General features: G+C 73.0%; 420 protein-coding genes, 1 tRNA gene, 7 pseudogenes and 1 riboswitch (2 of these 429 cut by a window edge). Of the genes and pseudogenes, 222 read left to right on the top strand and 206 right to left on the bottom strand.

The features are described from left to right. Positions 1-1,633, top strand: the 3' portion of a protein-coding gene (locus ACPPVO_RS40615; RefSeq protein WP_426503898.1) for a sensor histidine kinase. The gene continues 5 nt to the left of window position 1, outside the view; 1,633 of the gene's 1,638 nt are visible here — the last part of the coding sequence; its start codon lies off the left edge, out of view; the stop codon is at positions 1,631-1,633. Here ACPPVO_RS40615 and ACPPVO_RS40610 read toward each other — a convergent pair. From ACPPVO_RS40610 to ACPPVO_RS40595, 4 genes are all read right to left on the bottom strand, one after another. Continuing rightward, positions 1,608-3,512, bottom strand: coding sequence for a potassium transporter Kup (locus ACPPVO_RS40610; protein WP_426503897.1), 1,905 nt, complete (start codon positions 3,510-3,512; stop codon positions 1,608-1,610). The two genes, ACPPVO_RS40615 and ACPPVO_RS40610, sit on opposite strands and share 26 nt — an antisense overlap. Positions 3,513-3,569: 57 nt before the next feature. Further along, positions 3,570-4,238, bottom strand: coding sequence for an esterase/lipase family protein (locus ACPPVO_RS40605; RefSeq protein ID WP_426503896.1), 669 nt, complete (start codon positions 4,236-4,238; stop codon positions 3,570-3,572). Between the two features lie 82 nt (positions 4,239-4,320). After that, complete coding sequence (locus ACPPVO_RS40600) at positions 4,321-7,839, bottom strand: LuxR C-terminal-related transcriptional regulator (protein ID WP_426503895.1); 3,519 nt, start codon at positions 7,837-7,839, stop codon at positions 4,321-4,323. Between the two features lie 48 nt (positions 7,840-7,887). Further along, on the bottom strand, positions 7,888-8,169 hold the full coding sequence (locus ACPPVO_RS40595) for an STAS domain-containing protein (RefSeq protein WP_426503894.1): 282 nt from the start codon (positions 8,167-8,169) through the stop codon (positions 7,888-7,890). Between the two features lie 132 nt (positions 8,170-8,301). Between ACPPVO_RS40595 and ACPPVO_RS40590 the strand changes: the two genes are divergently transcribed. Genes ACPPVO_RS40590 through ACPPVO_RS40580 form a run of 3 tightly spaced genes read left to right on the top strand, consistent with a single transcriptional unit; the run spans position 8,302 to position 10,882 of the window. Next, positions 8,302-8,973, top strand: a complete 672-nt coding sequence (locus ACPPVO_RS40590) for a response regulator transcription factor (protein ID WP_360372357.1) — start codon at positions 8,302-8,304, stop codon at positions 8,971-8,973. Beyond that, positions 8,970-10,334, top strand: a complete 1,365-nt coding sequence (locus tag ACPPVO_RS40585; RefSeq protein ID WP_426503893.1) for an ATP-binding protein — start codon at positions 8,970-8,972, stop codon at positions 10,332-10,334. Before ACPPVO_RS40590 ends, ACPPVO_RS40585 begins: the two co-directional genes overlap by 4 nt. Continuing rightward, positions 10,331-10,882, top strand: coding sequence for a GerMN domain-containing protein (locus tag ACPPVO_RS40580; protein ID WP_426503892.1), 552 nt, complete (start codon positions 10,331-10,333; stop codon positions 10,880-10,882). The genes ACPPVO_RS40585 and ACPPVO_RS40580 overlap by 4 nt, the downstream gene beginning before the upstream one ends. Here the strand turns inward: ACPPVO_RS40580 and ACPPVO_RS40575 are convergent. After that, complete coding sequence (locus ACPPVO_RS40575) at positions 10,879-11,301, bottom strand: response regulator (RefSeq protein WP_426503891.1); 423 nt, start codon at positions 11,299-11,301, stop codon at positions 10,879-10,881. The two genes, ACPPVO_RS40580 and ACPPVO_RS40575, sit on opposite strands and share 4 nt — an antisense overlap. 122 nt (positions 11,302-11,423) lie before the next feature. Here ACPPVO_RS40575 and ACPPVO_RS40570 point away from each other — a divergent pair, with 122 nt between their 5' ends. Further along, positions 11,424-11,954, top strand: a complete 531-nt coding sequence (locus ACPPVO_RS40570; protein ID WP_426503890.1) for a MarR family transcriptional regulator — start codon at positions 11,424-11,426, stop codon at positions 11,952-11,954. Here ACPPVO_RS40570 and ACPPVO_RS40565 read toward each other — a convergent pair. Further along, entirely contained in the window at positions 11,947-13,332 is a 1,386-nt protein-coding gene (locus ACPPVO_RS40565; protein WP_426503889.1) for a benzoate/H(+) symporter BenE family transporter, read from the bottom strand. The genes ACPPVO_RS40570 and ACPPVO_RS40565 overlap by 8 nt on opposite strands. Positions 13,333-13,384: 52 nt before the next feature. Here ACPPVO_RS40565 and ACPPVO_RS40560 point away from each other — a divergent pair, with 52 nt between their 5' ends. Then, positions 13,385-13,942 carry a helix-turn-helix domain-containing protein gene (locus tag ACPPVO_RS40560; protein ID WP_426503888.1) on the top strand — a complete coding sequence of 186 codons (558 nt, stop codon included), beginning with the start codon at positions 13,385-13,387 and terminating at the stop codon, positions 13,940-13,942. A gap of 164 nt (positions 13,943-14,106) precedes the next feature. On the opposite strand, the gene ACPPVO_RS40555 is transcribed toward ACPPVO_RS40560, so the two are convergent. Next, positions 14,107-14,604 (bottom strand): NUDIX hydrolase, encoded by a 498-nt coding sequence (locus ACPPVO_RS40555; RefSeq protein WP_426503887.1) that lies wholly within the window; start codon positions 14,602-14,604, stop codon positions 14,107-14,109. 188 nt (positions 14,605-14,792) lie between these two features. Here ACPPVO_RS40555 and ACPPVO_RS40550 point away from each other — a divergent pair, with 188 nt between their 5' ends. From ACPPVO_RS40550 to ACPPVO_RS40525, 6 genes are all read left to right on the top strand, one after another. Next, positions 14,793-14,930: a hypothetical protein gene (locus ACPPVO_RS40550; protein ID WP_426503886.1), complete on the top strand. Its 138-nt coding sequence runs from the start codon at positions 14,793-14,795 to the stop codon at positions 14,928-14,930. A gap of 66 nt (positions 14,931-14,996) precedes the next feature. Continuing rightward, entirely contained in the window at positions 14,997-15,419 is a 423-nt protein-coding gene (locus tag ACPPVO_RS40545; protein ID WP_426503885.1) for a chemotaxis protein CheW, read from the top strand. After that, positions 15,406-16,332 (top strand): hypothetical protein, encoded by a 927-nt coding sequence (locus ACPPVO_RS40540; RefSeq protein ID WP_426503884.1) that lies wholly within the window; start codon positions 15,406-15,408, stop codon positions 16,330-16,332. Before ACPPVO_RS40545 ends, ACPPVO_RS40540 begins: the two co-directional genes overlap by 14 nt. Further along, positions 16,329-17,141, top strand: coding sequence for a chemotaxis protein CheW (locus ACPPVO_RS40535; protein ID WP_426503883.1), 813 nt, complete (start codon positions 16,329-16,331; stop codon positions 17,139-17,141). Before ACPPVO_RS40540 ends, ACPPVO_RS40535 begins: the two co-directional genes overlap by 4 nt. Before the next feature lie 1,011 nt (positions 17,142-18,152). Continuing rightward, entirely contained in the window at positions 18,153-18,647 is a 495-nt protein-coding gene (locus ACPPVO_RS40530) for a sensor histidine kinase (RefSeq protein WP_426503881.1), read from the top strand. A 40-nt stretch (positions 18,648-18,687) separates the two neighbouring features. After that, positions 18,688-19,434 carry a hypothetical protein gene (locus tag ACPPVO_RS40525; RefSeq protein ID WP_426503880.1) on the top strand — a complete coding sequence of 249 codons (747 nt, stop codon included), beginning with the start codon at positions 18,688-18,690 and terminating at the stop codon, positions 19,432-19,434. Position 19,435: 1 nt separating this feature from the next. Here ACPPVO_RS40525 and ACPPVO_RS40520 read toward each other — a convergent pair whose 3' ends face one another. After that, complete coding sequence (locus ACPPVO_RS40520; protein ID WP_426503879.1) at positions 19,436-19,747, bottom strand: putative quinol monooxygenase; 312 nt, start codon at positions 19,745-19,747, stop codon at positions 19,436-19,438. A 76-nt stretch (positions 19,748-19,823) separates the two neighbouring features. Here ACPPVO_RS40520 and ACPPVO_RS40515 point away from each other — a divergent pair, with 76 nt between their 5' ends. Continuing rightward, the gene (locus tag ACPPVO_RS40515; RefSeq protein ID WP_426503878.1) at positions 19,824-20,366 is read left to right on the top strand and encodes a TetR/AcrR family transcriptional regulator; all 543 of its coding nucleotides are present in this window, start codon (positions 19,824-19,826) and stop codon (positions 20,364-20,366) included. A gap of 18 nt (positions 20,367-20,384) precedes the next feature. On the opposite strand, the gene ACPPVO_RS40510 is transcribed toward ACPPVO_RS40515, so the two are convergent. Continuing rightward, positions 20,385-21,011 (bottom strand): TetR/AcrR family transcriptional regulator, encoded by a 627-nt coding sequence (locus ACPPVO_RS40510; RefSeq protein ID WP_426503877.1) that lies wholly within the window; start codon positions 21,009-21,011, stop codon positions 20,385-20,387. 98 nt (positions 21,012-21,109) lie between these two features. On the opposite strand from ACPPVO_RS40510, the gene ACPPVO_RS40505 reads away from it, so the two are divergent. Both ACPPVO_RS40505 and ACPPVO_RS40500 read left to right on the top strand, forming a co-directional pair. Further along, the gene (locus tag ACPPVO_RS40505; RefSeq protein ID WP_426503876.1) at positions 21,110-22,567 is read left to right on the top strand and encodes an MFS transporter; all 1,458 of its coding nucleotides are present in this window, start codon (positions 21,110-21,112) and stop codon (positions 22,565-22,567) included. A 177-nt stretch (positions 22,568-22,744) separates the two neighbouring features. After that, positions 22,745-23,362 (top strand): hypothetical protein, encoded by a 618-nt coding sequence (locus ACPPVO_RS40500; RefSeq protein ID WP_426503875.1) that lies wholly within the window; start codon positions 22,745-22,747, stop codon positions 23,360-23,362. On the opposite strand, the gene ACPPVO_RS40495 is transcribed toward ACPPVO_RS40500, so the two are convergent. The 4 genes from ACPPVO_RS40495 to ACPPVO_RS40480 form a co-directional block, all read right to left on the bottom strand. Then, positions 23,329-24,195, bottom strand: coding sequence for a helix-turn-helix domain-containing protein (locus tag ACPPVO_RS40495; RefSeq protein ID WP_426503874.1), 867 nt, complete (start codon positions 24,193-24,195; stop codon positions 23,329-23,331). The two genes, ACPPVO_RS40500 and ACPPVO_RS40495, sit on opposite strands and share 34 nt — an antisense overlap. A 10-nt stretch (positions 24,196-24,205) precedes the next feature. Continuing rightward, positions 24,206-24,976 carry an alpha/beta fold hydrolase gene (locus ACPPVO_RS40490; RefSeq protein ID WP_426503873.1) on the bottom strand — a complete coding sequence of 257 codons (771 nt, stop codon included), beginning with the start codon at positions 24,974-24,976 and terminating at the stop codon, positions 24,206-24,208. A gap of 46 nt (positions 24,977-25,022) precedes the next feature. Further along, on the bottom strand, positions 25,023-25,892 hold the full coding sequence (locus tag ACPPVO_RS40485) for an AraC family transcriptional regulator (RefSeq protein ID WP_426503872.1): 870 nt from the start codon (positions 25,890-25,892) through the stop codon (positions 25,023-25,025). A 100-nt stretch (positions 25,893-25,992) separates the two neighbouring features. Further along, positions 25,993-27,090: an FAD-dependent oxidoreductase gene (locus ACPPVO_RS40480; protein ID WP_426503870.1), complete on the bottom strand. Its 1,098-nt coding sequence runs from the start codon at positions 27,088-27,090 to the stop codon at positions 25,993-25,995. Between the two features lie 76 nt (positions 27,091-27,166). Between ACPPVO_RS40480 and ACPPVO_RS40475 the strand changes: the two genes are divergently transcribed. Genes ACPPVO_RS40475 through ACPPVO_RS40465 form a run of 3 tightly spaced genes read left to right on the top strand, consistent with a single transcriptional unit; the run spans position 27,167 to position 28,615 of the window. Continuing rightward, positions 27,167-27,790, top strand: coding sequence for a TetR/AcrR family transcriptional regulator (locus ACPPVO_RS40475; RefSeq protein WP_426503869.1), 624 nt, complete (start codon positions 27,167-27,169; stop codon positions 27,788-27,790). A gap of 10 nt (positions 27,791-27,800) precedes the next feature. Continuing rightward, positions 27,801-28,430, top strand: a complete 630-nt coding sequence (locus tag ACPPVO_RS40470) for a pyridoxamine 5'-phosphate oxidase family protein (RefSeq protein WP_426503868.1) — start codon at positions 27,801-27,803, stop codon at positions 28,428-28,430. Continuing rightward, positions 28,427-28,615, top strand: a complete 189-nt coding sequence (locus tag ACPPVO_RS40465; RefSeq protein ID WP_426503867.1) for an antitoxin — start codon at positions 28,427-28,429, stop codon at positions 28,613-28,615. Before ACPPVO_RS40470 ends, ACPPVO_RS40465 begins: the two co-directional genes overlap by 4 nt. 21 nt (positions 28,616-28,636) lie before the next feature. On the opposite strand, the gene ACPPVO_RS40460 is transcribed toward ACPPVO_RS40465, so the two are convergent. Next, entirely contained in the window at positions 28,637-30,010 is a 1,374-nt protein-coding gene (locus ACPPVO_RS40460; RefSeq protein WP_426503866.1) for an MFS transporter, read from the bottom strand. 79 nt (positions 30,011-30,089) lie between these two features. Here ACPPVO_RS40460 and ACPPVO_RS40455 point away from each other — a divergent pair, with 79 nt between their 5' ends. Together ACPPVO_RS40455 and ACPPVO_RS40450 are read left to right on the top strand one after the other, a co-directional pair. Then, positions 30,090-32,651 (top strand): AAA family ATPase, encoded by a 2,562-nt coding sequence (locus tag ACPPVO_RS40455; RefSeq protein WP_426503865.1) that lies wholly within the window; start codon positions 30,090-30,092, stop codon positions 32,649-32,651. Between the two features lie 11 nt (positions 32,652-32,662). Continuing rightward, positions 32,663-33,148: a hypothetical protein gene (locus tag ACPPVO_RS40450; protein WP_426503864.1), complete on the top strand. Its 486-nt coding sequence runs from the start codon at positions 32,663-32,665 to the stop codon at positions 33,146-33,148. Positions 33,149-33,494: 346 nt separating this feature from the next. Here ACPPVO_RS40450 and ACPPVO_RS40445 read toward each other — a convergent pair whose 3' ends face one another. Then, positions 33,495-33,644, bottom strand: a complete 150-nt coding sequence (locus tag ACPPVO_RS40445; RefSeq protein WP_426503863.1) for a hypothetical protein — start codon at positions 33,642-33,644, stop codon at positions 33,495-33,497. A 66-nt stretch (positions 33,645-33,710) separates the two neighbouring features. On the opposite strand from ACPPVO_RS40445, the gene ACPPVO_RS40440 reads away from it, so the two are divergent. Next, the gene (locus ACPPVO_RS40440) at positions 33,711-34,628 is read left to right on the top strand and encodes an aminoglycoside phosphotransferase family protein (protein WP_426503862.1); all 918 of its coding nucleotides are present in this window, start codon (positions 33,711-33,713) and stop codon (positions 34,626-34,628) included. 37 nt (positions 34,629-34,665) lie between these two features. Here ACPPVO_RS40440 and ACPPVO_RS40435 read toward each other — a convergent pair whose 3' ends face one another. From ACPPVO_RS40435 to ACPPVO_RS40425, 3 genes are all read right to left on the bottom strand, one after another. Continuing rightward, positions 34,666-36,495 (bottom strand): hypothetical protein, encoded by a 1,830-nt coding sequence (locus ACPPVO_RS40435; RefSeq protein ID WP_426503861.1) that lies wholly within the window; start codon positions 36,493-36,495, stop codon positions 34,666-34,668. A 206-nt stretch (positions 36,496-36,701) separates the two neighbouring features. Beyond that, positions 36,702-37,601 carry an aminoglycoside phosphotransferase family protein gene (locus ACPPVO_RS40430; RefSeq protein ID WP_426503860.1) on the bottom strand — a complete coding sequence of 300 codons (900 nt, stop codon included), beginning with the start codon at positions 37,599-37,601 and terminating at the stop codon, positions 36,702-36,704. After that, positions 37,598-38,026, bottom strand: a complete 429-nt coding sequence (locus ACPPVO_RS40425; protein ID WP_360372490.1) for a MarR family winged helix-turn-helix transcriptional regulator — start codon at positions 38,024-38,026, stop codon at positions 37,598-37,600. The genes ACPPVO_RS40430 and ACPPVO_RS40425 overlap by 4 nt, the downstream gene beginning before the upstream one ends. Positions 38,027-38,190: 164 nt before the next feature. On the opposite strand from ACPPVO_RS40425, the gene ACPPVO_RS40420 reads away from it, so the two are divergent. The 5 genes from ACPPVO_RS40420 (at position 38,191) to ACPPVO_RS40400 (ending at position 42,540) form a co-directional block, all read left to right on the top strand. Next, positions 38,191-38,955, top strand: coding sequence for an SDR family NAD(P)-dependent oxidoreductase (locus ACPPVO_RS40420; RefSeq protein ID WP_426503859.1), 765 nt, complete (start codon positions 38,191-38,193; stop codon positions 38,953-38,955). Positions 38,956-39,050: 95 nt separating this feature from the next. Next, a complete protein-coding gene (locus ACPPVO_RS40415; RefSeq protein WP_426503858.1) occupies positions 39,051-39,704 on the top strand; it encodes a DUF1775 domain-containing protein in 654 nt (217 codons plus the stop codon). 69 nt (positions 39,705-39,773) lie between these two features. Beyond that, positions 39,774-40,667, top strand: coding sequence for an ABC transporter ATP-binding protein (locus ACPPVO_RS40410; RefSeq protein ID WP_426503857.1), 894 nt, complete (start codon positions 39,774-39,776; stop codon positions 40,665-40,667). Further along, a complete protein-coding gene (locus tag ACPPVO_RS40405) occupies positions 40,664-41,386 on the top strand; it encodes an ABC transporter permease (RefSeq protein WP_426503856.1) in 723 nt (240 codons plus the stop codon). Before ACPPVO_RS40410 ends, ACPPVO_RS40405 begins: the two co-directional genes overlap by 4 nt. Before the next feature lie 20 nt (positions 41,387-41,406). Further along, positions 41,407-42,540, top strand: a complete 1,134-nt coding sequence (locus ACPPVO_RS40400; protein WP_426503855.1) for a sensor histidine kinase — start codon at positions 41,407-41,409, stop codon at positions 42,538-42,540. Between the two features lie 77 nt (positions 42,541-42,617). Here the strand turns inward: ACPPVO_RS40400 and ACPPVO_RS40395 are convergent, their stop codons facing one another. Next, complete coding sequence (locus tag ACPPVO_RS40395; RefSeq protein ID WP_426503854.1) at positions 42,618-43,967, bottom strand: MFS transporter; 1,350 nt, start codon at positions 43,965-43,967, stop codon at positions 42,618-42,620. Positions 43,968-43,991: 24 nt separating this feature from the next. On the opposite strand from ACPPVO_RS40395, the gene ACPPVO_RS40390 reads away from it, so the two are divergent. Next, entirely contained in the window at positions 43,992-44,516 is a 525-nt protein-coding gene (locus ACPPVO_RS40390; protein WP_426503853.1) for an ArsR/SmtB family transcription factor, read from the top strand. On the opposite strand, the gene ACPPVO_RS40385 is transcribed toward ACPPVO_RS40390, so the two are convergent. The 4 genes from ACPPVO_RS40385 to ACPPVO_RS40370 all read right to left on the bottom strand — a co-directional run bounded on the left by ACPPVO_RS40385 (position 44,470) and on the right by ACPPVO_RS40370 (position 46,585). Next, a complete protein-coding gene (locus tag ACPPVO_RS40385) occupies positions 44,470-45,066 on the bottom strand; it encodes a DUF998 domain-containing protein (RefSeq protein ID WP_426503852.1) in 597 nt (198 codons plus the stop codon). The genes ACPPVO_RS40390 and ACPPVO_RS40385 overlap by 47 nt on opposite strands. Positions 45,067-45,106: 40 nt before the next feature. Then, complete coding sequence (locus ACPPVO_RS40380) at positions 45,107-45,628, bottom strand: GNAT family N-acetyltransferase (RefSeq protein ID WP_426503851.1); 522 nt, start codon at positions 45,626-45,628, stop codon at positions 45,107-45,109. Positions 45,629-45,735: 107 nt separating this feature from the next. Beyond that, positions 45,736-46,146: a VOC family protein gene (locus ACPPVO_RS40375; protein WP_360372541.1), complete on the bottom strand. Its 411-nt coding sequence runs from the start codon at positions 46,144-46,146 to the stop codon at positions 45,736-45,738. A 10-nt stretch (positions 46,147-46,156) separates the two neighbouring features. Next, positions 46,157-46,585: a helix-turn-helix transcriptional regulator gene (locus tag ACPPVO_RS40370; RefSeq protein WP_426503849.1), complete on the bottom strand. Its 429-nt coding sequence runs from the start codon at positions 46,583-46,585 to the stop codon at positions 46,157-46,159. Positions 46,586-46,641: 56 nt separating this feature from the next. On the opposite strand from ACPPVO_RS40370, the gene ACPPVO_RS40365 reads away from it, so the two are divergent. Further along, a complete protein-coding gene (locus ACPPVO_RS40365) occupies positions 46,642-47,553 on the top strand; it encodes a polysaccharide deacetylase family protein (protein ID WP_426503848.1) in 912 nt (303 codons plus the stop codon). Here the strand turns inward: ACPPVO_RS40365 and ACPPVO_RS40360 are convergent. Genes ACPPVO_RS40360 through ACPPVO_RS40350 form a run of 3 tightly spaced genes read right to left on the bottom strand, consistent with a single transcriptional unit; the run spans position 47,528 to position 49,040 of the window. Further along, positions 47,528-48,040 (bottom strand): metallophosphoesterase family protein, encoded by a 513-nt coding sequence (locus ACPPVO_RS40360; RefSeq protein WP_426503847.1) that lies wholly within the window; start codon positions 48,038-48,040, stop codon positions 47,528-47,530. The two genes, ACPPVO_RS40365 and ACPPVO_RS40360, sit on opposite strands and share 26 nt — an antisense overlap. A 2-nt stretch (positions 48,041-48,042) precedes the next feature. Next, positions 48,043-48,603, bottom strand: coding sequence for a TetR/AcrR family transcriptional regulator (locus ACPPVO_RS40355; RefSeq protein ID WP_426503846.1), 561 nt, complete (start codon positions 48,601-48,603; stop codon positions 48,043-48,045). A gap of 5 nt (positions 48,604-48,608) precedes the next feature. Further along, positions 48,609-49,040, bottom strand: coding sequence for a hypothetical protein (locus ACPPVO_RS40350; protein WP_426503845.1), 432 nt, complete (start codon positions 49,038-49,040; stop codon positions 48,609-48,611). A 97-nt stretch (positions 49,041-49,137) separates the two neighbouring features. On the opposite strand from ACPPVO_RS40350, the gene fdh reads away from it, so the two are divergent. Genes fdh through nrfD form a run of 3 tightly spaced genes read left to right on the top strand, consistent with a single transcriptional unit; the run spans position 49,138 to position 54,253 of the window. Next, complete coding sequence (gene fdh / locus ACPPVO_RS40345; RefSeq protein WP_426503844.1) at positions 49,138-52,323, top strand: formate dehydrogenase; 3,186 nt, start codon at positions 49,138-49,140, stop codon at positions 52,321-52,323. A gap of 23 nt (positions 52,324-52,346) precedes the next feature. Continuing rightward, the gene (locus ACPPVO_RS40340) at positions 52,347-53,111 is read left to right on the top strand and encodes a 4Fe-4S dicluster domain-containing protein (protein ID WP_426514785.1); all 765 of its coding nucleotides are present in this window, start codon (positions 52,347-52,349) and stop codon (positions 53,109-53,111) included. Beyond that, positions 53,108-54,253, top strand: coding sequence for an NrfD/PsrC family molybdoenzyme membrane anchor subunit (nrfD, locus tag ACPPVO_RS40335; protein WP_426503843.1), 1,146 nt, complete (start codon positions 53,108-53,110; stop codon positions 54,251-54,253). The genes ACPPVO_RS40340 and nrfD overlap by 4 nt, the downstream gene beginning before the upstream one ends. A 33-nt stretch (positions 54,254-54,286) precedes the next feature. On the opposite strand, the gene ACPPVO_RS40330 is transcribed toward nrfD, so the two are convergent. Together ACPPVO_RS40330 and selD are read right to left on the bottom strand one after the other, a co-directional pair. Continuing rightward, a complete protein-coding gene (locus tag ACPPVO_RS40330; RefSeq protein WP_426503842.1) occupies positions 54,287-54,658 on the bottom strand; it encodes a DUF2752 domain-containing protein in 372 nt (123 codons plus the stop codon). A gap of 195 nt (positions 54,659-54,853) precedes the next feature. After that, a complete protein-coding gene (selD, locus tag ACPPVO_RS40325; protein WP_426514784.1) occupies positions 54,854-55,843 on the bottom strand; it encodes a selenide, water dikinase SelD in 990 nt (329 codons plus the stop codon). 216 nt (positions 55,844-56,059) lie between these two features. On the opposite strand from selD, the gene ACPPVO_RS40320 reads away from it, so the two are divergent. The 4 genes from ACPPVO_RS40320 to ACPPVO_RS40305 are packed head-to-tail and all read left to right on the top strand — an operon-like array spanning position 56,060 to position 59,289. Beyond that, the gene (locus tag ACPPVO_RS40320; RefSeq protein WP_426503841.1) at positions 56,060-57,004 is read left to right on the top strand and encodes an ABC transporter substrate-binding protein; all 945 of its coding nucleotides are present in this window, start codon (positions 56,060-56,062) and stop codon (positions 57,002-57,004) included. Further along, a complete protein-coding gene (locus tag ACPPVO_RS40315; RefSeq protein WP_426503840.1) occupies positions 57,001-57,768 on the top strand; it encodes an ABC transporter permease in 768 nt (255 codons plus the stop codon). The genes ACPPVO_RS40320 and ACPPVO_RS40315 overlap by 4 nt, the downstream gene beginning before the upstream one ends. After that, positions 57,765-58,523 (top strand): ABC transporter permease, encoded by a 759-nt coding sequence (locus ACPPVO_RS40310; protein ID WP_426503838.1) that lies wholly within the window; start codon positions 57,765-57,767, stop codon positions 58,521-58,523. The genes ACPPVO_RS40315 and ACPPVO_RS40310 overlap by 4 nt, the downstream gene beginning before the upstream one ends. After that, on the top strand, positions 58,510-59,289 hold the full coding sequence (locus tag ACPPVO_RS40305) for an ABC transporter ATP-binding protein (protein ID WP_426503836.1): 780 nt from the start codon (positions 58,510-58,512) through the stop codon (positions 59,287-59,289). The genes ACPPVO_RS40310 and ACPPVO_RS40305 overlap by 14 nt, the downstream gene beginning before the upstream one ends. Positions 59,290-59,326: 37 nt before the next feature. Here the strand turns inward: ACPPVO_RS40305 and ACPPVO_RS40300 are convergent, their stop codons facing one another. The 3 genes from ACPPVO_RS40300 to ACPPVO_RS40290 form a co-directional block, all read right to left on the bottom strand. Further along, positions 59,327-60,196, bottom strand: a complete 870-nt coding sequence (locus ACPPVO_RS40300; protein WP_426503835.1) for a LysR family transcriptional regulator — start codon at positions 60,194-60,196, stop codon at positions 59,327-59,329. A gap of 10 nt (positions 60,197-60,206) precedes the next feature. Next, a complete protein-coding gene (dmpI, locus tag ACPPVO_RS40295; protein ID WP_426503834.1) occupies positions 60,207-60,389 on the bottom strand; it encodes a 4-oxalocrotonate tautomerase DmpI in 183 nt (60 codons plus the stop codon). A 90-nt stretch (positions 60,390-60,479) separates the two neighbouring features. Next, entirely contained in the window at positions 60,480-61,025 is a 546-nt protein-coding gene (locus tag ACPPVO_RS40290; RefSeq protein WP_426503833.1) for a helix-turn-helix domain-containing protein, read from the bottom strand. Between the two features lie 36 nt (positions 61,026-61,061). Between ACPPVO_RS40290 and ACPPVO_RS40285 the strand changes: the two genes are divergently transcribed. Continuing rightward, positions 61,062-61,934, top strand: a complete 873-nt coding sequence (locus ACPPVO_RS40285; RefSeq protein WP_426503832.1) for an alpha/beta fold hydrolase — start codon at positions 61,062-61,064, stop codon at positions 61,932-61,934. Between the two features lie 56 nt (positions 61,935-61,990). Here ACPPVO_RS40285 and ACPPVO_RS40280 read toward each other — a convergent pair whose 3' ends face one another. The 3 genes from ACPPVO_RS40280 to ACPPVO_RS40270 are packed head-to-tail and all read right to left on the bottom strand — an operon-like array spanning position 61,991 to position 65,112. Then, complete coding sequence (locus tag ACPPVO_RS40280; RefSeq protein ID WP_426503830.1) at positions 61,991-63,199, bottom strand: sugar efflux transporter; 1,209 nt, start codon at positions 63,197-63,199, stop codon at positions 61,991-61,993. A 51-nt stretch (positions 63,200-63,250) separates the two neighbouring features. Continuing rightward, positions 63,251-64,207, bottom strand: a complete 957-nt coding sequence (locus tag ACPPVO_RS40275) for a DNA polymerase domain-containing protein (RefSeq protein ID WP_426503829.1) — start codon at positions 64,205-64,207, stop codon at positions 63,251-63,253. Positions 64,208-64,230: 23 nt separating this feature from the next. Further along, complete coding sequence (locus tag ACPPVO_RS40270) at positions 64,231-65,112, bottom strand: NAD(P)/FAD-dependent oxidoreductase (RefSeq protein ID WP_426503828.1); 882 nt, start codon at positions 65,110-65,112, stop codon at positions 64,231-64,233. Between the two features lie 66 nt (positions 65,113-65,178). On the opposite strand from ACPPVO_RS40270, the gene ACPPVO_RS40265 reads away from it, so the two are divergent. Next, the gene (locus tag ACPPVO_RS40265; protein ID WP_426503827.1) at positions 65,179-65,739 is read left to right on the top strand and encodes a helix-turn-helix domain-containing protein; all 561 of its coding nucleotides are present in this window, start codon (positions 65,179-65,181) and stop codon (positions 65,737-65,739) included. A 66-nt stretch (positions 65,740-65,805) separates the two neighbouring features. Beyond that, on the top strand, positions 65,806-67,740 hold the full coding sequence (locus tag ACPPVO_RS40260; RefSeq protein WP_426503826.1) for a glycosyltransferase family 39 protein: 1,935 nt from the start codon (positions 65,806-65,808) through the stop codon (positions 67,738-67,740). 23 nt (positions 67,741-67,763) lie between these two features. Here the strand turns inward: ACPPVO_RS40260 and ACPPVO_RS40255 are convergent, their stop codons facing one another. Next, positions 67,764-68,618, bottom strand: a complete 855-nt coding sequence (locus tag ACPPVO_RS40255) for an NAD(P)H-binding protein (RefSeq protein WP_426503825.1) — start codon at positions 68,616-68,618, stop codon at positions 67,764-67,766. Between the two features lie 84 nt (positions 68,619-68,702). Here ACPPVO_RS40255 and ACPPVO_RS40250 point away from each other — a divergent pair, with 84 nt between their 5' ends. After that, complete coding sequence (locus ACPPVO_RS40250; protein ID WP_426503824.1) at positions 68,703-69,440, top strand: TetR/AcrR family transcriptional regulator; 738 nt, start codon at positions 68,703-68,705, stop codon at positions 69,438-69,440. On the opposite strand, the gene ACPPVO_RS40245 is transcribed toward ACPPVO_RS40250, so the two are convergent. The 3 genes from ACPPVO_RS40245 to ACPPVO_RS40235 are packed head-to-tail and all read right to left on the bottom strand — an operon-like array spanning position 69,426 to position 74,214. After that, entirely contained in the window at positions 69,426-71,981 is a 2,556-nt protein-coding gene (locus tag ACPPVO_RS40245; RefSeq protein ID WP_426503823.1) for a DUF4132 domain-containing protein, read from the bottom strand. The genes ACPPVO_RS40250 and ACPPVO_RS40245 overlap by 15 nt on opposite strands. Positions 71,982-71,997: 16 nt before the next feature. Then, on the bottom strand, positions 71,998-73,512 hold the full coding sequence (locus tag ACPPVO_RS40240; protein WP_426503822.1) for an MDR family MFS transporter: 1,515 nt from the start codon (positions 73,510-73,512) through the stop codon (positions 71,998-72,000). Positions 73,513-73,521: 9 nt separating this feature from the next. Beyond that, a complete protein-coding gene (locus ACPPVO_RS40235; RefSeq protein WP_426503821.1) occupies positions 73,522-74,214 on the bottom strand; it encodes an aldo/keto reductase in 693 nt (230 codons plus the stop codon). Positions 74,215-74,314: 100 nt separating this feature from the next. On the opposite strand from ACPPVO_RS40235, the gene ACPPVO_RS40230 reads away from it, so the two are divergent. After that, the gene (locus ACPPVO_RS40230) at positions 74,315-75,268 is read left to right on the top strand and encodes a LysR family transcriptional regulator (protein WP_426503820.1); all 954 of its coding nucleotides are present in this window, start codon (positions 74,315-74,317) and stop codon (positions 75,266-75,268) included. A 272-nt stretch (positions 75,269-75,540) separates the two neighbouring features. On the opposite strand, the gene ACPPVO_RS40225 is transcribed toward ACPPVO_RS40230, so the two are convergent. Further along, positions 75,541-76,269, bottom strand: coding sequence for an SDR family oxidoreductase (locus ACPPVO_RS40225; protein ID WP_426503819.1), 729 nt, complete (start codon positions 76,267-76,269; stop codon positions 75,541-75,543). Positions 76,270-76,347: 78 nt separating this feature from the next. Between ACPPVO_RS40225 and ACPPVO_RS40220 the strand changes: the two genes are divergently transcribed. After that, positions 76,348-77,400 (top strand): LysR family transcriptional regulator, encoded by a 1,053-nt coding sequence (locus tag ACPPVO_RS40220; RefSeq protein ID WP_426503818.1) that lies wholly within the window; start codon positions 76,348-76,350, stop codon positions 77,398-77,400. Between the two features lie 221 nt (positions 77,401-77,621). Then, positions 77,622-78,401, top strand: a complete 780-nt coding sequence (gene erm / locus ACPPVO_RS40215; RefSeq protein WP_426503817.1) for an ErmE/ErmH/ErmO/ErmR family 23S rRNA (adenine(2058)-N(6))-methyltransferase — start codon at positions 77,622-77,624, stop codon at positions 78,399-78,401. Between the two features lie 135 nt (positions 78,402-78,536). Here erm and ACPPVO_RS40210 read toward each other — a convergent pair whose 3' ends face one another. Further along, positions 78,537-78,653 carry an ATP-binding protein gene (locus ACPPVO_RS40210; RefSeq protein ID WP_426503816.1) on the bottom strand — a complete coding sequence of 39 codons (117 nt, stop codon included), beginning with the start codon at positions 78,651-78,653 and terminating at the stop codon, positions 78,537-78,539. A gap of 350 nt (positions 78,654-79,003) precedes the next feature. On the opposite strand from ACPPVO_RS40210, the gene ACPPVO_RS40205 reads away from it, so the two are divergent. The 6 genes from ACPPVO_RS40205 (at position 79,004) to ACPPVO_RS40180 (ending at position 87,887) form a co-directional block, all read left to right on the top strand. Beyond that, positions 79,004-79,609: a TetR/AcrR family transcriptional regulator gene (locus ACPPVO_RS40205; RefSeq protein ID WP_426503815.1), complete on the top strand. Its 606-nt coding sequence runs from the start codon at positions 79,004-79,006 to the stop codon at positions 79,607-79,609. A 3-nt stretch (positions 79,610-79,612) separates the two neighbouring features. Beyond that, positions 79,613-81,349 (top strand): ABC transporter ATP-binding protein, encoded by a 1,737-nt coding sequence (locus ACPPVO_RS40200; protein WP_426503814.1) that lies wholly within the window; start codon positions 79,613-79,615, stop codon positions 81,347-81,349. A gap of 200 nt (positions 81,350-81,549) precedes the next feature. Next, on the top strand, positions 81,550-83,532 hold the full coding sequence (locus tag ACPPVO_RS40195) for an ABC transporter ATP-binding protein (protein WP_426503813.1): 1,983 nt from the start codon (positions 81,550-81,552) through the stop codon (positions 83,530-83,532). 615 nt (positions 83,533-84,147) lie between these two features. Continuing rightward, positions 84,148-85,716 carry a hypothetical protein gene (locus ACPPVO_RS40190; protein WP_426503812.1) on the top strand — a complete coding sequence of 523 codons (1,569 nt, stop codon included), beginning with the start codon at positions 84,148-84,150 and terminating at the stop codon, positions 85,714-85,716. A 148-nt stretch (positions 85,717-85,864) separates the two neighbouring features. After that, on the top strand, positions 85,865-87,013 hold the full coding sequence (locus ACPPVO_RS40185) for a lytic polysaccharide monooxygenase (protein WP_426503811.1): 1,149 nt from the start codon (positions 85,865-85,867) through the stop codon (positions 87,011-87,013). A gap of 64 nt (positions 87,014-87,077) precedes the next feature. Next, positions 87,078-87,887: a hypothetical protein gene (locus tag ACPPVO_RS40180; RefSeq protein WP_426503810.1), complete on the top strand. Its 810-nt coding sequence runs from the start codon at positions 87,078-87,080 to the stop codon at positions 87,885-87,887. A gap of 160 nt (positions 87,888-88,047) precedes the next feature. On the opposite strand, the gene ACPPVO_RS40175 is transcribed toward ACPPVO_RS40180, so the two are convergent. After that, positions 88,048-88,641, bottom strand: a complete 594-nt coding sequence (locus ACPPVO_RS40175) for a hypothetical protein (RefSeq protein WP_426503809.1) — start codon at positions 88,639-88,641, stop codon at positions 88,048-88,050. A 248-nt stretch (positions 88,642-88,889) separates the two neighbouring features. On the opposite strand from ACPPVO_RS40175, the gene ACPPVO_RS40170 reads away from it, so the two are divergent. After that, on the top strand, positions 88,890-89,822 hold the full coding sequence (locus ACPPVO_RS40170) for a sulfite exporter TauE/SafE family protein (RefSeq protein ID WP_426503808.1): 933 nt from the start codon (positions 88,890-88,892) through the stop codon (positions 89,820-89,822). 18 nt (positions 89,823-89,840) lie between these two features. Continuing rightward, positions 89,841-91,475, top strand: coding sequence for a glucose-6-phosphate isomerase (gene pgi, locus ACPPVO_RS40165; protein ID WP_426503807.1), 1,635 nt, complete (start codon positions 89,841-89,843; stop codon positions 91,473-91,475). 714 nt (positions 91,476-92,189) lie between these two features. Here the strand turns inward: pgi and ACPPVO_RS40160 are convergent. The 7 genes from ACPPVO_RS40160 to ACPPVO_RS40130 all read right to left on the bottom strand — a co-directional run bounded on the left by ACPPVO_RS40160 (position 92,190) and on the right by ACPPVO_RS40130 (position 102,686). After that, complete coding sequence (locus tag ACPPVO_RS40160; RefSeq protein WP_426503806.1) at positions 92,190-94,676, bottom strand: DNA gyrase/topoisomerase IV subunit A; 2,487 nt, start codon at positions 94,674-94,676, stop codon at positions 92,190-92,192. 24 nt (positions 94,677-94,700) lie between these two features. Beyond that, positions 94,701-96,758 carry a DNA gyrase/topoisomerase IV subunit B gene (locus tag ACPPVO_RS40155; protein ID WP_426503805.1) on the bottom strand — a complete coding sequence of 686 codons (2,058 nt, stop codon included), beginning with the start codon at positions 96,756-96,758 and terminating at the stop codon, positions 94,701-94,703. Positions 96,759-96,967: 209 nt separating this feature from the next. Next, positions 96,968-97,813 (bottom strand): hypothetical protein, encoded by an 846-nt coding sequence (locus tag ACPPVO_RS40150; RefSeq protein ID WP_426503804.1) that lies wholly within the window; start codon positions 97,811-97,813, stop codon positions 96,968-96,970. 31 nt (positions 97,814-97,844) lie between these two features. Continuing rightward, complete coding sequence (locus ACPPVO_RS40145; RefSeq protein WP_426503803.1) at positions 97,845-98,402, bottom strand: hypothetical protein; 558 nt, start codon at positions 98,400-98,402, stop codon at positions 97,845-97,847. Positions 98,403-98,437: 35 nt separating this feature from the next. After that, the gene (locus ACPPVO_RS40140) at positions 98,438-99,571 is read right to left on the bottom strand and encodes a barstar family protein (protein ID WP_426503802.1); all 1,134 of its coding nucleotides are present in this window, start codon (positions 99,569-99,571) and stop codon (positions 98,438-98,440) included. A 3-nt stretch (positions 99,572-99,574) separates the two neighbouring features. Then, entirely contained in the window at positions 99,575-101,557 is a 1,983-nt protein-coding gene (locus ACPPVO_RS40135; protein ID WP_426503801.1) for an amino acid transporter, read from the bottom strand. Between the two features lie 7 nt (positions 101,558-101,564). Continuing rightward, positions 101,565-102,686 carry a magnesium and cobalt transport protein CorA gene (locus ACPPVO_RS40130; RefSeq protein ID WP_426503800.1) on the bottom strand — a complete coding sequence of 374 codons (1,122 nt, stop codon included), beginning with the start codon at positions 102,684-102,686 and terminating at the stop codon, positions 101,565-101,567. An 88-nt stretch (positions 102,687-102,774) separates the two neighbouring features. Between ACPPVO_RS40130 and ACPPVO_RS40125 the strand changes: the two genes are divergently transcribed. Further along, entirely contained in the window at positions 102,775-103,731 is a 957-nt protein-coding gene (locus ACPPVO_RS40125) for an ATP-binding cassette domain-containing protein (RefSeq protein WP_360372669.1), read from the top strand. Continuing rightward, the gene (locus tag ACPPVO_RS40120; RefSeq protein ID WP_360372672.1) at positions 103,728-104,525 is read left to right on the top strand and encodes an ABC transporter permease; all 798 of its coding nucleotides are present in this window, start codon (positions 103,728-103,730) and stop codon (positions 104,523-104,525) included. Before ACPPVO_RS40125 ends, ACPPVO_RS40120 begins: the two co-directional genes overlap by 4 nt. Here ACPPVO_RS40120 and ACPPVO_RS40115 read toward each other — a convergent pair. From ACPPVO_RS40115 to ACPPVO_RS40100, 4 genes are read right to left on the bottom strand one after another with little or no spacing between them, the layout of a single operon-like run. After that, positions 104,507-107,620, bottom strand: a complete 3,114-nt coding sequence (locus tag ACPPVO_RS40115) for an AfsR/SARP family transcriptional regulator (RefSeq protein WP_426503799.1) — start codon at positions 107,618-107,620, stop codon at positions 104,507-104,509. The genes ACPPVO_RS40120 and ACPPVO_RS40115 overlap by 19 nt on opposite strands. Before the next feature lie 27 nt (positions 107,621-107,647). Beyond that, positions 107,648-108,037 (bottom strand): hypothetical protein, encoded by a 390-nt coding sequence (locus tag ACPPVO_RS40110; RefSeq protein ID WP_360372678.1) that lies wholly within the window; start codon positions 108,035-108,037, stop codon positions 107,648-107,650. Between the two features lie 35 nt (positions 108,038-108,072). Next, on the bottom strand, positions 108,073-109,029 hold the full coding sequence (locus ACPPVO_RS40105) for a hypothetical protein (RefSeq protein ID WP_426503798.1): 957 nt from the start codon (positions 109,027-109,029) through the stop codon (positions 108,073-108,075). A gap of 4 nt (positions 109,030-109,033) precedes the next feature. Beyond that, positions 109,034-109,627, bottom strand: coding sequence for an MFS transporter (locus ACPPVO_RS40100; protein WP_426503797.1), 594 nt, complete (start codon positions 109,625-109,627; stop codon positions 109,034-109,036). Positions 109,628-109,848: 221 nt separating this feature from the next. Here ACPPVO_RS40100 and ACPPVO_RS40095 point away from each other — a divergent pair, with 221 nt between their 5' ends. Beyond that, entirely contained in the window at positions 109,849-110,088 is a 240-nt protein-coding gene (locus tag ACPPVO_RS40095) for a hypothetical protein (protein ID WP_426503796.1), read from the top strand. Here the strand turns inward: ACPPVO_RS40095 and ACPPVO_RS40090 are convergent. The 4 genes and pseudogenes from ACPPVO_RS40090 to ACPPVO_RS40075 all read right to left on the bottom strand — a co-directional run. Next, positions 110,034-110,477: pseudogene (locus ACPPVO_RS40090) on the bottom strand (MFS transporter); the annotation flags it as partial. The gene ACPPVO_RS40095 and the pseudogene ACPPVO_RS40090 sit on opposite strands and share 55 nt — an antisense overlap. Before the next feature lie 216 nt (positions 110,478-110,693). Next, positions 110,694-111,545, bottom strand: coding sequence for an alkaline phosphatase family protein (locus tag ACPPVO_RS40085; protein WP_426503795.1), 852 nt, complete (start codon positions 111,543-111,545; stop codon positions 110,694-110,696). A gap of 317 nt (positions 111,546-111,862) precedes the next feature. Next, positions 111,863-113,719 (bottom strand): Hsp70 family protein, encoded by a 1,857-nt coding sequence (locus tag ACPPVO_RS40080; protein WP_426503794.1) that lies wholly within the window; start codon positions 113,717-113,719, stop codon positions 111,863-111,865. A gap of 61 nt (positions 113,720-113,780) precedes the next feature. Continuing rightward, entirely contained in the window at positions 113,781-114,800 is a 1,020-nt protein-coding gene (locus ACPPVO_RS40075; protein ID WP_426503793.1) for a threonine aldolase family protein, read from the bottom strand. Between the two features lie 65 nt (positions 114,801-114,865). On the opposite strand from ACPPVO_RS40075, the gene ACPPVO_RS40070 reads away from it, so the two are divergent. The 4 genes from ACPPVO_RS40070 to ACPPVO_RS40055 all read left to right on the top strand — a co-directional run bounded on the left by ACPPVO_RS40070 (position 114,866) and on the right by ACPPVO_RS40055 (position 119,890). Next, positions 114,866-116,125, top strand: coding sequence for a DUF2314 domain-containing protein (locus ACPPVO_RS40070; RefSeq protein WP_426503792.1), 1,260 nt, complete (start codon positions 114,866-114,868; stop codon positions 116,123-116,125). Between the two features lie 37 nt (positions 116,126-116,162). After that, positions 116,163-118,223 carry a methyl-accepting chemotaxis protein gene (locus tag ACPPVO_RS40065; protein WP_426503791.1) on the top strand — a complete coding sequence of 687 codons (2,061 nt, stop codon included), beginning with the start codon at positions 116,163-116,165 and terminating at the stop codon, positions 118,221-118,223. Positions 118,224-118,321: 98 nt separating this feature from the next. Beyond that, the gene (locus ACPPVO_RS40060) at positions 118,322-119,371 is read left to right on the top strand and encodes a pectinesterase family protein (RefSeq protein WP_426503789.1); all 1,050 of its coding nucleotides are present in this window, start codon (positions 118,322-118,324) and stop codon (positions 119,369-119,371) included. Between the two features lie 51 nt (positions 119,372-119,422). Next, the gene (locus tag ACPPVO_RS40055) at positions 119,423-119,890 is read left to right on the top strand and encodes a GNAT family N-acetyltransferase (RefSeq protein WP_360372703.1); all 468 of its coding nucleotides are present in this window, start codon (positions 119,423-119,425) and stop codon (positions 119,888-119,890) included. Between the two features lie 20 nt (positions 119,891-119,910). On the opposite strand, the gene ACPPVO_RS40050 is transcribed toward ACPPVO_RS40055, so the two are convergent. Then, positions 119,911-120,516 (bottom strand): RICIN domain-containing protein, encoded by a 606-nt coding sequence (locus ACPPVO_RS40050; protein ID WP_426503788.1) that lies wholly within the window; start codon positions 120,514-120,516, stop codon positions 119,911-119,913. Between the two features lie 90 nt (positions 120,517-120,606). Between ACPPVO_RS40050 and ACPPVO_RS40045 the strand changes: the two genes are divergently transcribed. Next, positions 120,607-121,482 carry an NAD(P)H-binding protein gene (locus tag ACPPVO_RS40045; RefSeq protein WP_426503787.1) on the top strand — a complete coding sequence of 292 codons (876 nt, stop codon included), beginning with the start codon at positions 120,607-120,609 and terminating at the stop codon, positions 121,480-121,482. Positions 121,483-122,371: 889 nt separating this feature from the next. Here the strand turns inward: ACPPVO_RS40045 and ACPPVO_RS40040 are convergent. Next, entirely contained in the window at positions 122,372-122,965 is a 594-nt protein-coding gene (locus ACPPVO_RS40040) for an aspartyl/asparaginyl beta-hydroxylase domain-containing protein (protein WP_426503786.1), read from the bottom strand. Positions 122,966-122,997: 32 nt separating this feature from the next. Between ACPPVO_RS40040 and ACPPVO_RS40035 the strand changes: the two genes are divergently transcribed. Continuing rightward, positions 122,998-123,312: an antibiotic biosynthesis monooxygenase family protein gene (locus ACPPVO_RS40035; protein ID WP_426503785.1), complete on the top strand. Its 315-nt coding sequence runs from the start codon at positions 122,998-123,000 to the stop codon at positions 123,310-123,312. Positions 123,313-123,340: 28 nt separating this feature from the next. On the opposite strand, the gene ACPPVO_RS40030 is transcribed toward ACPPVO_RS40035, so the two are convergent. Together ACPPVO_RS40030 and ACPPVO_RS40025 are read right to left on the bottom strand one after the other, a co-directional pair. After that, complete coding sequence (locus ACPPVO_RS40030; protein WP_426503784.1) at positions 123,341-124,573, bottom strand: GNAT family N-acetyltransferase; 1,233 nt, start codon at positions 124,571-124,573, stop codon at positions 123,341-123,343. Positions 124,574-124,794: 221 nt separating this feature from the next. Then, entirely contained in the window at positions 124,795-128,442 is a 3,648-nt protein-coding gene (locus ACPPVO_RS40025) for a SpoIIE family protein phosphatase (RefSeq protein ID WP_426503783.1), read from the bottom strand. 222 nt (positions 128,443-128,664) lie between these two features. Here ACPPVO_RS40025 and ACPPVO_RS40020 point away from each other — a divergent pair, with 222 nt between their 5' ends. Both ACPPVO_RS40020 and ACPPVO_RS40015 read left to right on the top strand, forming a co-directional pair. Beyond that, a complete protein-coding gene (locus ACPPVO_RS40020; protein ID WP_426503782.1) occupies positions 128,665-130,284 on the top strand; it encodes an AMP-binding protein in 1,620 nt (539 codons plus the stop codon). A gap of 119 nt (positions 130,285-130,403) precedes the next feature. Continuing rightward, positions 130,404-131,063 carry a GntR family transcriptional regulator gene (locus ACPPVO_RS40015; RefSeq protein ID WP_426503781.1) on the top strand — a complete coding sequence of 220 codons (660 nt, stop codon included), beginning with the start codon at positions 130,404-130,406 and terminating at the stop codon, positions 131,061-131,063. Positions 131,064-131,157: 94 nt separating this feature from the next. Here ACPPVO_RS40015 and ACPPVO_RS40010 read toward each other — a convergent pair whose 3' ends face one another. Then, positions 131,158-131,961, bottom strand: a complete 804-nt coding sequence (locus tag ACPPVO_RS40010) for a DUF2127 domain-containing protein (RefSeq protein WP_426503780.1) — start codon at positions 131,959-131,961, stop codon at positions 131,158-131,160. Positions 131,962-131,992: 31 nt separating this feature from the next. Then, on the bottom strand, positions 131,993-132,706 hold the full coding sequence (locus ACPPVO_RS40005; RefSeq protein ID WP_426503779.1) for a phosphatase PAP2 family protein: 714 nt from the start codon (positions 132,704-132,706) through the stop codon (positions 131,993-131,995). A 202-nt stretch (positions 132,707-132,908) separates the two neighbouring features. On the opposite strand from ACPPVO_RS40005, the gene ACPPVO_RS40000 reads away from it, so the two are divergent. After that, positions 132,909-133,703 (top strand): maleylpyruvate isomerase family mycothiol-dependent enzyme, encoded by a 795-nt coding sequence (locus ACPPVO_RS40000; RefSeq protein WP_426503778.1) that lies wholly within the window; start codon positions 132,909-132,911, stop codon positions 133,701-133,703. A gap of 42 nt (positions 133,704-133,745) precedes the next feature. On the opposite strand, the gene ACPPVO_RS39995 is transcribed toward ACPPVO_RS40000, so the two are convergent. Together ACPPVO_RS39995 and ACPPVO_RS39990 are read right to left on the bottom strand one after the other, a co-directional pair. Continuing rightward, positions 133,746-134,186, bottom strand: a complete 441-nt coding sequence (locus tag ACPPVO_RS39995) for an LppU/SCO3897 family protein (protein WP_426503777.1) — start codon at positions 134,184-134,186, stop codon at positions 133,746-133,748. A 200-nt stretch (positions 134,187-134,386) separates the two neighbouring features. Next, the gene (locus tag ACPPVO_RS39990) at positions 134,387-134,650 is read right to left on the bottom strand and encodes a hypothetical protein (protein WP_360373596.1); all 264 of its coding nucleotides are present in this window, start codon (positions 134,648-134,650) and stop codon (positions 134,387-134,389) included. Between the two features lie 67 nt (positions 134,651-134,717). On the opposite strand from ACPPVO_RS39990, the gene ACPPVO_RS39985 reads away from it, so the two are divergent. After that, the gene (locus tag ACPPVO_RS39985; RefSeq protein ID WP_426503776.1) at positions 134,718-135,152 is read left to right on the top strand and encodes a DUF309 domain-containing protein; all 435 of its coding nucleotides are present in this window, start codon (positions 134,718-134,720) and stop codon (positions 135,150-135,152) included. Here ACPPVO_RS39985 and ACPPVO_RS39980 read toward each other — a convergent pair. The 4 genes from ACPPVO_RS39980 to ACPPVO_RS39965 all read right to left on the bottom strand — a co-directional run bounded on the left by ACPPVO_RS39980 (position 135,142) and on the right by ACPPVO_RS39965 (position 137,750). Further along, a complete protein-coding gene (locus ACPPVO_RS39980) occupies positions 135,142-136,098 on the bottom strand; it encodes an NAD(P)-dependent alcohol dehydrogenase (protein ID WP_426503775.1) in 957 nt (318 codons plus the stop codon). The two genes, ACPPVO_RS39985 and ACPPVO_RS39980, sit on opposite strands and share 11 nt — an antisense overlap. Next, positions 136,095-136,319 carry a helix-turn-helix transcriptional regulator gene (locus ACPPVO_RS39975; RefSeq protein WP_426503774.1) on the bottom strand — a complete coding sequence of 75 codons (225 nt, stop codon included), beginning with the start codon at positions 136,317-136,319 and terminating at the stop codon, positions 136,095-136,097. Before ACPPVO_RS39975 ends, ACPPVO_RS39980 begins: the two co-directional genes overlap by 4 nt. Before the next feature lie 2 nt (positions 136,320-136,321). After that, positions 136,322-136,741, bottom strand: coding sequence for a hypothetical protein (locus ACPPVO_RS39970; protein ID WP_360373584.1), 420 nt, complete (start codon positions 136,739-136,741; stop codon positions 136,322-136,324). 568 nt (positions 136,742-137,309) lie between these two features. Further along, complete coding sequence (locus tag ACPPVO_RS39965) at positions 137,310-137,750, bottom strand: response regulator (protein ID WP_426503773.1); 441 nt, start codon at positions 137,748-137,750, stop codon at positions 137,310-137,312. Between the two features lie 74 nt (positions 137,751-137,824). Between ACPPVO_RS39965 and ACPPVO_RS39960 the strand changes: the two genes are divergently transcribed. Continuing rightward, positions 137,825-138,154: an STAS domain-containing protein gene (locus ACPPVO_RS39960; protein WP_426503772.1), complete on the top strand. Its 330-nt coding sequence runs from the start codon at positions 137,825-137,827 to the stop codon at positions 138,152-138,154. On the opposite strand, the gene ACPPVO_RS39955 is transcribed toward ACPPVO_RS39960, so the two are convergent. Both ACPPVO_RS39955 and ACPPVO_RS39950 read right to left on the bottom strand, forming a co-directional pair. Continuing rightward, positions 138,140-138,682, bottom strand: a complete 543-nt coding sequence (locus ACPPVO_RS39955; RefSeq protein WP_426503771.1) for a DUF4865 family protein — start codon at positions 138,680-138,682, stop codon at positions 138,140-138,142. The genes ACPPVO_RS39960 and ACPPVO_RS39955 overlap by 15 nt on opposite strands. 26 nt (positions 138,683-138,708) lie before the next feature. Beyond that, complete coding sequence (locus ACPPVO_RS39950; RefSeq protein WP_426503770.1) at positions 138,709-138,900, bottom strand: hypothetical protein; 192 nt, start codon at positions 138,898-138,900, stop codon at positions 138,709-138,711. 94 nt (positions 138,901-138,994) lie between these two features. On the opposite strand from ACPPVO_RS39950, the gene paaK reads away from it, so the two are divergent. Beyond that, positions 138,995-140,293, top strand: coding sequence for a phenylacetate--CoA ligase PaaK (gene paaK / locus ACPPVO_RS39945; protein ID WP_426503769.1), 1,299 nt, complete (start codon positions 138,995-138,997; stop codon positions 140,291-140,293). A gap of 15 nt (positions 140,294-140,308) precedes the next feature. On the opposite strand, the gene ACPPVO_RS39940 is transcribed toward paaK, so the two are convergent. Continuing rightward, positions 140,309-141,682 carry a GH1 family beta-glucosidase gene (locus ACPPVO_RS39940; protein ID WP_426503768.1) on the bottom strand — a complete coding sequence of 458 codons (1,374 nt, stop codon included), beginning with the start codon at positions 141,680-141,682 and terminating at the stop codon, positions 140,309-140,311. 204 nt (positions 141,683-141,886) lie between these two features. Here ACPPVO_RS39940 and ACPPVO_RS39935 point away from each other — a divergent pair, with 204 nt between their 5' ends. Beyond that, the gene (locus ACPPVO_RS39935) at positions 141,887-145,354 is read left to right on the top strand and encodes a discoidin domain-containing protein (RefSeq protein WP_426503767.1); all 3,468 of its coding nucleotides are present in this window, start codon (positions 141,887-141,889) and stop codon (positions 145,352-145,354) included. Between the two features lie 157 nt (positions 145,355-145,511). Continuing rightward, positions 145,512-146,546 (top strand): LacI family DNA-binding transcriptional regulator, encoded by a 1,035-nt coding sequence (locus tag ACPPVO_RS39930; RefSeq protein WP_426503766.1) that lies wholly within the window; start codon positions 145,512-145,514, stop codon positions 146,544-146,546. Here the strand turns inward: ACPPVO_RS39930 and ACPPVO_RS39925 are convergent. Then, positions 146,506-147,318: a phosphotransferase family protein gene (locus ACPPVO_RS39925; RefSeq protein ID WP_426503765.1), complete on the bottom strand. Its 813-nt coding sequence runs from the start codon at positions 147,316-147,318 to the stop codon at positions 146,506-146,508. The two genes, ACPPVO_RS39930 and ACPPVO_RS39925, sit on opposite strands and share 41 nt — an antisense overlap. A gap of 19 nt (positions 147,319-147,337) precedes the next feature. Between ACPPVO_RS39925 and ACPPVO_RS39920 the strand changes: the two genes are divergently transcribed. Both ACPPVO_RS39920 and ACPPVO_RS39915 read left to right on the top strand, forming a co-directional pair. Beyond that, entirely contained in the window at positions 147,338-148,168 is an 831-nt protein-coding gene (locus ACPPVO_RS39920; RefSeq protein ID WP_426503764.1) for an aminoglycoside phosphotransferase family protein, read from the top strand. Between the two features lie 544 nt (positions 148,169-148,712). Next, positions 148,713-149,312 carry a DUF305 domain-containing protein gene (locus tag ACPPVO_RS39915; protein WP_426503763.1) on the top strand — a complete coding sequence of 200 codons (600 nt, stop codon included), beginning with the start codon at positions 148,713-148,715 and terminating at the stop codon, positions 149,310-149,312. 61 nt (positions 149,313-149,373) lie between these two features. Here ACPPVO_RS39915 and ACPPVO_RS39910 read toward each other — a convergent pair whose 3' ends face one another. Continuing rightward, complete coding sequence (locus tag ACPPVO_RS39910) at positions 149,374-150,591, bottom strand: MFS transporter (protein ID WP_426503761.1); 1,218 nt, start codon at positions 150,589-150,591, stop codon at positions 149,374-149,376. A gap of 83 nt (positions 150,592-150,674) precedes the next feature. On the opposite strand from ACPPVO_RS39910, the gene ACPPVO_RS39905 reads away from it, so the two are divergent. Next, positions 150,675-151,559 (top strand): LysR family transcriptional regulator, encoded by an 885-nt coding sequence (locus ACPPVO_RS39905; protein ID WP_426503760.1) that lies wholly within the window; start codon positions 150,675-150,677, stop codon positions 151,557-151,559. Between the two features lie 228 nt (positions 151,560-151,787). After that, the gene (locus ACPPVO_RS39900) at positions 151,788-152,063 is read left to right on the top strand and encodes a hypothetical protein (RefSeq protein ID WP_426503759.1); all 276 of its coding nucleotides are present in this window, start codon (positions 151,788-151,790) and stop codon (positions 152,061-152,063) included. Positions 152,064-152,284: 221 nt separating this feature from the next. Here the strand turns inward: ACPPVO_RS39900 and ACPPVO_RS39895 are convergent, their stop codons facing one another. Further along, a complete protein-coding gene (locus ACPPVO_RS39895) occupies positions 152,285-152,827 on the bottom strand; it encodes a Clp protease N-terminal domain-containing protein (protein ID WP_426503758.1) in 543 nt (180 codons plus the stop codon). Between the two features lie 101 nt (positions 152,828-152,928). On the opposite strand from ACPPVO_RS39895, the gene ACPPVO_RS39890 reads away from it, so the two are divergent. From ACPPVO_RS39890 to ACPPVO_RS39880, 3 genes are read left to right on the top strand one after another with little or no spacing between them, the layout of a single operon-like run. Beyond that, positions 152,929-153,480, top strand: coding sequence for an ATP-binding cassette domain-containing protein (locus ACPPVO_RS39890; protein ID WP_426503757.1), 552 nt, complete (start codon positions 152,929-152,931; stop codon positions 153,478-153,480). After that, positions 153,477-155,618, top strand: coding sequence for a YhgE/Pip family protein (locus ACPPVO_RS39885; protein ID WP_426503756.1), 2,142 nt, complete (start codon positions 153,477-153,479; stop codon positions 155,616-155,618). Before ACPPVO_RS39890 ends, ACPPVO_RS39885 begins: the two co-directional genes overlap by 4 nt. Positions 155,619-155,631: 13 nt before the next feature. Then, positions 155,632-156,228: a TetR/AcrR family transcriptional regulator gene (locus ACPPVO_RS39880; protein WP_426503755.1), complete on the top strand. Its 597-nt coding sequence runs from the start codon at positions 155,632-155,634 to the stop codon at positions 156,226-156,228. On the opposite strand, the gene ACPPVO_RS39875 is transcribed toward ACPPVO_RS39880, so the two are convergent. The 4 genes from ACPPVO_RS39875 to ACPPVO_RS39860 are packed head-to-tail and all read right to left on the bottom strand — an operon-like array spanning position 156,225 to position 159,660. Next, positions 156,225-156,797: a DinB family protein gene (locus ACPPVO_RS39875; RefSeq protein WP_426503754.1), complete on the bottom strand. Its 573-nt coding sequence runs from the start codon at positions 156,795-156,797 to the stop codon at positions 156,225-156,227. The two genes, ACPPVO_RS39880 and ACPPVO_RS39875, sit on opposite strands and share 4 nt — an antisense overlap. After that, positions 156,794-157,774, bottom strand: coding sequence for an SDR family oxidoreductase (locus ACPPVO_RS39870; protein WP_426503753.1), 981 nt, complete (start codon positions 157,772-157,774; stop codon positions 156,794-156,796). Before ACPPVO_RS39870 ends, ACPPVO_RS39875 begins: the two co-directional genes overlap by 4 nt. A gap of 10 nt (positions 157,775-157,784) precedes the next feature. Then, positions 157,785-158,234 (bottom strand): cold-shock protein, encoded by a 450-nt coding sequence (locus ACPPVO_RS39865; RefSeq protein WP_426503752.1) that lies wholly within the window; start codon positions 158,232-158,234, stop codon positions 157,785-157,787. 31 nt (positions 158,235-158,265) lie between these two features. Next, positions 158,266-159,660, bottom strand: coding sequence for an acyl-CoA synthetase (locus tag ACPPVO_RS39860; RefSeq protein WP_426503751.1), 1,395 nt, complete (start codon positions 159,658-159,660; stop codon positions 158,266-158,268). 197 nt (positions 159,661-159,857) lie between these two features. Between ACPPVO_RS39860 and chvE the strand changes: the two genes are divergently transcribed. From chvE to mmsB, 3 genes are all read left to right on the top strand, one after another. Continuing rightward, on the top strand, positions 159,858-160,988 hold the full coding sequence (chvE, locus tag ACPPVO_RS39855; protein WP_426503750.1) for a multiple monosaccharide ABC transporter substrate-binding protein: 1,131 nt from the start codon (positions 159,858-159,860) through the stop codon (positions 160,986-160,988). 69 nt (positions 160,989-161,057) lie between these two features. Next, positions 161,058-162,590 carry a multiple monosaccharide ABC transporter ATP-binding protein gene (mmsA, locus tag ACPPVO_RS39850; protein WP_426503749.1) on the top strand — a complete coding sequence of 511 codons (1,533 nt, stop codon included), beginning with the start codon at positions 161,058-161,060 and terminating at the stop codon, positions 162,588-162,590. 7 nt (positions 162,591-162,597) lie between these two features. Continuing rightward, positions 162,598-163,821: a multiple monosaccharide ABC transporter permease gene (mmsB, locus tag ACPPVO_RS39845; RefSeq protein WP_360373514.1), complete on the top strand. Its 1,224-nt coding sequence runs from the start codon at positions 162,598-162,600 to the stop codon at positions 163,819-163,821. 88 nt (positions 163,822-163,909) lie between these two features. Here the strand turns inward: mmsB and ACPPVO_RS39840 are convergent, their stop codons facing one another. Together ACPPVO_RS39840 and ACPPVO_RS39835 are read right to left on the bottom strand one after the other, a co-directional pair. Continuing rightward, positions 163,910-164,647: an alpha/beta fold hydrolase gene (locus ACPPVO_RS39840; RefSeq protein WP_426503748.1), complete on the bottom strand. Its 738-nt coding sequence runs from the start codon at positions 164,645-164,647 to the stop codon at positions 163,910-163,912. Positions 164,648-164,678: 31 nt separating this feature from the next. Next, positions 164,679-166,397 (bottom strand): MFS transporter, encoded by a 1,719-nt coding sequence (locus ACPPVO_RS39835; protein ID WP_426503747.1) that lies wholly within the window; start codon positions 166,395-166,397, stop codon positions 164,679-164,681. Positions 166,398-166,452: 55 nt separating this feature from the next. Between ACPPVO_RS39835 and ACPPVO_RS39830 the strand changes: the two genes are divergently transcribed. Continuing rightward, positions 166,453-166,860 carry a MarR family winged helix-turn-helix transcriptional regulator gene (locus tag ACPPVO_RS39830; RefSeq protein ID WP_360373505.1) on the top strand — a complete coding sequence of 136 codons (408 nt, stop codon included), beginning with the start codon at positions 166,453-166,455 and terminating at the stop codon, positions 166,858-166,860. 109 nt (positions 166,861-166,969) lie between these two features. Beyond that, positions 166,970-167,209 carry a hypothetical protein gene (locus ACPPVO_RS39825; RefSeq protein WP_426503746.1) on the top strand — a complete coding sequence of 80 codons (240 nt, stop codon included), beginning with the start codon at positions 166,970-166,972 and terminating at the stop codon, positions 167,207-167,209. A 23-nt stretch (positions 167,210-167,232) separates the two neighbouring features. Here the strand turns inward: ACPPVO_RS39825 and ACPPVO_RS39820 are convergent, their stop codons facing one another. Genes ACPPVO_RS39820 through ACPPVO_RS39810 form a run of 3 tightly spaced genes read right to left on the bottom strand, consistent with a single transcriptional unit; the run spans position 167,233 to position 170,161 of the window. Next, on the bottom strand, positions 167,233-168,138 hold the full coding sequence (locus ACPPVO_RS39820) for an aminoglycoside adenylyltransferase domain-containing protein (protein ID WP_426503745.1): 906 nt from the start codon (positions 168,136-168,138) through the stop codon (positions 167,233-167,235). Further along, positions 168,138-169,457 (bottom strand): HAMP domain-containing protein, encoded by a 1,320-nt coding sequence (locus ACPPVO_RS39815; protein WP_426503744.1) that lies wholly within the window; start codon positions 169,455-169,457, stop codon positions 168,138-168,140. Before ACPPVO_RS39815 ends, ACPPVO_RS39820 begins: the two co-directional genes overlap by 1 nt. After that, on the bottom strand, positions 169,454-170,161 hold the full coding sequence (locus ACPPVO_RS39810; protein ID WP_426503743.1) for a response regulator transcription factor: 708 nt from the start codon (positions 170,159-170,161) through the stop codon (positions 169,454-169,456). Before ACPPVO_RS39810 ends, ACPPVO_RS39815 begins: the two co-directional genes overlap by 4 nt. 62 nt (positions 170,162-170,223) lie before the next feature. Between ACPPVO_RS39810 and ACPPVO_RS39805 the strand changes: the two genes are divergently transcribed. Continuing rightward, positions 170,224-170,823, top strand: coding sequence for a hypothetical protein (locus ACPPVO_RS39805; protein ID WP_426503742.1), 600 nt, complete (start codon positions 170,224-170,226; stop codon positions 170,821-170,823). A gap of 19 nt (positions 170,824-170,842) precedes the next feature. On the opposite strand, the gene ACPPVO_RS39800 is transcribed toward ACPPVO_RS39805, so the two are convergent. Beyond that, positions 170,843-171,115 carry a hypothetical protein gene (locus ACPPVO_RS39800; protein ID WP_426503741.1) on the bottom strand — a complete coding sequence of 91 codons (273 nt, stop codon included), beginning with the start codon at positions 171,113-171,115 and terminating at the stop codon, positions 170,843-170,845. 111 nt (positions 171,116-171,226) lie between these two features. Here ACPPVO_RS39800 and ACPPVO_RS39795 point away from each other — a divergent pair, with 111 nt between their 5' ends. Next, the gene (locus ACPPVO_RS39795) at positions 171,227-171,925 is read left to right on the top strand and encodes a hypothetical protein (RefSeq protein ID WP_426503740.1); all 699 of its coding nucleotides are present in this window, start codon (positions 171,227-171,229) and stop codon (positions 171,923-171,925) included. A 95-nt stretch (positions 171,926-172,020) separates the two neighbouring features. Beyond that, complete coding sequence (locus ACPPVO_RS39790; protein ID WP_426503739.1) at positions 172,021-173,634, top strand: cellulase family glycosylhydrolase; 1,614 nt, start codon at positions 172,021-172,023, stop codon at positions 173,632-173,634. 165 nt (positions 173,635-173,799) lie between these two features. Here the strand turns inward: ACPPVO_RS39790 and ACPPVO_RS39785 are convergent, their stop codons facing one another. From ACPPVO_RS39785 to ACPPVO_RS39765, 5 genes are all read right to left on the bottom strand, one after another. Continuing rightward, positions 173,800-175,764, bottom strand: a complete 1,965-nt coding sequence (locus ACPPVO_RS39785; RefSeq protein ID WP_426503738.1) for a discoidin domain-containing protein — start codon at positions 175,762-175,764, stop codon at positions 173,800-173,802. Positions 175,765-175,829: 65 nt separating this feature from the next. Then, positions 175,830-178,034: a cellulose binding domain-containing protein gene (locus tag ACPPVO_RS39780; RefSeq protein WP_426503737.1), complete on the bottom strand. Its 2,205-nt coding sequence runs from the start codon at positions 178,032-178,034 to the stop codon at positions 175,830-175,832. 125 nt (positions 178,035-178,159) lie between these two features. After that, complete coding sequence (locus ACPPVO_RS39775; RefSeq protein WP_426503736.1) at positions 178,160-179,464, bottom strand: RICIN domain-containing protein; 1,305 nt, start codon at positions 179,462-179,464, stop codon at positions 178,160-178,162. 105 nt (positions 179,465-179,569) lie between these two features. Beyond that, a complete protein-coding gene (locus ACPPVO_RS39770; RefSeq protein ID WP_426503735.1) occupies positions 179,570-179,821 on the bottom strand; it encodes a hypothetical protein in 252 nt (83 codons plus the stop codon). Between the two features lie 30 nt (positions 179,822-179,851). Then, a complete protein-coding gene (locus tag ACPPVO_RS39765) occupies positions 179,852-180,874 on the bottom strand; it encodes a LacI family DNA-binding transcriptional regulator (RefSeq protein WP_426503734.1) in 1,023 nt (340 codons plus the stop codon). 153 nt (positions 180,875-181,027) lie between these two features. On the opposite strand from ACPPVO_RS39765, the gene ACPPVO_RS39760 reads away from it, so the two are divergent. The 3 genes from ACPPVO_RS39760 to ACPPVO_RS39750 are packed head-to-tail and all read left to right on the top strand — an operon-like array spanning position 181,028 to position 183,884. Then, entirely contained in the window at positions 181,028-182,095 is a 1,068-nt protein-coding gene (locus tag ACPPVO_RS39760; RefSeq protein ID WP_426503733.1) for a substrate-binding domain-containing protein, read from the top strand. Beyond that, positions 182,092-183,108, top strand: a complete 1,017-nt coding sequence (locus ACPPVO_RS39755; RefSeq protein WP_426503732.1) for an ABC transporter permease — start codon at positions 182,092-182,094, stop codon at positions 183,106-183,108. The genes ACPPVO_RS39760 and ACPPVO_RS39755 overlap by 4 nt, the downstream gene beginning before the upstream one ends. After that, positions 183,105-183,884, top strand: coding sequence for an ATP-binding cassette domain-containing protein (locus ACPPVO_RS39750; protein ID WP_426503730.1), 780 nt, complete (start codon positions 183,105-183,107; stop codon positions 183,882-183,884). The genes ACPPVO_RS39755 and ACPPVO_RS39750 overlap by 4 nt, the downstream gene beginning before the upstream one ends. Before the next feature lie 43 nt (positions 183,885-183,927). Here the strand turns inward: ACPPVO_RS39750 and ACPPVO_RS39745 are convergent, their stop codons facing one another. Further along, positions 183,928-184,410, bottom strand: a complete 483-nt coding sequence (locus ACPPVO_RS39745) for a hypothetical protein (protein WP_426503729.1) — start codon at positions 184,408-184,410, stop codon at positions 183,928-183,930. A 181-nt stretch (positions 184,411-184,591) separates the two neighbouring features. Here ACPPVO_RS39745 and ACPPVO_RS39740 point away from each other — a divergent pair, with 181 nt between their 5' ends. Continuing rightward, a complete protein-coding gene (locus ACPPVO_RS39740; protein WP_426503728.1) occupies positions 184,592-185,698 on the top strand; it encodes a serine hydrolase domain-containing protein in 1,107 nt (368 codons plus the stop codon). Positions 185,699-186,064: 366 nt separating this feature from the next. Here the strand turns inward: ACPPVO_RS39740 and ACPPVO_RS39735 are convergent, their stop codons facing one another. Continuing rightward, positions 186,065-186,631: a DinB family protein gene (locus tag ACPPVO_RS39735; protein WP_426503727.1), complete on the bottom strand. Its 567-nt coding sequence runs from the start codon at positions 186,629-186,631 to the stop codon at positions 186,065-186,067. Between the two features lie 177 nt (positions 186,632-186,808). Between ACPPVO_RS39735 and ACPPVO_RS39730 the strand changes: the two genes are divergently transcribed. Then, positions 186,809-187,162 (top strand): histone-like nucleoid-structuring protein Lsr2, encoded by a 354-nt coding sequence (locus ACPPVO_RS39730; protein WP_426503726.1) that lies wholly within the window; start codon positions 186,809-186,811, stop codon positions 187,160-187,162. Between the two features lie 598 nt (positions 187,163-187,760). Continuing rightward, positions 187,761-188,744 carry a glycosyltransferase gene (locus tag ACPPVO_RS39725; protein WP_426503725.1) on the top strand — a complete coding sequence of 328 codons (984 nt, stop codon included), beginning with the start codon at positions 187,761-187,763 and terminating at the stop codon, positions 188,742-188,744. On the opposite strand, the gene ACPPVO_RS39720 is transcribed toward ACPPVO_RS39725, so the two are convergent. Genes ACPPVO_RS39720 through ACPPVO_RS39705 form a run of 4 tightly spaced genes read right to left on the bottom strand, consistent with a single transcriptional unit; the run spans position 188,741 to position 190,729 of the window. Continuing rightward, positions 188,741-189,004, bottom strand: coding sequence for a hypothetical protein (locus ACPPVO_RS39720; RefSeq protein WP_426503724.1), 264 nt, complete (start codon positions 189,002-189,004; stop codon positions 188,741-188,743). The genes ACPPVO_RS39725 and ACPPVO_RS39720 overlap by 4 nt on opposite strands. Before the next feature lie 30 nt (positions 189,005-189,034). Beyond that, complete coding sequence (locus ACPPVO_RS39715) at positions 189,035-189,445, bottom strand: VOC family protein (RefSeq protein ID WP_426503723.1); 411 nt, start codon at positions 189,443-189,445, stop codon at positions 189,035-189,037. Then, complete coding sequence (locus tag ACPPVO_RS39710) at positions 189,442-190,287, bottom strand: AraC family transcriptional regulator (protein ID WP_360373444.1); 846 nt, start codon at positions 190,285-190,287, stop codon at positions 189,442-189,444. Before ACPPVO_RS39710 ends, ACPPVO_RS39715 begins: the two co-directional genes overlap by 4 nt. Positions 190,288-190,306: 19 nt before the next feature. Continuing rightward, the gene (locus ACPPVO_RS39705; RefSeq protein ID WP_426503722.1) at positions 190,307-190,729 is read right to left on the bottom strand and encodes an STAS domain-containing protein; all 423 of its coding nucleotides are present in this window, start codon (positions 190,727-190,729) and stop codon (positions 190,307-190,309) included. A 469-nt stretch (positions 190,730-191,198) separates the two neighbouring features. Between ACPPVO_RS39705 and ACPPVO_RS39700 the strand changes: the two genes are divergently transcribed. The 4 genes from ACPPVO_RS39700 (at position 191,199) to ACPPVO_RS39685 (ending at position 196,451) form a co-directional block, all read left to right on the top strand. Then, complete coding sequence (locus ACPPVO_RS39700) at positions 191,199-193,418, top strand: choice-of-anchor J domain-containing protein (protein ID WP_426503721.1); 2,220 nt, start codon at positions 191,199-191,201, stop codon at positions 193,416-193,418. Between the two features lie 66 nt (positions 193,419-193,484). Further along, complete coding sequence (locus ACPPVO_RS39695; protein WP_426503720.1) at positions 193,485-194,972, top strand: hypothetical protein; 1,488 nt, start codon at positions 193,485-193,487, stop codon at positions 194,970-194,972. A 73-nt stretch (positions 194,973-195,045) separates the two neighbouring features. Beyond that, complete coding sequence (locus ACPPVO_RS39690; protein ID WP_426503719.1) at positions 195,046-196,263, top strand: cytochrome P450; 1,218 nt, start codon at positions 195,046-195,048, stop codon at positions 196,261-196,263. After that, positions 196,260-196,451 carry a ferredoxin gene (locus ACPPVO_RS39685; protein WP_426503718.1) on the top strand — a complete coding sequence of 64 codons (192 nt, stop codon included), beginning with the start codon at positions 196,260-196,262 and terminating at the stop codon, positions 196,449-196,451. The genes ACPPVO_RS39690 and ACPPVO_RS39685 overlap by 4 nt, the downstream gene beginning before the upstream one ends. Here ACPPVO_RS39685 and ACPPVO_RS39680 read toward each other — a convergent pair. The 3 genes from ACPPVO_RS39680 to ACPPVO_RS39670 form a co-directional block, all read right to left on the bottom strand. Further along, positions 196,448-198,124, bottom strand: a complete 1,677-nt coding sequence (locus ACPPVO_RS39680; protein ID WP_426503717.1) for an MFS transporter — start codon at positions 198,122-198,124, stop codon at positions 196,448-196,450. The genes ACPPVO_RS39685 and ACPPVO_RS39680 overlap by 4 nt on opposite strands. After that, a complete protein-coding gene (locus ACPPVO_RS39675) occupies positions 198,121-198,543 on the bottom strand; it encodes a MarR family winged helix-turn-helix transcriptional regulator (RefSeq protein ID WP_426503716.1) in 423 nt (140 codons plus the stop codon). The genes ACPPVO_RS39680 and ACPPVO_RS39675 overlap by 4 nt, the downstream gene beginning before the upstream one ends. Before the next feature lie 76 nt (positions 198,544-198,619). Next, entirely contained in the window at positions 198,620-200,431 is a 1,812-nt protein-coding gene (locus tag ACPPVO_RS39670) for a discoidin domain-containing protein (protein ID WP_426503714.1), read from the bottom strand. Between the two features lie 355 nt (positions 200,432-200,786). On the opposite strand from ACPPVO_RS39670, the gene ACPPVO_RS39665 reads away from it, so the two are divergent. Continuing rightward, on the top strand, positions 200,787-202,178 hold the full coding sequence (locus ACPPVO_RS39665) for an MFS transporter (protein WP_426503713.1): 1,392 nt from the start codon (positions 200,787-200,789) through the stop codon (positions 202,176-202,178). A 45-nt stretch (positions 202,179-202,223) separates the two neighbouring features. Here the strand turns inward: ACPPVO_RS39665 and ACPPVO_RS39660 are convergent, their stop codons facing one another. Then, positions 202,224-202,829, bottom strand: a complete 606-nt coding sequence (locus tag ACPPVO_RS39660) for a DUF6518 family protein (protein ID WP_426503712.1) — start codon at positions 202,827-202,829, stop codon at positions 202,224-202,226. A gap of 82 nt (positions 202,830-202,911) precedes the next feature. Here ACPPVO_RS39660 and ACPPVO_RS39655 point away from each other — a divergent pair, with 82 nt between their 5' ends. The 11 genes from ACPPVO_RS39655 (at position 202,912) to ACPPVO_RS39605 (ending at position 217,350) form a co-directional block, all read left to right on the top strand. Further along, on the top strand, positions 202,912-204,105 hold the full coding sequence (locus ACPPVO_RS39655; protein ID WP_426503710.1) for a metallophosphoesterase: 1,194 nt from the start codon (positions 202,912-202,914) through the stop codon (positions 204,103-204,105). 74 nt (positions 204,106-204,179) lie between these two features. After that, the gene (locus ACPPVO_RS39650; RefSeq protein ID WP_426503709.1) at positions 204,180-205,301 is read left to right on the top strand and encodes an epoxide hydrolase family protein; all 1,122 of its coding nucleotides are present in this window, start codon (positions 204,180-204,182) and stop codon (positions 205,299-205,301) included. Between the two features lie 110 nt (positions 205,302-205,411). Further along, positions 205,412-206,005 carry a hypothetical protein gene (locus ACPPVO_RS39645; protein ID WP_426503708.1) on the top strand — a complete coding sequence of 198 codons (594 nt, stop codon included), beginning with the start codon at positions 205,412-205,414 and terminating at the stop codon, positions 206,003-206,005. Beyond that, positions 206,002-207,444 (top strand): flotillin family protein, encoded by a 1,443-nt coding sequence (locus ACPPVO_RS39640; RefSeq protein ID WP_426503707.1) that lies wholly within the window; start codon positions 206,002-206,004, stop codon positions 207,442-207,444. The genes ACPPVO_RS39645 and ACPPVO_RS39640 overlap by 4 nt, the downstream gene beginning before the upstream one ends. A gap of 46 nt (positions 207,445-207,490) precedes the next feature. Then, positions 207,491-208,753, top strand: coding sequence for a cytochrome P450 (locus ACPPVO_RS39635; RefSeq protein WP_426503706.1), 1,263 nt, complete (start codon positions 207,491-207,493; stop codon positions 208,751-208,753). A gap of 143 nt (positions 208,754-208,896) precedes the next feature. Further along, a complete protein-coding gene (locus ACPPVO_RS39630) occupies positions 208,897-212,343 on the top strand; it encodes a PA14 domain-containing protein (RefSeq protein WP_426503705.1) in 3,447 nt (1,148 codons plus the stop codon). A 17-nt stretch (positions 212,344-212,360) separates the two neighbouring features. After that, positions 212,361-214,448, top strand: coding sequence for a glycosyltransferase family 2 protein (locus tag ACPPVO_RS39625; RefSeq protein WP_426503704.1), 2,088 nt, complete (start codon positions 212,361-212,363; stop codon positions 214,446-214,448). Further along, a complete protein-coding gene (locus ACPPVO_RS39620) occupies positions 214,445-215,950 on the top strand; it encodes an ArnT family glycosyltransferase (protein ID WP_426503703.1) in 1,506 nt (501 codons plus the stop codon). The genes ACPPVO_RS39625 and ACPPVO_RS39620 overlap by 4 nt, the downstream gene beginning before the upstream one ends. Then, entirely contained in the window at positions 215,947-216,345 is a 399-nt protein-coding gene (locus ACPPVO_RS39615) for a GtrA family protein (RefSeq protein ID WP_426503702.1), read from the top strand. Before ACPPVO_RS39620 ends, ACPPVO_RS39615 begins: the two co-directional genes overlap by 4 nt. Before the next feature lie 16 nt (positions 216,346-216,361). Continuing rightward, a complete protein-coding gene (locus ACPPVO_RS39610) occupies positions 216,362-216,892 on the top strand; it encodes an MgtC/SapB family protein (RefSeq protein WP_426503701.1) in 531 nt (176 codons plus the stop codon). A gap of 17 nt (positions 216,893-216,909) precedes the next feature. Then, a complete protein-coding gene (locus ACPPVO_RS39605) occupies positions 216,910-217,350 on the top strand; it encodes a universal stress protein (RefSeq protein ID WP_426503700.1) in 441 nt (146 codons plus the stop codon). Here the strand turns inward: ACPPVO_RS39605 and ACPPVO_RS39600 are convergent. Genes ACPPVO_RS39600 through ACPPVO_RS39585 form a run of 4 tightly spaced genes read right to left on the bottom strand, consistent with a single transcriptional unit; the run spans position 217,334 to position 221,291 of the window. Beyond that, entirely contained in the window at positions 217,334-217,903 is a 570-nt protein-coding gene (locus ACPPVO_RS39600) for a class I SAM-dependent methyltransferase (protein WP_426503698.1), read from the bottom strand. The two genes, ACPPVO_RS39605 and ACPPVO_RS39600, sit on opposite strands and share 17 nt — an antisense overlap. A 52-nt stretch (positions 217,904-217,955) precedes the next feature. Further along, complete coding sequence (locus tag ACPPVO_RS39595) at positions 217,956-218,528, bottom strand: GNAT family N-acetyltransferase (RefSeq protein WP_426503697.1); 573 nt, start codon at positions 218,526-218,528, stop codon at positions 217,956-217,958. After that, complete coding sequence (locus ACPPVO_RS39590; RefSeq protein WP_426503696.1) at positions 218,506-220,275, bottom strand: PAS domain-containing protein; 1,770 nt, start codon at positions 220,273-220,275, stop codon at positions 218,506-218,508. The genes ACPPVO_RS39595 and ACPPVO_RS39590 overlap by 23 nt, the downstream gene beginning before the upstream one ends. A gap of 47 nt (positions 220,276-220,322) precedes the next feature. Continuing rightward, positions 220,323-221,291: a phosphotransferase family protein gene (locus ACPPVO_RS39585; protein ID WP_426503695.1), complete on the bottom strand. Its 969-nt coding sequence runs from the start codon at positions 221,289-221,291 to the stop codon at positions 220,323-220,325. 179 nt (positions 221,292-221,470) lie between these two features. Between ACPPVO_RS39585 and ACPPVO_RS39580 the strand changes: the two genes are divergently transcribed. The 3 genes from ACPPVO_RS39580 (at position 221,471) to ACPPVO_RS39570 (ending at position 225,077) form a co-directional block, all read left to right on the top strand. Then, a complete protein-coding gene (locus ACPPVO_RS39580) occupies positions 221,471-223,408 on the top strand; it encodes a hypothetical protein (RefSeq protein ID WP_426503694.1) in 1,938 nt (645 codons plus the stop codon). Between the two features lie 51 nt (positions 223,409-223,459). Next, positions 223,460-224,482 carry an FAD-dependent oxidoreductase gene (locus tag ACPPVO_RS39575; RefSeq protein ID WP_426503693.1) on the top strand — a complete coding sequence of 341 codons (1,023 nt, stop codon included), beginning with the start codon at positions 223,460-223,462 and terminating at the stop codon, positions 224,480-224,482. Between the two features lie 118 nt (positions 224,483-224,600). Next, positions 224,601-225,077: a hypothetical protein gene (locus ACPPVO_RS39570; protein ID WP_426503692.1), complete on the top strand. Its 477-nt coding sequence runs from the start codon at positions 224,601-224,603 to the stop codon at positions 225,075-225,077. Here ACPPVO_RS39570 and ACPPVO_RS39565 read toward each other — a convergent pair. From ACPPVO_RS39565 to ACPPVO_RS39535, 7 genes are all read right to left on the bottom strand, one after another. Then, a complete protein-coding gene (locus tag ACPPVO_RS39565; protein WP_426503691.1) occupies positions 225,074-225,259 on the bottom strand; it encodes an SWIM zinc finger family protein in 186 nt (61 codons plus the stop codon). The genes ACPPVO_RS39570 and ACPPVO_RS39565 overlap by 4 nt on opposite strands. Beyond that, positions 225,226-225,600, bottom strand: coding sequence for a hypothetical protein (locus ACPPVO_RS39560; RefSeq protein ID WP_426503690.1), 375 nt, complete (start codon positions 225,598-225,600; stop codon positions 225,226-225,228). The genes ACPPVO_RS39565 and ACPPVO_RS39560 overlap by 34 nt, the downstream gene beginning before the upstream one ends. Beyond that, the gene (locus tag ACPPVO_RS39555) at positions 225,597-227,552 is read right to left on the bottom strand and encodes a DUF6493 family protein (protein ID WP_426503689.1); all 1,956 of its coding nucleotides are present in this window, start codon (positions 227,550-227,552) and stop codon (positions 225,597-225,599) included. Before ACPPVO_RS39555 ends, ACPPVO_RS39560 begins: the two co-directional genes overlap by 4 nt. 11 nt (positions 227,553-227,563) lie before the next feature. Next, complete coding sequence (locus ACPPVO_RS39550; RefSeq protein ID WP_426503688.1) at positions 227,564-227,941, bottom strand: hypothetical protein; 378 nt, start codon at positions 227,939-227,941, stop codon at positions 227,564-227,566. Positions 227,942-227,947: 6 nt separating this feature from the next. Then, positions 227,948-229,516, bottom strand: coding sequence for an ABC-F family ATP-binding cassette domain-containing protein (locus ACPPVO_RS39545; RefSeq protein ID WP_426503687.1), 1,569 nt, complete (start codon positions 229,514-229,516; stop codon positions 227,948-227,950). Positions 229,517-229,635: 119 nt separating this feature from the next. Beyond that, positions 229,636-230,520: a septum formation family protein gene (locus tag ACPPVO_RS39540; RefSeq protein ID WP_426503686.1), complete on the bottom strand. Its 885-nt coding sequence runs from the start codon at positions 230,518-230,520 to the stop codon at positions 229,636-229,638. An 86-nt stretch (positions 230,521-230,606) separates the two neighbouring features. Beyond that, positions 230,607-231,329, bottom strand: a complete 723-nt coding sequence (locus ACPPVO_RS39535) for a tyrosine-protein phosphatase (protein ID WP_426503685.1) — start codon at positions 231,327-231,329, stop codon at positions 230,607-230,609. 100 nt (positions 231,330-231,429) lie between these two features. On the opposite strand from ACPPVO_RS39535, the gene ACPPVO_RS39530 reads away from it, so the two are divergent. The 3 genes from ACPPVO_RS39530 (at position 231,430) to ACPPVO_RS39520 (ending at position 234,573) form a co-directional block, all read left to right on the top strand. Then, a complete protein-coding gene (locus ACPPVO_RS39530) occupies positions 231,430-232,539 on the top strand; it encodes an aromatic acid exporter family protein (protein WP_426503684.1) in 1,110 nt (369 codons plus the stop codon). A 106-nt stretch (positions 232,540-232,645) separates the two neighbouring features. Further along, positions 232,646-233,845 (top strand): polysaccharide lyase family 7 protein, encoded by a 1,200-nt coding sequence (locus ACPPVO_RS39525; RefSeq protein ID WP_426503683.1) that lies wholly within the window; start codon positions 232,646-232,648, stop codon positions 233,843-233,845. An 80-nt stretch (positions 233,846-233,925) separates the two neighbouring features. Continuing rightward, complete coding sequence (locus ACPPVO_RS39520; protein ID WP_426503682.1) at positions 233,926-234,573, top strand: DUF3159 domain-containing protein; 648 nt, start codon at positions 233,926-233,928, stop codon at positions 234,571-234,573. Between the two features lie 3 nt (positions 234,574-234,576). On the opposite strand, the gene ACPPVO_RS39515 is transcribed toward ACPPVO_RS39520, so the two are convergent. Beyond that, a complete protein-coding gene (locus tag ACPPVO_RS39515; protein ID WP_426503681.1) occupies positions 234,577-234,927 on the bottom strand; it encodes an STAS domain-containing protein in 351 nt (116 codons plus the stop codon). A 230-nt stretch (positions 234,928-235,157) separates the two neighbouring features. Between ACPPVO_RS39515 and ACPPVO_RS39510 the strand changes: the two genes are divergently transcribed. Further along, positions 235,158-235,814 (top strand): hypothetical protein, encoded by a 657-nt coding sequence (locus tag ACPPVO_RS39510; protein WP_426503680.1) that lies wholly within the window; start codon positions 235,158-235,160, stop codon positions 235,812-235,814. A gap of 146 nt (positions 235,815-235,960) precedes the next feature. On the opposite strand, the gene ACPPVO_RS39505 is transcribed toward ACPPVO_RS39510, so the two are convergent. Beyond that, the gene (locus ACPPVO_RS39505) at positions 235,961-237,358 is read right to left on the bottom strand and encodes an IS1380 family transposase (RefSeq protein WP_426503679.1); all 1,398 of its coding nucleotides are present in this window, start codon (positions 237,356-237,358) and stop codon (positions 235,961-235,963) included. A 739-nt stretch (positions 237,359-238,097) separates the two neighbouring features. Beyond that, positions 238,098-238,595, bottom strand: coding sequence for a type II toxin-antitoxin system PemK/MazF family toxin (locus ACPPVO_RS39500; RefSeq protein WP_426503677.1), 498 nt, complete (start codon positions 238,593-238,595; stop codon positions 238,098-238,100). 61 nt (positions 238,596-238,656) lie between these two features. Between ACPPVO_RS39500 and sthA the strand changes: the two genes are divergently transcribed. The 6 genes from sthA to yidD all read left to right on the top strand — a co-directional run bounded on the left by sthA (position 238,657) and on the right by yidD (position 247,883). Then, positions 238,657-240,060, top strand: a complete 1,404-nt coding sequence (gene sthA, locus ACPPVO_RS39495; RefSeq protein ID WP_426503676.1) for a Si-specific NAD(P)(+) transhydrogenase — start codon at positions 238,657-238,659, stop codon at positions 240,058-240,060. Positions 240,061-240,079: 19 nt separating this feature from the next. Further along, positions 240,080-241,585, top strand: coding sequence for an NTF2-like N-terminal transpeptidase domain-containing protein (locus tag ACPPVO_RS39490; protein WP_426503675.1), 1,506 nt, complete (start codon positions 240,080-240,082; stop codon positions 241,583-241,585). 42 nt (positions 241,586-241,627) lie between these two features. Then, entirely contained in the window at positions 241,628-242,803 is a 1,176-nt protein-coding gene (locus ACPPVO_RS39485; protein WP_426514783.1) for an MFS transporter, read from the top strand. 232 nt (positions 242,804-243,035) lie between these two features. After that, complete coding sequence (locus ACPPVO_RS39480; protein WP_426503674.1) at positions 243,036-246,140, top strand: EAL domain-containing protein; 3,105 nt, start codon at positions 243,036-243,038, stop codon at positions 246,138-246,140. 17 nt (positions 246,141-246,157) lie between these two features. After that, the gene (locus ACPPVO_RS39475; RefSeq protein WP_426503673.1) at positions 246,158-247,417 is read left to right on the top strand and encodes an aminotransferase class I/II-fold pyridoxal phosphate-dependent enzyme; all 1,260 of its coding nucleotides are present in this window, start codon (positions 246,158-246,160) and stop codon (positions 247,415-247,417) included. 178 nt (positions 247,418-247,595) lie between these two features. Further along, a complete protein-coding gene (gene yidD / locus ACPPVO_RS39470; protein WP_426503671.1) occupies positions 247,596-247,883 on the top strand; it encodes a membrane protein insertion efficiency factor YidD in 288 nt (95 codons plus the stop codon). Here the strand turns inward: yidD and ACPPVO_RS39465 are convergent. Further along, entirely contained in the window at positions 247,880-248,662 is a 783-nt protein-coding gene (locus ACPPVO_RS39465; RefSeq protein WP_426503670.1) for a universal stress protein, read from the bottom strand. The two genes, yidD and ACPPVO_RS39465, sit on opposite strands and share 4 nt — an antisense overlap. 155 nt (positions 248,663-248,817) lie before the next feature. Between ACPPVO_RS39465 and ACPPVO_RS39460 the strand changes: the two genes are divergently transcribed. Continuing rightward, positions 248,818-249,174: a GlsB/YeaQ/YmgE family stress response membrane protein gene (locus tag ACPPVO_RS39460; protein WP_360373318.1), complete on the top strand. Its 357-nt coding sequence runs from the start codon at positions 248,818-248,820 to the stop codon at positions 249,172-249,174. 3 nt (positions 249,175-249,177) lie between these two features. On the opposite strand, the gene ACPPVO_RS39455 is transcribed toward ACPPVO_RS39460, so the two are convergent. Beyond that, positions 249,178-250,353, bottom strand: a complete 1,176-nt coding sequence (locus tag ACPPVO_RS39455; protein ID WP_360373315.1) for an ROK family transcriptional regulator — start codon at positions 250,351-250,353, stop codon at positions 249,178-249,180. Positions 250,354-250,461: 108 nt separating this feature from the next. On the opposite strand from ACPPVO_RS39455, the gene ACPPVO_RS39450 reads away from it, so the two are divergent. From ACPPVO_RS39450 to ACPPVO_RS39435, 4 genes are read left to right on the top strand one after another with little or no spacing between them, the layout of a single operon-like run. Then, positions 250,462-251,259 (top strand): class I SAM-dependent methyltransferase, encoded by a 798-nt coding sequence (locus ACPPVO_RS39450; RefSeq protein WP_426503669.1) that lies wholly within the window; start codon positions 250,462-250,464, stop codon positions 251,257-251,259. 58 nt (positions 251,260-251,317) lie between these two features. After that, entirely contained in the window at positions 251,318-253,996 is a 2,679-nt protein-coding gene (locus tag ACPPVO_RS39445; protein WP_426503668.1) for an AAA domain-containing protein, read from the top strand. 49 nt (positions 253,997-254,045) lie between these two features. Further along, a complete protein-coding gene (locus ACPPVO_RS39440; protein ID WP_360373307.1) occupies positions 254,046-254,336 on the top strand; it encodes a peptidoglycan-binding domain-containing protein in 291 nt (96 codons plus the stop codon). A 53-nt stretch (positions 254,337-254,389) separates the two neighbouring features. Continuing rightward, the gene (locus ACPPVO_RS39435; protein WP_426503667.1) at positions 254,390-256,285 is read left to right on the top strand and encodes an Hsp70 family protein; all 1,896 of its coding nucleotides are present in this window, start codon (positions 254,390-254,392) and stop codon (positions 256,283-256,285) included. On the opposite strand, the gene ACPPVO_RS39430 is transcribed toward ACPPVO_RS39435, so the two are convergent. Then, on the bottom strand, positions 256,274-256,945 hold the full coding sequence (locus ACPPVO_RS39430) for a hypothetical protein (RefSeq protein WP_426503666.1): 672 nt from the start codon (positions 256,943-256,945) through the stop codon (positions 256,274-256,276). The genes ACPPVO_RS39435 and ACPPVO_RS39430 overlap by 12 nt on opposite strands. 260 nt (positions 256,946-257,205) lie before the next feature. On the opposite strand from ACPPVO_RS39430, the gene ACPPVO_RS39425 reads away from it, so the two are divergent. The 3 genes from ACPPVO_RS39425 (at position 257,206) to ACPPVO_RS39415 (ending at position 258,935) form a co-directional block, all read left to right on the top strand. Next, entirely contained in the window at positions 257,206-257,682 is a 477-nt protein-coding gene (locus ACPPVO_RS39425) for a hypothetical protein (RefSeq protein ID WP_426503665.1), read from the top strand. A gap of 124 nt (positions 257,683-257,806) precedes the next feature. Further along, positions 257,807-258,568 (top strand): SDR family oxidoreductase, encoded by a 762-nt coding sequence (locus ACPPVO_RS39420; protein WP_426503664.1) that lies wholly within the window; start codon positions 257,807-257,809, stop codon positions 258,566-258,568. A gap of 82 nt (positions 258,569-258,650) precedes the next feature. Beyond that, a complete protein-coding gene (locus ACPPVO_RS39415; RefSeq protein ID WP_426503663.1) occupies positions 258,651-258,935 on the top strand; it encodes a hypothetical protein in 285 nt (94 codons plus the stop codon). Here the strand turns inward: ACPPVO_RS39415 and ACPPVO_RS39410 are convergent. Continuing rightward, on the bottom strand, positions 258,898-259,842 hold the full coding sequence (locus ACPPVO_RS39410) for a helix-turn-helix transcriptional regulator (protein WP_360373286.1): 945 nt from the start codon (positions 259,840-259,842) through the stop codon (positions 258,898-258,900). The two genes, ACPPVO_RS39415 and ACPPVO_RS39410, sit on opposite strands and share 38 nt — an antisense overlap. 31 nt (positions 259,843-259,873) lie before the next feature. Here ACPPVO_RS39410 and ACPPVO_RS39405 point away from each other — a divergent pair, with 31 nt between their 5' ends. After that, the gene (locus ACPPVO_RS39405) at positions 259,874-260,212 is read left to right on the top strand and encodes a hypothetical protein (protein ID WP_426503662.1); all 339 of its coding nucleotides are present in this window, start codon (positions 259,874-259,876) and stop codon (positions 260,210-260,212) included. Positions 260,213-260,553: 341 nt separating this feature from the next. Here the strand turns inward: ACPPVO_RS39405 and ACPPVO_RS39400 are convergent. Then, positions 260,554-261,762: pseudogene (locus ACPPVO_RS39400) on the bottom strand (MFS transporter); the annotation flags it as partial. A gap of 2 nt (positions 261,763-261,764) precedes the next feature. On the opposite strand from ACPPVO_RS39400, the gene ACPPVO_RS39395 reads away from it, so the two are divergent. Together ACPPVO_RS39395 and ACPPVO_RS39390 are read left to right on the top strand one after the other, a co-directional pair. Beyond that, complete coding sequence (locus ACPPVO_RS39395; protein WP_426503660.1) at positions 261,765-262,631, top strand: winged helix-turn-helix transcriptional regulator; 867 nt, start codon at positions 261,765-261,767, stop codon at positions 262,629-262,631. Between the two features lie 63 nt (positions 262,632-262,694). Further along, positions 262,695-263,621, top strand: a complete 927-nt coding sequence (locus tag ACPPVO_RS39390; protein ID WP_426503659.1) for a GNAT family N-acetyltransferase — start codon at positions 262,695-262,697, stop codon at positions 263,619-263,621. Here ACPPVO_RS39390 and ACPPVO_RS39385 read toward each other — a convergent pair. Further along, positions 263,618-264,073 carry a group II truncated hemoglobin gene (locus ACPPVO_RS39385; RefSeq protein WP_426503658.1) on the bottom strand — a complete coding sequence of 152 codons (456 nt, stop codon included), beginning with the start codon at positions 264,071-264,073 and terminating at the stop codon, positions 263,618-263,620. The two genes, ACPPVO_RS39390 and ACPPVO_RS39385, sit on opposite strands and share 4 nt — an antisense overlap. Positions 264,074-264,141: 68 nt before the next feature. On the opposite strand from ACPPVO_RS39385, the gene ACPPVO_RS39380 reads away from it, so the two are divergent. Continuing rightward, positions 264,142-264,474, top strand: a complete 333-nt coding sequence (locus ACPPVO_RS39380) for a winged helix-turn-helix transcriptional regulator (RefSeq protein WP_426503656.1) — start codon at positions 264,142-264,144, stop codon at positions 264,472-264,474. Positions 264,475-264,502: 28 nt separating this feature from the next. Beyond that, complete coding sequence (locus ACPPVO_RS39375; RefSeq protein WP_426503655.1) at positions 264,503-265,333, top strand: SDR family oxidoreductase; 831 nt, start codon at positions 264,503-264,505, stop codon at positions 265,331-265,333. Between the two features lie 216 nt (positions 265,334-265,549). Here the strand turns inward: ACPPVO_RS39375 and ACPPVO_RS39370 are convergent, their stop codons facing one another. Together ACPPVO_RS39370 and ACPPVO_RS39365 are read right to left on the bottom strand one after the other, a co-directional pair. Next, the gene (locus ACPPVO_RS39370) at positions 265,550-267,838 is read right to left on the bottom strand and encodes a hypothetical protein (protein ID WP_426503654.1); all 2,289 of its coding nucleotides are present in this window, start codon (positions 267,836-267,838) and stop codon (positions 265,550-265,552) included. 1 nt (position 267,839) lies between these two features. After that, positions 267,840-268,364, bottom strand: coding sequence for an SUKH-4 family immunity protein (locus ACPPVO_RS39365; RefSeq protein ID WP_426503653.1), 525 nt, complete (start codon positions 268,362-268,364; stop codon positions 267,840-267,842). A 31-nt stretch (positions 268,365-268,395) separates the two neighbouring features. Between ACPPVO_RS39365 and ACPPVO_RS39360 the strand changes: the two genes are divergently transcribed. Further along, complete coding sequence (locus tag ACPPVO_RS39360; protein WP_426503652.1) at positions 268,396-268,707, top strand: hypothetical protein; 312 nt, start codon at positions 268,396-268,398, stop codon at positions 268,705-268,707. A gap of 17 nt (positions 268,708-268,724) precedes the next feature. Then, the gene (locus tag ACPPVO_RS39355; protein WP_426503651.1) at positions 268,725-269,591 is read left to right on the top strand and encodes a methyltransferase domain-containing protein; all 867 of its coding nucleotides are present in this window, start codon (positions 268,725-268,727) and stop codon (positions 269,589-269,591) included. A gap of 5 nt (positions 269,592-269,596) precedes the next feature. Here ACPPVO_RS39355 and ACPPVO_RS39350 read toward each other — a convergent pair whose 3' ends face one another. Together ACPPVO_RS39350 and ACPPVO_RS39345 are read right to left on the bottom strand one after the other, a co-directional pair. Next, positions 269,597-270,259, bottom strand: a complete 663-nt coding sequence (locus ACPPVO_RS39350) for an SHOCT domain-containing protein (protein WP_426503650.1) — start codon at positions 270,257-270,259, stop codon at positions 269,597-269,599. Between the two features lie 122 nt (positions 270,260-270,381). Beyond that, positions 270,382-270,753 (bottom strand): hypothetical protein, encoded by a 372-nt coding sequence (locus ACPPVO_RS39345; RefSeq protein ID WP_426503649.1) that lies wholly within the window; start codon positions 270,751-270,753, stop codon positions 270,382-270,384. A gap of 12 nt (positions 270,754-270,765) precedes the next feature. Here ACPPVO_RS39345 and ACPPVO_RS39340 point away from each other — a divergent pair, with 12 nt between their 5' ends. Both ACPPVO_RS39340 and ACPPVO_RS39335 read left to right on the top strand, forming a co-directional pair. Next, complete coding sequence (locus tag ACPPVO_RS39340) at positions 270,766-271,149, top strand: GyrI-like domain-containing protein (RefSeq protein ID WP_426503648.1); 384 nt, start codon at positions 270,766-270,768, stop codon at positions 271,147-271,149. A gap of 190 nt (positions 271,150-271,339) precedes the next feature. Then, positions 271,340-272,215 carry a hypothetical protein gene (locus tag ACPPVO_RS39335; protein ID WP_426503647.1) on the top strand — a complete coding sequence of 292 codons (876 nt, stop codon included), beginning with the start codon at positions 271,340-271,342 and terminating at the stop codon, positions 272,213-272,215. A 65-nt stretch (positions 272,216-272,280) separates the two neighbouring features. Here the strand turns inward: ACPPVO_RS39335 and ACPPVO_RS39330 are convergent, their stop codons facing one another. Beyond that, the gene (locus tag ACPPVO_RS39330) at positions 272,281-273,024 is read right to left on the bottom strand and encodes an SDR family oxidoreductase (RefSeq protein WP_426503646.1); all 744 of its coding nucleotides are present in this window, start codon (positions 273,022-273,024) and stop codon (positions 272,281-272,283) included. Here ACPPVO_RS39330 and ACPPVO_RS39325 point away from each other — a divergent pair. Further along, positions 273,023-273,238, top strand: a pseudogene (locus ACPPVO_RS39325) (LysR family transcriptional regulator); the annotation flags it as partial. The gene ACPPVO_RS39330 and the pseudogene ACPPVO_RS39325 overlap by 2 nt on opposite strands. Here ACPPVO_RS39325 and ACPPVO_RS39320 read toward each other — a convergent pair. Further along, complete coding sequence (locus ACPPVO_RS39320) at positions 273,206-273,490, bottom strand: hypothetical protein (RefSeq protein WP_426503645.1); 285 nt, start codon at positions 273,488-273,490, stop codon at positions 273,206-273,208. The pseudogene ACPPVO_RS39325 and the gene ACPPVO_RS39320 overlap by 33 nt on opposite strands. A 73-nt stretch (positions 273,491-273,563) precedes the next feature. Here ACPPVO_RS39320 and ACPPVO_RS39315 point away from each other — a divergent pair, with 73 nt between their 5' ends. From ACPPVO_RS39315 to ACPPVO_RS39300, 4 genes are all read left to right on the top strand, one after another. Further along, positions 273,564-273,962: a hypothetical protein gene (locus ACPPVO_RS39315; RefSeq protein ID WP_426503644.1), complete on the top strand. Its 399-nt coding sequence runs from the start codon at positions 273,564-273,566 to the stop codon at positions 273,960-273,962. Positions 273,963-274,055: 93 nt separating this feature from the next. Beyond that, a complete protein-coding gene (locus tag ACPPVO_RS39310; protein WP_426503643.1) occupies positions 274,056-275,108 on the top strand; it encodes an endonuclease/exonuclease/phosphatase family protein in 1,053 nt (350 codons plus the stop codon). Between the two features lie 377 nt (positions 275,109-275,485). Beyond that, positions 275,486-276,172, top strand: a complete 687-nt coding sequence (locus ACPPVO_RS39305) for an SHOCT domain-containing protein (protein ID WP_426514782.1) — start codon at positions 275,486-275,488, stop codon at positions 276,170-276,172. 39 nt (positions 276,173-276,211) lie between these two features. Beyond that, the gene (locus tag ACPPVO_RS39300; RefSeq protein WP_426503642.1) at positions 276,212-277,093 is read left to right on the top strand and encodes an alpha/beta fold hydrolase; all 882 of its coding nucleotides are present in this window, start codon (positions 276,212-276,214) and stop codon (positions 277,091-277,093) included. Here ACPPVO_RS39300 and ACPPVO_RS39295 read toward each other — a convergent pair. The 5 genes from ACPPVO_RS39295 to fxsT form a co-directional block, all read right to left on the bottom strand. Next, entirely contained in the window at positions 277,074-277,523 is a 450-nt protein-coding gene (locus ACPPVO_RS39295; RefSeq protein WP_426503641.1) for an SRPBCC family protein, read from the bottom strand. The two genes, ACPPVO_RS39300 and ACPPVO_RS39295, sit on opposite strands and share 20 nt — an antisense overlap. A gap of 14 nt (positions 277,524-277,537) precedes the next feature. Beyond that, positions 277,538-278,038: an RNA polymerase sigma factor gene (locus ACPPVO_RS39290; RefSeq protein ID WP_426503640.1), complete on the bottom strand. Its 501-nt coding sequence runs from the start codon at positions 278,036-278,038 to the stop codon at positions 277,538-277,540. Between the two features lie 387 nt (positions 278,039-278,425). Next, a complete protein-coding gene (locus tag ACPPVO_RS39285) occupies positions 278,426-278,554 on the bottom strand; it encodes a hypothetical protein (RefSeq protein ID WP_426503639.1) in 129 nt (42 codons plus the stop codon). After that, positions 278,544-279,242: a GtrA family protein gene (locus tag ACPPVO_RS39280; RefSeq protein WP_426503638.1), complete on the bottom strand. Its 699-nt coding sequence runs from the start codon at positions 279,240-279,242 to the stop codon at positions 278,544-278,546. The genes ACPPVO_RS39285 and ACPPVO_RS39280 overlap by 11 nt, the downstream gene beginning before the upstream one ends. Before the next feature lie 457 nt (positions 279,243-279,699). After that, on the bottom strand, positions 279,700-282,579 hold the full coding sequence (gene fxsT / locus ACPPVO_RS39275; RefSeq protein ID WP_426503637.1) for an FxSxx-COOH system tetratricopeptide repeat protein: 2,880 nt from the start codon (positions 282,577-282,579) through the stop codon (positions 279,700-279,702). Positions 282,580-282,970: 391 nt separating this feature from the next. On the opposite strand from fxsT, the gene ACPPVO_RS39270 reads away from it, so the two are divergent. From ACPPVO_RS39270 to ACPPVO_RS39245, 6 genes are all read left to right on the top strand, one after another. Beyond that, a complete protein-coding gene (locus ACPPVO_RS39270) occupies positions 282,971-283,261 on the top strand; it encodes a hypothetical protein (RefSeq protein WP_426503636.1) in 291 nt (96 codons plus the stop codon). Between the two features lie 374 nt (positions 283,262-283,635). Beyond that, the gene (locus ACPPVO_RS39265) at positions 283,636-286,044 is read left to right on the top strand and encodes a family 20 glycosylhydrolase (RefSeq protein WP_426503635.1); all 2,409 of its coding nucleotides are present in this window, start codon (positions 283,636-283,638) and stop codon (positions 286,042-286,044) included. A 338-nt stretch (positions 286,045-286,382) separates the two neighbouring features. Beyond that, positions 286,383-287,075 (top strand): hypothetical protein, encoded by a 693-nt coding sequence (locus tag ACPPVO_RS39260; RefSeq protein ID WP_426503634.1) that lies wholly within the window; start codon positions 286,383-286,385, stop codon positions 287,073-287,075. A 225-nt stretch (positions 287,076-287,300) separates the two neighbouring features. After that, positions 287,301-287,684 (top strand): hypothetical protein, encoded by a 384-nt coding sequence (locus ACPPVO_RS39255; protein ID WP_426503633.1) that lies wholly within the window; start codon positions 287,301-287,303, stop codon positions 287,682-287,684. Between the two features lie 371 nt (positions 287,685-288,055). Next, entirely contained in the window at positions 288,056-288,850 is a 795-nt protein-coding gene (locus tag ACPPVO_RS39250; RefSeq protein ID WP_426503632.1) for an SCO6745 family protein, read from the top strand. Positions 288,851-289,100: 250 nt separating this feature from the next. Continuing rightward, positions 289,101-289,748: a tetratricopeptide repeat protein gene (locus ACPPVO_RS39245; RefSeq protein ID WP_426503631.1), complete on the top strand. Its 648-nt coding sequence runs from the start codon at positions 289,101-289,103 to the stop codon at positions 289,746-289,748. Between the two features lie 303 nt (positions 289,749-290,051). Here ACPPVO_RS39245 and ACPPVO_RS39240 read toward each other — a convergent pair whose 3' ends face one another. The 5 genes from ACPPVO_RS39240 to ACPPVO_RS39220 form a co-directional block, all read right to left on the bottom strand. Continuing rightward, positions 290,052-291,329 carry an FAD-dependent monooxygenase gene (locus ACPPVO_RS39240; RefSeq protein ID WP_426503630.1) on the bottom strand — a complete coding sequence of 426 codons (1,278 nt, stop codon included), beginning with the start codon at positions 291,327-291,329 and terminating at the stop codon, positions 290,052-290,054. Between the two features lie 155 nt (positions 291,330-291,484). Next, positions 291,485-292,066 carry a dihydrofolate reductase family protein gene (locus ACPPVO_RS39235; protein WP_426503629.1) on the bottom strand — a complete coding sequence of 194 codons (582 nt, stop codon included), beginning with the start codon at positions 292,064-292,066 and terminating at the stop codon, positions 291,485-291,487. Between the two features lie 66 nt (positions 292,067-292,132). After that, positions 292,133-292,972 carry a helix-turn-helix domain-containing protein gene (locus ACPPVO_RS39230; protein WP_426503628.1) on the bottom strand — a complete coding sequence of 280 codons (840 nt, stop codon included), beginning with the start codon at positions 292,970-292,972 and terminating at the stop codon, positions 292,133-292,135. Between the two features lie 112 nt (positions 292,973-293,084). Further along, positions 293,085-293,348, bottom strand: coding sequence for a cellulose binding domain-containing protein (locus tag ACPPVO_RS39225; protein ID WP_426503627.1), 264 nt, complete (start codon positions 293,346-293,348; stop codon positions 293,085-293,087). A 168-nt stretch (positions 293,349-293,516) separates the two neighbouring features. Then, a complete protein-coding gene (locus tag ACPPVO_RS39220; RefSeq protein WP_426503626.1) occupies positions 293,517-294,665 on the bottom strand; it encodes a trans-sulfuration enzyme family protein in 1,149 nt (382 codons plus the stop codon). A gap of 72 nt (positions 294,666-294,737) precedes the next feature. Between ACPPVO_RS39220 and ACPPVO_RS39215 the strand changes: the two genes are divergently transcribed. After that, a complete protein-coding gene (locus tag ACPPVO_RS39215) occupies positions 294,738-295,337 on the top strand; it encodes a C40 family peptidase (RefSeq protein ID WP_426503625.1) in 600 nt (199 codons plus the stop codon). On the opposite strand, the gene ACPPVO_RS39210 is transcribed toward ACPPVO_RS39215, so the two are convergent. Next, complete coding sequence (locus ACPPVO_RS39210; RefSeq protein WP_426503624.1) at positions 295,324-296,421, bottom strand: ROK family transcriptional regulator; 1,098 nt, start codon at positions 296,419-296,421, stop codon at positions 295,324-295,326. The genes ACPPVO_RS39215 and ACPPVO_RS39210 overlap by 14 nt on opposite strands. Before the next feature lie 51 nt (positions 296,422-296,472). Here ACPPVO_RS39210 and ACPPVO_RS39205 point away from each other — a divergent pair, with 51 nt between their 5' ends. Continuing rightward, entirely contained in the window at positions 296,473-297,087 is a 615-nt protein-coding gene (locus ACPPVO_RS39205) for an HAD family hydrolase (protein WP_426503623.1), read from the top strand. Positions 297,088-297,306: 219 nt separating this feature from the next. On the opposite strand, the gene ACPPVO_RS39200 is transcribed toward ACPPVO_RS39205, so the two are convergent. Next, a complete protein-coding gene (locus ACPPVO_RS39200) occupies positions 297,307-297,909 on the bottom strand; it encodes a class I SAM-dependent DNA methyltransferase (RefSeq protein ID WP_426503622.1) in 603 nt (200 codons plus the stop codon). A gap of 66 nt (positions 297,910-297,975) precedes the next feature. Between ACPPVO_RS39200 and ACPPVO_RS39195 the strand changes: the two genes are divergently transcribed. Next, positions 297,976-298,794 (top strand): hypothetical protein, encoded by an 819-nt coding sequence (locus tag ACPPVO_RS39195; protein ID WP_426503621.1) that lies wholly within the window; start codon positions 297,976-297,978, stop codon positions 298,792-298,794. Positions 298,795-298,810: 16 nt separating this feature from the next. Here the strand turns inward: ACPPVO_RS39195 and ACPPVO_RS39190 are convergent, their stop codons facing one another. The 5 genes from ACPPVO_RS39190 to ACPPVO_RS39170 form a co-directional block, all read right to left on the bottom strand. After that, on the bottom strand, positions 298,811-299,377 hold the full coding sequence (locus ACPPVO_RS39190) for a GNAT family N-acetyltransferase (RefSeq protein ID WP_426503620.1): 567 nt from the start codon (positions 299,375-299,377) through the stop codon (positions 298,811-298,813). Positions 299,378-299,902: 525 nt separating this feature from the next. Further along, on the bottom strand, positions 299,903-300,523 hold the full coding sequence (locus tag ACPPVO_RS39185) for an FKBP-type peptidyl-prolyl cis-trans isomerase (RefSeq protein ID WP_426514781.1): 621 nt from the start codon (positions 300,521-300,523) through the stop codon (positions 299,903-299,905). Between the two features lie 29 nt (positions 300,524-300,552). Continuing rightward, the gene (locus ACPPVO_RS39180) at positions 300,553-301,131 is read right to left on the bottom strand and encodes a MerR family transcriptional regulator (RefSeq protein ID WP_426503619.1); all 579 of its coding nucleotides are present in this window, start codon (positions 301,129-301,131) and stop codon (positions 300,553-300,555) included. A gap of 61 nt (positions 301,132-301,192) precedes the next feature. Further along, on the bottom strand, positions 301,193-301,531 hold the full coding sequence (locus tag ACPPVO_RS39175) for an SUKH-4 family immunity protein (RefSeq protein WP_426503618.1): 339 nt from the start codon (positions 301,529-301,531) through the stop codon (positions 301,193-301,195). A 1-nt stretch (position 301,532) separates the two neighbouring features. Continuing rightward, a complete protein-coding gene (locus ACPPVO_RS39170) occupies positions 301,533-302,435 on the bottom strand; it encodes a UbiA prenyltransferase family protein (RefSeq protein ID WP_426503617.1) in 903 nt (300 codons plus the stop codon). A gap of 69 nt (positions 302,436-302,504) precedes the next feature. On the opposite strand from ACPPVO_RS39170, the gene ACPPVO_RS39165 reads away from it, so the two are divergent. After that, on the top strand, positions 302,505-303,350 hold the full coding sequence (locus tag ACPPVO_RS39165) for an ornithine cyclodeaminase family protein (protein ID WP_426503616.1): 846 nt from the start codon (positions 302,505-302,507) through the stop codon (positions 303,348-303,350). Here the strand turns inward: ACPPVO_RS39165 and lysS are convergent. After that, on the bottom strand, positions 303,309-304,964 hold the full coding sequence (gene lysS, locus ACPPVO_RS39160) for a lysine--tRNA ligase (protein ID WP_426503615.1): 1,656 nt from the start codon (positions 304,962-304,964) through the stop codon (positions 303,309-303,311). The genes ACPPVO_RS39165 and lysS overlap by 42 nt on opposite strands. Positions 304,965-304,996: 32 nt before the next feature. After that, on the bottom strand, positions 304,997-305,374 hold the full coding sequence (locus ACPPVO_RS39155; RefSeq protein ID WP_426503614.1) for a response regulator transcription factor: 378 nt from the start codon (positions 305,372-305,374) through the stop codon (positions 304,997-304,999). A gap of 63 nt (positions 305,375-305,437) precedes the next feature. Here ACPPVO_RS39155 and ACPPVO_RS39150 point away from each other — a divergent pair, with 63 nt between their 5' ends. Further along, positions 305,438-305,659, top strand: a complete 222-nt coding sequence (locus ACPPVO_RS39150; RefSeq protein WP_426503613.1) for a hypothetical protein — start codon at positions 305,438-305,440, stop codon at positions 305,657-305,659. Between the two features lie 94 nt (positions 305,660-305,753). Further along, positions 305,754-307,100: a chitosanase gene (locus ACPPVO_RS39145; RefSeq protein ID WP_426503612.1), complete on the top strand. Its 1,347-nt coding sequence runs from the start codon at positions 305,754-305,756 to the stop codon at positions 307,098-307,100. Here the strand turns inward: ACPPVO_RS39145 and ACPPVO_RS39140 are convergent. Both ACPPVO_RS39140 and ACPPVO_RS39135 read right to left on the bottom strand, forming a co-directional pair. After that, positions 307,097-308,218 (bottom strand): putative bifunctional diguanylate cyclase/phosphodiesterase, encoded by a 1,122-nt coding sequence (locus ACPPVO_RS39140; protein ID WP_426514780.1) that lies wholly within the window; start codon positions 308,216-308,218, stop codon positions 307,097-307,099. The genes ACPPVO_RS39145 and ACPPVO_RS39140 overlap by 4 nt on opposite strands. A 112-nt stretch (positions 308,219-308,330) precedes the next feature. Continuing rightward, a pseudogene (locus tag ACPPVO_RS39135) lies at positions 308,331-308,390 on the bottom strand (hypothetical protein); the annotation flags it as partial. A gap of 381 nt (positions 308,391-308,771) precedes the next feature. Between ACPPVO_RS39135 and ACPPVO_RS39130 the strand changes: the two are divergent. Further along, complete coding sequence (locus ACPPVO_RS39130; RefSeq protein WP_426503611.1) at positions 308,772-309,983, top strand: D-alanyl-D-alanine carboxypeptidase family protein; 1,212 nt, start codon at positions 308,772-308,774, stop codon at positions 309,981-309,983. Here the strand turns inward: ACPPVO_RS39130 and ACPPVO_RS39125 are convergent. Continuing rightward, on the bottom strand, positions 309,980-310,579 hold the full coding sequence (locus ACPPVO_RS39125; RefSeq protein WP_426503610.1) for a hypothetical protein: 600 nt from the start codon (positions 310,577-310,579) through the stop codon (positions 309,980-309,982). The genes ACPPVO_RS39130 and ACPPVO_RS39125 overlap by 4 nt on opposite strands. Before the next feature lie 82 nt (positions 310,580-310,661). On the opposite strand from ACPPVO_RS39125, the gene ACPPVO_RS39120 reads away from it, so the two are divergent. Beyond that, on the top strand, positions 310,662-311,273 hold the full coding sequence (locus ACPPVO_RS39120) for an acetoacetate decarboxylase family protein (protein WP_426503609.1): 612 nt from the start codon (positions 310,662-310,664) through the stop codon (positions 311,271-311,273). On the opposite strand, the gene ACPPVO_RS39115 is transcribed toward ACPPVO_RS39120, so the two are convergent. The 3 genes from ACPPVO_RS39115 to ACPPVO_RS39105 all read right to left on the bottom strand — a co-directional run bounded on the left by ACPPVO_RS39115 (position 311,264) and on the right by ACPPVO_RS39105 (position 314,996). After that, on the bottom strand, positions 311,264-312,685 hold the full coding sequence (locus ACPPVO_RS39115) for a flavin-containing monooxygenase (protein WP_426503608.1): 1,422 nt from the start codon (positions 312,683-312,685) through the stop codon (positions 311,264-311,266). The two genes, ACPPVO_RS39120 and ACPPVO_RS39115, sit on opposite strands and share 10 nt — an antisense overlap. Before the next feature lie 119 nt (positions 312,686-312,804). Next, complete coding sequence (locus tag ACPPVO_RS39110) at positions 312,805-313,383, bottom strand: TetR/AcrR family transcriptional regulator (protein WP_426503607.1); 579 nt, start codon at positions 313,381-313,383, stop codon at positions 312,805-312,807. Further along, positions 313,380-314,996, bottom strand: a complete 1,617-nt coding sequence (locus tag ACPPVO_RS39105; protein ID WP_426503606.1) for an FAD-dependent oxidoreductase — start codon at positions 314,994-314,996, stop codon at positions 313,380-313,382. The genes ACPPVO_RS39110 and ACPPVO_RS39105 overlap by 4 nt, the downstream gene beginning before the upstream one ends. 53 nt (positions 314,997-315,049) lie before the next feature. On the opposite strand from ACPPVO_RS39105, the gene ACPPVO_RS39100 reads away from it, so the two are divergent. Beyond that, entirely contained in the window at positions 315,050-315,787 is a 738-nt protein-coding gene (locus tag ACPPVO_RS39100; protein ID WP_426503605.1) for an alpha/beta fold hydrolase, read from the top strand. Between the two features lie 354 nt (positions 315,788-316,141). Then, positions 316,142-316,627: an SRPBCC family protein gene (locus ACPPVO_RS39095; RefSeq protein ID WP_426503604.1), complete on the top strand. Its 486-nt coding sequence runs from the start codon at positions 316,142-316,144 to the stop codon at positions 316,625-316,627. On the opposite strand, the gene ACPPVO_RS39090 is transcribed toward ACPPVO_RS39095, so the two are convergent. Then, the gene (locus ACPPVO_RS39090; protein ID WP_360373105.1) at positions 316,624-317,328 is read right to left on the bottom strand and encodes a CPBP family intramembrane glutamic endopeptidase; all 705 of its coding nucleotides are present in this window, start codon (positions 317,326-317,328) and stop codon (positions 316,624-316,626) included. The two genes, ACPPVO_RS39095 and ACPPVO_RS39090, sit on opposite strands and share 4 nt — an antisense overlap. Further along, positions 317,325-318,353 carry an NAD(P)H-binding protein gene (locus tag ACPPVO_RS39085; protein WP_426503603.1) on the bottom strand — a complete coding sequence of 343 codons (1,029 nt, stop codon included), beginning with the start codon at positions 318,351-318,353 and terminating at the stop codon, positions 317,325-317,327. The genes ACPPVO_RS39090 and ACPPVO_RS39085 overlap by 4 nt, the downstream gene beginning before the upstream one ends. Before the next feature lie 109 nt (positions 318,354-318,462). Here ACPPVO_RS39085 and ACPPVO_RS39080 point away from each other — a divergent pair, with 109 nt between their 5' ends. The 5 genes from ACPPVO_RS39080 (at position 318,463) to ACPPVO_RS39060 (ending at position 326,076) form a co-directional block, all read left to right on the top strand. Continuing rightward, a complete protein-coding gene (locus ACPPVO_RS39080) occupies positions 318,463-319,992 on the top strand; it encodes an alpha-L-arabinofuranosidase B (protein WP_426503602.1) in 1,530 nt (509 codons plus the stop codon). A gap of 41 nt (positions 319,993-320,033) precedes the next feature. Continuing rightward, positions 320,034-321,068 (top strand): WD40/YVTN/BNR-like repeat-containing protein, encoded by a 1,035-nt coding sequence (locus ACPPVO_RS39075; RefSeq protein WP_426503601.1) that lies wholly within the window; start codon positions 320,034-320,036, stop codon positions 321,066-321,068. 26 nt (positions 321,069-321,094) lie between these two features. Further along, a complete protein-coding gene (locus tag ACPPVO_RS39070; protein WP_426503600.1) occupies positions 321,095-321,439 on the top strand; it encodes a DoxX family protein in 345 nt (114 codons plus the stop codon). 57 nt (positions 321,440-321,496) lie between these two features. Further along, positions 321,497-321,769, top strand: a complete 273-nt coding sequence (locus tag ACPPVO_RS39065; protein WP_426503599.1) for a hypothetical protein — start codon at positions 321,497-321,499, stop codon at positions 321,767-321,769. A gap of 260 nt (positions 321,770-322,029) precedes the next feature. Further along, complete coding sequence (locus ACPPVO_RS39060) at positions 322,030-326,076, top strand: hypothetical protein (RefSeq protein WP_426503598.1); 4,047 nt, start codon at positions 322,030-322,032, stop codon at positions 326,074-326,076. Positions 326,077-326,084: 8 nt separating this feature from the next. Here ACPPVO_RS39060 and ACPPVO_RS39055 read toward each other — a convergent pair whose 3' ends face one another. Then, positions 326,085-326,981 carry a sporulation protein gene (locus tag ACPPVO_RS39055; protein WP_426503597.1) on the bottom strand — a complete coding sequence of 299 codons (897 nt, stop codon included), beginning with the start codon at positions 326,979-326,981 and terminating at the stop codon, positions 326,085-326,087. A 14-nt stretch (positions 326,982-326,995) separates the two neighbouring features. After that, positions 326,996-327,850: a hypothetical protein gene (locus ACPPVO_RS39050; protein WP_426503596.1), complete on the bottom strand. Its 855-nt coding sequence runs from the start codon at positions 327,848-327,850 to the stop codon at positions 326,996-326,998. Between the two features lie 48 nt (positions 327,851-327,898). Between ACPPVO_RS39050 and ACPPVO_RS39045 the strand changes: the two genes are divergently transcribed. The 5 genes from ACPPVO_RS39045 (at position 327,899) to ACPPVO_RS39025 (ending at position 332,365) form a co-directional block, all read left to right on the top strand. Next, positions 327,899-328,618 carry a histidine phosphatase family protein gene (locus ACPPVO_RS39045; RefSeq protein WP_426503595.1) on the top strand — a complete coding sequence of 240 codons (720 nt, stop codon included), beginning with the start codon at positions 327,899-327,901 and terminating at the stop codon, positions 328,616-328,618. Continuing rightward, on the top strand, positions 328,605-329,465 hold the full coding sequence (locus ACPPVO_RS39040) for an NAD(P)H-hydrate dehydratase (protein WP_426503594.1): 861 nt from the start codon (positions 328,605-328,607) through the stop codon (positions 329,463-329,465). Before ACPPVO_RS39045 ends, ACPPVO_RS39040 begins: the two co-directional genes overlap by 14 nt. 64 nt (positions 329,466-329,529) lie before the next feature. Then, positions 329,530-330,063: an EAL domain-containing protein gene (locus ACPPVO_RS39035; RefSeq protein ID WP_426514779.1), complete on the top strand. Its 534-nt coding sequence runs from the start codon at positions 329,530-329,532 to the stop codon at positions 330,061-330,063. Positions 330,064-330,199: 136 nt separating this feature from the next. Then, a complete protein-coding gene (locus ACPPVO_RS39030; protein WP_426503592.1) occupies positions 330,200-331,585 on the top strand; it encodes a lectin in 1,386 nt (461 codons plus the stop codon). 9 nt (positions 331,586-331,594) lie between these two features. Next, entirely contained in the window at positions 331,595-332,365 is a 771-nt protein-coding gene (locus ACPPVO_RS39025; RefSeq protein ID WP_426503591.1) for an SDR family NAD(P)-dependent oxidoreductase, read from the top strand. A gap of 58 nt (positions 332,366-332,423) precedes the next feature. On the opposite strand, the gene ACPPVO_RS39020 is transcribed toward ACPPVO_RS39025, so the two are convergent. From ACPPVO_RS39020 to ACPPVO_RS38990, 7 genes are all read right to left on the bottom strand, one after another. Further along, on the bottom strand, positions 332,424-333,095 hold the full coding sequence (locus tag ACPPVO_RS39020) for a TVP38/TMEM64 family protein (protein ID WP_426503590.1): 672 nt from the start codon (positions 333,093-333,095) through the stop codon (positions 332,424-332,426). Between the two features lie 54 nt (positions 333,096-333,149). Beyond that, on the bottom strand, positions 333,150-334,163 hold the full coding sequence (locus tag ACPPVO_RS39015; protein ID WP_426503588.1) for a LacI family DNA-binding transcriptional regulator: 1,014 nt from the start codon (positions 334,161-334,163) through the stop codon (positions 333,150-333,152). Positions 334,164-334,512: 349 nt separating this feature from the next. After that, a complete protein-coding gene (locus ACPPVO_RS39010) occupies positions 334,513-335,526 on the bottom strand; it encodes a LacI family DNA-binding transcriptional regulator (protein ID WP_426503587.1) in 1,014 nt (337 codons plus the stop codon). Positions 335,527-335,542: 16 nt separating this feature from the next. Next, the gene (locus tag ACPPVO_RS39005; protein WP_426503586.1) at positions 335,543-336,373 is read right to left on the bottom strand and encodes a carbohydrate ABC transporter permease; all 831 of its coding nucleotides are present in this window, start codon (positions 336,371-336,373) and stop codon (positions 335,543-335,545) included. Beyond that, the gene (locus tag ACPPVO_RS39000) at positions 336,370-337,281 is read right to left on the bottom strand and encodes a carbohydrate ABC transporter permease (RefSeq protein WP_426503585.1); all 912 of its coding nucleotides are present in this window, start codon (positions 337,279-337,281) and stop codon (positions 336,370-336,372) included. Before ACPPVO_RS39000 ends, ACPPVO_RS39005 begins: the two co-directional genes overlap by 4 nt. A gap of 57 nt (positions 337,282-337,338) precedes the next feature. Next, on the bottom strand, positions 337,339-338,649 hold the full coding sequence (locus ACPPVO_RS38995; protein ID WP_426503584.1) for an ABC transporter substrate-binding protein: 1,311 nt from the start codon (positions 338,647-338,649) through the stop codon (positions 337,339-337,341). Between the two features lie 203 nt (positions 338,650-338,852). Further along, entirely contained in the window at positions 338,853-339,932 is a 1,080-nt protein-coding gene (locus ACPPVO_RS38990; RefSeq protein WP_426503583.1) for a LacI family DNA-binding transcriptional regulator, read from the bottom strand. Positions 339,933-340,004: 72 nt separating this feature from the next. Here ACPPVO_RS38990 and ACPPVO_RS38985 point away from each other — a divergent pair, with 72 nt between their 5' ends. The 3 genes from ACPPVO_RS38985 (at position 340,005) to ACPPVO_RS38975 (ending at position 344,814) form a co-directional block, all read left to right on the top strand. After that, positions 340,005-342,356 (top strand): beta-mannosidase, encoded by a 2,352-nt coding sequence (locus ACPPVO_RS38985; RefSeq protein ID WP_426503582.1) that lies wholly within the window; start codon positions 340,005-340,007, stop codon positions 342,354-342,356. A gap of 120 nt (positions 342,357-342,476) precedes the next feature. Further along, positions 342,477-343,400, top strand: coding sequence for an ROK family protein (locus ACPPVO_RS38980; RefSeq protein ID WP_426503581.1), 924 nt, complete (start codon positions 342,477-342,479; stop codon positions 343,398-343,400). Positions 343,401-343,419: 19 nt separating this feature from the next. After that, positions 343,420-344,814, top strand: coding sequence for a glycosyl hydrolase (locus ACPPVO_RS38975; RefSeq protein WP_426503580.1), 1,395 nt, complete (start codon positions 343,420-343,422; stop codon positions 344,812-344,814). 180 nt (positions 344,815-344,994) lie between these two features. On the opposite strand, the gene ACPPVO_RS38970 is transcribed toward ACPPVO_RS38975, so the two are convergent. Together ACPPVO_RS38970 and ACPPVO_RS38965 are read right to left on the bottom strand one after the other, a co-directional pair. Then, the gene (locus tag ACPPVO_RS38970) at positions 344,995-346,149 is read right to left on the bottom strand and encodes an RICIN domain-containing protein (protein WP_426503579.1); all 1,155 of its coding nucleotides are present in this window, start codon (positions 346,147-346,149) and stop codon (positions 344,995-344,997) included. 119 nt (positions 346,150-346,268) lie between these two features. Next, a complete protein-coding gene (locus tag ACPPVO_RS38965; protein ID WP_426503577.1) occupies positions 346,269-346,724 on the bottom strand; it encodes a hypothetical protein in 456 nt (151 codons plus the stop codon). A 646-nt stretch (positions 346,725-347,370) separates the two neighbouring features. Here ACPPVO_RS38965 and ACPPVO_RS38960 point away from each other — a divergent pair. After that, the gene (locus ACPPVO_RS38960) at positions 347,371-348,285 is read left to right on the top strand and encodes a hypothetical protein (RefSeq protein WP_426503576.1); all 915 of its coding nucleotides are present in this window, start codon (positions 347,371-347,373) and stop codon (positions 348,283-348,285) included. Positions 348,286-348,735: 450 nt separating this feature from the next. Here ACPPVO_RS38960 and ACPPVO_RS38955 read toward each other — a convergent pair whose 3' ends face one another. After that, entirely contained in the window at positions 348,736-350,043 is a 1,308-nt protein-coding gene (locus ACPPVO_RS38955; RefSeq protein ID WP_426503575.1) for a hypothetical protein, read from the bottom strand. Between the two features lie 79 nt (positions 350,044-350,122). On the opposite strand from ACPPVO_RS38955, the gene ACPPVO_RS38950 reads away from it, so the two are divergent. The 4 genes from ACPPVO_RS38950 to ACPPVO_RS38935 are packed head-to-tail and all read left to right on the top strand — an operon-like array spanning position 350,123 to position 353,096. After that, a complete protein-coding gene (locus ACPPVO_RS38950; RefSeq protein WP_426503574.1) occupies positions 350,123-350,956 on the top strand; it encodes an LLM class F420-dependent oxidoreductase in 834 nt (277 codons plus the stop codon). Next, a complete protein-coding gene (locus ACPPVO_RS38945; RefSeq protein WP_426503573.1) occupies positions 350,953-351,390 on the top strand; it encodes a TIGR03668 family PPOX class F420-dependent oxidoreductase in 438 nt (145 codons plus the stop codon). Before ACPPVO_RS38950 ends, ACPPVO_RS38945 begins: the two co-directional genes overlap by 4 nt. A gap of 10 nt (positions 351,391-351,400) precedes the next feature. Then, on the top strand, positions 351,401-352,165 hold the full coding sequence (locus tag ACPPVO_RS38940) for a dienelactone hydrolase family protein (RefSeq protein WP_426503571.1): 765 nt from the start codon (positions 351,401-351,403) through the stop codon (positions 352,163-352,165). Then, the gene (locus ACPPVO_RS38935; RefSeq protein WP_426503569.1) at positions 352,155-353,096 is read left to right on the top strand and encodes a cation diffusion facilitator family transporter; all 942 of its coding nucleotides are present in this window, start codon (positions 352,155-352,157) and stop codon (positions 353,094-353,096) included. The genes ACPPVO_RS38940 and ACPPVO_RS38935 overlap by 11 nt, the downstream gene beginning before the upstream one ends. Here ACPPVO_RS38935 and ACPPVO_RS38930 read toward each other — a convergent pair. After that, a complete protein-coding gene (locus ACPPVO_RS38930) occupies positions 353,060-353,374 on the bottom strand; it encodes a hypothetical protein (RefSeq protein WP_426503568.1) in 315 nt (104 codons plus the stop codon). The genes ACPPVO_RS38935 and ACPPVO_RS38930 overlap by 37 nt on opposite strands. A gap of 218 nt (positions 353,375-353,592) precedes the next feature. On the opposite strand from ACPPVO_RS38930, the gene ACPPVO_RS38925 reads away from it, so the two are divergent. After that, positions 353,593-354,108, top strand: a complete 516-nt coding sequence (locus ACPPVO_RS38925) for a hypothetical protein (protein WP_426503567.1) — start codon at positions 353,593-353,595, stop codon at positions 354,106-354,108. 36 nt (positions 354,109-354,144) lie between these two features. On the opposite strand, the gene ACPPVO_RS38920 is transcribed toward ACPPVO_RS38925, so the two are convergent. Further along, positions 354,145-354,753 (bottom strand): TetR/AcrR family transcriptional regulator, encoded by a 609-nt coding sequence (locus ACPPVO_RS38920; protein ID WP_426503566.1) that lies wholly within the window; start codon positions 354,751-354,753, stop codon positions 354,145-354,147. Between the two features lie 84 nt (positions 354,754-354,837). Between ACPPVO_RS38920 and ACPPVO_RS38915 the strand changes: the two genes are divergently transcribed. Continuing rightward, a complete protein-coding gene (locus ACPPVO_RS38915; RefSeq protein WP_426503565.1) occupies positions 354,838-356,277 on the top strand; it encodes an MFS transporter in 1,440 nt (479 codons plus the stop codon). 7 nt (positions 356,278-356,284) lie between these two features. Here the strand turns inward: ACPPVO_RS38915 and ACPPVO_RS38910 are convergent, their stop codons facing one another. Genes ACPPVO_RS38910 through ACPPVO_RS38900 form a run of 3 tightly spaced genes read right to left on the bottom strand, consistent with a single transcriptional unit; the run spans position 356,285 to position 359,245 of the window. Then, on the bottom strand, positions 356,285-356,986 hold the full coding sequence (locus ACPPVO_RS38910; RefSeq protein ID WP_426503564.1) for an SDR family NAD(P)-dependent oxidoreductase: 702 nt from the start codon (positions 356,984-356,986) through the stop codon (positions 356,285-356,287). Then, positions 356,959-357,924: an RNA polymerase subunit sigma-70 gene (locus ACPPVO_RS38905; protein WP_426503563.1), complete on the bottom strand. Its 966-nt coding sequence runs from the start codon at positions 357,922-357,924 to the stop codon at positions 356,959-356,961. Before ACPPVO_RS38905 ends, ACPPVO_RS38910 begins: the two co-directional genes overlap by 28 nt. 40 nt (positions 357,925-357,964) lie before the next feature. Next, complete coding sequence (locus ACPPVO_RS38900) at positions 357,965-359,245, bottom strand: condensation domain-containing protein (RefSeq protein WP_426503562.1); 1,281 nt, start codon at positions 359,243-359,245, stop codon at positions 357,965-357,967. A 227-nt stretch (positions 359,246-359,472) separates the two neighbouring features. On the opposite strand from ACPPVO_RS38900, the gene ACPPVO_RS38895 reads away from it, so the two are divergent. Both ACPPVO_RS38895 and ACPPVO_RS38890 read left to right on the top strand, forming a co-directional pair. After that, positions 359,473-360,930, top strand: a complete 1,458-nt coding sequence (locus tag ACPPVO_RS38895; protein WP_426503561.1) for an RNA-guided endonuclease InsQ/TnpB family protein — start codon at positions 359,473-359,475, stop codon at positions 360,928-360,930. A gap of 10 nt (positions 360,931-360,940) precedes the next feature. Next, positions 360,941-361,330: a VOC family protein gene (locus tag ACPPVO_RS38890; protein WP_426503560.1), complete on the top strand. Its 390-nt coding sequence runs from the start codon at positions 360,941-360,943 to the stop codon at positions 361,328-361,330. 58 nt (positions 361,331-361,388) lie between these two features. Here the strand turns inward: ACPPVO_RS38890 and ACPPVO_RS38885 are convergent, their stop codons facing one another. Then, complete coding sequence (locus ACPPVO_RS38885) at positions 361,389-362,408, bottom strand: polysaccharide deacetylase family protein (RefSeq protein WP_426503559.1); 1,020 nt, start codon at positions 362,406-362,408, stop codon at positions 361,389-361,391. 242 nt (positions 362,409-362,650) lie between these two features. Here ACPPVO_RS38885 and ACPPVO_RS38880 point away from each other — a divergent pair, with 242 nt between their 5' ends. Further along, entirely contained in the window at positions 362,651-363,670 is a 1,020-nt protein-coding gene (locus ACPPVO_RS38880) for a LacI family DNA-binding transcriptional regulator (RefSeq protein WP_426503558.1), read from the top strand. A 33-nt stretch (positions 363,671-363,703) separates the two neighbouring features. Here ACPPVO_RS38880 and ACPPVO_RS38875 read toward each other — a convergent pair whose 3' ends face one another. Both ACPPVO_RS38875 and ACPPVO_RS38870 read right to left on the bottom strand, forming a co-directional pair. Next, positions 363,704-366,190: an FtsX-like permease family protein gene (locus ACPPVO_RS38875; RefSeq protein WP_426503557.1), complete on the bottom strand. Its 2,487-nt coding sequence runs from the start codon at positions 366,188-366,190 to the stop codon at positions 363,704-363,706. A 3-nt stretch (positions 366,191-366,193) separates the two neighbouring features. Next, positions 366,194-366,994 (bottom strand): ABC transporter ATP-binding protein, encoded by an 801-nt coding sequence (locus ACPPVO_RS38870; protein WP_426503556.1) that lies wholly within the window; start codon positions 366,992-366,994, stop codon positions 366,194-366,196. 132 nt (positions 366,995-367,126) lie between these two features. Between ACPPVO_RS38870 and ACPPVO_RS38865 the strand changes: the two genes are divergently transcribed. Beyond that, complete coding sequence (locus ACPPVO_RS38865; RefSeq protein ID WP_426503555.1) at positions 367,127-367,915, top strand: SAM-dependent methyltransferase; 789 nt, start codon at positions 367,127-367,129, stop codon at positions 367,913-367,915. 7 nt (positions 367,916-367,922) lie between these two features. On the opposite strand, the gene ACPPVO_RS38860 is transcribed toward ACPPVO_RS38865, so the two are convergent. Beyond that, complete coding sequence (locus tag ACPPVO_RS38860; RefSeq protein WP_426503554.1) at positions 367,923-368,798, bottom strand: GH25 family lysozyme; 876 nt, start codon at positions 368,796-368,798, stop codon at positions 367,923-367,925. A gap of 381 nt (positions 368,799-369,179) precedes the next feature. Between ACPPVO_RS38860 and ACPPVO_RS38855 the strand changes: the two genes are divergently transcribed. From ACPPVO_RS38855 to ACPPVO_RS38845, 3 genes are all read left to right on the top strand, one after another. Next, positions 369,180-371,366, top strand: coding sequence for a sigma-70 family RNA polymerase sigma factor (locus tag ACPPVO_RS38855; RefSeq protein ID WP_426503553.1), 2,187 nt, complete (start codon positions 369,180-369,182; stop codon positions 371,364-371,366). 143 nt (positions 371,367-371,509) lie between these two features. Continuing rightward, positions 371,510-373,018, top strand: coding sequence for an RICIN domain-containing protein (locus ACPPVO_RS38850; protein WP_426503552.1), 1,509 nt, complete (start codon positions 371,510-371,512; stop codon positions 373,016-373,018). A gap of 2 nt (positions 373,019-373,020) precedes the next feature. Then, positions 373,021-375,360 (top strand): RICIN domain-containing protein, encoded by a 2,340-nt coding sequence (locus ACPPVO_RS38845; RefSeq protein WP_426503551.1) that lies wholly within the window; start codon positions 373,021-373,023, stop codon positions 375,358-375,360. Here the strand turns inward: ACPPVO_RS38845 and ACPPVO_RS38840 are convergent, their stop codons facing one another. After that, the gene (locus ACPPVO_RS38840; protein WP_426503550.1) at positions 375,361-376,041 is read right to left on the bottom strand and encodes a LysR family transcriptional regulator substrate-binding protein; all 681 of its coding nucleotides are present in this window, start codon (positions 376,039-376,041) and stop codon (positions 375,361-375,363) included. Between the two features lie 24 nt (positions 376,042-376,065). Between ACPPVO_RS38840 and ACPPVO_RS38835 the strand changes: the two genes are divergently transcribed. Then, positions 376,066-376,440, top strand: coding sequence for a DUF5997 family protein (locus tag ACPPVO_RS38835; RefSeq protein ID WP_360372956.1), 375 nt, complete (start codon positions 376,066-376,068; stop codon positions 376,438-376,440). Between the two features lie 50 nt (positions 376,441-376,490). Here ACPPVO_RS38835 and ACPPVO_RS38830 read toward each other — a convergent pair whose 3' ends face one another. Continuing rightward, on the bottom strand, positions 376,491-376,859 hold the full coding sequence (locus ACPPVO_RS38830) for a hypothetical protein (protein ID WP_426503549.1): 369 nt from the start codon (positions 376,857-376,859) through the stop codon (positions 376,491-376,493). Positions 376,860-376,963: 104 nt separating this feature from the next. Beyond that, positions 376,964-377,047, top strand: a riboswitch (ZMP/ZTP riboswitch). A 30-nt stretch (positions 377,048-377,077) separates the two neighbouring features. On the opposite strand from ACPPVO_RS38830, the gene ACPPVO_RS38825 reads away from it, so the two are divergent. Next, on the top strand, positions 377,078-378,091 hold the full coding sequence (locus tag ACPPVO_RS38825) for a hypothetical protein (protein ID WP_426503548.1): 1,014 nt from the start codon (positions 377,078-377,080) through the stop codon (positions 378,089-378,091). A 3-nt stretch (positions 378,092-378,094) separates the two neighbouring features. Here ACPPVO_RS38825 and ACPPVO_RS38820 read toward each other — a convergent pair whose 3' ends face one another. Beyond that, the gene (locus tag ACPPVO_RS38820) at positions 378,095-378,418 is read right to left on the bottom strand and encodes a hypothetical protein (RefSeq protein ID WP_360372909.1); all 324 of its coding nucleotides are present in this window, start codon (positions 378,416-378,418) and stop codon (positions 378,095-378,097) included. A 407-nt stretch (positions 378,419-378,825) separates the two neighbouring features. Between ACPPVO_RS38820 and ACPPVO_RS38815 the strand changes: the two genes are divergently transcribed. After that, a complete protein-coding gene (locus ACPPVO_RS38815) occupies positions 378,826-380,466 on the top strand; it encodes a GH25 family lysozyme (RefSeq protein WP_426503547.1) in 1,641 nt (546 codons plus the stop codon). A 54-nt stretch (positions 380,467-380,520) separates the two neighbouring features. Here ACPPVO_RS38815 and ACPPVO_RS38810 read toward each other — a convergent pair whose 3' ends face one another. Beyond that, on the bottom strand, positions 380,521-381,156 hold the full coding sequence (locus ACPPVO_RS38810; RefSeq protein WP_426503546.1) for a helix-turn-helix domain-containing protein: 636 nt from the start codon (positions 381,154-381,156) through the stop codon (positions 380,521-380,523). Between the two features lie 329 nt (positions 381,157-381,485). On the opposite strand from ACPPVO_RS38810, the gene ACPPVO_RS38805 reads away from it, so the two are divergent. From ACPPVO_RS38805 to ACPPVO_RS38760, 10 genes are all read left to right on the top strand, one after another. Further along, on the top strand, positions 381,486-382,598 hold the full coding sequence (locus ACPPVO_RS38805) for a zinc-binding dehydrogenase (protein WP_426503545.1): 1,113 nt from the start codon (positions 381,486-381,488) through the stop codon (positions 382,596-382,598). Positions 382,599-382,766: 168 nt separating this feature from the next. Next, a complete protein-coding gene (locus ACPPVO_RS38800; protein WP_426503544.1) occupies positions 382,767-383,192 on the top strand; it encodes a PPOX class F420-dependent oxidoreductase in 426 nt (141 codons plus the stop codon). A gap of 74 nt (positions 383,193-383,266) precedes the next feature. Continuing rightward, positions 383,267-383,740, top strand: a complete 474-nt coding sequence (locus tag ACPPVO_RS38795; RefSeq protein WP_426503542.1) for an SDR family oxidoreductase — start codon at positions 383,267-383,269, stop codon at positions 383,738-383,740. 207 nt (positions 383,741-383,947) lie between these two features. After that, positions 383,948-384,454: a hypothetical protein gene (locus tag ACPPVO_RS38790; RefSeq protein WP_426503541.1), complete on the top strand. Its 507-nt coding sequence runs from the start codon at positions 383,948-383,950 to the stop codon at positions 384,452-384,454. 65 nt (positions 384,455-384,519) lie between these two features. Continuing rightward, positions 384,520-384,822 carry a hypothetical protein gene (locus ACPPVO_RS38785; protein ID WP_426503540.1) on the top strand — a complete coding sequence of 101 codons (303 nt, stop codon included), beginning with the start codon at positions 384,520-384,522 and terminating at the stop codon, positions 384,820-384,822. Positions 384,823-385,096: 274 nt separating this feature from the next. Then, positions 385,097-385,756, top strand: a complete 660-nt coding sequence (locus ACPPVO_RS38780; protein WP_426503539.1) for a DUF1345 domain-containing protein — start codon at positions 385,097-385,099, stop codon at positions 385,754-385,756. Between the two features lie 408 nt (positions 385,757-386,164). Further along, the gene (locus tag ACPPVO_RS38775) at positions 386,165-387,355 is read left to right on the top strand and encodes a sensor histidine kinase (protein ID WP_426503538.1); all 1,191 of its coding nucleotides are present in this window, start codon (positions 386,165-386,167) and stop codon (positions 387,353-387,355) included. Positions 387,356-387,358: 3 nt separating this feature from the next. Beyond that, entirely contained in the window at positions 387,359-388,009 is a 651-nt protein-coding gene (locus ACPPVO_RS38770; RefSeq protein WP_426503537.1) for a response regulator, read from the top strand. Positions 388,010-388,119: 110 nt separating this feature from the next. Beyond that, positions 388,120-389,172 carry a DUF418 domain-containing protein gene (locus tag ACPPVO_RS38765; RefSeq protein WP_426503536.1) on the top strand — a complete coding sequence of 351 codons (1,053 nt, stop codon included), beginning with the start codon at positions 388,120-388,122 and terminating at the stop codon, positions 389,170-389,172. After that, entirely contained in the window at positions 389,169-390,023 is an 855-nt protein-coding gene (locus ACPPVO_RS38760; RefSeq protein WP_426503535.1) for a CPBP family intramembrane glutamic endopeptidase, read from the top strand. Before ACPPVO_RS38765 ends, ACPPVO_RS38760 begins: the two co-directional genes overlap by 4 nt. 206 nt (positions 390,024-390,229) lie before the next feature. Here ACPPVO_RS38760 and ACPPVO_RS38755 read toward each other — a convergent pair whose 3' ends face one another. Continuing rightward, complete coding sequence (locus ACPPVO_RS38755; protein WP_426503534.1) at positions 390,230-390,757, bottom strand: TetR family transcriptional regulator; 528 nt, start codon at positions 390,755-390,757, stop codon at positions 390,230-390,232. Positions 390,758-390,927: 170 nt separating this feature from the next. On the opposite strand from ACPPVO_RS38755, the gene ACPPVO_RS38750 reads away from it, so the two are divergent. The 4 genes from ACPPVO_RS38750 to ACPPVO_RS38735 all read left to right on the top strand — a co-directional run bounded on the left by ACPPVO_RS38750 (position 390,928) and on the right by ACPPVO_RS38735 (position 393,804). Further along, positions 390,928-391,842, top strand: coding sequence for an SDR family oxidoreductase (locus tag ACPPVO_RS38750; protein WP_426503532.1), 915 nt, complete (start codon positions 390,928-390,930; stop codon positions 391,840-391,842). A 372-nt stretch (positions 391,843-392,214) separates the two neighbouring features. Next, the gene (locus ACPPVO_RS38745; RefSeq protein ID WP_426503531.1) at positions 392,215-393,168 is read left to right on the top strand and encodes a helix-turn-helix domain-containing protein; all 954 of its coding nucleotides are present in this window, start codon (positions 392,215-392,217) and stop codon (positions 393,166-393,168) included. A gap of 14 nt (positions 393,169-393,182) precedes the next feature. After that, positions 393,183-393,644 carry a cupin domain-containing protein gene (locus tag ACPPVO_RS38740; protein ID WP_426503530.1) on the top strand — a complete coding sequence of 154 codons (462 nt, stop codon included), beginning with the start codon at positions 393,183-393,185 and terminating at the stop codon, positions 393,642-393,644. 7 nt (positions 393,645-393,651) lie between these two features. Beyond that, positions 393,652-393,804, top strand: coding sequence for a hypothetical protein (locus tag ACPPVO_RS38735; protein ID WP_426503529.1), 153 nt, complete (start codon positions 393,652-393,654; stop codon positions 393,802-393,804). A 349-nt stretch (positions 393,805-394,153) separates the two neighbouring features. On the opposite strand, the gene ACPPVO_RS38730 is transcribed toward ACPPVO_RS38735, so the two are convergent. Both ACPPVO_RS38730 and ACPPVO_RS38725 read right to left on the bottom strand, forming a co-directional pair. After that, positions 394,154-394,966, bottom strand: coding sequence for a hypothetical protein (locus tag ACPPVO_RS38730; protein ID WP_426503528.1), 813 nt, complete (start codon positions 394,964-394,966; stop codon positions 394,154-394,156). Positions 394,967-395,346: 380 nt separating this feature from the next. After that, positions 395,347-395,952, bottom strand: a complete 606-nt coding sequence (locus tag ACPPVO_RS38725) for a TetR/AcrR family transcriptional regulator (RefSeq protein WP_426503527.1) — start codon at positions 395,950-395,952, stop codon at positions 395,347-395,349. 26 nt (positions 395,953-395,978) lie between these two features. Here ACPPVO_RS38725 and ACPPVO_RS38720 point away from each other — a divergent pair, with 26 nt between their 5' ends. Next, a complete protein-coding gene (locus ACPPVO_RS38720) occupies positions 395,979-396,719 on the top strand; it encodes an SDR family oxidoreductase (protein WP_426503526.1) in 741 nt (246 codons plus the stop codon). Positions 396,720-397,007: 288 nt separating this feature from the next. Here ACPPVO_RS38720 and ACPPVO_RS38715 read toward each other — a convergent pair. The 6 genes and pseudogenes from ACPPVO_RS38715 to ACPPVO_RS38690 form a co-directional block, all read right to left on the bottom strand. Next, positions 397,008-397,883 (bottom strand): annotated as a pseudogene (locus tag ACPPVO_RS38715) (transposase); the annotation flags it as partial. Between the two features lie 134 nt (positions 397,884-398,017). Further along, entirely contained in the window at positions 398,018-398,614 is a 597-nt protein-coding gene (locus tag ACPPVO_RS38710; RefSeq protein ID WP_426503525.1) for a DUF4240 domain-containing protein, read from the bottom strand. Positions 398,615-398,817: 203 nt separating this feature from the next. Further along, positions 398,818-398,988 carry a hypothetical protein gene (locus ACPPVO_RS38705; RefSeq protein WP_426503524.1) on the bottom strand — a complete coding sequence of 57 codons (171 nt, stop codon included), beginning with the start codon at positions 398,986-398,988 and terminating at the stop codon, positions 398,818-398,820. A gap of 255 nt (positions 398,989-399,243) precedes the next feature. Continuing rightward, positions 399,244-400,043 (bottom strand): IS5 family transposase gene (locus tag ACPPVO_RS38700; protein ID WP_426514778.1). Its coding sequence is split into 2 segments (ribosomal slippage): positions 399,244-399,710 and positions 399,710-400,043, totalling 801 coding nucleotides; the frame shifts between segments, so codons are not numbered across the junction. A gap of 612 nt (positions 400,044-400,655) precedes the next feature. Next, entirely contained in the window at positions 400,656-400,841 is a 186-nt protein-coding gene (locus ACPPVO_RS38695) for a hypothetical protein (protein ID WP_426503523.1), read from the bottom strand. Positions 400,842-400,961: 120 nt separating this feature from the next. After that, positions 400,962-401,246, bottom strand: coding sequence for a hypothetical protein (locus ACPPVO_RS38690; protein WP_426503522.1), 285 nt, complete (start codon positions 401,244-401,246; stop codon positions 400,962-400,964). Positions 401,247-401,361: 115 nt separating this feature from the next. Between ACPPVO_RS38690 and ACPPVO_RS38685 the strand changes: the two genes are divergently transcribed. Next, complete coding sequence (locus ACPPVO_RS38685; protein WP_426503521.1) at positions 401,362-402,042, top strand: hypothetical protein; 681 nt, start codon at positions 401,362-401,364, stop codon at positions 402,040-402,042. A 360-nt stretch (positions 402,043-402,402) separates the two neighbouring features. On the opposite strand, the gene ACPPVO_RS38680 is transcribed toward ACPPVO_RS38685, so the two are convergent. Continuing rightward, complete coding sequence (locus tag ACPPVO_RS38680; RefSeq protein WP_426503520.1) at positions 402,403-403,206, bottom strand: hypothetical protein; 804 nt, start codon at positions 403,204-403,206, stop codon at positions 402,403-402,405. Positions 403,207-403,685: 479 nt separating this feature from the next. Here ACPPVO_RS38680 and ACPPVO_RS38675 point away from each other — a divergent pair, with 479 nt between their 5' ends. Continuing rightward, complete coding sequence (locus tag ACPPVO_RS38675; RefSeq protein WP_426503519.1) at positions 403,686-404,852, top strand: epoxide hydrolase family protein; 1,167 nt, start codon at positions 403,686-403,688, stop codon at positions 404,850-404,852. Positions 404,853-405,099: 247 nt separating this feature from the next. Here the strand turns inward: ACPPVO_RS38675 and ACPPVO_RS38670 are convergent, their stop codons facing one another. Together ACPPVO_RS38670 and ACPPVO_RS38665 are read right to left on the bottom strand one after the other, a co-directional pair. Next, entirely contained in the window at positions 405,100-405,858 is a 759-nt protein-coding gene (locus tag ACPPVO_RS38670; protein ID WP_426503518.1) for an SDR family NAD(P)-dependent oxidoreductase, read from the bottom strand. A gap of 801 nt (positions 405,859-406,659) precedes the next feature. Then, entirely contained in the window at positions 406,660-407,097 is a 438-nt protein-coding gene (locus ACPPVO_RS38665) for a hypothetical protein (protein ID WP_426503517.1), read from the bottom strand. 534 nt (positions 407,098-407,631) lie between these two features. On the opposite strand from ACPPVO_RS38665, the gene ACPPVO_RS38660 reads away from it, so the two are divergent. From ACPPVO_RS38660 to ACPPVO_RS38650, 3 genes are all read left to right on the top strand, one after another. Then, entirely contained in the window at positions 407,632-407,754 is a 123-nt protein-coding gene (locus ACPPVO_RS38660; protein ID WP_426503516.1) for a hypothetical protein, read from the top strand. A gap of 300 nt (positions 407,755-408,054) precedes the next feature. After that, positions 408,055-408,498: a DUF2199 domain-containing protein gene (locus ACPPVO_RS38655; RefSeq protein WP_426502832.1), complete on the top strand. Its 444-nt coding sequence runs from the start codon at positions 408,055-408,057 to the stop codon at positions 408,496-408,498. A 62-nt stretch (positions 408,499-408,560) separates the two neighbouring features. Then, complete coding sequence (locus tag ACPPVO_RS38650; RefSeq protein WP_426503515.1) at positions 408,561-408,875, top strand: hypothetical protein; 315 nt, start codon at positions 408,561-408,563, stop codon at positions 408,873-408,875. 152 nt (positions 408,876-409,027) lie between these two features. Here ACPPVO_RS38650 and ACPPVO_RS38645 read toward each other — a convergent pair. From ACPPVO_RS38645 to ACPPVO_RS38635, 3 genes and pseudogenes are all read right to left on the bottom strand, one after another. Next, positions 409,028-409,717: pseudogene (locus ACPPVO_RS38645) on the bottom strand (LLM class flavin-dependent oxidoreductase); the annotation flags it as partial. Positions 409,718-409,875: 158 nt separating this feature from the next. Further along, on the bottom strand, positions 409,876-411,285 hold the full coding sequence (locus ACPPVO_RS38640) for an IS1380 family transposase (protein ID WP_426502814.1): 1,410 nt from the start codon (positions 411,283-411,285) through the stop codon (positions 409,876-409,878). Positions 411,286-411,328: 43 nt separating this feature from the next. Next, positions 411,329-411,574, bottom strand: coding sequence for a hypothetical protein (locus tag ACPPVO_RS38635; protein WP_426503514.1), 246 nt, complete (start codon positions 411,572-411,574; stop codon positions 411,329-411,331). A gap of 65 nt (positions 411,575-411,639) precedes the next feature. Between ACPPVO_RS38635 and ACPPVO_RS38630 the strand changes: the two genes are divergently transcribed. Continuing rightward, positions 411,640-412,062 carry a MarR family winged helix-turn-helix transcriptional regulator gene (locus ACPPVO_RS38630; protein ID WP_426503513.1) on the top strand — a complete coding sequence of 141 codons (423 nt, stop codon included), beginning with the start codon at positions 411,640-411,642 and terminating at the stop codon, positions 412,060-412,062. Between the two features lie 918 nt (positions 412,063-412,980). On the opposite strand, the gene ACPPVO_RS38625 is transcribed toward ACPPVO_RS38630, so the two are convergent. Genes ACPPVO_RS38625 through ACPPVO_RS38605 form a run of 5 tightly spaced genes read right to left on the bottom strand, consistent with a single transcriptional unit; the run spans position 412,981 to position 418,415 of the window. After that, positions 412,981-413,304 (bottom strand): DeoR family transcriptional regulator, encoded by a 324-nt coding sequence (locus ACPPVO_RS38625; RefSeq protein ID WP_360372906.1) that lies wholly within the window; start codon positions 413,302-413,304, stop codon positions 412,981-412,983. After that, a complete protein-coding gene (locus ACPPVO_RS38620) occupies positions 413,301-415,313 on the bottom strand; it encodes a beta-galactosidase (protein WP_426503512.1) in 2,013 nt (670 codons plus the stop codon). The genes ACPPVO_RS38625 and ACPPVO_RS38620 overlap by 4 nt, the downstream gene beginning before the upstream one ends. Before the next feature lie 14 nt (positions 415,314-415,327). Further along, the gene (locus ACPPVO_RS38615; RefSeq protein WP_426503511.1) at positions 415,328-416,671 is read right to left on the bottom strand and encodes an ABC transporter substrate-binding protein; all 1,344 of its coding nucleotides are present in this window, start codon (positions 416,669-416,671) and stop codon (positions 415,328-415,330) included. Between the two features lie 31 nt (positions 416,672-416,702). Then, a complete protein-coding gene (locus ACPPVO_RS38610; RefSeq protein WP_360372897.1) occupies positions 416,703-417,548 on the bottom strand; it encodes a carbohydrate ABC transporter permease in 846 nt (281 codons plus the stop codon). Further along, complete coding sequence (locus ACPPVO_RS38605) at positions 417,549-418,415, bottom strand: carbohydrate ABC transporter permease (RefSeq protein WP_426503510.1); 867 nt, start codon at positions 418,413-418,415, stop codon at positions 417,549-417,551. It lies immediately after the preceding gene. Between the two features lie 145 nt (positions 418,416-418,560). Between ACPPVO_RS38605 and ACPPVO_RS38600 the strand changes: the two genes are divergently transcribed. Further along, a complete protein-coding gene (locus tag ACPPVO_RS38600) occupies positions 418,561-419,637 on the top strand; it encodes a LacI family DNA-binding transcriptional regulator (protein WP_426503508.1) in 1,077 nt (358 codons plus the stop codon). Here ACPPVO_RS38600 and ACPPVO_RS38595 read toward each other — a convergent pair. The 6 genes from ACPPVO_RS38595 to ACPPVO_RS38570 form a co-directional block, all read right to left on the bottom strand. Continuing rightward, positions 419,610-420,041, bottom strand: a complete 432-nt coding sequence (locus ACPPVO_RS38595; protein WP_426503507.1) for a GNAT family N-acetyltransferase — start codon at positions 420,039-420,041, stop codon at positions 419,610-419,612. The genes ACPPVO_RS38600 and ACPPVO_RS38595 overlap by 28 nt on opposite strands. A 2-nt stretch (positions 420,042-420,043) precedes the next feature. Next, positions 420,044-420,289, bottom strand: a complete 246-nt coding sequence (locus ACPPVO_RS38590) for a hypothetical protein (protein ID WP_426503506.1) — start codon at positions 420,287-420,289, stop codon at positions 420,044-420,046. Positions 420,290-420,390: 101 nt separating this feature from the next. Beyond that, positions 420,391-420,984 carry a hypothetical protein gene (locus ACPPVO_RS38585; protein WP_426503505.1) on the bottom strand — a complete coding sequence of 198 codons (594 nt, stop codon included), beginning with the start codon at positions 420,982-420,984 and terminating at the stop codon, positions 420,391-420,393. A 59-nt stretch (positions 420,985-421,043) separates the two neighbouring features. Next, positions 421,044-421,295: a hypothetical protein gene (locus tag ACPPVO_RS38580; RefSeq protein WP_426503504.1), complete on the bottom strand. Its 252-nt coding sequence runs from the start codon at positions 421,293-421,295 to the stop codon at positions 421,044-421,046. Between the two features lie 265 nt (positions 421,296-421,560). After that, on the bottom strand, positions 421,561-422,637 hold the full coding sequence (locus tag ACPPVO_RS38575; protein WP_426503503.1) for a glycosyltransferase: 1,077 nt from the start codon (positions 422,635-422,637) through the stop codon (positions 421,561-421,563). A 104-nt stretch (positions 422,638-422,741) separates the two neighbouring features. Next, the gene (locus ACPPVO_RS38570) at positions 422,742-423,200 is read right to left on the bottom strand and encodes an AAA family ATPase (RefSeq protein ID WP_426503502.1); all 459 of its coding nucleotides are present in this window, start codon (positions 423,198-423,200) and stop codon (positions 422,742-422,744) included. Positions 423,201-423,215: 15 nt separating this feature from the next. Between ACPPVO_RS38570 and ACPPVO_RS38565 the strand changes: the two genes are divergently transcribed. From ACPPVO_RS38565 to ACPPVO_RS38535, 7 genes and pseudogenes are all read left to right on the top strand, one after another. Beyond that, entirely contained in the window at positions 423,216-423,854 is a 639-nt protein-coding gene (locus ACPPVO_RS38565) for a TetR/AcrR family transcriptional regulator (protein WP_426503501.1), read from the top strand. Continuing rightward, entirely contained in the window at positions 423,851-424,492 is a 642-nt protein-coding gene (locus ACPPVO_RS38560) for a VC0807 family protein (RefSeq protein WP_426503500.1), read from the top strand. The genes ACPPVO_RS38565 and ACPPVO_RS38560 overlap by 4 nt, the downstream gene beginning before the upstream one ends. A gap of 290 nt (positions 424,493-424,782) precedes the next feature. Next, positions 424,783-425,463, top strand: coding sequence for a 2-phosphosulfolactate phosphatase (locus ACPPVO_RS38555; protein ID WP_426503498.1), 681 nt, complete (start codon positions 424,783-424,785; stop codon positions 425,461-425,463). Between the two features lie 64 nt (positions 425,464-425,527). Continuing rightward, positions 425,528-425,851 carry a CATRA system-associated protein gene (locus ACPPVO_RS38550; RefSeq protein WP_426503497.1) on the top strand — a complete coding sequence of 108 codons (324 nt, stop codon included), beginning with the start codon at positions 425,528-425,530 and terminating at the stop codon, positions 425,849-425,851. Continuing rightward, positions 425,848-427,338, top strand: a complete 1,491-nt coding sequence (locus ACPPVO_RS38545; RefSeq protein ID WP_426503496.1) for a CATRA conflict system CASPASE/TPR repeat-associated protein — start codon at positions 425,848-425,850, stop codon at positions 427,336-427,338. Before ACPPVO_RS38550 ends, ACPPVO_RS38545 begins: the two co-directional genes overlap by 4 nt. After that, entirely contained in the window at positions 427,325-433,234 is a 5,910-nt protein-coding gene (locus tag ACPPVO_RS38540; RefSeq protein ID WP_426503495.1) for a CHAT domain-containing protein, read from the top strand. The genes ACPPVO_RS38545 and ACPPVO_RS38540 overlap by 14 nt, the downstream gene beginning before the upstream one ends. 504 nt (positions 433,235-433,738) lie before the next feature. After that, positions 433,739-434,467, top strand: a pseudogene (locus ACPPVO_RS38535) (dioxygenase); the annotation flags it as partial. On the opposite strand, the gene ACPPVO_RS38530 reads toward ACPPVO_RS38535, so the two are convergent. Next, entirely contained in the window at positions 434,396-435,499 is a 1,104-nt protein-coding gene (locus ACPPVO_RS38530) for an EamA family transporter (protein WP_426503494.1), read from the bottom strand. The pseudogene ACPPVO_RS38535 and the gene ACPPVO_RS38530 overlap by 72 nt on opposite strands. Before the next feature lie 39 nt (positions 435,500-435,538). Between ACPPVO_RS38530 and ACPPVO_RS38525 the strand changes: the two genes are divergently transcribed. Genes ACPPVO_RS38525 through ACPPVO_RS38515 form a run of 3 tightly spaced genes read left to right on the top strand, consistent with a single transcriptional unit; the run spans position 435,539 to position 440,718 of the window. Continuing rightward, positions 435,539-436,081 (top strand): CGNR zinc finger domain-containing protein, encoded by a 543-nt coding sequence (locus ACPPVO_RS38525; protein WP_426514777.1) that lies wholly within the window; start codon positions 435,539-435,541, stop codon positions 436,079-436,081. A 52-nt stretch (positions 436,082-436,133) separates the two neighbouring features. Next, entirely contained in the window at positions 436,134-439,331 is a 3,198-nt protein-coding gene (locus tag ACPPVO_RS38520) for an NACHT domain-containing protein (RefSeq protein WP_426503493.1), read from the top strand. 46 nt (positions 439,332-439,377) lie between these two features. Then, a complete protein-coding gene (locus tag ACPPVO_RS38515) occupies positions 439,378-440,718 on the top strand; it encodes an MFS transporter (protein ID WP_360372849.1) in 1,341 nt (446 codons plus the stop codon). 1 nt (position 440,719) lies between these two features. On the opposite strand, the gene ACPPVO_RS38510 is transcribed toward ACPPVO_RS38515, so the two are convergent. Further along, entirely contained in the window at positions 440,720-444,373 is a 3,654-nt protein-coding gene (locus tag ACPPVO_RS38510) for a sugar-binding domain-containing protein (RefSeq protein WP_426503492.1), read from the bottom strand. Positions 444,374-444,467: 94 nt separating this feature from the next. On the opposite strand from ACPPVO_RS38510, the gene ACPPVO_RS38505 reads away from it, so the two are divergent. From ACPPVO_RS38505 to ACPPVO_RS38495, 3 genes are all read left to right on the top strand, one after another. Further along, positions 444,468-445,418, top strand: a complete 951-nt coding sequence (locus tag ACPPVO_RS38505) for a LacI family DNA-binding transcriptional regulator (protein ID WP_426503491.1) — start codon at positions 444,468-444,470, stop codon at positions 445,416-445,418. A gap of 37 nt (positions 445,419-445,455) precedes the next feature. Continuing rightward, positions 445,456-445,589 (top strand) — tRNA-OTHER (locus ACPPVO_RS38500). Between the two features lie 138 nt (positions 445,590-445,727). Continuing rightward, a complete protein-coding gene (locus ACPPVO_RS38495; protein ID WP_426514776.1) occupies positions 445,728-447,887 on the top strand; it encodes a hypothetical protein in 2,160 nt (719 codons plus the stop codon). Between the two features lie 82 nt (positions 447,888-447,969). Here the strand turns inward: ACPPVO_RS38495 and ACPPVO_RS38490 are convergent, their stop codons facing one another. Beyond that, positions 447,970-448,317, bottom strand: a complete 348-nt coding sequence (locus ACPPVO_RS38490; RefSeq protein ID WP_426503490.1) for a hypothetical protein — start codon at positions 448,315-448,317, stop codon at positions 447,970-447,972. 131 nt (positions 448,318-448,448) lie between these two features. Here ACPPVO_RS38490 and ACPPVO_RS38485 point away from each other — a divergent pair, with 131 nt between their 5' ends. Continuing rightward, the gene (locus tag ACPPVO_RS38485; RefSeq protein WP_426503488.1) at positions 448,449-448,595 is read left to right on the top strand and encodes a hypothetical protein; all 147 of its coding nucleotides are present in this window, start codon (positions 448,449-448,451) and stop codon (positions 448,593-448,595) included. Positions 448,596-448,614: 19 nt separating this feature from the next. Then, on the top strand, positions 448,615-449,393 hold the 5' portion of the coding sequence (locus ACPPVO_RS38480; protein ID WP_426503487.1) for a carbon-nitrogen hydrolase family protein. It continues 139 nt past the right edge of the window; the window shows 779 of its 918 coding nt (coding positions 1-779); it begins with the start codon at positions 448,615-448,617; its stop codon lies off the right edge, out of view.

Below are 449,393 nucleotides of genomic sequence, written 5' to 3'. Positions count from 1 at the left end.
CTTCCGGCTGCGGGTCTTCCTGCTGACGCTGGTCGTGGCCGTGGTCGCGACCGGGGCGACGGCCTGGATCAGCCTGCGGCTCACGGCCCAGCAGATCGATCGGTCGCAGCAGCAGGCGACCCGCCACGTCGCCGACATCGCCGAGACCGTGCGCAGCTACGGCCGCCGGCACGGCACCTGGGCCGGGGTGGCCGCGCGGGTCGGGCAGCTCTCCGCCGACAACAAGCAGCGCATCCGCCTGGTCAACCTCTACGGGCAGGTCACCGTCGACAGCGACACCCTCGCCAAGCGGACCGCCCGCCCGGTGGTCAGCCCGCCGACGCTGATCAATCCCCGCCCGTCGCTGACGCTGGCCGCGGGGGCCAACCTCAAGACCGATTACGGTGTACTCGACGAGCTCGCGCAGTACCGCCGGGCCGTCGTCTACGCCCGCTGCCTCACCGAGGACGGGGGCGAGCCGCCGACGGTGACCCCGGACGCGTACGGCATCCCGCTGCCGTCCGCGGGGACGCCCAAGGACGGCAGCCCCTGCTCGACCCAGGCCGCCGACGCCCAGGAGGTGGCGGCCGCCGACGACCAGACCGCGGTCACCGGCTGCCGGGCCGCCGCCGACCACAGCGCCTGCCTGGTGCAGGCCTTCGGCAACCAGGCCGAGACGTTCGCCCCCGAACCGCTGCAGCTGTACCTCGGAGCCGTCGACGACGACCCGCTGAGCGTGCTGGCCCGGCCCACCATGGCCGCCATCGGCGCCGTGCTGGTGCTCTCGGTGATCGGCACGGCGTTCGTGGCCCGGCACATGAGCCGCCCCCTGCGCTCGCTGACCGCCGCGTCGCGCCGCCTCGCCGACGGCCACCTCGACACCCGCGTGAAGACCACCGGCCGTGACGAGGTCGGCGAGCTCTCGCGCTCGTTCAACCGGATGGCCGAGGCGCTCGAGGGCGCGGAGCTCGCCCAGCGGCGCCTGCTGGCCGGCGTCGCCCACGAGCTGCGCACGCCGATGTCGAACGTGCTCGGGTACCTGGAGGCGCTGCAGGACGGCGTGGTGCCCGCATCGCGCGAGCTGTTCGGGTCGCTGCACGAGGAGGTGCTGCTGCAGCGGCGCATCCTCGACGACCTGCAGGACCTCACGCTGGCCGAGGCGGGCCACCTCGCGTACCGCCGCACCGACTTCGACCTGGCCGAGCTGGTCGAGGTCAGCCGCGTCGCGCACCTGGCCGTCGCCGAGAACGGCCGCGTCCGGCTCACCGCCGAGGCGGCCGGCCCGCTGCCCGTCCACGGCGACCAGGACCGGCTGCGCCAGGTGCTGGGCAACCTGGTGACGAACGCGCTGCGGTACACCGACCCGGGCGGCGCGGTCGTCCTGCGCGCCTTCCCGCTGCCGGGCCACGCCGTCGTCGAGGTGCGCGACACGGGCTGCGGCATCGCCCCCGAGGACCTGCCGTTCGTGTTCCAGCGGTTCTGGCGCGCCGACCCGGCCCGCGACCGCGAGACCGGCGGCAGCGGCCTGGGCCTGACCATCGCGCGCCAGATCGTGCTCGACCACGACGGCACCATCGACGTGACAAGCACCCAGGGCGAGGGCAGCGTCTTCCGGGTGAAGTTCCCCATCACACCTCGATATGCGAACCCATGATGACGGTGCGGTCGCGGGGCAGGCCGAAGTGCTCGGCCGCGTCGGAGGTGATGTACGAGGTGGCGATGAACAGCCGCTTGCGCCAGGCCGCCATGGTCGGGGCGTCGCCGCGGCGCAGCTCGATCTTCGACAGGAAGTACGACGCCCGCCCCAGCTCCAGCTCGCCCTCGGTGCGGGCCGGGTCGAGCAGGCGCAGCGCGGCAGGCAGGTTCTGGGTGTCCATGTAGCCGAAGCGGACGGTCACGTGGATGATGCCGTCGTCGGCGTACCCGAGCTCGTCGACCGAGATGCGCTCCTCGTCCGGCACCCGCGGCACGGGCTGCGTCTCGATCGACAGGATCAGCACGTGCATGTGGCGGACGTGGTTGTGCTCGACGTTGGCCCGCATCGCCAGCGGCGCCGTCTCCTTGCCGCGGTTGAGGAACACCGACGTGCCGGGCACCAGCCGGGTCAGCGACGGGTCGGTGCGCAGCCGGTCGACGAACTCCCGCAGCGGGCCCTCCTCGCGCCGGCGGGCCGCGGTGACGATGGCCCGGCCCTTCTGCCAGGTCGTCATCACGGTCCACGAGGTCAGCGCGATGAGCAGCGGGAGCCAGGCACCGTGGACGATCTTCGTCAGGTTCGCCGCCACGAACAGCAGGTCGACGCTGAGCAGGAGGGCGGCGCCGGTGTACAGCAGCCAGCGGGGGGTTCGGAAGATCTTGCTCGCGACGTAGAAGAACATCAGCGTGGTGATCGTGATGGTGCCCGTCACCGCCATGCCGTAGGCGTAGGCCAGGGCGGCCGAGCTGCGGAACGCGAAGACGAGGGTGATCACGGACGCCATGAGCAGCCAGTTGATCCACGGCACGTAGATCTGCCCGATCTGCTCGGCCGAGGTGTGCGCGATGCGCAGCCGCGGCAGGTAGCCGAGCCGGGCGGCCTGGGACGCGACCGAGTACGCGCCGGTGATGACGGCCTGCGCGGCGATGACCGTGGCCGCGGTGGCCAGCAGCACCAGCGGCAGCCGCAGCCAGGACGGCACCAGCAGGAAGAACGGGCCGGCGACGTTGGCCGGGTCGTCCAGGATCAGCGCGCCCTGGCCGAGGTAGCTCAGCGTGCAGGCGGGCAGGACCAGCCACAGCCAGCCGAACGCGATCGCGCGGCGGCCGAAGTGGCCCATGTCGGCGTACAGGGCCTCGGCCCCGGTCACCGACAGCACGATCGCGGCGAGGGAGAAGAACGCGACGCCGAAGTGCCCGGCCAGGTACTCGACCGCGTACGTGGGCGAGAGCGCCTTGAGGATCGCCGGGTGCCGCGTGATGCCGGCGATGCCGAACCCGCCGATGGTCAGGAACCAGGCGATCATGATCGGGCCGAAGATCTTGCCGACGGCCTCGGTGCCGCGCCGCTGCACCAGGAACAGCACCACGATGATGACCGCGGTGATGGGTACCACCAGCTCACCCAGCGACGGCTGGACCACCTTGAGGCCCTCGACCGCGCTCAGCACCGAGATGGCCGGGGTGATCATGCTGTCGCCGAAGAACAGGGAGGCGCCGAAGATGCCCAGGCCGGCGAGCATCAGCGCGGTCCGGCGGCCCTGGCCGGCGGCCCGGCGGCGCAGCAGCGTGATGAGGGCCATGATGCCGCCCTCGCCGTCGTTGTCGGCGCGCATCGCGAGCAGGATGTACGTCACCGTCACGATGATCATCACGGACCAGAAGGTCGTGGACACGACGCCGTAGACGAGCTCGTCGCGCACCGGCACCGGGTGCGGGTCATCGGGGTTGAACACCGTCTGCAGGGTGTAGATGGGGCTCGTGCCGATGTCGCCGAAGACGACGCCGAGCGCGCCGACGACGACGCCGACGTTCAACCCCTGCTGCCGTGCGCTCACGACGAAACCCCCTCGAGACCCGTCCAGTATCGGGCCCGAGGGGGGTTTCGGGGGGTTTTAGCTGGATACGAACGAGCGCACCTGGGACAGGACCACGGTGTCGGTGAGGTACGTGAGGTGGTTCTCGCAGGGCACGTACGTGTTCGTCGCCCCGCTCAGCGCCGTGCTCGTGTACGGGATGATGACGCCGTCGCAGGGGGAGTACCAGGTGCGGTAGACCGTGCCGCCGGGCGTCTCGTCGCCGGCGCTCAGCGTCAGGATGAACGCCGAGCCCGGGTACATCTGCTGGCAGGTCACGAAGACCAGGCACGCGCCCGCGGACGTGGTGCCGTGGTTCGCGCCGGCCAGCGAGGCGAGGTGGGCCACGGTGGAGGCGCCGCCGAGCTGCTTGAGGTACCAGAGGCTGACCAGGCCGCCCATCGAGTGGTTGACGATGTCGACCTGCGACCAGCCGGTGCGCGCCTTGACCTGGCTGACGAAGGCGGCCAGGCCCTGGGCGTTGGTGATGTTGCTGCCGTACGAGTTGTACTCGTAGGCGAAGAGCTCGCTGCTGCTGTACCCGGCGGAGCGGAACAGCGACTCGGCGGTCACCCAGTTCGAGGCGCTGCCGGTGTAGCCGTGCACGAAGACGACCGGGCGGTGCGCGGTGGCGGCGTGCGCGCCGGTCGCGGGCACGGCGAACACGGCGGCCGCGCACGCCAGCAGGAGCACGAGGATCCGACGCATGGGACCTCCAGGGGCGGGGGTGTGGTGTGCATCGAAGCCTGCCGATCGCGGGCACGGCCCCGCATCGGCGAAATCGCCGGTGTCAGGACATGACGCGGGCCAGCTCCGTGCGCGAGCGCACCCCGAGGCGCACGAAGATGTTGCGCAGGTGGTGGTCGACGGTCCGCGGGCTCACGAACAGCGCGGCGGCGATCTCGCGGTTGGTCGCCCCGCCGGCCACGAGCCGGGCGATGCGGGCCTGCTGCGCGGTGAGCGCGGGCCCCTCGGCGGCCCCGGCCGGCTCGACGTGGTCACCGGCGGCGCGCAGCTCGGCCGCGGCCCGGCGCACCCAGGGCCCGGCGTCGTACCGCTCGAACGTCGCCAGGGCGCTGCGCAGATGCTCCCGGGCCGCGGCGGGGCGTCGGCGGCGGCGGAGTTCCTCGCCGTACAGCAGCTCGGTGCGCGCCCCCGGGAACGCCGAGTCGCCGGCCAGGTGCAGCCGCAGCGCCTCCCGGAAGTGCGCGTCGGCCTCGTCGTCGCCGCCCGCGAGCAGCCCGTGGCAGCGCGCCGACAGCGCCAGCCAGGTCGGGTTCGCGGTGGCCGCGGCCCACAGGTCGTAGGCGGCGAGGACCTGGTGGGCGGGCCCGTGGTCGCCGCCGCGCACGACGGCCTCCACCAGGGTCGGAATGGCCGGCACCTGTACCCCCAGATGTCCCCGCCCCACCGCGGTGCGCATGACCCCCCACAGCCGCCCGGCCGCGTCGGCATGCCGCCCGTCGGCCACGTCGACCAGGCTCGCCGCCCACACGCACATGGCCCGCGCCTGGCTGTCGACGTCACCCCCGGCCCGGGCCCGGCACCGGCGTACCCAGTGCCGGCAGCCCTCGCCGTCGCCGAGCATCCCCGCCATCACGGCGAGCAGCCCGCAGCAGTTGTCGGCGACCGCGTCCTGCCCGGTCGCCGCGGCGAGCCGCAGCCCCTCACCGGCGGTCGCGGCGGCGAGATCGAGGTCGCCCAGCGCCAGCGCGGCGGTCGCGGCCACCTCGTGGGCGAGCGGCTCGGTCGCCCGGTCCCCGACCCCGCGGGCGAGCCGCCCCGCCCGTACCGCCAGCCGGTGCGCGTCCTCGTCCCGCCCCGCCACGATCCCGGCCCAGGCCGCCCGCACGAGCGCGGCCGGGTCGGCGGACCCTTCGGCGAGCGCGACGGCCCGGCGCAACGGCCCGGCGGCCGCGGCCGGATCGCCGGCGTACCCGGCGGCCACCCCCGCGAGCTGCTCGAACAGCAGCTCCTCGTCCGGCGTCGGCGGTGGCCCGGCGCGCAGGAGAACGGCGCGCCGGGCCACCTCGGCGTAGCGGTCGTGGCGCCCGGCCGCCCCGAGCGCCTCCCCGGCGAGCACGAGCGCGCGCAGGGCCCGCCGCCCGGGCAGCCGCGTGGCCGCGGCGAGCAGCGTGTGCAGCGCGTCCCCGTGCGCGCCGGTGCGCAGCTCGACCTCGCCGAGCAGCAGTTCCCGTTCCGCGTGCAGCGCCGGCGGTACCGCGGGCGCGAACGCGGCGCGCAGCAGCAGCCGCGCCCGGTGCGGCTCACCCCCGCGCCACGCGAGCCGGGCCGCCCCGAGCGTCCACGCGGCGGCGCGGACGGGGTCGGTGGTGAGCTCGGCCGCCCGCTCGAGCGCTGCCACCCCGATGGGGTCGCCCCCGGCGGCCTCGCCGCCCCGCGGGGCCTCGGCGGCGGCCGGCGGCGCGGTGGCCGGATCGTCGCCGGTGGCGGCGGGTGTGCGGGCTTCAGCGTTGGCGGCCGGCGTGTCGGCTTCGGTGGCGGCGGGTGTGTGGGCTTCAGCGTTGGCGGCCGGCGTGTCGGCTTCGGTGGCGGCGGGTGTGTGGGCTTCAGCGTTGGCGGCCGGCGTGTCGGCTTCGTTGGCGGCCGGCGTGTCGGCCTCGGCGGCGGGTGTGTGGGCTTCAGCGCCGGCGGGTGTCGGTGCGGCGATGGGTGCCCTGGCGGTGCTGGCGGTGCTGGCGGTGCTGGCGGTGCTGGTGGTGGCGGTGCTGGTGGCGGTGGTTGCCGGCGTGTTGGCGCTGGTGGCGGTGGTTGTCGGCGTGTGGGCGCCGGCGGCGGCGGCGAGTTCGGTGGCCAGGGCGTCGTCGGGGCCGGTGGCGGTCGCGGCGCGGTGCAGGGCGGCCTCGCGGCGGTCCGGGGCCAGGGCGGCCAGGCGGCGGTGGGCGGCGTGGCGCTCGGCGAGGTCGGCCTCGGCGTAGACGACCTCGGCGAACAGGGGCGGCACGAAGCGGGCGCGGCCGTCCTCCACCTGGATGAGCTCCGCGTGCTCGGCCGGGGCCAGGTCGGCCGGCGGGTGGCCGGCGGCGGCCAGCAGCGCGGCCGGGCAGGAGGTTCCGTCCGCGGTCACCCGGGCGGCCGCGGCGGCCAGGATCAGGGCCTGCCGGGTCGGCGGGGGCAGGGTGCGCAGGACCGCCCGGTACTCGCGGCGCAGCCCGCCCTCCCTCAGCGGCGTCGACGGCGGGGCGGCCTCGCCGCGGCGCTGTTCCCCGGAGAGCGCCGCGGCCAGCTCGGCCAGGGCGCGCGGGTTGCCCCCGGCGCGCGCGGCGAGCACCCCGGCCACGTCGCCGGCGAGGCCGGGGACCGCGTCGGTCAGCAGGTACCGGCTCTCGCGCCGGTCCAGCGGCCCGAGCCGGCGGCGGGGGAGCCCGGCGAGCGCGGCCTCGGCGGCGGCCGCGCCCGGGGTGTCGCGCAGCGCGAACACCAGCGCGATGCGTTCGCGCCCGGCCCGCCGCGCGGCCACGGCGAGGGCGTCGAGCGAGGGCCGGTCGAGCGCGTGCGCGTCATCGACGAGCACCAGGACCGGGGCCGCCCGGCGCAGCGCGGCGAGCACCGCCAGGCCCGCGGCGAGCCGGTCGGGCCCGGAGTCGCGGTGCGGGTCAGGCCCGGGTCCGCGGTGCGGGTCGGAGCCGCGGTGCGGGTCGGGCCTAAGGCTGCGGTGCGGGTCGGGCCCAGAGCTGCGGTGCGGGTCGTCGGGCCCAAGGCTGCGGTGCGGGTCGGGCCAAGGGCCGCGGTGCGGGTCGTCGGGCCCAGGGCTGCGGTGCGGGTCGTCGGGCCCAGGGCTGCGGTGCGGGTCGTCGGGCCCAGGGCTGCGGTGCGGGTCGTCGGGCCCAGGGCCGCGGTGCGGGTCGTCGGGCCCAGGGCCGCGGTGCGGGTCGTCGGGCCCAGGGCCGCGGTGCGGGTCGTCGGGCCCAAGGCTGCGGTGCGGGTCGGGCCCAGGGCCGCGGTGCGGATCGGTTCCGGCTCCGCGGTGCGGTTCGGCGGGGTAGCGCAGCCCGGCGAGCAGCCGGTGGAGCGCGGCGAACGGCAGCGCGGACTCGGCGTGGCACCCGGTCACGGCCAGCACGGTCACCGCGGATGCGTCGGTGGCGTCCGTGGCGGGCCCCGACCTCGCGGCGGTGGTCTCGGACAGGGCCGTCAGCAGGGCGGTGCGCCCGATGCCCGGCGGGCCGGCCAGCACCAGGGCGCCGCCGTGGCCCTCCACGGCGCCCGCGAGCAGGGCCGTGGCGGCGGCCAAATCGTCGTCCCGGGCCCGGAGACGGACTTTCTGCACGGTCGATGCAACAACCATGCCGCTCAGTGTTACGCGCGAGTTACGCGCGGGGGAAGGGTGTTCGCGCTATTGCACGTGCAGGACGTTGTTCACGCGGGCCAGGCGCAGCGTGCGGGTCACCCGCGGGCCCGGGGAGCGCAGGGTCAGCCGCCCGCCCGCGGCGAACATGCGCCGGTGCACGTCGAGCAGCAGGCCGATCGCGGCCGCGTCGACGAACGGGCACTCCATGAGGTCGACGACCAGGTTGTCCGGGCCCAGGTCGACGGCCTCGTGCAAGAGGGCGCCGAAGCGCGGTACCGATGCCGCGTCCAGCTCCTCGTTGATCACGATCTCGATCACGCCGGTCATAGGGCCAGCGTCCGGCGTCGATGTGGCGGACCCTTGCCGGATCCGTGACGGTTGTATGACTTCGGCCGTGAGCGGCCCCGCCGGGGGCGGGCCAGGTGGTCGCACACGGCCCGCGGGCGGCATGATGCCCGTATGGCAGGCGTGCTGGTGATCGAGGACGACGACCGGATCCGGCTCTCGCTGGCGCTGGCGCTGGAGGACGAGGGGTACGCGGTCCGCGGCGCCGCGAGCGCGGAGGAGGGGCTCGTCGCGCAGCGGGAGGAGCCCGCCGACACGGTGCTTGTCGACCTGATGCTGCCCGGCGTCGACGGGTTCGAGTGCATCCGGCAGCTGCGCCGCGGCGACGACGTGCCGATCGTGGTCATCAGCGCGCGCGACGACACCCACGACATCGTCGCCGCGCTCGAGGCCGGCGCCGACGACTACCTGGTCAAGCCGGTCGCGGTGAAGGAGCTCTCGGCCCGGCTGCGGGCGCTGCGCCGGCGCGGGCGCACCGTGCAGGCGATGGCGAGCCTGGTCTTCGGCGACATGGAGATCCTGCCCGGGGCCGGCGAGGTGCGCATCGCGGGCGAGCCCGTCGCGGTGACGCGCACCGAGTTCCGGCTGCTGTGCGAGCTGGCCGAGCACGCCGGGCAGGTGCTGAGCCGCCAGCAGCTGCTGCAGCGGGTGTGGGAGTACGAGATCGGCGACGAGCGGCTCGTGGACGTACACGTCGGGCGGCTGCGGCAGAAGATCGAACAGGACTCCAAGTCGCCGCGGTACCTCGTGACCGTGCGCGGCATGGGGTACAAGCTGCAGCGATGACCCGGCTGCGGCTGGGGCTGCGCACCCGGGTCGTCGCCGGGTTCGCGGCCGGCGCGCTGACCCTGTCGGCGTCGATGGCCCTGGTGTCGTACGAGGTCACGCGCAGCGAGCTCATCAGCGGGCGGGAGCGCGCGGCGGTGCGGTCGGCGACCTTCGACGCGCGGGTCGTCGCGGCCGGGCTGAACACCGACCGGCCCGACATCGGCGGCATGCTGCGCACCCTCGACACCGGCGGCAACCGGCGGGTCCTCGTGTTCCACCTGGGTCACTGGTACTCGCGCAGCGCCGACACCGGCGCCGCGACCGCCGTGCCGCAGAGCCTCCAGCGCCTGGTCGGCCAGCGCGGCCAGGGCATCCAGCGGACCCGCGTCGACGGCGAGCCGGCCGTGATCGTGGGCATCCTGCTGACGCCGGCGACCGCGCTGTACGAGATCGACTACCTGCGCGAGCTGGACCAGACCCTGCGCACCATCGGCTGGGTGCTGGTCCTGGTCGCCTCCGTCGTCGCCGCGGCCGGGGCGGGCCTGGGCTGGTACGCCACCCGCTACGTCCTGCGCCCCCTGCGCTCGGTCGCCGCCGCCGCCCAGGGCATCACCGCCGGCGACCTCACCGCCCGCCTCGACCCCGCCACCGACCCGGACCTGCAGCCGCTGTCGGCCTCGTTCAACGAGATGGTCGACCAGTTGTCCCGGCGCATCGAGCGGGACCGCCGCTTCGCCGCCGACGTCTCCCACGAGCTGCGCTCGCCGCTGCAGACCCTGGCCGCGTCGGCGAGCGTGCTGGAGCGCCGCCGGGACCGCCTGGACGAGCGCACCGCGATGGCGGCCGGCCTGGTCGTGGCCGAGCTGGCCCGGTTCCAGTCGCTCGTCGACGACCTGCTGGAGCTGGCCCGCGGCGACCTCCCGGCCCAGCTCGAGCCGGTCGACGCCGGGGAGCTGGCCCGCCGCGCGGTGCAGCGCCGCGGGCTCGACCCGGCGATCGTGGACGCGCCCGGGCCCGAGGCCGAGAGCCCGCGCTGGACCGTCGACCCGCGCCGCATCGAGCAGGTGCTGGTGAACCTGCTCGACAACGCGGTCACCCACGGCGGCGGGCCGGTCGCGGTGCGGGTCGAGACGGCGGGCGCCGACGGCGTGATCGAGGTCGACGACGACGGGCCCGGCGTCAGCGCGGCCGACCGCGAGGTGATCTTCGACCGGTTCGTGCGGGGCCGCTCGGCCGGGGCCCGCGGCAACGACACCGGGACCGGCCTGGGCCTGTCGCTGGTCGCCCAGCACGTGGCCGCCCACGGGGGGCGCGTGCGCGTGCTGGACCGGCCCGGGGGCGGCGCGCGGTTCCGGATCGAGCTGCCGGGGGTACGGTGAGATCCCGTTTCCTGCTCGTCACCCTCGGCGTCCTGGCGCTGGGCGGCTGCGGCGTGCCCAACGACCGGGACCCGCGACCGATCGAGCCCTCGGTGACGATCGGCTCCTACGAGGGGCCGATGGCGGCGGCGTCGCCCGGCGCGTTCGTGGAGCGGCTGTTCCTGGTGCGCGACAACCAGCTGGTGCCCGTGGACCGGCGGGTGGAGGCGGTACCGCCGCCCCGGCGCCACCTCGAGGACCTCGTCACCGGGCCGACCCCGCAGGAGCGCGGCGCCGGGCTCGACAGCGCGCTCGCCGGCACGTCGTACATCACCGGCGTGCGGCTGGTCAACGGCACCGCGGTCGTGGGGCTGGCCGTCGACAACCCGATCCGCAACGACGAGACGCTCGCCTACGGCCAGATCGTGTGCACCCTCGCGGCCCGTGCCGACATCGTGGCCGTGCAGTTCGCGCAGGCCGGGCGGACGATGGAGGTACCGCGCGGCGACGGCGCCCTGACCAGCGAGCCGCTGACCGAGGCCGACTACGAGAGCCTGATAGCGGGTTAGCCCGCGCGGCCGACGACGATGCTGAACTGGTCGACGCCCCGGATCAGGCGGGCCAGCTGCGCGAAGTCGACCGGCTTGCGGAAGTAGAACTCGGCCGGCACCCCGAAGTCGCGCAGCATCTGCTCCTCCAGCGGCGAGCCGGTGAGCACGACGACGGTCAGCTCGGCCAGGTCCGGGTTGCCCAGCACCCGGTCGAGCACCACGCGCCCGTCGACGCCGGGCAGGTTGAGGTCGAGCAGCAGGATGTCGGGGCGGGGCGCGCCGGCGTGGGCGCCGCGGCGCTCCAGGAAGTCGATCGCCTCGAGACCGTCGCCGAGCACGGTGAGCGGGTTGCGCACGCGGTGCGCGCGGAACTCGTCGACCGTGTAGGCCACGTCGCCCGCGTCGTCCTCGACCAGCAGGATGTGCGCGAGGTCCATGAGCTCCTCAGACTTGCCAGGGTGCAACAATTCGCGATCACCCTAATGCACGTGCCGGGCCGGAATCCACCGGCCCGGGGCAAGGGTCCGCGTGCGGCCGCTGCTCGTGCAACGATTGCGCCGTGACAACGACCGACCCGCTCGTCGAGGCGCTGCTGGCGGTGAGCCGCGGCATGGTCGCGCTCGCCGCGCGCAACCTCGCGGCGCTGGGGGCCGATGTGACGCTGCCGCAGTACCGTGCGCTGGTCGTACTGGCCGGCTCCGGGCCCCAGCGCAGCGCGGAGCTGGCCCGCGAGCTCGGCGTGGCCCCGTCGACCCTGACGCGCATGTGCGACCGGCTGGTACGCAAGGCGCTGGTGCACCGCTTCCACCGGCACAACGACCGCCGCTCGATCTGGCTGGGCCTGACCCCGCAGGGGCGCGACGTCGTGGGCATGGTGATGCGGGCCCGCCGCCGCGAGCTGGAGGCGATCGTGCGCTCCGCGGGCCTCGCGCCGACGCCGCGCGACCTGGCCCTGCTGCAGGCCATCGTGCGCGCCTCGGGCGAGCTGCCCGACGAGGAGTGGTGGCGCCGGTGGGAGGTCTCGGCCGACCCGGTGGACGGCGCGCAGCTCATGCACACGAACCGCCTCGCGCCGGGCGTGCTCAACTGACCTTCGCACCCGTGCCGACCGCCGGCTCCGGGCCGCCGGCAGGCTCCGGCTCCGGCTCGTCAGTGGGCTCCGGCTCCGGGCCGCCGGCCGGCTCCGGCTCCGGCTGGGCGGCGGGCTCCGGCTCCGGGCCGCCGGCCGGCTCCGGCTCCGGCTGGGCGGCGGGCTCCGGCTCCGGGCCGCCGGCCGGCTCCGGCCCCGGCTCGGCAGTGGGCTCCGGCTCCGGCTTGTTCCGCCGGTGCAGCAGCAGGGCCGTCAGGCCGCCGGCGAGCAGGCCCCAGAAGGCCGGGCCGATGCCGAGGATCGTGGTGCCCGACGCGGTCACCACGAACGTGACGACCGCGGCCTCGCGCCCCTCCGCCTCGGTCACCGCCGAGGCCAGCGACGAGCCCAGCGCCGGCAGCAGCGCCAGCCCCGCCACCGCCACGACCAGGATCGGCGGCGACAGCAGCACGAACGCCGTGGCCAGCGACGCGCCCAGGCCGAGGGCGAGCTGGCCGCTGCCCAGCGCGACGGTCGCGATCCAGCGGCGGCGCGGGTCCGGGTGGGTGTCGGGGCCGGCGGTGAGGGCGGCGGTGATCGCGGCCAGGTTGATTGCGTGGCCGCCGAAGGGGGCCGCGAGCGCGCTGGCCGCACCGGTGGCGACGAGCAGCGGGCGCAGGGGCGGGGCGTAGCCGTACGTGGCCAGGACCGCCATGCCGGGGACGTTCTGGGCGGCCATGGTCACCAGGAACAGCGGGATCGCCAGGCTCACGACCACGGAGAGGTTGAGCGTGGGAGCGGTCAGGATCGGGGCGGGGCGCAGCTCGGCGCCGGCCAGGGAGCCGCCGGGGCCGTGCACGGCGATCGCCACGACGGCCGCGAGCAGGGCGCCCGGCACCGCCCACGGCCGGGCGAAGCGGAAGAGGACCGCCCAGGTCAGCACGATCGGGGTGGCCAGCAGCGGCAGGTCGGCCATCGCCCGCACCGGGGCCAGGCACAGGCTCAGGATCACCCCGGCGAGCATGGCGCCGGCGATCGGGCGCGGGATGGCGGCGATCGCTCGGGCCAGCCCGGGCACCAGGCCGGCGAGGACCATGAGCGCGGCGCTGACCAGGAACGCGCCGACGGCCGCCGGGAAGCCGCCCGGCACCGGGCCGGTCGCCGCGAGCAGGGCCGCGCCCGGGGTCGACCAGGCGATGGCGATCGGCATCCGGTACCGGACCCCGAGCACGATCGCCGTGACCCCGATCGCCACGCACACGGCGAGCAGCCCCGAGGCGGCCTGGGCCGGGCTCGCCCCCACGGCCCGCAGCCCGGCGAGCACGACGGTGAACGAGCTCGCGTACCCGACGAGCGCGCTCACCAGCCCGGCGAGCACGGTAGGAAGCCACTGGCGCATCAGTTCGGGCCCTTCGCCGATCGTTCCGTAAACGGAACGCAACAATAGCCACATGAGCGCGCGGGGATCAAGCCGCCCGACGGCCGACGCGGCCGTGGGCGAGCGGCTGCGGCGGATGCGGGAGGCGCGCGGCTACTCGCTGTCGGCGCTGGCGCGGGCGGCCGGCATCGGCAAGGCCACGCTTTCCGGGCTGGAGCACGGCACGCGCAACCCGACCCTGGAGACGCTCTACGCCGTGGCGGGGGCTCTGGAGGTACCGCTGACGGCTCTTGTCCTGAAGCCCGGTGATCCGCCGGCCGCGGCGGTGGACGTCCGCGGTGCGGCCGTCACCGCGACGCTGCTCGAGGTCTTCGACGAGCCCGGGGCGACCTTCGAGCTGTTCTGGATGCGGGTGCGACCGGGCGTGGCGCAGCACTCGCCGGCGCACGCGCGCGGGGTGACCGAGCACATCACGGTGTACGGCGGGGTGCTGCGCGCCGGGCCCGAGGACGCGCCGCTGGCCGCCGGGCCGGGCGAGCACGTGACCTTCCCGGCCGACGTGCCGCACATCTACCAGGCCGGCGGCCCGGACGAGGTCGTGGCCAACCTGCTGATCAGGTCGCCCCGCTGACTCCGGCCGCCGTGCCGGCCGGGGGCAGGTCGCCGGGCCGGGGTCGGCTCGCCGTGCCGGCCGGGATCAGGCCGCCGTGCCGGGGCCGGGGTCAGGCCGCCGTGCCGGCCGGGATCAGGCCGCCGTGCCGGGGCCGGGGTCAGGTCGCCGTGCCGGGGCCGGGGTCAGGTCGCGGTGCCGGGCCGGGACCACGGGCCGGGGCCGTCGGGCTCGGTCAGCGCCGCGATCACCGCGGCCAGCGCCGGCGGCTCGAGCCGGTCGGGCAGCGCGGCCAGGCCGGCCGGGTCGGCCCACACGTGGTCGTGCAGGGTCGCCTCCTCCTCCGGCAGCAGCCCCGTGCGCACCAGCTCCGGCCGCTCGGCGGCGAAGCGCGCGAGGAAGAACTGCTCGGGGCCGACCATGTGGCGCCCGTTCCACCAGAGGTCCCGCTCGACGTCGACGCAGCGGTCCAGCACCGCACCGCTGTCGAGCCCGGTCTCCTCGCCGAGCTCCCGCCGGGCCGCGTCGAGCGGCGACTCGCCGGGGTCGATCCCCCCGCCGGGCGGCTCCCACAGCCACGAGCCGTCGCCGGGGTCCTTCCAATGCAGCAGCAGTACCCGCTGAGCCGCATCCAGGCACACCACCCGCGCGGCCGGCCGGTGCCGGGGCTCCTCGATCTCCACGCCGAGACCCTACCGGTCCCGTCACCGGCGCCGCCGCGGCCATCGCGCCCGCCGCGACCGGGGGTGCTCGCGCCGTTCCCGATCGCGACCAGCGTCGGGGCCGCGTTCGCGCTCGCCCACGACGGCCCCGCGGGCGCCGTGCGCATGCTGCGCGGCGTGCCCGGCGCTTCACCGTCTTCTGCCTGCTGGTGGCGCCGCTGGTCGAGCCCATGGGCACGTACGCGGCGTTCGCCCTCGCGCTCGCCGTGACCCTCGCGGTGCAGGTGGCGACCCTCGTGGCGCCGGGCCGGCGGCGGCCGGCGCCTGCGGCCGCCCCATTGCCGTAAAACGAACATTTGCCGCGTTCCCCGTCATATCCGGTGCCCAGCGCGGGTGATCAAGGGGTGAACCGGATGCAGGATCAGCTCATCTTCGGCGTCGGCCGGCTGCTGTGTGCGCTGCCGCTCGCCGCGGTCGTCGAGACCGTGCGGCCGCTGCCGGTGCAGCCCGTCGCCGGCGGGGGCGGGGCCCTGCTGGGCGTGGCCGTCGTGCGCGGGGCCGCGGTGCCGGTGGTGGACACCGCGACGCTGCTCGGCGACCCGGGCGCCGTACCGAGCCGGTTCGTCACCGTGGAGACGCCCGCCGGCACCGTCGCGTTCGCCACCGGGCCGGTGCTCGGCGTGCGCGCCGTCCTCCGCTCGGCCGCGCAGGCCGCCCCGGTCGCCGGGGCGCTGGTCGAGGCGGTCGGGGTGCTGGACGGCCGGCCGCTGCTGTACCTCAGCCCCGAGACGGTCATGGTGCACGCGCGCGGGCAGGTCCACCGTGCCGCCGCGTGAGCCGGGCAGCCCCGTGGGCCGGCTGCGCGCCCTGCTCGCCGAGCGCCTCGGGATGGCCTTCGACGACAAGAAGGAGCCGCTGCTCGGCGAGATCCTGCAGCAGCGGGCCACGCAGCACGGGCTCACCGACCGCGGGTACCTCGACCGCCTCACCACAGCCTGGAGCGCCGAGCTCGCCGCGCTCGCCGAGGCCCTCACCGTCAACGAGACGTACTTCTTCCGCAACATCGACGCGGCCCGCACGGTCGTGGAGCGCATCACGCGGAGCCTGGCGCCGGGCGGGTACCTCTTCCTGGGCCACACCGACACGCTCGGCCCGCGCCCCGAGGGCCTGACCGTGCACCACACCCACGGCACGTTCTACTACGAGCGCCTGGCCACGCCGCGCCGGGCGCCGGAGCCGGTCCCGCCCGCCCGCCCGCGCCTGCGCGAGCAGGCCCTGCACCTGCTGGGCCGGGAGCGCTTCGGCGAGGCGCTCGCACTGCTGGACGCCGTCACCGGGGCCGAGGCCGACCGGCCCGAGACGTGGCTGCTGCGCGGCTGCCTGCTGGCCGCGCGCGGCGACACCGGGCGGGCCGCGCAGCTGTGCGGGCGGCTGCTGGAGCGCGACGCCCTCTACGCCGACGCGCACCAGCTGCTCGCCGACTGCCACGAGGGCGACGAGCGCCACGACGAGGCCCAGCGCCATCACCGCATCGCCGCCCAGCTCGACCCGCCCTTCGCGATGCCCCGGCTGCGGCTCGGGCTGCTCGCCCGGCGCCTCGGCGACCGGCGCACCGCGGAGGAGGAGCTCGATCTGGCGGTACACCTGCTGCGGGCCGAGACCGACGAGCGGGTCGCGCTGTTCGGCGGCGGCTTCGGCCGCAGCGCCCTGATCGCCCTGGGCCGCGCCGAGCTGGCGGCCGTCTCGTGATCGCGGCGGAGGCGGCGGTGCGGCCGGCCGGGCTCGCGGAGACGGTGACGGAGACGGAGGCGGCGGTGCGGCCGGCCGGGCTCGCGGAGACGGAGGCGGCGGTGCGGCCGGCCGGGCTCGCGGAGACGGAGGCGGCGGTGCGGCCGGCCGGGCTCGCGGAGACGGAGGCGGCGGTGCGGCCGGCCGGGCTCGCGGAGACGGAGACGGAGACGCCGGCGCGGCCGGCCCGGGCCGGGCCGGAGCCGGGGCGACTGGAGCGCCGGCTCACCGAGCTGCGCGCGGAGTTCGACCGCTCGTTCGCCGACCCGCCCCGCAACGCCGTCGCCGGCCACGACGACCTCCTGGCGATCCGGGCGGGCGGGGTGCGGTACGCGCTGCGGCTGACCCAGGCCGCCGGGCTGTTCCCGGACCGCCCGGTGACCCGCCTGCCCGGCCCGCTCGGCGCGCTGCTGGGCGTCGCGGGCTTCCGCGGGGCGATCGTTCCCGTGTACGACCTGGCGGCCGTGCTGGGCACCGGCGGTACACCATCGGCACGCCCGGACGGCGAGGACGGCCCGCGCTGGCTCGTGCTCGCGGCCGGGCTGCCCGCCGTCGCACTGGCGTTCGCCGGGCTCGACGGCCACCTGCGCGTCCCCAGCGACGAGCTCGTCGAGGAGGCCGACGGGCACGGCCCGCACGGCTGCCTGCGCGGGATCGTGCCGCTGCCCGACGGCGCCCGCCCCATCGTCGACGTGCCAGCGGTACGTGCCGCGGTCCGGGCCGCCGTCGACGCCGTGACCGGGCCGCGGGACCGGGCCGAGGAGCGATAGTGCGGGACATGGCACGGCAGTGGACCTTCGGGCAGCGCCTCGCGGTGGGCTTCGCGGTCACGGCGGCGCTGACCCTGATCACCGGCGCGGTGACGGTGTGGGCGCTGAACACGGTGGTGGCGGGCAAGGACCAGGTCATCGACGTCGGGGTCAGGGGCCTCGCCGCCGCGCAGGAGCTGCGGGTCGCGGTCGAGGCCAAGAGCAGCGCGGGGCGGGCGTTCCTGCTGACCGGCGACCAGCGGTACACCCAGCAGATCACCGCCGCGCGGAGCCAGTTCTCCGCCGCGGCCGCGCAGGTCCGCGAGGTGCTGGGCACCGGCGAGGAGCGCGACCTGCTCGACCAGGCCGTGGCCGGCGAGCAGCGCCACCAGGACGCGCTGCAGACCGTCATGAGCCGCCGGACCGAGCCGGGCGCGGACCCGGCCGAGATCAGCGCCACGTTCGAGGACAGCGTGGTACCGCTGCGCGACAGCCTCGACCGCCAGCTCAGCTCCCTCACCGACCGGCTGAACCAGGACCTGCGCAGCCACCAGGACATCGCCTCGTCCCGCGCCGGGACCGCCATCGGCGTCGTCATCGGCCTCGCCCTGCTCTCCGTCGTCTTCGGCGTGATCAGCGGCCTGCTGCTCGCCCGCGCGCTGCGGCGCCAGGTGGCCGGTACCGCCGGGCACATCCGCAGCTCCTCGGCGGAGCTGGAGGCCTCGGCCGGGCAGCAGGCCACCGGCGCCCGCGAGCAGGCCACCGCGATGAGCGAGATCACCACGACGATCGAGGAGCTGCTCATCACCTCCCGGCAGATCGCCGACGGCGCCCAGCGGGTGGCGAAGATCGCCGACGAGACCGCGACCGCGGCCGGCTCCGGCGACTCCACGATCGAGGAGGCCCGGGCCTCCATCGCCGCGATCCGCCGGCAGGTCGACCTGATCGTGCAGCTACAGCGAGCTGCTGGCCGAGGACGCCACCGACGAGGCGGCCAGGCACCTGACCCGCATCCACGGCGCGGCGACCCGCATGAACGCGCTGATCGAGTCGCTGCTGCAGCTGGCGCGCGCGAACCGGGGCCAGATCCAGCACCACCCGGTCGACCTGTCGGCCCTCGCCCTGGACGTGGTGGACGAGCTCCGCCAGCGCGACCCGGCCCGCACCGTCCGCGTCTCGATCGCCGAGCAGATGACGGCCGCCTGCGACGCGGACCTCGTGCGCGCGGTCTACGCCAACCTGGTGGGCAACGCCTGGAAGTTCACGTCGCGCATCCTGGAGCCGGCGATCGACATCGGCTGCGACGGAACGGTGTACTTCGTCCGCGACAACGGCGCGGGCTTCCCGTCGGACCGGGCGGAGGAGCTGTTCCGCCCGTTCGCCCGGCTGCACGACGTCTCGGAGTTCCCGGGGACGGGGATCGGGCTGACGACGGTACAGCGCATCATCGACCGCCACGGCGGCCGCGTGTGGGCCGAGAGCGAACCCGGCCGCGGCGCGACGTTCTCCTTCACCCTGACCACCTGACGGGCCGCGCGCGCCGCCGCCGGTGCGTTACGCTCCGCCGGTGCCCGGCCCCAATGACGCCCTTGCCGCCGTCCTCGGGCGCGGCCGGCCCGCCGACGAGGCCGACGCCCTCCTCGCCGCCCTGGTCGACGGCGGCGTCTACGTGCCGATCGACGACCAGGGCTCGGTGGTCTTCATCGGCGTCGACGACACCGGCCCGGTGCTGCCCGGCTACACCAGCGAGGCCGTCTGCGAGCGGTGGCTGCCCGCTACGGCCGGCTCCGTGTTCTGCGACGCGCTGCGGCTGCTCGACATCTCCGGGCACACGGGCGTCGAGACCCTCGCCGTGTTCGCCGCCGAGCAGTGGGCGAAGGTCCCGCTGCCCCTCGTCGCCGCGACCCTGCGCGGGCGGGGACTGCGCACTCAGGGCGAGCAGACGCTGCGCCTGACGTGGTCGACGCACCCGGTCGCCGTGGCCCTGCGCGGCGCGTTCGCGGCGCGGATCCTGGCGTACCCGGCGGTGCGGACCGTGTGGATCGCGTACGCGCGGTGGACCGAGTCCGGCAACGAACACCTCATGGTCCAGATGGCGGTCGACGAGGGCGCGCGGCCGGCGGCGCAGCAACTGCTGGAGGCGGTACTCGCGCAGGACGTTCCGCTGGGCCCGGAGTCCCCGGGCCTCGCGCTGCGCGTGCTCGAGCCGGACGAGGCGGATCAGGCGGCCGAGCTGGACCGGCTGGGCCTGGACACCGTGCGCCCCGACCACGCCACGGGCCGCGTGCACATCGTGTCCCGCGAGTTCGACTGAGCTATGCGGTACTGACCCCATGCAGGTACGCGACCTGGCCGTATGAGCCTTCCGGCGGCCCGGCCAGCAGCGACATCACGCGGCCGGTGGCGGCCACGACGGGGTCGGAGCGGGTCCCCGTGTCATGGGTGGCCTTGTCCGTCCAGATCTGCATGACCCAGATCGTGTCGGGGTCGTCGAGGGCCGCGTTGACGCTGCACCACTCGAGACCGGGAATGCCGAGGCGCAGCACGTCGCGGAAACGCTCGATGAGCACCTCCCGCTCGCCCGGCCGGGCGGTCATCCGCCCGTAGACGCTGAATCGGTCCGGCATGACATCTCCGTCTCGTAATGAGACATCAGTGTCTTAAGAAGAGAGTGTACTGTCAACCGCCCGGTAGGATTCGACCATGAGCCTGCGGGACCACACCGCCGCCGCGATCATCGACAGCGCCGCCGCGATCATGGCCGGACCGGGCGGCGCCGCCAGCATGAACGAGATCGCGAGCGCCGCCGGGGTCAGCCGCGCCACGCTCTACCGCTACTTTCCCAACCGCGAGGCGTTGCTGCAGGCCATGGCCGCGACAAGCATCGAGGAGCTGGCGGCGCGCATAGCCGACGCGGATCTCCAGGGCATCCCCGTCGAGCAGGCCGTCGCCCGCCTGGCGCGCGGGTTCATCGCCGTCGGCAGCAAGTACACCGCGCTGGTCGGTCATCGACGTACCGATGACCACCCCGACGCCGAGACCCGGCTGACGGAGCCGGTGCGCGCCCTCTTCCGGCGGGGCATCGCCGACGGCTCGCTGCGGGCCGACCTCGGCCCGGAGCTGCTGACCGGGCTGTTCAGCGGCCTCGTCAAGGCAGCCCTCGAGATGACCGCCGGCGGGCGGATGGGCCCCGAGGAGGCCTCCGCGGCCGTCATCGCGGTGTTCCTGGACGGAACGCGCACGTAACGCGGGTCCTGGCCGCCGTCAGTGCTTGGTGGTGCCGGGCGTGGGGCCGTACACCAGGCGCAGTATCGCGTCGGTGAGCGTGTCGAGCAGCTCGTCCTCGTCGTAGGCGCCCGGATTGGCGTAGACGTCGGCGAACGTGATGCTGCGCAGGTTGACGGCCATCTTGGCGATCAGGTCGGGCGGCCCGCCCACCGTCCGGCCGGCCCGCGCGTCGCGCTCGATGCGCGTGCTGAACAGCGTGCAGCCCTCGTCGACCAGGCGGTCGCGCACGTGCATCACCTCGGGCCCCGGGTCGGGCGTGATGAACGCCTCGCGCAGCCAGCGCCCGTCGACCTTCCACCGGGCCAGCCCCGCGGCCAGCCCGCGGCGCAGCGCGCCCCGGTCGAGCCCGTCGGAGGCGAGCCACTCGGCCATCTCCAGGTCGGCCTCGGCGAGCCGCTGGTCGACGAGCGCGGCGAGCAGCGCCTGCTTGGACTCGAAGTAGAAGTAGAAGCCGGAGCGCGCGATGCCGGCCGCCCCGGCCAGATCGTCGATCGTGACCTGACTGATCGACTTGCTCCGGAAGACGTCCCGCGCGGCGTCGATCAGGGCCTGCTCCCGCTGGTCGCCCTTCGTGGGGGCGCGGCGGCTCTTGATGGCTGGCACGGCGTCGACTTTACAGTCCATCGGGTGTAACCGACATCGCGACGGTTATTTTCGACATGGTGTTGAGAATCCTCGGCTACGCGTCTACGTTCGGGTACGTGACCTTCAAAACGCGCCTGGCACTGCCCGTCGCCTGCTACGTGGTGCTGCTCGTGTCGGCGCTGCAGACCCTGGTCGTCCCGGTCGTCGCCGACATCCGCGCCGACCTGGGCGTCTCGACCAGCGCGGCCAGCTGGGTGGTGACCGCCAACCTGCTCGCCGCCGCGGTGTTCACGCCGATGCTCGGCCGGCTCGGCGACCTGTACGGCCGCCGCCCCGTGATGCTCGGGGTGCTGGTCGTGGTACTGCTGGGCTCGGTCCTTGCCGCCACCACCTCCAGCCTCCCGCTGCTGCTGGTCGGCCGGGTCGCCCAGGCCGCCAGCTTCGGCCTCTTCCCGCTGGCCATCGGCGTGCTCCGGGAGGAACTGCCCCCGCACCGCCTGACCGGCGCGATGGCCCTGGTCAGCGGCATGCTCTCGGTCGGCGCCGGCTTCGGCCTCGTGGTCACCGGCCTGCTGATGCGCAACGGCGGCAACTACCACGAGCTGTTCTGGCTGGCCACCGCCCTGACCGCGATCGGCCTGGCCGGCGTCTGGCGCCTGCCCCACCGCACGGGCGCGGCGAGCGGCCGCCTCGACTGGACCGGCGCCGCCCTGCTCGGCCTCGGGCTGGTGCTGCTGATCCTGCCGCTGGAGGAGGGCAACGGCTGGGGCTGGGGCTCGGCCCGGGTACTGGGCTCGCTGGCCGGCGCGGTCGTCGTGCTGGTCGTGTTCGTCCTGTTCGAGCGCCGGGCCACGCACCCGCTGGTGAGCCCGCGGATGCTCAGGTACCGCCCGATCGTCGTGGCCAACGCGGCCGGCCTGTTCCTGGGCTTCTCGATGTTCGCCGTCTTCCTGGCCGTCTCCGCGCTGGTCCAGACCCCGCACGAGCTCGCCGGCTACGGCTTCGGCGCCTCGGTACTGGCCGCCAGCCTGGTCTACCTGCTACCGGGCACGGCCGGCGGCGTGATCACCGCCCCGCTCGGCGGCCGGCTGGTCGCCCGGTTCGGGGCGAAGGCGACGCTGGTGACCGCCGCGGTCCTGGCCGGGGCCGGGTTCGCGATGCTCGCGGTGCTGCACTCGGCGACCTGGGAGGTCATCGTGGGGGCCATGGTCGTCAACACGGCGGTCACCTTCGGGTACGCGGCCCTGCCGGCACTGCTCATCGCCCACGTCGAGCCCGCCGAGACCGGGATCGCGAACAGCGTGAACTCGATCGCGCGCTCGGTCGGCATGTCGCTGGGCACCGCCTTCGTGGTCACGATGATGACGCGCAACCCGATCCCGGGGCCGGTGCCGCTGCCGCGGGAGGGGCAGTTCGTGACGGTCTTCGTGGTCGGCGCGGTGCTGGCAGCGCTCGCGGCCGCGGTGGTGGGCCTGGCCCTGCCCCGGGCGCGGCCGGTCGAGCTGACGGTGCCGGAGGTGGAGGCCGACGACGTACTGGGCGCGGCCGGCCTGGACGTGCCCGTCCGCCGATAGGACCTACAGGGCGTGGGCGCCGGACCAGGCATTCCGTCCCCCAGGTGCGGGCAGCGCCGTGGGATGGGCCGGCATGGCCCTGGCCGGGGCCGCCGTCCTCACCGTCACGATCGCGCGCCTGGCGCGAACGGTACGCGCCGGGCGGCAGTGAACAGGGGCTCTGAAATCATGGCCGGCATGGCCGGGTTCAGTTACAAGACGTCATGGCTGGCCGTCCGGGGCCGGACCCCCGACGAGGTGGCCGACGCGCTCGCACTGCGCGAGCGCGACGTCCTCGACTGGGCCGCCGGCACCGACCGGGCCTACCGGCACGGTGTGTACGTGGCCGCGCCGGTGCCGGGCTGGACCCTCGCCCACGGCCGGATGCATCTGCCGCCCGGGTTCGACGCGACTGAGCCGCCCTTTTCCGGCTGGCTCCGGGACCTCAGCCGCGACCTGGGCGAGGTGCAGTTCTTCGCCAACGAGCGGGTCCCGGACTACCACGCCTGGGCGCGGGCCCTCGACGGTGAGCTGCTGCGCGCGTACTGCTTCATCGGCGAGCGCGGCGAGGTGCCGCTGTTCCACGGTGACCCGACCGCGGACGAGGTCGAGCTGGGTATCGGCACGCGCGGTCCGGAACCCGGGCGGGAACACTGGTCGGAGGAGGAGTGGGGCGCCTGGTTCGCCACGACGCCGTCCGAGTCCGGGGTGATGGCGATGGCCGGCCGCTGGAGCATCGACCCCAACACGATCGACGATGCCGCCGTGACCACGACCGGCATCTACGGGCTGCCGCCGTCGGTCGCCGGCGTGTGAGGACGTCGTTCACCTCGGATGACCGACGCCGGCCAGGCGGTGTCGTCGATGGCCAGCCACGGGGCCGCGGCGACCGCCGACGGGGTCAGGCCCGCGAAGGCGCGTACCTCGCGGTGCAGGTGGGACTGGTCGACGTAGCCGCTCTCGGCCGCCACCTCGGCCGCCGGGCGCCCCGCGGCCAGCAGGTGGGCCGCGTGGTCGAAGCGCACCAGGCGCGCCGCGCGCTTCGGGGAGATGCCCAGCTGGCCGCGGAAGCGCGACCACAGGCGCTTGCGGCTCCAGCCCACCTCCTCGGCCAGGCCCTCGACGCTCACCCGGCCCCGGCCCGCGTGCGTGCGGCGCCAGGTGTGGGCGACCTCCGGGTCGACCGGGGGCGCGTCCAGGCGGCGGGCCAGGAAACCGGTGGCGATCGCGAAGCGCTCGTCCCAGCCGGAGGCCGCGCGCAGGCGGTCCTCGAGCCGGGTCGCGTCGCGGCCCCAGAGCTCGTCCAGCGACACGAGTACCCCGGTCAGGTCCGGCCCGCCGAAGGCCGCGGCGGACGCGACCGGGTCGAGGCGGATCTGCAGGCAGTCCACGACCCGGCCGGTCGCGCGCAGGTCGCCGGGGAGCAGGCCGGCCACGACGCTGCCGCAGCGGCGGCTGGTGCCCGCGCCGCACACCAGACCGTCGTCGTCGGCGGCCAGGTTGAGCAGGACGGTGACCGACGGGTGGGCGACCATCGCGATGTCCCACGTCGCCGGGCGGCGCTGCCGGAAGCCGGCCATCGCCACGCCGGGCCGCCGGAGGGCGGGGTGCGGAACCGCGATGGCCACCGTGGACCAGTCGGGTGGCACGGACACGAGTCTAGGCCGTGCCGGCCAGCAGGTGCTCGCTCGTGAGCTCCGGCGCCTCCAGCATCGGGACGTGGCCGACGCCCGGCAGCAGCTCGATCCGGGCGCCGGGCACGGCCTCGTAGCGCCGGGCCGACGCCGGGTCCCAGCGCGGGTCCGCGGCGCCGAAGAGGACCCGCACCGGCTTGCCCAGCCCGGCCAGGCGCGCGGGGACGTCCCGCTCCTGAAGGTACGCCCGGTTGTTCGACAGCACCGCCCGGAACGCGCGGTACCGGGTGGCCCGCACGTCGGCGACGGCCTCGTCGGGGATGGCGGCCGGAAGGGCCATCGTGGCGGCGATGCCGCGGCGCAGCATGGCGTCGGTGCGCACCGGCCAGAGCAGCGGGCCGAACGGCGGGGCGAGCAGCAGCCGCAGGATGAGCGGCTCGGGTCGCAGCGCGTCGAGGGCCGGGCCGGTGCTGACGAGGGTCAGCGACCGCACGAGGTCGGGGCGGCGCTCGGCGAGGGCGGTGGCGGCGTACCCGCCGCTGGAGTGCCCGGCCACGGCCACGTCGCGCAGGCCGAGGTCGTCGAGGACCGCGGCGACCCGGTCGGCCTGCGCGGGTACGTCGAAGGACGGCGCGGGCCCGGACCGGCCGCAGCCGGGCAGGTCGACGCGCACCACGTGGTGGCGCGCGGCCAGGGCCGGGACCACCGGGGCCCAGGTGGACCCCGACGCCCCCGACCCGTGGATCAGCAGCAGCGGCGGCGCCGAGCGCGGACCGTCCTGCACCACATGCATCATGCCGCCGAGGATGACCGCCCGGCGCCGTGGCGGTCTTGGACAAATGTCACGCCGGCTCGACGGGCAGCCACAGCTCACAGGTCGCGGTGCTGAAGTCGTCCGCGCGGTCCAGGATCGCGACGATCGAGGGGCCCGGCCGCAGGCGCCACGGGTTGGAGGGGAACCACTCGGTCGCGGTCGCGGCCCAGGTCTCCTGCAGGGCCTGCGGGTGGGGCCCGGCGGTGCGGAAGACCGCCCACCGGCCGGCCGGTACGTCGATGGCGTGCAGGTCGTGGGGGGCCGGGGTGGCCCCCGAGACGGCGACCCCGTGCAGGTAGGTGAGTGGGCTGCCCTCGGTGCCGTCGGGGTCGACGCCGTCGCTCACCTGCAGCAGGCCCGCCGGCTCGGTGTCGCTCAGGGCCTTCAGCCGGACGTGCTCCTCCGGCGGCAGCGCGGTGATGAGGCTCTGGATGTGCGGGTTGACGCCCCGGTGGATCAGCGGAACCCGGGCCGCGTGTCCGACGAGCCGGAATGTGGGGCGGTCGACGATGCGGGTGTCCATGGGGATGCTCCCTTCGACGGTCAGGCGGAACCTGATCTGCGGCTGTGTGCGAAGGGGGCCTCCGTCGCGGCGTACGTCGCCGGGTCCGGCGCCGTGGACCGCCCGGAACGCGCGTCCGAACGCCTCGGTCGAGCCGTACCCGTGCCGGACCGCGATGCTCAGCAGGTCGTCGTCACCCCGTACGACGGCGGCCGCCGCGACGGTCATGCGGCGCCGGCGCACGTACTCCGACAGCGGCATGCCGGCCAGCGACGAGAACATCCGGCGCAGGTGGTACTCGGTCGTGCCGAGCGCCCGGGCCAGCCCGTCGACGTCGAACTCCGCGGTGAGGTGCTCCTCGACGAGGTCGACGAGCCGGTTGAGTCCCGAGATCACGAGGCCCCCTTTCGACGTCAACCTTGGCCGGAGGCACCCCGCCCGCGCCCGACCGCCGTGGCCCGATCCGATCATGTGCCCGGATCGCCGCGCAGCGCGCTCAGCACAGGGCCATCGCCCGCGCGCCGATGTTGCGCGCGGCCAGGCCGAGGCGCGTCTTCGGGACCACCAGGGCCGCGGCCCGTCCGGCCCCGCGGACCTTGGCGTCGGTGCGCACGCGGTGCTCGGCCTCGTAGCGGCGCAGGCCCAGGGCGAGGTCGCCGCCGGACGCGGCGAGGGCGGAGGCCAGGATGTGGGCGCCGGCCAGGGCGAGGCTCGAGCCGTCGCCGAAGAGCGAGACGCAGGACGCGGCGTCCCCGACCAGCGTGACGCGCCCCTGCGTCCATGTTGGCAGGTGTACCTGACTGACGCTGTCGAAGTACAGGTCGGCGCCCGGCAGCTTCGCGAGCAGCTCCGGCACCCGCCAGCCGGCACCCGCGTAGGCCTCGGTGACGATCCGGCGGTGCTCGTCGGCGTCGCGGTGGTCGAGGCCGGGGCGGGCCGGGCCGCGGAAGATGAACGCGGCCAGGGCGTCGCCGCGGGACGGGTGGATCGAGGCCAGGCGGCCCGGCTCGTTGTACAGCAGCGTGTGCCGCTGGTCGTCGACCGGCTCGCCCAGGGGCAGGGTCGCCACCCACACGCCGAGGTGGCGCACGAGCTCGGTCTCGTCCCCGAACGCGATGCGGCGCACCGCGGAGTGCAGGCCGTCGGCCCCGATGACCAGGTCGAAGCGCTCGGGCGCGCCACGGTCGAAGGTGACGTCCACGCCGGCGGCGTCGGTGCGCAGGGCGGTGACCGAGTCGTCGAAGCGGAACTCGGCGCGGTCGCGGGCGGCCTCGAAGAGGGTCGTGGCGAGGTCGGCGCGCGGAATCTCCAGGGCCCCCTCCTCGGTCTGCATCGGCAGGCGGGCGATGGTCCGGCCGCGGGCGTCGAGGACGCGCATGCCGTCGGGGTGGGTGGCGCGCTCGCGCAGGGCGGGCAGCACGCCCATGTCGCGGACGACGGGCAGGGCCGGGCCGCGCACGTCGACCGGGTTGCCGCTGGAGCGCTGACCCCGCGAGCGCTCCACGACGGTGACCCGGAAGCCGTTCCGGGCGAGCCAGTAGGCGGCGGTGGAGCCGGCCACGCCGGCGCCGGAGATGAGAACCGAAGGCGTCATGCCTCCGACGATATCCGCACTCAGTGCAAATTTGCAATGAGTGCCAACTAACATTCGATGCGATATGCTGGACGGCATGTCGTTGCGGGAGCTGAAGCGAGCACGGACCCGGCAGGCCCTGGTGGACGCGGCCACCGACCTGTTCGAGCGCAACGGCTACGAGCAGACGACGATCGCCGACATCGCGGCCGCGGCCGAGGTGGGCACGCGGACCTTCTTCGGCTACTTCGCGAGCAAGGAGGACCTGCTCTTCCCCGAGACCGACGCCCGGGTGCGGGCCGCGGTCGACGCGATCGACGGGCGTGGGCCGCACGACACGCCCCCGCAGGTGCTGCTGCGCGCCCTGTCGCTGGTCGGCGAGGACGGCGACGATTTGTCCGGCCGGCTCGCGGCGCTGCGGCTGCGGTTCATCGCCGAGATCCCGTCGGTGCGCGGCAAGGCCATGCAGACCCAGTTCGACGTGCAGCGGGAGATCGCGCAGCGGCTGGCCGCCGCGTTCCCGGCGGAGCTGGACGGCGTCACCGCCGCCGCCCTCGTCGGCGCCTTCGTCGGGGCCGTGGCCGGCGCGCTGCAGGCGCTGCTCGGCGAGGGGCCGCGCGATCCGGAGACGGTACAGAAGGCCGTCGAAACGGCCACCGAGGTAGCACTGCGTCCATGGATCGCACACAATGTGCGACACATGGAGCCCCCAAACGTGTGACCCTCCCAGGATGGGAGGCGATCACGGACTCAGTGTCGGATCGGCCGGAGAACGGCTGATACAGGAGCGGGCGGGGACGGTGGAGCGGGCCGAGCGCTTCTACCGCCAGCAGGTGCTGCCCGCGCTCAACGAGCAGATGGAGGAGTTCGTCGGGCGCCAGGAGATGATGTTCGTCTCGACCGCGGACGCCCTCGGGCACTGCGACTGCACGTTCCGGGCCGGTCCGGCCGGCTTCGTGTCGGTGCTCGCGCCGGGGCGGCTGGCCTGGCCGGAGTACCGCGGCAACGGCGTCATGGCCAGTGTCGGCAACCTCGTCGAGAACCCGAACGTCGGCCTGCTCTTCGTCGACTTCTTCAAGGATGTGATCGGCCTGCACGTGAACGGCCACGCCACCGTCGCCTCCGACGTCGAGATGCGCCGCGACCACCCGCAGCTGCCCGCCGACCAGGTGCCGGGGCGGCGGCCGGAGCGCTGGGTGAACGTGTTCGTCGAGGAGGCGTACATCCACTGCGCCAAGCACATCCCGCGGCTGCGCAAGGTCACCGCCGAGGAGCGCGCCTGGGGCACCGACGACGTGCGGCGCAAGGGCGGCGACTACTTCGGGGCCGCGGCCGCGATGTTGGGTACCTTGGGGCGATGAGCAGCTTCTTCGACAAGGTCAAGGACCTCGCCGACCAGCACGACGAGAAGGTCGACCAGGCCCTCGACAAGATCGGTGACGTCGTCGACGACAAGACCGGCAACAAGTACAGCGACCACATCGACAAGGGCGTCGACTTCGCCCAGGAGCACACGGGCGAAGGCGACACCAACCGGCAGCCCTGACCCCGCGCCGGGCCTCGGCCGCTACGACGACGCCGAGGCCCGCGGCAGCAGGTTGGCCAGCAGCGCCAGCGCCAGCTCCAGGACCACCAGCGCCACCATGCTCGCCCGGAAGCCCTCGGTGATCGTGGCGCCGCGGTAGAAGACGATCCCGATGAGCGCCACGCCGAGCGCGTTGCCGGTCTGGTTGACGGTGCTGAGCACGCCGGACGCCGCGCCGGTGTGTTCCGCCGGTACCGCCGACAGCGCGAACGTCGTCAGCGGCGCGAGGGCGAGCCCCATCCCGAGCCCCTCCAGCGCCAGCCCCGGCAGCAGCCAGCCGAGCCCGGCCCCGGCCGCGAGCGCCATCGCGCCCAGCCCGGCCGCCATCACCACCGCACCCAGCGCCACCGACGCGCGCCCCAGCCGCGCCGCGATCCGGTGCGCCCGCATCGACGTGAGCAGGTACCCGGCGCCGACCGCCATGAACACCGCGCCGGACTCGAGGGCCGACAGGCCGCGGCCGGTCTGCAGGTACAGCGCCAGCACCAGGAAGAACGAGGCCTGCCCCATCCAGAACGCCTGCACCGCGACGAGCCCGGCCCCGAACGAGCGGCCGCGGAAGATGCGCAGGTCGACGAGCGGCTGCTGACGGTACCGCTGCAACCGGACGAAGGCCGCGAACAGCACGGCCGCGAGCCCCAGACTCACCCACGTCCACACCGGCCAGCCCTGCTCCCGCCCCTGGATGAGCGGCAGGACCAGCGCCACCAGCGCCGCCGTCACCAGCGCCGCCCCGGCCAGGTCGAGCCGGGTGCCGCTCCCGCGCGACTCCGGCACCGAGCGCAGCATCACCAGCGCCGCGATCCCGACCGGCAGGTTGATCAGGAAGCAGGCCCGCCAGTCCAGGCCGAACAGGTCCGCCTTGATGAGCAGGCCGCCGACCACCTGGCCGAACACGGCGCCGAGGCCGAGGGTCAGGGCGTAGCGCGCGAACGCCCGCGGCTGCTCCGGCGCCGGGACCGCGGTGCGCAGGATCGCCAGGGTCTGCGGCATGAGCAGCGCCGCCCCCGCGCCCTGCAGCACCCGCCCGGCGACCAGGGCCCCGGCCACCGGCGCGACCCCGCACAGCACCGACGCCGCGGTGAACACGATGAGCCCGGCGGTCAGGACGCGGCGGCGGCCGTACAGATCCCCGAGTCGGCCGCCGGTGATGAGCCCGGCCGCGAGGGCCAGGCCGAACCCGGCCACCATCCACTGCAGGGCGGCGGGCCCGGCCCGCAGGTCGAGCTGGATCGCCGGCATCGCCACGTTGACGATGAAGAAGTCCAGCGCGGTCAGGAACGTCACGGTGAGCAGGGCGGGCAGCACATTGGCGCCGGTGCGCCCGGCCGCCGGTGCGATAACGGTCGTGGTCATGGCCCCGACGCTAGGGATTGGCACGCGTGGCGGAATCGGGATCGCTTAGGTACCCCGTACCAGCGGTAGGGTCGGATGCGTGCTGATCGGGCGGTCCCAGGAGCAGGCGCGGCTGCGCGCCCTCGCCGAGGCGGCCCGCGACGGGGCCGGCGGCGCCCTGGTGCTGCGCGGTGGCCCCGGCATCGGCAAGACGGCGCTGCTGGACTGGGCCGCGGAGCTTCCCGCGGCGACGGTACTGCGGGCCGCCGGCGCCGAGTTCGAGGCCGACCTGCCCTTCGCCGGCCTGAGCCAGCTCCTGCGCCCCGTCCTGGACCGCCTGGACGGGCTGCCCGCCCCGCAGCGCGACGCGCTCGCCGGCGCCTTCGGCCTCGGCCCGGCCCACGCCGCCGACCGGCTGCTCGTCGGCTTCGGGGTGCTGTCGCTGCTGTCCTCGGTCGACGGCCCGCTGCTGTGCCTGGTCGACGACGCCCAGTGGCTGGACTCCGTCTCGGCCGACGCGCTGCTCTTCGCGGCCCGCCGCCTCGGCGCCGAGGGCGTGGCGCTGGTCCTCGCCGCACGCCCTGGGGCCATGGAGCCGTCCGGCCTGCCGGAGCTGCCCCTGGAGGGCCTCGGGCCGGCCGACGCCGAGCGGCTCCTCGAACCGGGGCTGGATCCGGCGGTACGACACCGGCTTCTGACGGAGGCCGAAGGCAACCCGCTGGCGCTGCTCGAGCTGCCCCGCACCGCCGCCCCGCACGCCGGCGCCCTGCCCGAGCGGCTGCGGGAGGCGTTCCACGGCCAGATCGCCGCCCTGCCCCCGGCCACCCGCGCCGCCCTGCTCGCGGCCGCGGCCGAGGACTCCGGCGACCTCGCGGCCGTGCTGCGGACCACCACGGCGGCGGACCTGCGCCCGGCCGAGGAGGCGCGGCTGATCGAGGTCGCCGGCGGCCGCGTCCGCTTCCGCCACCCCCTGATCCGCGCCGCGGCCTACCACGGCGCCTCCCTCGCCGAGCGGGTCGCGGCCCACACGGCCCTCGCCGGCGCGCTCACCGGCCCCGAGTCGGCCGACCGCCGTGCCTGGCACCGCGCCGCCGCCGCGACCGGCCCCGACGACGAGGTCGCGGCCGCGCTGGAGGACAGCGCGGACACGGCCCGGGCCCGCGGCGGCTACGGCGCGGCCGCCGCCGCCTACGAGCGCGCCGCCGAGCTCAGCACGACCCCCGCCGCGCAGGCCCGGCGGCTGCTGCTGGCCGCCGAGAACGGCCTGCACGCGGGCGCCCTCGGCACCGCGGTCGCGCTCGCCGAGCGGGCCGGCGGCCTCGACACCGACCCCGCGTTCCTGGCCCGGGTCGGCTTCGTCGAGGGCCAGGCGTGGTTCTGGCAGGGCAACTTCCAGGCGGCGTACGACCTGATCTCCTACGGCGGCGCGTACCGCCACGCGGTGCACCCGGCCTGGTACCTCGGCGAGCCCGCGCTGGGCGAGTGCCTCGACCGGCTCGCCCGGCTCGACGCCGACCCGGTCGCGCGGTACGTCGTCGCCGCCGTGCGCGGCCGCCCGCGTCCCCTGGCCGAGGTCGCCGACCGCCGCACCGCGCTCGACCCGGCCGTCTCGCCGCGCGACCTCGTCGAGCTGTGCGGGTTCGCCTTCGTGGCCGGCCAGGACGCCGAGGCCCACGAGCTCGCCGCCGCTCTCGCCGGCCGCTGCCGCGCCGAGGGCCTGGCCGGCCTGCTGCCGACCCTGCTGTTCTTCCAGGCCGAGGCCGAGCTGTTCGCGGGCCGCCACCGCGACGCGGCCGTCTCCGCCGCCGAGGGCCTGGCCCTGGCCCGCGACGGCGGCCAGCCGCTGTGGATCAGCCAGCTGTCGGCGGTCCGCGCCCTGCTCGCGGCCCTGGCCGGCGACGAGGACCCGTGCCGCGCCGCGGTCGCCGACGCCCTGGCCGCCGCCTCCCCGGGCTGCCCACCGGCCGGCCACACGTGGGCCCAGTGGGCGCTCGCGCTCGCCGACCTCGCCCAGGGCCGTCCGGAGGCGGCGGTACCGCGCCTGCTGCCGCTGCAGTCCGACCCCTACGCCCACCACGTGGTGGCGTACCGCTCGATCCCCGACCTCATCGAGGCCGCCGTCCGCGCCGGCACACCGTCCACTGTGGAGCCGTACCTGCCCCGCCTGGCCGCGCTCGCCGACCGCACCGCCCAGCCGTGGGCCCAGGCCGTGCTGCTGCGGTGCCGCGCCCTGCTGTCCGGGGACGAGCACGAGTACCTGCTGTCGCTGAAGCTGCCGGTCTCCGCCTTCGAACGCGCCCGCACCGAGCTGCTGTACGGTGAGTGGCTGCGCCGCGCGCGCCGCAAGGCCGACGCCCGCCGCGTGCTGCAGCAGGCCCTCGAGACCTTCGACCGCCTGGCCGCCCGCCCCTGGTCGGCGCGCGCCCGGTCGGAGCTGGCGGCCACGGGCCTGCCGTCGTCCCCGGCGAGCCCGGAGCCGGCGGCGGCGCGGCTGACCCCGCAGGAGCTGCAGATCGCCCGGCTGGCCGCGCAGGGCCTGTCGAACCGCGACATCGCGGGGCAGCTCTTCCTGAGCCCGAAGACCGTGGCGTACCACCTGTACAAGGCGTACCCGAAGCTCGGCGTGACCGCCCGCACCGATCTGGCCGCCCTGCCCCTGTAGCGTCTCTCGCCATGGACGTGGGATCGGCGATCGTCGCACTGTCGGGCACCGTGATCGGAGCCGGCCTCACTCTGGCGATGGAGCTGGTACGCGCCCGGATCGGCGACCGCGCCTCACGCCGCAACGCCCTGCTGGCATCGTGCTCGAGCTTCACCGCGGCGGTAGCACGGATGCGCTCCCTGTGCGCCGAGCTCGACGTCGACCCCGCCAACCGCGAACGCGCCCGCCTGCAGCTGGAGGAGATCCGCGTCGAGTGCGAGCGCCTGCGCCTGCTGCTGGACGACCGCACAACCCAGCGCGCGGCGCGCCTGGCCCTGCGGCATGTGTACGCGGTGTGGCAGCTGGCAGCGGAGGGCGTGGATCTGCGGGCGGAGCAGTACCCGGGCCAGGCCCCGAACGAACGCTTGCGGGCGGCCCTGACCGACCTGTACGTGGGCGTGCGCCGCGAGACGGGCTCCCGCGCGCCGGAGGCCGTGTTCGCCGAGCTCGAGGACTGACCCCCGCAATGCGGTGGCCGTTCGGTACGTGGCGATGGGCTGCGCGGGCGGTTGTTCGCTACTGACGCGGTGTGTCAGCGTGCATAAATACGGGTGATGCCGCGGCATTCGCGGTCCACCGAGCCGTCTTGGGCAAGGAGGGGCGCTGGCCTGCGCCGGCGAAGCCGTCACCCGGTTCAACATCGCGGCGATTCACGGGGCGGAGGGCAACCTCGACCAAGCGATCAGCGAACTAGAACGCGTCGTCGACCTCGACCAGCAAGTCAGCCACCCCGACCTCGCATCCGACACCGCGTTCCTCGAACAAGTACGCCACGAACGAGCTGCAAGCCCCAAAGCAACCTGATCATTCGTACTTCACGCGGCGCGCGATCGTGAGGGTGAGGACGGCGGCCACGGCCATGCCCGGCACGAACGCGAGCAGCCACAACACGCCGAAGGCCAGCAGGGCGAGGCCGACGATGAAGCCCGCCAGGATCGGGGCGTGTCGGCGCACGGCGGCCACTGCGAGCGGTACCGATATCGGGTTGCCGTCGGGGCTCTTCCTTGTGACGTTGTCAGCGTGACCCCGGAACCAGACGCCGTCCCGGTGCCCGATCGCCGCCCGGTCGGCCCGGGCGTGGTGCGCCGGCTCATCGCCGAGCAGTTCCCGCGCTGGGCCCACCTGCCCGTCCGCCCGGTCGCGGTCAACGGCTGGGACAACCAGACCTTTCACCTCGGTGACCGCATGTCGGTACGGCTGCCCACCGCCCGCGAGTACGCGCTCGCCGTCGACAAGGAGCACCGGTGGCTGCCGATGCTCGCGCAGCACGTGCCGGTGCCGATACCCAGGCCCCTGGCGAAGGGCGCGCCCGGTGCCGGGTTCGCCTTCCCCTGGTCGGTGTACGAGTGGATCGACGGCGAGCCCGCCGGTGCCGGTGCCATCGGCGACCTCACCGAGTTCGCGCGCCGCCTGGCCGGTTTCCTGGGCGCGCTGCAACGCATTGATCCGGCCGGTGGGCCCGGGCCCGGGCTGCACAACTGGTTCCGGGGCGGGCCCCTGCAGGTGTACGACGCTCAGGCGCGACAGGCGATCGACCGGCTCGGCGGCCAGGTGCCCCGCGACGCCGTCCTGGCGGTGTGGCGGTCGGCGCTGGAGGCGCCCTGGGACGGGCGGCCGGTGTGGTTCCACGGCGACGTGGCGGTGGGCAACCTCCTGGTCCGTGACGGCGCTCTGGCCGCCGTCATCGACTTCGGTACCTGCGGCGTCGGCGACCCCGCGTGCGAACTGGCGATCGCCTGGACGCTCCTGTCCGGGGCGAGCCGCGAGGCGTTCCGCGCCGGGCTCGGCGTCGACGCGTCGACCTGGCGCCGCGGGCGCGGGTGGGCGCTGTGGAAGGCGTTGATCGACTACGGCGATCCGGGGGCGAAACGCGTCGTCGACGAGGTGCTGAAGGATTCGCTCAACCGGGAAGGGGGTCGTGGCGTCGTAGGTTCGTGACGGGGGTGCGGCCGGGCGTGCTCGGCGGCGGGAACCGCTAGTTCTGCCGCTCCCGCTGCTCGTCGCGCTGGCCCGCCTGCTCCGGTACCGCCGGGGTCGTGCCGTCGGCCAGCAGGGTGTGGCGGGCCGCCAGGGCGCGCAGCAGGTGCGAGATCTCCGCCTCCGGTACGCCCGCCCGGATGCAGGCCCGGCGCAGCGGTTCGTCCAGTGTGGACGTTCCCGGCGGCAGCGGGGTCAGGCGGCGGCCCGCGAGGTTCAGCACGCCCGCCAGGACGTGTTCGCGGCGGACCGGGGCCGGGGTCTCGCCCGCGCCGGGCAGGGTCGTGTGCCAGCGGCGCAGGCGGTGGGCCAGGAGCAGGGCCGCCGCGGCCAGGCCGGTCAGCACCGCGGCCGTCGCCAGCGCGGGGGTCACGTGGTCGCCGTGCAGGCGGCCGGCGGTGAGCACCAGCAGCGCGGCGGCGATCGCGGCGGCCCCGGCGCCGGGCAGGGCCGAGAGCGCGATCGGGGCGGGCGTGGCCGGCGGGTGTACCTGGGCCAGCGTGGTCAGCAGCGGGGCGGCGTGCGGCGGCCAGGTCCAGGGGCGGGTCAGCACGTCGTCGAGGAGCCGGCCGTACGCCGTGCCCCGCGTCGTGCGGAACACCTGCCAGCGGCCCGCGGCGAAGGTCGTCGCGTCGTGGTCGCGGCCCGCGAGGAGGGCCGTGGCCACGCCGCGGTCGAGCTGGGCGCGGTGGACCAGGGCCGTCGGCCAGCCCGGGTACGTCTCCCCGCGGTCGAGCAGCATGCGCAGGACGGGCGGCTCGTCGGCCGCGCGGGCGACGGCCTCGAAGTCGTGGGCGTCGCCGGAGGCCTCGGCGGCGGCGACGGCCGCGGCCGGGTCGCGCCGGGCCAGCAGGGTCAGCGCGGCGGACCCGGGGCCGCCGGTGGCCGCCATCCGGTGCAGCACCTCCGCCGCGGACGGCGCCGCCTCGCCGGAGGTGTCGCCGGGGTCGCCGGCGTCCAGCAGCGGCAGGAGGCACAGCAGCCGGGAGAGCCAGCGGGCGTCGCGGGCCGCGGGTGCGGTACCGGCCAGCGCCTCCACCTCGATGCGCGCGGCGCGGCGCACGCCGTCGTCGTCGGCCGCGCCGGCGGCCACGGCGGCGCGGAACAGCAGCCGGCGGTCGCTCAGCGCGGCAAGGTCGTCGATGATCCGCCACCGCTGCTCCTCGCCGGCCGACGTCGCGGCGCCGACGGCCTCGCTCATCAGGCCGGCGGGCCAGGGCCGCTGGCTGCGCAGGCGATCGGCGAGGGTGTCCCAGCTACCCTTCCCGCCGGCTGCGGATTCACCGGCCACGGGAAGTACCACCGCCGGAATGTGGAAGCCGGGGACGGGCTCGGCGTGCGAGAGGGTGACCACGGTCGAGTTGGGGGCCTCGCGCGTCAGGGGGCCGATCAGCCCGGCGATCGCGGCGCGGACCGCGCCGCCGGCGTCGTCGAGGCCGTCGAGCAGCACCAGGTACCCGTGCTCGGTCGCCTCGGCCGCGGTGATCGCGGCGAGGACGACGTCGGCGGTGACCGGCCCGTCGGCGGCGCTCCTGGCGAGGTCGACGTACACGGGGCGCTGGGCGGCGGCCGGGTCGGCGGCGGCCCGGCGCCAGGCCGCGCGCAGCAGCCAGGGCAGCGGGCGGGGCCCGGCCGGGCCGGGGGCGGTGAGCAGCCAGAGGCGCTCGCCGCGGCGGTCGAGCAGGGCGGCCGGGTCGGCGCGCTCCCCGCCGGGGCCGAGCAGCGCCGGCGCGTCGGCGCGGTCGCCGGGTCCGGCATCGAGGTGGTGGGCGGCTTGCCGGCGCAGCGCGCGCTGCGCTGCGTGCCGCTGCATCCGGTTCGCGGGCATCGACGTCGAGGCTCCGAACGATAAGGGACGATGGCCCCGTAATCGTGCGGCCGTCGATAACCGGGCGGAGCCGGAATGGCGCGGCATCCATCGAAAGGGGTAATCCGACCGCCCGGCCCCGCACAGGGTGTGCGACGCACGATACGCAGCGGGTTCGCCGGACGGGGACCCGTCGCACCCCAGGTCGGACAGGGTGTGCGACGGGGTCAGGCGAAGTCGGCGGCGATGCGGTTCGCGGCCGCCAGCATCTGCGACCCGACCGGCTCCACGCCGAGCTCGGCCAGCAGCAGCCCCGTCGAGACGCGCTCGGCGTTGCCCCACTCCCAGATCGCCCGCTCGTCGCGGCCGGTGCGCGCGGCGAGCCACCGGGAGCGGGCGCGGGGGTCGGCGGCGGCCAGGAGCTCCTCGGGGTCCTCGCGCATGAGGATCCCGAGGTCGTACTCCGCGTCCGCGCTCAGCCCGTCCGGGTCGACGAGCTTGAAGCGGCCGCCGGGCGCGCGCAGGGCGTTCCACTGCTGTACGTCGCCGTGTACGAGTACGGCCCGCTCGTCGTCGTGGGCCGCGGCGCGCCGTTCGCAGCAGGCGAGGGCGTGCTCGACGGTCCGCTCCGGGCACGGCCGGCCGGTGCGCTCCCAGGTGGCGGCGATGAAGTCGGCGAGCCAGCCGGCCTTCCACCGCCCGGTGGGCAGCCCCGAGCCGGGGGCCGGGCGCCACACCCGCACGGCCGCGTCGGTCAGGATTTCCAGACGCTGCGCCAGCGGTACCGCCAGATCCGACAACGCCGGCCCCAGCCGCTCCAGCAGCAGGGCCCCGCGCCCCTCGTCGGCGCGCAGCAGCCGGGCGCACCCGTCCCCGCCGGCCAGCCGCAGCACCGCGGCCTCGTGCCGCGCGTGCTCGCCGGCCCGCGGGACCAGCAGTTTGAGCACGGCATCGGTACCGTCGCCGAGACGCGCCGCCACCACGAGGGCCTCGGTCGCGCCGTCGTACACCTTCCCGGCGCACAGCCCCCAGTCGCGCTCGAGCTCGGCGACGAGCCGCGGCAGGCCGGCGAGCCAGTCGTGCGCCCCGGCCAGCACGGCCTTGCGCCGCACGATCTCGGGGATCACGCGCGCAGGTTCTCGCTGACGCGGTCCAGCAGCCCGATCAGCTGCCGGGACTCCTCGTCGCTGAACCCGCGCAGCGCCCGGGCCCCGATCGCGTCGAGGGCCTCGGGCACCCGCCCGCGCAGCGACTCCCCGAGCGGCGTGAGCACGATGCGCACGACCCGCCGGTCGGTCTCGTCCCGGGCGCGCGCGACGAGCCCGGCCGCCTCCATGCGCTGGGTCATCCGCGTGATCGTGGGCACCTCGACGTCGAGGCGGCGGGCCAGGTCGCCGGTGGTGAGGCCGTCCTCGCGCCAGAGCTGGTCGAGCAGGAAGTTCTGCCCGATGTGCACCCCGAGCTCGCGCAGCGCCTCGGCCGAGGCCGTCTTCATGCCCTTGGACGCGCGCTGGAGCGCGTCGCAGTACTCCCGGTCGACGGCCCTGCCCATGCCGGAACGATAGAGCACTTGACTTAACTTAGCCGACTAAGTAATTCTTTAGCCGACTAAGTTCTTTGCCCCGCGGGCTGATCGAAAAGTCGGGCGCTCCGCGCCGCGACTTTTCGGACTTTTCGCCCGACGGGGGATATGCCGCGATGCCGGGGAGGAAACTCATGGATCTGGGACTGCAGGGCCGCCGGGTGTTCGTGACCGGGGCCTCCGGGCGGATCGGCCGCGCGACCGCGATCGCGTTCGGCCGGGAGGGGGCGCGCGTCGCCGTCGGGTACCACCGCGACGAGGCCGGCGCCAAGGCCGTCGCCGCCGAGGCCGAGCGGGCCGGTGGGCACGCCGTCCCCGTGCGGGTCGACCAGGCCGACGAGGATGCCGTGGCCGAGGCGGTCGCGACCGTCGAGCGCGAGTTCGGCGGCGTCGACGTGCTGGTGAACAACGCGGTCGCGTGGCCGCCGTACCCGGAGCCCGGCGAGCGGTTCGAGACCGTTCCCGCCCGGCGCATGCGCGAGTCGGTCGATGCCAACCTGCTCGGCCCGTACCTGCTGGCGCGCGCCGTCGCCGGCGGCATGCGGCAGCGCGGCTGGGGCCGGATCGTGCACGTCTCCACCGGGCTCGCGGTCGACGGCCGGCCCGGCAGCGCCCCGTACACGACCCCGAAGGCGGGCCTGCACGGCCTGGCCCGCACCATGTCCCGCGAGCTCGCCCCCGACGGCGTGCTCACCAACGTGGTCATGGCCGGCTTCGTACCCGGCGAACGGCAGCTGCCGCCCGAGGTGCTGCACAGCGCCGCGGAGGCGGCCGCCACCCGGCGGGTCAGCACCGCGGAGGAGATCGCCGCCGTGATCGTCTTCCTGTGCTCGGCCGCGAACGGCAACGTGACCGGCGAGCTGATCCGGGCCGACGGGCATTTTCTGACCCCGGCGTAGGAACTTTCCGGGGCCGCGCGCCGACTACCCGCGTCAGTGCCGTCGTGGAGGATGGGAGGATCGGTCGCGTGCAGATTCGCCGAGTTCTGGGGTCCGTGTCCGTAGTGCTGGTGGCGAGCGCGGCCGTCCTCGCGCTCACCGCCGCGCCGGCGTCCGCCCACGTGGAAGTCAAGGCCGACAAGGCGCAGGCCGGCGCGACCGACGTGACCATCACGTTCAGCGCCGAGGCCGAGAACTCCAAGGCCGGCATCGCCTCGGTCAAGGTCGCGCTCCCGGCCGGCATCGCGCCTGCCGACGTCAGCTGGGTCTCGGGCCCGACGGGCTGGGCGCTGACCGCCGACGCGGACGGGTACACCGTCACCGGCCCGGCGCTGGCGACCAAGAAGGACGCCGAGTACGCGGTGAAGGTCGCGAAACTCCCGGCCGACGCCACCGAGCTGGCGTTCAAGACCCTCGTCAACTACACCGACGGCAAGGTCGACCGCTGGATCGACGCCGCCGGCACCGACAACCCAGCGCCTGTACTGAAACTCGCGCCCGCCGCGACCCCGGCCGCGCCGTCGGTCGCGCCCACCTCCGCGCAGCCGGTCGCCACGACCAACGCCGCGCCGGCCACCACCGGGGCCGACGCCGCCAACGACGAGGCCGACAGCTCCGCGACGCCCTGGGTCGTGCTCGCCGTGGTGGTCGTGGTCGGCCTGGCCGCCGTGCTGTTCTTCCGGTACCGCCGGCGCAACCGGGAGTCATGACATCCGTCATGGGGTTGCGGGTGACGCGATGCAGCCGCACCGGGATCGATCCCCGGCCATGCTGAGGGCATGACGAACGAAGCAGTCCAGCTGGCCGGCCTGAGCAAGCGGTTCGGGCCGGTCACCGCCGTCGACGGGCTGGACCTCACGATCCGCCGCGGCGAGGTGGTCGCGCTGCTCGGCCCGAACGGTGCGGGCAAGTCCACCACGATCGACATGCTGCTCGGGCTGCTGCGGCCGGACGCCGGCGCGGTCCGCCTCTACGGCGAGCCCCCGGTGAAGGCCATCGCCCGCGGCGCGGTCGGCGCGCTCATGCAGTCCGGCGGCCTGCTGCCGGATCTGACGGCCGGGGAGACGGTACGCCTGGCCGCCGCCCTGCAGCGCAACCCGCGCGACGTCGGCGAGGTCCTCGAGCGGGCCGGCGTCGCCGAGTTCGCCAAGCAGCGCGTCGGCGGCCTCTCCGGCGGCCAGCAGCAGCGCATCCGCTTCGCGATGGCCTTGGTGAGCAACCCCGACCTGCTGGTGCTCGACGAGCCGACGACGGGCATGGACGTGGAGACCCGCCGCGCCTTCTGGGCTTCGATGCGCGAGGAGACCGCGCAGGGCCGCACGGTGCTGTTCGCCACCCACTACCTCGAGGAGGCCGACGACTACGCCGACCGGATCGTGCTGCTGCGCTCCGGCCGGATCGTCGCCGACGGTACCTCCGCCCAGATCAAGGCGGCCGTGTCCGGGCGCACCATCCGCGCCACGGTCCCCGGCGCCGACCTCGCGGGCCTGGCCGGCCTGCCCGGCGTCGAGCGGGTCGAGACCCGCGGCGAGTCGGTGCTGCTGCACTGCGACGACTCCGACGCCGCCCTGCGGGCCCTGCTCAACGCCACCGCCGCGCACGACATCGAGGTCACCAGCCGCAACCTCGAAGACGCCTTCATCGCCCTTACCGTCGCCGGGAGCGCCAAGTGAACGCCACGTACCTCCGCCTCGAGGCGGTCCGCCTGATCCGCAACAAGCGCGCCGTGATCTTCTCCACCCTGATGCCGGCCCTGCTGGTGCTCATCATCGGCGGCGTGTCGGTCGGCGGGGACCCCGACGCCAAGAAGTACGTGATGGTGAGCATGGCCCTGTTCGGCGCCATGACCGCGGCCATGTTCAGCGGCGGCACCATCGCCGTGGAGCGCGGCCTCGGCTGGAACCGCACGCTGCGGCTCACCCCGCTCTCGCCGGCCGCCTACGTGCTCAACAAGGTGCTCCTGTCCCTGCTCGTCGCCATCCCGCCGGTGATCGTGACGTTCGCGATCGGCGCGAGCGCCCTGCACGTGCGGCTCACCGCGGCGGAGTGGGTGCTGTGCTTCGTCGGCGCGTGGATCTCGTCGCTGCCGTTCGCGGCGCTGGGGGTCGTCGTGGGGTACCTCGCGAAGCCCGACAGCGTGCAGCAGATCTCGGCGCTGCTGAACCTGACCCTCGCCGCCTTCGGTGGCCTGTGGGTGCCGGTGACCTTGATGCCGCACTTCCTGCAGGTCATCGCCAAGCTGACCCCGTCGTACTGGACCGGGCAGGTCGCCCGCAGCCCGCTCGACGGCGGCCACGTCGACGGCCAGGCGGTCGTGGTGCTGGTGGGCTGGACGGTGGGGCTGGGGATCATCGCCCTGCGCCGGTTCCGCGTGGACACCGCCCGCGCGTAGGTTTCGCTACCGTGTTCGACATGCCGAACGCCTGGCCCGCCCGCCGCTCCGCACCCAGGTTCTTCTGGCTGTGGGCGGCGGTCTGGCTGTTCTACATGATCGGCCCGATCGAGGAGGGCTGGCGGCGGCCCGAGCCCTGGGAGCGGATCGTCAGCCTGGCGGCCGCCGTCGGATTCTGCGCCGTGTACCTCACCGGGTTCATGGCCGTGCGCCGGCACTACCGGCTCACCGGCAAGCCACCGTCCCGCGGCCCGTACCTGGCGCGCCTTGGGGCGATGGTCGTCCTCGCCGCGACGCTGACCGCGATCGTCGGTGAGTCCGGGCTCACGACGCTGGTGTACATCGGCGTCATGGGCATCTTCGCGTTCCCCGGCCGCGCCGGGTGGAGCGTGGTCTTCGCCAGCGCCATGGTCGCCGGCGTCCTGCCGCGGGTCGTGCCCGGCTGGGACGGCACCTACGACCTGCTCTTCTCGGTCATGGTCGCGGCCTTGGCCGTGTGGGGCGTGACCCGCGTGGTGCAGCGCAACGCCCAGCTCGCCGAGGCCCGCGAGGAGATCACCCGGCTCGCGATCGCGGCCGAGCGCAACCGCTTCGCGCGCGACATGCACGACCTGCTCGGCCACTCGCTGACCGTCGTGTCGGTCAAGAGCGAGCTCGCGGGGCGCCTGGTGCAGCTCGCGCCCGAGCGCGCCGAGGCCGAGCTCGCCGACATCCAGCGGCTCGTGCGCCAGGCGCTCGCCGACGTGCGGGCGGCCGTCGCCGGGTACCGCGAGATGTCCCTGGCCACCGAGCTCGCCTCGGCCCGCAGCGCACTGGACGCGGCCGGCATCGAGGCCGACGTGCCGATCACCGGGGAGGCGGTCGACCCGGAGCGGCAGGAGCTGTTCGCGTGGGTGGTCCGCGAGGGCGTCACAAACGTCGTGCGGCACAGCGAGGCCAAGCACTGCTGGATCCGCCTCGACCGCAACGCGGTGGAGATCGGCGACGACGGCCGCGGCCCCCAGGGCGTCCCGGAGCAGCTTGCCGCGGACGACGCCGGCTCCGGCGGCCACGGCCTGGGCGGCCTGCGGGAGCGCCTCGACGCCGCCGGCTGCTCGCTGAGCATCGGCCGGCGCGACGGCGGCGGGTTCCTGCTGCGCGCCGCGGCCGCGTGACGGGTCACGTTATCGTCGGTGGATATCCCGACGGAGGTGATGGCGTTGCCCGCCGACACCCTCGGCAGTCCCGCGACCTAACGGCGCCGGGCCACGAGGGCGGCCGCGCCGGCCAGGGCGGCCGCGGCCACGGTCTGCACGCGGTAGTCGAGCGCCGAGACGGCCAGGCCGCCGAGCAGCAGCGCGGGCCCGGTCGGCACGAACATGACCGAGTTCGCGGTCGCCGCGGCCCGGCCCAGCGCCTGCTGCGGGATCAGCCGCTGCACCGCCGTGATCGCGGCGATGAGCGGCGCCGGCAGCCCGAGGCCGATCAGCACGCATCCTACGAGCACTGACCAGGTCCACGGGGTCGAGCGCAGCAGGGCCCCCGCGGCGAACAGGACCAGGCCCAGCGTCGCGTACCCGCGCTCGCCCCACCGCCGCATCAGCGTCCCCGCGAGCAGGCCGCCCGCGACCGAGCCGAGCCCCTGCGCCGGGGTCAGCACGCCCGCGTACGCCGGGGGCCGGTGCAGCGCTTCGAGCAGGGCGAACGTGGCGCTGCTGGACAGGCTGGAGGCCACCATCGCGGCCGCGCCGGCCAGGATCAGGGCCCGCAGGTCACGGTTGCGCAGCACCGCCACGTGAGCGGGCGACGGCGCGGTAACCGCAGCGACCGGTGCGGGGCCGGGCGGCGAAACACCGCCCGCAGCGACCGGTGCGGGGCCGGGCGGCGAAACAGCGCCCGCAGCGACCGGTGCGGGGCCGGGCGGCGAAACAGCGCCCGCAGCGACCGGTGCGGGGCCGGGCGGCGAAACAGCGCCCGCAGCGACCGGTGCGGGGCCGGGCGGCGAAACAGCGCCCGCAGCGACCGGTGCGGGCTCGGGCGCCCGCACGCGCAGCAGGCCGAAGGCGAGCGCCGCGGCGACGAAGGTGGCGGCGTTGAGCAGGGCCACCGGCGGCCCGCCGAGCCAGGCGAACAGGCCCGCCCCGGCCGCCGGCGCGAACAGCTTCATGCCCTCCGTGACCGTGCGGGTCAGGCCGTTGAAGTCGCCGCGCAGCCCGGCCGGCACCGCCGACGGCAGCAGCGCCGCCTCCGCCGCCTCGATCAGCACCGCGCCCACCCCGACCAGGGTCAGGCCGGCGAAGACGAGCCAGACGTGCCCGGCCGCGACCACCACCATGACCGCCCCCAGCGCCAGGTTCACCGCGACGAGCAGGCGGCGGCGGTCCACCCGGTCCGCGACCCCGCCCAGCACCGGGCCCAGCAGCAGGGCCAGCCACAGGCCCACGTTCACGACCCCGGCCAGGGCGTCCGAGCCGGTCGTGGTCTTCACCCAGACGCCCGCGGCCAGGGCCATCGCCGAGTCGCCGAAGCCGGAGACGAAGACGCCGCCGAGGTACAGCCGCGCGTTGCGGTCGCCGAGGACCCGAGCCGTCGCCCATGCCATACCCCCAAGCATATACTTGGGGGTATGGCCGACGATGTCCTGCGCGCGCTCGCCCACCCGCTGCGGCTGCGCATGCTCAACCTCATGTGGCCGGGGCCGATGTCGGCCGCCGAGCTGGCCCGGGAGCTGGCCGTCTCGCACGCCCTGGCCAGCCAGCACCTGCGGAAGCTCGCGAGCGCGGGGCTCGTCGAGCTGGCCGAGGAGCGCACCCGGCGGGGCGGGCACGAGCGGCGGTACCGCACCGTCGCCGGCTCCCCGCTGTCCGACCAGCGCGAGGGCACCGCGTTCCTGGCCGGGACCCTGGCCCACGGGCTGCGCGAACGGGCCGCCCGCCGCGACCCGGAGCACCCGGGCGTGACGACGGACGGCGAGCTCTGGGTGGCGCCGGAGGACTGGGAACGGTACCGCCGCGGAATCCAGGCCCTCGGAGACGCGCTGCACGCCCGGGCCCGCCCCGCGCACAGCCCCGGCACCGTCCCGGTCGCGGTGACCGTGCACGCGTTCAGGACACTGGATCAGGGCGGAGCGACACCACCGCCAGCCAGGTGAAGATGATCACGATCCCGGCGATGAAGCCGATCGTGAAGCCCGGCGCGCTGTTGCCCGAGGCGATGCCGGCGAACGCCAGCAGGAACGCCGTGCCGGACACCCGCGAGTAGAGCGCCGGGCCCGGGGGCTGGTGGCGGGCCAGCACCCAGGCGGCCGCGACGACGCACAGGAAGCCGATCGCGCCGGCCACGAGGTGCCCGATGCCGTGCCAGCTGACGGTGCCGGGGCCGTCGGGGGTGCCGGCCGGGAAGCCCAGCGCCGGGTCCGCGCGCAGGCACCCGGCGGCGATCATGCTCAGGCCGAAGACGCCGACGAGCCGGCCCGCCCAGCGGCTCTGCGGCACGGCCCGGGCGATGCCGGCGCCCGCGGCGAGCACGAGCAGGCCGGTGAGGACGAAGTTGGCGATCTGCAGCCAGCCGAGGGAGCCGTTGCTGAGCAGGCTCCAGGCGTGCCGGGTGATGTCGAAGCCCTCGCGGGTCAGGGCCTGGGCGAGGCTGACGCCGATGAACAGCGGCCCGGCGAGTACGCCGGCGATGCGGATGTCTCTCATACCCCCTCCTCGAACGGGAGGGGGCCGGTCCGACATCGCCCTACCAGAAATCTCCGGACCGGTAGTCGCAGGCCAGGACGCCGCCCGCCGGGGGACCGGCGACCGGCAGGACGTAGGTGCTGCCGTCCTCGTCCGGGGTCGCCACCAGCCCGCCGGGGGTTAGCACGGCGGTGGTACCCGGCCACAGCATCCAGCCGCGGCGCACGTAGAGCCCGGCGGCGCCCTCCGAGGCCGAGAGGGCGCCGATGTCGTACCCCGCGCGCACGATCCGCTCCGCCTCGTCGAGCACGGCGGCGGCGTACCCGAGCCGCTGGTGGCCGGGGTGCACGGCGACCGCCTCGAGGTACCCGGCCCGCAGCGGCACCCCGTCGGCCAGCAGCGAGCGCTGCACGACCGCGGCGTGGGCGACGATCCGCCCGCCGGACTCGAACAGCACGTGCAGGCCGCCGAGCGCGTGCGCCCAGTCGGTGTCGGCGAACCGCTCGCCGAACGCGGCGTCGAGCATCATGCGCAGCTGGGCGCGCTCGCCGGCGGTCAGGTCGGCGGTGTGGACGGTTCTCATCGCATCCTCGCCCTGCCCCGGAGTCTTCGGTAGCCGCGGCTCGCCGACGTCGGCGACACCCGCCCGCGGCACGAGCGGGTGCGCGTCGCCGGCCCCATGCGCGAACCTTAGCCGTACATCTTCGGCTCGACCATCACCAGCCAGTTGCCGCTGTCGTCGCGGAAGACGGCCTCGACGCCGTACGGGCGGTCCTCCGGCTCCTGCACGAACTCGACGCCCTTGGCCTGCAGCTCGGCGGCGGTCTTGCGGCAGTCGTCGACGCGCAGCCCGAGCCCGCCCATGCCGCCCTTCTCCAGCTGGCGGCGCACGAACGCGGCCGCGTCGTCGTCCAGCGGCGGGCCGGGCGTCATCAGGGTGACCTCGGGCTCGGGGTGGTTCGGGTGCTTCACGGTGACCCAGCGGAACTCACCCATGGTGACGTCCATGCTCGCCTCGAAGCCGAGCACGTTCACGTAGAAGTCGCGGGCCCTGTCCTGGTCGAGGCAGTACACGGTGACCAGGGAGATGTTGGTAATCATGGCCCGGACGTTACCGGGGGTGATCCTGCGGGCCTTCTCGAAAATTGCGAATCACTCCGGTCATGAACAGCCAGCAGCCGGGCACGTGGGGCGCGCCCGCCTTCGCCCAGCGGTTCCGGTACGCCGCCGGGCTCTCCCCGACCAGCCGCGTGAACTTCGCCGAGAACGAGCCGAGGCTGGTGAACCCGACCGCCATGCAGATCTCGGTGACGGTCAGGTTGGCGTTGCGCAGCAGGTCCTGGGCGCGCTCGATGCGGCGGCGGGTGAGGTACCGCATCGGCGTCTCGCCGTAGGTCCGCTCGAAGCAGCGCACGAAGTGGTACTTCGAGACGCCGGCGACGGCCGCGACCCCGTCGAGGTCCAGCGGCTCCTGGTAGTGCCGGTCGACGTGGTCGCGCGCGCGGCGCAGATGGGGCAGCAGTCCGACCGGCACCGTCACCTCCGTCACGGTACGCGGGGGTGCGCAACCTGTCCGTCGTCCGCTAGCGTGGCCGGGTGCTCGGCAACCAGAAGTCTCGATACGTCCTCCCGGCCGCGGCCGCGGTGGTGCTGCTCGGAGTGCTGGTCGGCGCCGTTGCGTGCGGGCGGCACCAGCCCGCGAGCGGCGCCCAGCCGGGCCTCCCCGCGGGCAGCCACAGCAGCGTCGGCCCGGTGCTGTCGGCGGAGCCCCCGGTCGTACCGACGTCGGCGGCCCCGCCGCCCCCGTCGCCCACGACCGCGAAGCCGACCCCGAGCCGGACGCCGTCGAAGACCGCCGAGGGCGCCTTCACCGTGCGTGCGCCCGGCACCGGCCACGGCCCGGCCGGCTCGCTGTCGCGCACCGGGGGCACCGCGGTCGCCCTGACCTTCGACGACGGCCCCGACCCGACCAACACGCCGGCGATCCTGCAGGTCCTGCGCGAGAACGGCGTCAAGGCGACGTTCTGCATGGTCGGCTTCCGCGTCCGCGACCATCCCGAGCTGGTCCGGCAGATCTACGCCGACGGCCACACGCTGTGCAACCACTCCTGGCAGCACCTCATCGACCTGGCCAAGCGCGACCCGTCGTACATCGACTGGGACCTGACCAAGACCAACGAGGCGATCCACGCCGCGGTGGGTGCGGACGCACCGATCAAGTACTTCCGCGCGCCGGGCGGCAACTTCACCCCGGACCTGGTCGCGAAGGCGAAGTCGATGGGCATGTCCTCGATCTACTGGGACGTCGACCCGCAGGACTGGAACCACAAGCCGGACAAGAACGACCAGGCCCACATCGACCGCGTGATCTCGCAGATCAAGGGCCACGTACGCCAGGGCTCGATCATCCTGTCCCACGACAACGCGCAACCGGACACCATCGTGGCGTACCGCCAGCTGATCCCCTGGATGAAGCGCTACTTCACCCTGGAGCGCCTGCCGGTGTGATCCGGTGCAGCACCACCCGCCGCACCTCGCCGGCCTCCAGGGTCGCGGTCATGTAGGTGCGGTGCGGCTGCCGGCGGCGGTCGGTCGGCGAGCCGGGGTTGAGCAGCCGCAGGCCGCCGGGGGCGACGGTGTCCCACGGGATGTGGGAGTGGCCGAAGACGAGCAGGTCCCGGCCGGGGTACCGCTCGGCGCAGCGCCGCTCGCGGCCCGTCGCGGGGCCGGTCTCGTGCACGACCGCGACGCGCACGCCGGCCAGCTCGGCGTCGGCGACCTCGGGCAGCCGGGCCCGCAGGGTCGGGCCGTCGTTGTTGCCGTGAACGCCGATGAGCCGCGCGGCCCGGGCCTCCAGGGCGTCCAGCAGCGCGATGTCGACCCAGTCGCCGGCGTGGATCACGACGTCGGCGGCGTCGACGGCGGCCCAGAGCACGGCGGGCAGGTCGCGGGCGCGCTGCGGCACGTGGGTGTCGGCCAGCAGGAGGATCTCCATGGTCACTCGGCGAACCCGCGCAGGAGCGCGGCCAGGCCGGCCTCGAACCAGGCGTCGTAGTACGGCGCCGTCTCCGGGGCCGGGGGGTCGCCGCCCACCTGGGCCAGCGCGTGGCCGAGGGTGAAGACCGCCACCGACTGCACGATCGTCACCGCCCGGTCGTCGTCGATGCCGGCCTGCGCGAACCCGGCCAGGAGCGGCTCGATGAGCGTGCGGCCGCGCTCCGGGTCGACCGGGTGCGTGGCCAGGAGGGCGACCGCCCGGGGGTGGCGCAGGAGCATCGCGCGGTACCCCTCGGCGAAGCTGCGCAGCGTCTCCGGCCAGGCGCGGTGGGGCACGAAGTCGACCGTGGCGACGAGTTCGTCGACGACCGCGGCGAGCACGGTGTCGCGGGCGTCGAAGTGGCGGTACAGCGACATCGCCGTCACGCCCAGGGCCGCCCCCAGCCGGCGCATGGTCAGCGCCTCGAGCCCCTCCGCGTCGATCACCCCGACCGCGGCCACCAGGATGTCCTCTCGGTGCAGCTGGCGGGGGCGGCCGGGGCGGCGCGCGGCTTCGGTCACCGCCCTCACATTACGGTCGCCAGGACGGTTGTCGCGAGCATCGCCGCGGTCAGCGCGCCGACCACCATGTGCTGCACGTCGATGACGACCCCGTGGCCCTCGGTCGGCAGGATCTTCAGCGTCCGGCCGTACTCCCGCTGGTACCGCTCCCGCTGCTCCGGCGTCGTGCGGCCGAAGTACGGCACCCACCAGCTGCGCACATGGCCCAGCACGGTCAGTGCGCACAGCGCCAGCGCGACGGCGAGCGACCAGGGCCGGTGCACGGCCACCCCGGCGGCGATGAACAGCGGGAACGGGTAGTTGATGAACGCGGCCAGGACACGGTCGCGGAAGTTGTCGCGGCGCAGGTCGTTCAGCGGGTACATCGGCACCCACTCCGTCACCACGAGCCAGAGCAGCCAGACGACGGGCACGGCAACACCCAGCAGGATCGGCATCACAGTTTCCTTACGTTGTAAACATACGGTGTACACAAACTATGGGCCATCTCCTCCCGGCGCGCAAGAGGGACCGCTTTGGCCTAGAGTCGGTGCCATGGAATGGCTGCGGAGATGGCCGGTGTACCGGCAGCTCACCGGGCCCGATCCCACGGGCCGCGGCGAGGCCGTGCGCTCGCCCCGGACCGACGCCATCACCGCCCGCACCACCCAGGCCGACTCGGTCGTCCAGTCCGTCTGCCCCTACTGCGCCGTCGGCTGCGGCCAGAAGGTGTTCGTCAAGGACGGCAAGGTCACCCAGATCGAGGGCGACCCCGACAGCCCGATCTCCCGCGGCCGGCTCTGCCCCAAGGGCTCGGCCAGCAAGAGCCTCGTCACCAGCCCGCTGCGGGCGACGAAGGTGAAGTACCGGCGGCCCTACGGCACCGGGTGGGAGGAGCTCGACCTCGACACGGCGCTGGAGATGATCGCCGACCGGGTCGTCGCCGCCCGCGCGGAGACCTGGCAGGACGAGGACGAGGAGGGCCGGCCGCTCAACCGCACGCTGGGCATCGCCAGCCTGGGCGGCGCGACGCTCGACAACGAAGAGAACTACCTGATCAAGAAGCTGTTCACCGCGATCGGCGCACTGCAGATCGAGAACCAGGCGCGCATTTGACACTCCGCCACCGTCCCCGGTCTGGGGACCAGCTTCGGTCGCGGCGGCGCCACGGGATTCCAGCAGGACCTGGCGAACGCTGACTGCATCGTGATCCAGGGCTCGAACATGGCCGAGGCCCACCCGGTCGGCTTCCAGTGGGTGATGGAGGCCAAGACCCGCGGGGCGAAGGTCATCCACATCGATCCCCGGTTCACGCGCACCAGCGCCGTCGCCGATCAGTTCGTGCCGATCCGGGCCGGGTCGGACATCGCGTTCCTCGGGGGTGTCGTCAACTACATCCTGAGCAACGAGCTGGAATTCCGGGAGTACGTCGTCGCGTACACCAACGCGGCCACGATCGTGCGCGAGGAGTTCCGCGACACCGAGGACCTCGAGGGGCTGTTCTCCGGCTTCGACGACAAGACGCAGGCCTACGACCCGTCGTCGTGGCAGTACGAGGGGCACCAGGACGAGGAGCAGGAGCACGGCCACGAGACGCGGGAGACCGCGGGCGGGATCCAGCACGAGTCCCACGGATCGCCGGTGCCGGCCGAGACGCAACGGGACGAGACGCTGCAGCATCCGCGGTGCGTCTACCAGATCCTGAAGCGGCACTTCGCGCGCTACACGCCCGAGGTCGTCGAGCAGGTGTGCGGCGTCGCGCCCGCGGACTTCGCGGCCGTCTGCGAGGCGTGGACGCGCAACTCCGGGCGGGAGCGCACGACCGCGCTGGTGTACTCGGTCGGCTGGACGCAGCACTCGGTGGGGGTGCAGTACATCCGCACCGGCGCGATCATCCAGCTGCTGCTGGGCAACATGGGCCGGCCCGGCGGCGGCATCATGGCGCTGCGCGGACACGCCAGCATCCAGGGCTCGACCGACATCCCGACGCTGTTCAACCTGCTGCCGGGCTACCTGCCGATGCCGACGGCGGGCAAGCACGACACGTTCGACGAGTGGGTCGACGCGATCCGCCACCCGGGGCAGAAGGGCTACTGGGGCAACGCCCGCGCGTTCGCGGTCAGCCTGCTCAAGGCGTATTACGGCGACGCCGCGACCGCGGAGAACGACTTCTGCTACGGGCACCTGCCGCGCATGACCGGCGACCACGGCACCTACCAGCAGGTGCTCTCCATGCTCGACGGGAAGATCAAGGGGTACTTCCTGCTCGGCCAGAACCCGGCGGTCGGCTCCGCGCACGGGCGGGCCCAGCGGCTGGGCCTGGCCCAGCTCGACTGGCTGGTGGTCCGCGACCTGTACGAGATCGAGAGCGCCACGTTCTGGCGCGACGCCCCCGAGATCGAGTCCGGCGAGATCGTCACCGAGGAGTGCAAGACCGAGGTGTTCCTGCTGCCCGCCGCCTCCCACGTGGAGAAGGAGGGCACGTTCACCCAGACCCAGCGGCTGCTGCAGTGGCGCCACAAGGCCGTCGACCCGCCGGGCGACTGCCGCTCCGAGCTGTGGTTCTTCTACCACCTCGGCCGGCTGGTCCGGGCCCGCCTGGCCGGCTCGACGCTGGACCGCGACCGGGCCGTGCGCGACCTGACCTGGGACTACCCCACGCACGGGGTGCACGGCGAGCCCTCGGCGGAGGCGGTCCTGCGGGAGATCAACGGGTACCGCGTCGCCGACCGCGAGGTGGTGTCGGGCTTCCTCGAGCTCAAGGACGACGGCTCGACGGCCTGCGGCTGCTGGATCTACTCCGGGGTCTTCGCGGGCGGGGTCAACGGCGCCGCGCGGCGCACGCCCGCGTCCGGGGACGACCCGATCGGCCTCGAGTGGGGCTGGGCGTGGCCGATGAACCGCCGGATGCTGTACAACCGCGCCTCCGCCGACCCCGACGGCCGGCCCTGGAGCGCCCGGAAGTCCTATGTGTACTGGGACGCGGCGAAGGGCGAGTGGACCGGGCCGGACGTGCCCGACTTCGAGAAGACCAAGCCGCCGTCGTACCGTCCGGAGCCGGGCACGGCCGGGCCCGCCGGGATCGCCGGCGACGACCCGTTCGTCATGCAGGGCGACGGGAAGGGCTGGCTCTTCGTGCCCTCCGGCCTCGTCGACGGGCCGATGCCCACACACTACGAGCCGGCCGAGTCGCCGGTGCAGAACCCGCTGTACAAGCAGCAGGCCAACCCGACGCGCAAGCGGTACCAGCGCTCCGAGAACCCGATGAACCCGGCCCGCAGCGACGTCTTCCCGTTCGTGTTCACCATCAGCCGGCTGACCGAGCACCACACCGCCGGCGGGATGAGCCGCACCCTCGACTACCTCTCCGAGCTGCAGCCGGCGATGTTCGTCGAGGTCTCGCCCGCGCTCGCCGCCGAGCGGGGGCTGACCCACCTGGGCTGGGCGCACGTCGTCACCAGCCGCTCGGCGATCGAGGCCCGGGTCATGGTGACCGCGCGCATGCGTCCGCTGCGCATCGACGGGCGGCCGGTGCACCAGATCTGGCTGCCGTACCACTGGGGCGGCTCCGGCCTCACGACCGGCGACTCCGCGAACGACCTCGTGGGCATCGTGCTCGACCCGAACGTGCTCATCCAGGAGAGCAAGGTCGGCACCTGCGACGTGCGGCCCGGGCGCCGCCCGCGCGGGACCGCCCTGCGCACCCTCGTCGACGACTACAACCGGAGGGCCGGGCTGTGACAATCGGGCAGACACCGCAGCGGATGGGCTTCTTCACCGACACCAGCGTCTGCATCGGCTGCAAGGCCTGCGAGGTCGCGTGCAAGGAGTGGAACGCGATCCCCGCCGACGGCCTCGACCTGCTCGGCATGTCGTTCGACAACACCGGGCAGCTCGACGCGAACTCCTGGCGGCACGTCGCCTTCATCGAGCAGCCTGTGCCTTCCCGATCGGCCGGCGACGACCCGGGGGACATGCGCTGGCTGATGATGTCCGACGTGTGCAAGCACTGCACGCACGCGGCCTGCCTCGACGTGTGCCCGACCGGGGCGCTCATGCAGACCGAGTTCGAGACCGTCATCGTGCAGGCCGACATCTGCAACGGGTGCGGGTACTGCGTGACCGCCTGCCCCTACGGCGTGATCGACCGCCGCGAGAGCGACGGGCGGGCCTGGAAGTGCACCCTGTGCTACGACCGCATCGGCGACGGGCTCATGCCGGCCTGCGCGACCGCGTGCCCGACGCAGTCGATCCAGTACGGGCCGCTCGACGAGCTGCGCGAGCGCGCCGCGGCCCGCCTCGAGGAGCTGGACCGGCCGGAGGCGCGGCTCTACGGGCACGACCCGGACGACGGCGTGGGCGGGCAGGGCGCGTTCTTCCTGCTGCTGGACGAGCCGGAGGTGTACGGGCTGCCGCCGGCCCCGGTCGTCACGACGCGTAACCTGCCTCGCATGTGGAAGCGGGCGGGGCTGGCCGCACTCGCGATGGCGGCGGCGACGGCCGTGTCGTTCCTGGGACGGCGCCCGTGACCCAGCGCTTCGACGCCGACCCCGGCGCCGACCCCGGCGCCAACGACGGCGCCTGGCGGTCGTCCGGCGAGCGGCGGCCTTCGAACGATCCGGTACCGAGGGGCGGCGCCGGACGTTCCCGCGCGCGCGACGCCGACGGCTCGGGTGTCCAGGGGCGCGACGCCGACGGCTCGGACGTTCAGGGGCGTGACGGCGGGGAGCTCGGGACACGTTCCGGGGAGCGGCGGCCGCGGCGGGAGCACGGCGGCGAGGACGTGCAGGTGCCGCGGGCGGACTTCCGCTCGTACTACGGCCGGCCCATCGTCAAGACCCCTGTGTGGCGGCACGACGTTCCCGCCTACCTGTTCACCGGCGGGCTGGCGGCCGGCAGCGCCCTGCTCGCCGCCGGCGCCGACCTGACCGGGCGGCCGCGGACCCGCCGCGCGGCCCGGCTCGCGGCGCTCGGGGCCCTCGGGGCGAGCACGTACTTCCTCATCAACGACCTCGGCCGGCCCGAGCGCTTCCACCACATGCTGCGCGTGGCCAAGCCGACCTCGCCGATGTCGATGGGCACGTGGATCCTCAGCGCGTTCGGCGGCGCCGCGGGTCTCGCGGCCACCACCGAGGCGCGGCCGCGCGGGTTCGTCGGCGGCGCCGGCCGGGTCGCGGGTCTCGGCGCGGCCGCCCTGGCCCCGGCGCTGGCCACCTACACGGGCGTGCTCCTCGCCGACACCGCCGCCCCGTCGTGGCACGCCGCGCGCGACGACCTGCCGTTCGCGTTCGCGGGCAGCGCCCTGGCCAGCGGCGCGGCCGTCGGGCTCATCGCCGCCCCGACCGGCGAGGGCGGACCGGCCCGCACGCTCGCGGTCGCCGGGGTCGCCCTGGAGCTGGCCGCGACGCACCGCATCGAGCACGGGCTGGGGCTGCTCAGCGAGCCGTACCGCACGGGCCGGGCCGGCCGCCTCCTGCGCGCCGCGCGGCAGCTCAACCTCGCCGGCGCCGCGGGCGCGCTGCTGGGCCGCCGCAGCCGGCTGCTGTCGGCGCTGTCGGGGGCGGCGCTGCTGGCCGGCTCCCTCGCCACCCGCTTCGGCGTCTTCGAGGCGGGCATGGCCTCGACCAAGGACCCCAAGTACGTGGTGGAGCCGCAGCGCGCGACCCCCTGAAGGGCTGTTCAGGGGGTCGCGGCGAACGGCGGACTACGCCTTGGCGACCAGGCTGCCGACGATGGTCACTCCGGCCCACCGGCGGACCCGCGGCGACCACGGGCGCGGCGGCCGCGCCAGGCCGAGGCGCCGCAGCGCGAGCAGCGGCACCGTCACGGCCGTGAGCAGCGCCAGGCCCGCGAGCGCCGGGTTGGCGCCGAGGGAGGCGAGGACCCGGCCGTGCACGAGCTCCACGGCCGCGGTGGTCAGGCCGCAGAAGGGGCAGGGCACGCCGGTCAACCGGCGCAGCGGGCAGGGCAGGCCCAGGCCCGCGCCGGCGCTGAACGCCGGCCAGACCGCGGCCGCCGCGCCGACCGCGAGGCCGAACGCGCCGAGGCGCTCCGGAACCGAGTACTGCCTGCTCACCTGGGACCCGTCCTCGAAGTGACGAGTCGTGAGCTTAGGTGGTGATCGACATCGCTCGCTGTCGTCCGATCGTCCGATGCGAAACGTCGTGACCAGGCAGGATTCGGCCGCGCAGGCCTAAAACCACCTAACAACGCGAGACGAAAAATAGCGATCAAATCGCGCGGCGAAGACGGCGAAATGCCGGGAAACCGGTCAGCGGACGCGGATCGTGGGGCCGTCCGACGGTACGAGCTCACCGATCACCGGGAAGCCCGGGATCTCGCCGGCCACGAGCAGGCCGCCCGACGTCTGGGCGTCGGCGAGCAGGAGCAGCTCGTCCTCGCTCGCCGCGCCCGCGTCGAGGTGCGGGCGCACCCAGTCGAGGTTGCGCCGCGTGCCGCCGCTGACGAACCCGTCGGCCAGGGCACGGCGGGCGCCGTCGAGGTACGGTACCGCCGCCGCATCCACGACCGCCGTCACGCCGCTGGCCCGGGCGAGCTTGTGCAGGTGGCCGAGCAGGCCGAACCCGGTCACGTCGGTGGCGCACTCGGCGCCCGCGGCCAGCGCGGCCTCGGACGCGTCGCGGTTGAGGGCGGTCATTGCCGCGACCGCGTGCGGGAACGGCTCGCCGGTGGCCTTGTGCCGGCTGTTGAGCACCCCGATGCCGAGCGGCTTGGTGAGCGTCAGGGGCAGGCCCGGGCGGCCGCGGTCGTTGCGCAGCAGGCGCCCGGGGTCGGCGAGGCCGGTGACCGCCATGCCGTACTTGGGCTCCGGGTCGTCGACGGAGTGCCCGCCCGCGACGTGGCACGCGGCCTCGCGGGCGACGTCGAGCCCGCCGCGCAGCACCTCGGCCGCCAGCTCCAGCGGCAGCACCTCGCGGGGCCAGGCGAGCAGGTTCACCGCCACGACCGGCCGGCCGCCCATCGCGTAGACGTCGGAGAGGGCGTTCGCGGCGGCGATGCGCCCCCAGTCGTACGCGTCGTCGACCACCGGCGTGAAGAAGTCCGCGGTCGCCACGACGGCCAGGCCGTTCGCGATCGACACGACCGCGGCGTCGTCGCCGTTGTCGAGGCCGACGAGCAGCTCGCCCGGGCCGGCGGGGGCGCGGCCGCCGACGAGCCCGGCGACCACGGCCTCGAGCTCGCCGGGCGGGATCTTGCAGGCACAGCCGCCGCCGTGGGCGTAGCCGGTGAGCCGGATCATCTGCTGCGTCACGCCGACCACTTTATGCGCATCGCCGCCGACGCCGATTGCCAACGATCCGGCTCCGAGCTAAGCAGCACCTCCGGTCCGCGACTGGCTCGACGACCTGGCCGCCGGCTGAACTACCGCTGGCCGGAAGGATTCCCGCGAAATCGTCGACGATCCTGCTGACGAGCCTAGCGTTCGGCCAGGATTGCCTTCGAAAGGCGGATGTCGATGCATCGCGGTCGCCTCCTTCCGGCCCTCGCCGCGCTGACCCTCCTGGCCGCCTGCGGCTCGAACGCCACGCCGGCCAAGCCCGGCGAGCCCGACAAGGTCAAGGTCGGCGTCATCCCGATCGTCGACGTCGCCCCGATCTACCTCGGCAAGGCGCAGGGCTTCTTCTCGAAGCGCAACATCGACCTGACCATGGAGCAGGCCCAGGGCGGCGCCGCGATCGTCCCCGGCGTGGTCTCCGGGCAGTACCAGTTCGGCTTCAGCAACATCGTGAGCCTGCTCGTCGCCGGCCAGCAGAAGGTGCCGATCAAGGTCGTCGCCAACGGCGTCAACTCCACCGGCGACGCGGCCAAGGACTTCGGCCAGCTCGTCGTCAAGGACCCGGCCATCAAGACGGCCAAGGACCTGGAGGGCAGGACGGTCGCCACCAACACCGTCAAGAACATCGTCGACACCACGGTCAAGGAGATCGTGCGCAAGGCCGGCGGCGACCCGGCCAAGGTGAGCTTCGTCGAGCTCGCGTTCCCCGACATGGGCGCCGCGCTGGACGCCGGGCGTGTGCAGGGCATGTTCGTCGTCGAGCCGTTCCTCGCCCCGGCCCTGGCCAAGGGCGGGCGGGCGCTGGGCTCCTACGCCGATGTCGACCCGAAGCTGTGCGTGGCCGCGTACTTCACCTCCAGCCAGCTCATCGCCCAGAACCCGGACCTCGTCAAGCGGTTCACCGAGGCCATGCAGGAGTCGCTCGCCTACGCCGACGGCCACCCCGACGCGGTGCGGCAGGCGGTCACGACGTACACCCAGATCAAGGCCGACGCCGCGGGCGCCATGACGCTGCCGAAGTGGGCGAGCACCGTGGACACCGCGTCCGTGGGCAAGATGAACCAGCTGCTGGCGACCAACGGCGTGCTGAGCGCCCCCGTCGACACGTCGAAGCTCCTGCCGTGATCAAGGGCGCGCTGGGCCTGGCCGGGTTCGCGCTGCTGCTCGAGGCGCTGCCCCGGCTGGGCGTCCTGCCCCGCGCGCACTTCCCGCCGTTCAGCGCCGTCTGCGTGAGCCTCGCCGAGCAGGCCGGCCGCCGCGCCTTCTGGGCGGCGGTCGGCGGCACCCTCGCCACCTGGCTCATCGGGCTGGCCATCGCGGTGGCGGCCGGGATCGTGCTGGGCGTGGTCATCGGCACGGTCCCGCTGCTGCGCGCCGGGACCGCCTCCACCATCGAGTTCCTGCGCCCGATCCCGTCGGTCGCGCTGCTGCCCCTGGCCGTGGTCCTGTTCAGCACGCCGATGCGCTCGATCCTGCTGCTGGTCGTGTACGCGTCCTTCTGGCAGGTCCTGATCCAGGTGCTGCACGGCGTCGCCGACGTCGACCCGGTCGCCCGCGACACCACGGACTCGTACCGGCTCGGCCGCTGGCACCGCGCCCGGTACCTGGTGTGGCCGACGACCCTGCCCTACGCGATGACCGGCATCCGCCTCGCCGCCTCCGTCGCGCTCGTGCTCACCGTCACCGGCGAGCTGTTCATCGGCGGCACCGACGGCCTCGGCGAGCAGCTGTCCCTGGCCCGCAACAGCGGCGACGACGGGGTGCCGGCGATGTACGCCCTCGTCGTCGTGGCCGGCGTGCTCGGCCTGGCCGCGAACCTCGTGACCCGCCGGGCCGAGCGGGTCGTGCTGGCGTGGCACCCGTCGGTCCGGCGGGAGCTGCCGCTGTGAGCCGGGTGCTCAAGGCGGTCGCGCTGCCGGTCGCCCTGCTCGTCGTGTGGTGGTTCGCGAGCCGGAACAGCCTCGACTTCTACCGGCCGCCGCTGGAGACGGTCCTCCGCGCGTTCCCGGGCACGTGGACCCCGCACCGGCTGCGCGCCGACGTGCTGCCGAGCCTGTTGCGCCTCTTCGCCGGCTACGGCATCGCGCTCGCGGCCGGCGTCGGGCTCGGGGTGGCGATCGGCGCGAACCGTACCCTGCGGGCGGTGTGCGAGCCGGTGCTGGAGTTCCTGCGTGCGGTACCGCCGCCGATGCTCGTGCCCGTGCTCATCCTGCTGTCCGGGTTCACCGACCGCACCAAGATCCTCGTGATCGTCCTCGGCGCCGTCTGGCCCGTGCTGCTCAACACCGTCGAGGGCGTGCGCGGGGCCGACGAGGTGCTCGTCGACACCTGCCGGACGTACCGGATCCGGGGCGGGCTGCGCCTGCGGACCTTCGTGCTGCGCGCCGCCAGCCCGCACATCGTGGTCGGCGCGCGCCAGGCGCTGTCGATCAGCATCATCATGATGGTCATCGGCGAGCTGCTCGGCACCACGAACGGGCTGGGGTACGTCATCATCGACTTCCAGCGCACGTACCAGATCCCGCAGATGTGGAGCGGCGTGTTCGTCCTGGGCCTGCTCGGCGTCGCGCTGTCGGCGCTGTTCCGGCTGGCCGAGCGCCGGGTCCTGCACTGGTACCACGGAGCGTCCGATGCTCGACGTTGAGGCGCTCACCAAGACCTACGACGGGCACGGCCGGCGGATCGAGGCCCTGGCCGGCATCACGCTGCACGTCGAGGCCGGCGAGTTCGTGTGCGTCGTCGGCCCGTCCGGCTGCGGCAAGACGACGCTGCTGCGCTGCCTGGGCGGCCTGCTGCCGCCCACCACCGGCACCGTGCGCGTGGCCGGCACCGAGGTCACCGGCCCGCCGGACGGGCTCGCGATCGTCTTCCAGGAGTACGGCCGCAGCCTCATGCCGTGGCTGCGCGTCGCCGACAACGTCGAGCTGCCGCTGCGCGCCAAGCGCCTCCCTCGCCCGCAGCGACGGCAGCTCGTGGCGGACGCCCTCGCCGCCGTGGGCCTGGCCGACGCGGGCCGCGCGTACCCGTGGCAGCTCTCCGGCGGCATGCAGCAGCGGGTGGCGATCGCGCGCGCGATCGCCTTCGAGCCGCGGGTGCTGCTGATGGACGAGCCGTTCGCGGCGGTCGACGCCCAGACCCGGGCCGACCTGGAGGACCTGGTCCGCGAGGTCTGGCGCACGACGGGCGTGACCCTGCTGTTCGTCACCCACGACATCGACGAGGCCGTGTACCTGTCCGAGCGCGTCGTCATCCTGTCGTCCTCGCCGACGCACGTGCTGGAGGAGCTGCCGATCCCGCTGCCGTCGGCCCGCGACCAGCTCACAACCCGCGCGGACCCGCTGTTCGTGGAGCTGCGCTCGCACGTGTACGCACGAATCCAGCGGGCGGCTTCGCCAACGGCGCCTTCCTGACGGCCGTCGGGCGGACGGCACCTCCGCGGCCCGCTCCTCAGGGCGCGCAGGCCTTCGTGAGTGCGGCGGCCGTCGCCGGGGCCGCGGACGTGCTGATCGCCAGGCGCGTCGGCAGGCTCAGGGCCGGGTCGCGGAAGGGTACGAAGGCCACGCGCGGGTTGTGGACGGTGCGGGCGTGGGCGGCGTACGCGACAGTCCACAGGTCGGTGCCCGCACCGATCGCGGCCATGGTGTCCTGCAGGGTGCCCGTCGCCGGGCCCGGGGTGGGCTCGAAGCCCGCGGCCGCGCACGCCGCGGTGACGAGGTCGACGAGGGCCGGGTGGTTGCGCCGCGCGGTGAGCATCAGGCGCAGGCCCGCGAGGTCGGCCAGGTCGATCGCGGGGGCGCCGGCGCTCGGGTGGGCCGTGGGGAGGACGGCGACGAGCGCGTCGCGCCACGCGTCGTGCGCGCGGATGCCCGGTTTGGTGACGGTACCGCGGACGAACGCCGCATCCAGGCGGCCCTCCGCGACCTGGGTGAGGCGCTCGCCGACCGGGGCCGACACGAGCTCCACGGCGAAGCCGGCGCGGGCCAGGCGCTCCAGCACGCGGTCGAGGTGGTCGCCGAGGCCGGTGCTCGTGCCCAGCCGCAGCGTCGGGTGGCCCGGGTCGGCGGCGCGCGCGGCTACGGCCCGGGCGGCGTCGGCGGCGGCGAGCACCGCCCGCGCGGCCGGGAGGAACTCGCGCCCGAAGGCGGTGAGCACCACCCGGCGCGGCGAGCGGTCGAACAGGTCGGCCCCGAGGTCCCGCTCCAGGCGCCGGATCTGCTGGCTGACCGCCGGCTGCACGATGTGCAGCAGCTCGGCGGCCCGCCCGAAGTGCAGCGTCTCGGCGACGGTCACGAAGTACCGCAGCTGGCGCAGTTCCATGGGCTCTTTTCTACTGGTCGGCCACCAGCTTGCCCGCGGCCGCCCAGCTCTGCGGCGGCGTCTCCTGGATCCAGACCTGGACGGTCTCGGCGGGAATCTTGTACGCGTCCACGAACGCGTCGGTGATGCGGCGGACGAGGTCACGCTTGAGCTCGACGTCGCGGGGGCCCTGCAGCACGGTCACGATTGGCATGCATCCATTGCAGGGCAACGGCTGCGCGCGACCAAGACGCAGTCCGCTCGCGCAGCCATCACGATTCGCTCTTGGTCCGGGCACTCGCGTTCAGGCGTCGCCGGACGCGTCGTCCTTGGTCGGGAACAGGATCGGGCTCAGCAGGTGCTGCGCGCGGCCGGGGCCCGGCTCGTTCGCGATGTGCGGCACGATCGCCGCGCGCATGCCCGCGATGAGCTGTTCGCGCTCGGCGGCGGTCAGCCAGATCGCGTGCTGGCGGTAGCCGACCTGGTCCGCGGCCGGGTCGGCGGCGGGGTCGTCGAGGTAGGCCTGGTACTCGGCCAGCAGCACCGCCATCGACGCGGCGAACGCGCGCCGGTGGTCCTCCACGCTCGCCGCGGCCGCGCGCTCGGCGCTCACCGCGGCGCGGGCCGGCTGGAGACGGTAGTGGCGCTCCACGAACCCGCGTACCCGCTGCTGCCCCGCCTCCTCGAGGATGCCGGCCTCGGCGAGGAGGGCGACGTGGCGGTACACCGTCGCCTTCGACGCATCGGCGATCCGCTCGCACAGCTGCTGCGTGGTCAGGCTGCGCCCGCCGGACAGGGCGTGCACGATCCGCAGCCGCACCGGGTGCAGCAGGAGCTCGACGGGGTCCATTGGCATATGTTCGCACACCTGATAATGTTCGCATACATGAGAACAATGCGAGTCGAGGCGGGCGGACGGCAGATCGCCCTCTACCGGGCCGGCGCGGGCGGACCGCCGGTCGTGTTCATCCCCGGGGCCGGGCTCGTGGGGCTGGAGTACGACAACCTCGTGCGCGCCGCGGCCGAGCTGACCACGGCGGTGACCTACGATCGGGCCGGCACCGGCTGGAGCGACGACGCCGACCTGCCCCGCAGCGCCGCCGCCGTCGCCGCCGAGCTGCGCGAGGTCCTGCAGGCGGCCGGGATTCCGGGCCCGTACGTGCTCGCCGGGCACTCCGTGGGCGCCGTGTACGCCCGCCGCTTCGCCCAGCTCCACCCCTCCGACGTCGCCGGCCTGCTCTTCCTGGACCCCGGCCACGAGGACATCCTGCGCTTCCTGCCGGCCGAGGTGGTCGAGCTCAACGAGCGGATGAAGCCCGCCTTCGAGGACCTGCCGGACCTGACCCCCGAGCAGCTGACCGCCTCCCGGGCCGCACTGCAGCAGTTGTACGCGCAGTGGCCCGACGACATCCGCGACCCCCTCGTGGAGCACCGCCTGGAGCACTGGCGCACCGGCCTGCGGGAGAGTCGCAACCTCGAGTCGGAGGTGTACGCGGAGCTGTCCGCCGGCGGCCCCCTGCCCGACGTGCCGCTCATCGTCCTGACGGCCGCCGACAAGAACCCGTTCTGGGTGCAGCACATGCCCCCGGAACTGCTCGAGGCCGCCCACGACGGGGTGCGCGCCCTGCACGCGGCGATCGCGGCGTCGGTGCCCCGGGGCGAGCAGCGCTTCGTGAGCGGGGCGTCGCACCAGTACCTGCACGTCCAGCGGCCCGAGCCGGTCCTCGCCGCCCTCCGCGACCTGCTGGCGGCGTTGTGATCGATTGGGAACCATGGCGTTGCTGAAACCCGGTCAAACCGGGCACCGAGGCGGTGCTATCCGCTAGTGGCCGGCACCGCCCGGTGGCGGGACGCCGTGGCCACGAGCAGCAGGAAGCCGAGCAGGCACAGGACGGCCACGGCGACGTACGCGTAGCGGTACCCGAGGTCCGCCGACAGCCCCATCACCGGCCCGGCCAGCAGCGACGCCACCGGGAACGCGTTGCCCGCCAGGGTCGCGGCCCGGCCGGGCTCGCCGGGCAGGAGCTCCTGCACGTACGAGATGCCCAGGCCCTGCACGGCCGCGATGAATGACGCGTTGAGCACCTGCAGCGCCGCGATCTGCCAGCTGTGCGAGACCAGGGCCACGAGCGTGTAGTACACGACGCCGACCCCGGCCCCGAGGACGATGAGGCGCCGCAGCGGGTAGCGGGTCGACAACGCGCCGAAGCCCAGCATGAGCGGGATCTCCAGCGCGGCGCACAGGCCCAGGATCAGGCCCGCGTCGCGCACCTGGGCGTGCAGCACGTGGCCGAGGTACAGCGACATCGCCTGCACGTTGAGCACGCCCGCGGCCTGCATGACGGCGAACGCGCCAACGGTGCACCAGACGACCGCGCCGGCCCGGCGCGCGGGCGGCCGCTCGTGGTGGGCGGGCGGCGACACCTCGTCGAGGCGCAGGAAGATCACGGCGGCCGCGAGCGCGTACATGGCGGCGGCGGTGAGGTACAACACCCGGAAGCCGCCGGCCTGCAGCAGGAGCGCGGCCACGGGAGGGCCGGCCACCCAGGCGACCGAGAACACCATCCGCAGGGTGCTTATCGACATCGCCGCGCGGGTCGAGCCGCGCTGGGAGAGCACCTCGCGGGCGTAGGCGAACGACTGGGGGAACAGCGCGCCGCTGAGCGCCGTGAGGGTCATGGTCAGGGCCAGGAGGATCCAATACTCCCGGACGAACGCGGTCGCGACCGCCCCCGTGAACCCGGCCAGGGCCGCGGTGAGCAGCAGCCGGCGGCGGATCGGCCGCCGGTCCGAGAGCCGGCCCAGCAGCGACGAGGACACCATCGAGGCCAGCGGCCCGGCGACCAGGAACGCGGCGACCATGGCCGGGGCGGCCTTCACTTCGGTGCTCAGGAACAGCGACAGGAACGGGCCGACGACGGCGACCGACATCCCGACGAAGAAGAAGATGATGCCGAGCGGTACGAGGGTGCGCTGGGCGCTGGTACTGCTGGACGGTGCCTCGACGCTAACCCCTGAAACCACCTCCGCACCTTACGCCGAGGTCGGGGGAGCGCTCTCCCACTATCGGCTACGTCACGCTTCGGCCTGACGCTTGGCCCGGGCGCGGCGCTTGCCCTCGTGCATCGCCTGGACCCGCGGCACGGGGATGGTGTGGCCCTCGGCGACCAGGTCGGCCGGGATCGTCTGCGGCGCCGGCATGTGCGCGGCCCACGGGTCGGCGTCGCCGAGCAGCGCGGGCGCGGTGTGCACGGTGAAGTCGCGGGGCGTGACGCCGCCGAGGTCGGACCAGTCCAGCGGGTACGACACCGGGCACCCGGGCCGCAGCCGCGGGCTGTAGGCGGACACGACTGTCGCGCCGCCGACCCGCGTCGGGTCCAGGAACACCTTGCCGTGCCGGTCGTCACGGATGAACGCGGTGGTGGCCAGGGCTGGGTCGAGCCGCTCGGCGCGGGCCGCGATCGCCCGGGTCGCCGCGGCCACGTCCTCCATCGGCGTCGGCTCGATCGGCACGAAGATGTGCAGGCCCTTCGCGCCGCTGGTCTTCACCGCGCCGGCGAGCCCGGCCGCGGCCAGGGTCTCGCGCACGAGCCCGGCGGCCCGCACCACGAGCCCGAAGTCGTCGCCCTCCGGCGGGTCGAGGTCGAGCACCAGGTGCGTGGTGTGCGCCCAGTCGTCGGCGCGGACCAGCGTCGGGTGGTACTCCACCGCCCGCTGGTTGGCGAACCACAGCAGCGTGCGGCGGTCGTCGCACAGCGCGTAGGCCACGTCCCGCTTGGAGGTCTCGGCCCACATGTGCACGGTCTTGACCCACTCCGGCGTGTACTTGGGCACGTTCTTCTGCATGAACGAGTCCTGCCCGCGCATGATCCGCACGACCGACAGCGGCCGGTCGCGCAGGACCGGGATGATCCGGTCGCGCACGGCGTCGAGGTACTCGACGAGGTCGCGCTTGGTCGCGCCGGCCCCCTCGAAGATGGGCTGGTCGAGGTTGGTCAGCGCGACCCCGGCGCGTTCCTCGGCGGTGCTCACCGTCACACCGTATCGGCTCGCCGCTATGACAGCAGCAGGTCCATGTTCAGCGCGGCGCCCGCCTTCATCCCGCCCGCGGCCGCGCCGATGACCTGGCCCATCGGGTCGGCGAGGTTCCCGGCGACCCAGACCCCGGGCACGTCGGTCCTGCCCATGGCGTCGGCGGCGACGTAGGTCGCGACCGGCAGCCCCTGCATCTCCAGGACGGTGGTCCCGAGCCCGAGCTCGTCGAGGAACCCGGCCCGCGCGGCCAGGGTGGTCTGCACCACGAGGGCCTCCCGCGCCACGAATTGCCCATCCGGCAGGTGTACCCCCTGAGCCTCGACCTTCGCGACGGGGCCCTCCACGATCTTGACCGCCGCCGGGACGTCCGGGACCTCGTGGCCGTTGGTGAACAGGACCAGGTCGCCGGTCCACTGGGTCCACAGCAGCGCGGCGTGCGCGGCGAGGGGGCTCGTGGCGATGATGCCGACGGGCCGGTCGCGGACCTCCCAGCCGTGGCAGTACGGGCAGTGGATCACCCAGTGCCCCCAGCCCTCGGCCAGCCCCGGGATGTCCGGCAGCGCGTCGACGACCCCGGTGGTGACCAGCAGCCGGCGCGCGCCGAAGCCCGTCCCGTCCGCGAGGCCGACGCGAAGGTCGTCGCCGTCGCGGTACGCGCGCACGACCTCGCCCTCGACGATCTCCGCGCCGTACCCCCGCGCCTCCTCGCGCCCGATCCGCAGCAGCTCGCCGGGTGGGGTGTTCTCCCGGCCGAGGTAGTTGTGCACACCGTCGGCGGGGGCGTTGCGCGGCTGCCCGCCGTCGACGACCAGGACCCGGCGGCGTGCCCGGGCCAGGGTCAGGGCCCCGCTCAGGCCGGCCGCACCGCCGCCGATGACGATTACGTCGTACCGATCGCTCATGTCCCCGACCATGCCCGGTCCGCGCGATTGTGGCAAAGAACGTTGCCGGAATGGCAAACTGCTGGCATGACTGAAGACGTCGGGCCCCGGCTGCGGCGGCTGCGCGAACAGCGGGGCGTGACCCTGACCGCACTGTCGGCCGACACCGGCATCTCGGTGAGCACCCTGTCCCGGCTGGAGTCGGGCGGGCGGCGGCCGACCCTCGAACTGCTGGTGCCGCTGGCCCGCGCGCACGGCGTGACCCTCGACTATCTCGCGGGGGCCGCGCCGACCGCCGACCCGCGGGTGCACACGCAGCCGGTGGTACGCCACGGCGTGACGCACATCCCGCTGACCCGGCGCCCGGGCGCCCCGCTGGCGTTCAAGCTCATCTTCCCGCCGCACACGCCGGCCGACGACACGCCGACGCCGCAGACGCACGAGGGGTACGAGTGGCTGTACGTGCTCTCGGGGCGCCTCCGCTTCGTCCTCGGGGAGCACGACATGGTGCTGCAGACCGGGGAGGCGGTCGAGTTCGACACCCGGGTGCCGCACTGGTTCGGCAACCCCAGCCCGTACGCGGCCGAGGTGCTGAGCCTCTTCGGCCCCCAGGGCGAGCGGGTCCACCTGCGCGCGCGGTCCCGCTGACCTTTCACAGGGTGCGTACAGCTTCCTGGCAAGCTCGCGACAGCCGCGGACCCGAGAGTCGGGACCATGACCACGACGACGCTGCCCAGCCCGGCCCGGCCCGCCGCCGCGCACCGGACCAGATCCGAGGCCGCCGCCCGCCCGGTGTGGCAACGGCCGGCGCTTGCCGCCCTGCTGCTGCTCACCGGCGTGCTGTACCTGTGGCGCCTGGGCGACTCGGGCTACGCCAACAGCTTCTACGCCGCCGCTGTCCAGGCCGGCACCCAGAGCTGGAAGGCGCTGCTGTTCGGCTCCCTGGACGCGGGCAACGTCATCACGGTCGACAAGCCGCCGGCCGCCCTGTGGGTCATGGGTCTGTCCGGGCGCATCTTCGGCTTCAACAGCTGGAGCCTCCTGGCGCCGCAGGCCCTCGAGGGCGTGGCCGCGGTCGCCCTGCTCTACGCCACCGTGAAGCGCCACCTCGGCGCCGCGGCCGGCCTGCTCGCCGGCGCCGCGCTGGCCCTCACCCCGGTCGCCGTGCTCATGTTCCGCTTCGACAACCCCGACGCGCTGCTCACCCTGCTGCTCGTGGCCGGCGCGTACTGCACGACCCGCGCCGTGGAGAAGGCCGCCCCCGGCTGGCTGGCCCTGGCCGCCACCGCGCTGGGCTTCGCGTTCCTCACCAAGATGCTGCAGGGCCTGCTGGTGCTGCCTGGCTTCGCCCTGGCCTACCTCATCGCCGCCCCGACGACCCTCGGCCGGCGCCTGCTGCACCTGCTCACCGCGGGCGCCACGCTGGTGGTCGCGGCCGGCTGGTTCGTGGCGCTGGTCGCGCTGTGGCCCGCCTCGTCGCGCCCGTACATCGGCGGCTCGACGAACGACAGCCTCCTCGAGCTCGCCCTCGGGTACAACGGCCTGGGCCGCATCCTCGGCGGCGACGGCAACCGCGGCGGCGGGGGCGGTGGCGGCGGCATGCAGAACGTCGGCTTCGGCGGCGCGACGGGCCTCACGCGCCTCTTCGGCGACAGCATGGGCACCGAGATCAGCTGGCTGCTGCCGGCCGCCCTCATCGGGCTCGCCGCCGGCCTGTGGTTCACGCGCCGCGCCCCGCGCACCGACACGACCCGTGCGGCGCTCATCGTCTGGGGCGGCTGGATGCTCGTCACCGGCGTGGTCTTCAGCTACATGTCGGGCACGATCCACCCGTACTACACGGTCGCCCTGGCCCCGTCGATCGCCGCGCTGGTCGCCATCGCGGGCCGCGAGCTGTGGCGGGCGCGCGCCGCCCTGGCCGCGCGCCTGGTGCTGGCGGCCATGGTCTTCGCGACGGCCGCCTGGTCCTTCACGCTCCTGTCGCGGGACACGTCCTGGACCCCGTGGCTGCGCTGGGCCCTCCTCCTGGCCGGCGGCGCGGCGGCGGTGGCCATCGCCGCGCTGGGCGGTGCCGCTTCCGCTCTTGGTAGCGCCCGCGGTGCCGCTTCCGCTGTCGGTGGCGCCCGCGGTGCCGGCCTCGGCAAGCGGCTCGCCGTGGTGCTGGCGCTGGCGGCCGTCCTGACCGGCTTCGGGGGTACGACGGCGTGGGCGCTGGCGACCGCGAACCAGCCGCACTCCGGCTCCATCCCCACCTCCGGCCCGGCCTCGTCGGGCATGGGCGGCTTCGGCGGCGCCCGGACCGGCGGCGGGATGTTCGGCGAGGGCGACAGCAGCGGCGAGCTCGACACGCTGCTGAAGTCCACGACGACGACGTGGGCGGCCGCCACCACGGGCGACCAGACGGCGGCGGAGCTGGAGCTGGCGACGGGGAAGCCGGTCATCGCGATCGGCGGCTGGGACGGCAGCGACCCGGCCCCGACCCTGGCCGAGTTCCGGGCCATGGTCGCGAAAGGCCAGGTCGCGTACTACGTCGCCGGGGGCCGGGGCGGCGGCCTGGGCGGCGGCAACAGCGACATCGCGACCTGGGTGGCCGCGAACTACACCGCCCAGACGGTCGGCGGCAGCACGGTCTACAAGCTCACGTCCTGACCGTGCACCGCCCGGTCGCCGTTCTAGTGGGCCGTGGCCTGAAGGGCGGCCCGGGCGTCCTGCGGCTGACGGCCGAGGAGCTCGCCGAGCAGCGGGTCGACGCCGGCGAAGAAGCCGCCCCGCGCGGCCTGGTAGAAGCCCAGCAGGAAGCGCGTCATGGGCTCCGGCCGCCCGGCCGCGGCCTGGGCGGCGACCCAGTCCGCCTCGTCCATCGCCTGGAACCGGATGGACCGCCCCGACAGCTCGGACGCCACCTCGGCGAGCTCGGCGAAGGTCGGGGCCGCGGGCGCGGTGAGGGTGACCGGCCCGTCGTACGCGCCGCCGGAAACCAGGATCACCGCGGCCGCCTCGGCGGCGTCCTCGCGGGCCGTCCACGACACCGGTCCGTCGCCGGGCACGGCGATCACGCCCGTCTCGCGCCACGGGCCGGCGAGCCACTGGAGGCTGTGGGCGTAGAAGCCGTTGCGCAGCGAGGTCCACGCGACCCCGGACCCGGCCAGGAGTTGCTCGGTGGCGAAGTGGTCCCGCCCGGGGCCGAACGGGTTGCCGGGCGCGGCGGCCTGGTGGCTGGTGTAGAGGATCCGCTTCACACCGGCCGCGACCGCGGCGTCGACGGCCGTGCGGTGCAGGCCGACCGCGTCCGCGGCCGGGTCGTTGGAGGAGACGAGCAGCAGCTGGTCGGCGCCGGCGAACGCGGCCGGCAGGGCGGCCGGGTCGGCGTAGTCGCCGCGCCGGACCTCGACGCCTCGCCGCGCGAAGCGCTCGGCCTTCGCGGGGTCGCGCACGGCGACCGCGATCTCGCCCGCGGGCAGATTCTCGAGCAGGTGATCGACGGTCGCGCCGTTGAGGGCCCCGGTCGCTCCGGTCACGATGATCATGGTTTGCCCTTCGTGTTATCGGTGGAAACAATTTGAGCGTAACGCTGGAAATCACTGATAGCAAGGCGGTGTTATCGTTGGTTCGTGAGCGACGGGGTCAAGAGCCGGGCGGACACGCGGGCGGCGATCGTCGACGCCGCGGCGTCGCTGTTGCGCGAGAGCGGGCCCGGCGCGGTGACGACCCGCGGCGTAGCCGACCGGGCCGGCGTCCAGGCGCCGACCATCTACCGCCTGTTCGGCGACAAGGACGGCCTGCTGGAGGCGGTGGCCGAGCACGTCATGGCCGAGTTCGTCTCGGACAAGGCCGCGGGCGTGGCCGCGGCCGCGGCGGCCGACGTCGACCCGCTCGACGACCTGCGCGCGAGCTGGCGCAAGCAGATCGAGTTCGGCCTCGCCAACCCGGCCGTGTTCCGCCTGCTGAGCGACCCGGAGCGCGTGTCCGGCTCGCCGGCCGCCCGCATGGGCCGCCAGATCCTGCAGACGCGCGTCCATCGCCTGGCCGCCGCGGGCCGGCTCCGGGTCCCCGAGGCGCACGCGGTCGACCTGATCCAGGCCGCGGGCGTCGGCACGATTCAGACGCTCCTGGCCACGCCGCGCGAGCGCCGCGACCCGTCCCTGGGCGACGCGATGATGGACGCCGTCCTGGCGCGCATCCTGACCGACGCGACGGCCGAGGCCCCGGACGGCCCCGTGGCGACGGCCGTCGCCCTGCGGGCCCTGTCCCCGCAGCTGGGCGCCCTGAGCGAGGGCGAGCGCCGCCTGCTGGTCGAGTGGCTGGACCGCATCACGCAGACGCCGCCGGGGACGTCAGCCGGCGGGTAGGACCTCGATCGCGTAGCTCAGGTCGGCGAGCAGTTCCGAGGCCGCGGCCGCGTCCAGTGCCGAGAACGGGATCGTGTGCGCGGCGGACCCCGGGTCCTCGCCGGCGGGGCAGATCCACACGTCGCGGAGGCGCTGGTCCGGATGGTGGTCGGGGCGCCGGCCGAGCGTGAGGCCCGGGTCGAGCTCGACGACGAGCCGGCGGCCGTCCGGCCGGTCGCGCTCCAGGCGGGACTGGTGCGAGCCCGTGCCCGCGCGCCGCCAGCCGCGGTCCTCGAGGGCGAGCAGCTTCACGGCCGGGGCGCGGCGGTCGTCGAAGCGGGCCAGGCGGGCGGCGGCGGACTCGTCGGGGCTCAGGCGGTACACCGGACGGTGCAGCTGCGGGAAGGGCTGCAGGATGCCGTAGTCGGCGAACACCGCCAGCCACGCGGGGACATCCAGGTCGGCCGGGTGCGCGACACCCAGGACGGTGCCGGGCGGCAGGTCGGCCGGGTCGTCGGCGAGGTCGGCGAAGGTGCGGTCCTCGGCCAGTCGCAGAGAAGTGCCGGGTGATCCGGGCCGGCCCGTGAGCCAGACCAGGCGGCGGGCGAGCGGCCACAGCAGTGGGTGGTCCAGGATCGCGGTCCGGAACTCGGCGGCCTCCCACCGCCGGCCGCCCGACATCGCGGCCTCCAGGCGGCGCGCCTGCTCGGTCGCCACCTTGCGCACGCCGCGCCGGGTGGCCGTGAAGCCCGCGCGGGCGGCGGCGGGCAGGTCCTTGCGGCGGGTGCCGTGCTCGTCGGTGACGTACGGCCGGAGCTGCTCGTCGAACCCGGCGACGAACCGCTGCGAGCCGTGGTCGACGACCATCGTCGCGTCGGGGGAGAGGCCGAACCGCGGCACGAGGCGGTCGGCGAGCGCGTCGGCGGTCAGGCCGAGGCCCCGGGCGACCTCCCCGAGGTTGCCGGCGGCGCGGGCCCGGACCGCCTTGGACCTCGCCGTTGTGGCGAGCTCGTGCAGGTGGCGCAGCGCCGCCTCGGTGCCGAGGTGCCGCAGCGCGTCGAGGGCGGCCGCGGCGCGGCGGTGGGCGCCCTCGGACGCCCAGCGCCCGGCCGCCTCCGCCAGCCCGGCCGCGGTCAGGTCGTCGCCGAGGAGCGCCTGCGCGCGCAGGGCCCAGGCGCCCGCGGGCGGGGCGCCGGCCGACTCCCAGCGGCAGAACAGTTCCCAGCCCAGGCGGGCCAGGTCGTACGGTTCGCAGGCCGCCCGCACGGATCCGATCTCCCCGTCGGCCATGAGCACCCGCACCAGGTGCCGGACCGTGTCGGCGGGCAGCGCGCCGGCGCCGCCGCGGAGGGCGACCGGCGGCAGCGTGCCCGGCTCGGCCCAGCCCGGCACCCTCGGACCCCCGGCCGGCAGCTGGGGCAGCGCCGGAAGGGCGGGGGCCGGGCCCGGCTCGGTCCAGCCCGGCGGCTGGGGCGGCGCCGCAAGGGCGGCGGCTGGGCCCGGCTCGGTCCAGCCCGGCGGCTGGGGCGGCGCCGGAAGGGCGGCGGCTGGGCCCGGCTCGGTCCAGCCCGGCGGCTGGGGCGGCGCCGCAAGGGCGGCGGCCGGGCCCGGCTCGGTCCAGCCCGGTGGCTGGGGCGGCGCCGCAAGGGCGGCGGCCGGGCCCGGCTCGGTCCAGCCCGGCGGCTGGGGCGGCGCCGCAAGGGCGGCGGCCGGGCCCGGAGGCTGAAGGCGGGGCGGGTGTTTCGCGGTGTGACGGCGCAGGAGATCGGCGACCTTCGGGCGGGCCGCGTTCGCCTGCAGCAGCCGCAGGGCCAGGGCCGGGAACCGGTCCGCGGCCTGCATCACCGCCGCCGCCCCGCCCCGCTCGCCCGCCCGGTCGAGCAGGGCCAGGAAGGCCCGCTCGGTCGGGATCGAGGGCAGCGCCTCGAGCATGGCCGCCAGGTACTCCGGGACGCCCGCCATCGTGTACTCGATCGAGCGCCCGGTCCACAGCCGGGCGTACACGTCGAGGATGCCGTCGCCGATGCCCTCGGCCAGGGTGTGCAGCAGCTCCGGCTCCCGCAGCTGCTCGGCCTGCGTCGGGGCCAGCCGGTCGAGCAGCAGCCGGGCCTGGTCCACTGTGGACACCGAGGCGGCCAGCAGCGGGGCGGGCGGGTGGCGGTCGGGCAGGTCGGCCAGGTCGCGCTCGACCCACCCGCCCTCGGTCGGGGCCAGGAACGCGGCGGCCAGGCGGTGCTCCAGCGACTCGGTGCGGGCCTGGCGGAGCTCGTCGAGCGCCTCGGAGTACACCTGCGGGGGAGCGGCGGCGAGGGCGGTCCGCACCCGGGAAAGCAGTGGGCGCCTGATGTGCCCGGTCGCGGTCCGCGCGGCGCGGGCCGGGCCGTCGGTGGCGATCCAGTGCTCGGCGACCGCGCGCTCGTCGATCCCGCGGCCCTCGGGGGTGCCGAACACGTCCCGCCAGCCGGCCGGCAGCGGAGTGCCGATCGGCTTGTACGGCAGCGGCGCGCCCCCGCGGCGCGGATAGAACGTCCGGTGCCAGGACGGCGGAAGCACGAACTCCACGCCGGAGACGGTAGCCCTACGGCAGCTGCGAGATCTTGCGCGGGATCAGCAGGATCACCGCGACGCTGCACACCCCCACGACGGCGAGGGCCACGAACACGTTGTGCGAGGCGGTGTAGAGGGCGGCGCGCACGTACTCGACCACGTCCGCCGGCGCGCCGCCGCCCTTGAGCACGATGCTCGTGGCGTCGGCGCCCGCGCCCAGGGACGGCTTCACGTCCGGCGGCGCGTCGGCGAAGCGGTGGTCCAGGGTCGTGTTCGCGATGGCGCCGAAGACGGCGGCGCCGACCGCGCTGCCGATGGAGCGCGAGAACATGTTGGTGCCGGTGACCACGCCGCGGCGGTCCCAGCCGACGACCGACTGCACGGCGACGAGCGTCGGCGCGGACGCCAGGCCCAGGCCCACGCCGATCACGAAGCAGGCGATCGACGTCATCGCGACCGTGGTGTCCTCGGTGAGGAGGGCGCACATGACGGTACCGCCGATGACGACCAGCCCCCCGATCAGCGCCGTGTTGCGGAAGCCGATGCGCAGGTACACCCGCCCCGACAGCGTCGCCGCGATCGGCCAGCCCAGCGTCATCGCCGCGACCACGAACCCGGCGACGAGCGCGCTGGTGCCCAGTACCCCCTGCGAGAAGTTGGGCACGTAGGAGCTCAGGCCGATCACGAGCGCGCCGATCGCCAGCGCGACGAGGTTGCCGCCGACGAGCGTGCGGTACCGGAACACCCACAGTGGCAGCACCGGCTCGGCCGCGCGCCGCTCGACGAACACGAACGCCGTCACCATGACCGCGCCGAGCGCGAAGATGACGATGCTCGGCGGGCTGACCCAGGCCCACATGATGCCGCCCTCGAGGGTGGCCAGGATGAGCAGCGTGCAGCCGCCGATGAGCAGGCCGGCGCCGAGGTAGTCGATGCGGTGCGGGCGCCGCTCGACGTTCTCCTTGAGGTGCCGGGCGAACATCCACGCGGCGAACAGGCCGAGCGGCAGGTTGACGAAGAAGATCCAGCGCCACGACAGGTAGTCGGCGAAGACGCCGCCGAGGGTCGGGCCGACGACCGAGGACACGCCCCAGACGCCGGCCACGTACCCCTGCACGCGGGCGCGCTCCTCCACGGAGTACAGGTCGCCGATGATCGTCATGCTGATCGGCTGGATCGCGCCGGCGCCGATGCCCTGCACCGCCCGGAACACGATGAGCGAGAGCATGCTCCACGCCGCCCCGCACAGCACCGAGCCGGCCAGGAAGACCGCGATGCCGAAGAACATGACGGGCTTGCGGCCGAGCACGTCGGCGAGCTTGCCGTAGAGCGGCGTGGTGACGGCCGCGGTGAGCAGGTAGATCGAGAACAGCCACGGGAAGTGCGCGAACCCGCCCAGGTCACGCACCACCGACGGTACCGCGGTGGCGATGATCGTGCTGTCCAGCGCGACCAGTCCGGTGGTCAGCATGACCGAGCCGAGCACCGGCCCGCGCTCCGAGCGCAGCCCCACGCCGGCGCGCTTGGTGAAAGTGGCCTCTTGCACTGACACACCTTACGTCAGGGCCGACATGTTCTCCTCCAGGTGGCGCATCGACGACGTGCCGGGGATCGGCAGCATCACCGGCGAGCGGCCCAGCAGCCAGGCCAGGGCCGCGGCCTTGTCGGCCAGCGGGGCGACCGGGCGCCACGGGATGAAGGCGATGCCGCGGCGCTCGCAGTAGTCGAGCACGTCCTCGGAGGCGCGGTCGTCGCGGTTGTACCGGTTCTGCACGCTCGCGATCGGCGTGATCTCCTCCGCCTGGCGCAGCTGCTCGACGGTCACCTCGGACAGCCCGACCAGGCGCACCTTGCCCTCGTCGCGCAGCCGCCGCAGCGCCCCGACCTGGTCGGCGAGCGGCACGGTGGCGTCGATGCGGTGCAGCTGGTACAGCTCGATGCATTCGACCCGCAGCCGCCGCAGCGAGAGCTCGGCCTGCTGGCGCAGGTACTCCGGACGCCCGCAGTCGAACCACTCGCCGCCGACGCAGATCCGCCCGCCCTTCGTCGCCACGATGACGCCCTCCGGGTAGGGGTGCAGCGCGTCCGCGAGCAGCTCCTCGTTGGCGCCGAAGTCGTACGAGTCGGCGGTGTCGAAGAACTGCACCCCGAGCTCGAGCGCCCGCCGGGCGATGGCGACCCCGTCGGCGTGCGGCAGCCCGCCGGTGAGCCGCATGGCGCCCAGCCCGATCCGGTTCACGTTCAGCATTTTTCAAAATCCTTCCGCTTCGGTACCCGCAATGCTTCCGCCGGCAACCATCAAGCACAATCGACACTTTCTGACCCTGATCGCGTAGCATCACTACGCAATGAGCCTGAATCTGGAGCGGCTGAGGGTCCTGGACGCGGTCGCAGCGACCGGCTCGGTCGCCGGCGCGGCCGCGGCGCTGCACGTCACCACGTCGGCGGTGTCGCAGCAGCTGGCGCGCCTGGAGCGGGAGACGGGCCAGGAGCTCACCGAGCGGCACGGCCGCGGGCTGCGGCTCACGCCCGCCGGCGCGCTCCTGGCCGGGCACGCCGCCGAGCTGCTCGCCCACGCCGAACGCGTCGAGGCGTCCCTCGCCGAGCACCGCGGCGCGGTGGCCGGCCCGCTGCGGGTGGCCGCGTTCGCGACGGCCGCGCGGGGCCTGCTGCCGCCGGTCCTGCGGGACCTGCGCGGGCGGCACCCGGCCCTGGAGCCGGCCCTGGCCGAGATGGAGCCGCACGAGGCGCTGCCGCTGCTGCGCCGGGGCGAGCTCGACGTCGCCGTGGTGCAGGACTGGGCGGCCGACCCGCTCGCGGTCGGCGAGGGCCTGGCGCGGCGCGACCTGCTCGACGACCGCTTCGACGTGGCCGTGCCGGCGGAGCACCGGGCGGCCGCCCGCGCCGAGATCGCCGTGGCCGAGCTGGCCGACGAGGTGTGGATAGGCTGGAGCCGCGGCCAGATCTGCCACGACTGGCTGCTCGGCACGCTGCGCGGCATCGGCGCCGAGCCGCGGGTCGCGCACACCGCTTCGGAGCACTCGACCCAGCTCGCGCTCGTCGCCGCGGGCCTGGGCATCGCGGTCCTGCCGCGCCTCGGCCGCGACGTGGTACCGCCGGGCGTCCGCCTGGTGCCGATCGCCCCGGCCGCGGTCCGGCGCGTGTTCGCGGTCTGGCGCGCGACGACGTCGTCGCGCCCGGCGATCGGGGCGGCTTTGACCGCGCTGGAACAGGCGGCCGCCCAACTCCAGGCGGCCGAGGGTCGGGCTGAGGCCGCACAAGGGCGGGCGACCGCGGCCTGAGGGCCATTTTGAGGCCGCGCGGCCGTTCTCTGGCCGTGCGGGCCGTTCTCTGGCCGTGCGGGCCGTTCTCTGGCCGTGCGGGCCGTTCTCTGGCCGTGCGGGCGGGCGGCGGCCGCCCGAGGGTCGTTCGCCGACCGCGTGGGCGGGCGGTGGCCGCCCGAGGGTCGTTCGCCGGTCGCGTGGGCGGCCGGTGGCCGCTTGAGGGCCGTTCTCGGCCCGGTCGTGGGCGGCCGAGGCTGCGCACCGGCCGTCCGGCGCCCGGCCGCGGCTCGCTACAACAGCGCCCCGCCGTCCACCGGGATGATGGCACCGGTCGCGAAGGGCTGCGTCATGCAGTACACGAAGGCCCGGGCGACGTCCTCGACCTCGCCGACGCGGCCCAGCGGTACCGACGCCGCATTCTCGCGGTAGAGGGCCTCCCGCGCCGCGTCCGGCAGCGCCGACCACAGCGGGCTGCGCACCACCCCGGGCTTCACGGCGTTCACGCGGATGCGCGGCGCGAGCTCCACGGCCAGGGCGCGGGTCAGGGCGTCCATGGCGCCGCAGAGGCTCGCGGCGGCGGCCCAGCCCGGCGCCGGGCGGTCCGCGGCGGTACCCGTGACCAGGGTGACGGAGCCGCCGTCACGCAGCCGGGGCACGGCGGCGCGGACGGCGGCCAGGGCGCCGAGGTACCGCAGGCGGAAGAGCCCGGCCGCGGTCGCGGTGTCCAGATCGGCGAGGGGGGTGAGCACGAGCGGCTCGCCCGCGGTGTACGCGAGGTGGTCGATCGGGCCGGCCGCCGCGACGGCCGCGGCGACCGCGGACTCGTCGGTGAGGTCGGCGGCGCGGCCGGTCGCGGTGTCCGGCAGCTCCGCGAGGGCCTTCGCGACCGACTCCGGGCGGCGGCCGACGACGGTGACCTCCGCGCCGAGCGCGGCCGCGGCGCGGGCGACGGCCAGTCCGATGCCGGAGGTGCCGCCGAGGATGGCGACCCGCCGGCCGCCGAGTGCAGTTGGTTCCATGGGTCCAACGGTGCGCCCGCGCGGGGCCCGGCGGCCAAGACTCATCTGGTCGGCGGTGATACCCGTACGATATCGGGGGTGGACCTCGACCTGCGCAAGCTGCGGTACTTCGTGGCGGTCGCCGAGCACCTGCACTTCGGCCGGGCGGCGCGGGCGCTGCACGTGGCGCAGCCGATGCTCTCGCGGCAGATCCGGGTCTTCGAGCAGGAGCTGCACGCGGAGCTGTTCGTGCGCGACCGGCACGGGGTGGCGCTGACCCCGGCCGGGGCGGAGCTGCTGGAGGCCGGTCGGCCGCTGCTGGCCGGGGCGGCCGCGGCGCGGCGGCGGGTCGCGACGGCGGCCCGGGGTGCGGGCGCGTTCACGGTCGCGTTCATGCCGGGGCTGGTCGTCACCGGGGCGGTGCGGGCGCTGGAGGAGGCGCATCCGGGGCTCGTCGTCGGGGTGGTCCGCACGTACTGGGACGAGCAGTCCGAGGTCCTGCGCGACGGCCGCGCCGACGTGAGCTACGTGCGGCTGCCGGTCGCGACGGACGGGCTGCGGCTGGAGCCGCTCGCGGCCGAGCCGCGGGTGGTGGTGCTGCCGGCCGGACACCCGCTCGCCGGCCGGGTCGAGCCGGCGGCGGCCCACGCCGAGCAGGTGGCGGCCCACGCCGAGCAGGTGGCGGCCCACGCCGAGCAGGTGGCGGCCCACGACGAGCCGGCGGCGGCCCACGGCGCGCAGGCGGCGGCCCACGGCGCGCAGGCGGCGGCCCACGGCGAGCAGGCCCGCGGTGAGCAGGCGGCGGCCCGCGGTGAGCGGGCCCGGGGCGAGCAGGTCGCGGCGGTACGGCTCGCCGAGCTGGCGGGGGAGACGCTGCTCCAGCCGGTCGACGCGGTGCCCGAATGGCGCTGGGCCACGGCGAAGGGGGCACCGGCGCGCAGCGTGGAGGAGAAGCTCGAGCTCGTGGCGCGGGAGCGCGGGGTCGTGGTGCTGCCCCGCTCGGTGTCCGCGTTCTACCGCCGGCCCGACGTCGCCGTGGTGCCCGTGGCCGACCTTCCGCCGGGCGAGGTGGCCCTGGCCTGGGTGGCGGGGCGGCGCAGCCCGCTGATCCGCGAGTTCGTAAATGCCGCGCGCGAGCATCCGCCCTGCTGATACGTTGCGCCGATGACCACGACGCATGCCCTGATCGTGGCGGCCGTGATGCCGGCCGCGCGTCCGCGTTCCCGGCGTCGTGCCCTGGTCTGCCCGGCCTGACGCCCGTCATCCTCTGACGGCCTAGTCACTTTCGAAAGTACCCAGGCCGAACTCTGCAAAGAGCAGCACCGGGGCCCTTCCGCGTCCGCATTCGCCGCGAACGACAGGGAACCTGGTCGATGTCCCGTTTCTCCGCTGCCCATCCGCGCGCCCGCCGCGTCTACGGGCAGAACTTTCTCGCCGATCCGGCCGCCGTGCGCCGGGTCGCCGACGCCGCCGCGCTCGCCCGGGGTGACCTCGTCGTCGAGGTCGGGGCCGGGCGGGGCCGGCTCACCGCCGAGCTGCTGCGCCGGACCGGGCGCGTGGCCGCCTACGAGGTCGACCCGGACATGGCGGCCGCGCTGCCGCGCCGCGCCGGGCTGACCGTGCACACCGGCGACTTCCTCGCCGCCGATCCGCCCGCCGAGCCGTTCGCGGTGGTGGGCAACATCCCGTACGCGCTGACGTCCGCCGTCGTCGCCTGGTGCCTGGCCGCCGGGCGGCTGCGCTCGGCGACGCTGCTGACCCAGCTGGAGTACGCCCGCAAGCGCACCGGGGACTACGGGCGCTGGACGCGGCTGACGATCGAGACGTGGCCGCAGGTCGACTGGCGCCTCGCCGGGCACGTGCCCCGGGCCGCGTTCCGGCCGGTGCCGAGCGTCGACGGAGGGATCCTGCGCCTGACCCGGCGACCGGAGCCGCTGGTGGGGCCGGACGGGCTCATCGGGTACCGCCGGATCGTGCATCTGGGTTTCAGCGGCGTCGGGGGCTCGCTGCACGCGTCGCTCGCGCGCCGGCACCCGGCGGCCCGGGTCGCCTCCGCGTTCCGGGCGCTGCGGCTCGATCCCCGCACGCCGGTCGGGCTGGTGTGGCCGGAGCAGTGGCTGGCGCTGCACCGGTTACTGGGCGCCAAGCGGTGACAGGACGGGCGCGGGGCGGCCGAGGCGCGCGTGCAGGTCCGCGATCGGGACGGTGCCGTCGCGCATCGTGCGGTGCATCCGGCCTTGTGAGGCGGTCGCGGAGAAGCTGCGGGCGGGCTGGCAACCGGTCTTGGGCTACGGCAGGGTCAGGCGCGCCGTGGTGCCCGCGCCGGCCGAGCTCAGCGTGATCCGGCCGCCGTGGGCCGCCGCCGCCTCCTGGGCGATGTGCAGGCCGAGGCCGACGCCCGGCACCGCCTACTTGCGGGCGTGGCGGCCGCGGAAGAAGCGCTGGAAGACGTACGGCGAACCACTGCCGGTCGCGGTCGACGAGCGTGACGGTCGACATGGTGGTGTCGAAGACCGACACCCCGAGCCCGGTGAGCTCGTCGAGGGCCTTCGGGCGCGGCGCGTCGAGCACGCCGTGCCGACAGCCGGCCTTCCTCGTCGACGTCGCGCATCGCGGCCTTCCTTCCCGTCCGGTTGCGATAATCGTGGGGATACCCGGTAGCCGGGTCCGATCACGCACCGTTGCCGCGTGGTTGCAACTGCGCCGTTGGCGAAATCGGTTGTACGAGTGAGTGCTCGCTCATTACAGTGACCGCGTGAATGCAGAGACCCGGCGGCGCCGCCAGCCCGCACTGGCGCCCGACGAGCGGCGCGCGGCCCTCATCGCCGCCACGCTGCCGCTGCTGCGCACCCATGGCGCGGCGGTCACCACCCGGCAGATCGCCGAGGCCGCGGGCGTCGCCGAGGGCACCATCTTCGGCGTCTTCCCGGACAAGGCGTCGCTGGTGTCCGCGGCGCTGTGCACGGCGTTCGAGCCGACACCGGTGCTGCGCGCCCTGTCGGCGATCGACCCCGCGGCCCCGCTGCGCGAGCGGCTCACCGACGCCGTGGCGATCCTGCTACGGCGGGTCGAGGGCTCGGTGCCGCTGATGATGCTCGCCCGCACCATGCCGCTCGATTCCTCGCCGTTCGCCGCGCTCATGAACGGCCGCCGCCTGCTCAGCGAGGGCGTCGCCGAGCTCATCGAGCCCGACCGGCACCTGCTGCGCCGCAGCCCGGACGCCACCGCCCGGCTGCTGTTCGCCCTCGTCGTGAGCACCGTGCGGGGCGACCTGCCCAACGAGGAGTTCACGCCCGACGACATCGTGGCCGTCCTGCTGGACGGACTCCTGCAGACCGAACCCCGACCTGGAGAAGCCTGACCGATGCTGATCCGTCTGCTGCGAACGTACCTCGACCCCTATCGCGGGCCGATCACCCTGGTGGTGGCGCTACAGCTGGTACAGACGCTCGCCACCCTCTACCTGCCGACGCTCAACGCCGACATCATCGACCACGGCGTCATCACCGGCGACACCGGCTACATCATGCGCGTCGGCGGCTTCATGCTCGGCGTGTCCCTGCTGCAGATCGTGTGCTCGGCCGCCGCGGTGTACTTCGGCGCCCGCACCGCGATGGCACTGGGCCGCGACGTGCGGTCCGGGCTGTTCGCGAAGGTGCAGCACCTCTCCGCCCGCGAGGTCGGCGAGCTCGGCGCCCCGTCGCTGATCACGCGCACCACCAACGACATCCAGCAGGTCCAGATGCTGGTCCTGATGACCTTCACGCTCATGGTGTCGGCGCCGATCATGTGCATCGGCGGCATCATCCTGGCGCTGAAGCAGGACGTGCCGCTGTCCGGGCTGCTGCTGGTCGTCGTACCCGTCCTCATCGGCCTGATCTCGCTGATCGTCGTGCGGATGCGGCCGCTGTTCCGGCTCATGCAGGTGCGCATCGACCTCGTGAACCGGGTCATCCGCGAGCAGATCACCGGCATCCGCGTGATCCGCGCCTTCGTGCGCGACGAGCACGAGCGGGTCCGGTTCGAGAAGACCAACGGCGAGCTGCGCGACGTCTCGCTGGCCACCGGCCGGCTGATGTCGCTGATGTTCCCGACGGTCATGCTCGTCGTGAACGCCTCCAGCATCCTCGTGCTGTGGTTCGGCGCGAAGCGCATCGACACCGGCGGCATGGAGGTCGGGGCGCTCACGGCGTTCCTGAGCTACCTCATGCAGATCCTCATGTCGGTGATGATGGCGACGTTCATGTTCGTCATGATCCCGCGGGCCGAGGTGTGCGCCGAGCGCATCGAGGAGGTGCTGGGCACCGAGTCCAGCGTGCACGCCCCGGTCGAGGCGGTCACCGAGCTGACGACCCACGGCGAGCTGGAGCTGCGCGGGGTCTCCTTCCACTACCCGGGCGCGGACCTGGCGGTGCTGTCCGGCGTCGACCTCGTCGCGCACCCCGGGCAGACGACGGCGATCATCGGCAGTACCGGCGCGGGCAAGACGACCCTGCTCAACCTCGTGCCGCGGCTGATGGACGCGACCGGCGGCACGGTGCTCGTCGACGGCGTGGACGTGCAGCGCATCGACCCGGCGCTGCTGGCCCGCACGGTGAGCATGGTGCCGCAGAAGCCGTACCTGTTCTCCGGCACCGTGGCCAGCAACCTGCGCTACGGCCGGCCGGACGCCACCGACGAGGAGCTGTGGCGGGCCCTGGAGGTGGCGCAGGCGACCGACTTCGTGCGGGCCATGCCCGAGCAGCTGCAGGCGCCGATCGCCCAGGGCGGCACGAACGTCTCCGGCGGGCAGCGCCAGCGGCTGGCGATCGCCCGGACGCTGGTGGCCCGCCCGGAGGTGTACCTCTTCGACGACTCCTTCTCCGCGCTGGACTACGCCACCGACGCCGCCCTGCGCGAGGCGCTGCGCCACGAGATCGCCGACGCCACGGTGGTCATCGTCGCTCAGCGGGTGAGCACCATCCGCGACGCCGACCGCATCGTCGTGCTCGACGAGGGGCGTGTCGTGGGTACCGGCACCCACCAGGAACTCATGGACGACAACGAGACGTACCGCGAGATCGTCCTTTCCCAGCTGACCGAGGCGGAGGCCGCGGCATGACCGCTGGAGCGAAGCGGAGGCGGGCTTGCTGCGTCGCTTCTGCGGTTATTGAAATGAGGGCAGCATGACCGCTGGAGCGAAGCGGAGGCGGGCTTGCTGCGTCGCTTCTGCGGTTATTGAAATGAGGGCAGCATGACCGCTGGAGCGAAGCGGAGGCGGGCTTGCTGCGTCGCTTCTGCGGTTATTGAAATGAGGGCAGCATGACCGCACCACGTCCTGGCGGCCCCGGCGGAGGCGCCCGGCCCGGTCCTCCGATGGGCGGCCCCGGCCGCATGATGATGGGCGCCGGCGGCCCGCCGGCGAAGATCGACGACTTCAAGGGCTCGGCCAAGCGGCTGCTCAAGATGCTCGCCCCCGACCGGCTCATCGTCGTCGCGGTGCTGGTCTTCGGCATCGCCAGCGTCGTGCTGTCCACGCTCGGCCCGCGGCTGCTCGGCCACGCCACCGACGTGATCTTCGAGGGCATCATCAGCAAGAAGATCCCGGCCGGCACCACCAAGGAGCAGGCGATCGAGGCGCTGCGGGCCCGCGGCGACAACGCGTTCGCCGACCTGCTCAGCGGCATGAGCAACCTGGTACCCGGCCGCGGCATCGACTTCGACCGGCTCGAGCAGGTGCTGCTCGGCGTCGCCGTGGTGTACCTCTTCGCCTGGATCCTCGGCCTGCTGCAGGCCCGGCTGACCACGGTCATCGTGCAGCGCACCGTGTTCCGGCTGCGCGAGCAGGTGCAGGCCAAGCTCGCCCGGCTGCCGCTGAGCTACTTCGACCAGCAGGCCCGCGGCGAGGTCCTCTCCCGCGCCACCAACGACACCGACAACATCGCGATGACGCTGCAGCAGTCGATGAGCATGCTGCTCACGTCGCTGCTGACGATCGTCGCGGTGCTCGGCATGATGTTCTGGATCTCCCCGCTGCTGGCCGTCATCGCGCTCGTCACGGTGCCGGTGTCGGTACTGATCACCGCGCGCATCGGCAAGAAGGCCCAGCCGGAGTTCGTGAAGCAGTGGGCGAGCACCGGCCGGCTCAACGGCCACATCGAGGAGATGTTCACCGGCCACTCGGTCGTGAAGATCTTCGGCCGGCAGGAGGAGGCGGCCAGCACCTTCGCCGTGCACAACGACGCGCTGTTCGCCTCGGCGTTCCGGGCCCAGTTCATCTCCGGCCTCATCCAGCCGGCGATGATGTTCATCGGCAACATCAACTACGTGCTCGTCGCCGTGGTCGGCGGCCTGCGGGTCGCCTCGGGCACGATGACGCTGGGCGATGTGCAGGCCTTCATCCAGTACTCCCGCCAGTTCTCCCAGCCCCTGACCCAGGTCGCCGCGATGTCGAACCTGGTGCAGTCGGGCATCGCCTCGGCCGAGCGCGTCTTCCAGCTGCTCGACGCCGACGAGCAGAGCCCGGAGCCGGCCACCCCGGCGCGCCCGGCGCAGGTCCGCGGCAAGGTCACCTTCGAGCGCGTCTCCTTCCGGTACAAGCCGGACGAGCCGCTCATCGAGGACCTCTCGCTGACCGTCGAGCCCGGCCAGACCGTGGCGATCGTGGGCCCGACCGGCGCCGGCAAGACGACGCTGGTGAACCTCATCATGCGCTTCTACGACCTGACCGGCGGGCGCATCCTGCTCGACGACGTGGACATCGCCGCGATGTCCCGCGACGAGCTCCGCGAGCAGATCGGGATGGTCCTGCAGGACACCTGGTTGTTCCAGGGCACGATCGCGGAGAACCTCGCGTACGGCGCGGACCACCCGACGATCGAGAACATCACGGCCGCGGCGGAGGCGGCCCACGCGGACCGCTTCGTGCGCACCCTGCCCGACGGCTACGACACCGTGATCGACGAGGAGGGCGCGGGCGTCTCGGCGGGCGAGAAACAGCTCATCACGATCGCGCGCGCCTTCCTGGCCGAGCCGACGATCCTCATCCTGGACGAGGCGACGAGCTCGGTCGACACCCGCACGGAGGTACTCATCCAGCGCGCGATGAGCACGCTGCGCGCGGGGCGGACGAGCTTCGTGATCGCCCACCGCCTGTCGACGATCCGCGACGCGGACCTGATCCTGGTGATGGAGCACGGGACGATCGTGGAGCAGGGCACGCACGATTCGCTGCTGGCCTCGGACGGCGCGTACGCCCGCCTGTACTCGGCCCAGTTCGCGGCGGCCGCGGTCGAGGTGGACTGACCCGGTTCTCCTGGTTCACGGCCCGGGCTCCGCTCCTGCGGGGCCCGGGCCGCAGTCGCTGTTCACGGGTCTCGCCGTCGACGTCGTGCGGCCGCACGACCACGCTGTCCTGGCCGGCGGGCAGCGGCCGTTGTTCACCCTCGCCCACCGCACCGGGCTCGGCCAAGAACTACGTCGAACAGGCCGCGGCGCCGGCGTTCGGCTTCGCGGTCGACGAGGAGTGCGCCGGGCCCGCTGCGGCGCGGGCCTTTCGGCTGCGCAGGACGCCGGGCCGCGGTCGTTCGGGCACGAAAAGTCGGGCGCTCCGCGCCACGACTTTTCGGACTTATGCCCCGTCGGGCGATAAATCCGTTAAGTCGCGGCGCGGAGCGCCCGACTTAACGTTTCCGCAGTTCACGCGCGCATGAGCGGCGCCTGCGCCGGGGGCTCGCGCGCCAAGGCGGGCGAGCAGACCCGGCCCTTGTTCGCGCCGGGGGAGTTGCGGCTCACCGTTCCCGCAGTCCACGGGCGCACGAGCGACGGCCGGGACCCAGGCCTTGTTCGCGTCGGGGAGCGGCGGCTCGTATCGCCCCGGGGTGGGCGTTTGCGCGTCCGGCCGTGGGTAGAGGCCCGCCCGTGCTGACGAACCTGGCTCACCTGGACTCGCTCCGAGTCCGCATCGCGCCGCCGGCTGTTGCCGGGCACACCACCTACCGGCTCGCCGACGAGCCCTCCGTCGAGGTCGTCTGGACCTACGCCGAGGCGGGGCCCGACGGGTACCGGCCCGCCGGCGGTGGCGAGCCGACCGGCGGCGGTTTCGGCCAGGGCGCCTTCAACGCCGACGATGTCGCTCGCGCCGCGGTCGTGTACACGCGGCACTGGCGGGCCACCGGTGACGCGGCGAGCCGGGACGCGGCGCGGCAGTTGCTCCGCGGGCTGTGCTACCTGCAGACCGCGCCCGATGACGATACCGATCCGCGGGCCGGCAACGTGGTGCTGTGGCAGCAGCCCGACGGGCGGCTCAATCCCAGCGCCGAGCCGGTCGAGCACCCCGATCCGTCCGACGGCGGGGAGTCGGCGTGGCTGGCGCGCACGGTCTGGGCGCTCGGCGAGGGGTTCGCGGCCTTCGACGGCGACGAGCCGGATTTTGCCAGGTTCCTGCGCGTCCGGCTCCGGCTCGCGGTCGGCGCGGTTCGGCGGCAGGTGCTGCGGCGGTACGGCCAGTGGCGCCTCGTCGACGACACGGCGACGCCCGCGTGGCTCATCGCCGACGGGGCCGATCTCACCGGTGAGGCCTTGCTGGGGCTGTGCGCGTACACCGAACGCAGCGGCGACGAGGATGCCCGCAAGGTGCTGGAGCAGCTCGGTGAGGCGGTGACCGCGATGCGCACCGGCACGCCGTGGACGTGGCCGTTCGGGGCGGTGCTGCCCTACGGGCTCTCGCGCACCGAGTGGCACGGCTGGGCCGGGCTGGCCCCGGGCGCGCTCGCGCGCGTGTACGAGGTGTGCGGCGACCTCGCGGCCCGCGACGCCGCCGTCGCCGATGCGGCCTCGTTCACGCCGCACCTGCTCGTCGGCGGCGGGCCCGACAACCTGCGCGTGGCGCTGCCGGGCGCGCGGGAGGCGCTGACCCTCGACGGGGTGCAGCTGGCGTACGGCGCCCACTCCCGCGTGGAGTCGCTGCTGGCCACCGCGCGCGCCACTGGCCGGCCGGCGCTGCGCACGCTCGCCGGGGTCGCGGCCTCGTGGTTCTTCGGCAACAACCCGGCCGGGGTGCCGATGTACGACCCGGCTACGGGCGTCACGTACGACGGTATCGACCGGCCCGACGGCCTCGGCGTCGTGCACCGCGACGCCGGCGCCGAGTCCACGATCCACGGCCTGCTCGCGATGCTGGCCCTGGACGCCGACCCGCACGCGGCCGCGATCGCCCGCATCGCCGAGCCCGCCGTGCGCATCGAGGGCGCGGAGATGCACTCGATGGCCCTCGCCGACCCGCGGACCGGCGCCCACCTGACGCTCCTGCGCAGCCTCGCCACGAGCACCCGCGCCGCCGACGTCGTCGTGCCGGGCGACGCCGCGGCGACGGTGAGTGTCAACGACCCGGCCGGGGAGGAGCTGGAGCACTACACGACGACCGCGGGCCGGATCCGGGTGCTGGTTCCGGCCGGCGGCTTCACGACCGTCGTCCAGCCGGGAGCCTGACCGCCCGGGTAAGTTTCACGCCCCGCACGTGCCTGGCCACGATTGACAACGTCCGATGTTTGCCAGCCGGCGGTGACGCCGACCACACTGCGCCTACCTCGTGGGAGCCGAGCAATTCTGCCGCGCCCCGAACTCGAGGAGGTACCCCTTGGCAACAATCGCCCGAGGCGCGCTGTGGTCGACCGTGGTCGCCGCCGCCTCACTTGTCGCGGCCGCGCTGGTCGCGCCCGGCACCGCGCACGCACACGGCGTCGCGCTCGTGCCGGGCAGCCGCACCTACCTGTGTTACGTCGACGGCCTGCAGTCCACCGGACAGATCATCCCGACCAACCCTGCGTGCGCCGACGCCGTGGCCCAGGGCGGCCAGCAGCCGCTGTACGACTGGTTCGGCGTCCTGCGCTCCGACGCGGGCGGGCGCACCACCGGCTACATCCCCGACGGCGAGATCTGCGGGGCGGGCACCACGAAGTACGCCGCGTACAACGCCGCGCGCACCGACTGGCCCACCACGCACCTGACGTCCGGCTCGACGATCCAGCTGCACTACAGCAACTGGGCCGCGCACCCGGGCACCTTCCACATGTACATGACCAAGAACGGCTGGGACCCGACGAGCCCGCTGAAATGGTCGGACCTCGAGTCGTTCTGGAGCGCCACCGACCCGCCGCAGTCCGGCGGCCCCGGGGGGCTCAACTACTACTACTGGGACACCACGCTGCCGGCCGGCAAGACCGGGCGGCACATCATGTTCATCCAGTGGGTCCGCTCCGACAGCCAGGAGAACTTCTTCAGCTGCTCGGACATCGTCTTCGACGGCGGGCACGGCGAGGTCACCGGGGTCAAGGGCAGTGGCGGCAGCCCCAGCGGCTCCGCGTCGCCCTCGCGTTCGGCTTCCGCGTCGCCGTCGGTGTCGGCATCGGTGTCCCGGTCGCCGTCGCGTTCCGCGTCTCCCTCGCGCTCCGTGTCGTCGTCCCCGGCCCCGGGTGGCTCCGGGTGTACCGCAACCTGGACGCTCCAGCCCAGTAGCTGGGCCGGGCACTTCCAGGCCGAGGTCGCCGTGAAGAACAACGGCTCGTCGACGCTCAACGGCTGGACGGTCCGCTGGACGTACACCGGCGGGCAGGGTTTCGAGGGCGCGCCCTGGAACGGCACGCTCACGGGCCAGCCACCCAACGTGGAGGTGAAGAACGTCGACTGGAACAAGGTCCTCGGACCCGGCGCCAGCACGTCGTTCGGCTTCAACGCCACGGGCACCGCGCCCGCCACGGCGCCCGCGCTGACCTGTACGAGCCCCTGACCCGTTCATAGCCCGCGGCGCCCGTACCCCGTGTGCGGGCGCCGCCCGACCAGTTGAGGCCCTCGTGACCCACTCCGCACCCGGCGACACCCGTATCCGCCGCTCGGCCGACCCCGACGAACCCGCCCGCCGTCCCCGCCGCGGCCTCGCGCCCGTGTGGCGGTACCTCATCGGCTTCGCCGCCATCGTCGCCGTCCTCGGCGCCATCGTGTTCGTCACCCAGAAGCCGTCGGGCCCGCCGCCGGCGAAGGAGACCGTGCACAGCGTCGAGGGGGCGCTGGGCAACCGGCAGGCGGCGACCCTGGACGTCGTCAGCGGCGCCGAGTCCGTGATCATCCACGCGGAGCCGCTCGACGGGCTGCTGTACCGCGCCTCGACGCTGCCCGGCAGCAAGGTCGAGCCGGTCGCGGCCGAGTCCGGCGACGACGTGAAGCTCAGCCTCAACGGCACCGAGATCGCCGGGCAGGCGACGATCCACGTGTACCTCAACGACAAAGTCCGCTGGACGCTCAACCTGGCCGGCGGTGGCCTGCGCCAGGTGATCGACTTCGGCAGCGGCCGCCTCGCCGGGATCGAGGTCGCGGCGGGGGTACAGGAGCTCGACGTGACGGTACCGAAGCCGGAGGGCACCATGTCGATCCACGTCGGCGGGGTCGGCAAGCTCTCGGTGCACGCCCCGGCCGGGGTGCCCGCCCAGGTCAAGCTGGCCGACAAGGGCACCATCGGCGAGGTGCGCCTCGACGACAAGGTGACCAAGAACGTCGCCGGCGGCGCGACCCTGGCCACCGGGTCGGACTACGCGAGCGCGCAGGACAAGTACGACCTGCAGGTCGGCACGGCCGCCGCGGCCGTCTCCGTCGACCGCCGCCCCTAGGGGCTGTATCGAAGTGGATGGCCGGGCTGCGGCGGACTCAGACGCCGCCGGGAACCGTAGCGGTCACACCCCGATACAACCCTGGTATCGGGGCGCGCCCGGCGCGGCCCCAGCCGACGCCTGAGCCTCGCCTCGCTCCGACCCCCACTTCGATACAGCCCTAGACCGTCTGCCGTTCGGGGTGCCGCCGGCGATGCGGCGGTACCCCGAGCGCGGGCAGTTTGAGCAGGGAGACGTCCGGCGACTGGCCGGAGAGCACCAGGAGCCGGCGCATGCTCAGCCGCACCAGGTGGTGGGAGACGAAGAACAGCCACAGGGCCAGCGGCAGCTCCACGGCCACCGCGGTGGCGAGGCTGACCCACCGGTCGGGCCCGTACGCGGTCATGATGTCGAACCAGGCGTCGCACGCCAGCAGCGTCCCGCTCACCAGCGCCGCGAGCACGACCACCTGCCGCCGGCGCAGGGCCGCCCACGCCGTGAAGGCGAGGGTGACCATGAGCGCCACGTCGAACCCGACCCAGGTGACGTCCCAGTTTCCGGCGAGGTACCGCGGCGGCAGTCGCAGGGCGAGCGCGATCACCCACGGGATCATCAGCACGCTCGCGACCCCGACGACGATCACGAACCGCCGCCGCGCGCGCTCGGTCGCCGCGACGGACCGGCGCCCGAGGCGGGGCTGCAGCTCCGCAAGCCGCCGCGCGAGGTCGGCCCGCTCTGGGGCCGTCATCGAACGCAGCTCGGCGTCCTCGATCACGTATCCGACCTTACGTCGCCGCGGCGCGCATCGCCGACGGGCGGAGCCGGCTCCCAGCAAACCCTGATCTGCCCGAACATCGGCCACTTTCGCCTTTCGAAAAACTACGCTCGGTTCATCGATGCTCACCTCTGTGGTGAGCCGACCTGGGGCGGCGTCACGCTAGGTGTTCATCCGGCCGGTGGACTTCTCACCTTTGTCGACCTAGTTAGTGGACAAAATCGGGTTTCGAGGCCAGACTTCTCCGCATGGATCCGCTGCTTGCCTTCGCCGGTCTCGGGGTCGGCATCGTCGTCGGGCTCACCGGGATGGGCGGCGGTGCGCTCATGACGCCGATCCTGGTGCTGTTCTTCGGGGTGCCGCCGCTGGCCGCCGTGTCCAGCGACCTGGCCGCGTCCGCGGTGATGAAGCCGTTCGGCGGGTGGGTGCACGCCCGGCGCGGGTCGGTCAACTGGGAGCTCGTGCGCTGGCTGTGCCTGGGCAGCGTGCCCAGCGCATTCCTCGGCGTGCTGCTCATGCGGGCCGTCGGCGACGGCGACCGGGTCCAGGACGTGGTGCGCGTGGCCCTCGGGGTGGCGCTGCTGCTGGCCGTGGCCGGGCTGGTCATCAAGGCGTACCGCAAGGACTCGGCCGGCGACGGCGGCACCCCGGCCCCCATCCGCGTGCGGCCGGTGCCGACGGTGCTGCTGGGCGCGCTCGGCGGCCTGGTGGTCGGCATGACCTCGGTCGGGTCGGGCTCGCTGATCATCGTGATCCTGCTGGCGTTGTACCCCGCGCTGAGGCCCCGGGACCTCGTGGGGACCGACCTGGTCCAGGCGATCCCGCTGGTGTTCTCGGCCGCGCTCGGCCATGCGTTCTTCGGCGACCTCAAGCTCGACCTCGCCGCCGCGGTGCTCATCGGGTCGGTGCCGGGCGTGCTCATCGGGGCCCGGCTGTCGTCGCGCGCGCCGGCCGGAGTCGTGCGCGCGGCCCTGATCATCGTGCTCATCGCGAGCTCGCTGAAGCTTTTCGAGGTACCGACGGCGCTCGTGCTTCTGCTTGTCGGGGTGGCGACCGCGGCGGCGGTGGCCGAGGGCCTTCGGCGGCGCTCCCGGGTCCCTTCCGCCCCACAAGATCGGGACACCCGCGACGAGACGAACGCGAAAGGGGCAGAATCAGCGAGTGGAGTGTCACCACGCTGACTCGCTAGGAGTTTCCTGATGCCTCGGCTCAACCATCTGCCCGAGTGGGCCGCGCTGGCCAAGCACCGCGCGGAGCTCGGAGAGGTTCACCTGCGCGACCTGTTCGCCGACGATTCCGACCGGGGCCGCCGGTTCGCGCTGCAGGCCGGGGACCTCTACCTCGACTACGGCAAGCACCTCGTCACCGACGAGACCCTGCGGCTGCTGCAGGACCTCGCGGCCGCCCGCGGCGTGTTCGAGCTGCGCGACCGCATGTTCCGCGGCGAAAAGATCAACTTCACCGAGCACCGGGCGGTGCTGCACACCGCGCTGCGGGCCCCGCGCGACGCCGAGATCATCGTCGACGGCGAGAACGTGGTCCCGAAGGTGCACGCGGTGCTCGACCGGATGGCGGCGTTCGCGGACCGCATCCGGACGGGCGAGTGGACCGGGTACACCGGCGAGCGCATCACGACCGTGGTCAACATCGGCATCGGCGGCTCCGACCTGGGCCCGGCCATGGCGTACGAGGCGCTGCGGGCCTACACCGACCGCTCCCTGAGCTTCAAGTTCGTCTCCAACGTCGACGGCGCCGACCTGCACGAGGCCGTCCGCGACGCGAACCCGGCCACGACGCTGTTCATCGTGTCGTCGAAGACGTTCACCACGATCGAGACCATCACCAACGCCACCGCCGCCCGCCAGTGGCTCCTCGACGCGCTCGGCGACGACTCGGCCGTGGCCAAGCACTTCGTGGCCGTGTCGACGAACGCGAGCGAGGTCGCGAAGTTCGGCATCGACACGACGAACATGTTCGAGTTCTGGGACTGGGTCGGCGGCCGCTACTCCTACGACTCCGCGATCGGCCTCTCGCTCATGATCGCGCTGGGCCCGGACGGCTTCCGGCAGATGCTGGCCGGCTTCCACCAGATGGACCAGCACTTCCTGACCGCGCCCCCCGAGTCGAACGCGCCGCTCCTGCTGGGCCTGCTGGGCATCTGGTACCGCAACTTCCACGACGCCCAGACGCACGCGGTGCTGCCGTACAGCCACTACCTTTCGCGGTTCACCGCGTACCTGCAGCAGCTCGACATGGAGTCCAACGGCAAGTCCGTGGACCGCGAGGGCAAGCCGGTGGAGTGGGCGACGGGCCCGATCGTGTGGGGCACGCCCGGCACCAACGGCCAGCACGCGTACTACCAGCTCATCCACCAGGGCACCACCCTCATCCCGGCCGACCTCATCGGCTTCGCCCAGCCGGTGGCGGAGCTCGGCCCCCTGGCCGGCCAGCACGACCTGCTCATGGCGAACCTCTTCGCACAGGGCCAGGCGCTGGCGTTCGGCAAGACCTCCGAGCAGGTGGCGGCCGAGGGCGTGGCCGAGGCGGAGGTGCCGCACCGCACCTTCCAGGGCAACCGCCCGACCACCACGATCCTGGCCAACGAGCTGACCCCGCACGTGCTGGGGCAGCTGATCGCCCTGTACGAGCACAAGGTCTTCGTCCAGGGCGCGATCTGGGACATCGACTCGTTCGACCAGTGGGGCGTGGAGCTGGGCAAGGTACTGGCGAAGCGCATCGAGCCGGCGCTGGCCTCGGAGAGCCCGGACCTTTCGGCCCTGGACTCTTCGACGGCCGGCCTGGTGGGTCGCTACCGCGCACTGCGGGGCCGCTGACCGTTTCTTCAACAGCCGGCGCGGATCGGGAACTGCTCCCCAAATCCGCGCCGGCGGTGTTTTCGGGCTGATTTTGGAGAGCCTCGGCGGAATGTACGGCGCGCGGGTCGCTGAGAGCTGCAGTCGATTGTTCCGAGTCGTGCACACTGGGCGGCGGAGCATCGACAACCGGCGGTTCCGACGACTTCGGCGCAAGGGCCTCCCGCGCCCGCTGCTCGAAGTACGCGTGAGCCGCCTCGACACTGCCGAACTGGTCGCAGAGCTTCTTGTCGTGCCGCTGCGCAAGCCCCCAGTCGCGATGCCGCTGGTGTTCCTTCCGAAAATTCTCACCACCAGGCGAATAATTACGCCGCCGAGTAGCGTCATACATAGCGGTAATTTCGGCCCGACTGAACAACCCCCGCTGCCCCAACACATATCGATTATCCCAAATCACGGCCAAAAACAGGATCCCGTTTCAAATAGCGCGAGACAAAACAGGGACCACCGAATGACGACCCGCACGAACCCGGCAGCAAACAACGGCCAAGAGGCATAACCGCAGGCAACAACGAAAAGGAACCACGCTTACACATTGCGGCAGCCGAAGGCTCCCGCGCACCATCGGCCGAGCGTCGTTTGTCAGCCCCCCGTCCAAGTAAGAGGGCGCTCGTGGCGCGACAACGGCGGCGCCCCCAAGCGAGAAGGGGAGCCGCCGCCGCCAAAAGAGAAAGCTCAGCCCCGCTCGACCAGGTGCCCGATCAGCTCCGGAGCCCGCAACTGAGCCCCCGACCCATCACGCCGAGAGTCGGCAGTAGGCAGATCGCGCGGATCGCCCTTGGTGTTGGACGCCACCGGCCGCGGCCCGATCCAAGCCAGAACCAGATGCGTCTCGCCCTTGAGGAAGCGCTGAGCGCGCACACCCCCGGTAGCGCGGCCCTTCGCCGGGTACAGCCGCAACGGCGTCATCTTCGCGTTGCCCATGGTTGCGGTCACCACCATCGGCTCGCCGTGCTCCGGGTCCTTGGTGACCACGGCGCCGAAGAAGAGGGCCTCGACGCCCTCCGTGAGGTTGATGCCGGCCATGCCGCCGCCCTTGAGGCCCTGCGGGCGCACCAGCGAGGCCGGGAAGCGCAGCAGGGACGCGTCGGAGCTGACGAACGCCAGGGTCTCGGTGCCGTCGGCGAGCCAGGTCGCGCCGATCACCTCGTCGCCCTCGCGCAGGCCTATGACCTCGAACTCGTCGGAGCGCACGGGCCACTCCGGGGAGCAGATCTTCACCTGGCCGTTGCGGGTGCCGAGCGCGAGGCCGGGGGAGCCCGAATCGCGTTCGGCGAGCGGGGCCAGGCCGACGACGGTCTCGCCCTTCTCCAGCGGTACCAGCTCGGCGGTCGACATGCCGCCGCGCAGGGAGACGGTGCCGGTCTGCTCGGGCAGGACCGGCAGCGGCAGGACGTCGACCTTGAAGGCGCGGCCGCGGCTGGTGACGAGCAGGACCTGGCCGCGGGCGGTGGTGTGCACGACCGCGCGGACCGCGTCGTGCTTGTCGCGGCCGGCCTTGCGGCTGCCCTCGGGGGCCTCCTCCGACTCGGCGGCGGTGCGGGCGACCAGGCCGGTCGCCGAGAGCAGCACTTGGCACGGGTCGTCGGTGACCTCGAGCGGGCCGGCCGGCACGGAGGCGGCCAGCACCTCCTTGAGGTCGCCGTCGATGAGGGTGGTGCGCCGGGGCTGGCCGTGGTCCTTCACGACGGCGGCCAGCTCGTCGGAGACGACCTTCTTGAGCACCTTCTCGTCGTCGAGGATCAGGCTCAGCGCCGCGATCTCCTCGTTGAGGCGCTGCTGCTCGGCCTCGAGCTCCAGCCGGTCGTAGCGGGTCAGCCGGCGCAGCGGGGTGTCGAGGATGTAGGTGGCCTGGATGTCGGTGAGCCCGAACTCGCTCATCAGGCCGGCCTTGGCCGCGGCCGCGTTGTCGCTGTCGCGGATCAGGGCGATCACCCGGTCGATGTCCAGCAGCGCGATCAGCAGGCCGTCGACGAGGTGCAGGCGGTCCTGGCGCTTCTTGCGGCGGAACTCGGTGCGCCGGGTCACCACCTCGTAGCGGTGCCGCAGGAACACCTCCAGCAGCGCCTTGAGCCCCAGCGTCCGCGGCTGGCCGTCGACGAGCACGAGGTTGTTGACGCCGAAGGACTGCTCCAGCGGGGTGAGCCGGTAGAGGTCGGACAGCAGGGCCTGCGGGTTGACGCCGACCTTGCACTCGATGACCAGGCGGGTGCCGTTCTCGCGGTCGGTGAGGTCCTTGACGTCGGCGATGCCCTGCAGCCGCTTGGTCTTGTTGACCTCGTCGGTGATCTTCTCGATCACCTTCTCGGCGCCGATGCCGTACGGCAGCTCGGTGACCGTGATCGCCTGCCGCCCGCGGCTGCCCTCCAGCAGCCCGATCTCCACGCGCCCGCGCATGCGCACCACGCCGCGGCCGGTCTCGTAGGCCCGGCGGACCTCGTCGAGGCCGAGCAGGAGCCCGCCGGTGGGCAGGTCGGGGCCCGGGACGAACTCCATGAGCTTGTCCAGGGTCGCGGTCGGGTGGTTGATCAGCCAGCGGGTAGCGGCCACGATCTCGGCGAGGTTGTGCGGGATCATGTTGGTCGCCATGCCGACCGCGATCCCCGACGAGCCGTTGACCAGCAGGTTGGGGAAGGCCGCGGGCAGCACCGAGGGCTCGTCCAGGGAGCCGTCGTAGTTGGGCCGGAAGTCGACGGTGCCCTCGTCGAGCTCGCCGACGAGCAGCATCGCCTCGCGGGACATGCGGGCCTCGGTGTACCGCGAGGCCGCCGGCCCGTCGTCGGGCGAGCCGAAGTTGCCGTGCCCGTCGATGAGCGGGACGTTGAGCGAGAAGTCCTGGGCCATGCGCACCATGGCGTCGTAGATCGCGCTGTCGCCGTGCGGGTGGTACTTACCCATGACGTCACCGACGACCCGGGAGGACTTCACGTGCCCGCGGTCGGGGCGGTGCCCCTGCTCGTTCATCGAGAAGAGAATCCGCCGGTGTACCGGCTTGAGCCCGTCCCGCGCGTCGGGCAGCGCCCGCGAGTGGATGACCGAGTAGGCGTACTCCAGGTAGGAGTCCTCCACCTCGGTGGTGAGCGGGTTGTTCAGCACCCGCGCACCGGCCTGGTCGAACGCGGACAGGTCGGCCTTGACCGCCTTGGTGGTCTTACGTGCCATCGTGAACTGTCGGCCTTCCGGTCGTTACGCGTCGATCGTCTCTTGGTCGACCCGCGCCGCGGAGTCGATGAGCCAGTTGCGGCGGGGCTCGACCCGCTCGCCCATGAGCAGCTCGAGGACCTCCTCGGCCCGCTCGACGTCGTCGAGGGTGATGCGCCGCACCGACCGGGTCGCCGGGTTCATCGTGGTGTCCCACAGCTCGTCGGCGTCCATCTCGCCCAGGCCCTTGAACCGGGGGATCGGCGTGACGACCTGCTTGCCGGCCTTCTCCAGCCGGGCCACGGTGCTCTCCATCTCCTGCTGCGTGTACGTGTAGATCGTCTCCGGGTTCCGCCCCTTCGTGACGATCTTGTGCAGCGGCGGGACGGCCGCGTAGAGCCGCCCGTCGGCGATGGCCGGTCGCATGTACTTCGCGAACAGCGTGATGAGCAGGGTGCGGATGTGCGAGCCGTCGACGTCGGCGTCGGCCATGATCAGGATGCGGCCGTAGCGCATCGCCTCGAGGTCGAAGGTCCGGCCGGAGCCGGACCCGAGCACCTGCACGATCGCCGAGCACTCGGCGTTGTCCAGCACCTGCTGGATGTTCGCCTTCTGCACGTTGAGGATCTTGCCGCGGATCGGCAGCAGCGCCTGGTACTCCGACGAGCGGGCCATGCGGGCCGTGCCCAGCGCGCTGTCGCCCTCGACGATGAACAGCTCGCTGCGCTGCACGCCGGTGGAGCGGCAGTCGACGAGCTTGGCCGGCATCGACGCGCCCTCCAGCGCTGTCTTGCGCCGGGCCGCGTCCTTCTGCTGCTTCTGCGTGAGCCGGACCCGGGCCGCGTCGACGATCTTCTGCAGCACCGTGCGCGCCTCGACCTTGGTCTTGCGCGCCTCGATCCAGGCCTTCACCTGCTGCTCGACGACCTGCTGCACGACCCGGGTGACCGGCGCCGTGGACAGCTCGTCCTTGGTCTGGGAGGTGAACTGCGGCTCGGGGATGCGCACGTGGACGACCGCGGTCATGCCCTCGAGCACGTCGTCGAGGGTCGGCAGGTCCTCCTTGGGCCGCAGCAGGCCGCGGGTGTTGCGGATGGCGTCGGTCAGCGCCCGCAGCGCGCCGCGCTCGAAGCCGCGCCGGTGCGTGCCGCCGTGCACGTTGCGGATGGTGTTGGTGAACGTCTCGACGACCCGCTCGTAACCGGTGCCCCAGCGCAGCGCGATCTCGACCTCGGCGCGCCGCTCGACGTTGGCCTTCATCACGCCGTTCTCGTCGGCGGCGTTCTCCTTGTAGGTGCCCTCACCGTTGATGAGCAGCGTGCCGCAGACCGGCTTGTCGCCGCTCGGGGCCAGGAACTCCACCATGTCCGACAGGCCGTTGGGGTAGTGGAACGTCTCGGTCTCGATCGAGCCCTGGGTGGCGTCCTTGAGCACGTAGGTCACGCCCGGCACCAGGAACGCCGTGTTGCGCAGCTTCGCCCGCACCGCGTCGGCGTCGAGGCCGGCGCCGGTCTCGAAGTAGCGCGGGTCGTGCCAGTAGCGGGTCGAGGTGCCGGTGGCGGAGCCGCGCTTCATGCGGCCCTGCACGGTCAGCCCGCCGCGGCGGGTGAACTTCGCGCCCGCGCCGGTGCCCTCGAACTCGCCCGGCACGCCGTGCTGGAACGCCATGTGGTGGACCTTGCCCTCGCGGCGCACGGTCACCTCGAAGCGAGTGGACAGCGCGTTCACCGCGGAGGCGCCGACGCCGTGCAGGCCGCCGGAGGTCTTGTACCCGGACCCGCCGAACTTCCCGCCCGCGTGCAGCCGGGTCAGGACCAGTTCGACGCCGGACATCCCCGACTTGGCGTGCACGTCCACGGGGATGCCACGGCCGTCGTCGTCGACCTGCACCGAGCCGTCGGCGTGCAGCGTCACCTCGACCCGGGTGGCGTGCCCGGCGATGCCCTCGTCGGTGGAGTTGTCCACGATCTCGTTGAACAGGTGGGCGACGCCGCGGCTGTCGGTCGAGCCGATGTACATGCCCGGTCGCTTGCGGACGGCGTCGAGCCCTTCGAGGAGCGTGAGGTCGTCTGCCCCGTACAAGGTCTCGGGTTGTGCGGTCAACTCGGCTCTCTCCAATGGTCCTCGTCCCTGTGCTGCCGCGAGCGTAGACCTAGGGTCTGACACTTTTTCGGCACCCTGGTGACCTGTGGCCCCTGACGCGCCGGTTTTCCGGATCGGCGCCGACCGAAACGCGGCGCCCTCTACCGGGCCGCGACCTCGGATGATACTGCGCGCCGGGGGAGAGCGGCGGGCGGCGCGCAACGAGCGGGTCAGATGTTGACGGGTGTGCGGCCGTTGCTGAACTGCCGTACCGCCGCCAGGATCTCGTCCTCGGAGCGGTCGGCGAAGTTGAGCGTCGCGGTGAAGCCGGACCCGTAGAAGAGCTTCACCAGCGCCGAGTCGATCTGGGTGAAGGCGCCGAGGCTGCCCTCCAGCCGCGGGTCGCGCGGCTTGACCACGAGCATCTTCTCCAGCCCCCAGCGCCGGCGGCGGATCTGCTCGACGCCCTCCCAGGGCAGCCAGACCGCCTGGCCGCGGGTCGGCCGGGTCTTGATCCACAGGCCGTTCGGCGCCAGCGCGAGCACCGGCCCGCCCGAGGTCATGAGGAAGATCTGCAGCCCGAGGGCGGCGGCGATCACGACGGCCACGCAGACGACGATGCCGGCCAGCGCCACCACGTCGCCGCTGGTGTGGTTGGGGTCGCCGTCGGCGGTCAGGGCCAGCCCGAGCGGGCAGGCGAACACCGCGAGGGCGACCACGGCGATCGGCGCGAGCACGAAGACGCGCTTGAGCACGCTGGGCCGGGCGACGAACGGCAGGTTGTCGGGGATGCGTTTGGTGATCGGGAGCTGGGGGCCGCGGGGCACGCCGTAGCCGGCGCCCGGAACCCCGCCGGGCGGAACCGCTCCGGGCGGCGGGACCGGGCCGGGCCGGGCGATGCGCGGGCCGGGGCCGTAGCCGCCGGGCGGCAGCAGCTCGCCGGAGATCGGCACGTTGGCCGGCGGCGCGGGCGGGGGAGGGGGCGGCGGCGGTGGCTGCGGCCGGTTCCAGGCGGGCGGCCGGGGCCCCGAGGTGGGGCCGGAGGGCGAGGTCGGCTCCGACGGCGGCTCGGTCACGGCGACACCTTAACCCCGCCGCGCGGAGCAGTCACGCGCCCCCGGTGCGGTCGATCCAGGAGGTGTACCCGGCCGTGCCCCCGGACCCGCTGCCGTCCATGTAGTGCTCGCGCAGGTCGGCGCGGGTCAGGTACACCGCGGCGAAGATGAGCAGGGCGGCCGCGAGCAGCCCGGCCACGCCGTGCGGCCACACGTACCAGTCGGGGACGACCTGCGCGTACTCGGCCCGCAGCTCGGCCGGCTCCTCGCCGGTCGGGGCCACCGCCCACTCCGGCCCGCCGACCAGGAAGCACAGCGTGGTCAGCGCGATGATCGGCGCGGCGATCCAGACCGCGGTCCGGGCCTTGCTCGACGGGCGGCCCAGCAGCAGGCCGACGGGTATGAGCACCAGGGCGGAGACCGCCGCGGTGTAGAGGCTGTTGAGCATGTCGGCGCGGGCCTGGCGGAGCTGGCCGTCGGAGACCATCCTGACGTGCAGCCCGGCCAGATGGGCCAAAGCCGCCCACGAGAGCACCGCGGCGAGGCCGAGCAGCAGCCCCGCGCCGAGCACCGACCAGCGGACCAGCCGCACCTGAGTGGACACAGGCATGCGCAACCCCTCCCCCGAAAGTCGCGTACACGGTATCAGCGAAGCTCGACGGCCACGTCATGCTCGGCGAGAAGCTGCACGAGGCCGTCGAGGGTGACGCCGTCGGCCCAGCGGCGCCGGTCGTAGCCCGGCGTCAGGTGGGCGCGCGCCACGTCCGCGTCACGCCACACCAGGCGGAACGGCGGCGCGACCCCGAACCCGCCGGAGAGGCAGTCGTCGAGGGCGTCGAGGTTGGCCCCGAAGTACCCGCCGGGCCCGTTGACCGCCTCGCCGACGGCGCAGTAGAAGCCCTCGACGTCGGTGACGTGCCGCCCGTCCAGGTGGACGGTCGTCCCGGGACCGCGGTCCGGCCCGCGGTGGGCGTGGTGGCCCATCGCGGCCAGGCACCAGGCGTCGCGCAGGTCCCGGTCGAACCCGGCCCACTCGTTCGGCCCGGCCGGCCCGCCGGACTGCCACCGCCGCCAGATCGCCTCGGCCCCGGCGTGCAGTGGCTCGGCGAGCGCGTCGACGAGCGTGATGTCGAACCGGCCCGCGCCGGCGGGCTCGGCGCGGGCGACGCGGCCGTCGAGCCGGGCCCGGGTGTCGGCGAGGCCGCGCGGCCCGTCGGAGTACACCCCGGCCCGGAACCCGGCGTCCCGGAAGCGCCCCTCGGCGTGGGCGCGCACCGCGGTGGCCAGGGCCGGGCCGGGCCGGCAGCCGCGCAGCACCACGTCGGCGGGCGGGGCGGCCCGGCGCTCCCGGAACACGCCGCCGACGTCGATGCAGCGGCCCAGCCGCGCCTCGGCCGCCGCGCCGCCGGTGAGGCGGAACCCGCCCGGGCCGGGGCGCCGGTCGGCGACGGCGCGGTCGTCGGGGTGGAGCCGGCCCTGGAGGTCGACGTCGAGCAGGCCGGGCGCGAGGGTGGAGGGCAGCACCGCGAGCACGGTCAGGTCGACCAGCAGCGGGGCGTTCGTCGGGTCCTCGGTAGCGTCCTCGACGTACACGTTGCCCAGCCACGCCCCGGGCGCCGCGCTGGCGAGCGGGCCGGCCGGGACGACGCCGAGCAGCGTGTACCGCTCCAGCGGCGGGGCCGGCGGCGGGCCCGCGAACAGCCCGTCCACCGCGGCGCAGCCGGCCGGCTCGGACTCCTCCTCGTCCCGGCTCAGCAGCCGCCAGCGCGCCTCCGCCACGGCTCAGCCCCCGACGTGGATGCCCGGGCGCTGCGCCGGGTCCGGCTCGGCCGAGCGGATGATCTCGCGTACCACGGGGGCCGTGTCGCCGCGGCCGAGGATGAGGTACCGGAACAGGTGCCCCAGCGGGTTGCCCTCGGCCCACTCGAAGTAGGCGTGCGGACGGACCCCGGTCGCGTCGCGCAGCGCGAGCAGGATCGCCGCGATCGCGTTGGGCGCCGCCGGGCTCTCGGTGCGCAGCACCCGGTAGCCCTCCACGTCGACGCCGCGCACGCGCAGCGTGCCGGAGAACGTGGACGGGTCGACCACCTCGACCTCCAGGAACATCACGTCGGCGCGGCCCGGCACCGGGTTGATGCCGCGCTGCTCGGACTCCTTGCCCTCGTACTCGGCCCGGTCCCCGGCCTCGCGGCGGTTGGCCACGAGGTTGAGCTCGCCGTCGTGCTCGATCGACTCGGTGACGAAGCGCCGGGCGGTGTCGTCGAACTCGATCGCGTCGGCGCGCAGCTCGGTGGTGCGGCTGATCCGCGACACGAGCGACACCACGACGATCCCGGCGATGAAGACGGCGGAGATGAGGATGCCGTCGGGCTTCTCGACGACGTTGGCGCCCAGCGCGTACAGCAGGATGAGGGTCAGCACCGTGAACGCCGACCCGGCGGCGCGCTGACCGGCCCGGAACGCCGAGATCGTGACCGCCACGGCCCCGGAGACCATCATGGCCAGGATGCCGGTGGCGTAGGCCCCGGCCTGGGCGTTGACGTCGGCGCCGAAGGCGACCGTGATGGCGATGCTGATCACGGTGTAGACCAGCACGATCGGGCGGACCGCGCGGCCCCACTCCGGCGCCATGCCGTAGGAGGGCAGGTAACGCGGGATGATGTTGATGAGCCCGGCCATCGCCGACGCGCCCGCGAACCACAGGATGAGCACGCTGCTGATGTCGTAGACGGTGCCGAACGCCGCGCCGATCTTCTCGTGCGCGAGGTACGCCAGCGCCCGCCCGGCCGCCGCCCCGCCCTCCTCGAACTCCTGCTGCGGGATGAGCACGGTGGTGATGAAGCTCGTCGCGATCAGGTACACCGACATGATCGCGGCCGCGACCGTCAGCAGCTTCTTGGTGTTGGCCAGGCGCGACGCCCGCCGCTCGGCGGCGTCCCGGCCGTCGGCGGCGACCAGCGGCATCATGCTGACCCCGGTCTCGAAGCCGGACAGGCCCAGCACCAGCGACGGGAACGCGACCAGGGCCGGCAGCAGCAGCCCGAACCCGCCGCCGTGCTCGGTGCTCAGCGCGTGCGTCCAGCCCGACAGCGCCCCGGCGGTGGTGAACACGTCGACCAGGCCGACCACCACGATTACCGCGTTGAGCAGCAGGAACACCCCGACCAGCGGGATCGCCACGGCGACCGCCTCGCTGAAGCCGAGCAGGAACACCCCGCCCAGGATGAGCAGCAGGATCACGGTGATCAGCACTTCGTGGCCGTGCATGAAGCTCGGGAAGACCGGGTTCTCCACCATGTGCACGGAGGCGTCGGCCGCGCTCAGCGTGATGGTGATGATCCACGAGGTGGCGACGAAGCCGAGCAGCACCAGCACGAAGAGCTTGCCCCGCCAGAAGGGCAGGAGCGTCTCCAGCATCGCCACGGAGCCCTGGCCGTTCGGGCTCTCCTTGGCGACCCGGCGGTACATCGGCAGCATCCCCAGCAGCGTGAGCGCCACGATGAGCAGGGTCGCCAGCGGCGACAGGGCCCCGGCGGCCAGTGCGGCGATGGCCGGCAGGTAGGACAGCGTGGAGAAGTAGTCGACGCCGGTCAGCGTCATCACCTTCCACCAGGCCTGCGGCTTGGCGTGCGCCTCGTCGCTCTCCGGGCCGACCGGGGCGACGCGGTGCTCCAGCAGCCAGCGCCCGATCGGGCCGCCAGGCCGCGTCCGGGGGGCCGGGCTGTCGACCCGGGCGGGCAGTACGTACTCGGGCGTGGTCGTCATGGCCTCTCTACAACCATCTGGACTTGCGGAACAGGCGGTACAGCACCAGCATCCCGGCGGTCATCACCAGCACCACCACGGCGAAGCCCCACGGCGACGAGGTGCCCGGCATGTTGTCGAAGTTCATGCCGTACACGCCGGCGATGGCGGTCGGGACCGCGGCCATCGCCGCCCACGCGGCAATCTTGCGCATGTCATTGTTCTGGTCGAGCCCCACCTGCGCCAGCCGCGCCTGCAGGATCGAGTCCAGCAGCTCGTTGTACGTCGCGACGCGCTCCACCACCTGGTTGAGTCTGCCCAGCGCGCCGGCGAAGTGCTGTCGCAGACCCGGCGGAAGCTCGGACGTGATCTCCGTCATGAGCCGCAGCGGCGCCTGCAGCGGCAGCACCGCCCGCTTGAACTCCACCAGCTCCCGCTTGAGCTGGTAGATCTGCTGCACGTCGCAGCCGCCCTGGCGCAGGAACGCGGTCTCCTCGAGCTTCTCCACGTCGCGCTCCACGCGGGTGGCCACGTCGTGGTACACCTCGACCATCCGCTCGATGACCGCGAAGCCGACCGCCCACGGGCCCTGCCCGAGCAGGCTCGGCCGCCGCTGGAGCCCCTCGCGCACGTCGGCGAGCGCGCCCGCCCCGCCGTGGCGCACCGACACCACGAAGTGCGCGCCGATGAGCAGCGTGACCGCGCCGGTGTCGACGACCTCGGAGGTCTCGGTCAGCTGGGCGTGCTCGACGTACCGGGCGGTGCGCAGCGTGAGCACCGTCACGTCCCCGCGCCGCTCGACGGCCGGGCGCCGCTCGACGTCGAGGGTCTGGTCGACGGTCGCCTCGTCGGCGCCGACCGTCTCGGCGATCGCGGTGAACTGCGTCCAGGTGGGCTCGTACAGGCCCAGCCACACGAAGCCGTTGCGCCGGCGCCGGGCCGCGGCGTAGGCGTCGGCGAACGCGGGGCGGCCCGGCTGGCGGGTGCCGCGCACGTACAGCGCGCAGTCCATGATCGCCGCGTCCTCCCCGGGGCGCGGTAGCAGCTGCGGCGAGCGCTCGTCCGGCTGGATGCCTGACAGCATGCGGCCGAGCAGCCGGCCGACCCGCCGGCCGACCTTCCGGCCCGCGCTGAGCTGGGTGTCGTTCATGAGCGGTCACGGTACCGCCGCCGCGCATGTCGGGCGCGTGTCGGGTCGTGTCGGTCGCGTGTCGGTGGCGGCGCGCAGAGTTCCGGGCATGACGAACGACGTGATGGTCGAGGCGAGCGGCCTCGTCAAGCACTTCGGCCAGACGAAGGCCCTGCAGGGCGTCGACCTGGTCATCCCGCGCGGGACCGTGCACGGTGTGCTCGGCCCCAACGGCGCCGGCAAGACCACCGCCGTGCGCATCCTGTCCACCCTCATCCGGCCGGACGCCGGCACCGCCCGCATCGGCGGGTACGACGTGGTCCGCGAGGCCGAGAAGGTCCGCGCCTCGATCGGGCTGACCGGGCAGTACGCCTCCGTCGACGAGGACCTCACCGGCCGGCAGAACCTGGTGCTGTTCGGCACCCTGCTCGACCTCGGCCGCCGCGGCGCCCGCGCCCGGGCCGCCGAGCTGTTGGCCTGGTTCGACCTGACCGACGCCGCGGACCGGCCGGCCAAGACGTACTCCGGGGGCATGCGCCGCCGCCTCGACCTGGCCGCGAGCCTCGTCGGGCGCCCCGACGTGATCTTCCTGGACGAGCCGACGACCGGCCTCGACCCGGCCAAGCGCGAGGACATGTGGGAGGTCGTGCGCAAGCTGGTCCGCGACGGCTCCACGGTCCTGCTGACCACGCAGTACCTGGAGGAGGCCGAGGCGCTCGCCGACGAGATCACCGTCATCGACCACGGCCGGGTCATCGCCAACGACACGCCCGAGCGGCTCAAGCGGATCGTCGGCGGCCAGACCCTCGAGATCCGCCCGTCCGACGAGCGCGACCTGCCCCGCGCCGCCGAGATCCTCACCATGGTCTCCTCCGGCGCGGCCGCCGACCAGATCCGCGCCGGCGTCCTGGCCGTGCCCGTCTCCGGCGACGCCGCCATGGCCGAGGCCGTGGCCAAGCTCACCGCCGAGGGCATCGCCGTCACCGAGCTCTCGCTGCACCTGCCTTCGCTCGACGAGGTCTTCTTCACCCTCACGTCCACCAAGCCCGCGGAGGTCCCGGCATGAGCACCATCGTCCTCGAGCGCCCCGCGCCCAAGCCGTTCAAGCTGGTGCGGCACTCCCTCGAGCTCACCCGGCGCAGTCTCATCAAGACCATGCGCACCCCCGAGCAGCTCATCGACGTCACCGTGCAGCCCGCGCTGTTCATGATCATTTTCGTGTACGTGTTCGGCGGCGCGATCTCCGGCTCGACCCACGACTACCTGCAGTTCGTGATGCCGGGCATCCTGGCCCAGACCATCGCCATGGGCGCGGTCTCGATCGGCGTGAACCTCAACACCGACATCGAGAAGGGCATCTTCGACCGGTTCCGGTCCCTGCCGATCCCGCGGGCGGCCCCGCTGATCGGCGCGGTGCTCGGCGACGTCGTGCGGTACGTCCTCGTGACGGTCTCCACGTTCGTCTTCGCGTACATCATGGGCTTCCGCATCGGCTCCGACCCGCTGCACGCGGCCGCCGGCGGCCTGCTCGCCGTCGTGTTCGGCCTGTCGCTGTCCTGGGCCCCGGTGCTCATCGGCATGCTCGCCCGCACCTCCGGCGCGGTGCAAGGCATCTGCTTCCTCATCGTGCTGCCGCTGACCTTCGCCTCCAACGTGTTCGTCGGCACGGCGACGCTGCCGGGCTGGATGCAGGGGTTCGTGCGCAACAACCCGCTCACCCACCTCGTCGAGGCGATGCGCGGGCTGTTCCTGGGCACGCCCGGCTACGGGGTCCACGTGTGGTGGACGCTGGGCTGGTCGGCGGCGCTCGTCGCGGTGTTCATGCCGCTGGCGCTGCGGGCCTACCGCCGCAAGGTCTGAAGGTGTACGTCCACCAGCGCGCCGATGCGGTCGGTGACTTCGGTCATCGGCCGCTCGCGCCAGGCTTCCGGCCCCGGGCCGCCCGGTTCGTCGCCGGTGCGGCCCAGCGCGGCGTCGAGCACCGGGTCGGCGCCGGGCTCGAACAGCTGGGCCGGGTTGGCCGAGCAGCGCACGCCGAGCGCCCACAGCTCCCGCGCCCCGGCCTCGTCGCCCAGGTGCGCGGCCAGCGCCGCCCCGCTCAGCGCCCAGGCACCCAGCGCGGGCACGTCCAGGGCGCCGAGCGCCTCCGCGCGGACGCCGGCCAGCAGCCGCCCGGCCCGCGGCGCGCCGGCCCGGCCCCCGGCCCGCAGGTTGAACGCGGCCGCGGCGACGTTGAACACGATGCGGAACTGCGGCACCGGCGTCCCGACCTCCTCGGCGATCGCGGCGGCCCGCTCGGCGTGCGCGACCGCGTCGTCCGGGCGCCGGCGCAGCCAGGCGTGGTGGGCCAGCCCGAGATGCGCCTGGGCGGTGTCCATGATCTGCATGCCGACCGGGGGCGGCAGCGACGGCGCCGCGCGGACCATCTCCAGCAGCCGCTCGGCCGCCTCGTCGTCGCCGCGCTCGGCCAGCTGCGCGTCGAGCAGGACCCGGATCGAGCCCGCGTCGTCGGCCGCGCCGAGCAGCTCCATGTGCCGGGCGCCGCGCCGCAGCCACTCGGAGCTGCGCTCATCCCCCGTTACCTGGGCGCCGATCATCTGGGCGGCCATGCCCATGCCCCAGTGGTCCCCGGCGGCCTCGAAGCGCCGGTAGGCCCGCTCCGCGTCCGCGGTCCGCTCGGCCACCGACACGACCTCGCCGCGGTTCTCCCGGATCACCCCGCGCAGGAACAGGCCGAAGCCCTGCGCGTACGGGTCCGGGTCGGCGACGAGCGCCTCGGCCGCCGCCAGCCCCACGTTCCACTTGAGGTCGCCCAGGGCCGGCACCATCGCCGCGAGCGCCGCCGCCCGCGGTGACGGCCGCCGCCCGGACCGCTCCAGCTCCCGCAGCATCCGCTTCGCCGCCATGAACACCCGGTGCCCGTCCACCGCGAACGCGTTGATCCCGCCCAGCAGGCACAGCCAGGTGAGCCGGTCGGGGTCCGCCTCGCCCAGCAGCCGGTACTCCCGCCGCGCCACCGGGTCGTCGACCTTCAGCAGCGCCGAGGCCCACGGGCTCACCTCGGAGTGCAGGCCCCGCACGGTCCAGACGTGGAACAGCGGCACCGCGACGTCCACGGCCGCCGCGTCGTCGCGGCCGACCGTCCACCGCAGCGCGGCGATGAGGTTGTCCTGCTCGGTGGAGCAGCGCGCGAACGCGGCCAGCTGCCCCGGCCCGATGAACTCCGCGTGCAGCCGGACGGCCTCGGCCCGGGCCCAGGCCGCGAGCCCGGCCATCGCCTCGTCCCGCCCGCCGGCCGCGGACAGCCGCGCCTCGCCGTACTCGCGGACGGTCTCCAGCATCCGGTACCGCGGCCCGTCCTCGAGCACGAGCAGCGACTGCTCCACGAGCGTGGCCAGCCGCACGGCGAGGCCGCGGTCGCTCTGCCCGGCGACGTGCCCGGCCAGCTCCCTCGTGAACGGCGCCGGGATGACGGCGAGCCGCTCCAGCAGCACCCGCTCGGCCGGGCCGAGCAGCTCGCGGCTCCAGTCGACCATCGCCCACAGGCTGGCGTGCCGCTCGGGCAGCCCGCGCAGGGCGTCGTCGAGCAGCCCGAACCGGTCGCTCAGGCCGGCCAGGACGTCCTCGATCGGCATGTGCCGCAGCCGGGCGGCGGCCAGCTCCAGGGCGAGCGGCAGGTTGTCGAGCCGCCGGCACAGCCGTACCGCCGCCTGCCGTTCCTGCCCGGTGGGGGCGCCCCCGGCGGCCGCCCGCTCGGTGAGCAGCTTCAGGGCGGCCTCGTCGTCCAGCGCGGGGAGGCGGTGCACGACCTCGCCGGCCAGGCCCAGCGGGGCGCGGCTGGTGGCCAGCACGGCGGCGTCGGGCGCGGCGGCCAGCAGGTCGGCGACGACCTCGGCGGCGTCGGCGAGCACGTGCTCGCAGTTGTCCAGCACGACCAGGCCGGCGATCTCCTGGAGCCGCTCGGCCGCGGTCCACGCCTCGGCCCGCCCCGGGGGCGGGTCGGCCGCCGCCAGCACCGCGGGCCGCACCTCGGCCCCGGAGCGCAGGCCGGCCAGCTCGATCACGTGCACCGCCGTGCCCTCGCCGGCCGCGCGCCGCGCGAGCTCGGCCGCGAGCCGGGTCTTGCCCGCGCCGCCGACGGCCACGACGGTGACCAGCGGCGCCCGGCCCAGCGCGGCCCGCACGGCGGTGACGTCCCGCTCGCGGCCGAGCATCGCGGTCGTCGCCCGCCGCCAGGCCGGGGGCAGGCCGCGCCCGGGCCGCCGCGCGGTCGCGGCCCCGGCCGGCCGGACCTCGCCGCGCAGGACGGCCAGGTGCGCCTCGGTGACCACCGGGGACGGGTCGGTGCCGTACTCGTCGGCCAGGGTCGCGCGCAGCTGCTCGATCGCGGCGAGGGCCTCGGCCGGGCGGCCGGCGGCGGCGAGGAGCCGCGCGAGCAGCGCGACGGACGGCTCGTGGGGCGGGGTGCGGGTGGCGAGCGCGCGCAGGTCGGCCTCGAGGTCCGGCCGTCCCGCCTCGGCGCCGGCCGTGGTCACCTCCGCGAACAGGGCGGCGACGGCCGGGTCGGTGAGGTCGGGGACCCTGGGGAACATGTGCCGGGCCGCCTCGGCGTGCTCGCGGGCGGCGGTGGGGTCCTGCGCGGCCAGCGCGGCGCGGGCGGCGTCGGTGCGGGCTTTGACGAGTACCGTATCCGGCTCCACGTCTTCGGCGGGCACCTTGTAGCCGCCCGGCACCGCGGTCACCGGCAGGCCCAGCCGGCGGGCCCGGGCGATCAGCGCGTGGACGGCGCCGGCGGCGTCCTCCGGGGGCGCGCCGCCCCACACGGCCTCGGCGAGCCCGGCGGGGGTGACGGTGCGGCCGCGGGCGTCGACGAGCGCGCGGACCACGGCGGCGAGGCGTTCACCGCGCACCGGGCGGCCGTCGACGGCCAGCTCGCCCAGGGTGGTGATCCGCACCGGGCAAGCATGCCACTGCGTCCGCGCTCAGCGGGTGGCGGTCTGCTGGGAGTCGTCGAGCAGCGCGTACAGCAGCGTGCCGAGCACCAGCAGGCTGCCCCCGAACACGGCCCAGCCCAGCGCCAGCCCCGCGATCACGACGACCACGCACTGGAACACCATCGCCACGAAGGCCATCCGGCGCGCGTGGCGGTCGCGGGCGGCCGCGGCGGCCAGCCCGGCCGCGAGGACCACGAGGAGCACGGCGAGCGCGATGCCCAGGATCTTGAGCGCCACCTGGGCCATCGACGGGTCGGCCCCGTTGAGCGACATCGAGTACGCGTCGATCACCCCGCCCAGCGCGAACAGGGTGACCCCGATGACCAGGCCTTCCAGGAGGATCCCCACGGCCGCGATGAGCAGCGCCAGCGTTCGCATCCGGTCAAGTTACTCCTCGGTACAAGTGGTGTCCATCAACGTAGATAGGCCGGGGACTCGGCGTCCGGCACGAGCAGCGCCGCCGCTCCGGTGCCGTCGGCGGGCACCGACCAGACGTCGGCGTGGTCGCGGTCGCGGGGCAGCGCGTACATGACGGTGCGCCCGTCGAGCCAGGCGATCTGGTCGTCGACGCTGCGGGTCTCGGCCAGCACCGTGGCGTGCAGCGTGGCCAGGTCCAGCACCGCGGGGCGCCAGCCCTTGACCGGGTCGCCGCCGACCGCCTGCTTGAACGCGATGCGGGTGCCGTCGGGCGACAGCGAGGGGCACTCGACGTTCTCGGCCAGCGTGCGCACGGTGCGGGCGGCGAAGTCGCCCTGCACGAGGTACCGGTGCGCGGCGGTCGACATCGTGGCGTAGAAGGTCTTGCCGTCCCCGGCGAACGTGACGCCCCAGTAGTTGACGTCGGCGGCCTGGTAGGGGCGGCCGTCGCGGGTGAGCGCGTAGCTCTCCAGCGTGTCGGCGACGACGTCGCCGGTGGTGGTGTCGAGCACCCCGACGCGGGTCGAGAACTGCCCGCCGTTGTACGAGTCCCCGGTCACGAACGCCGTCCAGGTCACCAGCCGGCCGTCGGCGGAGACCCGGGCCCGGTTCGGCACGCCGACCATCGGGTACGTGTCGCGCTCCCGCAGGTTCCGGTCGAGCAGAGCGACCTGGTACGTGGCCAGCGGCCCGTCGGGGCGCAGGCAGATCGCGGTGCCGGCGGCGGCGTACACGCGGTTGCAGGTGACCGCGGCGACCTTGCGGGTGTTGTCCCGGATCACCGCGAGGTGCCCCATCGACCCGTCGGCGGTGCTGCGCACCAGCAGCCCCGCCCCGGCGCCGATGTCGACCGTCTCGGCCGCGGCGGCCGCGGCGTCGTTGCGGTGCGCGGCCGCGTGGATGTAGACCCCGGCCCCGACGGCGAGCACGACCGCGGCGATCGACGTTGACAAGATCTTACGCAATTTTTGTCGTACCTCTCGGGAGAATGGAGGTGACGAGGAGGAGCGCGGCGACGGCGGTCGCGGCGGCGGCGAACAACGCCGGGCCGGGCCCCCACAGCTGCCACGCCAGGCCGAACAGGATCGAGGAGGCCAGATATGCCAGGGACTGCCCGCTCTGCACCAGCGCGATGCCGGTGGTGCGCAGCGCCTCGGGCAGCAGCGGCCCGGCGACGGCCATCAGCACGCCGTCGGTGGCCGCGTAGAAGCAGCCGTAGAGCGCCACCGTGAGCACGAGCACCGGGGTGCCGGGGAGGTTCGCGGCGAGCAGCAGGTACACGACGGCCAGGGCGGCGAACCCGGCCAGGTAGACGCGGGCGCGCCCGACGCGGTCGGCGAGGTGTCCCAGCGGGACGGCGAGGAGGAGATAGGCGAGATTGGTGCCGACCGCGAGGAGCGGAAACCAGCCGGCGGCGAGATCGTGGCGGCGCTGCAGGATCAGGTACACGAAGCCGTCGCCGATGGTGGCCAGGCCCATGACCGTGGCGGCGAGGACGACGAGCCGGAAGTCGCGGCGCGCGAGCAGGGCGGCCGCGGCGCGCGGCGACACGCCCTTGCTGTTGTTCTTGCCTTGGCGTTCGGCTTTCGAGTGCTCGTTGCCTTGCGGGGGCTGTCGCGTGTTCGTGCGCGGCGGGTTCGGCCTGCTGGTCGGCGGTGGCCGCGGTGGGCTGGTGTGCGGTGGTTGCTGCGGACCGGTGTGCGGTGGTTGCTGCGGACCGGTGTGCGGTGGTTGCTGCGGACCGGTCTGCGGCGGTCGCCGGGGACCGGTCTGTGGTCGTCGCCGCAGGCCGGGCGGTGCCGGCTGCCGCGTGTCCAGCGGCGGGTGAAGGCTTCTGCGACGTGATCGTGGTGGTGGAGGCGGCGGGTGGGCTTGGGGGAGAGAGCAAAGAACCCGACGAGCCGGCGACCGGCGCGGGCCAGGCCGGGCCGCGGTGGTCCGGCACGAACGTGGCCAGCACGAACACGCCCAGCGCGGCGACGCAGAAGCTCGTCACGAACACCGCGTCGTAGGACTGGGCCGACGCGCCCAGCACCGCGACCGCGACCAGCGGACCGGCGAACGCGCCCACGCTGTCCATCGCGCGGTGGACGCCGAAGGCGCGGCCCAGGCGGTCCGGGGGCGTCGACAGCGTGATGAGCGCGTCGCGCGGGGCGGTGCGCAGGCCCTTGCCCGCGCGGTCGGCGACGATCACCGCGCTGAGCAGCGGCACCGAGGAGCCCGCGGCGAGCAGGCCCAGCTTGGCCACGGCGGAGATGCCGTACCCGGCGGCGGCCACGGCCTTGCGGCGGCGGACACGGTCGGCCACGTAGCCGTCGACCAGGCGCAGCAGCGCGGTCGCGCCGGTGTAGAGGCCGTCGACCACGCCGTAGCCGAGGGGGCCGAGGTGCAGGCCCAGCATGAGGTACAGCGGAAGGATCGCGGCCACCATCTCCGAGGAGACGTCCGTGATCAGGCTCACCGCGCCCAGCGCGAGCACCGTGGCGGCGATGCGGGAGCCGCGGCGCGCGGGGGTGGGGCCGGGCGTCGCCGGCTTGTCCACTGTGGACAGGTACACCGAAGGCCTCTCAGGTGACCGGGAGGCGCCCCGCCGGGGACGGGGCGCCCGTGGGGTGGGTCAGTTCCAGACATCCGTGATCGGGGCGAGCGAGGCCGCGCCGCCGATGCCGGGCAGGCCGTACGCGCCCTCGATGGTGCGCAGGACGTTGTAGTGGTTGATCTTCTCCGGGTAGGTGCCGGTCTTCACGCCGGCGCCGACGAAGACGGTGAAGATCTGGTTGAGGGCCAGGCGGTTGTCCTCGTCGAACGTGACGATCAGCAGGCTGTTGTGCGTCTTGGCCCACTGGGCGTAGGCGTCGAGGTTGTTCTTCAGCCAGGTGTCGCCGGTGCCGACCGAGCAGTCGTGCATGTCGTTGCACATGTTCGGCGTGACGAACGCGACCGTCGGCAGCGAGGCGTAGTTCGACGACGACGGGAAGCTCGCGTACGTCAGGTTCGACGCCGCGGGCACGCTGGAGAAGTCCACCCAGCTGTTGTGCTTGCGCTGGTAGTTACCGCTCGAGCAGCCGGTGTACCCGTTCGACGGCATCGACTCCGAGTAGCCCTTGAACGACAGGCCGGCCCCCGACAGCTGTGACTGCAGGTTGGTGCCGGTGAAGTTCTTCGGGCAGTCGTCGTTCGTCACGCCCTGGGTGGAGCCCGAGAACAGCGCGATGTAGTTCGGCTGGCTCGGGTGCGTGATCGCGTACGACTTGGTGAACTTCGCACCCTGGCTCGCCAGGGAGTTGAAGTACGGGGCGGAGCCGGAGCCGCTGATCTGCGAGTACGCCTTGTTCTCGAACATGACCAGGACGATGTGGTCGAAGCGCGGCACGCTCGTGGCGGCCTGCGCCGAGGACGCCGCGGCGGTGAGGCCGGTGGCGACGAGGGCGGTGGTCGCGAGCGCGAGCACCACCCGACGGATCGACATGTACGTATTCCCCCTTCGTGGGCAGGGATGACGCCACATCGTGGACATCGATGAATACAAGATCTTGATTGTTCTCGGTCCGGCAGACGTGCGCGCGGTGAACAAACGGGTCCTCCTCTCCCGAGGAACTACGGATTACAGGGGCGCGGGGCTCAAGCGTGGTGGTGCGCCAGCAGCGGGAACCGCCGCACCGCGGGGGCGCGGGGCTCAACCGTGGTGGTGCGCCGGCGGCGGGAACAGCCGCACCGCGGGGGTGGCGGGCTCAACCGTGGTGGTGCGCCGGCGGCGGGAACAGCCGCACCGCGGGGGCGGCGGGCTCAACCGTGGTGGTGCGCCAGCAGCGAGAACAGCCGCACCGCGCCGTCCGCGCCCGCCGAGACGAGGGTCGAGCCGTCCGGGGTGAAGGCGAGGGCGCGCACCGCCCCGTCGTGCCCGTCGAGGGTGTGCAGGTGGGCCCCTGTCGCCGGGTCCCACAGCCGGATCGTGGAGTCCAGGCCCGCGCTGGCCAGCAGCGTCGCGTCGGGGCTGAACGCGACCGCCGTCACCGGGTCGAGGTGGCCGGTGAGCACCCGGCCGGTGCCGCCGTCCCACAGCCGTACCGTCGCGTCCGCGCCCGCGCTGGCGACCACCGATCCACCGAAGGCGACCCCGAGCACCGCGCCCCGGTGCCCGTGCAGGTGGGTCACGCTCTGATGGTGCAGCGTGACCCGGCCCGCGTCGTCGCCGGTGGCCAGGGCCGAGCCGTCGCGGCTGAACGCGGCCGCGTGCAGCGGCGGGCCCTCGCCGGCGACCGTGACGCCGGCGGCGACGAGGTCGAACAGGCGCAGTACCCCGTCCGTGCCGGCGGCGGCCAGCACCCGCCCGGCGGGGTGGAACGCGACGGCCGACGGGCCGCCCGCGTCGGCGTCGAGCGCGTTGCGGCGGCGGCCCTCCACGGTGTGCCAGACGCGCACGGCCCGGGCGCCGCGGCGGGCGTGGCCGGCGCCCGCGGCCAGCAGGGTGCCGTCGGGGCTGAAGGCGACCGCGCGGACCGGGCCGTCGTGGTCGGCGAGGGTGTGGCGCACCTGGCCGGTGCCGAGGTCCCAGACGCGCACCTTGCGGTCGTCGCCGCCCGCGGCCAGCAGCCGGCCGTCGGGGCTCACCGCCACCGCGTTGACCGGCGGGGCGCCGCGCACGATGCCGCCGGGGGAGAAGGTGCGCAGCAGCGCCGGCTTGAGCCGCGGGCGGGCCGCCGACGGCGGGGCGAGGGCGGCGGGCCGCGCCGGGGACCGGACGCTGCCGCAGGCCACGGCGAGGTCGGGGTGGGCGTCGGCGAGCGGCTCGATGCCCAGGGCCCGGTGCAGCCGGGCGGCGACGAGCGGGGTACGGCTGACCCCGCCGGCCAGGAACACGGCGGCCACGTCCCGCGGGGTGACGAGGGCCTCGCGCAGCACCGCGACGGTGCGCTCCACGGTCCGCTCCAGCAGCGGGGCGGCGGCGCGCTCGAAGTCGTCGCGGTGCAGCGGCACCGGGCCGGCGAACGGGACGTACAGCTCGGCGACCGGCGCCTCCGACAGCGCCTCGCGGGCGACCCGGGCCTCGTGCCACAGCCGCAGCCGGGCCGCCGCCTCCTCCGGGCCGCGCGGCCGGTCGAGGCGGTCCCAGGCCGGGACCGGGCCGGTGCGGGTCCGGGCCAGGCGCACCACGGCGGCGTCGAGGTCGAGGCCGCCGGCGTCGAGCAGCCCGCCCGCGGCGGCGATGGTGGGCCCGTCGGCGGCCTGGCGCACCACGGTGACGTCGAACGTGGCCGCCCCGAGGTCGTACACGACCAGGCAGCCGCCGTCGGGCACGCGGTGGCCGAGGACGGCGGCGCAGTACCGTGCCGCCGCGATCGGCTCCGCGACCAGCTCCGGCTCGCCGAGGCCGGCCAGGCGGGCCCCGTCGGCGAGGACCCGCCGGCGGTCGGGCCGCCACGCCGCGGGATGGGTGAGCACCAGCGGTCCGTCCCAGCCGGGCGCCGCCGCCGCCACGGCCCGGGTCAGCAGCGCGGCGACCGGCTCGGCCTCGGCCGCCCCGGCCGCGGGCAGGTCGGAGTCGAGGCGGCACGGCCGGATCGAGCCGTCCGGCCCGGCCAGCGCGGCGACCGTCGTGGCCGTGCCGATGTCGATGCCGAGGCGGTGCCCCGCAGAGGTCACCGGCCCAATGTATGGAAGGCTGACCGCCCGCTGGCATCGGCCGCACGGGCCGTTCGGTGGATCAACGGGTGAACGCCGCGTGAAGGACCTGGGCGAACGCGTCGACGTCGGCCTCGGTGGTGTCGAAGGCGGCCATGTACCGTCGCGGCCACCCGTCGGCGCCCGCGCCGAACCGGGCCAGCTCGGGGTCGTCGTGCGGCGGCAGCGTGGCGAACACCGCGTTGGTCTGCACCGGCAGGGCGATTCCGGCCCCGGGCACGGCCGCGACCGCGGCGGCGATGCGCGACGCCATCGCGTTGGCGTTCGCGGCATTGGTACGCCACAGAGCCCCCTCCAGCAGCGCCACGAACTGCGCCGCCACGAACCGGCTCTTGGACAGCAGCTGCATGGCCTGCTTCTGGATCAGCTGCCGCGGCCCGGCGAGCCCCGGGTCGAGGAAGATCACCGCGTCGGCGGCGAGGGCCCCGTTCTTGGTGCCGCCGAACGACACGACGTCGGCCCCGGTCGCGGCCTCGGCCAGGCCGGTGCCCAGCGCGGCGGCGGCGTTGGCCAGCCGGGCCCCGTCCACGTGCAGCAGCAGCCCGTGCCCGTGGGCGGCGCCGGCGAGCGCGCCCAGGTCGGCGACCGAGTACAGGGTGCCGAGCTCGGTGGGCTGGGCGATCGACACCGCCCGGGGCCGCGGCGCGTGCGGCGGGTCGCCGGCGTGGGCGAACGCCTCGACCTGGGCCGGGGTGAGCCGGCCGTCCGGGGTGGGCACGGTGGTGATCCGGCCGCCGGTGAACCGCTCCGGGGCGGCGCACTCGTCGGTCACGATGTGGGCGGACTCGGCGCAGAGCACGGTCTCGTACGGCCGCAGCAGCGCGGCGAGCGCGATGACGTTCGCGGCGGTCCCGGTGACGGCGAGCACCGCCTCGGCCCGCTCGCCGAAGTGGGTGCGGAACAGCGCCTCGGCGCGGTCCGTCACCGGGTCGCGGCCGTAGGAGGGTGCGTGCCCGGCGTTGGCCGCCACGACGGCCGCGAGGACCTCGGGGTGCACGCCGGCCGTATTGTCGCTGACCAGAAAGCTCTGTCCGGGGATCACGGACCGGAGGCTAGTCCAACCCCGCCGGGTCGACTACGCGAGCGGAATGCGAAAGGATTGGCCGCGTGGAGATCGTGCTCAGCGTGCCCGAGACCGTCGTGGCCACCTACGTCGTGGCGACCGATCACCCGCCCGCCGACCCGGCCGCCGCCGCCGCGGCCGCGGCGGCGCGCATCGAGGGGCCGCTGGGCGAGGCCGTGCGCCGGATGCTCGACGGCCCGCTGATGTCGGTGAGCGTCGCGCCGGTCGCCGAGGCCCCGCCGCTGCCGATCGAGCACCTGCGCATCTTCGGCGCCCCGCCCGACGCGCTGCGGGCCGTCGTCACCGCCTCCCATCTCGTCGTGGTCCAGGCGGTCTTCGGGGCCGGCTGGCCGCCCGCGCACGAGTGGCACGCCCGCGCGGTCGCGGCCGGCATCGCCACGGACCTCGGCGGCGCGCTCGTCGACCTGTTCACGCCGCAGGTGCTCGACCCGGCGGCGGCCCTGGCCTCGCTGCCCGGCCCCGACGGGCGGTCCGCGCTGAGCGCCTGGATCGTGGTACCGCAGTCGGCCGGCGACCGCGGCCTGTGGATGACCACCCGCGGACTGGGCCGCTTCGGCCTGCCCGAGCTGCAGGTGCTCGACGTGCCGCCGACCCTCGCGCGGGCGTGGACGAGCGCACTGACCGGCATCGCCCGCGCCCTGGTGGTGCGCTGGGCGCAGGCGGTCGAGCGGGCCGCGGGGGAGGCGTTCGTGCGCCTCCCCGACGAGCTCAACGTCAGCGCCGCCGACGCCGTGCGCGCCTACGGCGACATCCCCGGCGCGGAGGCCGAGCAGCACGCCACGCTGATCCAGCTGCGCCTGGAGGAGGCCACCCCCGACCAGGACGGCCTGCTCACGATCGTGCCGCCCGACGAGTTCCCGTACTCGGCGGGGGAGTTCCTCGCCCGGGTGGCCGCCGACCTGTTCGGGGCGCAGTCCACGACGGTGCAGTACGCGCCGGACGACGAGCGGATGCGGGCCGCCGTCGCCGCCGCCCGGGAGGCCCTGCCCGAGGCCCGCACCCGCTTCCTGGCCGGCGAGTTCGGCCCGGAGCTGCACCTCATCGTCAAGCACCGGATCACCCGCGGCGACGCGACCGAGCTGATCTGGTCCACGGTCACGACCTGGCCCGACCCGCGCCGGCTGCACGGCGTGAGCATGTCCGACGCCGAGATCGACCCGAGCGTGCGCACCGGCCGCCCGACCATGGTCCGCGACCCGGAGATCGTCGACTGGGCCGTGTGGGTCGACGGCGACGGGATCGTCGAGGGCGGCTGGACGAACCGGGTTCTGACCGGCGAGTGACGCTCAGGTCGGGCGGTGCGGTGCCGAACAGCACTGCGTGGGTCTCGACGGAGGGCGGCTGACGCGTCGCCTGCTGCCGGTCGCCGGTGCGCTCGCCGGGCTGATCGCGGCGTTCCTGGTGATGCAGGCGATCACCACGAACGCCTTCGAGCGGCTCGAGGCGCGGCAGGTGGCCCAGGACGCCGAGCGCATCCGCATCGGCCTGGACGCCCAGGCCCAGCTGCTGAGCGCCTTCGGCGCCACGAACGCCAGCTGGGACAACTCGTACCACGACATCGGGGCCTCCGACGTGGAGGGCTTCACCGCCGACCTGCCGCCCGCGGCCCAGCTGGAGGTCACCGACATGGACGGTCTGCTCGGCATCGGTACCGACGGCACGCTGCGCACCGGCGGCATGACGAGCTCGGGCGACACCTACCTGCCGCCGCCCGCCCAGCTGCGCGACCCGGCGATCCTGCGCACGCTCTTCGACCCGGCGAAGAAGGCCGGCGACACGCTGTGGGGGATCGTCTCGGCCGACGCGCCGTACCTCTTCTGCGGCGTCGGCGCGTTCCCCAACAGCGGCGAGGGCACCCCGTCCGGCGGTATGATCATGCTCAAGCGCCTCGACGCGGGCCGGGTCGCCCGCCTGGCCAAGGCGATCGACCTGCCGATGACCCTGGCCGCGAAGGTCCGTCCGGGCGCCGAGGCCCAGCCGCTGCGGCAGAGCCAGCTCGGCCCGGTCGCCATCGCCATCGCCATCGCAATCGCCGTCACCGGCGCGCGGCACATCGCCATGAACGCCACCATCGCCACCGTCAACGGCGGCCAGGTGGTGCTCGAGGTCGTGGCCGGCCGCCCGATCCACGCCGCGGCGAGCAGCACCGCCGTGAAGCTGTTCCTGTTCGTCGCGGCCGCCACCGTCGTGCTCGTCGCGGTGATGCTGTGGTCGGTGCGGGCGGCGCTGCGCCGGCGGGTCGGGCCGCTGCGGCGCACCACCGAGGAGATCATCCGCTCCGGCGACGTCCAGCTGCGGGTGCGCCCCGGGGGCAGCGACGACATCGCCGAGCTCGGCCGGGCCATCGACGCGATGCTCGACGCGATGCACGAGCAGGAGATCCGGCTGCAGCAGGAGCGGGCGGCCAAGGAGGCCCAGCTGATGACCACGAACGTGCGCCAGCAGCCGGCCGAGCAGACGGTACGGCGGCGGGCCGGCGAGGTCATCGACGACACCAGCGGCGCCGTGCTCAGCGAGCTGCGCAACGTCATGCAGCAGGCCGACGAGGTGATGGCCGCCGCCGGCGCGATCGAGCAGCAGGCCGCCTCGGCCGACCGGGTCACCCGCGGCGTCGTCGGGCGCGCGGCCGACGCCGGCGGGGTCATCGAGGCCGTCACCGCCAGCCTCGGCCGGGTCGGCGGCATCGCCAACCTGATCGCCGGCGTCGCCGGGCAGACCAATTTGCTGGCCCTCAACGCCACAGTCGAGGCGGCCCGGGCCGGGGAGGCCGGCCGCGGGTTCAGCGTCGTGGCCGGCGAGGTGAAGAACCTGGCGTCGAAGACGAAGGACTCCACCACCGAGATCACCGAGACCGTCTCCGCGCTCGGCGCCGACACCGCCGCGATGTCCGGCGTCATCACCGACATGAGCCAGGGCGTCAACGCCGTCGGCGGCGTCACCGCCCAGCTCAGCGACGTCGCCGTGCAGCAGCGCGCCTCCGTGCAGCGGCTGGTCGGCAGCGTCCGCGAGGCGGTCACCCGCATCGAGGCCCTGGCCCAGGTCACCGACCGGCTCGAGCACCGCCGGCACAGCCGCGCCGCCGTCGAGGGCAAGGTGACGGTCCAGCACAGCGGCCGCCGCCTCGAGGGCGACCTGCTCGACCTGTCCGTCAGCGGCCTGCGCTGCGCGTTCGCGGACGGCCTGCGCCCGCCGCTCGCCTCCGAGCTCGACCTGACGCTGATCCTCGGCGCCGAGGAGCTGCACCTGCGCGGGCGGGCCGTGCGGCACATCGACGCCGACGAGGCCGACGAGCTCGGCGTGCAGTTCGTCGACCCGGACCCGAGCACCATCGCGAGCATCAGCGACTGCATCCGCGCGCTCATCGGCCCCGGCGGCGGCTGAGGACTGCAACTCGCTGCAACAACTTTTTCATTGACCGAGGTCTCCGCGTGCGCCTAGGGTGAGCGCTAGGAAAGCGCATTCCCAAGGAGGTCCGGCTCATGCGTCGCAGATCCGTCCTGCTCGCGGGCGCGCTGGCGGGCATCGCGGGCGCCACCGCGACGGCCCGCTCGGCGTCGGCGTGGCCCGGCCCGTACATCACCGTCGCCGCCGACGGCAGCGGTGACGTCAGCACCATCCAGGCCGCCGTGGACGCCGTACCGCCGGGCAACCCGGGGCCCTTCACGGTGAAGATCAGGCCCGGGGAGTACAAGGGCCAGGTCGTCATCCCGGCCGACAAGCCCTTCATCGTCTTCCGGGGACAGGGCCCCGACCCGTCCGCCGTCGTCATCAGCGACGACCGCGCCAACGGCACCCTGAAGCCGGACGGCACGCCCTGGGGCACCTCCGGCAGCGCCTCGGTCACCATCTCCGGCAGCGACTTCAGCGCGCGCAACCTGACGTTCGCGAACACCTTCGACGAGGCCGCCCACCCCGAGATCGCCAACCGCCAGGCGGTCGCGGTGCTGACCCGCGCCGACCGGATCGTCTTCGACAACGTCCGCTTCCTGGCCAACCAGGACACGCTGTACCTCAACAGCCCCGACGCCGCCACCGTCAGCCGGGTGTATCTGCGCAAGTGCTACATCGAGGGCGACGTCGACTTCATCTTCGGCCGCGCCACCGCCGTGCTCGACCGCTGCGCGATCCACTCCCTGGACCGCGGCTCGGCCACGAACAACGGCTACGTCACCGCCGCGAGCACGTCGCTGTCCAACCCGCACGGCTTCCTGCTCACCCAGTGCAAGCTCACGTCGGACGCGCCGGCCGGCAGCGTGTACCTGGGCCGGCCGTGGCACCCGAGCAACGACCCCAACGCGGTGGCCGAGGTGACGATCCGCGACTCGGTCCTCGGCGCGCACATCGGCGCCACGCCGTGGTCCGACTTCGGCACCTGGCCGTGGCGCGACGCCCGCTACGGCGAGTTCGGCAACCGCGGCCCGGGCGCCGCCGTGACCCCGGACCGCCCGCAGCTGACCGCCGAGCAGGCCGCGACCCGGACGATCGCCGCCTACCTGTCGGGGGCCGATGCCTGGGATCCGGTCCGCTGATCCCGGTTTGGCCCGCGACGAGGGGTCGGCGGCGGCGGTACCGTGCGCAGCGTGAGTGAACGCGAACGCGACGGATACCACCTGACCACCGACCCCGCCGCCGTGGACAAGGCGGTCGTGCACCGCTGGCTGTCCGAGGACTCGTACTGGGCCGCGGGCCGCGCCTACGAGCTGGTGTCCGCCTCCATCGACGGGTCCGTGCCCTACACGGTCCGCCGCGACGGCCGCCAGGTGGCCTTCGCCCGCGCGGTCACCGACCGTGCGACGTTCGCCTGGATCTGCGACGTGTACGTCGAGCCGGCGCACCGCGGCCGCGGGCTGGGCGTCTGGCTCGTCGACGCCATGGTGGACGACTTCACGTCCGCCGGCGTCCTGCGGCTGCTGCTGGCCACGCGCGACGCCCACGAGGTGTACCGCCGCAGCGGCTTCGAGCCGGTCGCGGGCCCGCAGCGGTTCATGGAGATCGACCGCCGCCCGACCCGCGCCGCCATCCTCGCGCACCTGGGCGAGCGCGCCTGAGCGGGCGCACCTGAGCGGGCCTACTCCCAGCTGGTGAAGACCCAGTACTGGTCGCCGAGGCCCGTCCTGCAGTCCCACTGGATCGCCTGCACGCCGGCGTCCTTGCTGCTGCCGGGGATGCCGAGGCATTTGCTGCTGTTCAGGTTCTTCAGCGGGTAGACGAGCAGCCCGGGCAGCGGGAGGCCCTGGCGCCACTGCTGGTCGGCCAGGCCGGGCGTGTAGGTCCAGTTGATGGCCTTGCCACCGTTGGCGGCGCTGGAGCCGCTGATGCCCAGCGCCTTCCAGCTGCTGGTGGCGGCGCTGCGCAGGTAGGAGTAGTGCTCCACGGTGCCCGCGGTGAGCGTCCACGCCTGGGACTGGCTGCCGCCGAGATATCCCCGCTGCACGATCGGTGACCCGTTGACGTCGGCCGGCGCGGCCACGGTCAGGTACAGCTTGCTGTTCCAGTTCATGATCCGGTACCAGTGCGTCTCGGCCGGGGCCGCGGCCACCTCGGCCTGAACCTCGGCCAGGCTCATCACCCGGCCGTGCGGCAGCGTGGCGGCGGCCGGCTCCGCGTGCACGGGCGAGGCGGTACCGAGCACACCGGCGGTGACGAGGACGAGTACAGCGGACAGTCGGCGCATGAGCCTCTCCTCTCGAAGCATGTGCGCCCACCCTGCCAGCCCGGCGTTGGATCGGCGTTAAACCGCCGGTCGGGCGGGTAGCCCGGCTCCGTGAATCTGGTTCTGGTGGCCGGCCTGGGCGACGTGGGCCGGGCGGTCGCGGCCGACCTGCGCGCCGCCGGGGTGCCCGTGCGCGGTCTGCTGCACCGCCCGGCCCCGGCCGATTTCGACACCGTCGTCGGCGACCTGACCCGCCCGGAGAGCGTGGCGACCGCCCTGACCGGCGTGGACGCGATGTTCTTCGCGATGCCGGTCTCGAAGGACCACCTGCTGGCGGCCACTGTCGTGGCGAGCGTGGCCCGCGACCGCGGCGGCCTGGGCGCGCTCGTGGAGCTGTCGCAGATGACGGTGTCGCAGGTGACGGCCACGAGCACCGACCAGTCGGACCAGCAGCGCCTGCACTGGCTCGCCGAGCGGGTCTTCGACTGGTCGGGCCTGCCGGTGGTACACCTGAGGCCGACGGCATTCCTGGACAACCCGCTGTTCACGACGCTGGCGGCGGCCTCGATCCGGGCCCGGGGCACCCTGGAGCTGCCGTTCGGCGCGGGCCGCACCTCCCCGATCGCCGTTCGTGACGTAGCCCGGGTCGCCGCCACGATCCTCGCCGACCCGGCCCCGCACATCGGCCGCGTCTACGAGCTGACCGGCCCGAGCAGCGAGGACCTGCACACCGTGGCCGCGGACTTCTCCCGCGCCCTGGGCCGCGAGATCACGTACGTGGACGTGCCGCCGGACCAGTGGGAGGCCGAGGTCCTGACGCCGTCGGGCCTGCCGCCGCACACTCGCCAGCACATCGCCACCATGGCCCGGCTGCACCGCGAGAACCGCTACGACCGCCTGACGACGGACGTCCAGCACGTGACGGGCCGCCCCCCGATGACGATCGAGTCCTTCGTAGCGGCCCGCCGCGACACCTACCTGAGCTGATCAGCCCGCTGCGCTCGCGGTGGGGGAGCTTCGCTCCCTCAAAACCTGCACCGGCGTGCTCTCGGGCCCAATGGGCCCGCACGGCCTGGGCGGCTTGCCTGGACGGGGGGCTGACAGACGACGCTCGGCCGATGGCGCGCGGGAGCCTTCGGCTCCCGCAACGGGTAAGCGTGGTCCCTTTTCGTTGTTACCCACGGTTATGCCTCTTGGCCGTCGTTTCCTGCCGGGTTCGCGCGGGTCGTCATTCGGTGGTCCCTGTTCTGTCTTGCGCTATTTGAAACGGGATCCTGTTGTCGGCCGTGATTTGGGATAATCGATATGTGGTTGGGCAGCGGGGGTTGTTCAGCCGGGCCGAAATTACTGCTATGTATGACGCTACTCGGCGGCGTAACTATTCGCCGGCTGGTGAGAAGTTTCGGAAGGAACACAAGCGGCATCGCGACTGGGGGCTTGAAGAGCGGCATCGGAAGAAGCTCTGCGACCAGTACGGCAGTATCGAGGCGGCGGACGCTTACTTCGAACAGCGGGCCCGCGAAGCCCTCGCGCCTAAGCCGTCCGAATCGCCCACTGAGCAGGACGAATGCCCCGTGCCGCCGGTCGAGCGGGCCGAACCTTCCGCCTCGCCGGTCCCGCCCGCTGAGCTGGCCGAACTTCCCGCCCCGCCGGAGGAACTCCCCGCCGAGCAGGCCACCTCCGGCCACGACGGCGATCCCGCGCCACAGCATGAAACGGACGGCGTCCAGCGGCCCGCGCCCACGCATCCAAGCTGTCGCGCACCGGCGCCACGATCGCGTCGACCAGCCGGTGGTCCGAGGCGCGGAACAATCGAACGGGGGCCGGCGAATTGCGCATTCCGCCGACGCCTCCGAGAACGCGCGGCCGCCGACCATCACCCCAACGGGCCGCCGGTGGCGAAATCCTGATTGTCCTTTGCGGCGCGGCGGTGCAATGCGGCCGCCACTTCGGGTGGCAGCTCGTCCATCTCGTCGAGGGTGCGGCCGGGGCGCAGGAAGTCGAACAGCAGCACGATCCGCACGCCGTCGGTGTAGTTCCAGGCCTCGTGCTCGGCGGTGTCGTCGAAGACCAGGGTCTCGCCCTCGGTCCAGGTTCGGGTCTGGCCGCCGACGCGCAGGGCGCACTCGCCGGGCGGTACCACCAGGCCCAGGTGTGCGCGGTAGACGGTGGTGACCCAGCCCTCGTGCGGGCGGATGTGGGTGCCGGGCACCAGGCGCGAGAACGCCGCGGTGGTGAGGCCGGGCACGCGGGCCAGTGCGGCGGCGGTGTGCGGGCAGGCGGCCAGCGCCCCCTCGATGCGCGTGCCGAACGCGACCAGGCCGTAGGTGCTCCAGCCCTGGCCGTACATCTCGCGCTGTACCCACGGCTCGAACGCGTCCCCGGGCAGCGTGGCGCACTCGTCGCGGATGGCCTGCCACGCGCCGCGCAGGTCCTTCAGGAACGGGAACGGGGTCTGGTCGACGAACATAGGTTGTTAGTGTCGCATCGACAGGGGGACGCATGATTGCTCGGGTTTGGCGGGGGTGGGCGCCGGTCGCCACGGCGGACGACTATCAGCGGCACTACGAGGGCGAGGTCGCCGCGCACCTGCTGGAGGTGGCCGGGTTCCTCGGGGCGCGGCTGCTGCGCTCGGCCGATGGGGACGAGGTGCTCTTCACCTCCATTGTGTACTTCGGCGGGCTCGACGACGTGCGCGGGTTTGCCGGGGACGACTTCGAGGTTGCCGTCGTCGAGGAGACGGCTCGGCGGGCGCTGAGCCGATGGGACGAGCGGGTCAGCCACCACGAGGTGGCCGTCGAGGTGCACGGCGGGTAGGGCAACGGCGGGTAGGGCAGGCGTGGGGTCAGAACCAGTGCAGGCAGTGCGGGTGCCGGTCGGCGTGGAAGAGGATGTCGGCGAGGGTGGCCGCGTCCGAGCGGTGGGCGCGGATCTGTCCGGCACGGACGAGCGTGCTGGGCGCGGTGCCGCCGAGATAGATCGAGCCGAGGTCGCTCACGTCCAGGGAGAGGTCGGGGTCCCGATCCGTGGGAACGCAGTCGGCCTTGCCGCGCCGGACGGTCAGCAGGTAGCGGTGGTGCTCGCCGAGGAACGGGTCGTCGACGTCGAGGACGAGCTCGCCGTCCGTGAACCAGCCGCGTGCGGTCAACGCCCGCGGTACGTCCAGTAGCCGCACCCAGAGCCAGTCGGAATCGCTGCTCACCTTGGCGGCACGGAAATCCGCCAGCTGCCAGCGCAGCGGGTGCCAGGGCGGGAAGTGCTTGAACGCGACCTGAGTGACGAGGTCGTGGCCGAGCAGGAATCCGATCAGGGCGGTGGAGACGGCGTCGTCGGTGGCGATGGTCTCGTCGACCGTCAAAGTGCCGTCGCTGAGCGAGTAGCTGGCGTACCCGTCCGGGACCCCGTCGGCGTCGCGGTGGACGGCGACGTAGCGCGGCGCCTGAGCGACCGGGGGTTGCCCCGCGCCGAGGGCCCACCAGCGGTGCGGCCGGGACAGTGCGCCCGGCTGTGCACGGCGGTACCGGTCATAGACCTCTTCAAGGATCTCGCCGCACTCGGCACGCCGCATCACCTCGACCGAGCTGCTGTTCGAGCTGGTACCCGGGGCGTCTGCCCGTCCGTGCGCCCGCAGTGCAGCGGGGGCGCCCGGGTGGCGTTCCACCGTGATCCGTCCCGTGTAGGTCGCCGGTCCGTAGCCGAACCTGCCGTAGATCGGGGCCTCGGAGGCCAGCAGGACGCCGAGGAACTCCCCGCGTGCCCGCAGCTCGGTGACCTGGTGCCGCATCATCGCGGTGAGCACGCCCTGGCGTCGGTGCGAGGGCAGGACGCCGACGGCGCTGATTCCAGCGGCCGGGGCGAGGATCCCGCCGGGCAGGGTGAGTTCGAACGAGTACGCGGCGGCGGTCCCGACGGGCCGCCCGTCCGCGGTCACGGCCAACAGCCCGCGGTCCATCTCGATCGCCGACCACCAGACGCCGCCGCCATCCCCGTTCGGGGTATCCGGGTAGAGCCCGAACGCGGCATGGAGTGTGTTGACGAAGACGTCGAGGTCCTGGTCGGTCGTGGGACGGATTTCCATTGTTGCTGCTGCCTCCCCCGGGATTCGGGCACCACGACCGGTGGTGTCCGGCCCACAGTGCAAGGTCGACCCCTTGGCCGGGTCAAGTGAATTTCGCCGGGCTCGGGAGCCGGCCAGGTGCAGCGCGGTTTGCGTGATCATCCGTGCGGTCGTGTTGCCGGCGCCCTTCTTGCGGTGGTCGACGCCCCAACAGGGTGTCGTCCCCGACCGAGGTCGGAGCACTAGAAAACCGACCGCATGCACCAGACGGCCTTGCCGTCCGCGGTGGGGCGAGTTCCCCAGCGGTCGCACAGCGAGGCCACCAGCTGCAGTCCCCGCCCGTGTTCGTCGTCCGGGGTCGGGCGTTGTTTGCGCGGCAGGTACGGGGCGGTGTCGTGCAGCTCCAGCACCACATGGGTCTGGGTGCGGCGCAGGCGGAGCTGGATCGGCGGGCGGCCGTGCAGGACCGCGTTCGCGGCCAGTTCGCTCACGATCAGGACCAGGTCGTCGACCACGCGCTGCGGGGCGTCCCAGCGGCGCAGCGTCGTGTCGACCAGGCGGCGCGCGTCGCGTACGGCGCGCTCGTGGGCCGGGATGTCCCGGATCACCGACTGCTCCTCGCCCGGCTCGCCGACGATTCGGGTCATGAGCAGCGTGATGTCGTCGTCGGGGCCGTCCGGGAGCAGGCGGCTCACGAGGCGGTCCGGGGCGTCCGCGAGCGGGCCCTGCAGGTCGCCGACGAGGGCGGCCAGGGCGAAGATGCCCGCGTCCAGGTCGCGGTCGCGATGCTCGACCAGGCCGTCGGTGTACAACGTGAGCAGTGCGCCGACCGGGAGCTCGACGCGCTCCTCGGCCAGGGTCAGCGGGCCGGTGCCCAGCGGCGGGCCCGACGAGGTCAGCGGGCGCGGGGCGGCGCCGGGCAGGAGCAGCAGCGGTGGGAGGTGCCCGGCGTTGGCGTAGGTCAGGCTGCGCTCGCCCGGGTCGTACACGGCGTAGACGCAGGTGACGATCTGGTCCTCGCTCAGGTCCCGCACGAGGCCGTCGAGGTACTCCAGCACGTCGGCCGGCGGCAGGTCGAGCCGGGCGTAGGCGCGGACCGCGGCGCGCAGCTGGCCCATGACCGCGGCGGCGGGTACACCCCGGCCCATCACGTCGCCCATGACGAGGGCGGTGCGGTCGGCGCCGAGCTCGATGACGTCGTACCAGTCCCCGCCGACCTGGGTGCCCGCGACGCCCGGGCGGTAGTAGGCGGCGAGCTCGAGGTGTTCGGGGGCCAGCGTCACCGGCGGCAGGAGGCTGCGCTGGAGCTGGTCGGCGATGCTGTGCTCGCGGGCCGCGGCCTCCTGCGCGGCGGCCGCGGCGGCCAGGGCCTGCTCGGCCCGGCGCTGCTCGGTGATGTCCTGGTTGGAGCCGCGCAGCCGCACGGGGCGGCCGGTGGCGTCGCGCTCGAGCTCGCCGCGGGTGCGGAAGATGCGCACGGTACCGTCGGCCATCTCCACCCGTGACTCGTAGTCCAGCGGCGCGCCGTCGACCGCGGCGTCGATGGCCTCGTCGACGCGGACGCGGTCGTCGGGGTGGACGCGGCGGTTGATGAGCTGCCGGCCGTGCTCGTCGAGCAGCTGCTCCGGGGTGACGGCGAACTGGCGCAGGAACTCGTCGGAGCCGTGGATGTCGCCGCTGTCCAGGTCGAGCTCCCACGAGCCGACGGCGGCCAGGCGCTGGGCCTGGTCGAGCAGGACGCGGCTGCGCTGCAGCTCGTCGCGGGTACGCCGGACCCGCTCGAACTCGAGGTTGGCCCGCACCCGCGCGCGCAGCTCCCGCGGGCTGAACGGCTTGACCAGGTAGTCGTCGGCGCCGGCGTCGAGGCCCTCGACGGTGGCCTCGTCCCCGGCCCGGGCCGAGAGCACGATGACCGGCAGGTGCCCGGGACCGTCGGCGCGCACGGCCGCGATGAGGCCGAAGCCGTCGAGGTTGGGCATCATCAGATCGGTCAGCACGAGGTCGGGCGGCTCGGCCCGCAGCAACCGCAGCGCCTGTACCCCGTCGGCCGCCTCGAGCACCTGGTAGTCGGCGCCGAGGACGCGGCGGATGTAGTCGCGCATGTCCGCGTTGTCGTCGACGACGAGGATGCGGGGCGCGTCCGGGTCGGGGCGCGCGGGCGGGGCGGTCGCGGGGGCGCCGACCCACCGTTCGACCTCGGCGACGTAGCCGTGCACCTGCGGTACCGGCGAGTCGTGCGCGGGCGTCGCCGGGCCGGACCCGACGGGGATGCGGACGGTGAAGGTCGAGCCCGCGCCGGCCGCGCTGTGCACGCTCGCCACGCCGCCGTGCAGGGCGGTCAGCTCGGCGACCAGCGCGAGGCCGATCCCGGAGCCCTCGTGCGTGCGGGCGCGGGCGCCCTGCACCCGGTGGAAGCGCTCGAAGAGCCGTGCCTGGTCGCCCGGGTCGACGCCCACGCCGGTGTCGGTGACGGTCAGCTCCACGTGCTCGTCGCCGGCGGTGGCGAGCCGGACGGTGATCGTGCCGGTGAACGTGAACTTCAGCGCGTTCGACAGCAGGTTGAGCACGATCTTGGTCCACATGTCACGGTCGGCGTGGACCGGCCGGGGCAGCGGGGGGCAGTCGACGTCGAGGCGCAGCCCGGCGCGCCCGGCGGCCGGGGCGAAGAGGGCGGCCAGCTCGGCGGTGAGCCGGGCCAGGTCCAGCGCCTCGCGGTGCGGCTCGAGCCGGCCGGACTCCAGCTGCGAGAAGTCCAGCAGCGTGTTGACGAGCTTGAGCAGCCGCTCGGCGTTGCGGCGCACCACCTCGATCCGGCCCCGCTGGCCCGGCGGCAGCGGCTCGGCCTGGTCGGCGAGGGCGTCCTCGGCCGGCCCGATCAGCAGGGTCAGCGGGGTGCGGAACTCGTGGCTGACGTTGGTGAAGAAGGCGGTCTTGGCCCGGTCGAGCTCGGCGAGGCTCTCGGCCCGGCGGCGCTGCGACGCGAACGCCCGGGCGGTGCTCAGCCGGGCCGCGATCTGCCCGGCGACGAGGTCGACGAAGCCCGCGTAGGCGGCGTCGAAGGGCCGGTACCGGTTCAGGCCCGCGACCAGGAACCCGTACGGGCGCCCGCCGCCGGGCCGGGGCAGGGCGACGATCCGGGCCTCGGTCGGCGGCTCGTCCCACGCGCCGGACGGCAGCCCGTCCAGCCCGCCGGCGGTGAGCGGGGCACCGTCGGCCCCCGGCCACACGCCCGGGTCGGTGCACGGGTGGCCGGCGGGGACCCCGGTCGCGGCGGCGAGCCCGGGAACGCCGTCCTTGTACAGGTACACCAGCGTGAAGGGCAGATCGTCGGACCGGGTGGCCAGGGCCCGCTCGACCGCCGCCAGCAGCTGCGGCTCGCCCGTCGCCGCGTCGAGCCCGGCCCCGAGGTCGCGCAGCGTGGCCAGGCGCCGCTCGGCGACGACCCGCTCGGTGGTCTCCGTGACCACGCACAACATCCCGGCGACGGTACCGTCGTCGTCGGCGAGCGGGCTGTAGGAGAAGGTGTGGTACGTCTCCTCGGTGAACCCGCTGCGCCCGAGGAACAGCCGCAGCCCCTCGTCCCAGGTCGCCTTCCCGGTCTCGAGCACGGTGCGGATGCGCGGCCCGGCCTCGTGCCACGCCTCGGCCCAGACCTCGTGCGCGGGGCGGCCCAGCGCCCACGGGTACTTCTTGCCGAGCGTGTCGCGCCGGTAGGCGTCGTTGCACAGGAAGGTCAGGTCCGGCCCCCACGCCATCCACATCGCGAAGCGGGAGTCGAGCATGATGCGCACGGCCGAGCGCAGGCTGTGCGGCCACGACTCGGGCGGCCCGAGCGGGGTCGCCGCCCAGTCGACCGCCGCCAGGTCGCGGCTGACCTCCGTGTCGCCCATCCTGGTCAGCTTAGGCCCTGTCCTGCCGATCATGCCGGCCGAGACGAGGTCCAGGTTTCGCCTGCGTGTGCCCCGCGGAGGCCTGGCTACCGGGGTTGTAACCCGGCCTTCGCGGGGTGCGCGCAGGTGGAATCTGGGCCCGGCGCAGGCCGGCATGATCGGCAGGACAGGGCCTGAGTTCCCCGGTGCTTTTTGCGCAGTGCGGTGGCATCGTTGCAGGGCATGACACTGTTGTCTTACTCCGTCGGCCCCGCCGACGGGCCGATGCTGGGTGAGACCATCGGCGCCAGCCTCGACCGCACCGCCGCCCGCGTGCCCGGCGCCGACGCCCTCGTCGACGTCCCGACCGGCCGGCGGTGGACCTACCGCGAGTTCCTGGCCGAGGTCGAGGGGGTGGCGCGGGGCCTGCTCGCCCGCGGCATCGCCAAGGGCGACCGGGTCGGCATCTGGGCCCCGAACTGTCCGGAGTGGACGATCCTGCAGTACGCCACCGCCAAGATCGGGGCGATCCTGGTGAACATCAACCCGGCGTACCGGACCCACGAGCTGGCGTACGTGCTCGAGCAGTCCGGCGTGGGCCTGCTCGTCTCGGCCGAGCGCCTCAAGACCTCCGACTACCGGGCCATGGTGGCCGAGGTGCGCCCGGGCCTCGCCGACGTGGTGTTCATCGACTCGGCCGACTGGGCCGCGCTGCGCTCCGAACAGGCCCCCGAGGAGGCGCTGCGGGAGCGCGAGGCGGCGCTGGCCTTCGACGACCCGATCAACATCCAGTACACCTCGGGCACGACGGGCTTCCCGAAGGGCGCGACCCTGTCGCACCACAACATCCTCAACAACGGGTTCTTCGTGGCCGAGGCGCAGGGCTGGACGGAGGCCGACCGGGTCTGCCTGCCGGTGCCGTTCTACCACTGCTTCGGCATGGTGATGGGGAACCTGGGTGCGACCACCCACGGCGCGTGCATGGTCATCCCGGCGCGGGCCTTCGATCCGGCGGAGACCCTGGCGGCGGTACAGCGGGAGCGTTGCACGGTCCTCTACGGAGTGCCGACGATGTTCATCGCCGAGCTGGCGCTGCCCGACTTCGCCTCCTACGACCTGTCGACGCTGCGCACCGGCGTGATGGCCGGCTCGCCGTGCCCGGTGCACGTGATGAAGCGGGTCATCGCCGACATGGGCATGACCGAGGTGACGATCTGCTACGGCATGACCGAGACCTCGCCGGTGTCGACCCAGACCGCCCGCGACGACGACCTGGAGCGGCGGGTGTCGACCGTCGGGAGGGTCGGGCCGCACCTCGAGGTGAAGATCGTCGACCCGCAGACCGGTCTGCTGATGCCGCGGGGCGAGGCGGGGGAGCTGTGCACGCGGGGGTACAGCGTGATGCTCGGCTACTGGCGCCAGCCCGACGCCACCGCGGCGGCCGTGGACGCGGCCCGGTGGATGCACACGGGGGACCTGGCGACGATGGACGCGGACGGGTACGTCAACATCGTCGGGCGGATCAAGGACCTCGTGATCCGCGGGGGCGAGAACGTGTACCCGCGGGAGGTCGAGGAGTTCCTCTACGGTCACCCCGACATCGTCGACGTGCAGGTGATCGGCGTGCCGGACGAGCGCTACGGCGAGGAGCTCATGGCCTGGGTGCGCCTGCGCGACGGGGCCGTGCCGCTGACCGCCGAGGCCGTGCGGGACTACTGCGCCGGGCGGCTCGCGCACTACAAGGTCCCGCGGTACGTCAAGATCGTCGATGCGTTCCCGATGACCGTGACGGGCAAGGTCCGCAAGGTCGAGATGCGGGAGGTGTCGGCCCGCGAGCTGGGCCTTACGATGACGGACTCGTGACCGACGCGCCGGCGGTCCGGCCGCCCCCGTCTTAACCGGCCGGACCGCCGTCTCATCGTATATGATTATCGTATATGATTGTGCCCTTCCCGGGCCCTGTCAAGAGTGGGATGTGCCGCGTGCAGCCAGTGCCGTCCAAGCACGAGCTCGCGTACCGCGAGATCCGTGAACGCATCATCGACGGCCGGTTCGGCCCGGGAAAGCGCCTGGTGCTCAGCAGCCTGGCGCGCGAGCTGGACGTGTCCCCGGTGCCGGTGCGCGAGGCGATCCGCCGGCTGGAGGCCGAGGGCCTGGTGCACTTCGAGCGCAACGTCGGCGCGCGGGTGGCCATGCTGCAGGACGACGAGTGGGAGCAGCTCGTCCGGATGCTGGCGCTGCTGGACGGGTACGCGTTCGCGGCCGCGGTGACCCGGGTGTCGCCGGAGGACCTGCAGGAGGCGCGCGGCTACAACGCGCAGCTGCGGGAGGCGGCCGCGGCCGGCCCGGTCGACCACGCGCTCGTGATGGCGCTGCACCGGCGGTTTCACCGGGCGCTGTACCGCCGCTGCGGCAACCGCTACGTGATCGAGTCGCTGGACGGGATCTGGGACCGGATCGACGCATCGCGGGTGCTGGTCACGCTGTACCCGGCGCTGCGGCTGGCGACGGCGGTGAACGAGCACGACGGGCTGCTGGAACGGCTGGCGCGGGGCGAGGACGACGCGGCGACGCTGGAGGCCTGCGCGCGCGAGCACAACCTCAACGCGATCCGCGCGATCCGCTCCGCGGCCGGGAATTAAGAAGACCGGCATCCACGGGGGAAGATGCCGGTCTCGCGCTCAACTATACGACGCGGGTACGGGTCCCGCCAGTGGCAGTTTGCCGTCTGTTCCGCTACCGGACGCCTGCGGGGGCCTTGGGGATGCGCAGGCCCCGGGGCAGCGTGGGCTCGTTCGCGGCCAGCTCGACCTCGAGGAAGCTGGTCTCGTGCCGCTCGGCCTCGTGCGCCGCGTGGCCGCCGCGCAGCCCGAAGAGGCGCTTGGACAGCAGGATGTACAACACCGCCACGATATTGATGACGAGCGCCCCGACCCGGGTGAACGTGAGCTTCTCGGTGAGCTCGTAGATCTCGATCGGCAGGCCGAGCGAGGTGGCGACGACGGCGAAGTACTCGCCCCAGCGCTTCAGCATCCACAGGCCGACGCCCTCGACGAGCTGCAGCGAGCCGTAGAGCGCGAGGCCGGCGGCGACCCACAGCAGCGTCTGGGACTCGGCCTCGATGACGGTCCGGATGGTGTGGATCATCGCGGAGTCCTCGAACTTCCAGCCGACCTTGTCCATGAACGGCTTGAGCAGCGGCAGGTCCTCGTTGAAGGCCCGCTCGACGCCGTCGCGGTGGTTGCGGAAGTGGAACACGCCGTAGGCGGCGGCGAGGCAGAACAGGCCCTTGAAGAACCGCTCCAGGGACAGCAGCCGCAGGATCAGCGCGTCGCGCAGGGCACGGCCGCGCAGCACGATCGGGGCGCGCTCGGCGGGGCCGGTCTGATGCGGCTCGCCGATGACGAAGTCCCCGCAGCGCAGGCACCGCCAAGCCGCCCCGACCGGGGTGGTGGCGTGCAGCTTCTCGCGGAACGTGTCCTCGGTCGGGGCATAGGTCACGTGCCCCCGGCGCGCACAGGTGCGCAGGTTCCAATCCACGCGATCTTTGATACCGCATGGATGTTCCTTTTTATGTCAGCTTTGTGCCTCGTACCGGTTCGACCGCTTCGCGCCGTAGCTGAATCGGGACCTTCGGGGAGGGGTGCTCCTGCCGGCTGGTGGCCATGAGCAGCACCCCGACGAGGATCGCCGCGATGATCCCGTCGAGCCAGTAGTGGTTGGCGGTACCGGCGACGACGAGCATGGTCAGGACCGGATGGGCGAGCCACAGCCAGCGCCACCGGGAGCTCGTGGCGTGGATGAGCCCGGCCGCCACGATCAGGGCCCAGCCGACGTGCAGCGAGGGCATGGCCGCGTACTGGTTGCTCAGCGTGTCGGTCTGCGGCGGCCCGTACACGCTCGGGCCGTACACGGCGGCGGTGTCGACGAGCCCGAGGCCGTCGAGCATCCGCGGCGGGGCGAGCGGGAACACGAAGTGGATGACGAGCCCCATGGCGGTGAGCCAGGCCAGGATGCGCCGGAAGCGCAGGTAGTGTTCCGGGCGGAAGCAGTACATGAAGATCAGGAATGCGATCGTGGCGGGAAAGTGCACGACGGCATAGAACACGTTGGCGGTCCGGACCAGGGTCTCGGCGCTGAGCAGCAGGTGCTGGACGGCGGCCTCGTCCGGCAGGCGCAGCGCGCGTTCGAGCCGCCAGACGAGGTTGGCGTCGGCGTACGCGGCCCCGACTCGCCCGTCGACGGCGAGCCGACCGGCCTTGTACGCCAGGAATAGACCGAGCACGAGGAGCAGTTCAGTCCAGGCGCGGGGTCTTAACCGCGTTGTGTGTTCTTGTTCACCAACCTCAGCCCCCGTGTTCACCATGTGAAGCTACCTGATGTTGCGGTCGGCGCAATATTGCTGATCGGGCACCCAGGCGTGTCGTGCATCACGACTTTGTTTATGCTTCAAGTATCTCGGGGTTTCCGGAGTTTTTGGGGGTTTGATGAGTACTCGGGCAGATCAGGCGATCGCCGCCCTCCGCAAGGGCCACGACGACCTGTCGGCGCTGGTCGCCGGCCTGACGCCGGAGCAGCTGACCGGCCCGTCGGCGGCCGACGAGTGGGATGTGTCGCAGGTCGTGAGCCACCTGGGCAGCGGCGCCGAGATCAACCTGGAGGCCGTGCAGGCCTCGCTCGAGGGCCGGCCCGCCCCCGAGTTCGAGTTCAACAAGGGCGTGTGGGCGCGCTGGGACGGCATGACCCCGCAGGAGCGCCAGGCCGAGTTCCCGGTCGCCAACCAGCGCCTGGTCGAGGCGTACGAGGCCCTGACGCCCGAGCAGCGCGAGTCCCACAAGATCGACGTCGGCTGGATGCCGGAGCCGGTCGACGTGGCCACCTCGGCGCTGCTGCGGCTGACGGAGTACGGCTACCACGACTGGGACGTGCGCGCGGCCCTCGACCCGTCGGCGGCGCTCGCCCCCGAGGCGGCCGCGCTCATCAGCGACCGCGTCGAGGGCCTGTTCGGCTGGATCGCCAAGCCGGCCAACCTCGACGGGCGCACCGCGGACCTGCTCGTGCAGCTGACGGACACCGGCGAGACCCTGACCCTGCACCTCACCGACCCGGTGACGCTGGGCGCGGCGCCGGCCGGCCCGCTCGACGGGACGCTGTCGCTCACGCTGGAGGAGTGGCTGCGGCTGGCGGCGGGGCGGCTCAAGCCGGCGTACACGTCGTCGTCGGTAAGCATCACCGGCCCGATTTCGCTCGACGACCTGCGCGCGGTGTTCCCGGGGTACTGACCCCGTTGGGCCGCGGGGCGGTTGTCCCGCGGCCCTTTCGGTCTACTTCGTCTTCTTCAGGCAGAGCACGTCGCCCTTCTTGCCCGACTCGCCCTGCCAGAACGTGTTGGTGCTGTCGGGCCACTGGTCGCACACGGACGTGAACGGGCTGGTCGCCTCGCTCTGGTCCTTGCCGGAGATCTTGCCGAGCACCGTGTAGTCGGCGTCGGTGCTGTCGCACTTGACGATCTTCAGCTTGTCGTCGCCCGGGTTGTGCAGGCAGTCGCCGACGTTCGCGTTCGTGGCCGCGTCGCGGTTGAAGAACCAGGCGAGGCCGAGGAGCACGCCGAGCAGGACGACGAGCGAGAGCAGGATCGTGATCTGCCGGCGCTTGCCGCTCCTGACCGGCGGCGCGGACTGCCCGGGCGCCGGCTGCCCTTCGAAGGGGGCCGCCGCGGGGGCCTCGGGTTGCGGCTGCGGCTCGGGCTGCGCGGGTGTGGTCATGGTGGAGCCTCCATGGATCCGGATGGGTACCGGCTAGGCGTACCGGCTCCCAGGTGCGCAGGCGCGTAACTGTCCGTCTTCCGACTGCAAGTGCGATGGGCCGGCGGTCATCAGAGGCCTGCCGCTACCGCGTGCCGCGTTGCCGCGTTGCCGCGTTGCCGCGTTGTCGCGGCGGGCCGTGACGGGGAGGGAGGCCGTCCCTAGCGCTCGACCGGCCGGCGCAGGGAGTACGTGACCGCGTGCAGGCGGTGCGGCTGGCCGATGATCATTGCGGCGCGGTCGTACGCCTGCCAGCCCTCCGCGCCCGCGCGGTTGAGGTGGCGCAGGTCGTTGAAGCGCTCGTCCGTGCCCCAGCGCTGTACGCCGCCCGGGTGGTGGAAAACGGCGTCCCAGTCCTCGAACCGGTCTGTGCCCAGCGTGCCCGCCGCACGGTACTCGAGTCGCGCATATTCCCATAGCGTCACGCGGTACATCATGCCCGACATCGAGCGGTTCCACCGTCACGGAAAATCGTGAAATAGGCTCGATGGCATGGAGCGTGACCGCGATACCGAGGGCCGGGCGCGCAACTCCCGGCCGCGGGACGAGCTCGGACGGCCGCTGCCGCGCGGGGCCGAGGGCGTGCCCACGATGCCCGGCGATCTCGTCGTCGGGCCCGAGGAGGCGCTCGAACAGGCCCAGCGGCTGCTCGACGAGGGGCGGCCCTTCCACGCGCACGAGGTGCTCGAGGCCGCCTGGAAGGCCGCGCCCGACGGCGAGCGCGAGCTCTGGCGGGGGCTGGCGCAACTGGCGGTGGGGCTCACGCACGCGCGGCGCGGCAACGCCGACGGCGCCACCCGGCTGCTGGACCGGGCGGCGCTGCGGATCGCGGAGTACGCGAGCGATCCGCCGTACCGGATCGATGTGCCGGGGCTCGTAAATTTCGTCCGGAGCCGGAGCGGCGGCACGCCCCAGCTCAGATCGTGAGCGCGACCTTGCCGAGCGGACGGCCGGCGCGCAGGTAGGCGATCGCCTCCGCGGCCTCGGCGAGCGGGAAGGTGCGCTCTACAGCGGGTACCAACGAGCCGTTCTCCATCCAGGAAGCCAGCGTCTCCAGGGGTTCGGCGGCGGTGCGGGACATCAGGCCGGTCAGGTGCTGGCGGGTGAAGCCGTTGAGCAGGCCCGCGCGCAGCTGGCGGTCCGCGCCCTGCAGCCACCGGCCGCCGCCCTCGGCGCCCACGATCACCAGCGAACCGGTCGGGGTGAGCAGGCGGCGCAGTGTCCGCAGCGGCCGGGCGCCGCCCGTGTCGAGGATGAGGTCCCAGCGGCCCGAGGGCTCGCCCGCCGCGTAGTCCACGACGTGCGCCGCGCCGAGCGAGCGCACGAGGCCGGCCTTGGCGGCCGAGCACACCCCGGTGACCTCCGCATCGAGTATTCGCGCGATTTGTACCGCGAACGAGCCCACCCCGCCGCCCGCGCCCAGGATCAGCACCCGCTGCCCCGCACGCAGCCGGCCCGCGTCGCGGAGGCCCTGCAGCGCGGCGACGCCGGACCCGGCGACCGTCGCGGCCTGCGCGAACGAGATCGTCTCCGGCTTGCGGGCGAGACGGTCCGGGGAGGAGAGGGCCAGCTCCGCGTACGTGCCGTCGCCGGTGCCGAACACCTCGTCACCCGGCCGGAACCGCGTGACCTCCGGCCCGGCGGCGCGCACGACGCCCGCCAGGTCCAGGCCCAGCACCGGCTGCTTCGGGCGGCGCAGGCCGAAGCCGGCGGCCCGGACCGCGTACGGCAGTCCGGTCGCCAGGTGCCACACGCCCTGGTCGACGCCGGCCGCGCGCACTTCGACGAGCACGCCGCCGGGCCCGACCGGTGGCGTGGGCGCGTCGCGAAGTTCGAGCGGGTCGCCGTACCGTTGCCGGATCACGGCTTTCATGACTCCTCCTCGGGATAGTGGAAGACCGCTTCGAGCGGTACCCCGAACGCCCGCGCGATCTGGAAGGCCGCCTCGAGCGTGGGGGAGTACTTGCCCTGCTCGATGGCGTTGACGGTCTGGCGCGTGACGCCGATGCGCGCCGCGAGCTCGGCCTGGGTCATCTCGCCGTGTGCGAAACGCAGCGCCCGGATCGAGTTGGTGACGCGGGTCGGCTTGCCCACGCCTACATCCCCCGCCGGTACGCGGCGATCTTGACGACCGACGACACCAGCGCCGCGAGCGCGAACGCCAGGTACAGCGAGTTGGCGATCCAGAAGTACGGCGCCTCGCGCATGGCCAGCACCAGCGGCACGATCGCGGCGATGCTCATGACGTAGAAGGCGACGTACTCGCCGAGCCGCCCGATCGCCCGGTCGCGCTCGTCGACGGCCTTGGCGTCCTTGGGCGCGGCGCCGGCCGCGACCGCTTCGGCGAGGACGTTGAGCACCACCGATGCGCCGATCGCGACCAGCAGGGGCACGACGTAGTGACTGGCGGCGAGGCCTTCCGCCGGCACCCGGGCCAGCAGCGCGATCGCGTAGCCGACGGGCACGACGACCGCGACGACGGCATAGATCCAGGCGCGCTGCTCCTGATGCGACATGGCCCCTCGCTCCGTGTGTAAAAAATCTTTGACACCACAAAGGTAAAGCGAAGCCGACACCGTGTCAAGAATCCTTTACTTCAGCCGTGCGTGGGCGCGATTGTTCCGGATATGTCGGGCGCTTCGCGCCGCGACATATCCGACATTTCGGTTATGTGCCGCCTGTGGGGTCTTGCGGGGGTTTCCCGGCGCCGCGAGCGGCGCGGAAGGGCGGAAACGGCGTGGAGGGTGGAGAAGACAGCGTGGAGAACAGGGAAACCGGCGCGGAGCGGAGCAACAGCGAGGAGGGCGGCGCAGAGGGGCAGGCTGAGGGCGGGCGGCGCGGAGGGCGGAGAAACGGCGCCGACGCGGCGGAGAAACGGCGCGTAGGGCGGAGAAACGGCGCGTAGGGCGGAGAAACGGCGCGTAGGGCGGAGAAACGGCGCGGACGCGGCGGAGAAACGGCGCGGACGCGGCGGAGAAACGGCGCGGAGGCGGCCGAAAACCACACGGTGACGAAATAAGCGGCGACAGGCGATAAATCCGACATGTCGCGGCGCGGAGCGCCCGACATGTCGTGATCTCGAACTCAGCGAGCCGCCCGCTCCACGCTGATGTGGAAGGTCTCGATGCGCTGCACGACGTTCATCAGCCCCGCGAAGTCCACCGGCTTGGCGATGTAGTCGTCCACCCGCAGCTCGTGGCTGCGCAGGAAGTCCTCCTCCGCCGTCGAGGAGGTGAGCACGACGACCGGGATGCGGTTCAGGTCCGGGTCGGCGTGCACGGTCCGGAGCACGACCCGCCCGTCGACGCCCGGCAGGTTCAGGTCCAGCAGGATGATGTCCGGCCGCGGCGCGCCCGCGTGCTCGCCCACCCGTCGCAGGAAGCGCAGGGCCTCGGCGCCGTCGGTGCACACGGTGAGGCGGTTGCGCAGCTTGTTCTCGGCGAACGCCTCGCGCGTGATGAGCACGTCGCCCGGGTCGTCCTCGACCAGCAGGATCTCGATCGGGACGGCGTGCGCGTCGCTCATCGTGCTCCTCCCACCACAGTCGCCTTACAGTAGCGCGTCCCCACCAGGGTCCCGCGAGCCGCTACCGTTACCGGGTGGCGTTCACGATCGGCACGGTGGGCGGGCACGGCGTCGTGCGCGCCGAGGGTGAGCTCGACGTCGGCAATGCGCAGGAGCTGCGGGCGGCGGTCAACGCGGCGCTCGACGTGCAGCCGGGCCTGGTCGTCGACCTGGCCGGCGTCACCTTCATGGACTCGGTGACGCTGGGCGTGCTGATCGGCGCGTACAACCGGGCGCGGGCGGGCGGGGGCGCGTTCGCCGTGGTGTGCACCGATGAGCGGGTCGGCCGGATCTTCCGCATCACGGGGCTCGACCAGGTGTTCACGATCGTGGGGTCGCTCGAGGCGGCGTCAGAAGCCCTCTGACGGCGGCGCGGAGAGGTGCAGCACCTCGTAGCGCTCCGTCGCCTCCGGGTCCTCCGGCGATTCCGTGGCCCACAGCGAGAACCGCACGACCTCCCAGCGGTACGCGTCGAAGGCCACCGCCGCCGTGTGCAGCTGCGGGTGCGGGGCCGGCGCGGCCGGCTCGGTGCCCCAGGGCAGCGTCGCGACGTGCCGGGTCGCCGAGCGTACCGGCGCGTGCCGGGCCGGACCCGCCAGCGCCGCGAGGACCGTCCAGTGCCGCACCGGCGGCCGGCCGAAGTCGCGCACGATGTTGTGGAAGCCGCCGCCGCCGACGAGGAACCGGCTCATGGCGTCGGCGGCGTTCCACAGGTAGAACGGCGCGTACTGGTTGACGGAGGAGCCGCCCACGCCCGCGGTGCGGATCAGGTAGGCCTTGAGGCCCAGGCCCTTGCGGTGGTCGAGCATGTGGCCGAGCCGGCGTACGCGCTCGCGGATGATCTCCATGTCGTAGTCGGCCGGCAGCGTGAGTTCGTACTGCATAGCGTCCATACCGTACATACTAGTAGGTACAGAGGCTAGGGCCGGCGCAGGATGGCGTCGATCTCGGCGATCTCCTCCTCCGTATGCCGGCCCAGGATGAGGTCGAGCTCGAGGCGCTCGGCCGGCGTCCGGTACGCGGCGATCTCGCGCTCCAGCGTGCGGCGGGCGCGACGAGCCTGCATGCGGCCGGCGATCGCGGTGCGAACCCGGCGGGTCGTGGTCTCCATGAGCATTACTGTATCGATTCAGAAAGATCAACGAGCGCGATTGGCGCGTGACGGGCGGCACGCACGAGCTGAGCTGCGGGTGCAGGATGGTTCTGTGCGCGACGTCACTCCCGCCCCGGGCACCCTGGACCCGATCGAGACCGCATCCCGCGACGAGCTGGCCGCCCTCCAGCTCACCCGGCTGCGCCAGAGCCTGCGCCACGCCTACGAGCACGTGGCGCACTACAAGAACAGGTTCGAGGCGGCCGGGGTACACCCGGACGATCTGCGGGACCTGTCCGACCTCGCGCGGTTCCCGATGACGACGAAGGCCGACCTGCGGGCCAACTACCCGTTCGGGATGTTCGCGGTGCCGCGGGAACAGGTGGCCCGCATCCACGCCTCGTCCGGTACCACCGGCCAGGCGACAGTCGTCGGGTACACGAAGGCCGACGTCGACACGTGGGCCGACCTCATGGCGCGCTCCATCCGGGCCTCGGGCGGGCGCCCCGGCGACCTGGTCCACGTCGCGTACGGCTACGGCCTCTTCACCGGCGGCCTGGGCGCCCACTACGGCGCCGAGCGCCTCGGCTGCACCGTCGTGCCCGTCTCCGGCGGCATGACCGAGCGGCAGGTGACCCTGATCCGCGACTTCCGGCCGGACGTCATCATGGTGACGCCGTCGTACCTGCTGGCGATCGTCGACGAGATGGAGCGCCAGGGCCTCGACCCGCGCGCGAGCTCGCTGCAGATCGGGGTGCTCGGCGCCGAGCCGTGGACCGAGGACATGCGTGCCGAGATCGAGCGGCGCCTGCAGATGCACGCCGTCGACGTGTACGGGCTGTCGGAGGTGATGGGCCCCGGCGTGGCCAACGAGTGCGCGGAGACCAAGGACGGCCTGACGATCTGGGAGGACCACTTCTACCCGGAGATCGTCGACCCCGACACCGGCGCCGTGCTCCCGGACGGCTCCTACGGCGAGCTCGTGTTCACGTCGCTCACCAAGGAGGCGATGCCGGTCGTCCGGTACCGGACCCGGGACCTGACCCGCCTGCTGCCCGGCACCGCGCGCACGATGCGCCGGATGGAGAAGATCACCGGCCGCAGCGACGACATGATGATCGTCCGAGGGGTCAACGTGTTCCCGACCCAGATCGAGGAGCTCCTGCTGCGCCAGCCGGCCCTGTCGCCGCATTTCCAGTGTGTACTGTCGCGGGCCGACCGCCTCGACACGCTCACCGTGCGCGCCGAACGCCGCCCGGGCGCGAGCCCGGAGACGGCGGCGGACGCGGCCCGCCGGCTCGAGAGCGCGGTCAAGGGCTCGATCGGCGTGACGGTCCGCGTCGACGTCGACGAGCCGGGCGGCGTCGAACGCTCGGCGGGCAAGATGCGCCGCGTCGTCGACCTGCGCTGAGCCCCGGCGGCGGGGTCAGATGGCGTTGCGGGCGATCGCCTCGCCGTACCAGCGGCCGCTCGCCTTGATCGTGCGCTCCAGGGTGTCGTAGTTCACGCGGATCAGGCCGAAGCGGCGGCTGAACCCGAATGCCCATTCGAAGTTGTCCAGCAGCGACCACACGAAGTAGCCGCGCAGGTCCACGCCCGCCGCGATCGCCTCGTGCACGGCCGCCAGGTGGGCGCGCAGGTACTCGATGCGCTCCGGGTCATCCACCCCGCCGTCCGGGCCCGGGCGGTCGTCGTACGCGGCGCCGTTCTCGGTCACGTAGAGCGGGCGGTCGCCGTAGTCGCGGCGGATGCGCAGCAGCAGGTCCCGCAGGCCGGTCGGGTCGACGGACCAGCCCATGTGCGTGACCGGGCCCGGGGTGGGGTGGAAGCGCACGGCCTGCGCGGTCGGGTACGGGGTCCCGTGGTCGAGCTCGCCGTCGGGGGCCGCGCTCACCAGGTCGGGCTGGTAGTAGTTCACGCATATCGCGTCGACCGGGGCCGAGATCGCCGCGAGGTCGCCGGGGCGGACGAAGTGCCAGTCGGTCAGGTCGCGGGTGTCCTCGACGGTGTCGGACGGGTACGCACCGCGCAGGATCGGGTCGAAGAAGATGCGGTTCAGCAGCCCGTCGATGCGCCGGGCGGCGTCGGCGTCGGCCGGGCTCGCGGTCAGCGGGCGCACCGCGCCGGCGTTGAGCGCCACCGAGACCTGGCCCGTCACGCCGGCCGCGCGCAGGGCCGCGACGCCCAGGCCGTGCGCCAGCAGCAGGTGGTGGGTCGCGGTCAGGGCGCCGACGTGGCCGCGGCGGCCGGGGGCGTGCCCGCCGGTGCCGTACCCGAGGAACGCCGAGCACCACGGCTCGTTGAGCGTGTTCCACATCGCGACCCGGTCGCCCAGGCGCGCGGCGACCGCGGCCGCGTAGTCGCTGAAGCGCAGGGCGGTGTCGCGGGCCGTCCAGCCGCCGGTGTCCTCGAGCTCCTGGGGCAGGTCCCAGTGGTAGAGGGTCGCGACCGGGCGCACGCCCGCGGTGAGCAGCTCGTCGACGAGGCGGTCGTAGAAGTCCAGGCCGGCCTCGTTCACGCCGGCGCCGCCGGCCGGGCGGACACGGGGCCACGCGACCGAGAACCGGTACGCGGACAGGCCCAGCTCGGCCATGAGCTTCACGTCTTCTTGGTAGCGCAGGTAGTGGTCCGTCGAGGTTCCGCCCGTGTCGCCGTTGTCGATGCGGCCCGGCTGGGCGGCGAAGGTGTCCCAGATCGAGGGGGTGCGGCCGTCGGCGGTCACGGAGCCCTCGATCTGGTAGGCGGCCGTCGCGGCGCCCCACCAGAACGTCGTAGGGAACGTCAGCGCCGTCGTGCTCACAGCTATCACCCCGTGCCTTGGGAAGGGGTCTTGGAGAGCGCTCTCCAAGATGCGTGATCAGACTGCGACCGGGTGTGCCCGCGTGTCAAGGTCCGGCGGCGCGAGCCCTTGACACGACGGAAACGGCGGGACAACACTTCGAGCAATCGGAGAGCGCTCTCCAAACCGCCACGGCGCCTCCACACACCCCGCAAGGAGCCCCTCGTGCATCCGGCGCACACGTCCGCCCGCCCCTGGCGGAGCCTGCTCACCTCGCGATGGCGCATAGCCCTGGTGCTCGCCGTCGTCGCCGCCGTCGCCGTCGTGGTCGCGCCGTTCGCGCGCGCCGCCGACGGCCTGATCTCGCAAGGCAAGCCCGTCACGGCCTCGTCGACCCAGTCCGACGACGTGGCGCCCAGCTTCGTCAACGACGGCAACGCGGGGACGCGCTGGGGCAGCCAGTGGAGCGACCCGCAGTGGGTCCGCATCGACCTGGGTGGCACCGCGTCGATCAGCCAGATCAAGCTGAGCTGGGAGGGCGCCTACGGCAAGGCCTTCCAGATCCAGACCTCGGCCGACGACCAGAACTGGACGAACATCTACAGCACCACCACCGGCGCCGGCGGCCAGCAGACCCTCGACGTCACCGGCACCGGCCGCTACGTGCGCATGTACGGCACGGTCCGCGGCTCCGGCTACGGCTACTCGCTGTACGAGTTCCAGGTCTACGGCACCATCGGCGGCACGAACCCGACCGGCGGCGCCTGCGACACCGCGACGAACGTGGCCCAGGGCAAGACGGCCACGGCCTCGTCCTCGGAGGGCGCCGGCAACGGGCCGCAGTACGCCGTCGACGGCGACGCCGGCACCCGCTGGAGCAGCACGTTCAGCGACCCGCAGTGGATCCAGGTGGACCTGGGCGCGACCCAGTCGATCTGCCAGGTCGTCCTGCAGTGGGAGGCCGCCTACGGCAAGGCCTTCCAGATCCAGACCTCGGCCAACGGCACCGCCTGGACCGACGTCTACAGCACCAGCACCGGCACCGGCGGCACGCAGACCATCCCGGTCAGCGGCTCCGGGCGCTACGTGCGCATGTACGGCACCGCCCGCCCCGGCGGCTACGGGTACTCGCTGTGGGAGTTCAAGGTCTACGCCGGCGGCGGTACCACCACGACCTCGCCGACCCCGTCGGTCACCCCGTCGACGTCGCCGACGCCGGATCCCGGCTGGACCACGGTCTGGCAGGACACCTTCGACGGCGCGGCGAACACCTCCCCGTCGGCGGCCAACTGGCTGCTGCGCTCCGGCACGCAGTTCCCGGGCGGCGCCGCCAACTGGGGCACCGGTGAGGTCGAGACGGCCAGCACCAGCACGGCCAACGTGTACCTCGACGGCGCCGGCAAGCTCAACGTCAAGGCGATCCGCGACGGGGCGGGCAACTGGACCTCCGGCCGCCTGGAGACCCAGCGCACCGACTTCCAGGCCGCCCCGGGCGAGCAGGTGAAGTTCACCGCGCTCGTCAAGCAGCCCGACGTGGCCAACGCGGCCGGCTACTGGCCCGGGTTCCGGGCGACCGGCGCGGCGTACCGCGGCAACTACAACAACTGGCCGGGCGTCGGCGAGACCGACATCATGACCGACGTCAACGGCCGCAGCCAGCTGTCGCAGACCCTGCACTGCGGCACCGCGCCCGACGGCGTGTGCGGCGAGTACAACGGCCGCACCTCGGGCCTGGCCAGCTGCACCGGCTGCCAGACCGGCTACCACGAGTACACCCAGGTCATCGACCGGACGAAGACCGACGAGGAGATCCGCTTCTACCTCGACGGCAAGCAGTCCTGGGTCGTGCGGGAGAGCCAGGTCGGCGTGACGGCCTGGAACAACGCCGTGCACCACGGCTTCTACCTGCGCTTCGACCTGTCCGTCGGCGGCTCGCTGCCCAACGCCGTCGCGGGCTTCACCACCCCGACGCCGAACACCACCTCCGGCGGCGTCCTGTCCGTCGACTCGGTGACGGTGGCCAAGGCGACCGGCACCGCGCCGGCCGCGATGACCGACCCGGCCACGCCGGCCGGCCCCAGCGTGGTGAAGGTGACCGGCAGCCAGGGCAACTGGCAGCTGCAGGTCAACGGCCAGCCGTGGGAGGTCAAGGGCCTCACGTACGGCCCGCCGCAGGGCGCCGCCGACGGGTACATGCGCGACCTGCACAACATGGGCGTCAACACGGTCCGCACCTGGGGCGTGGACGACGCGAACACCCCGGAGCTGCTCAACCGGGCCGCCCAGCAGGGCATCAAGGTCGTCGTCGGGCACTGGCTCAACCAGGGCGCCGACTACGTCAACGACACCGCGTACAAGAACGCCACGAAGACCGAGGTCGTCAACCGGGTCAACGCACTGAAGAACAACCCGGGCGTGCTCATGTGGGACGTCGGCAACGAGGTCATCCTGACCATGCAGGACCACGGGCTGTCCGCGGCCGACGTCGAGGCGCGGCGGGTGGCGTACGCCAAGTTCGTCGACGAGCTCGCCGTGGCCATCCACGCGGCCGACCCGAACCACCCGGTCACCTCGACCGACGCGTACACCGGGGCCTGGCCGTACTACAAGGCGAACGCGCCGCACCTGGACCTGCTGGCGGTGAACTCCTACGGGGCGATCGGCAACGTGAAGCAGGACTGGATCAACGGCGGGTACACCAAGCCGTACATCGTCACCGAGGGCGGACCGTCCGGCGAGTGGGAGGTGCCCAACGACGTCAACGGGGTGCCGAACGAGCCGACCGACCTGCAGAAGCGCGACGGGTACACGGCCAGCTGGAACGCCATCAAGTCGCACCCCGGCGTGGCCCTCGGCGTGACCGAGTTCCACTACGGCCTGGAGAACGACTTCGGCGGCGTGTGGCTCAACACGTACCCCGGCGGCTGGCGCCGGCTCGGGTACGGGGCGCTGAAGCAGGCGTACTCGGGCTCCCCGCTGGCCAACACCGCGCCGCAGATCACCGCGATGACGGTGTCGAACCAGACGGCGGTGCCGGCGGGCGGGCAGTTCACGGTCAACGTGGCCGCGAGCGACCCCAACGGCGACACCATCCGCTACAACCTGATGGCCAGCGACAAGTACATCACCGGCGGCACCGGCTTCCGGAACGTGAACTTCACGCAGAACGGTTCCACGTTCACGGTCACCGCGCCGGAGAAGCTGGGCGTCTGGAAGATCTACGTGTACGCCTTCGACGGCCAGGGCAACGTCGGCATCGAGACCCGCTCGTTCAAGGTGGTCGCGCCCAGCATCCCGGGCACGAACATCGCGCTGAACAAGACGGCCACGGCCTCGAGCTACCAGCCGACCGGCACCAACGGCCCGCAGCTGCCCTCCTACGCGGTGGACGGCAACTACGGCACCCGCTGGGCCAGCGAGTGGGTCGACACCGCGTCGATCACCGTCGACCTCGGCTCCAAGCAGACCTTCAACAAGGTCTTCCTGGCCTGGGAGGACGCGTACGCGAAGACGTACCAGATCCAGACGTCCGACGACAACGCCAACTGGACGACGATCTACTCGACCGCGGCCGGCGACGGCGGGTTCGACGACGTCAACGTCAACGGCAATGCGCGGTACGTGCGGATCAACGGCCAGGTCAGGGCGACCGCCTACGGGTACTCGCTCTGGGAGTTCGGTGTCTACCGGTAAGTGAATTGCGCTGAAAGCGCTCTCTGGGCTTATTGCCTGGAGAGCGCTTTCCGGCTTCGTGCTATAAAAGCGCGTGAGCGGTTCGGAGCGGAGCGGAGAGGCCGCTCACCAGAGGCACAGGTCTTGGCTCGCGCCGCCGGAGCGAAGCGGAGGTGGCGTGAGCGAGAAACGGCGACCGACTCTTGAGGATGTGGCGGAGGCGGCGGGTGTATCGCGGGCCACCGTCTCGCGGGTCATCAACGGCGTGCGCAACGTCGACCCGAAGCTGCACGAGATCGTGTGGCAGGCCGTCGACGCCACCGGCTACGTGCCGAACCGGGCCGCCCGCTCGCTCGTGACCCGCCGCAGCGGCACGGTCGCCCTGGTCGTCTCCGACGCCGTCGCCCACGACGACGACCCGTTCATGCGCCGGTTCTTCGCCGACCCGTTCTTCGGCCGCATCGTCGGCGGCGTGATGAGCGTGCTGCGGCCCAAGGGCATCCAGCTGGCCCTGCAGATCGTCGGCAACGAGGAGGCCCGCACCCGCCTCGTCGGCGACCTCGGCCAGGGCCAGGCCGACGGCGCCGTGGTCCTGAGCCTGCACCCGGACGACACCCTGCCCCAGCAGCTGTGCGACGCCGGCATCGCGGCCGCGCTCGTCGGGCGTCCCGCCCAGCCGGTGCCGATCTCGTACGTCGACCTCGCCAACGACGCCGGCGGCGCCCTCGCCGCCGAGCACCTCCTCGGCCGCGGGTGCACAAGGCTCGGCATGATCACCGGCCCGGCCCACGTGCCCGCCTCGCAGGACCGCCTGACCGGCTTCCGCCAGGCCCTCGCCCGCCACGGCCACGCCTGGTTCCCGACGGTCGAGGGCGGCTTCACCTACGAGTCCGGCGAGTCGGCGCTGCTCTCGCTGATGAAGGAGCACCCGGCCCTCGACGGCGTCTTCGTCGCCAACGACCTCATGGCGCAGGGCGCGCTCATGGCCCTGCGCAGCCTCGACCGGCGGGTGCCGGAGGACGTGGCGGTCATCGGCTTCGACGACAGCAGCGCCGCCCTGGACGCGCGGCCGCAGCTGACCACGGTCCGCCACCCGCTCGAGGACATGGCGGCCGAGACGACCCGCCTGGTGCTGGCCCGCATCGACGACCCCGACCTGCGCGTCGAGTCGGTCATCTTCGACCCGAAGCTGGTCGTGCGCCACTCGGCGTGAACAGCCACGCGGCCTGGCGGCGGCTCTTCGCCACGTACGCCGGCTCGCCGTACGCGAGGTCCTCGATCAGCCCGCAGCGCGCGTAGAACAGGGCGCGCTCGCCCAGCCCGGCCGGCGCGGGCGGGGCGGCCGGCCCGAGGTCGCGCAGCAGCAGCCCGTAGTCGTAGGCGGGGTCACAGATGGCCGCGTCGCTCCAGTCGATCAGCCCGGTGACGGTACGCGTCCGCGGGTCGACGAGCACGTGCTCGGCGCCGAGGTCGTTGTGGGAGAACACGGTCTCCCGCCCGGGCGGCGGCGGCTCCTGCTCCAGGAACCACGCGGCCTCGGGAAGCTCCAGACCCGCCGCGAGCTCACGCGCCTCCTCCAGCCATCGCGCCGGTGGGTCGGCGTCGCGGCCCACCTCGAACCGCTCCACCGGCTGCGCGTGCAAGGCTCGGAGCGCCGCCCCGAGGGTCGCCGGGATGTCCCCGAGATCCTGGGGCGGGAGCAGCATCAGCGGTACCCCCGGAAGCAACCGGTAACCGAGAGCGCCCTCGGCCGCGAAGGCCGGCTCGGGCACGGCCACGATGCCGTCCAGGACCGCGGCGACCTCGCGCAGCAGCCGGGCCTCCCGGGCGACGTCGAGCGCGTCCGGGTCGGCGGGGAACCGGACCACCCAGACCCCGTCGACCAGGTACGCGGTGTTGTCCAGCCCCCGGCCCAGCGCCTCGACCCGGGCCGCCTCGGCCTGCGGCAGGTTGCGGCGCACCACGCCGCGCACGTCGTGCTCCACGCTCGGGCATGCTACCGGGGTGGACGCCGACATCGCCGTGGACGACGCGCTGGTGCACAGGCTCGTGCGGGACCAGCACCCGGACCTCGAGGGCCCGCTGGAGCCGGCCGCGATGGGCTGGGACAACGCCATCTACCGGCTCGGAGCCCGGTACGCCGTGCGCGTACCCCGCCGCCGGGTCGCCGCCGCGCTGGTCCTGAACGAGCAGCGCTGGCTGGCCCACCTCGCCCCGGCCCTGCCCCTGCCGATCCCGGCCCCGGTGCGCGCGGGCCGCCCGACGCCGTACTACCCGTGGCCGTGGAGCATCACCCCCTGGCTGCCCGGCACCGTGGTCGCCGAGACCCCGGTAGCGCCGCGCGCTTCCTTCGCCGAACAGTTGGCCGGGTTCCTGACGGCCCTGCACGTGCCCGCCCCGCCGGACGCCCCGGCGAACCCGGTCCGCGGAGTTCCCTTGTCCACCCGCCCTGCGACCCGAATCCCACCGCACCTACGTCCACTGTGGAACGATTTGGCCGCGGTACCGCACTGGCCCGGCCCACCTCTGTGGCTCCACGGCGACCTGCACCCCGCGAACCTGCTCAGCACCGGCGGCACCCTGTCCGCGGTCCTGGACTTCGGCGACATCACCGCCGGCGACCCGGCAACTGACCTGACCGCGGCGTGGATGGTCTTCGACGCCCCCGGCCGGACCCGCTTCCGCGCGGCCCTGCCGAACATGGACGAGGACACCTGGCAGCGGGGCCGGGGGTGGGCCTTGACCATCGCATCGGCGGTGGCGGCCGATGCATCGGGAACGCCGCAAATGCACGAGATGGCGGCCCACACCTTACGCGAGGTGCGCCTCGGATAAGGTCGCGGGAGAGCGCTCTCCCATGATTGCGACCCAGGAGCCTTTGCCCTGTTGACACCGCCTGCGCGAGCGGCAAGACTTGGTGCAACGGAGAGCGCTCTCCAAGGATCGGGTGCCGGCGGAGCGTGCTTCCGGGGCGGTCAGTGCAGCGGGTCAGCGGGCTCGACGGGGGCTGACTGGGTCGCCCGGCGCAAGTGCGTACGAGCTCGGTCGTTCGGGTCGGTCATCCAGGCGGGGGCTGCCCGAGCGTCCGCGGCGCTCCCGAACGGGAACGCCCACGCGCACCGGCCGGGAGACGTTGCCCGGTCGGGTGCCGGGCGATCCGTACAACCGTCGTGGCGGTGACCGGGTTGGGGTCCCCGCCACCGGGAGCGGCACCACGCCGCGCCCGCGCCGACCTTGCGGTTGCGGCGTTCCGGCTCGGGCTCTGGGCGCCCGGGAACGCCGCAGCCGCGGGATCGGACCACGCCTCAGGGTTCCGGCCGCAACCGCCATCCGGGCCGGAGCACCGCCGCCGCGCCTCGACAAGGAGGTCGCCCGAACCATGCGCCGCCGACCGCCGCCACGGCCGCCCGCAAACACCCGGACCCGCACCGGGGTCCCGCTGCTCGCCGGGCTCCTCACGGTGCTCGCCCTGGCCGCCGGATGCGGGGCCGAGCCCAAACCGCCGCCGACGCCGCCACAGGTCGCGGCCGCGGCGCCGTCCGAGTTCGGCGGCACCGACCTGGCCTGGGTCGAGATCATGATCCCCCTGGACGAGCAGCTGCTGCCGGTCCTGGACCTGGTGCGCACCAAGGCCGCCGACCAGCAGCTGGTCGCCTTGGCGGGGGAGCTGCACGGGGTGTACGACCAGGAGCTCCCACGCCTACGCACGCTCTCCGACCAGGCGGGCCTGCCCAAGGACAACCCGCACAAGGGTCACAAGATGCCGGGCCTCGTCGACGCCGACCGTCTCGCCACGCTGCGGGCCGGGACCGGGCCCGAGTTCGAGCGGCAGGCCGTCGCCACCCTCCGCGAGCACCTCGACCAGCTCAAGAACCTCGCCACCTCGGAGCTCGCCAACGGCATCAGCCCGACGGTCAAGACGATCGCCCAGTCGGTGGCCCAGACCCGGGGCGACGCCAGCGCCCGCCTACCGAAATAGCCGCATAACCGAAAAGGCGGATATGCCGGGCCGACGCCCGGCACATCCGGCCCCCGAAGCGTCACGGCCGCAGCAGAGGGCGGCTCACCACGGCCACCAGCGCGGCGATCGCCGCGGCGAACCCGAGCAGAGCAACGGGCGCGCTCACGAGCTGCGTCAGCACGCCCAGGCCCAGCACCGGCACGGCCAGGCCCAGGTACCCGCCGAGGAACAGGCCCGCGAGCGCCTCCCCGCGGATCGCCGGCGGCGCCAGGTCGACCACCGTCGAGATCGTCCCCTTGAGCAGCGCGCCCGCGCCCGCGCCGGACAGGACGCCGCCGATCAGGAAGGCCGGCAGGGACTCGGCCCAGACCGCGGCCGTCACCGTGGCCAGGCCCAGGACGATCAGGGTCAGCCCGGTCGCGAGCTGGCCGCGGATCGAGCGCCGGCGCAGCAGGAGCTGGGCCACGGCGCCGGAGCCGAAGACCAGGGACGCGACGGCCCCGGCCAGGGCACGGGACGGGTGGTGCAGGGTGCCGGCCACGAACGCGGGGGCCAGCGACGTGAACAGGCCCAGGACCGACAGCGAGGCGAACGCCCCGGTCGCGGCGGCGAAGTAGCGGGGCCGGGCGGCGGCGGGAACGCCGGCGCGCTGCGGACGGTACCGCCGCGACGACACCGTGACCGTCTCCGGCACCAGGAAGACGGCCAGCGCGGCGACGAGCAGCAGACCGAGGAAGACCAGGTAGGGAGTGCGCAGCGGGGCCGCGACGTACTGCGCGAGCAGCCCGGACACGATCGGGCCGAACGCGAAGCCGCCGAGGTTGGCCACCGTGGCCACGAGGTCGCCGCGGGCGCGGCCGGCGTCGGGGCGGGCCTTGGCGTGCAGCTCCGAAAGGTGCGCGGTCGCGGTCGCGGTGATCATGCCGATGCCGAGACCGGACAGTACCCGGGCGACGATCACCACACCGAACGACGTCGAGGCGAGGAACAGCACCGCGGCGGCCACCTCGAGGAGCACGGCCGGCAGCAGTACCCGCCGGCGGCCCAGCCAGTCCGAGACGTGCCCGGCGAGGAAGAGGCTGACGATGACCCCGAACGCGTAGGCGGCGAACGCGACCGTCACGGCGATCGTCGAGTACCCGTCGTGCCGCTGGTACAGCGCCCACAGCGGCGTCGGGACGACGGTGAACGCCAGCGAGACGGCGAACGCGAACGCGATCGCCCAGAAGCCGTGCTCGTGGCTGAGGCGGCGGCGATCGGCCGGCGCGGGCGCCGGGCGGGTCAGGACGGTGCTCATGGATGGCAGCATCGCTCGCCGGGAGCAGCACCGCCAACGAATCTTCGTGCTCACGACCATCACGAAATGCGATGATGCTCTCCGTGGAGCTGCGGCATCTGGTGTACTTCGTGACAGTCGCCGAGGAGCGCAACTTCACGCGCGCGGCCCAGCGCCTGCGCGTCGTGCAGTCCGGGGTCTCCGCCGCCGTGCGCTCGCTGGAGCGGGAGCTCGGCGCCCGGCTGTTCGAGCGCAGCTCGCAGCGGGTGGTCCTCACCGACGCGGGCGCCGCGCTGCTGCCCGAGGCCCGGGCCGTCATCGACGCCGCCCAGGCCGCCCGCGACGCCGTCGCCGAGGTCCGCGGCGGCCTGCGCGGCACCCTGCGCATCGGCACCCTGATCTCCGTCGGCTTCGTCGACCTGCCGGGCCTGCTGGGCCGGTACCGCACCGAGCACCCCGCCGTCGACCTGCGCCTGCGCGCCGCCCCGACCGGCTCCGCGGGCCTCGCGGCCAGCCTCCTCGACGGCGAGCTCGACGTCGCGTTCCTGTCGCTGCCGGGCCGCGCCCCGGCCGGCCTGTCCGTGCGTACCCTGGCCGCCGAGCCGATCGTGGCGGTACTGCCGGCGGCTCATCCGCTCGCCGCCCGCGCCCGCCTGACCCTCGCCGATCTCGCGGACGAGCCGTTCGTCGACTCGCCGCCCGGGTACGGCAACCGCACCGAGGTCGACCGCGGGTTCGCCGCCGCCGGGCTGCGCCGCCGCGTGGCGCTGGAGGTCGCGGACATCGCCACCGTGCGGCAGTACGTCCGCGAGGGCCTCGGCGTCGCCCTCGTCCCGCGCTTCTCCGCGCCGGAGGAGCCGGGCCTGCGCGTGTGCCCGATCGACACCGACCTGCGCTGGACGTTCGCGGTCGCCACGGCCTCGGTCCGCCACCCGAGCGCCGCGGTCCGCGCCCTGCTCGACCTGGTGGACGCGTACCGCACCGCGTGACCGTCCACAGTGGATCTGATACCGGCGAGTCGGAAAAGCGACCTCCGTGATCGTTCGGCTACTTTGGGTGATCTACTGGTAAGTGGCCCCGGGTGCGAGCTCCCAGCGGATCTCCAGGGTCGGCTCAGGGCCGGTCGTCGGGGACGGGCCGGGGTGCGTCCCCGATGTGGGCCGGTGCACCGTCTTCGTACGGTGTTGAGCAGGATGAACGTTCCAGGGAGGTGCGAAATGCCCGACGTGTTGGTGGCCGCGCGAGCCGAGGCGCTGTTCGTCTCCTGCGTGCAGTCCTCGGAGTCGCCGGCGCCCGTCGAGGTGCGCAAGGCGATCGCCGAGTCCTTCGCGCGGTTCGGCAGCCGGGGCTGCGCCACGTGCGTAGCCGGAGAGTTCGGCGACCACCCGGAGATGGCCGTGGCGCGCATGCGCTGGGCGATCGCGACGGTGACCGCCGTGTACGAGCGCCGCCGCCCCCGCAGCCTGCGCTCGCTCACCACCTGCATCTCTTGAGATGCATCGCTGGGCGCCCAGCGCCTGCCCCCGGCCATCGCTCTCGTCCTCGGTGACGTGCTCACCCGGCCGGAGAGCTCGATCGGTCGAGATCACGAAATAACCGGCGTCAGGGTATAAATCCGAGCATGTCGTGGCGCGGAGCGCCCGACATGTCGGGATCTCAGTCCGCGAGCTCGAGCAGCATCGGCAGGACCAGCGCCAGATAGAGCAGCGCCGCGCTAACCGCGGGCACGGGTGAAGCCCGCCAGCGCCGCCACCACCGCCGTCCGCGCCGTGTCCAAGGTCAAGCCGCGAGCGCGCAGTGTCGCGCCCGCGATGCCCGAGGGCTCCGCCAGCAGGCCCAGCAGGATGTGCTCGGCGCCGATGTAGTTGTGGCCCAGGGCCGTCGCCTCCGAGTGGGCCAGTTCCAGCGCGGCCGCGGCCGGGCCCGTGTTCTCCGTCGTTGTCGGGGACGCGGTCAGGGTGGCCGGGTCGACGCCCAGGACCGGCAGCAGGCGCACCGCCAGGTTCGTGCCCTCCTCCAGCAGGCCGTGCAGGAGGTCCGCGGTGGTCACGGTCGTCGTCGCGTGCTCGTACGCCAGGCGCAGCGCGGTCTTCGCCCGCTCGGTGTAGTGCGGCAGGTCCGCCCCCGGGAGGGCGCGCAGGGTCTCGGCGCGGCGGAGGGCCTGTTCCAGGGCGCGTTCGCACAGGGCGGAGACCGGCAGGCCGATGCGGTCCAGCGCCGTCGCCAGATGGTCGGGAAGCGTCACCTCAATTTCCATGCCCCCTATATAACCCCTCTGGGGTTAGTGATGCAAGGAATAGCGCCACGGCACCCAAATGTTTTTAGACTGACTAGTCAGTGCAAACAGGGGAGGTTGCTGTGGCCGAGGTACTCGTGGCCGAGGGGCTCGGGGCGCGCACGCGGCGCGGGTGGGTGTTCCGCGATGTCGACGTGACCGTGGACGCGGGGGAGTTCGTCACCCTGGCCGGGGCCGGCGGCAGTGGGCGCACCTCGCTGCTGCTCGCGCTCGCCGGGTACTTCCGCACGACCGAGGGCACCGTGCGCCGGCTCGCCAAGCCCGCGCTCGGGTTCGTCGCCGGCGTCAACGAGCCCGAGCCCGGGCTCACCGTCGCCGAGCACGTCGAGGAGCGGCTCGTGCTGCTCGGGCGGGCGTCGTGGAACCTGCGGAAACGGCGGCGGCAGGCGCTGGAAATCCTGCAGGGGGTACCGCTGCAGCCGCAGACGCTCGGGCGCGACCTCGACCGCCAGGGGGCGCACCTGCTGTGCCTGGCGCTCGCCCGGGTCGGCGAGCCCGGGATCATCCTCGTCGACGACGTCGACAGTGGACTGTCCGAAGTGGAGCGAGAAGTGGTGGAGCTGGCGTTGCGGGAGTCCGGACCGGCCGTCGTGGTCACGGAGCGTGCGGCATGAACCTGTTCGAGCTGCGCCGGTTCCTGCGCGCCCCGATCACCATCGCGGCGCTGGTCGTGCTGGCCCTCATCCCGCTGCTGTACGGCGCGCTGTACCTCTGGGCGTTCTGGGACCCGTACGGCAACATGCGCCACATCCCGGTCGCCATCGTCGACGCCGACCGGCCCGCTCGGGCCGCCGACGGCAGCACGCTCAACGCCGGCCGGGACCTCGCCGCCGAGCTGCAGCACCGCGACGTGTTCGGCTGGCAGCCCGCGACCGCCGAGCAGGCCCGCAAGGGGCTCGAGGACGGCCGGTACCAGCTCGTCTTCACCATCCCCGCGGACTTCTCGGCCTCGCTCGTCACGCCGCCCGACCCGCAGCGCAATCCCACCCGGGGACAGCTCACCGTGGTCAACGACGACGCCACCAACTACCTGTCCGGGCAGCTGTCCCGCAGCGTGTTCACCGAGGTACGGGCGAGCGCGTCGAGCACGGCGGCGCGCGGGTACTTCGACAGGATGCTCATCGGCTTCACCGACCTCAAGAGCCAGACCCAGCAGGCCGCGGCCGGCGCCTCCCAGCTCGCCAGCGGGGCGGCCGACGCGAAGGGCGGGGCCGGGCAGCTCAGCACCGGCATCGACCGGGCCCACGGCGGCGCCGGGCAGCTCGACGACGGGCTGGCCCAGGCGACGGCCGGGTCGAAGCAGCTCTACGACGGCCTCGTCGCCCTCGACGCCGGGGCGGCCCAGCTCGCCGACGGCACCGCCCAGGCCGCGGCCGGCGGGCGCCTGCTCGCCGGGAAGGTCGACGCCGCGGCGGACCGGGCCGGGCCGGTGCTGCGCGACAACGCCGAGCTCATCGCGAACGCGGCCACCGCGATCGCCGACGGGGCCGACCTGATTCTGCAGCACCTCGACGCGCTGCCCGGCCTCGCGAAGACCGCCGCGCAGCAGACGGCGGCCACGAAGGCCGACCTGGAGCGGCTGGGGCAGCGGTACCCGCAGGTGCGCGACAGCAGCGAGTACCAGACCGCGCTGCAGGCCGCCGACGCCGCCGCGAAGGCCGCCCAGCAGCTGCAGACCCGGCTCGACACCGGCGACCTCGACCAGCTGCGCACGCAGATGAACGCGGTCGCCCAGACGGCCCGCGAGGTCGCCCGGGCCGCCCCGCACCTCGCCGACGACGTCGCCGCCGCCCGCGCCCAGGTCGACCGGCTCGCCGACGGCCTCGACGCGCTCGCGACCGGCGCCGGCCGGCTGCACGACGGCACCGGCCAGGCGGTCATCGGGGCGAAGGACCTCAGCGGCGGCCTGTACCGGCTCGCCACCGGCGCCCGCCAGCTCGACGACGGCCTCGGCACCCTCTCCGACGGCGGCCACCGGCTCGCGGCCGGCCTGGCCGACCTCGGCGACGGCGCCGGCCGCCTGGCCGACGGGCTCGCCGACGGTGCCGGGAAGATCCCGGGGTACGACCCGGACACCCGCGCCGCACGGGCCGGCGTGCTCGGCGACCCGGTCGCGCTCGACCGCGAGACCGAGCACCCGGCGGGCACCTACGGGGCCGGGTTCGCGCCGTACTTCCTCGGCCTGGCCCTGTGGGTCGGCGCGATGATCAGCTACATGGTGCTGCGCCCGCTGACCCGCCGGCACCTTGTCTCCGGCGCCCGGCCGTGGCGGGCGGCGCTGGCCGGCTGGCTGCCCGCGCTGCTCATCGGCGTGGTGCAGGCGACCGCGCTGTTCCTCGTGGTCCGCTTCGCGCTCGGCCTGCACCCGGCGCACCCGCTGGGCATGTACGCCTTCCTGGCCCTCACCGCCGTCGCGTTCACCGCGCTCATCCAGTGGTTCGGCGCCCGGCTCGGCCCGGCCGGGCGGCTCGTGGCCCTCGCCGTGCTGATGCTGCAGCTGACCTCGTCCGGCGGCACGTACCCGATCGAGACCACGCCCGGCTTCCTGCAGGCGGTCCACCCGTTCCTGCCGATGACGTACGTGGTGTCGGGGCTGCGGCACCTGGTCAACGGCGGCCCGGGCGGTACCGTGGTCACCGGCGCGCTCGTCCTGGCCGGGTTCGCCGCCGCCGCGTTCGCCCTCACCACGCTGGCCGCGTGGCGCGGGCGCCGGCTCACCCCGGCGAAGCTGCACCCCGACCTGGTCATGTAGGGAGTCCCGAGCCGTGCCCGACGGTCGCACCCGCCGCCGCGACGACACCAAGCAGCGCCTGTACGACGCCGCGATGGAGCTGATCGCCGAGCACGGCTTCTCCGCCACGACGGTCGACGACATCGCGGTCGCGGCCGGGGTCGCCAAGGGGACCGTGTACTACAACTTCCCGTCCAAGAACGCGCTCTTCGAGGCCCTGCTGCGCCACGGCGTCGGGCTGCTCACCGCCGACTTCCGCGCCGCCGTGGCGGCCGCGGCGACCCCGCCGGAGCAGGCCGTCGGGCTGATCCGGGCGGAGCTGGCGTACATCCAGCGGCACCGCTCGTTCGCGCAGCTGCTGCTGTCGGAGATGTGGCGCACCAACCGCGAGTGGCACCAGACCCTGCGCCTGCTGCGCGACGAGGCCGTGGGCGTCATCGCCGGCGTGCTGGGCCAGGGCGTCGAGGAGGGGTACTTCGACGCCGGCCTGGACGTGCGCATGGCCGCGGCCGCGCTGTTCGGCGTGTGCCTGGTCGTCGCGGTCGACTGGCTGGTGTTCGAGCCCGACCGCAGCCTGGAGTCGGTGCAGGAGTCCCTGGTGGCCGTGATCCGGGCGCGGGTCGGGATCTAGGAGGCCGCGCGGGCCGCCCGCTCGATCTTGTCGTGGAAGGCCTGGAACTCCTCGGGCGTGGCGAAGGCGAGGCTGTTCGCGTCGGGCCGCCAGCCGATCGCGCCGTCGATGATCTCGCGGATGATGTCGGCGTGCCCGCAGTGCCGGTCCGTCTCGGCGATCATGTGGATCAGGACCCGGTGCAGCGTCACGTCCGCGTTCGCCGGATCCCACCACGGCACCCGCCCGGGCGCGTCGAGGTCGAGCGCGGCGATGGTGGCGTCGGAGTGGGCCTGGATCCGGCGGTACAGCCCGGTGAGGTAGTCCCGGGACTCGTCGGCGGCCGCGTACATGTCGGCGTTGTGCTCGGCGCCCTCGTCCATCCACGGCAGCGGCTCCGGGAACGGGCGGCCGAAGGTGGCGCCGAGGTACCCGGCCTCGACCGAAGCCACGTGCTTGACGAGCCCCAGCAGGCTGGTGCCCGTGGGGACGAGCGGACGGCGGATGTCGTACTCGCCCAGGCCCTCGAGTTTCCACAGCAGGCTGTCGCGGCCGCGTTGCAGGTACATCTGCAGGTCGGACTTGCTCAAATCCGGAACCTTCCCACGAGGTCGTCCATCACCTTGTCGAGGCGCTCGTCGACGATCTGGCGGGCCGGGTCCCCGTCGAACCAGGCGGCGATCTCGCGCGCGCCCTGGTGGAACGGGATCGTGGCGACGTAGCCGGGCACGAGCGCGCGGACCTTGGCGTTGTCGAAGACCATCGAGTGGGCCTTGTCGCCGAGCAGGCCGGCGCCCCACTCCGGGTCGGCCGCGGCGATCGCGTCCGAGGGCACATGCACGATCCGGGCGGTGGTGCCGAGCGCGGTGGCGAGCTGCTCGGCGATCTGGTTCCAGGTCAGGTAGTCGTCGCTGGTGATCTGGAAGGTGTCGCCGACCGCGCGCGGGTGGCCCAGCAGCGGCACGAACGCGCGCGCGAAGTCCTCGTGGTGGGTCAGGGTCCACAGCGAGGTGCCGTCGCCGTGCACCACGATCTCCTTGCCGGCGCGCATCCGGGCCGGCACCGTCCAGCCGCCGTCGAACGGCACGAGCGTGCGGTCGTACGTGTGCGAGGGGCGCACGATCGTCGCGGGGAAGCCCTTGTCGCGGTACACCTGCACGAGCAGGTCCTCGCAGGCGATCTTGTCGCGGCTGTACTGCCAGAAGGGGTTGCGCAGCGGCGAGGACTCCACGACCGGCAGGCGCGCCGGCGGGGTCTGGTAGGCCGAGGCGGAGCTGATGAACACGTACTGCCCGGTGCGGCCCCGGAACAGCTCGATGTCGGCGCGGACGTCCTCGGGCGTGAAGGCCACCCAGTCCACGACGGAGTCGAAGGAGTGTCCCGCGATCGCCTCGCGGACGGCCGCCGGATCGTGGATGTCGGCCCGCAGCAGGGTGGCCTGCTCGGGCAGGGGCCGCTGCCTGGACTCGCCGCGGTTGAGGACGTACAGGTCGATGCCGCGCTGCACGGCCAGGGCCGAGCACGCCGAGCTGATGATCCCGCTGCCACCGATGAAAAGAACCTTCACGGCCGCAACCCTAGCTCTCCACCCAGCCGTGGCTGCGCGCCAAGGCGGCGAGGTGCTGGCGGGCCTGGGCGATCTGCGCGCCGGTCAGCGTCGGCACGTGCTGGATGAGCAGCTCCGTGACCTCGGCGTTGAACTCGCGGCTGGACAGCACGTCGCACAGCCCGTCGTCGTCGCCGGACGCCGCCGCGTCGGTCAGCGGGGTGAACGGCGCGGCCGCGGAGGCCGTGGTGCGGGCGTGCTCGCGGCGCGGCGGCGGGGCGTCGAGGATGCGCACCGTGGAGACCTTCAGGCCCCGCTCGCCCTCCTCGACCTCGTACTCCACCCGCATCCCGGGGTGCACCAGATGCCGCTGGTCGCCGAAGTCGTTGGCGTGCACGAACACGTCCTCGCCACCCGCGTTCGGCGCGATGAACCCGTAACCCCGGACCTCATCGAACCGCAGAATTCTGCCCGTCTCCACCGCCACCACCACCACACAACGAGAGTCTGAGCTACAGCATAGGGCCGGTCAGCCGCTTCTTCTGCACCTTGCCCATCGCGTTGCGCGGGAGCGCCTCGAGGAAGTGCACGGCCCGGGGGCGCTTGTGCACGTTGAGGTGGGCGGCCACGAAGTCGACGAGGTCCCGCTCGGTGACCGGGGCCGCGGCCACCACGAACGCGGTGACGGTCTCGCCGAGGTCGTCGTCGGGCAGCCCCACGACCGCCGCCTCGCGCACCGCCGGGTGGGCCAGCAGGGCGTCCTCGACCTCGCCGGCGCCGATGCGGTACCCGCCGCACTTGATCAGGTCGGTGGAGGCCCGCCCGACGATGCGGTGCCAGCCGTCGGGCGCGATGCGCGCGAGGTCGCCGGTGCGGAACCAGCCGTCCGGGGTGCGGGCGGAGCCGGGGGGCTGCCCGCGGTACCGCCGCAGCAGCATCGGCCCGTCGACCCACAGCTCGCCGATGGTCTCGCCGTCGCGGGGGGCATCGGTGCCGTCCTCGGCGACGAGCCGGGTGCGCACGCCGGTCACCGGGACGCCGACGTGGCCGGGCCGGCGCTCGCCGCCGGCGCGGCTGGAGATCGTGATGAGCGTTTCGGTCATGCCGTAGCGCTCAACCGGGCGGTGGCCGGTGAGCGCGAAGAGGCGCTCGAACACCGGGGCGGGCAGCGGGGCGCTGCCGGAGACGAGCAGCCGGGCCGGGCGCAGGGCCCGGGCCGCGGCGGGCTCCTGGCAGACGCGGGACCAGACCGTGGGCACGCCGAAGTACAGGGTGCCGCGGGCGGCGGCGTACGCGGCCGGGTGCGGGCGGCCGGTGTGCGTCAGCGGCGAGCCGTGCCGCAGGGCGCCGAGCACGCCGAGGATGAGGCCGTGCACGTGGAACAGCGGCAGGCCGTGCACGAGCCGGTCCTCGGGGGTCCAGGCCCAGGCCTCGGCGAGGGCGTCCAGCCCGGCCTCGACGGCGCCGTGGGTGAGCTCGACGCCCTTGGGGCTGCCGGTGGTGCCGCTGGTGTACATGACGAGCGCGACGTCCCCGGGGTCCGGCGCGGCGTACCCGGCGGCCGACTCCCGGGACACGTCGACGGGCACGGCGCCGGGGTAGCGGTCCGGGCGGTTGCCGAGCGTGACGGCCGCACCCGAGTCGCGCAGGATGTGCTCCCGCTCGGCCGGCCCGGCGTCGGCGGGCACCGGCACCACGGCCGCGCCGGCCATGAGCGCGCCGGTGACGGCGACGACGGTCTCCAGCGTCGCGGTGGCGTCGACGGCGACGGTGGCGGCCCCCCGCACGTCGCCGGCGACCGCGGCGGCGGCATTGTGTAACCGTTCGGCGGACAGACCGCGACCGTTCACACTGACGGCGGGCCGATGGTCGGTACCGTGGGCGTGCAGACCCGTGAGCAGGCGCATGGGCCTCATCGTCACACGAGCGTAGAGTGTGGAAACGGCCGGATCACGATCCGATCGCTCGTCTTGACACCCCTCTTTGTGAGCGTTAACACTGTGGCGGCAACGCCCCAGCAACACTTTCGAAACCGCGTCGGTGGCAGCGTTTACACCCTTACGCCCCGCTTGCCGACCGCTGCACGCTGCCCTGAGGGGGAGAAGTGAAGTTTGCCCGCATCGCCGCTTCGGCGATTGGCCTGGCCGTCGCCTTCAGCGTCGCCGCCTGTGGTTCGTCTGAGAAGACCGCCGACAAGGATGCCACCGCTCCCGGCAACAATGCCGGCGCGCTGGTCGGCGTCACCATGCCGACCAAGTCGTCGGAGCGCTGGATCGCCGACGGCAACAACGTCAAGGCCGCGCTGGAGAAGCTCGGCTACAAGGTCGACCTGCAGTACGCCGAGAACGACATCCCGACGCAGGTCAACCAGATCGAGAACCAGATCACCAAGGGCGCGAAGCTGCTGATCATCGCCTCGATCGACGGCACCGCCATCACCACCCAGCTGCAGGAGGCGGCGGACAAGAAGATTCCGGTCATCGCCTACGACCGGCTGATCCGCAACTCGCCGAACGTCGACTACTACGCCACCTTCGACAACTTCAAGGTCGGCGTGCAGCAGGCGACCTCGCTGCTGGTGGGTCTCGGCCTGAAGAAGGAGGACGGCTCCGAAGGCACTGCCAAGGGCCCGTTCAACATCGAGCTGTTCGCCGGGTCGCCCGACGACAACAACGCGACGTTCTTCTTCAACGGCGCGATGGAGACCCTCAAGCCGTACATCGACAAGGGCACGCTCGTGGTCAAGAGCGGCCAGACCGACTTCAAGACGGTCGCGATCCTGCGCTGGGACCCGGCGACGGCCCAGAAGCGCATGGAAGACCTGATCACGAAGACGTACAACGGCGGCACCAAGGTGCAGGGCGTCCTCTCGCCGTACGACGGTCTGTCGATCGGCATCCTGTCGGCGCTCAAGAGCGCCGGCTACGGCAGCGGCGGCCAGGCGTACCCGATCGTCACCGGTCAGGACGCCGAGGTCGCGTCGGTCAAGTCGATCATCGCGGGCGAGCAGTACGCGACGATCTACAAGGACACCCGCAAGCTGGCCGACGTCACGGTCAAGATGGGTGACGCCGTGCTCAAGGGCGGCAAGCCCGACGTGAACAACACCAAGGACTACGACAACGGCAAGAAGGTCGTGCCCTCGTACCTGCTCGAGCCGGTCGTGGTGTACAAGTCCAACTACAAGTCCGTGCTCATCGACGGCGGCTACTACACCGAGGACAAGCTCAAGTAGCACCGCTCCGCCGGGGGCCCGGGCGACTTCGACCGCCCGGGCCCGCGGTGGGCCCTGAGGGAGATCAGCATGACCGAGGCGCTCCTGCAGATGCGGGGCATCACCAAGACGTTCCCGGGCGTGAAGGCCCTGGACGACGTCAACCTGACCGTGCGCCGGGGCGAGATCCACGCCATCTGCGGCGAGAACGGCGCCGGCAAGTCGACCCTGATGAAGGTCCTGTCCGGCGTGTACGGGCACGGCACCTACGAGGGCGACATCCTGTTCGAGGGCGAGCCCTGCCACTTCGGCGGCATCCGGGACTCCGAGCGGCGCGGGATCGTCATCGTCCACCAGGAGCTGGCGCTCATCCCGTACCTGTCGATCGCGGAGAACATCTTCCTGGGCAACGAGCGTTCCGCCCGTGGCCTGATCGACTGGAACCGCACCAACGACGACGCGGCGAAGCTGCTGGCCCGGGTCGGCCTGCACGAGAACCCGGTCACCGCGGCCATGGACATCGGCGTCGGCAAGCAGCAGCTGGTCGAGATCGCCAAGGCGCTGTCCAAGGACGTGCGCCTGCTGATCCTGGACGAGCCGACCGCGGCGCTCAACGACGAGGACTCCGCGCACCTGCTCGGCCTGCTGCGCGAGCTGCGCGACCAGGGCGTCACGTGCGTGATCATCTCGCACAAGCTCAACGAGATCGAGGCGATCGCCGACTCCACGACGATCCTGCGCGACGGGCGGACCATCGAGACGCTCGACATGCACGCGCCGGGCGGGGTGAGCGAGGACCGCATCATCTCCGGCATGGTCGGCCGCGACCTGGAGCACCGGTTCCCGCCGCACACCCCCCGCATCGGCGAGGAGATGCTGCGGATCGAGAACTGGACCGTGCACTCGCCGACGCAGCACGGCCGCACGGTCGTCGACAACGCCACGCTGACGCTGCACGCCGGCGAGATCGTCGGGCTGGCCGGGCTGATGGGGGCCGGGCGCACGGAGCTCGCGATGAGCGTGTTCGGGCACAGCTACGGCGTCGACATCAGCGGCCAGGTGTACAAGCACGGCAAGCCGATCCAGCTGCGCTCGGTGCAGGAGGCGATCGGGCACGGCATCGCCTACGCGACCGAGGACCGCAAGCGCTACGGGCTCAACCTCATCGAGGACGTCCAGCGCAACGTCTCCGGCGCCGCCCTGAACAAGCTGGCCAAGGGCGGATGGGTCGACGACAACCGGGAGTTCGAGGTCGCCGAGCGGTACCGTGGCAGCCTCAACATCAAGTCCAAGAGCGTCGGCACCATCGCCGGCACGCTGTCGGGCGGCAACCAGCAGAAGGTCGTGCTGGCCAAGTGGATCTTCACGGACCCCGACGTGCTGATCCTGGACGAGCCGACCCGCGGCATCGACGTCGGCGCGAAGTACGAGATTTACACGATCATCAATCAGCTCGCCGAGCAGGGCAAGGCGATCCTCGTCATCTCCTCCGAGCTGCCCGAGCTGCTCGGCATCTGCGACCGGATCTACGCCCTCTCCGCCGGCCGCATCACCGGCTCGGTCGAGCGCCCCGAGTTCTCCCCGGAGCGCCTGATGCGCCTCATGACCAGGATCAAGGAGTAACCCGTCCATGACCACAGTGGTCGAACCCGCGGTCGAGCCGACCGTCACGCCGCCGACGCGGTTCTCGGTGAACCTGCGCCAGAGCGGCATCTACATCGCCTTCGCCGCGATCTTGGTGTTCTTCACGATCCTGACCGACGGCTCGCTGCTCGAGCCGCAGAACATCTCGAACATGGTCATTCAGAACTCGTACATTCTGATCCTGGCCATCGGGATGATCCTCATCATCATCGCCGGGCACATCGACCTGTCCGCGGGCTCGGTCGTCGCCGTCACCGGCGCGCTCTCCGCGGTGCTGATGGTGAAGGCGGACCTGCCCTGGCCGCTGGCCATCGTTCTCACGCTGCTGGCCGGCGCCGCGATCGGGGCGTGGCAGGGCTTCTGGATCGCGTACTTCGGGATCCCGGCCTTCATCGTCACGCTCGCCGGCATGCTCATCTTCCGCGCCCTCACCATGACGACGCTGGGCAACCAGGGCATCGGCCCCTTCGCCGAGGACGTGCGCACGCTGTCCAACGGCTTCATCCCGGGCTTCCTCAACAACGTGGGCCTCGGCCCGCTGGGCGGGGCCGACCTGTTCACCCTGCTCGTCGGGGTCGCCACGGTCGCCGGCATCATCGCGGTGCAGTGGCGTGCCCGCCGCGGCCGCATCGGCTACGGCCAGGCCGTCGACTCGCTGCCGGTCTTCTGGGCCAAGCTCATCGGCGCCTCGCTCGTGCTCATGTTCGTCATCGTGCAGCTGGCCCGGTTCAAGAACCTGCCGTGGGTGCTCGTCCTGCTGGCGGTGCTCGTGCTGACGTACACCCTCATCTCCCAGCGCACCGTCTTCGGCCGGCACATCTACGCCGTCGGCGGCAACCTGCAGGCCGCGAGCCTCTCCGGCGTCAAGGTCAAGTCGGTCACGTTCTGGATCTTCGTCAACATGGGAGTGCTGTCGGCGATCGCCGGCATCATCTTCGCCGGCCGGCTCAACCTGGCCGGCCCGACCGCCGGCAACGCGTTCGAGCTCGACGCGATCGCGGCCGCCTTCATCGGCGGCGCGGCGGTGCAGGGCGGCGTCGGCAAGGTCGTCGGCGCGATCACCGGCGGCCTCATCATGGCGGTCATCAGCAACGGCATGTCGCTCAACGGCGAGCCCCCGGAGCGCGTGATGCTCGTCAAGGGCATCGTCCTGCTCGCCGCGGTCGCGTTCGACGTGTGGGCCAAGCGCCGTGCGGGCCGCGCCCGCTGAACTTTCTCCGGTATCTGGTGGGAATGCAGGGGGTGGGCCGCCTTCGGGGCGTCGGCGGTCCACCCTTTGCGCTGTTCAGTGCTTGCTCTCAGTGCGTCGCGATGAAGTTCCACAGCGGCTCGATGAGCGCGTCCGGGCTCTCCAGCTGCGGCAGGTGCCCCGTCCGCTCCAGCAGCACGAACCGGGCGCCCGGGATCGCCTCGGCGTAGGCCCGCCCGTACTCCGGCCCGGCGATCCCGTCGCTGTCGCCCCAGATCACCAGGGCCGGGACCTTCACCCCGCCGAGCCGCTCCCGCAGCGTCGGGTCCGCCATGCTCGGCGCGTACAGCTCGAGCGTCCGGCGGTTGCCGGCCATGACCGCCCGGGCCGCTTCGGGCAGTGCGCCCGGGTCGATCGTGCGGCCGGTCGGGTCGTAGTAGCTGGCCTGCGCGATCTGCGGGAACGTGAGCGAGAAGAAGTCGGCGACCGGGTGCCCCGGCACCTCGATCCCGACCCCGTCGACGATGGTCAGCCCGGCGATGCGCTCGCCGCCGGCCAGCGCGAGCTCGGCCGCGATCCAGCCGCCGATGGAGTTGCCGACCACGGCGACGTCGCGCAGGTCCAGGTCGTCGAGGAACGCCCGGTAGACGCCGGCGAGCTTGCGCACGCTGTCCACGTCGCCGGGCCGCTCGGTGCCGTCGAACCCGGGGTGCGTCGGGGTGATGACCCGCACCGGGTGCTCGGCGGCGAGCTTGTCGGCGAAGGCGGTGACGGAGGCCGGGCCGGCCCCGCCGTGCAGCAGCAGGACGGTGCGGCCGGTACCGCGCTCGGTGTAGGTGACATTCATCGTGTTTCTCCGATCTCAGGGGTTCGGGGTCTCAGGCGGCGCGGGGGGCGCGCCGCAGGTGGATCAGGGCGGCGGCGACCAGCGCCGTCAGGGCCAGCGCCGCCGTCAGTACCGCGGCGAAGGCGTGCACCGCGCCCGCGAGGCCGGTCGTGGAGCGGGCCGCGAGGACGCCGCCCAGGACCGCGGGGCCGAGGGCCGCGCCGATCTGGCGCACGGCGTTGCTGGCCGCGCCGGCCAGGCCCGCGAACTGGGCCGGCACCGACTGCACCGCGACCGCGGAGCTCGTCGCCATGACCAGGCCCGCGCCGAGGCCGAGCACCGCCAGGCGCCACGTCAGCTCCGCCCCGCTCGCGCCGCCCACGGTCAGCAGCGACGCCGCGCCCGCGGCGGCGACGACGAGGCCGGCGAGCAGGACCGTGCGGCCGTCGAGGCGGCGCTGCAGCCACCCCGCGGCCACGCTGCCCAGCGCGTTGCCGCCGAACAGCCCGCCCAGCCGCAGCGCGATCCCGAGCTGGCCCACGTGGGCGTGGCTCAGGGTCAGGCTCAGGAAGAACAGCCCGCCGCCGATCGCGAACAGCACCACCGTCGCGGCCAGGGCCGCCGCGGCGAACCCGCGCGAGGCGAACAACGACAGGGGCAGCAGGGGCGACTCGGCGCGGCGCTCGATCGCGGCCAGGGCGGCGAACGCGAGCACGGCCACCGCGGCGGCGGCGAGGGTGGCGGGGGAGGCCCAGCCGGCGGTACCGCCTCCGATGACCGCGAAGACCAGCGCGGCGACGCCGATCGCGGCCGCGCCGTGCCTGGTGCCGTCCAGCCCGCGGCGCTCGGGCGCGGAGGTGGCGGGCCCAGTGCCGTCCGGCCTGTGGCGCTCGGGCGCGACCGTGGTCAGCCCGGGCGCGTCCAGCCCGGCCGTGTTCAGCCGCCCGGCCGTGTCGAGCCCGGCCGTCTTCAGCCGCCCGGCCACGTCCAGCCCGGCCACGTCCAGCCCGGCCGTGGTCAGCCTGGCCGTGTTCAGCCGCCCGGCCGCGTCCAACCCGGCCGCGTCCAACCCGGCCGCGTCCAACCCGGCCGTGTTCAGCCGCCCGGCCGCGTCCAGCCCGGACGCGTCCGGGCCGTAGCGCTCAGGGGCGGCTGCGGCGTGCGCGGCGGTGTCCAGGCCGGCCGCGTCCGGCCTGCGGCGCTCGGGGGCCCGCGACTCGGCGACGCCGAATCCGGCGGCCGCGGCCGCGACGGCGAGGAGCGCGATCGGCGGGTACAGCCACCACCAGCCCGCCACGGCGGTCACCGCCCCGGTCAGGAACGGGCCGCCGCCCAGTCCGCCCACGGTCGCCGCCGCCCACAGCGAGATCCAGCGGGCGCGTCGGCGCGGGTCGGGCGCCTGGGCGGCGATGAGCGCGAGGCTCGCCGACATGACCGCGCCCGCCCCGACGCCCGCGACGGCCTGCGCGACCCAGAGCGTCACGACGGCGGCCGCCCCGTCCAGCTGCCCCGCGACGGTCCCGGCGGCGGCGCCGAGCACCGTGCCGGCCAGCCCGAGCAGCGTGACGAGCCGGTGCCCGACGCGGTCGGCGAGCACGCCGGCGGGCAGGACCACCGCGGCGAGCGCCACCGCGAACGCGTCGGAGACCCACTGCAGCTGGAGGGTGCCGGCCCCGGTGGCCGCGGCGATGGCCCCGAGCGCGCCGTTGACCGCGGAGAACGGCAGATAGGAGACGAGCATCGCGCCGGCCGCGAACGTCAGGCTCTTCATATCAGGAACCTTATATCAGCATGTTGATACAAGCAACCTGAGATAGGCTGGCGGCATGACGAGGGCGATTTCGGAGATCGGGCTGTCGGTCAAGCGCCTGCAGATGCGCCACCACCGCGCGGCCAACGCCGCGCTGGCCCCGCTGGGCGTGAGCCTCGTCCAGTGGGACGCGCTGCGGCACCTGCACCGCACACCGGACGCGTCGCTGCACGACCTGGCCCAGCTGACCTTCCAGACCGACCAGTCCTTCGGCACCCTGGCGACGCGGATGATCGACCGCGGCCTGATCGAGCGGGTCCCAGGCCCGGGCCGCGCGGTGCGCCACCGGCTGACCGCGAAGGGCGACACGATCCGGGAGCAGGGGCAGCGACTGGTGGAGGAGGTCCTGGTGCGCTCGTTCGCGCCGCTGAACGCCGAGGAGTTGGCGACGTTCGACGCGTTGCTGGTCCGCCTGCTGGCGTGACCGCCTGACACTCGGTATCCCGTCGCGCCCCGCTGATCATCGATCTGGAGGCGCTGGCGACGCCGGCGGTATCACAGGCGCCGGCACATGCCCGCGGGACGACACCGTCATGGCGACGCTGACGGGGGCGCTCTCGGCCGCGACGGACGAGGTGTTCCGCAGCCGCCGGAGGCTCACCGCCGGCACCGCGACCACGCTGGGGCTCACCGCGCTCGCCCCCGCCGCCGAGGCGCGCCGTGCGGGCCGGCGCCCCGACCGGCTGCTCGTGCTCGCGTGCGAGGTGACGCTGCTCGAACAGCGGATCGCGGGCGGCGCGTCATCGGAGACCATCGTCGTCGCCCACGCGTGATCCGGGTCGGCGGCGGAGCAGTCTCAGGCCGCGCCGGCGATCACCGTGTGCATGAACGCGGCGGCGGCCGTCCGGCGCGCTCGGCGGGACCGGAACAGCGGGGCGGCGCGGCCGGCGCGGACCTGGAACGGCGGGGCGGCGCGGCCGGCGCGGACCTGGAACGGCGGGGCGGCGCCGTCGGCGCGGACCTGGAACGGCGGGGCGGCGCCGTCGGCGCGGACCTGGAACGGCGGGGCGGCGCCGTCGGCGCGGACCTGGAACAGCGGGGTAGCGCCGTCGGCGCGGACCCGGAGCGGCGGGCCGTCGCCCGCGCGGAGCCGGAGTGCCTCCCGGAGCACCGGCGCGTGCTCCGGGAACGCCTCCAGCGCCCACCCGCCCGCGGCCGACTTCGACGCGATCCCACCCGTCGACAGCGTGTAGTGCATGCGGGCCAGGCCCAGCACGCCCCACGCCACGCCCCAGTCGCTCAGCAGCGCGAGGCCGTGGCGGCGCAGCCACGGCCGCCAGTACGACGCGATGTTCGCCCGCGTCCAGGCGCGCAGCCCGTCGCCGTCGGTGTGGATGTCGAGCGCGGACGCAGCCGGGCCGCGCACCGCGACGCCGTGGTGCGCCAGGGTGTGCCAGGTGACCGGGTCGCGGCCGACGGCGGTGGCGGGGGAGAAGCGGTGCGCGTGCACGCCCGGGCCCGGCGGCGCGGCCGAGGGCGGGGCGGCCAGGTCGGCGGCCGCGAGGTAGACGCCGTCGAGGAGCGGTCGGGATTTGCGCAGCGCGTGGTGTACCGCCGCCAAGGCCGCCACCTCGTCGGCCGTCGGGGCCGCCGGGAGCACGGCCACGAAGTCGATGTCGCTCGCGCCCTCGCGGTAGTCGTCCAGGGCGGCCGAGCCGACCAGGTACAGGCGCTGGACGAAGCCGGGCAGCGCGTCGAGCATCAGCGCACGGTCCGCCGGGCGGCCCGGGGGGCCGGGGGGTCGGCGGCGAACGGGTCCAGCTCGATGGCGATGCGCGCGCCCCGCAGCGGGGAGCGCTCGATCAGCAGCCGGCCGCCCGCCGCGTCGGCGACGCGGCGCACGATGTCCAGGCCCAGGCCCGTGGAGCCGGCGCCGCTCGCGCCGCGGCGCAGGGCGCGGTCCGGGTCGGCGATGCCGGGGCCGGCGTCGTCGACGTAGAGGCCGCGGGCCGACACGTGCACCTCGAACCCGGTCCCCTCGCCGGTGTGCTGGAACACGTTGCCCAGCAGGCAGTCCACGGCCGAGACGAGGTCGGAGTAGGAGGCCGGCACGTACACGGGCTCCTGGCCGCCGGTCACCCGCCACGGGCGGTTCTGGTCCTCGGCCAGCACCGACCAGAACGCGAGCCGGTCCGCGACCACCTCGACGAGGTCGGTGGTCTCCGGCTGCCGGTCCGCGGCCGAGCGGCGCGCCTGCGTGATGATCTGCTCGATCTCGTCGTCGAGGGCGTCGAAGGCCTGGCGCATCCGTTCGCCGATCGGGCCCGGCGGCATCGCGTCGGCGTCCAGGCGCAGCGCCGTCAGCGGGGTGCGCAGCCGGTGCGAGAGGTCCGCGGCGAGCTCGCGCTCGGCGTCGGCGAACGCGACCATCTGCTCGGCCATGCGGTTGAAGCTGCGGGCCGCGTCGCGCAGCTCCGGCGGGCCGTCGGGCTCGACCCGCGCGTGCAGGTCGCCGTCGCCGAAGGCGCGGGCGCCCTCGGCGAGCTTGCGCGTGGACCGCACGATCTGGGTGCCGAGCCGGTCGGCGACGAGGGTGGAGCCGGCGACGAGGATGACCGCGAGCCCGGCCAGCGCCAGCCAGGCCGCGCCGACGCCCTGGGTCAGCTCGTCGTCGGAGACGTACACCTCCACGACCGCCGTCCGGTCGCCGTCGAGCACGACCGTCTGCAGATACGCGACCCCGCCGGGCGCGTCGGCGGTCATCGAGCGGCGCTGGCGCACGGCCCGGTCGACGTCGGCCGTCAGCGCATGGCTCGTGCCGACGGTCGGCTGCCCCACCAGGTGTACCGCCAGCCGCCCCGACTGCCCCGCCGGCACCGTGGCCACCGCGCGCACCAGCGAGCCCGACTGGTCGCCGGGGGCCGAGGCGAGCGCGGCGACCATCGCGTCGGCCTGGTAGCGGGCCTCGGCGAGGGCGCGGTCGTGGGCGATCTGCTTGGTCACGTACGCCAGCGGCACGAGGAACGCCAGCGCGATCATCGAGGTGATCGCGAACGACAGGCGCATCAACGCCGATCTCATGCCGGCGGCTGCGCCGGGTCGACGAGCATCACCCCGACCCCTCGGAAGGTGCGCAGGTACCGCGGCTGCGTCGCGCTCTCGCCGAGCTTGCGCCGCAGCCACGACACGTGCACGTCGATGGTCTGGTCCTCGCCCGAGCTGTCCGGCCGCTGCCACACCTCGGTCAGCAGCTCGCGGCGGCTCACCACCCGGCCGGAGCGCTGCACGAGGTACGCCAGCAGGTCGAACTCCTTCTTCGTCAGCTGCAGCGGCCGCCCGTCGAGCGTCGCCGAGCGCTGCTGCGGGTTGACGTACAGGCCGCCCACCGTGACCCCGGCCGGCGGCTGGGCGGGCCCGGGCGTGCCCTGGCCGCGGCGCAGCACCGCGTTGATCCGCGCCGACATCTGGGCGCTGGAGAACGGCTTGGTCACGTAGTCGTCCGCGCCCGCGTCGAGCAGCCGGATGATGTCGCGCTCGGAGCGGCGGGCGGTCGCCACGATCACGGGGGCGTTCGAGATCCCGCGCAGCATCCGCAGCACGTCGAGCCCGTCCATGTCGGGCAGGCCGAGGTCCAGGATGACGAGGTCCGGCGGGTCGGTGGCGATGACGCGCAGTGCCGAGCCGGCGTTGCCGACGGGGCGCACGACGTGCCCGGCGTCGGTCAGGGCCCGGGACAGGGCGCCCGAGACGGCGACATCGTCCTCGACCAGCAGGATGAGCGGCATGCGCGCACCCTATCGCCACTTCGCCGGGACGACCGGGCGGGTCGGCGTGCAACAATGCGGCGATGCAGGTGGAGAAAGGCGCGGTGCCGGTGCTGCTGTGGTGCCTGGCCACCACGGCGAGTATCGGCGTGGCGTCGCTGGCGCTGCGGCCGGTGCTGCGCACGGCCGTGCCCCAGGACTCGATCCCGGTCGCGGCCGACGACGGGCGCGGCGACCGGCCGGTGGCGATGCAGACGCTGCCGCCGCCGGCCGGCCCCACCAGCCCTGAGTCGGTGGTCATCGAGGACCCGAGCTCCGCCTTCACGCCGCTGCCGACCACCCCGGGCGCGACCCGCACCACGCAGGCCCCGCCCACGCAGAAGTCCACCGCGCCGCCCCGCGTCGTCGACGGCTGGACGGTGACGACCGGCTCCGACGGCGTCGACGTGTACCTCAAGTCGTTCCGCTCCGACGGCGGCGACGCGGTCGTACGCATCCGGGCCGAGGTCGTCTCGCTCGTCACCGCCACGCCCCGGGACGGCTACTCGGTGTCGCAGGCGCAGACCGAGCCGAGCCGGATGGTGGTGCAGTTCGTGCCGGGCGACGGTGGCGCGGCGTACCTGGTCGACTGCATGTGGTGGCAGGGCGGCCCCCACGGCGAGGTAACCCGGATCGGCAACTGAGGCAGCTGCGGCAACTGGGCTACGACGCCATGTGCCGGTGGAAGCGGCGCACGGTGGCCGCGTCGCCGAGCGCGCCGGCGATGCCGAGCAGGACCGGCCCGGGCCGCCCGACGAGGGCGCCGAGGGACGCCGCGACCACGACGCCGCCGGCGAACGCGGCGGCGAGCGCCCACGGGAAACTGTTGTCCAGCACGGCGAAGCCGAGCGCGTAGGAGCCCAGCCCCCACAGCCCCGTGAAGGCGAGCACGGCCGGGACGCGCAGGAGGCGCTTCACGGGCTCAGTCTCGCGCACCGGCGCCTTATATCCGCGTTAAAAGCGTTATTCGCGGAGGCTGAAAATCATCGGGACAACTTAATGCGCACCTAATAGAAAACGGCCCGGCCCCGGATTTACCGTCGACCGGTGACCCAGGATGGCGGCGAACCCATCAACGGTGCGAGCGTGGCGGTGTCGACCGAGCCCACGCCCGAGGACGACGCCGTCGACGCGGCGCAGCCGGCCGCGCCCGAGGAGGAGGTTGCCGGGCGCAACCTCTGGCGCCGCGTCCTCGCCATCGCCGTCGTGCTCGTCGCCGCGCTCGCCGTCGTGGTGCTCTGGGCCCGCCCCGCGCACGAGCCCGCCGCGCCCGCGCTGCGCCCGCCCGGCCAGCAGCCGGCCGTGTCCGGCGCGCTGAACCCGACCGACTTCGCCTTCCTGCAGCTCATGATCTCGCTGGACACGAGCGCGCTGCCGCTCTTCGACCTGCTCAAGGACGACCCGCAGCTCGCGGGGGTCGTGGGCCCGGCCGCCACCGGGCACCGCGACGAGCTCGCCGCGCTGCGCTCCGCCCTGAGCTCGGGCGGGGGCATCGAGGACGCGTCCGTGCACGCCGGGCACGACCTGCCGGGCATGGTCCTCGAGGACGACCTCGCCGCGGTCCGCGCCGCGCCCGCGGACCAGCGCAAGGCCACGGCGGTCCGGGTGCTGCGCGAGCACCTCGAGGGCACCACGCGGCTGGCGACCTCCGAAGGTACCGCCGGCTCCGACCCGGCCGCGAAGGCCGCCGCGCGACTGGTCCTGGACGCGCACACCAAGCTCCTGCAGGCCCTGCCCACGGTGTAAGTTTCGGTCGGCTGTACCGCTTTGAGCTGCCCAGACGCCGAAGTGCGACGGCCCCGGCTGGGCATCATGTGACGTGTCTCAATACAACATCGGGCATGAGGAGACTCTGGGCCGCCGTCGCGGCCAGCAGCATGGCCGTCGTCGGGGCCGTCACCGTCATCGGCCTCAACAGCACGGCTTCGGCGGCCACCGGCGGCACCGGAACCGGATACCTGAGCACCGTCGGCGCGCAGCTCGTCGACTCCACCGGTGCCAAGGTGCGGCTCACCGGCATCAACTGGTTCGGCATGGAAACGGACAACAAGACCTTCCACGGGCTGTGGGCCCGGCCGTGGAAGGACCACATCGACCAGATGGCGAGCCTCGGATACAACACGATCCGGGTGCCCTACTCCGACGACGCGCTCAAGGCGGGCGCGCAGGCCAACAGCGTCGACGGGTACAGCAACCCCGACCTGGTCGGCCTGAGCCCGCTGCAGATCCTCGACAAGGTCGTCGACTACGCCGGCAGCAAGGGCATGCGCATCCTGCTCGACCGGCACCGCCCGACGAGCGCGGGGCAGAGCGCCCTGTGGTATGTCGCCGCGACGCCCGAGTCGACCTGGATCAGCAACTGGCAGATGCTCGCGCGCCACTACGCGAACAACCCGACCGTCATCGGCGCCGACCTGCACAACGAGCCGCACGCCGACGGCACCGACCCGAACGGCACCGGCTCCTGCTGGGGCTGCGGCGACGTGAACCGCGACTGGCGGCTGGCCGCCGAGCGGGCCGGCAACGCGGTCCTCGAGGCGAACCCGAACTGGCTCATCGTCGTCGAGGGCGTCAGCTGCCCGAGCGGCGGCAACGCCAACGCCTGGGACGACATCCCGGACGAGCCGTGCGGCTGGTGGGGCGGCAACCTGTCGAAGGCCGGGCAGTACCCGGTGCGCCTGAACAAGGCGAACAAGCTCGTGTACTCCGCGCACGAGTACGCCAACTCCGTGTACCACCAGGCGTGGTTCGACGACCCGAACTTCCCGAACAACCTGCCCGCGATCTGGGACCAGTTCTGGGGCTACCTGGAGAAGCAGAACATCGCGCCGGTACTCGTCGGTGAGTTCGGCAGCACCCTGCAGAACCCGCAGGACGTGCAGTGGCTGCAGAAGCTGATGGCGTATATGGGCAGCGGCGTCACCGGCATGGACTTCACGTACTGGTCGTGGAACCCGAACTCGGGCGACACCGGCGGCATCGTCGGCGACGACTGGAAGACGGTCAACCAGCAGAAGCAGTCGATCCTGCAGCCGTACCTCATCCCGCCCGTCGGCGGCGGCACCGGCCCCACCGGCTCGGCGTCGGCCTCCACCTCGGTGTCGGTCTCCCCGTCGGTCTCGCGCTCGCCGTCGACCCCGCCCGGCGGCTGCACCGCCACCGTCAAGATCGACAACGCCTGGCAGGGCGGATTCCAGGCGAGCGTCACCGTGAAGAACACGGGCGCCGCGGCCGTCAACCCGTGGACCGCCACCTGGAGCGTGCCTTCGGGCGTGACGCTGCAGAGCGGCTGGAACGCGACAGTCACCCAGTCCGGCCCGACCTTCACCGCGGCCGCCCCGAGCTGGGCTCCGTCGCTGGCCGCGGGCGCGTCGGTGACGATCGGCTTCACCGCCAACGGCCCGTCCAGCCCGGCCCCCGCGAGCGTCAAGCTCAACGGCGCGGCCTGCTCGTAACCCAGGGGGATTCGCGGCCCGGGGAAGGGATTCGGCCCCCTCCCCGGGCCGCACTTTTCTCCCCGCCGGAGGGACACGGCCGGCCGCCGCCGAAGGGCACCATGGTGTGCGGGCACGCGCTCGAGCGGCGCCCAGTGGCCGGCCCTGGAGCTCTACCGCCTGCCTTCAGAGGCGGTAGAGCTCCAGGGCCGACAGCTGGCCCGCGGACTGGACGGAGTTCGCGGTGAAGACCAGGCGGACGTAGCGCCACGGCGTGCCCGGCAGGGTGATCGTCGCGCGCTGGCCCGAGGCGGGGTCGAAGGTGTACGACGCCGGCGCCGTCAGGGTCGTGAAGGTCTTGTCGTCCGCGCTCGCCTGGACCTCGATGCGCTGGCTGCGCGCCGGCCACGCCGCCGAAGGGGGCAGGCGCAGCACCGCCCGGCGCAGCTGGGCCGGGCCGCCCAGGTCGACCTGGACCCACTGCGGGAACGCGTTGTTGCGGCTCTCCCAGTACGTTCCCGCGTCGCCGTCGGTGATGTTGCCCGAGCCGTACACGTCCGCGTGGCCGCTGTCGCGGGTGTCGTGGCCCGCGGCCAGGTTGAACAGGTTGTCGAGGCCGAGCGGGTCCGGGCTGCCGCTGGTCCGGGTGCCCTCCGGGCCGGAGGCCGCCGGGGCCGGCGCGCCGCTCGGGCGCCCGGCCGAGGCGGAGGGGCGGGCCGAGGCCGAGCGGGAGGAGCCGCTCGGGGACGGGCCGGCGGTGGCGCCGCCCGCGCTGATGTCCGGCATCAGGTACGGGTCCGTGCCCACGTTGTCGGTGTGCCCCCGGTCGCCGGGCCAGGCCGCCACGATGCCGGCGCCGACCGCGAGCACGGCGGCGGCGCCCGCGACGGCCAGGACGAGCCGCCGGCGGCGGGGCGGGGCGGCGTCCGGCTCGGGCTCCGCGCCGAACGTCAGGACCTTCGCGGGCGCGTACGGCTTCAACGCGGCGCCGTCGTCGGGCCGGTGCCCGTCGAGCTCGAGGACGTCGCGGCCGGGACCGGTGTCCGCGCCCAGGTGGCGCTCCGCCAGCTCGGCCGCCACGGTCCGGCCCCAGTCCGTCGCGTCGCCGGTAACCTGCAGGTCCACGCCCGCCGGCACGTCGGTCAGGGCCGAGGTGAACAGCGCCGACAGCGCCGGCCACACGAGGTCGTTGATCTCCAGCCCGGGCGTGCCGACCACGACCCGGTAGCGCCCGTCCGCGAGCGGCCGGTACGGCGTCAGGTCGACGGTGGCCTCCTGCGAGGCGGGCGGCGCGGGGTCCGGGGCCGGTACCGCGGCGCGGCCCACGGCCGGGGCCAGCGGGCCGACCGGCATCGCGTGCAGGCCGCCGCCGGAGACGCGGACCAGCCAGCCCAGGTCGAGCGCGTAGGTGGCGGCGTCGACGGCGCGCAGGCCCGGCTGCGGGGGCGTGGACGCCGTGACCTCCTCGCGGCCGTCGGGCTGGCAGCGCAGCCGCCCGGCCGGCTCGGCCCACACCGGGCGCAGGGCGGCGTCGAGCGCGTACACCACGACATCCCCGGACGGCGTGTGCAGGGGCAGGCCGTTGACCAGGCTCACCGGCTCGCCCAGCTCGGCCGCGGCGGCCAGGGCGACGGCGCGGCCCGCCCCCTGCCCGGGGGCCAGGGCGGCCACGTCGAGCACGGCCCGGTCGGCGGGGGACAGGGCACGCAGCGCGGCGGCGAGGGCGGGGCCGGTGACCGTGGCGTCGAACACCAGCAGCGGGCGCTGCGGGTCGACGGCGATCGAGGCGGCGATCTCGGGCGGGGCGGTGCCGGCGGCGAGCAGCCGGCCCGCCGGGATCGGGGTCGCGTCCAGGTCGAACGGCGGCCAGGCGGGGGCCGGGAAGCGCGGGCCGGCGGCAACGCGGCGCCCGCCGGGGGTGTGCCGCCACCAGCCGCCGGTGGCGAAGAGGGTGCCGCCGGGGGAGACGACCACCGGGCCGGCGGGGGCGAGCACGGGCCGGCCCAGCCGGGTGGCCCGGTCCTCGGCCGCGGACCCGTCCGGGTCGAGGAGCACGACGCCCTCGAGGCCCTCCGCCGGCAGGTCCGGGGCGGAAAGCGCATCGATCACCAGCCATCCGGGCACGGCGGGCATATGGGTCGGCTCGGTCACCCCGGAACCTTACATCCCCCCGCCGCCACCGCCCGGACGAGCGGTGGCGGCGGGAGAGAGGGTCGTCAGCGGACGTAGATGACGGGCTGCTTGGGCGCCGCCATGCCGCTGCCGATGAAGTACGACGGGTGCGGCGGCTGGTTGTACGCGGTGTTCTGCCAGGCGATCGCCTCGCGGTACTGGCTGTCGTGCATCAGCGTGTACAACTTCGTCGACGTCGGCGTCGACGTGCTGTGGATCCGCAGCGCCGTGTTGCTCGTCGTCGGCCAGATGACCTCCTCGCGCCAGTCGCCGAACAGGTCGGCCGACAGCGACGGGGTGGACTTCGTGCCGTTGTTGGAGTGCACGTCGGAGCCGGTGAGCAGGCGGGTGTCGCCGCTCGTGCCGTACTTGTCGATGTGCGTGGAGTCGAGCAGCTCGCGGGTCGTGTCGCCGTCCCACCAGATCACGAAGTTCGTCGAGCCGGGCTTGCGCGAGGACACCACCGCCCCGCTGGGCGAGCGCACGCCGTCCGCGGCCGCGGACCACGACTCGGCGCCGGGGCTGCCCGACCAGATGTCGTCGGAGACGCCGCGGCCGTTGTCGCCGTTGGGCGGCGTGGTCCACAGCACCTGGCCGGTGCGGGCGTCGGCGAAGTACGACGAGGGCTTCGAGCCGTCCTCGTCGACCTTGAACTCCTCCAGCCCCGGGCGGGACGGGTCGAGGTCGCCGACGTGCATGGCGTCGCCGTGGCCGTTGCCGGTGTTCCACAACCGGCCGCCGTTGTCGTCGACGGTCATCGCGCCGTACACGATCTCGTCCTTGCCGTCCTGGTCCACGTCGGCGATCGCCAGCTGGTGGTCGCCCTGCCCGGCGTAGGAGCTGTTGCCGGAGGCGTTGCTGTCGAAGGTCCAGCGCTTGGTCAGCGAGCCGTTGCGGAAGTCCCAGGCGGCCAGGACGGTGCGGGTGTAGTACCCCCGCGCCATGATGAGCGACGGGCGTTTGCCGTCGAGGTAGGCCGTCCCGGCGAGGAAGCGGTCCACCCGGTTGCCGTAGCTGTCGCCCCAGGCCGAGACCGTCCCGCGCGGCGGGTCGTAGTTGACCGTCGACATCGCGGCGCCGGTCTGGCCGTTGAACATGGTGAGGAACTCCGGGCCGGACAGGACGTAGCCGGAGGAGTTGCGGTAGTCGGCGTTCGCGTCGCCGATGACCCGCCCGGTGCCGTCCGTGGTGCCGTCGGCGGTCTTCATCGCGACCTCGGCCTTGCCGTCGCCGTCGTAGTCGTACACCTGGAACTGGGTGTAATGCGCCCCGGCCCGGATGTTGCGGCCGAGGTTGATCCGCCACAGCCGCTGGCCGTTGAGCTTGTACGCGTCCACGTACACGTTGCTCGTCACGCCCGACTGGGAGTTGTCCTTGGCGTCGGCCGGGTCCCACTTCAGGATGATCTCGTACTGCCCGTCGCCGTCGACGTCGCCGACCGAGGCGTCGTTGGCGCTGTACGTGGAGCCGGGGCTCTGGATCGGTACGTCCAGGTAGGCCCCGCCCGTGAAGCGCAGCGAGGCCGGCGAGGCCGCCTGCTCGGCCCCGCCGACGACCGCCCGCACGGTGTAGGAGGCGTCGGCGGCCGCCCCGCTGTCGAGGTAGTTCGTCGAGTTGGTGACCGTCGCGACGCGGGTGCCGGCGCGGTACACGTTGAACGACGTGTCGTACGCCTCCGTGCCCAGCAGCCGCCACGAGACCAGGTTGCCGCTGCCGGAGCGCACCGAGATCAGGCCCCGGTCGAGGTCCTCCATCTGCCGCCCGTTCTCACCCGGCGGCGGTGGGGAAGTGGTGACCGGCGGGGTCGAGACCGGGGTCGAGACCGGCGGAGTGCTCGTCGGGGTGGTAGTTCCGCCTGTGCAGGCGACGCCGTTGAGGGAGAACGCGCTCGGCACCGGGTTGGAGCTGGTGAAGGCCCCGTTGAAGCCGAACGAGACCGTGGCGTTCGTGGCGATGGCGGCGTTGTACCCGGCGTCGGCCGCCTTCACCGCGGTGCCGCTCTGCGTGACGGTCGCGTTCCACGCCTGCGTCACTGACTGCCCGCTCGCGTACGTCCACGTCAGGTTCCAGCCGTTTATCGCGTCGCCGAGGTTGGTGATGTCGACGTTCGCGCCGAAGCCGCCCTGCCACTGGTTCGTCACGGTGTACTGCACCCGGCACCCGGCCGCCGCGTAGGCGATGTGCACCGCCGCCACGGCACCGGCTCCGGCCGCCAGAATCGCCGCCGAGGCGGCCACTGCTCTTCGCACGTTCGCGCTCCTCACCCGCGGGGACTGTTTCGGCGGACGGTAGTCGCGGGGCGAAGAGTTTCGAAAGTCATCGATCCCGGGACCGTGTGGGACGGTCCCGGGATCGTGAAACTTACGGGAAGCGTTTACCTCAGGGCGAACGACTGCGCGCCGGTGCCGTTGCAGGCGTACTGCACCAGCTGCACACCGTCGGCCGTGGAGGCGGCCGGCGTGTCCAGGCACTTGCCCGTGGCCCGGCTGACGAGGTGGTAGTACCCGCCGCCCTCGGCGACCGGCTGCCACTGCTGGTTGGTGCCGCCGCTGTACGCCCACAGCTGGATCGGGGCGTTGTCGGCGGTGGACTTGCCGGTCACGTCCAGCGACTGGGCCGGGTTGCCCTGGTTGTCGACGCGGTAGTAGCCGTCGGCGGTGGTCTGGAACCGGTAGTGCTGCGCGTTCGTGCCGTTGCAGGTGTACTGCTGGATCGCGGTGCCGTTCGCGGTGCCGGCCGAGCGCGCGTCGACGCACTTGCCGCTGGTCCTGTTGACGAGCTGGTAGTACGTGCCCGGCTGGATGGGGCCGGACGACGTGGGCGGCGCCGACGTCGGCGGAGTCGTCGTGGGCGGGGTCGTCGTGGGCGGGGTCGAGGACTGCCCGGCCAGCCACTGGATGCCCTGGATGATCCAGCGGTTCTGGTTCGCGCTCTCGAACGTCGAGGACGTGCGCGTGTTGGTGTCGTAGTTCATGCCGTTGTGGCCGAAGTTGGCGTACAGCATCTTGTAGTTGCGGTTGGTCCACAGGATCGGGTAATAGCCGCTGTACCAGGACTGGTTCGGGTCGGTGCCGACCGGGAAGCTGCTCGGGTCGACCGACGCGAGGATGTCGATGTTCGGGTTCTGCCGCAGGTCGTTGCTCCACGAGTACCACTCGGAGACCGCTGAGGTGAACGTCGCCGGCAGCCCGGCCGTGGACGGGTGGTTGCGGTCCTCGACCTTGTACGTGATGCGGGTCGGGCCCCACGTGTTGGTCTGGAACGCGCCGGAGCCGAGGAAGGTGTTGTAGTACCAGCTCCAGGAGCCCGGGTCGGTGGTGAAGGCGCTCACATGGAAGCCCATCCACGCGCCGCCGTTCTGCATGTACTGCTGGAACGCGGCCCGCTGCCCGGAGGGCGGGGCGTCGTCCAGGAACATGATCACCTTGTACTGCGCCAGGCTGCCGGTGTTCAGCCGGCTCCAGTCGGTGGTCGCCTCCCACGTGAAGCCGTTCGCGGCCCCCTGGGCGGGGAACCAGTCCTTGGCTTCCTTGTCGAAGTCGATGTGGGCGGCGTCCCAGGTGCCGTTGTAGAAGGCGAGCACCTTGAACGGGGTGGCGGCGAGGGCGGGCCGGATCACGAGGCCCACCCCCAGCGCCGTCAACAGGGCAAGCGCTGCCAGCGCCAGCTTTCTGCGCACGGTTGGGGGTTCCTATCGGGTGTAGGCGGGTGAGGGTGGGCGGATCCGCTCTGTCGCATCATCGGGCATCGATGACGCCCCGCACAAGGTAAAGAACCCTAATAGTTAAAGTAAGTCGCCAATTAACTGAAACCGCAGGTCGTCCGGGCCGATCCCGATCACCGTCGCGCCCGCGACGGCCACCGAGGTCAGCCCGGGGGCGGCCGCGACGTCGAGCTCGCGGCCGCCCGGGCCCCAGACCTGGAGGCGGCCGTCGACCAGCAGCGCGAGGCGCTCGCCGGTGGCGTCGAACGCGGCGCCGGCGGCGACCGGGCTGCCCGGGACGTGCAAGAGCGGCTCGGCGGCGGCGGTGACCACTGTCGCGCCGGCGTCGGCGGCCTGGGGCAGTCAGGGGCCGGCGGGGCCGGGGATCTCGCCGGAGCCGCGGGGGATCAAACGGGTCGCGACCACGTGCGCGGCCGGGTTCCAGGTCTCGCCGTCGAGGCGGCGGAACAGCAGCTCCGCGGCGAGGCGCCCCATCGCCGCGGCGTCCTGGGCCACCACCGTCACCGCGGGCTGCAGCAGGTCGGCGAGCGGGAAGTCGTCGAAGCCCACCAGGGCCACCGCCGTGTGCCGGTCCCGGCGGCGCAGCGCCCGGATCGCGCCCAGCGTCACGAGGTTCTGCGCGCTGAAGCAGGCCGTGGGCGGGCGCGGGCCGTCGAGCATGCGCAGCAGGGCCGCCTCGGCGGCGTCCGCGGTGTGCAGGTCGTGGGCGACGTGCGCGGCGGTGCGCCGGATCCCGTGCTCGGCCAGGGCCTCGCGGTAGCCGGTGAACCGCTGGCGCGCGGTGGCGATCGAGCGCAGGTCGCCGAGGTAGGCGATGTCGCGGTGGCCGTGCGCGACCAGGTGGTGGACCGCGGCCGCGGCGCCGGCCTCGTTGTCGGCCAGGACCGCGTCGGCGTGCAGGCCGACCGGGGGGCGGTCCACGAACACGACCGGGGTGTCGGGGTTCAGCTCGCGGGTGAGGTACGCCTGGTCGTCCCCGGCCGGCACCATGACCAGCCCGTCGGCCTGCCGCCGCGCGAACTCGTGCACCAGCGCCCGCTCGCGCTGCGGGTCCTCCTCGACGCTGCCGGCGAAGATGAGCACCCCGCGCTCGCGGGCGACGTCCTCGAGCGCGCGGTGCAGCGCCGAGGAGAACGGGTTCGCGATGTCCTCCAGGAGCGCGGCGATGGCGGCGGTACGCCCATCCGCCCGCCGCAGCCGGCTGGCGGTCATGTTCGGCCGGTATCCCAGCTGGTCGATCGCCCGCCGGACCCGGCCTTCCTTGGTCGCGCTCACCCCCGGCTCGGCGTTCACCACCCGGGAGACAGTCTTCGGGCTGACCCCGGCCAGCTGGGCCACGTCGCGGAGGGTCGGTCGGGCGTCCACGGTCGCCCAAGCTACCAGCAGTTCGTCTTGACAACGTTGTCGGCCACGCGTGACCGTGCCCAAATTGTTACACGAGATATTGGAACTGCATGTATTGACAATCATGACGGGGCCTAACGAGAGTGTTTTGACAACGTTGTCAAAGGAGGAACCATGCGCAGGGCCCTTATCGCGCTCGCCGCGACCCTCACGGTGCTGCCGGCCGCCGCGTGCGGCGACGACCAGGCCGCCGGCGGCAAGGACATCTCGGTCGCCCTCATCACCAAGAACTCCACGAACCCGTTCTTCGTCACCATGCAGGACGGCGCCAAGCAGGCCGCCGCGACCGAGGGCATCAAGATCACCATTGCCGCGGGCAAGGCCGACGGCGACGAGGCCGGCCAGGTGCAGGCGATCGAGGACGCCATCGCCCGCGGCGACGCCGGCATCCTCATCACCCCCAACGGGCCCGGGGTCAACCCGGCCATCAAGAAGGCCCGCGACGCCGGGCTGTACGTGATCGCCCTGGACACCCCGCCCGACCCGGCGAACACCGTCGACATCACCTTCGCCACCGACAACTTCAAGGCCGGCGAGCTCATCGGCAAGTGGACCGCCACCACCCTGGCCGGCAAGCCCGCCGTCATCGCGCTGCTCGACCTGTTCAACGACAAGATCGTGTCGGTCGACTACAACCGGGACCAGGGCTTCCTCGCCGGCATGGGCATCGACGCCAAGGACAAGAAGCGCAACGGCGATGAAGCAAAAACGGGCAGCTACACCAGTGCCGGCGGGAATGGCACCTACACCATCGCGTGCAACGAGCCCACGAACGGCGCCGAGGACGGCGGGCGGACCGCGATGGAGCGGTGCCTGACCAAGAACCCGGGGATCAACGTGGTGTACACGATCAACGAGCCCGCGGCCGTCGGAGCCCAGAAGGCCCTGAAGGCGGCCAACGTGCCGAGCCCGATCGTCGTGTCGATCGACGGCGGGTGCGACGGGGTGCAGCAGGTCAAGGACGGCCTGATCAATGCCACTTCCCAGCAGTACCCGCTGAAAATGGCCGAGCTCGGCGTGAAGGCCATCAAGCAGATCGCGACCGGCGGGCAGAAGCCGCAGGTCACCTCCGGCCTGGACTTCTACGACACCGGGGTCGCGCTGGTCACCGGCAAGCCCGCGGCCGGCGTCGAGTCGATCGACGTGGCCAAGGGCACGGAGCTGTGCTGGGGCAAGAAGTGACGGCCACGACCGCCGCCGAGCAGTTCGCGCTGCGCCGCCAGTCGCCCCTGCAGCGCGTCCAGCACGTGCTGCACGCCCACCCGGCGATCAGCCCGCTGCTCGTGCTCGTCGTCGCGGCGGTCGTCTTCTCGGCGATCAACCCGCGCTTCTCCTCGCCCAACTCGCTGTCGCTGGTGCTGCAGCAGGTTGCCGTCATCGGGGCGCTCGCGGTCGGGCAGACCCTCGTCATCCTCACCGCCGGCATCGACCTGTCCGTCGGGGCGGTCACGATCCTGGCGATGATGCTCTCGGCGAAGCTGGCCGAGGGCAACGGGCTGCCCGGGCCCGTCGCGGTGCTCGTCGGCATCGCCGTCGGCGTGCTGGCCGGGCTGCTCAACGGCGCCCTGGTCACCCGCATCGGGCTGCCGCCGTTCATCGTCACGCTCGGCACGCTGAGCGTGTTCACCGCGATCGGGCTGCTGTACTCCAAGGGCCAGAGCGTCCAGCAGGTCGACCTGCCGGCGTTCGTCAACTGGACCGGGGAGACGTTCGCCGTGGGCCGGTTCCACATCACGGTCGGCGTGGTGCTGGTCCTGGTGCTGTACTGCGTCGTCGGCTTCGCCCTGGCCAACACCGCCTGGGGCCGGCACGTCTACGCCGTCGGCGACGACAAGGAGGCGGCCCGCCTCGCCGGCATCCGCGTCGACCGGGTGCTGCTGAGCGTCTACACCCTCGCCGGCGCCATCTACGGCCTGACCGCCTGGATCCTCATCGGCCGGGCCGGCGCCGCGAGCCCGAACGCGATCACCGACGCGAACCTGGAGAGCATCACCGCCGTCGTGATCGGCGGCACGAGCCTCTTCGGCGGCCGCGGCGCGGTGCTGGGCACCATGCTGGGCGCGCTCATCGTCGGCGCCTTCCGCAGCGGACTCTCCCTCGCCGGGGTCGACGACCAGTACCGCGTCCTCGCCGTCGGCCTGCTCGTCCTGGTCGCCGTCGCCGTCGACCAGTGGATCCGGCGGGTGAAGGCATGAGCGCGGCCCCGGTGCTGTCCGCGCGCGGGCTCGTGAAGACCTTCGGCCGCGTGGTCGGCCTCGACGGCGTGGACATCGACCTGCACCCGGGCGAGGTCCTGGCCGTCATCGGCGACAACGGCGCCGGCAAGTCGACGCTCATCAAGTGCCTGACCGGCGCCCTCGTCCCCGACGCGGGCGAGATCCGCCTCGACGGCGCCCCGGTGCACTTCCGCCGCCCGCAGGACGCGCGCGAGGCCGGGATCGAGACCGTGTACCAGACCCTGGCCGTCGCGCCCGCGCTCGACATCGCCGGGAACCTGTACCTGGGCCGGGAGCGCCGCCGCCCGGGCGTGCTCGGCTCGGTCCTGCGGATGCTCGACAAGAAGGGCATGCGCGCCGACGCCGGCCAGGCGCTCGCCGACCTCGGCATCGGCACCCTGCAGAACATGGCCCAGCCAGTCGAGACGCTCTCCGGCGGCCAGCGCCAGGCCGTCGCCGTGGCCCGGGCCGCCGCCTTCGGCAGCAAGGTGATCGTGCTCGACGAGCCGACCGCGGCCCTCGGCGTGCGCGAGTCGAACCAGGTGCTGCGGATGATCGGCGAGGTGCGCGCCCGCGGCCTGCCGGTCATCCTGATCAGCCACAACATGCCCCACGTGTTCGAGGTGGCCGACCGCATCCACATCCAGCGCCTCGGCCGCGGGGCCGGCGTCATCACGCCGAAGACCCACACCATGTCGGAGGCGGTCGCCATCATGACCGGCGCCAGCACCCTGGCCGAGACGCCGGGCCGCTAGACCCTGGACGCCGGGCGGCCCGCGACGGCCGCCCGGCGCCGGGTCAGGCGTAGGTGTCGACGAGATCGCCGCTGCGCAGGACCGAGCGGGCGTCCACGCCCTTGCTCTGGAACCGCTGCACCAGCTGAGAAGGGCTGAGCTTCGACAGGTCCCCGGTGTCGCTGTCCAGCAGCGCGCCGAGCTGCCGCAGCTTCGACGGGTCCTGCAGGCCGCCGGTGCGGCCTTGCTGGGCGGCGATCTCCTCGGCGGTCTCGTCGCTCTCGGGTTTGACGGGCGCGTCGCCGGGCTTGCCGGCCGTGATCGCCGCGATGAGGTCGTCGTGCGAGACCCCCTGCTCCTCGGCCACGGCGCTGAGGCTCTGGCCCTCCCGCAGCCGGCTCATGAGGTCGTCGTCCGACAGGCTCAGGGCCTTCGCCACCGGCGCCAGGGGGTCCTGGCCGGCCGGGGGCCGCTCCGGGGGCCGGGTCGCCGAGAACCGCACGCCGTAGGCGCCGGAGATGCCGCTGATCGCGCTGATCGAGGTCACGTTCGCTCCATCCGTGGTGCTGGCTGATGTCCGAGCCTGACTTCGACCGGCGCCGCGCGGGCCGGAGCGTTTGCCAGGCTGTTGCCAGTCTTCCCCCGGTTCTGCCGGCCGGGCCGTTCTCGCGCGGTGCGGTCCGGGTACCGGCGGGTGCGGAACGGTTGCCGGGCCCGATACTGGTGCCGTGCTCGACTGGCGCGAACGGGACCCCGGCGGCGTCGACCGCGACGGCCTGGAGACGGCGGCCGCCCTGGCCCGCGACCGCGGCGGGGCGTCCCAGCTCGTCGTCGTGCGCGACGGGACGGTCGTGCTCGACCGCGCCCACGGCTGCGACCCCGGCGCCCTGTTCTGGCTGTTCTCGGTCAGCAAGCCCTACGTCGCGCTGCTGGTGCACCGGTTGATCGAGCGCGGCGAGCTGGGCCTGGACGACCCGATCGCGCGGCACTGGCCCGAGTTCGGGGCCAACGGCAAGACGTCGATCACGGTGCGGCACGTGCTCCAGCACCGCTCCGGGCTCCCGGTCGCGCGGTCCACGGCCCGCGACGCGCTCGCCATGACCGACTGGGACGCGTCGGTGCGGGCGCTGGAGCGGGCCCGCCCGCGCTTCCCGGCCGGCGGGGGCCCGGCCTACCAGTACCTCAGCTTCGGCTTCCTGCTCGGCGAGCTCGTGCGCCGCGTCACCGGCGAGCCGGTCCGCGAGGTGCTGGCGGCCGAGATCCTGCGGCCGCTGGGCCTGCGCGACACGCACCTGGGCCTGCCCGACGCCGAGTGGCACCGGCACGTACCGCTGCGCGGCCGCGGCCCGGGCCCGCAGGTCACGGCCGCGTTCGTGAACCGCCGCGCGGTCCGCCGGGCCGTCATCCCGGCCGCGGGCGTCTCGGCCACCGCCCGCGACCTCGCCGTGCTCTACACCCTGCTGGCCGCCGGCGGAAGCCTCGGCGGCGTGAAGCTGCTCGCGCCGCCGACCGTCGCGTTCGCCACCACCCCGACCAGCGACGGCGCCGTCGATGCCCTGCTGCGCCTGCCGATCCGCTGGTCGCACGGGTTCCAGCTGGGCGGCCCGGGCCCCGACCCGCGCGCGCCGCGCCCGATGGGCCGCACGAGCAGCCCGGCGACGTTCGGGCACAACGGCAGCTACGTCTGCATCGCCTGGGCCGACCCGCAGCGGCGGCTCGTCACGGTGTACCTGACCGACCGCCTCGAGCCGCGCCCGGCCGCCGTCGCCGCCCAGAACGCGGTCGCGGAGGCGGTGCTCGCCGCGTGTCCGCCGGTTCAGCCGCGGGCGGCGTAGCGGGCGTCGCCGCCCAGAACGCGGTCGCGGAGGCGGTGCTCGCCGCGTGTCCGCCGGTTCAGCCGCGGGCGGCGTAGAGGGCGTCGCCGCCCAGAACGCGGTCGCGGAGGCGGTGCTCGCCGCGTGTCCGCCGGTTCAGCCGCGGGCGGCGTGAAGGGCGTCGCCGCCCAGAACGCGGTCGCGGAGGCGGTGCTCGCCGCGTGTCCGCCGGTTCAGCCGCGGGCGGCGTGAAGGGCGTCGCCGCCCAGAACGCGGTCGCGGAGGCGGTGCTCGCCGCGTGTCCGCCGGTTCAGCCGCGGGCGGCGTGAAGGGCGTCGCCGCCCAGAACGCGGTCGCGGAGGCGGTGCTCGCCGCGTGCCCGCCGGTTCAGCTACGGGCGGCGTAAAGGTCGCGCAGCACGCCGATCTCGCCGCCGTGGTGCATCGTTTCCCGGTTCAGGTGCACGATGAGCGCCGCCATCGGATCGGCGGAGAAATAGGCGCCCTTCGGTCCTAGTGGCGTTCGCATCGCCTCGTCGCCGAGGTCGGCGATGTGGTCGTGCCATTGCCGGTAACTGTCGTGCAGGAACGCCACCCCGTCGGCCGCCGTGTGCGGCAGATCCGCAGGCACGTGACGCGGGTCGAACATGTCGGCATCGGCGAGGTCGCCCGGGCCGGGGAAGAACGTCGCCGAACGGATGACGAAACAGCCGACCGCGATGTGCATCATCCGCCAGGCGATCGTCGTCACCGGCGGCGGTTCCCGGTGCGTGGTGACGCCGTCGGGGCGGAATCGGCCGTCCGCGCCGGCCCGGACGCTCCAGCAGTCCGCCACCGGCTCCCAGAAGTATTCGTCGTCGGTCAGGCCCTGCAGCCGCGGCCACAGGTGAGCGTCCCAGTAGAACTCCAGCTGCGCCACGAGCAGGCGCCCCCAGTCCAGCGGCGGTGCGCTCATGGCCCGAGCCTAGACCGGTCAAGGGCCGCGCCGGGTACCCGGTAATTACACGGACACGATCGGTGATGAACTGTTTTCCCCGGCTATCTGGCGGGAATGCAATTGATTCGCGATACTGTTTGCCACGGGCGCCGTTTCAAACAACCGGTCCCAGTCGCATACGGGAGGTCGGCCGGCATGGCCAAGCGTGTCATTCAGGAACTGATCGACGATCTGGACGGTAAGCCCGCCGATGAGAGTGTGACGTTCGGCCTCGATGGCGTGCAGTATTCGATCGACCTGTCCAAGAAGAACGCGGAGAAACTGCGCGCCGCGCTCAAGCCCTACATTTCCGCGGGCACGAAGGTCGGCCGGAGCGCATCCGTGGGGTCCCGAACCGCACCCGGACGGGGCCGCGGCACCACGCGCGGCGACCGCGACCAGAACCGGGCGATCCGGGAATGGGCCCAGGGCGCCGGATACCAGGTGTCCGACCGCGGCCGCATCAAGCAGGAGATCGTGGACCAGTACCACGCGGCCAGCGGCCGCTGAGCCACCACAGGCCCGGCGGCCGCCGCTCGAGGGCAGCGGCCGCCGCGCCCAAGGCCGCTCCGCAGCCGCAAAAGCGGCCGCGCAGCGGCCACGATGGGTGTTGGACGAGCCCCGCGCCGAGCGAGGAACAGTCGCGCACCCGGCGCGCGGATGCGCCGGCCAAAGTGGTCGCGTAGCGGCCATGGGGGGTGCGGGGTGGGAACCCCCCGCCGCGTACCGGGCGAAGCCCGCGCCAGGCTAGAAACAGTCGCGCATCCGGCGCGCGGATGCGCCCGCGAATGTGGTCGCGTAGCGGCCATGGGGGGTGCGGGGTGGGAACCCCCCGCCGCGTACCGGGCGAAGCCCGCGCCAGGCTAGAAACAGTCGCGCATCCGGCGCGCGGATGCGCCCGCGAATGTGGTCGCGTAGCGGCCATGGGGGGTGCGGGGTGGGAACCCCCCGCCGCGTACCGGGCGAAGCCCGCGCCAGGCTAGAAACAGCCGCGTACCGGGCGAAGCCCGCGCCAGGGCTAGGAACAGCCGCGTACCGGGCGAAGCCCGCGCCAGGCTAGGAACAGCCCTTTCCTCAAGGGCGGGTCCAGCGGGCCGATCTGGCGGGGGTGAACCTGGTCGCGGCGCTCATCGTCCGCAACGAGGCGGAAAACCTGCCCGGCTGCGTGGCGTCGCTCGGCGGGCTCGTCGACGGCGTACACGTGCACGACACGGGCTCCGGCGACGGTACCCCCGGCATCGCCCGCTCGCTCGGCGCCACCGTGAGCACCGGGGAGTGGCGGGACGACTTCGCCGCCGCGCGCAACGCCGCCGTCGAGGCCGCCGGCCGGCCCGGGTGGGTGCTCAGCATCGACGCCGACGACCGGGCCGTGGCGGACCCGGGGCGGCTGCGCCCGATCCTCGGCTCCGCCCGCAGCGCCGCCCTGCTGGTGCCGATCGACAACCTCCACGACGAGCTTCCGTACACGCACCACACCGCGCGGCTCTTCCGCCCGGCCGCGGTGCGGTGGGAGGGGCGGGTCCACGAGCGGCTCGCGACCGAGGACGGCGTCTGGCCCGCGGTGCCGCGCGAGGCGCTGCACCTCGTCCACCACGGGTACGAGGACGCCGGGACCCGCCGCCGCAAGGCCGTGCGCAACGCGGACATCGGCGAGGCCGTACTGGAGCGGCTCGCCCCGGACGCCGACCCCGGCCTGGTCGCCACCACCCTGCTCGACCTCGGCCGCAGCTATGTCGGCGCGGGCCGGGGCCAGGCGGCGGTGGACACGTTCGAGCGGCTGCGCGAGCGGACCCGGCCCGGCGACCGGCAGTGGGTGCTCGGCACCGACGCCCTGGCCCGGCTGCTGCTCGGCGCCGGGCACGACGACGCCGTGGTGTTCCTGGCCCGGCAGCTGCGCGAGCACGGCACCGAGCGGCAGTACTGCGACTGGCTCGAGGCCCAGGCGCTGGCCCAGCTCGGCCACGCCGGCGAGGCCTGGCGGCTGCTGCAGGGCGTCCGGCAGGTGGTCGACCCGGCCGGCCGGGCGTACCCGCCCACGCACCTCGCCGAGCTCAAGCGCCTGCTCGGCGAGCTCGTCGCCGTTCTCCGCTAACAGTCGAGGTCGGGGCCGGGCCGGTCGATCATGAGCCGGCACACCGAGACCGGGCCGCCCGCGGCCGCGGCGATCTCCACCGCGCGCTCCAGCGACTCGACGTCGATCAGCCAGTACCAGCGGAACGAACCCCGGCCGACGCCGCCCTCGACGAGGACCGTCAGGCTGGGGTCGGCGAGGCGGCCCGCGTCGACCAGCTCGCCGCCCAGCTCGGCCGGCGGCACCGATCCGAGCCCGTGCAACAGCAGGAACTTCGTCATGCCCTGAGGTCGGAGCCGGGGCGCGCGGCTCTACACGGGGCGGGGCTCGCCGCGGTACGTGCCGAACGACCACAGGTTGCCCTCCGGGTCGCGGGCCGCGAACCCCCGCGAGCCGTAGTCGGTGTCCTCGAGCTCCTGGGTGATCTCGGCCCCGGCGGCCCGGGCCCGCGCGAGCAGCGCATCCGGCTCGGCGGTCACGACGTAGCAGCCGAACGAGCCCGGCTTGAGGCTCCACTTGGAGCCGTCCTGGCGGTCGCTGCCCAGCATGATGCCGCCGCCCTCGGGCCAGGCCAGCTCGGCGTGCATGATCAGGTCGCCCTCGCCGTAGGCGGCGACCTCGACGAAGCCGAACGCGTCGACGAGGAACGTGATCAGGGCGCGGGCGTCGGTGGCGCGCAGGGTGGGCCACACGTTCGGCGGCGGAGTCTTGTCATCGCTCATGCCGCCGAGTCTGCCCCGGCCAGGTCCACCGGGGATTGCACGTTTCGGAACTCCTCCGCCCACCAGCGCGCCGGTGGTACCCCGGCCAGCGCCGTGAACTCGCGGGTCAGATGGGCCTGGTCGTAGTAGCCGCAGTCGACGGCCAGCGCGGCGAGCGGATGCGTGCCGGCCGAGTCCTGCAGCCGCCGCCGGGCCCGGTCGAAGCGGGCCACGCGCCCGGCGACCTTCGGCGACAGGCCGATCTCGACGGCGAAACGGCGGGCGAGGTACCGCGCGCTCCACCCGGTCTCCCCGGCGAGCTCGCCCGGGCCGACCGCGCCGCCCGTCGCGCACAGCCGGTGCCACGCGAAGGCCACCTCCGGCGCGGGCCGCACGTCGGGCCGGGCCCGCCGGGTGAGCAGCTCGTCGACGATCCGGAACCGCGCCGGCCAGTCCGCGGCCAGCGCCACCCGCTCACGCAGCTCGGCCGCGAGCGGCCCGAGCACGTCGGCGCCGTCGAGGTCGGCCCCGGCCAGCTCGCCGGCGGGCAGGCCGAGCAGCGCGCGGGCGCCCAGCGGCGACAGGGCCACCTGGATGCCCGCCGAGGTCCCGGTCTGCTCGATCAGCGCCGGCGTGGTGTGCAGGCCGCCGATCAGGGTGCCGTAGTCGCCGGGCGGGGCGGCCGGGTCCGGGTGGGCGAGGATGCGCAGCGGCCGGTCGAGCGCGACGATCAGGGTCAGGTAGGGCGACGGCAGCCCCCGGTGCCGGCCCGGCGGCAGCTCGTGCCGGGCGTAACCCGTGTAGAAGGCCGCGAAGGGGCGCACGGCCGGGGCGGGCCGCCAGCGCACGTACGCGGACTCCATAGGGCCAGCCTAAGGCCGGTCAGGCGCTGCGGCGGTCCGCGCGGTTCATCGGCCACGCGGTCGGGGCGGGCGTCGCGTCGGGCTCGGTGATCAGGGCGTCCGCGTCCCCGTCGAGGGCGGCCTGCACGGTGTGGTAGGTCTCGATGGTGTGCAGCGTCCCGCCCTCACGCAGCGTGTGCACGACCTGCGGGTTCGGCGCTGCCAGCACCAGGGAGCCGCCCTGCTCGGCGGCGATGCCCGCGGTCACGCGCAGCATCATGACGCCCGTGCAGTCGATCGTGGCCACCGCCGCGAGGTCGACCACGATGCGGAGGTCGGGCCGCAGCAGCGCCTGGGACAGGGCCGTCTCGAGCTGCATCGCGCTGGCCGCCACCAACGCCCCGTGACAGGACAGGACCGTGGCGGCAGCGAGTCGTTCCACCGCGAGGGTCAGGGCTGCCATGCTGCGACGATACGGTCTGCGGTGACGGTGGGTGAACCACTGTCCAGCCGGTAACCCCATCCGTCCGGCCGGTGCGGGCACCACCGGACGTCGCGGTCGGTGATCGTCTGACCGGCGGCGGACGTCGCCCGGCCGGGTGTTTTCGCCGGAGTTTCGCCCCGGTGTGCAACCCGCTGACCGGTTCGTGCGTCACGGATTCGAGTGGCCGCAATCCGCCCGTCACGCTCGGTGACCAAGCAGCCTTTCTTAAGGGCACCTTTTCCGGCGATGGCCAAACATCGACGGTAATCACGGTTTGGCCTCGAACGGCAAGCCCGGCAACCCCTTGCGTGGACCCTCGGCCTACGAAGCGACGGCCGCCTCCATGGATCGCGACGATAGTGTGCGGTGTCAATACGATCCCGCACTCGTCGCTCCGTTCCCGGCGGCCACCCCGCCGGGTTCGGCGTGTCGTCGTAAAGGAGGCTCCATGGTAAGAAAAGGGCTGGCCACGACCGCGGCCGTCGCCTTGGCCATCCCGGTGCTCGTCGCGTTGCCGGCCGCGCCGGCCCTCGCGGCCCCGGCGAAAGCCCCGGCCAAGCAGGCGGCGGGCGCGTCCGACGTGCGGGAGATGAACCGCACGAACTTCACGTTCGAGGGCAAGGCCGTCGACGCGAAGAAGATGGCGAGCAGCAAGGCGCAGCAGCGCTCGGCGCTCGCCGCGGGGGTCACCCCGCCGGTCGGCACCGTGCGTCAGTGGCTGGCTTCCAACGACTCCACGGGCTCGTTGTACCGCAAGGACTACGTGCTGCGTGGCGTCGGTGACCACATCGAGGTGTGGGTCGCGGTGGACACGTCGTTCCCCGCGGGGGACTGCCGCAACCAGATCGCGAACACCACCACGGTGACCGACGCGCAGGTGACGGACTTCATCAAGGAGTTCGACACGAACATGTACCCGAAGGAGACGGCCGCCTTCGCCACCCCGCCACCCCGCGACGGCAGCAACGCCGTCGTGCCCCCGGACGCCAACGGACACGGCGGCGACTACTCGGGTGGCGGCGAGAAGACGGTGACGCTCGTCGACAATGTCCGGGACTCGAACTACTACGACTTCCCGGCCAACCCGACGTACATCGCCGGCTTCTTCTCCTCGCAGATCAATGAGCTGCTCGACCGCAACGTCATGACCATCGACGCGTTCGACTGGGCGCACCGCACCGGTGCCAACCCGGCCGACGAGCCGACGGCGGACCTGTGCACCAGCCGCCCGACGAAGCCGCGCCTCTACGAGGGCACGTTCGCGCACGAGTGGCAGCACCTGGTCGAGTACTACTCGGACCCGAACGAGGTCTCCTGGATGAACGAGGGCCTGAGCGACTGGGCTCAGGTGCTTACCGGGTACGTCGACGGGACCAAGACGATCACCGAGAAGGGCAACGACAGCCACCTGAACTGTTTCCAGGGCTGGGGCAGCGTGCAGACGCCGTACAACCCCAACCCCCGGGACTGCAACGGTGCGCAGAACTCGCTCAACCTCTGGGGTGAGGGCAACACCGGCAGTGGCGTGCTCGCCGACTACGGCAACGCGTTCCAGCTGATGCTGTACCTGTCCGACCACTACGGTGAGGACATCATCTCGCGGCTCCACCGCGATGCTGACCTGCAGGGTATCGCCAGCCTCGACGCCGCCGCGAAGGCGGAGGGCGTCAAGGGCGGTGCATACGCGGTCCTGCGGGACTACCAGAGCTCGGTGCTGCTCGACCGGATCGTCGGGGAGTCCCCGTGGGGGATCGTCCTCGGGGCCGACAAGAAGAAGGTCACGTCGAAGAGCGTCAAGTCGACGGTGAACTTCGCCAACCCGAGCTCGTACGACAAGCCCGGTGCGGCGCCCAACGGTGCGGACTACGTGCTGCTCCAGAAGAACGGCAAGGCGCTGGCCGGCAAGGACCTGCGCTCGCTGAAGTTCAGCGGTGCGAAGACCCTGCCGACCCTGCCCCTGGCCTGGACGCTGGTCAACAACGACCCGGACCGCCCGGGCGACTCGGTGCTGTTCTCCGGCAACGCGAACAACACCGACGCCGCCGCGGTCATCCCGGTGACCGTGCCCGCCACCAACGCGACGCTGAGCTTCGACGCGAAGTACGGCGCCGAGTCCGGTTACGACTACGGATACGTCCAGGTCTCGACCGACGGTGGCACCACGTACACCTCGATCGCCGGTGACAAGACCGTCGACGCGCCGTTCGGCCCCGGCCTGAACGGCACGACGGACGGCTTCGAGCCGCACACCTACGACCTGTCGGCCTACGCCGGCCAGTCGATCCTGGTGTCGTTCCGCTACGTCTCCGACGGTGGCGTGAACGAGGGCGGCCTGCTGCTGGACAACATCAAGCTCGGCAGCACCGTGCTCAGCGACGGCTCCAGCCTGGCGCCGTTCAAGTCGCCGACGCAGATCAAGCCCGTCACGGTCCACAACTGGAACGTGAAGCTGATCGGCATCGACGAGGCGCACGCGTTCGCCTGGCAGTTCGAGTTCAACGGCCAGAACGAGCTCTCGCTCAACTGGATCCAGCTGGCGCTGCTGTCGCTGTTCCCGAAGGTCGTGGCCGTCGTGGCCTACGACGAGCCGACGGAGCAGGTGCAGCAGTACGCGCCGTACACCCTCACGGTGAACGGCGTGACCCAGCCCGGTGGCGGCGGGGCGTAACAAGTTCCACGGCGGCCCCATCGTCCACTGCGGACGGTGGGGCCGCTGCCGTTCTAGACTGCCGCGGTGCGCAAGCCCCGGTACGGCCTGACCCGAGCGCAGGTTGACCTGTGCACCCGCCGGCGCGCCGCGGGCGACCGGGCCGGCGCCTGCGCGGCGGCCGGTATCGCGCTCGAGGCCGACCCCGCCGCCGTCGCCGCGCGGTTCGGGGCCGGGGCGGGCGCCGCGCTCGACGACGACCTGCGCCACCTGGTGCCGGACCTGCTGCGCTGGCACGTGCTGCGGCTGTACGAGCACCCGGCCCGGCCCGTCGCCGCGGGCGCACCCATCCCGCTGACGGTCCTCGGCGAGCACGGCCTGCAGCTGGTACCGCAGACCGGCGGGACCCGCTTCGCCCTGCGGTACGACCGGCTGGATCCGGACCGGCTCGCCTCCGGGCTGCACGGCCTGCGCGAGCTGTGGGACGCCCGGCACACCGCGGGGCTGCTCGCGCGCTGCGGCGGGTACACCCGGCTGCCGTTCTTCGCCCCCGACGGCACGCGGCTCGAGGGCGAGGGCCCCGAGGCGGTCACCGAGCGGGTCGTGGCCGACTTCCGCGCCGGCCGCGGCGAGCAGGCGTGGCTGGAGGCCGGGTTCGACGTGGACCTGAACAACTCGGCCCCGGGCTGGTACCAGGCGCTGGAGAACGGCGAGGCGCCCGCGGCCGCGCAGCTGGCGTACGTGGCCTGGACGATCGCGACGCGGGCCGGCGTGGAGGCGGTGCACGTCCCGGCCGCCCGGTACCACCGTTTCTGGATCGACCGGCTCGACCCGACCGGCCGCGTAAAGCCCCGCCTGCGGGTAGTGGACGTGGCGTGGGACATGGGGGAGCCGTCCGTGGAGCTGCCGCTGACCGAGCTGTACGCCCCGGAGGACTTCTGGGACCTGCTGCTCGGCCGCATCGCTCCCGGGGACCTGCATCCCCTGGTGGCCGCGGCCCTGTTCCCGGCGCGGCCCGCGTCGGATCCGGCCGGGCCGCCGCCGATGGCGCCGCTCGCCCCGGTCCGGGTGCGCTGCGGCCCCGACTGGCACGAGGTCGCCTTCCGCGACGGCGTCCTGGCCGGGCCCCACCCGCCCGAGGAGCTCGAGCGGGAGCTGGCGCTGCTCGCCCTGGGCGGCCCGGCCCCGGCCGGATGCGCGGGCGCGGCGATCGCCTGGCGGGGCGGCCCCAGCCGGCTCCCGGCCCGGCTGCGCGAGCTGCGCGCCGAGCTCTTCGCCCGGGCCGAGCGGGGCGAGGCCGACACCGTGACCGCCCTGCTCGACGCCGGCCTCGACCCGCACGTCCGGGCCGGCGACGGCCGCTCCCTGCTGCACGTCCTGCCGGCCCTGGTACCCGACGAGGCCGGGCCGCGCCTGCTGCACCGCCTCGTCGCCGCGGGCCTCGACCCGACGGCGCCGACCAAACAGGGCCTGACCCCGCTGCGGCACGCCCAGCGGGCCGGCGCCGCCCCGGCGCTCGTGGCCGCCCTGGCCGTTTTCGCGCATGGTGATGGCCGGGCCGGGCGGCTACCGTAGGTCGGAGCGGCGTGACCCGTGGTAGTCTCGCGATCGATCAAAGTCGATGCCTGCCGTCCTGGGGAGAAGCACCATGACCGCTACGACGGAGGCGGCCCCGCGGCTGCCGTTCGCCCGGCCCAACATTCTCGAGATCGCCCCGCTCTACGACGTCCTGCGCCGCGAGGCGCCGATCACCCGCGTGACCACGCCCGCGGGCGACCCCGCCTGGCTCGTGACCGCGTACGCGGAGGCCCGCCAGGTCTTCGGCGACAAGCGCTTCGGCCGCTCCCACCCGCAGCCCGAGCGCGCGTCGCGGATCACCCACGCCGCGCTGCAGGACGGCCCGACGGGTGACTTCGAGACCGAGGAGCGCGAGCACACCCGGATGCGCCGCCTGCTCGCGCCGGCGTTCTCCGCGGCCCGCATGCGCCGTCTGGGCGCCCGCATCGAGGAGCTGACCGCGCGCTGCCTCGACGACATGCAGGCGGCCCGGGACGCGCGCCCGGACGAGCCGGTGAACCTGCACGAGGTGCTGTCGTTCCCGCTGCCGGTGCTCGTCATCTGCGAGCTGCTCGGCGTGCCCTACGAGGACCGGCAGCGCTTCCGCGGGCTGTCCGAGCGCGTCGGGCGCATCGACGGCGGCGCCGACGCGCAGCTGGCGATGGCGGAGTTCCGGGAGTACACCTCCGGGCTCGCCGAACAGAAGCGCCGGGACCCCACGCCGGACGTCATCTCCGACCTCGTCACCGCGCAGACGACGGACCCCACGCTGACCGACGACGAGGTGGCGCGGCTGGCCGCGGGGCTCATCTTCGCCGGCCACGAGACCACCTCCACCCGCATCGACCTGGGCACCCTGCTGCTGCTCGCGGACCTGGACCGGCGCGACCGGTTCCGGGCCGACCCCGACGGCGAGGTCGCCGCGACGGTCGAGGAGATCCTGCGCATCACCGCCCCCGGCGGCCTCGGCCTGCTGCGGTACGCCCACGACGACGTCGAGGTCGGCGGCGTCACGATCGCCCGCGGCGACGCGGTCATCATCTCCAGCAACTCGGCCAACCGCGACGCGACGGTGTTCGCCGACCCGGCCGGGTTCGACGTCGACCGCTCGCCGAACGTGCACCTCGCCTTCGGTCACGGCGTGCACGTCTGCATCGGCGCGAACCTCGCCCGCACCGAGCTGCGCACCGTGTTCCCGGCGCTGCTGCGCCGCTTCCCGGACCTGCGCCTCGCGGTGCCCGTGGACGACATCGTGGTCCACGAGAACCGGCTCACCGGCGCCGTCGACGAGGTCCCGGTGGTCTGGTGAAGGTCCGGGCCGACACCATGGTGTGCGTGGCCTCGGGCATGTGCGTGCTCAGCGTGCCCGAGGTCTTCGACCAGCGCGAGGACGACGGGGTGGTGGAGGTGCTGGCGTCGCAGCCACCGGCCGGGCTGGAGGATGCGGTCCGTGAGGCCGTGCTGCGCTGCCCATCGGGAGCATTGACGCTCGACTAGTGCCGGACGTGCTTGCCGCGGGACGCCGAGGCGGCCGCGGCCAGCAGCGTCATCAGCGTCGCCGCGCCGAACACGACCACCAGGCCGTCGTGGAACGGCTGGGCGATCAGCGTCGGGAAGAACTCGTGCCCGGTCAGCGTCGTCGCGTTCGCCGGCGGCAGGCTCGCCAGCACCCCGTACGGCTCCAGCAGGTGCGCGACCGGGTTGCTGCCCAGGAACGCGGCGAACAGGGTGCTCACCGGCGGCAGCGCGGCGACGGAGGCGGCCACGTCGTGCGGTACCCCCTGGGCGGTGAGGCCGCTCGTGAGCGTCTGCGGCAGCGCGCGGGCCAGGCCCACCACCATGAGCGAGAAGAACACCCCGATCGACAGCGACGTGCCCGCGTTCTGGAACGTGGCGCGCATCCCCGAGGCCACGCCCCGCTGGTCGGCCGGCACGCTGCTCATGATCGCCGAGGTGTTCGGCGCGGAGAACATGCCCTGGCCGAGGCCGCTGAGCACGAGGAGTGCGGCGAAGAGCGGGTACGGGAAGTCGATCGGGATCAGCAGCAGCCCCAGGAACCCGGCCGCGACGAGCAGCAGGCCCGTGGTCGAGAACAGCCGGGCGCCGAAGCGGTCGGAGAGGTACCCGGAGATCGGCCCGGCGATGAGGAACCCGGCGGTCAGCGGCAGCATGAAGATGCCGGCCCACAGCGGCGTGTCCTCGAACTTGTACCCGTGCAGCGGCAGCCAGATGCCCTGCAGCCAGATGATGAGCATGAACTGCATGCCGCCGCGGGCGATCGCCACCAGCAGCGCGGCCAGGTTGCCGGCCGCGAACGCCCGGATCTTGAACAGCCCCAGCCGGAACATCGGGTGCGCGATGCGCGACTCGACGACCACGAACGCGACGAGCAGCAGCACGCCGAGCCCGATCCCGCCGAGCACGCGCGGGCTGGTCCAGCCGGTCGGGTGGCCGCCGTAGGGCTGGATGCCGTACGTCATCGACGCCAGGATGAGCAGCGTCCCGGCCGCGAACGTCACGTTGCCGAGCCAGTCGACGGACGCGCGCTGCCGCTCGCCGGTCTCGCGCAGGCTGCGGTACGACCAGATGGTGCCCACCACCCCGACCGGCACGCTGACCCAGAACACCGCCCGCCAGTCGATCGTGGCGAGCACCCCGCCCAGCAGCAGCCCGAGGAACTGCCCGGCGAGCGCGGTGATCTGGTTGATGCCCAGCGCCATGCCGCGCTGGCGGGCCGGGAACGCGTCGGTGAGGATGGCCGCCGAGTTGGCCGTGAGCATCGCGCCGCCGAAGGCCTGCACGATGCGCCAGCCGATGAGCCACATCGCCCCGGCCCCGGCGCGGAAGGGGTCGAAGGAGAGCGCGACGGAGGCGATGGCGAAGATCAGGAAGCCGAGGTTGTACATCCGGACGCGGCCGAACATGTCCCCGAGGCGCCCGAGCGCGACCACCAGGACGGCTGATACGAGCAGGTAGCCCATGATCATCCACAGCAGGTAGCCGATGTTGCCCGGCGCCAGGGGGTCCAGACCGATGCCCCGGAAGATCGCCGGCAGCGAGATGATGACGATCGACCCGTCGATTGTCGCCATGAGCATGCCGAGCGTGGTGTTGGACAGCGCGATCCACTTGTACCGGTCGGTCTTCGTGTCCGGCAGCGTGGCGGTCACAGCTCCTCCGCCAGCTTGTCCAGCAGCCGGGCCGCCTCCGCCAGCGAGCGCCGCTCGCCGGCGCTGAGGTGGGCGATCGCCTCGGCCAGCGCCTGCGTCTTGAGCGTGCGGCGGTCGGTGAGCAGCCGGCGCCCGTCGTCGGTGACCGTGATGAGCACGCGGCGGCCGTCGCCGGGGTCGGGGGAGCGGCGCACCAGCCCGCGCTGCTCCATGGCCTGCAGCGTGGTGCCCATCGCCTGCGGCTTGACCCGCTCGTCGCCGGCCAGCTCCCCGGGCGTCGCGGGCCCGCCGCGGTCCAGCCGCGACAGGACCGAGGCCTCCGACAGCGTCATCTCGCCGGGCACGTGCGTCTGCCGGAGCCGCCGGACCAGCCGGCCGACCGCGATCTGCAGCGCGGCGGCGGTGCTCTCGTTCTCCATTTAGTAAATGTAGACTGATAAACCTGGGTTGAAGAAAGGGGGCGGCGCGGTGATCCGCACCACCCCCGGGTTCCTTCTAGAAGCCGACGGCGACCAGCAGGTACTGCGGGCTGCCGTGCGACACGAACGACGACTGGCCGGCGTAGTCGTCGTACGGGAATCCGTACGCGAGCCGGTTGATGGCGTGGTCGTGCCAGAACTTCGCGTAGTAGTTCGCCGGCGCGGCCAGGTAGTACAGGCTCGGCGTCGACCAGTCCGACTGCGGCCGCTCGCGCACGTGCCGGTTGAGCGCGGCGCAGTTGCCCGGGTCGTTGGCGAGCACCCCGGCGCAGCCGAAGATGTCCGAGGTCGGGGCGTTGATGCCGAACTGCTGGGCGTAGGCGGTGAAGTAGTTCTGGTTCACCCCGCCGGAGCGGAAGGTCGGGTCGCTGCCCGGCGCGATGATCCGGTACGGCGCCTGCGACTGGGCGAGCACCTTGAACTGCTGCGGCACCTCGGCGATGAACTTCGCGAACGTGGCCTCCCGCGTCTCGGTGAAGGTCTGGTAGTCCTCGCCGACCTGCACGTCGTAGCCGTCCTTGGCGTGCAGGCGCATCGCGAGCTTCAGCCCGAACGCGTCGACGCGCGTGGTGTTGCCGTTGAACACGTTGGCGCCGACGGTGAACTCGATGAAGTCGTAGTACTGCCCGTTGGGCTGGCCCACGTAGAAGTACATCCGGCCCGCGCTGTTGGCCGGCATGTCGAGGTACTGCTGCTCGGCGATCGAGTGCGTCTGCCCGTTGAAGCTCCAGTAGACCTGGCTGTCCGGGTAGCGCCCGTTGGTGCGGTTGAGCACCTTCACCTCGACCACGTTCTGCGCGGCCGGGATGGTGCTGGTGTCGCCCCAGAACTGGTCCGGCGGCGGCGGGCTGCTCGGCGGGTTGCTGATCGGCGTGGTCGGCACGGTGCCGGTGACGCGGACGCCGAACTCGAACAGCGAGTACCCGTAGGCGGTGCCGCGGGCCGTGCCGTACATACGCACGTACCGCCCGGAGCCGGTGACGGTGAGGTTCTGCACCCCGCCGGCGCCGGTCGTGGTGCTGTAGATGCTCGTCCAGGTCGTGCCGTTGGCCGAGGTCTGGATCTGGAAGGACTTGCCGTAGGCGGCCTCCCAGTTGAGGTCGACGCCGCAGATGTTCGCGGTGCCGCCGAGGTCGACCTGGATCCACTGCGGGTCGCTGAACGCGCTCGACCAGCGGGTGCCGGTGTTGCCGTCGAACGCGGCCGAGGCCGGGCTCGCGGCGTTCTCCGTCGACGACGCGGTCGCGGGCTTGCCCTGGGCGGCGTTGGCCGAGCCGCAGGTTCCGCCGCCGCCGATCGTGCCGAAGACCTGGAACTCCCACAGCGAGTACCCGTAGGCGGTGCCGCGGGCCGTGCCGTTCATCCGGACGTACCGCCCGGAGCCGGACACGCTCAGCGTCTGCACGCCGCCCGTGCCGGTCGTGGTGCTGTAGACATTCGTCCAGGTCGTGCCGTTGGCCGAGGTCTGGATCTGGAAGGACTTGCCGTAGGCGGCCTCCCAGTTGAGCACCACCTGGTCGATCGTGGCGGTCTGGCCCAGGTCGACCTGGATCCACTGCGGGTCGCTGAACGCGCTCGACCAGCGGGTGCCGGTGTTGCCGTCGGTGGCGGCCGAGGCCGGGCTGGCGGCGTTCTCCGTCGACGACGCGGTGGTCGGCTTGCCCTGGGACAGCAGCGTGCTCGCGGCGCTCGCGCTGCCGATCGAGAAGGCCGCGTAGCCGACCAGGACGACCGCGACAGAGAGCGCGCTCACGAGGAGCCCGCGCCGTCGGTTCCGTGCGCGCCGTTCGATGGGTTCGGGGGTGGCGGGTCTGGTTGTTTCGGACATCAAGGCTGCTCCCTGACGTGGTTGGGGCGTCCTCGACCGCCGCCGCACCTCATCTGGTGCGCCGGTTCAGGCGGTGGACCGGCGCGGGCGGGCGGTGGTCGCTGGCGGGTGATGAGAGAGCGCTCTCTCCGTAACAGAGCCTCATCCAATCGACCCGTTCCGTCAAGTGGCGGGTTTTGATGTCTCACGCGGCGGGCACGTGCTGTCACAGAAGGGCACGTCGTCGTGCTCGCAGGCGCCTGGGAGGTGCACGTTGGCTGACACGCAATCCGCATCCGCCCCGACCGGTGGTGTCATCCGAAGTCTGATCCCCGCCCGGATCGACCGCCTGACGTGGGCGCCGTTCCATACCCGCATGGTGATCGCGCTCGGTACCGCCTGGGTGCTGGACGGTCTCGAGATCACCATCGCCAGCGCCGTCGGGGCCGTGCTGAACAAGCAGGAGACCCTCGGGCTCTCCAGCACGCAGGTCGGCGCGATCGCCACCGTGTACCTGCTCGGCGAGGTCTTCGGCGCACTGTTCTTCGGCCGCCTCTCCGACGCCCTCGGGCGCAAGAACCTCTTCATCGTCACGCTGGGCGTCTACCTGGCCGGTAACGCGCTCACCGCGCTGACGTGGGGCAACGGCCTCGGCGGCCTCATCTTCCTGTACCTGACGAGGTTCATCGCCGGCGCCGGCATCGGCGGCGAGTACGCCGCGATCAACTCCGCCATCGACGAGATGATGCCGGCCAGGTACCGCGGCCGCGTCGACATCGGCGTGAACGGCACCTACTGGGGCGGCGCCATCATCGGCACGCTCGGCACGTACGTGCTGCTCAACCACATCTCGCTCAACATCGCGTGGCGGCTGGGCTTCCTCATCGGCCCGATCATCGGCCTGGCGATCTGGAACCTGCGGCGGCATCTGCCGGAGAGCCCGCGCTGGCTCGTCATGCACGGCCGCGAGCGGGAGGCCGAGGAGGCCATCGCCCAGATCGAGGGCGACGTCGAGCGCTCCGGCCAGACCCTGGCCCCGGTCGACGAGAACCACGCCCTCGAGGTCAAGCCGGCCCCCGGCCACGGCTATCTCGCGCTGGTCAAGGTGCTCTTCACCAAGCTGCCGGCCCGCTCGACGCTGTCGGCCACGCTCATGATCACGCAGTCGTTCCTGTACAACGCGATCTTCTTCACCTACACCCTGGTGCTGTCGAAGTTCTACCACGTCGACGCCGAGAAGACGCCGATCTATCTCATTGCCTTCGCGATCGGCAACCTGGCCGGCCCGCTGCTGCTCGGGCACCTCTTCGACACCGTCGGCCGGCGCAAGATGATCTCCGGTACCTACATCCTCTCCGGCGTCCTGCTGGCCATCTCGGCCTGGATGTTCAACGCCGGCATCCTCAACGCCTTCACGCAGACCATCGCCTGGTGCATCATCTTCTTCTTCGCCTCGGCGGGGGCGAGCTCGGCGTACCTCACCGTCTCCGAGATCTTCCCGCTGGAGATCCGGGCCCAGGCCATCGCCGTGTTCTTCGCCATCGCCCAGTGCTTCGGCGCCATCGGCCCGATCTTCTACGGCTGGCTGATCGGCGAGGGTACCGACCCGGGCAAGCTGTTCATCGGGTACCTCATCGGCGCCGCCGTCATGATCATCGGCGGCGTGGTCGAAGTGGTCCTGGGCGTGGACGCGGAGGGCAAGTCCCTCGAGCACGTGGCCACGCCACTGACCGCCGTCTCGGTCGGGGGCACCCGCATCGAGGAGTGACGGTTCGCCTTCACGGGCGGCGCCCGGTCCTGACCGGGCGCCGCCTCACCGTGTGAAGGCCACGTCGAGCACGGAGGCGAGCGTCAGGTACCCCACGACCCCGAGCGCCGTGGCCGGCACGAGCGCCACCATCGCCATGAGCCGCTCCCGCCCGCCCCGGCTGAGCACCAGCGGCACCGCGAGCCCGATCGCCGCCACGATCCAGGCCTCGCCGGCCGGACGTCCCTTCACCGCCAGGTACGCCGCCTCGGCCAGGAACACCGCGCCCAGCGTGCACACCCCGACGACCCGGTGCCCCCGCCGCTCGTCGCGCCACCAGGCCCCGGCGGTCGCGAACACGGGCCCGGCCGCGAGCCCCACCACCGACCAGCCGACCGGCCCGGCGAGCACATCGGCGCCGACGTGCCGGTGCTCGAACACCACCAGCCCGCCGTAGTACCCGGCCACGGCCCCCACCAGCACGACGACGCCCGCGAGCGCGACCCGCCCCGGGCCCCGGCGGACCACGGCCCCGGCCGCGAACGCCCCGACGGCCCACACCGCCCCGGAGTTCACCAGCCGCCCGGAGTCGCCGCTCAGAACGCCGCCGAGCAGCAGCGACACCACGCCGAGCACAATCCCGCCGATCATGCACGCGAGCATCGTCCTCATGGCGACATCGTCCCAAGAAGCTGCAACCGCCGTCACAGCCCGCTCTCAGGATCTGGATGGCACTGCGTGTCATGATGGTCCGATGGCGACTACTGAGGCGGTTCCCGGCCCCGCGGCCGTGCGGCGGCGTTCGCTCCTGCGGCCCCTGGCGTTCACGGCGACGCTCGCCGTCGTGCTCGGGCTGCTCTTCGGGGTGCCGTGGTGGTCGCTCGTCATGGCCGGCAACGACTGGCCGGTCGGGGTGCGGGTGGCCGGGACCGTCGTGTTCGCCGTCGCGCTCGTCGTGTTCCCCGTCTCGATGTTCCTCGGGCACGGGCGCCGGGTCGACTGGGCGGCGCGCACTGGCGACACGATCCTCGGGGCCGTGTGGATCCTGTTCGTCTGGGCGATCGCCGGGGACCTGCTGCGGCTCGCGCTGCTGGCCGGGGGCGTCGACGACCCCGTGCGCTCGCGGGTGGCGGCCGGGTTCACCGCGGTCGTCGCGCTGGGGCTCGGCCTGTGGGGGTACCGCGAGGCCATGCGTGTGCCGCGCGTCCGGCGCGTCGAGGTGCGCATCCCGCGGCTCGGGGCCGGCCTCGACGGGCTGAAGATCGTGCAGCTCACCGACACCCACTACGGGCCGATCGACCGCGTCGCCTGGTCGAAGGGCGTCACCGAGGTGGTCAACTCGCTCGGGGCCGACATCGTGGCGCACACCGGCGACATCGCCGACGGCACCGTCGGGCAGCGCACCGAGCAGGCGGCCCCGCTGGGCGACGTCCGGGCCGGGCTGGCGCGGGTGTACGTGACCGGCAACCATGAGTACTTCGGCGAGGCCCAGGGCTGGCTCGACCACATGCAGCAGCTCGGGTGGGAGCCCCTGCACAACCGGCACATCGTCGTGGAGCGGGGCGGCGATCGGCTCGTGGTGGCCGGCGTCGACGACCGCACCGCGGCCGGCACCGGGCTGGAGGGGCACAAGGCCGACCACGCGCTGGCGCTGGAGGGGGCCGACCGCGAGCTGCCGGTGCTGCTGCTCGCCCACCAGCCGAAGCAGATCGACGCGGCGGTGGAGTACGACATCGACCTGCAGATCTCCGGGCACACCCACGGCGGGCAGATCTGGCCGTTCCACTACCTGGTACGCATCGACCAGCCGGTGGTGCAGGGCCTGACCCGGCACGGCGCGCGGACGCAGTTGTACACGAGCCGCGGCACCGGCTTCTGGGGCCCGCCGTTCCGGGTGTTCGCGCCGAGCGAGATCACCGAGATCACCCTGCGCGCCGACGAGCGCTAGTGGAACGGATCATTCCGGTCTGCTAAGCTGTGACGGAACGAAGCATTCCGTTCCGTCGCCGCCCGGGAGTTGTCATGAGCGAGATCCGTCCGTTCCGCATCGAGATCGCCCAGGCCGACGTCGAGGACCTGCGGGAGCGCCTGGCCCGGACCCGCTGGGGCAGCGAGATCCCGGGGCAGGGCTGGAGCCGCGGCGTTCCGGTCGACTACCTGCAGGGCCTGGCGCGGTACTGGGAGCGCGACTTCGACTGGCGGGCCGCCGAGGCCCGGCTCAACGCGCTGCCGCAGTTCCTCACCACCGTCGACGGGCAGGACCTGCACTTCGCCCACGTCCGCTCGGACGACCCCGCGGCCACGCCGCTGCTGATCAGCCACGACTGGCCGGGGTCGTTCGCCCTGTACCTCCCGGTGGTCGAGGCCCTGCGCGAGCACTTCCACCTCGTCATCGTCAGCAACCCCGGGATGGTCTTCTCGGGGCCGCTGACGTCCGCCGGCTGGAACACCGCCCGCAGCGCCGCCGCGCTCAACGAGGTCATGCGCCGGCTGGGCTACGAGCGCTACGGCGTGCAGGGCACCGGGGGCGGCGCCTGGATCGCCGTGGAGATGGGGCGCCAGGAGCCGGCGCGCGTCATCGGGGTACACGTGAACGGGCACGTCACCTTCCCGACCGGCGACCCGGCCGACTTCGACGGGCTCACCGCGGCCGAGCAGGACCGCCTGCGGCGGCTGCAGGAGTTCCGCGACGACAGGATGGGGTTCAACGCCATCCAGTCCACCCGGCCGCAGACGCTCGCGTTCGGGCTGCACGACTCGCCGGTCGGGCAGCTCGCCTGGATCGTCGAGAAGTTCCAGGAGTGGACGGACCCGTCCGCGGCGCGGCCGGAGGACGCGGTCGACCGGGACCTGCTGCTGACCAACGTGAGCCTGTACTGGTTCACCGGCACCGCCGGCTCGTCCGCCAACATCTACTGGGAGTCGGCGCACGACCCGTCGGCCTGGGCGCCGAAGGAGAAGTCCGCGGTACCGCTGGGCGTCGCCCTCGGGGTCACCGACATCACGGTCCGCCGCTTCGCCGAGCGGGACACGCCGGTGACCCACTGGACCGAGCTCCCGGCGGGCGGCAACTTCCTGCCGGCCGAGCAGCCGGAGCTGTACGCCGAGGACGTGCGGGCCTTCTTCACGAAAACGCCGGCCTGACGCTGAGTGATCGCCGTCACTACATTCGTCGACGACGGTGTTGCGCGGCAGGCGTATGTTCGGCGTTGCGGGTCCCGGCGCCCTGACACCGGGACCAACGGGGATGGCACATGAGCGCCGTGTCGCTCGCCTTTCTGGGCCTGGGTGGCCTGAGCCTGCTGCTGTTGCTCGCCTCGTTCCGTTTCCGTCATCTCGGTCGTCTCGGTCGTCTCGGCCACCTCGGTCACCTCGGCCGCTTCTCGCACCGGCTGCGCCTGCCCGGGCGGCGGTCGCAGGGGTTCTCGCTGCCCGTGACGAGCGGCTTCCTGGGCGGGTTCGGGTTCGGCGGGGCGATCGCGATCGAGGCCACCCATCGCAGCGGGCCCGCCGCCCTCCTCGTCGGCGCCGTGGCCGGAGTCGTGGTCGGCGTGCCGCTGGCGTGGGCGGCGGGGCGGTTCGTGGCCGCCGTCGCCGGGATGCACACCGACGCCACGCCCGAGAGCGCCGGGGTCGTCGGGGCCATCGGGGTCGTCATCAGCGAGATCCCCGTCGGCGGGCTCGGTCAGGTGCGGCTGTCCTACGCGGGGCAGCCGATGAAGTTCAACGCGCGGGCGGACGGCCCGCTCGCGCTCGGCGTCCGGGTCCTGGTGATCGGGGTACCGACCCCGACCAGCGTGCTCGTGACGCCGTTGCAGGCCGTTCTCAACCTTGAGGAAGGGTCATGACACCCCTGCTAGTCGCCGTCGGCGGCCTCGCCGTCCTCGTCGTGCTCATCGTCGTCTCCGTCCTGTCGCGGGTCCGCGTCGCCGGGCCCAACGAGGCGTTCATCGTCACCGGCCGCAAGGGCCGCGCCGTCACGGGCAACGACGGCACCGTCACCACGGACCTGTCGGGCCAGAAGGTGGTGATGGGCGCGTCGGTGTTCGTGCTGCCGGTCGTCCAGCGCCTGTACCGCCTGGACCTGTCCAGCCGCGAGATCCCCGTCGAGGTGAACGCGGCGGTGAGCAAGCAGGGCATCCGCTGCGACGCCGACGCGGTGGCGATCGTCAAGGTCGGCGGTACCGCCGAGATGATCCGCCCGGCCGCGCAGCGCTTCCTGCACCAGCAGGACCGCATCGAGACCTTCACCGCGCAGGTGCTCGCCGGCGCCCTGCGCAGCGTCATCGGCCGGCTCACCATCGAGGAGATCATCCGGGACCGGGCCGGGTTCGCCGCGCACGTGGCCGAGGAGGCGGAGCTGACGCTCACGCACCAGGGCCTGGTGCTCGACGTGTTCCAGCTCGAGGACATCCGCACCGCGGGCACCTACCTGCAGGACCTCGGGCGGCCGGAGGCGGCGCGGGTGTTCCGGCTGGCCGCGATCGCCGAGGCGCAGGCCCGGCAGGGGGCCGAGCAGGAGCGGATGCGGGCCGAGGAGGCGATCGCCGAGGCCGAGCGGAACCTGGCGGTCAAGAAGGCCACCGTGCAGGCCGAGATCGACGCGGCCAACGCCCGCTCGGCGAGCGCCGGGCCGATCGCGCAGGCCGAGATGCAGCAGGCGGTCCTCGCCGAGCAGCAGAAGGTGGCCGAGCGCAACGCCGAGCTCAAGCAGCGCCAGCTCGACACCGAGGTGCGCAAGCCGGCGGACGCGGAGCGGTACAAGGTCGAGCAGGAGGCCGAGGCGGCCAAGAACGCGGCGATCGCCCGGGCCGAGGCGGCCCGGCAGTCCACCATCGCCGCGGCCCAGGGCCAGGCGGAGCAGGCCCGGCTGGTCGGCGAGGGCGAGCGGTCCCGGCGCTCGGCGGCCGCGGAGGCGGTCCGGCTGGAGGGCGTGGCCGAGGCCGACGCGGTGCTGGCCCGCGGGCAGGCCGAGGCGGCGGCGATGCGGGCCAAGGCCGAGGCGTTCGAGGAGTACGGCCAGGCCGCGATCCTCGACCTGCTGGTGCGGGTGCTGCCGGAGGTCGTCGGCGCGGCGAGCGCGCCGATCGGGGAGATCGACCAGCTCACGGTCATCTCGACCGAGGGCGCCACCTCGCTGACGAAGACCGTGGCGAGCAACGTGGCCCAGGGGCTGCAGCTCGGCACCGACCTCACCGGGATCGACCTCAAGGCGCTCCTCTCCGGCCTCGCGACCGGCGGCGCGCCCAGTTCCAACGGCAAGCCCGAGGCGATCGAGGCGAAGTAGACCGGAGGCGCACCCCTTGGTACCGTCAAGTACCAGGGGGTGCGCCATGGTGATGGGGACCGCGGTCCGATGGGCCACCAAGCACGGCTTCATGCGGGCCGGCATCAACGCCGCCGCGCGCAAGGGCGACGAGCAGGCCCGGTTCTTCATCGATCCTGCCGTCCGGGCCGATCCGTACCCCTTCTACAGGGGCATCCGCGAGACCGCGCCACTCGTGCGCAGCCGGCTGATGTGGGCCACCGCGCGGCACGACCTCGCCGGGGCGGTGCTGCGCCACGACGCGTTCGGGGTCGGGTTCACGGACCGGCCGCTGCCGGCGCCGATCGGGCTGATGTTCCGGTTCAGCCGGCGCAGCTCGCCGATCGGGCCGGTCGACCCGCCGTCGATGCTCGTCACGGACCCGCCGGACCACACGCGGTACCGCCGGCTCGTCTCGAAGGTGTTCACCGCCCGCGCCATCGAGGGGCTGCGGCCGCGCATCGAGCAGACGTGCGCCGAGCTGCTGCGGGACAAGCCGGCCGACCTCGTCGCCGACTACGCCTCGCTGCTGCCGGTCACCGTGATCGCGGAGATCCTCGGCGTCCCGCTGGACATGCGGCGGCAGTTCCTCGCGTGGGGCAACGCGGCCGCGCCGACGCTCGACCTCGGGCTGTCCTTCCCGCTGTACCGCCAGACCGAAATCAACATCCGGCGCGTCAACGACTGGATGCGCGGGCATTTCGCGCGCCTGCGCCGGGAGCCGGGCGACGACCTGCTGAGCCAGCTGGTCCAGCTGGACGACCTGAGCGAGGACGAGCTGCTGGCGACCGCGGGGCTGCTGCTCGCGGCCGGGTTCGAGACCACCGTGAACCTGCTCGGCACCGGGGCGTGGTTGCTCATGCGGCACCCGGAGCAGCTGGCGATCCTGCGCGAGGAGCCGGGGCGGTGGGGCAACGCGGTCGAGGAGACGCTGCGTTTCGACTCGCCGGTGCAGGTGACGGCGCGGGTGTGCCGGCGGGCGACCGAGTTCGGCGGCGAGCGCATCGAGCCCGGGCACGTGGTAATGGCGATGCTCGGCGGCGCGAACCGCGACCCGGCGGTATTCACGGAGCCGGACACATTCGACGTGACCCGGACGAATGCCCGCGAGCACCTGTCGTTCTCCGGCGGCGTGCATTACTGCCTCGGCGCGGCCCTGGCCCGGCTCGAGGGCGAGATCGGCCTGCGAATGTTGTTCGAGCGCTATCCCGACCTGCGCATCGACGGCGAACCGCATCGAAGGACCACCCGGGTACTGCGCGGACTCGAGTCGCTGCCGGTGACGATCTGAGCAAGCGTGTGTTTCCGGATGCCTCATCCGGATGCGCGCATGCGCATGCTCGAATCGCGCGAAACGGCGCCGAATCAGTGCTGTGACCGCGTATTCGTAGAACCGCCACGGGCGGATCACACCGGGGCCGGAGCATTCTGGCCGTGCGCAGATCGCTGCCGTTCACCCTGTTGCTGGCGTTCGTCGCCGCGCTGCTCGGGCCCGTGCCCGCGGCCCGCGCCGCGACCCCGCCGGGATTCGCCACGCAGCTGCTGGCCGGCTCGGGGCTCGACGGGCCGACCGGGTTCGAGATCGCCCCGGACGGGCGCATCTTCATCCTGGAGCGGACCGGCAAGGTCAAGATCTTCAAGGACGGGCGGCTGCTCGAGTCGCCGTTCGCCGACCTGCCGTCCGAGGCGTCCGGCGACCGGGGCCTGATCGGGGTCGCGTTCGATCCGGCGTTCGGCGGGGCCAACCACTGGGTGTACTTCTACTACACCGGCCACGACCTGCGGAACCACCTGGTGCGGTTCGACGCGTCGGGCGATGTCGGCACCGAGGGGCCGTACACGATCTTCGAGACCCAGTCGCCGTCGCAGCTGCTGCACGTCGGCGGGAGCATCCGGTTCGGGCCCGACGGGAAGCTGTACTTCGCGGTCGGGGACAACGGGTACCCGCCCAACGCGCAGGACCTGTCCAACCCGCACGGCAAGATCCTGCGGATCAACCCGGACGGGACGGTCCCGGCGGACAACCCGTTCTACGGGCAGCCGGGGAAGCTCGCGGCGATCTGGGCGTACGGCTTCCGCAACCCGTGGCGCTTCCAGTTCGACGACGCCACCGGGCGCCTGTACGCCGGCGACGTCGGCGACTACACGTGGGAGGAGCTCAACCTCGTCGTCAAGGGCGGCAACTACGGCTGGCCGGTGCACGAGGGGCGCTGCACGAGCAACTGCGCCGGCTACACCGACCCGGTCACCGCGTACAACCACGACGGCGGCAGCGGCGCGGTCACCGCCGGGCCGGTGTACCACGGCGGCCAGTTCCCGGCCGAGTACGCGGGCAGCCTGTTCTTCGGCGACTACTCCCGCGGCTTCATCAAGCGCGCGGTACTGGACCCGGCGGGCCAGGTCACCGGCGTCCAGGACTTCGACCTCGACGCCGGCAGCGTGGTCGACCTCAAGGTGGCGCCCGACGGCTCGCTGTACTACATCACGTACTTCCCGGGCCAGCTCTACCGCGTGTCGTACAGCCCGGCCGGCAACGCCCCCGCGGTGCACGCGTCCGCCGACACGACCGGCGGCCCGGCCCCGCTCACCGTGCACTACTCCTCGGCCGGCACGAGCGATCCGGACGGCGACGACCTGACGTACACCTGGAACTTCGGCGACGGCAGCATCAGCACGGCGCCGAACCCCACGAAGGTGTACCCGGACATCGGGGTCTATCCGGCGACGCTGACGGTCTCGGACGGCAGCAGCACCGTCGCCTCCCGCCCGATCGTGATCCAGGTCGGCACGCCGCCGGTCGTGCGGATCGCGGCGCCCGTCGACGGCAGCGCGTACAACTCGGGCGACACCATCACGTTCAACGCCTTCGGCAACGACGCCGCCGGCTTCGACGTCTCCGACGGCGACATCAAGACCGAGGTGTTCCTGCACCACAACACCCACGTCCACCCGTTCGCCGGGCCGCTGACCGGGCGGGTCGGGCAGTTCACGATCCCGACCACGGGCGAGGCGTCGGCGGACACCTGGTTCGAGGTCAAGGTGACCGTCACCGACCGCAACGGCCTGTCGAGCACGAAGTCGGTGTCCATCCACCCGCGCACGTCGACGATGACGTTCGCGACCAGCCCGCCCGGCCTGGGCCTGACCCTCGACGGCGTCCCGATCGCCACCCCGGACGCGGTGCCGGGCGTGGTCGGCTTCCGGCGCGAGATCGCCGCCCCGCCGACCGCCACCGACGCGGCCGGGAACGTCTACCACTTCACGGGCTGGTCCGACGGCGGCGCGATCCGGCACTTCGTGACGACGCCGGCCGCCGACGCGACGTGGACGGCGACGTACGCCCCGTCGGCCGCGTTCACCGGTGAGTACTTCAACAACCAGAACCTGGACGGCGCGCCCGCGCTCGTGCGCGCCGACAAGGCCGTCGACTTCGTGTGGTCCACGGACCCGCCCGGCCCGGGCGTCGCCGCCGACCACTTCTCGGCCCGCTGGACCAAGACCGAGTACTTCGCGGCCGGCCGCTACCGCTTCACCGTCGCCTCCGACGACGGCGCCCGCCTGTACCTCGACGGCGACCTGGTCATCGACCAGTGGCACGACCAGGGCCCGACCGCGTACGACCACGTCGCCGACCTCGGCGCCGGCGAGCACACGGTGCGGATGGAGTTCTACGACAACGTCGTGGACGCGAGCGCCCGGCTCAGCTGGGACACCACGCCGGACCAGCCGCGGGACGTGTTCACCGCGCAGTACTGGAGCACCCCCGGCGCCGGCGACCAGCCCAGCGTGCCCGCGACCGCGCCGACCCTGACCCGGGACGAGACCGCGGTGGACCACGACTGGCAGCTGGGGTCGCCCGATCCGGCGATCCCCGCCGACCACTTCGTGGCGCGGTGGACCCGGTCACTGACCCTGGCCGCCGGGTACTACGACTTCACCACCACGACCGACGACGGCGTGCGGCTGTGGGTCGACGGGCAGCTCGCCGTCGACCACTGGGGCGACCAGGGGCCGACGCCCTACACCGCGCACCTCCCGCTGGGCAACGGCGCCCACACGGTGGTCATGGAGTACTACGAGAACGGCGGCGGCGCCCTCGCCCGCCTGGCGTGGGCCCGCACCGGGGACATCCCGGCGCCCCCGCCGTACCTCGCCAAGTACACCGGCGCCGGCGGCGACCTCTACGCCTCGGAGTCCACAGTGGACCACGAGTGGGGCGACGGCGGCCCCGGGGGCGGGATCGGCGCCGACGACTTCCGCGCGGAGTACACCCGCACGGTCGTGCTCCCGGCCGGGCTCTACCGCTTCGCCGGCGCCTCCGACGACGGGGTGCGCGTGTCCGTCGACGGGCTGCCGATCGTCGACAAGTGGCGCGACCAGAACGAGGACTTCAGCGCCGACATCTCCCTGCTCGGCGGCGCCCACGACATCCGGGTCGAGTACTACGAGCACGCCGCCGGCGCCCGCCTGCACTTCGGCTACAAGCGCGTCGGTGACGTCGCCGCCCCGGCCGGCTGGTCCGGCGCCTACTACGCGGGGCGGGACATGAGCGGCGCCCCGGCCATGCTGCGCACCGACGGCGCCATCGACTTCGACTGGGGCGCCGGCTCACCCGGCCCGGCGATCCCCGCCGACGGGTTCTCCGCCCGCTGGACCAGGACCGACCACCTGGCCGGCGGTACCTACCGCATCACCGCCACCAGCGACGACGGGATCCGCGTGCTCCTCGACGGGGACGTGGTCATCGACGGCTGGTCCGAACACCCACCCGCCACCTTCACGTACGACACCACCCTGCTCGAGGGCGACCACACGATCACGGTCGAGTACTTCGAGAGCGGTGGGGGCGCACTGGCGCGCTGTTCGGTCATCCGGTTGTGAGCGTTAGGAGATCCCCCGTGACCACCCCAAGGGCCACGATCGTCATTCCCTGCCGGCACGAGGAGGACAACGTCGGGCCGCTCATCGCGCGGCTCGCCGCGGTCGTCACCGACGTCGAGCTGCTCTTCGTGGACGACAGCGACGATGACCTTACCGTCGCGGCAGTTGCAAGGGCGGCCCGCGAACTGCCGGCGTCGCTGAGCGTGCGCGTCTTCCACCGCCGCGGCGCGTACCGGACCGGTGGGCTGGCCGGCGCGGTCACCGACGGCTACCGGCGCGCGAGCGCGACGAAGGTGCTGGTCATGGACGCCGACCTGCAGCACCCGCCGGAGCTGGTGCCGGCGCTGCTGGCCGCGCTCGACGACCACGACCTCGTGATGGCCAGCCGCTACCGGGAGGGTGGCAGCAGCGGCGGCCTCGACGGCCCGGTCCGGCGGCTGGTGTCCACCGGCAGCACGGTGCTGGCGCGGGTGGCGTTCCCGGTGGCGCTGCGCGGGGTCACCGACCCGATGACCGGGTTCTTCGGGGTGCGCCTGGACAAGATCGACCCGGACCGGCTCCGGGCCCGCGGGTTCAAGATCCTGCTGGAGATCCTGGCCCGCTACCCGCGGCTGCGGCGCACCGAGCTGCCGCTGGACTTCGGGGCGCGGCTGGCCGGGGAGAGCAAGGGCGACCTCGGACAGGGCCTGCTGTACCTGCGGCAGCTCCCGGCGCTGCGGGCCGCGACCTGGTTCGCCACCCCGGCCGCGCGGTGGGGCACGTTCCTGGCGTTCATCGCCGCGGTCACCGCCGGGCTGGTCGGCGCCCCGCTGTCCGGGGCCGCGGTGCTGGCGCTGCTCGTGACCGCCGTCGCCCTCTACAACACCGTCGTCGGCGCGCTCGAGGTGCGCTGGCGGCTGTACGGCTGGCGCACGCCCGAGGCCGTCGAGCAGATGCGCTGGCCTTCGGGCGACGGCCTCACCGCCCAGGAGCGCTTCACGATCATCGTCCCGGCGCTGCACGAGGAGCTGGTCATCGCCGCGACCCTGCGGCACCTGCTCCGCCAGGACCACCCGGACTACGAGATCCTGGTGTCGCTGTGCGAGGGCGACGACGCCACCATCGCCGAGGTCGCTCGGGTCCAGGCGGACGACGACCCGCACGGCCGGGTCCGCACGGTGATCCGCGCCTACGAGCGCTCCAACAAGCCGCGGCAGCTCAACGCGGCCCTGGCGGTCTGCCGCGGTACCGTCGTGGGCGTCGTCGACGCCGAGGACGACGTGGCCCCGCAGCTGCTCACGCGGGTCGACACCCTGCTGGGGCGCACCGGCGCCGACGTGGTGCAGGGCGGGGTGCAGCTCATGACGCTGGGCTCGCGGGCGCGGGACTGGTTCAAGGTGCACAACGTCATGGAGTACTTCTTCTGGTTCACCAGCCGCATGTTCTACCAGGTGCGGACCGGGTTCGTGCCGCTGGGCGGCAACACCGTGTTCATCCGCCGGGAGCTGCTGGACCGGGCCGGCGGATGGCCGGACAACCTCACGGAGGACTGCGCGCTCGGGGTGCTGCTGTGCACGAAGTACGGCGCGCGGGTCGTCGCCGCCTACGAGCCCGAGCTCGCGACGCGCGAGGAGGTGCCGCAGACGATCGGCAACCGGCGGGCCGGTTCGCTGTTCTGGCAGCGGGTGCGCTGGAACCAGGGGTTCCTGAGCATCCTGCTCGAGGGGCGCTGGTCGACGCTGCCGACGCTGCGCCAGCGGGCGCTGGCCGGGTACATCCTGGCGACCCCGTTCCTGCAGGCGTTCTCGGCGCTGCTGCTGCCGCTGTCGGTGGCGACGATCGTGTGGCTCAAGGTGCCCGTGTTCGTGGCCATGCTGATGTACGCGCCGTTCATGCCGATCCTCATCACGCTCGCGACCCAGTTCCTGGGGCTGCGGGAGTTCGCGCGCTCGTACCGGCAGAAGGTGCTGTGGCGGCACTACGCCTTCCTCCTCGCCGGCGCCCCGGTGTACCAGTGGGTGCTGATGGGGGCCGCGTTCTGGGCGGTCTGGCAGCACATCGACGGGAACACGACCTGGCACAAGACGGCCCACGGCGGCCACCACCGGCCGGTGCTGGCGTCATGACCCTGGTCATCGAGCGCCCGTCGCCCATTGCGGAAACTGCGCCGGTCAAGCCGGTTCGTTCGTACCGCTCCTGGTGGATCCTCACCCCGCTGCTCGTCGTCGCCGGGCTCGTCAACGGCTGGAACCTGCACGGCTGGCCGGGCCGGATCAACGACGACGAGGGCACCTACGTCGACCAGGCCTGGGCGATGCTCGACCACGGCGCCCTGGCCCACTACACGTACTGGTACGACCACCCGTTCCTCGGCTGGGCGATCATCGCCGGGTACGCCGGCCTCACCGACGGCTTCGACCGCGCGCCCAGCGGCGTCATGGTCGGCCGCGAGGTCATGCTCATCGCCGCGCTGGTCAGCTGCGCCCTGCTGTGGCTGCTGGCCCGGCGCCTGCGGTTCAACCGCGGCTGGTCGGCGGTCGCCGTCGCCCTGTTCGCGCTGAGCCCGCTCGCCGTGTACTTCCACCGCATGGTGTTCCTGGACAACCTGGCCACCATGTTCATGCTGGCCGCCCTGGCCGCCGCCGCCTCCCCGCGGCGCAGCGTCGGCGCGGCCCTGTGGAGCGCGGTGTGGCTCGCCGGCGCCGTGCTGTGCAAGGAGACGATCGTCATCCTGCTCCCGGCGCTGGTCTGGCTGCTCGTGCGGCACACCGACCGCCGCACCCGCCCGTGGAACCTGGGCGTCTTCGGCGTCACGTTCGCCGTGCTCGTCGCCGCGTACCCGGTCTTCGCCCTGCTCAAGAACGAGCTCGTGCCCGGCGAAGGGCACGTGAGCCTGGGCTGGGCGCTGTGGTGGCAGGTGTTCGGCCGCGCGGGCAGCGGCAGCCTCCTCGACCCTTCGTCGGGCACCTACGGCCTGGCCCACTCCTGGGTGGACCTCGACCCGTGGCTGATCGTTCCGGGTGTACTGCTGGTGTCGGCCGCCTGGTTCGTGCCGCGCCTGCGCCCGATCGCCCTGGCGCTGCTCATCCAGGTCGCGATGATGTGCCGGGGCGGCTACCTGCCCTTCGCCTACGTCATCGCCATGCTCCCGTTCGCGGCTCTGCTCGTCGCCGGCGCCGGCGACGAGCTGTGGGCGTGGCTGCCGTCCTGGCGCCGGTACCTCCCGGCGGCCGCGGCCGCGCTCGTGGCCGCGGTCCTCGTCGTCCCCGCGTGGACCTCGACGATGATCGCCCAGTCCCACGTCGACGGCAGCGCCGACTCCCGCGCGGCCACCCGGTGGGTCGTCGACCACGTCCCCCGCGACTCGGTCGTGGTCACCGACGACTACATCTGGCTCGACCTCAAGCTCGCCGGGTTCACGAAACCGGTCTGGCTGTGGAAGGTCGACACCGACCCGGAGGTGATGGCCGAGGTGCTCCCGGCCGGCGCCGCGAGCATCGACTACGTGGTGATGGCCGGCCAGGCCGACAGCACCCTCGCGTCCCTGCCGACCCTGCGCGCAGGCCTCGCGGGCTCGGACGTGGTCGAGCGCTTCGGCGAGATCGAGGTCCGGAAGGTGCGCCGGTGAACCGCCTGCTGCGCCTGGCCGGCTTCGGCGCCGCGGGGGCCTCGGGCGTCCTGCCGAACCTGGCGGTCATGTGGCTGCTGTCGAACCGCCTCGGCGTGCACTACGTCGCGGCCGCGGTCGCGGCGACGGAGGTGGCCATCGCGTGGAACTTCGTCCTGGTCGACACGCTGGTGTACCGGAAACGCCGCACCGCCCGCCCCTGGTGGGTGCGCCTGACCCGCTTCGCCGTGCTGAACAACCTCGACCTGGCCGTGCGCCTGCCGCTGCTGACCCTGCTGGTGGGCTCGCTGCACGTCGACGAGGTCGGGGCGAACCTGGCCACCCTGGTCGCGGCGTTCGCGCTGCGCTTCACGCTGACCGACCGCTTCATCTACCGTCCACCCGAGCCGGCCTGACCCCTATGCTTCCGGCGTGGTACATGAGCTCGTACTCGTCGGGCGCCTGGCGGTGGCGTTCGGGCTGACCTTCACGCTCGGCTACGAGCGGGAGCTGCGCGGGTCGACGGCCGGGGACCGGACCTTCGCCCTCGTCGGCATCGCCGGCGGCGTCATCGGCCTGCTCGCCCAGCTCAACGCGCCGACCGCGCTCGCCGGGGCGATCACCGGCGTCGGGTTCATCGGGGCGGGGCTGCTGTTCCGGCAGAACCGGCCCCAGGCGACGACCCAGGACCCGATCGCGCCGGCGTCGAAGGGCACCCGCAGCCAGAGCCAGCTCGCCACCCTGCACGGCGTGACGACGGCCGCGACGATCCTCGTCGCCGCGGTCATCGGGGCGTGCGCGGGGGAGGGCCTGGTCGTCGTGGCGACCGGGGCCACGGCGCTGGTACTGCTGACGCTGGAGCTGCGGTACATCCCGTTCCTGCGCCGCCTCGACGCGGGCCGCTACGCCGACCGCTTCGCCAGCGACGACGAGCCCCACCCTCCCCGGCGGAATCCGGACTGATACGGCATCCTGTTCCCGTGCAGTTCGAACTCGGTACCGACGGCCCGAAGGTCATCGTCGTCGGTGTCGACGGCTCGGACACTTCCATGCGCGCCGGTGCGTACGCCGCCGGGCTCGCCCGGCGCCAGCGGGCCCGCCTGGTCGTCGTCTACGTGACCGGCGCCCCGGCCGCGAGCCGCCTGGTCGCCGAAGCCGCGGGCGCCGTCGAGCAGGCGATCTCCGAGTCGATCGAGGACATGCGCCGCCAGGTGCACGAGGGCGCCCTGCACACCGGCGTGACGACCGACTTCGTGGCCGTGCGCGGCGACCCCTACCAGGAGCTCGTGCGCGTCGCGATGGAGCTGCGCGCCGACGCGGTCGTGGTGGGCGCCAGCCGCCGCTTCGGGCACCGCTTCGTCGGCTCGCTCGCGGTCCGCCTGGTGAAGTCGGGCCGCTGGCCGGTCACCGTGGTGCCCTGAGGCCGGGCAGGTAGGTCGCGAGCAGGGTCGCCGCGTCGGGGGCCACGTTCACCTGGGTCGCGAGCAGGTCCGGGTGGGTCAGCCAGTACCGCCGCGCCTCGTCCACGCGGCCCTCGTAGGTCGGGGGCCACGTCGTGCACGGGGTGAAGTCGTCCATGACGATGAGGCCGCCCGGGCGCAGCCAGGCCGCCGGGTCCAGCGGCGGGTCCGTGCCCTTGCCCTGGCCGCCGCCGTCCAGCACCAGCAGGTCGAACGGGCCGTGGGCGTGCAGCTCGCGCCAGTCGCCGTGCCGCACCTCGACCCGGGCGTCCTCGGCGAACAGCTCGGCCGCCGCGGCGGCCCGGGCCGGGTCGCGCTCGATGCTCACCAGGCGCGCGCCCTGGGCGGCGCCGGCGGCCAGCCAGGCCAGGCCCACGCCGGAGCCGGTCCCCGTCTCGCCGATGACGCCGGCACCGACGCCGCGGGCCAGGACGCGCAGCAGCTCGCCGTGCTCGTCCCGGCACGACCGGGCAAAGCCCAGGGCCTGGGCGGCCGCGATCAGGGGCGTCACCACGGCCGGCCGCGCACCGGCTCGTCGCGGCCCGGCGGCGCAGCGCCCACGGGCCTCACCACGGCAGGCCGCGCAGGTCGATGAGGCCCGCGGGCCAGCCGGACAGCGGGCGGCGGCCGGGACGCACGAAGGTGGGGAAGACGCCCTCGCGGACCGAGCGGGCGTCGCGCACGTCCACGAACCGGGTCGGGTTGTCCACGCGGGTCCAGCCGGTCGAGGCGTAGAACCCGGCGACCTCCTCGCGGCACTGCAGGAAGCCGAAGTCGGCCGCGTCCGGCAGCACGTCCGCCAGGGCCCGCATCAGCGCGGCGCCCAGGCCGCGGCCCTGGTGCGACGGGGAGACGGCCACGTCCCCGACCCCGGCGAGGAGCACGTCGCCGGTGGGGGTGCCGGCCAGGCGGCGCTCGAAGCCCAGGTGCGCGACCGGCGCGCCGGACACCTCGAGCCAGACGCGGACCTCCTTGCGCGCCCACGACGCCGGCCAGGAGCGGTCGGGCTCGAACTCCGGGCCGGGGAACGCGGCGCGCAGCAGGGCCGACAGGGCCGCGTGGTCGCCGGGCGTCAGCCCGGTCTCCCAGCGGACCTGGGTGGAACTTGCGGGAGGATCAGCGGAACTTGCGGGAGGCACTGTCACGGTTCTGGGCGGCCGGGGTGTCGGTGAACGCGCGGCGCAGCACGTCGTGCTCGGCGCGGCGGTCCTCGGTGACGTCGCGCAGGGTGACGACCATGCCGCGGACCAGGCGGTCGTCGCGCAGGTCGCGGAAGACGACCTCGAGCAGGACGCGGCGGCCGTCGGGGCGCAGCAGGCTCCACTGGTCCTGGGTGCCGTCGCGGTCCCCGTCGCGGGCGCGCTCGACGGTGCGGGCGACCTGCTCGCGGTCCTCGGGGGCGACGATCTCGCGCAGGGTCGCGAACGGCGTGGGCCAGATGCCGAGCACCTCCGCGACCGACGGGCTGGTGTACCGGATGCGCTGGTCGTCGTCGAGGACGAGCACGACGTCGCCGCCGTGCTCGGTGACGGCGCGCAGGTAGTCGTCGCTGTCGCGGCGGCTGGCCGCGTCGGTCAGGCCGATGCGGGCCAGGGCCAGGGCCGCCTGCCCGGCGACCACGGAGACCGCGTCGATCGCGGTGACCAGGTCGCGGCGGCGGCCGGCCACGTAGAGCACGCCGGCGTCGAGGGGGCAGACCAGCACGTGGTCCCACTCGGAGAGCTTCGCGCCCCACAGCGGCGGGATGTCGGCGACGGGCTCGATGCGCGGCGCGGACAGCTCGCCCATCGGCAGCAGGTCGGTGAGGCTGAAGTCGACGACGATCGCGTGCGGCGTCTCGCCGGGCAGGAGGGTGGCGACGGCCGCCTTGACCGCGGCCGCGACCTGGCCGGCGTCGGCGGCGCTGACGAGCACGGTGCCGGTCTCGCGCAGCGCACGCTCGCGGCGCAGGGCGCTGGCGTGCTTGTGTACCGCGTCGCTGAGCCGCACGACGAGCAGCACCAGCGTGACGCCCGAGGTCACGGCGATCATCGGCCCGTCGTGCACGCCGCCGGTCAGGGCCTGCACCAGGAGCACGAGCGGGGCGAACGCGACGCAGGCCAGCAGCAGGGCCAGGCCGAGGCCGCCGGCGGGCTCGCGGGCGGTGCGGATCGGGCCGTCCGGCGGGGCGGTGAGCCGGGTCATCGACGGGATGAGCGCGGCGGCGCCCCACGCGGCGTACAGCAGCACGTAGGCGAAGTCGGCCGGCCCGCCGGGGCGGATCGGGTCGTCGTCGGCCTGGCCGGCCCCGTAGATCACGTCGCCGAGCAGCATGCCGACCGCCCCGACGGCGAGCAGGATCGCCGACGGGTTGCGCGGCGCCGCGGTGACGAGCCGGACCGTCACGACGAGGACGATCACGTCACCGAGCGTGAACGCGGCCTGGGTCGACCAGTCGGCCGGGCCCATCCCGCCGGCGAGGTGCGGCGAGGCGATGAACACCCAGCCCGCCAGCAGCGCGGCGGTGCCGAGCGCGAGCAGGTCGAGCAGGCGGGAGCGGTCGTCGAGGAAGCGGCCGGAGCGGGTCAGGCCGACCAGGGCGAGCGCGACCAGCGGGAACATCGCGAGGTAGAAGACCTCGGCGAGCGCGGGCGGATCGTCGGGGGACAGGCCGTAGACGAAGTCGCCGGCCATCATCGCGATCAGGGCGGCGGCCAGCGCCCACCAGGGGCCGGACCGCGGCGGACGGGCGCGCACGACGCCGGTGACGATCGCGCCGGCCGAGGCGAGGCCGATCGCCGCCCAGACGACGGAGGCCAGGGCCGGCCGCACGAGCAGGACCAGGGCCAGTGCCGCCATGAGCGCGCAGTAGCCGGTCAGGAGCCGCCTTCCGCTCAGCACACCCATCGACATCCTTACCGTAGGTGACCCCATCTATACCACATCGTGATTGATCAACTCAGCTCCCGCAGGTCGGTCAGCAACCAGGGGGTGACCCATTCCCGGCGCTCCCGCTCGGTCTCGCCCACCATGGCCCGGCTCGGCATCTCGATCAGCAGCAGAAGACAGAACTGGATCCGGTACAGCATGAGCCTGACCCGTTGCGAATCCGTTAACCGGTGCGGTACCTGCCCGTAGTACCCCTCCAGGACCGGGTGCGACGGCTCGTCCTCGATGCGCCGCCCGATCGCCGGGGAGACGAAGTCGTAGAGCGGGTCGCCCCAGAAGTACCGCTCGCCGTCGACGAGCCCGGTGAGCCGCCCGCCGTCGGTGAGCACGTTGCCGTCCCACAGGTCGAAGTGCACGAGGCTCGGCACCCGCACCTCGCCCAGCGCCCCGGCGTGCCGCTGGATCGCCGCGATGATCTCGGGCTCGGGCACCGGCAGCGCCACCCCCCAGTCGCGGCCGTCGGCGAGCAGGTCGGCGGTCATCGCCGCGAACGCCTCGGGCCAGGTGGCGCCGCTCGCCCGGCCCGCGCCGTCGTAACCGAACCGGTCGCCCGTCACTGTGTGCAGGCGCCGCAGTGCCGTGCCGAGCTGACGGCGTACCGATGCATCGGCTTGCGGCTCCTGCGCCAGCTCCGTCAGCGGCTGTCCGGGCAGCCGCCCGACCAGGACCAGGTCCTCGTCGGCGGCGAGCACCGGCGGCACCGGCACTCCGGGCGCGGCGCCGGCCAGGCGGTAGTAGCGCGCCTCGGCGGCGATGACCCCGCGCTCGTAGCGCAGCAGCGGCACGCCCGGCGGCGGGCCGATCTTCACCACGGCCTCGGTGCCGTCGTCGAGGGTGGCCGACCACACGGCGGCGAAGGTGCCGCCGGACAGCGGTCCACAGTGGACGGCGATGCGGCCGAAGCGCTCGCGCAGCAGGGCCGCGACGGCCCCGGCGGTCAGCTGCCGCTGGGTCGGGCTGATGACGGCGGACACCGGTCCACCTTACCGGCCGTGGTTACATTGACGACTGTCGGTTGCAAGATCCCATTATGTATTGATCGAGATTAGTAACAAAGAAAGGGTGGTGCCAATGACCTTGCTGGTCGTAGCGTGCACGAATCAGCCTGACTCAATGGGGAGGCCAAGTGAGGAAATGGCTCGCGAGGATCGCTGTGACCGGCCTGATCGCCGGGGGCGCGGCGGTCGTCGCACAGGCGCCGGCGGCCGCGACACCCACGTCGCCGCACGGTGACCTCCAGGCGGGGATCCAGCGGCAGCTCGCCGCCGGCATCCAGGTGGTCCCGAAGCAGACCGCATCCGGCAAGCTGGCGGCGACCGGGGCCGCGAACCCCTACACCGCCCTGCTGAAAGACCCGGGCAAGGTCGACAAGTACTACTGGTCGGAGCAGGCCAAGGCCGCGGCGAAGTCCCGCGCCCAGCAGAAGCAGGCGCAGAACAAGCTCGCGGCGGCCAACCCGATCATCCATGACGAGGCCGAGCCGAAGGGCTTCTACGGCGCCAACGACTCGTACGCCACCGCCGAGCTCATCAAGGGCTTCGGCACCGGAAAGAAGCTCAACAACCGCGTCCGCGTCCTCGGCCAGCTCTCGCCCGAGGCGGTAAGCCCGTCGGCGCTCAACCCGGCCGCGGAGGACGACGGCTCGATCACGCTCGCGTACGAGTTCGGCCTCGGCGCCAACCGCAACGCGTTCACCACCACCGGCACCATCGGCGACGGCCCGCACGGCACCACCGGCGACGGCAGCGGCGACTTCGACTTCATCAAGGTCCACGGCCGCGCCGGCCAGCAGCTCAGCGCCGGCACCTCGGGCACGACGGACACCGTCATCGGCCTGTACGACGCGACCGGCGAGATCGTCGCCGCCGACGACGACGGCGGCCCCGGCCTGCTGAGCCTGCTCAACTTCACGATCCCCGCGACCGGCGACTACTTCCTGATGATCGCCGGGTACGGGCTCGGCACCGTGTTCCCGGCCGACCCGTTCGACTCCGGCAGCGGCCTGGGTGCCGGCCGGGAGGGCGCGTACGGCCTCGACGTCTCCCTCGCGTACCCGGACCTCGACTTCTACGCCGTGGACCTGGTCGCCGGCGACGTGCTCGGCGGCTCGGTCACCGGCGTCGGCACCCGCCTGACCGTCCGCGAGCCGGGCGGCAAGATCGTCTTCGGCTCGGAGCAGGACGCCAGCTTCATCTACGCGCCCGCCTCGCCGCTGCCGGGCGGTGGCAACGCGGTCGTGTCCTACGTGGCGCCGCGCGACGGCCGGTACACCATCGAGGTCGGCGGGACCGCCGGGCAGTACGACATCACCGTCGAGGCCTACCGGCCCGGCCCCGAAGCCCTGGACCAGGGCGTCACCCAGACGCTCTACCTGGACTTCGACGGCGCCCGGATCAACACCGCCATCTTCGGCGGCCCCGGGGTGCGCCAGCTCAGCCCGCTGCAGGGCTTCCTCGGCCGGTGGGGGCTCAGCGCCGCCGACGAGGACAAGGTGATCGACGGGGTCATCGCCGCGGTACGGGAGAACATCCTGGCCGACGCCAAGGCCCGCGGCACCGACCCGCGCGTCGGGCTGAAGATCCTCAACAGCCGGGACGACCCCGACCCGTTCGGCCAGCCCAACGTGCACCGCATCGTCGTCGGCGGCACGGTCGCCGAGTCGGGCATCGACACGATCGGCATCGCGCAGTTCATCGACCCGGGCAACTACGCGACCGAGGACAGCGCGATCGTGCTGCTCGACACGCTGTCCGACCCGGGCGGCAGCGCGTCGCTGAACACGTACATCACCCCGGCCAGCAACAAGATCAAGTTCATCGGCCGGGCGCTCGGCAACGTCATCTCGCACGAGGCCGGGCACCTGTACGGCAACTTCCACACCGACCCGCTCAACGACACGCCCAACCTCATGGACGCCGGCGGCGCGTTCCCGGGCCTGTTCGGCGTCGGGCCGGACAACGTCGGCGGCACCGCGGACGACTTCGACTACGACTTCGGCGACGACGAGTACACGCCGGACGAGGGCCTGGTCGGCACCGAGGACACGCTGAACACCACCGCCTGGGCGCTGGTGAAGGGCAAGGCCAAGTAAGACCGGTCACCACCGGGCATGATCCGCGTCCGCGGCGGGGTTCTACCCGCCGTGGACGTGGTGGTGATCGGCGCGGGACAGGCCGGGCTGTCGGCCGCCTACTGGCTGCGGCGGCGCGGCCTGTCCTTCGTGGTGCTCGACGCCGACCCGGGCCCGGGCGGGGCGTGGCAGCACCGCTCGCCGTCGCTCGGGGCCGGGTCGCTGCACCGCATCTTCGACCTGCCCGGGCGCCCGTTCACGCCCCCGCCGGCGGGCTCGGCGGCGACGGTCGTGCCGGCGTACTTCCGCGAGTACGAGGCCGCGTTCGACCTGCCGGTGCGGCGCCCGGTCGCGGTGACCTCGGTCGCGCGGGCCGGCGGCGGCTTCCGGGTCGACGCCCCGACGGGCTCCTGGACCGCCCGCGCGGTCATCAACGCGACCGGGACCTGGACCGCGCCGTACATTCCGTACTACCCGGGCATCGCCGACTTCGCCGGCCGCCAGCTGCACTACGCCGCCTACCGCGGCCCGGAGGAGTTCGCCGGCCGGCGCGTGCTCGTCGTCGGCGGCGGCGCCTCCGCGATCCACCTCCTCGCGGAGCTGCCGGGCGCGTTCTGGGCGACCCGCCGCGAGCCGGTCTTCCACGACGGCGAGTTCACCGAGGACCACGGCCGCGACGTGGTGGCTCGGGTCGCCGAGCGCGTGTCGGCCGGCCTGCCGCCGCGCAGCGTCGTGAGCGTGACCGGCCTCGGCTGGACCGCCCTGGCGCGGGAGGCCCGGGTCCGCGGCGCGCTCGTGCGGCACCCGATGTTCGACCGGCTCGTCCCCGGCGGCGCCGTGTGGGGCTCGCGGTTCGAGCCCTTCGACGCGATCGTCTGGGCCACCGGCTTCCGGGCGGCCCTGTCGCACCTGGCGCCCCTGCACCTGCGCGAGCCGGGCGGCGGCATCCGCGTGGAAGGTACCCGCGCGGTGCGCGAGCCGCTGGTCCATCTGGTCGGCTACGGCCCGTCGGCGAGCACGGTCGGGGCCAACCGCGCCGGTCGGGCGGCCGTGCACGAACTCGCCGAAGCCCTGAGCGTCTTAGAGGTGTGTTAAATCTCGACGGCAGGGCCCGGGGGTCTGGACATCGAAGGGCGCGACTGCAAAAGTCTGCCCCGTGGCTGACAATGGGTTACCGGCCCTTCGCACTCGGGTACGGTCGGCGACCGGCGCCGTGAAGGCGAACCCCGGTCTGTACTTCGGCTCCTTCCCGGCCGTCGACTGGCCGCTCATCATCGCCGCGTGGACGGCCGCCGACCTGCTGCGCCTCGCGCCCGGCACCCCGGCCGTGGACGTCACCCTGCACCGCGGCGGCGCGCTGACGGCCACCGTGCGCGGCGCGACCGTCGAGGCCCCGCCGGCCGCCGGCCGCCGGCCCGTGGCCGATATCATCCGCGCCAAGATGTGGTACACCGAGCTGTCGCGCGCCACGACCGTGCAGACGACCTCGGACCACGGCCGCGACGGCCTCACCGTGACCGTCCACTCCGACCTGGACGCGAACGTCTTCGGCCTGCCCGAAGGCTCCTGGTGGCACAACGGCGTGACGCGTTTCGCCAAGGTGCTGTCCACCCCGCGCCACCGCCCGCCGGACGGCCGCCGCGTCCACGTCACCGACGAGTCCACCGGCGAGACCGCCGACCTCCCCTAACCGGCGAGGCGCACGGCCAGGATGTGCTTGCAGGGCCCGCGGCTGAGGCCGTGCCGGGCGAACCACTGGCATGTGCACCGCTCGCCGGCCGGCGTGTCCCGGACGGTGTACCGGGTACCTCCACTGTGGACCGCGGCGCCCCCGGCGGTCAGCTCCACGACCAGGTCCCGGGCGTCGCGCATCCGCGGCTGGCCGCCGACGTCGACGAGCGCGTCCAGCGGCAGGATGCGCTCGAACGGGACCCCGACAGCGCCTCGAACCGCAGGTGCCCGCCTGCGTCCGCGGTCACGACGGGGTCGGCCGCCCGGATCGCCGCGGCGAGCATGCCGGGCGGCGTGTAGAACCGGGTGCGGGCGATGCGCGCGACGACGAGCAGCGCGGCCGCGACGGGCTCGGCGGGCGCGACGAAGCCGTGGTAGAAGTACGGATGCGGGGCCGGGCCGCCGCTCGTGGCCAGCCGCAGGCCGTCACCGTCCACGGTGGACGGCCGCCGGTAGCGGTACACCTGCTCGACCTCGCTCATGCGCGCTCCGCCAGCAGGGCGCGGGCCGTTCGCGCCGCGCTCGACGTGCCGGTGAAGTCCTCCAACCACGGGCGCAGCGCCGGGTCCGGGGCGGCGCCGGCGCGGACCGACTCCTCGTGCAGCGTGGCCAGCAGGGCGTGCAGGCCGGGGTGGTCGCGGGGGAGGCGGGGCAGGGCGCGGGACAGCACGCCGGCCACGGCCCCGGGGGCGCCCGCGGCGCGCAGCGACGACGCCCAGCGGCTCGCGGTCGCGTGGCGGGCCAGGGTCACCATGGCTCCGGCGAGGTGGGCGGGGTCGAGGCGGCGGGACGGCAGCAGCGCGGCGAAGGCCTCGGCGGCGTGCGTGCGGGGCCCGGGCTCGCCCGCGGTCAGGCCGGCCGCGAGCACCCCGGCCGCGAGCGGTCCCAGCCGCCCCGGATGCACGGCGAGCGCGTCCAGGACGGCCGAGGCCGAGTAGGCGCGTTCGGTGCCGGCCGCGCCAAGCATCTCCTCGAGGGACTCGCCGCAGAACACCTCGGCGTCGTGCGGCCACACCTGGGCCGTCCACGCCACCCAGTCGGGCCCCTGGGCGGTGCGGTCCGCGAGCACCGTGGGCCGGTCGGCGTGGCCGGGGCGCCGGTCGAGGGCGGGCCGGCACCATCGCACGGTGCGGGTGTGCCCGCCGTCCTGGTACCGGTGCTCGTGCTCGGTGACCAGCAGCGGGATGCGCACGGCCCGCCCCGCGCCCGGATCGCCGAGCCCGGCCGCGAGCAGGTGCGGGTCGTCGTCCAGCGGCGCCCGGGCGCGGGCCGCGGCGATCCACAGCGCCGGGTCGCCGATCGGGGCGGGCGGGCCGCCGAGCGCGTACCGCACCGCGGCCCCGGTCTCGCCCGGCAGCCCGGCCGCGGCGCGCAACGCCTCGGCGCGGCCGTCGGGGTGGATGCGCAGGAGGGCGGCCACGAGGTCGTGGTGGAGCGGCTCCGCGGCCGCGGTCAGGCGGGCCACGAGCGCGGCCGGGTCGAGCCGGCCGGACGCATCGGTGGGGGTGGCCAGCAGCGTGCGCGGGGCGGCCCGGCCGGCCGCGATCGCGTGGACCTCGGCGAGCCGCCCGGCGAGGAGGTCGCCGCGCACCCCGAGGGGCGCGCCGAGCACCAGGGCGGCGACGTTGTGCCGCAGCGACCACGTGTCGCCGCGGCGCAGCACCCGCCGCGCCGGTCCGGCCAGGTCGCTGGTGACGTTCCCGGCGGCCACGGCGGCGAGGAAGCGCTCGATCTCGGCGGGCTCCGTCGCCCCGGCCAGCAGCGCCGCCAGCCGCTCGTCGGCCGACCGGTCCGCGGGCCGCCCGGCCGGCGGGGCCGTTGCGGGCGCGGCGGCCGGCCGCGAGTCCACAGTGGAGGCCGCCAGGTCGAGCCACGCGGCCGCCTCGCGGGCCACCGTCGGCTCCGGCAGATCCATGCGCTCGGCGACCTCGGCCCGGGCGCCCAGCGACCGCAGCAGCGCCAGCGCCCGCTGTTGCACGTCGCGGTGCCGGTGCTCCAGCCCGAGGGCGAGCGCCGCGGTGACCGCCGGGACCAGTGCCGGGCTGCGCCGCTGGATGCGGTCCAGGAGCGCGAGGGCGGACAGGGCCGGAGCCTTCGACGGTACCGTCAGCGCCGCCCCCGCGTGGTCGGCGAACGCGCGGTCGTCCAGCCCGCCCGCCTTGTCCACGGCCGCCAGGTGGCGCACCGCGAAGGAGACGGTCGCGGGGACCGCCGAGCCCAGCAGGCGCAGCAGCCGCGGCTGGTCGAGCTCGGCCGGCCCGGGCGACAGCGCGGTGTACAGCTGCGAGAAGAAGCCCGCCCGGTACGCGCCGAAGTCCCGCGCCAGCGCGCGCAGGCAGGCGTCCAGGAGCCGGTCGCGGGGCAGGGTGCCGTCCCCGGCCAGGGTGCGCAGGCACGCGTGCCAGGTCGCGTCCGGATGGCTGTACTTGTCCACGTTGGACAGGCTCACCTCGCCGCCGCCCTCGACCTCGAAGACGCGCCACAGCAGCGCGGTGCGCAGCTCCCCGTCGGCGCGGATCGCGGCCCGCCGCGGCTCCGGGTCGCGGCGGTCGCCAGGGCCGAGACCATCGCCAGGACGTAGGTGTCGTCGTGCTCCAGCCGCACCTGCCCCAGGCGTTCCAGGAGCCGCACGCCCGCGAACATCGCGCGCTGCGGCCAGTGCACCGCGATGTCCGCGACGATCTCGGCCACGTCGCGCTGCAGCCGCGCCGGGGCCGGGTCCGCGGGCGGGTCCGGGTCGAGCTGCCACAGGACGGACAGGAGGTATCCGACGCCGTCCGGGGCGCAGCGCAGCCGCGCGTACACCGTGTCGATCGCCACCATCGCGGCTCAGCCTAGTTGCCGCGCCCGGCCCGCCCAGCGCGAACGCAGCCAGCGGTCGTGGCTGGCGACCACGAACGCGCCCGGGCCGGTGGCGAGCGCCTCCTCGAGCTCGTCGCAGAGCGCGGGGGACAGGTGGTTCGTCGGCTCGTCGAGCAGCAGCAGGTCGGGCGGGTCCGCGATCAGCAGGGCCAGGTCGAGCCGGCGGCGCTGGCCCACGGACAGCTCGCCGACCGGCCGCGCGGCGTCGCGCGGGGCGAGCAGGCCGAGGCTGCGCAGCGGTACCGCCTCCGCCCGCTCCTCCCCGAGCGCCGCCCGGTAGGTGGCCAGCGCCGTGCGGTCCGGGCGGTCGAAGGCCGTGTCCTGCGCGAGCATTCCGACGCGCAGGCCCGGCCGCCGCTGCACGCCCGCGGACGGGAGCCGCCCGGCGAGGACCGCGAGCAGCGTCGACTTGCCGGTGCCGTTGGCGCCGGTGACGAGGAGCCGGTCGCCGGCCGGGATGTCGAGCCGGTCGAGGGTCAGCCGGCCCGGCACGTGCACGTCGCGCAGCGCCACCAGCAGCCCCTCGGCCTCGGTGGCGAGGGCCCGGGCGCGGAAGCGCAGCGGCGGCGGGGGCTTGCGGACCTGCTCGCGGGTGAGCGTGTCCAGCCGGCGGGTCGCGTTGCGGACGCGGCGGGAGATCTGGCCCTCGACGCGGCCGGTGGTGCGGCCGAAGTTCATCTTCTCGTTGTCGCGCTTGGGCCGGTTGTGGGCGACCTGGTGCGCGGTCACGGAGACGGCGCGCCGCAGGTCGCCGAGCTCCTCCTGCTCCTCGGCGAAGCGGCGCTCCCAGCGCTCCCGCTCGGCGTGGCGCTCGGCCACGTAGGCCGAGTACCCGCCGCCGTAGCGCACCGGGCCGTCGACGGCCGGGTCGAGGTCGACCAGGTCGGTGCAGACCGCGTCGAGGAACGCCCGGTCGTGGCTGGCGAGGACGACCGCGCCCGGCAGGCCCCGCAGCTGCTCCTCCAGGAACGCGGCGGCGGCGTCGTCGAGGTGGTTCGTCGGCTCGTCCAGCAGCAGCGCGGCCGGTCGGCGCACGAGCAGGGCCGCGAGCGCGAGGCGTCCGCGTTGCCCGCCGGAGAGGGTGGAGAGGCTCCGATCGTGCGGTACCGCCGAAAGCCCCAGCCCGTCCAGGACGATCCCGGCCCGCCGGTCGGCGTCCCAGGCGTCGATCTCCTGGGCCCGCTCCAGCAGCCCGGCGTAGTCGTCGAGGCGGCCGGCGGCGAGCGCGGCGTCCATGGCGGCCAGGCATTCGCGGGCCTCGCGGACCGCGTCGGCGACGACGTCGGCCACGGTCGCGGCCGGGTCGAACGGCATCTCCTGGTGCAGGTGGCCGAGGTCGGCCGGGCGCGTGACGGTGCCGCCGTCGGGCTCCTCGGCCCCGGCCAGCAGCCGCAGCAGCGTCGACTTGCCGGTGCCGTTCTCGCCGATCAGGCCGATGCGGCGGCCGGGCGCGGCGGTGAGGGAGACGCCGTCGAGCACGCGGCGGGTGCCGTAGGTGCGCACGAGGTCATGGGCGAGCAGGGGCTGTCGAGACAAGGTGGACCACCGTCGGGTAGACGCTTCCGCCCGCCGGGCACATGGGGTCCTCAGGCGCGGGCGCGGGAAGGTCTGGTGATCACATCGCCTCCAAGATAACCGGTCCCGGGGGAGTTCCGCTACACCTGGCCGTCCCCGGCGCCCTTGAGCGAACGGTTGATCTTCTTCTTGTCGATCATCGCGTAGCACCGGGCGCTGTGGTTGCCCGCGGCCCACTCGTCCTCGTCGCCGGTCATCCAGTACCCGTAGTAGAGCGCCTTCTGCGATCCCCAGCTCGTGTGGCTCATGCCGATGTAGGACAGCATCTTGGTCTCGCACGACTTGCCGAACGCCGCGTCGTACGCCTTCTCGTCGGCCGGGTACTCCTTGACCGGGCTCGACACCGTGCCGACGTACTCCGCGTCGTGCGCGTCGGTACAGGCCGCCGGCGTGATGTCGTCCCAGCTGTTCTGGGTGGTGCCGACCAGCGTGCCGCAGCCCAGCTTGAGGTCGCCGGCGACCGCGCCCTTCATGGTGGCCTTGCGCGGCTCGAGCGTGCCCGCCTCCGAGCGCAGGGCGCCGATGTCACAGCGGTAGAACCGCGCGCCGCCGTCCCACTGCCGGTCGCTCGGCGGGTTGACGACCACGAACACCCGCGCGGACTGCCACTCGCCGCCCAGGTAGTCGCCGGCCGCCTTGTCGCAGTCCGTCCAGGCCGCGGCCAGCGCCGCCCCCTTGGGGCGGCTCGAGCCCTTGGCCGCGTCGCCGGTGAAGTGCCCGACGCTGACCGTCTCCACGACGTGGTCCATGTCGCACGGCTGCCGGCTGAGCACGACATAGCCGAGGTCCCCGACGTTCGTCGCCGTCGTCGTCCAGCACGCGCCGGCCGCGGGCTCGGGGACCTTCGCCGCCGCGAGCATCGCCCAGTCGTCGACCAGGTCGCCGTCGCCGGCCCGGGCCGGGCCGCAGCCGGCGGCCGCGGCGACCAGCGCCACGGCGCACGCCAGCAGCGCGATCCGCTTCATCGTTTGCCTCCCCCGCGAATATTGCGAGGGGCACTATGTCAACTTCTCGTGCGAACGGGAATCAACCGAACAGCCGACGGGCCGGGTCAGGCCGGCCGCTCGAGCAGGTGCTCCTCGAGGCGGGCGTAGGTGGCGTCGGGCAGCGCGAGGTACGCGCGGACGGAGCCGTGCCGCTCCCGCAGGTCGGCCAGGAACAGCTGCATGGTCTCGGCCGGGGAGGCCAGCCACCGCGTGGGCATCTTGGCCACCTCGGGGTTGAGCCGGCGCAGGAACTGCATGCTGCGCTCGGTCGCGCCCTGGGTCAGCGCGTAGTCCTCGGCGATCACGTCGTCGGGCACGCCGAGCGCCCCGAGCGTCACCGCGGACACCACCCCGGTGCGGTCCTTGCCGGCGACGCAGTGCACGACGACCGGCGCGTTGTCGGCGTCGGCGATGACCTCGACCGCGGCCGTGATCGCGGCGCGGCCGTGCTCGGCGAGGTCCAGGTAGCGGTTGGCCAGCCAGCGGGCATCGCTGGTCTCGGCGGCGTCGGTCGCCTCCTCCCACTCCGCGTGCACCGGGTGCAGGTGGTGGTAGGTCAGCCCGTGGAACGCGTGCACCCGGCCGTCGCGCTCGACCTCCCGCGGGCGGCGCAGGTCGATGACGGTCCGCACGCCGAGCGCGGTGAACGAGGCGGCGTCGGCCGGGTCGATCCGGCTCAGCGAGTCGGACCGGAAGAGCCGCCGCCAGCGGGTGACCCGCCCGTCGGCCGTCGCGTAGCCGCCGAGATCGCGGAAGTTGAAGAGGTTGGGGTGGTCGTAGTTCCGCACGGCTTGGACCTTAACCCGCGCGTGTGCTTGACCGCTTCCCCGCGGCGCGGGCGTCACGTTTTGAGAGGATCGAGGCGTGGCGCGTAGACCGCACGAAGTCGTGACCGAGCCCCTCGGGACGCTGCTCGCCAGCGTGCCGCAGAGCAAGCCGAGCTGGCTCACCATCGCCAAGACCACCGCCGCGGCGACGATCGCGTGGATGCTGGCCCGGCAGCTCGGCGACAACGTGGCCGTCATCTTCGCGCCCGTCGTGGCGGTGCTGACGCTACAGGCCAGCGTGTACGGCTCGATCGCCACCGGCGTGCAGCTGCTCTTCGCCAACCTCGTCGGCACCGCGCTGGCCAGCGCCTGGACGCAGCTGCTCGGGCTCACCTGGTGGTCGCTGGCGCTGGCCGCGTTCGCCGCGCTCGCGGTCGCCCGGCACATCACGAACACGCCGCTCGCCCGCAACCAGCTCACCATCGCCACCCTCGTGGTGCTGCTGCTGGCGCCGGTGGCCAAGGGGTACGGCCAGTGGCGCTTCATCGACGTGGCCATCGGCTCCGTGGTGGGGCTCACCATCGCGGTCGTGGTGCCCGAGCGGCCCCGCATCGCGCGCATCCGCGAGACCCTGCACTCGTGGGGGTACGCCTGCGTGGGGGTGCTGCGCGGGATCGCCGACGAGCTGGGCACCCGCGCGGACGCGCCGGCGCCGCTGGAGCCCGGCGAACGCCACGACTGGATCCCGAAGTCGCGCAAGCTCAACGAGGCCGGCGCGGAGGCGGCCGCCACGGTCGCCGGGGTGGAGGAGATCACGCTGCTCAACCTGTTCACGCGCCGGCTGCGCCGCGACGTCGACCAGGTCCGCCGGGAGCAGCTCTGGCTCGTGCGCATCACCCTGCAGGTGCGGGCCGTCGCGCTGGCCGCCGACCGCCTCTACGACCGGCCCGGGTCGGTCCCGGCCCTGGACCGCGACACGCTGCGGGCGCTGCTCGACCGGCTGGGCGTGCTGCTCGGGCAGCGTCTCGACGGCCAGGAGGTCGACGACGGACCGCTGCGGGCGGAGCTCATCGCCGCGGCCGAGCGCGTGTTCACCGTGTTCCCGACCGCGCTGGCCGCCCTCGACTCGGTGTCGCTGCTCGGGCGGCTCGACCAGCTGCGCCAGGACATCGCCGGCGACGACGCCGAGGCGCTCATCGACCCGGGCCCGCTGCCGCGCCGCGAACCTTAACGACCTGTGAAAACGGCCTTAAAGCGACCGTGGACGGTTGACAAGACATCGATGGAGGCGTTTATTGGCAGCCACTCTGCCAATTAGCAACAGGCAAGGACCGCCCATGAAGCGCCGCTCCAAGATTCTCATCGGGTTCACCGCCGCCGCGGTCGCCGGAACGCTCGGCGTCCTCGGGGTCACCGCGGCCACGGCGGCGACCGCCGGGCCGATCACCGGGCTCGGCGGCAAGTGCGTCGACGTGGCCGGCGCGAGCACGGCCAACGGGGCCGCGATCCAGCTGTACGACTGCAACGGCACCACCGCCCAGAGCTGGACCGCCGGCAACGCCGACAACAGCATCCGGGCGCTCGGCAAGTGCCTCGACGTGACGGCGGCCGGGACCGCCAACGGGGCCAAGATCCAGCTCTACGACTGCAACGGCAGCGCGGCCCAGCAGTGGACGGCCAGCGGCCCGGCGCTGGTCAACACGGGTTCGGGCAAGTGCCTCGACGCGACCGGCCAGAGCTCCGCGAACGGTACCCGCCTGCAGATCTGGACCTGCACGGGCGCGGCGAACCAGGCGTGGACGCTGCCCGGCGGTACCACCACCCCGACCACGCCGTCGGCGGGCCTCAACCCGAACGTGGCGCCGGGCGGGAACTTCGACCTGTCGATCTGGCAGCTGCAGCTGCCGACGGGCAGCCCCGGCTCGCCGACCCAGATCCCGCCCTCGCAGCTGAAGGGGGCGAACGGGTACGTCAACCCGGCGTACTTCTTCACCGACAAGACCGACGGCTCGATGACCTTCTGGGCGCCGGAGAAGGGCGTGACCACCCCGAACTCCAACTACGCGCGCTCCGAGCTGCGCGAGATGAACGCCGACGGCAGCGCGGCCGACTGGCGGCTCGCGGGCTCGCACAAGCTCTCCGCGACGCTGCGCATCCCCTCGGTGACCAAGAACGTGTGCGTCGGGCAGATCCACCTCGGCACGGGCGGCTCCTCGACGAAGCCGCTGCTGGAGCTGTACTACCGGCCCAACGGCGACATCGTCCTGGGCACCGAGAACTCCCCGGACGGCGGCCAGACCCTGCACACCGTGGGCAACGTGCCGCTCGGCGTGCAGTGGAGCTACGTGATCGCGGTCTCCGGCGGCAACACGATCAAGCTGACGGTCAACGGCAGCACGACGAGCTACGCGATCCCGTCGTCGTTCAACCAGTACGGCATGTACTTCAAGGCCGGCTCGTACAACCAGTCCTCGTCGGACAGCACCACGAACGGCGCGAAGGTCAAGTTCTACGCGCTGACCGTGAGTCACGGCTGAGATACGCTCCCTTGCCTCGCCCGCGCCCGGTAGGGCAGGCTTACCTTCGTTCTGTGGGTGGCGGGCGAGGCGGGGGATCGATGGCGCGCGAAGGTGAACAGGTCGCGGGGGAGACGCTCGCCGACCTGTTGGGCGGCTGGCGCTCGGCCGTGGAGACCGCGGTGCCGCTGCTCGCGTTCGCGGCCGGGTGGCTGGCCGGCGGGCACTCGATCCCCTGGGGCGCGGGCGTCGCGGTGCTGGCCGGGGCGGCCGTCGCCGGGTGGCGGCTCGCGGAGCGCCGGCGGCCGGTCGGCACCGTCCTGAGCCTCCTGGTGGTCTGCGCCGGCGCCCTGGTGGCGCTGCGGACCGGGCGGGCCGAGGACTTCTTCGGCGTCCGGGTGCTGACCAACGCCGTGTCCGCGCTCGCCTGGGCGGCGAGCATCCTGGTCCGCTGGCCGCTGCTCGGCGTGGTGGTCGGCACGGTGCTCGGGCAGAAGACCCGGTGGCGGGCCGACCCCGACCTGCTGCGGGCCTATCAGCGCGCCAGCTGGGTGTGGGTGCTGCAGTACCTCGTCCGCCTGGCCGTGTTCATCCCGCTCTACCTGGCCGGGGCCGTGCTGTGGCTGGCCGCGGCGCAGACGGTGCTGACCTGGCCGCTGGTCGCCGCGTGCCTGGCGGTGAGCTGGTGGGTGCTGCGCCGTTCGCTGCCTCCGGAGCACCCGGGCATCCGCCACCCCCGGACCGGCTGAGCTCTACCGGGGGGTCTCACCCAGCGCGACCAGGGCCTCGTCGACCGTGTCGGTAAGCGTCAGGACCCGGTCGAGCGCGGTCAGGTCGAAGATGCGCCGGATGCGCGCGTGCGGGCACACCACCGCGAAGCCGCCGCTCTCGCGCAGCCGCTTGTGGATCGACACCAGCACCCGCAGCGCCGTCGAGTCGATGAAGTCGACCTGCGACAGGTCGAGCACCAGCCGCGTCTCGCCGTCGTCGAGGGTCTGGTGCAGCAGCGCGTGCAGCTCCGGCGAGGTGGCGACGTCGAGCGCCCCGGCCGGCGTGACCACCACGCACCCACCAACGGTGCCGGTCGCGATCCCGTCGGTCATTTCCGCCCCCATGGCCTGTCACGCTGCGTCAATCGAGGTCCCTCTCCCGTCGGACACGCGGCATGTTACCGCCCCCGCCGCCACTCTCCGCGATCCCACGCCAGATTTGAAACCAACGCGTGTCGGTTGGCCGCGCCGGCAGCAAAGCGCGACGGAGGCGTGACCGTCGGGCGCCGCAACCGTTGAGACTTTCGACCCACCGACAGCCGCGCGACGGGATTGAGGACGCCATGGACGGGACCGCCACCGAACAGCTCAGCATGACCGCCGCCGAGCTGTCATTCCTGCTGGCCAGCGGCGACCGGCAGGGTCAGACCCCGCGCCTGCTGGGCCTCACCGACGCCGACCGCACCGACGCCGTACTCAGCGCCGGCGTCGGCTCGCTGCTGCTGCGCCACCTGGCCGCGCCGGTCGAGGGCAGCGGCAGCAGCCTGGAGCTGGCCCCGGCGATCGCCGCGGTCGCGGCCGGCCTGCACCGGCCGCGCGGCTTCGTCCAGGTCGGCCTGACCGCGGACGACCACGCGGACGGCGCGGTGCTGCTGGACGCCGAGCGCATCCGGGTGCTGGTCGCGGCCCGCGCGTACCGCTGCTACGACATCACCCCGATCGCCGCCGACACGGACGTGCGGGAGCCGCTCCTGGCCGTCGCCGACCGCTTCCTGCACCGGCACCGGCCGGCGCTGGCCACGTTCACGGCGTCCAGCGCCACGGATTTCGAGCGGGGCATTCAGCCGGCTCGGGCGACTCTCTCATCGTCTTCCGATGGGACGTGGCGTGTGGTCACTCGGGAGGGTGCGGAGACCAAGGCGGAGGACTTCGATACGGCGGCTTCGGCTATGCGTGAGGAGCTGGGGCGGATGTTGCCTATGGCGGTTACGCAGTCCTAGCCTCGGTCTTTCGCCACCAGTCGATCATGGTGGTTGAGAGCGTTTGTTGATCGTTGTGCGGGCCGGTCGGGCGGATGGGTATGGTGGCGGCCCGGCGCGTTGGCCGGGTTCCTCCGTGCGGTGTTGGGCGGGTTGTGGTGCCGGTGTCAGCCGATCGGGCGGGGTAGCGCGGTGAGACGGGTGAACGCGGTGGCCAGATCTGTTGCCCAGGGCCAGGTTTCGGCGATCCGGAGTCGGGTCTGCCGGGCGGTGCGGGTGAGCCGGGCGGCGGTGTGCAGGAGTCGGTAGCGCAGTTTCTTGGGTTCCGCGGTGGCGAGTTCGCCGTGCAGGAGGAGGTGCTGGGTCCAGGCGAGCAGGTCGATGCCGGTGAGGGCGAGTTCGAGCCAGACCTGGTTGATTGCGAAGACGCGGGATGGGAACCGGCCGAAGCCGGTGTCCTTGCCGGTGCGGATGCGGTCCTCGACGCGGGCGTGGGCGCGGTGGCGGGCTTCCAGGAACTGGATGCTGCCGTCGCCGGCGGGGGTGTCGGTGGCCATGGCCTGGTGGCGGAGGCCTTCGATGGTGTCGAACAGCGACAACTGGGCGCCGGGGTGCGGCCGTTCCCGGCGCACGATGAACCGGGTCCCGGCCGGGTAGCCATCGGCGGGGACCAGGCCGGTGAGCTCGCAGATCTCGGCGCCTTCACGCAGGTCGCCGTCGGTGTCGATCGCGGGGACCCAGGCGGTTGCCTGGCGGATCGCGGCCCGGATCGGTTCGGTGATCGCCACGCCGACGGAGAACCGGGTGTCGATCCCGTGCTGGCGCAGGGCGCGGATGTGGGTCAGGAAGCCCTGGGTGCAGCCGGCTGAGTCCGACCGGATCAGGATCGGGGTGCCGTGCCGGTGCGCGTCCGGGATCTGCTGCAGGGCCCGGTCCAGAACGACGATGTGATCGGCGGTGGTGTTCGACCCGGCCCGGCCTTCCCGCAACAGGCCCGACAGCGCCTCCCGGGTCCCGTCCAGAAAGCACAGCAAGGGATGGAACCCGAACGTCTTCTTCCACGTCCGGGTCGCGGATTCCTTCTCCGAGTGGCAGATCACGATCGTGGCGTCCACGTCGAGGATCAGACCAGGCACCGGCTGTCCCGCGGCCGTGGAGGCCGGTAGCCCCGTGCGGGTCTCGGATGCCTGCGCCCAGGCCAGTTCCCGCGCCCCGGCCCTGGCCTCGCGCAGCCGAGCCAACGCCGCCTCGTCCACATCGGACAGCACCCGCCACGCGGTCGGATCCGACGCCACAGCCCCGAACAGGGCCGGCTCGTTGCGCAGCACCGCAAGATCGGCGATCGTCGCGCCGCCGTCGGCGAGGAGCACTGCGAGGTCGACCGCGACCCGGCCCGGGTCATGCCCGGACTCCCGCACCCGCAACGAGGCAAGCGCATCACTGAATCCGGTGGTCAACCCGGTCGCATCGGCCAGATCGGCCAGCAACCGGGCACCGGCATGCCCGACGACACCCCGACCGTCGGCACTGACCACGATCTTGGGACGTAACCCGGTAACCTTCACCTTGAGAGTGCCCCCTGCAGCGGGATGGATAAGACCCTAGACAAGTCCTATCTTCCCAGATCAGAGGGCACTTTCGCGTTCCCAGCACCACCTCGCGGCCATCCCTTAATGAACGCGCCAGGCTAGGGGGCCCTTGCTTACTTGGACGGGGGGCTGACGAACGATGCTCGGCCGATGGTGCGCGGTGCCTTCGGCCCCGCAATGTGTAAGCGTGGTTCCTTTTCGTTGTTGCTTGCGGTTATGCCTCTTGGCCGTTGTTTGCTGCCGGGTTCGGGCGGGTCGTCATTCGGTGGTCCCCGTCCTGTCTTGCGCTATTTGGAACGGGGTCCTGTTTTCCGGCGTGATTTGGGATAATCAATGTGTGTTGGGGCAGCGGGGGTTGTTCAGTCGGGCCGAAATTACCGCTATGTATGACGGTACTCGGCGGCGTAATTATTCGCCTGGTGGTGAGAAGTTTCGGAAGGAACACCAGCGGCATCGCGACTGGGGGCTTGCGCAGCGGCACGACAAGAGGCTTTGCGACAAGTTCGGCAGTGTCGAGGCGGCGGACGCCTACTTTGCGTGGCGGGCCCGGGAGGCCCTCGCGCCGAAGTCGTCGGAACCGCCGGTTGAAGCCGGTGGTCCCGCGCCACGACACCACATCGTCGGCCGCGCTTCGGTTTCGGGATCGCGTGGTTCCGTCAATGCGCTGAATGCGCTTAAAGTGTCGGCTTGCGTCCACGAAACAATGAAGCGGTGGCTACGACCAGCCGTAGTTGGCGCGCAGCTGGGTCGCGATCCGGTCGAAGCGGTCGCGATCCAGGACGGCGCCCTCGCGGCGGATGCCGTCGGCGTCCACGGTCAGGACGCGGTCCAGGCGCACCCAGCTCGGGCGCTCGTCGCGGTCCCAGGAGCCGGGGCCCAGGGCGAACCAGTTGCGCTGGCCGTCGCGCTCCGACTGGCTCGACAGCATCAGGCCCAGCACCGACGCCCCCTGGCGGCCGATGACCAGCACCGGGCGGTCCTTGCCCTGGTTCGGGTCCTCCTCGTAGGCGACCCAGGTCCAGACGACCTCGCCCGGGTCGGCGTCGCCGTCCAGGTTGGGGGAGTACTCGAGCAGCTTCTGCGTCTCGTGGCGCTGCGGCGGCGGGCCGGGCACCGGGTGCGGGGTGCGCGTGCGCGGGCGGGGGGCCGGGGTGCTGGGCGCGGGGCGGCGTACACCCAGTCGTGTGGCCACGGCCTGAAGAAGACGTTTCACGCGGACGACCATAGCCGGACGCGCCTTTACGGTCCTGGACACGCCGGGGAGACTGTGGACCATGTACGACTTCGATGTCCTCGTGCTCGGCTCCGGGCCGGGTGGCCAGAAGGCCGCCATTGCCGCGGCCAAGCTCGACCGCCGCGTTGCCGTCGTGGAACGGCGGAACATGATCGGCGGGGTCTGCATCAACACGGGCACCATTCCGAGCAAGACGCTGCGCGAGGCGGTGCTGTACCTGACCGGCCTCAACCAGCGCGAGATGTACGGCCAGAGCTACCGCGTCAAGGAGGACATCACCGTCGGCGACCTGGGCGCGCGCACCACGCACGTCATCGGCCGCGAGATCGAGGTTATCCGCAGCCAGCTCGCCCGCAACCGGGTGCGGCTGCTGCAGGGCACGGGCCGCTTCACCGACGAGCACACGATCGCGCTCGAGGACGACCAGGGTCGTGAGTCGCACGTGACCGCGGACAAGATCATTATTGCGGCGGGGACGCGGCCCGCGCGGCCGGACAGTGTCGACTTCGACGACGTGACGATCATCGACTCCGACGGCATTCTCAACCTCGACAAGGTGCCGCACTCGATGGTGGTGGTCGGGGCCGGGGTCATCGGCATCGAGTACGCCTCCATGTTCGCGGCCCTGGGCACCAAGGTGACAGTGGTCGAGCGGCGGGAGCGGATGCTCGACTTCTGCGACCTGGAGATCGTCGAGGCGCTGAAGTACCATCTGCGCGATTTGTCGGTTTCGTTCCGTTTTCGGGAGTCCGTGGCCGCCGTCGAGCGGCACGGGCGCACCGCGGTCGCGGTGCTGGCCAGCGGCAAGCGCATCGCGGCCGACACGGTCATGTACTCGGCCGGGCGCCAGGGCGCCGCCGACCTGCTCGGGCTGGACAAGGCCGGGCTGGCCGCCGACGCGCGCGGGCGGATCAACGTCGACGAGCACTTCCGCACCGAGGTCCCGCACATCTACGCGGTCGGGGACATCATCGGCTTCCCGGCACTGGCCTCGACCTCGATGGAGCAGGGCCGCCTGGCCGCGCACCACGCCTGCGACGAGCCGGTCCGGGGCATGCACCAGCTCCAGCCGATCGGCATCTACACCATCCCGGAGATCAGCTTCGTCGGGCGCACCGAGGACGACCTCACCGACGCCAGCATCCCGTTCGAGGTGGGCATCTCGCGGTACCGCGAGCTGGCCCGCGGCCAGATCATCGGCGACTCGTACGGGATGCTGAAGCTCATCGTCTCGCCCGAGGACCGCAGCATCCTCGGCGTGCACGTCTTCGGCACCGGGGCCACCGAGCTCGTCCACATCGGACAGACGGTGATGGGCTGCGGCGGGACCGTGGACTACCTGGTGGACGCGGTCTTCAACTACCCGACGCTCGCGGAGTCCTACAAGGTTGCCGCGCTTGACGCAATGAACAAGATGCGGTCCGTGTCGCGCTTGTCGGCATAAGGAGGGTTATCGTCGGCGCGTGACGAGGCTTCGGGGGATACTGCTGCTGCTCGGCGCGCTGACCCTGGTCGCGCCCCTGGCGGCCGGTTGTGACGACGACGCGGACAAGGCCGTGAACGACCGGTTCACGGCCTTTCTCGCCGGCTGGCGCAAGGCCGACTTCACCGGCTTCCCCGACCTGCTGACCCCGCAGGGCCGCGCCCTGGACGCGGCGGCGGCCAAGGAGCTGCTCGCCGGCACCGAGGGCGACCTGTCGGCGCGCCGCCCGGCCCTGACCCCGCACGGCAAGGCCAAGATCCAGGCGGCCGACGCGACCCAGTCGGTGGGCGTCGCCTGGACGCTTCCGGACGGGCGCACGTGGACCTACGACACCGCCGTGCACGCGCGGATGCTCGGCAAGCGCTGGCAGGTGTACTTCGGCCCCGGCACCGTCCACCCCGGGCTGGAGGACGGCCAGCACCTGGCGCTGCGCTCGACCCCGGCCAAGCGCGGGAAGATCGCCGCCGCCGACGGCACGCCGATCGTCGCCGAGACGCCCGTCGTCTACGTCGGCGTCGAGCCGCGGGCCGTGCCGAACGTGCCCGACCTGGTGCAGCACCTGGACTCGGTGTTCCGCTCGGTGCAGGCCGACGTCGACGTGCAGGGGCTGCCCGCGAAGCTCCAGGCGGCCAAGCCCGACGCGTTCGTCGACCTGGTGACGCTGCGCAAGACCGACTTCGACGAGATCGCCGTCGACCTCAACGCGACGCCCGGGGTGCGGGTGCGCGCCGGCACCCTGTCGCTGCCGATGACCCGCACGTTCGCCCGGGCCCTGCTCGGCACCTCCGGCCCGGCGACGAAGGAGATCATCGACGCGAGCAACGGGGCGCTCAAGGCCGGCGACGTCTCCGGCCTGACCGGGCTGCAGCGACGGTACGACACCCAGCTGCGCGGCCTCCCGGGCGTCTCCGTCGTGCCGATCGACAAGGAGGCGGGCCCGGCGCTGTTCACGCTGCCGGCCCAGGACGGCGCGGTCATCGCCACGACGATCGACGTGAAGGTGCAGCAGGCCGCCGACGCCGCCCTCGCCGGCACCGCGAAGCCCTCGGCGCTGGTCGCGATCCGGGTCAGCGACGGGACCGTGCTCGCCGCCGCGAATGGTCCGGGCCCCCAGGGGTACAACCTCGCCTTCCTCGGCGAGGTGCACGGCCCGGCGTGGCCCGGGGACGCGGCCGCCCTCGGCGTCGGCGGCAAGTGGAATCCCGGTGCGGACGCGTTCACCGGCCGCACCGAGGCGAACGGCGTCGCCGCCTCGCCGCTGGGCTGGGCCGCGGCCGCCGCGGCGCTGTCCCGCGGCACGTGGCAGGAGCCGGTGCTCATCAAGGACGAAAAGGGCCGGCCGGGGGCCAAGGTCACCGGCACGCTCGCCGCGCCGAACCTGGGCCTGGGCGTTCGCGACGGGGTCGCATACTGCGTCTACGTCACCGACGGCACGGGCGCCGACGCCGCCCCAATTGCGGACGCGTTCCTGGCCGCGATCAAGTAGCGTGCCCCCATGCCGTTTGGTTGACGCCGCGCCCCTGAACCGCTGCCCGCCGATGTCCGCCGCCTGAGCCGCCGCGGGGTCGGCTGGGCGCTGCTGTCCGACGCCGTCCCGCTCTATCCGCTGTACGCCCTGCTCTTCACCGACACCGGCCTGTCCGGCGGCGAGATCTCGCTGCTGTTCGCGCTCTGGTCCACCGTCGGGATCGTCGCCGAGGTGCCCACCGGGGCCCTGGCCGACCGGTTCTCCCGCCGCGTCAACCTCGTCGCGGCGGGGCTGCTGCAGGCGGCCGGGTTCGCGCTGTGGACGGCGCTGCCCTCCTTCGCGGTCTTCGCCGCCGGGTTCGTGCTCTGGGGCCTCGGCGGGGCCCTGGCCAGCGGCGCCGTCGAGGCGCTGCTCTACGACGGGCTGCGCGCCGCCGGGCACGAGCACCGCTATGTGCGCGTCTCCGGCCAGGTCACCGCGGCCGGGCTTCTCGCCCAGGTCCCCGCGGCCGTCGCCGCCGCCCTGCTGTTCCCGCTCGGCGGGTACCCGCTCGTCGGCTGGGTCAGCGTCGCCGTCTGCCTCGCCGCCGCCGCTCTCGCCGCCCGGCTGCCCGAGGTCCGCACGGCCCCCGGCGGCGGCAACGAGGAGGACGACGACGGCTCCGGGTACTTCGCCACCCTGCGCGACGGCGTGCGCGAGGCGGCCGGGCGCCCGGCCGTGCGCACCGCGGCGCTCGTGCTCGCCGCGCTCGCGGGCCTGGACGCCGTTGAGGAGTACTTCCCGCTGCTGGTGCACGACTGGGGCGTGCCCACCGCGCTCAACCCGGCCGCCACGCTCGTGATCACCGTCGGCGGGGCCGCGGGCGCCGCCCTCGCCGCGAGGGCCGGACGGTTCGCGGGGTGGGGCCTCGCGGGGCTCATGCTCGCCGCCGGGCTGGCCCTCGCCGCGGCGGCCGCGCTCGACCGCCCGGCCGGGATCGTCCTCGTGGCCGTGTTCTACGGGTTGTACCGGCTGGTGCTCGTCGTCGCCGACGCGTGCCTGCAGGCCGTCATCGACGGGGCGGCCCGGGCCACGGTCACGTCGGTCGCGGCCCTCGCCACCGAGCTCTCGGCCCTGTTGCTGTTCGCCGCCTGGGCCCTCGGGGGCGCATGGTGCGTGGCCGTGCTGACGGTCGGCCTGGCGGTCACCCTGCTGCTTCCTTCTCATGCGAATGACGGTGAACGATTGCGTGAATGAATTCGTTCGATTGGTTGCCGAACGTAGAACGGTTCATCGCGCGGTGTAGATATGACGGTCATCGGGCAGTACCATCAACCTCGCCAAATGCGCAAACACCGTCAAAAGCGCCGTGCGGGCCGCTCGGAACGATCCTGCCAGGTACTCCTCAATCGGCAGCGAACTGGGTAGCGTCTGCCTCGCCGCGGACGCGCGGGGCGGGGCTGGTGATCGCGAACGAAGGCAGCTGAGGGTGAACGGGTCGGCACGCGGGGTGCTGGCGGGGTACGCCGGTGCGATGGCGGTCCTGGTGATCGTCAACTTCGCGCTGCCCAACCTGCATCCGGTGCTGTGGTCCGCGATCGGCTACGCGAGCGTCGCCGCCGTCCTGCTCGGGGTACACCTGCACAGGCCGCGCAAGCGCGCGCCCTGGCTGCTGCTGGCCGGCGCGGTCGCGTGCTTCATCACCGGCGACCTCATCGCCGACCTGCTGACCAGGCTGCACGCGAAGGCGTTCCCGTCGCTCGCGGACGCCTTCTACCTCACGGTGTACGTCCTCATCGCCGCGGCCATGGTCTGGCTCTACCGCCTCGGCGTGGTCCGGCGCGACCCCGGCGGCCTGTTCGACGCGATCACGCTCACCGCGGGGCTCGGCCTGCTGTCGTACATCTTCCTGATCCGGCCCTACGTGGACAATCCGAGCCTGTCCACCCTGGACCGCAGCATCTCCATCGCGTACCCGCTCGCCGACATCGTGGTGCTGCTCGTCGGGGCCCGGCTCATCGCCTCGGTGCGCTTCAACGCCGCCGTCGCGCTGCTGGCGCTCGGCGGGATCGGGCTGCTCAGCTCCGACGTCGGCTACGGCCTGCGCCAGCTGGCCGGGGACTGGGCGGTCGGCGGGCCGGTCGACATCGGCTGGGCCGCGTTCTACGTGCTGTGGGGCGTCGCGGCGCTGCATCCCTCGATGCGGCAGCTGACCGAGCCCCAGGTGCAGCGCGGCGGCGACGAGCGGCTCGGCCGCCTGCTGCTGCTCGGGCTGTCGCTGTTCATCGCTCCGATCGTGTTGTTCGTCGAGATGCGGGGAGGCCGGGTGCGCGACGCCGCCGCCATCGCCGCCGTGTCCGCGCTGCTGTCCGGGCTGGTCCTGCTCCGGCTCGGCCGGGCCGTGCGCGCGCAGCGGCTCACCGTGCAGCGTGAACGGCGCCTGCGCAGTGCCGGCGCGGCGCTGCTCATGGCCAACGACGCCGACGGTGTCGCCGACACCGTGCGCGCGGCCGTGGCCGAGCTGCTGCCGCCCGGGCGCGCCCACGCCGTGACCCTCGGCCCGGCGCTCGGGCCGAAGGTCTCGATGCCGTACACGTCCACATTGGACCCCGCGGTCGCGGCCGAGCTCGGCGACTTCGAGGTGACCCTGTGCTGCCCGCTGGCCCTCGCCGACGGGCGGGCCGCGCAGCGGGCGCTCTACGTGGCGTCCGACGAGGTGATGCTCGTCGGGCTGCAGGAGGCCGCGCAGATCCTCGCCACCCAGGCCGCGATGGCCCTCGAGCGCATCGCGCTGGGCGAGGAGGTGGGGCGGCGCAACAGCGAGGCCTACTTCCGGACCCTCGTGCTCAACACCGCCGACGTCATCCTCATCGTCGGCGACGACGACCTGGTGCAGTACGCCAGCCCGTCGGCCCAGGCGCTGTTCGGCTCCGACCTCGTCGGCACCGCGCTGCCCGGGGCGTTCGCCGGGGAGAGCGCGGACGAGGTCGCCGCGCGCCTCGCCGAGGTCCGGGCGGCCGAGCCCGCGCGGCGCCCGGCCGCGCTGCCCGCCGACCTGCCCCGGCGCCCGGTCGACGCGGGCGCCGAGCGCGACCGGCCCGGGCAGGACCTGCGGGTGACCGGCCCCGACGGGCGGCCGGCGCTGGTCGAGGCGACCTTCCGCGACCTGCGCGCCGAGCCGACCGTGCGCGGCGTCGTGGTGACCCTGCGGGACGTGACCGAGCGCAGCCGGCTGCAGGCGGAGCTGTACCAGCGCGCCACCTTCGACGCCCTGACCGGCCTGCCCAACCGCGAGGTCTTCCTCACCCGGGTCCAGGAGGCGGTCGCCTCCGGCGCCGAGACCGGCGCGACGGTCGGCGTGCTCATCATCGAGCTCGACGACTTCAAGGTCGTCAACGACACCTTCGGCCACGCCGCCGGCGACGCCCTGCTCGTCGCGGTCGGGCAGCGGCTCACCGAGGCGCTGCGGGCCGTCGACGGCTCCTACGGCGCGGCCGGCACCGTCGCCCGGCTCGGCGGCGACGAGTTCGCCGCCCTGGTCCGCCGGGCCGGCACCTCCGCCGAGGTGGAGCGGGTCGCCGAGCGGGTGCTGCGCAGCTTCAAGGCGCCGTTCGAGCTGGCCCACGGCACGGTGAGCGCCACCGCCAGCATCGGGGTGTCGACCACCGCCGAGGCGGCCAGCGCGCAGGAGCTGCTGCGCCACGCCGACCTCGCGGTGTACGTGGCCAAGGACGCCGGTCGCGACCGCTGGCGGCGCTTCGAGTCCTCGCTGCACAGCGCCGTCGTCGAGCGCCACAAGCTGCGCGCCGACCTCGACCGGGCCATCGCCGACGAGGCCTTCCTGCTGCACTTCCAGCCCATCGTGACCCTCGCCGACGACCGCACCCGCGGCTTCGAGGCGCTCGTGCGCTGGGACCACCCGACCCGCGGCATGGTGCCGCCGGACGAGTTCATCTCGGTGGCCGAGGAGAGCGGGCTCATCGTCCCGCTCGGCGCCTGGGTGCTCAGCCAGTCGATCACCGCGGCGGCGCAGTGGCGGATCGCCTACCCGGGCGACGAGATCTACGTCTCGGTGAACGTCTCGGCCCGGCAGTTCCGCTCGCCGGATTTCGCGCAGTGGGTGCTCGCCGAGATCGACCGCATGGGCCTGCCGCCCGGCGGGCTGCTGCTGGAGATGACCGAGAGCCTGCTGCTGCACGACGACGGCGAGGTCGCGACCGAGCTGGCCGCGCTGCGCCAGGCCGGGGTGCGCATCGCCATCGACGACTTCGGCACCGGCTTCTCGTCGCTGTCGTACCTTCGCCGGCTCCCCGTCGACGTGCTCAAGCTCGACAAGAGCTTCATCGACACCGTGGTCTCCTCGACCGAGCAGCACGCGGTGGTCGACATGATCGTGCAGCTGGCCCGGATCCTGAAGCTGCAGGTCGTCGCCGAGGGGATCGAGACCGGGGCGGAGCGCGAGCTGCTGGTCACGATGGGTTGCGACCATGGTCAAGGTTACTTGTTCTCCCGGCCGTTGAGCTACCGTGACGCCAGTCAATGGTTGTCGGATAATGCGTCGGGGCCTCAACGGGGAGGTCGCACCGCGGCCTGAACCACCCCGGAGGATTTGTGCACGCCTCAGAGCTGGCCAGCGAAGTTGACCTTGACCCGCGGTACAGCGGCATCGCCCGGCTCCGCGCCGAGACCCGTTCCTACGACGCCGTCATCGAGGAGGTCGACGGGCGCCGCATCCGCGTCGGCGAGCACTGGCTGACCGACTGGGCCTCGTGCAACTACCTCGGCTTCGACCTCGAGCCGCAGATCATCGGGGCCGTCGAGGAGCAGCTGCGCCGGTGGGGCACGCACCCGTCGTGGTCGCGGATGCTGGGCAACCCGGCGCTGTACCCGCAGATCGAGGAGCGCCTGGCGTCGTTATTAGGTGCCGAGGACGCCCTGGTACTGCCCACCATCACCCAGATCCACCTGTCCGTGATCCCGGTGCTGGCCCAGCGCGGCACGGTGCTCATCGACGCCCGGGCCCACAAGACCGTCTGGGACGGCTGCGTCTTCGCCCGGGCCCAGGGCGCCACGCTGTCGCGCTTCCGCTCCCTGGACGAGCTGGCGTCGCTGCTGCCGGCCGCGGCCGCGGCGGGCGGGCCGGTGCTGGTGTGCATGGACGGCGTGAACAGCATGACGGGCAACATCCCGGACGTCCGGGCGTACCTCGACCTGTGCCGCGCGCACGGCGCCGTGCTCTACATCGACGACGCGCACGGCTTCGGCGTCATCGGCACCCGCTCGCCCGACGAGACCAGCCCCTACGGCACCACCGGCAACAGCATCATCCGGTACTTCGGGGAGTCCTACGACGACGTGGTGCTGGTCGGCGGGTTCTCGAAGGCGTACTCGTCGCTGATGGCGTTCCTCGCGGTGCCGACGGTGCTCAAGAACCGGCTCAAGGCCTCGGCGGCGCCGTACCTCTACTCCGGCCCGTCCCCGACCGCCTCGCTGGCCACGGTGCTCGCGGGCTTCGACGTGAACGCGGAGCGGGGCGACAAGCTGCGCGCGGAGCTGCACCGCATGACGATGCGCGTGCTCAGCCACGTGCGCGGCCTCGGCGTGTACACGCCCAACACCGACGACACCCCGATCATCGAGCTGCCGATCGCGCTGGACCGCGACCTGGTCGAGGTGTCGGAGCGGCTGTGGCAGCGGGGCCTGTTCGTGACGTTGGCCCCCTACCCCGGCGTGCCGCGCGACCAGGTGGGCTTCCGGGTGCAGGTCACCGCGGGCAACACCGACGCCGAGATCGACGCCCTGAACGACGTGATCTCGGAGCTGGCGGCGGCCGGGGTCCTGCAGGAGGCGCGCGAGTCCAGCGCAAGCTGAGCCGGGGATCACCCTTAATGGTGGCCCCGGACGGGTATCACGTTGAGATATGAACCGACGACGGTACTGACGGCACCCGGACTACCAGTACCAGCGCGGCGGCAACACCTGCCTGCGCGACGCCTGCCTGCTGGAGACCGGCTGCTGCATCGGAGAGGCGATCGACGGCAGCTGCCTCATGCTGGGGCTGCTGTCACTGCCGAGCATGTTGTTCACGATGGCGCGCTCGCCCCGCCGGGCCGCCTCGGCCGAGGGGCCGATGGTCGGGGCGATCCGGCGGTACCAGACGGAGATCTCGGCCAAGCGCGCCGAGCCGTGCTGCCGGTTCACGCCGAGCTGCTCGCACTACGCGGCCGAGGCCATCACCCGCCACGGCGCCGTGCGCGGGGTCTGGCTGGCCACGCGGCGGCTCGCCCGCCGCCGCCCGGGCGGGCCGCGCGGTCTGGACCCGGTGCCGGGTGCCTAGACGCTCCTGGTCACCATGACCGGTGACGACGCGTGGTGTACGACCATCTGGGTCACCGGGTTCGGGCGGGGCTGCTCGTACCAGCCCACCCGGTGCGCCCCCACCACCAGCATGAGCGCGTTGCGGGCGGCGTCGGTGAGCGTCTCCAGCACGTCCGTGTCCCGGGCGTCGAACCGCGTCTCGACCTCCGGGTGGCGGCGCAGCCACGGCTCCAGCCCGGCCGCCACGGCGTCGTGCGGCCGGGCGCGCCCGGCGTGCACCGCCAGCAGTGGCACATGGCGGGACGCCGCCTCGCCGTAGCCGAAGGCCAGGGCCCGCTGGCTCGACGGGGAGCCGTCCACGCCGACGACGATCGGGGCGTGGGCCGGCAGCGCGGCCATCGGGTCGGCCCAGCGCCAGCCGTTGTTGATCACCAGGACCGGGCAGTGGGCGAACCCCGACAGGTGGGCGCCGACCGAGGCGTCCAGCACGCCGCCGTCGTGGACCCGGCCGCCGATGACCACCAGGGCCGCGGTGCGGGACTGTTCGCGCAGGACCCACGCCGGGGAGCCGCCCTGGGTCATCGTCTCCACCGCGATGCCCGGCTGCCAGCTCTTCGCCTCCGCGGCGGCGTCCAGCACCAGGCCCTGGCCGTCGGCCGGGCCCTCCCAGTTCATGGCGTGCACGATCCGCAGCGTTCGTTGCTGGCGGGCGGCCTCGTCGGCCCCCCACCGCACGGCGCCCAGCGACGCGGCCGACCCGTCCACGCCGACGACGATTGGGTTGTGTTCCAGCAGCATGACGCGCCCCCTTCCGGAATCTCCCAATTCCACCGTCCCTCGGGCCGGCCCCGGTAACAAGGGGCGGCCAGGGCCCGGGTCGACACCCGTCACTGCGGCCGGGAGCTGATCGTGTACGGTCCCGTGTCGACGTACGCGAGGGGAGCTCGGGACCAATGCACATCAACGACTTCTGGGTGGCCATCCCCATCGGCCTGGTGATCGGCGTGCTCGGGCGGCTCGTGCTCCCCGGCAAGCAGTCGATCGGCGTGTTCATCACGTTCCTGATCGGCGTCGGGGCGGCGCTGCTCGGCACGCTCGTGGCCGAGCTGGTCAACCTCGACGACAACGCCGTCGTGAAGGTCTGGAAGATCCAGTGGAGCTGGTGGGAGCTGGGCATCCAGGTGCTGTTCGCCGCGGTCGGGATCGGGCTGGCGAACATGCTGACCTACACGAAGCTCGCCTCGGGGGCGCCGCGGCCGCGCAAGCGGGCCACGCGCAAGCGGCGGACGAAGAAGACCGAGGACGACTAGCCCCTAGGGCCGGCTCAGGTCGGCCAGCAGGGTCTCCCGTACCGACGCGCGCCCGGCCTCCTGGGCGCCCAGCAGGGCCGCGTCGTCCTGGACCTGGGTCGTGGCGATCGTGGTGTCCAGCGGGGCCGCCTCGGCCAGGGCCGCGGCGACCGCGGTGCCGAGCAGCTCGCCGCCGGCCTGGCCGACCTCGCCGCCGATGACGACCAGCGGCGGGTCGAGCACGGCCACGACCGCCGACAGGCCGATCGCGATACGGCCGGCCAGCGTGGTGACGAACTCGGTGGCGGCCGGGTCCTGGCCGGCCGCGCGGGCCGTCACGGCGGCCATGGTGCCGGCCGCCGTCGGGGCGGCGAAGCCGTGGGCCGCCCCCAGCTCGAGGACCGCGGCCCCGCCGACGAGCCGCTGGAAGTTGGTCCGGCCGGAGATCGGCATGTACCCGATCTCGCCCGCCCCGCCCCGCGCGCCCCGCAGCAGGGTGCCGCCGAGGTCGATGGCCAGGCCGAGGCCCGCCTCGCCGAGCCACAGCAGCGCGAAGCTCTCCGCGTCGCGCCCGGCGCCGTGGGCCCGCTCGGCGACCGCGGCCAGGTTCACGTCGTTGTCGACGCCGACGGGCACGCCCAGGCGCTTGCGCAGGTCCTCGACGAGCCCGGGGCGGCCCCAGCCCGGCACCTCGACGTGGTGCAGCACGTCGCCGCGCTGGTCGTAGGAGCCGGCGACGGCGATCTGCACGTGCGCCACCGGGTCGCGGGAGACGCCGGCCTCCTTGCAGACCTCGTCGACGGTGTCGGCGACCGCGGCCACGGTGTCGGTGCTGGCGAAGTCGACGGTGGACTCGAGGCGGCCGCGGACCGTGCCGGCGAGGTCGGTCACGGCGGCGGTCACGGTCGGGGTGCCGCGGTCCTTCTGGTCGCGTACCGACAGCGCGACCGCGTAGGCCGCGTCCGGGTTCACCGCGTAGACCTCGGCGTTCGGCCCCGGCCCGGCGCTGACGTAGCCCACGACGCTCACCAGCCGCGCCTCCGTGAGACGCCGCAGCGCCTCGGAGATCGTCGGCTTGGACAGTCCCGTGAGGTCGCGCAGCTCCCCACGGGTCAGCGGCCCGCGTTCCAGCACATGACTCAGGGCGGCCGCGTCGTTCATGGCCCTGAGCAGCTTCGATGATCCGCCGAGGTGCGTCATGGTGGCTCGAACCGTATGGGCGGCCTACGCCGGTGTCAATCCGCGACCTGACATAAACCTTACTGAACCGACAAAACGCGACGAAGGCCACCGTCTATGCTGCTCGCCATGGAGCTCGGGGCGGTCCAGCAGACCATGCTCATCACCCTCCACGCGCGCGCCACCGCCGGCGACGGGGAGGCCCGCCGCCTGGTCGAGGCCATCGACTTCGACTTCGGCATCTTCGAGCGCCACGCCGGCCTCACGGCCCTGTTCCACGTGCTGCGCTCGGACTCCTACGACGCGTGGACCCGCGACTTCCTGGCCGAATGTCCACACGGGACGGTGGTCGAGCTGGGCGCCGGCCTCAGCACGCGCGCCGACCGCCTCGACAACGGCACCGCGAACTGGCTCTTCGTCGACCTGCCGGACGCCGCCGCCCTGCGCCGCTCCCTGCTGCCCGACGGCGAGCGCCGCCGGACCGTGACCGGCTCGCTGCTGGACCCGGACTGGGTACCGTCGGTCGCGGAGGCGCCGGGTCCGTACCTCTTCCTGGCCGAGGGCGTGCTCGTGTACCTTTCGCCGCCCGACGTGCGCGCGGCGCTGGCCCGGGTCGCGTCCGGGTTCCCGGGGTGCCGGGTCGCGCTGGACACGTACGGGGCGTGGATCGTCGCCCGGCCGCGGGGACCGCTGCAGCGCATGGCGGCCGACCTCGTGTGGGCGTGCGAGGACCCGCGGGAGCCGGAGCGGTGGGACCTCGGCCTGACCCTGCGCGAGTCGCACACCCTGACCCGCCCGGCCTGGCCGGTGCGCAGCGCGCTGCCCCTTCGGACGCGGGCGGCGCTCACGGCCGTCAACGCGTTCGTCCCGCGCCGGATGGTCAACACCCGCGTGAACCTGTACTCGGTGGCGGCGCCGGAGCTTTAGGGCGGTCACCACGCGAGCCCGTCGCGCGCGTGGACGCGCGTGACAGAATCGGGCACCTATGGAGCCCAGCCGCGTCCTCGCCGCGCTCGCCGACCTCGCGCCGGCCGGGCGGGACCGTGTGCTCGACGTGGCCAGGGGCGCGCCCGCGCCGCTGTGGCTCGACGATCCCGATCGGGTGCCGGGCAACAAGGCCGCCCAGCGGCTCGCCGCGCTCGACTCGCTGCACCGCGAGGAGCGGCTCCTGCGCCGGGGCTGGGCCTGGCTGCTCGGCACCGCCGACGTCGACGGGTCGGCGCGGACCGTGCGGCTGCCGCTGCTGTACGAGCCGGTGCGGCTGGAGGGGTCGGGGGGCCGGCTGCGCGGGTACCGGGTCGAGCCCGCCGGCGATCTCGAGGTCACGCCGCTCATCGGGGACCGCGGGCTCGCCGCGGCGCTCGAGTCGGCGCCCGGGATCGGGACGGCCCCGTGGCTCGCCGGCAGCGGTACCGCCGCGTGGGTCCAGGCCGCGGCCGAGGGGGCCGGGTTCAAGCCCGCCCGTGTCGGCGCGGTCGCCAAGCTGCCCGAGGACGAGCTGGTCGGGCAGGCGGTCGCGGCGCTGTACGTGGCCCGGGACGTCGCCACCCCCGGCCTGCGCGACACCCTCCGCGCCTGGTCGACGCGCCCGGGGCTGGAGCTGACCGCCCTGGCCCAGGTGTACGGGGACGGGCCGGCCGGCGACGACCCGGCCGAGGAGGACGTGTACTCGCCGCTGCCGCTCAACGACGCCCAGCGCGAGGTCGTCCGGCGCGTGCGCCGCGAGCGGATCGTCGTCGTGTCCGGGCCGCCCGGCAACGGCAAGAGCCACGCCGTCGTCGCGGCCGCGCTCGACACCGTGTACCGCGGCGGCTCCGTGCTCGTCGCCACCCAGGCCGGCCACGCCGCCGAGGTGCTCGGCGGGCTGCTCGGCCGGTTTCCGGGGGCCGAGCCGGTGCTGTTCGGCGACGCCGAGCGCCGGGACCGGTTCGCCCTCGCGCTCACGTCCGGGCGGCCCGCGGGGGTGGCCGGCAAGGTGCTCGACGGCCGCCGGGGCGAGGTGCGCGCGGCCGCGGCCGCGGTCGAGCGCCTGGAGGCGGCGATCGGCGCGGCGCTGGACCTGGAGCGCAAGGCCGCCACGATGGCCGTGTGGGAGCCGCTGCTGGCCGGCCTGCGCGCCGAGGCGCCACGGGTGTTCGAGGCCGGGTTCGACGTACCCAAGGCGCAGAAGCTCCTCGGGGCACGGTTTCTGCGGGAATGGCGGATTCGGCGCCTGGCGGGTGTCACCGCGCAACGGCTCGCCGCCCTGCTCGAGGCGGTCGAGGCCGACCGGGCCGCGGCCACGCTCGCCGTCGCCGGCGGGACCGACCTCGGGCCGGTGTGGCCGGGGCTGCTGGAGGCCGACGAGCGGCTGCGCGCGGCGGTCGGGGCGGCCATGCGCGACGCCGCGGCCGCCGCCGACCGGTGGGGCCGGGCCGCCCGCGCCAGCGCCGCCGAACTCGGGGCCGCGCTGCGGGCCGGGCGCAACCGCCGCCGGGAGGCCCTCGCCGGGCTGGACGGGCCGGCGCTCGTGCGGGCCCTGCCGCTGTGGGTCGGCACCGTGGCCGACGTCGAGGACCTGCTGCCGCCCGTGCCCGGCCTGTTCGACCTGGTGATCCTCGACGAGGCCGCGCACATCGACCAGATCCGGGCCGCGCCCGTGCTGGCCCGGGCCCGGCGCGCCCTCGTCGCCGGCGACCCGAGCCAGCTGCGCTTCGTGTCGTTCGTCGCCGACGTCGACGTGGCCGCGACCCTCCAGCGGCACGGGCTGCCCGACCGCATCGACGTGCGGCGCTCCAGCGCCTACGACGTGGCCGTGGGGGCCGCTCCGGTGACCTGGCTCGGCGAGCACTACCGGTGCGCCCCGCACCTCATCGCGTTCGCCGCTCGCCGCTTCTACGACGGCCGGCTCACGCTCATGACCCGCACCCCGGCGGCCGAGCGCGAGGACGCCATCGACGTGGTGCGGGTCGAGGGGGCGGCGGTGCGCGACGGCGTCAACCGGGCCGAGGTCGACGCGGTCCTGGCGACCGTGCGCGACCTGGCCGCCGCGGGCCGGGCCGGGATCGGGATCGTCACGCCGTTCCGCGCCCAGGCCGACGCGATCGAGGCGGCGCTGCTCAAGGAGCTCACCGCGGCCGAGATCGACCGGCTCGGGCTGCGCTCCGGCACCGTGCACGCCTTCCAGGGCGGCGAGGCCGACACCGTCGTCGTCTCGCTGGGGCTCGTCGACGGCGACACCCCGGCCCGGCAGCGCTTCGCGGCCGAGCCGAACCTGTTCAACGTGATGACCACCCGGGCCCGGCGCCGCCTCGTCGTGGTCACGTCCCTCACCGGCGGGAGCGGCCTGGTCGCCGACTTCCTCGCGCACGCCGAGGCGCCCGCGGTCCTCGAAGATCAAGATCCGGCGGCGGTACCGTGGGCCGCCCGCCTCGCCGCCGAGCTGCGCGCGGCCGGGAGGGAGGTGCACACCGCGTACCGGGTCGGCGGCTGGACCGTCGACCTCGTGGTGGACGGCGCCGGCTTCGTCTGCGCCCCGCACCCGGACGGCAACCGGGCCCACCTCGAGCGGCAGCGGGCCCTGCTGCGCGCCGGCTGGACCCTGCGCGAGGCGTTCCCGAGCCGCTGGAACGGCGACCCGGTCCGTGCCGCGCTCGACCTGGCGGCGACTTTCAGGGTCGGTTGACAGGGTTTTCCCTGACGCCTCGCGAACGTTTCCCCAGCACACTCGACCTATGACCGTTCGCCGCATCTTCACCGTCGTCGGCGCCGCGCTCGCCGGCACCGTCAACGCCTCCGACGGGGCGGCGCCGCCCGCCGACCCGCGCGAGGTCCGGGCGCTGCTCGCCGAGCTGGGGCTGCTGCGCCCGGGGGCGTTCGAGGCCGAGCTGCCGCAGGCGCTGCGCCGCTTCCAGGCCCGCGCCGGGCTCACCGCCGACGGCGTCGCCGGCCCGCGCACGACCCAGGCCCTGGCCCGTTCCGCGCGCGAGGCCCGCCACCTGCGCTCCCTCGGGATGGCCGCGTAAGAAGGTCCGAACGCCGGATGCGCTCCGGCTGACCGGGCTCTACCTTTCCGGGCGTGAGCGCGTTCGCGTTATCGGTCGACTACGGCACGTCCAACACGGTCGCGGTCCTGCGCTGGCCCGACGGCAAGACCCGGCCGCTGCTGTTCGACGGGTCGCCGCTGCTGCCCTCCGCCGTGTACGCCGCGCCGGAGGGGCACCTGTCCACCGGGCGCGACGCGGTAAACAGCGCGCGGCTGGACCCGACGCGCTACGAGCCGAATCCGAAGCGCCACGTCGACGAGCTCGACCTGCTGCTCGGCGACGCCCCGGTTCCGCTCACGCAGGTCGTCGCGGCCACCCTGACGCGCGTCGCGCACGAGGCCCGCCACGTCGCCGGCGTCGCGGTCGACGACGTCGTGATGACCTACCCCGCCGAGTGGGGCGCGGCCCGCCGGCAGGTGCTGCTCGACGCGGCCCGCGCCGCCGGGCTGCCCGAGCCGCGCCTGGTGCCCGAGCCGGTCGCGGCCGGCACCTACTTCAGCGTCGTCCTCGCCCAGGGCGTCCCCGAGGGCGGCTGCGTGGTCGTGTACGACCTGGGGGCGGGCACCTTCGACGCCTCGGTCGTCCGGCGCACGGCGGCCGGGTTCGAGACGCTGGCGTACCGCGGCCTCGACGACGTGGGCGGCGTCGACGTCGACGACCTCGTGGTCCAGCTCATCGGCGCGGTCGTGGAGCCCACGGCGCCGGCCGAGTGGGCGCGCCTGCTCGCCCCGCAGACCCGGCCGGACCGGCGGGCCGCCCGCCAGCTGCGCGACGACGCCCGGATGCTCAAGGAGCGGCTGTCCCGCGAGTCCTCGGCCGCGATCCTCGTGCCGATCGTCGACCGGGACCTGCACGTGACCCGCGGCGAGCTGGAGGGCCGGGCGCTGGCCCTGGTCGCCCAGACGGTGGTCGTGACCACCGCGACGATCAAGGCGGCCCGCACGTCCCGGGACCGCATCGCCGGGCTGTTCCTGGTCGGGGGCTCGACCCGGATGCCCCTGGTCGCGACCGAGCTGCACCGGGCGACGCAGATCGCCCCGACGGTGCTGGACCAGCCCGAGCTCGTGGTGGCGGAGGGCGCCCTGCTCGTCGACACCCCGGCCCCGGCGCCCGCTCCGATCCCACCCGCTCCGATCCCACCCGCTCCGATGCCGCCGGCCCCGATGCCGCCCGCTCTGACACCGCCGGCCCCGGCGTCGTCCGCTCCGGCGGCGCCGATGCCGGCCGCTCCGATGCCCCCGATGCCCACGAGCCCGGTGCCGATCAGCGCCGCTCCGGTGAGCCCCGTTCCGGCCGCGGTACCGCAGCCCGCCTACCCCGTCTCGGCCATGCCGGCCGCCCCGGTGAGCCCGGTCGCGGCGCCGCTGCCGGCCCCCGCCCCCGTGTCGCAGCCCATGCCGCTGTGGCCGAGCCGGCCGGGCGGCCCGCCGGCCGAGTTCGCCACCTCGGTCGGCTCCATCGTGGGCCGGGCGGCGCTGCGGCTGCTGCTCGTCCCCGCCCTCTACGCCGCCGGCACGCTGGCCGGCGGGCTGACCTTCGCGGCGACCGGTAGCGAGGTCGCCCCCTGGTTCCTCGCCGGGCCGATCTGGGCGTACGGCGCCCTGTGGCTGGTCCTGCCGATCGTGCGGATGGCGACCGCGGGCCACCAGGCGACCCGGCTGCTGCTCGACGGGGCCGGCGTGACCGTCACGCTCCAGGGCCGGCAGCACTTCCTGCCCTGGGCGGAGGTCCGCGTCGAGGTGCGCCGCCGCGGCCTCGACCGCCGGCCGGTGCTCGTCGCCGTCCCGCACGCGCGCGGGCCGCGCGCCGAGGACCCGTTCTGGCGGCAGCGGCGGTCCGACGGTACGTTGCTCGTCGCGGACCTGCGCGCCCTGCGCGCGAAGCCGCCGGTCGTGCTGGCCGCGGCCGCCCAGTACCTACACGGGTAGCGCCGCCAGCAGGTGCTCCAGCCCCTCCTGGGTTCCGATCGACGCCCGGTCCTCGGGGTGGTTGAGGTAGTGGTTGACCACGTCGTGCAGGAACTCGCGCTCCACGGCGCTGGACTGCAGCTGCAGCTGGATGCGCTGCAGGTTCTTCTTGCGCCCGAGGCCGGTCGTGGTCACCAGCTCCGGCCACAGGATGCCCAGCCGCCCCACGCCGAACACGGTCGGCAGCGGGCCGGACATGATGGCCGCCCACGGTACGTCGTGGGTCGTCGTCGCGTCCACGACGGTCAGCCCGTCGGCGCGCAGGATCAGGCGCCCCGTGCCGCGCAGGAGCATCAAGAACATGTACACCATCAGGTAGACGAAGCCGAGCGCCACCGCGAACAGCATCCAGGTGAACACGCCCCAGTCATCGTCGTCGTACACGATGCTGAACAGCACCCCCACCACCGGCGGCATGCCGGCGGCGTTGGCGGCGAGCCGCAGGTGCGAGGGCGGCGCCTCGAACGCGCCGGGCCGGACCAGGAGCGTGCGCAGCTTGGGCGCCCGCAGGTTCGTCAGGAGCGCGCCGACGGCGGTGACGACGAGCAGGAGCAGTGCGAAGGGCCCGGGCCACGGTGCGTCGTGCAGCGCCACCGTGAACGGCAGCAGCACGATGCCCACACCACCGACGAGCAGGTAGTACAGCCAGGCGTTGCGCCGGCCTAAGTTGTCTTCCCCGTTCGTACTCTGTGACACCGTGCCACCTCCCATGCACGGGAATGTATCGGGTCGCCGGGGGCCCCGCCGCCACGAATTCGACACAGCCTAAGGGCAACACGGACTCGGCCCGGGGCCGGATCCCCGTCCCGCACCGTACCGCCGCGCCGGGTTGCCGGATTCGTCACAGCCCGGGGCGGGCCGGCCGGTCTAGGGTGGCGCGCATGGACCCGCTGCCCAGCACCGACGACCTGCTGCGGGCGATGACCGTGCTCGGCGTCGCCGGGGATCCGCTGTACATCATGCAGGACCTCGGCGCCGACCGCCGCCGCGCGCACCTGCTGGCCCACATCGCGGCCGCGCTCGTCGACCGGCAGGAGGCCCTGGAGACCCTCGCCGGCCTCGACGTCGAGGACCGGGCCGACCTGCACTGGGCGGCCGACCGGGCCGCGGCCGGCGCCGGCGGGGTCGACCGGCTCCAGCGGGCCCGCCTGGCCTGGGCCCAGCACACCGTGGCCCGGCAGCGCGGCCGCCGCCCCGACCCGGTCGCCGACGCCGTGGCCACGACCCTCGGGGTGCTGGTCGAGCTGCTGTCGGCGCCGCCCCCGCCGGGCCCCGTGGCGGCCGACGCCGTCCAGGCCCTGTGCGGCGCCGCCGACCACCTCGGCTCGGTCCTGCGCGCCCGGCCGGAGCCGGTGTAGCCCCGGGACATCGACGTCGTGGCCTGACCGCGGCCGTCACACCCGGCGGGGGAGTGTGGGGCGGCGCCGCCCGGGTTCGCTGGAGGGGCGGACGGACCCGCCGTCCCCGGCACGAGGAGAAGCCATGACCGACTCCCTGCAGGGCCGCGTCGCGCTGATCACCGGCGCCTCCAGCGGCATCGGGGCGGCCACCGCCACGCTGCTGGCCGAGCGCGGGGCCCGGGTCGCGCTGCTCGCCCGCCGCAAGGACCGCCTCGACGAGCTAACGGGCCGGATCGTCGACGCCGGCGGGACGGCCCTCGGCGTGGCCGTCGACGTCACCGACGCCGACGCTCTCAAGGCCGCGGCCGAGCAGGCCGCCGCCGAGCACGGCCCGGCCGACCTGGTCGTCAACAACGCCGGGGTGATGCTCCCGGCCCCGATCGAGGAGCTGCGCACCGACCAGTGGCAGCACCAGATCGACCTGAACGTGAGCGCGGCCATGCACACCGTCGGTGCCGTGGTACCGCAGCTGGTGGCCGCCGCGGCCGCCGGGCGCCCGGCCGACCTGGTGAACACCTCGTCGATCGCGGCGCAGAACATCTTCCCGAACTTCGCCGTCTACGCGGCGACGAAGGCGTTCATCACCCACCTGTCCCGCCACCTGCGCGTGGAGCTCGGCGCGAAGGACGTGCGCGTCTCGGCGATCGAGCCGGGCATCGTCGGTACCGAGCTGCAGGGGCACGTCACCGACGAGGGCGCCCAGGGCTGGCTCGCCGAGTCGAAGCAGACCGTCGAGTGGCTCGAGCCCGAGGACATCGCCGAGGTCATCGCCTTCACCGCCGCCCTGCCGCGCCGGGTCAACCTCCAGCAGGTCACCGTCATGCCGACCCGTCAGGCGAGCTGACCGCGGGGCGGGGCGCCGGGACACGCCGGGAATCGACCGCGATTCACGCCCCGAACGGCCGCCGATGCGGTAATACATACATGTGCGTGATTGGATTGGTACCGGGCTGAGCCTCGCCGGGTTCGCGGTCGCGGTGGTCGCGGCCACGCAGTGGGTGCGTTCGCGGGCGTGGCGGCCGGCCCGGCAGAGCGGGCGGGCCTGGCGCCGCTCGTCGGTGGCGACCTTCGCGGCCCTGCTGCTGCTCGAGAGCGGCGTGCTGCTGCGGCCCCACGCGTGGCCGCTCACCGCGCTCCACGTCGCCGTGAGCGCGATAGCGGTCGCGGGGCTGTTCATGTGGTACCTGGATCAGCGCCACACGCGTCCGTGAGCCGGCGGCCGACCGACTCGACGGCCGCGCGCAGCTCCGGCCCGCCCACGACGCGGATCGGCGCCGGGAACGCGGCCAGCTGCTGGGCGTACCAGTGCGGATCGCCGGTCGTGGCGAGCAGCCGGCAGCGGTCCGGGCCCGCGGCCTCCAGCCGGCCCAGCGACCGCGGCACGCGCGCGGCGGCCTCGGCCAGCGGCGCGGCGACGAGCACCTCGACCGCGAACTCCCAGCCCTCGGCGAGTTGCTCCTCCAGCGCCGCCATCGGGTCGAGGCCCTCCGGCGGCGTGAAGCCGGACGCGAGCACCTCGACGGCCCCGACGCGGTCGATGCGGTACGCGCGGCGGGCGCCGGCGTGGTCGGAGAAGCACAGGAGGTACCAGCGGCCGTGGCGCACCACGACGGCCCACGGCTCGACGTCGGCGTCGAACTGCGAGCCGGACGCGGTGCGGTAGCGCACGCGGACCCGCCTCCGGTCGGAGCTGGCCTGCACCAGCGCGCTCGTGACCAGGGGGTCGGCGCGGTCGGGGAGCGCGGGGCCGGTCGCCGCGGCGCGCAGTACCGAGGAGGCCGGGGCGGCGACCGGCGCCGGCAGCGCCCGGATGAGCTTGGCCAGGGCGGCGTCGGCGGCGGTGTCGCGGCGGCCGTCGAGCACGGCCATGACCAGGCCGAGCGCCTCGGTCGCGGTGAACATCAGCGGCGCCGGGCGCAGGCCCCGCCCGACGCGGTACCCGCCGTAGGGCCCCCGCACCGACTCGATCGGGATGCCGGCCTCGCGCAGGATGCCGACGTAGCGGCGGGCCGCGCGCTCCGACACCCCGAGCCGCTCGCCGATCCGCTCGGCGGTGATGCCGGGGCTGCCCTGCACGAGCTCGAGCGCGAGCAGCGCCCGCGAGGCCGGCGAGTCCATCGGCCCATCATGCGGCATCTACCCTGGCGGGGTGGACGAGCTCGGCGCGCTCATCGAGCGCTACGCGGCCGGCGACGAGGCCGAGCGGGCGGCGCTGCGCGAGCGGTTCAAGGGGGACCCGGCGCACCTGCCCGTGCGGTGGCACACCGCCGGGGAGCTGCGCGCCCGCCTGATCCACCTGTGCCTGCGCGACCAGGGCGACGACACCCGCGACGAGCTGCTGGCCCTGCACGCGCTGTGCGAGCGCGCGAAGGCGCTCGGCATCGACCCGCGGCCGTACGTGCGCGAGGCCGCGCCGATGGCCGGCGACGTCGACCACTACGGCATGGGCTCGCTGAAGAGCCTGCTGGCGCGGGCCGCCTACACTTGATTCACATGACGACGACTCTGACCCGAAGGTTCGCCGCGGTCACCGCCGCCCTCGTGCTCGCGCTCGGCGGGGCCGCCGCCTGCAGCAGCGACAACGTCGACTGCACCACCAACGCGTGCACGGTCACGTTCGACCGCGGGGTCGAGGCCGAGTCCTCGGTGCTCGGCGTCGACGTCAAGCTCGTCGGGGTCGACAACGGGCAGGTCAAGCTCGACGTCGGCGGCACCGTCGTCAGCGTGCCCGTCGACGGCAGCACCCAGGCCCAGGGCTTCGACATCTCGGTGCAGAAGGTCACCGATGCCGAGGTCGTCGTGCGGATCCAGAGCAGCTGAGCGGATTCGGGGACTGCGCAGCAGCGCGAGCGGTGCGAGTACCGTCGCCGCCGCGAAGACGAAGAGGGCCGCCCGGGCGCCCGCCGCGTCCGCGAGGAACCCGGCCAGGAGGCCGCCGACCGGGATCGCGCCCCACGACACGAACCGGACCGTCGCGGCCACCCGCGGCAGCAGTGACGGGGGCGTCGCGAGCTGGCGGTAGGTGCGCGTCGTGATGCTCAGGATCACCACGCCGCCGGCGAAGACGACGTTGCCCAGCGCGAAGGCGGCGTAGGCGGCCGGGCCGGTGCCGAGGGGAATGATCGCCGCGCCGGCCACGGCGACCAGCGACGCGCCGATGAGGGCGCGGGCGTTGGCGAGACGGCCCGCGAGGGCGGCTCCGGCCAGGGAGCCGGCGCCCTCGGCGGCCAGCAGGAACCCGACGAGGCCGGGCGGGGTCTGCAGGTCCCGGACGAGGTACAGCGGGAACAGCGCCAGCTGCGCCCCGCACACGAAGTTGACGGCCGTCGCGGTCCACATGCCCGGCGCCATCACGGGGTGGCGGGCGACGAACCGCCAGCCCTCGGCGATCATGCGGCGCATCGGCGGCCACGCCTCGGGGACCGGGGTGCGCCGCGGCGGCAGCGTGCGCAGCAGCGCGGCCGAGACGAGGTAGCTGACCATGTCGGCGAGCAGCGTGGGCACCGGGCCGAGCGCCTGAACGAGGAGGCCGCCGGCCGACGGGCCGCCGAGCTGGACGACCGCCTCGGTGGCCGAGTTGAGGCTGTTGCGGGACTGCAGCTGCTCGCGGGGCACGATCGCGGGCACGAAGGTCGCGGTGGCGATGCCGAACACGACGGTCGCCAGGCTCACCACGAGCGCGACGGCGATCAGCTGGGCGATGGTGAGCACGCCGAGGTACCAGGCGACCGGTATCGACGCGACCGCGCCGGCGCGCAGCAGGTCCATGGCGATCTGGGTGCCGCGCAGGGGCAGCCGCTGCACGAGCACCCCGGCCGGCATGCCGATGAGCAGCCACGCCGCGTAGCCGGCGGCCGCGACCAGACCCATCTGCACCGGGCTCGCGTCGAGCACCGTCAGGGCCGTCAGCGGCAGCGCCACCGCGCTGATCGCGGAGCCCGCCGAGCCGGTCGCGAACGCCGACCACCAGCGCCAGAACATCTCGCACCCCCGTTCGTGTCGCGAGTAAGTTCCAGATTGGAACTCACTATAATGCATGGGTGCGGCAAGAAGAACTCGCCGACGCCGACTGCGGGATCGCGCAGGCGCTCGGGGTCATGGGCGACTGGTGGACGTTCCTGATCGTGCGCGACATCGCCGGGGGCACCACCCGCTTCGACGCGCTCGCGCGGGGGCTCGGCGTGAGCCGGCGCGCCCTGACCGAGCGGCTCGGCGCCCTGGTCGAGCACGGCGTGCTGCTGCGGCGGCCGTACTCCCAGCACCCGCCCCGCCACGACTATGTGCTCACGCCCAAGGGCGAGGGGCTGCTGCCGGTGCTCGTCGCGCTGCAGGACTGGGGCTCACGCCACGTGATGGGCGACGGCTCGCTCGACGCGATCGGCACCGCGCCCGAGGCGCACCGGGTCCACGCCCTCGAGGGCCACGTCGTGCCCGGGATGGCGGGGGAGGACTGGACGGTGCTGTACTGCTTCCCCGGCGCCTTCGCCCCGGGCGCCGGCGGGCACCCGCCCGGGTGGGGCGACATCCCGGGCGCCATCGGGTGCACGCTGGAGTCGCTGACGTACGCCGGGCGGGAGCCCGCCTTCCGCGCGCTCGGCGCGCGCATCCGCGGCGTCAGCACCCAGCGCCCCGACCAGCTGCAGGCCTTCGCCGAGCACGCGCGGCTGCCGTTCCCGCTGCTGTCCGACCAGGACGTGCGCCTCGCCGCCGCGCTGCGCCTGCCCACGTTCCGCGTCGCCGGCACCGACCGGCTCAAGCGCCTCACGCTGCTGCTCGACCCGGCCGGCACGGTGCGGGCCGTGCAGTTCCCGATCACCGATCCGGCCGGCTCGGTCGACGCGATGCTCGCGGAAATGCGCTTGCGTACCCGGGCCCACACCGGTAGGAAGGTCGGCGGCGACGAGTGATCGCCAGATGGGAGGAGCCGGTCATGTACGCAGTCCGAGCACCGCACATTGGAGCAGCCACACATGCACGTCACCTTCCGCCCGATCACCGGGCCCGATGAACTTCCGCTCTTCCTCCAGCTGACCTACGACCTCGACGACGAGGTCGCCGGCGACCTCGAACGCGGCAACCGCCGCCCCGAGTGGATCTGGATCGCCGAGCACGACGGCACGGTCGTCGCCCGTGCCGCCTGGTGGTCGCGGTCCGGCGCCTCCGAGCCGTACCTCATGGACTTCTTCGACTTCGCCGACGGGCACGCGGAGACCGCGGAGACGCTCGTGCGCACCGCGATGGAGAAGGTCGTCCCCCACGGATCGGTCCCGCCCGAGTACATCCGCTTCATCCCGCCGGACTGGCAGCGGGACCCGGCGGCGGTACAGCAGCGAATGGCCGTTCTGGAGCGTCTCGGCGCGCGCCTGCTCGTCGAACGGCTCCGCCTCGAATGGCGGCCGGGCACGCCCGTTGCGCCCGACGACGGCCGGCTGCGGTTCCGCGGCTTCACGGGCGCCGAGGAGGCGCTCGAGCTGATGACCCGGACCGTCGAGGGCACCCTCGACGCGCACAACCGCGCCGACCTCACGCGGATGAGCCCGCGCGCGGTCGCCGAGGAGCACTTCCACGGCGAGCTCGAGCGGTGGCCGAGCCCGCAGGAGTGGTGGCGCGTCGGCACGCGGCCCGACGGCGAGCCCGTCGGGTTCGTGTTCCCGGCGCGCAACGACTACGGGCCGATCATCGCGTACATCGGGGTGCTGCCCGGGCACCGCGGCCACGGGTACATCGACGCGATCCTCGCCGAGGGCACCCGCGTGCTGGCCGCGCACGACATCCCCCGCATCCGGGCGAACACCGACGTCGGCAACGTGCCGATGGCGCGCGCGTTCGCCCGGGCCGGGTACGTCAACTACCAGAACCAGATCGACATGACCTGGGCCCCAGCTATTACCGGCTAGGCCTGGTACGGGGGCGCCACGCCCCAGCCCCAGCGCGGGACCGGTGCTTCCTCCACCGGTTCCGCGCCCGGCCGGGAGTTGCCCACCGCGAGCCGCGTGCCCCACTCCAGGTAGCCGACGAACGCGGCCCGGAACTCGGGGTCGTCGGGCAGCCCGGCCTCGTCGGCCGCGGTCATGAGCAGGTCGAGCCAGCGCCGCCGCTGAACCTCGGTGATGCCGCGGCCCAGGTGCCGGCCGAGCATATGCGGGTAGCCGCCGCGCTGCTGCGTGTAGCTCGCCGGCCCGCCGAACACCTCGGCGAGCCACATCGCCACGTAGTGCGCGTGCTGCGGGTCCATGTGCGCGAACACGGGCGCGAGCACCTCGTCCTTGACGACCTCGCGGTAGAACACCTCGGTGAGCCGTTCGAACGCCGCGCCGCCGCCCGCCCATTCGTAGAGTGTCGGAGTCACACTTGACTGGATCATGCGTGGTCGGACGGCCACAAGTACGCACTTTTCGGTGCGTTTGGGGGACCCTGATGAAGCGGTACCACTGCCCGGTCGAACTGGCCGTCGACGTCATCGGCGGCAAGTGGCGCCCGGTGATCCTGGCCCACCTGAAGGAGGGCGTGCACCGCTACGGCGAACTGCGCCGCCGCATGCCGGACGTGTCGGAAAAAATGCTTACCCAGCGCCTGCGCGAACTGGAGGCCGACGGCCTGGTGACCCGCCGCGCCCTCGTCGCGAGCCCGCCGCACGTCGAGTACGCCCTGACCGACGAGGGCCGCAGCCTCGCCCCGGTGTTGCAGGCCTTGTACGACTGGGGCGCGGCCCGCGCCGAACGCACCGGCACCCCGATCGACGCCGCCTGATCGTCTTCGACCGGACCTGGGAGGGTCAATGACCACAATGCGCGGCAAGGTGTGCCTGGTGACCGGCGGCACCAGCGGGATCGGCCGGGAGACGGCGGCCCGGCTGGCCGAGCTGGGCGCCACCGTGATCATCGTCGGGCGCGACCCCGAGCGAGGGCGGGCGGCAGTCAAGGAGATCCGGCACCGGGCGCCCGGCGCCGAGGTGGACCTCCTGACGGCCGACATGTCGAGCCTGGCGGAAGTACGCCGGCTGGCCGCCGAGGTGCTGGAGCGGCACGACCGCCTCGACGTCCTCGACAACAACGCCGGTGTGATCATGCTCGGGCGGCGGCTCACGGCCGACGGCTACGAGACCATGTTCGCCGTCAACCACCTGGCGCCGTTCCTGCTGACCAGCCTGCTGCGCGAACGGCTGGTGGGCAGCGCACCGGCCCGCGTGATCACCGTGTCGTCGAACGTGCACAGTTCGGCCAAGCAGATCCCGTGGGACGAACTGGCCCGCGGCGAGCCCAGCTACCCGCTGTCGAAACTGGCGAACATCCTGTTCACGGCCGAACTGGCCAAGCGCCTGACCGGCACCGGCGTCGTCGCCAACTGCCTGCACCCGGGCCTCATCCGCACCCAGCTGGGCCGCGAGGTCCGCGGCGTCACCAAGCTGCTCGTCGCGGCCGCGAAGCCGTTCATGGGCACCGTCCGGACCGGCGCGGCCACCCCGGTCTACCTGGCCACCGCCCCCGAGGCGGCCGAGGTCACCGGCGGCTACTTCTTCCGCGGCAAACAGATCGAGCCGAGCGCCCTGGCCCGCGACCTGGAGGCCGCCGCGCGTCTATGGACCCTCAGCGAGGAGCTGGTGGCGTAACCCAGGCCGTCGGTTTACTGGCACGCGACCTGCGGCAGCTCCGCGCCCGAAGCCCGATCGTGACCGTGCGAGTCGCGGCCCGCACTTCACCCCCGACGGCGCGCAACCACGGCAACAAGTCGCGTCCATGGACGCCCCCGGACCCGGCTCAAATTATTGCTTTTCCTCCCTAAAACTCCGTCTCCGGCCGGATTGCACGGGATACCCGGCCAAGAGTCAAGGGCGATAGCCACCTGGCGGTGGCGGCGGCGGTGGTTGCAGCCCAGGTGGCATCGGGGGACGGGGCGGCTGGCCCATCGGGACGGCGAGCCGGCGCCGCTGGGACGCTCGGACGTTGAGGACCACGACCGTGACCATGCCGGCGATGAACAGGACCAGGATGGCCAGGAGCGACCAGCCGGTGACGGCCGCGTACGACAAGCCGGGCTCGAGCGCGTAGTCGGGCACGGGACCGTCCTCGCCGTAGCCGTCGTCGCCGGCGGTGTAGTCGAGCGGCTCTTCCTTCACCTTGGCGGTGGCGCCCAGCCAGATCCGGTTGTGGGCGTCCGGCGTGCGCTGCTGGAAGGACTGGCCGACGGCCTTCGACACGTCGGAGTACTGCTGCTGGAACGTGTTCTTGGGCACCGTCGCGAACGGGACCTTGCCGAAGTCCACGCCGCCGTCGCTGTAGCTGAACGTGTAGCGGTAGTTGCCGCTGTCGACGGTCTTCGTCACGTTGTACTCGTGGTCGCGGTACGACTTCACGTAGTCGTCGAACACCGTCTTCGGCGACCACGACTGCAGGGCCGGCCAGCGGTGCACGTCGCCGCTGTCGATCATCGGGGCGAGCGCGCCCGTGTGGCGTTGCCGGTACCACTCGGCCGCCACCCGAGCCAGGTACACCCGGCGCAGCTCCGCGAACTCGGGCGCGTGGTTCACCGCGTCCTCGACCTTGGGCAGGATCAGCTGCTCGAAAACCCTCTCCATGCGGTCGCTCGGCGCCGGGCAGGACGGGTCACCGAACACGCCCTTGTTCATCTCCGACTCGGCCTTGACCTCCAGCGGCGCGTCGATGATGTAGATGCCGCCGTCCGCCTCGTAGACCGATGCCGGCTTCGGCACGATCCACTGCCGGGTGACCACGCACTCCTGCTGTGCATTGGGGTCGGGCGGGCCCCAGAACTGCTGCCCCAGGTCGGTGTTCGGATTGGTCAGCCGGGCCGACATCTTCTTCATGTTGAGGTCGGCCTGCAGCATGATCCGCCCGACGTCGGTCGCGCCGAGCTTCTTGTCGACGATCCGGTCGGGCTCGTTCGGGTTGAGGTTGACCCAGAACGTCGACGCGGGCAGGTTGAGCCAGACGTAGAACGCGTCGGACATCTGCGCCATCGCCAGCCGCCCGCCGGCGACGTCCGGGGGCGCGCCCGGGCCGGCCGGGGACGCGCTGTACGCGTACTGCATGTCGCCGCCCGGGCTCTCCGACAGGTACCGCAGCTGCAGCGACGTGAAGTCGATGCCCCCAGGATCGCCGGCGCCGCCCGTGCCGGCGTTGGACAGCACGGCCGGGCCCTGCGCCGGGGCGTTGCCGGAGCCGCCGCCGAAGTTGTTGCCGCCGACGGCCATCCGGGTGCCCGCCGCGACCGGGCGGCCCTGCTTGTCCCAGTCCTTGACCGACTGTTCGATGTCGTCGTCGGAGGTCAGCTTGTCCTTGAGCTTCTGCCGGGCCTCCTGCTTCTTCTCCTCGCTGACCTTGTCCTTGTCTTTCCCGCGCGGGTAGGCGATCCGGCCGATCATCGCCCGGCTCGGCTTGCTGGTCAGCACCACCCCGCGCTTGAGGTTGGGGAAGTGGGTCCGCTTGAGCTGGTTGACGCAGTCGCTCGGCCCCGAGCAGAACATCTTCTCCGACCCGACCTCGTCGACCTGCAGGTGCAGTTTGGCGTCCATCATGTGGTCGAGGAAGTAGCGGAGGTTCGGCTCGGAGTGGGTCCTGCCGACCTTGAGGTCCTGGGCCAGGTCCGGGTACTCCAGCAGGTTCCACTTGAAGCTCGGCGTCGACGACTGGTCCCAGACCACCGCCTTGCCGCCCTCCGTCAGCTGCTCACCGGCCGGGTTGACCAGCCGCCACAGCCCCGTGTTCCGGTTGAACTGGAAGATGTCGACGTTCGCGACCTTGGTGTTCAACTCGCTCCCGTTGACGCTGGGCATGACGACGTACCAGTCGGTGATCTGCCCACCGGCCTCGGTCTGCCAATGCGCGTCGGCGACGTTGCGCCCGTATCCCGCCCAGTCGTCGGGGTGGTCCACGTGCCCCGGGTCCGTCATCACGGTGTGCCGCCACCGCCACATCAGCAGCGGCATCAGCAGCTGTTCGCCCGCGGCGAAGCGGTCGATCGGATAGTTCGGGTTCGGCTTCGGGGCCGCATCAGCGGCAGGAACCACGACCAGGCCGGCCGAGCCGACCCCGACGATGAGCGCGAGGAGCGCCCCGACACTGCGCAACAGCACGAGCCGGAAGGTGTACCGCATGTCAGTCGTACTCCATCCCGTACTCGTTGAGCAGCACGTTCCACCGGGACTCCTCGTCGGTGAGCGAGTCCGGGTCCCATTCCTCCAAGCCGCTCCAGATGGCGTCGACCGCCTCGGCGACCGACTCCTCGGTGGCGTGCCGCAGGTCGTCGAGCTGATGCTTGAGCAGCCCGACGGCCAGCACGAACGCGGCGATGCTCGAGTTGGTGGGGACCTCGTAGTCGGGATCGTCGTGCAGGTACTGCACCCACCCCGTCGAGACGTCGATCGCGTACCGGTACCACTGCTGCACCACCACGACGACGTACTGCCGCCCGTCGCGCTCGGCCACGTCGAGCAGCCGCTCGTCGCCGATCAGCAGGATGTCGCGCACCTGGACGTCCGGTAGCCCCACGGTCGTCAGAAACTCCCGGGCCCGCGCGTCGAGCAGCGGCGGGACATGTTCCGGTGCGACCGGGACCAGGCCGTCGCCCCACTCGTCGCGGACCCGCTGCACGAGCTCCGCCCAGGAATGGCCTTCCGCCACGTCAAACCCCCGTGATGACGCATGCCTATTCATGGATATTGCGCTGAGTGTACGCCCCGATACCTGGACCGGCTGCCCCGAGGCGCGCGCCGTCGCCGGGGCCGGCAGCGCCCTGGTCCTGGATCTGCCGGTGTACCTGGGTGTGGCGGCGGGAGAGGTGGCGATGCTGATCGCCGCGCTGGTACCAGCTGGCGGAGGCCCCCGTGCTGGTCGGCGGCGAGTCACGCCGATCGTGACCGTGCGGGTCGAGGCCCGCTCCGCTCTCCGGCCGGACCGCACGCGATACGTGGCCGGCCACGCGGTCCGGTTTCATCCCGTGCCGCACTGGCACAGCACACGGTAGGTCGTGAGGATGTAAGCGTGAGCTCGCCGCAGCCCCTCGCCGACCCCGGGTCCGAGCCGGACACGACCGCCCCGCACACCCTCGGGCCGGCCCCGGATCACCGTTACCTGCTCGACAACGCCCGGGTGGAGGCGGGCGAGCGGTTCACCTGGCTGGCCGAACTGTTCGACGGAGTCACCCGGGGGCACTTCGACCGCCTCGGCGTGAAGGCGGGCTGGCGCTGCTGGGAAGTCGGCGCCGGAGGCCCCAGCGTTCCCGAGGCACTCGCCACCGCCGTCGGACCGACCGGTCACGTGCTGGCCACGGACATCAATCCGGCCTGGCTGGACCCGCACGGCGGATACGAGGTGCTCCGGCACGACATCGTCGGCGACCCGCCGCCGCAGCCGGGCACGTTCGACCTGGTACACGCCAGGCTCCTCCTCGTCCACGTGCCCGACCGGGCCCGGGCGTTGGCGACGATGGTGGCGGCGCTACGGCCCGGCGGCTGGCTGCTGGTCGAGGACGCCGACACCGAGCTGCAGCCGCTGGCCTGCCTCGACGAGGTCGGCCCGGCCCAGCAGCGCGCCAACCGGCTGCGGCGCGCCGTCCGGGAGTTGCTGACCCGCCGCGGCGCCGACCTGCGCTACGGCCGCACGCTGCCGCGGGCGTTGCGCGCGGCCGGCCTGGTCGACGTCACGGCGAGCGGCTGCTTCCCGTTCGGCGGGACAGCCTGCGACCGGCTGGAGACCTCGACGGTACGCATGGTCCGCGCCGAGTTGCTCGCCGCCGGGCTGGCCGGCGACGCCGAGATCGACGCGCACCTGGCCGCCGTCGACGCCGGCGAGCTGGACCTCACCCTCGCGCCCCTGATCTCAGCCTGGGGACGCCGCCCGGGACGATAGATGTCCTACGAGTCGCCGAGTATGACGGTGTGCTTCTTGGCCGCGAACTCCTCCGCGGACAGCAGGCCCGCCGCCTTCAGGTCGGCCAGCTGCTGGATCAGATCGAGCCGGTCGGCGAACCCGGCGGGGTCGCCCTTGAGCCGATCGAACTCGGCCCGCGTCAGCCCCCCGTCGCTGCGCAGCTGGTGCAGCTGCTTCGTCCAGGCCGTGTGGTCGCCGGCGACCGCGGCGTCGGTCGTCTGCGGTTCCGCGGTACCGTCCTGCTTGCGCCGGAGCTTGAGCAGTGCGGGGATCCAGATGCCGAGGCCGAGCGGGAGGAAGACCGCGGCCATGATGTAGGCGCCGAGCTCCGATCCGGGGCCGAGGTCGGGCTGCGTGAGGACCAGGTAGAGCAGGGCGAAGCCGCCGCCGGCGAACAGGGCGCTCCACACGATCTGCCCGGCGCCCGGCTTGATCAGACCCTCCTTGCTCACGAACAGGCCGATGAACCACAGGACCAGGCCGACCGGGAGGAGCGGGCCCCAGATCCCGGAGCCCTGCGGGCATTCGCGCGCGATCACGTGCGGGCCGCCCGTCCCGCAGGTGCCGATGTCGAGGAGGTGGTAGATGCCGGTCGCCAGCAGGGCGACGCCGCCGAGGCCGATCACCAGGCTCAGGACTTCCCGCACGCTGATTTTCAATCCGACCTCCGGGCCGATCGCGAGATGCCGCACAGCGTGGCACTCACATCGGTGACGTCCTGTCCGGAAGCCGACGCAGGCGGCCAGGAACAGGAGCCGGAGGCCCCGCCTCACGTTTCCGGCGGGAAGTCGGCAGCGCGGGAGGCCGCCTCGGATCGGGTGATGTCGGTAATTGCCTCGCGGAGTGTCGACGTCACCGCGTCGTACGCGCCGCTGCCGAGTACCAGCCGATGTGGCGGTGATTCCCCGGCCATCGCGGCGATGACCGCGCGAGCGCCGCGCAGCGGGTCGCCGGGCTGCTTGCCGTCCTGGTCGATCATCGCGGACCGTACGTCTTCCAGCATCCGGCGGTAGGCCGGAATGGTCTCGGTGAGCGGCTCGTCGGGAAACCCGGCATAGGCATGGGTACGGAACGCTCCCGGCTCGATCGCCAGTACGCGGATGCCCAGCGGGGCGACCTCCTCGCGCAGTGCCGCCGTCACCGCCTCGACCGCGTGCTTCGCGGCGCCGAGCTCGACGCCGCGTTCGCCCCGGCCGAGCGCACCGGCCCACCCGGCGGCCGCTACGCCAACGAGCTGTTCACCGCCGGCGCCGGGATGATGACGGTGTACCGCCCGGTCCGCGGACCCCGCGCGACCGGCCGCATCGAGGTCGTCGAGCTGCCACCGGCCGACCTCGCCGTCACCGTGCATCCGGGTGGCCACGGCGACATCGACGTCACATACGGCCGGTTGGGGTCATGGGTGGTGGAGCACGCCCTGGCCGTCGACGGCCCGGTCGACGAGATGTACGTGGTCGGCCCCCGCGACACCCCGACCGCGGCCGACTGGTGCACCGAGATCGGCTGGCCGGTGTTCCGCCTCACCCCGGAGCGGTGACAAGGCTCGTGGGCCCTTGGCTGGACCCTGCCACCACCGCCAGCAGTGCGGTGACCGGCCGGTCAGCGGGCGTGTGTCTACGCCGGCGCCGTACCGTGTCCGCGTTTGTCTCCGAGCGCGCCGCACACATCCACATGGGCGCCTGAAATCCATTCGGCGATCGGCGCGCCGGACGGCAGGATGGCCGCTTATGGGGAACCGGGCCAATTACGTCGTCATCGAGCGGGGCGAGACGTCCCTGGGCTGGTCGCGGTGGGGCGCCACGCGTATCGTGGCCGACCTCCTCGCCGGCCCTGAGGCGGCGACCGCGGCGTTGCGACCGTCGGAGCCGTCCGAATTCCCGCCGCCGAACACCGCCGAGGCGCTGCAGTGGACGGGCATCACGCCGGTCGACGAGCTCATGACCGACGTCTACTGCGAGGGCGCCGCCCTGATCGACCACGACCGGCGGGTGCTGCTCGCCTTCGAGCAGCCCGACGACTACGCCACGTTCGTCGACGGGCTCGCCGGGCTGGTCGAGGCGTGGCCGGGCTGGCACGTGCGGTGGGCGTTCGACGGGGTGCTCGACATCGCCGCGTACCTCGGCCAGGACCGCACCCCGCTCCGCGAGCAGGCGCCCGACCAGAGTCTGCTCGCGGACCGGCCGGCGCCGTTCCACGGCCCGGACGACCTCCGCCCGGACCGACCCGACCACTGGTACGAGGGCGTGCTGAGCATCCGGCGCCCCGACGGCTCGCTGGAGCTGTACCTGGCCGCGGACGACCAGACAGCGATCGCCTACACCACCGCGGCGAAGGTCGAGGCGCTGGCATCCGGGTTCGCCCATCTGGAGCGACCGGAGCTCCCGCGCTGGGGCCTGCATCTCGACCAGGCCGCCCGCGCCGGCGCGCTGTGGTGCATCGACCGGCTCCAGGGCGCCCTCATCGATCTGTCGCCGACGTGGCCCGGCTGGACCTGGACGTTTTGGGGCGCCGACGTGCGTAAGCAGCTCGACGCCTGCGCCGGCGCGCTTCGCGTGCCGCCGCTGCCGGCCCGCCTGCGCCACCTGAACACCGTCGGCCTGTAGACGGGGCACCGGCCGTGGCTCCTCGGTGATACCAACTGCGCCGCGTCCGGCCAGCGGCAAATCCACTACAGCTGCGAGGCGCCGCCGTCGACGGTCAGCTCGGCGCCCGTAGTGTAGGTGGCATCGAACGCCAGAAACAGCACCGCCCTTGCTACCTCGACCGGGTCTCCCATGCGGCCCATCGGGTTGCGGGCAACAAACTCCGTCTCTAGCCGCTCCGCCGCGTCCGCCGGCATCGAGCGCCGCAGGATGCCGGTGTCGATCGGGCCCGGGCTGACCGCGTTGACCCGGACCTTCCGGTCGAGCAGCTCGTGGGCCAGGCTGCGGGTCATCGAGCGCAGCGCGGCCTTGCTGGCGGCATATGCGCTGCTCATCGGCAGGCCCTTCACATTGGCGACCGACGTGGTGAACACGACGCCGCTGCCCTCGGTCAGCATCGGGGCGAGCCGCTGCACGGTGAAGTACGGTCCCTTGGCGTTCACCGCGAACAACTCCTCGTACACCCCCGCGGTCATCTGCTCGAACGGCAGATTGTGAGTCACCCCGGCGTTGACGAACAGGGCGTCGACCGTACCGAACTCGGCCTTCACCCGAGCGGCGAGCGCGTCGATGTCGGCCGACGAGGCCGCATCGCTGCGCACCGCCAGGACATTCCCGCCGAGCCGCTCGCGGGCGGCGCCGAGCCGGTCCGGGTCACGCCCGGTGACCAGCACCCGGGCGCCGCCGTCGGCCAGAAGCCGCGCCGTGGCGAACCCGAAACCGCTGGTTCCACCGGTGATCACAACGTTCTTGCCCGCATAGTTGCCCATGCGCCCCACTCAAGCCCGCGCCGGCCTCGCCGTCCAAGACCTGTCCGGCAACCCGCCATACCATCGAGGCATGACGAGGATGCCCGACATCGACCTGCGACTGGTCCGCTATTTCACCGTCGTGGCAGAGTACGGGAACTTCGGCCGGGCCGCCGCCGCGCTACATGTGGCGCAGCCGTCGTTAAGTCGGCAGATCCGGCGCTTGGAGGACCAGCTCGGCGCACGATTGATCGACCGCACCCCGCAGGGCAGCAGCCTCACCGAGGCCGGCCAGGCGTTCCTGACCGAGGCGAAATCCCTGCTGCACACTGCCCACCAGGCCATTCTCGCCGCCCGCGACACCGGCCCGGCCCTGACGATCGGCCACGTCGGCGACCTCGTCGTCACCCCGATCGTGCTGGAACTGCGCCAACGCTTCCCGGCCGCCGTCATCCGCACCCGCCACCTGACCTGGCAGCAGGCCCACGCCCTGGTGGACGGCCGGGTGGACGCGCTGATCACCCGCCTCCCCCCTGTCGTTGCCCGCAGACGGCCTCCAGGTGGACGTCCTCTACGACGAGCCGCGAGTGGCGGTGCTGCCCGCGTTTCACCCGCTGGCCGGTCGCGCCTCGCTCACTGCCGGCGACCTGGCCGACGAGGACCTCGTCGCGTGCACAAGCAGCCCGACCATGTGGAGCACGCCGCCCGGGCCGGAGGACACCTTCGAGGACAAGCTCGAGCTCATCGCGAGCGGGGCGGTCGCGGTCCTGCCCGCCGGCGACCGCCGCAGCACGCTGCACCCGGGCGTCGCCACCATCCCGATCACGGGCATCGAACCGTGCCAGGTCGTAGCAGTAACCCGCGCGGGCGACCGGAGCAGCCTGATCGCCGCCTTCAAGAACGCGGCGCGCGCCTGGGGTGCCAACCCCGAAGGAGAACACCGGGCCCGGACGGCCTGAACCAATTCCTGTCATTCGCCGGCCGCGGAAGACGGTTACCTCGACCTGCTCGGAAGTTGTAGCGACGTTCGGAGCAACGATGCAGGAGCGGGCATGGGGCGGCTTGCCCGTACCCCTACTCTTGGCGGGATGATCAGCACCGAGGAATCCGTGCCGCGCGCGTCGCCGGCCGGGACCCCGCGCCGCCGCCGGTGGTTGACCGTGCTGCTGTGGCTGCTCATCGCGCCGTTCGCGGTATGGGCGGCGGGGCGGGTGTTCGGTCTGGAGCGCGGCTACCCGACCATCCAGCTCATCGCCTTCACCCCGTATGTCGCGGTGGTCGCCTTGGTGCCGCTGGCGCTGGCGGTGCTGACGAAACGGGTCTGGCCGGCGGTCGCGGCGGCCGGGGTGGTGGTCGCCTTGGCCGCGTGTGTCCTGCCGCGCTGGATCGCTGACGCCGACGCCGGAGTTCCCGCAGGGCCGACCCTGCGGGTGATGACCGTCAACATGCTCTACGGCCAGGCCGAACCCGGGCAGATCGTGCGGCTCGTCCGCGACGGCGCCGTTGACCTGCTCGCCGTGCAGGAATACACCGCGCAAGGGCGTGCGGCACTGCGCGCGGCCGGGTTGGAGGAGACGCTGCCCAACGCGGTCGCCTATCCGCGGGCCGATGCGGGCGGTTCGGCGGTCTACAGCCGCTTCCCGCTCACGGAACAAGGGTACCGGCAGCTCGCCGGCGGCTTCATGCAGGCGCACGCCAGAGTGCAGGTGCCGGGCGCCCCGGAGGTGTACGTCGAGTCGGCGCATCCGTGCGCCCCTATGGGCCGCGCGTCGGACGCCTGCTGGGTGGCCGATCTCGCGGCGCAGCCGGCGGCGATCCCAGGCGGGCCGGTCAGCCTGCTCATGGGCGATTTCAACTCGACGCTGGACCACAAGGCGTTCCGCCGGGTCGTGGCGAAGGGGTACCACGACGCCGCCGACCTCGCCGGTGCCGGGCTCGCCACGTCGTGGCCCTACGACAACCGGTGGTACTTCCCGAGTGTGACGCTCGACCACATCCTCGCCGACAAGCGCGTCGGCGTGCGGAAGGTAGTGATCCATCGCGTCGCCGGGAGCGACCACCGGGCCGTGTTCGCCGAACTGGTGCTCCCGACGGCCGGCGGCTGACCCGTTCGGAGGGGCAGCTCATCGAGCCTGTTGAGGGCCGCGCCTGAGCTCACCCCGCTCAAATCGCGGCTGCCTATCCAGGCCATCCTGACGGAGTAACCCCCTGGGCATCGCCCGCCGATCGACGCGACCCGAGCATTGACGTGATCAGGTGCGCGCTCGGCGGCACGACGGGACGCCTCGGCCTCGCCGAGGCTGGTCACAGCTGGTGACCAGGTCGAGCCGCCACCGCGCCCCAACGCTGAGTTGTGCGGTTCCCCACCCGCCGAGCCACCCTCGTCGATCTTGCAATTGTGGTGGGGCGGTCGTGGTGATCGGTCGCATTCCGTACCCAACGATGCGGATGGGAATACCTTGATCTATACGGTCACGCTGTGATGTATCGAGTCCGTTCCACGATCGGCTTCCTGCTCGGCGTCGTCTGTCTGGGCGTCGCGCTCTTCGCGCTCGTCCAGCTGGTCCGGGGCGGTTCCTGCGCATCCGGAGGCAACTACGTCTCGGCCCGGCAGTGCCCACCGGGGACGGGCAAATGGGCGTTCATCCTGCCCCTCGCCATCATCGGCGGCCTCGCGAGCTTCATCCTGGGCCGGCTACGGTTCGGGCAGCCGGTGCCGGTCCCGCCGCCGCACCCGCACCCCTTCGGCAACGCGGGTGGGGGAACACCGCCATTCCGCGCGCTTGTGAGGATCAACGACGGGCAGTCGTTTGCGGCCGGGTCCGGCGCCGCGCAGCCCGCCCCGGCGACGGACCCGCTCGTCAGGTTGAGCATGCTGCAGTCGCTGCGGGACTCCGGTGCGCTGTCGCCAGCCGAGTACGAACAGGCGAAGGCGAAGATTCTGGCCGAAATGCAGGCATCATCCGGGCGCGCCCGACCCGCGCTGTTCCGCACACGAGTGTCATCGACGCCGGCAAACGGAGCGAGTAACCGGACCCTACGTACGTCGCCCGCACACGCAGACAGCGGCATGGGCGCGGCCTCGACGCTCGCGACGACCTTCGCGAGCGTAGGGGCTCCGCAGCCGGCCATTGGCGTGACGCAAAGCACTGGAACGTTTCGGCGATAGCCGCCCTCCTCCCAACAGAAACGTTGGAGAGGAGTCGCGGTGACCACGACAACAGCGATGCCGGTCGTCGAAGGCGTCCGGCACAGTATTGTCCAGGCCGGTGGCCTGAACTTCCACGTCGCCGAGGCCGGTGACGGCACCCCCGTGCTGATGCTGCATGGGTTCCCACAACACTGGTATGCCTGGCGGAAAGTAGTTCCGCTGCTGCCCGGATGCCGGCTCATCTGCCCCGACCTGCGCGGTTTCGGCTGGTCGGACGCGCCGCGACGGGGCTACGACGTGAGCACGCTGGCCGGCGACATGCTCGCGCTGATGGATGCCCTGGCGCTGGAGCGGGTGTACTTGGTCGGGCACGACTGGGGCGCAAAAGTCGGTTTCCGGCTCTGCATGAGCCAGCCGGACCGCTTCATCGGGTTCGTCGCGCTCAACACGTTGCATCCGCGGCCAGCGCGTGGACCGCTGATTCGGCACGCGTGGCGGCAGTGGTACACGGCGTTGATCGAATATCCCGGCGTCGGCGCCTGGATGCTGCGGCGCCCCGGGCTGGTGCGGTTCCTGCTGCGCCGGGCCGTGACCGACCCTCGACTGTGGCGCGACGACGAACTGGCCGCCTTCGCCGAGGTGCTCAGCCAACCCGAACGGGCCCGCGCCGGGCAGGCGCTGCACTGGCAGTACGTCATACGGGAGATTCCCCGGCTGCTGCGCCACAGCGTGCCCGAGCGGCCGCTGACCGTACCGACGACATTGCTGTTCGGCGCCGAGGACGTCACGCTGTCGCCGGCGCAGTTGGCCGGCGCTGAGGGCCTGCGCGTTCAGGTGGTCGCCGGCTGCGGGCATCATCTGCCCGACGAGCGTCCGGAGCTGGTCGCCCAAGCGGTTCGCGGGATGCTCGAAATTCGCACTACGTACGACGGGCAGTGACCCGGGCGGCGAGGCGGTCGGCGGCGCGCCGGTTGGCCAGCCCGGCCAGCACGGGTACCAACGCGGCACGGCCCGGCACTCGTATGCCTCCGGTGAGAGCCACGAGCGTACCGGCCGGGTCCGGCCGTGCCGCCATACCGATCAACAGGAACCTGCTCTGCATCCAGCACCAGCCCGGCCGCAGCAGCACGTCGAAGCGGGCCCGCATCCCCCACCGGCTGCGGGCCACCGCCTCCAGCCGCTCACCGTCGCGGCGGGTGATCCGGACACGGTGCAGATCGGGCTGGAAGCGGCCAAGTTCGCCTTCCAGGTCACTCATCACCGCCCACACGTCGTCGAACGGCGCCCCCACGATCCGGCTGGCAACCCGCGCTCCCGGGATCGCCGCCGCCAGCACGGTCAACCGGCGTACCGGGTCGAGCTCGGCCACCGGCCATACGTCGGTCATGATGTCCACGCCCTTCGAAAGCTGGCCCGGGCGCGATGCAGGCGGGACTTCACGGTGCCCGCGGGCACGTCCAGAATCCGCGCCACCTCCGCCTCGTCAAGGCCTTCCAGGTCGCGCAGGACAAGCGCCGCTCGATGTTCGGGCGACAGCCGGTCGAGCACGTCACGGATGTCGGCCGGCAGCTGCGGATCGCCCGGGGCAGGCAGTTCATCCAGCTCGGTCGGGATGCCACGGGCCTGCTGCCGCGCCACCCGCACCGCTTCGCGTACCGCGATCGCCCGCACCCAGCCATAAAGGGCCTCCGGCTCACGCAGCGTCCGCAGGCCCCGGAACACCGCGATCAGCGCCTCCTGGGCCGCGTCAGCCCCGCCGTCCAACGCGATCGGGCCGCAGATGCGGCCGACATACCCAGCAAGGTGATCAAGCAGATCACTCATCGCCAGCACATCACCGCCCAGCGCAGCGCGCGCCAGCGCCACCCCGCGATCCCGTTCCACAGCCTGAAGCCTGCCACAGCACCCATCTCCGACTGCTACACCGGTCCCCCGCAGCGAGAGCCCGCTCATCGGCTAGATCCGTGCGCGAATTCCAACCGTGACCGTACGGGTCGCGGCCCGCTCTTCAACCCCGACGGCGCGCAACCACGGCAACAAGCCGCGTCCGGAAGACGCCGTGGACTCGGATCAGATTATCGAGGTGGGCCTGGTCCGGCCACGCCAGCGCACCGGACCCGGTCTGGCGGCTGCTGGAGGAGCAGCCGGGGCGTTGGCTCCTCGTGGTCGACAACGCCGACGACGACTAACTGCTCGCTCCGGCCGGCGGCCGGGTGTCCGACGGCACGGGCTGGGTCCGCCGATCGCTTTCCGGGCGCGGAATAGTCCTGGTCACCCGGCGGAGCGGTGAGCCTCGCGTTCACGCCGGCCGGCCAGTTGCACCTGGTGCACGGCGACGACGGACGTCGACACCGAACCGAGCAGAACGCCGACGAGCCCGAAAATCGCCTCAGCCGCCATGTCCTGATTCTGAAGCAAGGCGAAGAGTCCGATGCCGAGGGTGCCGCTGGGCGCGGAAGACGTACAGGCGGAGCATCAGGAACCGCCCGGCGCCGGCGAGTCCGGAGGCGCTGAGGTAAGCAGCCTGCTCCCAGCACATACCGACGGATGGCTGCACCGCGTGCAGTACGAGGATGACGGCCGAGGTGAGCATGTAGGCGGCCGCGGCCGAGCCGGCGGCTTGCAGGTGCTGATGCCATTGCGCGCGCCGACGAGCGCCGAAGGTGAACCGCGCGTGGAGTTCGGTGCCCAGCAGGGTGGACACGACGGTGATCAGCGCGTTCGCGGTCACCCATGGCATGAGCGTGGCCGTCAGCGGCACCGCAGCACTGGAAGCGAGCCCGACACCACCGCCGATCAGAACGAACTTGGCGAACGAGGCGAATGGGCTCCGGGTGGCCGGCTTCGTCGATCGTAGCGACGCGATCGGCTCGCCTTCGCGCTCCACACCAGAACGGCGGCGAGCGGGCTTCAGCATCGGCCGTACGGTCGAGGCGGAGCAACGTCTTGGACCGGCCGGCCCGCGCCGGCGTGGCCGGCAACCCGCGCCGGTGCCGGTCAGCCCCACCGCGCCGGCCGTCTGCTCGCTCATGACAGTTCTCCTCGCGACGACGGCGGAGGTCGGCGCGGGAGTGTCGAACGTCTGCATCGTGCCCTCCATCGAGCGTCGCCATCCGGTCTCGGCGGCCCGTACGTCCGCCGGCAAACTGACCATGGCCGACGCCGCTGACACCGCCTTATCAGCGCGCTGACAGGCACGGGGGACCCGCGTCAGCGCAACGGCAGCAGCACGGATCGGCGCCGGCTTCATCAAGCCGCGCGCGTCGACGGCCGCCTCCGCGGAATCCCGCACAGCACCTGCGGAAAGCTGACCGGCGAGTCGTCAGCGAGTAGCGTTGATGCGCGCCACCCGAAGCTGCCCGGCCCGCACCGACGGCACCCGCGAGCGATGGCTACTCACAAGATCAGCAGCCCCCTAGGCACCGGCACCCGGGATGAATGCGATACGCATCGTGACGGGCTCGACCGCCATCGCCGCCCGCTGAGGGCCCATTTGAAGCGATCGCCACGTCGGGGACGGGAAACGTGGCGTTGGTGGACATCGGTCAACGGTCAAGTTGCTGCCGACATAGTACGAGTCGGTTCTGGGCCTCGTGAGTGGCCGGATGGTCCGGACCGCATACCCGGACCAGGTCACCGAGGACGGCTTCGAACTCGGCGACCGCGGACGCCGGGTCGCCGGATTCGGCGCGCCAGAATGCCAGGCTGCTTCGGGTGCTCAGAGTTTCAGGATGATCGGCTCCGAGGACGCGTATCCGATCGGAGAGCACTTCCTGGAACGCCTGGACGGCGGCACCTGGATCGCCGGCATCGCCTAGCAGGGTGGCGAGGTTTGCCCGGTTCCACAGCGTGTCGGGATGGTCGGCTCCGAGGACTCGTACTCGATCGGAGAGCAGGCGGGCGAAGGCGACGGCCGCACCAGAGAGGTCACCGGCCCGTTGCCGCCAGTACGCGAGATTGCCGCGTCCGGTCAGGGTTTGCGGATGATCCACACCCATCACGCGTGCGAAGTCGGCTGCGAGTGCCTCGAACTCGTTGACCGCCTTGCCGACATCGCCGGCCTCGCCGCGCCACGAGGCGAGATTGCCGCGGGTTGCCAGGGTGTCGGGGTGATCGGACCCGAGTATGCGCAACTGGTCGTCGAGCAGCTCCTCAAATCCGAGGACGGCACCGGCGACGTCGCCGCCTTCCCCGATCATCGACGCCAGGTTGCTGCGACTGCGCATCGTGATGGGATGGTCCGGCCCCAGCACTGCGATCTGGTCCGGGACCAGCGTCCGGTAGGCGGCGACCGCGCCCGGCACGTCGCCTGCGACTCCGCGCCATCTGGCCAGGCTGCCGCGGATGGTCAGCGTCCGGTAGCTCTGTGGGCCCAGCACGCGGCTGTAGTCATCGACCAGTGCTTCGAACTCGGCGACCGCCCCGGCGGGATCGCCGGCGCGGGCGCGCGAGTGGGCGATGTTGTTGCGGGTCGAGAGGGTCTCGCCGTGGTCGGCACCGAGAATCCGTACCTGGTCGGCGAGTAACGCCCGGTTGGCCTCGATCGCACCGCGTAGATCACCCGCTTCGCCACGCCAGCGTGCGAGGTTGCTGCGGGCCGCCAGGACGTCAGGATCATCGGGTCCAAGGCTTCCAACCAGATCCGCGACAAGTACCTCGGCGTCCGCCGCGGCACCTGCGGCGTCTCCGGACTCACCACGCCAGCGAACCGAGTACGCGCGGCTCAGTAGGGTGTCACGGTGGCCGGCGCCGAGCCGCCAGGATGCGTCGGTGGTCAGTTGGTCAAAGTAGGCGGTCGCAGCCTGGAGCAGTCCAGCGCTGCCGAGGCTGTAGCCTGCCTGCACGAGCACGGTGTGCGCTTCGGTCGTCCACAGACTGCCCTCGGCGTGGCTTCGCAAGGCGTCTACATTGGACCGCAGGGACTGCGCCAGCGCGACATCCCGGTCGATCTCGGGCCAGATTTCGACTATCCCGTCGGCCGCTGCACGGGCCGCGCGTGCGAGGAGGTCGGGCGAGGTCTGGTCCCGCATCGACCGCTGCACCAAAGCGTGAACCCGCACACTGCGGGTGTTGCCGGTCGCGTCCTCGTCCAAGACCACCAGATTGAGCCGAACCAGGCAGGCGATCGCGTCGCGCGTCACGCCTGCTGTGACCGGCTCCGCCGTTGAGGCGTTCGGCTGGACAGCCGTCAGGAAGTCCACCGTTGCCCGTGCCGACATCAGCTCGATCGGAACGCCGTTTGGATTCAGCAGGCTGAGGAGTACCGACAGCGGGCGGGCCAGCCCTCGCGGTGCCAACTGATCGGCGGCCTCCACCGACAGGGTCAACGCGATGGCGCTGGGTCGTGAGTAGTCATCCGGCAGTGAGGCGGACACGAGGGCTGCGAACGCGTTGTGCTGGTCGGAGAAGCGAACGCGGTACTCCGCGCAGGTCAGGTCACCGTCGAAGATGTAGGCGACGGCCTGGGCAAGAGCCAGGGGAAGGTAGCCCAGATCCGCGGCCAGATCGTCGGCCTCATCGAGCCGGGCCGGGTCCTCGGCAAACTGCTCGGCCAGGTAGGCGCGGGCCTCCCAGGGGGTGAACAACCCGACCGGCAGCACCACTCCATGGCTGCGCAATGATGCGTCCCGGCGCCGGGTGGTCACAATGACCTGGCCACCCTGGGTTGCCGGAGGCCACCATCCGTCCAAATCGGATGGGTCCGCCAGGTCGTCGAGGACGACCAGCCAGCGGGCCGTCGCAACGCCGAGATAGGCCAGAAATGCGGCGGCGCCATACGCCGGATCAGCCTGGTCGACCCCGGTGATCTCGGCTCCGATCTGGGCGTAGCCCGTCACGATCGCACTGCGACTCTGGGCGTTGATCCACACAAGGATGTCCAACTGCGCATTGTCGCGCAGGCGCCGTGCTACGGCCGCCGCCAGTTGAGTCTTGCCTACCCCGCCCAAGCCCGAGAGAATCTGTGCCGATGAGCCGGTGAGAATGGCCGTACCGCGGGCCGCCAACGCGGCGTCCAGGTCGGCGGCCACCGTGCGCTGCTGGAAACAGGCCGCTCCGTTGGGTACAGGGCCTACAGCATGGCGAACCATACGCCTCAACGGCGCCTGTCCCCGCAGTCGCTGGACGAACGCCGCTCCGGGCATCCGACCGTCGCGCACGTCCTCCACCTGGATCTCGTCGAGACCAAGAATGATGTCGCCGCGTAGACGCAGCGGCAGAACGGGCTTGCCCGCGCGCTGAGCCAGGTCCACCTCACGAGCCACCCATCTCGACACCGCGGCCGCTGGCGACATCACGACCAGCAACGCAGAGCACGATGTGACCCGCTCCCGGAGCACCTGCTCCCAGCGCTCTCCTGTCGGGATCTCATCATCGGCCCACACATCCACCCCGGACCGGGCCAGCGAGCCGACCAGTCGATGCACATAATCACGATCAGAGTGCGCGTAGCTGACGAATATGTATCCACCATCAGACATCACTCGCCACACCTCCGGAGCGCGGTGCCCTCGACTGCGAGCCCGCCTCCAGCATGGGCAGTGTTCGTCGAATTGACCACCAGCATGAAGCCTTCTGGGGCAGACGGTAGGCATCGGGTCCAAGCCGATCACTGTCGGCGCGACGCGTATGGGACACGGGCATGCGGAGCGGCCGGCGAACGCGCGGCACGCGCATCAGCGGGAGTTGGCCGCCGGTGCGCCGGCGATGGCTTGGCGGCACCCGGACCATCGACCTTGACGCATCCCCGTATGGTGGCCTTGCCGCATCGCGGTCCGTCGACTCGACCAGGAAAGTCGCCCGGCCTAGGGAGGTGCTGTGAAGTTCGACGACGTGTTCTGGTACATCGTCATATTCCTGTTCCTTTTCAGCGGCAGTATCGCCGGGTTCGTCCAGCACCTCCAGTCCCGCCGGCACAGGTTCAAACTGGCGATGGTCAAGGAGAAGGTCAAGTTGGAGCAGGCGAAGGCCAAGCTGGCTGAGGAGCAGAACCGGCAGGCCGCGTTGGACGTGCGCAAGGCCGAGTTGGAGATCGAACGCTATGACCGGCGGATACCGGGCGTGCTATCGGTCCCACTGACCGACAACGGCGTGGAAGAGGTGCCGTAGCCGAATCTCGGCGGTCCCCGGTCTTCGCGCACGGGGTATCCGCACATCGGCACGAGCGCTCACGAGATCAAGCGCGACGCGGCGTACGCCGAGTCGACCGGGAACGCCGAGACCTTCGAAGCCGCGCTACTGGCGCGTCGGAGGGAGAGCCCGAGGGTTCTGTCTCCGCGGCCAACGGGCAGGGGCTTCGACTTCGCCGACGACAAGCAGAGCCCCGCCCCGCAGCGGTATATCCCTGGCCACGGTGACCAAAACCCCCAGGCGGACACGGCCCGGCCGGCGTTGACGGGGGTGCCTCCCTTGACACTTTCCCGCGCGGGACATAGCGTGCCGTCAAACTAACAGGAAACTTAACAGTTTCGCTGGAGGAAGCCGTGCATCGATCCCCGCGCGACCTGCTGCTCGCCTCGGCCGTGGCCGTCGCGACCGTCACCACCGGCGCCGCCTGGCTGCTGGCGCCCTCTCCGGCCAACGCCGCGGTGAGCCTCGCCGACGTCGTGCCCGTGCCGGTGTCGGCGCAGCCCGCGGCCGGCGTGACCTACACATTGCCGTCGAACGCCGCGATCCAGACCGCGGCCGGCGCCGCCGACGCCGGCAACTACCTCGCCGGCATCCTCCGCCCGTCGACCGGCTACGCACTGCCGGTGTCCACCACGACCGGTACGCCGACGAGCGGCATTGCCCTGCTGCTGTCCGGCGCCGACCCGAGCGTGGGCGCCGAGGGCTACCAGCTCGACGTGACCGCCGCCGTCGTCACGCTTCGCGCGCAGACGGCGGCCGGGCTGTTCCACGGGGTGCAGACGCTGCGGCAGCTGCTGCCGGCGACGGTCGAGGCGCGTACCGTCCAGAGTGGACCGTGGACGGTCGCGGGTGGCCGGATCGTCGACTACCCGCGGTACGCGTACCGCGGCGCGATGCTCGACGTGTCGCGGCATTTCTTCGCCCCGGACGTGGTGAAGCGGTACATCGACGACATCTCGCAGTACAAGATCAATATTTTGCATCTCCACCTCTCCGACGACCAGGGCTGGCGCATCGTGATCGACGCCTGGCCGCAGCTGGCGACCGTGGGCGGCAGCACCCAGGTGGGCGGCGGCGCGGGCGGCTACTACACCAAGGCCCAGTACTCCGACCTGGTCTCCTACGCGGCGTCGCGGCAGATCACCATCGTGCCCGAGATCGACATGCCCGGCCACGTGAACGCCGCGCTCGCCTCCTACGCGCAGCTCAACTGCAACAACACGGCCCCGCCGCTGTACACCGGCACGAGCGTCGGCTTCAGCTCGCTGTGCGTCAGCAAGGAGGTCACCTACACGTTCGTGCAGCAGGTGCTCAGCGAGCTCGCCGCCATCACCCCCGGGCCGTACCTGCACGTCGGCGGCGACGAGGCGTCGAGCACGCCGGCGGCGGACTACACCGCGTTCATGAACCGCGTGCAGCCCTTCGTCGGCGCGGCCGGCAAGACCGTCATCGGCTGGCACCAGATCGGTCAGGCCGACCACACGGCGAACCGTGTCGCGCAGTACTGGGGAACGTCCACATCGGACGCGGACCTGAGCGCAGCGGTGGCCAAGGGGGACAAGATCCTGCTGTCGCCGGCCAACAAGGCGTACCTCGACATGAAGTACACCAGCTCGACCCCGCTCGGCCAGACGTGGGCCGGCCTGATCGAGGTGCAGACCGCCTACAACTGGGACCCGGGCGCCTACCTCTCCGGCGTACCGGCCGGAGCGATCCTCGGCGTCGAGGCTCCACTGTGGACCGAAACGATCACCAAGCTGGCCGACATCGAGTTCATGGCGTTCCCGCGGCTGCCGGCGCTGGCCGAGCTGGCGTGGTCGCCGCAGTCGGCACGCAACTGGGACACGTTCAAGGTGCGGCTCGGCGCGCAGGGTCCACGGTGGACGGTGCAGGGAATCAACTACTACAGCTCGCCGCAGGTCCCGTGGGGCACGCCGCCGACGACGCGCGGCGCGTACACCCAGATCCAGGCCGAGAGCTACAACGCCCAGACCGGGACGCAGACCGAGACCACCACCGACACCGGCGGCGGCCAGAACGTCGGCTACATCACCCCCGGCGACACGCTCGCCTACGACCTCGACTTCGGCGCCGCGTCGCCGGCCTCGGTCACGACCCGGCTGGCCTCGGGCGCGTCGAGCGGCACGATCCAGTACCGCCTGGACTCCGCCACCGGCCCGGTCATCGCCAGTGTCCCGGTCGCGTCCACCGGCGGCTGGCAGACCTGGACCAGCACCACCACCAACCTGACGGGCGCGGCCACCGGCGTCCACACGGTGTTCCTCACCTTCACCGGTACCGCGGGCACCGACTTCGTCAACCTCAACTGGCTGCAGTTCAACGCCGGCGGCGGACTGCCCAACGCGTACAGCGTGCGGCAGGCGGAGAGCTTCGGAAGCCAGTCCGGCACCCAGACCGAGACCACCACCGACACCGGCGGCGGCCAGAACGTCGGCTACATCACCCCCGGCGACTGGCTCGGCTACACCAACGTGGACTTCGGCACCCCGACCGCGGCGTCGGTGACCACGCGACTGGCCTCCGGCGCGTCGAGCGGCACGATCCAGTACCGCCTGGACTCGAACACCGGCCCGGTCATCGCCAGTGTCCCGGTCGCGTCCACCGGTGGCTGGCAGACCTGGACCAGCACCACCACCAACCTGACGGGCGCGGCCACCGGCGTCCACGCGGTGTTCCTCACCTTCACCGGTACCGCGGGCACCGACTTCGTCAACCTCAACTGGTTCCAGTTCAACCGGTAGCGCCTGTCGTAGAGCACTTCGAGGCCGGCGGCGAGCACGCCGCCGGCCTCTTCACGCCGCACACGAACCTGTTCCACGCGATGCCCGGCGCGTCGCCCGGCCGCGGCAGGCCGTGTTGCGGATGGGGCCTCGCGGTGGCCGCCGGCACACGGCGTCGCCCGGCCGGGTGTGCTACGACGCGACCGTTGGCTGTGGGGTCGCCCCGTATCGTGGTTGCCAGCAGTTCCCGAGGCCATCGAGGGCGCTCCCGCCATCGCAGTCTGACGATAGTAGGCTCGAGCGGGCAGCGGGAATGAAGGCGCGATGAGGTCGTGAACGGAAATAGCGTTCGCCTGCTGGTGGCGGTCGTGGCCGCGTGGCTCGTTGCGGCGCTGGGCGGTTTGGCTGCCGTACCGTATGCAGCATTTGTTTGGGTTTTCGTCGCTGTTCTGATCCTGCCGGCGATGGTGGCGTTCTGGGACTCCGAGCACGCGGCGCGACGCGGCCGCCCCCGGCTCGACAGCGGCGCGCTGTTGTTCCTCATCGTCCAGCGCCAGTACCGCCTGGGGTGGCTCATCGTCACTGTGGTGTTGGGCTCGCTCGCGGCGGCGAGCAACATGTTCGGCGGCTTCGCCTCGATCGTCGTGGCCTTCGACGGCGAGTTGGTCCACGCCGCGCTGTTGCGCGCCGACATCCGTGACCGCCCGCGCGACGCCGGCTACGACGAGGAGTGCGTGCTGGCCCGACCGGACGGCCGCCGGATCCCCGGCGCGGTCCCCATGTTCGACGATCGCGAGTGCGAGACGACCCAGGACGTCGTCGTCGACCCGCACGGGCTGGTCGATCCGGTGCCGCAGCGCGACGACCCCGGCTCCGGGGCCGCAGCGGACGCGCTACTGCTCGGCCTGGCGCTCGCCTCCTGCGTTCCGGCGGGCCGCCCGAGGCGAGCGAGCGGGCCGGCCGACGCGGCGGTGCAGAATCCCAGGCCGCCATCCCCACACCCGGGGCGGCGGCGCCGTCGGCTGCGTCGCAAGCGCAGCCGCCGCGGGTAGGCGCGGCCGCTGGCGCTGCGATTGACCAGCCTCACCGGGTCGACCACTGACCGGCAGGGAGCGCGGCGGACGGCCCCGAAGACCGCATCGCACACTCCGCGGCATGAGTGCATAGTGGATCATTGGGGCTGGTTGGAAGCGTCCGGCCCACCAGTCGGCTGGCGGTAGGAACTCCGGCATGAATGTTGAGGGCAGATGTTTACACTGCGGGGTCCAGAGGATCAGGTGATCCCGTCCGAGGAACTTGCGGCCGTCTTTGCTGCGACGGCCGGCGATGGTGGTCCGACGTTCAGTTGGGAGTCGGACGAGGGAAGCGTCGAGTGGGTCATCGTCGGTCTCATCGACGACGAGTGGTGCTACGTGTCGATGTTGGACTCGGTGGATTGGTCTGATCTGTGCGACGCGGATGATGCCGACAACGGCGGGCGGGTGGAGGTCGTCCTCTGTGGATTTTCGTCGTCCGTTCCGCGGGCCGCGATAGTTCCGCGGGCCGCGATAGTTCCGCGGGCCGCCATAGTTCCGCGGCACGTCGGCCTTGCAGCGCTCGGCAGCGCGCCGACCTTCTCGACGGTGTCGCCCAACTACGTGTGGAGACGGCCCCCCCGATAGCGCTCACGCCGGCCACACGCGTCCGAGCTGGAGCGCGATGGCCCACATCCCTGCCCACACGAGCCGGCTCGGCGGTTCGAGATGACCCGTCCACGCCGCCGGGATCCTGCTCATCGCCAATACCTTCGACGACTGCCTGGTCGACGGCGACTGGCCGATCGTCGAGCGCCGCCCCGTCCGCGCTGACGTACCCTGGCCGGTCTACAAAATGAGTATCACGTCGATGGGCGGCTAGGTAGATGTCGACCGGATTTGTCGTATCCGGGCGGTGCTGTTCGTAGCCAGGGTGAGGGGCCGCCAACCAGGGCGGGCGCCGTCACGACTACAGGAGATGCCGACCGATGCAGCACTCACAAGCCAGGGTCCATCGTATGTTCGAGCTCGTCGAGCCGATCGCCGCCGTCACCTTCTCGGAGGTGCCGAACGAGGCGTTCCTGGCCGTCGGCATGCGCAACTACTGGGACGGATACTTCGCGGGCCGGGCCGCGCCCCTGGGGCTGGCGCCGGCCGCGGTGGTGCACGCGGTCTTCTACAACTTCGCCGACGGCGAGGTGGCGCGCCACATCCCGTGGGTGTGGGGGAAGATCACCCCGCGGGAGGCGATCGCCGTGCGTGAGCGGAGCAGCGCTGCCGCGCTGCGGCAGATGATCGGGGAGCTCGCCGACTCCCCGGGGCTGGTGCGGGTGGCCGATCTCGCTACCCGAGCAGCGGTCAGCGCGCCGACTGAGGGTCGCGTCCTGTACGCCGGGCTCCGGGCGCTCGACGTGCCCGACGAGCCGGTGGCCAGGCTCTGGCACGCGGCGACACTGCTGCGGGAGCATCGAGGGGACGGCCACAACGCCATCCTGGTCGCCCACGGCATCGGCGGCACCGCGGCCCACGTCCTGCTCGCTCTCTCCCTCGGAATGAGGCCGGAGGAGTTCGGCCGGGTCCACCACCTGCCCAAGGCGCAGCTGGCCGCGGTCGTTGACGGGCTGCGCGGCCGTGGCCTCGTGGACGCCGCCGGCGGGTTCACCGACGCCGGCCGCGAGACCAGGGAGCGGATCGAGGCCCGCACCGACGAGCTGGCGGCGTCGGCATACGAGGTGCTCAGCGCAAACGAACTCGACGACCTGATAGCAAGGCTCGAGCCGATCGCCGCCGCGGTGAAGGCCGCCGGCGACTGAGTGGGCGCATCATGCGACGGCCGCGAACCCAGCTCGGCATCTCGCGCTCAGCGCCGAGTCGATCATGTTACGTCTCAGGCTCGCAATCGATCCACGCGTGCGCGACATGATCAAGTCCACTCATTTCGGCTCGATCTGCGCACTGGACCTTGCAGCGTGACCGTAGCCGAACCTGATCCGCGCGTGAGGCCGGCCTTTCTGGCTGGCCTGCGCTTCTTGGATCAGAGATCGTCCAGTACGGTCTGCGGTTGTGGGTCTGTTCAACCGTTGTCGCCGGGCTGTGCCGGAGCCGCTGGTGGAGTTTGACACGGACGGCCGGTTGAGCGTCGCGTCGATGGCTTCGGTACGCCGGGCGGCGGAGGCCGGGCACACGGGTGCCGGGGGAATCCTGGGGGCGGCCTTGTGCCAGGCGGGCCGGTACGCCGAAGGGATCCCATGGTTGGAGGGTGCGTGGGCGGCGGGTGACGTGGATGCCGGGTTCAACCTGGGCACGTTCGCGAAGCTGCAGGGCGACCTCAACCGAGCGGAGGCTATCTGGCGGAAGGTGGCTGACACCGCAGCGTCCGGCAGCGCGGATGCGATGCTGGGCCTGGCCCGGCTGGCGTTGGAGCGCGGGGATCGAGGTGAGGCGGCTCGCTGGATCGAGCCGGTGCTCGGCCAGGACGACGGATACCCGGTCACAGCATTGGGTGTGGCATTCCGGGACGACGGAGACCAGTCCACGGCGTTGCGGCTGTTCCATGCCGCCATCGGACGCGGAGATCCGTACGCCATGGAGTACGCGGCCAGGATCTACGACGCCCGCGGGGCGGCGGAGCACGCGGCGGAGCTGCGCGGCCGAGCCGCGGACGTCCGGACGGTCGAGGCCAATCGGCAGTCTCCGGTCCTGGGGCTCTGACGGCCCCGGGTGGCATCCTGGCCCTGCCATCGCCGCTCATCCTTGTTCGTGGATCTTTAAAGGCCGGCACGACTGCGACGCGGCTCCCAGCGAATCTGCTGCTGCGATCGACCGAGTGGGACACCGGATCGTGGAGTCCCGCGACTACGCCGACCACGTGGGCGGCGCCCGCGCCTTCGGGCGGCTGCCGACCCTGGCCGCCGCGCTCACTGCCGCCAACGACGACCGGTAGCCACAGTGCGGGGGCGTCCATGCCGCGACCGGAGGACCGCTCTCCGGCACGGGTCAGAATCGGTGTGACACCTACGGCTTGGCCGACGAGGTGATCGGCGATCCGGCCGGGGCTGCGGAGTCCGGCACCCCCGCGTAGTCGGGCAGCTCGATGCCGTTGATCGCGCGCCCGACCAGCTCGGTGAACCAATCGCCGGCGAAATCGGGGCTCGGCTCGGCGTTGTCGCGGCTGCGGGCGTTCAGCCGGCCGATCTCCTGGTTGGCCTCGACGAACGAGCGCATCCGCGCCTCGTAGCGGGTGAACCCGGCGGCGGGGTCCCACCCGGCGGCGGCCAGTTCACCGGCCAGCACGTAGGCGCCGACCAGGGCCAGCCCGGTGCCCTGCCCGGACATCGGCGACGAGCTGAACGCCGCGTCCCCGAGCAGCCCCACCCGTCCGCTCGACCAGCGGTCCATCACCACCTGGGCGACCTGGTCGAGGTAGAAGTCCGGGGTGTCGTCCAGGTGCGCGAGGATGTCCGGGGTCAACCAGCCCAGGCCGGCCATCCGCTCACGCAGCAGAACCTGCTGGGCCGCGACGTCACGGTAGTCGACGTCGAAGTCAGCGGAGGCGAAGTAGAACATCGCCATCGCCCGGGTAGCGTCCTGGATGGGGCGCAGGAGCGCTGAGCGCCCGGACTCCTGATCCTGGTACTCGAGCAGCCAGCGGTCCAGGCCGAACTCGTTGGGCACGCTGTAGAAGGCCAGCACGTGCCCGAGGTGGCGGAGGAACCGCTCATGCGGCCCGAAGACCATCGCCCGCAGCGCCGAGTGCAGCCCGTCGGCCCCGACCACCAGGTCGAAGCGCCGCTGGTCGCCGCCCGCGAAGGCCACGTCGACCCCGTCCGCGTCCTGGGTGAGTTCGGCGATCCGGTCGCCGAAGATGTACTCGACGCCGTCGCGGGTGTCGTCGTAAAGCACCCTGGACAGGTCGCCGCGCAGGATCTCGATGTCCGCGATGAACCCGTCGCCACCGTCGTCGTCGGCACGGAAGGTCTCCAGCACTTGCCCGTCCGCGTCCACGGTGTGCGCGCCGGCGGTGTCGGTGCAGGCCGCGCGCACCGCCGCGTCCAGACCCATGCGCCCGATGACCTCCTTGGCCACCCCGCGCGCGTCCACCGCCTGCCCGCCGGGACGCAGCTCGGGGGCCCGCTCCACCACGGTCACCTCGGCTCCCCGCCGGTGCAGCCAGTGGGCCAGCGCGGGCCCCGCGATGCTCGCCCCCACCACCAACACCCTGGGACCGCTCACCCGCGTCCCCTGCTCGCCGGTCCGGATGGTGTGCTCCTGCTCGGATTCGTCAACGCTCATCAGTGCCTCCATGTGCTTCCTCCCGCGCTGGAACGTTCCCAGCACAGGCCCACCGCTGTCGAGGGGCGGTCAAGGTACGGCTGCCCGACCAGGGACAGCGATGCGCAAACGCCGCCGGAGGCCCAGTGGACTTCCTCGCGTGCCCGCTCAGAACGTCAACGGCGCACCCGATAGCGCAGGTGAAGCACCCGGTTGCCCTGAATCACCACGTCAGGATCCTCCAGCAGGTGCTGCGCGTGGACCGATCCGAAGTAGCGCTTGCCGGACCCGAACACGACGGGTACGACGTCCATGCGCACCTCGTCGACCAGGCCCGCGGCAAGCACCTGGCCACCGACGTCGCCGGCGGCGACCTCGACCATGCGGTCACCCGCGAGCTCCTGCGCCTTGGCCACGGCGGCCTCGACGCCGTCGACGAAGTGGAACGGCGCCTCGGGGTCCCAGCCCTCGGGCGCCGGCCGGTGCGTCACGACGACCACGTGGTCGATCCCGCCCGGAGGTTTCCCGTCCCAGCCGTCCGTCATGTCGAAGACGTGGCGGCCGACGACTGTCGCCCCGATCTGGTCCCAGTACGGCCGGGTGTAGTCGTAGGACGTCTGCGACACCTTCAACTCGCCGCTCTCGTCCAACGGGACGTCACCGCTGGACAACCACTCGAACAGCGGTCCGGGCTGGTCATTCTCGTCCGCGACGAAGCCGTCCACCGACACCGAGCTGTACATGACCACCTTGCCCACGGAGCTCTCCTCTGCTTTGGGGTGCCCCCAAATTAGCGCGTCGTGAGCTGCCGCTCTTGTAAGAAATCAATCGGCCGGCAGCGGCCAGCCGTCCAGCACGTGGCCGGGATGTTCGCGCAGGAACCGCCGCCGGACTTCGACGTACCGGGTCGGCGTGAGCCCGGTGAACGCCCGGAACTCGTGGCCGAAGTGGGCCTGGTCGAAGTAGCCTGCGCCACCGGCGAGGTCGCCCCAGTCGATCGGTCCGGCGGGGTTGATCGCGAACACGGTGGCGGCGAAGCGGTAGGTGCGGGCCAGCCGCTTCGGCGTGACGCCGATGAGCTCCTTGAACCGCTGTGCCAGATGAGTGCTGCTGACACCGGCCGCCACCCTCAGGTCGCCGATCGCCACCGCCCCGCTGGTCGCCGCGATGACGCTGCTCAGATGGCGGACCAGCCCCAGGCCGGCGGTCTCGCACAGCCGTCGCATCAGCTCCTCCTCGAGCAGCGTCAGCATCTCGTGCGGCCTGTCCGCCGCGGCCAGCCGGTCTCGCAGCTCGGCAACGGCGGGCCGGCCCCAAACCTGCTCTACCGTCACCGGCCGGTCACACAGCTCGGCCGCGGGCATCGGCAGGAACGGCGCCAGCCCCCACGGCTTGATGTGCACGCCGACGGACCGGGTCCGGAGTGGGTAGCCGAACTCCAGCGCGCGGGTGGGCGTCGTGACCACGCAGCCGTCGGCGTACTCGGCCGTCTCGATGTCGGTGCCGCCGCGGATGCGAAACGGCGCCCCGAGGTTGACGATGAGCAACGCCGCCGGCATCGGCGGCAGCGTCAGCCGGGCGTACGGCGGCGCACCCTCCAGGTAGTAAAGGTCGTCGATCAGCCCGTCCAGCGGCGGTCGCGGCACTCTGGACACGTACTCCACGCCCACAGCATCGCCGACGCCCCGCCGGCGTCGCGCGCCGGGTCGGATGCTGATCTGCCGTCGGGCGTCGAGCCGGTCGGATGTAGGAGGACCGGGATGTGCGGCTGGGGTTTCACCGGCAGGCGATGCCGTTGACGCTGAAGTTGCTGGGTGGCGTGTACGGCGTGACGGTGTAGAGGCCGACGCTCACCACCGCGACGCCGCCGGACGGGGCGATCGTCGTGAGCCCGGGCGCCGGGGTGACGGTGGCGGCCGTCCCCACCCGGGTCGCGGTGGCGTTGTACGCGCCGGTGATGCTGATCGTCAGTGGCAGGGTGAACCGGACCGACCAGGGCGTCACCGGGTCCGGCGTCGTGTTCTGCACGATGAAGGTCACCGCGATCGTCGGAAGCGACTGTCCGGCCGCACAACCGCAGAAAATCGCTCGTGCTGAGGGCCGAGAGCGGACGGCGTCCGGACTCCCAACCCTGCACAGGGGTGACGCCGGGCCCAGAGCACCGGTCGCGAAACTAGCCAACGCGGGACGGTGGCCGGTGGTGTGACGTCACCGGATGGTGTCCAGGGCCTGGCTCAGGTCGGCGATGATGTCCTCCGGCTCCTCCAGGCCCACCGACAGCCGCAGCAGCGCCGGGTCGATGCCGCCCGAGGTGTCGCCGTGCGTGAACAGCAGGCTCACCGGGTGCGTGATCAGCGTTTCGGTGCCGCCGAGGCTCACCGCGTTCAGCGCCAGGCGGGTCTTCTCCAGCACCCGCTGCGCGGCCCCGGCCGAGGCTACGGTGAACGACAGCATCCCGCCGGACCCGGACATCTGGCGGCGCGCCAGGGCGTGCTGGGGGTGGGTGGGCAGGCCCGGGTAGTGCACCGCGGCCACGGCCGGGTGGGCGGCCAGGGCCTCGGCGACGGCCTGGCCGTTCGCGTTGTGCCGGGCCATGCGCAGCGGGAACGTGCGCAGCCCGCGGGCCAGCAGCCAGGCCTCGAAGGGGTGGCAGGTCGGGCCGAGCACGCGCGCGGTGTCCCAGGCGCGGTCGATGAGATCGGCGCGGCCCGTGACCACGCCGGCGGTGACGTCGCTGTGGCCGTTGAGGTACTTCGTCGCCGACTGCACGACCAGGTCGACGCCGAGGTCGAGGGGGCGGGTGTTGTACGGCGACGCGAACGTGTTGTCGACCACGAACAGCGCGTCCGGGGCCGCGGCGCGCACGGCGGCGAGATCCGTCAGCACCATCGCGGGGTTGCTCGGCGTCTCGGCGTACACGAGGTCCGTGGAGGCGTCCACGGCGTCCGCGAGCGCTTCCTGCGGTACCAGCGAAACGTCCGCGCCGAAGGAAGGCAGGACGTCGCGGAGCAGCGTCAGCGCGGCCGTGTAGTGGTTGGTCTGGGCGACGATCCGGGTGCCGGCCCGCACGTTCGACAGCAGCGCGGCGCTCACCGCGGCCATGCCGCTGCCCAGCAGCAGCGCCCGCTCGGCGCCGTCGAGGTCGGCGAGCATGGCCTCGGCCTCGGCGGCGTTCGGGGAGCCGTAGCGGGTGTAGTACCCGACGGGCGCCACCGCCTCCGCGATCTGGGCGGCCTCGGGCCCGCGGGGCAGCTCGTACGTGCTCGTCTGATAGACCGGCGTCGTCACCGGGACGCCGCCCGGCCGGGCGGGGACCTCCGGGTGCAGCAGGCGGGTCATGCTCGGGCGGATCTCCATGGGTCCCAGTATCGCCGTTGCCGAGATGCCCGATTTGCCATGTACGAGAGGATTCTTCGTTATGTTGCCTCCATGCGACATAGACCGATCAGTGAGGCCCTCGTGGCGATCGCGCTCCTGGCCGTACCGCAGCAGGCTTTTGCCGCGGACGCTCCGCAGACGATCGTGGTGCAGCCCGGCGACACGCTCTGGGGGCTCGCCCACCGCAACGACACCACGGTGGCGGACCTGCAACGCCTGAACAACCTCGGCGCGTCCACGCTCATCCGCATCGGCCAGACGCTCGTCCTGCACGACGACGCGGCCGCGATCCGGGCCCGCAAGACGGCGACGGCGATCGCGTACGCCAGGGCCCAGGTCGGCAAGCCCTACAGGTTCGCCACCGCGGGGCCCGACACGTTCGACTGCTCCGGCCTGGTGATGCAGGCCTGGGCCGCGGCCGGCGTGCGGCTGCCCCGGGTCACCTACGACCAGATCAAGGTCGGCGAGCGGGTCACCCGCGACCGGCTGGTCCCCGGCGACCTCGTGTTCACCAACAACGGCGGGCACGTCGAGCTGTACACCGGCGACGATCAGGTCGTCAACGCCGGGCACACCGGCGTCTCGGTGCACCTGCAGGAGCTGCCGCGCGAGGAGCAGATCGTCGCGTACGTGCACCTCACCGACGTGTGAGCAGCTCCTCGAGCCGCCCCGCGAAGGCCGACTCGGCGGCGCCGATCGCGGGGCCCGCGGAGCCCAGCGCGGCCGGGACGATCGGCGGGAGCGCGTCACGGCGCCAGGCCATCGCGGCTCGCCGTACCGCCGCCGAGAAGACGTCCCCGGCCGACTCCAGCAGGTCCACGCCCAGCCCGCCCAGGGTCACCACGGCCGGGTCCAGCGCGTTGAGCAGCGCGCCGACGCCCCGGCCGAGCGCGGCGGCGGCCCGCTCGACGGCGGCGCGCGCGGCGGCGTCGCCGGACCGGGCGGCGGCCAGCACCTCGCCCGCGAAGGCCCGGGGGTCGGCGGGGGCGGGCCGGCCGAGCGCGCGGGCCATCGCCCGCCCGTCGACTGTCACGTCCCAGCAGCCGGTCGCCCCGCACGGGCAGTGCAGCGCCGGGTCGCCGAAGGGCACGTGCCCGAACTCGGCGGCGCCCGGCGCGGGGGCGCCGTCGATGAGGACCACGCCGCCGACGCCGACCTCGACGGTCAGGTGCAGGGCGACCGCATGGCCGCGGGCGGCGCCGCGCAGCGCCTCGGCGACCCCGGCGAGGGCGGCGTCGTTGCCGACGGTCAGCGGCCGCCCGAGCCCGAGCCCGGACAGGTCGACGTCGCGCCAGTTGAGGGTCGCGGCCTGTACGACGGTCGCGCCGCGCACGGTGGCGGGGACGGAGACCCCGACGGCGACGAGCCGGTCGCCGGTCCGGGCCCGCAGCGCGTCCGTGATCTCGCGCAGCACGGTCGCGGGGTCGCCGGTGTGGCGGTGCACCGGCGCGGGGGCCAGCTCGCCGCCGATGGCCGCGGTGGTGACCCGCCAGGTCGCGTGCGTGAGCTCGACGACGGCGACGAGCGGGCCCTCCGGGTGCGGTACGAGCACGGTGGTGGGCCGGCCCCGGCCGGCGCTCGGGGCGGCGACCTCGCCGAGCAGCCGGGCCGCGCGGAGCCGCCCCATGATCTCGGTGGCCGCGCCGCTGCCGAGGCCGAGCCGGGCCGCCGCCTCGGCGCGGGTCACGCCGGGGTGCGCGTGCGCGTAGCGCAGGAGGTCTAGGGCGCCGGGCATTTCTCGAATATACTCGGTGTACGAGTTTATTCGGCGGACGAGGAGGACGGCATGCGGCGTTTTGCGGCGGTACTGCTGGACATGGACGGCACCCTCGTCGACTCCGACGCGGCCGTCGAACGGGCGTGGGTCACGTGGGCCGGCGAGTCGGGCGTGCCGGTCGCCGAGCTGCGGCCCCGCATGCACGGCAACCCGGCGCCGACCACGATCCGCGCGGTGCGCCCCGACCTGTCCGACGATGGCGTCGAACGAGCGGCCGCGCGGCAGCTGGAGCTGCAGTACACCGACCTCGACGACGTCGTGCCCACGCCCGGCACGGCCCGGCTGCTGGTGGCGCTCAAGGAGCTGGACCTGCCCTGGGCCGTGGTCACCAGCGCCGACCGCCGGCTGGCCCGCGCGCGCCTGGGCGCGGCCGGGATCGCGCCCCCGATGCTCGTCACCGTCGAGGAGACGCCGCGGGGCAAGCCACACCCCGACCCGTACCTGGCCGCGGCGGCCCGGCTCGGCGTCGAGCCGGGCGACTGCCTGGTCGTCGAGGACTCACAGCCCGGCATCGACGCGGGCCAGGCCGCCGGCTGCACGGTCGCCGCGCTGCGCGGCCTCGACGCCGACATCCGCATCGCGACGCTGGCGGACCTGGCGGACCTGCTGCAGGCCCAGCCGTAGGCCCGTCACCGCCGCGACCGTGAGCCACATCCCGCGCCCGTCGGCCGCGCCCGCGCTGCCGTGCCCGCCGAGCAGCGTCGCCTCCCCGCCGTCGGCGTCGGGCACCGTGCGCGGCGTGGCCCCGGACCACCCGCCGGCTGACCAGCAGCGGCTTGTGCCAGGAGATTCGCATGCGCCGACGATCGGGGCGCCCGCTTTCACCGCGGTGTCACGCCGGTGTCACCGGGCGACGGCGGCGATCGCCGCGTGCGGCCGGTGGACCTCGTCGTCGAGCCGCAGCAGGCGCTCGACCTCGGTGAAGCCCGCCCGCGCCAGGCGCGCGGCCACTTCGTCGGGCGGCCAGCGGTACGCGGTCACCACCTTGTGCTCGAAGGCGTCCACCTCGTCACCGACGAAGAACCCGAGCACGAGCGAGCCGCCCGGGGCCATGGCCCGGCGGAAACCGGCGAGCACGGCGTCGAACTCCCGGGGCGGCCGGTGGATCAGGGAGTACCAGGCGAGGATGCCGGCCAGGGAGTGCTCGGCGATCGCGAGGTCGTCCATCGAGCCGAGCCGGTAGGTGCCGGTCGGGTGGGTCGCCCGGGCGTGGGCGATGAACTCGGGCACCACGTCGACGCCCGTCGCGTCGGTGCCCAGGCCGCGCAGGTAGTCGGTGAGGTGGCCGGGGCCGCAGCCGAGGTCGAGCACCGGGCCCGGCCGGTTCCCGAGATGCCGCGCGACGAGCGCGAGGTCGTCCGGGTGTACCTTGCCGGCGGTCCCGAAGAGCTCGATGTACAGCTCGGCCACGGACGTGTACGCCTGCTGGACCCGCTCGACACTCACCGCGCGACTATAGGTCGGCCCGTTGCGGGCCGCGAAATTCGGGGCGCCCGCGGGCATCATTGGGCCGTGCTGCTGACGATCACCTCGACCGCTGTACCGGCAACCGATCTCGGGTTCCTGCTGCACAAGCATCCGGGCAAGGTGCAGGACTTCGACGTGCCGGTGGGACGGGCGCACGTGTTCTACCCGGAGGCGACCGAGGGCCGGTGTACCGCGGCCCTGTTCGTCGAGGTCGACGCGGTGGGCCTGGTCCGGGGCCGGCGGCCGGCCGGGCCGGAGGCGTTCTCGCTGGCGCAGTACGTCAACGACCGGCCGTACGCGGCGTCGTCGATGCTCGCGGTCGCCCTGTCCCGGGTGTTCCGCAGCGCCATGGCCGGCCGCTGCGACGCCCTCGCCGGCGAGGGCGCGACCTATCACGACCGCGACCACGGGTGGCATCTCGCGCTCGCCGACCGCCTCGCCGCCGCCGCGCCGGACCTGATCCGCACCACCCGCCGTCTCGTCGTCGACACCACCGACCCGGACTCGACCGCCGCGGGCATCAGCTGGTGGGAGGAGCTCACCGGCAGCGGCGGCGAGGGCATGGTCGTCAAGCCGTACGCCAACCTCCACCGGACGCCCCGCGGACTCGCGCAGCCCGGCATCAAGGTGCGCGGCCGCGAGTACCTGCGCATCATCTACGGCCCCGACTACACCGAGCCCGCCAACCTCGACCGCCTGCGCCGGCGCAACCTCGGCCGCAAACGGTCCCTGGCGCTGCGCGAGTACGCCCTCGGCCTCGAAGCGCTCGAACGCGTCGCCCGCGGCGAACCGCTCTGGCGGATCCACGAGCCGGTGTTCGCCGTGCTCGCCCTCGAATCCGAACCGGTCGACCCGCGGCTGTGAACCGCCGCCGGCGGGATCAGACGGTGGCGCGCATGACCCAACGCCACTTCGCGATCTTCCGTACCCGCGTGAAGCCGTGCCGCGCGTACAGCGTCTCCGGCCCGGTGTGCAGGTAGGCACCCCGCTGCGGCGGCCGCTCCTCGACCTGCTCCGGGTAGGCCTCGACGACCCCGCCACCGGCGCGCCGGATCTCGTCGAGTGCCGCCGCGACGGCAACGGCGGCGACGCCCCGGCCGCGGTCCTTGGCGTTGGTGAAGATGCAGCCGATCCGCCAGTCCGGCGGATCGCCGGCGCCCTGCTCGTAGGAGCGCCGGTTCTTGATGTTGGGGATCTCCGGGGGCGGGCCGAACTGGCACCAGCCCACGCAGTCGTCACCGTCGTAGACGAGCACCTGGTGCACCGTTCCGCGCGTCACGTGCCGGAGCTTCGCCTCCCGGTTGCCTTCCGGGGTGTGCCCGGCGCCGACACCCTCGGGGTGGAAGCCCATGCACCAGCAACCGCCCCAGACGCCGTTGTTGGACTCGACGAGGGCGGCGAAGTCGTCCCAGGTCTCGGGCGTGAGCAGCCGAGTCGTCAGCGTCATGCCCTCAGTGTGACCGAGCGGCCGGGAAGCCGGCACTGCCGATGTCAGTGCACCCGATCGATGGCGTGTCCGGCCGGCGGCGATTCCATGACCAACTCTCGTGAGCTCCTGGCCAGTGCGGCCCCCCGCGGACAGGGCAGCACAGCATGGTGCTGCACGTCGCGGCAAGGGCCGCCGCCCGCTTGGTCGGTATCCCGTGGCAGTCCGGCCGGAGACGTGGCCGGGGGCGCACGGCAGCAGCAATAGTTTGAGCCGGGTCCGGGGCGTCTGCGGACGCGACTTGTTGCCGTGGTTGCGCACCGTCGGGGTTGAAGCGCGGGCCCGCGACTCGCACGGTCACGATCGGACTTGGCGCACGGATCTCCCGCTGATCGCTCAGGCGCAGAATGCCCATGAGCGAACGCCGGAGACGCCGGCGGCCCGGTCGCGCCTGAGCAGCAACGGCCGGCCGGTGGCACTCGAGCGCGACCGGCGGCCGGTGGCACTCGAGCGACGGCCGCCGGTCGAGCCGGCGCCCGGCCGGGGCTACTGGACGCCCAGGACGTCCACGACGAAGCGCAGGGCGCCCTTCGGGGCGCCGTTGGTCGGGTTGTCGCCGTAGGCCAGGGCGGGCGGGATGTCCAGCTGGACGCGGGAGCCGACCTTGAAGCCCACGAGGCCCTGGTCCCAGCCCTTGATCACGTTGCCGCCGCCCAGGGTGAAGCTGAACGGCTCCGAGCGGCTCCAGGACGAGTCGAACTCCTTGCCGTCGGCGTAGGTGACGCCCACGTAGTTCACGGTGATCGTCTGGCCCGCGGCCGTTACCGGGCCCTTGCCCTCGATCAGGGTCGTCTTCACGAGGCTCGTCAGCGTGCCGCCGCCGCCCTTGGCCTGGGGTTTCGTTGCCAGGGCGGGGTCGGCGCCGGGCGGCAGGGGCGGGAACGGTGTCGCGGTGGCGGGGGCGGAGATCGGCGCCGCCGCCGGGCTGTACGAGCGGACCAGCACGACGACCAGGCCGGCGACCACGGCCAGGGCGGCCACCGCGGCGCCCGCGACGAGCAGCATCCGGCGGCGCCGGGCGGCCTGGGCGGCGCGCGCCCTCGCGGCGCCGGCCGCCGCGCGCTTCTCGGCCTTCGACAACAGATCGCTACGCTCGTTCACCGCAATACCGTACGTCACCGCCGCGATCGGGCAAATCACGCCTCGACGTTCTCCAGGGCCACGCGGAAGGCCTCGGTGAGCAGATGGACCAGGGCGTCGGCGGCGCCGTCGGGGTCGCGCGAGGCCGAGGTCGAGGTCGCGGTGGAGCGCACCAGCTCCGCCGCGACGCCGCGTAATCGGTCCAGGGCCTCGGAGAGGATGTGCAGCGACGGGACCGGATGCACGCCGGCCCGGTGCAGGCCCACCACCGAGCGCAGGAGCCGGGGCGCCATCTGCATGCTGCCGTCCTCGCCGTGGACGAGGACCCCGTGGCCGGTCAGGGCGTGCACGAGGGCCGGCTGCTCGCGCCCGAGGTGCTGCAGCAGCGACTGGAGCGCCTCGCCGGACGCGAAAGGTGCACGCACGCCGAGGATGGCCTCGATGGCGACGAGGTTGTACCCCTGCCGCTGCAACGCCTTGATGGCCTCGAGCCGGCGCACGTGGCCGTCGTCGTAGTACGCCGTGCGCCCGCGGCGGATCGGCGGGCCGAGAAGGTTGCGCGTCTGGTGGGCGCGGACGTTGCGCGGCGACATGCCGACCTTGGCCGCCAGCTCCTCCACCGTGTAGCGCGTCATGAGCGTAGCGTAAGGTTCCGCCCGCGCCGAACCACCCGGCGGATCATCCAAAGAAACTCTGTCAACATCGTCTATGGCGAATGCGAATACGCGTCGCTAGAGTGAGCGGCTTCAATACAGTCAGCGGCCCAGGGAAGGCGGGCCACAGGTGGGTCCCGTGGTTGCCTTCCGGGCCGAGCGCCGGCGGGTCCAGGGCCGCGACGCGCTGGAGCAGCTCGTCGAGCTCGGCCAGCGCCAGCTCCTCCGTCTCCTCGTCCTCGTCCCAGGTGCGGATCGCCGCCGAGGTCGTGTACCAGGCGCCGACGAGGTGCAGCGAGGCCAGCCAGTGCACGACCGACGAGTTCACGAACCGGCGGCCGGGGCCGGCCCACGCCTCGAGGGCCGCGAACGAGGGGAGCATGTCACGGGAGGATAGTGCCCGCCGCGCCGGTGTAAGCCAGAGCAAACCCCAGCGTCGGTACCCCGAACAGCACCGACAGCAGCGCCAGGCGGAAGATCGACGGGCGCCACGTCAACAGCCCGTAGGCGGCGGCCAGGACCGGGGCCATGAGCAGCTGGGGGACCAGGGTGGTGCGCGGCACCAGGACGTCGAAGGCCGCCAGCACCAGCGAGAAGGCCAGGGCCGCGACCCAGAGCAGCAGCCCCACGGCGAAGACCGGGCGGCGGCCGAAGCGGACCGCGAAGGTCGTGTAGCCGGCGCTCGCGTCCGCGGCCAGGTCCGTCACCGTCGTCGGGATGTACAGCGCCGCGGCGAAGAGCAGGCCGAGCAGGCCGAACGGCCACGGGAAGTCCCACGGCGGGCGGGTGATCGCCCAGCCCGCGGCCGGCGAGACCACGCCGACGACCAGGGCGTTGACCGCGACGTCCCAGCCCGGCCGGGTCTTCAGGCGCAGCGGCGGCACGCTGTACGCCCACCCGAGCGCGAGCACGCCGGCGACCCCGAGCACGAACAGCGGCCCCACGAACCAGGCGGTCACCAGGCTTGCGGCGGCGATCAGGCGGTACCACCGGCGCAGGCTTCCCGCCGAGAGCCGGCCGGTCACGAGCGGCGCCGACGCCTTGCGCGGGTTGGCCCGGTCGCTCGGCAGGTCGTGCAGGTCGTTCTGGGCCAGCACCGCGAACCAGATCAGCGGGCCGAGCACCAGCAGCGCGAGCAGCGACCGGGGCCGGTCGGCCGCCGCCGGCAGCCAGGCGTGGGAGGCGAGCACGGTGCCCATGTAGGCGGGCACCCACGACACCGGCCAGAACCACGGCCGGGACACGGCTACGAGCAGTACCGCGGGACGATCCATGACCGCCGTCATGAGATCTACGATCCTCCCTGTGGCCTGTGGTGACGCTGTGATGTCCGTCAACCCCCGGGTGGCGCCGCGATGACGCTGCCGTACTACGACGCGGCCGCCATCGAGCGCCTGCTGCCGCCGGAGCGGGCCGTCGCGGCGGTCGAGCGGGCCCTCGCCGGCGGCCTGGACCCGTCGGCGGGCGTGCCCCGGACCTCGATGCGGGTGCCGGCGGGCCAGCTGCTGCTCATGCCGGCCGTGTCGGCCACCCACGCCGGCGTGAAGGTGGCCACCGTCGCGGACCGCGGGCGGCCGCGGGTCAACGCGGTGTACGTCCTCTTCGACGGCGCGACGCTGCGCCCGGTGGCGCTGCTCGACGGGGCCGCGCTGACGACCCTGCGCACGCCCGCGGTGTCGGTCGCGGCGGTGCGGCCGTTCCTGCCCGCGCGGCCGCTGCACGTCGTCATCTTCGGCGCCGGGCCGCAGGGGCTCGGCCACCGCCGGACCCTGGCCGCCGTGGCCGAACTGTCCGCAGTGGACATCGCGACGCGCGCGACAGGTGTCCCCGCGTCGATCGCGGCGGCGGACGTGGTCGTCTGCGCCACGACCGCGCGCGAGCCGCTGTTCGACTCCGCGCGGCTGCGCGACGACGTGGTGGTGATCGCGGTCGGCTCCCACGAGCCGGACGCCCGGGAGGTGGACACGGCCCTGTGCCGCAGCGCCACCGTGATCGTCGAGGACGTCGCCACCGCGCTGCGCGAGTGCGGCGACGTCGTCCTCGCGGGGCTCACCGCGGACGAGCTCGTCCCGATCGGGTCGGCCCCGGCCGGCGCCACCCGGGTCCTGTTCAAGGGCTCCGGGATGGCGTGGCAGGACCTCGTCGTGGCCGAGGCGGTGCTACGCGCCGACCAGGGTGCGCACCCGGGCCGCGCCGAGTGACAGCAGCAGCGTGGGCAGCCGGGGGCCCGACTCGCGGGAGACCAGCAGGCGGTACAGCAGCGAGAAGAACTCCCGCTGGGCCACCTTGAGCTCCGGGGTCGGCTTCGTGTCCAGGGGCAGGCCGAGGCGGATCTTCGGCACGCCGTACACCAGGCTGGTCAGCCCCTCGAGGGACCACTGCTCGTCGAGGCGCCCGGCCAGCAGGGCGAGCGCGGCGCGCCGCTCGTCGTCGAGGGAGGCCAGCAGGTCCGTGTCGGGCTCGGCGCGCACGTGGGTGCGCTGCTCGTCGGCGACGTAGGTGGTGACCCAGCGCACCGCGCAGTCCAGCCGCGGCCGGACCTGATCGAGCGAGACGATCGGGTCGGCCGGGTCGATGTCGCTCAGGATCCGCAGCATCTGGGCCGGGTCGCCGACGGTGATGTCGGCGACGGAGGCGAGCATGCGGTACGGCAGCGGCCGCGGCGTCACCGCGAGCGGCCCGGCGGCGGTGCCGACCGCGCGGTGGTAGGCAGCGACGTCGGCCGGCGCCGCGGTGCCCTCGCCGACCTTGCGGCCCAGCGTGTCCCACTCGTCGTAGAGGCGCTGGATCTCGTCGTCGAACGCGATCTTGAACGACTGGTTGGGGCGGCGGCGACTGTACAGCCAGCGCAGCAGCGGCGCCTCCATGATCTCCAGTGCGTCGGCCGGGGTCGGCACGCCGCCCTTGGAGCTGCTCATCTTGGCCTGCCCGGCGATGCCGACGAAGGCGTACATCGGGCCGACCGGCGCCTTGGCCGCGAAGACCTCGGCGACGAGCTGGCTGCCGACGACGAACGACGAGCCGGGGGAGGAGTGGTCGACGCCCGAGGGCTCGAAGTGCACGCCCTCGTAGGCCCAGCGCATCGGCCAGTCGACCTTCCACACCAGCTTGCCGTTGTGGTCGTCGCGGAGCAGGATCGTCGCGCCGTGGCCGTAGGAGCAGGTGTAGGTCAGCTCGGTGGTCTCGTCGTCGTAGGCGGTGACGGTAGTCGTGTCGCGGTTGCAGACCGCGCAGTACGGGCGGTACGGGTAGTAGCCGGTCGCGCCCTCGCCGTCCTCGTCGTTCTCCGCGGGGGCGATCTTGGTGCGGTACTTCGCGAGGACCGCGTCGATGTGCTGCCGTTCGCGCATCGCGAGCAGGATCTGCTCGAGGTAGGCCCCCGAGCGGTACATCGCGGTCTGGCTGATGCCGCGGTACTGCACCCCGAGCTCGTCCAGCGAGGCCGCCATCGCCGCCTTGAAGTGCTCGCCCCAGCTGTCGTAGGGGCTGCCGGGCGGGGCGGGCACGGCGCTCAGCGGCCGGCCGATGTGCTCGTTCCACGACTCGTCGACGCCCTGGACGCCGGCCGGCACCTTGCGGAAGCGGTCGTAGTCGTCCCAGGAGATGATGTGCTCGACGTCGAGGCCGCGGCGGCGGATCTCGTCGGCGACCAGGTGCGGGGTCATCACCTCGCGCAGGTTGCCGAGGTGGATCGGGCCGGAGGGGCTCAGGCCGGACGCGCAGACGATGGGCTTCCCCGGCGCGCGGTCCTCGGCGTGCGCGATGACCTCATCGGCGAAGCGGGCTACCCAGTCGTCAGCGATACTGTGCGTCACCCGACCATTTTGCCCGACCGGGTCGAGCGAATTCACTCGGGCCCCGCCCGCTCCAGCAGTGTCTCGATGCGCGCCATGAGCTCGCTCGGCTCGAACGGCTTCACGAGGCAGTCGTCGGCGCCGGCGCCGAAGCCGGTGCTCACCTCCAGCCACTGCCCGTGCGAGGTGAGCATGAGCACCGGCATGACCTCGGTGTCGGCCGCCTCGCGCAGCGCCCGGCACACCTCGATGCCGTTGATGCCGGGCGTGCTCACGTCGAGGATCGCCAGGTCGGGGTGCTCGCGATGGGCGGTGTCCAGCGCGCTGCCGCCGTCGGCGCAGGCCAGCACGTGGTGCCCGGAGGTGTCGAGCAGGAAGGTGAGCAGGTCGCGGATGGCCAGGTCGTCCTCGGCTACCAGGACTGTCGACATGTCAACCTCCCCAATCGGGCTGACCCCAGTATACGAACAAATACCATCAAATATGGTTAAGAGGTGCACCCGGGTCGGCGGTACGTACCGGTCGCGCTCGCCGCGGTCGTGCTGCCGCTCGGCCTGCTTGCGACCGCCGGCGTGGCGGTCGCGCTGGGGCTGAAGGAGCGCCGCTCGGCCGCCCAGGCGATGGTCCGGCGGCGGTACCCGCTTCAGCGTGCTGCTGCCGTTCCGCCCCGCAGCAGCGCCCGGCCGCGGCGCTGCGTGCGGCGAACCATAACGTGAAATGAAGTCTCGTTTAGGAAGGTTGACATCGAGGCTCTCCGATTCAAAGATCTGGCAGGCAAGTTGCCTATTAGACTTCGCACGGAGGCACCTCGTGAACCACCCCCTCAGGCTCGCCGGCCTGGGCGCCGCGGCCCTGCTCGCCGTCGGCACCGTGACGACCGTCGTGGTCATGCAGGGCGCCGACGCGGCCACCGAGACCCTGCTCTCGCAGGGCCGGCCGGCCACGTCGTCGTCGGTGGAGACCTCGTCGCTCGGCGCCGCCCTGGCCTTCGACGGCAACACCGGCACCCGCTGGGCCAGCGCCGAAGGCTCCGACCCGCAGTGGGTCCGGGTCGACCTGGGCGCGACCAAGCGCATCACGCACGTGAACCTGAACTGGGAGACCGCCTACGGCAAGGCCTACCGCATCGAGACCTCGTCCGACGACAGCGTGTGGACGACCATCTACAGCACCACCACCGGCAACGGCGGCACCGACGACCTCACGGGCCTGTCCGGCACCGGGCGGTACGTGCGGCTCTTCGGCACGGCCCGCGGCACCGAATGGGGCTACTCGCTGTTCGAGTTCAAGGTGTACGGCGGCAGCGTCACCGAGGGCACCCCGACCGCCTCGGCGTCGGCGTCGCGCACGGCCGGGCCCTCCGCCTCCGCCTCGCCGTCGGCGTCCCCGTCGCGCAGCGCGTCCGCCAGCGCCACGCCGACCAAGAGCCCGACGGGCACCCCGGGCAAGGACCTGAACGACCCGCGCAAGAAGGACATCGCGATGCAGCTGGTGTCCTCGGCCGAGAACTCCTCGCTGGACTGGAAGGCGCAGTACAAGTACATCGAGGACATCGGCGACGGGCGCGGCTACACCGCCGGGATCATCGGCTTCTGCTCCGGCACCGGTGACATGCTCGAGCTCGTCGAGCTCTACACCCAGCGGGTGCCCGGCAACGTGCTGGCCAAGTACCTGCCGGCGCTGCGCAACGTCGACGGCAGCGACTCCCACGCGGGCCTGGACCCGAACTTCACCAGGGACTGGAAGACCGCCGCCGCCGACCCCGCGTTCCAGCAGGCCCAGAACGACGAGCGGGACCGGGTGTACTTCAACCCGTCCGTCAGCCAGGCCAAGGCCGACGGCCTGCGGGCCCTCGGCCAGTTCATCTACTACGACGCGATCGTCATGCACGGCCCCGGCAACAGCGCGGTCAGCTTCGGCGGCATCCGCAAGGCGGCCATGGCCAAGGCCAAGACGCCGGCCCAGGGCGGCGACGAGGTGACGTACCTCAACGCCTTCCTCGACGCACGGGTCGCGGCGATGAAGACCGAGGAGGCGCACAGCGACACCAGCCGGGTCGACACCGCCCAGCGGGTGTTCCTCAACAACCGCAACTTCGACCTCGACCCGCCGCTGTCGTGGAAGGTGTACGGCGACTCCTACAACATCGCCGCTTAGTCACCGTCCTGCGGGTTCCGGGCGTCGCCGAGGATCGAGGAGATCGCCTCGGCGGCGCCCGGGCGCGCGAACAGGTACCCCTGCCCGAACTCGCACCCGAGGTCCTGCAGCGTCGACCACTGCTCGTTGGTCTCGATGCCCTCGGCGACCGTCTGCAGCTGCAGCGCCCGGCCCAGCTGCACGACCGCCTCGGCCAGGGTGGCGTCGCCGTGCTCGGTGGTGATGCCGTCGACGAACGAGCGGTCGATCTTGAGGATGTCGACCGGGAAGCGCTTGAGGTACGACAGTGACGAGTACCCGGTGCCGAAGTCGTCGATGGCCAGGCGCACCCCGAGGGCCTTGAGCCGGCCCAGGGTCTCGATGGTGGAGTCGGTGTCCTGCATGAGCAGCGACTCGGTGATCTCCAGGACGATCTGGTGCGGGTCGACGCCGGTCTCGGCCAGGATGCCGCCGACCTCCTCGACCAGACCCTCGTGCTGGAACTGCCGCGCCGAGAGGTTCACGTTGACCCGTATCGCGGCCGCCGCCGGGAACTGCTCGCGCCACGCGGCCAGCTGTTCGCAGGCCTGGCGCAGCACCCAGCGGCCGAGCGGCACGATGAGCCCGGTCGACTCGGCGAGCGGGATGAACGAGTTCGGGCCGACCGGGCCGCGCACCGGGTGCTCCCAGCGCACCAGGGCCTCGACGCCGATGAGGCGGCTGGTCGGCAGGTCGACGATCGGCTGGTAGTGCACCACGAACTCCTGCTGGGCCAGGGCCCGCTCGAGCTCGGCCCGGTCCTCGGCCTCGCGCAGGATGCCCGCGTACATGGCCGGGTCGAACAGCGCGCAGCGGTCGCGGCCGGCGCCCTTGGCCGAGTACATGGCCAGGTCGGCGTTGCGCAGCAGCTCGCCCGGGTCGGGCCCGTCGTCGCCGTCGCCGGCCTTGGCCGTCGCCACGCCGATCGAGGCCGAGCACACGACATCGCGGTTGCCCAGCCGCAGCGGCCGGCGGATCGCGACCAGCAGCCGCTCCGCGAGGTCCATCGCCTCGATCTCGTTGATGTCCTCGACCAGGATCGCGAACTCGTCGCCGCCGAGGCGGGCGAGGGTGTCCGCGGCGCGCAGCTGCTGGTGCAGGCGCAGCGCGGTGGTCGCGATGAGCTGGTCGCCGGCGTTGTGGCCGAGGCTCGTCGTTGACGAGCTTGAAGTCGTCGAGGTCGACCAGCAGCAGGGTGATCCGGCCGCCGCCGCGGCGGTTGCGGGCGATGGCGTGCTCGAGGCGGTCGCGGAACAGGGCCCGGTTGGGCATGCCGGTCAGCGAGTCGGCGAACGCCTGCCGGGTCAGCTCCTCCTCCAGCTCCTTGCGGCCGGTGACGTCGCGGATGCTGATGACGGCGGCGTACAGCGGCGCCTCACCCATCCGGTTGGTGCCGATGACCTCGACCCAGATCCAGGCGCACGCGGACGGCGCCGATGAGGATGACCCCGACGGCGATCCACGTGCCCAGCCTGATCTGGCGGGCGCGGTAGTCGATTTCGTGCTGCTCCAGCGCGCTCTCCGGCATGATCACACCGATCGGTGCGCGGCCGCCGATTCTGAGTGCGGTTGCGGTGCAGTACGGGTAAAGCGGCGCGAGGCCGATGTGAGTCGGGATCACAATCGGTTGTCCGGCTCGATAGGCTGCCGGTCATGGGAGTCTGGCGCATCGCCGCCACCGGTCTGGCGCTGACCCTGTCGGCCGGGCCGGTGCCGCTGCTCGAGCCGTCCGGGGCCGCCGTCGTGCCGTGCCCCTACGCGTCCACGCCCACCATCCCGCCCACGCCCCCGTCGCCCGAGCGGGACCCGGCCGCCCCCGTCGTCGGCGGCGCCCAGCTCGGCACGAAGGGCCTGGCGATCCCGGCCGGGGCCGCCGCGCCGCCGACCACCTCGGCGATGTCGTGGGTGGTCGCCGACCTCGACACCGGCGAGGTGCTCGGCGCCTGCGACCCGCACCTGCGCCGCCGGCCGGCCAGCGTCCAGAAGCTGCTGCTCGCGGCGACGGTACTGCCCAAGCTCGACCCGAACCAGCTGGTCGAGGCGACGCCGGCCGACCTCGACCTGCCCGCCGACAGCTCGATGGTCGGCATGATCGTCGGCGGGCACTACCCGGTCTCGACGCTCTGGTACGGGCTGCTGCTGCAGTCCGGCAACGACACCGCCAACGCCCTGGCCCGGGTCGGGGGCGGCGACGGCGGCGTGCCGGCCACGATCGCCGCGATGAACGCCGAGGCCCACCGGCTCGGGGCCGACGACACCCACGCGGTCACCCCGTCCGGCCTCGACGCCCCGGAGCAGTTCACCAGCGCCTACGACCTGGCCCTCATCGCGCGCGAGGACCTCGACCGGCCGGCGTTCCTGCAGTACGACACCGCCCCGACGTTCCCGTGGCCGGCCCAGCCGCCCAAGGACCCCAAGGGCTTCCAGATCCAGAACGAGAACAAGCTCCTGACCGAGTACTCCGGCGCGATCGGCGGCAAGACCGGCTTCACCGACGAGGCCCGGCACACCTACGTCGGCGCGGCCAAGCGCGGCGACCGGCGGCTCGTCGTCACGATCATGGGCGCAGAGGTGGTGCCGGCGCGCGCCTGGAAGCAGGGCACCACGCTGCTGGACTGGGGCTTCGCCCGGCCCGCCGGCGCCTCGGTCGGCACGCTCGTGACCCCGGCCGAGGCGGCGGCGCTGCACGCGCCCCCGTCGGCCGCGGCGGTGCCCGCGGCCGGCGCCCCGGGCACCGCGGGCGCGCAGTCCCGGGCGCCCGGCCGCACCCTCTCCCTCGCCGTCGTGGCCCTGGTCGCGCTGGTGGTGCTGTGCACGGCGGGCACGGTCGTGATGGTCCGCCGCGCCCGGCGGGTCACGACCTAGGCACAGGCCGTCTGGGCGGCGCGCAGGTGTTCGTCGAGGCTCTGGGTGAGCCCGGCGCCCCGCGCGGCCCGCTCGGCGACGTCACCCTGGGTGTCGAACCGGACGTCGGCGAGCCCGTCGAGGTCGTCGGCGATGCCGATGAGGGCCGCCTTGAGCTTCGGGTGGAACAGGAGCCGGCTGGCGAACCGCCGGTTGTGCGCGTCGCCGTATCTCAGCTCCGACGCGATCTGCGGGTCCGCCGGGGCGGTGAGCAGCGCGGCCCACTGCTGGGGCGTGCCGGCGGTCACGGACGGCAACGCCTGCACCATCGCCGCGACCTCGGTGCACGCCTGGGCCTTCTCCTTGCGCTCGTCGAGGTAGGCCTGGCCGACGCCGATCGCCAGCAGCACGACGATCGCGGTGCCGACGAGCGAGACGATGCTCACGATCCGGCGCCGGACGCGGCGGGTCCGGGGCGGCTCGGGCCGGAAGTAGGCGACCGGCGGGGCGTACGCGGGCGGGGGAGGTGGTGCCGGGTGCGCGTGCTGGGTCGGCGGAGCCGCGGTGTCGAGGTCGACGTAGGTGGCGTACCGGTTGGAGGAGCGCCCGGAGGTCATGGGCCCTCTTTCGGCCGGGGCGGCGCGCGGCTGAGGGTTTCGAGCTGTTGGCAGAGTGCCAAGAAGGCGTAGAGTGCCGTCCATGGCCTACCCGCCGGAGCCGTGGTCACTTCGCGGGCGCATGCTCGTCTCGGTCTGGGTGCTGCCCCTCGCCGCCGTGCCCGAGCTGCCCGGCGAGCTCGCCGGGGCCGTCCGCGTGGTGCGGATCGGGGGGCGGGCGGTGGTCGGCACCGCCTGGGTCGACTACCGGCCCGGCGGGGACATGAGCTACCGCGAGCTGCTCGCCGCCGTGCTCGTGCGCGCCGGGATGCGGCCCCGCGTCACCATCTCCCACATCTGGGTCGACAGCGCCGACTCGCGCGACGGCGGGCGGGCGCTCTGGGGCATCCCCAAGGACCTCGCCGAGTTCGAGCTCACCGACACCGGGGCGCGGGCGAGCGCCGGCGGGCCGATTGCCCGCGCCGACATCGGGCGCGTGCGGCCGTGGCTGCGGATGCCCGTCCGGTTCCGGTGCACGCAGGCGCTCGACGGGCGGCCGAAGACGACGCCGGTGCGTTCCACCGCGCGGTGCGGGCCCGCCGGCGTGGCCTGGCACGTCGAGCCCGGCGGCCCGCTCGGGTTCCTCGCCGGGCGCAGGCCCGTGCTCACCCTCGTGGCCGACGACTTCCGGATGAGGTTCGGGACTCAGCGGTAGTCGGAGCGTGCCAGGCGGGCGGTGCGGGCCCGGTACTCCGAGGCCATCCCCGGCCAGTTGGTGACCACGCGGCCGGAGCCGGTGCGGTACCAGCTCGTGCAGCCCGTCCACACGCTGCCGGCCAGGCGGCGCTGCATCTCCGCGTCGAAGGCGGCGGCGACGTCGGGGCGCACCTCCAGCGGGCCCGACTCGGCGATCGCCCGCACCGCCTGCACGATGTAGCGGGCCTGGGACTCGTGGAAGTACACCACCGACGTGTTGCCGGTGTTCGTGTTCGGGCCGTACATGAGGAACAGGTTCGGGAAGCCCGGCACCGTGATGCCCAGGTGCGCGTAGGCCCCGTCGCGCCACTCGTCGTCGAGGCGCCGGCCGTCGCGCCCGGTCACGGCCAGGGGCGTCAGGAACTCGGTCGCGGCGAAGCCGGTCGCGTAGACGAGCACGTCGCAGTCGTACGCCGCGCCCGCCGTCTGTACGCCCGTGCCGGTGATGCGCAGGATGTCGTCGGTGACGAGGTCGACGTGCGGGGCGCGCAGGGTGCGGTACCAGTCGCCGGTGAACAGGACCCGTTTGCACCCCATCGCGTAGTCCGGCGTCACCCGGGGCCGCAGCCGGCGGGCCTGCACCAGCCGCTGGCCGTCGGAGAGGGCCCGCACGAGCCGGCGCGCGATCGGCCGGCCGGTGACGGCCCGCCCGGTGACCACGGTCAGCAGCCAGGTGCCGGCCCGGGCCGCGCGCATCAGCGCCGGGACGCGCCGGTTGAGGGCCTTGCGGGCGCGGCCGTACCGCCGGTTGGGCTTCGGCAGCGTCCACGGCGCGCTGCGCTGGAACACGGTGATCCGGGCGGCCCGGCCGGCGATGGCCGGCACCAGCTGCACGGCGCTCGCCCCGGTGCCGACCACGCCCACGCGCCGGCCGGTGACGTCGATCGCCGGGTCCCAGCCGGCGGTATGCGCGACGATCCCGGCGAAGTCGGCGGCCCCCGGGATGGCCGGGACCACCGGCCGCGACAGCTGGCCCGTGGCCGGGATGAGGATGTCGAACTCCGCCGTGGCCCCGCCGGCCAGCGTGAGGCGCCACGCGGCGCCCGTCCAGGCCGCGGCCTCGACGGCGGTGCCGAGGCGCAGGTGCGGCCGGAGCCCGAAGTCGTCGGCGCACCGGCGCAGGTACTGCAGGATCTCGCCGTGCGGCGGGAACCGCTGGGACCAGTCGGGGTTGAGCGCGAAGGAGTACGAGTACAGCGGGGCCGGGATGTCGCAGGCGCACCCGGGGTAGGTGTTGTCGCGCCAGACGCCGCCGACGTCGTCGCCGCGCTCGTAGATCGTCACGTCGGTGACGCCGGCCCGCCGCAGCAGGTGGGCGACCGCGATCCCGCCGAAGCCGGCCCCGATGACCGCGACCCGGGGGCCGGTCACGGCCGGCCCCCGCACACCAGCGCGACCCGGGGGCCGGTCACGGGAGGACCTCGCGCACGAGCGCGACCCCGGGCCCCGTCACGGGAGGACCTCGCGCACGAGCGCGACCCCGGGCCCCGTCACGGGAGGACCTCGCGCACGAGCGCGACCAGGGCGACGGCGAGCAGGGCGTGCGCGCGTTTGCGGTCCAGGGCGCCGCGCTCCAGCCACTCCCGGGCGGTGGCCTTGGCCAGGCCGCAGTACGCCCGCATCACGGCCCGGTGCGCGCCCGTGTCGGGCAGGCCGACGGCGGTCAGGATGCTCGCCGCGGCGACCTCGTCGGCCTCGGCCAGGACCCGGCGCACGTCGGGGTCGCCGGCGTCGACCGCGGCCAGCCAGGCGGTGCTGTGCCGGGCGATGACGTCGAGGAACCAGGCGACGCTGGCGTCGACCCGGGTCACCAGGTCGCCCGCGGGCAGCTGCTCGACGGCGACCGGCGGGATGGTGACGAGGACCCGGACCGCCTCGGTGTACAGGTCGCGCTTGGTGCCGAAGTAGTGGTTGATGAGGCCCCGGGCGACGCCGGCGGCCGCGGCGATGTCGGTCGTGGAAACGTCGGCGTAGGGCCGCTCGCCGAAGAGCCGCACCGCGCACGACAGGATCTGCGCGCGCCGCTGGTCCGGCTCCAGGCGGCGGCCGCGCTCGGCGATGGTCGTCACCGGGCGATCCGGCGGTACGGCGCGCCCAGCTCCGGGCGCGGGTCGGGCTCGCCGCGCCGCGGCCACATCGACACGGCCCGCTCGGCCAGCGCGGTGATCGTGAGCGACGGGTTGACGCCCAGGTTCGCCGTGACCGCGGCGCCGTCGATGACGTGCAGCCCGGGATGGCCGAAGACGCGGTGGTACGGGTCGATGACGCCGTGCTCGGGGTCGGCGCCGATCGCCGCGCCGCCGATGAAGTGCCCCGTCACCGGCCGGCCGGCGAGCTCGGTCACGGAGCCGAGCGGGATGCCGTCGATCTTGTCGGCCACGCGCCGGGCGACGTCGTGGGCGATCGGCAGGTACACCGGATTGGGCTCCCCGACCCCGCGCCGGCTGGTCAGCCGCCGGCCGCCGAACGGGCCGCGGCGGGGGCCGACCGTGATCGAGTTGTCCTTCGGCTGCATCGCGAGCAGGACGATCGTCTGCTGGGACCAGCGGCGCACCCAGAACAGCCGCGGCCAGTCGCGCCAGCTCGCCAGCGTCCGGCCGAGCCCGGCCAGCCAGCGTGGGGTCCGGCCGGTGTCGCCGACGAGGACGGCGGCCATGAGGCCGAGCAGGTTACTGCCCGGGCCGTAGCGCACCGGCTCGATGTGCGTCTCGGCGTCCGGGTGGATCGAGGACGTGATCGCCACCCCGTCGCTGAAGTCGGCGTCGCGGCGGCGGGCGCGCGGGCCCAGGATGGACTCGGAGTTGGTCCGGCTCAGCTCGCCCAGCCGGGGTGAGAGGTTGGGCAGGTCCCCGCTGCGCTTGAGGTGGTGCAGGAGCCGCTGGGTGCCCACGGCGCCCGCGGCCAGGACCACGTCGCGCGCGGTGAACGTGCGGGCCCGGCGGCGCAGCTTGCCGCCGGTGTGCACGGTCCGCACGGTGTAGCCGCCGCCCGGCCGGGGTGTCACCCGGGTCACGGTGGTGCGCTCGTGGACCTCGGCGCCGGCCCGCTCCGCGAGGTACAGATAATTCTTCACCGTCGTGTTCTTCGCCCCGACCCGGCAGCCGGTCATGCACGATCCGCAGAACGTGCAGGTGGTCCGCTCGGGGCCGGCGCCGCCGAAGTAGGGGTCGGGGACGGTCTCGCCGGGGCGCTCGCCGAACAGGACGCCGACCGGCGTGCGGCGGTAGGTGTGCGCGACCCCGAGGTCCTCGGCGACGGCGCGCAGGACCTCGTCGGCGGCGGTGGTGCGCGGGTTCTCGGCCACCCCGAGCATGCGTGACGCCTCGTCGTAGTGCGGGCCGAGCTCGGCCTTCCAGTCGGTGATCCCGGCCCACTGGGGGTCGGCGAAGAAGACGTCCGGCGGGCGGTACAGCGTGTTGGCGTACCCCAGCGAGCCCCCGCCGACGCCGGCCCCGGACAGCACGAGCACGTCGGGCGGCAGCGTCATGCGCAGGATGCCGTAACAGCCGGCGGCCGGCGCGAACAGGTAGTCGCGCAGCCGCCAGCTCGTCCGCGCGAAGTCCGCGTCGGCGAAGCGCCGCCCGGCCTCCAGGACCCCGACCCGGTAGCCCTTCTCGGCCAGGCGCAGCGCGCTGACGCTGCCGCCGAAGCCGGACCCAACGACGATGACGTCGTACTCCATGCGGCCACCGTGCCCCCTTGTTGTCAGGCTGTCAACAAGTACGATGCCGGGGTATGGCCACCCTCGTGCTGCTGCACGGCCTCGGAAGCCGCCGCGAGGTCTGGGACCCGGTCCGGCCCGCCCTGGACGCCCGCTTCGACGTGCGCGCCCTCGACCTGCCGGGCTTCGGCCTGACCCCGCCGAGCGGCGCCGCGTCGGTCCCGGAGCTGGCCGACTGGGTGCTCGCCACCGTGCCGGCGCCCTTCCACGTGGCCGGCAGCTCGATGGGCGGGGGCGTCGCCCTCGAGCTGGGCCGGCGCGGGGCGGCCCGGTCGGTGACGGCGTTCGCGCCGGTCGGCTTCTGGGGCCCGGCGTCGCGGCGCTGGTGCCAGGCGTCGGTCACCGCGGCCCGGGCCTGCGCCCGCGCGTTCGGGCCGGGCCTGCCGCGGCTCGCCGGGACGGCGGCGGGGCGGGTCGCGCTGTTCGGGCTGTTCTTCGGCCACCCCACACGGGTCGACCCGGCGGCGGGGGTCGCGGACGCGCGCTCGCTCGCCGTGGCGCCCGGGTTCCGGGCGGCCCGGGACGCGTTCGCCGGGTACCGGTTCGGGGAGCCGGGCGCGCTGACGGACATTCCCGTCACCGTGGCCTGGGGGCCGCGGGACCTGATCCTGCCGGCGTTCCAGGCGCGGCGGGCCGGGCGGCTGCTGCCGGGGGCGCGGCATGTGCGCCTGCGCGGGTGCGGGCACCTGCCCTTCGCCGACGACCCGGAGGCGTGTGCGGGGCTGATCACCGAGACGGCGGCCGGCGCTTGACGCGCGCGGTCGTGGGCCGGGCTGCGCGCCGATGCGGCGGCCGGTGCTTGACGCGCGCGGTCGTGGGCCGGGCTGCGCGCCGATGCGGCGGCCGGTGCTTGACGCGCGCGGTCGTGGGCCGGGCCGGGCGCCGATGCCGCGGCCGGCGCTTGAACGCTCACCGCTTTGGACGCGCCGTGCCGGCGAGTCGAGCGCCGTGCGGGGTTGATCGCGAACGACTTCGGGCCGCGCCGGCACCGTTTGGCCGGTCCGATTCTCAGTCCCGACGGGGGCCGGCCGCGGCAACTTGGTTTGTTCCCCGGACGCGTGTCTTGGCGTGCTTGACGCGCGCTCTTCCGGCGACATGATTGGGGCATGGCGACGAAGGGCACCGCGGAGGTCACGCTCCCGGCCGACCTGCAGATCCTCATCACCCGCGAGTTCGACGCGCCCAAGGCGCAGGTCTGGCGGGCCTACACCACGCCCGAGCTCGTGGAGCGCTGGTGGGCCGGCGACCGGGGCACGGTCCGCAGTGCCGAGATCGACCTGCGGGTGGGGGGCTCGTGGCGGTACGCCATGATCGCCAACGGTGGCTTCGAGGTCGCCTTCCACGGGGAGTACCGGGCGATCGAGGCCCCGGACCGGCTCGTCAACACCGAGGTCTTCGAGGGGCTGCCCGACCCCGACGCGCACAGCGGCGTCGTCACCGTGACGTTCACCGAGACCGGCGGGCGTACGCGCATGGAGATGCTGTGCGAGTACGACGACGAGGAGACCCGCGACTCGGTCATCGCCTCCGGGATGGAGAGCGGAATGCAGGAGTCGCTCGACCACCTGGAGGCCGTCGCGGCGTCCCTCTAAGCCGTGCCGAGCAGGGGCGGCAGCGCGAACAGCATCACCATGGACCACGTCACGTGGGTGAGCATCGGGGCCAGGATGCCGCCCGACGCGCGGCGCTGCAGGCCCAGCACGGTGCCGAGCACCGCCGCGGCGAAGACCAGCATCGGGTTGGCCGTCGCGATGGTCGCCAGGGCGTAGACGACCGTCGAGATCAGCACCGGGCGGACGCGGCCGATCGCGGCGAACAGGGCGCCGCGGAAGAAGACCTCCTCGGCCAGGCCGTTGAGCACGGTGACCGCGGTGATGGGGACGATCGCGCCGTAGCGGGCGTGGTCGAGCACCTCGCCGGCGTAGTCGCGCAGCGGCGGGATGTGGGCCACGACCAGCGCGCCGGCCACGAACACGGCCCCGACGAGCAGGCCCGTGGCGATCGGGGTCAGGACGGGGCGGCGGAGCTGGTCGCGGTACAGGATGCGGCCCAAATGCAGGCGGCCCGAGAGCAGGCTTCCGGCGACCCAGGTCGCCGCGACCGCGAGGGTCGTCGCGTAGAACAGCGGGTCGCCGGGGCGGATGGTCAGGGACCAGCCCAGCAGTACCGCGCCCGCGACGAGGGTCGCCGCCACCACGATCCGGCGGCGGCGCACGGCCGCGGGCGCCTCCTCGTGGCTGCGCGGGACGCGGTCGACGAAGGCGGCCCGGGCCAGGTCGCGCAGGCCCTTCACCGGGTGCCCACGCCCAGCTCCGTACGGACCTCCCGCACGTGTTCGCGGGCGTCGCCGGCGGCGCGGCGGGCGGTCTCGGCCGCCTCCGCGGCCTCGGCGGCGGCGGTCGCGGTCCGCTCCGCCTCCCGCTCGGCGAGCTCGGCCGCACGCTCGGCCAGGGCGAGGCGCACGGCGTCGTCGTAGCCGAGGGCGGGGCCGGGGACGAGCTCGGCGACGGGGTGCTCGCGCACGACGGTCTCGGCGCTGAGGGAGTCCACGAGGTTGCGGGCGGTCGGGATGTCCACGTCGGTGACCAGCGACAGCCACATCGAGGACAGCCGGGGCGTGAGCAGGGGGACGGTCACGTTGGGCAGGTACTTGCCGCGGAGCTTCGCCACCCGCTGGAGCATGTCGGCGAAGCTGAGCACGTCGGGGCCGCCCACCTCGTAGACGCGGCCGGCCGCCGCCTCGGACTCCGCGGCGGCGCGTAGGTACCGCAGCATATCGGGCAAAGCGACGGGCTGGGTGCGGGTCGTGACCCACTGCGGGGTGATCAGGGCCGGCAGGTGGTCGACGAGCTGGCGGGTGATCTCCCACGAGATGCCGCCGTGCCCGACGATGACCGCCGCCCGCAGCGTCGTCACCGGCACCGGGCCGGCGGTCAGGATCTCCTCGACCTCGCGCCGCGAGCGCAGGTGGTCCGAGAGCGCGTCGCCGTCCGCGCCGAGCCCGCCGAGGTACACGATCCGCTTCGTCCTTGCCCCGGCGGCCGCGGCGGCGAAGTTTCGTGCCGCGGCGGCGTCGCGCTCGACGAAGTCGTCCAGGCCCAGCGAGTGCACGAGGTAGTAGGCGACGTCCACGCCCTCGAGCGCGGCGCGCAGGCTCGCGGGGTCGCCGACGTCCCCGGCGACGGGCTCGCCCGCCCCGGAGTACTGCTGCGGCCGCCGGGTCATCGCGCGCACCCGGTGCCCGTGCGCGAGCAGCTCCGGGACGAGCTTCGAGCCGACGAACCCGGAGGCGCCGGTCACCAGGACGGTCAAGGTCATGCCTTCCCTGATACCACGCGGCGTTGCGTGTCACTCGCGGCTCCGCTATGTTAGCGCTCACATATACCGTACCCGATCCGTACCGCCACACGGAATGAGGTCCACCACCATGCGAAAGGCCCTTCTCGGGGCCGCGTTCGCGGGTGCGCTCGTTGTGAGCGCGCTCGTAGGCGTCGGCACCTCCCAGGCGGCGACATCGCAGCCCTGCGACATCTACGCCGCCGGCGGCACGCCCTGCGTCGCCGCGCACAGCACCACCCGGGCGCTCTACGGGACCTACAGCGGCGCGCTGTACCAGGTCCGCCGGGCCTCGGACAACACCACGAAGGACATCGCGCCGGTCAGCGCGGGCAGCTACGCCAACGCCGCCACGCAGGACACCTTCTGCGCGAACACGTCGTGCGTGATCACGATCATCTACGACCAGTCGGGCCGCAACAACCGCCTCACCCAGGCCCCGCCCGGCGGCTTCAACGGCCCGGCGGCCGGCGGCTACGACAACCTCGCCAACGCCACCGCCGCGCCCGTCACGATCGGCGGGCACAAGGTGTACGGCGTGTTCGTCGCCCCGGGCACCGGCTACCGCAACAACAACACCAACGGCGTCGCGACCGGCGACCAGCCCGAGGGCATGTACTCCATCTTCGACGGCACCCACTTCAACGGCGGCTGCTGCTTCGACTACGGCAACGCCGAGCGCAACAGCCGCGACAACGGCAACGGCACGATGGAGGCCATCTACTTCGGCAACATCAAGGTCTGGGGCTACGGCGCCGGCAACGGCCCGTGGATCATGGCGGACCTCGAGAACGGCCTGTTCTCCGGCGTCAACCAGCACCTCAACTCCGGTGACCCGAGCATCAGCCACCGGTTCCTGACCGCGATCGTCAAGGGCGAGCCGAACCACTGGGCCATCCGGGGCGGCAACGCGCAGTCCGGCAGCCTGGGCACCTTCTACAACGGGGTGCGGCCCAACGTCGCCGGGTACAACCCGATGAAGAAGGAAGGCGCGATCATCCTCGGCATCGGCGGCGACAACAGCGTCGGGGCCGCGGGCACCTTCTACGAGGGCGTCATGACCTCGGGCTACCCGTCCGACGCCACCGAGAACTCGGTCCAGGCCAACATCGTGGCCGCGAACTACAACACCTCCGGCAGCACCAGCGGCCCCGCCGTCGGCTCCACCATCTCGCTGCGGGCCACCACCGCCTGCTGCACCACCCGCTACATCAGCCACTCCGGCGCGACCGTCTCGACCCAGGTCGTGAGCGCGTCGAACACGGCCACGGAGAAGGCCAACGCCTCCTGGATCGTGCGCGCCGGGCTCGGCAGCAGCGCGTGCTACTCCTTCGAGTCGAAGAACACGAGCGGGCAGTACCTGCGGCATCAGAACTACCAGATCTCGTTGCAGGCCAACGACGGCAGCTCCCTGTTCGCCCAGGACGCGACGTTCTGCTCGGAGGCCGGCAAGAACGGGCAGGGCAACTCGTTCCGGTCACTCAACTTCGCGGACCGCTACATCCGCCACTACAGCAACAACGTCTACATCGCCAGCAACGGCGGCTCCAACGCGTGGGACGCCACCGGCCTGTGGGCCGACGACGTGAGCTGGGTCGTCACCGCCCCCTGGACCCCCTGAGGGGTTTTGATCCCGTATCGAAGTCGGTAAGTTCGGGTGTCATGAGGAATCGCATCGTCGCGATCGCGCTCGGACTTGCCGTCGTCCTCGGTGCCGGCGGCTTCGGATGGCCGCCGGCACCGTCGTGGAAACTGCTCGACACCGGCTCCACGGCCCGGCTGCGCGGCCTCGCCGCGGTCAGCGAGCGGGTGGCGTGGGCCTCCGGTACCGGCGGCACCGTGCTGCGCACCGCCGACGGCGGGCGCACGTGGCGGTCGGTGGGCCCGCCCGACACCGCCGACCTGCAGTTCCGCGACATCGAGGCCTTCGACGCCGAGCACGCCGCCGTGCTGTCGATCGGCAATGGCGATGCTTCCCGGGTGTACCTCACCGCCGACGGCGGCCGCACCTGGACCGAGACCTTCCGCAACACGGACCCGGCGGCCTTCTACGACTGCTTCGCGTTCTCCGGCCGACACGGCCTCGCCCTCGGCGACCCGGTGAACGGCCGCTTCCAGCTCCTGTCGACCGCCGACGGCGGCCGGCACTGGGCACCGCTGAACGCCGACCTGCCCCCGGCCCTCGACGGCGAGTTCGCCTTCGCCGCGAGCGGCACGTGCCTGGTGACCGCCGGCCCCGACGCCTGGATCGCCACGGGCGGCGGCGCCGTGTCGCGCGTCCTGCACAGCGCGGACTTCGGCCGCCACTGGAGCGTCGCCACCAGCCCGATCCCGTCCGGCCCGACGGCGGGCATCTTCTCGCTCGCCTTCCGCGACCGCGCGCACGGCCTCGCCGTCGGCGGCGACTTCGCCGCCCCGGCCACCGCCCCGTCCGGCGCCGCCACGAGCCGCGACGGCGGGCGCACGTGGGCCGTCGCGCGCACGGTGCCCGGCGAGTACCGCTCCGGGGTGGCCTGGCGCTCCTCCCACGACGACACCGCCTTCGCGGTCGGCCCGACGGGCAGCGACTGGACCCGCGACGGCGGCCGCACCTGGGCCCGCTTCGACACCGGCAGCTTCGACTCGGTGGCCTGCGCGGCCGGGGCCTGCTGGGCGTCCGGGGAGGCGGGGCGCGTCGCCGTCCTCCGGTTCCGCTGAAATGACCCGACCCGGAGGCGCCGGTAATGTTCGTCTGGTACGTGGTCGCGAGCCTGCTGCTCGCCGCCATCCTGGTCGGCTCCGCCCTCGGCAAGCTGCGCCGCGCCGACGCGGTGGTGCAGAACCTCGACCGGGCCGCGGTACCGCACGCCTGGTACCCCTGGCTGGCCACGGCCGAGCTCGCCGGCGCCGCGGGGCTGCTCGCGGGCCTGGCGTGGCGTCCGCTGGGCACGGCGGCCGCGACGGGCCTGACGCTGTACTTCATCGGCGCCCTGGCCGCCCACCTCAAGGCCGGCGACCGGACCGGCCTGGGCCCGGCCGGGTTCCTGCTGTTCCTGTCCGCCGCCGCGGGCGTGACGTCGCTGCTGTAGCGGGGACGAACCGTTCGAGCGAGGTCATTCCGCCGCGCCCCTTGGCACAATGAGGCCGTGTCGGCAGTGGAGATGATTCTCGCGGCGTTACGTGCGGGAGCGGGCAACCCGGCGGTCGCGGAGCCCTATGCGGTGCTGCGCCGCCGCCTCCCGCCGGTCCTCGACCCCGGAGCCGAGTTCGACGAGGAGACCCTGGAGGCCGCGCGGGTTGTGCTGCGGCTCGCCGGTCCGCGGTACACCGTCGGCATCCACGGCGCCGAGGGCGTCCAGGTCGGCGACCACAACGTGCAGATCCTGCTGACGCTCCCCCCACTGTCGCCGGCGGCGTAGCCGGGTCACCCGCCGCCGGCACCGCACCGGACGACCCCCGCCTTCCCGGCATCGTCCCCCAATCGGCCTACCTGGAGCAGGTCCGCCGCATCGCGCCCCCGCAGCTGCGGGACCGCGAGCCGGAGCTGGCCGCGCTGGCCGCCTTCTGCGCCGCCGCCGACCCCGCCCCCGCCTACCTGTGGTGGCGGGCCCCGGCCTGGGCCGGCAAGTCGGGCCTGCTGTCCTGGTTCGTCCTGCACCCGCCGCCCGGCGTGCTGGTCGTGTCGTTCTTCATCACGGGCCGCTTCGCCGGCCAGGCGGACCGCGTCGCCTTCACCGACGTGGTCGTCGAGCAGCTGGCCGAGCTGCTGAACACCCCGCTGCCGGCCATGTTCACCGACGCGACCCGCGAGGCGCACCTCCTGCGCCTGCTGTCGCGGGCGGCGGCCCACTGCCGGGAGCGGGGGCAGAGCCTGGTCCTGGTGGTGGACGGCCTGGACGAGGACCGGGGCGTCACGGTAGGACCGTCGGCGCACAGCATCGCCGCGCTGCTCCCGCCGGCCCCGGTCCCGGGCCTGCGCATCATCGTGGCGGGCCGGCCCGACCCGCGCATCCCGCACGACGTACCGGACGAGCACCCGCTGCACGACCCGTCGACGGTCCGGGCGCTGGCCACGTCGCCGCACGCCCAGGTCGTACGCCAGGACGCCGAGCGCGAGCTGCGCCACCTCCTGCACGGCAGCGCGACCGAGCAGGACCTGCTGGGCCTGCTGACCGCCTCGGGCGGCGGCCTGGCGGGCGCGGACCTGGCCGAGCTGACCGGCCTGGAACCGTGGCGCGTGGACGAGCACCTGGGCGCGGTCTCGGCCCGCACCTTCACCCGGCGGGCCGACGCCTACGTCCTGGCCCATGAGGAGCTCGAGGCCCAGGCCACCGCCGCGCTGGCGAGCCGCCTCCCCGCGTACCGGGACCGCATCGACGCGTGGGCGGAGACGTACCGGGCCCGCGGCTGGCCCGACGGCACGCCCGGGTACCTGCTCCGCGGCTACTTCCAGCTCCTGCACGGCGCGGGCGACGAGCCGCGGATGCTCGCGTGCGCGCTCGACCGTGCCCGCCACGAGCGCCTGCTGACGGCGACGGGAGCCGACTTCGCGGCGCTGTCCGAGATCGTCGCGACCGCCCGGCACCACTTCGACCGCCACGACCGGCCCGAGCTGGTGACGCTGGCCCGGCTGGCGGTGCGCCGCGACGAGCTGCATCAGCGCAACCAGAACACCCCGGTCGATCTGCCCGCCGTGTGGGCGGCAATGGGCTTCCCCGATCGCGCCGAGGCGATGGCCCGCTCGATGACCGACCCGGGGCGTCGCTCCCAAGCCCTGACTGCGGTGGCCGCGGTGTTGTTGAAGGCCGGTGACAGCGAGCGGTCACGGCTCCTGGCGATCGACGCGGCCGCTGCCACCGATCCGGGTTCCGATCTCGGGCAGTTCACACGGGCTCAGATGGCCATCGCCGCAGCTTTGCTGGAGGCCGGGGACCTGTCCTCGGCTGAGGCCGTCGCCCGCCAAATGACCGATCAGTTCGCGCAGGTCAATACGCTGGTGGCGTTGGCCGGGCGGCACGACCTGGCAACGGCTCGAACGGTCGCGCTCGAGGCCGACTCGGCTGCCTTTGCGATCGCCGACCCGTTTCAGCAGGCGATGGCTCTGGCCGCCGTTTCCACTGCGTTGGTGCGAGTCGGCGAGCGCGATCGGGCCGGTCGCGCGCTGGCGGGAGCGCAGGCCGTCCTGGAGTTGATAACCGAGCCCGAACCCGTCATGAAGGCTTTTGCCGCGACCGCCGAGGCGTCCATCCGGACCGGGCAGCTGCGACGGGCAAGGGCGGTCGCCAACGCACAGCTCGAGCCATACCGTCGGGCGTTGGCTCTCACCGCGCTGGCGGCTGCGGCCCTGCAGGCTGGCGAAGCGGAACGGGCCTGCACGATCGCCCTCAGCGCCGAAGTGGCGTCCCGGGTTCTCGATCCTCGACGGGACCGCGCCGAAGCTCTGACCAGGATAGCGTCGGTGCTGCTGCGGGCTGGAAGCGTCGGTCCGGCTTGCCTCCTGACGGCCGAGGCCGAGATTGCCGCTCGGGCGATTGTCGGAGTTGACCGGAGAGCCGCGGCACTTACGGCCATCGCGTTGGTGCTTGCGCGGGCCGGAGACATGGACCATGCCGAGGCCGTGGCCACCGAGGCGGAGGCCGCCGCTGGAACGATCACCAGCCACCTCATTCGAGTGCAGGCGTTGACCGCGGTGGCGGTCGCGTACGTGGACGCGGACGCCGTGGAGCGGGCTGAGCACGTCGTTAGCGAGCTCATCGAACCGTACGCCCGCGCGGAGGCGATGTGCGAGGTGGCAGCGGCCCTCGTGCGTGCCGGCGAACTGCGGCGAGCTGAGGATCTCGCATTGGCGGCCGAGGCGGCCGCACGGCCGATCGTCGACAAGAGCAGGAAGGATCTTGCTAAAGCCGCGCTGGCGGTTGCTTTGGTGCGGGTCGGCGCGGCCAGCCGAGGCGAAGCGGTGGCGCAGGCGGTTGTTGATCCCGCCTGCAGGGACGCGGCCGTCGCGGAGATAAGTGCACTGATGACCGGCGCAGGGAAGTTCGACGAGGCGTACGCGGCAATCCGGTTGATCGAATCCGGCTACGTGCGGTCGGCAGCAATCGCGCAATTCGTCCCTCCTCTGATCAGTGCCGGTGAGCTCGATCGCGCATCTGCGGCAATCCGCATGATCGCGGAGCCTCTCCAGCAGTCTGATGCGCTGTCGGCCGTGTCGATGGCGTTGATCGAGGCCGGTCGCGTGAGGGAGGCCGAGAAGCTCGTCGCGGAGCTCGACGACGCGTCCGGGCATGACGCCGTGTTCGCGGACGTCATTTCCGCGCTCGTCCGGGTCGGCAAGATCTCACGGGCCGAAGACAACGTACGCACGGCGCCGAACTCGGGCCGGCGGTCCCGAGCCCTTGCGGCATTGGTCTCCGCTCTCGTCGATATGGGCGAAGTCGTGCAGGCGGAGAGGATCGTGAGTCGACTGGGGTTCGTGACCCCGTCGGTTTCTACGGTCCTGATCCATGCGCTGCTGGAGGCGGGTGATCTCGAGCGGTCGGTTCGTTTCGTCGTCTCGGGGCCGTCGCCCTTCCCGGCGGGCTCCGCTGCCGTTATGCGAGCCCTCGTCCGGTCCGGCTCCGACGACTTGGCGAGGGCGCTCGCCGTCGATGCCTGGGACCGGATTGGCCGCGGCACCGCATTGTTCGCCGATCCGGATTCGGCCATGGACGTCGCTTGCATGCAGGTTTATGCCGGCCAGGCGGATCGGGCGGAGGCGGTCGCCCGGTCCGTGGGAGATCCACAGACTCGGACCGCGGTTTGCGAGGCGTTGTTCGGTGCCCTCATCGAGGCGGGTGATCCCGGCGGGGCGGAGCGGCTGGCCAGTTCGCCGTACAGCGAGGAACGGTGCGGACGGCTCGTGGTGGCGCTCGCGGGTGCCGGTCATGTCGACCGCGCCGCGGGAGTGGCGCGCGCGATCCGGGACCCGCGCCGCCGCTCGGACGCCCTGCGTTGCGTTGCGTTGACCCTCATCGACGGTGGCGATCCGGAAGCAGCGACCGACATCATTGCCGATTTCGACGATCCGCTGGATCAGGTCGTCGTGCTTGCCGGAATCACGTCCGTGTTCGTCCGAGCCGGGCGGTTGGATGAGGCCACGCGGACCGCAGCACATGCACTCGCCGCAGTGCACGCCGCCGCCGACAAACAACAGACGATTGCTGCTGGCGCTGTCGCTGTCGCGCTCGCTGGTCGCCGCATCGCAGCGGCCGAAGTGCGCGTCGGCGTTCGGGGCCATCCGCTCCAGCACGCGGAGGCGCTCGAGCGGATGGTCGACGCGCTCCTCGACCTGGGGGACATCGAGCGCGCAAAGTCGGTGGCGACCTGCATATCCCATGAAGAGCGACGGGCCGGATCGCTGGCCCGGGTGGTCGATGCGCTCCTCTCCGTGGGTGACATCGCACGCGCTGAGGTGGTGGCCCGCGACATCGCGTGGGCCCCGACGCGCGCATTGGTCCTGGCCCGGGTGGCGACCACATATCTGCGCGTCGGCGATGCCCCGCGGGCGGAAATGGTGCTGCGGCCCGACGGCGTCACGGGTCGATGGGACCTGGCGCTCGCCCGGGAGCAGGATGCGCCGCTCACCGCACTGGCGCTGCTGATCGGGGAGTGGTCGACTGCCGTGGCGGCGCTCGCGGCAGTCGACCCCGATGCGGTGCTGGCGATCGCGGACGAGCTCGGCTACTGACCCGCGGCCTACTCGAAGTCGCCGAAGTCGCCGCCGTCGTCGAAGACCTCGTCGATGACCTCGCCCGCTACCAGGCCGCCCACGATGCCCGCCGCGCCCGCCGCGACCACCGTGCCCATGCCCATCCCGCGCCGCGCGTGGGAGCCGTGGCCGTGGCCATGGCCGTAGGCGGGGGCGGAGAAGTGGCGGTCGGTGGCCTCGCGGAGCCAGCCGTCGACCATCGCGGTCCAGTTGGTGGCGCCGGCCGCGGCGTGGGTGATGCCGAAGCGGCTGTAGGCATCGTGGCCGCCGCGCCTGTCCAGGGCCAGGAGCACCTCCAGGCCGTCCGGGTCGGCGACGAAGGTCAGCTCGACCTCGTTGACGCGGCCCGCGTACCGGTCCGGCGGCCAGAACTCGATCTCCTGGTGGATCGGCAGGCGCTGCGGCACGCCCTGGAGGTGGCCGTGCTCCACCTCGGCGTGTTTGAAGCGGAAGCCGAGCTCGGCGAAGGCGTCGAGGATCGCCTGCTGGGCCGGGAGCGGCGTGATCGAAACCGGGTCGAGGTCGCCCTTGTCGCGGGCTCCCGCGATCTCCAGTTCGGTGCGTACGCCCATCACCATGCCGCGCAGGGGGCGGTCGTACACGCTCGTGATCGGGGTCTCCCACGGGACCGCCAGGCGGAACGGGATCGACTCGGTGGTGCCGGCGCGGACGGTGAAGTGGTCGGCGACCGACTCGCGGTGCAGGTCGAGGGCGCCGGTGGCCAGCGCGAGCACGACGTGCTCGATGCGGGCGTCGGCGTCGCCGCCCTGGATGTGCACGTGGCCGTCGAGGAAGCCGCCGGGACGGGCGGTCGGGGTGTCGAGCACCGTGTCGACGCTCGGGCCGCCGACCCCGAGGGCGGCGAGCATCTTCTTGAACACCATGTCACCCGACACTATCACGTGGCGCTGTACAGTCTCCGTGAAAGCCACTCCGCCGACGCCCGTCCGAGCGCCGTCGCCGTGACGCCCACCGCCGGGTTCGTGGCCCGCAGCGCCAGCGCCAGCAGGAAGCCCGCGTGCGCGGCGAGGAACGCGTCGACCGTGCGGGGCGGCAGGTCGCGGGTCAGCGGGTTCGCCGCGCACAACGCGGCGGCGTCCGGGGCGCCGGCCATCAGCATGAGCGCGTCGCAGTAGCGCGGGCCGACCCACGCGTGCGCCCAGTCCACGATGTACACACGCGAGGGCGACACCAGCGCGTTGAACAGGTACAGGTCGCCGTGCAGCAGCGTGTCGCCGTCCCGGGCGGCCGCGGACTCCAGCGCCACCAGGTCGTCGAGGTGCTCGGCGGCCCACGGCGACACCCGCGCCAGATCCGCCGCGGCCAGCCCGGCGAACCCGCCCAGCCGCGGCGCGGTCGCCGGGCGCACGGGGGCCGGCGTCAGCGCGGAGGCCATGGCGGTCACGGTGTCGAGGACCCGCGGCCGGTCCGCCGGAGAGGGCAGCACCGCCGCCACGAACTCGAAGACCAGCACGGCCCAGGGGCCGTCGTCAAAAGCGAACAGCAGAGGCGGCGACGGTACCGACACAGGCAGCCGCGCCGCGACGACCGCCTCGCGCCGGTGGAAGTCGCGCACCGCCGGGTCGGCCGCCGCCTTCACGAACACGTCCCGCCCGCCGGCGAGCCGCAGCCGGGCCGCGGCCCCCTCCGAGTGCCCGCCGCTCACATCGACCGCGCCGGCCACCCTGCTACCGAGACGCGCCTCCACACCCGCCCGCACCGGCCCCGGCACGGCGGACCACGAGATCCCCATGGCAGGACAGTAGCTTTCAAGTGGACCATCAGTGGGTACGCAACCCGCATGGCGGAACTGGGCTGGCTGGGTGTGGTGCGGCACGGGCAGAGCGTCGGCAACGTGCGGGCGGAGGCGGCCGAGCGCGGCGGGCTCGAGGTCATCGACCTCGCGGAGCGCGACGCCGACGTGCCGCTGACCGACCTCGGCCGCGAGCAGGCCGCCGCCGTCGGCCGGTGGATTCGCGCGCTGCCCGCGCCCGAGGCGCCCGAGTTCGCCGTCGTCTCGCCCTACCTGCGCACCCGGGAGACGGCGGCGGTGGCGCTGGCCGGGACCGGGATCCCCGTGCGGTACGACGAGCGCCTCCGCGACCGCGAGCTCGGCGTGCTCGACCTGCTCACGAACCGGGGCGTGGCCGCGCGCCTGCCGCAGGAGGCGGCCCGGCGGCAGCGCCTCGGCAAGCTGTACTACCGGCCGCCGGGCGGCGAGTCCTGGTCCGACGTGCTGTTGCGCCTGCGCAGCCTGATGCGCGACGTGCGCGCGGACCACCCGGGCGGCCGGGTCCTGCTCGTCGGGCACGAGGCGATCGTGCTGCTGCTGCGGTACCTCCTCGAAGGCCTCGACGAGGAGACGCTCCTGGGGCTGTCCCGCGCGACCGCCATGGCCAACTGCTCGGTGAGCAGCTGGACCGGCGCCGGCGGGGTGCTGCGCCCCGAGCTGTTCAACGAGGTCGGCCACCTGCGCGAGGCGGCCGCGACGACGCAGGAGGCCGTCGGTGCCGACGACTGAGATCATCACGCCCCGGGTGCTGCGGGAGTGGCCGCTGCCCGAGCCCACCGGCGACAAGCACAGCCGCGGGACCGTCCTCGTCATCGGCGGGTCCCGCAACACCCCCGGCGGCGTGCTGCTGGCCGGGCTGGCCGCGCTGCGTGGCGGGGCCGGGCGGCTCCAGCTCGCGGTCACCGAGGGCACGGCCACGGCGCTGTCCATCGCGGTGCCGGAGGCGAAGGTCCTCGGCCTGCCCGAGACCCGCGAGGGCAGCGTCTCGTCCAAGCTGCCCCGGGCGCTGCTCGAGGACGTGGCCGAGGCCGACGCCGTCGCGCTCGGGCCCGGTCTGGACAACATCGAAGAAACGCAGAAAATCCTGGAGTCGGTACTGCCCGAGGCCGGCCCGGACGCCGTCGTCGTCCTCGACGCCTACGCCCTGGGCGCGCTGAGCCGCCGCCCGGAGGCGCTCGAGCACGCCAAGTGCGGCGCGGTGCTCACCCCGAACCGGACCGAGGCCGCGCACCTGCTCGGCCGCGACCTCGGCGACGACCTGGCCGCCGAGGCCGCCGCCGTCGCCGCGCGCTACCACGCCGCGGTCTGCCTGCACGGCCACGTCGCCGACCCGGACGGCCGCGTGTGGCGGGAGGAGAGCGGCGCCGCCGGCCTCGGCACCTCCGGCAGCGGCGACGTCCTCGCCGGCCTCGTGGCCGGGCTGCTCGCCCGGGGCGCCCGGCCCGCCCAGGCCGGCTGCTGGGCCACCTACGCGCACGCCGTCGCCGGCCAGCGCCTCGCCCCGCGCTTCGGGCGCACCGGCTACCTGGCCCGGGAGCTGCTGGACGAGGTGGCGTACACGATCGGCACCGTCTGAGGACCCGCGCTGCACCACGCGCCCGCGACAGTGGAGGTCATGCGGGCGTGGAAGCGGCGACACCCTGGCCCGCCTCGGCGGGGACGAGTTCGCGCTGCTGTGCCCAGGGGCGGGGGAGCCGGAGCTGCTGGCCCGGGGCGAGCGGCTGCTCGCGCAGCTGCGCCGGCCGATCGACGTCGGCGGCACCGAGCTGTTCGTGTCGGGCACGGCGGGGGCGCGCGCGTTCATCGCCGCGCCCGGCTCCGGACCGGGCGAGCACAGCGCGACCGCCGTGCTCGCCGACGCCGACGTGGCCCTGTACGCGGCGAAGGCGGCCGGCAAGGACCGCGTCGTCGGCTTCGACGACCAGCTGCGCGACCGGCAGCTGCAGCGCGGCCGGACCGCCGAGCGGCTGCGGGCGGCGCTGGCCGCCGGGCAGACCGCGCTGGTGCGGGCGATCGTCGACCTGGCGCGCCGCCTGAACCTGGTGACGGTCGCGGAGGGTGTGGAGACGCCGGAGCACTACGACCTGCTGCGCCGCCTCGGCTGCGACCGGGTGCAGGGGTACCTCCTCGGCCGCCCGGTGCCCGCCGGCGCCGTGCTGGAGCCGGTCGGCTGACTCACTCGCTTCAGACCTTATTGACAGCCGTAGCTCTCCGGTTCTAATGTCGGGGCACTTACTCGGTTCAGTAAAGGTACTGAACTGATGGAGCCGGGCGCCGCCTCGCCCGGCCCTTCATCGGAGGGAGTTCCCCGTGCGCAAGGCTCTCGCCGCGGCGGCGATCCTGCTCGCCGCGCTCATCGCCAACCCCGCACCCGCCCAGGCGTTCCCCGCATCGACGCGGGCCGCGCTCGTCAGCTACCTGTCGGGCATCTCCGGGCAGTACACGATCACCGGCCAGCACAACCGCGAACCCAACTCGGACCCGACCAAGTGGACGCGGGTGGCCCAGGGCATCACCGGGCAGACGCCCGGCCTGTGGGGCGGCGACTTCCTGTTCGCCGCCTCCGACGTCAACGCGCGCCAGACGATGGTCAGCGAGGCCATCCGGCAGTGGCAGGGCGGCTCGATCGTCGCCCTGACCTGGCACATGTGCCCGCCGACGGTCGGCTCGACCTGCGGCTGGGACAGCAACGGCGTGCTCAGCCACCTCTCCGACACCCAGTGGAGTCAGCTCATCACCGACGGCTCCGCGCTCAACACCGCGTTCAAGAACCGGCTCAACGAGGCCGTGCCGTACCTGCGGCAGCTGCAGAGCGCCGGCGTGCCGGTGCTGTTCCGCCCGATCCACGAGATGAACGAGGGCTGGTCGTGGTGGGGCGGCCGGCCGGGCGCCAACGGCAGCCGCCGGCTGTTCCAGATCGTGCACGACTACTACACCGCACAGGGCCTGTCCAACCTCGTGTGGGTGTGGAACGTCAAGGACGTCAGCATGGGCTCGATCGGCGACTACTGGCCGGGAGCGTCCTATGTGGACGTCGCCTCGCTCGACATCTGGGTGAAGCTCGCCCCGAGCGCCTCGGACTACCAGGCGATGCTCAACGTGGCCGGCGGCAAGCCGATCGCGCTGGCCGAGGTCGGGCAGGTGCCGAGCGTGGCGCTGCTCAACGCCCAGCCCCGCTGGACGTACTTCATGGTCTGGGCCGAGTACCTGCAGGACCCGGCGTACAACACGAACGCGAACGTGCAGAGCACGTACTTCAGCAGCCGGGCCCTGGTGCGCGGGGAGTTCACGGTCCCCGGCTCCACATCCCCCGGCGGCGGAACCGGTCCCGTGAAGGGCCTCGGCGGCAAGTGCCTGGACGTGGCCGCGTCGGGCACCGCGAACGGGACGAAGATCCAGCTGTACACCTGCAACGGCACCGGGGCCCAGAGCTGGACGGCCGGCTCCGACGGCACGCTGCGGGCCCTGGGCAAGTGCCTCGACGTGGCCGGGGGCACGAACGCGGACGGCACCAAGGTGCAGCTGTGGGACTGCAACGGCAACGGCCACCAGCAGTGGTCGCGCTCCGGGTCGGCGCTCGTGAACCCGGAGACCGGCCGGTGCCTGGACGTGACCGGGCAGAGCAGCGCCGACGGCACCCAGATCCAGATCTGGTCCTGCACCGGCGCGGCGAACCAGAGCTGGACGCTGCCCTAGGCTGGGGCGGTGACCGACTTCCCGCAGTTCGACATCCCGGGCCGCGCCGCCCTCGTGACGGGGGCGGCGCGCGGCCTGGGCCGGGCCATCGCGCTCACGCTCGCCAACGCGGGCGCCGACGTGGCCATCGGCCTGCGCGACCTCGGCGCCGACGCCGGGCTGGCCGCCGAGATCGAGGCGCTCGGCCGGCGGGTGCTGCCGCTGCAGATGGACGTCACCCACCCGGGCCAGGTCCGCGCGGCCGTCGACGCCGTGGCCGAGCGCTTCGGCCGGCTCGACATCCTCGTCAACAACGCCGGCATCGCGCCCGAGAACCGGGCCGAGGACGTCACCGAGGCGGACTTCGACGCCACCCTCGGGGTGAACCTCAAGGGCACGTTCTTCGCCAGCCAGGCCGCGGGCCGGGTGATGATCCGCCAGGGCTACGGCCGGATCGTGAACGTCGGCTCGCAGGCCGGGGCGGTCGCGCTGCCGGGCGAGTCGGTGTACTGCATGACGAAGGCCGCGATCGCGCACCTCACCCGCTGCCTGGCGGTCGAGTGGGGCCCGCACGGCATCACGGTCAACGCGGTCGCGCCGACGTTCGTGCACACGCCGGGCACCGCGGAGTACCTCGCCGACCCCGCCCACCGCGCCGACGTCGTCGAGCGCATCGCGGCCCTGCACCGCATCGGCGAGCCGATGGAGGTCGCGGGGGCCGTGCTGTTCCTCGTCTCCCCGGCCGCGTCCCTCATCACCGGGGAGGTCATGCTCATCGACGGCGGCTGGACCGCCCGCTGAGCGGGGCCGCCTGGTCCAGGCACCGCGGCAACGACCTTGGGCCACATGCGTGGTGGTCCTACTGCGACGGGGCCTGGGCCTGCGAGGGCTTCGGGTGGCGGCGGCGGTACCGCCCGGCGACGAGGCCGCCCACGGTGAGGACCAGCAGCGTGGCGAGCGCGGCCCACATCGGCCAGGCGCCGGGGTGCCAGCCGTAGGCGCCGACGGTGACGTAGGCCGTGGTCGCGGGGAGGATGCCCACCGCCGTGCCGAGGGTGAAGTCGCGCAGCCGCACCGAGGTGAGGCCGGCCACGTAGTTCACCGCGGTGAACGGGACGATCGGGATCAGCCGGGCCACGACGACCGTGCGCAGGCCGCGGCCGGCCAGGGCGGCGTCGAGGCGGTCGAGGCGGCCCCGGGTGAGCCAGTGCACGGTGTCGCGGCCGAGCAGCCGGCCGAGGTGGAACGCGGCCACGGCGCCGAGTATCGCGCCGGCCACGACGACCACGACGCCGGCCGCGAGGCCGAACAGCGCGCCGGCGGCCAGCGTGAAGACGGTTTTCGGCAGCGGGGAGAGTGATATCAGGGCGTACAGGGCGCCGAAGGCCACCGGGGCCCACCAGCCGAGCGCGTCGACGCTGCTGCGCAGTTGCTGGGCGTCGGGCACTCCGACCAGGAGCGCGGCGGTCACGAGCAGCGCCACGAGAGCCACAAGGCCGGCGCCGCGCAGGAGCCCGGCGCGAACGGTCATGATCCCATCATGCCGCGGGAGGCCGGGGTCCGCCTTCCAAGAGCGCCGCGCGGCTCATGATCGGGCGGGGCCGGTGCTGTCGCGGACGACCAGGGTCGCGTTGCCGTAGCGCACGCTGCGTGGCGGGCGGCCGTCCAGCAGTTCGAACAGCAGCCGGGCGGTGCGCATGCCGTAGTCGGTGATGTTGCGCTGCAGCACCGTCAGGGCCGGGTGCACGAGCTGGCACAGCGGGGAATCCTCCCAGGCCAGGATCGACACCGCGCCGGGCACGGCGACGTGCATCTCGGCGGCCACGCCGAGCCCGGCCAGGGCCATGAGGTCGTTGTCGTACACGATGGCGCTCGGGCGGTCGCGGCCGCTCAGGATGCGCCGGGTCGCGGTCGCCGCGGCCTCGCCGGTGTAGTCGGCGGGCACGGTCAGCACCGCGTCCGCGCCGAACGCGGTGGCCAGGGCGGCCGTGCGGGCCGCGGTGTGCGCGAGGTCGGGCGGGCCGCTCACCCGGGCGATGCGGCGGTGGCCCAGCGCCGAGAGCAGCCCGGCGATCTTGGCCGCGCCCGCCTGCTCGTCGGTCGACAGGTTGGCCAGGCCCGGCAGCTCCCCGGCGCCGCCGGCCACGACCGCCGGCAGGGTCAGCTCGCGCACGGCGTCGAGGCGGGGGTCGTCGGCGCGCAGGTCGCACAGGATGACGCCGTCGACGCGGCGCTCGGCGTGCCAGCGGCGGTAGAGGGCGATCTCCTCGTCGGTGTGCTCGACGAACTGCAGGGCCAGGCCGTAGCCGCGCGCGTACAGCTCCATCTGCAGCCCGGCGATGAACTGCCGGCGGAAGACCTCGCTGCGCAGGGCCGCAGACGTGCGCCGCAGGGCCAGGCCGACCACGTCGGCGGCCGCGCCGTGCAGGGCGACGGCGGCGCGGTGCGCGGTGAAGCCGAGCTCCTGGGCGACCTCGCGGACCCGTTCGCGCAGGTCGTCGGAGACGCCGGGGCGGCCGTTGAGCGCGTAGGAGACGGCGACGCGGGACACGCCGACGCGCCGCGCGATGTCGCTCATCGTCGGTCGCCGCCCCGCCATGGGACGAAGCGTAACCGGTTCAGTTCGGAAGCGGCGCCGCGCCGCCGGGCCGCCGGTTGAGGGCAGAAGCGGCGCCACGCCGCCGGGCGGCAGAAGCGGCGCCATGCCGCGGGGCGGCAGAAGCGGTGCCACGCCGCCGGGCCGCCAGGAGCGGTGCCACGCCGCGGGGCGGCAGAAGCGGCGCCACGCCGCCGGGCCGCCAGGAGCGGTGCCACGCCGCCGGGCCGCAGGGAGCGGCGCCACGCCGCCGGGCCGCCAGGAGCGGTGCCACGCCGCGGGGCGGCAGAAGCGGTGCCACGCCGCGGGGCGGCAGAAGCGGTGCCACGTCGCCGGGCCGCCGGGGGCCGGTTCAGTTCGGGGGCGGCGCGATGCTGTCCCGCAGCAGGAGCCGGGCCGTGGCGTCCTGGAAGTCCTCGAGCCGGCCGCCGAGCAGTATCCGGGCGGTGTTCGCCCCGTAGGCATGGATGTCCCGGGATAGGGCGCTCACGGCCGGGTAGGCCATCTCGCACAGCTGGGAGTCGTCGCCGGCCAGCACCGAGAGCCGGCCGGGAACGTCGACGCCCAGCTTGCGGGCCACGTGCAGGCCGGCGGTGGCCATGATGTCGTTGTCGAACATGATCGCCGTCGGCGGTTCGGCCGCGGTCAGCAGGCGCTCGGTGGCCCAGGCGCCGGCCTCCCACGTGTAGTCGGTGTCGACCACCTCGGCCGCGGTCAGGGCGTGGCGGCGGCCCGCCTCCCGGAACGCCGCGGTGCGGATGCGGGTGTGGGCGAGGGAGACGAGGCCGCCGACCCGGGCGATGCGCCGGTGCCCGATGCCGGCCAGGTAGCCGACGGCCTCGGTGAGCGCGGCCGCGTCGTCGCTCCACACCGCGGGGACGGTCGAGCCCTCCGGCCGTACCGACGGATGACCCACCAGAATGCCGGGCAGCCCGAGCTTGTCCAGGGCCGCGACCCGCACGTCGTCGGTCCACAGGTCGGTGAGGATCGTCGCGTCGATGCGCCGCGCGGCCCACAGCCCGCGCAGCGCCTCGATCGCCCGCTCGTGGTCGCCGACGACCTGCAGCACCAGGGCGGTGCCGGTCGCCGACAGCTCGGTCTCGAGGCCCGCGATGAACTTCATGTAGAACGGCTCGACGCCCAGGGTGGCCGCGTCGCGGGCGATGACGAGCCCGATCGCCTCGGCCCGGGCCGCCGAGAGGTTGCGGGCGGCCGCGCTGGGCTGCCAGCCCATCTCGGCGGCGATGGCCATGATGCGCTCGCGGGTGCGCGCGGACACGCCGGGCCGGTCGTTCAGGGCGAACGAGACGGCGCCGATGGAGACGCCGGCGGCCTCGGCGATGTCGCTGATGGTGGGGCGTTTCACGGGGTTCCTTGCGTGGTCATTTGGTGGCCCCGGACGTGAAGCCGTTGTAAATGAACCGCTGGAGCAGCAGGAACAGGATAAGGGTGGGCAGGATGACGAGGATCGCCCCGGCCGAGATCGTCTCCCAGTGGGCGCCGAACGGGCCCTTGAAGCGGAACAGCGACGTGGAGATGGTGCCCAGGTCCTCCGAGGGCATGTACAGGAACGGGATGTAGAAGTCGTTGTACACGAAGATGCCCTTGATGATGACGACCGTGGCGATCGCGGGCTTGAGCAGCGGCAGGATGACCGACCGGTAGATCTTGAACGTCGAGGCGCCGTCGAGCCGGGCCGCCTCGTCGAGCGAGACCGGGATGCCGCGCATGAACTGCATGAAGATGTAGATGGCGACGATGTCGGTCCCCATGTACAGCAGGATCGGCGCCCACCGCGAGTCGAACAGCCCCAGCGTGTCGATCACCCGGAACGTCGCCACCTGGGTGGTGACCCCGGGCACGAGGGTGGCGACGAGGAACGCCCCGACGACCAGCCGCTTGAACCGGAACTGGAAGCGGTCCAGCGCGTAGGCCGCGAGCGTGCCGGCCACGACCGTGCCGGCCACGGACACGAGCAGGATGACCGCGGTGTTCGCGAACCCGGTGAGCATCCGGCCGTTGGTGAACGCCGTGACGTAGTTGTGCAGGTTCAGCCAGTCGTGCGGCAGGTCGAGGGTGTCGCCCGAGCTCATCTCGGCCGGCGTCTTGAGCGAGGTCAGGAACACGGTGACCAGCGGCAGGAGCACCACCACGGAGGCGGTCACGAGGGAGGTGTACCGCAGGAAGGCGCCGGCGGCGTCGCGCACACTCACGTCAGGTCGGTCCTCTCGTCGGGCACGAGGCGCCGCTGCAGCCACGTCACCAGCAGCACGATGATCAGCAGCACGACGGCCGCGGCCGAGGCGAGCCCCGTCTTGTTGAACTGGAAGGCAAGCTTGATGGTCTGGATCACGAACGTCTTGCTCTCGCCCGCGCCGCCGGTCATCACGAACGGGATCTCGAACACCGACAGCGACCCGGACACGGCGAGGATGACGCTCAGGCCGATGATCGGGCGGATGCCGGGCGCGACGATGTGCCGGAAGATCTGCCAGCGGCTCGCCCCGTCGAGCCCGGCGGCCTCGTACAGCTCGCCCGGTATCGCCTGGATCGCGCCGAGGAACAGCACGAACGTGAGCCCGGTGAACCGCCACACCGAGACCCCGGACAGCGACACGTTGACGAGGTCCGGGTCGCCGAGCCAGAGCTTGTCCGGGTGCGCGCCGACGAGCGCCAGCACCGAGTCGAGGGTGCCGTGCGGGCGGAAGAAGTACAGGAAGACGAAGGACACGGCGACGCCGTTGATGAGGTACGGGAAGAACAGGATGCCCTTGAACAGGTTCCGCAGCCGCAGGTTGAAGCTGAGGATGAACGCGAAGTACAGCGCCAGGACGATCTGCACCGCGGCGGCGGCCAGGTAGTAGAGGCTGACGAAGAACACCTGGAACAGTTCCGGGCGGGTGAACAGCTCCGCGTAGTTGCCGGCCCCGACGAACGCGGGGTCGTCGCTCAGGCCGTCCCAGTCCGTGAAGCTGTACCCGACCATGCTGGCGACGGGCACGTAGGTGAACACGACCAGCAGGGCGAGCGCCGGCAGCAGGTAGATCCACGGCATGAGCAGGCGTTTCAGGCGCGTCCGGGGGGCGCTCGCGGGCGGCGCTTGGGTGACGGTGTCGAGCATCTGGATCCTCTCCGGGGTTGCGGGCCGGCGCCCGGTCGGGGGGCGCCGGCCCGCCGGTCAGCCGACGGTCTTCGCGGCCTCGGTCCAGCGCTTGGTCAGGTCGGCGAAGATGCCCTTGAGGTCGCCGGGGGCGGCGCCGCGCGCGGTGTCGACGATCTTCTGCCGGTAGTCGGGCTTGCTGATGCCGACCTCGGAGGCGTTGTCGATCTTCGTCAGCTTCGCCGACTCGGCCTGGGACAGCTCGATGAACTGCACGCCGGCCGCGGTGAACGGCTGCAGCGCCGGCGGCATCGGGGCGCCCTTGACCGCGGAGACGGCCTGGTTGACCGCGGCCGCGTCGGACTTGTCGATGAACCAGTCGAACCAGGCGCGGGCGGCCGCCTTGTTCTTCGAGTGGCTGTTGATCGCGTACTGGTAGTCCGGAGCCACGACCGAGCAGAACTTGCCGCCGACCTGCTTCGGGAACGGCATGTAGCCGATGCTGGCGGGGTCCTTGCCGGCCTTCTTCGCCGCGTCCTGCATCTGCACGATGGCCCACGAGCCGAGCCACATCGTGGCGACCTTGCCGGTGGCGATCGCGCCCTTCGAGTCCTCCCAGTTGGTGGTGGTCGGGTCGGCCTCGGACAGCTTGTTCTTGACGATGTCGTACAGCAGCGTGTCGCCGGTGTTCAGGTCGCTGCCGGCCGCCCACGGGTCGGTGCCGGGCAGCTTGTCGTTGGCCTTCGGGTCGCAGGTGACCGAGCCGACGACGCTGGACCAGGAGCTCAGCGGCCAGCCGTCGTGGTAGTTGGTGTAGTACGGCGTGGCGCTCGTCTTCGACTTGATCGACTGCAGGTCGGCGACGAACTCCTCGGGCGTGGCCGGCCACTGCGTGACGCCCGCCTGCTTCCAGACGTCCTTGTTGTAGACGAAGCCGTTGACGTACGCGAAGCCGGCCACCCCGTACACCTTGTCGCCGACCTTGGCCTTGTCGGTGAAGCTGTACTTGTTCGCCAGGTCGGCCGCGCCGCCCAGGCTCGCGAAGTACTTCGGGTAGTCGTCGGTCGACACCGTGTTCGGGATCAGCAGGACGTCACCGTAGTTCTCGGTGTTCATCCGGATCTTGACTTCGCCCTCGTAGTCGGTGACGCCCTCGAACTTGACGTTCACCTTCGGGTAGAGCTGCTTGAACTGGTCGGCGTACTTCTGCATCGTGCCGTCGGTGACCAGGTCGGTGCGGTTGGTCAGCACGGTGATGTCGCCGGAGACGGCGGAGGCGTCGGCGGGGGACAGGGCCTCGTCCGACGAACCGGACTTGCTCGAGCCGCCGCACGCGGCCGCCGCGAGGGCGGTGGCGGCGAGCACGGCGACGAACGTTCGTCTGAACATTGGTGCGCTCCATTCGGGCCTAAAGCGTTTTAGTGAAGCGGACGCAGAATGGCACCGCGGTGCGGCGTCGGTAAAGGTCCTTGGCCGAACCGTTATATTCGGATATTTGGTACGTTTCGGGCAGGGCGAAAGACCCGCTGAGCTGCGGGTTCGGCGTGTTCTATGGGGGTGTGGTCAGGCGGGGTCGATCAGGCGGGGGTCGATCAGGCGGGGTCGGACAGGCGGGCGGTACTGCCGCGCGGGCTCAGGTGGGCCGGCGCGCCGTGGGTGCTGGTCACCGGCTCGCCCGCGACGGCGGCCAGGAGCAGGTGGGCCGCGCGCACCCCGTAGGCGCCGATGTCCCTGGTCAGGGCGGTCAGCGGCGGGTGCAGCAGGCGGCAGACGGGCGAGTCGTCCCAGGCGATGATGGACAGCCGGGACGGGACGGGCACGCCCATCTCGTGGGCGACGGTCAGGCCCGCCACGGCCATGATGTCGTTGTCGTAGATGATCGCGGTCGGCCGGTCGGCCCCGCCGAGCAGGCGGCGCGTGGCCCGGGCGCCCGACTCGCCGGTGTAGTCGGCGGCGACGGTCACCGCGTCGGGCAGGCCCAGGCGCGCGCAGACCGCGGTGAACGCGTCGGTGCGGATCGCTGTGTGCGCGAACTCGGCGATGCCGCCGACCCGGGCGATGCGCCGGTGGCCCAGCGCCGCCAGGTACTCCACCGCCTCCACCATCGACTGCGCGTCGTCGGACCAGACGCTGGGCAGCGTGCCGCTCGCGTCCGGCGGGCCGATGACGATCGCGGGCAGGCCCAGCTCCTCCAGGGCCGCGATGCGCGGGTCGCCGGTGCGGACGTCGCACACGAGCACCCCGTCGACGCGGCCCTCGCTGTGCCAGCGGCGGTAGTGCGCGAGCTCCTCGTCGCGGCCGGACGCCATCTGCAGCAGCAGCGCGTAGGACTGCCGGGACAGCTCCAGCTCCAGGCCGCTGATGAGCTCCATGAAGAACGGCTCCACGCCCAGCGTGCTCGGCGGGCGCTGCAGGGTCAGGCCGACGACCCGGGCCTGGGCGCCGGCCAGGGCGCGGGCGTTGGTGTCGGCGTGGAAGTTCAGCCGGCCGGCCACCTCGAGGATGCGCTCCCGCGTGGCGGGGGAGACGCCCGGGCGGCCGTTGAGCGCGTAGGACACCGCGCCCTTCGACACCCCGGCCTCGCGGGCGATGTCGGCGATGGTCGGTCGCTTCACCTCGGCTCCTCGGGTCTTGCTCGGTTCAGGTGATGCTAAGCCCAAGTGGCCGCACATTGACAGCCCCTGACCCTCTGGCTACGTTGAGCGCGCTTACTCGGTTAACAACGGACGATACAGGGGCCGCCGATGTACCGCTCGCTGCACGAAGGCTGGACCGTCACCGCGCTCGGGGACGACGACACCCTCCGCGACGTGCCCGCCACGGTGCCGGGCTGCGTGCACACCGACCTGCTCGCCGCCGGCCTCATCGAGGACCCGTACCGGGACGACAACGAGGTCCGGCTCGGCTGGATCGGGCGGACGCACTGGCGGTACACCACCGAAGTCCAATGGCAGCCGGAGGGCTTCGACCGCGTCGACCTGGTCTGCGACGGCCTGGACACGATCGCCGCCGTCACCGTGAACGGGCGCCGGGTCGGCGAGACGGCCAACATGCACCGCCGCTACCGCTTCGACGTCACCCCGCACCTGCGCCCGGGCCCGAACGAGCTCGTCGTCGACTTCACCGCCCCCTACGAGTACGCGGAGGCGCAGGCCGGGAAGCTCGGCGCGCGGCCGGGCCCGTACGACGAGCCCTACGCGTTCATCCGCAAGATGGCCTGCAACTTCGGCTGGGACTGGGGCCCGACCCTGGTCACCGCCGGCATCTGGCGCCGGATCGGCCTGCACTCCTGGTCCGGCACGCGCATCGCCGAGGTCCGCCCGCACAGCCGCCGCGACGGCGCCGACGTCGTCGTGGTCGTCGAGCACGCGGGCGCGGCCGCGGCCGTCGAGGTGAGCGCGGCCGTCGGCGGCGTGCGCGCCGAGGGCCGGATCGCCGCGGGCCGGACCGAGACGACGCTGCGGGTCGACGTGCCCGACGCGCGGCTGTGGTGGCCGCGCGGGCACGGGGAGCAGCACCTGTACGACCTCAGCGTCACCGCCGCCGATGACGTCTGGACGGGCCGGGTCGGGCTGCGCGACGTCGAGCTGGACCCGGACGCATTCCGGCTCGTCGTCAACGGCGAGTCGGTCTTCGTGCGCGGCTTCAACTGGATCCCCGACGACACGTTCCCGGCCCGCACCGGCCCGGCCCGGCTCGCCGAGCGCTTCGGCCAGGCGGTCGACGCCGGCGCGAACATGCTGCGGGTGTGGGGCGGCGGGGTGTACGAGTCCGACGCCTTCTACGCCCGCGCCGACGAGCTCGGCCTGCTGATCTGGCAGGACTTCCCGTTCGCCTGCGCCGCCTACCCGGAGGAGGAGCCGTTCGCGGCCGAGGTCGAGGCGGAGGCCCGCGACAACATCGCCCGGCTCATGGGCCACCCGAGCCTGGTGCTGTGGTGCGGCAACAACGAGAACATCTGGGGCCACCAGCAGTGGGGCTGGGCCGGCGAGCTCGACGGCCGCAGCTGGGGCGCCGGCTTCTACTACGACCTGCTGCCGCGGCTCGTCGCCGAGCTCGACCCGGGCCGGCCGTACTGGCCCGGCACCCCGTACTCCGGCCACCCGGACCGCGACGTGCTCGACCCGGCGACCGGCACCATCCACATCTGGACCGTCTGGGGCGAGCGCGACTGGACCCACTACGCCGACTACACGCCCCGGTTCGTCGCCGAGTTCGGCTTCCAGGGCCCGCCCGCCTACGCCACCCTGCGCGCCGCGGTCTCCGACGAACCGCTCACCCCGGACTCGCCGGGCGTGCGCCACCACCAGAAGGCGGCCGACGGCAACGCGAAGCTGCTGTCCGGCCTGGGCGAGCACCTGCCGCGGCCGGAGACCTTCGACGACTGGCACTACTGGACGCAGCTCAACCAGGCCCGCGCGATGGCCTTCGGGGTCCGCCGCTTCCGGGCCCTCATGCCCTACTGCATGGGCACGGTCGTCTGGCAGCTCAACGACTGCTGGCCGGTGACGTCCTGGGCGGCCGTGGACGGCGGCGGCCGGCGCAAGCCGCTGTGGTACGCGCTGCGGCGCGCCTACGCCCCGCGCCTGCTCACCTTCCACGAGGACGGGGTCGCGGCCGTCAACGACACCGCCGAGCCGTGGACCGGCACGCTGACCCTGACCCTGCGCGACCTCGACGGCGCCGTCGTGTCCTCGTCGTCGCGTCCGGTGACCGTCGCGCCGCGCACGGTGACCCTGGTGCCGGCCGGGCTCGCCGGCGATGCGGGGCAGCTGCTCGAGGCGACGCTCGACGGTGCGCGGGATGTGCGTTTCTTCGCGGAGGACCCGCGCGTTCCGTTCCCCCCGGCCGCGTTCGACGCGCAGGTGACCGACGTGCCGGGCGGACACGAGGTGCGCATCACCGCGCGCACGATCCTGCGCGATCTGGCACTGTTCCCGGATCGGTTGCACCCGTCGGCGACGGTGGACGACCAGCTGGTCACCCTGCTGCCGGGGGAGTCGGTGGTGTTCGCCGTCCGGGCCGAGGTCGCGCTGGAGCCGGCCGCGCTGGTCGCCCACCCGGTGCTGCGCTGCGTCAACGAGCCGCGGCCGTGACCCGCGTGCTCGCCGTCGACGTGGACGAGCCCCCGGCCGTGACCCGCGTGCTCGCCGTCGACGTGGACGAGGTCCGGTCGTGACCCGCGTGCTCGCCGTCGACGTGGACGAGGTCCGGTCGTGACCCGCGTGCTCGCCGTCGACGTCGGCGGTACCAAGTTCGCCGCGGCCGTCATCGACGCCGACGGGGCGATCCACGCCCGGGCCGAGGAGCCGATCGCGGGCGCCGGCCCGGTCGACGTGCTGCGGCGGGTCGTCGCCGCAGTTGAGCCGTCCGACGTCACGGGAGCGGCGATCGGGTCGGCCGGGCCCCTCGACCGGGAACGCGGGACGGTCAGCCCGGTGAACATCCCCGCGTGGCGGGACTTCCCGCTCGTGTCCACTGTGGCCGGTTGGCTTCCGGGGGTACCGCTGAGCCTCGCCGGCGACGCCCAGTGCATGGCGCTCGGGGAGTGGTGGCGCGGCGGGCGGCCCGGATCGCTGCTCGGCGTCGTGGTGTCCACCGGCATCGGCGGCGGCCTGGTGCTCGACGGCCGCCCGCACCTCGGCCCGACCGGCAACGCCGGGCACATCGGCCACATCACCGTCGACCCGCGCGGGCCGGAGTGCCCGTGCGGCGCCGTCGGCTGCGTGGAGACGTTCTCCAGCGGCCCGGCGATGGCCCGCTGGGCCCGCGCCCAGGGCTGGTCCGGCCCCGACGCCCGGGCCCTGGCCGACGACGCCCGGGCCGGGGACCCCGTCGCCGTGCGGGCGTTCGCGCGCGGCGCCGAGGCCCTCGCGACCGGGCTGCTCACCACGGCCGCGCTGTGCGACGTGGACCGGGTCGTCATCGGCGGCGGGGTGGCCGAGGCGGGCGAGGTGCTGTTCGGCCCGCTCCGCGCGGCGCTGGCGGACCGCGGCGGCATGGCGTTCCTGCGCCGGCTGCGGGTCGAGCCGGCGGCCCTGGGCCGCGACGCCGGGCTGTTCGGGGCGGCCGCCCTGGCGCTGCAGACATCGATTGACTTAACCGCCTTTAGCTGCCTTACTCGGTTCAGTAAGGGTTAAGCAATCGAAAGGAGCCCCCGTGCGTAGAGTCCTGGCCGCGACGGCAGTAATGCTCGCCGCGCTCGCCGGCACCGCCGCGCCCGCCGCCGCGGCCCCGACCCCGAGCGGCACCGCCACCGCCGCCGACGTCGTGAACTACCTGCAGAGCATCACCGGGCACGCCATCATCTCGGGCCAGCAGGACGGCCCCAGCTCCGCCCCGAACACCTGGCAGCAGAAGGTCCACGACATCACCGGCGTGTACCCGGGCGAGTGGGCCGGCGACTTCGCCTTCGAGCAGGCCGACATCAACGCCCGCCCGACAGTCATCGCGCAGGCCAAGTCGGTGTGGGCCGCCGGCAGCATCCCCGCCCTCGTGTGGCATATGTGCCCGCCGACCGTCGGCTCGTCCTGCCACTGGGACTACGGCACCGGTGCCATCGAGAGCAAGCTGACCGACGCCCAGTGGAACGAGCTCGTGACCGACGGCAGCGCGCTCAACACCGCGTTCAAGCGGCGGCTCGACGAGGCCGTGCCGTACCTGCAGGACCTGAAGAACACCGGCGTGCCGGTGCTGTTCCGGCCCCAGCACGAGATGAACGAGGGCTGGTCCTGGTGGGGCGGGCGGCCCGGCGCCAACGGCAGCCGCAAGCTGTACCAGATCACCCACGACTACCTGGCCGGCACCAAGGGCCTGTCGAACCTGGTGTGGGTGTGGAACCTCAAGGACGTCGCCGGCGGCGAGAGCCACGTCGCCGACTACTGGCCGGGCGCGTCCTACGTGGACGTGGCGACGCTCGACGCGTGGGTGAACAAGCAGCCGACGGCGGCCTGGTACAACGCGATGCTCGGCATCGCCGGGGGCAAGCCGATCGGGCTGTCCGAGGTGGGCACGGTGCCGACGCCGGAGACGATCACGGCCCAGCCGCGGTGGACGTTCTTCAGCGTCTGGATCGGCTGGCTCACCGACCCGGCGTGGAACACCGACGACGCCGTGAAGCGCACGTACTACGACCCGCGGGTGCTGCACCGCGGCGACATCCACTTCGGCACCGCCGCCGCCGGCCCCGTCACGGGCCTGGCCGGCAAGTGCCTGGACGTGGCCGCGGCGGGCACGGCGAGCGGGACGAAGATCCAGCTGTACACCTGCAACGGCTCGGCCGCCCAGAGCTGGACGGCCGGCTCCGACGGGACCCTGCGCGCGCTCGGCAAGTGCCTCGACGTGGCCGGGGGCGTGAATGCCGACGGCACGAAGGTGCAGCTGTGGGACTGCAACGGCAACGGCCACCAGCGGTGGACGCGCGCCGGGCAGACCCTCGTGAACCCCGAGACCGGCAGGTGCCTCGACGTCACCGGCCAGAGCGGCGCCGACAGCACCCAGATCCAGATCTGGACCTGCAACGGCCAGACCAACCAGAACTGGGTGCTGCCGTAACCCGTCGGCTACAGACCCGGCCGGCCCGGGCCGGCGCCCGCGGACACGATGGACCTGACCGCGCTCGCGGTGTCCATCGTGTACGCGTACGGGATCGCCTGCACCGAGCCGTTCGTCATCGGCGTGCCCGATCCGGTGAAGTAGTGACCGCGATGCGGGTGATGGTGGACATGGGCCTGCTCAGTACGACGGGGCGGTGGACGGCCAGACGACGGCGCTGGCCGGTATCGAGGACGTGAGCTTCTGCCAGTAGCCGGCGCCGAGGATGCCCTGGCCGTTCAGGGCGGTGGCGACGAGCCGGGCGACCTCGATCGCGCCGTACGCCTGGAAGTGCGTGTTGTCCTCGATGCCGGACGGGTAGTTGGGGTACTGCCCGGCCGCCAGGATCATGAAGTACTTCTTGGTGCCCTCCACCCCCTGCTGGTTCCACAGCGCCAGGCTCGACGCCGTCAGGTCGACCAGCGGCACGCTCTTGGCCGCGGCCAGCTCGCGCATCGCCTGCGGGTAGGCGCCGTGCGACGGCTGCGCGACCCCGGCACTGCTGAACCGGCGCCGCTCGACGGGCGTGACGAGCACCGGGTTGGCCCCCTTGGCCCGGGACTTGTCGATGTACTGCGAGAGGTACGACTTGAACGTCGTCTGCGGGTCGGTGCCGCGCGCCGGGTCGTCGGTCTTCTCGTCGTTGTGCCCGAACGAGATGAGCAGGTAGTCGCCGCGCTGGATGCGCGCGAGAATCCAGTCGAGCCGGCCGCCGTCGATGAAGCTCTTCGAGCTCGCGCCCGACCAGGCCGCGTCGACGACGGTCGTGTCCGCCGTGGCGAACACCGGCAGCGCCTGCCCCCACCCGGCGCGCGGCGTCTCCTTCGTGGTGTAGATCGAGGCGGTGGAGTCACCGGCGACGTAGACGTGCACCGCGGTCACCGGCGTGCCGCCCCCGATCTTCGTGAAGGTCCACAGGCGGTTCGCGTCGCCCGTGCAGGCGTCGAGCGTCGCCGGGCTGCCGGCCCTGGCGCACCAGCCGGACCGGCCGTTCTTGAGCTGGTACTGCCCGGACTTCGCGACGAACACCCACTGCTGGTCGGCGGCCGAGGTGCTGCAGGCGGCCGGGGCCAGCGCGACACCGGTCGCCCCGCCGGGCGCGGCGAGACACTTCCCGCCGGCGACGTCGACGAGACCGAAGCGGTTGCTCCCGCGGGCCTCGGCGCGCCACTGCGTGCACGCGTTCAGGCACTGCCCGGCGGACGCGATCGTGTAGGTGCCGCCGGCCGCGGGCGCATCGGCGGCCTGGGCGGGCAGCATGGACACGGCGAGGCCGGCGATGACGGTCGCCAGCATCGCCCCGCAGAGCAGAGCCCGGCGACGAAACGATGTAAAGGTAGCCGCGGCCCGTAGGTGGCCCGGCCATCCATCGGATAACACGAATATGTCGAGGTGCCGCTCCCGGCGCCGGACGGCTATGAAACGTTCACGGCCCGGCGGCGGTGGGCCAGGGTGCCGCTGAGGGCGGCGAGGAGCGCGACCCCCGCCAGCAGGGCCGCCTCGCGGCTCGCGGCGGTGCCCAAACCGTCGTCGGCGGCGGGGGCCTTGGCGGCGGCGTCCGCGGCGAGCGGTGCGGTCGGGGCCGCCGCGCCGGCCTCGTACGCGGCGCTCGGCGCGGGCGGGGCGGCCGGGCCGATGCGGCCGATCGCGCCTGTCCGGGCGTCGGTGTAGTAGACGATCCCGTCGGCGGCGGTGAACAGGGACGCGGCGCAGGGGCCGGGCACGGTGCCGTCCGGGGTGTAGGGGGAGGGGCGGAACCGGCGCACGGTGCAGCCTCCGCCGGCGTACAGGGTGTTGTCGGCGCCGACGGTGAGCGACGACGCGCCGGACGCCACCACGCGGGAGCGGGCGCCGGACGGGGTGAGGCGCATGATCTCGGTGGCCGTCGCGACGAACAGGTTGCCGGAGTGGTCGGTGGCCAGGGCGGCGGCGTGCGGTACCCCGCCAGCACGCCCAGCCCGGCGCCGAGTACTGCCGCCCGGACTCTGTTCATCACACCGCTCCCTCGAACCGCTACCGTCGCGGGGCTTAACGAGCGAGCGAAATTTCGGACATGTCCGGAAAAGTGGGGGACACAATCCTGCGATCATGAAGGCGATGGAAGCCGAACGGGAGGCCGCACGGCTCGCCGCGCTCTACGCGACGGCGGTGCTCGACACGCCGCGCTCTACGCGACGGCGGTGCTCGACACGCCGCCCGAGGCGGACTTCGACGACATCGCGGCGCTCGCGTCGGACATCTGCGGCATGCCCATCGGTCTGGTCAGCCTCGTCGGCCGCCCCTGGCCGCGTATCGGCGGATCGAGGTCGTGGAGCTCCTCACGGGCGGCTTACTTTGGACGGGGGGCTGACAAACGACGCTCGGCCGATGGTGCGCGGAGGCCTGCGGCCCCCGCAACGTGTAGGCGTGGTCCTTTTTCGTCGTTGCCCACGGTTATGCCTCTTGGCCGTCGTTGCCGCCGGGTCCGTGCGGGTCATCATTCGGTGGTCCCTGTTGTGCGCCATGTGAAACGGGGCAATGTTCTTCGTCGCGGTTTGGGATAATCGATATGTGTTGGGACAGCGGGGGTTGTTCAGCCGGGCCGAAATTACTGCTATGTATGACGTTACTCGGCGGCGTAATTATTCGCCTGCCGGTGAGAAGTTTCGGAAGGAACACAAGAGGCATCGGGACTGGGGGCTTGCTCAGCGGTACGACAAGAAGCTCCGCGACAAGTTCGGCAGTGTCGAGGCGGCGGACGCGTACTTCGAGGAGCGGGCCCGGGAAGCCCTCGCGCCGATGCCGCCAGAATCGCTCGCTGAGCAGGCCGAATGCCCCGTCCCGTCGGCCGGGCCGGTCGAACCTTCCGCCGCGCCGGTCCCGCCCGCCGAGCGGGCCGGGCTGCCTGTCCGGCCCGCTGAGCAGGCTGAACTCCCCGCCTCGCCGCTCGCGTCGGTTGAGCCGGTCGAACCTTCCGCCGCGCCGGTCCTGCCCGCCGAGCGGGCCGGGCTGCCTGTCCGGCCCGCTGAGCAGGCTGAACTCCCCGCCTCGCCGCTCGCGTCGGTTGAGCCGGTCGAACCTTCCGCCGCGCCGGTCCTGCCCGCCGAGCGGGCCGAGCTGCCTGTTCCGCTCGCTGAGCAGGCTGAACTCCCCGCCTCGCCGCTCCCATCGGTCGAGCAGACCGAACCTCCCGCCCGCCCGGAGGAGCCCTTCGTCGAGCAAGCCTCCGCCGGCCGCGACGGCGATCCCGCGCCACAGCAGGGCACGGAAAGCGTCCGGCGGCCCGCGCCCACGCATCCAAACCGTCGCGTGCCACAATCACGTCGACGCGCTGGCGCCCCGAAGCGCGAAACAATCGAACGGAGGCCGGTGAACTGCACATTCGTCCGGCGCTATCGAAAACGCGTGGCGGCCGACCATTACCCCAACGGACCGCCAGCGCCGGAATCCTGATTGTCCGTTGCGGTGCGGCGGTGAAATGCGGTGGCGGGTAGCCCAGCACACAGGAATCCCGTTTCACACGGCGCAGCTTCCGGGACCACCGAATGATGGCCCGCACGAACCCGCCGGCAAACAACGGCCAAGAGGCATAACCGTGGGCAACGACGAAAAGGGACCACGCTTACCCGTTGCGGGGGCCGGAGGCTCCCGCGCACCATCGGCCGAGCGTCGTTTGTCAGCCCCCCGTCCAAGTAAAAATGGCGCGCCAGCGTGGCCAGGTGAGATGACGTCGTGAGGCGACCTCGACCCGCGCTCGTGGCACATCAAGGTGACGGGCGAGATGACGCCGTGGAGCGGCCTGGCCGGTCGAGCACGCCGGTGCAGGTCTTGAGGGGGTGTGGGTGGAGCGAAGCTCCCCCACCGCGAGCGCAGCGAGCTAGGGATACAGCGAGCTAGGGATAGCTAGGGATACAGCTCCGCCTCGAGGTCGGCCGGGCACTGCCACAGCTCGTGCGGCAGGCGCACGTTGCTCGCCGTCCAGATCATGCTCAGCCGGGGCGCGCCGTTGCCGCAGTCGAGGCCGACCATGGGCTTGGACTGCTGGTTCATGCCCTTGAGCCCGAACAGCGCGATCGGCTCGCCGGTCGGGCGCCGCACCGCCCGCCGCTCGTCCTGGTGCACCTCGTACGCGGCCGCGAGCCGCCACGGCGCGCACAGCTGCAGCTGCTCGTACAGCCGCTTCACCCACGTCTCGGTGTGCCGGGCGAAGCCGTAGGTGATCGGGTAGCCGGCCAGCAGCGCCTTCAGGTCCTCGTCCAGCTCGACCCCGCACGACGCCAGCGCCTCGGCGGGGGCGTGCCGGTCGAGCAGGCTCACGACGGGGCGGGCGCCGGCGGCGTCGGGAAGCTGCCACCGTACCGCCGCCGGGGCTTCGGCGTGGGCCGCGCTCCACAGCCACGGGAGCCGGTCCCAGCGGTGGTCCTGGTTCGCGCCGATCAGCCCCTCGACCCCGACGACTAGCGTGTCGCCATCGGCCCGCACAGCGAGCCACGGCCCGCGCTTGCTCAGCACGGTGCCGTCGCCGGCGAGGGCGACGACGGCGCTGCGGGCGTACCGGCCGGTGCGGTCCCGCGGGAAGTTGAACGCCAGGGCGGCGTGGTCGAGCTCGGCGAGGCGCAGCCCGAGCGCCGGGGGCAGCTCGGCCGGGCCGGCCGCGACGCGGACCCGGGGCGCCGCGGCGGCCGTCCGGCGGGCGGCGGCAGTGCGTGCGCGCAGGGCCCGGCGGCGCTGCGGGCCGGGCTTCGGCGGGGTGGCGCGGAGCATGTCGCGGTACCCGTGCCACAGCCGCACCGCGTCGACGACCGCCTCCTCATCGACGACGAGCTGGCGCGGCGCCCACACCGAGGCCGGCTCGCCCGGGACGCCGGCGACGCCGTCGAGCAGCGTCACCTCGAACACGACGGCGTCGCTGTCGGCGAGGTCGTGCTCGATGTCGACGTCGCGGGTCCAGACGTGCCCGTCGGCGGAGAGCCCGCCCTGGCCGGGCGGCACGATCCGGCGGGCGGCGACCACGGTGACCTGCATCCGGCCGGTGTTGTGGGGCTCGCCGACGACGAGGCCGGTCAGGTTGCCGGGCACCTTGCCGTAGAAGTCGTAGGTCGGGGTGAGGGGGCCGAAGGCGGGCTCGATGCCGACCTCGCGCAGCCGGGCCCACACCCCCGCGAGTTCAGCGCGGCGGCGCCGCTCGTGCCGGTCGAGGACCTCTGCCACGCGCGCAATCCTTCCACAGCCCACGGTAATTCCGGCAGGGGTGATCCGGTCCCGGGGCAGGGTGTTGTAGCAATGGGATATGGACTTCGGAGTCGGGTACTTCCCCACGCACAACGCCATGGACCCGGGCGCGCTCGCCCGGCTGGTCGAGGGGCGCGGGCACTCGGCGCTGTTCTTCGCCGAGCACACCCACATCCCGGCCGCCCGGGAGACGCCCTACCAGGACGGGCGGGAACTGCCGCAGCGGTACTGGCACACCTACGACCTCTTCGTCGCGCTGACCGCGGCCGCCGCGGCCACCGGCCGGCTGCGGATCGGCAGCGGCATCTGCCTCGTCATCGAGCGCGACCCCATCATCACCGCGAAGGAGGTCGCGTCGGTCGACCAGCTCTCCGGCGGCCGGTTCGAGTTCGGCGTCGGCGCCGGGTGGAACCGGGAGGAGATGCGCAACCACGGCACCGACCCGCGGGTGCGGATGGCGGTCCTGCGCGAGCGGGTCGAGGCGATGCAGGCGATCTGGCGCGACGACGAGGCGACCTACCACGGCCGGCACGTGAACTTCGACCGCATCTGGTCCTACCCGAAGCCCGTGCAGCGGCCGCACCCGCCGGTGCTCGTCGGCGGCGACGGCCCCGGCGTGCTCGACCGGGTGCTGGCGTTCGGCGACGCCTGGTTCCCCAACTACGAGGAGGGCATCTTCGAGCGCATCCGCGAGCTGCGTGCGCGGGCCGAGCGCCCCGTCGACGTGCAGGTGATCTCGGCGCCGGCCGATCCGGCGGTACTGCAGCGCCTGCACGAGGCCGGCGTGCAGCGCGCGAACCGGTGGGTCCCGTCGGGCCCGCGCTCGACCGTGGAGCGGGCCCTGGACAAGTGGGAGCAGGCGATCGCCGTCTTCGCCGGCGAGGCGTCGTGACCGGGCTCGCGGCGGTGGAGGCGCGCCGCCGGTTCGCCGGAGCCCGGGTCGCCCACCTGGCCACGGCGACACCCGACGGCCGCCCGCACGTGGTCCCGATCGTGTTCGCCGTGGACGCCGACACCATCTACCACGGCGTCGACGCCAAGCCCAAGCGGCACCTGGCCCTGCGGCGCCTGGCCAACCTGGCCGCGAACCCGCGGGCCGCGGTGCTGGCCGACCACTACGAGGAGGACTGGTCGGCGCTGTGGTGGGTGCGGGCCGACGGCTCCGCCCGCGACGTGGACCCGGACGCGCCGGAGGGCCGGATGGCCGTGGATCGCCTCGGCGGACGCTACCCGGGCTTCGCCCTGCGCGGCGGCCTGATCGCCATCGACGTCGCTCGCTGGTCGGGCTGGGCGGCGTCCGGCGCGCCGCAGGAGGCGGGGCCGTAGAGTTCTGATCATGACGGACTTCTCTCCGGTACTGCAGCAGCTCATCGACACCGTCGCGGCGCCCGGCGCGCGCCCGGAGGAGTCGGTGGTGACGTACGAGCACGACGGCCGGGTCATGGAGGGCTTCTCGGTGCACGACGCCGCCGTGGCCGGGCCGAAGCCGGCGGTGCTGGTCGTGCACGACTGGACCGGCCTGCGGGAGTACCCGAAGGCCCGCGCGCACATGCTCGCCCGGCTGGGCTACTTCGCGTTCTGCGCCGACGTCTACGGCCAGGGCCGCCGCTTCGACAACGACGACGACTCCAGCGCCGAGGCCCGCAAGTACTACGGCGACCTGCCGCTGCTGCGCGCCCGGGTCCGGGCCGCCTACGACGTGCTGGCCGCGCGCCCGGAGGTCGACGCGGCCCGGATCGCCGTCATCGGGTACTGCTTCGGCGGCTCGGCCGCGCTGGAGTTCGCGCGCACCGGTGCCCCGCTGCGCGGCACGGTGTCGTTCCACGGCGGCCTCATCGCCCACGAGCCCGCCGACGTCGCCGCGATCGACGGCGCGCTGCTGGTGCTCACCGGCGGCGCCGACGAGGTCGTGCCGGACGCGGCGGTGGCGAAGTTCCAGGACGAGCTGCGCACCCGCGAGGACCTCGACTGGCAGGTGACCACCTACGCCGGCGCCGTGCACGGCTTCACGCTGCCCGGCGAGGCCCACCACGCCGTCGCCGACCGCCGCAGCTGGCGCGCGCTCGAGGCGTTCCTGGCCGAGGTGTTCGATGGCGGCTGAGGGCGGCAGCACCCGCGCGGTCGTCACGGCCCTCGCGGCGAACCTCGGCATCGCGGTCAGCAAGGCCGTCGGCGCGATCGTCACCGGCTCGTCGTCGATGCTCGCCGAGGCCGTGCACTCCCTCGCCGACACCACCAACCAGGCGCTGCTGCTCGTCGGCGGCCGCCGGTCGCGGCGGGCGGCGAACGAGCAGCACCCGTTCGGCTACGCGCGGGAGCGCTACATCTACGCCTTCATCGTCTCGATCGTGCTGTTCACGCTCGGCGGGCTGTTCGCGCTCTACGAGGGCTACCACAAGGTCCAGCACCCGAAGGACCTCGAGTCCCCGCTCGTCGCCGTGGCCATCCTGGTCATCGCGATCGGGCTGGAGGGCTACGCCCTGCTCACCGCCGCGCGGGCGGCCAACGAGACCCGCGGCGGCCGCAGCTGGTGGCAGTTCATCCGGCACGCGAAGGCTCCGGAGCTGCCCACCATCCTGCTCGAGGACGCGGGCGCGGTCACCGGCCTCGTCGTGGCGCTGCTGGGCGTCGGGCTGTCGGTGCTGACCGGCAACGCGATCTTCGACGGCATCGCGACCCTGCTCATCGGCGCGCTGCTCGTGGCGATCGCGTGCATCCTGGCGATGGAGACCAAGAGCCTGCTCGTCGGCGAGGCCGCGTCGAGGGCGAACGTCGCGCGGATCCGCGAGTCGCTGCTCGCCGAGCCGCTGTTCGACCGGGTCGTGCACCTGCGCACCATGCACCTGGGCCCGGACGAGCTGCTCGTCGCGGTCAAGGTGACGGTGGCCGAGGGTACCGTCGCCGAGGAGATCTCGGCCGCGACCAACAGCGCCGAGGCGCGGATCCGGGCCGCGGTGCCGATCGCCACGCTGATCTTCGTCGAGCCCGACATCTATCAGCCGGTGAGCGGGAGCAGCCCGATCCGGCCGTGATACTCCCCGCCGATCCGGTCCGTGTCCGAGCCGACCAGCAGCCCGGCCGGGCACGTGACAAGGACGCCGACGCCGACGCCGCGGCTGTGGGTCGGGTTCCACGGCAGCGCGGCGCCGGTGGCCGGGTCGAGGGCGGCGATCCCCGGCCGCGGTACCGCCCCCGGGCCCCTGCTCTTGTGCCCCTTCGGGTTGTCCATCCACTGCTGGTGCCCGCCGACGTAGACGGCGGCGGTGGTGACGGCCACCGACCACAGGGTGTTGCCGCCGGTGCGGTTCATCCACGCCGGCTGGTGGCTGGTGGCTGCCGGTGCCGGTCACGTCGAGGCGGGCCGCGCTGTCGCACATCCGGACCGAGCTGGACAGGCCGCCGGTCGTGGTCACCACGAGCCAGGTCCCGTCGGGGGCGAAGTCGACGCCGCGCAGGTAGCTGTCGTAGAGCGAGTTGCAGGAGCTTGCGTAGGCGTCGGTCGCGGCGAACCCGGGGACCGTCGCGCCGGTGGCCGCGTTCAGCTCGGCCAGGCCGGTGCGCGCCTCGCCGTTGACCCGCCCGAACCGGCCGGCGACGACGACCCCGGTGCCGTCCGGGGCCGGGGCGAGCGCGGTCACCGGCCCGTCCAGCGCGGGCGCGGCGCCGAGGATGCGCCCGGTGCCGAGCTCGAAGGCGAAGAGATGCCGGCGTCGGTACCGCACGCCGGTGCCCGCGTCCGCGACCTGGCTGAAGTTGCCGCCGACGACGACGGTCGAGCCGACCACGGCCATCGCGGTGACGGTGCCGTCGAGCACGTTCGGCGTCCACGCGACCGGGCGCTCGCTCACGACCCCGGGCTGGGCGAGCCCGGCGGTCGCGGGCCCGGCCCCGGCGAGGGCGAGCAGGAACACGGCGGCGGCGAGCAGGCGGCGCTTCGTGGACACGGATTCTCAACGACCCGGCCTCGGGCCGCGTCACGCCCGGGGCATTACCTGGACGGCGGACACCGAGCCGGGCCCGGGCCACGTCACGCCCCGGGCGTGACGCGGGTTTCGCACAGCGACCCGGCCTCGGGCCGCGTCACGCCCCGGGCGTTACCTGGACGGCGGACAGAATTTCGTCCAGGTGCGCCAGGGGGTCGTCCGTGCGGCCGCGGAAGTAGTCGTCGTACCAGACCCGGAACCCGGCGATCGCGCACCCGACGAGCAGCCGGCGGCGCCAGTCCACCGCGCCGCCGCGCTCGGCGAGGCGGTCGGCGAGCTGGGCCTCCTCGTCGGGGCGCACGCCGGGCTGGCTGCCGCGCAGGTGGGCGGACTGCAGGGCGACGGTCCGCAGGCCCAGCAGCAGGTCGCGGTGCTCGACGACGAACCGGCCGACGGCCAGCAGCGCCACGCGCAGCACCTCGGCGTCGGCGGTGCCGGGCGGGGCGGCGGCGATGCGCTCGTGGGTCAGGGCGGTCATCCCGCGGACCGGCTCGGCGACCACGTCCTCCTTGGCCGCGAAGTACCGGTGGAAGGTGCGCGGCGCGATGTCGGCCGCCGCGCAGATGTCCTGCACGGTCACGTGGTCGTAGCCGCGCTCGATGAACAGCCGCCACGCCGCCTCGGCGGTGGCCGTGCGGCTCTGCTCACGCTTGCGGTCGCGGAGGCTCTCGATCGCGCGGCTCCTTCCGTGTGATGGCGGTCTCAACTGTACGTCCACCCGGGCGGTCTCGTGGCAGGCTCTGCCTCGTGGCAGATTGTGCCACATTCCTCGAACCTGGAGTCCGCGCTCATGTCCCAGACAGCCGTCAAGGCCGCACCCGCATCCGTGCGCGGGGCCTGGACCGGCCGGCAGCTCGTCGTCGTGCTCGTCATCGGCACCGCGGCGCTCATGGTGTCGCTGACCCAGTCGCTGCTGGTCCCCGTCCTGTCCCAGCTCGCCGTCGACCTCAAGGCCGGCAGCGACGGGGTCGCCTGGCTGCTCACCTCGACGCTGCTGGTCGGCGCGGTCGCGGTGCCCGCCTTCGGCCGCCTCGGCGACCTGTTCGGCACCCGCCGGATGCTTCTGGTCACCCTGGCCGCCCTGGTCGTGGGGTCGCTGATCTGCGCCCTCGCGAACGACCTCACCGTCATGATCATCGGGCGGTCGGTCGTGGGCCTGTCGGTCGCGGCGGTACCGCTGAGCATCAGCCTCATCGGCGTCACCCTGCCCCGGGAGCACGCGCCCGCCGGCATCGCCCTGATCAGCGCCATGCTCGGCGTCGGCGGCGCCCTCGGCCTGCCCCTGGCCGGGCTCATCGCCGAGTACGCCGACTACCACGTGCTGTTCTGGGTCTGCGTCGCCGGCGGCATCCTCACCGTGCCCGGCATCGTGCTGCTCGTGCGCGAACCGGCCCGGGTGGCCCAGGGCCGCATGGACCTCGTCGGCACCGCCCTGCTCGGCGCGGCCATGCTCGCCCTGCTCCTGCCGCTGGCGCAGGGGTCGTCGTGGGGCTGGTCGAGCCCGCGGACCATCGGGCTGCTCGCGGCCGCCGCCGTGCTCCTCGTCGTGTTCGTCGCCGTCGAGCTGCGCCGCGCCTCGCCGCTCGTGGACGTGCGCACCACCGCCCGCCCGTCGCTGCTGCTGACCAACGTCGCCTCGCTGTGCGTCGGGTTCGCGCTGTTCGCCACCCTGATCGGCACCGCCTCCTACGTGCAGGCGCCGGCCGCCACCGGGTACGGCTTCGGCAAGTCCGTCCTCGCCGGCGGCCTGTGCATGCTGCCCGGCGGCATCGCGATGCTGCTCCTGTCGCCGTTCTCGGCCCGGCTGCGCCCGCGGACCGCGCTCATCATCGGCTCGCTCATCATCGCCGCCGGGTTCGCGACCCGGATCGTGCTCGTCGACTCGCTGTGGCAGGTCGTGCTCGGCGCCACCATCGCCGGGGCGGGCACCGGCATCGCCTACGCGGCGATGCCGGGCCTCATCATCCACGCCGCCCCGCGCGCCGAGCTGGCCGCGGCCAACGGCCTCAACGCCCTGTTCCGCAGCGTCGGCAGCTCCCTGGCCAGCGCGATCGGCGGCGCGATCCTGGCCGCGCAGACGATCAGCCTGGCCGGGCACGCCCTGCCGTCGCTGGCCGGGTACCGCACCCTGTTCGCCATCTGCGCCGGCGCCGCGGTCGTGGCCGCGCTGCTCGCGGTCTTCATCCCGAAGCACACGGCCACGACCGACGCGGCCCTGCCGGAGGAGTAGCGGCGGGTCAGGCCGCGGTGTTCTGCCGCTCCAGCACCTTGGCGACCCCGTCGCGCCAGCCGCTCTCCAGCCGGTGCGACATCGGGTCGGGGAAGATCTCCTCCTCGCCGCGCTCGACGGCGTCGAGGATCGCCGCCGCGACCGACTCCGGCGTGGCCTTCGGGATCGGCAGGTCCCGGGTCATGTCGGTGTCGGTCGGGCCGGTCAGCACCGCGTGCACCCGCACACCGCGGCCGGCCAGCAGCGCCCGCTGCGACTGGGTGAGCGACAGCGCGGCCGCCTTCGACAGCGAGTACGCGGGCGTGACCGGCAGCGGCGCGAGGGCCATCAGCGAAACGTTTGTGACCACGGTGCCGCCGGCCGCGACCAGGTGCGGCTCGAACGCCCCGGTCACCGCCCACGGCCCGAACAGGTTGACCGCGAGGTGCCGCTCCAGCGCGGCCCGGCCGGTCAGGTCGTCGGGCTCGAACACGCCCGCATTGTTGACCAGCACATCGAGCGCGTCGACGCGCGCCGCGGCGGCCCGGATCTGCTCCTCGTCGGTGACGTCGAGCGCCAGCGGTACCACGCGCGGGTCGGCGTGGGGGAGCGGGGCGCGCATCCCGGCGTACACCCGCCGCACGCCCCGGCGCAGGAACTCCTCGGTCAGGGCCCGGCCGATCCCGCGGCCGGCCCCGGTGATCAGGACTGTCGTGTCGTTGAACTCCATGCCGGTACAGACCACCGCTCCGGCCGGAACTCGCCGACGAAGCTGATGATTTCCACGATCCCGCCGGCCTTCGGGACCGGCAGGAGCACGGCATGGGGCCGATTGTGGCGGTACACCAGGAAGCCCTCCCGTCCATTCGCCCGCGTCGGGTCCAGGCGCAGGTCGCCCGGCCCGGTCAGCAGGTGCAGCTCGGCGCAGCGCACCACCGCGGCGCGGCCCGCGAACCAGGCCGCGAAGGGCGGCATCTCCAGCGTGACGTCGTCGCGCAGCAGCGCCGCGAACGCGCGCACGTCGGCCGCCTCGATCGCCGCCGCGAACCGGTCCAGCAGTGCCCGCCGCGCCGGCTCGGGCGGCTCGGCCAGCTCGTCGGCGACGGGGTGGGAGGCGGCCAGCAGCGCCCGGGCCCGCCGCAGCCCGCTGTTGACCGCCGTGGTCGTCGTGCCCAGCAGCGCCGCGACCTCCGCCGCCGGCCGTTGCAGCACGTCGCGCAGCAGCAGGACCGCCCGCTGCCGGGCGGACAGGTGCTGCAGCGCCGCGACGAGCGCCAGGCGCACCCCGGCCCGGGCCTGGGCCACCGCGGCCGGGTCCGCGTCGGCGGCGGCGAGCAGCGCGTCCGGGAACGGCTGCAGCCACGGCACCTCCGCCGTGGCCGACATGGGCGCCGCCGGGTCCGCCGCGGGGCCGCCCAGCCCCGACGGCAACGGCCGCCGCGCCCGCCGCCGCAGCGCCGTCAGGCACGCGTTGGTGGCGATCCGGTACAGCCAGGTGCGCACCGCCGCCCGCCCCTGGAACGCGCCCCAGCCGCGCCAGGCCCGCAGGTAGGTCTCCTGCACCAGATCCTCGGCCTCCTCGGCCGAGCCGAGCATCCGGTAGCAGTGGGCCAGCAGCTCGCCCCGGTAGCCGCCGGTGCGCGCGGTGAAATCCTCGTCGACTCCCATGCGTGTACTGACCCGCGGCGGGCCGGGAACTGGTCGCGGGTCAGGCCTCCACGGCGAACCGCTCGGCCTCGTCGAGCAGGCGGCGGGCGTCGGGCAGCGCGAGGTACCGGGTGTCGACCTCCATGACCAGGCTCACCGCGCCGGGGTCGTCCTCGACGTGGAACATGAGCTTCGGGCCGAGGAACGCGGCGGGCTCCTCCCGGCTGCTGGTCTCGGCCCGGGCCGCCCGCGGGTCCGCGCCGTCCGGGGCGGCCATCGGGGTCGTGCGCCGGTCGTTGTACAGCACCCGCAGGTCGACCCGGGCGCCGCGCTCGCGCCCGACCCGCTCCTCGAGCTCGGCGCGGGCGGCCGGGTCGTAGTAGGCGTACTTCGACGCGCTCATCGACGCCGTGCGCGCCCGCGCGATCGCCTCCGGCGCGGTGACCCCGGCGACGTCGAGCACGCACAGCCCGTCCTGGGTCAGCGGGCTGACGACCTCGCGCAGCGCCGGGCGGAACCGGTTGCCGATGATGCCGAGCGCCACGAACGGCCCGCGCCCGGGCACCGCGCGGTCCAGGCCGGTCGCGATCGCGGCCAGGAGCACCCACGCCGGGTCGGCGCCGAGCCGCGCGGACAGGTTCGCCGAGGCCAGGTGCAGCGCCCGGGAGCGCCAGTGGATGCGGCAGAACGTCGGGTCGCCGCGGTCCACCGGGTCGCCGAGCAGGCTCAGCGGGACGCGGCGCAGGTGGCTCTCCCAGTACCGCATCGCCGCCGCCGTCTGCCGCTGCATCGCCGGCTCCCGCTGCGCCCGGGCCAGCTCGAGCGGCGACGGGGCGGCGTGCGGGCCGGGCTCGGCGGCGGCCAGGTCGCGCATCATGACCTCGACCCCGCCGAGGTCCGCGGCGATGTGGCACATGAGCGCGACCACGTGCGTGACCGCGCCGCGATGGCGGACCACGCCCATGCGCAGCGGCCACTCGCAGTCGTAGCCGAACTTGCGCTCCCGCCACCGGACCGCAAGCGCCTCGGCGGTCGCGGCCGGGTCCTCGCCCTCGTGCACCTCGAGCACCGCCTCGCCGGCGGCGAAGATCTCCTGGGTGACGGTACCGTCGCCGCCGAATCGCAGCAGCGTGCGCAGGGACGGGTAGCGGCTCATGTGGAAGCGCAGCTCGTCCGCGAAGTCGGCGACCGTGCGCCCGTCGGTGACCGGGGCGACGCCGCCCATCGGCAGCGACGAGCCGATGTCGACCATCGCGTCCCAGACCTGCCGCTGGCCCCACGCGAGCGGCCCGGCCCCGGCCCCGCGCCCCTCGAACGGCACGGCGATGCGATCCACCAGCACGGTGAGCTCCTGTCTGCGAACCCCCGTGCCGACATCCGTCACCATGAATGCTGGCATCGCCGCAAACCCTTGCGCGATCGACCGTTCGGCTTACTTCGCTACTTGAAATATCTCCCGTTACAGGGATATGGGCGCTTCCGGACCAACCCGGCTAGTGCTGTGACCGCGAACGTTGGCCGGGTTGACGCGGTCCGGGTTGTGTCATACGTGTGTGCTAAAACGTTGGTGTGCCTCGTCGTCGGGATCCGGATGCGTCGCGGGTGGTGTATCGCACCGCCCGGGTCGGTCTGCGTCTGACGCGCGCGCAGCGGAGCCGCTGTTTCGGGTTGTTGCGCTCGGCCGGTGACGTGTGGGCGTGCGTGCTGGAGGTGAATGTGTGGCGGCAGCGGCGGCGGGACACGCCGTTGGTGTCGTATCAGGCGTTGTGCCGGGAGTTGGCGGTGTCCGGTCCGGGCACGTTCGGCGACCTCGACTCCGCTGGTGCCCGGTCGGTGCTGCGCCGCTTCTCGGATGCGTGGTTCGCTGCGGCGAAGCGCCGCCGTGCGGGTGATGGCACGGCCCGGTTTCCGCGGCGTCGGCGTGCGTTGGTGCCGGTGCGCTGGTATCACGGCACGTTCACCCTGGACGGGCGGCACCTGCGGCTGCCGACCGCCGCCGGTCGCCGGCCGTTGCGGGTGCGCCTGGACCGGGCGGTGCCGTATCCGGCCGGGCAGGTCCGGTCGGTGACGTTGCTGGCGGAGGGTGGCCGATTGTGGCTGGAGGTCACCGCTGAGATCCCGGTCACCGCCTACCCTGACGACGCCGCACCCGACCCGGGCCGGGTTGCCGGGGTGGACCTGGGCGTGATCCACCCCTACGCGGTGGCCGGGCCGGACGGGCACGGGTTGCTGGTGTCCGGTCGGGCGATCCGCGCCGAGCACCGCATGCACCTGGCCGACACCAAAGCCCGCCGCCGGGCCTGCGCAGGCCACGCCCCGGCACCTGGCCAGCGGGGGTCGCGGCGGTGGCGCAAACAGCGGCGCCGGGCTCGGCTGGTCGAGGCCCGGCACCGCCGCCGAGTCCGGCAGGCGCAGCACGAAGCCGCGAAGACGGTCATCGCGTGGGCGGTGCAGCAGCGGGTCGGGACGTTGACCGTCGGTGACCCGCGCGGCGTCCTCACCCTCGACGGCGGGCGGCGGCACAACCTGCGGCTGCGGCAGTGGCAGATCGGCCGGGCGATCACGGTCCTGCGGGACAAGGCCGACCTGGCCGGGATCACCGTGCACCTCGTCGACGAGCGCGGCACCTCCTCCACCTGCCCCGCCTGCCGGCAACGTGTCCGCAAACCCGCCGGCCGGACCATGATCTGCCACCACTGCAACACCTCCGGGCACCGTGACCTGCTCGCGGCCGCCACCATCGCCACCCGCACCCCGACCGGGCCGGGCGGCGGCACCAACACCACCACGGCGGCCGCGGTGCTGCCGTGCGTGCTCACGCACCGTCGAGCGGGACGGCACCTGCCCGGTGCCGGACCGTCCCGGCGTGACCCACGCCGACCACGTCGCGCGCACGGGTCCCTCGGCCGGCTGAGGCCCGCCCCACCACCACACACAGCGGTAGTAGGGAGTCGCTCGACCGCACCCGCGGGCGAGGAACCACAAACAACGCCACAACCCGGCGAACGTTTGCGGTCACAGCACTAGTCTCGATCTCATGTTGCGCGACGCGCGCGTCGAGGCGCGCATCCCCACGCAGGACCTGCCGCGGGCGCGGCGGTGGTACGCCGAGAAGCTCGGGCTCGAGCCCGTCGAGGAGCGCGAGGGCGGGCTGCGGTACGAGGGCGCCGCCGGAGTGTTCTGCCTGTTCGCCTCGGCCGGGAGGTCGGACGGGTCGTTCACGCAGCTCGCGTTCTACGTCGACGACATCGAGGCGGCGGTGGCGCGGCTGCGGGCGCGGGGTGTGGTCTTCGAGGAGTACGAGGGCTGCGTCGGCGGGATCATGGACATCGCCGGCAACTACCCCAGCAAGGGCCGCGCCGAGCGGGGCGCGTGGTTCCGCGACTCCGAGGGCAACATGATCGGGCTCGGGCAGGCCGTTCCGTAACGCGGCCCGTTGCGGGCTCGCGGTGGCGCGGGATCGCACGCCACCGCGAGCCCGACGGTCAGGTACTACACGAGACCGACGGCCAGTTCCAGTTGCCGTTGGCCATGATGGTCACGCCGAAGTTGTTGCCGCTGCCGTTCGGCTTGCCCACCATCACCTGGGAGCTCGTCCAGGTGGCGTTGACGTTCCACGTCGCCGAGATCTTCGCGGGGCTCGGCACGTTCATCGTGACGGTCCACGCGCTGGAGCCGGAGACCGCGACGTTGAGGTTGTACCGGTCGCCCCACTTCTGCCCGGCCGAGAGGGTGGCGGTACAACCGCCGCCACCGCCCGGAGGCGGAGTCGTGCCGCCGCCCGGAGGAGGCGTGGTGCCGCCGCCGCCCGGAGGCGTGCCACCGCCGTCGGGGGCCACTGCGCGGCCCGTCTGCGGCGAGATCATGCCCGCGCACAGGTTGCGGCTCGCCAGGCCCTGCGCGATGCGCGGGATGGCGGTCAGGGTGTTGCCCGGCCACTCGTGCATGAGGATGACCTGGCCGTTGGTGAGGCGGGCGTTCGCGGCGACGATGGCGTCGACGCTCGCGTTGTTCCAGTCCTGCGAGTCGACGTCCCAGATGATCTGGGTCAGGCCGTACTTCTGCTCGACGGCCTGCAGCGTGCCGTTCGTCTCGCCGTACGGCGGCCGGAACAGCTTGGGCGTGCCGCCGCCGGCGTTGGCGATCGCCTGCTGGGTGCGGGAGATCTCCGAGTCGATCTGGGCCTGGCTCTGCTGGATCAGGTGCGGGTGGGTGTAGCTGTGGTTGCCGACCCACATGCCCGCGGCGACCTGGGCGCTGACCTGGGCCGGGTACGCGGCGGCGTACTGGCCCTCGTTGAACATCGTGGCCCGTAGGCCGTTCTGGCGCAGGGCGTTCAGGATCGCGGGCGTGTGGTCGTTGGACGGGCCGTCGTCGAAGGTGAGCCCGACGTACCCGTTGCAGGTGGCGGCCCGGGCCGGGGCGGCCCCGACCACCCCGACGGCGAACGTGACCCCCGCGGCGAGCGCGAGGGCGCCGGCGATCAGCCCGATGCGTTTGTTCATGTGCGCGCTTTCCTCCTTGGCAAGGCAGCGTGCCGCGACCCGGTGGGGCAGCCGGGTTGACGGTTGTCGATGGCGTCAGTATTGGGCGGCCTTCCGGCGGTGTCAAAGATTTCCGATAATGCCTTAGCCGGTTCAGCTGCTATGACATGGGAGTTTGCTACCGTACATCGCTGAAAATTCCGGAATTGGTTCCGGAAAGTCAGGGCGTGCGAAAATATCGAAAACAGTTGAAGGGGATGCTCGTGTCAGTCGAGGACGCAGGCCGGGTCACCATCACCGCGATCGCGCGGGAGGCCGGCGTGTCGGTACCCACGGTGTCCCGCGTGCTCAACGGGCGCTCCGACGTGTCACCGCAGACGCGGGAGCGGGTCGAGGCGATCCTGCGCGAGCACGGGTACCGCCGCCGGACCGCCCGGAACAAGCCCGCCGCGAACCTCATCGACCTGGTCTTCAACGACCTGGACAGCCCCTGGGCGGTCGAGATCATCCGGGGCGTCGAGGAGGTCGCGCACGCCACCGGCATCGGCACCGTCGTGTCGGCCATCCACGACAAGCCCGCCTCGGCCCGGCAGTGGCTGCAGAACCTGCGCGCCCGCGCCACCGACGGCGTCATCTTCGTGACCTCCGACGTGACCCCGCCGCTGCACGCCGAGCTGCGCCGCCAGGACATCCCGCTGGCCGTCATCGACCCGGCCGGCGTGCCGACGATCGACGTACCGACGGTGGGCGCCACGAACTGGGCCGGCGGCCTGCGCGCGACCGAGCACCTGCTGTCGCTGGGCCACCGGCGGATCGGCTTCATCGCGGGCCCGAAGCGCCTGCTGTGCAGCCGGGCGCGGCTGGACGGGTACGGCGCCGCCCTGGCCGCGGCCGGCCTCGAAACCGACCCCGCCCTCGTCCAGCAGGGCGACTTCTACCACGAGTCCGGGTGCTCGGGGGCCGAGGCGCTGCTGTCCCTGCCGGACCCGCCGACGGCGATCTTCGCCTCGAGCGACCAGATGGCCTTCGGCGCGTACGAGGCGGTCCGGCAGCGCGGCCTGCGCGTGCCGGACGACGTGTCGGTGGTGGGCTTCGACGACCTGCCGGAGAGCCGCTGGGCCTCGCCGCCGCTGACGACGGTGCGCCAGCCGCTGGCGGAGATGGGGCTGCTGGCGGCGCGTACGGTGCTGCGCATGGCCCACGGGGAGACGATCGAGACTCCGCGGGTGGAGCTGGCGACGGAACTGATCGTGCGCGACAGCTCGGCCGCCCCGCGCGCATGACCCCGCGCGGGACGGCACCGCTGGACCCGGGGGCTACTCGCGCTGACCGATGTTCTCCATCAGCGGCGCTCGCAGCAGCCGGCCGATCGGCAGGATCGTGGTCACGAGGGCCAGCACGGTCGCCCCGCCCAGCACCAGGACCCAGCCCAGCGGCGGCACGTACGGCAGCAGGCTCCCGGTCAGCGCCCGGACCACGGCGACGAGCGTGACCGCGGCGATCGCGACCCCGAGCAGCAGCGCGGTGCCCAGCAGCCCGGCCTGTTCGGCGCGCACCATCCGCCTCGCCTGCCGGCGGGTCACCCCGACCAGCCGCAGCAGCGCGAGCTCCCGCCGCCGCGACAGCGCCGCCATCACCATGACGTTGGCCGCGGCCAGCGCCGCGTACCCGACCATGACGCCGATGAGCAGCCGGTTCAGCCACGCGCTGACCGCGAGATCGTGGCCGACCCGGGCGGTGAGCTCGGCCGCGCCGGTGACCCGGCCGCCGGGGTAGCGGGCCGCGATCGCGGCCAGCGCGGCGTCGACATCCGCGGGGGAGCCCGCGCCCGGGCCGGTGCGGATCAGGACGGCCTCGTCCACCGCCGCCGCCGTGTGGCCCGCCACCGCCGCGCGCGCCAGGGTCACGTCGCCGAAGCCCAGACCGCGGTCGTACAGGGCGACCACCGTCAGCGTCACCGGCGTGCCGTCGCCCAGGCGAAGGTCCGCCCGTGTGCCCACGTGCCAGCCCTGCGTCGCCGCGCGCATCGACGACACCGCCATCGTGTCCGCGGTCAGGGCGTCCAGGCGGCCCTCGGTCACCCGGAGATCCATCGTCGCCGACAGGTTCGCGGGGTCGACCACCTGCGCGGGCGCCGTGTCCGGCTCGCCCATCAAGGTCACCACGACGCTCGTGTGCGACACGCCCGTCGCCGCCCGTACGCCCGGGATCTTGCGCACCTCCTCGGCCGCCGACGGGGGCAGGCCCGCCGGGGCGACCAGGGCGCGGTCCGCCTGCAGGCCGGCGCGCGACTGCGACACCGTGCCGCGTTCGAGGTTGTTCTGGACGAACCACACCGAACCGCCGAAACCGACAGCCAGGACCAGAGCCGTCAGGACGGCCGCGGAGCCGCGGGCGTTCGCGCGCAGGTTGGCCGCGGCCAGGCGGCCGCTCGGGCCCCGCAGGACGCGCGCCAGCACGCGCGCCGCGAAGGCGTTGATCCACGGGGCCAGCAGGGCGACCGCGGCCACGAAGAGGTACAGCATGCCCGTCGCCGACGCCAGGGCGCTCTGGCCGCTCGCGGCCACGGTGAACGAGCTCGCGGTCGCCGCGCCCGACAGGAACACCACGCCGGAGATCAGACGCACCTTGCCGCCGCGGGCCGGCTCGACCGCCGCCTCGCCCAGCGCCTCCGTCGGCCGGACCCGGGTGATCCGCCGGCCGGCGATCAGGGCCGCCAGCACCGCCGACGCCACGGTCAGCACCGCCACCGCGGCCGCGGCCAGCACGCCGGGCACCATCGGGAACGACGCCGGGATGAAGCCGCGGCCGACCAGCTCGTCGTGCACCCACCGCGCCGCCAGCAGGCCGGCCGGGACGCCCACGGCCGCGGCGACCGCGCTCACCACGGCGGCCTCGGCCATGATCAGGCGGCGGGCCTGGCCCGGGGTCGCGGCGATCGCGCGGAGCAGGGCCAGCTCGCGGCGGCGGTGGCGCACCGACAGGCCCACGGTGCCGGCGACGACGAAGACGACGAGCAGCACGACGTACCCGCCGAAGCTCGCCCCCGCCAGGACCAGCAGCTCGCGGGCCGCCCCGTCGTCGGAGCGCAGCGCGCGGCCGCGGTCGGGGCCGGAGTACACCCGCGTATCGGGGCCGGCCAGCCGCTCGATCCCGGCCTTGAGCGCGGCCGGGGAGGTGCCGGGCCCGACCTTGACGGCGATGGCGCCGGCCTGGTCCGGGTGCGCCGACAGGGCGGCCGCGCGGGCGTCGGTGAAGAACAGGGCCGGGGCCGGGCCGGTGGCCACGCCGCTGACCCGCAACCGCAGCGGGTGGCCGCCCACCACGACGTCCGCGGTGGCGCCCGGGGTGAGGCCGAGGCCCGCGGCGGCGACGATCTCGTCGTCGGTCCTCGGGGGATTGCCTTCCTTCAGGGTGTACGGCGTGAGCTGTGCACTCGCCCATCCGTGCCCCTCGACCACGCCGCCGGCGAGCGCGACCGGCACGGTCTCGTCGACGACCACGAGCGCGGCCCCGGGCAGCGCGCGGATCTGCGTCGCCAGCGCGGCCGGCACCGTGCCGCCCTCGGGCAGGGCGATCGTGCTGGTGATGGTGGAGCCGTCGAGGTCGCGGCCGGTGACGGTGACGTCGGGGCGGGCGACGACGATGTCGGCCGCGGCGTACCGCCCGGGCGGGGGCGTATAGCGCAGGCCCGACTCGACGAGCACGCCCATGGCGGTGAGGATCACGGCCCCGGCGACCAGGGCGAGAAGGGTCGCGACGGCGGACCCGGGACGGTGGCGCAGCATGCGGAAGGCCAGCATCGGTCAGCCCCCCAGCACCGCAGCGCCGGCGCGCGGGCCGGACGGCGCCGGCGCGCCGGTGCGGCGGTCGAGCGACGCCAGCAGCGCCGCGATCCGCTCCACGCCCGGCTGCGGTACGTCGCGCACGATCCGGCCGTCGGCGAGGACGAGCACGCGGTCGGCGTACGAGGCGGCGACCGGGTCGTGCGTCACCATCACCACCGTCTGGCCGTGCTCGTCGACGATCCCGCGCAGCAGCGCCAGCACGTCGGCGGCCGTGTTCGTGTCCAGCGCGCCGGTCGGCTCGTCGCAGAAGACCACGTCGGGGCGGCTCGCCAGGGCGCGGGCGATGGCCACCCGCTGCTGCTGGCCGCCGGAGAGCTCGGCCGGGCGGTGGTGCAGCCGTTCGGCGAGGCCCACACGGTCCACCACGTGCGCCAGCCACGCCGGGTCGGGCCGGGCGCCCGCCAGCCGCAGGGGCAGCTCGATGTTCTCGGCGACGCTCAGCGCGCCGATGAGGTTGAACGCCTGGAAGATGAAGCCGATCCGGCCGCGGCGCAACTCGGTCAGCCGCGTCTCGGACAGCCGCGAGAGCTCGGTGTCGCCGATGAAGACGCGGCCCGACGTGGGCCGGTCCAGCCCGGCGGCGGTCTGCAGCAGGGTGCTCTTGCCCGAGCCGGACGGGCCCATCACCGCGGTGAAGGTGCCCCGCGCGAACACGGCGTCGACGCCGGCCAGGGCGTGCACCGCCTGTGGCCCGGCGCCGTAGGTGCGCGTGAGGCCCTCCACGCGTACCGCCGCGGCGGACGCTGTCATGACGGACATGGCTGATGCCCTTTCGTGTCGTCGAGGTAGGGTGCGCGCACTGGAAACGCTATGGTTCGGTTCGGCGACGGGCGATGCAGCACACTGGCCAACCGCGGTACAGCAGGCACTACCACGACCCGAGGAGCATCGATGGCGGCCCCCTTCGACACCGAGCGTCCCCATCCGGCCCGGGTGTACGACTACCTGCTCGGCGGCAAGGACAACTTCGCCCCCGACCGCGCCGCGGCCCAGGCGGGCCTGCAGGTCAACCCGAACGCGGCCACGGCGCCGCTGCAGAACCGCGCCTTCCTGGCCCGCACGGTCCGCTTCCTCGCCGAGGCGGGCGTGCGGCAGTTCCTCGACGTCGGCACCGGGCTGCCGACCTCGCCGAACGTGCACGAGATCGCCCAGTCCGTGGATCCTTCGGCCCGGATCGTGTACGTCGACAACGACCCCATCGTGCTGGCCCACGCCCGGGCCCTGCTGACCAGCACGCCCGAGGGCCGCACGGCGTACGTCGACTCGACCCTGCAGGACGTCGACGGCATCCTGCGCGCGGCCGAGCTGCGCGACAACCTCGACCTGCGCGAGCCCGTGGCGCTGCTGCTGTTCGCGATCCTGCACTTCCTGCCGGACGACGACGAGCCCTACGCCATCGTCCGCCGCCTCCTCGACGCCCTGCCCAGCGGCAGCTACCTGGTGCTGTCGCACATCACGGCCGACTTCGAGCCCGAGGAGTGGGGGCGCTTCGCGGCGATCATGCGCGCCCAGGGCATCACGACCCGCCTGCGGGACCGTGCCGAGGTCGCGCGCTTCTTCGACGGCCTCGAGCTCGTCGAGCCGGGCGTGGTCCCGATCCTGCAGTGGCGGCCGGACGCGTCGGCCCCGCTGACCGACGCCCAGGCCGCCCTCTACGGCGGAGTCGCCCGGAAGCCGTGACGCAGGGTCACGGGGGCCAGGCGAGCGCCCTCAGCCCCGCCGGGCCACCGTTGACGACGTCGCGGTCGTGGCTGTGGGCCTGGTCCGGGTCGCCCGGGGCGTACTGCCACAGCGCGAACGTGGTCCAGCCCGCCGGCAGCTTCGGCGGGCCCTTCGTGTAGTTGGCGATGTCCAGGGGGTAGCCGGCGTACGAGGCGTCGTTGCCCGTGCACGGGTTCCACCAGAACGTGTTCGTGTAGATCATCGGCTTGCGGCCGACCTCGCGCTCGATGCGGCCGATGAACGCGCCGATCCAGGCCCGCATCTCGGCCGGGCTCAGGTTGTAGCAGTCGCCCGTCTTGAGCCCGTCGTAGGGCCACTCGAGGTCGACGAACGGCACCAGGGTGCGCGCGTCGCGGGCGAAGCGGGCATGGCGCAGGAAGTGCTCGGCCTGCCCGACGGGGTCGCCCTTGTCCGGGCGGGCGTACACGTAGGCGCCCACGTACCGGCCCGCCGCGCGGGCCGCGGTGTAGTCGGCGTTGAAGTGCGGGTTGACGTACGTCAGGCCCTCGGTCGCCTTCACGTAGACGAACTGGCTCCCGGCCGCCACCTCGGTCGGCCAGTGCACCGTGAACTTGCGGTGGTCGTGGCTGGAGATGTCGATGCCGCCGATGTCGAAGCCGACCGGCCGGTTCTTCTCGATCGCGGCGACCGCCTCGGGCGAGGGCGGCTCCGGCGGCGGGCCCGGCACCGGCGCCAGCGGCGGCGCGGACGCCACGCCCCAGATCGCGCCGGTCAGCACGAGCAGCACAAACGCGACCGAACGGCGTTCGTGAGGGGTGCGGGCCATGCGGACGAGACGCCGGCGCACGACGCGCCACACCACCCTCCACCGCTCCGGCACTCATCCAGTGTGCCGCGTCCGCGCCCACCCGGCAGGTCGAGGAACGCCACCCGGCCCGCCGCCACCCCGTCCGGCGGGCCGCTGAAACGTTCAGCGGCCCGCCGCGCGGCCGCCGGCCGGGGTCCGGGGCCGACGTCGAGGTCGCGGCGGACAAACCGCGCGTTGCGGCGTCCGTTCGTGACGGAAAGTGACCGGAGACAGAACCGGCACTGTGTAGATGCCGGGGCGATGGGAGCAATAACATCTTTCCGGCCATTCGTTTCCACCTATGTTACGGCGCCTTTACACGCCTGATGGGGTGTGCCAACATACGGCTTCGCCAGGGTCGTCCGGGCGGTGCCCTCCGTGGGCGCCCGGGCCGCGGGTGGAGGGGAAGCAGCGGTGACGCAGGGTGAGACCGTGCCGGTCCAGGACACGACCTCGCTCGTGCGGTCCGCGCAGGCCGGCAACGAGCGCGCCCTCGACGAGCTCATCGCCGCGCACCTGCCGCTCATCTACAACGTGATCGGGCGGGCCCTCAACCGGCACGCCGACGTCGACGACCTCGTCCAGGAGACGATGATCCAGGTCGTGCGCGGGCTGCCGGGGCTGCGCGAGCCGGCCCGGTTCCGCTCCTGGGTGGTCGCGATCGCCTACCGGCAGATCCAGATGCACCGCCGCGGCGCGACCCGGCGCCACCCGCCGGCGCGGGAGGTGCCGGAGGAGCTCGCCGACCCGGGCGGCGACTTCGAGGAGCGCAGCATCACCGGGCTCATGCTCACCGGGCAGCGCCGCGAGCTGGCCGAGGCGACGCGGTGGCTCGAGGACGACGACCGGCACCTGCTGGCCCTGTGGTGGCAGGAGGCGGCGGGGGAGCTGACCCGGTCCGAGCTCGCGGCCGCGATGGGGGTGCGCCCGACCCACGCCGCCGTGCGGGTCCAGCGGATGCGGGCCCAGCTCGACGCGGCCCGCGGGCTCGTGCGGGCGCTGCGCGCCACGCCGCGCTGCCCGGACCTCGCCGAGATGCTCAGGCCGTGGGACGGCGCCACCGACGCGCTGTGGCGCAAGCGGATCACCCGGCACGTGCGCGGCTGCCGCCGCTGTTCCCAGCTGTCCGGTGACCTGCTGGCCCCCGAGAAGCTGCTGCCGGGCATCGCCGCGCTGCCCCTGCCGGTGTTCGCGCTGGAGGGGTTCAAGGCCGCCGGCGCGCACGCGGCCGCCGGGGCCCACGCCGCGGCCGGCGCCCACGCCGCCGTCCACACCGGGGTGCTCACCCACCTGCAGCACGTCGTGCAGACCAAGGCGGCCGCGGTCGCCGCGGTCGTGCTCGTGGCCGGCGGCGGGCTCGCCTTCGCGGTCTACGAGACGCCGCTGACCGGCGACGAGCGCCCGCCCGGCGTCGCCGCGCCGCCGGCGACCGGGGGAGCGGTCGCCCCCGACCCGCCGCACCCCGCGGGCTCCCTGGCGCCCGCCGGGCCGCCCGGGCCGACGGGCACCGCCGGCCCGACCGGAGCCGCGTACTTCGTCGCTCCCGACGGCAGCGACAACGGCGACGGCAGCATCGCGCACCCGTTCGCCACGATCAGCAAGGCCGCGGCCGCGGTGAAGCCCGGCCAGACGATCGCGCTGCGCGGCGGCACGTACAGGCCGACCGCGCCGATCGTGCTGGACACCAACGGCGACGAGACCCACCGGATCACGTTGAGCAACTACGGCGACGAGCACCCCGTCATCGACGCGGCCCGGATCCCGGCGGACAAGTGGGCCATCACCCAGCACGGCAGCTACTGGACCGTGCAGGGGCTGGAGGTCAAGAACTCCGCCAGCCACGCCTACGTGTGCCTGTCGTGCAAGCAGAACCTGTTCGTGCGCCTGTCGATGCACGACAACGTCGAGTCGGGCCTGACCCTGCGCGGCGACGGCACGACCGGCAACCAGGTGCTCGACAGCGACTTCTACAACAACCACGACCCGGCCGACCAGGGCCAGTCCGGCATCGGCATGGCCATCAAGTTCGGCTCCGGCGAGAACAACATCGTGCGCGGCTGCCGCGCGTTCGACAACGCCGACGACGGCTTCGACTTCGGCGACTTCGCCGGCCCGATCGACGTCCAGCACAACTGGGCGTTCGGCAACGGCGTGAACCGCTGGAACGTCGCCGGCTGGAAGAGCAACGGCAACGGCTTCACCTTCGGCGGCGGCAGCCCGCCGGTCGCGGCGGGCCACAGCGTGCGGCACAACGCCGCCTGGGACAACATCCACAACGGCTTCGCCGACGGCAGCAACCCGGCCGAGCTGCAGCTGTCCAACAACACCGCGTTCCGCAACGGCGCCATCGGCTTCGGCGTGCCGACCACGCCGGCGACGCTGCGCTCCAACGTCGCCATCGGCAACGCCACCCCCGTCAGCATGGCCACGGGCGCGCACACGAGCCGCAACACGTGGGACGAGGGCACCTGGACCGCGTCGATGTTCCGCTCCACCGACGCGACCGCGGCGCAGGGCGCCCGGCGCGCGGACGGCACCCTGCCGGCCACGGACTTCCTGTCCACGGGCAACGGCATGGGCGCGTCGATGTCCGAGTCGTGAAACTTTCACCGGTACATCAGCACTTCCAACATTTGTCCCGAGTTCTCGTTATCGGCCGGTAGTCCTCGTCATCTACGGGAGTGGTCGGCGCGGCGCTCGTTCTCGCCTCGCGCCGAAGCCCCGCCCCCGAGGAGAGGACGACCATGTCGCCACCCCCTGTCGCCGGCGCCCGCCGGTGGCTCCGCCCCCGAACCATCGCCGCGGTCGCCGTCACGGCCGCGGTGCCCGCCGCCGTCCTGGCCGTGACCGCCTGGCCGTCCGAGGCGGCCACCGCCCCCGTCGCCGGCGGCGTGTACACCCTTGCCTCCGGCGCGTCCGGCAAGTGCGTCGACGTCGTCGGCGCGTCGGGGGACAACAGCGCGCTGCTGGTGCAGGTCGCGTGCGACGCGTCGGCCACGCACATGCAGTGGAAGGCCGTCGCGCAGGCGAACGGCCAGTTCAACCTGGCGAACGGCAACAGCGGCCGGTGCATCGACGTGCCGAGCGCGTCCACGACGTCGGGGACGCAGTTGCAGCAGTACGGCTGCGGCGACGGGACGAAGACGAACCAGTTGTGGACGTTCACCGCCTCGACCGCGGCGTCCGGGAAGTATCTGGTGAAGTCGGTCGCGTCGGGGTTGTGCATCAGTGACAAGGACGGCTCGACGGCCGGGAACAACCCGATCGTCGAGGAGACGTGTTCGGACATCTCCCGGATGCAGTTCTCGTTCAACTACGTCACCGGCGCGACCTCCGGGCCGACGACCGGCGGGGGCGGCGGCGGGCGGAGCTGGTCCAACACCGCCGACGGCTTCGCGCAGGGCACCACGGGCGGCGCGGGCGGCACCACCGTCACCGTCACCACCTACGCGGACCTGCTCAAGTACGCCACGTCGAGCTCCGCGTACACCGTGCGCGTGAACGCCACGATCACGTACCCGACGTACGGCTACGAGATCCCGGTGACGTCGAACAAGACCATCATCGGCGTCGGCAAGAACGGCCGGATCAAGGCCGGCGGGTTCTTCCTCGGGGCCGGGGTGCACAACGTGATCATCCGGAACCTGACGATCGGGGACACCGCGGTGGCCTCGGACGATCCGGACGACAAGGACTTCGACTACGACGGCATCCAGATGGACACGGCCGATCACGTGTGGATCGACCACAACACGTTCACGAACATCAACGACGGGTACATCGACTCGCGCAAGGACACGTCGTACGTGACGGCGTCGTGGAACGTGCTGGGCAACCACAACAAGACGTTCGGGATCGGCTGGACCGAGAACGTGACGGCCCGGATGACGATCCACCACAACTGGTTCCACGACACGAACCAGCGCAACCCGAGCGCGGACAACCTGGCGTACGCGCATCTGTACAACAACTACCTGCAGAACATCTCCAGCTACGGCAACTACTCGCGCGGTTCGACCAAGATGGTGCTGGAGAACAGCTACTTCGACCACGTGAACAACCCGTACTACCCGGACAGCACCGCGCAGCTGAAGCAGTCCGGCTCGATCGTGGTGAACAGCAGCGGCAAGCAGCAGACGTCGGGTTCGGCGTTCGACCCGCACAGCTTCTACTCGTACACCCTCGACCCGGCGGCCGACGTGCCCAACCTGGTCAAGACGTACGCCGGCCCGCAGCCGAACATCGGGGTCTGAACATGAACCGTTGGAGAGCCGCCGGGATCGCCGCCGCGGTGGCGGTCCCGGGGGTCGTGCTCGCGGTGTCGATCTGGCCGTCCGAGGCGGCCACGGCGCCGGTGGGCAACGGGGTGTACACCCTCGCCGCCGGCGCGTCCGGCAAGTGCGTCGACGTCGTCGGCGCGTCGGGGGACAACAGCGCGCTGCTGGTGCAGGTCGCGTGCGACGCGTCGGCCACGCACATGCAGTGGAAGGCCGTCGCGCAGGCGAACGGCCAGTTCAACCTGGCGAACGGCAACAGCGGCCGGTGCATCGACGTGCCGAGCGCGTCCACGACGTCGGGGACGCAGTTGCAGCAGTACGGCTGCGGCGACGGGACGAAGACGAACCAGTTGTGGACGTTCACCGCCTCGACCGCGGCGTCCGGGAAGTATCTGGTGAAGTCGGTCGCGTCGGGGTTGTGCATCAGTGACAAGGACGGCTCGACGGCCGGGAACAACCCGATCGTCGAGGAGACCTGCTCGGACATCTCCCGGATGCAGTTCTCGTTCAACTACGTCTCCGGGGCCACGAGCGGCCCGACCACCAGCGCGCCGCCGGCCGGGACCGGGCGGCAGGCCGAGAGGCTCAACCGCGGCCTCGTCAGCGTCCGGTCCGGCAGCGGCAACTACGTCAGCTGGCGGCTGCTGGGCACCGACCCGGCCGGGGTGGCGTTCAACCTGTACCGGGCCGGGACCAAGGTGAACGCCGGCCCGATCACGAACTCCACCAACTACTACGACTCGGGCGCGGCCTCCGGCGCGGGCTACACCGTGCGCCCCGTGGTGGGCGGCACCGACCAGGCCGACTCCGAGCCGGCGTTCCAGGTGGGCAGCAACGGGTACTTCGACATCCCGATCTCGCCCCCGTCCGGCGGCACCACGCCCGACGGCGTCGCGTACACCTACACGGCCAACGACGCCTCCGTCGGCGACCTCGACGGCGACGGGCAGTACGAGGTCGTGCTCAAGTGGGACCCGACGAACTCGAAGGACAACTCGCAGTCCGGCTACACCGGCAACGTGTTCGTCGACGCCTACCGGCTCAACGGGCAGCGGCTGTGGCGCATCGACCTGGGCCGCAACATCCGGGCCGGGGCGCACTACACACAGTTCCAGGTGTACGACTACGACGGCGACGGCAAGGCCGAGATCGCGATGAAGACCGCCGACGCCACCAAGGACGGCGCCGGCACGGTCATCGGCAGCTCCTCGGCCGACTACCGCAACTCGTCGGGCTACGTGCTGTCCGGCCCGGAGTACCTCACGATGTTCAACGGCCAGACCGGCGCGGCGATGGCCACCGTCAACTACGACGTGCCCCGCGGGACCGTCTCCAGCTGGGGCGACTCGTACGGCAACCGCGTCGACCGGTTCCTGGCCGGCACCGCGTACCTCGACGGCCGGCGGCCCAGCCTGATCGAGTCGCGCGGGTACTACACCCGCACCGTCATCACCGCGTGGGACTGGCGCGGCGGCAAGCTCACCGAGCGCTGGAAGTTCGACTCCGACAGCGCCGGCAGCCAGTACACCGACCAGGGCAACCACCAGCTGTCGATCGCCGACGTGGACGCAGATGGCCAGGACGAGATCCTGTTCGGGGCCATGGCGATCAACGACAACGGGTCCGCGCTGTGGAACACCAAGCAGGGCCACGGCGACGCCATGGACGTCGGCGACCTCGACCCGAGCCACGCCGGCCTCGAGGTGTTCAAGGTCGACGAGAACACCTCGGCGAAGGCGGGCTGGATGGCCGACGCCAAGACCGGCGCCCTGCTGTGGTCGTGGCCGACCTGCGGCTGCGACAACGGCCGCGGCCGCTCCGACGACGTGTACGCCGGCAGCCCCGGCGCCGAGTCGTGGAGCACCGGCACCACCGGGCTGTACAACACCAAGGGCGTGCAGATCAGCACCCGGCGCCCGGGCGCGGTCAACTTCGTCGTCTGGTGGGACGCCGACCCGGTACGGGAGCTGCTCGACGCCACGCACATCGACAAGTACACGACCGGGGGCGACACCCGCCTGCTGACCGCGAGCGGCGTGCACTCCAACAACAGCACCAAGTCCACCCCGTCGCTGACCGCCGACCTGTTCGGCGACTGGCGCGAGGAGGTCATCTGGCCCACGTCGGACGACAAGGCGCTGCGCGTCTACGTGAGCACCGCCGTCACGGACCGGCGGCTCGTCACGCTCATGCACGACATCGAGTACCGCGAGGGCGTGGCGTGGCAGAACACGGCGTACAACCAGCCGCCGCACCCGAGCTTCTTCCTGGGTGACGGCATGAGCACGCCGGCCGCACCGAAGATCTACACTCCGTGATTACCGGGGCCGGCGGGCAGGCGAGCTGGCAGCCCTGCCCGCCGGCCCCTTCTTCGGGGCCTTCGCCGCTGGGGCCTTCGCCGCCGGGGCCTGCCCCCGGCTGCTGTTCACGGTGCGCCCGCGCACGATGCCGATCATCTCCTCGACCAGCTCCGAGTGCCCGTCGATCGGCCAGGCCAGGGCGACCGAGGAGTCCGGGGCGTCGGTGACCGGCTTGTACTTCACGTCGCGGCGGTGGTACAGCCGGGCGAGCGACTGCGGCACCACGAGCAGCCCGGCCTCGGCCGCGACCCACTCGACCGCCGCCGCCGTCGTCTCCGGCCGCTCCACCCCGCGGTCCGGCGGCGGCGACGCCCACGCCAGCACGTCGTCGAGCGGGTGCAGCAGCGGCTCGCCGAGCTCGTACAGCTCGGCCAGGGTCAGCTCGTCGGCGGCGTGCAGGGCGTGGTCGCGGTGGGCGAGCACGACGCTCTGCTCGGTGTACAACGGAATCGCGTGGTTGCGGCCCTTGTCGACCGGCAGCCGCAGCAGCGCGGCGTGGCCGGTTTCGGCGAGCCGCTCCTGCGCCTCGGCGGCCTCGACGGGGACGAGCTCGAGCGGCGTCTCCGGCCGCCGCTGGGCCCAGGTGTCCCGCCAGCGGTCGATGACGACGCCGGGCACCACGAGCAGGCGAAAGGTCACGGGCGTTCACGCTACCCTTGCGCGGTGAGCAAGCCGAGACAGACCCAGACCATGAAGCCCGCGACCGCCGCGCAGAAGCTCGACGTGTACCTGCCGGCGACCCCGCAGGAGTTCCAGGAGGGCCTGGTGTCCCGCGACGAGCTCGACGAGCTGCAGCGCAACCCGCCGCCGTGGCTGGTCGAGCTGCGCCGCGAGGGCCCGCACCCGCGCAGCGTGATCGCCGCGCGGCTGCGGGTGTCCAACAGCGGCCTGGCCCGCGGCGGGGTGACCGAGGCGCTGACCACGGCCGAGATCGCCGAGCTCAACGCGGCCCCGCCGGAGTGGCTGGTCCGCGAGCGCGAGTCGTACGCCGAGGTCCGCCGCGAGCAGCGCCGCCTGTCCGAGCGCGGGGACCGGTAGGCCGGGCGGCCCACCGGTCCCCGCCCGCCGGCATCAGCACCAGGGCGCGGTCAGCTCGCCGCTCGTGCTGCTGACGAGGCCGGTGCCCGGACCCGGGCCCGGCTCGCCGGCGGCACGCACACGTGGTCCGACGGCCGCGACTCGCGCCACACGAAGCCCGACGCGCAGGTGTCCGGCCCCCAGGCCCCGCCGCCCGGCTGCCGGCGGGACGGGCCGAGCGCGTTCTCGCCCTGGGTGGTCGTGCGCTGCGAGGGCAGGACGCACACGTAGTCGCCGGGCACCGCCTCCCGCCACACGTACCCGCTCTTGCAGGTGTACGGCCCGTACGGCAGGTCGGCCGCGGCCGGCGCGGCATCGACCGCCAGCCCGCCGCCGATCAGCGCGAGTGCGGCCACCAGTCCTCGAAGTACCCGTCGCATGTCGTGCTCCTTCTTTCCACGTTCGACCTTTCGAGTGACGGAGCGACTACGCACGGTCTCGATACGGGAGCTGTCGGCGGCCCGACACCCCTCCGCTAGGCTGGGCGCGCGGCCGGGACTGGCGAGGGTGGGGCACCACCGGGGACCGGGCGCGCCGACGTCGGCCGCCGACCGCCTGGGCATCCGCGACGCGAACCGTCGCCGCCCTGGAGGCCCGCGTGCACCTGCGTTACGGCATGAACCCCCAGCAGATCCCCGCCGCCGTCACCGCCCTGCACGCGCCGCCGTTCACGGTCGTGCACGGGCGGCCGTCGTACCTGAACCTGCTCGACGCCGTCACCGCCTGGCCGCTGGTGCGGGAGCTCGCGGCCGGCGGTACCGTCGCCGCCGCTTCCTTCAAGCACGTCTCACCGGCCGGGGCCGCCCTCGCCGGCCCGCTCGACCCGGTGACTGCCGCGCTGTTCGGCGTCGACCCGGCCGCCGACGCGGTGACCCGCGCCTACGCCCGGGCCCGCGACACCGACCCGAAGAGCTCCTACGGCGACGTCGTTGCGGTCTCCGCCCCGGTCACCGCCGGCCTCGCCGCACTGCTGCGCACCGTGGTCAGCGACGGCATCATCGCCCCCGGCTACGAGCCCGGCGCCGTGGCCGTGCTGGCCGCGAAGAAGCGCGGAACCTACCTGGTGCTCGAGGCCGACCCGGCGTTCGTGCCGCCGCCGGAGGAGGTGCGCGAGCTCTACGGCCTGCGCTTCGTCCAGCGCCGCGACGACGCCCCGCTGCCCGGGGGCCTCACCCCGGACCTGCGCCTGGCGTTGGCCACGGCCCGCTACACCCAGTCGAACGCTGTCGTCCTGGCCCGCGGCGGCGCGACCCTGGGCGTGGCCGCGGGCCAGCAGTCGAGGGTCGACGGCATCCGCCTGGCCGGCGCGAAGGCCGAGCTGTGGCACCGCCGCCGCTTCGCCCCGGTCGAGCCGCTGCCGTCGGCTCAGGAGCGCGTCACCGCCCACCTGGCTCGTGCGGCCACACTGGATCCGCCGGTACCCCTGCAGGACGTCAGCCTCGCCTCGGACGGCGCCCTGCCGTTCGAGGACAACATCACCGAGGCGGCCCGCTACGGCGTGCGCCACATCGCCGAGCCCGGCGGCGCCGCCCGCTCAGCGCAGATCGCCGCGGCCGCCGAGCGCCATGGCATCACCGTGACCCACACCGCCCTGCGCCTGTTCCGCCACTGAGGTTCAGCACCCCGGGTAGAACATGGACAGTACGGACAACAGGGCGAGTACCGCCCAGCCCGCGCGCAGCGCCGCCCAGTACCCCGGCGGCGGCTTGGCCAGCCACGACAGCCCGAACGCGGCGCCGAGCAGCACGAGCTGGGCGATGCCGTACGTGAGAATCAGCGCGGTGAGCAGCTCGAACCGCCCGCTGGGGTCGAGCGACGACCCACACCCCAGCCCGTCACCGTGCGAGCGCATGACAACGAACGCCGCGGCGTCGGCGAGCCCGTTACCGACAATGGCGACCGCGACGCCGAGCAGCGACTGGAGGAAGCGAGGCGACATCGCCGCCGATCTTAGGCCGTCCCGCCCCGGCTCCGGCACCGGCCTCTTCCGGCAACCTGGCCGTCCGATCGGCCGGACCTGGCCCCACGCGACGACGGCCCTTCCGAACGCGCCCGCATCCGCTTCGAGCGCCGACGCCGACGGGGCCAAATCCCACCCCGGACCGCGGCCTGACCCACACCGGTCGACGTTCGTGATTGTTCGCGACCGCGAGCAGGGCCGCCTCGCGGATGGCAGGGGCTGGAGCAATTGGCGTATCGGATGGCGCTGCTCGTCCGATGTGCCAGCCCTGCGTTGTCCCTTCGGCCATTCCCGTCTTGTGTGTACCGGTCGTCGGCATGTGACATTGATGGTGTGGGGTTGCCTGGGGGCAACGCGGTTACGCGTTCGTGCGTACATTCTCCGGCATGTCGTTACGGTTTCCGGTGTCCAGGCTGGCCGCGGCCACGTTGCTCGTCGCCTGTGGCGTGCTGGCGCTCGGGTTGGGGGGCGCGTCGGCTCAGTCCGAGGATGACGGGGGCGGATACGCTCAGGCCGGCATGCCGCCGGGTGTGCACGCGAACGTCGTCGCCGGCGTGGCCGCAGGCACGCTGCCGGCGGGCTTCTCGCAGCCGGGTGTCGATGTGTCCAGCCATGACCATTCCGTGCATCAGATCGACTGGCCGGGCGTGGCCGCAAGCGGCGTCCGGTTCGCCTACGTCAAGGCGACCGAGGGCACGTATTACACGAATCCGTACTTCCACGCCGACAACGCCTCCGCGAAGGGCGCCGGCATCCTCACCGGCGCCTACGCGTTCGCCCGCCCGGATCTGGGCGATCCGGTGGGGCAGGCGAACTACTTCCTGGACCGCGCGGAGTGGGGCAACAACTCCCAGACGCTGGTGCCGTTCCTGGACCTGGAGTGGCCGTACTCCTCGCTGAAACTCCCGGCCTGCTGGAACCTGACGCCGGAGGCGATGGTCGCGTGGATCCACGGCTTCGTGGACCGGGTGAAGGCCCGCATCGGCCGGGACATGATGATCTACACGAACCCGAACTGGTGGAACCCGTGCACGAACAGCTCCACCGAGTTCGGCGCCAATCCGCTGGACGTGGCCGACTTCGGCTCCACGACGGGGCCGCGGGTGATTCCCAGCGGCTGGTCGACGTACGCGATCTGGCAGTACGCGGGCGGGAACAACTCCGCCGGCACCTATGACCGCAATGTGTTCAACGGCGACTATGCGGCCCTGACCCGGCTGGCGGGGGACGTCCCGGCCGACGATCCGCCGGTGGAGCTGCGGGCGAACGCGAACGGCCGGTACGTCAGCACCGATCTCACCAGTTCGGCCACGCTGGCCGCCGGCCGCGACGCGATCGGGCTCTGGGAACGGTACGACGTCCTGAACGCCGGCAACGGTGACATCGCGCTGCGCTCGCGCGCCAACGGGTTGTACGTGACCGCGGACCTCACCAACGGCGGGCGCCTGGTGGCCAACCGCAGCGCGGTCGGGGCGTGGGAGCGGTTCACGCCGGGTGACAACACCGACGGCACGATCAGCCTGTTCGCGGGGGCCAACGGCCGGTACGTGACCGCCGACATGAACAACGGCGGCCGGCTGGTGGCCAACCGGGCCGCGGTCGGGGCCTGGGAGAAGTTCACCAAGGTTCCGCTGCCGGCGCTGCTGTCCCTGCGCGCGAACGTCAACGGCAGGATCGTGACCGCGGACCTGAACAACAAGGCCACGCTGACCGCGAACCGGGACGTGGTCGGGGCCTGGGAGCAGTACGACGTCATCGACCTCGGCGGCGGCGACGTGGCGCTGCGCGCGCACGCCAACTCGGCGTACGTGACGGCCGACCTGACCAAGGACGGCCTGCTGGTCGCCAACCGCGCCGTGGTCGGCGCCTGGGAGCGGTTCACACTGGTCACCAACCCCGACGGCAGCACGAGCATCCTGGCCGGCGCCAACGGCACATACATCACCGCGGACATGAACAACGCCGGCAAGCTCACCGCAAACCGCACGGAGGTCGGCGACTGGGAGAAATTCACCAAGATCGGCTGATGTTCCGGGCAGTTGCGGGAGACCGTGTCGTTCTCATCGCGTCGCGTCCCGTGATCAGGGCCCGGTTTCTTTGGGGTGACCCTGTGGCTGCTTGTCAACGCCTCCTCCCGGGACGGCGTTGCCACGGCGTCCGCGTTTGATGGACGGCGACGGCGGGTCGGAGTCGGTTTCCCGATGTTCTTTCCGCGCTGCGTAGGCGGCGGGGGTGAGGCCAGTGCGGTTGCGGAAGAAGCGGCCGAAGTCGGCGGCGTCAGGAAAGCCGAGGTGGGCGGCGGTGGCGCTGGCTGTCCAGGCGCTGTAGTCGAGGAGGCGGCGGGCTTCGAGGAGGCGGCGCTCGTCGATCACCTGCCGTGCGCCGGTGCCGGCGGCGGCCTGCGCGGCGCGGGTGAGCGTGCGTGCCGAGCAGCCGAGCAGGCGGGCGTAGTCGTCCACGTGGTGCAGCTCGCGGAAGTGCAGTTCCAGTGCGTCGAGGAACTGGCCGTAGACGGCCGCCCGCCGCCCCTCATCGGCCGGGGCCGGCGGCGTGGCGTCCGGGCAGTGAGCGAGGCGCAGCAGCAGGGCCTCCAGCAGGCTTCGGCGTAGGGCGTGGTGGAGGTCGAGGGGCCGGCGTCCCATGGCGCGGTGTTCGTCGAGGAGCTGCAGGGCGGTGCGCTCGGCCCAGACGGCGTCGTCGGGGTGCGGGGTGAGCACGGCGGGCGCGTCGTGGGCGGTGACGGGGTTGAGCAGGCGGGCGGTATCGGCCCGCAGGACGTCTTTCTCGAACAGGATGAAGGGGCCTCGGGCGGTGCCTGGTGGGTGCCAGCGCAGCGTGTGGCCGGGGCGTACCCACAGCCACTGGCCAATGGCGCATCGTGCACTCCCACCGGGCCTTCACCCGAACCGCGCAAAGCGCGGTCGCGTCCTGACCACGCAGTGAGGCCAGGCGGCCGACAGCAGGATCGGCGCCCGCCCCGCGCGGTGGGGCGCCGCTGGTCACCTCTGCCACGCCCCGGTCATACCAGGAGGAAGGAGCCGGCCGGATGAACGGCAAGCAACTGCAGCAGGCGGCCCGCCGTACGGCCGAGGCGCTGCCTGGCCCGCTACCTCACCTCGCCCACGGCACCGCACTGACCCCAGCACAGTGGAAAGAAGGCACCACCGTGTCCCGCACCATGCGCGCAATCGTCCTGACGCACCCCGTCGACCCCGACCAGCTCACCGTCTCCGACGTGCCCGTACCCGAACAGCGCCCCGGCTGGGTGCGCATCCGCATCAAGGCGTTCGGCGTGAACGAGTCGGAGACCACCAGCAGAAAGGGCGGATCCAGCCGCGACTTCACCATGCCGCGCATCCTCGGCATCGAGGGCGTCGGCATCGTCGACGCCGCCCCCGTGGACAGCGGCCTCAAGCCCGGCCAGAAAGTGGCCACCATGATGGGCGGCATGGGCCGCGCCTACGACGGCAGCTACGCCGAATACACCCTGGTTCCCCTCGGTCAGGTCATCCCCTTCGAGACCGACCTGCCCTGGGACGTTGTCGGCGCGCTACCGGAGATGTTCCAGACCGCCTACGGCTCCCTCACCACCGGCCTCGACCTCAAGCCCGGCCAGCGGCTGCTGATCCGCGGCGGCACCTCCACCGTCGGACTCTCCGCGGCCGCACTCGCCAAGGACCTGGGCGCCACCGTGCTGTCCACCACCCGCCGCCCCGAACGCGCCCGGACGCTGCGCGAGCACGGCGTGGACCATCCGATCATCGACGACGGCAAGATCGCCGACCGGGTCCGGGAGCTCAGCCCGGACGGGGTCGACGCCGCGTTGGAGCTGGTCGGCGGACCGGCCCTGCCGGACACCCTGCGCGCGGTCCGCCGGGGCGGCACCGCCTGCTTCACCGGCTCACTGGCGGACCAGTGGGTCATCCCCGACTTCAACCCCTTCGCCGTCATCCCCATCGGGGTCCGACTGACCGTGTACGCAGGCGGGGCAGCCGACCTGCCACCCGCCGCATTCGAACACCAGCTGGGGTCGATCGCCGAGGGACGCCTCAAGCCCGGTATCGCGAAGGTCTACCACGGACTCGACCAAGTCCCCCTCGCCCACGCCGACCTGGACGCCGGCCGCACACCAGGCAAGCACGTCGTCGTCCTCGACTGACCTCGAAATCAATCCCGGCAGCACCGCCCGGAGATCTGATGCGGCTCCGACCAGCGCGGGGTCGCCGGCCGAGCCGCCAGGCGATGCTGCCCGGCACGGACGACTCAGCGTCTGACACCGCCCGCGCTGTTCCGGACAACCACGACCCATCACAGACAAGGAACCCTCATGCACGCCATGTCGACCGAGGAATGGCACGCCTTCGTCACCCGCAGCACGGCCACCGGGCGGTTCGCCACCGTCGCGGCCGACGGCGTCCCGCAGATCAGTCCGGTCTGGTACGTCTTCGACGGCGAGGACTTCCTGTTCACCACGGGCGCCCGGGCGGCCAAAACTCGCAACCTACGCCGCGACCCCCGAGCGTCCCTCTGCGTGGCCGACGACGCCCCGCCCTTCGCCTATGTCGAAGTCCGCGGTGATGTGACGCTCAGCGACGACCTCGACGAACTCTACGACGTCGCCTCCCGGGCCGGCGCCCGGTACATGGGCCCGGACAAAGCCGAGGACTTCGGCAAACGCAACGCCGTCCCAGGAGAGTTCGTCGTCCGCCTGCACCCCACCAAGGTTCACGCCTACGGCGGCATCACCGACTGACGGGACCCGCACCGGGCTGACCGCGCCAGCGGCGTTCGGCGGCCACGGCCGATGCACCATAAGTGGGATTCCGCGTGGAGCGACGCCGGAGATGGCGACTCCGCAGGAATTTCGACCGCGTCAACGCCGTCAACCTGCGCGGCGTGTGGGCCGCCCAAAAGCACGAGCTGCGCCAGATGCGTGCCCAAGGCTCCGGCGCGATCGTCAACTGCTCCTCGCTCGGCGGGCTGGTCGGCCTGCCCGAACGTGCCGCGTACCACTCGTCCAAGCACGGCGTGATCGGTCTGACCAAGAGCGCCGCGGTCGAGTACGCACCCAAGGGCGTCCGCATCAACGCTGTCTGTCCGGGCGTGATCGAGACCCCGATGGTCGCCGACATGCTCGAAGGTCAGGCCGAGGCCATGGCCGCAATCATGAGCCAGCAACCGATCGGGCGCCTTGGTCAGGCCGAAGAAGTCGCCGCCGCGGCGCTGTGGCTGTGCAGCCCCGGCGCGAGCTTCGTGATCGGTGTCGCCCTGCCCGTCGACGGCGGATACACCACCCACTGACGTCGCCCGGTCGGTGGATGAGGTGCCGCTGGAACGGTTCGGTCGGTGGTCTGTGTCGTGGCAGACGCGCACGATGCGGCAGGTGCGGGTGTTCCTCCAGCGGCCGGCCGGGGCCGACAACGCCGTACGGGCGTGGCAAGATCGTCGTCGTCGTTACGCCTGCCGTGGGAGGGACTGCCGATGGGTGCGTCCGGGTGGTACTACACCGTGGACTACCAGCCCGATGTCAACGCCGCGCTCCAGCAGTTGCGGCGCGAGGTCTATGACCGAGGCGCGTACTACAAGGAGTCACCCAGCCCTGACCTCGACATGACCGAGGAGGAGTTTCGGGCCAGTTTGGGCCCGGCTCCCAGCGACGACGATGATGACGATGACGGACTCTACGAGTTCAGCATCGCGGATTGGCTGGACCGCAAGGGTCGACCGGTGCCGGTCGACCCAGATACCCTCATCGCCGCTCAGCCCGAGTCGGGCACGCACTCGATCATCGACATGGCCAACGGCGTGTCGACCAGTCCACGGTTCGCGACGGTGTCGCCGTTGACCACGGAAGAACTCATTGAGAAGTTCGGGACCGTGACACCATCGTCCGAGCAGGTGCGTGCCTGGATCGTGACCAGCGGTGGACGGGACCGCTGGGTCGGTACGTACGTTGTCAGCTACCGCGACGGCCAGCCCGACAACCTGCACTTCTGCGGCTTCTCCGGCGACTGAGGCGCAGCAGCGTCGCCGCCGAGGAACTGCCTCACCGTGTGCGGGACGTGCTGTACCGCGATGATATGGACTACGAGCAGGAGTTCCTCTACCGCCAGCCGCGCACCATCGAGGAACTCCGCGCCGTCATCGTCGCCGCTCAGGAGGATCCATGGGCCGGCTGGGCCTGCGACGGCGACGCGCACTGGACGCCGGTGCTCGTCCGCCAGTGGTGGCGCGACCGCCCACGCCTCCGGGAGTGGATCACGACCAAGCATCGGCGCTGGAGCGACGCGGACCGCGCCGACGAACGAGAAGCAGCCAGAAGCCTGGCGGACCGTGCCGTCGTGCACTCGAGGCTGACCGACATCCGGATGAGCCGGCCGTAGCGACGTCGCAGACGTGACGCCGAGCGAATTCTGCGGCATAGCAAGACGTTCTGCGTGTCGATGCAGGGCGTGGGAACGTCCCCCTGATGCGCTTGTCGGGCTTGGTGTCCCGTCGCAGGAGGAGGGCGTTCGTGGGTAACGGTAGCGGTGTGTCGCGTGGTGATCGCAACCGCAACACGCGGCTGTGGTGTTCCCCGGCGTGAGTCAGGCGCCGGTCGTGGTGCGCCCGGCGGTCACCGAGCGCGGTGGCCGCCGGCGTGCCACCATCTGTTCCGTGGCTGGATCACAGTTGACGGGGCCCGTGCGCACCCGTTTCCGGGCGGTCGTGGCGTTCCTGGTTGGGCTCGTCGGGGCGGTGGCCGTCGGGCTGGTGTTCGGCTGGCCGTATGCGCCGGCCGCCGGGTGGAGCCTGGCGGCGCTGGTCTACGTGTGGCACACCTGGCTGGTCATCGGCCGGATGTCGCCGGAACAGACCGGCGCGCACGCCACCCGTGAGGATCCGGGCCGGCGTGCCACCAACCTGATCGCCGTCATGGCCAGCCTGGCCAGCCTGGGCGGCGTGCTGTACTTGCTGGAGGCCGGCGCGTCGAAGGGGGTGGGCGCGGACCTCTCGGCCGCGCTCGGCATCGCCGACGTGGCCGCATCGTGGCTGCTGCTGCACACCGTGTACACCCTGCGCTACGCCGAGCTGTACTACACCGGCACCCCGGGCGGCATCGACTTCAACCAGGACGAGGAGCCCGCGTACGCCGACTTCGCCTACCTGGCCTTCACGCTCGGCATGACGTACCAGGTCTCGGACACCGACCTGAAGACCCGGCCGATCCGGGTCACCGCGCTGCGTCACGGCCTGCTGTCGTACCTCTTCGGAGCGATCATCCTCGCCACCACCATCAACCTCGTGGCCGGCCTCGGCGGCTCCAGCGGCGGCTGAGCCGGTCGGGCCGGGCGGGCCGCCACCTACGCGGCGGCGAGGTGCTGGTACGTGGTGAGGCGGATCTGCAGCGACTGCGCGTACAGCGCCACGACGCGGTCCCGTCGTCGTGGTCCGTCGGTGCGATGCCGGCCCGGCGCACGAGCCGATGCCAGATCTCGTCGGTGTGCGCGCCGAAGATGTGCTGCAGCGCGGAGCGGGCGTCGGCGACGCACGCCGCCGGCCGCTGGACCTGGCTGATCATCGCCGTGCACACCCGGCTGCGGCTGGCCCGGCCCCTCACCGGCCCGGACCACGCGTCGCATGTAGTTCCGAGCGGTCGGGACCGGCATCATGCGGGTGGCCGACCTGTATGATCGCCGATCGATGCAGCCGGCCGGGGTAGCGAGTGATTGTCTGGTGACTGGCATGAAGCGCGGGTGGCGGGCGGGGCTCCTCCGGCGGTGGCCCCTGGCCGTGCTGCTGGTGGTGTTGTCAGCCGGCGACCTTGAAACGGCGCGAGGTCTGTCCTTCGCCCATCAGTGGTGGGCGCTGCCCGGCGCCATCATGATCTCCGCGCTGGCCGTTGCGGCGCCCCGCCGGCCGGTCGCCTCGGGTGTGGGCGTCTTCGCGGTGCTGCTCGTCTGGTCGGCGGTGCTGCGGCTGCTCGGCGCCGAGACCGTGCCGGCGCTCGGGCCGCTGCTGGCCGCCGAGGTCGCCGCGTTGATGGCGACCGTCGTGGTCGTGGTCCGCCAGGTGCCCAGGGGTACCGCCGCCGGCCTCGTTGGTCTGCTGCTCGCCGGCTGCATCGCGGCGCAGGTGCTGCGGCCCAGGCATCCGGTGGCGTCGGGTGGCGTGGTGGCGGACGTCCTGCTGCCCGGCGCGGTCCTGCTGAGCCTTGCCGTGGTCGCCGGCTGGTACTTGCGGGGACGCGACAGTGAGCAGGCGCGCGTGACGCAAGCGGCGGTAGTGGCGGCGCAGCAGCGCGAGCGGGTGGGTCTGGCTCGGGAGCTACACGACGTGGTGGCGCACTACATCGGTGGGATGGTGGTGCAGGCGCAGGCGGCCCAGGCCGTGGCCGGGACCGATCCGGGTGCCGCGGCCCGGGTGCTGCCGGCGATCGAGGGGGCCGGCACCGAGGCGCTGTCCGTGATGCGCCGGATGGTCGCCGCGCTGCGCGACGGCGACGCGGACGGTGGTGAGCACGGCGCGCCGCTGACTCTGACCACGAACCTGACCGCGGACCTGCATGCCGTCACGGTCACGCCGGCCGGCGGCACGCCGGTGCGGTTGGCGGTGGAGCTCGCCGAGCCGGTGCCGGTGGAGATCGCGACCTCGGTGCTACGGCTGGTGCAGGAGTCGGTGACGAACGCGCGCCGCCATGCCGCCGGCGCGAACGAGATCGCCGTGATGGTGCGGACCGGCAAGGGACTCGCGCAGGTGCTGGTCCGCGACGACGGCCGGCCCACCGGAAAGCCGAAGACGTACGGCGGAGGGTACGGACTGCTCGGCATGCGCGAGCGGGTCCAGCTGCTCGGCGGGCGGTTCTCGGCCGGCGCGTCGCCGAGCGGCGGCTGGCAGGTGACCGCCGACGTGCCGCTACGAGATTCGGAGCAGTAGACCATGCGGGTGCTGATCGCCGACGATCAGGAGCTGATCCGGGCCGGGTTCCGGATGATCCTGGAGGCGCAGCCGGACATCACGGTGGTGGCCGAGGTCGCCGACGGCGCCGCCGCGCTGGATGCCGCCCGTCGGTTGCGTCCCGACGTGTGCCTGCTGGACGTACGGATGCCGGGCATGGACGGGCTGGAGGTCACTCGCCGGCTCGCCGGCCCCGATGTTGCCGATCCGATCGCCGTCGTCGTCGTCACCATGTTCGACGTTGATGAATACGTGAACGTCGCGTTGCAGCACGGGGCACGCGGCTTCCTGCTCAAGGACTGTGGGCCGGCGCTGCTGGTCGAGGCCGTCCGGGCGGCCGTGCGCGGGGATGTGCTGGTGGCGCCCCAGGTCACGGTGCGGCTGCTGCGGCACTTCCGGCGCACCTCGGCGGCCCGGCCCGCGGTACCGGTGGATGCATTGACGGAACGCGAGGTCGACGTTGCGCGGGCGGTGGCGCGCGGCCGGACCAATCATGAAATCGCCGCGGATCTGTTCGTCGCGGTGTCCACCGTCAAGACGCACCTCGCCGCCGCGCAGGCCAAACTCGGCGTGCGAAACCGGGTCGAGGTCGCCTCGTGGGCCTGGCGCGCCGGGCTGGTCGACGAGGAGTAGACCTCCACCTTTTGGTGGAGGCGGGCCGCGCGCGATCTCATTCCAGCGCCGAGCCAGCGCCGGCTCGCAGGCCGAAGTCATCGCCGCCGGGGTTCGACATGCTCGATCGTGTGATTCCGACACCTGCCCATGCGGGCACCACCCAGTCCGGCGCGGCAGCGGCGGAAAGCACAGCCGGATCGCGGCACCGCGTTGTCGCCCTCGACGCGCTGCGGGGCTTCGCCCTGTGCGGCATCCTGCTGGTCAATATCCCGTGGCAGATCGTCACGATCCGGATGCCGCAGGCCTCGCCGTCCGGCGAGCGGTACCTCGCCGTCGAACTACTCGAATACCTTGTGCACGGCCGGTTCTTCCCCATCTTCTCCGTCCTGTTCGGCATCAGCTTCGCGTTGTTCCTCGACACCGCCGCCGCTCGGTCCCGGCACCCTCGGCTGGTACTGCTGCGCCGTCTCGTCGTGCTGGGCGTCCTGGGCGTGGCCCACCAGCAACTGCATGCCGGGGAGGCGCTGACCCCGTACGCCATCTTCGGCATCCTGGTCCTGCTGCCCGCCTCCTGGCTGCCGCGGTGGATCGTGTTGCCAGCGGCCGTCGTCGCGCTTGCCGGGGGCATCCTCGCCGGTGGGGGCCTGCTGCTCATCCCGGGGTTGTTCCTGGTCGGGCTGGCCACCGTGCGCTTCGGCATCATCGACACCCTGTCCCGCCGCCGCAAGCAGATCGCGGTGCTGTTCTCCGTCGCCGTGGCGGCCGCAATACCCGCCACCGTCTGGCAGGCCACCACCTGGGCCGACCCGAACGGGGAAAGCACCGCGGCGATCGCCGGGCTCATCTGCGCCCTCGCCTACGGCACCGGGCTGCTCCTCGTCCTCGGCACCCGGTTCGGGGGCGCGCTGGGGCGGTTCCTGGCGCCGCTGGGCCGCATGGCACTGACCAACTACGTCACCGCCACCCTCATCGCCGCCGCCGCGGGGCCGCTCCTCGGGCTCGAGCACTCGGCCAACTATGGCCGCATGATCGCCCTGGCCGTCGCGATCCTCGCCGCCCAGGCCGCATTCAGCCGCTTCTGGCTGGCCCGGTACCAGTACGGACCGCTCGAATGGATCTGGCGCTGCCTGACCTGGTGGACCCGGACCGGTAACCGACGTGTGAAAGGAACGAACGCATGACCGCCTCGGCCCCTGTTCGCCCGCGGAATGGTCTCGGCCTCTTCTGGGCGGTCACGTTCACCACGACGTGGGCGTGCTGGCTCGCCGCCATCGCCCTCGGCGGATCGCCGACGAGCTTCCCTACCGTCATCCCGTTCCTGCTCGGCGGCTTCGGCCCGGTGTACGGCGCGATCGCGGTCCGGCTGCGCCGGGCCCTCCGCCGCGAACCCGTCCCCGCGCACACCGTGCGCCTGCGATCGGGCCGGCGACTGTTCTGGGCGCTACCCCTGCTGTTCCTGGCGTCGGCGACCGTGGTGGCGGCCGCGCTGCTCGCGGACCTCCTGGGCGGACCCGCGGTGAGCCTGACCGAGGGCCGCGACCTGGTCGCCACGGCCGGCGGACCGGCACCGTTCCTCATCAGCATGCTGATCGCCGGCCCCCTGGCCGAGGAGCCGGGCTGGCGCGGTACGGCCTACCCGCGCCTGCGCGCGTCGATGAACCGACCCCGGGCCGGCCTGCTGCTCGGCGCCGTCTGGGCGGTGTGGCACCTGCCGCTGTTCTTCATCACCGGTACCGTCCAGCACGACCTCGGCCTGATCAGCTGGAGCGGGCTCATGTTCACGCTCAGCGTCTTCCCGATGGCGCTGCTGACCGGCTACGCGTACGAGCGTGCCGGCGTCGTTGCGGCGATGGCGGTCCACTTCGGCGTCAACACCACGATCGCGCTGCTGAGCGTCAAGTCGCCCGTGACCCAGGCCTGCATCGTGGCGATCCAGCTCATCGCGGCGATCGCCCTGCTCGCCTGCCAACGGACCCGCGCGACGGCGGGCGTGCCGGCTCACGCCGCCCACGGGAGGAGCGTGAGCGCATAGAACCGCTCGTCCCTCGCGAGGGCCCGGCTGCTCGCGCCGGTCGAAGCGGCGCGAACAGCGGTGGCGAGGTCGCGTCACGCGACGGCGGTTCCTTCGAGCTCGACCATCTGGCCGGGGATCGCGAGCCGCGTGACGCCGAGCATCGTGATGGTCGGCGCCACCCCGGCGGCGCCCAGCCGCGACGCCAGCACGCCGCGGTGGGGCGCTCAGCTGGGTGGCTTTACCGCCCCAAACAGTGTGTTCAAATCCGCGAAGGCCCGTGCCAGATAGGCCCGCAGCCCTGGCGTGGGGTCGTCGATCCAGTTCTGGGCCGCGTGGTGGAAGGTGGCCCACGCGGTGTGCGCGGCCAGATCGGCCAACCGATCGTCGACGCCGCGGCGGCGCAGCGCTACCGCGAGGGAAAGGGCCATCGCCGCGCCCTTGGCAAGGTCGCGTTCGCGCAGCGTCGGCGTCGCGGCGATCAGCGCCAGCCGTGGCTCGGAGAACGGGCGGTTGTCTTCCAGGATGTGTGCCGCTTCGCCGAACGCGTGCAGCAGCACCTCGGCCGGTGTCAAGCCGTCGGGCGCCTCGCCCACGTACTGCGCGAGCGCGGCGCGCAGGTCAGCCTCGCCGTCGAACAGCACCTCGCGCTTGTCCGGGAAGTGCCGGAAGAAGGTCCGCGTGTTGACCCCGGCGCGCTCGGCGATGTCCGCCGCGGTGGTCTGGTCGAACCCGCGCTCCCGATAGAGGTCCAAGGCCGCTTGCTGCAGGCGGCGGCGCGCGTCTGCTCCGCTTCGTGGCACTCCTCGATGGTACGCCGGTAGCGCCAGTGAGTGGCATCACGTTGCGCCACTCGCTGGCGTTACCCGTAGAGTCATTCACTGGCACTAAGAAGTGCCATCCGCTGGCACTCGAGGAGATTGACATGCACGTGTTCGTCACCGGCGGTTCGGGTCAGACCGGGCCCACCGTCGTCGCCGAGTTGATCGCCGCCGGACACACCGTTACCGGCCTGGCCCGCTCCGAAGACTCCGCCGCCAAGCTGCGCAGGTTGGGCGCTGCTGTGCACCACGGCTCGCTGGACGACCTCGACAGCCTGCGCCGCGGCGCTGCCGCCGCCGACGGCGTGCTGCACATGGGCTACGGCGGCGACTTCGCCAAGCCTGAGGAGATGGTGCGGCGCGACACCAACGCGATCGACACCTTCGGCCGGGTTCTGGAAGGTTCCGGCAAACCGCTGATCGTCACCTCAGGCACCCTCGTCATGCCCTTGGGCCGTGAAAGCAGTGAGACCGACGAACCCCTCGCGGACGGTATCGCCGGGTTCCGGGTCGCCGGCGAGCGAACCTGTCTGGCCTTCGCCGACCGAGGCGTGCGCGCTTGCGTCGTCCGCCTGGCCCCGACCGTGCACGGGCCGAACGACCACGGGTTCATCCCGATGCTGATTGCCACCGCTCGCAAGACCGGCGTGTCGGCGTACGTAGGCGGCGGCAGGAATCGGTGGCCCGCAGTGCACCGGCAGGACGCCGCCGTGCTGTTCCGCCTCGCGCTGGAGAAAGCGCCTGCCGGCAGCGCACTGCACGGCGTGGCCGAGACGGGCATCGTCTTCAAGGACATCGCCGAGACCATCGGCCGGGGTCTGGGCCTGCCCACCGCCTCGCTCAGCGAAGAACAAGCAGCCACCCACTACGTCAGCCCGTTCATGGGCATGCTCTACGGCATCGACGCACCGGTATCCAGTACCCGCACCCAGCAACGACTCGGCTGGACGCCCTCCCGCGAAGGTCTGCTGCAGGATCTCGTTCGCGGCGACTACCTCACCGCCCGCCAGGAGAAGTAGACCAACCGGGACTTCGGCCAAACTCGGCCGCAGGTTTCCGCATCTCGCACGCGGTGTTCACCGACGCCGAGGTGGCGTACTACTTTCAGCAATTGCGGATCATGGCCGCCGCCGTGCTCGCAAGGACTCACGGGTAGCGCCCGTCCTCGCTCCGCGCCGAGTTGCTGGCCCGGTACGGCGCGGCTACCGTCCGCCTGGACCCGGCCGAGGCCGGGCCACTGCGGGTTCGGCTGCTGAGCGTGCTGCGCGCGTCAGGCGGTCAGTCGATTGCCGCCGCGGTCGCCGAGTACGACCGCCTCACCGGTGAGGGCGTGACCGGCACCGCCAGCGAACACCGTGCCCGAGCGGAAGTGTCGCCGTTATCGTTGACCGATGATCGGCAACCTTGAGAAGTTCCAGGACGAGCTGGCCGCCAGCGGGTTTCCGCCGCTGGTCAACAAGCTGGCCGGGGCCGGTTTCCGGGGCCGGATCGCCACCCGTGACCTCGGGCCGCTGCGGCTGGTCTCCCTCGACACGCCCGAGAGCGCCTGTGTCGGACGGGAGCGCGACGCCTCCGACGGTGAGAACCTGGCGGTCAAGGTGATGACCCGGGGCCGGACGCGGATCGAGCAGGGGCGCGGCGACGCCGAACTCGGGCCGGCCGACCTGGTGCTGCTCGATCCCACGCGTACGCTCCGGTTCGAGAGCACCGCCGCGGCGCACGTCACCATCCTGGTTCCGCGCCGGGAGCTTCGGATCCGGCCCGCGCAGATCGACCGGCTCATCGGCGTACGCATCGACGGCAGCCACGGTCCGGGCGCTCTCGTCTCCGTGCTGGCCCGCGAGTCGGCGTGGTCGGCGACCGAGTTCCGCGAGGCGGAGGCGCTGCGGTCGGCGGCGGCCGTCGTCGAGCTGATCGCGGTCGCGCTGGAGGCCCGGCTGGGCGACGAACAACCGGCCCCGGACGAGAGTCTGCGGGACCGGATCGCCGGCTACATCGAGGCCCGGCTGGCCGATCCCCAGCTGTCCCCGCCCGGCATCGCCGCCGCCCACCACATCTCCGTACGCCGGCTGCACAAGCTGTTCGAGGATCAGCCGCTCACCGTCGCGGCCCTGATCCGCCGTCGCCGCCTGGAGCGCTGCCGGGCCGAGCTGACCGGGAGCGGACGTACGGTCACCGCCGTGGCCGCCCGGTGGGGATTCTCCGATCCCACCCATTTCAGCAAGCTCTTCAAGGCGACGTACGGCTACAACGCCCGCGCACTGGTAACCAGCAACCGTGCACAGACGACCAAGACGCGCACAGCCGACCCGGAACAGGATGGTGGTCACCAAGGCAGGCAATAGCATGGGAGAAAGTCGTGGTGAAGGTGAACATCGTCCGCCCCGGTGAGGGCGAGATCCTCGGCAGCGGGGCGCAGCAGATCCGGATCCTGGAGAACGGCGAGCACACCGACCACCGGCTGGGGTTCGCCGAGGTCACCATTCCGCCGGGCACACCGAGCCCGTTGCAGCACCGCCACGCCCAGCACGACGAGGGCTTCTACGTGCTGGCGGGAACGTTCCGGTTCACCGTCGGCGAGGACCAATACGACGCCGGGCCGGGCACCTGGGTCATCGTGCCGACTGGCGCGCCGCACACGTTTGCCAATGTCGGCGACGAGAACGCGGTCATGCTGAACACGTTCACGCCGGACCTGTACGTGCAGTACTTCCGCGACTTCAAGGCCATGATCGATTCCGGGCAGCCGGTAAACGCCGAGACCATGAAACCGCTGTGGAAGAACTACGCCACCGAGATCTCGAACGAATACGCCTCGTGAAGCGCCTTTGACCGCCGACCTGGAGGAGGTGGCCCGGACCCTGCGCCTGCCCATCGCTCGTACGGTCCCATTGCTCGAGGCGATTCCCGCCCTGACGGAGCTGGAGCGCGATCAGCGCCCGAAGGGCGGCAAACTGGTCATCACCATGGCCGGAGGCTGAGCCGGGCCGAGCTAGTCCAAGGTCGAGGTGGTGAGGCGCTCCTGGAGGCGGTTGTTGCCGGCGGCCGGGCAGCCGGCCACCACCGCGTGTCGCCCAGGGCGCTGACGCGCATCTCCGGTAGGACCGGTGCGTGCGCGGCGACCTGGGCAGCGAGCAGGAACCTCTCCGCCGGCCCACCCCGCCGACAGGGGGCGCCGCGTTGCCATCTCCGGCGAGTGCCGCCGAGCCTCATGAACCGCGCCCGCTCGGCGGCAGATCGGAGGCCCAAACGAGCACATAGGCATCGGCTGGAGCGGAGTTCCGCCGTAAAGCCACGGACTAGCGTGACACCTGTGGCACCGCTGATGCGCTAGTCGGAGTAGGGGACAGGGGCGAGCGTCAGCGCCGCCAGTTCGTCGAGGCTGGCTGGGCGCACCCGGATGCCGTCCGGGGCCGGCCACGTCTCGTTCGCGGCACCTACCACCTCGATGCCGATCTCGTAGGTGCCGTCGACAACGGTCCACTGCCCGCCGTCGAACTGTCGGCGAACGGTGCAGTCCCGGCACCACCACACCGACACCCACAGCTCCGCGGACCCCTTCATGCCGACAGTGAGCGTCCTGCCGTCGGCCCTCGCGGCGACCGTGTCGTAGCCCGGAACCACCGGCAGGACCTGCGGTGCCGACGCGAACATGGCCTTGCGCCAGCGGTGCTGCGATAGATCGTCGTAGGCGATCATCAGCGGCGCAGCGGCCACGACGACCACGCTCGCGAACACCCGGACCCGGTGTGACACACCCCGGCCGAATGCGACTCCGGCCCCGCCGTACAGCAGCGCGACGACCAGTACCCAGCCCAGCCGCCGTTCGTTCACCGAGCCGGACGGCCCGCTCGAGCCCGCGCCGACCGCCAGCACGACATACACGACGAAGGGCGCGACGATCACCCAGGAAAGCCGCCGCCGCTCCGCCCACCGCTCGGTCAGACCCCAGACCACCACCACCCCGAGCAGCGCGGCCGCGATCGCGATCATCGGCCCGTACAGGAGGAGAACGACCAAGCCTCCGAGGTCACGGTCGACTGAGTCCGTGAGCGCCGCGACGGCCCAGATCATCGGCAGCGCCACGCCGAGACCGACCAGACCGGACCGCCACCACCCGACCGGCACCCCTCTGTTCTCCACGGCGGCAGCGTCCCAGCCGCCGCCCGGGTGGCGCAACAACGGCCGGGATCTCCTCACGACATCATCACCACGGCGCGCAGATTCCGCACGCCGTCAAGGCTTACCTTGCCGCACCGGGGACGCGCCGCGCATCCGCGCGACGTCGCAAGTGCCGCCGGAGCAGCGGGCGTTCAGATACGCCTCAATCGCACCGGCCGAGTTGCTGCTGACGATGGTCGGCGGGCGCTCGAATCACGTGCACGCACATCGGCAGGGAGCCCCGGCTTCGCCTCGCCTCGCGGGTCACCGTCGGTAGCGAGCGTTGGCCTGGCACGTGCTTGACCAGCGGCATGAGCGTGCGCCGCGCAGACGGCGTCATGAGCGCCCACGGCGCATTCGCATCAGGGGTGGTGTGCGCGGAGACCGTCGATGAGGATCGCCAGCAACCGCGGCCCTCGCGCGTCGAGTTCGGCGTCGTCAAGCCGCGATAACCAGCTGATGAGCACGATGACGTCGCGGGCTTCGGCGTCGGCGCGGACGCTGCCGACTGAGCGACCGGCAGCCAGCAGCAGTTCCACCGCCTCACCGATCGGGCCGAGGCTGTGGGCAGCGAGGTCACGCCACGTGGCCGCCTCGACGGCGGCGAACACATCGCGCTTGACCCGGGCGTAGGCGGCCACCCGGTCGAACCACGCCGCCAACGCATCCAGCGGCTGGTGAGTTGCCAGCAGACGCGGAGCCGCGGCGACCAACTCTTCCACCTCACGGCGGTACACCTCAGCGAGGAGGTCCTCCCGTGTCGGGAAGTGCCGGTACAGCGTGCCCTGTCCGATGCCGCATGCCTTCGCCACCGCGTTGAGCTTCAGCTCTCCCGGCTCGCGCACGAGATCGCGCGCAGCATGAAGGATCCGTTCGCGGTTGCGCTGGGCGTCGGCACGCCGCGTTTCGCTGCTCCTGATCGAACCGGACACGTGTCCGGTAATGTGGTCGTCGACATAACCGGACATGTGTCCATTCTAGGCAGGGATCTCCTATGACTATCCACGGCAAGGTCGTCGCCATTACCGGCGCCAGCAGCGGAATTGGTGAAGCAACAGCTCGCCACCTGGCTACACTCGGTGCGGCTGTCGTCCTCGGTGCCCGGCGCATCGACCGGCTGGACCGGCTGGTAACCGAGATCGAAGCCGCTGGCGGCGAGGCGGCCGCCACGCGTGTGGACGTCACCAATCCAGACGACCTGCAGTCGCTCGTCACCGTTGCCGTCGGGCGCTTCGGCCGTCTGGACGTCTTGGTGGGCAACGCCGGGATCAGCAGAATCAGCTCCATTGCCGACCTGGACGTCGAGGGCTGGTCGGCGATGGTCGAGGTGAACGTCAAGGGGATCCTGCACGGGATCGCCGCGGCCCTGCCGGTGTTCCGCCGTCAGGGCCGCGGTCACCTCGTCACTGTCGTCTCGACCTCCGGCCTGAAGATCGTCCCCACTCAGGCGGTGTATGCCGGGACGAAGAACGCGGTACGCACCCTCCTGGAGGGCCTGCGGCAGGAGAGCACCGACGGGGTTCTGCGGACGACGTCGATCTCCCCGGGCTACGTCCGCACCGAGCTTGTTGACAACGCCGTCGACGATCCGGCCGTGCGCGAGCAGGCCAGGCAGAACATGGCCGATCTCGGTATCGACCCCATGGCGGTGGCTCGGGCGATTGCATTCGTGATCGACCAACCCGACGACGTCGAAATCGGGGACTTGACTATTCGGCCGACTCGCCAGGGTTGAGTGCGCGCTCATCGGCTGACTCGAAAATCTTGAGTGCGTGGGCAGGCGGTAGCACCGGGGCGGAGCCACGGTGGTTTGTGTTGGGTCATGCAGCAGCTGGTTCGTCTCGGGTGGTGAGGGTGACCTCTGCCCGGTGATGCGTTCGAGCTGGGTGATCAGATTGTGTTGGTGGCGTTGGTGGTAGCGGGTCTCGTGGAAGTCGGCGCCGAGGTCGTGGTAACGGGCGTTGCGGTCGTTGAGCAGGTGCCAGACGACGGTGAGGATGGAGTTGCCGGTGGCGACGACGGCGCGCAGTTTGCCGCGGCGTCTGGACAGGCGTCGGTAGCGTTCGCCGAGGAATGTGTCGCTGCGGGCCAGGACGGCGGCGATTTCGCCGAGTGTGCTGGCGAGCCAGGGGTTGCCTTTGCCCGTGGTGGCGGGTTTGTTTTTCCCGGCGGACTGGTTGGCGCGTGGTGCGAACCGGGCCCAGGACGCCAGATGCGCGGCGGTCGGGAACACGGTCATGTCCACGCCGAGTTCGGCGATGAGTTCCTGGGCGCAGGTGACGCCGATCCCGGTGATCTCATCGAGTTGGCTGACCTGAGCTTCATAGGGACGGATCGCGGCTTCGATCGCGGTGCTCACCTCGGCGATGTCGGCGGTCATGGCGTCGACGCGGTCGAGCATCTTGGCGCACAACAACGCGTGGTGGTCTTGGAAATGGCCGGTCAACGCCTCACGGAGTTGACCGATCTTCGAACGGAGCCGGCCGCGGGCCAGTTCAGCCAGGACCTGGGGGTCGCGTTGCCCGGCGATCAACGCAGCCAGGATGGCCCGGCCGGAGACCCCGAACATGTCCGAGGCCACTACGGAGAGTTTGATCTGCGCGTCCTCGAGGAGTTTCTCCAGACGCTGCTTCTCCCGGGTCCGGTCCCGGATCAGGGAACGGCGGTAGCGGGTGAGGTCCCGCAGCGCGACGCATTGTTGTCGCGCCGGGAACCGCCGTGGTGGGCGTCGTTGCCACCCGGCATGGCGTCGGTGCGTGAACTTGCCCGTGCCGGGCTGAAGATCCAAGCGGTCAAGATGTACCGCGAGGTCACCGGCGCGGACCTGCCGACGAGCGTCAGGGACATGGAGGCGATGGCCGCCGACGCGAGCAGCGCCGCCGATGCCGCCGATGCGCACCAGTGACGGCAACGTGGAATTCGGCCGGGCTGGCCGAGCCTCCCACCGCGGTGGCGACCCAAACGCTGGCCGCCGCGCACCGACGGCGGCAGCAACGGATAGCCAATCATGCGCGCTCGGCTGCGGTCTGGCCCCTAGTCCAGGTAGAAGCGGGCATACGACGCTTGCGCGGCCGGGAAAAGCTCGGCCAGGCGAGGCAGCAGGCGTGGCTCGTTGTCCACATCGTCCGCCTCGTCTTCCAGCTCGTCCTGTTCTGCGGAAGCCAGGGCGTGGTACATCCCGGAGTCGTCACCGGTGACGCGTTTGTATGCATGCGTCGCCGCGTACTGGAACCGCTCCATGAAGAGCGCACTCTCGTCGATCGTACCGGCGGCGATGCCCTGGACCGCAGGGTGCAGGGCGAGGTGGTCCGGATCGGCGAGCACCCGCTCGTACCAGTGCCGACCCAGGCCGACCATGGCCGCCCGGAAGTCACTGAACGAGTCGTCGCCGCAGCCGTGCTGCACGAGGAACGCGGCGGCGTAGACGTCCTCGCGGTCGAAGAAGCGTCCCTGCAGCTCGCTGAACCGCAGCTCAAAGGCAACGATGTCGTCGAGCGGCAGACGGACCAGCAGCTCGATCAGCGAGTCCGCGAGCCGGTCGTCGATGTCGTCCCCGATCGGGCCGGCCTCGGCCCGAGCCAACTCGATCAGCTCCCAGAACCGTTCGGCGTCCATCGGCCCCAGAGCCATCACTAGACCCTACCGATGCAACGCGTGGCCACAACCCTTACCCGATCATCGGATCGCGGGCCGCTCCAGCATTTGGCCGCCAAGTCGACCGGTCGACATCCGGAGCGTCAGGATCATCACGACGCATGTTCAGCGGCATGTCCGGAAACGCGATCGAGCGCGCTCGGGCGGCAATTCGGATGCCCTGAGGACCGCCTGATACCTCAGAGAACTGTGATGGCTCCGTTCGCGGCGAAGGCGGTCGCAGCGCTGAGGAGCCGTTCGAGAAAGTCGCGAAGGTTGGCGCCCACGACGGTGATGCCACGATTAGTGCCGTGGTAGACGCCACCAACGTAGCCAGCATCCTGAAGGCGAAAGACCTGCCCGTCGGTCACCGCCGTGGCATACAGGTCACCACCGCCGTTGCTACCGTATCGACGGCGTCGTTGACGGTGATCCGAGGCCAGCGTGACGCGTTGTGGACGTGGCCTTCCTCCAGCCGACACCGCGTTGGCAACGAGCGTTCGTCAAGTCGGCCGTACGCGTCCGTTGAGCGCCTTCGCGGGCGCTGGCCGCCGCTGGCCACCTGGCCACGAATCTTGGGCTCTTCGCCCGACTACCGGTCCGCCAGTACGACTCACTTAGAGGTCCTAACAGAATGATCGAGGGTTGAGTCGTCGGTAGCAGATGATGGCGCAGGCGAGAGTCATGAAGGCTTCGTGGATGTCGTCGCGGATCTCCCAGCGCACGCGGAGCCGGCGGAACCAGTGCAGCAGCGCGATCGTGCGTTCGACGACCCAGCGGTGCACGCCGAGGCCGGAGCCGTGCGCGGCGCCGCGGCGGGCGATGTGCGGAGTGATGCCTTTGGCGCGGACCCGCTGGCGGTAGACGTCGAAGTTATAGGCCCGGTCGGCGTAGAGCAGCTTCGGCCGGCGTCGGGGCCGGCCGACCTTGCCGCGTACCGGTGGTACGGCGTCGACCAGCGGGATCAGCTGGGTGACGTCGTGGCGGTTGCCGCCGGTGAGGGTGATCGCCAGTGGGGCGCCCGCGCCGTCGGTGATGACGTGGTGTTTCGAGCCGGTCCGGGCGCGGTCGACCGGGCTCGGACCGGTTTTGGGCCGCCCTTCATGGCCCGCACATGGCTGCCGTCGATCACCGCCTTGGACCAGTCGAGCTGATCCGCGGCGTGCAACTCGGCCAGCAGGATCTCGTGCAACTGCTGCCACACACCGGCTGCATGCCACTCGGCGAGCCGCCGCCAGCACGTCATCCCCGAGCCGAACCCGAGCTCCTGCGGCAGGAACTCCCACGGGATCGCGGTGTACAACACGAACAAGATCCCGCACAGCACCTGCCGATCCGGCAACCGTTTGCGACCCGGATAGCGGAAGTTCCGCTGCTGCACCGGCAGGAGCGGTTCGATCCGTTCCCACAACTCGTCCGGCACCATCCATGGCAGCCGCTCGCCCCTACGCACGAAACGCCACTCTAGATCATCGATCTACCCACCAGGACCGGCATCGATCATTCTGTTAGAAGCTCTTAGGTGGACCGCCGCCAGCAACGCGACGTCGGAAGCCGGTCCGCAGATGATGCGGAACGTCCTTGTCTGTACCAGACACGTTGATCCCCTCTGGCGCCGCATCTGCGGCTACCTAGAGGGGGTGGAACGCTGCATTCAATGGCGTACGGGGGTCTGCAATCACGACTCGCAGGATAGACCACGCCAACAGGTACGGCGGAACGCCAAGATCACGCGCACGGTATTCGGGCGCTACCGGACGCCGGAGACCGGCGCTGCCGTCACGTTGGGTGCCGAGCGCATCGCGGCATTAGCGGATAGCCTGCCCAGTTATGTTTTGATCTCTCCCTGCCACGTTCGGAGCGTCAGCATTTGGCCATCGAAGTCCAGCCTGAGGCCGATCACTTCGTTGACCTCGTTGCGAATCCGTTCCAGGCGAGCGAGGGGTCTCGTGATGACCGATGCGAACGGCGGTTCAGCCGAGGCATCCCGCGACAACCATCGCCCACCGTCGTAGTCGTAGTCATAGGGGTCGAGCCATCAGTCGTCGCCGGGGTAGGTCTCCGTCAGCGTGAGGGTCCAGTCGCTCCCGCCGTCGAGCAGGAGCCCGTGGCCGTCATCGAACACAAGCTGCACCGGCCCGACGTTGAGTTCGTCGGGTTCGTCCGGCCGATGCCAGGCTAGCCGCACGACTTTCACGAGCCTGCGACCGATCAGCGCGTCCATCTGCGACCCTTCCCGCTTGATAGGCACGTTACAACTGAGGCTGTTCGCGCTCATCGGCAGATGCGGGCGTCCAATCCGGGCCTGCGGCAGCCAAGCGAGTACCGCCGCGCCGCAGTCGGGTCACTCGACGAGGCTCTGAGCCGGCATCCCAGTTCCTTCGCCCTCCGGGCGAAGCTCGACCCAACCGAGCCCCTGCTCCACCAGTGCGACTGCCAACCGCGAAACCACGCCTGTGGCAGCACCATCGTCGACCGCCAGTTCGACATCGAGGTTCCAACCCCCGATGCCGACCCCGGCCCCGGTCACTTCACCGTCCGCGCCAAGCACCGCCGTGAGAAGGTCCTCGACGTCGTCGCGGTCAACGTCGTCGGGGAGCGACCGTCTGCCGATTACCTCGATGAACACCGATCGATCATAGTCGGTGCCGTCCTACCCGCCGGCCCGTTAAGCGCCGGTCCAGGGCAAGCCGATCGCGGCTACGTTCACAGCCTGGCGCTGGGCTCTGTTGTAGGTTGGCCGCGTGAACGTGAAGGTGATCGAGGGCAGGCTAACCGAGACGCAAGTCGGAATAGGTATAGAGCGGCGCGCCCTCGGTGAATTCGTCGGGCCGCACGGTGAGCTCGCGTCGTACGGGTTCGGCTGGACGACCGGGTCCGAGCACCACGTCGCACGGCTCACGGTAGGGATCGGGGCCGGGAACCCCGGCGGCGCCAGCTTCCACGCGATTGTCTTCAACAACGATGACAGCTACGCCTGCTCGCTCGTCGACGAACCGTTCGAGCGCGTACCCGAGGGGGGCCCCGATCTGACCGCAATCCAGGCCCGCGCACACGAGGACCTGCCGTTCATCTGGTGGGTGGTGGATCGCGTCATGGAGCGCGACCGCCGCGCGCGGTGGATGAAGCACTGGCTGCTGGGTACGACCAGCATGCAGACCGGTGAGGTCTTCGCACGGACAGAGCCGATCTTGTATGTCAGCCACGACTCCGACGACGGAGTCTGGCAACTTATCGGCCCGAGCGACGCCGACCCCGCAACGGGCAAGCTCAGTCACCTTCACCACGCCGTGGAGCACGACCTCACGTTGCTCGACGTGCTCGACCTCGAGCCCGGCGAGAGCGCCTACCGGGCCGGGCCGGACGAGCCCTGGACCAAGGAACCGTCGTTCCAATCGTCCGCCGGCGAGAACGATCCGCGATGATGTCCGACCGGGGACTATCGGCGTGCATGGCCTACCAAGTGTGACAGCCACACAGCCAGCCAAGCCCGACCGGCGGCATGAGCGGAAACGCGATCAAGGGCCCTGAACGGCAGCTTCACGTTACTTCGCAGCCTAAGGCCGCTCGAGGATGGCGGCATAAGCGCCGCTCGTGACCGCCGGAACCATCGGGGCTGTTGGCTTTACACGTTTGCGGGAGTGGCAGCTGATGCGGCGATTTCCGATCGTATTTGCTGAGGTCGTGCCATACCCGGTGAGTGCGATGGTCGAGGAGGGGCATCACGCGGTCTCGCGGCGCTCAACGCAGGCACGATCGATGGGCCAGGCCAAGCATATCGATCTCTAGCATTGTATGGCGGCGACGGCAGCGGCCGGGGTCTGCTGCGCGGTCTCTTCTCCGGTCGGCGGATGGCTCGGACGGATCACCAGGACAGTGTCGGAGGGGTACACCTCGGGCCTGAGGTTTCCGGTTGCGGTGAGGATCTGCAGCTTGGCGCGGGCGTCGTCCGCAGAGCTCGCCGAGACGCCCGCATGCAGCACGTCTTGCGTCGCGGGCGTGAAGAAGTCGACCTTGCAGCGAGTGCGGGCCGGTTCCCAGTGCGGCCGCCATCCGGCGACGCCATCGTGCAGACCCCTGAAGGCGGCAGCGAATCCGTCGTCGCTCAACCCGACGTAGTACTGTGCTCGGGCATAAATGTCTCCACCTGCGACCATCGCGCCGACCAGGGCGACGGTCACCACGGCGACAATCGCCGTCCGCCGGTTGCGCCACCGGGCCCCCCGATCGCCGGCACCGCCTTCGGCCATAGCGTGCCCAGTCGCCTGCAGCGCAGGCCGCAGTTGCGTGGGCGGCGCAGCGACGACGCCGGTCTCGGGCGCTCTCAAGACGGGCGCAGCCATTGCGGCCGCGGCCTCCGCGGGCGGCGTCGACCCCGACCGCGCTGGGACGGCCGCCTCCGGTGCGGAATGGGTCGCTGATGGCCGGAAGGGCGGATCGGGTGCGAGCGGGCTGACGTGCGGCGTGATCGAGGTCCGCGTGGCGGCGCGCAAACTGCCCTCGGCCACGACGAGTGATCTCGAAGCCGACGCCGGGCCGCGACGCACGACCGTCGCGTCGAAGGTGCCGGCGCCGAAGTCGTAGACCACCAGCGCCGCATCCGGAGTACTGGATCAGCGCCGGCACCTTCGAGTCCGGCCAGGTGCTGGACGTCGAGCAGATCACCAATGAGGCGAACCTGCCGTTCGACAACAAGGTCGACCTGACCGCCGTCCTCAGCGCGACCAACGTCTGGACGGTCAGCTGAGGACCGGCGAGGCCGCGGCCGGGTTGCCGTTCACCGATGCCTTTGCCATGGCCGCCGTGCACCACGCCGACAACCCCTGGAACGTCACGAGGCCCGGGGCCGCCGGCCGGCGAGGCCGAGGAGGGTGACGTCACCGCCGTCCTGCGCTCCACCGTCCGCCGAGCCGGCCTCGACGCCGTGCGCGCCACTGGCCCGGCACCGATGGCGGCTTCGCCGTCGTGTGCCACCTGGCGGGGATCCGCGACGACCGCTGACGGTTCCCGCTCAGGATCCTCTCCGCCGAGGCCCACGGAGTCACCCGCCGGAGCCTACGGTGACCGCATGGGTGAGGTGGTCCCTTTCACGGTGAGCGTCGGCGACGGCGCGCTCGACGAACTGCGGCAGCGGCTGGCGCGCGCCCGGTGGCCGGAGCCTGCCACGGTGGCGGACTGGAGCCAGGGCGTACCGTTGGACTGGCTGCGGGAGCTGTGCGGCTATTGGCGGAGCGGCTACGACTGGCGGCGCCTGGAGCACCGGCTCAACGCGCTGCCGCAGTTCACCACCGAGGTCGATGGTCTCGACGTCCACTTCCTGCAGGTGCGCTCGCCCGAGCCCGATGCGGTACCGCTGATCATGACGCACGGCTGGCCGGGCTCGGTGGTGGAGTTCCTGGAGGTCGTCGAGCCGTTGGCCGACCCGGTCGCGCACGGCGGCGAGGCGCGGGACGCCTTCCACGTGGTGTGCCCGTCGCTGCCCGGCTTCGGGTTCAGCGCCAAGCCCGCCGAGCCGGGCTGGGGACCGCCGCGGATCGCCGGGGCGTGGGCGGCGCTGATGACCCGGCTCGGGTACGACCGGTTCGGCGCACAGGGCGGCGACTGGGGCGCGATGGTGACCACGACCCTCGCGGCGCAGCACCCCGAGCGCCTGGTGGGCATCCACCTCAACATGCTGCCGGTGGGCGGCCGCGAGCGGCTCGCCACCGGGGACGGCGACGACCTGACCGCCTTCGAGCGGCAGAGCCTGGCCGCCTCGGCCGATCACAGGGAATGGGGCAGCGGCTACTCCCTCGAACAGGCGACCCGACCGCAGAGCATCGGCTACGGGCTGGTCGACTCGCCGGTGGGCCAGTGCGCCTGGATCGCCGAGAAGTACTGGGCCTGGACCGACCACGGCGGCGACCCGTTCGACGCGCTCAGCCGCGACCAGATGCTCGACAACGTCAGCGTCTCCTGGCACACCGCAACGGCCGCCTCATCGGCCCGCATCTACTGGGAGGACGGCTTCGCCCGGCCGTCGGGCCGCGTACGGCGACCCGAGCAACTCGCCGTGCCCGTCGGCTTCTCGGCCTTCCCGCGCGAGATCTTCCGGCCGTCGCGGCGCTGGTGCGAGCGGTACTGCCCGGATCTCCGCTTCTACGAACAGCCCACCCGCGGCGGCCACTTCGCCGCGTTCGAACAGCCGGACCTGTTCGTCGACCAGGTGCGGCGCGCCTTCCGGACGATGCGCTGACCGGTTCACCGCAGCTTCACCGCAGCACGGCACCGGCCCCGATCGGCGTCGCGACGGCGTCGACCGAGACGGCGAGGTGCCGGGGACCGCGCAGGGTCGGACTGGGCCGGTACGGCGGCGGATCGGCCACCGTGCGGGGGGGTGCACCAGCCGGCGGGCCAACGCGGACAGCGCGATCTGCGCCTCGATCCGGGCCAGCGTGGCGCCGAAAACTCGCCCAGCGCCGCCCTGACCTGGGCCGTCCGGGTCAGACGCCGCCGGAGACGGTGATGTCGGCGCCGGTCACGTACGATGCCGACGGGGAAACCAGCCAGGACACGGTGTCGGCGATCTCGCTGGGCTGGCCCGCCCGGCCGAGCGGGCTGCTCGCCCCAATCTGCTGGGCGCCGCCGGTCGCCGCCGCCATGGCAGTGTCGATGACACCCGGCGAGACGCTGTTGACCCGAATCCCCTCCGGGGCGACCTCGTTGGACAGGCCCCGGGTGAACGTCACCACCGCGGCCTTGGTCGCCTCGTAGGGCACGAAGCCCGGGATGCCGGGGATCGCCCGGGCGGCGACCGAGGCGATGTTGACGATGGTGCCGCCGGCGCCGCCGTGGGCGGTCGACATCGCGCGCACGGCGTGCTGGGCGCACAGCATGGGCCCCACCACGTTGATGCGCATCAGCCGGTCCAGCCGCTCGGCGTCCTGCTCGTCGAGCCGTGCCTGGTCGCCGGTGGTCCCGGCGTTGTTGACGAGCGAGGTCAGCGGCCCCATCTCCTGCTGCGCCTTGGCGAACAGCGCGGCTACGTCGTCCGGCGCCGCCACGTCCGCGCGCACGGCGACGGCCCGGCCGCCTCCACCGCGGATGGCGGAGACCACCGAGTTGGCACCGGCCGAGTCCGTGGCGTAGTTGACCACGACGCCGTACCCGTCGTCGGCCAGTCTCTGGGCGATCGCCGCACCGATGCCCCGGCTCGCGCCGGTGACGATTGCGGCACCCTTGTTCTGCTCAGTCGTCGTCATCGGGTGCAACTACCCACCGGGTGCGGCTCGAACCCAGTGGGTAGTCGAACCGCGCCGGTCAGGAGCTCCAGATCTGGAACTCCGACACCTGGGCGGCCGGCCAGCCGGTGCTCGCGGTGACCGTGATCCGCCAGTACCGCTGCGAGGTGGCGGGGAATGTGATGGTGACGGTGTTGTTGGCCGACGGCGAGAATCTTCCTCGACCTGCCGCCGTGGACGTGTCTGCTCGGCGTCCTGCAACGCCGGCTGCGCTACCGCGAAGGCCAGCACCCCAACGGCGTTTTCGACCGGATCTCGTGGCAGTTCCTGCGGTACGTGGCGAGCTACCGGCGGCGCACCCGGCCGAGAGTCCACGGGTGCATCGCCGAGCACGGCAGTCACGCCACCCTGATCGAGCTCACCAGCCGGCGACAGGCCCGCGACCTCCTTGCCAACCTCGGCGCCCAGGTTGCCCGGCCCGGTGGGCAGGCCGCTGATGCTTGACCGATACGCGACCGATCCTGCTGCGCGGGCGGCGACCTGGATCGTGCTCGACTTCGTTATCTGCGCTGTCTCGCGGCTCAGTGAACCGAATCCAGGCGTGGCACTGACGGAGTTCGGTGGCACCACCAGGACGCAACTGGCCTCACCGGCGTCGAGCGTTCCCCGATGCGCCATCACTCTCAGTGATTGCATTGCATTTGTTCTCCCACCCGCGAGCGTTGTCTGCGGCTACATGAGAGTGCAGCCGATCAAGCCTTCCCGGCGTCGCAGCTGACCTCGTCAGTGGCACGTTCGGGACACCCGCCTCGGTGCTGCGTGTCAATCCTCTGTCTCCTCTACGCGCAGCGCGTCGTTGTGCAGGTACGCCGTCCAGCTGTGGGACTTGTCGAGCCAGGTCGGTTTCGCGTCCTCAGCTGCGGCCAGCCATGCGCAGGCGCGGTGAAGGCCGTTTCCGTTGGTGAGCGCAGTCCTGGCCTCGGCGCGGGCTTCGCTGGGAACGGCGTAGAGCGTGAGGACGCAACGTGGACGGTTGGGCGTTCCACGTGCCAGGCCGTATGTACTGCCTATCTCCGAGTATCGAACGGCTCGCAACAACACGGTGTCGGCCCGATTGTCGCCGTTCAGGTGGAAGTCCAGTGCGAGGAGGTGCACGCCGGCCGCCCGCAGTGACGCTTCCACGATCGACCGCCCGACCGGATAGGACAAGCCGGACCGGAGCACGTGGCGGTGGTAGCTCTCCCATGGTTCGTCCGGCACCTACACGACTGTACGGGCGTCTTCATCGCCGTCCCGCTCGCTGTCGATCGCTGAGCACAACGTCTTGGCGAACGATCTCAGCCGACATCAGCCATCATGGTCGCGCACCTTCCACGCTGCATCGCACGCACTCAATTCGGCAGTTCAGCGCGCCGACCGAAGCGGACGTCGTCACACGGCGTAACAGACGTGGTCGAGGTCGCGCACCCTCGGCGGCAGATACGGATACCGGGATCGGCGTCGGGGGGCATGGTCGGCGCGATCGCCGGGGCCTGACCCGATGAGGATCGCGTGGGTCGGCGGCCCGGATAGCGATGGACAGATCCGCCGGTCGGCCCCGACCATGGATCGGTGAGATAGATTGGGCCGTCCGGTGATCATTGCCAGGCTGGCGGCCGAAACGCGTCGATCTGGCATCCGCGCTCACCGCGACCGTCGTGGGCGAGCTCATCAGCGAAACTGTTCGCTGTAGCGAATCGCCGGTTGCCGTTCCGGGCATGATTTGTCGGCTGCGCGGCGGGTAGAAACTCCGGCATGCGAATTGGCAATGTTGAGGTGCGCCCACTGGGCGGATCGCTGGGCTGCCTGGTGATGATCGTCGGCTCGCTCCTGCTGTCCGTCGTCTGTACCGTCCTCGTCAATCTGCTGCTGCGCTGAGCGGTCGATCTGCTGATGCGCCAAACGCACGTGCCGGCTCGTCCGTACCATGACCGAACCGGTTGCCGCCGAGACCGCAACCTGCGTCTGACCGGCCAGGATGACCTATGCAGCTACCAGACGGCCACATCGGCATCCGCACATCGGCAGGGCCGTCATGTCATGTAACGCCCGGATCGCGGCAGAAGCGGATGCCGCCGGCGGTCGGACGGGTTGGTGCCGGTCGGGTTTTGAGACACTCACGTGATGAGTGCTGAATGCCCTTCCTGTGGTCGCCCCCTCGATGAGCACAACCGGCATGTGCGCTTCACGTTGCCGGACCCGGTGCTCGACACACCTGAGCAGGAGCGGACACCCGGCACGTGGATGAGCCATGCCAGCGCTCGCGAGTCAGTCATGATGCAGGTTCCTGGTGTCGGGGCCTTCGTCCGCGCGCTGCTTCCGGTCAGGCTGACCGACGGACACGCCATCACGTTCGGTGTCTGGCTTGCGGTCGACCCCGCGCACCTCCAAGCCGTCTTTGCTACCTGGTGGGAGCCTGCATATCGGGACCTTCGGATGGCGGGATGGCTCGCGAACGCCGTCCCACCGTGGGGCCTGCTCAGCACTCCCGTCCAGACCGTGGTCCGCGACCCGGATGAAACACCGTACTGTGAGAGCTCCAGCGACCCGCAGCTCGACCGTGTGCTGCACGAGGAGTGGCCGCACGACCTCGTGCTCCCTGCGGCCGACCGGCAGGCCTGACGTAGGAGCGTGATGGGGAGTCGACGGCGAACCCTCCTCGCTGCGAAGGCACGGGCCGTGCGGTGCGCGCACCTGCAGGAAACGGCGAGGCGTGGCGGTTGTATCGGGGCGACGAGCTTGCCGGCGAGATCTGTGACATGGGCGTGGACATGTTCTGGTTGGGTGGTCGATTCGTTCCAGTGGGGCCATTCGAGTTGGAACTTCGCGGGTTGTTCGTCGACGCGTCCGAGGGTCTGGCCGCTGGGGATTTCGAGCGGAGCGCAGACGCGAGCCGCCAGATTCTGGAGTCGTTGTGGTTGGCTGATCCGCGGGGTGTCGTGGTGTCCTGGTTCAACATTGTGATCGAGGGCGACCGGGCGCGGTTCCGACTGCAGTAGCCCGCGCGGGAACGCGCAGTCGGCCTTCGGCAACGCGCGCGCTCATCGGCATGTCAGTGAGCTGGGCGATCCTCAAGTCATGACGTTGCGTAGCAAGCACATCGCGGCAGAAGTGCTCACCCGATCAAGTGCGGGACGCGACGATCCACAGGTCAGCGGAAGGGGCTGAGGACTTCGTTGGCGAGCCATTGGACATCGTGTTCGTCGTCGAGCAATGCGGCGAGCACGATGTGTCGGACGCCGGCGTCGATCATTCGTTTGATGGTGCTCTGGGCCTTGAGGGCGGCGTCCGGCTCGGCGGGACGGACAATGAGTTGCATGGACCGGGTGATGGAGGCCGGGTCACGGCCGATCGCCCGGCAGTGCTGCACCAGCGCGGCGTTGCGCTCGGCGAAGGCGTCGTCGGGGCCGCCGGGATAGTTCCAGAGGTCGGCATGTTCGGCGACGATCCGCAGCATGCGGTCACCGGATCCGCCGATCATGATCGGCGGCCGTGGCCGCTGCACGGGCCGTGGCGCACAGACCGCCCCGCGTAGCGTCAAGGACGGACCGTCGTAGTCGAAGGGCTGCCCGGTGGTCCACATACGCGTGATCACATCGAGCGCTTCCGCGAGGTCTCGGACGGCCTGGCCGTGCGAGACCAGCGGAAATCCGTATGCCGCGAACTCCCTGACGGCCGGATTTGGACCGGCCACTCGGCTTCCGCCGGCACCGATACCGAAGTCGAGCCGACCACCGGCGATCACATCCACCGTGGCGGCCATCTTCGCCAGCAGCGTCGGCGATCGCAGGCGGTTGCTCGTAACGATCACGCCCAGCCGCAGGCGGGTGGTCTGCGCAGCTAGGGCCGCTAGCCTCGCTCTTTCGTTATCAGTCGATCATGGCGACTGGGAGCGGCTTTTTGATCTTTGCTCGGGTTGGTGGGCCGCGCGGGCGTGCCGAGGTTCCGGCGCGTTGGCCGGTTTCCTCCGTGCGATGTCGACGTGATCGGGTGCGGGTGTCAGCCGGTCGGGCGTGGTAGCTCGTTGAGTCGGGTGAACGCGGTGGTGAGATCTGTTGCCCAGGGCCAGGTTTCGGCGATTCGGAGCCGGGTTTGGCGGGCGGTGTGGGTGATTCTGGCGGCGACGTGCAGGAGTCGGTAGCGCAGGTTCTTCGGTTCGGCGGTCGCGAGGGCCCCGTTGAGGAGGAGCATCTGGGTCCAGGCGAGTAGGTCGATGCCGGTCAGGGCGAGTTGCAGCCAGGCTTGGTTGATCGCGAAGACGCGGGACGGGAACCGGCCGAAGCCAGTGTCCTTGCCGGTGCGGATGCGGTCTTCGACGCGGGCGTGGCCGCGGTGGCGCGCCTCGAGGTACTGCACTGACCCGTTGCCGGGTGGTGTGTCGGTGGCGAACACCTGATGGCGGAGGCCTTCGACGGTATCGAACAGGGAGAGTTGCGCGCCGGGGTGCGGTTCCTCGCGGCGGACGATGAACCGGGTGCCCGGCGGGTAGCCGTCGTCGGGGACGAGGCCGGTCAGTTCGCAGATGTCGGCGCCGTCGCGGGGTTCACCGTCGCCGTCGAGGGCCGGCACCCATTGCAGGTGCTGTTTGGCGGTGAGGATCGCCTGGCGGATCGGTTCGGTGATCGCGACGCCGACGGAGAAGCGGGCGTCGACGCCGGTGGCGCGCAGACCGCGGATGTGGGCGAGGAGCCCTTGAGTGCAGCCGGCGGAGTCCGATCGGATCAGGATCGGGGTGCCGTGCCGGTGGTGGTCGGGGATCTGGGTGAGGGCGTCGTCGAGGACGGTGATGTGATCGGCGGTCGTGTTCGACCCGGCCCGACCCTCGCGCAACAGTCCGGACAGCGCTTCGCGGGTGTTGTCAAGGAAGCAGAACAGCGGGTGGTAGCCGAAATTCTTCTTCCAGGTCGGGGTCGCTGCTTCCTTCTCCGAATGGCAGATCACGATGGAGGCGTCCAGGTCGAGGATCAGACCCGGGACGGGTAGGCCGGCGGCGGTGGTCTGCGGAAGGCCGCCGTGTGTGTCGATCCGTTGCGCCCACGCGATTTCGCGGGCCTGTGCTCGTGCGGTGGCGAACCGGAGCAGTACGTCACTGTCCATGCTGGACAGTAGTCGCCACGCGGTCGGATCGGACGCGACCGGCCCGAACAACGCCGCCTGATCCCGCAGCACGGCCAGGTCCGAGATCGCTTCCCCGCCGTCGGCGAGCGTCACCGCCAGATCGACCGCGATCCGGCCCGGGTCGTGGCCGCCACGACGCTGCCGCAACCCGGCGAGCGCATCACTGCACGCGCCGGTCAGACCGGTCACATCGGCGATGTCGGTGAGCAGGCGCGCACCGGCATGACCGACGACGCCACGACCGTCGGCACTCACCACAATTCTCGGACGCGTTCCGGTACGCTTCACCATGCAGGTGCCCTCCGGGCGGATGGATAAGGACCCTCGACAAGTCCTATCTTCCCAGCTCAGATGGCACCTGTTCTCTATCGACCCAGCATGTGGGCAGCCCTAAACGAATGACCCGGGCTAGTAGCGTCCAGGCCTCCAACGCGTCGGCGTCGACGTCTCCGCGTAGGGGAACCAGATGGTCCCAGAGCCAGGCGTGTTCGAAGACGTCGATCTGGTCAGCTTCGCGCCAGATGCGCTGAGCCTGCTCGTACGTCAGGCCCATCTGGCTGGTCTTGATCCCGTAGCTCACGTGCATCCGTCATTCCCACCAATCATCAGCAATCCTGACGATCAGCCTAGGCATAAACTTGCGATGTGCCAACATCGCGAGTCGCCGAACGCCTGGGATACCTGCTGAAACACGCTCAGCTGCGGCACGCCGAGCTGAACGCCGCGGCGATGCGCCCCCTCGGCATCACCGGTCGACAATGCGCAGTGCTCATCGCTGTGGAGGACCACGAACCGCAATCCCAGCAGGATGTGGCCCGCCGCCTCGACGTGGACCGCACCACGATGGTGACGTTGATCGACGAACTTGAGAACAAAGCGTTGGTCAGCCGCATCCCCGCGCCCGACGACCGCCGCAAGAACGTCGTCGTTCTCACCGCACGCGGCCGCGAGACGCTGACGGCGGCGCTGGCCGCAACAGCGGAGGCGGAGAACGACTTCCTGGCGGCTTTGTCCAAGGCCGACGCCAAAACGTTCCGGCGCCTGCTTGCCACCGTGGTTGGCGTCTGATCGCCAGTTCTAACGCGGTTCATCAACCCTCGACTGAACGTCCGCTCATCGGCATGTGTGCTCACCCGATCATGGCCGGTCGGGGCATCGCAGACGTCTCGTGGATAGTCTCGTCCGCGGCCATGCCGGATGGGTGGTCGCGATTCGACGCGGACCGGTCGTGGGATCGCGATGTGTTCCTAGCGTGATCGGACGTAGCGCAACCGTCGAGCACAACCCGCACCAAACCAGCACGGACGTCCAGAGCCCGCGAGGCTGACCGTGCCTATGGACGAGGAGATCGCGTGGACCTGCGGATACGCGTCGCACCGTTCGAGTACGAAGCCCTTGCGAAACGACACGATTTCGTGAGAGGATGTATAAGTGGGAGTCCGCCCGAAGCATCTGACTACGGATCAGATGCTTCGGTGGCGGATTGCGCTGCGCGCGGTAACTAGCGCCGCTCTCCATCTGCGTCTTAATTTACGACGTAAACCGCCAGCCATGAATTGCTCGGCTCTGTAACAAGTCAATGCGATACCGCCTTGACGGGACAAGCTGGGACCCAAGCGCGAGATGGTTGCCGCTGGATGAATTTGGACGCGGCCAGCCGATCACCCACGGAGCACCCAGGAGATTGGGAGTGCATATGCAAACGAGGACTTGAACCAACAACCCGCAGATCAAGAGTTTGAAGTCTGCCAAGCGGCTCGGCTTCCCGCGCGCTCGGACCATCGGGAGGACTGTTTTGCCTGGCCCGGCCGTTGAGGGACGGCGATGTGATGGGGGATCACGGGCACGTCGCCGGCCGGCGATGTGGATGCGTTCCCTGTCGACGGGTGGTGGACACCGCTCTCGCGCACTCGTTCGATACCTGAGTGCCCCGGCGTAGATGTTGACGAAGCTCCCCACCGCGAGCGCAGCGAGCCGGGGAAACCATTACCGGCGAAGGCGTTCGCAGGTGTGCAGGGCCTGGGCCAGCAGGCGCTCGACCGTGGCCAGGTCGCCCGTCTCCAGTACGTCCGGCAGCCGGGCCAGGCGCCGGCGCAGGTCCGCCACCTCGGCCGACGGGGACGGCGGGCGGGTCACGCCGCCGCGGATGCGTGCCACGGCGCCGCGGTCCGCGAGGTGGGCCAGGTCGCGGTGGACGGTCGAGGGCGAGGCGCCCGTCGCGGCCTGGATCTCGGTGATCGTGGCGTACTCGCGTTCGGCCACGAGGTCGAGGATCGCCCGGTGGCGCTGGGCCGCCAGATCCTGGATCACGGTGTACCTCCATGCAGAAGCACCATCACCGCCCGTGGTGCCAGCACGCGGCCGGGACCGGCGAGCGCGGACACGTCGAGCGGGCGGTCGGTGCGGTTGAAGAGGAAGCGGTGCGGGCCGCGCACGGCGAGCTCGACGTGGCCGCGCAGGGCCGCGGGCAGTTCGCTCGTCACGCCGGCCCGGGACGCCAGGGTCGCCAGCAGCGGGGTCAGGCCGGCGGGGCCGAGGCGGGTGGAGACGTACGCGGCCGAGCCGGGGCCGGGCGCGCGGCGGGTCACGGCCGGGCGGCCGGCCTGCTCGCCGGTCTTGTACCGCACGAGCACCTCCGTCGCCGGGTCCACGATGTCGATGCGGTCGGTCCACAGCGCCCCGGTCGAGCCGTCGTCGAGCTCGGCGGTCTCGTCGTCCAGCAGCGGGCCGAACTCCTCGATGCGGATGCCGAGCAGGTCCCGCAGCGCGCCCGGGTACCCGCCCAGCCACACGTGCTCGTGCTCGTCGACGATGCCGGAGAAGTACGTGGTGACGAGGTGGCCGCCGGCGCCCACGTAGGCGTCCAGCCGGTCGGCCAGCGGCCGCGGCACGACGTACAGGATCGGGGCGACGACGAGCTCGTAGCGCTCCCAGGCGCCGGACGCGGGCACCACGTCGGCGCGGATGCCCAGCTCCAGGAAGGCCGAGTACCAGTCCAGGGCCTCCCGGCGGTAGCGCAGCCGGTCGCTCGGGTGCGAGTCCTGCTCGCTGGCCCACCACGAGTCCCAGTCGAACAGGATCGCGGCGCGGGCCGGCTCCCGGGGCGTCCCGGCGACCGGCGCCAGCTCGCGCAGGGTGGTGCCGAGCTCGGTGACGGCCCGGAACACGGCGCTGTCCTCCCCGGCGTGCGGGACCATCGCCGAGTGGTACTTCTCGGCGCCGCCCGCCGACTGGCGCCACTGGAAGAAGCAGACGGCGTCGGCGCCGTGGGCCACGTGCGTCAGCGAGTCCCGGGCCAGCTCGCCGGGGGCCTTCGCCTTGTTCACCGGCTGCCAGTTGACCGCGCTGGTCGAGTGCTCCATGAGGTACCACGGAAGCCCGCCGGCGATGTTGCCGACCAGGTTCGCGGAGAAGGAGAGCTCGTCGCGGGCCTGCGGCCCGGGGATCACGTAGTGGTCGTTGGCGACGAAGTCGAGCTCGCCGGCCCACGCGGCGTAGTCGACCGGGCCGGTGTCGCCCATGACGAGGAAGTTCGTCGTCACCGGCACGTCCGGGGTGGCGGCCCGCAGCACCTCGCGCTCGGCCCGCAGGTAGTCGCGCAGCGCGTCGGAGGAGAAGCGCTTGAAGTCCAGCTGCTGGGTCGGGTTCGGGTAGGAGGAGGGGGCGGACAGCCGCGGCGGGAGGATCTGCTCCCAGTCGCTGTAGCGCTGCGACCAGAACGTGGTCGCCCACGCGCGGTTCAGCTCGTCGACGGTGCCGTACCGCCGCCGCAGCCACTCCTGGAACGCCCGCGCGGCGTCGTCGGAGTAGTCGTAGGCGTTGTGGCAGCCGAGCTCGTTGTTGATGTGCCAGGCGGCCAGCGCCGGGTGCTCGCCGTAGCGCTCGGCGAGCGCGGTCACCAGGGCCAGGGCGTGGGCGCGGAACACCGGCGACGTCGGCCGCCAGTGCTGCCGCGCGCCCGGCCACCGGGTGTGCCCCTCCCGGTCGACGGGCAGGATCTCGGGGTGCGCGGCGGTCAGCCACGGCGGCGGGGACGCCGTCGCCGTGGCCAGGTCCACCGCGATCTCGTTGCCGTGCAGCAGGTCCATGACCTCGTCGAGCCACGCGAAGTCCCAGACGCCTTCCCGGGGCTGGATGCGGGCCCACGAGAAGATGGCCAGGGACACGATGTTGACCCCGGCGGTCTTCATCGCCCGCACGTCGTCGCGCCAGACCTCGCGCGGCCACTGCTCGGGGTTGTAGTCGGCGCCGAACGCGAGGCGCGGCCGGTCGGGCTCCGACGGCCAGCGCAGCCATCGGTGACGGGGGTGGTGCGGCACGGCGACGGAACTCCTTACTTGACGGTGAAGCCCTGCTCCTGGCCGTACTTCACGGACGCGTCCTGCCAGGCCTTGAGGCCGTCCTGCAGGGTGGTGCCGCTGATGTAGGCCTTGCCGGCGGTGTCGTTGAAGACGCTGTTGGCGTACACCTGGAACGGCAGGTACGACCAGCCGCTCGCGACCTGTCCGGCGGCGTCGGCGAGCACCTGGTTGACCTTCTGGCCGCCGAAGTACGGGAACTCCTTGTCCCGGAACGCCGCCGCGCTCAGCTGCGCGGTGGTGGCCGGGAAGGCGCCGTTGTCGGCCCGGCTCTGCGCACCGGCGTCGACGGTGGCGTACTTCATAAAGGCGTAGGCCAGGTTCTTGTTCCCGCCGAGCTTCGGCATCGCCAGCGAGCTGCCGCCGTTCTCGGCCACGACCTTGCCGCCGGCCTCCCACTGCGGCATCGGCGCGACCCGCCACTTGCCGTTGGCGTCCTTCACCCCGGACTCGAGGTTCGCCGGCATCCACGCGCCGATGACGAGCGTGGCGAGGGTGCCGTCGCCGAGGCCCTTGTACCAGCCGTCGCTCCAGCCGTTGACCGGGGCGAGGAGCTTGCCGTCGATGAGCTTCTGCCACATGGTGGTGAACTTCTTGGTGCCGGCGTCGGTGAAGTCGACGCCGACGCTGGTGCCGTCCACCTTGTACGGCCGCCCGCCCGCCTGCCAGATCATGCTGGTGGTGAATCCGGCGTCGCCGGTGTCGCTGGTGATGTACACCTTCGGGTCCGCGCTGTGCAGCTTCTGGGCCGCCTCGTAGTACTGGTCCCAGGTGGTGGGCACGGCGACGCCGTGCTTGTCGAAGACGTCCTTGTTGTAGAACAGCGCCATCGGGCCGGAGTCCATCGGCAGTCCGTACAGGGTGCCGCCCGAGTGCACCGCGCCCCACGGGCCGGGGGTGAAGGTGCCGTCGAGCTTGGCCGAGCCGTAGCCGCCGAGGTCGTCGAGCTGCTTGCCCAGCGCGAACTGCGGCAGCGCGTAGTACTCGACCTGGGCCAGGTCGGGCACGCCGCTGCCGGCCTTCATCGCGTTCTGCAGCGCGGTGTACTGCTTGTCGCCGGTGCCGGCGTTGGTGAGCGTGACCTTCACCTTGGGGTACTTGGTCTGGAAGTCGGCGACGACCTGCTTGAGGGTCGGCTCCCAGGCCCAGACGGTGATGCTGCCGCCGGCGTCGAGCGCGGCCTGGATGTCGGCGTCGGAGGCGCCGGCGGGCTTGGCCCCGCCGTCACCGCCGTCGTCGTCCGAGCCGCAGCCGGCGACGAGGAGGGCGGCGGCGGAGGCGGCGCCGAAGAGCAGTGAGCGGCGACTGATGGCAGTCATCCTGGGTTCCCTTTCTGGGGCGGGGTGTCCTTCATTCCTTGACGCTTCCGGCGCTGAGGCCGGACTGCCAGAACCGCTGCAGCAGCAGGAACGCGGCGATCAGCGGCACGATGGTGAGCAGCGAGCCGGTGACGACGAGGTTGAACACGACGTCGCCGCCGGCGGTGACGGCCTGCTGGTTCCAGGCGGACAGGCCCAGCGTCAGCGGGTACCAGTCGGGGTTCTTGAGCATCACCAGCGGCAGGAAGTAGTTGTTCCACGTCGCGACGACGTTGAACAGCAGCACGGTGACGGTGCCGGGGGCCAGCAGCGGCGCGGCGATGCGGAAGAACGTGCGGAACTCGCCGGCGCCGTCGACCCGCGCCGACTCGAGCAGCTCGTCGGGGACCGCGTCGGCCGCGAACGTCCACATGAGATAGAGGCCGAAGGGGGAGACGAGCGACGGGATGATGATCGACCACGGGGTGTTGGTGATGCCGAGGTGGGCGAACATGAGGAAGGTCGGCACGGCCAGCGCCGTGCCCGGCACCGCGACCGCCCCGATGACGACGGCGAACACGCCGCGCCGGCCGGGGAAGTCGAACTTGGCCAGGCCGTAGCCGGCGAGCGCGGCGAGCACGGTCGCGCCCCCGGCCCCGACCACGACGTAGAGCAGCGTGTTGAGCAGCCAGCGGGTGAAGACGCCGCCGTCGTACGTGAACGTGTCGGCGATGTTGTCCCAGAGCGCGAACCGGTGGCCGAACCACAGGCCGAACGTGCCGAGCAGGTCGGGCTGCGTCTTGGTGGCGTTGACGAGCAGCCACACGAGGGGCAGCAGGGTGTAGACGAGCATGATGCCGCACAGGACGGTGAGGGTGACGCTGCGCCGGGCCCGCATCTAGACCGCCTTCCGCATCCCGCGCAGCTGCACGACGTAGGCGACGAGCATCGTGAGCAGGCCCATGACGATGGCGACGGTGGCCGCGTAGTTGTACTGCTGGCCGCCGAAGCTGAGGTAGTACGCGTACAGGTTGGGCGTGAAGTAGGTCGCGATCGCGTTCGGCGCCAGGATCCGCAGGATGCTCGGCTCGGCGAAGAGCTGGAAGCTGCCGATGATGGAGAAGATGGTGGCGATGAGCAGCGGCCCGCGCAGCGCCGGAAGCTTGATGGCGCGGATGATGCGCAGCTGCCCGGCCCCGTCCAGCGCGGCCGCCTCGTAGAGCGCCGGGCTCACCACGCGCAGCGCGGAGTACAGGATCAGCATGTTGTAGCCGACGAACTCCCAGGTCACGACGTTGCCGATGGAGGCGAGCACGTACCGCGGGGACAGCGGGTCGGGCAGGTGCACGCCGAACAGGTCGTTGACGTTGGCGACCAGGCCGAAGCGGTTGCCGTACATGAACCCCCACAGCAGCGTGGCCACGACGGTGGGCACGGCGTAGGGCAGGAAGACGGAGATGCGGAAGAAGCCGGCGCCGAAGAGCCGGCCGCTGTCGATGGCCAGGGCCAGGAACAGCGCCAGGAGCAGCATGATCGGCACCTGGACGGCCAGGAACAGCGCCACCCGGCCGAACGCGGACCAGAACTGCGGGTCCTGGATCGCCTTGGTGTAGTTGTCGAGGCCGACGAACGTGGTGCCGCCGATGAGGCGGGTGCGGTACAGGCTCAGGTAGATCGAGTAGCCGATCGGGGCCAGGAAGACGAGCGCGAAGACCGTCATGAACGGTGCCACGAACCGCCAGCCCGCCCAGGATCGTCGCTTCACGGCGGCCTCCCTCCCAAACGGTGTTTACGTAAACATCATGTGCAGCTTTGTGGGCATCCGTGTGGATGTTTACGCAAACATTGGCTGCGGTATGGTGGCACTTCCGAACATGAACCGTCAAGAAGCACCAAGCGGGGGACCGGCGATGAATGTTGAGGCCCGCACCGCGGACCGCGGCGGCTCCGGCGTGCCGGGCGGCCGGCGCAAGCAACGGGTCTCGATGGCCGACGTGGCCCGGCTGGCCGGCGTCTCCTCGCAGACCGTCTCGCGGGTGTCCAACGGCCACCCCGCGGTGGTGGCCTCGACGCGCCAGCAGGTGCTCGCGGCCATGCGCGAGCTCGGGTACCGGCCCAACAGCGCCGCCCGCGCCCTGCGCTACGGCCAGTTCAACACCATCGGCGTGATCCTGTTCGGGCTGTCCTCGACCGGCAACAGCCGCACCGTGGAGGCGATCGCGACCCACGCGGCGGCCGAGGGCTATGCGATAACGCTGATTCCGGTGGGGGTACCGACGCAGGACAACGTGCTCGGGGCGTTCACGCGCCTGGGCGAGCTCGCGGTCGACGGCGTCGTGGTCATCATCGAGGTACACCTGCTCGACGCCAGCACGGTCGCCCTGCCGCCCGGCGTGCACGTGGTGGTCGTCGACTCCGACGCCGGCGACCGGTACCCGGTCGTCGACACCGACCAGGCCGACGGCGCCCGCCAGGCGGTCCGGCACCTGCTCGGCCTCGGCCACCCGACGGTCCGCCACGTGGCCGGCCCGGAGGAGTCCTACGCGGCCGAGCGCCGCGCGAACGCCTGGCGCGAGGTGCTGCTGGCCGCGGGCCGCCCGGCCCCGCCGATCGAGCGCGGCGACTGGTCGGCCCGCTCCGGCTACGAGGCCGGCCGGCGCCTCGCGGCCGACCCGGACTGCACCGCCGTCTTCGCCGCCAACGACCAGATGGCCCTGGGCGTGCTGCGCGCGTTCCACGAGGCCGGGCGCCCGGTCCCGGCCGGGGTGAGCGTGGTCGGCTTCGACGACATCGCCGACGCCGCCTCGTACCTGCCGCCGCTCACGACCGTGCACCAGGACTTCGCCGAGGTGGGCCGCCGCTGCGTGCGGGCGCTGCTGGCCCAGATCCGCAACGAGCCCGCAGGCCCGGGCACCGACCTGGTCCCGACGCGCCTGATCGAGCGGGCGAGCACCGCCCCCTACGCCAGCGGCTTGCGCAGGATGTAGTTCAGCCCGAACTCGGTCTCGCTCGTGCGCACGTCGGTGTAGCCGAGGCGGTGGTAGAAGCCGTGGCCGGTGATGCTCGCGCCGGTCTCCATGAAGGCGTGGCCCTCGGCCGCCGCGCGGGCCTCGATGTGCGCCATGAGCGCGCGGCCGACGCCGCGTCCGGCCGCGTCCGGGTCGACGAACATGGTGTACACCTTGTTGCCGTCGCGCGACACCGTGCCGTGCTCGCACACCCACATCTCCCGCGCGGCGGCGAGCTCGGCGACGCGCGCGGCGGTGAAGTGCGCGCACATGCGCTCGATGAGCTCCGGCGGGTAGTCCCGGCTGTTGACCTCGCGCAGGCAGCGGGCGATGAGCCCGGCGACGATGGCGGCGTCGCCGGGCTCGAACCGGCGGATCGGCATGCCTACAGCTTGCCGGAGCCGCTGCCTGCGCGCACGGAGGCGGGGATGGAGGCCGGGGCGTCCAGGGTGCCGTGCGGCCCGAGCGCGTCGACGGCGGCGAACCCGGTGGGCGCGTCGGCGGCCGCGAACCCGGTGGGCGCGTCCGCGGCGGACGCGAACGCGGTGGGCGCGCCGGCCGCGGCGGCGGCCGGGTGGGCGGGGATCAGCAGGGCCGCGGCGGCGACCGCGGCGATGAGGCTTCTGCGCATGGCGGTGTCCCTCATCCTATGAGGAAAGGCCTTTCCTGAGACGCTAGGGGCGACCGCGGCGGAAGTCAACGAACATCGATGTGCAGGAATGTTGCAGATCTTCAGGGCGTCAGCTGGTCGCGGACGAGGGCGGTGAGGGCGTTCAGGTCGATGGTGCCGCGCTCGCCGACGACGGTCAGGGCGCGCACGTCCGGGTCGGCCGGCGCGGTGAGCGTGATGACGGCGACCGGCTCGGTGTAGTGCCTGCACGAGTTCGTGCACTCGTAGTACGGCTGCGTGAACAGCGCCGCCTCGCCGAGCGGGGTCGTGGTCCTCGTGACCGTACGGTCCGGCGGGATGTCGGCGTTGCCGCGGTACACCCCGTGCCGCCCGTTGCCCGGGGCGCCGTTGTCGCCCGTCCCGCACCGCGCGCCGGAGGCGGTGAGCAGGACCAGGCCGTCGTGGCCGAGCACGATGCGGGCGCTCAGGGCCGGGCACGACCCCGGGGCCGGCGAGCTCGTGACCAGGTGCTGCCCGGCGCCGAGGCGCACGTGGAACGCGACCGGCCCGTCGACGGGCGCGACGCTGGGCGAGCTGACCGGCTCCGGGGCGACGGCGGGCGCGTGGCACCCGGCGAGCACGGCGAGGGCGAGCAGCAGGGGGATCGTCTTGCGCGGCATGACCCTTGGACGGCCGCGGCCCGGCGGGGGTTCCACCTTGCCTTTGTAGCAGGACCCAGGTGGATCGGGGCCGGGCCGCGGCCGCTCCGGTGCGGTCAGGGTGACGTGATCCGCTGCGGCGGGGAGATGTTCACCGCGGAGTCGGTGAGCGTGGTGCCGAAGCCGCCGAGCGAGATGCGGTCGAACACCTTCACGTCCAGCCCCTGGGTGCCGGTGCCGCACTGCGCCGACGCGGACTGCACGAACAGGCCCTTGCCGCCCGCGGCGAACGAGAGCCGGGCGTCGGCGCTGCGGTACGCGATGCCCGTGAAGCCGGGGCCGCCGCCGCTGGAGGTTCTCGCGCCCACGACGGCGTGGCAGCCGTTCGCGTCGTCCAGGGTGAGCGAGACGTTGGTGGCCTGGCCGGTGAAGACGGCCGGGTCGGACGGGAAGGCCCCGGTCAGGCTGATCGGGGCCGGGTCGGCCGCCGAGGTCGTGAAGGTGACCGTGACGGCGACCCCCTCGGCCTTGCAGCCGGTGAACGAGATACTGCTCAGGGCGCCGATGACACCTCCACTGATCCCGAACGGTCTCTGCGTCCATGGAGGCGTTCCAAGCCGTTCCGCGCCCGGGTCAGGCGGTGAGGCGGGCCAGGACCGTCGGCGCGTGGGGCATCAGGGTGAGCTCCCGTTGTACAACCGCGGCCCTGGCTCGAAACGACGAGGCGCGCAGCAGCTCGTTGACCCCGTCCGCGACCGCGGCGGCCGAGTCGAGCGCGAGCCCGGCGCCGGACGCGGCGAGCGCGGCGGCGTTGCCGAACTGGTCGCCGCCCTGGGGCAGGACGAGCTGCGGCAGGGCGTGGGCGAGCGCGCCGAACAGGATGCCGGCCCCGCCCTGCGACACGACCGCCGTGCACCGGGGCAGGAGCAGGGCGTGCGGGAGGTACGGCGCCAGCAGCACGTTGCCGGGCACCGGGCCGAACCGGGCCGGATCGGTGCCGGGCCCGACGGTCGCGACGACGTTCACCGGCAGCGCCGCCAGCGCCGCGACCACGGTCCGCAGCACGTCGCGGTGGTCGTGGAAGACGGTCCCGAGCGTGACGTGCACCGTGTCCTCGTACGGCAGCGCGTCCAGCGCCGCCGGCAGCCGCTGCCCGGCGGCCGGCAGGCCCGCGACCGGGCGCAGGTCGAGGGTCCGCGGCCAGATCCGCTCGCCGGGCGGGCGCAGGCTCGGCGGGCACAGCTCCAGGTAGGTCGCGGCGCGGTGGTCGGCTTCCGCGCCGTACCGGTGCAGCATCTTCCGGATCGCCGGGCCGAGCACCGGCCACAGCTGGATCGGCGGCATCAGCCCGATGCCGTGCACGACGTGCCGAGCCCCGGTCACGGCCGCGGCGACCGGCCCGGCGAGCTCGGTGTCCTCGGAGACGACCAGGTCGGGCTTCCAGTCGGCGGCGAGCGGGACGAGCTCGGCGGCCCGGCGCTGCGCGGAGGACACGAAGTAGGCGAGCCAGTCGGCGTCGGGGCCGCCGCCGGCCTCCCGGTGCGACGGCCCGGCGGTCCAGGTGGTGACGCCGTGCCCGGCCAGGTGCGGCACGAGGTCGGCGCCGGTCGCGACGACGACGTCGTGCCCGGCGGCGCGGGCGGCGTGCACGAGGGGGAGCATCGGGTTGACGTGACCGTACATCGGGTTGGCGGTGAAGAGGATCCGCATGCCGGGAGCCACGCATCCGGGCCCGTCCCGGTTCACGGCATACCGTCGCGCTCCCTTGAACGGCGGGACTACCAAAGGGGTGCGCCGGTTTCGGGGCGCGGAGCTCACGTCCGCGGCGGGTCGTACAGGTTCAGCTCGTCGGGGTCCGGCGGCTCGAAGAGCGGCATGTGCCAGTCGAGCATCTCGCGGGTGATCCGGGGCGTGCCGCGGGCCTCGAGCCGCCGGGCCAGTTCGTCCAGTGGCACGTCCAGGTAGTGCAGCTCGACCGCCGCCCCGAGGGACCGGGCGCCGAGGCGCTTCTCGTCCCGGTCGGCGCGCAGCCAGAATCCCGCCTCCAGGATGACGTTCTGCCCCAGCGTCAGCAGCCGCCGGGCCAGTTCCCAGAACTGCCGCTCCAGCCGCACGCGGGTCTCGACGTCGAACAGGTCGACGCCCAGCCCGGCCATCCACTCGTCGGCGCACAGCCGCACGGCCGGGCCCTCGATCTCCAGGCGCTTGGCCAAGGTCGTCTTGCCGGAGCCGGGCAAGCCACAGATCAACATCAACGTCGCGACGCCGATCATGCTACGCTACTTACCGTGCGGTCTGAAAACATACCGAGCGGTAAGTCGGAGCGGACGTTCGTCGAACGGGCCCGTCGGGCGCAGCTCGTCGAGTGCGCGATCGACGCGATTGCCGAGCTGGGGCTGCCCCGGGCGTCGCTGGCCGAGGTCGCCAAGCGGGCCGGGGTCACGAAGACGACGATCTTCTACCACTTCGCCAACCGCGAGGAGCTGATCCACGAGGTCTTCGCGCACACGCTGCGCGAGGGGGCCGAGTTCATGGCCGCGCACACCGGCCGGGCCGACGGGCCGGCCGCGGAGTTGCGGGCCTACATCGAGGCGAACGTCGCGTACATCGGCACTCATCGCAAGCACGTGCAGGTGCTGACCGCCATCGCGATGAACTTCACCGACGAGGACGGCCGGACCCGGCTGCGGCACGACGCCTCGGTGTACGGCACCAGCCTCGCCCCGCTGCAGGACCTGCTCGAGCGAGGCCAGCGCGCGGGCGAGTTCCGCGACTTCACGACGCGCACCATGGCCATGACGATCCGGGCCGCCATCGACGCGATCGGGCCCCAGGTCAGCGTCATGCCGGAGCTCGACCTGGACGCGTACGCCCGGGATCTGGTCCTGCTCTTCCGTCACGCCACCGAGAGGGAGGCCCGCCCATGACCCGCGACCGCCGAACCGGAGCCGCGCTCGCGCTGGCGCTGGACGTCGTCATTCCCCTGGCCGTCTTCTACGGAGCCCGCGCGGCCGGCGTGAACCAGTGGCTCGCGCTGCTGCTCGCGACCCTGGCGCCGCTGGCCGGCATCGGCTGGACCTGGGCCCGGTCCCGCCGGCTGGACCCGACCGCGGTGTTCGTCATCGCCACGATGGCGCTGTCGCTGCTGGTCGCGCTGGCGTCCGGCGACGCCCGGGCGCTGCTGGCCCGGGAGAGCTGGCTGACCGGGGCCGTCGGGCTGTGGATCCTCGGCTCGATGGCCACCGGGCGCCCGTTCCTGCTGGACGTGGCCGGCAAGGTGAGCCCGACCGGCATGGCCGCCCGGTTCGACCGGCTGTGGGCCGGCAACCGGGTCTTCCACCGCTGGGTGGTGCTGGCCAGCGTCGCGTGGGGCAGCGCCTTCGTGCTGGACGCGATCATCCGGGTCGTGTTCGCCTACACCCTGGCCGTCGACACCGTGCCGGCCGCCGGCACCGTCTCCCTGATCGTCCTGATCGTGCTGGCCCAGGGCATCGTGATGGTGTACGGCCGGCGCAGCGGCGCCCTGGCCCTGATCCGCGAGCGGGAAGGCGCGCCCACGACCTGACGGATCCGATCAGCCGATGTGCAGCAGGAGCACCTCGTCGTCGGCGAGCCGCGCGATGGCGTCGCGCAGCAGCGACAGCGTCTCCTCCAGTTGTACTCCGCGTCGGACCGCGTCCCGAACTGGCGGATCGCGGCCCAGAGCCCCGTACCGGCGGCGTCGACGACCGCGGGCAGGTCGCCGGTCCTGACGATGTGGAGCGAGGCGATGGAGGACATCCGCGGAGCGTATCGGTCCGCGCCCGGCGGGAATGTCCTTGCGGGCCGGGCCCGGGCGGCGAACGATCGGATGCCGTGCGGATCGTGGGTATGGACGCCGGGATCCCGGCCGGGCGGGTCGTCGTCGTCATCGACGTCATCCGGGCCTTCACGACGGCCGCGGTCGCCTTCGAGCGCGGCGCGGCGGAGATCGCCTGCGCGCCGTCGGTCGAGGCCGGCCGGGACCTGCGGCGGCGGCACCCGGACCGGCTGCTGGTCGGGGAGGCCGGCGGGCTCAGGCCCGCGGACTTCGACTTCGGCAACTCGCCGTGGGAGATGTCGGCGGCGCGGCTCGACGGCCGGCGCCTGATCCAGGCGACGTCGAACGGCACGCGCGGGCTGGCCCGGTGCCCGGACGCGGCCGCGTTGCTCGCGGTGTCGGCGCCGAACGTCGGGGCGACCGCCCGGTGGATCGCGCGGCACCACCCCGGCGTGCCGTGGACGCTCGTCTGCACCGGGCGGACGGCCGAGGACCGGGCCTGCGCCGGGTACCTGGCCGGCCTGCTCGACGGGTCGGCGCCGGAACGGGCGGACCTGGTCGCGGGCATCGACGAGGGCGCCGCCCAGCATGCTCACGCCTACGCCCGGCGACCCGCGTCCGAACGCGTCGACCTGTCGCGGGACCTGCCCTTCTGCCGCGACGTCGACCGGTCCGGGTTCGCCATGGTCGGCGCGGTCCGCACGGGTCACGTCGTCCTCACCAGGGTTCCGTGCTGACCAAGGGCGCGTGCGCGGCCCGGCTATCATCCGGAGCTGACGACGATCGATCGGAGCGTTCCTGGTGCCGCTGTCGAATCGCCTGATCCGCCCCCTGCTGGCCTCGGTCGCCACGTGGTCGCTGGCCGACGACGAGTGGTCCGCGGTCAACGCCACGCTGGCCGCGCTGGGCGAGGCCGTCCGCGCCGGCGACGACGGCCGGGCCGGGCGGGAGGCGGCGCGCCTGGCCGAGTACGGCGGTGCGGTACGGATCGGGCGGCGGATCGACGCCGGCCTGGGTGACCCGGCCGCGCACGGGGCCGACGAGGAGACCCGGTCGCTGATCAACGACCTGGTGCACCGGCTGACGACCGAGCCGGCCGAGCCCGACCACGCCGAGCCGGCGTGACGGCGCCGTTGGTCCGGCGGCCGGCGGTGCTGAGCCTGACGTACTGGACCGCGGGACCCGGCGGCGACCTCCCGGCCGGCCTGCACGCCGCCTGGGCCGCGGCCGGGCGGCTCGGGCTGACCGAGGAGATCGAGCCGCACCCGGCGCAGCTGCGGGCGGCGGTGCCGTTCGACCATCCCGGGCGGCTGCGGGTCCTCGGCGCGCGCGGCGCCGGGGCGGGCCCGCAGGTGGAGCAGGCGTACGCGTACCAGCTGCACGACGTGATCGGCCTCGCCCTCATGCGGGCCCCCAACCGCGACGACGCCGAGTGGGCCGCCCTCGAGCCGGCGGCCCGCCCGGACGATGCGATCGGACAGGCCACCGTGTACCTCGGGCTGCTCGGCGACCGCGACGCGCCCACCACGCACGGGGCCGCCGTCGCGCTCGGGCGGCGGCTGCGCGGCCTCGTCCCGGGCGGCGAGCGGGGCTGGCCGGGGACCGCGTGCGGGTTCCCCGCCGGGATCACCGCGTGGGACGTGTCGCCGGGCGGCGGCGACGGCACCGGGCGGCGGCTGCTGGTGCTCGCGCCCGAGCGGGCCGAGGACGCGGTCGACCGGTGGGTGTGGCTCGACGACGGGCCCGGGCTGCCGCCGTTCGCGCTCTATCTGCTGCACGCCGCGAAGCTGCGGTACGAACGCGCCGTCCTGGTGCGTGAACTGCCCGCGCTGCGCCGGAACCTGGCCGCGGCGAACGAGGAGAGCGCGGCCCTCAGCGGCGTGCTCGGCTCGGACCGCGGGTCCGACCGGCTCCTGGCCGCCGCGACCCGCCTCACCGACCTGCAGACGCGGGCCGACGGGCTCGTCGACTCGCTGGCCCGGGTACGCACCCTGGCCCGGACCGTCGAGACGGCCCAGGCCAACCTCGCCGCGGTGCTGCCCCCGCCGGTCTACGAGGGCGACGGCGGGCCGATCGGCGACGACCGCCGGATCGCCGGCTGGACGGCCGGGCAGCTGCGCAGCGAGGAGACGTACCTCGACGCCGCGACCGCGCGGGCCGGGGCGCTGCTCGGGACCGTGACCGCCGTCGTCGACACCGGCCTGCGCGCCCGCGACGACGGCCGCACCCTGATGCAGACCTCGATCATCGGCGGGCTGCTCGTCGCGCTGGCGGCGGTACAGAGCCTGAACTACGCCGTCGACCTGCCCAGGCCGCTGATGGGGCCGCTGATCCTGCTGCTGACCGCCCTGGCGATGTGGCTGCCCTCCGCGGTGCTCCAGGTCGGCCGGGCGGGCCGCGTGCCGCCCGGGTGGGCGCCGCTGGGTGTGCTGCTGCTCGCCCTGACCGCCGGGGCGGCCGGCTGGACCGCGGTCACCGGCGCCTGGCTGGTCCGCGGCGGGCCGGCCCCGCCCTGGGCGAGCGTCGCCACCGCGGTGGGGGCCGCGATCGTCGCCGCCGGTGCGGCGCTGGCCTACCGACGGCGGAAAGGGCGTGCCGATGACCGGCGATGAAGAGCTGCTGCAGCGGTACCTCGAGGCGCCCACCTGGGAGGAGGCGCTGAGCTCGCCCGCACCCCCGGCCGCGTGGTTCGCCGACAGCGCCGCGCGCGCCGAGAGCGAGGGCAACGACGGGATGGCCGGGTACCTCCGGCGGCACGCGGCGGTCCTCGCGAAACTGGGCGCCGACGGGTACGACGCGGCCCTCGCGCTGGCCCGCGGGCGGATCGACCCCGAGGAGCCGAAGGACTTCCGCGGCTGGCTCGCGGTGATCGCCGGCCTCGAGCCGGAGCACCTGGCCGGACTGGTCCGGGAGCACCCGTGGCTGCTGTCCGGCGCCACCGGCGAGCGCCTGACGCAGATGGTCGGCCGCGCCGCCGCCGATGGCGACCTGGCCCGGCTGGTCGACGTGGAGTACCGCCGGCTGTTGTTGCACTGCGCACGGCACGCGGGCGTGGCCCGGACCGTCGCCGCGCTGGGCGGTGCGGCCGGTGGCGGCGACGGCCCCGGCGACCCGGACCTGCAGATGCTGCGCAAGCTCGCACTGGTGCGGCGCGTCTGGGACACCGAGCCGGCCCGGTTCGCGCTGCACGACGTGGCGGCGGGGTTCGTGCAGCGGTACCACCGCACCGGCGGGACCGGCGATCTCGCGATCGGGCTGCTGCTGTACCGGACGCTGCTCGACGCCCTCGACGAGGACGACCGCGACTTCGCGGCCGCGCTCTCGGGCAACCTCGCGGGCACGCTGCAGCTCTGGGAGCGGGCCACCGGCGAGGTCGAGCACCGGCCGGAGGCGGTCGAGCACTACCGGCGGTACCTCGCGCTGAGCGACCCGGCCGACCCCCGCCGGCCCTCGATCATGGTCGAGCTCGCCGGCGTCCTGCTGCGGACCGGCGGGCCCGGCGCCCCGGCCGAGGCGCGGGAACTGGTCGCCGCGGCCCTGCCGCGGCTCGCCGGCCACAACGCCGAGCAGCACATCATCGGCCTGATCCACCTGGCCACGGCCGACCTCGACGACTTCCGCCGCGGCGGCGACCCGGCGGCGGCCCGGGCCTCGGTCGCGGCGGCCGCCGACGCGATCGCCGCACGGCCCGCCGCCGACCCCGACCGGCGCCGCCTCGCCGACGCGCTGGGCCAGACCGTCATGGCGATGCTGCAGGCCCGCACCGACCCCGGCCTGCTGGACGCCGCGAACCGGGCCTTCGGGCTGGCCGCCGACGCCGCCGGCACCGGCTCGCCCGAGGTCGACGTGCTGCTCAACCAGGCGTCGATGCTGGTGACGCGGTTCGAGGAGCGCGGGGCCGAGGCCGACCTCGACGAGGCGATCCGGCTGGCCCGCGCGGCCCTGGCCCGCACCGGCGCCGGTCACCCGCAGGAGCCGTACGCCCTCGACGTCCTCGGCAGCGCGCTGCGGCAGCGGTTCCTGCGCGCCGGCGACATCCGCGACCTCGACACGTCGGTCGAGGTGCTGCGCCGGGCGGTCGAGGTGCAGGGCGACGCGATCGTGGTGCCGGCCGCGCTGACGAACCTCGGCAACGCGCTGCTGGAGCGGTACCAGCACACGCGGCGCCCCGAGGACCTCGACGAGGGCGTCACCGCCTTCGGCCGCATCGTCGCGGCGACCGGACCCGGCGACCCGGCGCGCGGGAACCGGGTCAGCGGCCTCGCCGCCGTGCTGCGGCTGCGGGCCAAGCACCGCGGCCGCCCGGACGACCTCGACCGGGCGATCGCGCTGCTGGAGGAGGTCCTGGCCGCCGCGAGCCCGGACCAGCGCGGCGCCTTCGCGCTGTGGACGTCGATGGGCCTCGCCCTGCGCGACCGGTACATGAACGGCGGCGACGACGCCGATATCCGCCGCGCCGCCGAGCTCACCCGCGCGGCCGCCGAGCGGACCCCGGCCACCGCCGCCACGCTCCCGCACGTGCTCACCAACCACCTGCTGGTCCTGCTCGCGCCGGCGCTGCGGGCGCGGGAGCGCACCGGCGCGCCGGTCACCGACCTGGACCGCTGGCTGACGGTCGCGCTGCGGCAGGCCTCGGCGCGGGCCTGGGCCGGTGGCGACGTCGCCGCGGCGCTCGCGGGCATCGCGGCGCCGCCCGCCGAGGGGCCGGTGCCGGCCGGCGACGAGCCGCCGGACCGGCCCGCGCCGGACCGCCCCGGACCGCCGGACCCGGAGGCGGCCCAGGACGATGGTGTACCGCGGTCGCTGCTCGGCCCGCCGGCCCGGTTCACGACGCCGGAGTACGCGCTGGTGCCCTACCACCGGGCCGAGGCGGCGCTGGAGCGGTACACGCGCACGAGCCGCCCGGCCGACCTCGACGAGGCGGTGCGGAACTGGCACGCCGTGCTCGACAACCCCAACTTCGCCGCGGTCGACCGCGCGGTGCGCCGGACCCTGGCCACGGCCGCGACCCGCGTCTACCACGCGGCCTACGGCGCACACCCGGACGCCGGCTCGCTGGGGCGCCTGGTCGACGGCTTCCGGCTGATGTACGACCTCACCGACGAGCCCGGGGACCGCCGGACCGTGGCCCTCGACCTGGCCCGCGCCCACATCACCCGGTTCGGCCGCATCGCCGACCCGGCCGACCTGGACCGGGCCTTTGCGGTGCTCACCGCCGCGATGGACCCGGCCGAGCCCGGCGACCCGATGTGGCGGCAGGGGCTGCGGTACCTCGTCGGGACCCTCCAGGAGTACCCGGAGCCGAGCACCCGCACGGCGGCCCACTGGGCCCGGCTCGACCTGGTCGCCGGCCTCCTCGACCGGCTGGGCGACAAGCGGGAGGCGCCGGCCTGGGTGGCCGCCCGGGCCTTCATGGCGACCGCGTTCGCCGAGCTGAGCAAGGACCCCCACCATCGCGCCGAGGCGCTGCAACGGGCCCGCCGGATCGCCCCCGCCGAGATGCTCGACGCGATCGACGAGCTGGCCGCCCTCGCCGGCCCCGAGGCCGAGGGGGTCGAGGTCTCGCTCGGCGACCTGCAGGAGCCGCTCGACGACCCGCGGCTGGAGGCGGAGCGCGTCGCCCGGCTGCGCATCTTCGCCACGCGCATCGACCCGGCCACGGACTACGAATGGTGGCTGCAGGCCGGCACCACCCTGGTCCTGGCGCTCATGCGCCAGGGCGACGCCGACGCGCAGGACGAGGCGCTCGGCGTCGCCGAGGCCATCGCCCGCGAGGCCGCCGGGCACGACGACCGGCCGATGCACGTGCTCGCGCTGGGCATGATCCGCGAGCTGTACGGCGAGCGCATCCACGGCGACGCGGCCGACAACCGTGACCGGGCCGTCGCCGCGGCGCAGCGGCAGCTCGCGCTGTGCGAGCCGGGCACGACTGCGTGGGCCGGGGCGAGCGCCCAGCTCGGGGCGGCGCTCAGCCGGCGGGCGGCGTACGGGCGGCCCGACGAGGGCGACGCCGAGCGGGCCATCGCCTGCTGCCGGGCGGCGGTCGAGGCGCTCGGGGCCGACGCCCGCCCGGACGAGGCCGGCATGGTGCACTTCCTGCTCGGCAACGTGCTGCTCGACCAGGTCACCGGCGGCCGGGCCGAGAACATGGAGGCGGCGATCGCCGCGTACCGCACCGCCCTGGAACACCTGCCGGCCACCGAGCCGGCCGGGGCCAACGCGCACCACCAGCTCGGGATCGCGTTCACCAACCGGCTGCGCGGCGGCCGGGAGGACAACCTGCGCGTCGCGGTCGGGCACTTCGAGGCCGAGCTGGACGTGTTCACCCGCGAGCGGCACCCTCGGGACTGGGCACTGGCCCAGGTGAGCCTCGGCAACGCCTACAGCCAGGCGTACGGCGACGACCCCCGCCGTACCGCCGAGCTCGCCGGCGCGGCGTTCACCGCGGCGCTGACCGTCTTCACCCGCGACACCGACGCCTACCAGTGGGCCCGCATCCGCAACAGCCAGGGCCTCCTCGCCATGGACGCGGACGGCGTCGGCGGGCGGCCGTCCGACCCGCAGGCGGCCCTGGCGCACTTCAGCGCCGCGCTGGAGGTCTACGACCGGGACCGCTTCCCGGTCGACTGGGCCCGGGTCCAGGAGTACCTGGCCGTCTGTGAGCTGAGCCTGGGCCGGCCGGAGCGCAGCGCCGAGCATGCCGAGGCCGTTCTGGCGCGGTACGCCGGACAGGGACACAGCATCGAGGAGGGCCGCGCGCGGGTGAGCCTCGCCGGGGCCCGGATCGCGCAGGCCGGCCGCGACCCGGCCGCGCGCGACCGGCACCTGACCGAGGCGGTCCGCCACCTCGAGACCGCGCTGGTGATCCTGGCCGGCCACGACATGACGGCCGGCATCCGCGACGCCGCCACCGAGCTCGCCGAGGCGTACGGGGCGCTCGGCTGGTGGGCCGAGAGCGTGCGCGCCTTCGAGACCGGCATCGCCGCCGCCGAGGCCGGCTACTCCGCCGCGCTGCTGCGCGCTTCCCGCTCGGCCGAGCTCGAGCACGGGCGGCGGCTGGTCCGGATCGGGGTGCGCGCCCTCGTCGCGGCCGGGCGCCCCGCCGACGCCGCCGTCGCGCTGGAGCGGGGCCGGGCCCGGTGGCTCGGGGAGAGCGTCGCCCGTGACGCCGCCGACCTGGACCGCCTCGCCCTGGACCATCCGGGCCTGGCCGCCGGCTTCCGCGCGGCCGCGGCCCAGGTGAGCGCGGCCGAGGCCCTGGAACGGCGGGCGGCCGGCGGCGACACGCTGTCCGAGGCGGGGCGGGCCCGGGCCGCGCTCGACGCGCAGCTCGTGCGCATCCAGCGGCTGGCGGGGTACGAGCGGTTCCTGGACCTGCCGGGCCTCGGCGACATCGAGCGGGCCGTCGAGGCCGGGCGGCCGCTGGTGTACCTGCTGCCGGCCCACGACGGCACGATCGTGCTGCTGGCCCACCGCACCGCGGACGGCGACCTGGCCGTGCGGGACCACGCCGCCCCGGGTCTCACCCTCGACGGCCTCGACGAGCTGCTGTTCGGCCCGGACGGCTTCCTGGCGGCCCAGCTGCGCGGCGGCGAGCAGTTGCGGGGCGCTCTGGCCCGCCTCCTCGACGACCTCGGCGAGCGGCTCATGGCACCGGTCGCGGCCGCCCTCGCGGGCGTGCCGGCGGACGGCGTCGCGATCGTCGCCGCGGGGCGGCTCGGCGTGCTGCCCCTGCATGCCGCCCGCTACGACACCCCGCACGGCCGCCGCTGCCTGCTCGACGACCACGCCGTGGCCTACACCCCGTCGGCCTGGATGCTGGCGAACACCAGGGCGGCCGAGCCGGCCACGGCCGTGCTGGCCGGCGTCGGCGACCCGACGGGCGACCTGCCCTTCGCCGGCGGCGAGCTGGCCGACATCGCCGCCCTGTTCCCACCGCAGAGCCGCGTGTTGTACGGCGACGCCGCCACCGCCCCCGCGGTCCGCGCGGCCCTGCCCGGCGCGACGCACGTGCACTTCGCCTGCCACGGCGGCTACGACCTCGCCGACCCGCTCGCCTCGGCCCTGGTCCTGGCCGGCGGCGACGAGCTGACCCTGCGCGAGCTGCTCGACGGCCAGCTGCTGCGCGACGCCCGCCTGGTCGTGGCGTCGGCCTGCCAGACCGCGATCAGCAACGTCCTGCGCCTGCCCGACGAGGCCCTGGGCCTACCGGCGGGCTTCCTGCGCGCCGGAGCGGCCGCCGTCGTCGGCACCCTCTGGCCGGTCGCCGACCTACCGACGGCGCTGCTCATGCACCGCTTCTACACGCACCTGCTCGGCGCCGCGGGGACCGCACCACTGCGCCCGGCCGCGGCCCTGCGCGCCGCCCAGCACTGGCTGATCCGCCTGGGCACGGCCGAACTGGCGGCCCTGCTCATCGGCGCACCGCCCGCCGCCCCGTCCGGCGACGAGCCCGGCCCCTTTGCCGACCCGTACTTCTGGGCCGGCTTCGTACTGGCCGGCCAGTAGCGTCCGGACGGCGCCCGCGAACCGAGCCGGCGGGAGCCGTCGCGCGGCAACGGTGAGTGTGGTTGTTCCTCGCCGCAGGACCCCCGACCGTCACCGCGACGATCGGGGGTCCGGGCCGGTCGAGCCGGATCTGCGCGGTCTGCTGGCCGATCAGCCGGCGAGCGCAGGCTCGCGGGCCGCCGAGCGGCCGGCGGTGACGGCCGATGCAGCGATGAGCCAGAGCGGCGAGGCCGGCCTCGGAGGAGCCTGATCCACTGCCGGAGTGCTGCGCCACCGGCGCCGACCAGCTGATCCTGTTCGACCGCCGCGGGCGTGAGCTCGGCGCCCCCGAAACCGGCGCACCCTTTGGTGCCAGAGCGCGCCGGCGCAGATCTTGAGGGGGTGTGGGTGGAGCGTAGCTCCCCCACCGCGAGCGCAGCGAGCCAGGAATTCAGCTGGGGTGTGGGTGGAGCGTAGCTCCCCCACCGCGAGCGCAGCGAGCCAGAAGAACAGTAGGCTGCCGCCATGTTCGACGAGGAGCACTCTGCCGACGTCGTTGCCGGGAGTTTTGCCGGGGCTCCGGACCCGCGGCTCCGGGAGATCCTCACGTCGCTCGTCCGTCACGCGCACGCGTTCGTCAAGGACGTCGGGCTCACCGGGGAGGAGTGGGCGGCCGGCGTCCGGTTCCTGACCGACACCGGGCAGCGCTGCGACGCCACCCGGCAGGAGTTCATTCTGCTCTCCGACGTGCTCGGGGTGTCGATGCTCGTCGAGAGCCTCGCCAACCCGTCGGTGGACGGCAGCACCGAGACCACCGTCGAGGGGCCGTTCCACCTCGTCGCGTCGCCGCCGCGGGCGCTCGGGGACAGTATCGCGCTCGCCGGTGACGGGGAGCCCTGTCTGGTCACCGGCGGCGTCTTCGACACCGAGGGGCGGCCCGTGGCCGGGGCCCGGGTGGACGTGTGGCAGGCCGATGCCGATGGCTTCTACGACGTGCAAAGGCCCGATACGGTAGCGCCGCAGAATCTCCGGGGATTGTTCACCGCCGGCGCGGACGGGCGCTTCTGGTTCCGCACGATCGTTCCGCGGTTTTATCCGATCCCGACCGACGGGCCGGTCGGGCGGCTGCTCGGGGCGACCGCGCGGCACCCGTACCGCGCGGCCCACATCCACGTCGAGGTCTCAGCGCCCGGCGTGCGCACCCTCACCACGCACGTGTTCGTCGCCGGGTCGCCCTACCTGGACTCCGATGCGGTCTTCGGGGTCAAGGAGAGCCTCGTCCGCGAGTTCGAGACGGTCGACGATGCCGGCCTCGCCGAGCGGTACGGCCTGGCGAACCCCTTCGTCCGGGTGGACTTCCCGATCGTCGTCCGCGCGGACGAGCGCGATCCCGGCCAGCACGACCACCCCGCCGGCTAGCTGCCAGGCGCCGGGGCGCTGGCCCAGCGCGAGCCAGGCGAACAGCACGGCGAAGAGGACCTCGAGCAGGCCGGTGAACGAGGCGACCCGCGCGCCGAGCAGGCGGGTGGCGGCGATGCTGGTGGCGTACGCGAGCGCGGCGGCGATGACGGCCAGCCCGGCGATCGGCACCGGCCAGGGCAGCTGGCGGTCCAGCAGGGTGACGTCGGCGGTGCTCGTGCGGAACGGCAGCAGGCCGGTGACGTCGAAGACCGCGAGGCCGAGGGCGCCGACGACCATGCCGGCCCAGGCCAGGGCGATCGGGGGCAGGGCGCCCTCGCCGCGGGAGGCCATCACGAAGTACACCGCCAGACCGGTGCCCGCCAGGATGCCCCACAGCACGCCGATCGGGTCGAGGCCGCCCCCGGCCGGGTCGAGCACCAGCACGAGGCCGCCCAGCGCCGCGGCGCCCCCGGCGACGGTGAGCCGGCGCGGCCGCTGCCCGTGGCGCAGCCAGGCCCAGGCCACCACGAGCAGGATGCCGCCGTACTCCAGCAGCAGCGCGACGCCCACGTCGAGGCGCTCGACCGCGTTGAAGAAGAACAGCTGGCACCCGGCGACCGCGACCGCGCCGAACGCGACCACCTCGCCCAGCGCCGTGCGCAGCAGCCGCATCCGCCCCCGCAGTGAGAACAGCGCGAACGGGGTGAGCACGAGCGCGGCGATCGCGATCCGGAAGGTGACCAGGGCGCCCGGCGTCCAGCCCGTGGCCATGAGCGCGTCGGCGAACACGCCCGACGTGCCGAACATGGCCGAGCCGAGCACGGCCAGGCCGAAACCGGCCGCCCCGCGCCCTCGTCTGTCATGGGCAAACCGCGTTATGCTCATGACTGCAACGTAGGCCCGCGCCGGTAAGGAGTCAAGAAGATTTTTGCTCATGACACCGAGGCCACGCTCACGTCGACCGCGGCTCTCATCAACACCGACTCGGCCGACGACGGCGAGCTGCTGCCCGACGTCGCCGCGCTCGACGCGTGGATCGGGCGGAACCGGTACACCGGCGTCCTCCGCCACAACCGCGAGGAGCTCGAGGCCGTCCGCGCGCTGCGGCCCCGGCTGCGGGCGGTCTGGGGCACCGACGAGGACACGGCCGTCGAGCTGGTCAACGCCATGCTCCGCGAGGGCCGCGCCCTGCCCCAGCTGGTGCGGCACGACGGCTGGGACTACCACCTGCACGCCACCGACGCGGCCGAGCCCTTCGCGGTGCGGCTGATGGTCGAGTTCGCGATGGCGATGGTCGACGTGATCCGGCTCGGGGAGCTCGACCGCCTGCGCGTGTGCGCCGCGGAGGACTGCGCCGACGTGCTGGTGGACCTGTCGAAGAACCGCTCGCGCCGCTTCTGCGAGTCGGGCTGCGGCAACCGGCAGAACGTGGCCGCGTACCGCGCCCGCAAGGCCTCCGAGCGGTAGTTCTCCCGGACAGCCGTTGCCGGAACCGCCACGGCCACGGTTCGATTGACGCGTGGCCCTGCGCAGGAAGATGACCTACGCCGAGGCGGTCGCGCTGCTCGGCGGCGACAGCCCGGCCGTGGCGGCGTTCGACCGGGCGCTCGGCGGACTGCTGCTGGTGGCGACCGCGGGCGGCAGCGAGCTCGCGCTGGGCCTGTTCGACGCCAAGGGGGAGGGGATCCGGCTCGGCCACGAGATCGTCGGCTCGCTGCGGGACCGGCTTCGCGGCTACTCCCGGCTCGACCGCACCGAGCGCCTGCACGCCGCCCACGCCGTCATCGTGGTGACCGCGTTCCTCGAGGCCGTCGACGACCTGGATCTCGATGTCGAGGTCGGTTTCACCGGCATGCTGCTGCGGGCGGAGGCGTTGCTCCCCGCGCCCCACCGCTCGGCCGAGGACGTGACGTCGGAGCTGCGGCGGTGGTACGGCGCGCCGGCGGAGGACCTTGCCCGCACCGTTCCCGGCCTGGCGGTGTGGGACCGCCTCGACGACCGGCAGCGCCGTGAGCTGCTGCAGACCCTGGAGGGAGTGCCGGACCGGGCCGTCGCGCGCTACGAGATCCTGTACCGGCGGCTCGCCGCCGACATCCCCGAGTTCGCGTTCTGGAGCAACCAGCAGGAGCACCGCGCCACCCGCGCCCAGCTCGGCGAGGCGCGCCGGTCGCTGGCCGAGCTCGAGCGGAGCCTGCGCGCGGTGTCCGAGGGCCGCGCGCCCGACCAGCGCCGGGCCGCCCTGGCCCGGGCCTACCGGGCCGCCCTCGACCGGCCGATCCTGACCGAGGGCCACCCCGAACCCGGCCTGAGCATCCCCACGCTCGACGCCGGGTACCTCGACCCCGACTTCCGGCTCCGCTCGGCCGAGCACGAGGGGACCCCGGCCGCCGAGGGCTGGTGGGAGCCGGCCGAGGTGCGCCGCGACCTGTCCGTGGCGCTGGCCGGGCTGCTCACCGAGCCGGCCGCCACCGAGCTGCCGCTGCTCGTGCTGGGCCAGCCCGGGGCCGGGAAGTCGGTGCTGACCCGGGTCCTGGCGGCCCGGCTGCCGGCGCCGGACTTCCTGCCCGTCCGGGTCGAGCTGCGCGACGTGCCGGCGGACGCGGAGCTGCAGGACCAGATCGAGCACGCCGTGCGGGCCGCGACCGGCGAGGCGCTGAGCTGGCCCGACCTGGTGCGGTCGGCGGGCGACGCCCTGCCGGTGGTGCTGCTCGACGGCTTCGACGAGCTGCTGCAGGCGACCGGGGTGAGCCAGTCGGACTACCTCACCCGGATCGTGAAGTTCCAGCAGCGCGAGGCCGACCAGGGCCGGCCGGTGGCGGTCCTGGTGACCAGCCGCGTCGCCGTGGCCGACCGGGCGCGGATCCCGCACGGGTGCCGGGTGGTGCGCCTGGAGCCGTTCCGGGCCGAGCAGGTCGAACAGTGGCTGGCCATCTGGAACGCCGCCAACGCCGCCCACCTCGCCGCGCTCGGGCTCGACCCGCTGCCGCCCGCGATCGCCCTGCAGCAGCCCGACCTCGCCGGGCAGCCGCTGCTGTTGCTGCTGCTGGCGATCTACGACATGGACGGCAACGCGCTGCAGCACGGCGTACGCGTGCTCGACCAGGCGGGGCTGTACGACCGGCTGCTGCGCACGTTCGCCGAGCGGGAGGTCCGCAAGGATCGCGACCACGCCTCCGCCGCCGAGCTGGCCCGGCACGTCGACGCGGAGCTGCTGCGCCTGGCCGTCACCGCCTTCGCCACGTACAACCGGGGCCGCCAGTGGACGACCACCGCCGAGCTGGACGCGGACCTCGCCGCCCTGCTGCCCGAGCCGCCCCGGGCGGCCGCGGCCGGGTTCCGGGCCGCGCTCGGGCGCGCCGACACGGTGGTCGGCCGGTTCTTCTTCATCCAGCGGGCCCAGGCCGTGCGCGACGGGAGCCGCGCCGAGACGTACGAGTTCCTGCACGCCACGTTCGGCGAGTACCTGGTCGCCCGGCTGGTGCACCAGGTCCTCGCCGACCTGGCCCGGCAGGAGGCCGCGTCCGTCGGCTCGCTGCTCGGCGCCGCCCGTTGCCAGGACGGGCTGCTGCACGCGCTGCTGTCGTTCGCCCCGCTGACCAACCGCGGCGCGGTGATCACCTTCCTGTCGCAGATCGCCGCGCGGGCGCCGGAGGAGGAGCGGGCCGCGCTGCGGCGGCTGGCCGTCGTGCTCTTCCACCGCCTCGACGAGCGCGACGACCACCGGTTCGCCGCGTACGCCCCGGCACACTTCCCGGCGCCGGGCCGGTACGCCCGCTACGGCCTCAACCTGGTCCTGCTCGCGGCCGTGTACGGCGGCCGGGTGCCCGCCGCCGAGCTGTTCGGCGCGGACCACCCGGTCGACGCCTGGCGCCGGCACGTCCTGCTGTGGCAGTCCACGCTGGCGGCCGAGGAGTGGTACGGGGTCGTGTTCGGCACCCGGGTCCACCGCGAGTGGCGGGGCGACGAGCGCGACCTGGTGCTGGAACTCGACGGCGCCGGCGAGGCCCGGCCGGCGGGGCCGCTCGACCTGCACTGGACCTTTTCCCGGGCGCCGTCCGACGAGCAGCGGGGGCGGCGCGGCTGGGGAATCGGGGGCTGGGCGGTGCTGACCCGGGAGGCCGCGCTGCTGTGCGACGAGCACGCCGACCTGGTCACGCACGCGCTGGAGCCGGTCCTGCACCGCATCGGCGACACCGTCGTCAACGTGGTGGGGCGGCCGGACCACGCCGAGTCCGTCGCCCACAGCCTCCTGCAGACCTGGCTCGGCTACGAATTGATCGAGGTCTTCACCGCCTACCAATCGATCTTCCGGGCGATCGAGTGGGGCTGGCCGCCATTCGATCAGGGTGCGCTGACCAACCTGGCGACGGTCGCCGCGTCGCGGCTGGCCGAGGATGCCGCGCGGCTCCCACCGGCGGCCGTGGCCGACTGGCTGGAGATCCTGTGCCGAGAACCGGTCGTCCTGCCGGACTCCTCCTCCGCGCGGCTGATCGACGCCGCCCTCGCGGCCCTGGTCCACGATGACGCCGGCGATAGGCTGCGCGGCATCCTGACCCGGATGGCGCGCACGCCGATGCTCCGGCTGCGGGTCTGGGTCGGCCTGCGCGAGCTGGGCCTGAGCGACGAGGCCCCGCCGGACGTCTACCTGGACCAGCCGGCGCCCGAGGATCGCCGCCTCGTGGCACGGGCCCGGCTGTTCCTTCAGGCCGATAGCTGAACGTTCATCCGGCGTTCAATCGACGGCGCGGGCCCGCGCTGGCAGCATGTCCGCCATGAATGCGCCCGCCGCCGTTTCCACGCGCTCGGAGCGGATCGGCTGGTACTCGTACGACTGGGCCATCTCCGCCTTCCGCGCCACCGTCATCACCGTCTTCCTCGGGCCCTACCTGACCACCGTCGCCGAGCGGGCCGCCGGGCCGGACGGGCTCGTGCGGGTCCTCGGCGTGCCGGTGGCGACGGGCTCGCTCTTCACGTACACCATCTCCGCCTCCGTGCTGCTCACCGTGCCGCTGCTGCCGCTCGTCGGGGCGCTCGCCGACCGCAGCTCGCACAAGAAGCGGCTCCTGGCGCTGTTCGCCTACATCGGCGCCGGCAGCGTGGTCGCGATGGTGTTCCTGACCGGCGACCGGTACCTGCTCGGCGCCGCGCTGCTGCTCGTCGCCAACATCGCCTACGGCGCCGCGAAGGTGGTCTTCAACTCGTACCTGCCGCAGCTGGCCGGGCCCGACGAGCGGGACCGGGTGTCGAGCTTCAGCTGGGCGATCGGGTACATCGGCGGCGGGATCCTGCTCGTCGTCAACCTCGGCGCGCTGCTCGGCCTCGGCGACGAGTACTCGGGCACCGTCGCCCGCTGGTCGATCGTCTCGGCCGGCGTGTGGTGGGCCGCGTTCACCACCGTCGCGGTCGTGCGCCTGCGCGACCGCCCGGCCGTCGCGGGCGAGGGCGGCCGCGGCAACGCGCTCGCCGACGGTTTCCGCCAGCTCCGGCACACCCTCAAGAGCGCGCGGTCGTACCCCCTGACGCTGTTCTTCCTCGCCGCGTACCTGGTCTACAACGACGGCATCCAGACCGTCGTCACCGTCGCGACCATCTACGCCGACCAGCAGCTGCACCTGGACCAGTCGGTGCAGATCGCCACCATCCTGCTGGTGCAGTTCGTCGCGTTCGGCGGCGCGTGGCTGCTCGGCCGCGTCGCGGAGCGCTACGGGGCCTGGCGCACCATCGTCGCCAGCCTCGTCGTCTGGTGCGCCGCGATCGCCCTGGCCTACCCGCTGCCGGAGCGCACGCCGGTGCTGTTCATGCTGCTGGGCGCCCTGATCGGCATCGTGCTGGGTGGGTCGCAGGCGCTGAGCCGGTCGCTGTTCAGCCAGATGATCCCGCGGGGCTCGGAGGCCGAGTACTTCGGCCTGTACGAGATCTCCTCCGACGGCACGAGCTGGCTCGGCCCGCTGCTGTTCGGCCTGGCGTTCCAGCTGACCGGCACGTACCGCATCGCGATCGTGTCGACGCTCGTCTTCTTCGTCGCGGGGCTCGCGATGCTGCTGCTGGTGCCGGTGCGGCGCGCGATCGAGGCCGCCGGCAACACGCCGCCGAAGGTCCTGTGAGTCACGGCAGCCGCTCGCCCGTGCCCAGCGACACCCGGTCGACGGTGAGGTCGGCCCGCGTGGCCGGCTCCGAGCCGATCTTCACGATGCCGGTGCCGGTGCCCTTGCTCACCGCGCCGGACCAGCGCAACACGCCGTCGACGTAGAGGTCGTACGCGTACGAGCCGTGCACGACCACCCGGTACGTGTGATCCACCGTCGTGTCGAGCGTGAACGACTTCGCCGCGCTGCCGTAGCCGTCGGTGACCGTGCCCGCGGTGCCGTGGTTGAGCACGACCCGGATGTAGTACGCCCCCGAACGGACCGCCACCTCGCCGCTGCCCGCCGCGTTCGTGTGCGTCACGAACTCGTACGTGAAGGCGCCGGCCGGCGGGGTGAAGCCGGCGCGCGCGATCGCGTAGTAGTCGGCGGTGCTGGAGTCGACGACGCGCGCCGCCGAGCCCGTCCACGTGGTCGCCCCGCCGCCGCCGACGCCGGTCCACGCCGCCGGGGCGTCCATGCCATCGTCGAAGACGTCCCAGCCGGCCGCGCTCGTGACGGTGACCGGCACGTCGGTGCCGCGCTGGTTGCCGGCGTTGTTGTCCCAGGTGAGGTACGCCTCCCACTCGCCCGCCGCCGGGAGCGCGGGGGAGTAGGTGATGGTGGCCGCCGCGCCCGGGTCGGCGTAGAGGACGTCGCCGCCGACCGAGCCCGGCTTCGTGGCGCTCAGCCACGAGCCGGTGCGCACCGCCTGGTCCTCGTCGACCGTGACGGTGCTGCCGGCCCGGCGGAACTGCACCGCGTCGGCGACGACCCGCCCGTCGGCGGCGTTGCTCAGCCGCACCGAGCAGGAGGTGCCACCGCCGCAGGTGTACTTCCCGAGGTACTGCCAGGTCGCCCCGTTCCCGGGCGCCCGGCTCTCGTCGACCTTCACCGTCGTCGCCCCGCCCGTGACCCGCTGGAACGCGACCCCGTCGGCCACGAGCGCGGGCGCACTGCCGCCGGGCACCAGCTCGACGTAGTTCGCGGCCTGGCTCGCGCTCATCCGGTACGGCCCGCCGGGCACCTTCACCCACCCGGCCGCGGCGGTGTCGACGGTCGCGGTGCTCTGCACCAGCCCGCCGTCGTCGCGCACCACGTTCACCTGCTGCGTCCCGGAGAGGCCGCCCGGGACGTGGACCCAGATGTCGTACTGGCCCGAAGTACCGAGATACGGCGTGAACCGGGCCAGGTCGCCGGGCTGCGGGGCGGACTTCGCGGCGGCGTCGAGCCCGTACGTGCCGGGGTAGGCGGTCGAGCGCGTGAGCCCGCTGGTGGCCGTGCCCGGCTCGCCGTTGTCCAGCACCACGACGTCGGCGCCGGGGACGGACTGGGTCGGCGGGGGCGCCGCGACGGCCCCGCCGAAGGCCAGGGTCTCGTCGTAGCGCACCGTGCCGGACTTGGCTGCGGTCAGGCGCAGCAGCACGTTCGGGGTCGCGGCCCCGCCGGTGTCGACCGTGACGCTCGCCGAGCCGCCCAGCGGTACCGTCGCCACGCTCGAGCCGGAGCGGATGACCGCGCCGGAGTCCGCGTCGAGCAGGCTCCAGCCGACCGTCACGGCGGTCGAGCGGTCCGCGAGGTCGCTGTTGAAGACGAAGAACGTGCGGCTGCCGCTGTACGTCGTGCTGAGCCCCGGCCCCGTCATGGCGCCGTCGACCCAGGCCTTGTCGAAGACCGCGACGGGCGCGTAGGTGTCCGTCCACAGGGCCTGGGCGTCGGGCATCGCGGTCGTCGCCGGTGGGCTCGTGTACGGGTTCAGGATGCTGTGCCACAGGTACTTCGCGTGGTACCCGGGGACGTCCGTGCTCGTCCACGGGATCTGGTACGAGCTCGCCGGCAGGGAGAAGACCTTCTGGAAGTTGTAGAAGGCGAGCATGACCTTCGCGTCGTAGCCGAGGCTCATGCGCTGCTGGCGGAAGATGCGCATCGAGTCGACGACGGAGGCGCGGCGGGCGGCGTCGCCGAGCTTGAGGTACGACGCGTTCTCCTCGTAGGTGAACCACGTCTTCGGGGTCGGGTTCGACAGGTAGCCGCCGAGGTAGCCGTCGGACTTCACCTCGGCCGTCTCCGCGTCGGCGGAGACGAGCTGGATGTCGGGGTTCACCGCGTCCTCGCCGCCGTAGCCCGTCTGCATGCCGGCGGTCAGGTCGGCGTTGTACGCCGGGTTCTCGTTCGAGATCGACCACATCACGATCGACGGGTGGTTGCGGTAGTGCCGGGCGATGCCGAGCACCGCCTCGAGTCCGGTCTCGCGCTGGGCCGCGGCGAGCGGCACCTCCCAGCTCGGGTGCGTGACCGGGTTCTCGGCGATGAGCATCATGCCCTTCTCGTCGGCGATGTCGACGATGTCGCGGTTGAGGGCCCAGCCGCGGTGGATGCGCAGGACGTTGATGTTCATCGCCTTGGCGACGTCGATGACCTGGCTGAAGTACGACCGGGTCAGGGCCCAGTTGCCGTTGAACGTGAGCCCGTCGGCGTCGATCCCGCCGACGCCGGCGCCGTGCAGGTTGGTCTCGATCGACTCGCCGAACAGGGCGGTGCGCACGCCGTTGACGTACACGCCGCGGAGGTTCGGGTCGCCGGAGCTGACCGCCTTCACGTCGCGGACGCCGAACCGCTCGGTGTGCTGGTCCACCGCGGTGGCCCCGATCTTGAGCGTCGTGACGAGGTTGTACAGCACGGGGTCGTCCGGCCACCAGAGCTGGAACGTGGTCCAGGGCTGGGTGATGGTGATCTTGACGCGCTGGCCGTCGGGGACCGTCTGCACCGGGCTGCCGGCGAACGTGAGCGCGGGGGCGCCGTCGGACCAGCGGTTCACCTGGTTGGCCACGGAGACGGTCTGCGCGGCGCCCGACTCGTTGCGGACGGTGACCTCGGCGGTGACCTTCCCGCCGGCGCGGTCGGGGCGGACGAAGACGTCCTCGACGTACACGTTCGGCTCCCCGACCAGCTCGACGTCCTTGAACAGGCCCGACTTGGCCTCGTGGTAGAGCCGCGGGGCGCTGCCGTCGCTCTGGTTCCAGTACTCGCCGCGCACGCCCATGGGGTACTTCACGACGCTGTACTCCGCCGGGGACGGCCCGATGAAGTTCGCGGTGATGTCCTGCACGAGCACGTCGAGCGTGTTGCCGGCCGAGCCCGGCGTGACGAGGTCGGTGATGTCCACGTCGAAGGGCGTGAGCGCGAACTCGTGGGTGCCGGCGACGGTCCCGTTGACGGTGATTGTCGTCTGCCAGTTGACGCCCTCGAAGTGCAGCTTGACCCGCCGGCCGGCGAACGAGGCCGGGACCGCGAACGTCCGCTTGTACTCGCCCTTGTGGATGTAGTGCCAGTAGCTCGGGAAGTCGAACTCGCCGACGCTGTTCCACGCCATCGGCACCCGCACGTCGTGCCAGGTGCTCCACTCCGCGGCCGGCACGGCGTCGATCGCGTCGCGGATGAAGTGCCGGTCGAGCGGGGTGTCCTGCTGCTCCCACCCGAAGAACGGCATCTTGACCGCCTTGAACTGCCACGCGTCCCCGTTGAGCGTGACCTTCTGCGCGGTGTCGGTGGTCGCCGCATCGGCGTGCGTGGGGTGGACGAGCGTCAGGAGGGCCGAGACGAGCACCCAGATCATCACGTGGCGGCGTGCGGTCATGGCGGCGAGTGTGGTTTTCGCCGGCCGCCGCCGTCAAGAGACTAATACGTATTAGTCGGTTGACTTCGCCGGTCCGCGGCCCGAGGCTGATGCGGTGGCCTGGAGGGTGACCCAGCGCGACATCGCCCGCATGACGGGCGTGAGCCAGACCCTGGTCTCGTTCGTGCTCAACGGCCGCGACGACGACCCCCGCCTGAAGATCGCCCCGGAGACCCGCGATCGCGTCCGCCGGGCCATCGAGGCGACCGGGTACGTGGCCGACCCGGTGGCCCGCCGCCTGGCCGAGCGCCGCAACCGCATCCTGGGCGTCTTCACCTACGAGCCGGTCTTCCCGAGCTCGGCCCGCGACTTCTACCACCCGTTCCTGGTGGGCATCGAGCGCCGCGCGGAGGAGCTCGACATCGACCTGCTGCTGCTGACCAGCGGCCGGCGGCAGGTCCTCCAGCGCCTGCGCCTGGCCGACGGCGCCATCCTGCTGGGCCGCTCGCTGGACCGCGCCGAGCTGACGAGCCTCGTGCGTTCGGGCCCGCCGTTCGTCTCCGTCGGCCGGCGCGACGACGCCGGCGGCCCGGTCCCGTACGTCGGCGCCGACTACGCGTCCGCGACGGCCGCGGTGGTCCGCCGCGCGGTGGACCGGGGCCACACGCGCCTGGCGTACCTGGGCGCGGGGGAGGGCGCCGAGGCCTGGGCCGACCGCTGGCGCGGCTTCACGGCCGGCCTGGAGGGCACCGGCGCGACGGCCGTACGCCTGGGCACGCCGGACGCGGTGCGCGCGGCGGGCGTGACGGCGGTGGTGTGCGAGGAGGCCGCGGACGGGCCGGCCGTGCACGCCGTCGCCCCGCACCTGTCCGTCATCACGCTGGGCGAGCCGACGCGGGCGGCCGACCCGGCGGGCGTCGTGTTCACCGGCATCGAGATCCCGCGCGAGGAGATGGGGGCGCAGGCGGTGGACGTGCTCGCCGCCCTCGTCGAGGGCCGCCCGGTCGAGCTGCAGCGGCTCCTGCCCTGCACCGTGACCGAGGGCGAGACCCTGCACGAAATTTGATGGCCCGGCAAGGGCTTCCGTGCGATGGTCAATGCCTGGGTCGCTAGCTCAACTGGTAGAGCATTCGGCTGGTTTAGTCCTTCTGCCCTCCGCCCCTCGCGGCGGCCATGGGAGTACTTCCTTCTCCCTTTTTGGACCGAAGGGTTCGGGGTTCGAGTCCCCGGCGACCGACGCACTCAGGCGGAGTGTGTCCGCGGACTGCGCGGACCGGATCGTGCGTCATGCTGGCTCCGGGGCCGAGCCCCGGACACCCCACGGTCCGACGGTTGCGCTCCGCCCATCATGGACGCCTGAATGAAGGAGACGCGCCTGCTCGAGAAGGTGATCGTCCAGAAGACGCTGCGCGTGCCGGCGAGCACCGGCGCGGCGGGCGACGGCACGCGCGTGGCCCGGCAGCTGGACGCGGCGCTGCTCGACGCCGGGTTCTCGGCGTCGCGGGCCGTGCTCGAGCACGTCGGCGCGCTGGCCCCGGGCCCGGCCATGGACCTCGCGGCCACGGTCGTCTCCGCGGTGCGCGAGCTGGTCGGCGACCATGTCCGGCACAACGCGTACTTCATCGGCTTCCCCGACGACGTGCCCGACACCGTCGAGTTCTGGACCGGGCGGCTGCGGGCCGCGGTACTCGCCGGTGGCGGCTCGGCCACCGACGAGCAGCTGCGCAGCCTGCTCGCCACGGGCGGCGTGAACCTGCTCGACCTGCCGGGCTACGGCACCTACCAGCACACGTACGACGAGCTGCTGGCCGCGCACGACGCGTTCGTCGCCGCGGCCGGCGACCGGCTGACCGTGCTGCACCTCGGCGACAGCGCCGAGGCCGAGGCGTCGCGGCTGTACCTGGCCCTGGCCGGCGGCGCGGTGCCGCTCGGCGAGGCCGACCTGGCGATCCTCGGCGAGCTCGCCGTGGCCTGCCTCGACGGCGAGCAGCCGGCGACGATCCCGGTGCGCGAGCACCGCGCCGTGCTCAACGGCGTCCGCCTCGTCCTCGGCCGGCCGCTGGTCGCCGTGGACACCACGACCGACGTGCTGCGCCTGGCCTGCCAGGCCTCCGGCGGCGACGCCTCGCTCGCCACCCCGACCCGGTTCCGGGCCTTCCGGCGCCGGGAGCGGCGGGTCCTGCTGGCCGCGCTGCACGAGATCGTCGCGGCCGCCCCGGACAAGCTCGGCGACGTCGCTCGCCACGCCGAGCCGTGGAAGCGGCTCGGGGAGCGGCTGCATCCGCACGAGTACGCCCAGTGGCCGCAGGCCCGCGAGGTCTTCGCGGTCGCGCGGGGCGAGCGGCGGGTGCGCAACCTCGCCGGTCGCGCCGAGGCGGCGGTCCGCGCGGGCGCGGCCGACCGGGCTGCGACCGTACTGTCGGCGGCTCCGGGTCTTCTGCTGCGGTCGGCGGACCGGCTGCTGCGGCTCGCCCCGCCGGCCCAGCGCGCCGCGGTCGTCGACGCGGTCACGGCCGCGCTCGGCTCGGCGTCGGGTCGCGTGCTGTGCTCGCTGCGGGAGCACGTCGGCAACCGGCTGGCGCCCGTGTCGGCGCGGATGTACGCGAACCGTTCGCGGCGCGCGTGGGTCGGCCGGGACGAGCGGCCGCCGCTACCGGCCGAGCTGGTGGCCGACCTGTCGGCCCGGCTCGACGCGGAGATCGGCGCCCGGCTGCCGGAGCCGGCGCACCCGCTCCTGGTGGACCCGGACGTGCTCGACGTCGCCCTGCCCCTGTCGGGCAAGGCGGCCGAGGGCGGCTTCGCGGTGCTGCCGCGGGGCTCGCGCGCGCCGGTCCCGGGCGAGCTGCTGCGCTTCTTCACGTACTGGCGCCAGAACAGCCGCCGCACCGACTACGACCTGTCGGTACTGCTGCTGGACGACGAGTTCCACACGGCGGGCCAGGTGTCGTGGACGAACTACCACCACGACGGCGTGGTGCACTCCGGCGACATCACCGACGCCCCGAACGGCGCGACCGAGTTCATCGACGTGCCGCTGACCGTGGGCGGACGCTATGTGGTGCCGCAGGTGTACATCTACGCGGGCGAGTCGTTCGACGAGGTCGCCGAGTCGATGTTCGGCTACCAGACCCGCACCGCCGACCAGCACGGCACCCCGTTCGACGCCCGCACCGTGCGCGCGCGCTCGCACATGCGCGGCGAGGGCCGGATCGCGCTGCCGATGGTCTTCGCCAAGGGCGAGCGCGGCTGGCAGGCCGTGTGGCTGCACCTGTACCTGCACGGCCGCCCGGCGTTCAACCGCGTCGAGGACAACACGCTCACGACCGCGGACCGCGTGCGGGCCCTGATGGAGCGGCGGTACCTCACCATGGCCTACCTCATCGACCGCTGGCGCACGCGGACCGAGGTGACCATGTGGGACGGCCGCGCGCCGGACGGGCCGGTGACCTACATCGGCCTCGAGGCCCCGGACAACCTGCCGGAGGGGTCCGAGGTGTATACATTGGATCGGCTCACCGAGCTGATCCCGGCATAGACGGCGCGAGCCGAGGCCATGAGGGCGCTTCCTCCTATTCCGTTCGACTCGGGAACCTCCGCGCAAGCGGGGGATCTGGTATTCAGCGCCCGCGCTCTCCTCGGCTCGCGCCACGCCGGTAGGTTCGGCTCGTGTTCGAGGTCGACGCCGCCCAGTTCGAGACGCTGTTCCACTGCTGCGGCCGCGCCGTCGGCACGGCCGCGCAACTGGCGGCGCTGGTCGAGGACGATCCACAGCGCCGCCGCAAGGCGCTGCGCGATCTCTGCGGCGAACTGATCCACCAGGGCACGCCGTTCACCGCCACCGGGCCGGGCGCCGTCGCGGTCGCCGCGCTGATCGGCGATCCCGCCCGGCCGGTGCCGCGAACGCCGACCTGCGCGCCGGAATGCTCGGCCTTTTCGCCGGCGTGGCCGAGGCCGTCCGCCGGCACACCGATGCCCGGCTCGACGAATGGTTCCCGCCGGCCGACCTGGACGTGGACGCCGCACTGGCCGAGGTGCTGGAGTCCGGCGACGACCTCGAGGTCTACTCCGACGGGCCGTTGGCCGGCGCGCCGGCCCCTTGTCCGGGGCCCAGCGCCGCTTCCTCGCCGCCCTCGTCGCCAACGACGACGTGTGGACGCCCGGCCTCGGCTCCATCGGCCGCACGTTCCGCGAGCTGAACCTGCCGTACGACCAGAACCTGGGCCGCGCGCTCGCAAATTCGTAACGCCGCGTAGCTTGGACCTGTGCTGCGCATCGGGGCCTGCCAGACACCCGAGATCCTCGGGGACGTGGACGCGGCCGTCGGGGTCGTCTGGGACTTCGCCGCGCAGGCGTATGCCGAGAGCGTCGACCTCCTGCTGTTCCCCGAGTGCTTCCTGCAGGGGTACCTCGGCACGGAGCGACATGTGCGCGGCCAGGCCCTCGACGTCGATGGTGCGGAGTTCGCCGCGGTGCTGCGGCGGCTGGCCCGCGTCCGGCCGATGCTGGTCCTCGGGATGATCGAGCGGGCCGGAGACGCTTGCTACAACACGGCCGTGCTCATCGGCGAAGGCCGCGTCGCCGGCCGGTACCGCAAGGCGTTCCTGACCCCGGGCGAAACGGCGTTCACCGCCGGCGACGCCTACCCGGTCTTCGATTGCGGCGGAGTGCCGTTCGGGATCAACATCTGCTTCGATACGCAGTTCCCGGCGGCGGCGGCCGCGATCGCCGCCGCGGGGGCGAAGGTCCTGCTCGTGCCGGCGCAGAACATGATGCGCCGGGACAAGGCGTTGTGGTGGTACGAGCGGCACAACCGCATCCGCGCGTGCCGGGCGCGCGAGACCGGCCTGTGGCTCGTCTCCGCCGACGTGACCGGCAGCCGCGACGAGCTCAGGACCGGGCTGGGGCCGACCTGCGTGATGGACCCGAGCGGCCGGGTCGTGGCCCGGGTTCCGACCGGCACGACCGGCCTGGTCGTCGCCGAGATCGACGGGCGTTGGCCGTCGGTGTCGGACCGGCACCGGCTCCGGTGGTCATCCGGCGC

It is taken from the genome of Dactylosporangium sp. McL0621, from assembly GCF_049995355.1.
In the GTDB taxonomy this organism is placed as follows: Bacteria; Actinomycetota; Actinomycetes; order Mycobacteriales; family Micromonosporaceae; genus Dactylosporangium.
Note: the sequence above shows the minus strand (reverse complement) of the source record. Positions and strands in the feature narration are given on the sequence as shown.

Excerpts from the sequence above, each read along its gene's own strand:
- ACPPVO_RS40605 (WP_426503896.1), bottom strand. The coding sequence starts at position 4,238 with ATGCGTCGGATCCTCGTGCTCCTGCTGGCGTGCGCGGCCGCCGTGTTC.
- ACPPVO_RS40600 (WP_426503895.1), bottom strand. The coding sequence starts at position 7,839 with ATGGTTGTTGCATCGACCGTGCAGAAAGTCCGTCTCCGGGCCCGGGAC.
- ACPPVO_RS40595 (WP_426503894.1), bottom strand. The coding sequence starts at position 8,169 with ATGACCGGCGTGATCGAGATCGTGATCAACGAGGAGCTGGACGCGGCA.
- ACPPVO_RS40590 (WP_360372357.1), top strand. The coding sequence starts at position 8,302 with ATGGCAGGCGTGCTGGTGATCGAGGACGACGACCGGATCCGGCTCTCG.
- ACPPVO_RS40585 (WP_426503893.1), top strand. The coding sequence starts at position 8,970 with ATGACCCGGCTGCGGCTGGGGCTGCGCACCCGGGTCGTCGCCGGGTTC.
- ACPPVO_RS40575 (WP_426503891.1), bottom strand. The coding sequence starts at position 11,301 with ATGGACCTCGCGCACATCCTGCTGGTCGAGGACGACGCGGGCGACGTG.
- ACPPVO_RS40565 (WP_426503889.1), bottom strand. The coding sequence starts at position 13,332 with ATGCGCCAGTGGCTTCCTACCGTGCTCGCCGGGCTGGTGAGCGCGCTC.
- ACPPVO_RS40560 (WP_426503888.1), top strand. The coding sequence starts at position 13,385 with ATGAGCGCGCGGGGATCAAGCCGCCCGACGGCCGACGCGGCCGTGGGC.
- ACPPVO_RS40545 (WP_426503885.1), top strand. The coding sequence starts at position 14,997 with ATGCAGGATCAGCTCATCTTCGGCGTCGGCCGGCTGCTGTGTGCGCTG.
- ACPPVO_RS40530 (WP_426503881.1), top strand. The coding sequence starts at position 18,153 with ATGAACGCGCTGATCGAGTCGCTGCTGCAGCTGGCGCGCGCGAACCGG.
- ACPPVO_RS40520 (WP_426503879.1), bottom strand. The coding sequence starts at position 19,747 with ATGCCGGACCGATTCAGCGTCTACGGGCGGATGACCGCCCGGCCGGGC.
- ACPPVO_RS40515 (WP_426503878.1), top strand. The coding sequence starts at position 19,824 with ATGAGCCTGCGGGACCACACCGCCGCCGCGATCATCGACAGCGCCGCC.
- ACPPVO_RS40500 (WP_426503875.1), top strand. The coding sequence starts at position 22,745 with ATGGCCGGGTTCAGTTACAAGACGTCATGGCTGGCCGTCCGGGGCCGG.
- ACPPVO_RS40490 (WP_426503873.1), bottom strand. The coding sequence starts at position 24,976 with ATGATGCATGTGGTGCAGGACGGTCCGCGCTCGGCGCCGCCGCTGCTG.
- ACPPVO_RS40480 (WP_426503870.1), bottom strand. The coding sequence starts at position 27,090 with ATGACGCCTTCGGTTCTCATCTCCGGCGCCGGCGTGGCCGGCTCCACC.
- ACPPVO_RS40475 (WP_426503869.1), top strand. The coding sequence starts at position 27,167 with ATGTCGTTGCGGGAGCTGAAGCGAGCACGGACCCGGCAGGCCCTGGTG.
- ACPPVO_RS40470 (WP_426503868.1), top strand. The coding sequence starts at position 27,801 with ATGGGAGGCGATCACGGACTCAGTGTCGGATCGGCCGGAGAACGGCTG.
- ACPPVO_RS40465 (WP_426503867.1), top strand. The coding sequence starts at position 28,427 with ATGAGCAGCTTCTTCGACAAGGTCAAGGACCTCGCCGACCAGCACGAC.
- ACPPVO_RS40460 (WP_426503866.1), bottom strand. The coding sequence starts at position 30,010 with ATGACCACGACCGTTATCGCACCGGCGGCCGGGCGCACCGGCGCCAAT.
- ACPPVO_RS40450 (WP_426503864.1), top strand. The coding sequence starts at position 32,663 with ATGGACGTGGGATCGGCGATCGTCGCACTGTCGGGCACCGTGATCGGA.
- ACPPVO_RS40435 (WP_426503861.1), bottom strand. The coding sequence starts at position 36,495 with ATGCCCGCGAACCGGATGCAGCGGCACGCAGCGCAGCGCGCGCTGCGC.
- ACPPVO_RS40425 (WP_360372490.1), bottom strand. The coding sequence starts at position 38,026 with ATGGGCAGGGCCGTCGACCGGGAGTACTGCGACGCGCTCCAGCGCGCG.
- ACPPVO_RS40420 (WP_426503859.1), top strand. The coding sequence starts at position 38,191 with ATGGATCTGGGACTGCAGGGCCGCCGGGTGTTCGTGACCGGGGCCTCC.
- ACPPVO_RS40410 (WP_426503857.1), top strand. The coding sequence starts at position 39,774 with ATGACGAACGAAGCAGTCCAGCTGGCCGGCCTGAGCAAGCGGTTCGGG.
- ACPPVO_RS40400 (WP_426503855.1), top strand. The coding sequence starts at position 41,407 with ATGCCGAACGCCTGGCCCGCCCGCCGCTCCGCACCCAGGTTCTTCTGG.
- ACPPVO_RS40395 (WP_426503854.1), bottom strand. The coding sequence starts at position 43,967 with ATGGCATGGGCGACGGCTCGGGTCCTCGGCGACCGCAACGCGCGGCTG.
- ACPPVO_RS40390 (WP_426503853.1), top strand. The coding sequence starts at position 43,992 with ATGGCCGACGATGTCCTGCGCGCGCTCGCCCACCCGCTGCGGCTGCGC.
- ACPPVO_RS40385 (WP_426503852.1), bottom strand. The coding sequence starts at position 45,066 with ATGAGAGACATCCGCATCGCCGGCGTACTCGCCGGGCCGCTGTTCATC.
- ACPPVO_RS40380 (WP_426503851.1), bottom strand. The coding sequence starts at position 45,628 with ATGAGAACCGTCCACACCGCCGACCTGACCGCCGGCGAGCGCGCCCAG.
- ACPPVO_RS40375 (WP_360372541.1), bottom strand. The coding sequence starts at position 46,146 with ATGATTACCAACATCTCCCTGGTCACCGTGTACTGCCTCGACCAGGAC.
- ACPPVO_RS40360 (WP_426503847.1), bottom strand. The coding sequence starts at position 48,040 with ATGGAGATCCTCCTGCTGGCCGACACCCACGTGCCGCAGCGCGCCCGC.
- ACPPVO_RS40350 (WP_426503845.1), bottom strand. The coding sequence starts at position 49,040 with ATGCCGATCCTGCTGGGTGTTGCCGTGCCCGTCGTCTGGCTGCTCTGG.
- ACPPVO_RS40340 (WP_426514785.1), top strand. The coding sequence starts at position 52,347 with ATGGGCTTCTTCACCGACACCAGCGTCTGCATCGGCTGCAAGGCCTGC.
- selD (WP_426514784.1), bottom strand. The coding sequence starts at position 55,843 with ATGATCCGGCTCACCGGCTACGCCCACGGCGGCGGCTGTGCCTGCAAG.
- ACPPVO_RS40320 (WP_426503841.1), top strand. The coding sequence starts at position 56,060 with ATGCATCGCGGTCGCCTCCTTCCGGCCCTCGCCGCGCTGACCCTCCTG.
- ACPPVO_RS40305 (WP_426503836.1), top strand. The coding sequence starts at position 58,510 with ATGCTCGACGTTGAGGCGCTCACCAAGACCTACGACGGGCACGGCCGG.
- ACPPVO_RS40300 (WP_426503835.1), bottom strand. The coding sequence starts at position 60,196 with ATGGAACTGCGCCAGCTGCGGTACTTCGTGACCGTCGCCGAGACGCTG.
- dmpI (WP_426503834.1), bottom strand. The coding sequence starts at position 60,389 with ATGCCAATCGTGACCGTGCTGCAGGGCCCCCGCGACGTCGAGCTCAAG.
- ACPPVO_RS40290 (WP_426503833.1), bottom strand. The coding sequence starts at position 61,025 with ATGGACCCCGTCGAGCTCCTGCTGCACCCGGTGCGGCTGCGGATCGTG.
- ACPPVO_RS40285 (WP_426503832.1), top strand. The coding sequence starts at position 61,062 with ATGAGAACAATGCGAGTCGAGGCGGGCGGACGGCAGATCGCCCTCTAC.
- ACPPVO_RS40270 (WP_426503828.1), bottom strand. The coding sequence starts at position 65,112 with ATGAGCGATCGGTACGACGTAATCGTCATCGGCGGCGGTGCGGCCGGC.
- ACPPVO_RS40265 (WP_426503827.1), top strand. The coding sequence starts at position 65,179 with ATGACTGAAGACGTCGGGCCCCGGCTGCGGCGGCTGCGCGAACAGCGG.
- ACPPVO_RS40260 (WP_426503826.1), top strand. The coding sequence starts at position 65,806 with ATGACCACGACGACGCTGCCCAGCCCGGCCCGGCCCGCCGCCGCGCAC.
- ACPPVO_RS40255 (WP_426503825.1), bottom strand. The coding sequence starts at position 68,618 with ATGATCATCGTGACCGGAGCGACCGGGGCCCTCAACGGCGCGACCGTC.
- ACPPVO_RS40235 (WP_426503821.1), bottom strand. The coding sequence starts at position 74,214 with ATGCTGAACGTGAACCGGATCGGGCTGGGCGCCATGCGGCTCACCGGC.
- ACPPVO_RS40230 (WP_426503820.1), top strand. The coding sequence starts at position 74,315 with ATGAGCCTGAATCTGGAGCGGCTGAGGGTCCTGGACGCGGTCGCAGCG.
- ACPPVO_RS40225 (WP_426503819.1), bottom strand. The coding sequence starts at position 76,269 with ATGGAACCAACTGCACTCGGCGGCCGGCGGGTCGCCATCCTCGGCGGC.
- erm (WP_426503817.1), top strand. The coding sequence starts at position 77,622 with ATGTCCCGTTTCTCCGCTGCCCATCCGCGCGCCCGCCGCGTCTACGGG.
- ACPPVO_RS40200 (WP_426503814.1), top strand. The coding sequence starts at position 79,613 with ATGCTGATCCGTCTGCTGCGAACGTACCTCGACCCCTATCGCGGGCCG.
- ACPPVO_RS40195 (WP_426503813.1), top strand. The coding sequence starts at position 81,550 with ATGACCGCACCACGTCCTGGCGGCCCCGGCGGAGGCGCCCGGCCCGGT.
- ACPPVO_RS40170 (WP_426503808.1), top strand. The coding sequence starts at position 88,890 with ATGGATCCGCTGCTTGCCTTCGCCGGTCTCGGGGTCGGCATCGTCGTC.
- pgi (WP_426503807.1), top strand. The coding sequence starts at position 89,841 with ATGCCTCGGCTCAACCATCTGCCCGAGTGGGCCGCGCTGGCCAAGCAC.
- ACPPVO_RS40160 (WP_426503806.1), bottom strand. The coding sequence starts at position 94,676 with ATGGCACGTAAGACCACCAAGGCGGTCAAGGCCGACCTGTCCGCGTTC.
- ACPPVO_RS40145 (WP_426503803.1), bottom strand. The coding sequence starts at position 98,402 with ATGCCTGTGTCCACTCAGGTGCGGCTGGTCCGCTGGTCGGTGCTCGGC.
- ACPPVO_RS40135 (WP_426503801.1), bottom strand. The coding sequence starts at position 101,557 with ATGACGACCACGCCCGAGTACGTACTGCCCGCCCGGGTCGACAGCCCG.
- ACPPVO_RS40130 (WP_426503800.1), bottom strand. The coding sequence starts at position 102,686 with ATGAACGACACCCAGCTCAGCGCGGGCCGGAAGGTCGGCCGGCGGGTC.
- ACPPVO_RS40125 (WP_360372669.1), top strand. The coding sequence starts at position 102,775 with ATGACGAACGACGTGATGGTCGAGGCGAGCGGCCTCGTCAAGCACTTC.
- ACPPVO_RS40120 (WP_360372672.1), top strand. The coding sequence starts at position 103,728 with ATGAGCACCATCGTCCTCGAGCGCCCCGCGCCCAAGCCGTTCAAGCTG.
- ACPPVO_RS40110 (WP_360372678.1), bottom strand. The coding sequence starts at position 108,037 with ATGCGAACGCTGGCGCTGCTCATCGCGGCCGTGGGGATCCTCCTGGAA.
- ACPPVO_RS40085 (WP_426503795.1), bottom strand. The coding sequence starts at position 111,545 with ATGTCGATCCGTCGGGTGGTGCTCGCGCTCGCGACCACCGCCCTCGTC.
- ACPPVO_RS40060 (WP_426503789.1), top strand. The coding sequence starts at position 118,322 with ATGCGTCGCAGATCCGTCCTGCTCGCGGGCGCGCTGGCGGGCATCGCG.
- ACPPVO_RS40050 (WP_426503788.1), bottom strand. The coding sequence starts at position 120,516 with ATGCGCCGACTGTCCGCTGTACTCGTCCTCGTCACCGCCGGTGTGCTC.
- ACPPVO_RS40040 (WP_426503786.1), bottom strand. The coding sequence starts at position 122,965 with ATGTTCGTCGACCAGACCCCGTTCCCGTTCCTGAAGGACCTGCGCGGC.
- ACPPVO_RS40035 (WP_426503785.1), top strand. The coding sequence starts at position 122,998 with ATGATTGCTCGGGTTTGGCGGGGGTGGGCGCCGGTCGCCACGGCGGAC.
- ACPPVO_RS40030 (WP_426503784.1), bottom strand. The coding sequence starts at position 124,573 with ATGGAAATCCGTCCCACGACCGACCAGGACCTCGACGTCTTCGTCAAC.
- ACPPVO_RS40025 (WP_426503783.1), bottom strand. The coding sequence starts at position 128,442 with ATGGGCGACACGGAGGTCAGCCGCGACCTGGCGGCGGTCGACTGGGCG.
- ACPPVO_RS40020 (WP_426503782.1), top strand. The coding sequence starts at position 128,665 with ATGACACTGTTGTCTTACTCCGTCGGCCCCGCCGACGGGCCGATGCTG.
- ACPPVO_RS40000 (WP_426503778.1), top strand. The coding sequence starts at position 132,909 with ATGAGTACTCGGGCAGATCAGGCGATCGCCGCCCTCCGCAAGGGCCAC.
- ACPPVO_RS39995 (WP_426503777.1), bottom strand. The coding sequence starts at position 134,186 with ATGACCACACCCGCGCAGCCCGAGCCGCAGCCGCAACCCGAGGCCCCC.
- ACPPVO_RS39985 (WP_426503776.1), top strand. The coding sequence starts at position 134,718 with ATGGAGCGTGACCGCGATACCGAGGGCCGGGCGCGCAACTCCCGGCCG.
- ACPPVO_RS39980 (WP_426503775.1), bottom strand. The coding sequence starts at position 136,098 with ATGAAAGCCGTGATCCGGCAACGGTACGGCGACCCGCTCGAACTTCGC.
- ACPPVO_RS39970 (WP_360373584.1), bottom strand. The coding sequence starts at position 136,741 with ATGTCGCATCAGGAGCAGCGCGCCTGGATCTATGCCGTCGTCGCGGTC.
- ACPPVO_RS39965 (WP_426503773.1), bottom strand. The coding sequence starts at position 137,750 with ATGAGCGACGCGCACGCCGTCCCGATCGAGATCCTGCTGGTCGAGGAC.
- ACPPVO_RS39955 (WP_426503771.1), bottom strand. The coding sequence starts at position 138,682 with ATGGACGCTATGCAGTACGAACTCACGCTGCCGGCCGACTACGACATG.
- ACPPVO_RS39950 (WP_426503770.1), bottom strand. The coding sequence starts at position 138,900 with ATGGAGACCACGACCCGCCGGGTTCGCACCGCGATCGCCGGCCGCATG.
- ACPPVO_RS39915 (WP_426503763.1), top strand. The coding sequence starts at position 148,713 with ATGCGCCGCCGACCGCCGCCACGGCCGCCCGCAAACACCCGGACCCGC.
- ACPPVO_RS39910 (WP_426503761.1), bottom strand. The coding sequence starts at position 150,591 with ATGAGCACCGTCCTGACCCGCCCGGCGCCCGCGCCGGCCGATCGCCGC.
- ACPPVO_RS39900 (WP_426503759.1), top strand. The coding sequence starts at position 151,788 with ATGCCCGACGTGTTGGTGGCCGCGCGAGCCGAGGCGCTGTTCGTCTCC.
- ACPPVO_RS39895 (WP_426503758.1), bottom strand. The coding sequence starts at position 152,827 with ATGGAAATTGAGGTGACGCTTCCCGACCATCTGGCGACGGCGCTGGAC.
- ACPPVO_RS39885 (WP_426503756.1), top strand. The coding sequence starts at position 153,477 with ATGAACCTGTTCGAGCTGCGCCGGTTCCTGCGCGCCCCGATCACCATC.
- ACPPVO_RS39860 (WP_426503751.1), bottom strand. The coding sequence starts at position 159,660 with ATGCGCCTGCTCACGGGTCTGCACGCCCACGGTACCGACCATCGGCCC.
- mmsA (WP_426503749.1), top strand. The coding sequence starts at position 161,058 with ATGACCGAGGCGCTCCTGCAGATGCGGGGCATCACCAAGACGTTCCCG.
- mmsB (WP_360373514.1), top strand. The coding sequence starts at position 162,598 with ATGACCACAGTGGTCGAACCCGCGGTCGAGCCGACCGTCACGCCGCCG.
- ACPPVO_RS39840 (WP_426503748.1), bottom strand. The coding sequence starts at position 164,647 with ATGAATGTCACCTACACCGAGCGCGGTACCGGCCGCACCGTCCTGCTG.
- ACPPVO_RS39835 (WP_426503747.1), bottom strand. The coding sequence starts at position 166,397 with ATGAAGAGCCTGACGTTCGCGGCCGGCGCGATGCTCGTCTCCTATCTG.
- ACPPVO_RS39830 (WP_360373505.1), top strand. The coding sequence starts at position 166,453 with ATGACGAGGGCGATTTCGGAGATCGGGCTGTCGGTCAAGCGCCTGCAG.
- ACPPVO_RS39825 (WP_426503746.1), top strand. The coding sequence starts at position 166,970 with ATGGCGACGCTGACGGGGGCGCTCTCGGCCGCGACGGACGAGGTGTTC.
- ACPPVO_RS39820 (WP_426503745.1), bottom strand. The coding sequence starts at position 168,138 with ATGCTCGACGCGCTGCCCGGCTTCGTCCAGCGCCTGTACCTGGTCGGC.
- ACPPVO_RS39815 (WP_426503744.1), bottom strand. The coding sequence starts at position 169,457 with ATGAGATCGGCGTTGATGCGCCTGTCGTTCGCGATCACCTCGATGATC.
- ACPPVO_RS39810 (WP_426503743.1), bottom strand. The coding sequence starts at position 170,161 with ATGCCGCTCATCCTGCTGGTCGAGGACGATGTCGCCGTCTCGGGCGCC.
- ACPPVO_RS39805 (WP_426503742.1), top strand. The coding sequence starts at position 170,224 with ATGCAGGTGGAGAAAGGCGCGGTGCCGGTGCTGCTGTGGTGCCTGGCC.
- ACPPVO_RS39790 (WP_426503739.1), top strand. The coding sequence starts at position 172,021 with ATGAGGAGACTCTGGGCCGCCGTCGCGGCCAGCAGCATGGCCGTCGTC.
- ACPPVO_RS39760 (WP_426503733.1), top strand. The coding sequence starts at position 181,028 with ATGCGCAGGGCCCTTATCGCGCTCGCCGCGACCCTCACGGTGCTGCCG.
- ACPPVO_RS39750 (WP_426503730.1), top strand. The coding sequence starts at position 183,105 with ATGAGCGCGGCCCCGGTGCTGTCCGCGCGCGGGCTCGTGAAGACCTTC.
- ACPPVO_RS39735 (WP_426503727.1), bottom strand. The coding sequence starts at position 186,631 with ATGAGCGCACCGCCGCTGGACTGGGGGCGCCTGCTCGTGGCGCAGCTG.
- ACPPVO_RS39730 (WP_426503726.1), top strand. The coding sequence starts at position 186,809 with ATGGCCAAGCGTGTCATTCAGGAACTGATCGACGATCTGGACGGTAAG.
- ACPPVO_RS39720 (WP_426503724.1), bottom strand. The coding sequence starts at position 189,004 with ATGACGAAGTTCCTGCTGTTGCACGGGCTCGGATCGGTGCCGCCGGCC.
- ACPPVO_RS39715 (WP_426503723.1), bottom strand. The coding sequence starts at position 189,445 with ATGAGCGATGACAAGACTCCGCCGCCGAACGTGTGGCCCACCCTGCGC.
- ACPPVO_RS39710 (WP_360373444.1), bottom strand. The coding sequence starts at position 190,287 with ATGGAGTCCGCGTACGTGCGCTGGCGGCCCGCCCCGGCCGTGCGCCCC.
- ACPPVO_RS39705 (WP_426503722.1), bottom strand. The coding sequence starts at position 190,729 with ATGGCAGCCCTGACCCTCGCGGTGGAACGACTCGCTGCCGCCACGGTC.
- ACPPVO_RS39700 (WP_426503721.1), top strand. The coding sequence starts at position 191,199 with ATGGTAAGAAAAGGGCTGGCCACGACCGCGGCCGTCGCCTTGGCCATC.
- ACPPVO_RS39690 (WP_426503719.1), top strand. The coding sequence starts at position 195,046 with ATGACCGCTACGACGGAGGCGGCCCCGCGGCTGCCGTTCGCCCGGCCC.
- ACPPVO_RS39675 (WP_426503716.1), bottom strand. The coding sequence starts at position 198,543 with ATGGAGAACGAGAGCACCGCCGCCGCGCTGCAGATCGCGGTCGGCCGG.
- ACPPVO_RS39670 (WP_426503714.1), bottom strand. The coding sequence starts at position 200,431 with ATGTCCGAAACAACCAGACCCGCCACCCCCGAACCCATCGAACGGCGC.
- ACPPVO_RS39665 (WP_426503713.1), top strand. The coding sequence starts at position 200,787 with ATGGTGATCGCGCTCGGTACCGCCTGGGTGCTGGACGGTCTCGAGATC.
- ACPPVO_RS39660 (WP_426503712.1), bottom strand. The coding sequence starts at position 202,829 with ATGAGGACGATGCTCGCGTGCATGATCGGCGGGATTGTGCTCGGCGTG.
- ACPPVO_RS39655 (WP_426503710.1), top strand. The coding sequence starts at position 202,912 with ATGGCGACTACTGAGGCGGTTCCCGGCCCCGCGGCCGTGCGGCGGCGT.
- ACPPVO_RS39650 (WP_426503709.1), top strand. The coding sequence starts at position 204,180 with ATGAGCGAGATCCGTCCGTTCCGCATCGAGATCGCCCAGGCCGACGTC.
- ACPPVO_RS39645 (WP_426503708.1), top strand. The coding sequence starts at position 205,412 with ATGAGCGCCGTGTCGCTCGCCTTTCTGGGCCTGGGTGGCCTGAGCCTG.
- ACPPVO_RS39640 (WP_426503707.1), top strand. The coding sequence starts at position 206,002 with ATGACACCCCTGCTAGTCGCCGTCGGCGGCCTCGCCGTCCTCGTCGTG.
- ACPPVO_RS39635 (WP_426503706.1), top strand. The coding sequence starts at position 207,491 with ATGGTGATGGGGACCGCGGTCCGATGGGCCACCAAGCACGGCTTCATG.
- ACPPVO_RS39620 (WP_426503703.1), top strand. The coding sequence starts at position 214,445 with ATGACCCTGGTCATCGAGCGCCCGTCGCCCATTGCGGAAACTGCGCCG.
- ACPPVO_RS39590 (WP_426503696.1), bottom strand. The coding sequence starts at position 220,275 with ATGGGTGTGCTGAGCGGAAGGCGGCTCCTGACCGGCTACTGCGCGCTC.
- ACPPVO_RS39565 (WP_426503691.1), bottom strand. The coding sequence starts at position 225,259 with ATGCGCGACGCCCGGGACCTGGTCGTGGAGCTGACCGCCGGGGGCGCC.
- ACPPVO_RS39560 (WP_426503690.1), bottom strand. The coding sequence starts at position 225,600 with ATGAGCGAGGTCGAGCAGGTGTACCGCTACCGGCGGCCGTCCACCGTG.
- ACPPVO_RS39550 (WP_426503688.1), bottom strand. The coding sequence starts at position 227,941 with ATGGTGGCGATCGACACGGTGTACGCGCGGCTGCGCTGCGCCCCGGAC.
- ACPPVO_RS39540 (WP_426503686.1), bottom strand. The coding sequence starts at position 230,520 with ATGAAGCGGATCGCGCTGCTGGCGTGCGCCGTGGCGCTGGTCGCCGCG.
- ACPPVO_RS39525 (WP_426503683.1), top strand. The coding sequence starts at position 232,646 with ATGAAGCGCCGCTCCAAGATTCTCATCGGGTTCACCGCCGCCGCGGTC.
- ACPPVO_RS39520 (WP_426503682.1), top strand. The coding sequence starts at position 233,926 with ATGGCGCGCGAAGGTGAACAGGTCGCGGGGGAGACGCTCGCCGACCTG.
- ACPPVO_RS39515 (WP_426503681.1), bottom strand. The coding sequence starts at position 234,927 with ATGACCGACGGGATCGCGACCGGCACCGTTGGTGGGTGCGTGGTGGTC.
- ACPPVO_RS39510 (WP_426503680.1), top strand. The coding sequence starts at position 235,158 with ATGGACGGGACCGCCACCGAACAGCTCAGCATGACCGCCGCCGAGCTG.
- sthA (WP_426503676.1), top strand. The coding sequence starts at position 238,657 with ATGTACGACTTCGATGTCCTCGTGCTCGGCTCCGGGCCGGGTGGCCAG.
- yidD (WP_426503671.1), top strand. The coding sequence starts at position 247,596 with ATGCTGGGGCTGCTGTCACTGCCGAGCATGTTGTTCACGATGGCGCGC.
- ACPPVO_RS39465 (WP_426503670.1), bottom strand. The coding sequence starts at position 248,662 with ATGCTGCTGGAACACAACCCAATCGTCGTCGGCGTGGACGGGTCGGCC.
- ACPPVO_RS39460 (WP_360373318.1), top strand. The coding sequence starts at position 248,818 with ATGCACATCAACGACTTCTGGGTGGCCATCCCCATCGGCCTGGTGATC.
- ACPPVO_RS39455 (WP_360373315.1), bottom strand. The coding sequence starts at position 250,353 with ATGACGCACCTCGGCGGATCATCGAAGCTGCTCAGGGCCATGAACGAC.
- ACPPVO_RS39450 (WP_426503669.1), top strand. The coding sequence starts at position 250,462 with ATGGAGCTCGGGGCGGTCCAGCAGACCATGCTCATCACCCTCCACGCG.
- ACPPVO_RS39445 (WP_426503668.1), top strand. The coding sequence starts at position 251,318 with ATGGAGCCCAGCCGCGTCCTCGCCGCGCTCGCCGACCTCGCGCCGGCC.
- ACPPVO_RS39440 (WP_360373307.1), top strand. The coding sequence starts at position 254,046 with ATGACCGTTCGCCGCATCTTCACCGTCGTCGGCGCCGCGCTCGCCGGC.
- ACPPVO_RS39425 (WP_426503665.1), top strand. The coding sequence starts at position 257,206 with ATGGACCCGCTGCCCAGCACCGACGACCTGCTGCGGGCGATGACCGTG.
- ACPPVO_RS39420 (WP_426503664.1), top strand. The coding sequence starts at position 257,807 with ATGACCGACTCCCTGCAGGGCCGCGTCGCGCTGATCACCGGCGCCTCC.
- ACPPVO_RS39410 (WP_360373286.1), bottom strand. The coding sequence starts at position 259,842 with ATGGACTCGCCGGCCTCGCGGGCGCTGCTCGCGCTCGAGCTCGTGCAG.
- ACPPVO_RS39390 (WP_426503659.1), top strand. The coding sequence starts at position 262,695 with ATGCACGTCACCTTCCGCCCGATCACCGGGCCCGATGAACTTCCGCTC.
- ACPPVO_RS39380 (WP_426503656.1), top strand. The coding sequence starts at position 264,142 with ATGAAGCGGTACCACTGCCCGGTCGAACTGGCCGTCGACGTCATCGGC.
- ACPPVO_RS39375 (WP_426503655.1), top strand. The coding sequence starts at position 264,503 with ATGACCACAATGCGCGGCAAGGTGTGCCTGGTGACCGGCGGCACCAGC.
- ACPPVO_RS39370 (WP_426503654.1), bottom strand. The coding sequence starts at position 267,838 with ATGCGGTACACCTTCCGGCTCGTGCTGTTGCGCAGTGTCGGGGCGCTC.
- ACPPVO_RS39360 (WP_426503652.1), top strand. The coding sequence starts at position 268,396 with ATGGATATTGCGCTGAGTGTACGCCCCGATACCTGGACCGGCTGCCCC.
- ACPPVO_RS39335 (WP_426503647.1), top strand. The coding sequence starts at position 271,340 with ATGGGGAACCGGGCCAATTACGTCGTCATCGAGCGGGGCGAGACGTCC.
- ACPPVO_RS39330 (WP_426503646.1), bottom strand. The coding sequence starts at position 273,024 with ATGGGCAACTATGCGGGCAAGAACGTTGTGATCACCGGTGGAACCAGC.
- ACPPVO_RS39310 (WP_426503643.1), top strand. The coding sequence starts at position 274,056 with ATGGGGCGGCTTGCCCGTACCCCTACTCTTGGCGGGATGATCAGCACC.
- ACPPVO_RS39305 (WP_426514782.1), top strand. The coding sequence starts at position 275,486 with ATGTATCGAGTCCGTTCCACGATCGGCTTCCTGCTCGGCGTCGTCTGT.
- ACPPVO_RS39285 (WP_426503639.1), bottom strand. The coding sequence starts at position 278,554 with ATGGCGGCTGAGGCGATTTTCGGGCTCGTCGGCGTTCTGCTCGGTTCG.
- ACPPVO_RS39280 (WP_426503638.1), bottom strand. The coding sequence starts at position 279,242 with ATGCAGACGTTCGACACTCCCGCGCCGACCTCCGCCGTCGTCGCGAGG.
- ACPPVO_RS39250 (WP_426503632.1), top strand. The coding sequence starts at position 288,056 with ATGTTCGAGCTCGTCGAGCCGATCGCCGCCGTCACCTTCTCGGAGGTG.
- ACPPVO_RS39240 (WP_426503630.1), bottom strand. The coding sequence starts at position 291,329 with ATGAGCGTTGACGAATCCGAGCAGGAGCACACCATCCGGACCGGCGAG.
- ACPPVO_RS39220 (WP_426503626.1), bottom strand. The coding sequence starts at position 294,665 with ATGGAGATCCGCCCGAGCATGACCCGCCTGCTGCACCCGGAGGTCCCC.
- ACPPVO_RS39215 (WP_426503625.1), top strand. The coding sequence starts at position 294,738 with ATGCGACATAGACCGATCAGTGAGGCCCTCGTGGCGATCGCGCTCCTG.
- ACPPVO_RS39210 (WP_426503624.1), bottom strand. The coding sequence starts at position 296,421 with ATGCCCGGCGCCCTAGACCTCCTGCGCTACGCGCACGCGCACCCCGGC.
- ACPPVO_RS39205 (WP_426503623.1), top strand. The coding sequence starts at position 296,473 with ATGCGGCGTTTTGCGGCGGTACTGCTGGACATGGACGGCACCCTCGTC.
- ACPPVO_RS39190 (WP_426503620.1), bottom strand. The coding sequence starts at position 299,377 with ATGACGCTGACGACTCGGCTGCTCACGCCCGAGACCTGGGACGACTTC.
- ACPPVO_RS39180 (WP_426503619.1), bottom strand. The coding sequence starts at position 301,131 with ATGACGCGCTACACGGTGGAGGAGCTGGCGGCCAAGGTCGGCATGTCG.
- ACPPVO_RS39175 (WP_426503618.1), bottom strand. The coding sequence starts at position 301,531 with ATGCTCCCCTCGTTCGCGGCCCTCGAGGCGTGGGCCGGCCCCGGCCGC.
- ACPPVO_RS39170 (WP_426503617.1), bottom strand. The coding sequence starts at position 302,435 with ATGACGGCGGTCATGGATCGTCCCGCGGTACTGCTCGTAGCCGTGTCC.
- ACPPVO_RS39165 (WP_426503616.1), top strand. The coding sequence starts at position 302,505 with ATGACGCTGCCGTACTACGACGCGGCCGCCATCGAGCGCCTGCTGCCG.
- ACPPVO_RS39155 (WP_426503614.1), bottom strand. The coding sequence starts at position 305,374 with ATGTCGACAGTCCTGGTAGCCGAGGACGACCTGGCCATCCGCGACCTG.
- ACPPVO_RS39130 (WP_426503611.1), top strand. The coding sequence starts at position 308,772 with ATGGGAGTCTGGCGCATCGCCGCCACCGGTCTGGCGCTGACCCTGTCG.
- ACPPVO_RS39125 (WP_426503610.1), bottom strand. The coding sequence starts at position 310,579 with ATGACCTCCGGGCGCTCCTCCAACCGGTACGCCACCTACGTCGACCTC.
- ACPPVO_RS39120 (WP_426503609.1), top strand. The coding sequence starts at position 310,662 with ATGGCCTACCCGCCGGAGCCGTGGTCACTTCGCGGGCGCATGCTCGTC.
- ACPPVO_RS39105 (WP_426503606.1), bottom strand. The coding sequence starts at position 314,996 with ATGGAGTACGACGTCATCGTCGTTGGGTCCGGCTTCGGCGGCAGCGTC.
- ACPPVO_RS39100 (WP_426503605.1), top strand. The coding sequence starts at position 315,050 with ATGGCCACCCTCGTGCTGCTGCACGGCCTCGGAAGCCGCCGCGAGGTC.
- ACPPVO_RS39095 (WP_426503604.1), top strand. The coding sequence starts at position 316,142 with ATGGCGACGAAGGGCACCGCGGAGGTCACGCTCCCGGCCGACCTGCAG.
- ACPPVO_RS39085 (WP_426503603.1), bottom strand. The coding sequence starts at position 318,353 with ATGACCTTGACCGTCCTGGTGACCGGCGCCTCCGGGTTCGTCGGCTCG.
- ACPPVO_RS39080 (WP_426503602.1), top strand. The coding sequence starts at position 318,463 with ATGCGAAAGGCCCTTCTCGGGGCCGCGTTCGCGGGTGCGCTCGTTGTG.
- ACPPVO_RS39075 (WP_426503601.1), top strand. The coding sequence starts at position 320,034 with ATGAGGAATCGCATCGTCGCGATCGCGCTCGGACTTGCCGTCGTCCTC.
- ACPPVO_RS39070 (WP_426503600.1), top strand. The coding sequence starts at position 321,095 with ATGTTCGTCTGGTACGTGGTCGCGAGCCTGCTGCTCGCCGCCATCCTG.
- ACPPVO_RS39055 (WP_426503597.1), bottom strand. The coding sequence starts at position 326,981 with ATGGTGTTCAAGAAGATGCTCGCCGCCCTCGGGGTCGGCGGCCCGAGC.
- ACPPVO_RS39050 (WP_426503596.1), bottom strand. The coding sequence starts at position 327,850 with ATGGGGATCTCGTGGTCCGCCGTGCCGGGGCCGGTGCGGGCGGGTGTG.
- ACPPVO_RS39045 (WP_426503595.1), top strand. The coding sequence starts at position 327,899 with ATGGCGGAACTGGGCTGGCTGGGTGTGGTGCGGCACGGGCAGAGCGTC.
- ACPPVO_RS39020 (WP_426503590.1), bottom strand. The coding sequence starts at position 333,095 with ATGACCGTTCGCGCCGGGCTCCTGCGCGGCGCCGGCCTTGTGGCTCTC.
- ACPPVO_RS39015 (WP_426503588.1), bottom strand. The coding sequence starts at position 334,163 with ATGGCGGGGCGGCGACCGACGATGAGCGACATCGCGCGGCGCGTCGGC.
- ACPPVO_RS39000 (WP_426503585.1), bottom strand. The coding sequence starts at position 337,281 with ATGCTCGACACCGTCACCCAAGCGCCGCCCGCGAGCGCCCCCCGGACG.
- ACPPVO_RS38995 (WP_426503584.1), bottom strand. The coding sequence starts at position 338,649 with ATGTTCAGACGAACGTTCGTCGCCGTGCTCGCCGCCACCGCCCTCGCG.
- ACPPVO_RS38990 (WP_426503583.1), bottom strand. The coding sequence starts at position 339,932 with ATGTGCGGCCACTTGGGCTTAGCATCACCTGAACCGAGCAAGACCCGA.
- ACPPVO_RS38985 (WP_426503582.1), top strand. The coding sequence starts at position 340,005 with ATGTACCGCTCGCTGCACGAAGGCTGGACCGTCACCGCGCTCGGGGAC.
- ACPPVO_RS38970 (WP_426503579.1), bottom strand. The coding sequence starts at position 346,149 with ATGCTGGCGACCGTCATCGCCGGCCTCGCCGTGTCCATGCTGCCCGCC.
- ACPPVO_RS38965 (WP_426503577.1), bottom strand. The coding sequence starts at position 346,724 with ATGCGCCTCACCCCGTCCGGCGCCCGCTCCCGCGTGGTGGCGTCCGGC.
- ACPPVO_RS38960 (WP_426503576.1), top strand. The coding sequence starts at position 347,371 with ATGTTCTTCGTCGCGGTTTGGGATAATCGATATGTGTTGGGACAGCGG.
- ACPPVO_RS38950 (WP_426503574.1), top strand. The coding sequence starts at position 350,123 with ATGGACTTCGGAGTCGGGTACTTCCCCACGCACAACGCCATGGACCCG.
- ACPPVO_RS38940 (WP_426503571.1), top strand. The coding sequence starts at position 351,401 with ATGACGGACTTCTCTCCGGTACTGCAGCAGCTCATCGACACCGTCGCG.
- ACPPVO_RS38935 (WP_426503569.1), top strand. The coding sequence starts at position 352,155 with ATGGCGGCTGAGGGCGGCAGCACCCGCGCGGTCGTCACGGCCCTCGCG.
- ACPPVO_RS38930 (WP_426503568.1), bottom strand. The coding sequence starts at position 353,374 with ATGAACCGCACCGGCGGCAACACCCTGTGGTCGGTGGCCGTCACCACC.
- ACPPVO_RS38915 (WP_426503565.1), top strand. The coding sequence starts at position 354,838 with ATGTCCCAGACAGCCGTCAAGGCCGCACCCGCATCCGTGCGCGGGGCC.
- ACPPVO_RS38910 (WP_426503564.1), bottom strand. The coding sequence starts at position 356,986 with ATGGAGTTCAACGACACGACAGTCCTGATCACCGGGGCCGGCCGCGGG.
- ACPPVO_RS38905 (WP_426503563.1), bottom strand. The coding sequence starts at position 357,924 with ATGGGAGTCGACGAGGATTTCACCGCGCGCACCGGCGGCTACCGGGGC.
- ACPPVO_RS38890 (WP_426503560.1), top strand. The coding sequence starts at position 360,941 with ATGTTGCGCGACGCGCGCGTCGAGGCGCGCATCCCCACGCAGGACCTG.
- ACPPVO_RS38885 (WP_426503559.1), bottom strand. The coding sequence starts at position 362,408 with ATGAACAAACGCATCGGGCTGATCGCCGGCGCCCTCGCGCTCGCCGCG.
- ACPPVO_RS38875 (WP_426503557.1), bottom strand. The coding sequence starts at position 366,190 with ATGCTGGCCTTCCGCATGCTGCGCCACCGTCCCGGGTCCGCCGTCGCG.
- ACPPVO_RS38870 (WP_426503556.1), bottom strand. The coding sequence starts at position 366,994 with ATGTCCGTCATGACAGCGTCCGCCGCGGCGGTACGCGTGGAGGGCCTC.
- ACPPVO_RS38865 (WP_426503555.1), top strand. The coding sequence starts at position 367,127 with ATGGCGGCCCCCTTCGACACCGAGCGTCCCCATCCGGCCCGGGTGTAC.
- ACPPVO_RS38850 (WP_426503552.1), top strand. The coding sequence starts at position 371,510 with ATGTCGCCACCCCCTGTCGCCGGCGCCCGCCGGTGGCTCCGCCCCCGA.
- ACPPVO_RS38845 (WP_426503551.1), top strand. The coding sequence starts at position 373,021 with ATGAACCGTTGGAGAGCCGCCGGGATCGCCGCCGCGGTGGCGGTCCCG.
- ACPPVO_RS38830 (WP_426503549.1), bottom strand. The coding sequence starts at position 376,859 with ATGCGACGGGTACTTCGAGGACTGGTGGCCGCACTCGCGCTGATCGGC.
- ACPPVO_RS38820 (WP_360372909.1), bottom strand. The coding sequence starts at position 378,418 with ATGTCGCCTCGCTTCCTCCAGTCGCTGCTCGGCGTCGCGGTCGCCATT.
- ACPPVO_RS38815 (WP_426503547.1), top strand. The coding sequence starts at position 378,826 with ATGTCGTTACGGTTTCCGGTGTCCAGGCTGGCCGCGGCCACGTTGCTC.
- ACPPVO_RS38805 (WP_426503545.1), top strand. The coding sequence starts at position 381,486 with ATGAACGGCAAGCAACTGCAGCAGGCGGCCCGCCGTACGGCCGAGGCG.
- ACPPVO_RS38800 (WP_426503544.1), top strand. The coding sequence starts at position 382,767 with ATGCACGCCATGTCGACCGAGGAATGGCACGCCTTCGTCACCCGCAGC.
- ACPPVO_RS38785 (WP_426503540.1), top strand. The coding sequence starts at position 384,520 with ATGGACTACGAGCAGGAGTTCCTCTACCGCCAGCCGCGCACCATCGAG.
- ACPPVO_RS38775 (WP_426503538.1), top strand. The coding sequence starts at position 386,165 with ATGAAGCGCGGGTGGCGGGCGGGGCTCCTCCGGCGGTGGCCCCTGGCC.
- ACPPVO_RS38770 (WP_426503537.1), top strand. The coding sequence starts at position 387,359 with ATGCGGGTGCTGATCGCCGACGATCAGGAGCTGATCCGGGCCGGGTTC.
- ACPPVO_RS38760 (WP_426503535.1), top strand. The coding sequence starts at position 389,169 with ATGACCGCCTCGGCCCCTGTTCGCCCGCGGAATGGTCTCGGCCTCTTC.
- ACPPVO_RS38750 (WP_426503532.1), top strand. The coding sequence starts at position 390,928 with ATGCACGTGTTCGTCACCGGCGGTTCGGGTCAGACCGGGCCCACCGTC.
- ACPPVO_RS38745 (WP_426503531.1), top strand. The coding sequence starts at position 392,215 with ATGATCGGCAACCTTGAGAAGTTCCAGGACGAGCTGGCCGCCAGCGGG.
- ACPPVO_RS38725 (WP_426503527.1), bottom strand. The coding sequence starts at position 395,952 with ATGTCCGGTTATGTCGACGACCACATTACCGGACACGTGTCCGGTTCG.
- ACPPVO_RS38720 (WP_426503526.1), top strand. The coding sequence starts at position 395,979 with ATGACTATCCACGGCAAGGTCGTCGCCATTACCGGCGCCAGCAGCGGA.
- ACPPVO_RS38710 (WP_426503525.1), bottom strand. The coding sequence starts at position 398,614 with ATGGCTCTGGGGCCGATGGACGCCGAACGGTTCTGGGAGCTGATCGAG.
- ACPPVO_RS38695 (WP_426503523.1), bottom strand. The coding sequence starts at position 400,841 with ATGGACGCGCTGATCGGTCGCAGGCTCGTGAAAGTCGTGCGGCTAGCC.
- ACPPVO_RS38675 (WP_426503519.1), top strand. The coding sequence starts at position 403,686 with ATGGGTGAGGTGGTCCCTTTCACGGTGAGCGTCGGCGACGGCGCGCTC.
- ACPPVO_RS38670 (WP_426503518.1), bottom strand. The coding sequence starts at position 405,858 with ATGACGACGACTGAGCAGAACAAGGGTGCCGCAATCGTCACCGGCGCG.
- ACPPVO_RS38660 (WP_426503516.1), top strand. The coding sequence starts at position 407,632 with ATGCGAATTGGCAATGTTGAGGTGCGCCCACTGGGCGGATCGCTGGGC.
- ACPPVO_RS38640 (WP_426502814.1), bottom strand. The coding sequence starts at position 411,285 with ATGGTGAAGCGTACCGGAACGCGTCCGAGAATTGTGGTGAGTGCCGAC.
- ACPPVO_RS38615 (WP_426503511.1), bottom strand. The coding sequence starts at position 416,671 with ATGACTGCCATCAGTCGCCGCTCACTGCTCTTCGGCGCCGCCTCCGCC.
- ACPPVO_RS38610 (WP_360372897.1), bottom strand. The coding sequence starts at position 417,548 with ATGCGGGCCCGGCGCAGCGTCACCCTCACCGTCCTGTGCGGCATCATG.
- ACPPVO_RS38600 (WP_426503508.1), top strand. The coding sequence starts at position 418,561 with ATGAATGTTGAGGCCCGCACCGCGGACCGCGGCGGCTCCGGCGTGCCG.
- ACPPVO_RS38595 (WP_426503507.1), bottom strand. The coding sequence starts at position 420,041 with ATGCCGATCCGCCGGTTCGAGCCCGGCGACGCCGCCATCGTCGCCGGG.
- ACPPVO_RS38590 (WP_426503506.1), bottom strand. The coding sequence starts at position 420,289 with ATGCGCAGAAGCCTCATCGCCGCGGTCGCCGCCGCGGCCCTGCTGATC.
- ACPPVO_RS38575 (WP_426503503.1), bottom strand. The coding sequence starts at position 422,637 with ATGCGGATCCTCTTCACCGCCAACCCGATGTACGGTCACGTCAACCCG.
- ACPPVO_RS38570 (WP_426503502.1), bottom strand. The coding sequence starts at position 423,200 with ATGATCGGCGTCGCGACGTTGATGTTGATCTGTGGCTTGCCCGGCTCC.
- ACPPVO_RS38560 (WP_426503500.1), top strand. The coding sequence starts at position 423,851 with ATGACCCGCGACCGCCGAACCGGAGCCGCGCTCGCGCTGGCGCTGGAC.
- ACPPVO_RS38540 (WP_426503495.1), top strand. The coding sequence starts at position 427,325 with ATGACCGGCGATGAAGAGCTGCTGCAGCGGTACCTCGAGGCGCCCACC.
- ACPPVO_RS38530 (WP_426503494.1), bottom strand. The coding sequence starts at position 435,499 with ATGAGCATAACGCGGTTTGCCCATGACAGACGAGGGCGCGGGGCGGCC.
- ACPPVO_RS38515 (WP_360372849.1), top strand. The coding sequence starts at position 439,378 with ATGTCCGCCATGAATGCGCCCGCCGCCGTTTCCACGCGCTCGGAGCGG.
- ACPPVO_RS38510 (WP_426503492.1), bottom strand. The coding sequence starts at position 444,373 with ATGACCGCACGCCGCCACGTGATGATCTGGGTGCTCGTCTCGGCCCTC.